At 53.7% G+C, this 455742-nt stretch carries 400 protein-coding genes and 4 tRNA genes (1 of these 404 running past the window's edge); 220 read left to right on the forward strand and 184 right to left on the reverse strand.

What is annotated here, in order from left to right; genetic code table 11:
* Positions 1–267, reverse strand: the 5' end (the start) of a protein-coding gene (gene rsxB / locus B9Z35_RS04210; RefSeq protein ID WP_108282380.1) for an electron transport complex subunit RsxB. The gene continues 393 nt to the left of window position 1, outside the view; the window shows 267 of its 660 coding nt (coding positions 1–267); the start codon lies at positions 265–267; its stop codon lies beyond the left edge, outside the window.
* Positions 264–1661, reverse strand: coding sequence for a polyhydroxyalkanoate depolymerase (locus B9Z35_RS04215; RefSeq protein ID WP_108282381.1), 1398 nt, complete (start codon positions 1659–1661; stop codon positions 264–266). The genes rsxB and B9Z35_RS04215 overlap by 4 nt, the downstream gene beginning before the upstream one ends.
* Positions 1662–1796: 135 nt before the next feature.
* On the opposite strand from B9Z35_RS04215, the gene ygiD reads away from it, so the two are divergent.
* Positions 1797–2591: a 4,5-DOPA dioxygenase extradiol gene (gene ygiD, locus B9Z35_RS04220; protein WP_233246462.1), complete on the forward strand. Its 795-nt coding sequence runs from the start codon at positions 1797–1799 to the stop codon at positions 2589–2591.
* Between the two features lie 117 nt (positions 2592–2708).
* On the opposite strand, the gene B9Z35_RS04225 is transcribed toward ygiD, so the two are convergent.
* Positions 2709–3905, reverse strand: a complete 1197-nt coding sequence (locus B9Z35_RS04225) for an amino acid aminotransferase (RefSeq protein ID WP_108282382.1) — start codon at positions 3903–3905, stop codon at positions 2709–2711.
* A gap of 224 nt (positions 3906–4129) precedes the next feature.
* Between B9Z35_RS04225 and uvrB the strand changes: the two genes are divergently transcribed.
* The 11 genes from uvrB to B9Z35_RS04280 all read left to right on the forward strand — a co-directional run bounded on the left by uvrB (position 4130) and on the right by B9Z35_RS04280 (position 13653).
* Positions 4130–6181, forward strand: a complete 2052-nt coding sequence (gene uvrB / locus B9Z35_RS04230) for an excinuclease ABC subunit UvrB (RefSeq protein ID WP_108282816.1) — start codon at positions 4130–4132, stop codon at positions 6179–6181.
* Positions 6182–6306: 125 nt separating this feature from the next.
* The gene (gene iscR, locus B9Z35_RS04235; protein WP_108282383.1) at positions 6307–6843 is read left to right on the forward strand and encodes a Fe-S cluster assembly transcriptional regulator IscR; all 537 of its coding nucleotides are present in this window, start codon (positions 6307–6309) and stop codon (positions 6841–6843) included.
* 45 nt (positions 6844–6888) lie between these two features.
* Positions 6889–8109, forward strand: a complete 1221-nt coding sequence (locus B9Z35_RS04240) for an IscS subfamily cysteine desulfurase (RefSeq protein ID WP_108282384.1) — start codon at positions 6889–6891, stop codon at positions 8107–8109.
* A gap of 15 nt (positions 8110–8124) precedes the next feature.
* Complete coding sequence (gene iscU / locus B9Z35_RS04245) at positions 8125–8514, forward strand: Fe-S cluster assembly scaffold IscU (RefSeq protein WP_108282385.1); 390 nt, start codon at positions 8125–8127, stop codon at positions 8512–8514.
* 91 nt (positions 8515–8605) lie between these two features.
* Positions 8606–8929 (forward strand): iron-sulfur cluster assembly protein IscA, encoded by a 324-nt coding sequence (gene iscA, locus B9Z35_RS04250; protein ID WP_108282386.1) that lies wholly within the window; start codon positions 8606–8608, stop codon positions 8927–8929.
* Between the two features lie 13 nt (positions 8930–8942).
* Positions 8943–9491 (forward strand): Fe-S protein assembly co-chaperone HscB, encoded by a 549-nt coding sequence (gene hscB / locus B9Z35_RS04255; protein WP_233246463.1) that lies wholly within the window; start codon positions 8943–8945, stop codon positions 9489–9491.
* 18 nt (positions 9492–9509) lie between these two features.
* Entirely contained in the window at positions 9510–11366 is a 1857-nt protein-coding gene (hscA, locus tag B9Z35_RS04260) for a Fe-S protein assembly chaperone HscA (protein ID WP_108282387.1), read from the forward strand.
* Entirely contained in the window at positions 11367–11705 is a 339-nt protein-coding gene (gene fdx / locus B9Z35_RS04265) for an ISC system 2Fe-2S type ferredoxin (protein WP_108282388.1), read from the forward strand. It begins immediately after the preceding gene.
* A gap of 2 nt (positions 11706–11707) precedes the next feature.
* A complete protein-coding gene (gene dnaQ, locus B9Z35_RS04270; RefSeq protein WP_108282389.1) occupies positions 11708–12421 on the forward strand; it encodes a DNA polymerase III subunit epsilon in 714 nt (237 codons plus the stop codon).
* A gap of 35 nt (positions 12422–12456) precedes the next feature.
* Positions 12457–12531, forward strand: a tRNA-Val gene (locus B9Z35_RS04275).
* 192 nt (positions 12532–12723) lie between these two features.
* Entirely contained in the window at positions 12724–13653 is a 930-nt protein-coding gene (locus tag B9Z35_RS04280; protein ID WP_108282390.1) for a tetratricopeptide repeat protein, read from the forward strand.
* Positions 13654–13660: 7 nt separating this feature from the next.
* Here the strand turns inward: B9Z35_RS04280 and B9Z35_RS04285 are convergent, their stop codons facing one another.
* Positions 13661–14581, reverse strand: a complete 921-nt coding sequence (locus tag B9Z35_RS04285; protein WP_108282391.1) for a LysR family transcriptional regulator — start codon at positions 14579–14581, stop codon at positions 13661–13663.
* 106 nt (positions 14582–14687) lie between these two features.
* Between B9Z35_RS04285 and B9Z35_RS04290 the strand changes: the two genes are divergently transcribed.
* Genes B9Z35_RS04290 through B9Z35_RS04330 form a run of 9 tightly spaced genes read left to right on the forward strand, consistent with a single transcriptional unit; the run spans position 14688 to position 22403 of the window.
* Positions 14688–15404: a substrate-binding domain-containing protein gene (locus B9Z35_RS04290; RefSeq protein WP_108282392.1), complete on the forward strand. Its 717-nt coding sequence runs from the start codon at positions 14688–14690 to the stop codon at positions 15402–15404.
* 30 nt (positions 15405–15434) lie between these two features.
* Complete coding sequence (locus B9Z35_RS04295) at positions 15435–16469, forward strand: amidohydrolase family protein (protein ID WP_108282393.1); 1035 nt, start codon at positions 15435–15437, stop codon at positions 16467–16469.
* Positions 16470–16490: 21 nt separating this feature from the next.
* A complete protein-coding gene (ligK, locus tag B9Z35_RS04300; protein WP_108282394.1) occupies positions 16491–17174 on the forward strand; it encodes a 4-carboxy-4-hydroxy-2-oxoadipate aldolase/oxaloacetate decarboxylase in 684 nt (227 codons plus the stop codon).
* A gap of 25 nt (positions 17175–17199) precedes the next feature.
* Positions 17200–18186, forward strand: a complete 987-nt coding sequence (locus tag B9Z35_RS04305; protein ID WP_108282395.1) for a tripartite tricarboxylate transporter substrate binding protein — start codon at positions 17200–17202, stop codon at positions 18184–18186.
* A gap of 16 nt (positions 18187–18202) precedes the next feature.
* Positions 18203–19162 (forward strand): tripartite tricarboxylate transporter substrate binding protein, encoded by a 960-nt coding sequence (locus B9Z35_RS04310; protein ID WP_108282396.1) that lies wholly within the window; start codon positions 18203–18205, stop codon positions 19160–19162.
* Positions 19163–19177: 15 nt separating this feature from the next.
* Positions 19178–20095 carry an amidohydrolase family protein gene (locus B9Z35_RS04315; protein WP_108282397.1) on the forward strand — a complete coding sequence of 306 codons (918 nt, stop codon included), beginning with the start codon at positions 19178–19180 and terminating at the stop codon, positions 20093–20095.
* On the forward strand, positions 20095–20553 hold the full coding sequence (gene ligA / locus B9Z35_RS04320) for a protocatechuate 4,5-dioxygenase subunit alpha (protein WP_108282398.1): 459 nt from the start codon (positions 20095–20097) through the stop codon (positions 20551–20553). The genes B9Z35_RS04315 and ligA (B9Z35_RS04320) overlap by 1 nt, the downstream gene beginning before the upstream one ends.
* Positions 20554–20555: 2 nt before the next feature.
* The gene (locus B9Z35_RS04325) at positions 20556–21434 is read left to right on the forward strand and encodes a class III extradiol dioxygenase subunit beta (protein ID WP_108282399.1); all 879 of its coding nucleotides are present in this window, start codon (positions 20556–20558) and stop codon (positions 21432–21434) included.
* A 12-nt stretch (positions 21435–21446) separates the two neighbouring features.
* Positions 21447–22403 (forward strand): Gfo/Idh/MocA family oxidoreductase, encoded by a 957-nt coding sequence (locus B9Z35_RS04330; protein ID WP_108282400.1) that lies wholly within the window; start codon positions 21447–21449, stop codon positions 22401–22403.
* A gap of 338 nt (positions 22404–22741) precedes the next feature.
* Here B9Z35_RS04330 and B9Z35_RS04340 read toward each other — a convergent pair whose 3' ends face one another.
* Positions 22742–23290 (reverse strand): phasin family protein, encoded by a 549-nt coding sequence (locus tag B9Z35_RS04340; protein ID WP_108282402.1) that lies wholly within the window; start codon positions 23288–23290, stop codon positions 22742–22744.
* A gap of 209 nt (positions 23291–23499) precedes the next feature.
* Here B9Z35_RS04340 and B9Z35_RS04345 point away from each other — a divergent pair, with 209 nt between their 5' ends.
* Both B9Z35_RS04345 and B9Z35_RS04350 read left to right on the forward strand, forming a co-directional pair.
* Positions 23500–25140, forward strand: coding sequence for an acyl-CoA synthetase (locus tag B9Z35_RS04345; RefSeq protein WP_108282403.1), 1641 nt, complete (start codon positions 23500–23502; stop codon positions 25138–25140).
* A gap of 11 nt (positions 25141–25151) precedes the next feature.
* A complete protein-coding gene (locus B9Z35_RS04350; RefSeq protein ID WP_108282404.1) occupies positions 25152–25940 on the forward strand; it encodes an enoyl-CoA hydratase in 789 nt (262 codons plus the stop codon).
* Here the strand turns inward: B9Z35_RS04350 and B9Z35_RS04355 are convergent.
* Together B9Z35_RS04355 and B9Z35_RS04360 are read right to left on the reverse strand one after the other, a co-directional pair.
* The gene (locus B9Z35_RS04355) at positions 25937–27706 is read right to left on the reverse strand and encodes an FAD-dependent oxidoreductase (protein ID WP_108282405.1); all 1770 of its coding nucleotides are present in this window, start codon (positions 27704–27706) and stop codon (positions 25937–25939) included. The two genes, B9Z35_RS04350 and B9Z35_RS04355, sit on opposite strands and share 4 nt — an antisense overlap.
* A gap of 3 nt (positions 27707–27709) precedes the next feature.
* The gene (locus tag B9Z35_RS04360) at positions 27710–28504 is read right to left on the reverse strand and encodes a shikimate dehydrogenase (RefSeq protein WP_108282406.1); all 795 of its coding nucleotides are present in this window, start codon (positions 28502–28504) and stop codon (positions 27710–27712) included.
* Between the two features lie 125 nt (positions 28505–28629).
* Between B9Z35_RS04360 and B9Z35_RS04365 the strand changes: the two genes are divergently transcribed.
* Genes B9Z35_RS04365 through B9Z35_RS04375 form a run of 3 tightly spaced genes read left to right on the forward strand, consistent with a single transcriptional unit; the run spans position 28630 to position 32668 of the window.
* Positions 28630–29445, forward strand: a complete 816-nt coding sequence (locus B9Z35_RS04365) for an IclR family transcriptional regulator (protein ID WP_108282407.1) — start codon at positions 28630–28632, stop codon at positions 29443–29445.
* Between the two features lie 3 nt (positions 29446–29448).
* Entirely contained in the window at positions 29449–31839 is a 2391-nt protein-coding gene (locus tag B9Z35_RS04370; RefSeq protein WP_108282408.1) for an FAD-dependent oxidoreductase, read from the forward strand.
* Between the two features lie 19 nt (positions 31840–31858).
* On the forward strand, positions 31859–32668 hold the full coding sequence (locus B9Z35_RS04375) for a sugar phosphate isomerase/epimerase (RefSeq protein WP_108282409.1): 810 nt from the start codon (positions 31859–31861) through the stop codon (positions 32666–32668).
* A gap of 210 nt (positions 32669–32878) precedes the next feature.
* Here the strand turns inward: B9Z35_RS04375 and B9Z35_RS04380 are convergent, their stop codons facing one another.
* The gene (locus B9Z35_RS04380) at positions 32879–33631 is read right to left on the reverse strand and encodes an IclR family transcriptional regulator C-terminal domain-containing protein (RefSeq protein ID WP_108282410.1); all 753 of its coding nucleotides are present in this window, start codon (positions 33629–33631) and stop codon (positions 32879–32881) included.
* 235 nt (positions 33632–33866) lie between these two features.
* Here B9Z35_RS04380 and B9Z35_RS04385 point away from each other — a divergent pair, with 235 nt between their 5' ends.
* Genes B9Z35_RS04385 through B9Z35_RS04410 form a run of 6 tightly spaced genes read left to right on the forward strand, consistent with a single transcriptional unit; the run spans position 33867 to position 39513 of the window.
* The gene (locus tag B9Z35_RS04385; RefSeq protein ID WP_108282411.1) at positions 33867–35012 is read left to right on the forward strand and encodes an ABC transporter substrate-binding protein; all 1146 of its coding nucleotides are present in this window, start codon (positions 33867–33869) and stop codon (positions 35010–35012) included.
* A 55-nt stretch (positions 35013–35067) separates the two neighbouring features.
* The gene (locus B9Z35_RS04390; RefSeq protein WP_108282412.1) at positions 35068–35943 is read left to right on the forward strand and encodes a branched-chain amino acid ABC transporter permease; all 876 of its coding nucleotides are present in this window, start codon (positions 35068–35070) and stop codon (positions 35941–35943) included.
* On the forward strand, positions 35940–36923 hold the full coding sequence (locus tag B9Z35_RS04395) for a branched-chain amino acid ABC transporter permease (protein WP_108282413.1): 984 nt from the start codon (positions 35940–35942) through the stop codon (positions 36921–36923). Before B9Z35_RS04390 ends, B9Z35_RS04395 begins: the two co-directional genes overlap by 4 nt.
* The gene (locus B9Z35_RS04400; protein ID WP_233246464.1) at positions 36920–37693 is read left to right on the forward strand and encodes an ABC transporter ATP-binding protein; all 774 of its coding nucleotides are present in this window, start codon (positions 36920–36922) and stop codon (positions 37691–37693) included. The genes B9Z35_RS04395 and B9Z35_RS04400 overlap by 4 nt, the downstream gene beginning before the upstream one ends.
* 2 nt (positions 37694–37695) lie before the next feature.
* Positions 37696–38454, forward strand: coding sequence for an ABC transporter ATP-binding protein (locus B9Z35_RS04405; RefSeq protein ID WP_108282414.1), 759 nt, complete (start codon positions 37696–37698; stop codon positions 38452–38454).
* A 3-nt stretch (positions 38455–38457) separates the two neighbouring features.
* Positions 38458–39513 carry a Gfo/Idh/MocA family protein gene (locus B9Z35_RS04410; RefSeq protein ID WP_108282415.1) on the forward strand — a complete coding sequence of 352 codons (1056 nt, stop codon included), beginning with the start codon at positions 38458–38460 and terminating at the stop codon, positions 39511–39513.
* 3 nt (positions 39514–39516) lie between these two features.
* On the opposite strand, the gene B9Z35_RS04415 is transcribed toward B9Z35_RS04410, so the two are convergent.
* Positions 39517–40563 carry a Gfo/Idh/MocA family protein gene (locus B9Z35_RS04415; protein WP_108282416.1) on the reverse strand — a complete coding sequence of 349 codons (1047 nt, stop codon included), beginning with the start codon at positions 40561–40563 and terminating at the stop codon, positions 39517–39519.
* The gene (locus B9Z35_RS04420; RefSeq protein WP_108282417.1) at positions 40560–41297 is read right to left on the reverse strand and encodes a sulfite exporter TauE/SafE family protein; all 738 of its coding nucleotides are present in this window, start codon (positions 41295–41297) and stop codon (positions 40560–40562) included. Before B9Z35_RS04420 ends, B9Z35_RS04415 begins: the two co-directional genes overlap by 4 nt.
* A gap of 108 nt (positions 41298–41405) precedes the next feature.
* Here B9Z35_RS04420 and B9Z35_RS04425 point away from each other — a divergent pair, with 108 nt between their 5' ends.
* The 9 genes from B9Z35_RS04425 to B9Z35_RS04465 all read left to right on the forward strand — a co-directional run bounded on the left by B9Z35_RS04425 (position 41406) and on the right by B9Z35_RS04465 (position 49301).
* The gene (locus tag B9Z35_RS04425; protein WP_108282418.1) at positions 41406–42071 is read left to right on the forward strand and encodes a TetR/AcrR family transcriptional regulator; all 666 of its coding nucleotides are present in this window, start codon (positions 41406–41408) and stop codon (positions 42069–42071) included.
* A gap of 105 nt (positions 42072–42176) precedes the next feature.
* A complete protein-coding gene (locus B9Z35_RS04430) occupies positions 42177–42707 on the forward strand; it encodes a TRAP transporter small permease (RefSeq protein WP_108282419.1) in 531 nt (176 codons plus the stop codon).
* Positions 42708–42727: 20 nt separating this feature from the next.
* Positions 42728–44005 (forward strand): TRAP transporter large permease subunit, encoded by a 1278-nt coding sequence (locus B9Z35_RS04435; RefSeq protein ID WP_108282420.1) that lies wholly within the window; start codon positions 42728–42730, stop codon positions 44003–44005.
* Positions 44006–44089: 84 nt separating this feature from the next.
* Positions 44090–45112 carry a TRAP transporter substrate-binding protein gene (locus B9Z35_RS04440; protein WP_108282421.1) on the forward strand — a complete coding sequence of 341 codons (1023 nt, stop codon included), beginning with the start codon at positions 44090–44092 and terminating at the stop codon, positions 45110–45112.
* Between the two features lie 74 nt (positions 45113–45186).
* The gene (aroQ, locus tag B9Z35_RS04445; RefSeq protein ID WP_108282422.1) at positions 45187–45630 is read left to right on the forward strand and encodes a type II 3-dehydroquinate dehydratase; all 444 of its coding nucleotides are present in this window, start codon (positions 45187–45189) and stop codon (positions 45628–45630) included.
* Positions 45631–45633: 3 nt separating this feature from the next.
* Positions 45634–46485, forward strand: coding sequence for a shikimate dehydrogenase (locus B9Z35_RS04450; RefSeq protein WP_108282423.1), 852 nt, complete (start codon positions 45634–45636; stop codon positions 46483–46485).
* 33 nt (positions 46486–46518) lie between these two features.
* The gene (locus B9Z35_RS04455; RefSeq protein WP_108282424.1) at positions 46519–47403 is read left to right on the forward strand and encodes a 4-hydroxyphenylpyruvate dioxygenase; all 885 of its coding nucleotides are present in this window, start codon (positions 46519–46521) and stop codon (positions 47401–47403) included.
* Between the two features lie 9 nt (positions 47404–47412).
* Complete coding sequence (locus tag B9Z35_RS04460; protein ID WP_108282425.1) at positions 47413–48300, forward strand: sugar phosphate isomerase/epimerase; 888 nt, start codon at positions 47413–47415, stop codon at positions 48298–48300.
* Positions 48297–49301, forward strand: coding sequence for an aldo/keto reductase (locus B9Z35_RS04465; protein ID WP_108282426.1), 1005 nt, complete (start codon positions 48297–48299; stop codon positions 49299–49301). Before B9Z35_RS04460 ends, B9Z35_RS04465 begins: the two co-directional genes overlap by 4 nt.
* Here B9Z35_RS04465 and B9Z35_RS04470 read toward each other — a convergent pair.
* Positions 49298–49678 (reverse strand): BLUF domain-containing protein, encoded by a 381-nt coding sequence (locus B9Z35_RS04470; RefSeq protein WP_158268113.1) that lies wholly within the window; start codon positions 49676–49678, stop codon positions 49298–49300. The genes B9Z35_RS04465 and B9Z35_RS04470 overlap by 4 nt on opposite strands.
* Positions 49679–49748: 70 nt before the next feature.
* Positions 49749–50639: a LysR family transcriptional regulator gene (locus B9Z35_RS04475; protein WP_108282428.1), complete on the reverse strand. Its 891-nt coding sequence runs from the start codon at positions 50637–50639 to the stop codon at positions 49749–49751.
* A gap of 88 nt (positions 50640–50727) precedes the next feature.
* Here B9Z35_RS04475 and B9Z35_RS04480 point away from each other — a divergent pair, with 88 nt between their 5' ends.
* Together B9Z35_RS04480 and B9Z35_RS04485 are read left to right on the forward strand one after the other, a co-directional pair.
* Positions 50728–51078, forward strand: coding sequence for a protocatechuate 4,5-dioxygenase subunit alpha (locus tag B9Z35_RS04480; RefSeq protein ID WP_108282429.1), 351 nt, complete (start codon positions 50728–50730; stop codon positions 51076–51078).
* 19 nt (positions 51079–51097) lie between these two features.
* Positions 51098–51934, forward strand: a complete 837-nt coding sequence (locus tag B9Z35_RS04485; RefSeq protein WP_108282430.1) for a class III extradiol dioxygenase family protein — start codon at positions 51098–51100, stop codon at positions 51932–51934.
* An 81-nt stretch (positions 51935–52015) separates the two neighbouring features.
* On the opposite strand, the gene rpoD is transcribed toward B9Z35_RS04485, so the two are convergent.
* From rpoD to B9Z35_RS04500, 3 genes are all read right to left on the reverse strand, one after another.
* The gene (rpoD, locus tag B9Z35_RS04490; protein ID WP_108282431.1) at positions 52016–54412 is read right to left on the reverse strand and encodes an RNA polymerase sigma factor RpoD; all 2397 of its coding nucleotides are present in this window, start codon (positions 54410–54412) and stop codon (positions 52016–52018) included.
* Between the two features lie 251 nt (positions 54413–54663).
* The gene (dnaG, locus tag B9Z35_RS04495) at positions 54664–56565 is read right to left on the reverse strand and encodes a DNA primase (protein ID WP_108282432.1); all 1902 of its coding nucleotides are present in this window, start codon (positions 56563–56565) and stop codon (positions 54664–54666) included.
* Positions 56566–56631: 66 nt separating this feature from the next.
* Positions 56632–57390 carry a 3-hydroxyacyl-CoA dehydrogenase gene (locus B9Z35_RS04500; protein WP_108282433.1) on the reverse strand — a complete coding sequence of 253 codons (759 nt, stop codon included), beginning with the start codon at positions 57388–57390 and terminating at the stop codon, positions 56632–56634.
* A 126-nt stretch (positions 57391–57516) separates the two neighbouring features.
* Here B9Z35_RS04500 and B9Z35_RS04505 point away from each other — a divergent pair, with 126 nt between their 5' ends.
* A complete protein-coding gene (locus tag B9Z35_RS04505; protein WP_108282434.1) occupies positions 57517–58404 on the forward strand; it encodes a patatin-like phospholipase family protein in 888 nt (295 codons plus the stop codon).
* Positions 58405–58500: 96 nt separating this feature from the next.
* On the opposite strand, the gene B9Z35_RS04510 is transcribed toward B9Z35_RS04505, so the two are convergent.
* The gene (locus tag B9Z35_RS04510) at positions 58501–59043 is read right to left on the reverse strand and encodes a phasin family protein (RefSeq protein ID WP_108282435.1); all 543 of its coding nucleotides are present in this window, start codon (positions 59041–59043) and stop codon (positions 58501–58503) included.
* A 213-nt stretch (positions 59044–59256) separates the two neighbouring features.
* Between B9Z35_RS04510 and B9Z35_RS04515 the strand changes: the two genes are divergently transcribed.
* Genes B9Z35_RS04515 through B9Z35_RS04550 form a run of 8 tightly spaced genes read left to right on the forward strand, consistent with a single transcriptional unit; the run spans position 59257 to position 67259 of the window.
* Positions 59257–60192 carry a histone deacetylase gene (locus B9Z35_RS04515; protein WP_108282436.1) on the forward strand — a complete coding sequence of 312 codons (936 nt, stop codon included), beginning with the start codon at positions 59257–59259 and terminating at the stop codon, positions 60190–60192.
* A complete protein-coding gene (locus B9Z35_RS04520) occupies positions 60189–60638 on the forward strand; it encodes a thioesterase family protein (protein WP_108282437.1) in 450 nt (149 codons plus the stop codon). The genes B9Z35_RS04515 and B9Z35_RS04520 overlap by 4 nt, the downstream gene beginning before the upstream one ends.
* Positions 60635–61342, forward strand: coding sequence for a nitroreductase (locus B9Z35_RS04525; RefSeq protein ID WP_108282438.1), 708 nt, complete (start codon positions 60635–60637; stop codon positions 61340–61342). The genes B9Z35_RS04520 and B9Z35_RS04525 overlap by 4 nt, the downstream gene beginning before the upstream one ends.
* Before the next feature lie 19 nt (positions 61343–61361).
* The gene (gene pncB / locus B9Z35_RS04530; RefSeq protein WP_108282439.1) at positions 61362–62546 is read left to right on the forward strand and encodes a nicotinate phosphoribosyltransferase; all 1185 of its coding nucleotides are present in this window, start codon (positions 61362–61364) and stop codon (positions 62544–62546) included.
* 8 nt (positions 62547–62554) lie between these two features.
* On the forward strand, positions 62555–63883 hold the full coding sequence (locus B9Z35_RS04535; protein WP_108282440.1) for a cation:proton antiporter: 1329 nt from the start codon (positions 62555–62557) through the stop codon (positions 63881–63883).
* Between the two features lie 3 nt (positions 63884–63886).
* The gene (locus B9Z35_RS04540) at positions 63887–64861 is read left to right on the forward strand and encodes a D-glycerate dehydrogenase (protein WP_108282441.1); all 975 of its coding nucleotides are present in this window, start codon (positions 63887–63889) and stop codon (positions 64859–64861) included.
* Complete coding sequence (locus B9Z35_RS04545) at positions 64861–66111, forward strand: DNA recombination protein RmuC (protein ID WP_108282442.1); 1251 nt, start codon at positions 64861–64863, stop codon at positions 66109–66111. Before B9Z35_RS04540 ends, B9Z35_RS04545 begins: the two co-directional genes overlap by 1 nt.
* Complete coding sequence (locus B9Z35_RS04550; RefSeq protein WP_108282443.1) at positions 66108–67259, forward strand: MFS transporter; 1152 nt, start codon at positions 66108–66110, stop codon at positions 67257–67259. Before B9Z35_RS04545 ends, B9Z35_RS04550 begins: the two co-directional genes overlap by 4 nt.
* Here B9Z35_RS04550 and B9Z35_RS04555 read toward each other — a convergent pair.
* From B9Z35_RS04555 to earP, 3 genes are all read right to left on the reverse strand, one after another.
* Positions 67234–68097 carry a TIGR00730 family Rossman fold protein gene (locus tag B9Z35_RS04555; RefSeq protein WP_108282444.1) on the reverse strand — a complete coding sequence of 288 codons (864 nt, stop codon included), beginning with the start codon at positions 68095–68097 and terminating at the stop codon, positions 67234–67236. The two genes, B9Z35_RS04550 and B9Z35_RS04555, sit on opposite strands and share 26 nt — an antisense overlap.
* A gap of 88 nt (positions 68098–68185) precedes the next feature.
* The gene (gene efp / locus B9Z35_RS04560; RefSeq protein WP_104800292.1) at positions 68186–68740 is read right to left on the reverse strand and encodes an elongation factor P; all 555 of its coding nucleotides are present in this window, start codon (positions 68738–68740) and stop codon (positions 68186–68188) included.
* A gap of 72 nt (positions 68741–68812) precedes the next feature.
* On the reverse strand, positions 68813–69937 hold the full coding sequence (gene earP, locus B9Z35_RS04565) for an elongation factor P maturation arginine rhamnosyltransferase EarP (protein ID WP_233246465.1): 1125 nt from the start codon (positions 69935–69937) through the stop codon (positions 68813–68815).
* A 25-nt stretch (positions 69938–69962) separates the two neighbouring features.
* Here earP and uvrC point away from each other — a divergent pair, with 25 nt between their 5' ends.
* Together uvrC and B9Z35_RS04575 are read left to right on the forward strand one after the other, a co-directional pair.
* Complete coding sequence (gene uvrC, locus B9Z35_RS04570) at positions 69963–71888, forward strand: excinuclease ABC subunit UvrC (RefSeq protein ID WP_108282445.1); 1926 nt, start codon at positions 69963–69965, stop codon at positions 71886–71888.
* A 129-nt stretch (positions 71889–72017) separates the two neighbouring features.
* Positions 72018–72809, forward strand: coding sequence for an ion channel (locus tag B9Z35_RS04575; RefSeq protein WP_158268114.1), 792 nt, complete (start codon positions 72018–72020; stop codon positions 72807–72809).
* A 10-nt stretch (positions 72810–72819) separates the two neighbouring features.
* On the opposite strand, the gene serB is transcribed toward B9Z35_RS04575, so the two are convergent.
* Genes serB through mfd form a run of 3 tightly spaced genes read right to left on the reverse strand, consistent with a single transcriptional unit; the run spans position 72820 to position 77640 of the window.
* Positions 72820–73530 (reverse strand): phosphoserine phosphatase SerB, encoded by a 711-nt coding sequence (gene serB / locus B9Z35_RS04580; RefSeq protein ID WP_108282447.1) that lies wholly within the window; start codon positions 73528–73530, stop codon positions 72820–72822.
* A 7-nt stretch (positions 73531–73537) separates the two neighbouring features.
* Entirely contained in the window at positions 73538–74152 is a 615-nt protein-coding gene (locus tag B9Z35_RS04585) for a hypothetical protein (protein ID WP_108282448.1), read from the reverse strand.
* Between the two features lie 2 nt (positions 74153–74154).
* Entirely contained in the window at positions 74155–77640 is a 3486-nt protein-coding gene (gene mfd, locus B9Z35_RS04590; RefSeq protein WP_108282449.1) for a transcription-repair coupling factor, read from the reverse strand.
* Between the two features lie 58 nt (positions 77641–77698).
* Here mfd and ispD point away from each other — a divergent pair, with 58 nt between their 5' ends.
* Together ispD and ispF are read left to right on the forward strand one after the other, a co-directional pair.
* Positions 77699–78409 carry a 2-C-methyl-D-erythritol 4-phosphate cytidylyltransferase gene (ispD, locus tag B9Z35_RS04595; protein WP_108282450.1) on the forward strand — a complete coding sequence of 237 codons (711 nt, stop codon included), beginning with the start codon at positions 77699–77701 and terminating at the stop codon, positions 78407–78409.
* Positions 78410–78435: 26 nt separating this feature from the next.
* Positions 78436–78918, forward strand: a complete 483-nt coding sequence (gene ispF, locus B9Z35_RS04600) for a 2-C-methyl-D-erythritol 2,4-cyclodiphosphate synthase (RefSeq protein ID WP_108282820.1) — start codon at positions 78436–78438, stop codon at positions 78916–78918.
* Here the strand turns inward: ispF and B9Z35_RS04605 are convergent.
* Complete coding sequence (locus B9Z35_RS04605) at positions 78912–79328, reverse strand: hypothetical protein (protein ID WP_108282451.1); 417 nt, start codon at positions 79326–79328, stop codon at positions 78912–78914. The two genes, ispF and B9Z35_RS04605, sit on opposite strands and share 7 nt — an antisense overlap.
* Before the next feature lie 107 nt (positions 79329–79435).
* Positions 79436–80218: a 3-hydroxybutyrate dehydrogenase gene (locus B9Z35_RS04610; protein ID WP_108282821.1), complete on the reverse strand. Its 783-nt coding sequence runs from the start codon at positions 80216–80218 to the stop codon at positions 79436–79438.
* Between the two features lie 62 nt (positions 80219–80280).
* On the opposite strand from B9Z35_RS04610, the gene B9Z35_RS04615 reads away from it, so the two are divergent.
* The 4 genes from B9Z35_RS04615 (at position 80281) to rimO (ending at position 84481) form a co-directional block, all read left to right on the forward strand.
* A complete protein-coding gene (locus B9Z35_RS04615) occupies positions 80281–82476 on the forward strand; it encodes a bifunctional (p)ppGpp synthetase/guanosine-3',5'-bis(diphosphate) 3'-pyrophosphohydrolase (RefSeq protein WP_108282452.1) in 2196 nt (731 codons plus the stop codon).
* Positions 82477–82507: 31 nt separating this feature from the next.
* Positions 82508–82584, forward strand: a tRNA-Val gene (locus tag B9Z35_RS04620).
* 71 nt (positions 82585–82655) lie between these two features.
* Complete coding sequence (gene phaR / locus B9Z35_RS04625) at positions 82656–83102, forward strand: polyhydroxyalkanoate synthesis repressor PhaR (protein WP_108282453.1); 447 nt, start codon at positions 82656–82658, stop codon at positions 83100–83102.
* A gap of 8 nt (positions 83103–83110) precedes the next feature.
* Positions 83111–84481, forward strand: coding sequence for a 30S ribosomal protein S12 methylthiotransferase RimO (rimO, locus tag B9Z35_RS04630; RefSeq protein ID WP_370444108.1), 1371 nt, complete (start codon positions 83111–83113; stop codon positions 84479–84481).
* 50 nt (positions 84482–84531) lie between these two features.
* On the opposite strand, the gene B9Z35_RS04635 is transcribed toward rimO, so the two are convergent.
* Positions 84532–84616, reverse strand: a tRNA-Leu gene (locus B9Z35_RS04635).
* 50 nt (positions 84617–84666) lie between these two features.
* On the opposite strand from B9Z35_RS04635, the gene rnr reads away from it, so the two are divergent.
* Entirely contained in the window at positions 84667–86889 is a 2223-nt protein-coding gene (gene rnr, locus B9Z35_RS04640; RefSeq protein ID WP_199219762.1) for a ribonuclease R, read from the forward strand.
* A gap of 20 nt (positions 86890–86909) precedes the next feature.
* On the opposite strand, the gene B9Z35_RS04645 is transcribed toward rnr, so the two are convergent.
* Together B9Z35_RS04645 and B9Z35_RS04650 are read right to left on the reverse strand one after the other, a co-directional pair.
* On the reverse strand, positions 86910–88388 hold the full coding sequence (locus B9Z35_RS04645) for an NAD(P)H-hydrate dehydratase (RefSeq protein WP_108282455.1): 1479 nt from the start codon (positions 88386–88388) through the stop codon (positions 86910–86912).
* Positions 88385–89641, reverse strand: a complete 1257-nt coding sequence (locus tag B9Z35_RS04650; protein WP_108282456.1) for a D-amino acid dehydrogenase — start codon at positions 89639–89641, stop codon at positions 88385–88387. Before B9Z35_RS04650 ends, B9Z35_RS04645 begins: the two co-directional genes overlap by 4 nt.
* Before the next feature lie 215 nt (positions 89642–89856).
* On the opposite strand from B9Z35_RS04650, the gene rpsB reads away from it, so the two are divergent.
* The 19 genes from rpsB to B9Z35_RS04745 all read left to right on the forward strand — a co-directional run bounded on the left by rpsB (position 89857) and on the right by B9Z35_RS04745 (position 109532).
* On the forward strand, positions 89857–90597 hold the full coding sequence (gene rpsB / locus B9Z35_RS04655; protein ID WP_108282457.1) for a 30S ribosomal protein S2: 741 nt from the start codon (positions 89857–89859) through the stop codon (positions 90595–90597).
* Between the two features lie 82 nt (positions 90598–90679).
* Positions 90680–91573, forward strand: coding sequence for a translation elongation factor Ts (tsf, locus tag B9Z35_RS04660; protein WP_108282458.1), 894 nt, complete (start codon positions 90680–90682; stop codon positions 91571–91573).
* A gap of 78 nt (positions 91574–91651) precedes the next feature.
* Entirely contained in the window at positions 91652–92374 is a 723-nt protein-coding gene (pyrH, locus tag B9Z35_RS04665) for a UMP kinase (protein WP_108282459.1), read from the forward strand.
* Positions 92375–92422: 48 nt separating this feature from the next.
* A complete protein-coding gene (frr, locus tag B9Z35_RS04670) occupies positions 92423–92983 on the forward strand; it encodes a ribosome recycling factor (protein WP_108282460.1) in 561 nt (186 codons plus the stop codon).
* Between the two features lie 5 nt (positions 92984–92988).
* The gene (locus B9Z35_RS04675; protein ID WP_108282461.1) at positions 92989–93825 is read left to right on the forward strand and encodes a phosphatidate cytidylyltransferase; all 837 of its coding nucleotides are present in this window, start codon (positions 92989–92991) and stop codon (positions 93823–93825) included.
* 11 nt (positions 93826–93836) lie between these two features.
* Positions 93837–95036 carry a 1-deoxy-D-xylulose-5-phosphate reductoisomerase gene (gene ispC / locus B9Z35_RS04680; protein WP_233246491.1) on the forward strand — a complete coding sequence of 400 codons (1200 nt, stop codon included), beginning with the start codon at positions 93837–93839 and terminating at the stop codon, positions 95034–95036.
* Between the two features lie 3 nt (positions 95037–95039).
* Positions 95040–96410 carry an RIP metalloprotease RseP gene (gene rseP / locus B9Z35_RS04685; protein ID WP_108282462.1) on the forward strand — a complete coding sequence of 457 codons (1371 nt, stop codon included), beginning with the start codon at positions 95040–95042 and terminating at the stop codon, positions 96408–96410.
* A gap of 23 nt (positions 96411–96433) precedes the next feature.
* Entirely contained in the window at positions 96434–98734 is a 2301-nt protein-coding gene (gene bamA / locus B9Z35_RS04690) for an outer membrane protein assembly factor BamA (RefSeq protein ID WP_108282824.1), read from the forward strand.
* Entirely contained in the window at positions 98734–99240 is a 507-nt protein-coding gene (locus B9Z35_RS04695; protein WP_108282463.1) for an OmpH family outer membrane protein, read from the forward strand. Before bamA ends, B9Z35_RS04695 begins: the two co-directional genes overlap by 1 nt.
* Positions 99241–99247: 7 nt before the next feature.
* Positions 99248–100231 (forward strand): UDP-3-O-(3-hydroxymyristoyl)glucosamine N-acyltransferase, encoded by a 984-nt coding sequence (gene lpxD / locus B9Z35_RS04700; protein ID WP_108282464.1) that lies wholly within the window; start codon positions 99248–99250, stop codon positions 100229–100231.
* Between the two features lie 2 nt (positions 100232–100233).
* Entirely contained in the window at positions 100234–100671 is a 438-nt protein-coding gene (gene fabZ / locus B9Z35_RS04705; RefSeq protein ID WP_104800386.1) for a 3-hydroxyacyl-ACP dehydratase FabZ, read from the forward strand.
* A 29-nt stretch (positions 100672–100700) separates the two neighbouring features.
* On the forward strand, positions 100701–101495 hold the full coding sequence (lpxA, locus tag B9Z35_RS04710) for an acyl-ACP--UDP-N-acetylglucosamine O-acyltransferase (RefSeq protein WP_108282465.1): 795 nt from the start codon (positions 100701–100703) through the stop codon (positions 101493–101495).
* Between the two features lie 5 nt (positions 101496–101500).
* Positions 101501–102643 carry a lipid-A-disaccharide synthase gene (gene lpxB / locus B9Z35_RS04715; RefSeq protein WP_108282466.1) on the forward strand — a complete coding sequence of 381 codons (1143 nt, stop codon included), beginning with the start codon at positions 101501–101503 and terminating at the stop codon, positions 102641–102643.
* Positions 102615–103232, forward strand: coding sequence for a ribonuclease HII (gene rnhB, locus B9Z35_RS04720; RefSeq protein WP_108282467.1), 618 nt, complete (start codon positions 102615–102617; stop codon positions 103230–103232). Before lpxB ends, rnhB begins: the two co-directional genes overlap by 29 nt.
* On the forward strand, positions 103229–104005 hold the full coding sequence (locus B9Z35_RS04725) for an RNA methyltransferase (protein ID WP_108282468.1): 777 nt from the start codon (positions 103229–103231) through the stop codon (positions 104003–104005). Before rnhB ends, B9Z35_RS04725 begins: the two co-directional genes overlap by 4 nt.
* Before the next feature lie 170 nt (positions 104006–104175).
* The gene (gene carA, locus B9Z35_RS04730) at positions 104176–105339 is read left to right on the forward strand and encodes a glutamine-hydrolyzing carbamoyl-phosphate synthase small subunit (RefSeq protein WP_199219763.1); all 1164 of its coding nucleotides are present in this window, start codon (positions 104176–104178) and stop codon (positions 105337–105339) included.
* Between the two features lie 2 nt (positions 105340–105341).
* Positions 105342–108602, forward strand: a complete 3261-nt coding sequence (gene carB, locus B9Z35_RS04735; RefSeq protein ID WP_108282469.1) for a carbamoyl-phosphate synthase large subunit — start codon at positions 105342–105344, stop codon at positions 108600–108602.
* A gap of 9 nt (positions 108603–108611) precedes the next feature.
* Entirely contained in the window at positions 108612–109088 is a 477-nt protein-coding gene (gene greA / locus B9Z35_RS04740) for a transcription elongation factor GreA (RefSeq protein ID WP_108282470.1), read from the forward strand.
* Between the two features lie 9 nt (positions 109089–109097).
* Entirely contained in the window at positions 109098–109532 is a 435-nt protein-coding gene (locus B9Z35_RS04745) for a DUF4149 domain-containing protein (RefSeq protein WP_108282471.1), read from the forward strand.
* On the opposite strand, the gene B9Z35_RS04750 is transcribed toward B9Z35_RS04745, so the two are convergent.
* A complete protein-coding gene (locus B9Z35_RS04750; RefSeq protein ID WP_108282472.1) occupies positions 109529–110002 on the reverse strand; it encodes a YhbY family RNA-binding protein in 474 nt (157 codons plus the stop codon). The genes B9Z35_RS04745 and B9Z35_RS04750 overlap by 4 nt on opposite strands.
* A 34-nt stretch (positions 110003–110036) precedes the next feature.
* On the opposite strand from B9Z35_RS04750, the gene B9Z35_RS04755 reads away from it, so the two are divergent.
* From B9Z35_RS04755 to glmM, 4 genes are all read left to right on the forward strand, one after another.
* Positions 110037–110711, forward strand: a complete 675-nt coding sequence (locus B9Z35_RS04755) for an RlmE family RNA methyltransferase (RefSeq protein ID WP_108282473.1) — start codon at positions 110037–110039, stop codon at positions 110709–110711.
* 107 nt (positions 110712–110818) lie between these two features.
* Positions 110819–112732 carry an ATP-dependent zinc metalloprotease FtsH gene (gene ftsH, locus B9Z35_RS04760; protein WP_108282474.1) on the forward strand — a complete coding sequence of 638 codons (1914 nt, stop codon included), beginning with the start codon at positions 110819–110821 and terminating at the stop codon, positions 112730–112732.
* A gap of 54 nt (positions 112733–112786) precedes the next feature.
* Positions 112787–113611, forward strand: a complete 825-nt coding sequence (folP, locus tag B9Z35_RS04765) for a dihydropteroate synthase (protein ID WP_108282475.1) — start codon at positions 112787–112789, stop codon at positions 113609–113611.
* Between the two features lie 54 nt (positions 113612–113665).
* Positions 113666–114997, forward strand: a complete 1332-nt coding sequence (glmM, locus tag B9Z35_RS04770; RefSeq protein WP_108282476.1) for a phosphoglucosamine mutase — start codon at positions 113666–113668, stop codon at positions 114995–114997.
* On the opposite strand, the gene arsC is transcribed toward glmM, so the two are convergent.
* From arsC to B9Z35_RS04795, 5 genes are all read right to left on the reverse strand, one after another.
* A complete protein-coding gene (gene arsC / locus B9Z35_RS04775) occupies positions 114994–115353 on the reverse strand; it encodes an arsenate reductase (glutaredoxin) (protein WP_108282477.1) in 360 nt (119 codons plus the stop codon). The genes glmM and arsC overlap by 4 nt on opposite strands.
* A gap of 12 nt (positions 115354–115365) precedes the next feature.
* A complete protein-coding gene (locus B9Z35_RS04780) occupies positions 115366–116745 on the reverse strand; it encodes an MATE family efflux transporter (protein WP_108282478.1) in 1380 nt (459 codons plus the stop codon).
* Between the two features lie 6 nt (positions 116746–116751).
* Positions 116752–118482 (reverse strand): hypothetical protein, encoded by a 1731-nt coding sequence (locus tag B9Z35_RS04785; protein ID WP_108282479.1) that lies wholly within the window; start codon positions 118480–118482, stop codon positions 116752–116754.
* Between the two features lie 63 nt (positions 118483–118545).
* Positions 118546–118803 (reverse strand): type B 50S ribosomal protein L31, encoded by a 258-nt coding sequence (locus tag B9Z35_RS04790; protein ID WP_104800388.1) that lies wholly within the window; start codon positions 118801–118803, stop codon positions 118546–118548.
* A 90-nt stretch (positions 118804–118893) separates the two neighbouring features.
* Positions 118894–119799, reverse strand: coding sequence for an AEC family transporter (locus tag B9Z35_RS04795; protein ID WP_108282480.1), 906 nt, complete (start codon positions 119797–119799; stop codon positions 118894–118896).
* 98 nt (positions 119800–119897) lie between these two features.
* Here B9Z35_RS04795 and B9Z35_RS04800 point away from each other — a divergent pair, with 98 nt between their 5' ends.
* Positions 119898–120860, forward strand: a complete 963-nt coding sequence (locus B9Z35_RS04800; RefSeq protein WP_108282481.1) for a tripartite tricarboxylate transporter substrate binding protein BugE — start codon at positions 119898–119900, stop codon at positions 120858–120860.
* Positions 120856–121782, forward strand: coding sequence for a site-specific tyrosine recombinase XerD (gene xerD / locus B9Z35_RS04805; protein WP_370444114.1), 927 nt, complete (start codon positions 120856–120858; stop codon positions 121780–121782). The genes B9Z35_RS04800 and xerD overlap by 5 nt, the downstream gene beginning before the upstream one ends.
* Position 121783: 1 nt before the next feature.
* Here the strand turns inward: xerD and B9Z35_RS04810 are convergent, their stop codons facing one another.
* Positions 121784–122587, reverse strand: a complete 804-nt coding sequence (locus tag B9Z35_RS04810) for a ferritin-like domain-containing protein (RefSeq protein WP_108282482.1) — start codon at positions 122585–122587, stop codon at positions 121784–121786.
* Positions 122588–122625: 38 nt separating this feature from the next.
* Here B9Z35_RS04810 and B9Z35_RS04815 point away from each other — a divergent pair, with 38 nt between their 5' ends.
* Both B9Z35_RS04815 and B9Z35_RS04820 read left to right on the forward strand, forming a co-directional pair.
* Positions 122626–123150 (forward strand): gamma carbonic anhydrase family protein, encoded by a 525-nt coding sequence (locus B9Z35_RS04815; protein WP_108282483.1) that lies wholly within the window; start codon positions 122626–122628, stop codon positions 123148–123150.
* A complete protein-coding gene (locus tag B9Z35_RS04820; protein WP_108282484.1) occupies positions 123150–124124 on the forward strand; it encodes an Hsp33 family molecular chaperone HslO in 975 nt (324 codons plus the stop codon). Before B9Z35_RS04815 ends, B9Z35_RS04820 begins: the two co-directional genes overlap by 1 nt.
* A gap of 6 nt (positions 124125–124130) precedes the next feature.
* Here B9Z35_RS04820 and B9Z35_RS04825 read toward each other — a convergent pair whose 3' ends face one another.
* Genes B9Z35_RS04825 through B9Z35_RS04850 form a run of 6 tightly spaced genes read right to left on the reverse strand, consistent with a single transcriptional unit; the run spans position 124131 to position 129522 of the window.
* Complete coding sequence (locus B9Z35_RS04825; protein WP_233246466.1) at positions 124131–124766, reverse strand: AAA family ATPase; 636 nt, start codon at positions 124764–124766, stop codon at positions 124131–124133.
* Positions 124763–125374, reverse strand: a complete 612-nt coding sequence (pnuC, locus tag B9Z35_RS04830; protein ID WP_233246467.1) for a nicotinamide riboside transporter PnuC — start codon at positions 125372–125374, stop codon at positions 124763–124765. The genes B9Z35_RS04825 and pnuC overlap by 4 nt, the downstream gene beginning before the upstream one ends.
* Positions 125371–125643 carry a cell division protein FtsB gene (gene ftsB, locus B9Z35_RS04835; protein WP_108282486.1) on the reverse strand — a complete coding sequence of 91 codons (273 nt, stop codon included), beginning with the start codon at positions 125641–125643 and terminating at the stop codon, positions 125371–125373. The genes pnuC and ftsB overlap by 4 nt, the downstream gene beginning before the upstream one ends.
* Positions 125644–125652: 9 nt before the next feature.
* Positions 125653–126936: a phosphopyruvate hydratase gene (gene eno / locus B9Z35_RS04840; protein WP_108282487.1), complete on the reverse strand. Its 1284-nt coding sequence runs from the start codon at positions 126934–126936 to the stop codon at positions 125653–125655.
* 54 nt (positions 126937–126990) lie between these two features.
* Complete coding sequence (kdsA, locus tag B9Z35_RS04845) at positions 126991–127848, reverse strand: 3-deoxy-8-phosphooctulonate synthase (RefSeq protein WP_108282488.1); 858 nt, start codon at positions 127846–127848, stop codon at positions 126991–126993.
* Between the two features lie 21 nt (positions 127849–127869).
* The gene (locus tag B9Z35_RS04850; protein WP_108282489.1) at positions 127870–129522 is read right to left on the reverse strand and encodes a CTP synthase; all 1653 of its coding nucleotides are present in this window, start codon (positions 129520–129522) and stop codon (positions 127870–127872) included.
* A gap of 69 nt (positions 129523–129591) precedes the next feature.
* Between B9Z35_RS04850 and coaBC the strand changes: the two genes are divergently transcribed.
* Both coaBC and dut read left to right on the forward strand, forming a co-directional pair.
* The gene (gene coaBC / locus B9Z35_RS04855) at positions 129592–130806 is read left to right on the forward strand and encodes a bifunctional phosphopantothenoylcysteine decarboxylase/phosphopantothenate--cysteine ligase CoaBC (protein WP_108282490.1); all 1215 of its coding nucleotides are present in this window, start codon (positions 129592–129594) and stop codon (positions 130804–130806) included.
* A 31-nt stretch (positions 130807–130837) separates the two neighbouring features.
* On the forward strand, positions 130838–131287 hold the full coding sequence (dut, locus tag B9Z35_RS04860; protein WP_108282491.1) for a dUTP diphosphatase: 450 nt from the start codon (positions 130838–130840) through the stop codon (positions 131285–131287).
* 1 nt (position 131288) lies between these two features.
* Here dut and B9Z35_RS04865 read toward each other — a convergent pair whose 3' ends face one another.
* On the reverse strand, positions 131289–131813 hold the full coding sequence (locus B9Z35_RS04865; protein WP_108282492.1) for a peptidylprolyl isomerase: 525 nt from the start codon (positions 131811–131813) through the stop codon (positions 131289–131291).
* A gap of 19 nt (positions 131814–131832) precedes the next feature.
* Between B9Z35_RS04865 and B9Z35_RS04870 the strand changes: the two genes are divergently transcribed.
* A complete protein-coding gene (locus B9Z35_RS04870; RefSeq protein ID WP_108282493.1) occupies positions 131833–132972 on the forward strand; it encodes a cupin domain-containing protein in 1140 nt (379 codons plus the stop codon).
* 154 nt (positions 132973–133126) lie between these two features.
* A complete protein-coding gene (locus B9Z35_RS13025) occupies positions 133127–133303 on the forward strand; it encodes a hypothetical protein (protein ID WP_199219765.1) in 177 nt (58 codons plus the stop codon).
* Between the two features lie 68 nt (positions 133304–133371).
* Here B9Z35_RS13025 and B9Z35_RS04875 read toward each other — a convergent pair whose 3' ends face one another.
* From B9Z35_RS04875 to B9Z35_RS04895, 6 genes are read right to left on the reverse strand one after another with little or no spacing between them, the layout of a single operon-like run.
* Entirely contained in the window at positions 133372–134157 is a 786-nt protein-coding gene (locus tag B9Z35_RS04875; RefSeq protein ID WP_108282494.1) for an MBL fold metallo-hydrolase, read from the reverse strand.
* A gap of 15 nt (positions 134158–134172) precedes the next feature.
* The gene (gene bamC / locus B9Z35_RS04880) at positions 134173–135273 is read right to left on the reverse strand and encodes an outer membrane protein assembly factor BamC (RefSeq protein ID WP_370444109.1); all 1101 of its coding nucleotides are present in this window, start codon (positions 135271–135273) and stop codon (positions 134173–134175) included.
* Between the two features lie 20 nt (positions 135274–135293).
* Positions 135294–136187, reverse strand: a complete 894-nt coding sequence (dapA, locus tag B9Z35_RS04885) for a 4-hydroxy-tetrahydrodipicolinate synthase (protein WP_108282495.1) — start codon at positions 136185–136187, stop codon at positions 135294–135296.
* Between the two features lie 55 nt (positions 136188–136242).
* Positions 136243–136800: a bifunctional 2-polyprenyl-6-hydroxyphenol methylase/3-demethylubiquinol 3-O-methyltransferase UbiG gene (locus tag B9Z35_RS04890; protein ID WP_108282496.1), complete on the reverse strand. Its 558-nt coding sequence runs from the start codon at positions 136798–136800 to the stop codon at positions 136243–136245.
* A gap of 1 nt (position 136801) precedes the next feature.
* Positions 136802–136948: a hypothetical protein gene (locus B9Z35_RS12950; protein WP_158268115.1), complete on the reverse strand. Its 147-nt coding sequence runs from the start codon at positions 136946–136948 to the stop codon at positions 136802–136804.
* Positions 136949–136965: 17 nt separating this feature from the next.
* A complete protein-coding gene (locus B9Z35_RS04895) occupies positions 136966–138192 on the reverse strand; it encodes an MFS transporter (protein WP_199219766.1) in 1227 nt (408 codons plus the stop codon).
* A gap of 143 nt (positions 138193–138335) precedes the next feature.
* Between B9Z35_RS04895 and B9Z35_RS04900 the strand changes: the two genes are divergently transcribed.
* Positions 138336–140315 (forward strand): DNA topoisomerase IV subunit B, encoded by a 1980-nt coding sequence (locus B9Z35_RS04900; protein WP_108282497.1) that lies wholly within the window; start codon positions 138336–138338, stop codon positions 140313–140315.
* The gene (gene parC / locus B9Z35_RS04905) at positions 140312–142663 is read left to right on the forward strand and encodes a DNA topoisomerase IV subunit A (protein ID WP_108282498.1); all 2352 of its coding nucleotides are present in this window, start codon (positions 140312–140314) and stop codon (positions 142661–142663) included. Before B9Z35_RS04900 ends, parC begins: the two co-directional genes overlap by 4 nt.
* Before the next feature lie 123 nt (positions 142664–142786).
* Here parC and B9Z35_RS04910 read toward each other — a convergent pair whose 3' ends face one another.
* Positions 142787–143059 (reverse strand): hypothetical protein, encoded by a 273-nt coding sequence (locus tag B9Z35_RS04910; protein WP_199219767.1) that lies wholly within the window; start codon positions 143057–143059, stop codon positions 142787–142789.
* An 82-nt stretch (positions 143060–143141) separates the two neighbouring features.
* Positions 143142–143555 carry a thiol-disulfide oxidoreductase DCC family protein gene (locus B9Z35_RS04915; RefSeq protein ID WP_108282499.1) on the reverse strand — a complete coding sequence of 138 codons (414 nt, stop codon included), beginning with the start codon at positions 143553–143555 and terminating at the stop codon, positions 143142–143144.
* A gap of 68 nt (positions 143556–143623) precedes the next feature.
* Here B9Z35_RS04915 and B9Z35_RS04920 point away from each other — a divergent pair, with 68 nt between their 5' ends.
* The 4 genes from B9Z35_RS04920 to B9Z35_RS04935 all read left to right on the forward strand — a co-directional run bounded on the left by B9Z35_RS04920 (position 143624) and on the right by B9Z35_RS04935 (position 146156).
* Complete coding sequence (locus B9Z35_RS04920) at positions 143624–144949, forward strand: amidase (RefSeq protein WP_108282500.1); 1326 nt, start codon at positions 143624–143626, stop codon at positions 144947–144949.
* Between the two features lie 36 nt (positions 144950–144985).
* Positions 144986–145357 (forward strand): hypothetical protein, encoded by a 372-nt coding sequence (locus tag B9Z35_RS04925; RefSeq protein WP_108282501.1) that lies wholly within the window; start codon positions 144986–144988, stop codon positions 145355–145357.
* Positions 145354–145734 (forward strand): MAPEG family protein, encoded by a 381-nt coding sequence (locus B9Z35_RS04930; RefSeq protein WP_108282502.1) that lies wholly within the window; start codon positions 145354–145356, stop codon positions 145732–145734. The genes B9Z35_RS04925 and B9Z35_RS04930 overlap by 4 nt, the downstream gene beginning before the upstream one ends.
* 65 nt (positions 145735–145799) lie before the next feature.
* Entirely contained in the window at positions 145800–146156 is a 357-nt protein-coding gene (locus B9Z35_RS04935) for a hypothetical protein (protein WP_108282503.1), read from the forward strand.
* Between the two features lie 70 nt (positions 146157–146226).
* Here B9Z35_RS04935 and B9Z35_RS04940 read toward each other — a convergent pair whose 3' ends face one another.
* Entirely contained in the window at positions 146227–147138 is a 912-nt protein-coding gene (locus tag B9Z35_RS04940) for a 3'-5' exonuclease (protein WP_108282504.1), read from the reverse strand.
* A gap of 10 nt (positions 147139–147148) precedes the next feature.
* The gene (locus tag B9Z35_RS04945; protein WP_370444110.1) at positions 147149–148366 is read right to left on the reverse strand and encodes an MFS transporter; all 1218 of its coding nucleotides are present in this window, start codon (positions 148364–148366) and stop codon (positions 147149–147151) included.
* Between the two features lie 92 nt (positions 148367–148458).
* Here B9Z35_RS04945 and B9Z35_RS04950 point away from each other — a divergent pair, with 92 nt between their 5' ends.
* The 4 genes from B9Z35_RS04950 (at position 148459) to B9Z35_RS04965 (ending at position 151439) form a co-directional block, all read left to right on the forward strand.
* Positions 148459–148986, forward strand: a complete 528-nt coding sequence (locus B9Z35_RS04950; RefSeq protein ID WP_108282506.1) for a phospholipase D family protein — start codon at positions 148459–148461, stop codon at positions 148984–148986.
* A gap of 178 nt (positions 148987–149164) precedes the next feature.
* The gene (gene phaP, locus B9Z35_RS04955; protein ID WP_108282507.1) at positions 149165–149710 is read left to right on the forward strand and encodes a TIGR01841 family phasin; all 546 of its coding nucleotides are present in this window, start codon (positions 149165–149167) and stop codon (positions 149708–149710) included.
* A gap of 114 nt (positions 149711–149824) precedes the next feature.
* Positions 149825–150934: an NAD(P)/FAD-dependent oxidoreductase gene (locus B9Z35_RS04960; RefSeq protein ID WP_108282508.1), complete on the forward strand. Its 1110-nt coding sequence runs from the start codon at positions 149825–149827 to the stop codon at positions 150932–150934.
* 10 nt (positions 150935–150944) lie between these two features.
* On the forward strand, positions 150945–151439 hold the full coding sequence (locus B9Z35_RS04965; RefSeq protein ID WP_108282509.1) for a C40 family peptidase: 495 nt from the start codon (positions 150945–150947) through the stop codon (positions 151437–151439).
* Between the two features lie 3 nt (positions 151440–151442).
* Here B9Z35_RS04965 and B9Z35_RS04970 read toward each other — a convergent pair whose 3' ends face one another.
* Positions 151443–152510: a quinone-dependent dihydroorotate dehydrogenase gene (locus B9Z35_RS04970; protein ID WP_108282510.1), complete on the reverse strand. Its 1068-nt coding sequence runs from the start codon at positions 152508–152510 to the stop codon at positions 151443–151445.
* A gap of 43 nt (positions 152511–152553) precedes the next feature.
* Between B9Z35_RS04970 and rpiA the strand changes: the two genes are divergently transcribed.
* Together rpiA and B9Z35_RS04980 are read left to right on the forward strand one after the other, a co-directional pair.
* Positions 152554–153252 (forward strand): ribose-5-phosphate isomerase RpiA, encoded by a 699-nt coding sequence (rpiA, locus tag B9Z35_RS04975; protein WP_108282511.1) that lies wholly within the window; start codon positions 152554–152556, stop codon positions 153250–153252.
* Positions 153249–153953 (forward strand): SDR family NAD(P)-dependent oxidoreductase, encoded by a 705-nt coding sequence (locus B9Z35_RS04980; protein ID WP_233246468.1) that lies wholly within the window; start codon positions 153249–153251, stop codon positions 153951–153953. Before rpiA ends, B9Z35_RS04980 begins: the two co-directional genes overlap by 4 nt.
* A 3-nt stretch (positions 153954–153956) precedes the next feature.
* Here B9Z35_RS04980 and B9Z35_RS04985 read toward each other — a convergent pair whose 3' ends face one another.
* The 4 genes from B9Z35_RS04985 to B9Z35_RS05000 form a co-directional block, all read right to left on the reverse strand.
* The gene (locus tag B9Z35_RS04985; protein ID WP_108282513.1) at positions 153957–156014 is read right to left on the reverse strand and encodes a M3 family metallopeptidase; all 2058 of its coding nucleotides are present in this window, start codon (positions 156012–156014) and stop codon (positions 153957–153959) included.
* Between the two features lie 10 nt (positions 156015–156024).
* Positions 156025–156885 (reverse strand): bifunctional methylenetetrahydrofolate dehydrogenase/methenyltetrahydrofolate cyclohydrolase FolD, encoded by an 861-nt coding sequence (gene folD / locus B9Z35_RS04990; RefSeq protein WP_108282514.1) that lies wholly within the window; start codon positions 156883–156885, stop codon positions 156025–156027.
* A gap of 93 nt (positions 156886–156978) precedes the next feature.
* Positions 156979–157605, reverse strand: a complete 627-nt coding sequence (locus B9Z35_RS04995) for a response regulator transcription factor (RefSeq protein ID WP_108282515.1) — start codon at positions 157603–157605, stop codon at positions 156979–156981.
* A 14-nt stretch (positions 157606–157619) separates the two neighbouring features.
* A complete protein-coding gene (locus B9Z35_RS05000) occupies positions 157620–160127 on the reverse strand; it encodes a PAS domain-containing sensor histidine kinase (RefSeq protein WP_108282516.1) in 2508 nt (835 codons plus the stop codon).
* A gap of 151 nt (positions 160128–160278) precedes the next feature.
* On the opposite strand from B9Z35_RS05000, the gene aceE reads away from it, so the two are divergent.
* The 5 genes from aceE to B9Z35_RS05025 all read left to right on the forward strand — a co-directional run bounded on the left by aceE (position 160279) and on the right by B9Z35_RS05025 (position 168328).
* Positions 160279–162978: a pyruvate dehydrogenase (acetyl-transferring), homodimeric type gene (gene aceE, locus B9Z35_RS05005; RefSeq protein WP_108282517.1), complete on the forward strand. Its 2700-nt coding sequence runs from the start codon at positions 160279–160281 to the stop codon at positions 162976–162978.
* Positions 162979–162996: 18 nt separating this feature from the next.
* Positions 162997–164655 carry a dihydrolipoyllysine-residue acetyltransferase gene (gene aceF, locus B9Z35_RS05010; RefSeq protein WP_108282518.1) on the forward strand — a complete coding sequence of 553 codons (1659 nt, stop codon included), beginning with the start codon at positions 162997–162999 and terminating at the stop codon, positions 164653–164655.
* Between the two features lie 9 nt (positions 164656–164664).
* On the forward strand, positions 164665–166497 hold the full coding sequence (gene lpdA / locus B9Z35_RS05015; protein WP_108282519.1) for a dihydrolipoyl dehydrogenase: 1833 nt from the start codon (positions 164665–164667) through the stop codon (positions 166495–166497).
* 193 nt (positions 166498–166690) lie between these two features.
* Complete coding sequence (locus tag B9Z35_RS05020) at positions 166691–167326, forward strand: response regulator transcription factor (RefSeq protein WP_108282520.1); 636 nt, start codon at positions 166691–166693, stop codon at positions 167324–167326.
* A gap of 3 nt (positions 167327–167329) precedes the next feature.
* Positions 167330–168328, forward strand: a complete 999-nt coding sequence (locus tag B9Z35_RS05025) for a HAMP domain-containing sensor histidine kinase (RefSeq protein WP_108282521.1) — start codon at positions 167330–167332, stop codon at positions 168326–168328.
* Positions 168329–168444: 116 nt separating this feature from the next.
* Here the strand turns inward: B9Z35_RS05025 and B9Z35_RS05030 are convergent, their stop codons facing one another.
* The 14 genes from B9Z35_RS05030 to B9Z35_RS05095 form a co-directional block, all read right to left on the reverse strand.
* Entirely contained in the window at positions 168445–169356 is a 912-nt protein-coding gene (locus tag B9Z35_RS05030; protein ID WP_108282522.1) for a hypothetical protein, read from the reverse strand.
* A 17-nt stretch (positions 169357–169373) separates the two neighbouring features.
* The gene (gene soxZ, locus B9Z35_RS05035; RefSeq protein ID WP_108282523.1) at positions 169374–169703 is read right to left on the reverse strand and encodes a thiosulfate oxidation carrier complex protein SoxZ; all 330 of its coding nucleotides are present in this window, start codon (positions 169701–169703) and stop codon (positions 169374–169376) included.
* Positions 169700–170194: a thiosulfate oxidation carrier protein SoxY gene (locus B9Z35_RS05040; RefSeq protein ID WP_108282524.1), complete on the reverse strand. Its 495-nt coding sequence runs from the start codon at positions 170192–170194 to the stop codon at positions 169700–169702. The genes soxZ and B9Z35_RS05040 overlap by 4 nt, the downstream gene beginning before the upstream one ends.
* Positions 170191–172359, reverse strand: coding sequence for a xanthine dehydrogenase family protein molybdopterin-binding subunit (locus tag B9Z35_RS05045; protein ID WP_108282525.1), 2169 nt, complete (start codon positions 172357–172359; stop codon positions 170191–170193). The genes B9Z35_RS05040 and B9Z35_RS05045 overlap by 4 nt, the downstream gene beginning before the upstream one ends.
* Positions 172356–172814 carry a (2Fe-2S)-binding protein gene (locus B9Z35_RS05050; protein WP_108282526.1) on the reverse strand — a complete coding sequence of 153 codons (459 nt, stop codon included), beginning with the start codon at positions 172812–172814 and terminating at the stop codon, positions 172356–172358. The genes B9Z35_RS05045 and B9Z35_RS05050 overlap by 4 nt, the downstream gene beginning before the upstream one ends.
* A 42-nt stretch (positions 172815–172856) precedes the next feature.
* Positions 172857–173546, reverse strand: coding sequence for a substrate-binding domain-containing protein (locus tag B9Z35_RS05055; RefSeq protein WP_108282527.1), 690 nt, complete (start codon positions 173544–173546; stop codon positions 172857–172859).
* Positions 173547–173568: 22 nt separating this feature from the next.
* Positions 173569–175758 (reverse strand): xanthine dehydrogenase family protein molybdopterin-binding subunit, encoded by a 2190-nt coding sequence (locus tag B9Z35_RS05060; RefSeq protein WP_108282528.1) that lies wholly within the window; start codon positions 175756–175758, stop codon positions 173569–173571.
* Complete coding sequence (locus B9Z35_RS05065; RefSeq protein WP_108282529.1) at positions 175755–176231, reverse strand: (2Fe-2S)-binding protein; 477 nt, start codon at positions 176229–176231, stop codon at positions 175755–175757. The genes B9Z35_RS05060 and B9Z35_RS05065 overlap by 4 nt, the downstream gene beginning before the upstream one ends.
* A 3-nt stretch (positions 176232–176234) precedes the next feature.
* Positions 176235–177203 (reverse strand): tripartite tricarboxylate transporter substrate binding protein, encoded by a 969-nt coding sequence (locus tag B9Z35_RS05070; protein ID WP_108282530.1) that lies wholly within the window; start codon positions 177201–177203, stop codon positions 176235–176237.
* Positions 177204–177215: 12 nt separating this feature from the next.
* Positions 177216–178193, reverse strand: a complete 978-nt coding sequence (locus B9Z35_RS05075; RefSeq protein WP_108282531.1) for a tripartite tricarboxylate transporter substrate binding protein — start codon at positions 178191–178193, stop codon at positions 177216–177218.
* A 61-nt stretch (positions 178194–178254) separates the two neighbouring features.
* Positions 178255–179127 carry a fumarylacetoacetate hydrolase family protein gene (locus B9Z35_RS05080; RefSeq protein ID WP_108282532.1) on the reverse strand — a complete coding sequence of 291 codons (873 nt, stop codon included), beginning with the start codon at positions 179125–179127 and terminating at the stop codon, positions 178255–178257.
* Between the two features lie 123 nt (positions 179128–179250).
* Positions 179251–179844 (reverse strand): 3'-5' exonuclease, encoded by a 594-nt coding sequence (locus B9Z35_RS05085; protein ID WP_108282533.1) that lies wholly within the window; start codon positions 179842–179844, stop codon positions 179251–179253.
* A gap of 12 nt (positions 179845–179856) precedes the next feature.
* Positions 179857–180795: a ribosome biogenesis GTPase YlqF gene (gene ylqF, locus B9Z35_RS05090; RefSeq protein ID WP_108282534.1), complete on the reverse strand. Its 939-nt coding sequence runs from the start codon at positions 180793–180795 to the stop codon at positions 179857–179859.
* Between the two features lie 15 nt (positions 180796–180810).
* Positions 180811–181545, reverse strand: a complete 735-nt coding sequence (locus B9Z35_RS05095) for a tRNA-uridine aminocarboxypropyltransferase (protein WP_108282535.1) — start codon at positions 181543–181545, stop codon at positions 180811–180813.
* 146 nt (positions 181546–181691) lie between these two features.
* On the opposite strand from B9Z35_RS05095, the gene B9Z35_RS05100 reads away from it, so the two are divergent.
* Together B9Z35_RS05100 and B9Z35_RS12860 are read left to right on the forward strand one after the other, a co-directional pair.
* Positions 181692–182135, forward strand: coding sequence for a hypothetical protein (locus tag B9Z35_RS05100; protein ID WP_108282536.1), 444 nt, complete (start codon positions 181692–181694; stop codon positions 182133–182135).
* Entirely contained in the window at positions 182126–183373 is a 1248-nt protein-coding gene (locus tag B9Z35_RS12860; RefSeq protein WP_146178946.1) for a hypothetical protein, read from the forward strand. Before B9Z35_RS05100 ends, B9Z35_RS12860 begins: the two co-directional genes overlap by 10 nt.
* Positions 183374–183376: 3 nt before the next feature.
* On the opposite strand, the gene B9Z35_RS05110 is transcribed toward B9Z35_RS12860, so the two are convergent.
* From B9Z35_RS05110 to B9Z35_RS05130, 5 genes are read right to left on the reverse strand one after another with little or no spacing between them, the layout of a single operon-like run.
* Positions 183377–184582: a hypothetical protein gene (locus tag B9Z35_RS05110; RefSeq protein WP_108282538.1), complete on the reverse strand. Its 1206-nt coding sequence runs from the start codon at positions 184580–184582 to the stop codon at positions 183377–183379.
* Positions 184583–184593: 11 nt separating this feature from the next.
* Positions 184594–185349 (reverse strand): hypothetical protein, encoded by a 756-nt coding sequence (locus B9Z35_RS05115; RefSeq protein ID WP_108282539.1) that lies wholly within the window; start codon positions 185347–185349, stop codon positions 184594–184596.
* Between the two features lie 9 nt (positions 185350–185358).
* Entirely contained in the window at positions 185359–185907 is a 549-nt protein-coding gene (locus tag B9Z35_RS05120; RefSeq protein WP_108282540.1) for a hypothetical protein, read from the reverse strand.
* A gap of 6 nt (positions 185908–185913) precedes the next feature.
* Positions 185914–186198 carry a DnaJ domain-containing protein gene (locus tag B9Z35_RS05125; protein WP_108282541.1) on the reverse strand — a complete coding sequence of 95 codons (285 nt, stop codon included), beginning with the start codon at positions 186196–186198 and terminating at the stop codon, positions 185914–185916.
* Positions 186199–186232: 34 nt separating this feature from the next.
* A complete protein-coding gene (locus B9Z35_RS05130; protein ID WP_108282830.1) occupies positions 186233–186748 on the reverse strand; it encodes a GNAT family N-acetyltransferase in 516 nt (171 codons plus the stop codon).
* Positions 186749–186881: 133 nt separating this feature from the next.
* Between B9Z35_RS05130 and B9Z35_RS05135 the strand changes: the two genes are divergently transcribed.
* From B9Z35_RS05135 to B9Z35_RS05155, 5 genes are all read left to right on the forward strand, one after another.
* On the forward strand, positions 186882–187850 hold the full coding sequence (locus B9Z35_RS05135) for a tRNA-dihydrouridine synthase (protein WP_108282542.1): 969 nt from the start codon (positions 186882–186884) through the stop codon (positions 187848–187850).
* On the forward strand, positions 187847–188356 hold the full coding sequence (locus B9Z35_RS05140; RefSeq protein WP_108282543.1) for a hypothetical protein: 510 nt from the start codon (positions 187847–187849) through the stop codon (positions 188354–188356). The genes B9Z35_RS05135 and B9Z35_RS05140 overlap by 4 nt, the downstream gene beginning before the upstream one ends.
* Positions 188357–188425: 69 nt before the next feature.
* A complete protein-coding gene (locus tag B9Z35_RS05145) occupies positions 188426–189592 on the forward strand; it encodes a YbfB/YjiJ family MFS transporter (protein ID WP_108282831.1) in 1167 nt (388 codons plus the stop codon).
* A 118-nt stretch (positions 189593–189710) separates the two neighbouring features.
* Complete coding sequence (gene ycaO, locus B9Z35_RS05150) at positions 189711–191441, forward strand: 30S ribosomal protein S12 methylthiotransferase accessory factor YcaO (protein WP_108282544.1); 1731 nt, start codon at positions 189711–189713, stop codon at positions 191439–191441.
* A gap of 110 nt (positions 191442–191551) precedes the next feature.
* Positions 191552–191836 (forward strand): hypothetical protein, encoded by a 285-nt coding sequence (locus B9Z35_RS05155; RefSeq protein WP_108282545.1) that lies wholly within the window; start codon positions 191552–191554, stop codon positions 191834–191836.
* A gap of 65 nt (positions 191837–191901) precedes the next feature.
* On the opposite strand, the gene B9Z35_RS05160 is transcribed toward B9Z35_RS05155, so the two are convergent.
* Positions 191902–192609, reverse strand: coding sequence for a VOC family protein (locus B9Z35_RS05160; protein WP_108282546.1), 708 nt, complete (start codon positions 192607–192609; stop codon positions 191902–191904).
* Between the two features lie 17 nt (positions 192610–192626).
* Entirely contained in the window at positions 192627–194177 is a 1551-nt protein-coding gene (locus tag B9Z35_RS05165) for a class I adenylate-forming enzyme family protein (protein WP_108282547.1), read from the reverse strand.
* Positions 194178–194246: 69 nt separating this feature from the next.
* On the opposite strand from B9Z35_RS05165, the gene B9Z35_RS05170 reads away from it, so the two are divergent.
* Positions 194247–195089 (forward strand): RNA pseudouridine synthase, encoded by an 843-nt coding sequence (locus tag B9Z35_RS05170; protein ID WP_108282548.1) that lies wholly within the window; start codon positions 194247–194249, stop codon positions 195087–195089.
* Positions 195090–195108: 19 nt separating this feature from the next.
* On the opposite strand, the gene B9Z35_RS05175 is transcribed toward B9Z35_RS05170, so the two are convergent.
* Positions 195109–195645 (reverse strand): C40 family peptidase, encoded by a 537-nt coding sequence (locus B9Z35_RS05175; protein ID WP_108282549.1) that lies wholly within the window; start codon positions 195643–195645, stop codon positions 195109–195111.
* A gap of 159 nt (positions 195646–195804) precedes the next feature.
* Here B9Z35_RS05175 and B9Z35_RS05180 point away from each other — a divergent pair, with 159 nt between their 5' ends.
* The 8 genes from B9Z35_RS05180 (at position 195805) to B9Z35_RS05215 (ending at position 208206) form a co-directional block, all read left to right on the forward strand.
* Positions 195805–196407 carry an isochorismatase family protein gene (locus tag B9Z35_RS05180; RefSeq protein WP_108282550.1) on the forward strand — a complete coding sequence of 201 codons (603 nt, stop codon included), beginning with the start codon at positions 195805–195807 and terminating at the stop codon, positions 196405–196407.
* Positions 196408–196521: 114 nt separating this feature from the next.
* Positions 196522–198417, forward strand: coding sequence for a propionate--CoA ligase (locus B9Z35_RS05185; RefSeq protein ID WP_108282551.1), 1896 nt, complete (start codon positions 196522–196524; stop codon positions 198415–198417).
* Between the two features lie 153 nt (positions 198418–198570).
* Positions 198571–201435, forward strand: coding sequence for a 2-oxoglutarate dehydrogenase E1 component (locus tag B9Z35_RS05190; RefSeq protein WP_108282552.1), 2865 nt, complete (start codon positions 198571–198573; stop codon positions 201433–201435).
* Between the two features lie 37 nt (positions 201436–201472).
* Positions 201473–202726, forward strand: a complete 1254-nt coding sequence (gene odhB / locus B9Z35_RS05195) for a 2-oxoglutarate dehydrogenase complex dihydrolipoyllysine-residue succinyltransferase (RefSeq protein ID WP_108282553.1) — start codon at positions 201473–201475, stop codon at positions 202724–202726.
* A 111-nt stretch (positions 202727–202837) separates the two neighbouring features.
* The gene (lpdA, locus tag B9Z35_RS05200) at positions 202838–204265 is read left to right on the forward strand and encodes a dihydrolipoyl dehydrogenase (RefSeq protein ID WP_108282554.1); all 1428 of its coding nucleotides are present in this window, start codon (positions 202838–202840) and stop codon (positions 204263–204265) included.
* Between the two features lie 79 nt (positions 204266–204344).
* Positions 204345–205454 carry a cell division protein ZapE gene (gene zapE / locus B9Z35_RS05205; protein WP_108282555.1) on the forward strand — a complete coding sequence of 370 codons (1110 nt, stop codon included), beginning with the start codon at positions 204345–204347 and terminating at the stop codon, positions 205452–205454.
* On the forward strand, positions 205451–206017 hold the full coding sequence (locus B9Z35_RS05210) for a hypothetical protein (protein ID WP_108282556.1): 567 nt from the start codon (positions 205451–205453) through the stop codon (positions 206015–206017). The genes zapE and B9Z35_RS05210 overlap by 4 nt, the downstream gene beginning before the upstream one ends.
* A complete protein-coding gene (locus tag B9Z35_RS05215) occupies positions 206014–208206 on the forward strand; it encodes an ATP-dependent DNA helicase (RefSeq protein WP_108282557.1) in 2193 nt (730 codons plus the stop codon). The genes B9Z35_RS05210 and B9Z35_RS05215 overlap by 4 nt, the downstream gene beginning before the upstream one ends.
* Here B9Z35_RS05215 and B9Z35_RS05220 read toward each other — a convergent pair.
* Positions 208175–208984 (reverse strand): outer membrane protein assembly factor BamD, encoded by an 810-nt coding sequence (locus B9Z35_RS05220; RefSeq protein ID WP_108282832.1) that lies wholly within the window; start codon positions 208982–208984, stop codon positions 208175–208177. The two genes, B9Z35_RS05215 and B9Z35_RS05220, sit on opposite strands and share 32 nt — an antisense overlap.
* A gap of 32 nt (positions 208985–209016) precedes the next feature.
* Between B9Z35_RS05220 and B9Z35_RS05225 the strand changes: the two genes are divergently transcribed.
* The 22 genes from B9Z35_RS05225 (at position 209017) to B9Z35_RS05330 (ending at position 230405) form a co-directional block, all read left to right on the forward strand.
* Positions 209017–210048 carry an RluA family pseudouridine synthase gene (locus B9Z35_RS05225; protein WP_108282833.1) on the forward strand — a complete coding sequence of 344 codons (1032 nt, stop codon included), beginning with the start codon at positions 209017–209019 and terminating at the stop codon, positions 210046–210048.
* A 147-nt stretch (positions 210049–210195) separates the two neighbouring features.
* On the forward strand, positions 210196–210936 hold the full coding sequence (gene scpB / locus B9Z35_RS05230) for an SMC-Scp complex subunit ScpB (protein WP_108282558.1): 741 nt from the start codon (positions 210196–210198) through the stop codon (positions 210934–210936).
* On the forward strand, positions 210926–212233 hold the full coding sequence (locus B9Z35_RS05235) for a pseudouridine synthase (protein WP_108282559.1): 1308 nt from the start codon (positions 210926–210928) through the stop codon (positions 212231–212233). Before scpB ends, B9Z35_RS05235 begins: the two co-directional genes overlap by 11 nt.
* Before the next feature lie 126 nt (positions 212234–212359).
* On the forward strand, positions 212360–212782 hold the full coding sequence (gene ndk / locus B9Z35_RS05240) for a nucleoside-diphosphate kinase (protein WP_108282560.1): 423 nt from the start codon (positions 212360–212362) through the stop codon (positions 212780–212782).
* Between the two features lie 44 nt (positions 212783–212826).
* On the forward strand, positions 212827–213957 hold the full coding sequence (gene rlmN, locus B9Z35_RS05245; RefSeq protein ID WP_108282561.1) for a 23S rRNA (adenine(2503)-C(2))-methyltransferase RlmN: 1131 nt from the start codon (positions 212827–212829) through the stop codon (positions 213955–213957).
* Positions 213954–214493: a tetratricopeptide repeat protein gene (locus tag B9Z35_RS05250; protein WP_108282562.1), complete on the forward strand. Its 540-nt coding sequence runs from the start codon at positions 213954–213956 to the stop codon at positions 214491–214493. Before rlmN ends, B9Z35_RS05250 begins: the two co-directional genes overlap by 4 nt.
* Positions 214494–214522: 29 nt before the next feature.
* Positions 214523–215185 (forward strand): RodZ family helix-turn-helix domain-containing protein, encoded by a 663-nt coding sequence (locus B9Z35_RS05255; RefSeq protein WP_108282563.1) that lies wholly within the window; start codon positions 214523–214525, stop codon positions 215183–215185.
* Positions 215175–216434, forward strand: a complete 1260-nt coding sequence (gene ispG / locus B9Z35_RS05260) for a flavodoxin-dependent (E)-4-hydroxy-3-methylbut-2-enyl-diphosphate synthase (RefSeq protein ID WP_108282564.1) — start codon at positions 215175–215177, stop codon at positions 216432–216434. The genes B9Z35_RS05255 and ispG overlap by 11 nt, the downstream gene beginning before the upstream one ends.
* 93 nt (positions 216435–216527) lie before the next feature.
* On the forward strand, positions 216528–217811 hold the full coding sequence (hisS, locus tag B9Z35_RS05265) for a histidine--tRNA ligase (RefSeq protein ID WP_108282834.1): 1284 nt from the start codon (positions 216528–216530) through the stop codon (positions 217809–217811).
* A gap of 50 nt (positions 217812–217861) precedes the next feature.
* Complete coding sequence (locus B9Z35_RS05270) at positions 217862–218533, forward strand: tetratricopeptide repeat protein (protein WP_108282565.1); 672 nt, start codon at positions 217862–217864, stop codon at positions 218531–218533.
* The gene (gene bamB / locus B9Z35_RS05275; RefSeq protein ID WP_233246470.1) at positions 218530–219666 is read left to right on the forward strand and encodes an outer membrane protein assembly factor BamB; all 1137 of its coding nucleotides are present in this window, start codon (positions 218530–218532) and stop codon (positions 219664–219666) included. The genes B9Z35_RS05270 and bamB overlap by 4 nt, the downstream gene beginning before the upstream one ends.
* 22 nt (positions 219667–219688) lie before the next feature.
* Complete coding sequence (gene der, locus B9Z35_RS05280; protein WP_108282566.1) at positions 219689–221029, forward strand: ribosome biogenesis GTPase Der; 1341 nt, start codon at positions 219689–219691, stop codon at positions 221027–221029.
* A gap of 67 nt (positions 221030–221096) precedes the next feature.
* Complete coding sequence (gene hfq / locus B9Z35_RS05285) at positions 221097–221363, forward strand: RNA chaperone Hfq (RefSeq protein ID WP_108282567.1); 267 nt, start codon at positions 221097–221099, stop codon at positions 221361–221363.
* Between the two features lie 81 nt (positions 221364–221444).
* Entirely contained in the window at positions 221445–222623 is a 1179-nt protein-coding gene (gene hflX, locus B9Z35_RS05290; protein ID WP_108282568.1) for a GTPase HflX, read from the forward strand.
* Between the two features lie 38 nt (positions 222624–222661).
* Positions 222662–224041 (forward strand): FtsH protease activity modulator HflK, encoded by a 1380-nt coding sequence (gene hflK / locus B9Z35_RS05295; RefSeq protein WP_233246471.1) that lies wholly within the window; start codon positions 222662–222664, stop codon positions 224039–224041.
* A gap of 14 nt (positions 224042–224055) precedes the next feature.
* On the forward strand, positions 224056–224964 hold the full coding sequence (gene hflC, locus B9Z35_RS05300) for a protease modulator HflC (RefSeq protein WP_108282569.1): 909 nt from the start codon (positions 224056–224058) through the stop codon (positions 224962–224964).
* Positions 224965–224976: 12 nt separating this feature from the next.
* On the forward strand, positions 224977–225171 hold the full coding sequence (locus B9Z35_RS05305) for a DUF2065 domain-containing protein (protein ID WP_108282570.1): 195 nt from the start codon (positions 224977–224979) through the stop codon (positions 225169–225171).
* A 49-nt stretch (positions 225172–225220) separates the two neighbouring features.
* Positions 225221–226387, forward strand: coding sequence for an ATP phosphoribosyltransferase regulatory subunit (locus B9Z35_RS05310; protein ID WP_108282571.1), 1167 nt, complete (start codon positions 225221–225223; stop codon positions 226385–226387).
* Positions 226388–226410: 23 nt separating this feature from the next.
* Entirely contained in the window at positions 226411–227763 is a 1353-nt protein-coding gene (locus tag B9Z35_RS05315) for an adenylosuccinate synthase (protein WP_199219768.1), read from the forward strand.
* A gap of 19 nt (positions 227764–227782) precedes the next feature.
* Positions 227783–228307, forward strand: coding sequence for a phosphoribosyltransferase (locus B9Z35_RS05320; protein ID WP_108282572.1), 525 nt, complete (start codon positions 227783–227785; stop codon positions 228305–228307).
* A 71-nt stretch (positions 228308–228378) separates the two neighbouring features.
* Positions 228379–229596, forward strand: a complete 1218-nt coding sequence (locus B9Z35_RS05325; protein ID WP_108282573.1) for a PLP-dependent transferase — start codon at positions 228379–228381, stop codon at positions 229594–229596.
* A gap of 20 nt (positions 229597–229616) precedes the next feature.
* Positions 229617–230405, forward strand: a complete 789-nt coding sequence (locus tag B9Z35_RS05330; protein ID WP_108282574.1) for a DUF2189 domain-containing protein — start codon at positions 229617–229619, stop codon at positions 230403–230405.
* A gap of 2 nt (positions 230406–230407) precedes the next feature.
* On the opposite strand, the gene mnmH is transcribed toward B9Z35_RS05330, so the two are convergent.
* Both mnmH and B9Z35_RS05340 read right to left on the reverse strand, forming a co-directional pair.
* A complete protein-coding gene (gene mnmH, locus B9Z35_RS05335) occupies positions 230408–231493 on the reverse strand; it encodes a tRNA 2-selenouridine(34) synthase MnmH (RefSeq protein ID WP_108282575.1) in 1086 nt (361 codons plus the stop codon).
* A gap of 3 nt (positions 231494–231496) precedes the next feature.
* Positions 231497–232093: an arylesterase gene (locus B9Z35_RS05340; protein WP_233246494.1), complete on the reverse strand. Its 597-nt coding sequence runs from the start codon at positions 232091–232093 to the stop codon at positions 231497–231499.
* A gap of 187 nt (positions 232094–232280) precedes the next feature.
* On the opposite strand from B9Z35_RS05340, the gene B9Z35_RS05345 reads away from it, so the two are divergent.
* The 3 genes from B9Z35_RS05345 to rlmB are packed head-to-tail and all read left to right on the forward strand — an operon-like array spanning position 232281 to position 234253.
* Positions 232281–232979 (forward strand): ABC transporter ATP-binding protein, encoded by a 699-nt coding sequence (locus B9Z35_RS05345; protein ID WP_108282577.1) that lies wholly within the window; start codon positions 232281–232283, stop codon positions 232977–232979.
* On the forward strand, positions 232976–233461 hold the full coding sequence (locus B9Z35_RS05350; protein WP_108282578.1) for a RidA family protein: 486 nt from the start codon (positions 232976–232978) through the stop codon (positions 233459–233461). Before B9Z35_RS05345 ends, B9Z35_RS05350 begins: the two co-directional genes overlap by 4 nt.
* Before the next feature lie 33 nt (positions 233462–233494).
* The gene (gene rlmB / locus B9Z35_RS05355; RefSeq protein ID WP_108282579.1) at positions 233495–234253 is read left to right on the forward strand and encodes a 23S rRNA (guanosine(2251)-2'-O)-methyltransferase RlmB; all 759 of its coding nucleotides are present in this window, start codon (positions 233495–233497) and stop codon (positions 234251–234253) included.
* Here the strand turns inward: rlmB and B9Z35_RS05360 are convergent.
* From B9Z35_RS05360 to fabG, 4 genes are read right to left on the reverse strand one after another with little or no spacing between them, the layout of a single operon-like run.
* Positions 234250–234879 carry a nucleoside/nucleotide kinase family protein gene (locus tag B9Z35_RS05360; RefSeq protein ID WP_108282580.1) on the reverse strand — a complete coding sequence of 210 codons (630 nt, stop codon included), beginning with the start codon at positions 234877–234879 and terminating at the stop codon, positions 234250–234252. The genes rlmB and B9Z35_RS05360 overlap by 4 nt on opposite strands.
* Positions 234870–235466 (reverse strand): chromate transporter, encoded by a 597-nt coding sequence (locus tag B9Z35_RS05365; protein ID WP_108282581.1) that lies wholly within the window; start codon positions 235464–235466, stop codon positions 234870–234872. The genes B9Z35_RS05360 and B9Z35_RS05365 overlap by 10 nt, the downstream gene beginning before the upstream one ends.
* The gene (locus B9Z35_RS05370; RefSeq protein WP_108282582.1) at positions 235463–236062 is read right to left on the reverse strand and encodes a chromate transporter; all 600 of its coding nucleotides are present in this window, start codon (positions 236060–236062) and stop codon (positions 235463–235465) included. The genes B9Z35_RS05365 and B9Z35_RS05370 overlap by 4 nt, the downstream gene beginning before the upstream one ends.
* Positions 236059–236826 (reverse strand): 3-oxoacyl-ACP reductase FabG, encoded by a 768-nt coding sequence (gene fabG, locus B9Z35_RS05375; protein WP_233246472.1) that lies wholly within the window; start codon positions 236824–236826, stop codon positions 236059–236061. The genes B9Z35_RS05370 and fabG overlap by 4 nt, the downstream gene beginning before the upstream one ends.
* Before the next feature lie 135 nt (positions 236827–236961).
* Between fabG and B9Z35_RS05380 the strand changes: the two genes are divergently transcribed.
* The 5 genes from B9Z35_RS05380 to B9Z35_RS05400 all read left to right on the forward strand — a co-directional run bounded on the left by B9Z35_RS05380 (position 236962) and on the right by B9Z35_RS05400 (position 242395).
* Complete coding sequence (locus tag B9Z35_RS05380; RefSeq protein WP_233246473.1) at positions 236962–238203, forward strand: ABC transporter substrate-binding protein; 1242 nt, start codon at positions 236962–236964, stop codon at positions 238201–238203.
* 50 nt (positions 238204–238253) lie between these two features.
* The gene (locus B9Z35_RS05385) at positions 238254–239504 is read left to right on the forward strand and encodes a carbohydrate porin (protein WP_108282839.1); all 1251 of its coding nucleotides are present in this window, start codon (positions 238254–238256) and stop codon (positions 239502–239504) included.
* 70 nt (positions 239505–239574) lie between these two features.
* Positions 239575–240456 (forward strand): carbohydrate ABC transporter permease, encoded by an 882-nt coding sequence (locus B9Z35_RS05390; protein WP_108282584.1) that lies wholly within the window; start codon positions 239575–239577, stop codon positions 240454–240456.
* A gap of 10 nt (positions 240457–240466) precedes the next feature.
* Entirely contained in the window at positions 240467–241315 is an 849-nt protein-coding gene (locus tag B9Z35_RS05395) for a carbohydrate ABC transporter permease (RefSeq protein WP_199219778.1), read from the forward strand.
* A 12-nt stretch (positions 241316–241327) separates the two neighbouring features.
* Positions 241328–242395 (forward strand): ABC transporter ATP-binding protein, encoded by a 1068-nt coding sequence (locus B9Z35_RS05400; RefSeq protein WP_108282586.1) that lies wholly within the window; start codon positions 241328–241330, stop codon positions 242393–242395.
* Between the two features lie 107 nt (positions 242396–242502).
* Here B9Z35_RS05400 and ppc read toward each other — a convergent pair whose 3' ends face one another.
* From ppc to B9Z35_RS05450, 10 genes are all read right to left on the reverse strand, one after another.
* Positions 242503–245382 (reverse strand): phosphoenolpyruvate carboxylase, encoded by a 2880-nt coding sequence (gene ppc / locus B9Z35_RS05405; protein ID WP_108282587.1) that lies wholly within the window; start codon positions 245380–245382, stop codon positions 242503–242505.
* Positions 245383–245409: 27 nt separating this feature from the next.
* Entirely contained in the window at positions 245410–246420 is a 1011-nt protein-coding gene (locus tag B9Z35_RS05410; RefSeq protein WP_108282588.1) for a glucokinase, read from the reverse strand.
* A 3-nt stretch (positions 246421–246423) separates the two neighbouring features.
* Positions 246424–248031: a glucose-6-phosphate isomerase gene (gene pgi, locus B9Z35_RS05415; RefSeq protein ID WP_108282589.1), complete on the reverse strand. Its 1608-nt coding sequence runs from the start codon at positions 248029–248031 to the stop codon at positions 246424–246426.
* A 69-nt stretch (positions 248032–248100) separates the two neighbouring features.
* The gene (gene eda / locus B9Z35_RS05420) at positions 248101–248745 is read right to left on the reverse strand and encodes a bifunctional 4-hydroxy-2-oxoglutarate aldolase/2-dehydro-3-deoxy-phosphogluconate aldolase (protein WP_108282590.1); all 645 of its coding nucleotides are present in this window, start codon (positions 248743–248745) and stop codon (positions 248101–248103) included.
* A gap of 11 nt (positions 248746–248756) precedes the next feature.
* Positions 248757–250589, reverse strand: a complete 1833-nt coding sequence (gene edd / locus B9Z35_RS05425) for a phosphogluconate dehydratase (RefSeq protein ID WP_108282591.1) — start codon at positions 250587–250589, stop codon at positions 248757–248759.
* Positions 250590–250595: 6 nt separating this feature from the next.
* Positions 250596–251339 carry a 6-phosphogluconolactonase gene (gene pgl / locus B9Z35_RS05430; protein ID WP_108282592.1) on the reverse strand — a complete coding sequence of 248 codons (744 nt, stop codon included), beginning with the start codon at positions 251337–251339 and terminating at the stop codon, positions 250596–250598.
* A complete protein-coding gene (zwf, locus tag B9Z35_RS05435; protein ID WP_108282593.1) occupies positions 251339–252805 on the reverse strand; it encodes a glucose-6-phosphate dehydrogenase in 1467 nt (488 codons plus the stop codon). Before zwf ends, pgl begins: the two co-directional genes overlap by 1 nt.
* Complete coding sequence (locus B9Z35_RS05440) at positions 252802–253650, reverse strand: MurR/RpiR family transcriptional regulator (RefSeq protein ID WP_108282594.1); 849 nt, start codon at positions 253648–253650, stop codon at positions 252802–252804. Before B9Z35_RS05440 ends, zwf begins: the two co-directional genes overlap by 4 nt.
* A gap of 75 nt (positions 253651–253725) precedes the next feature.
* On the reverse strand, positions 253726–254940 hold the full coding sequence (locus B9Z35_RS05445; RefSeq protein ID WP_108282595.1) for an ROK family transcriptional regulator: 1215 nt from the start codon (positions 254938–254940) through the stop codon (positions 253726–253728).
* Positions 254937–255377 (reverse strand): RbsD/FucU family protein, encoded by a 441-nt coding sequence (locus B9Z35_RS05450; protein WP_108282596.1) that lies wholly within the window; start codon positions 255375–255377, stop codon positions 254937–254939. Before B9Z35_RS05450 ends, B9Z35_RS05445 begins: the two co-directional genes overlap by 4 nt.
* Positions 255378–255555: 178 nt before the next feature.
* On the opposite strand from B9Z35_RS05450, the gene B9Z35_RS05455 reads away from it, so the two are divergent.
* The 6 genes from B9Z35_RS05455 (at position 255556) to B9Z35_RS05480 (ending at position 262655) form a co-directional block, all read left to right on the forward strand.
* Positions 255556–256554: a sugar ABC transporter substrate-binding protein gene (locus B9Z35_RS05455; protein ID WP_108282840.1), complete on the forward strand. Its 999-nt coding sequence runs from the start codon at positions 255556–255558 to the stop codon at positions 256552–256554.
* A 70-nt stretch (positions 256555–256624) separates the two neighbouring features.
* Positions 256625–257584: an ABC transporter permease gene (locus B9Z35_RS05460; RefSeq protein ID WP_108282597.1), complete on the forward strand. Its 960-nt coding sequence runs from the start codon at positions 256625–256627 to the stop codon at positions 257582–257584.
* A gap of 2 nt (positions 257585–257586) precedes the next feature.
* Positions 257587–258381: an ATP-binding cassette domain-containing protein gene (locus B9Z35_RS05465; protein WP_108282598.1), complete on the forward strand. Its 795-nt coding sequence runs from the start codon at positions 257587–257589 to the stop codon at positions 258379–258381.
* Positions 258378–259340: a PfkB family carbohydrate kinase gene (locus B9Z35_RS05470; RefSeq protein WP_146178947.1), complete on the forward strand. Its 963-nt coding sequence runs from the start codon at positions 258378–258380 to the stop codon at positions 259338–259340. The genes B9Z35_RS05465 and B9Z35_RS05470 overlap by 4 nt, the downstream gene beginning before the upstream one ends.
* Positions 259341–259412: 72 nt before the next feature.
* Positions 259413–260237 carry a glutamate racemase gene (murI, locus tag B9Z35_RS05475; protein WP_108282600.1) on the forward strand — a complete coding sequence of 275 codons (825 nt, stop codon included), beginning with the start codon at positions 259413–259415 and terminating at the stop codon, positions 260235–260237.
* Positions 260238–260300: 63 nt separating this feature from the next.
* Positions 260301–262655 carry a YgiQ family radical SAM protein gene (locus B9Z35_RS05480; RefSeq protein WP_108282601.1) on the forward strand — a complete coding sequence of 785 codons (2355 nt, stop codon included), beginning with the start codon at positions 260301–260303 and terminating at the stop codon, positions 262653–262655.
* Positions 262656–262693: 38 nt separating this feature from the next.
* Here the strand turns inward: B9Z35_RS05480 and smpB are convergent, their stop codons facing one another.
* The gene (gene smpB / locus B9Z35_RS05485; protein ID WP_108282602.1) at positions 262694–263170 is read right to left on the reverse strand and encodes an SsrA-binding protein SmpB; all 477 of its coding nucleotides are present in this window, start codon (positions 263168–263170) and stop codon (positions 262694–262696) included.
* A gap of 47 nt (positions 263171–263217) precedes the next feature.
* Between smpB and B9Z35_RS05490 the strand changes: the two genes are divergently transcribed.
* The 3 genes from B9Z35_RS05490 to B9Z35_RS05500 are packed head-to-tail and all read left to right on the forward strand — an operon-like array spanning position 263218 to position 265052.
* Complete coding sequence (locus B9Z35_RS05490; RefSeq protein WP_108282603.1) at positions 263218–263670, forward strand: type II toxin-antitoxin system RatA family toxin; 453 nt, start codon at positions 263218–263220, stop codon at positions 263668–263670.
* On the forward strand, positions 263667–264014 hold the full coding sequence (locus B9Z35_RS05495) for an RnfH family protein (RefSeq protein ID WP_233246474.1): 348 nt from the start codon (positions 263667–263669) through the stop codon (positions 264012–264014). The genes B9Z35_RS05490 and B9Z35_RS05495 overlap by 4 nt, the downstream gene beginning before the upstream one ends.
* Before the next feature lie 18 nt (positions 264015–264032).
* Positions 264033–265052, forward strand: coding sequence for a DUF6352 family protein (locus B9Z35_RS05500; protein WP_108282604.1), 1020 nt, complete (start codon positions 264033–264035; stop codon positions 265050–265052).
* A 6-nt stretch (positions 265053–265058) separates the two neighbouring features.
* Here the strand turns inward: B9Z35_RS05500 and B9Z35_RS05505 are convergent, their stop codons facing one another.
* Positions 265059–266354 carry a TolC family protein gene (locus tag B9Z35_RS05505; RefSeq protein ID WP_108282605.1) on the reverse strand — a complete coding sequence of 432 codons (1296 nt, stop codon included), beginning with the start codon at positions 266352–266354 and terminating at the stop codon, positions 265059–265061.
* 110 nt (positions 266355–266464) lie between these two features.
* On the opposite strand from B9Z35_RS05505, the gene guaB reads away from it, so the two are divergent.
* The 4 genes from guaB (at position 266465) to B9Z35_RS05525 (ending at position 271857) form a co-directional block, all read left to right on the forward strand.
* Positions 266465–267934, forward strand: a complete 1470-nt coding sequence (gene guaB, locus B9Z35_RS05510; protein ID WP_108282606.1) for an IMP dehydrogenase — start codon at positions 266465–266467, stop codon at positions 267932–267934.
* Positions 267935–268036: 102 nt separating this feature from the next.
* Positions 268037–269653 carry a glutamine-hydrolyzing GMP synthase gene (gene guaA / locus B9Z35_RS05515; RefSeq protein ID WP_108282607.1) on the forward strand — a complete coding sequence of 539 codons (1617 nt, stop codon included), beginning with the start codon at positions 268037–268039 and terminating at the stop codon, positions 269651–269653.
* 161 nt (positions 269654–269814) lie between these two features.
* Positions 269815–271101 (forward strand): tyrosine-type recombinase/integrase, encoded by a 1287-nt coding sequence (locus B9Z35_RS05520; protein ID WP_108282608.1) that lies wholly within the window; start codon positions 269815–269817, stop codon positions 271099–271101.
* A 24-nt stretch (positions 271102–271125) separates the two neighbouring features.
* Positions 271126–271857 (forward strand): hypothetical protein, encoded by a 732-nt coding sequence (locus tag B9Z35_RS05525; protein WP_158268116.1) that lies wholly within the window; start codon positions 271126–271128, stop codon positions 271855–271857.
* Positions 271858–271923: 66 nt separating this feature from the next.
* On the opposite strand, the gene B9Z35_RS12865 is transcribed toward B9Z35_RS05525, so the two are convergent.
* On the reverse strand, positions 271924–272412 hold the full coding sequence (locus B9Z35_RS12865; protein WP_146178948.1) for a hypothetical protein: 489 nt from the start codon (positions 272410–272412) through the stop codon (positions 271924–271926).
* Between the two features lie 199 nt (positions 272413–272611).
* Positions 272612–273049: a DUF6641 family protein gene (locus B9Z35_RS05535; protein ID WP_108282611.1), complete on the reverse strand. Its 438-nt coding sequence runs from the start codon at positions 273047–273049 to the stop codon at positions 272612–272614.
* Between the two features lie 395 nt (positions 273050–273444).
* On the opposite strand from B9Z35_RS05535, the gene B9Z35_RS12870 reads away from it, so the two are divergent.
* The 4 genes from B9Z35_RS12870 to B9Z35_RS05555 all read left to right on the forward strand — a co-directional run bounded on the left by B9Z35_RS12870 (position 273445) and on the right by B9Z35_RS05555 (position 275750).
* Complete coding sequence (locus B9Z35_RS12870) at positions 273445–273735, forward strand: hypothetical protein (RefSeq protein WP_146178949.1); 291 nt, start codon at positions 273445–273447, stop codon at positions 273733–273735.
* Between the two features lie 404 nt (positions 273736–274139).
* Positions 274140–274406 (forward strand): hypothetical protein, encoded by a 267-nt coding sequence (locus B9Z35_RS05545; protein ID WP_108282613.1) that lies wholly within the window; start codon positions 274140–274142, stop codon positions 274404–274406.
* A gap of 8 nt (positions 274407–274414) precedes the next feature.
* A complete protein-coding gene (locus tag B9Z35_RS05550; RefSeq protein WP_108282614.1) occupies positions 274415–274771 on the forward strand; it encodes a DUF6876 family protein in 357 nt (118 codons plus the stop codon).
* Between the two features lie 406 nt (positions 274772–275177).
* On the forward strand, positions 275178–275750 hold the full coding sequence (locus B9Z35_RS05555; RefSeq protein ID WP_108282615.1) for a site-specific integrase: 573 nt from the start codon (positions 275178–275180) through the stop codon (positions 275748–275750).
* A gap of 130 nt (positions 275751–275880) precedes the next feature.
* Here B9Z35_RS05555 and B9Z35_RS12875 read toward each other — a convergent pair whose 3' ends face one another.
* The 4 genes from B9Z35_RS12875 to B9Z35_RS05570 form a co-directional block, all read right to left on the reverse strand.
* Positions 275881–276408: a hypothetical protein gene (locus B9Z35_RS12875; protein WP_146178950.1), complete on the reverse strand. Its 528-nt coding sequence runs from the start codon at positions 276406–276408 to the stop codon at positions 275881–275883.
* 17 nt (positions 276409–276425) lie between these two features.
* Positions 276426–277178: an AAA family ATPase gene (locus B9Z35_RS05560; protein WP_108282616.1), complete on the reverse strand. Its 753-nt coding sequence runs from the start codon at positions 277176–277178 to the stop codon at positions 276426–276428.
* 156 nt (positions 277179–277334) lie between these two features.
* The gene (locus tag B9Z35_RS05565) at positions 277335–278348 is read right to left on the reverse strand and encodes a hypothetical protein (RefSeq protein ID WP_108282617.1); all 1014 of its coding nucleotides are present in this window, start codon (positions 278346–278348) and stop codon (positions 277335–277337) included.
* 60 nt (positions 278349–278408) lie between these two features.
* On the reverse strand, positions 278409–278681 hold the full coding sequence (locus B9Z35_RS05570) for a hypothetical protein (RefSeq protein WP_146178951.1): 273 nt from the start codon (positions 278679–278681) through the stop codon (positions 278409–278411).
* A 287-nt stretch (positions 278682–278968) separates the two neighbouring features.
* Between B9Z35_RS05570 and B9Z35_RS05575 the strand changes: the two genes are divergently transcribed.
* From B9Z35_RS05575 to B9Z35_RS05605, 7 genes are read left to right on the forward strand one after another with little or no spacing between them, the layout of a single operon-like run.
* Positions 278969–279715 (forward strand): hypothetical protein, encoded by a 747-nt coding sequence (locus tag B9Z35_RS05575; RefSeq protein WP_108282619.1) that lies wholly within the window; start codon positions 278969–278971, stop codon positions 279713–279715.
* A 30-nt stretch (positions 279716–279745) separates the two neighbouring features.
* Entirely contained in the window at positions 279746–281707 is a 1962-nt protein-coding gene (zorA, locus tag B9Z35_RS05580) for an anti-phage ZorAB system protein ZorA (protein WP_108282620.1), read from the forward strand.
* Positions 281708–281713: 6 nt separating this feature from the next.
* On the forward strand, positions 281714–282415 hold the full coding sequence (locus B9Z35_RS05585; protein WP_108282621.1) for an OmpA family protein: 702 nt from the start codon (positions 281714–281716) through the stop codon (positions 282413–282415).
* Positions 282415–284220 (forward strand): EH signature domain-containing protein, encoded by a 1806-nt coding sequence (locus tag B9Z35_RS05590; RefSeq protein WP_108282622.1) that lies wholly within the window; start codon positions 282415–282417, stop codon positions 284218–284220. The genes B9Z35_RS05585 and B9Z35_RS05590 overlap by 1 nt, the downstream gene beginning before the upstream one ends.
* Before the next feature lie 2 nt (positions 284221–284222).
* The gene (locus B9Z35_RS05595; protein ID WP_233246475.1) at positions 284223–287978 is read left to right on the forward strand and encodes an SNF2-related protein; all 3756 of its coding nucleotides are present in this window, start codon (positions 284223–284225) and stop codon (positions 287976–287978) included.
* An 18-nt stretch (positions 287979–287996) separates the two neighbouring features.
* Entirely contained in the window at positions 287997–288476 is a 480-nt protein-coding gene (locus B9Z35_RS05600) for a hypothetical protein (RefSeq protein ID WP_108282624.1), read from the forward strand.
* Between the two features lie 39 nt (positions 288477–288515).
* Complete coding sequence (locus B9Z35_RS05605; RefSeq protein WP_108282625.1) at positions 288516–289391, forward strand: GIY-YIG nuclease family protein; 876 nt, start codon at positions 288516–288518, stop codon at positions 289389–289391.
* Position 289392: 1 nt separating this feature from the next.
* Here the strand turns inward: B9Z35_RS05605 and B9Z35_RS05610 are convergent, their stop codons facing one another.
* On the reverse strand, positions 289393–290187 hold the full coding sequence (locus B9Z35_RS05610; RefSeq protein ID WP_108282626.1) for an NUMOD3 domain-containing DNA-binding protein: 795 nt from the start codon (positions 290185–290187) through the stop codon (positions 289393–289395).
* A 12-nt stretch (positions 290188–290199) separates the two neighbouring features.
* On the reverse strand, positions 290200–291141 hold the full coding sequence (locus B9Z35_RS12880) for a hypothetical protein (protein WP_146178952.1): 942 nt from the start codon (positions 291139–291141) through the stop codon (positions 290200–290202).
* 174 nt (positions 291142–291315) lie between these two features.
* Between B9Z35_RS12880 and B9Z35_RS12955 the strand changes: the two genes are divergently transcribed.
* The 8 genes from B9Z35_RS12955 (at position 291316) to B9Z35_RS05650 (ending at position 297681) form a co-directional block, all read left to right on the forward strand.
* The gene (locus tag B9Z35_RS12955) at positions 291316–291453 is read left to right on the forward strand and encodes a hypothetical protein (RefSeq protein ID WP_158268117.1); all 138 of its coding nucleotides are present in this window, start codon (positions 291316–291318) and stop codon (positions 291451–291453) included.
* A 251-nt stretch (positions 291454–291704) separates the two neighbouring features.
* A complete protein-coding gene (locus tag B9Z35_RS05620; RefSeq protein ID WP_108282628.1) occupies positions 291705–292103 on the forward strand; it encodes a nuclear transport factor 2 family protein in 399 nt (132 codons plus the stop codon).
* A gap of 90 nt (positions 292104–292193) precedes the next feature.
* Positions 292194–292454, forward strand: a complete 261-nt coding sequence (gene infA, locus B9Z35_RS05625) for a translation initiation factor IF-1 (RefSeq protein WP_108282629.1) — start codon at positions 292194–292196, stop codon at positions 292452–292454.
* A 25-nt stretch (positions 292455–292479) separates the two neighbouring features.
* Entirely contained in the window at positions 292480–293100 is a 621-nt protein-coding gene (locus tag B9Z35_RS05630; protein WP_108282630.1) for an FMN-binding negative transcriptional regulator, read from the forward strand.
* Positions 293100–294119 (forward strand): tRNA adenosine(34) deaminase TadA, encoded by a 1020-nt coding sequence (tadA, locus tag B9Z35_RS05635; protein ID WP_233246476.1) that lies wholly within the window; start codon positions 293100–293102, stop codon positions 294117–294119. The genes B9Z35_RS05630 and tadA overlap by 1 nt, the downstream gene beginning before the upstream one ends.
* A gap of 2 nt (positions 294120–294121) precedes the next feature.
* Complete coding sequence (locus B9Z35_RS05640; protein WP_108282632.1) at positions 294122–294796, forward strand: methyltransferase; 675 nt, start codon at positions 294122–294124, stop codon at positions 294794–294796.
* A 35-nt stretch (positions 294797–294831) separates the two neighbouring features.
* Positions 294832–295761: an LD-carboxypeptidase gene (locus B9Z35_RS05645; RefSeq protein WP_108282633.1), complete on the forward strand. Its 930-nt coding sequence runs from the start codon at positions 294832–294834 to the stop codon at positions 295759–295761.
* A gap of 15 nt (positions 295762–295776) precedes the next feature.
* Positions 295777–297681, forward strand: coding sequence for an acyltransferase family protein (locus tag B9Z35_RS05650; RefSeq protein ID WP_108282634.1), 1905 nt, complete (start codon positions 295777–295779; stop codon positions 297679–297681).
* Between the two features lie 89 nt (positions 297682–297770).
* Here B9Z35_RS05650 and B9Z35_RS05655 read toward each other — a convergent pair whose 3' ends face one another.
* From B9Z35_RS05655 to mltG, 5 genes are read right to left on the reverse strand one after another with little or no spacing between them, the layout of a single operon-like run.
* Positions 297771–298436 (reverse strand): ankyrin repeat domain-containing protein, encoded by a 666-nt coding sequence (locus tag B9Z35_RS05655; RefSeq protein ID WP_108282635.1) that lies wholly within the window; start codon positions 298434–298436, stop codon positions 297771–297773.
* Entirely contained in the window at positions 298433–299227 is a 795-nt protein-coding gene (locus tag B9Z35_RS05660) for a TatD family hydrolase (RefSeq protein WP_108282636.1), read from the reverse strand. The genes B9Z35_RS05655 and B9Z35_RS05660 overlap by 4 nt, the downstream gene beginning before the upstream one ends.
* Positions 299228–299235: 8 nt before the next feature.
* A complete protein-coding gene (locus B9Z35_RS05665; protein ID WP_108282637.1) occupies positions 299236–300255 on the reverse strand; it encodes a DNA polymerase III subunit delta' in 1020 nt (339 codons plus the stop codon).
* A gap of 13 nt (positions 300256–300268) precedes the next feature.
* On the reverse strand, positions 300269–300910 hold the full coding sequence (gene tmk / locus B9Z35_RS05670) for a dTMP kinase (RefSeq protein WP_108282638.1): 642 nt from the start codon (positions 300908–300910) through the stop codon (positions 300269–300271).
* Between the two features lie 25 nt (positions 300911–300935).
* On the reverse strand, positions 300936–301937 hold the full coding sequence (gene mltG, locus B9Z35_RS05675; protein WP_108282639.1) for an endolytic transglycosylase MltG: 1002 nt from the start codon (positions 301935–301937) through the stop codon (positions 300936–300938).
* 50 nt (positions 301938–301987) lie between these two features.
* Between mltG and B9Z35_RS05680 the strand changes: the two genes are divergently transcribed.
* On the forward strand, positions 301988–302926 hold the full coding sequence (locus B9Z35_RS05680; protein ID WP_108282640.1) for a folate-binding protein YgfZ: 939 nt from the start codon (positions 301988–301990) through the stop codon (positions 302924–302926).
* 12 nt (positions 302927–302938) lie between these two features.
* Here B9Z35_RS05680 and B9Z35_RS05685 read toward each other — a convergent pair whose 3' ends face one another.
* The 4 genes from B9Z35_RS05685 to B9Z35_RS05695 form a co-directional block, all read right to left on the reverse strand.
* Entirely contained in the window at positions 302939–303661 is a 723-nt protein-coding gene (locus tag B9Z35_RS05685; RefSeq protein WP_146178953.1) for a hypothetical protein, read from the reverse strand.
* A 73-nt stretch (positions 303662–303734) separates the two neighbouring features.
* Complete coding sequence (locus B9Z35_RS12885; RefSeq protein WP_146178954.1) at positions 303735–304580, reverse strand: hypothetical protein; 846 nt, start codon at positions 304578–304580, stop codon at positions 303735–303737.
* Positions 304581–304782: 202 nt separating this feature from the next.
* On the reverse strand, positions 304783–305154 hold the full coding sequence (locus B9Z35_RS05690) for a GNAT family N-acetyltransferase (protein ID WP_158268118.1): 372 nt from the start codon (positions 305152–305154) through the stop codon (positions 304783–304785).
* Positions 305155–305164: 10 nt separating this feature from the next.
* On the reverse strand, positions 305165–306118 hold the full coding sequence (locus B9Z35_RS05695; RefSeq protein WP_108282643.1) for an alpha/beta hydrolase: 954 nt from the start codon (positions 306116–306118) through the stop codon (positions 305165–305167).
* A 39-nt stretch (positions 306119–306157) separates the two neighbouring features.
* Here B9Z35_RS05695 and B9Z35_RS05700 point away from each other — a divergent pair, with 39 nt between their 5' ends.
* Entirely contained in the window at positions 306158–307315 is a 1158-nt protein-coding gene (locus tag B9Z35_RS05700; RefSeq protein ID WP_108282644.1) for an iron-containing alcohol dehydrogenase, read from the forward strand.
* A gap of 14 nt (positions 307316–307329) precedes the next feature.
* Here B9Z35_RS05700 and B9Z35_RS05705 read toward each other — a convergent pair whose 3' ends face one another.
* The 10 genes from B9Z35_RS05705 to B9Z35_RS05750 all read right to left on the reverse strand — a co-directional run bounded on the left by B9Z35_RS05705 (position 307330) and on the right by B9Z35_RS05750 (position 318929).
* Positions 307330–307785, reverse strand: a complete 456-nt coding sequence (locus B9Z35_RS05705) for a hypothetical protein (RefSeq protein ID WP_108282645.1) — start codon at positions 307783–307785, stop codon at positions 307330–307332.
* 123 nt (positions 307786–307908) lie between these two features.
* Complete coding sequence (locus B9Z35_RS05710) at positions 307909–308253, reverse strand: TfoX/Sxy family protein (protein WP_108282646.1); 345 nt, start codon at positions 308251–308253, stop codon at positions 307909–307911.
* Positions 308250–308930, reverse strand: coding sequence for a HEPN domain-containing protein (locus B9Z35_RS05715; RefSeq protein ID WP_108282647.1), 681 nt, complete (start codon positions 308928–308930; stop codon positions 308250–308252). Before B9Z35_RS05715 ends, B9Z35_RS05710 begins: the two co-directional genes overlap by 4 nt.
* A 35-nt stretch (positions 308931–308965) precedes the next feature.
* Positions 308966–310027 carry a phospholipase gene (locus B9Z35_RS05720; RefSeq protein ID WP_108282648.1) on the reverse strand — a complete coding sequence of 354 codons (1062 nt, stop codon included), beginning with the start codon at positions 310025–310027 and terminating at the stop codon, positions 308966–308968.
* 15 nt (positions 310028–310042) lie between these two features.
* Complete coding sequence (locus B9Z35_RS05725; RefSeq protein WP_108282649.1) at positions 310043–312427, reverse strand: Tex family protein; 2385 nt, start codon at positions 312425–312427, stop codon at positions 310043–310045.
* A 126-nt stretch (positions 312428–312553) separates the two neighbouring features.
* Positions 312554–313486, reverse strand: a complete 933-nt coding sequence (locus tag B9Z35_RS05730; protein ID WP_108282650.1) for a glutathione S-transferase family protein — start codon at positions 313484–313486, stop codon at positions 312554–312556.
* A 33-nt stretch (positions 313487–313519) separates the two neighbouring features.
* On the reverse strand, positions 313520–313942 hold the full coding sequence (locus B9Z35_RS05735) for a PaaI family thioesterase (protein ID WP_108282651.1): 423 nt from the start codon (positions 313940–313942) through the stop codon (positions 313520–313522).
* Between the two features lie 18 nt (positions 313943–313960).
* Positions 313961–315136, reverse strand: coding sequence for an acetyl-CoA C-acyltransferase (locus B9Z35_RS05740; protein WP_108282652.1), 1176 nt, complete (start codon positions 315134–315136; stop codon positions 313961–313963).
* A 21-nt stretch (positions 315137–315157) separates the two neighbouring features.
* On the reverse strand, positions 315158–317257 hold the full coding sequence (locus tag B9Z35_RS05745; protein ID WP_108282653.1) for a 3-hydroxyacyl-CoA dehydrogenase NAD-binding domain-containing protein: 2100 nt from the start codon (positions 317255–317257) through the stop codon (positions 315158–315160).
* A gap of 31 nt (positions 317258–317288) precedes the next feature.
* A complete protein-coding gene (locus tag B9Z35_RS05750; RefSeq protein ID WP_108282654.1) occupies positions 317289–318929 on the reverse strand; it encodes a 3-(methylthio)propionyl-CoA ligase in 1641 nt (546 codons plus the stop codon).
* Between the two features lie 117 nt (positions 318930–319046).
* Between B9Z35_RS05750 and B9Z35_RS05755 the strand changes: the two genes are divergently transcribed.
* The 7 genes from B9Z35_RS05755 (at position 319047) to B9Z35_RS05785 (ending at position 325299) form a co-directional block, all read left to right on the forward strand.
* Positions 319047–320558, forward strand: a complete 1512-nt coding sequence (locus B9Z35_RS05755; protein WP_370444113.1) for a YdiU family protein — start codon at positions 319047–319049, stop codon at positions 320556–320558.
* On the forward strand, positions 320555–320962 hold the full coding sequence (gene msrB / locus B9Z35_RS05760) for a peptide-methionine (R)-S-oxide reductase MsrB (protein WP_233246477.1): 408 nt from the start codon (positions 320555–320557) through the stop codon (positions 320960–320962). The genes B9Z35_RS05755 and msrB overlap by 4 nt, the downstream gene beginning before the upstream one ends.
* A gap of 8 nt (positions 320963–320970) precedes the next feature.
* Entirely contained in the window at positions 320971–321516 is a 546-nt protein-coding gene (locus B9Z35_RS05765) for a septation protein A (RefSeq protein ID WP_108282656.1), read from the forward strand.
* The gene (locus tag B9Z35_RS05770) at positions 321513–321782 is read left to right on the forward strand and encodes a BolA family transcriptional regulator (RefSeq protein WP_108282657.1); all 270 of its coding nucleotides are present in this window, start codon (positions 321513–321515) and stop codon (positions 321780–321782) included. Before B9Z35_RS05765 ends, B9Z35_RS05770 begins: the two co-directional genes overlap by 4 nt.
* Before the next feature lie 8 nt (positions 321783–321790).
* The gene (locus B9Z35_RS05775) at positions 321791–322573 is read left to right on the forward strand and encodes a peptidylprolyl isomerase (protein ID WP_108282658.1); all 783 of its coding nucleotides are present in this window, start codon (positions 321791–321793) and stop codon (positions 322571–322573) included.
* Positions 322574–322639: 66 nt separating this feature from the next.
* Positions 322640–324637, forward strand: coding sequence for a U32 family peptidase (locus tag B9Z35_RS05780; protein WP_108282659.1), 1998 nt, complete (start codon positions 322640–322642; stop codon positions 324635–324637).
* 14 nt (positions 324638–324651) lie between these two features.
* Positions 324652–325299 carry an MOSC domain-containing protein gene (locus B9Z35_RS05785; protein ID WP_108282660.1) on the forward strand — a complete coding sequence of 216 codons (648 nt, stop codon included), beginning with the start codon at positions 324652–324654 and terminating at the stop codon, positions 325297–325299.
* Between the two features lie 42 nt (positions 325300–325341).
* Here B9Z35_RS05785 and purL read toward each other — a convergent pair whose 3' ends face one another.
* Both purL and B9Z35_RS05795 read right to left on the reverse strand, forming a co-directional pair.
* Entirely contained in the window at positions 325342–329334 is a 3993-nt protein-coding gene (gene purL, locus B9Z35_RS05790) for a phosphoribosylformylglycinamidine synthase (protein ID WP_108282661.1), read from the reverse strand.
* A gap of 119 nt (positions 329335–329453) precedes the next feature.
* Positions 329454–330230, reverse strand: coding sequence for a DUF2971 domain-containing protein (locus B9Z35_RS05795; protein ID WP_108282662.1), 777 nt, complete (start codon positions 330228–330230; stop codon positions 329454–329456).
* 106 nt (positions 330231–330336) lie between these two features.
* Here B9Z35_RS05795 and map point away from each other — a divergent pair, with 106 nt between their 5' ends.
* Entirely contained in the window at positions 330337–331149 is an 813-nt protein-coding gene (gene map, locus B9Z35_RS05800; RefSeq protein ID WP_108282663.1) for a type I methionyl aminopeptidase, read from the forward strand.
* A 12-nt stretch (positions 331150–331161) separates the two neighbouring features.
* Positions 331162–333759, forward strand: a complete 2598-nt coding sequence (locus B9Z35_RS05805) for a [protein-PII] uridylyltransferase (protein WP_108282664.1) — start codon at positions 331162–331164, stop codon at positions 333757–333759.
* Positions 333760–333821: 62 nt separating this feature from the next.
* Here B9Z35_RS05805 and def read toward each other — a convergent pair whose 3' ends face one another.
* From def to B9Z35_RS05835, 5 genes are read right to left on the reverse strand one after another with little or no spacing between them, the layout of a single operon-like run.
* Positions 333822–334358, reverse strand: coding sequence for a peptide deformylase (gene def, locus B9Z35_RS05810; RefSeq protein WP_108282665.1), 537 nt, complete (start codon positions 334356–334358; stop codon positions 333822–333824).
* Between the two features lie 9 nt (positions 334359–334367).
* Entirely contained in the window at positions 334368–336479 is a 2112-nt protein-coding gene (gene ligA / locus B9Z35_RS05815) for an NAD-dependent DNA ligase LigA (RefSeq protein ID WP_108282666.1), read from the reverse strand.
* A gap of 17 nt (positions 336480–336496) precedes the next feature.
* A complete protein-coding gene (locus tag B9Z35_RS05820; protein WP_233246478.1) occupies positions 336497–337816 on the reverse strand; it encodes a cell division protein ZipA C-terminal FtsZ-binding domain-containing protein in 1320 nt (439 codons plus the stop codon).
* Positions 337817–337831: 15 nt separating this feature from the next.
* On the reverse strand, positions 337832–341344 hold the full coding sequence (gene smc / locus B9Z35_RS05830; protein WP_108282667.1) for a chromosome segregation protein SMC: 3513 nt from the start codon (positions 341342–341344) through the stop codon (positions 337832–337834).
* Positions 341345–341372: 28 nt separating this feature from the next.
* Positions 341373–341720 (reverse strand): hypothetical protein, encoded by a 348-nt coding sequence (locus tag B9Z35_RS05835; protein ID WP_108282668.1) that lies wholly within the window; start codon positions 341718–341720, stop codon positions 341373–341375.
* Between the two features lie 41 nt (positions 341721–341761).
* Here B9Z35_RS05835 and dapC point away from each other — a divergent pair, with 41 nt between their 5' ends.
* From dapC to B9Z35_RS05860, 5 genes are read left to right on the forward strand one after another with little or no spacing between them, the layout of a single operon-like run.
* Positions 341762–342955: a succinyldiaminopimelate transaminase gene (dapC, locus tag B9Z35_RS05840; RefSeq protein ID WP_108282669.1), complete on the forward strand. Its 1194-nt coding sequence runs from the start codon at positions 341762–341764 to the stop codon at positions 342953–342955.
* A gap of 26 nt (positions 342956–342981) precedes the next feature.
* Positions 342982–343818: a 2,3,4,5-tetrahydropyridine-2,6-dicarboxylate N-succinyltransferase gene (gene dapD, locus B9Z35_RS05845; protein ID WP_108282670.1), complete on the forward strand. Its 837-nt coding sequence runs from the start codon at positions 342982–342984 to the stop codon at positions 343816–343818.
* Between the two features lie 21 nt (positions 343819–343839).
* Positions 343840–345018, forward strand: a complete 1179-nt coding sequence (gene dapE / locus B9Z35_RS05850; protein WP_108282671.1) for a succinyl-diaminopimelate desuccinylase — start codon at positions 343840–343842, stop codon at positions 345016–345018.
* Positions 345015–345923, forward strand: a complete 909-nt coding sequence (gene prmB, locus B9Z35_RS05855; protein ID WP_108282672.1) for a 50S ribosomal protein L3 N(5)-glutamine methyltransferase — start codon at positions 345015–345017, stop codon at positions 345921–345923. The genes dapE and prmB overlap by 4 nt, the downstream gene beginning before the upstream one ends.
* Positions 345920–347983 (forward strand): ABC-F family ATP-binding cassette domain-containing protein, encoded by a 2064-nt coding sequence (locus B9Z35_RS05860; RefSeq protein ID WP_108282673.1) that lies wholly within the window; start codon positions 345920–345922, stop codon positions 347981–347983. The genes prmB and B9Z35_RS05860 overlap by 4 nt, the downstream gene beginning before the upstream one ends.
* Positions 347984–348001: 18 nt before the next feature.
* Here the strand turns inward: B9Z35_RS05860 and B9Z35_RS05865 are convergent, their stop codons facing one another.
* Positions 348002–348850, reverse strand: a complete 849-nt coding sequence (locus tag B9Z35_RS05865) for a hypothetical protein (RefSeq protein WP_233246479.1) — start codon at positions 348848–348850, stop codon at positions 348002–348004.
* The gene (locus B9Z35_RS05870; protein ID WP_108282674.1) at positions 348844–349362 is read right to left on the reverse strand and encodes a hypothetical protein; all 519 of its coding nucleotides are present in this window, start codon (positions 349360–349362) and stop codon (positions 348844–348846) included. Before B9Z35_RS05870 ends, B9Z35_RS05865 begins: the two co-directional genes overlap by 7 nt.
* 90 nt (positions 349363–349452) lie before the next feature.
* Here B9Z35_RS05870 and B9Z35_RS05875 point away from each other — a divergent pair, with 90 nt between their 5' ends.
* Entirely contained in the window at positions 349453–351213 is a 1761-nt protein-coding gene (locus B9Z35_RS05875) for a hypothetical protein (protein WP_108282675.1), read from the forward strand.
* Positions 351214–351228: 15 nt separating this feature from the next.
* Here the strand turns inward: B9Z35_RS05875 and B9Z35_RS12960 are convergent, their stop codons facing one another.
* The 3 genes from B9Z35_RS12960 to B9Z35_RS05890 all read right to left on the reverse strand — a co-directional run bounded on the left by B9Z35_RS12960 (position 351229) and on the right by B9Z35_RS05890 (position 380914).
* Complete coding sequence (locus B9Z35_RS12960) at positions 351229–378492, reverse strand: YDG domain-containing protein (RefSeq protein ID WP_158268119.1); 27264 nt, start codon at positions 378490–378492, stop codon at positions 351229–351231.
* Positions 378493–378555: 63 nt separating this feature from the next.
* Positions 378556–380277 (reverse strand): ShlB/FhaC/HecB family hemolysin secretion/activation protein, encoded by a 1722-nt coding sequence (locus B9Z35_RS05885; RefSeq protein ID WP_108282677.1) that lies wholly within the window; start codon positions 380275–380277, stop codon positions 378556–378558.
* A 193-nt stretch (positions 380278–380470) separates the two neighbouring features.
* A complete protein-coding gene (locus tag B9Z35_RS05890; RefSeq protein ID WP_108282678.1) occupies positions 380471–380914 on the reverse strand; it encodes a POTRA domain-containing protein in 444 nt (147 codons plus the stop codon).
* Positions 380915–380945: 31 nt separating this feature from the next.
* Between B9Z35_RS05890 and B9Z35_RS05895 the strand changes: the two genes are divergently transcribed.
* A complete protein-coding gene (locus tag B9Z35_RS05895; protein WP_108282679.1) occupies positions 380946–381362 on the forward strand; it encodes a hypothetical protein in 417 nt (138 codons plus the stop codon).
* On the opposite strand, the gene B9Z35_RS05900 is transcribed toward B9Z35_RS05895, so the two are convergent.
* From B9Z35_RS05900 to B9Z35_RS05910, 3 genes are all read right to left on the reverse strand, one after another.
* Complete coding sequence (locus tag B9Z35_RS05900; protein ID WP_108282680.1) at positions 381359–389794, reverse strand: YDG domain-containing protein; 8436 nt, start codon at positions 389792–389794, stop codon at positions 381359–381361. The two genes, B9Z35_RS05895 and B9Z35_RS05900, sit on opposite strands and share 4 nt — an antisense overlap.
* Positions 389795–389797: 3 nt before the next feature.
* The gene (locus B9Z35_RS05905) at positions 389798–391306 is read right to left on the reverse strand and encodes a ShlB/FhaC/HecB family hemolysin secretion/activation protein (RefSeq protein WP_158268120.1); all 1509 of its coding nucleotides are present in this window, start codon (positions 391304–391306) and stop codon (positions 389798–389800) included.
* A 598-nt stretch (positions 391307–391904) separates the two neighbouring features.
* Positions 391905–392384: a hypothetical protein gene (locus tag B9Z35_RS05910; protein WP_108282682.1), complete on the reverse strand. Its 480-nt coding sequence runs from the start codon at positions 392382–392384 to the stop codon at positions 391905–391907.
* A gap of 78 nt (positions 392385–392462) precedes the next feature.
* Here B9Z35_RS05910 and B9Z35_RS05915 point away from each other — a divergent pair, with 78 nt between their 5' ends.
* The 5 genes from B9Z35_RS05915 to B9Z35_RS05925 all read left to right on the forward strand — a co-directional run bounded on the left by B9Z35_RS05915 (position 392463) and on the right by B9Z35_RS05925 (position 394701).
* Positions 392463–392744 (forward strand): tetratricopeptide repeat protein, encoded by a 282-nt coding sequence (locus B9Z35_RS05915; protein ID WP_108282683.1) that lies wholly within the window; start codon positions 392463–392465, stop codon positions 392742–392744.
* Positions 392745–392855: 111 nt separating this feature from the next.
* On the forward strand, positions 392856–393017 hold the full coding sequence (locus B9Z35_RS12965) for a hypothetical protein (RefSeq protein WP_158268121.1): 162 nt from the start codon (positions 392856–392858) through the stop codon (positions 393015–393017).
* Between the two features lie 66 nt (positions 393018–393083).
* Positions 393084–393413, forward strand: coding sequence for a hypothetical protein (locus tag B9Z35_RS12905; protein ID WP_146178956.1), 330 nt, complete (start codon positions 393084–393086; stop codon positions 393411–393413).
* 65 nt (positions 393414–393478) lie between these two features.
* Positions 393479–394006: an MASE1 domain-containing protein gene (locus B9Z35_RS05920; protein WP_158268122.1), complete on the forward strand. Its 528-nt coding sequence runs from the start codon at positions 393479–393481 to the stop codon at positions 394004–394006.
* A gap of 116 nt (positions 394007–394122) precedes the next feature.
* A complete protein-coding gene (locus B9Z35_RS05925; RefSeq protein WP_108282685.1) occupies positions 394123–394701 on the forward strand; it encodes a recombinase family protein in 579 nt (192 codons plus the stop codon).
* Positions 394702–394777: 76 nt separating this feature from the next.
* Here the strand turns inward: B9Z35_RS05925 and B9Z35_RS05930 are convergent.
* The 6 genes from B9Z35_RS05930 to tolB form a co-directional block, all read right to left on the reverse strand.
* A tRNA-Lys gene (locus B9Z35_RS05930) sits at positions 394778–394853 on the reverse strand.
* 62 nt (positions 394854–394915) lie between these two features.
* Positions 394916–395686, reverse strand: a complete 771-nt coding sequence (locus B9Z35_RS05935; RefSeq protein ID WP_108282686.1) for a ThiF family adenylyltransferase — start codon at positions 395684–395686, stop codon at positions 394916–394918.
* Positions 395687–395708: 22 nt separating this feature from the next.
* Positions 395709–396791, reverse strand: coding sequence for a YeeE/YedE family protein (locus B9Z35_RS05940; protein ID WP_108282687.1), 1083 nt, complete (start codon positions 396789–396791; stop codon positions 395709–395711).
* Complete coding sequence (gene ybgF / locus B9Z35_RS05945) at positions 396788–397519, reverse strand: tol-pal system protein YbgF (RefSeq protein WP_108282688.1); 732 nt, start codon at positions 397517–397519, stop codon at positions 396788–396790. Before ybgF ends, B9Z35_RS05940 begins: the two co-directional genes overlap by 4 nt.
* Positions 397516–398028 carry a peptidoglycan-associated lipoprotein Pal gene (gene pal / locus B9Z35_RS05950; protein WP_108282689.1) on the reverse strand — a complete coding sequence of 171 codons (513 nt, stop codon included), beginning with the start codon at positions 398026–398028 and terminating at the stop codon, positions 397516–397518. The genes ybgF and pal overlap by 4 nt, the downstream gene beginning before the upstream one ends.
* Before the next feature lie 29 nt (positions 398029–398057).
* Positions 398058–399341, reverse strand: coding sequence for a Tol-Pal system beta propeller repeat protein TolB (tolB, locus tag B9Z35_RS05955; RefSeq protein ID WP_108282690.1), 1284 nt, complete (start codon positions 399339–399341; stop codon positions 398058–398060).
* Between the two features lie 93 nt (positions 399342–399434).
* On the opposite strand from tolB, the gene msbA reads away from it, so the two are divergent.
* Complete coding sequence (gene msbA / locus B9Z35_RS05960; protein ID WP_108282691.1) at positions 399435–401231, forward strand: lipid A export permease/ATP-binding protein MsbA; 1797 nt, start codon at positions 399435–399437, stop codon at positions 401229–401231.
* Complete coding sequence (locus tag B9Z35_RS05965) at positions 401228–402100, forward strand: glycosyltransferase (RefSeq protein WP_108282692.1); 873 nt, start codon at positions 401228–401230, stop codon at positions 402098–402100. Before msbA ends, B9Z35_RS05965 begins: the two co-directional genes overlap by 4 nt.
* 9 nt (positions 402101–402109) lie before the next feature.
* Here the strand turns inward: B9Z35_RS05965 and rng are convergent, their stop codons facing one another.
* Genes rng through B9Z35_RS06010 form a run of 9 tightly spaced genes read right to left on the reverse strand, consistent with a single transcriptional unit; the run spans position 402110 to position 409808 of the window.
* Positions 402110–403609, reverse strand: coding sequence for a ribonuclease G (gene rng, locus B9Z35_RS05970; protein WP_108282693.1), 1500 nt, complete (start codon positions 403607–403609; stop codon positions 402110–402112).
* 25 nt (positions 403610–403634) lie between these two features.
* Positions 403635–404261, reverse strand: a complete 627-nt coding sequence (locus B9Z35_RS05975; protein ID WP_108282694.1) for a nucleoside triphosphate pyrophosphatase — start codon at positions 404259–404261, stop codon at positions 403635–403637.
* An 18-nt stretch (positions 404262–404279) separates the two neighbouring features.
* Entirely contained in the window at positions 404280–404747 is a 468-nt protein-coding gene (gene rlmH / locus B9Z35_RS05980; protein WP_108282695.1) for a 23S rRNA (pseudouridine(1915)-N(3))-methyltransferase RlmH, read from the reverse strand.
* A complete protein-coding gene (gene rsfS / locus B9Z35_RS05985; protein ID WP_108282696.1) occupies positions 404744–405526 on the reverse strand; it encodes a ribosome silencing factor in 783 nt (260 codons plus the stop codon). Before rsfS ends, rlmH begins: the two co-directional genes overlap by 4 nt.
* A gap of 5 nt (positions 405527–405531) precedes the next feature.
* Complete coding sequence (gene nadD, locus B9Z35_RS05990; protein ID WP_108282697.1) at positions 405532–406149, reverse strand: nicotinate-nucleotide adenylyltransferase; 618 nt, start codon at positions 406147–406149, stop codon at positions 405532–405534.
* The gene (hemF, locus tag B9Z35_RS05995; protein ID WP_108282698.1) at positions 406140–407084 is read right to left on the reverse strand and encodes an oxygen-dependent coproporphyrinogen oxidase; all 945 of its coding nucleotides are present in this window, start codon (positions 407082–407084) and stop codon (positions 406140–406142) included. The genes nadD and hemF overlap by 10 nt, the downstream gene beginning before the upstream one ends.
* Positions 407085–407096: 12 nt before the next feature.
* Positions 407097–407744 carry a 1-acyl-sn-glycerol-3-phosphate acyltransferase gene (locus B9Z35_RS06000; RefSeq protein ID WP_233246482.1) on the reverse strand — a complete coding sequence of 216 codons (648 nt, stop codon included), beginning with the start codon at positions 407742–407744 and terminating at the stop codon, positions 407097–407099.
* Positions 407745–407799: 55 nt separating this feature from the next.
* A complete protein-coding gene (gene purD, locus B9Z35_RS06005; protein WP_108282699.1) occupies positions 407800–409092 on the reverse strand; it encodes a phosphoribosylamine--glycine ligase in 1293 nt (430 codons plus the stop codon).
* Positions 409089–409808 carry a YebC/PmpR family DNA-binding transcriptional regulator gene (locus B9Z35_RS06010; RefSeq protein ID WP_108282700.1) on the reverse strand — a complete coding sequence of 240 codons (720 nt, stop codon included), beginning with the start codon at positions 409806–409808 and terminating at the stop codon, positions 409089–409091. The genes purD and B9Z35_RS06010 overlap by 4 nt, the downstream gene beginning before the upstream one ends.
* A 68-nt stretch (positions 409809–409876) precedes the next feature.
* On the opposite strand from B9Z35_RS06010, the gene B9Z35_RS06015 reads away from it, so the two are divergent.
* The 4 genes from B9Z35_RS06015 to B9Z35_RS06030 are packed head-to-tail and all read left to right on the forward strand — an operon-like array spanning position 409877 to position 415464.
* Positions 409877–411403 carry a helicase HerA-like domain-containing protein gene (locus B9Z35_RS06015; RefSeq protein ID WP_108282701.1) on the forward strand — a complete coding sequence of 509 codons (1527 nt, stop codon included), beginning with the start codon at positions 409877–409879 and terminating at the stop codon, positions 411401–411403.
* A 2-nt stretch (positions 411404–411405) separates the two neighbouring features.
* Positions 411406–413019, forward strand: coding sequence for a CHASE2 domain-containing protein (locus tag B9Z35_RS06020; RefSeq protein ID WP_108282702.1), 1614 nt, complete (start codon positions 411406–411408; stop codon positions 413017–413019).
* An 18-nt stretch (positions 413020–413037) separates the two neighbouring features.
* Positions 413038–413544, forward strand: coding sequence for an OmpA family protein (locus B9Z35_RS06025; protein WP_199219770.1), 507 nt, complete (start codon positions 413038–413040; stop codon positions 413542–413544).
* A 33-nt stretch (positions 413545–413577) separates the two neighbouring features.
* On the forward strand, positions 413578–415464 hold the full coding sequence (locus tag B9Z35_RS06030; RefSeq protein ID WP_108282703.1) for a caspase family protein: 1887 nt from the start codon (positions 413578–413580) through the stop codon (positions 415462–415464).
* Between the two features lie 15 nt (positions 415465–415479).
* Here B9Z35_RS06030 and B9Z35_RS06035 read toward each other — a convergent pair whose 3' ends face one another.
* From B9Z35_RS06035 to clpS, 3 genes are all read right to left on the reverse strand, one after another.
* The gene (locus B9Z35_RS06035) at positions 415480–415974 is read right to left on the reverse strand and encodes a hypothetical protein (RefSeq protein ID WP_108282704.1); all 495 of its coding nucleotides are present in this window, start codon (positions 415972–415974) and stop codon (positions 415480–415482) included.
* 25 nt (positions 415975–415999) lie between these two features.
* Positions 416000–418333, reverse strand: a complete 2334-nt coding sequence (gene clpA / locus B9Z35_RS06040) for an ATP-dependent Clp protease ATP-binding subunit ClpA (RefSeq protein WP_108282705.1) — start codon at positions 418331–418333, stop codon at positions 416000–416002.
* 114 nt (positions 418334–418447) lie between these two features.
* Positions 418448–418795 carry an ATP-dependent Clp protease adapter ClpS gene (gene clpS / locus B9Z35_RS06045; RefSeq protein WP_108282706.1) on the reverse strand — a complete coding sequence of 116 codons (348 nt, stop codon included), beginning with the start codon at positions 418793–418795 and terminating at the stop codon, positions 418448–418450.
* Positions 418796–419154: 359 nt separating this feature from the next.
* Between clpS and B9Z35_RS06050 the strand changes: the two genes are divergently transcribed.
* On the forward strand, positions 419155–420051 hold the full coding sequence (locus tag B9Z35_RS06050; RefSeq protein WP_108282707.1) for a serine protease: 897 nt from the start codon (positions 419155–419157) through the stop codon (positions 420049–420051).
* A 27-nt stretch (positions 420052–420078) separates the two neighbouring features.
* Here B9Z35_RS06050 and B9Z35_RS06055 read toward each other — a convergent pair whose 3' ends face one another.
* The 4 genes from B9Z35_RS06055 to B9Z35_RS06070 form a co-directional block, all read right to left on the reverse strand.
* The gene (locus B9Z35_RS06055) at positions 420079–421617 is read right to left on the reverse strand and encodes a hypothetical protein (protein ID WP_108282708.1); all 1539 of its coding nucleotides are present in this window, start codon (positions 421615–421617) and stop codon (positions 420079–420081) included.
* Positions 421617–422159, reverse strand: coding sequence for a hypothetical protein (locus B9Z35_RS06060; protein ID WP_146178957.1), 543 nt, complete (start codon positions 422157–422159; stop codon positions 421617–421619). The genes B9Z35_RS06055 and B9Z35_RS06060 overlap by 1 nt, the downstream gene beginning before the upstream one ends.
* Positions 422160–422169: 10 nt before the next feature.
* A complete protein-coding gene (locus tag B9Z35_RS06065) occupies positions 422170–422811 on the reverse strand; it encodes a hypothetical protein (protein WP_108282710.1) in 642 nt (213 codons plus the stop codon).
* 144 nt (positions 422812–422955) lie between these two features.
* The gene (locus B9Z35_RS06070) at positions 422956–423849 is read right to left on the reverse strand and encodes a hypothetical protein (RefSeq protein WP_108282711.1); all 894 of its coding nucleotides are present in this window, start codon (positions 423847–423849) and stop codon (positions 422956–422958) included.
* Between the two features lie 730 nt (positions 423850–424579).
* On the opposite strand from B9Z35_RS06070, the gene B9Z35_RS06080 reads away from it, so the two are divergent.
* The gene (locus B9Z35_RS06080; protein WP_108282712.1) at positions 424580–425527 is read left to right on the forward strand and encodes a YqaJ viral recombinase family protein; all 948 of its coding nucleotides are present in this window, start codon (positions 424580–424582) and stop codon (positions 425525–425527) included.
* Positions 425528–425531: 4 nt separating this feature from the next.
* On the forward strand, positions 425532–426242 hold the full coding sequence (locus tag B9Z35_RS13155; protein ID WP_108282713.1) for a recombinase RecT: 711 nt from the start codon (positions 425532–425534) through the stop codon (positions 426240–426242).
* Here the strand turns inward: B9Z35_RS13155 and B9Z35_RS06090 are convergent.
* The 5 genes from B9Z35_RS06090 to B9Z35_RS06110 all read right to left on the reverse strand — a co-directional run bounded on the left by B9Z35_RS06090 (position 426226) and on the right by B9Z35_RS06110 (position 431658).
* Complete coding sequence (locus B9Z35_RS06090) at positions 426226–427407, reverse strand: DUF1501 domain-containing protein (RefSeq protein ID WP_108282714.1); 1182 nt, start codon at positions 427405–427407, stop codon at positions 426226–426228. The two genes, B9Z35_RS13155 and B9Z35_RS06090, sit on opposite strands and share 17 nt — an antisense overlap.
* A gap of 15 nt (positions 427408–427422) precedes the next feature.
* On the reverse strand, positions 427423–429000 hold the full coding sequence (locus B9Z35_RS06095; protein WP_108282715.1) for a DUF1800 domain-containing protein: 1578 nt from the start codon (positions 428998–429000) through the stop codon (positions 427423–427425).
* Positions 429001–429064: 64 nt separating this feature from the next.
* A complete protein-coding gene (locus B9Z35_RS06100) occupies positions 429065–430225 on the reverse strand; it encodes a hypothetical protein (RefSeq protein WP_146178958.1) in 1161 nt (386 codons plus the stop codon).
* A 78-nt stretch (positions 430226–430303) separates the two neighbouring features.
* The gene (locus B9Z35_RS06105) at positions 430304–431470 is read right to left on the reverse strand and encodes a nucleotide sugar dehydrogenase (RefSeq protein ID WP_108282717.1); all 1167 of its coding nucleotides are present in this window, start codon (positions 431468–431470) and stop codon (positions 430304–430306) included.
* The gene (locus B9Z35_RS06110; protein WP_108282718.1) at positions 431467–431658 is read right to left on the reverse strand and encodes a hypothetical protein; all 192 of its coding nucleotides are present in this window, start codon (positions 431656–431658) and stop codon (positions 431467–431469) included. The genes B9Z35_RS06105 and B9Z35_RS06110 overlap by 4 nt, the downstream gene beginning before the upstream one ends.
* Positions 431659–431678: 20 nt before the next feature.
* Here B9Z35_RS06110 and B9Z35_RS06115 point away from each other — a divergent pair, with 20 nt between their 5' ends.
* Positions 431679–432767, forward strand: coding sequence for a glycosyltransferase (locus B9Z35_RS06115; protein ID WP_108282719.1), 1089 nt, complete (start codon positions 431679–431681; stop codon positions 432765–432767).
* A gap of 1 nt (position 432768) precedes the next feature.
* Here B9Z35_RS06115 and B9Z35_RS06120 read toward each other — a convergent pair whose 3' ends face one another.
* The 18 genes from B9Z35_RS06120 to B9Z35_RS12970 all read right to left on the reverse strand — a co-directional run.
* The gene (locus tag B9Z35_RS06120) at positions 432769–433062 is read right to left on the reverse strand and encodes an antitoxin (protein ID WP_108282720.1); all 294 of its coding nucleotides are present in this window, start codon (positions 433060–433062) and stop codon (positions 432769–432771) included.
* Positions 433062–433343: a BrnT family toxin gene (locus B9Z35_RS06125; RefSeq protein ID WP_108282721.1), complete on the reverse strand. Its 282-nt coding sequence runs from the start codon at positions 433341–433343 to the stop codon at positions 433062–433064. The genes B9Z35_RS06120 and B9Z35_RS06125 overlap by 1 nt, the downstream gene beginning before the upstream one ends.
* A gap of 72 nt (positions 433344–433415) precedes the next feature.
* Complete coding sequence (locus B9Z35_RS06130) at positions 433416–434102, reverse strand: hypothetical protein (protein WP_108282722.1); 687 nt, start codon at positions 434100–434102, stop codon at positions 433416–433418.
* Entirely contained in the window at positions 434092–435366 is a 1275-nt protein-coding gene (locus B9Z35_RS06135; protein ID WP_146178959.1) for a glycosyltransferase family 2 protein, read from the reverse strand. Before B9Z35_RS06135 ends, B9Z35_RS06130 begins: the two co-directional genes overlap by 11 nt.
* Before the next feature lie 5 nt (positions 435367–435371).
* Positions 435372–436793 (reverse strand): mannose-1-phosphate guanylyltransferase/mannose-6-phosphate isomerase, encoded by a 1422-nt coding sequence (locus B9Z35_RS06140; protein ID WP_108282724.1) that lies wholly within the window; start codon positions 436791–436793, stop codon positions 435372–435374.
* Positions 436790–437719, reverse strand: a complete 930-nt coding sequence (locus B9Z35_RS06145) for a GDP-L-fucose synthase (protein ID WP_108282725.1) — start codon at positions 437717–437719, stop codon at positions 436790–436792. The genes B9Z35_RS06140 and B9Z35_RS06145 overlap by 4 nt, the downstream gene beginning before the upstream one ends.
* Before the next feature lie 15 nt (positions 437720–437734).
* A complete protein-coding gene (locus B9Z35_RS12910; protein ID WP_146178960.1) occupies positions 437735–438577 on the reverse strand; it encodes a WcbI family polysaccharide biosynthesis putative acetyltransferase in 843 nt (280 codons plus the stop codon).
* Positions 438578–438583: 6 nt separating this feature from the next.
* Complete coding sequence (gmd, locus tag B9Z35_RS06155; RefSeq protein ID WP_108282727.1) at positions 438584–439714, reverse strand: GDP-mannose 4,6-dehydratase; 1131 nt, start codon at positions 439712–439714, stop codon at positions 438584–438586.
* Positions 439715–439904: 190 nt separating this feature from the next.
* Entirely contained in the window at positions 439905–440720 is an 816-nt protein-coding gene (locus B9Z35_RS06160; protein ID WP_146178961.1) for a hypothetical protein, read from the reverse strand.
* Positions 440721–440947: 227 nt separating this feature from the next.
* A complete protein-coding gene (locus B9Z35_RS06165; RefSeq protein WP_108282729.1) occupies positions 440948–442771 on the reverse strand; it encodes a glycosyltransferase in 1824 nt (607 codons plus the stop codon).
* On the reverse strand, positions 442768–445029 hold the full coding sequence (locus B9Z35_RS06170; protein WP_108282730.1) for an exostosin family protein: 2262 nt from the start codon (positions 445027–445029) through the stop codon (positions 442768–442770). The genes B9Z35_RS06165 and B9Z35_RS06170 overlap by 4 nt, the downstream gene beginning before the upstream one ends.
* Positions 445004–446857: a glycosyltransferase gene (locus tag B9Z35_RS06175; protein WP_108282731.1), complete on the reverse strand. Its 1854-nt coding sequence runs from the start codon at positions 446855–446857 to the stop codon at positions 445004–445006. Before B9Z35_RS06175 ends, B9Z35_RS06170 begins: the two co-directional genes overlap by 26 nt.
* A 4-nt stretch (positions 446858–446861) precedes the next feature.
* Entirely contained in the window at positions 446862–447833 is a 972-nt protein-coding gene (locus B9Z35_RS06180; protein ID WP_146178962.1) for a class I SAM-dependent methyltransferase, read from the reverse strand.
* Positions 447830–449917 carry a hypothetical protein gene (locus B9Z35_RS06185; RefSeq protein WP_108282733.1) on the reverse strand — a complete coding sequence of 696 codons (2088 nt, stop codon included), beginning with the start codon at positions 449915–449917 and terminating at the stop codon, positions 447830–447832. Before B9Z35_RS06185 ends, B9Z35_RS06180 begins: the two co-directional genes overlap by 4 nt.
* A 12-nt stretch (positions 449918–449929) precedes the next feature.
* On the reverse strand, positions 449930–451180 hold the full coding sequence (locus tag B9Z35_RS06190; RefSeq protein WP_108282734.1) for a TolC family protein: 1251 nt from the start codon (positions 451178–451180) through the stop codon (positions 449930–449932).
* 177 nt (positions 451181–451357) lie between these two features.
* Positions 451358–452857, reverse strand: coding sequence for an HlyD family type I secretion periplasmic adaptor subunit (locus B9Z35_RS06195; RefSeq protein ID WP_108282735.1), 1500 nt, complete (start codon positions 452855–452857; stop codon positions 451358–451360).
* Positions 452854–454686 carry a type I secretion system permease/ATPase gene (locus B9Z35_RS06200; protein ID WP_108282736.1) on the reverse strand — a complete coding sequence of 611 codons (1833 nt, stop codon included), beginning with the start codon at positions 454684–454686 and terminating at the stop codon, positions 452854–452856. Before B9Z35_RS06200 ends, B9Z35_RS06195 begins: the two co-directional genes overlap by 4 nt.
* Positions 454687–454694: 8 nt before the next feature.
* On the reverse strand, positions 454695–455742 hold a 1048-nt coding region (locus tag B9Z35_RS12970; protein ID WP_158268123.1), incomplete at its 5' end, for a hypothetical protein.

The raw sequence follows: 455742 nt of genomic DNA on the forward strand, positions 1-455742 counted from the left end.
GCACAGCGTGCAGCCAATGCACCATGCCTCGTCAATGATGGCGATGGTGCGTGGGCCTTCTAAGCCGTTTTCAGGGTTCAGGGGGAGGACTGGCTTACCTGTTAGGACTGCCAGCCGTTCAACGCCTTCTGTGCCGCCTGGAGGGCACTGGTTGATGTCAGCCTCGCCTTGGGCGATGGCCTCGGCGTAGCGCTGACAGTCAGGGTAGCCACAGCGAGTGCATTGCGTTTGTGGCAGGGCGTTGTTGATCTGTTCGACCAGACTCACTTTTTAGCGGTAGCTGTTTTTTTAGTCGCTGCTTTTTTAGCAACGGGCGAGGCTTTCGCTTTCGCAACCACAGGTGCTGCTTTCTTGGCCACAACTTTTGCTTTGGGCTTGACAATCGATTTACCTTGGCCTTTGTTGTGCTCCAAGATGAAGCTCTTGACGTGTGGGTACACCACATCACGCCAGCGACGACCACTGAAAATGCCGTAGTGGCCTGCGCCCTTGGCTTCGAGGTGGTGATGCTCTTGGCGCACGATGCCACTGCACAGCTTGTGGGCGGCTTCTGTTTGGCCAGAGCCAGAGATGTCGTCAAGCTCACCTTCCACGGTCAACAAGGCGGTGGTGCGGATGTCTTGTGGGCGAACCAGTTCTAGCTTGCCTTCTGGGTTTTTAATTTCCCAAGTGCCTCGCACCAGTTTGAAGTCTTGGAATACCGTATTGATGGTTTCCAAGTAGTAATCAGCGTCCATGTCGAGCACGGCGTTGTATTCGTCATAGAAATCGCGGTGTGAGTCGACGCTGGAGTTGTCACCCTTGATCAAGTCTTTGAAGTAGTCGTAATGGCTCTTCAAATGGCGATCCGGGTTCATGGCCACAAAGCCAGTGTGCTGCAAAAAGCCTGGATACACGCGACGGCCTGCACCTGGGAAGTTGTCTGGCACGCGGTAAATCACGTTGTTCTCAAACCAGCTGTGGCTCTTGTTCATCGCCAAATTGTTCACCGCTGTGGGTGATTTGGTGGCGTCAATCGGGCCGCCCATCATGGTCATGGTGATGGGGGTCTTCTCGCCACGGCTGGCCATGAGTGATACGGCAGCCAAGACGGGCACGGTTGGCTGGCACACGCTCATGATGTGGCAGTTGCCGTATTTGCTTTGCAAATCACGGATGAACTCTTGCACATAGTTCACGTAGTCGTCGAGGTGAAATTCACCCTCGCTCAGTGGCACCAAGCGTGCATTTTTCCAGTCGGTGATGTAGACCTTGTGGTCTTTGAGCATGGTTTTGACTGTGTCGCGCAGCAAGGTGGCGTAGTGGCCAGATAAGGGGGCCACGATCAGCACCACAGGTTGTGCTTTGAGTTTTGTCAGTGTGGCTGCGTCATCGGTGAAGCGTTTGAAACGGCGCAGTTCACAAAACGGCTTGTCCATCTCGATGCGTTCGTGGATAGCAACTTCAGTGCCTTCAACTTCAACGGATTTGATGCCAAACGCTGGCTTTTCGTAGTCCTTGCCCAAGCGGTACAGCAAGTCATAACCGGCAGACACGCGCTGTGCCATCGGGTTTTGAGAAATCGGAGAGTTGGTTTGGCCGTAAAGTTTGGAAGCAGCCTGAGCAAAGTCTGCGAACGGCTCCATGAGGCTACGTTGCGTTTCGAAGATTTGGTAAAGCATGTGGTCAGGGTCTCAATAATGTTGCAGTGCAATATAGCAGCTGTTACTTGGTTGAAAATGGAGTCTGTCCCCCAATCTGCGTCATTCAAGCACTCGCTAAGGCTAATTGTGAATTCATACATAAATATTACACGCATGCCGGTTCTGTTTGTCGGCCATGGCAGCCCCATGAACGTGATCGAGGACAGCCCTTATCGCCGCGCATGGCAAGACTTGGGCGCCCAGTTTGGTGTGCATTGGCCCAAGCCCAAACTCATTTTGTGTATCTCGGCCCACTGGATCACTGAAGGCTGGTGGATGACGGGCATGGCCCAACCCAAAACCATTCACGACTTTGGCGGTTTTCCACAAGAACTGTTCGACCAGCAATACCCCGCACCCGGTGCGCCTGAGTGGGCTTCACAAACAGCACAGCAGCTGCGTCAGCCCAACAGCGGCCACCCCGTGGGCGTGGATCTGAGCGCTTGGGGCTTAGACCACGGCGCGTGGGGTGTACTCAAGCCCATGTTTCCTGAGGCAGATATTCCGGTGGTGCAACTGAGCATCGACTACCACCGCCCAGCCTCTGAGCATTTCGCTTTGGGCCAACAGTTACGTGCCTTGCGTGAGCAGGGCGTACTCATTTTGGCCAGCGGCAACACCGTGCACAACCTGCGCACCATGAACCGTTCAGCCGCTGACAACCAAGCCTATGACTGGGCGATTGAGTTTGACCAATGGGTGGCTCAGCAAATTACCTCTGGCCACCTAGAGGCGCTGGTTGACTTTCAAGACCAAGGTGAGATAGCGAAGATGTCTCACCCCAGCTACGACCACTTCTTGCCTTTGCTCTACGCTGCAGGCGCGGTAGAAGCGGGTGAGTCGGTTGAGTTTTTCAACGAGGGCTATCAGTTCGCTTCGATTGCTATGCGCTCGGTCATTTGGGGTTAAGCAGAGTTCCGTCGAGCGGGCTGCGCTCACTAGCACTGAGGTGCATATGCAAATGAAAAAAGGGCCTGTGAAGGCCCTTTTTCTTGGCTGCACGAAGTGCGTGCAATCGGTGTGCTGTTACATCACTTTCGCAATAGCTTGGCACACGTAGTCGATGTTTTTGCTGTTCAACGCAGCCACGCACATGCGGCCTGTGTCGGTGCCGTACACACCAAACTCAGAACGCAAGCGAACCATTTGGTCCTTGCTCAAACCTGAGTAGCTGAACATGCCGATTTGTGTGGTGATGAAGCTCATGTCTTGCTTCACGCCAGCGGCTTTGAGACCGTCGACCAAGGTTTGACGCATGGCTTTGATGCGCACGCGCATTTCGCCCAATTCTTTTTCCCATAAAGCGCGCAGCTCTGGGTTGTTTAACACCGCAGCCACCACCGCACCGCCGTGGATAGGTGGGTTGGAGTAGTTGGTGCGAATCACGATTTTGAGTTGAGACAACACGCGGCTGCATTCTTCTTTGTCAGCGCATAACACGCTCAAAGCACCCACTCGCTCGCCATACAAGCTGAAGCTTTTAGAGAATGAAGTGGACACAAAGAAGTTCAGGCCAGCGGCCACGAATTTTTGAATCACAGCGCCGTCTTCGGCAATGCCGTGGCCAAAGCCTTGGTAGGCCATGTCCAAGAATGCAGTGAGGTTTTTAGCCTTGACCACGGCCACCACTTGGTCCCATTGGGCCGCAGTGATGTCGTAGCCGGTTGGGTTGTGGCAGCAGGCGTGCAACACCACCACGGTGCCTGCAGCGGCCGCGTTGAGTGAGGCCAACATGCCTTCAAAGTTCACGCCGCGTTTTTCAGCGTCGTAATAAGCGTAGGTGTCGACCTTGAAACCGGCGTTGGTGAACAAAGCGCGGTGGTTTTCCCAGCTGGGGTCAGAAATCAACACGGTGGCGTTGGGGTTCAAGCGCTTCAAGAAGTCTGCGCCGATTTTCAAGCCCCCTGTGCCGCCAATGCCTTGCACTGTGGCCACGCGGCCAGAGGTGACGGGCTCAGAGTCAGCACCGAAGACCAAGCCTTTGACGGCGGCGTCGTATGCCACGATGCCGTCGATAGGCAAGTAGCCGCGTGCAGTGGGCGTGGCCATCATGGTTTTTTCTGCGGCTTGCACGCATTGCAACAGGGGCAGTTTGCCGTTGTCGTCGAAGTACACACCCACGCCGAGGTTGACCTTGTTGGGGTTGGTGTCGGCGTTGTATTGCTCGTTGAGACCCAAGATAGGGTCGCGGGGTGCCATTTCGACAGCGGTAAACATTGACATCGTCAGTCCTTGATCACGGATAAAGAGGGGAGCTTAGGTAAACAGTCGCAGTCTGCGGTAGGCTTGCGTGTTCGGCCCTAATTTTAAGGGTCAACCCGTATGGTTTTTCAAATCATGCGTTTTTTTCGAGCCATACCGTTTGCACCACCATGTCTGACACCGCAGAAACACTTCCTGACGCATCGCTAGCCGCCACAGAAGCGCCAGAACAGCCAAAGGGCACGATGGTCAGCTACCCAGGCTCGCCGTTTGAGTTGTTTCAGCCGTACCCACCTGCGGGCGACCAGCCCACGGCCATTGCCCAATTGGTGGAAGGGGTGAACGATGGCGAGGTGTTTCAAACCCTGTTGGGTGTGACGGGCTCGGGCAAAACCTTCACCATGGCCAACGTCATTGCCCAGCTGGGACGTCCCGCCATCATCTTTGCGCCCAACAAAACCTTGGCCGCGCAGTTGTACAGCGAGTTTCGTGAGTTCTTCCCCAACAACGCAGTGGAGTATTTCGTCAGCTATTACGACTACTACCAGCCCGAGGCCTATGTGCCCCAGCGCGATTTGTTCATTGAAAAAGACAGCGCCATCAACGAGCACATCGAGCAAATGCGTTTGAGCTGCACCAAGAGCATCTTGGAGCGCCGTGATGTGATCGTGGTGGCCACGGTGTCGGCCATCTACGGTATTGGTGAGCCCGAGAGCTACCACCAGATGATCATGACGCTGCGTGCTGGCGACAAAGTGGGCCAGCGCGATGCCATCGCCCAGCTGGTGCGCATGCAGTACGAGCGCAACGACCAAGACTTTTCACGCGGCAAATTCCGCGTGCGTGGCGACACGATTGATGTGTTTCCCGCTGAACACTCCGAGCTGGCGATTCGCATTGAGTTGTTTGATGACGAAATTGAAAGCTTGCAACTGTTTGACCCACTCACGGGCCGCATTCGCCAAAAGATTCCGCGCTTCACGATTTACCCTTCCAGCCACTATGTCACGCCGCGTGACCGCGTGTTGGCAGCCGTAGAAACCATCAAGGTGGAGTTGGCCGACCGTTTGAAAGAGCTGGTGGGCATGAACAAACTGGTCGAAGCGCAGCGCTTAGAGCAACGCACACGCTTTGACCTTGAGATGCTCAGCGAAGTCGGCCACTGCAAAGGCATTGAGAACTACACCCGCCATTTGTCGGGCGCACCTCCTGGTGCGCCGCCCAGTACCTTGACTGATTACATGCCCAAAGACTCGGTGATGTTCTTGGACGAAAGCCACGTCATGATTGGCCAGCTTGGCGGCATGTACAACGGAGACCGTGCGCGTAAGACCACGCTGGTGGAATACGGTTTCCGTTTGCCCAGCGCCTTGGATAACCGCCCTCTCAAGCTGGAAGAGTTTGAAAAGCGCATGCGCCAAGTGGTGTTTGTGTCGGCCACGCCCGCTGACTATGAAAAGACCCACGCCAGCAAAGTGGTGGAGCAGTTGGTGCGCCCCACAGGCTTGGTCGATCCTTTGGTGGAAGTGCGCCCAGCCACGCACCAAGTGGACGATGTGTTGCAAGAAATTCGTATTCGGGTCGAGTTGAACGAGCGTGTGCTCATCACCACGCTGACCAAGCGCATGGCCGAACAGCTGACCGATTACTTGACCGACAACGGTGTGAAGGTGCGCTACATCCACAGCGATGTGGACACGGTGGAGCGCGTGGAGATCTTGCGCGACTTGCGCTTGGGCACTTTTGATGTGCTGGTGGGCATCAACTTGCTGCGCGAAGGCATTGACTTGCCAGAGGTGTCGCTGGTGGCCATTCTGGATGCCGACAAAGAGGGCTTCTTGCGCTCAGAGCGCAGCTTGATTCAAACCATTGGCCGTGCAGCGCGTAACCTGAGTGGCAAAGCCATTCTTTATGCCGACCGCATGACCGAGTCGATGAAAAAAGCGATTGGCGAAACCGAGCGTCGCCGCACCAAGCAAATCGCGCACAACCTCGAGATGGGCATCACCCCTCGTGGTGTGTTCAAGCAAGTGCGCGATTTGATCGATGGTGTTTACAGCGAGAAGGCGGGCAAAGAAGCCCAAGAACGCGAGATCCAACGCGCCGCCATCGAAGACATGAGCGAACGCGACGTGGCCAAAGAAATCAAACGTCTAGAGAAGTTGATGATGGAACACGCCCGCAACCTCGAGTTCGAAAACGCTGCCCGTGTGCGTGACCAACTGGCCACCTTGCGCGAGCAAGCTTTTGGTGGGGCAGGGCACGACAACGTGGCTGTGCTGGCGCAAAAAGCCTGACCGCCAACCCTTGGGCCTTGTCATCGACAAATAGGGTTATTCGCTGAGTACCCGAGCAAATCCGTGGGGATTAAGCTATACTTGACCTAATTAGTCGACAAAGCCCAAACCTGAAGGAGCTTGCCATGCGTCTCACCACTAAAGGCCGTTTTGCGGTCACTGCCATGATCGATTTGGCCCTGCGTCAAAACAGCGGCCCCGTCACATTGGCTGCCATCAGTCAGCGTCAACAAATCTCGTTGTCTTACCTCGAGCAGCTCTTTGGCAAACTGCGTCGCCATGACTTGGTGGAATCCACCCGTGGCCCCGGTGGCGGCTATTCGCTGGGTCGCAAAGCTGCCGACATCACCGTGGCCGACATCATCTTGTCGGTGGACGAACCCATCGACGCCACCCACTGCGGCGGCAAAGAAAACTGTTTGGGTGAAACTGGCCGTTGCATGACGCACGAGCTGTGGGCTTCACTCAACCAACGCATGGTCGAGTTTTTGGACTCCGTTTCCCTGCAAAAGTTGGTGGATGAACAAATCGCCAAGGGCGTTGAGATTGAAAACAAACCCACTTTGAAGCGAGCCATCCAGCCCATGCCCGTGGTGAAACCCATTCGCGTCAATGCACCCAACTCGGTGTTCGCTTTAGGCAACGCATTTGCCAAGCCTTAAGTCGCAAAAACTCTCACACCTATTTAATTTTTTGATTGACCCATCATGGACATGACACCCCATTTCCCCATTTACCTCGACTACGGCGCGACCAATCCGTGCGACCCACGCGTGGTGGACGCCATGATTCCTTGGTTGCGCGAGCACTTTGGCAACCCCGCTTCTCGCAGCCACGCATGGGGCTGGGAAGCCGAAGCCGCTGTTGAAAAAGCCCGTGAAGACGTGGCCGCACTCATTGGCGCTGACCCACGTGAAATCGTGTGGACTTCTGGAGCGACTGAATCCAACAACCTCGCCATCAAAGGCGCTGCGCATTTCTACAAGTCCAAGGGCAAGCATCTCATCACGGTGAAGACCGAGCACAAAGCCGTGCTTGACACCATGCGTGAACTCGAGCGTCAAGGCTTTGAGGTGACTTACTTGGACGTGCAAGAAGACGGCATGCTGAGCATGGACGCGCTCAAAGCGGCCATTCGCCCCGATACCATTTTGATCAGCGTGATGTTCGTGAACAACGAAATCGGCGTGATCCAAGACATCGCTGGCATTGGTGCGATGTGCCGTGAAAAAGGCATCATCTTCCACGTGGATGCTGCACAAGCCACCGGTAAAGTTGAGATCGATTTGGCCACCTTACCTGTCGACTTGATGAGCTTGGCTTCACACAAAACCTATGGCCCCAAGGGTATTGGTGCCTTGTATGTGCGTCGCAAACCTCGCGTGCGCTTGGAAGCGCAAATGCACGGTGGTGGCCACGAGCGCGGCATGCGCAGCGGTACGTTGCCAACGCACCAGTGCGTGGGCATGGGCGAAGCATTCCGCATTGCCAAAGAAGACATGGCCAAAGACTTGGCCAAAGCCAAAGCTTTGCAAAAGCGTTTGCTCGATGGTTTCAAAGACATGGAGCAAGTCTTCATCAACGGCAACATGGAACACCGTGTGCCCCACAACTTGAACATCAGTTTCAACTATGTGGAAGGCGAGTCACTCATCATGGGTATCAAGGGCTTGGCGGTGTCGTCGGGTTCTGCTTGTACCTCGGCCAGCTTAGAGCCCAGCTATGTGTTGCGTGCCTTGGGCCGTAGCGATGAGTTGGCACACAGCAGCTTGCGCATGACGATTGGTCGTTTCAGCACCGAAGAAGAAATTGACTACGCCATCGAAACCATTCGCCTCAACGTGGCCAAGCTGCGTGAACTGAGCCCCTTGTGGGACATGTACAAAGAAGGCATCGACATCAGCACCATCCAATGGGCTGCGCATTAATTTAGGAGATTCACCATGGCTTATTCTGAAAAAGTGGTTGACCACTACGAAAACCCCCGCAACGTTGGCTCCTTTGACAAGGGCGACGACTCTGTGGGCACCGGCATGGTGGGCGCGCCCGCTTGCGGCGACGTGATGAAGTTGCAAATCAAAGTCAACCCAACAACGGGCGTGATTGAAGATGCACGTTTCAAAACCTACGGTTGCGGCTCTGCCATCGCTTCTAGCTCACTCGTGACCGAGTGGGTCAAGGGCAAAACCTTGGACGAAGCAGCAGCTTTGAAGAACAGCGAAATCGCTGAAGAGCTGGCGCTTCCCCCTGTGAAAATTCACTGCTCCATCTTGGCGGAAGACGCCATCAAAGCGGCTGTGGATGATTACAAAAAGAAACACGCTGCGGCGTAACGTTATGCCCCCACGCTCATCATTTCATGTATTCGCTGCCCCCCAAGGGGGCTGGTCCTCCTTTGAGGCGGCTCTGCAGGAGGCCCGCTAAATGGCGATCACACTGACTGAAGCCGCGGCACGACACGTGACCCGCTACCTTGCCAAACGTGGCAAGGGCTTGGGCGTGCGCTTGGGCGTCAAGACCACGGGTTGCTCTGGCTTGGCTTACAAGTTGGAGTACGTGGACGAGCAAGAACCTGAAGACGTGATCTTTGAAGACCACGGTGTGAAGGTGTTGATCGACCCCAAGAGCTTGGCCTACATCGACGGCACGCAGCTCGACTTTGTGCGCGAAGGCCTGAACGAGGGTTTCAAGTTTTTGAACCCGAACGAACGTGACCGTTGCGGTTGCGGCGAATCGTTCCGTATCTAAAGCGAGGCGTGACGTGAGCGAACCGGCCAAGCCGTTGTCGGCCCAGCTCGCGGTCAGCGACTTTGAACTCTTCGGCGTACCCGCGCAATTTGCACAAGACCGCGCTCATCTCGATGCGCGTTGGAAAGACTTGCAACGCGAAGCCCATCCCGACAAATTTGCCTCTCAAGGCACCGCCGCGCAACGGGTGGCCATGCAGTGGTCTGTGCGTATCAACGAGGCCTACCAACGCCTCAAAGACCCGATGCGCCGCGCCGCCTATTTGTGCGAATTGGGCGGCGCACCCATTCAAGCCGAGAACAACACCGCCATGCCCGCTGCATTTTTGATGCAGCACATGGAATGGCGTGAAGCCATGGATGATGCCACGGATGTGGCCGCGCTTGAAGCCTTGTTTGACGAAGTGCAGCAAGCCCACAAAACAGCCTTGCAGCAATGCGCCCAGCTCATCGACGCCGCACACGACCTGCCCGCTGCCGCGCAGCAGGTGAGGGGGCTGATGTTCATCGAGAAGTTTTTGCACGACATCGAAGCCCGAATTGACCAACTAGACGCCTCCTGAAAGCGACAATACACACCTATGGCGTTGTTACAAATTTCCGAACCTGGCCAAGCCCCAGACCCACACCAGCGACGTATCGCGGTGGGCATTGACTTGGGCACCACCCATTCGCTTGTGGCCTCCATGCGCAACGGCTTTGCCGAGTGCTTGCCCGATGCAGAAGGTCATGTCATCTTGCCGTCGGCGGTGCGTTACCTTGAGAACGATGGCCGTCAAATTGGCCGCGCTGCATTGGCTTCGCAAGCCGAAGACCCACAAAACACGCTGGTGTCTGTCAAGCGCTTCATGGGCCGTGGCGTGGCTGACATTGTCAACCGCGACCAGCTGCCCTATGTGTTTGTAGACAAGCCCGGCATGTTGGCCATTCAAACCCGTGTGGGTGAGAAGTCGCCCGTTGAGGTGAGCGCCGAAATTTTGGCCACCTTGCGCTTCCGTGCCGAAGATACATTCAACGACGATTTGTACGGTGCGGTCATCACCGTGCCCGCGTACTTTGACGATGCCCAACGCCAAGCCACCAAAGATGCCGCGCAGCTCGCCGGCATCAACGTGCTGCGCCTCATCAACGAACCCACAGCTGCAGCCATTGCCTACGGTTTAGACCAAGCCAGCGAAGGCGTTTACGCCGTGTACGACCTCGGGGGTGGCACGTTTGACATCTCTGTGCTGCGTTTGACACGCGGTGTGTTTGAAGTGTTGGCCACCGGTGGTGATTCCGCTTTGGGCGGTGACGATTACGACCGCGCTTTGGTCGATTGGGTGCAAACCCAAACCAGCTGCGTCATTGCGACACCGGCTGATAAATCGAATGTGTTGGTGGCTGCGCGTGCTTGCAAAGAAGCGTTGTCTGCAGCTGATAGCGCCACGTTTGACGTGGCCTTGTCGAGCGGTGCATTGCGCCACACCGTCACACGCGCCGAGTTTGAAGCTGCTACTGCAGCTTTGACCCAGCGCACCTTGTCTGCTGTGCGCAAAGCTTTGCGCGATGCCAAGCTCAGCAAAGATGTCATTCAAGGCGTGGTCATGGTCGGCGGCTCCACCCGCATGCCGCAAGTGCAGCAAGCCGTGGCTGATCTGTTGGGCTGCGCACCGCTGAACAACCTCAACCCAGACGAAGTGGTGGCGCTTGGTGCTGCCATTCAAGCCAACCAACTCGCAGGCAATAACCCCGATGGCGAGTTGCTGTTGTTGGACGTAATTCCTTTGTCGCTCGGCATTGAAACCATGGGCGGTTTGGTGGAGCGCATCGTGCCGCGCAACCAAACCATTCCCACCGCGATGGCGCAAGACTTCACCACTTACCAAGATGGTCAAACCGCTTTGGCTTTGCATGTGGTGCAGGGCGAGCGTGACATGGTGGCCGATTGCCGCAGCTTGGCCCGCTTTGAGCTGCGCGGTATTCCACCCATGGCCGCAGGCGCTGCGCGCATTCGTGTGACCTTCACGGTCGATGCCGATGGCATGGTGAGCGTGGGCGCGTTAGAGCAGCTCAGCGGCGTCACAGCCAACATCACGGTCAAACCATCGTATGGTTTGTCTGACGATCAAATTGCAGCCATGCTGCAAGACAGTTTTAAAACTGCCGAGCAAGACATCAAGGCACGTGCTTTGGTCGAAGCCCGCGTAGACGCCGACCGCATGTGGCTGGCCACGCAAAGTGCTTTGCAAGCCGATGGCGATTTGCTGTCAACCGAAGACCGCACACGCATCGACGCGTTGATGGCAGCCACGCTCGATGCTAAAAAGCTAGAAGACGCAGCTGCCATTGAAGCCATCACCGAAGCACTGGCCAAAGGCACAGAAGCTTTCGCCGCCCAACGCATGAACCGAGGCATTCAACACGCCTTGGCCGGACAAAACATCGAGAACATCTAAATGCCCATCATCAAAATCTTGCCCCACGCCGAACTCTGCCCGCAGGGCGCAGAGCTGCAAGCCGCTGCTGGTAGCACCATCTGCGAAGTGCTGTTGGAGCACTACATCAACATTGAACACGCCTGCGACATGAGCTGCGCTTGCACCACCTGCCACGTCATCGTGCGCGAGGGGTTCAAGTCACTCAACGAAGCCGATGAAAATGAAGACGATTTGCTTGACCGCGCTTGGGGCTTGGAGCCCAACTCACGCCTAAGCTGCCAAGCTATCGTGGCCCAGCAAAACTTGGTGGTGGAGATTCCAAAGTACACCATCAACCACGCCAAAGAAAACCACTGACCATGCGCCAGATTTTTCTAGACACCGAAACCACAGGCCTGTCGGCCGACAACGGCGACCGCGTCATTGAGATCGGTTGTGTTGAGCTGCTGCACCGCAAGCTCACGGGCAACAACTTGCATTTCTATTTGAACCCTGAGCGTGACAGCCATGAAGACGCCTTGCGCGTTCACGGCATCACCAATGAGTTCTTGAAAGACAAGCCAAAGTTCGCCGAAGTGGTCGACCAGTTTCTGGAATACATCGAAGGCGCAGAAGTCATCATTCACAACGCGCCTTTTGACGTGGGCTTTTTGAACAAAGAGCTAGAGCTGCAAGGTCACAAACCTTTCACCAGCTATGTGGATGGCATCACCGACACCTTGGTGATGGCCAAAGAAATGTTCCCAGGCAAGCGCAACTCGCTTGACTCCTTGTGTGACCGCTTAGAGGTCGACAACTCTGGCCGTACATTGCACGGCGCCTTGCTTGATGCCGAGCTGTTGGCCGATGTGTACATCAACATGACGCGTGGCCAAGATGCCTTGCTCATGGAGGTGGAGAGCAACGACGAACAAACCCGCACCACCGAGCGCGTGGACCTGCGCAGCTACCAGCTGCCCGTGATTGCCGCGAGTGAAGCAGAGATGACGCAACACGACGATGTGCTGGCTCAGTTGGATAAATCGAGTGGCGGAAAAACTGTTTGGCGAAATCTGGAAAATTCTGTGGCATAATTACGGTCTTTCCAGAGATGGAAAACGGTAAAGATGGGCGATTAGCTCAGGGGTAGAGCACCACATTCACACTGTGGGGGTCGCAAGTTCGAAACTTGCATCGCCCACCATCTTTACTAAATCAATCGCTTCTCAAAAGCACATGTCAAAGGTTCCGCAAGGAGCCTTTTTCGTTTCTGCTGCACCTTCATCCCCCTTGTATTTCTGCTGATGACGCCCATCTAGGCATCATGTGAATCGTCACATCGGTGTTGCACAATGCAACGCCACTGAGGTGTTCAGATTGGATTGAAAGGTATTGCATGTTGTCTCGATTGTTGAAATCTGTTGTTGCGGGTGTATTCGTTTTGGCCGCGAGTCTGGCTTTGGCGTTGCCCACGCCCAAAGAGATTGAAGCAGCTGTGACTGCGGGGCAATACACGCAAGCTGAAACGATGCTGCGCGAGGTGTTGCAAGATAAACCGCAAAGTGCCAAAGCGCATTACGAACTTGGTCAAGTCTTGGCGCATGTGCACCGTTACAAAGAAGCACAAACCGAATTGCAAAAAGCCAAAGACATTGACCCTTCTTTGAAGTTCGCGACCAGCCCCGAAAAATTCCATGCCGTGTTGGCCAAAGTCAATGACTTGGCTGCTGCGCCCACATCCTCCGTGGTGATGGAGCCCTCAGTCGCGCCCGGTACGCACGCGGCTACCAAGGCTGTACCTGAAGCTTCTGCTAACGGCGCTGGCTCATCCTTGACGTACGTATGGTTGGCGATTGCAGGCTTGGTGGTGCTGGGTCTGTGGCTGCGCCGCTCTGCTAGCTATGCCGCTGGCAACGCTAATGCAACCGCATATGCACCAGCAACAACACCCATGGGTACAGCGCCCGCACAGCGTGGTTTTGGCGCACAGTTCACACCCAATGCGGCGCCTGCTGGGTATGCGCCTCAAGGTTATGGCCCTCAGGGGTACGCACAGCCCGCCAGCGGTGGCTCTACCATGACGGGTGCTGTGGTGGGGGGCTTAGCAGGCGTGGCTGCAGGCTATGCCTTGTCCAAAGCCTTAGAGGGTGATCACCATACTGCTGCACCTGCACCTGCATCTACGGGTGCATCACCCATGACAGACAACGGCGGCTACGTGCCTTTTGACACATCCCCTCAACCAGACCTTGGCGGATTCGATGCTGGTTCTGGCAGCGATTGGGACAGCGCTGATTCAGGTGGCTCTGGCGATGACAGCTGGTAATTGCAGGTCAGCCAGTCGCTAACAGGGCCTGAGACACCACGTCTTGCGTGAGCTTCATGGCTGCTTTGTGCGTGGCCGTCATGGGGCGGCGTGCTGACCACACCAGCATGAGCTGGCTCATGAGCTTGGGTTTTTCCACGCGATGGGTGGTGAAGTCTTCGGGCTTGGCAAAGTTGCTCAGGGTGTAGGCGGGCAACACGGCATAGCCCATGCCTTCTTTGACCAACTCCAAAATCGCGTTCAAGCCGTCAATCTCCAGCACGATGTTGGGCTTGCAGTTGAGTCGCAGCATTTCGGTGTCAATCAACAAACGAAAGGCATTGGGTCGGCTCGGTGCGATCAGGGGTAGCTTGGCTAACTCTGAGAGTTGGACCACGGTTTTGAGTGTTGTATCAGTCGAAAGAGGCTTGCTCTTTTTGCCAGCAATCAATACCAAGGTGTCCTCATGCAGCACCGTCATATCCAGATCAGGGGAGGGCGCAGGGTTGTAGAGCACAGCCATGTCGAGACGGCCTGCACGCAAACTCTCCACCATCAACACCGAGAAGCCCTCGGTGAGCGACAGCTGCGCATGAGGCAGTGTTTTACGAAATGCCATGGTCAATGGCACGGTTACCAGCTTCGAAAGGCTAGGGGGTAAACCAATGGACACACGCCCCGCCAAAGCACCGCGCACAGAGCCCAACTCTTCTTGGGCGACCGCCACTTGGTGCAAGATGCCCCGCCCGTGTTCGAGCATGACCAAGCCAGCTTCGGTCACTGTCACGCCGCGGCCATTGCGCATCAACAAGTTTTGATGCAACTCCACTTCCAACTGGCGCACATGGCGGCTCAGAAGGGGTTGTGGAATGTTCAAGGCCTGCGCCGCTTTGGTGAAGCTGCCCAACTCGGCTACGCGCACAAATGATTCGATTTGTTTGAGTTCCATGAAATTCTTGAATTTGAATAACCTATTGTCCGTTATTTAAAAACGTTATAGCAGCTAGTTGCTGATTTGAAGCGTATTTCTGGGGTAAATCTCTAGAATCATTCACATGCAAACATCTTCTTCATCACTTGTGCTGCGCGGTATTTCGTCCATGGCCACCAAGGCTTTGTTGGCCGATTTGACGCAGGCTTACCTTGCGCAAACCGGTGTGTCGGTGCAGATCGAATCTGTGGGCGGTGTGGATGCCGCCAAACGCGTGCAAGCGGGTGAAGCATTTGACATGGTGCTCTTGGCCTCAGATGCGATTGATAAGTTGATTGCCTCGGGCCATGTGCAAACTGGCTCGCGCTGCGACTGGGTACGTTCGCCTGTGGCGGTGGCCGTTCAAGCAGGTGCTGCGCGTCCTGACTTGAGTAACGAAGCAGCCTTGAAAGCGACGGTGTTGGCCAGTCCGACGCTCAGCTACTCCACAGGCCCAAGTGGCGTGTACCTTGAAAAACTCTTTGAGCGTTGGGGCATCGCCGACGAGGTGAAGGCCCGCATCGTTGTGCCGCCACCGGGCACGCCAGTGGGTGCGTTGGTGGCGAGTGGCAAAGCAGCTTTGGGTTTTCAACAGTTGAGCGAGCTCATCGCCTTGCCCGGCATTGATGTGTTGGGCACCTTGCCTACGGATGTGGCGTTCATCACCACGTTCTCGTCGGGTATTCCAGCCGTCATCGCGGGTGACGTCACACGCATGGCAGCGGTGCAATCGTTTTTACAGTTCTTGGCTTCGGCTGGCGTGGAAGACGTCAAGCGCAAGCAAGGCATGGACTGGCTTTAATTTTCAAATTTCATTCTGTAAGGGGTATTCATGTCTCTCATCATTGACGTCCACGGTCACTACACCACAGCGCCTAAAGCATTAGAAGAATGGCGCAACAAACAAATCGCTGGCATCAAAGACCCAGCGTCTATGCCCAAAGTGTCTGACTTAAAAATCAGCGACGACGAGTTGCGCGAAACCATTGAGACCAACCAACTCGCGAAGATGAAAGAGCGTGGCTCTGACATCACCATCTTCAGCCCACGTGCCAGTTTCATGGCCCACCACATTGGCGATTTCCAAGTGTCATCCACTTGGGCGGCCATCTGTAACGAGCTGTGCTTCCGCGTGGCTGAGTTGTTCCCCAACAACTTCGTGCCTGCGGCCATGCTGCCCCAGTCGCCAGGTGTCGACCCCGCCACATGCATTCCTGAACTCGTGAAGTGTGTGGAGCAATACGGCAACGTGGGCATCAACCTCAACCCCGATCCATCCGGTGGCCACTGGACATCGCCACCTTTGAGCGACAAGTCTTGGTACCCCATCTACGAAAAGATGGTCGAGTACGACATTCCCGCCATGATTCACGTGTCGACCAGCTGTAACGGCTGCTTCCACACCACGGGCGCGCATTACTTGAATGCGGACACAACTGCCTTTATGCAGTGCTTAACTTCTGACCTGTTCAAAGATTTCCCCACTTTGAAGTTCTTGATTCCGCATGGCGGCGGCGCAGTGCCTTACCACTGGGGCCGTTTCCGTGGTTTGGCGCAAGAGCTGAAAAAGCCTTTGCTCACAGAGCACTTGCTCAACAACATTTACTTCGATACCTGCGTGTACCACCAGCCTGGCATCGACTTGTTGACCAAAGTGATTCCGGTCAAAAACATCATGTTCGCTTCCGAGATGATTGGTGCGGTGCGCGGTATCGACCCAGAAACTGGCCACTACTTTGATGACACCAAGCGCTACATCGAGTCCACGCTCAACCTCAATGCCGACGAGCGCCATCAGGTTTACGAAGGCAATGCACGTCGCGTGTTCTCACGCTTGGACACCAAGCTCAAGTCGCAAGGCCGTTAATTCATTCTCAGGAGATTTCATATGTACGAACTCGGCGTTGTGTACCGCAACATCAACCGCGCAGACCGCGCAGCAGCAGACGGCTTGGCCGCTTTGGGCTCTGCCACGGTGCACGAAGCCATGGGCCGTGTGGGCTTGCTCAAGCCCTACATGCGTCCCATCTACCCAGGCGCACAAGTGTCGGGCACCGCAGTGACTGTGCTCTTGCACCCCGGCGACAACTGGATGATGCATGTGGCCGCTGAACAAATTCAACCCGGCGACATCGTGGTCGCTGCCATCACGGCTGAGTGCACCGATGGCTACTTTGGTGATTTGTTGGCCACATCATTCCAAGCACGTGGTGCACGTGCCCTCATCATCGACGCCGGTGTGCGCGATGTGAAAGAGCTGCAACGCATGAACTTCCCTGTGTGGAGCAAAGCCATCAGCAGCAAAGGCACCATCAAGGCCACCATTGGCTCCGTCAATATCCCCGTGGTGTGTGCTGGCATGTTGGTCACACCCGGTGACGTGATCGTGGCGGATGATGACGGCGTGGTGTGTGTGCCTGCCGCACGTGCTGTAGAAACTTTGGCTGCTGCACAAAAACGCGAGAGCTTTGAAGGTGAGAAGCGCGACAAATTGGCTTCTGGCATCCTGGGCCTTGACATGTACAAAATGCGCGAGCCCTTGGCAGCTGCTGGCCTAAAGTACATCGATTAATTTCGATGACTTTCCCGACTGAATCATGACTGACTGCTCGAAACGCCATTGGTTGATTGCCACTGCAATGGCGGCCTTGGCTGTGTGCGTTACAACCGCACACGCCCAAGACTTCCCCACCAAACCCGTGCGTATCCTCACACCGTTTCCTGTGGGTAGCGGGCCAGAGGGCTTGCTGCGTTTGGTCGCGGAAAAGTTGTCCCGCACATGGGGCAAGCCGGTGGTGGTTGAAAACAAGCCAGGCGGTAATGGGTTCATCGCCATTGATACGTTCAAGCGTGGCGCGACCGATGGTCATGACTTGATTCAATTGGATGGTGTGCATCTGTCGGCCTATCCACATTTGTTTAAGAAGTTGCCGTATGACGCGAAAGCCGACTTTGAGCCTTTGTTGCCGCTGTTCAAAACATATTTCTTTTTGGCGGTTGCCACTGACAGCAAATACAAAACAGTGGCCGATCTGATGGCAGATGCCAAAGCCAATCCAGGCAAACTCAACTACGGCTCTTGGTCAGTGGGCAATCCGGTTCATCTTGGTTCGGCATTGTTCGAGTCGGTCACTGGCACAGACATGCAGCATGTGATTTACAAAGAAACCAGCATGCTCTACAGCGGTGTAGCCACAGGTGAGTTGTCATTCGCCCTGGGTACCAATGCCACGGTAGGGGCTATGTACCGCGCAGGTAAGGTGCGTTACTTGGCGGTGGCAGCGCCCAAGCGCGTGAGTGGATTTTCCAATGTGCCAACGATGGGTGAGTCTGGAGGCCCACAAGGTTTCGAAGTGAGTGGCTGGACCACCATTGCTGCGCCACGCGGCTTGCCCAAAGTACTCACAGACAAGATTCAACGCGACATCGAAAAAGCTTTGGCAGAACCTGATGTGCGTGAGAAGTTTGCGTCATTCGCCTATGAGCCTTTCTTGGTCAGTCGTGAGCAGTTCAACGCGTACATCCAAACAGAGTCCAACCGTTTTGGCGCGATCATCAAAAAAGCGCAAGTGTCCTTAGATTGAAAACGAGGAGTCCCCCATGTTGAAACGCGTAATTCTGATTTTGTGGATGTCTTGTGTGGCGACGTTGTCGTTCGCACAAAACTATCCAAGTAAACCCATCAAGGTGGTAATCGGTTATGCCGCAGGCGGGGCGGTGGATGTGGTAGCGCGCACCATTGGTCAAAGCCTCTCTACCAGCATGGGTCAACCTGTGGTGGTGGAAAACAAACCTGGCGCAGGCACCAACATCGCTGTCAAGTCGGTGGTCACGGCCGAGCCCGATGGCTACACCTTGATGATGGCGGCCAATGCCTTGGCCGCCAACATGTCGCTGTATCAACCTGCACCGTTTGATACAGAGCGCGACTTGGTGGCGGTATCGCTCATTGGCCGTGTGCCAGTGGTGATTGCCGCCAATCCCAATGCACCATTTACCAACGTGAAGCAACTGATTGACGCAGCCAAAGGTAAGCCCAACAGCATCGCGTTTGGTTCACCCGGCAATGGCTCGACACCCCACATGGCCATTGAGCTGTTTGCACGCGCAGCAGGTATTGACTTGCAACACATTCCCTACCGCGGCGGTTCTCCGGCCATCACCGATGTGATCGGTGGTCAGCTGCCTTTGGTGGCAGTGAACGCACTTGAAGTCTTGCCACACGTCAAAAGCGGAAAGCTCAAAGTGCTGGCTGTTCTCAGCCCCAACCGTAGTGCTATTTTTCCGGATGTGCCAACCATTGCTGAATCTGGCTTTGCCGGCTTTGAAGCTTCGGTGTGGTACGGATTGGTTGCCCCTGCTGCTACGCCCAAACCGATTGTGAACAGGCTGCATGATGAAGTGCAAAAAGCTTTGCAAACCAAAGACGTGCGCGAGCGCATGAACGCGGTGGGCGGCGAGGTAGTGCCAGGCAGTGCAGAGATGTTCACCCAACTCATTCGATCCGAACGCCAGCGTTACGCCAAGCTGGTGCGCGAAGCCAACATTCAACCTGATTAAGACAAGAGGAAAACAATGGAATTTGAAAAAACCCCAGGCTGGCTTGATTGGTATAACGGTCCCGCCAAACCCACATTTAAATTACCCGCAGGTGCGGTAGATGCCCACTGCCATGTCTTTGGACCTGGCAACGAGTTCCCATATGCACCTGAGCGCAAGTACACACCGTGCGATGCATCGAAGGCGCAACTGTATGCCTTGCGCGACCACCTAGGTTTTGCCCGCAACGTGGTGGTGCAAGCCACTTGCCACGGTGCAGACAACCGCGCCATGGTCGATGCCTTGGTCAGCTCAGGCGGCAAAGCGCGTGGCGTGGCCACCGTCAAGCGCAGCGTGACCGAAGATGAGTTGCAAGCCATGCACGACGCAGGCGTGCGCGGCGTGCGCTTTAACTTTGTGAAGCGTTTGGTGGACTTCACACCCAAAGACGAACTGCTTGAGATTGCCAAACGCGTTCAGATGTACGGTTGGCATGTGGTGATTTACTTTGAAGCGGTGGACTTGCCCGAGTTGTGGGACTTCTTCACTGCACTGCCTACCAACATTGTGGTGGACCACATGGGTCGCCCCGATGTAACCAAACCTGTGGATGGCCCTGAGTTTGAGTTGTTTGTGAAGTTCATGCGTGAACATAAAAACGTGTGGAGCAAAGTCACATGCCCTGAGCGTTTGTCAGTGGCAGGCCCTAAGGCTTTGAATGGTGAGCAAAACGCCTACAAGGATGTGATTCCATTTGCCAAGCGCATCGTGGATGAGTTCCCAGACCGCGTGATTTGGGGCACCGATTGGCCGCATCCCAACCTCAAAGACCACATGCCCGATGACGGCTTGTTGGTGGACTTCATCCCGCACATCGCGACCACGGAAGAAAAGCAACGCAAGTTGTTGGTTGATAACCCAATGCGCCTGTATTGGCCTGAGGAGACTTTTTAATGGCACTCGACAAACCCTACACAGACGTTCCAGGCACCATCATTTTTGATGCCGAGCAATCGCGCAAAGGCTACTGGCTCAACCAGTTTTGCATGTCGCTGATGAAGGCTGAGAACCGCACGCGTTTCAAAGCCAACGAACGCGCCTACCTTGACGAATGGTCTATGACCGAAGAACAAAAACAGGCCGTGCTGGCCCGCGATTTGAACTGGTGTATGCGCACCGGCGGCAATATTTACTTCCTCGCCAAAATCGGCGCGACTGATGGCTTGAGCTTTCAGCAAATGGCAGGCTCGATGACGGGCATGACCGAAGAGGAATACCGCAACATGATGTTGAAGGGCGGTCGCTCGGCAGAAGGCAACCGCGTGATTGGCGAAAACGGTGATGCCCAAGCGCAGAACCAACCCCAAGGCGCAGCCGGTCAACAGTCCCGCGCAGCAGGAAAGAAAGCATAACCATGGCAAAAATTACCGCATCCGTTTACACATCCCATGTGCCCGCCATCGGCGCTGCACTGGACCTCGGCAAGACACACGAAGACTACTGGAAACCAGTTTTCGCCGGCTATGACTTCTCCAAGCAATGGATGAAAGACAACAAGCCAGACGTGATCTTCTTGGTCTACAACGACCACGCGACTGCGTTTAGCTTAGACATGATTCCCACGTTTGCCATTGGCACAGCGGCTGAATACACACCTGCTGATGAAGGCTATGGTGCACGTCCTGTGCCTAAAGTGAAAGGCCACCCTGAGTTGGCCTCGCACATTGCACAGTCGGTCATTCAACAAGACTTTGACTTGACCATCGTCAACAAGATGGATGTGGACCACGGCTTGACCGTGCCACTGTCATTGATGTGCGGAGAGCAAGACCCAGTCAAAGGCGCTTGGCCTTGCCCCATCATCCCGTTTGCGGTGAATGTGGTGCAGTATCCCGTGCCGAGCGGTCAGCGTTGTTTCAACCTTGGCCAAGCGATTCGCAAAGCGATTGAGAGCTATGACGAAGACATCAATGTGCACATTTGGGGCACGGGTGGCATGAGCCATCAGTTGCAAGGCGCGCGTGCGGGCCTGATCAACCGCGAGTGGGACAACAATTGGCTCGACCTGATGATCAACGACCCTGTCGCTTGCGCTGCTGTGCCGCACATCGACTACGTGCGCGAAGCGGGCAGCGAAGGCATTGAGTTGGTGATGTGGCTCATCGCACGCGGTGCGATGTCTGACATCCAAAACGGCAAAGTGGTTGGCCCAGCGCCTAAGCTGGCCCACCGCTTTTACCATGTGCCTGCATCGAACACCGCTGTAGGCCACGCCATTCTTGAGAACAATTAAGAGGAAAACAGCATGAGCAAAACCATCAAAGTCGCCTTAGCTGGCGCAGGTGCCTTCGGCATCAAACATTTGGACGGCATTAAAAACATCGACGGCGTCGAAGTCGTCTCGTTGATCAGCCGTGATCTTGAAAAAACCAAAGAAGTCGCTGGCAAATACGGCATCCAACACGTCACCACTGACTTGGCTGATAGCTTGGCCTTGCCTGAAGTGGATGCCGTCATTTTGTGTACGCCCACACAAATGCATGCTGCACAAAGCTTGGCTTGCTTGAAAGCTGGCAAGCACGTGCAAGTGGAAATCCCCTTGGCTGATAGCTGGAAAGATGCAGACGAAGTCGTGCAAGTGGCCAAAGAAAAAGGCTTGGTGGCGATGTGCGGTCACACCCGTCGCTTCAACCCCAGCCACCAATGGGTGCACAACAAAATCAAAGCAGGTGAATTCAATATCCAACAAATGGATGTGCAAACCTACTTCTTCCGCCGCACCAATATGAACGCCTTGGGCCAGCCGCGTAGCTGGACTGACCACTTGCTGTGGCATCACGCTGCGCACACCGTGGACTTGTTTGCTTACCAAGCAGGCAGCCCCATCGTCAAAGCCAATGCCGTGCAAGGCCCCATCCACCCCACACTGGGCATCGCGATGGACATGAGCATTCAGTTGCAAGCCGCTAACGGCGCGATTTGCACTTTGAGCTTGTCGTTCAACAACGACGGCCCCTTGGGTACTTACTTCCGCTACATCGGTGACACCGGTACATACTTGGCGCGTTACGACGATTTGTACACCGGCAAAGAAGAGCAAATCGATGTGTCGAAAGTGGCGGTGTCCATGAATGGTATCGAGCTGCAAGACCGTGAGTTCTTTGCTGCCATCAAAGAAGGACGCGAGCCGAATTCGAGCGTGGCTCAAGTGCTGCCTTGCTATAAGGTCTTGCATGACCTTGAGCAACAACTAACAGCCTAAGCAACAAGCCAGAAATGAAAAAGGAGCCGTTAGGCTCCTTTTTTTATGTCACTCCAAAGTCGGGGCATTTTGGTGATGCAGCCAAGCCTCGCACGCATTGTGTTCTTTGACCACAGGGTAGTTGTCCATCCGTTGAAACTTGCGCAGGATAGAGGTGGCTAAGAAGTATTGACGCCCACATCGCCATCCTGTGCTTGCCGATTCTGACGGCATCACATAAGCGCAGGTTCGACACATGGGGTTGGTGTCTTTGAAGGGCTGGAGGATGTCCATACCCTGCATTCTATGGACAGAAATAAAAAAGGCACCCTAAGGTGCCTTTTTTACGCGGCTGGCAATTAAGCGCGAGCTTTGCGGCGCACAGGGGCTTTAGCCGCAGCTTTTGGTGCATGCTCTTTCAGTTTGGCTAAGCCTTCTTGAGCTAACTCAGCCGATTTTTTGGCATTCTTGCGGGCTTCGGCGATGGCTTTGTTGCCAGCTTCCACAGCGGCTTTGACGGCTGTGACAGCAGCTTCGGAGCCTTCAGGGGCTTTTTTCAGACCTTCGTTGAATGCTTTGTTGGCGGCTGCATGGGCTTGGTCGAAGTGACCTTCGGCAAATGCGGCGGTTTCAGCTTGGAATTCTTGAGTCAATTCGTAGGCGGTGGCAGCAAAGCCAGCCAAGCTCTTGGCAGAGGTTTCGAGTTGAGACTTCAACAACTCAATCGCAGCGGCTGGGTCTTTGACGTCCAGCACCGAGCTGAGTTGCTCTTGGGCCAATTCGGCGTTGACTTTGACTTGTTCCAAGTTGAGTTCAGTGAAGCGCTCGACTTGAGAGAACGACAGGTTGGCCAGGTCGAAGGCAGCTTGCAATGCGGCGTCGGCTTGGGGTTTGAATTGGTTTTGCATGGTCTTTCCTTTCGATGGTTAAATTTGATAAACGAATGGTATCGATGCAATGTGACAAATCAAGGTCACGCATGCGCTTTAGAGCGGGCGCTCTACCTGTAAGAATGCGTCAGGTTTGTATACCTGATGTGGCTGTCAGCCAGTCAATACGTGCCATCGCTAAACTTGAGTTGACCTATTCGCGCCATAACACTAATGAGGAGAGGGTGATGAGCCAAATCTTTGACCAGCATCTTGAAAAAAATTCAGCTAACTTTGTGGCGTTGTCGCCGGTCAGCTTTGTTGAGCGCAGTGCCGATGTCTTTGCTGATTTGCCAGCCGTCATCCACGGCCGCCGCCAGTACAGCTGGGCGCAGCTGCGTGAGCGTTCGGCCCGTTTGGCTGGCGCCTTACAAGCCGCCGGTGTGCAACGTGGTTCGACCGTGAGTGTGATGCTCTCTAACACACCCGAGATGGTGGAGGCGCATTACGCCGTGCCCGCCTTGAATGCGGTGCTCAATACCCTCAACACACGTTTAGACGCCCATTTGCTGGCGTGGCAGATGAACCATTGCGAAGCCAGTGTGCTGATCACGGACAGTGAGTTTTCGCCGACGATGGCCAAGGCGCTACACATGCTGCGCACCGAGTTTCATCGTGAGATTTTGGTCATTGATGTGTGTGATTCCGAGTACGAAGGTGTGGGTGAGCGCTTAGGCCAACACGAATATGAAGCATGGCTGGCGCAGCACGAGCCTGTGGCCGAGCTCAAAGGTCCGGCCGATGAGTGGGATGCCATTGCTGTGAGCTACACCTCTGGCACCACGGGCGACCCCAAAGGCGTGGTGACGCACCATCGAGGCGCTTACCTCAATTCGGTGAGCAATGCGGTGACTTGGAGCATGCCCAACTTCCCGCGCTACCTGTGGACGTTGCCCATGTTCCACTGCAATGGCTGGTGTTTTCCGTGGACCGTTGCCATGCTGGGTGGTGTGCATATTTGTTTGCGTCGCGTGGATGTGCCGCACATTTTGCAAGCCATCAGTGACCATAAAGCCGACCATTACTGTGCTGCACCCATCGTGCACAACTTGTTGATTGCTGCCCCTGAAGAGATGCGCAGTCACATCAAACATCCCGTCAAAGGTATGGTGGCGGGGGCAGCGCCACCTGCCTCCATGATTGAGGGTATGGCCAAGCTTGGGTTTGACATCACCCATGTGTATGGCTTAACCGAGGTGTATGGCCCTGCGTCTGTGGCTGTCAAGCGCAGCTCATGGGCGGACGAGAGTTTGTCAGAGCAAACGCGCCTCAATGGTCGTCAAGGCGTACGCTATCCGATGCAAGAGGGTATGACCTTGAAAGACCCCAGCACCTTGGCGCAACTTCCCGCCGATGGCGAAACCATGGGTGAAATCATGTTCCGTGGCAATGTGGTGATGAAGGGCTATTTGAAAAACCCAACGGCCACGGCGGAAGCCTTCAAAGGCGGCTGGTTCCATACGGGCGATTTAGCCGTGCTCGAATCAGATCGCTATGTGAAGATCAAAGACCGCAGCAAAGACGTCATCATCTCGGGCGGCGAAAACATCAGCTCAATTGAGGTGGAAGATGCGCTATACCGCCATCCATCGGTGGTGGCTTGCGCGGTGGTGGCGAAGCAAGACGACAAATGGGGTGAAACACCGCTGGCCTATGTGGAGCTCAAACCCGAGAGTCAAACTACGGCGCAAGAATTGATTGCGCATTGCAAGTCTTTGTTGGCCAGCTACAAAACGCCCAAAGAAATTCGCTTTGAACCGATTCCCAAAACATCAACGGGCAAGATTCAAAAATTCCAACTGCGCGAGCGGGCCAACAAGGCTGCTTAAGGAGCTCCACCATGCGTGAACCTCATGTTGATCTTGTGTTGCACAGCAGTGATGCATGCGGCGTGCATCAGATTTGCTTGAATCAACCCGACGCTTTTAACGTTTTGTCGAGTGAGGCCATGCATCAGCTGCAAGTGGCGCTGGATGCCATTGCAAAAGATGAGCAAGCGCGCGTGGTGGTGATCTCAGCCAAAGGGCGAGCGTTTTGCGCAGGACATGATCTTCGTGAAATGCGTGCCAGTCCTTCACTGGACTATTACAAAACCTTATTTCATCAGTGCAGTCGCATGATGATGAGCGTGCAACGTTTGCCAGTGCCTGTGATGGCGGTGGTAGATGGCATTGCCACCGCTGCAGGTTGTCAGTTGGTGGCGATGTGTGATTTAGCCGTCGCCTCGCAAACTTCAAAGTTTGCGGTGAGTGGCGTGAACCTTGGCTTGTTTTGCGCCACGCCCAGTGTGGCGCTCTCGCGCAACTTAAGTCGCAAAGCGGCTTTTGAGATGTTGGTGACGGGTGACTTTATTTCAGCCGAGCAAGCCTTGGTCAAAGGGTTGGTGAATTCGGTGGTGCCTTCGGCTGAGCTAGAGGCCATGCAATCGGTGTATGTCAGCAGCATTTTGGCCAAGCCACGAAAGGCCATTGCGATCGGCAAGAAGTTGTTTTACGAACAACTGGAGCAGCCCATCGAAGCTGCCTATTTGAATGCTGAAAATGCGATGGCATGCAACATGATGGACGACTCTGCACTCGAGGGTGTACAGGCTTTCATTGACAAACGAAAGCCTGCTTGGAAGCCTTAAGCGCCGCGCGCTCTGGCGACCGCATGCTTAGCCGCTAAGTAACCAAAGGTCACGCCTGGGCCAATGGTGATGCCCGGTGCGGGGTACACGCCGCCCATGATCGAGTGCATATCATTGCCCACCGCGTACAACCCCACAATCGCCGAGCCTTGCGCGTTGAGCACGCACGCATCGCCATTGGTGATCAAGCCTGTGGCCGCCCCAATGTCGCCTGGGTAGAGTGCAACCGCGTAAAACGGCCCTTCACGCAACGCACCCAAGCATGGGTTGGGGCCATGCCACGTAGCGTCGCCGTTGGCGCGTTGGTAGTCGGTGGTGCCGCGTTGGAAGTCTTCGTCCACACCGTTGTCGGCGAAGGTGTTGAAGCGTTCGACGGTGGCTTTGAGTTTTTCTTTAGGTATGTTCAGTTGTTGTGCCAAGTCTTCCAAGGTGTGGCCTTGTTTCAAATAGCCATCTGCCAAGAAAGGTTCTAAGCCTTTGCCACCTGGGCGAATCATGCCAATGCCATAGCGTTTCAATGCGCCCGCATCGCACACCAACCATGAAGGCACGCTGGGTGTGGTGGCATGGTGAGCTTGCATGGCAATACCAAACAAGTGGTACGAGGTTGATTCGTTCAAGTAGCGTTGGCCTTGACTGTCCACGGTGAGCATTCCGGGCTTGCCGCGGTCCATCACAAAGTGTGGAAACACGGCGGTGCTGCCATCGGCACGTTGGCGGGTCGACACAGGGGCCCAAAACGCGTGACTCAAACCACCTTTGCCCAGTTGGCCGCCAGCTTGCAAAGCCAACTCTTGCGCTTTGCCGGTATGACCGGGTGCGGCGGGGCACCATGCTTCTTTGGCGCCGTGCAATAGGTCTGCGCGACGTGTTGCGTGGCGGTTGAACCCACCACTGGCCATGACCACGCCACCTTTGCTATGCACCATGCGTTTGACCACACTGCCATCAGGCAAGGTTTGTTGCAGTGCTACACCTTCAATGGAGTTGCCTTCTTGCAGCAGTTGTGTGACCTCGGTGTTGGTCACCAACAGTCCTTGGCGTTGGATGTAGCTGTAGAGCATGCGTGCAATCAAGGCGTTGCCCATAACCAAGCGCGTGCTGCGCGGGTGCAGCAGTTTGTCGAGGAAGTGGCGCACGATGATGCGCACGCTGTAGCTGAATGATTTCCACGTTTGCGTCAAACGCAGCAAGTGGAAGATGTCATCGCGGTCCACCATCATGCCCCCGAGCACGGTGAACTCGGGTATGGGGTCACGCACCAAGGGGAGGTTGGGTCCCAGCAGCTTGCCATCGAAGGGCTGCGGCTCAATCGCACGGCCGCGTAGTACTGAGCCTTCAAGCTCGGACAAGTAGTCTGGGTGCAGCATACGTACTTGGAATTGCAGTGCACTGTGGGCTTCAAGCTTGGCGATCGCATGTGGGCCGTTATCAATGAAGGCTTGTCGCAACTTGGCATCCGAGCGTTCGCCTACGGCGAGGTTCAAAAACGTCGCGACCCGCTCAGGCGTGTCGTCGGGGTTGACTTCCAAGCCGCGCTTGGTGCCAGGCACCCAGGTGGTGGCTGCTGACCATGCAGTGGTGCCGCCTACTTGAGACATGCGTTCAACCAGCAACACACGTGCGCCATCTATCGCGGCATTGAGTGCTGTTGAGAATCCTGCTCCGCCAGAACCAATGACCACCAAATCCACTGTGTCGTGGTCTTGCAGTTGCGACAGGTCGGTGCTGATGCGATGGGAGATAGGGTGCAGGGCGTTGCTCATGGCTCAAACCTCCAATAAGAATTGGACCATCAACTCGCGCACCTGCGCGAACATGTCTGCACCTGTCACGGTTTTGCAGCCTTTGGCGCGTGCTGTTGCAATGAGTGGGGTGATAGCTGGTGCGGTAATGACGCAACCCACAAACATGTCGCTGTGAATTTGGGTGGTATCAATAGGTGTAGGGTCGGTTTCTTTCATGCCAATGGGGGTAGCGTTGATGGCTACATCAAAACCAGTAGGGTCAGAGCTACCCTGTGTGACTTTGCCCAACTTCAAGCTGTTGAGGCGGCCGATCAGTGATTGGCGTCGTTGCTCATCGGGGTCGTGAATGCCCAACTCGCTCACGCCTGCCAACACCAAGCCGTGTGCAATGGCTGAGCCTGCACCGCCTGCACCCACCAGCAGTGCGCGTTTGTTTTTAAGGTCGCACCCGTTCTTCTCCATGGCGCGCACATAACCCAAACCGTCAAACATGTCGCCATGCCATTTGCCTTGCGCATTGCGACGCACGGTGTTGACCGTACCTAAAAATTCGGCGCGCTCTGACAAGGTGTCGCAAAATTCAGTGCACGCAAATTTGTGCGGCACAGTGACGATGAGGCCATCAATATTCTTGGCGCGTTTGGTGCCTGCCCACCAGTCGGTCAAGTCAGTCGGGGCTACGTGCGCGGGCACACAGATGGCGTCGCGGCCATGTGATTCAAAAGCTTGAGTCACGCCAAAAGGTGACTTCACTTGGGCAATGGGATCGCCCACAATGACGTGAACACGAGTAGCACCACTGAAATTTTCAAGCATGAGAGTTAAGCGTTGAGTGGATGAATACAGCGCAGTTTATACAAAAATGGAATGACGTTCAACTTTTGAATCAAATTCATTTTTCATGATAAAGTGCCACGCAACATGCATTCACACACATCACCATGAGCGGCGTACTCGAGAGAACTTTGGGCATCTTGGAGCTTTTGTCTGAACAAGGGCAGGGCGTCGAGCTGGCTGTGTTGGCCGACAAGCTCAACATGCCCAAGAGCGCTGCGCACCGCCTGTTGGCCGACCTGGTGCGCTTTGGTTATGTGCGTCAAACCCGTGACATGGGCGAGTATGTGTTGACCACCAAGCTGGTGTCCTTGGGCTTGAGCTACCTCAGTAAAACCGGCGTCATTGATGTTGCTCAGCCGTTGCTGGACCGCTTGGCTGAGCAAACTGGGGAGCTGGTGCGTTTGTCAGTGGTCGATGGCGATCGCCTCACATGGGTGGCTCGTGCGCAAGGTGCACGCCAAGGTCTGCGCTATGACCCCGACATGGGCAGCATTGCACGCTTGAGCTGTTCGTCGTCAGGTTTGGCTTGGTTATCCACCATGAAGGATGACGATGCTTTGGCTTTGGTGTCGCAACAAGGTTTGGGTTTGCCGCAAGATTTCGGCCCCAACGCGCCCAAGAGTTTGAAAGCCTTTCTGAAGGTCTTGCACGACACGCGCAAACAAGGCTTTAGCCTGACCGAAGAAACCTACACCGCTGGCCTCAACGCCATCGCAGCACCCGTGGGCTTAGCGGGGCAGCTGCCCATGGGTACCATCAGCGTGGCAGGCCCATCGGCCCGTTTGACGCGTGAGCGTATGTTGGCGCTGGTCCCAGATTTGTTGTCGTACGCGGCACAGTTGGCAGCGGCCAGCGGTGCTTCACCCATGTTGGCACGCGGCACCAGTCATGTGCGTTTGCAACCCATTTACGCGGCTTAAGTCATGAGTCAGCCCCGCACGACGACACAGTGGGATTGCGATTTGCTCGTGGTGGGCTCGGGTGCTGGTGCCTTGTCCACTGCCGTTACCGCCGCGCACTTGGGCCTCAAAGTCATCGTGGTCGAGAAAGACCCGCACTACGGGGGCACCACGGCTTGGTCGGGGGGGTGGATGTGGATTCCACGCAACCCATTTGCCATTCAAGCGGGCATCACCGAGCCAATTGAAAAACCGCTCTCGTATTTGCGTCATGAGTTGGGTGAGCAGTTTGACGAAACACGTGCGCGTGCTTTTCTCACACATGGCCCACGCATGGTGCGTTTCTTTCAAGAGCACACGGCCTTGCAGTTCATCGATGGCAATCTGATTCCAGATTTCCACGGCAAAACAGAAGATGCGGCCCTAGGGGGACGCTCGGTGTGTGCTGCGCCGTTTGATGGTCGCTTGCTGGGTCAGCATGTGAAAGAGCTCAAAACGCCTTTGTACGAAATCACGTTCTTAGGCATGGGCATCGCATCAGGCGCAGACATTCGTCACTTCTTCAATGCCTTGCGTTCTTGGGGCTCTTTCTTCCATGTGGCTAAGCGTGTCACGCGTCATCTGTTGGACTTGGCGATTCACGGTCGAGGCATGCAGTTGGTCAACGGCAACGCCTTGGTCGCGGGTTTGGCTAAGTCGGCTTTTGATGCGGGCGTAGAGATTCGTGTCAACTGCCCTGCAGTGAGTTTGATCACCGAAGATGACGGCGTTATGCAAAAGGTGCGTGGTGCAGTGGTGATGCATAACGGGAAAGAACAAACCATTCACGCTAGGCGCGGTGTGATGTTGGCTACGGGTGGCTTTCCGCACGACCCTGAGCGCAAACGTCAACTTCTGCCGCATGACCCCACTGGCACACAACATTTCTCTGCGGCCTCGCGTGGTAACACGGGTGATGGTTTGCGTTTGGGTGAATCGGTCGGTGCAGTGGTGGCCACTGATTTGAAGCACGCAGCAGCCATGGCGCCCGTGTCTTTGGTGCCGCGTGCGGATGGCGCCACCGCACACTTTCCACATTTGATTGAGCGTGGCAAGCCCGGCCTCATTGCCGTCACCCGCTTTGGCAAACGCTTTGTCAACGAAGCCGACTCGTACCACGACTTCATGCAAGGTTTGATTGAAGCTTTGCCAGTGGGTGAGACCGTGCAAGCTTGGTTGGTGGTGGACCACCGCTTCATCCGTCGTTGGGGTCTCGGCGCAGTCAAGCCTGCACCTGTGCCCATGCACGGCATGTTGGCCAATGGATATTTGAAACGTGGCAACACGCTCGCAGAGTTGGCGGATGTGTGTGGCATAGATGCAGGGGTCTTGCAAAACACAGTAGCCCGATACAACACCCAAGCCGACATTGGCTACGACGGTGAATTTGGCAAAGGCCAAACCGCCTACAACCGTGTGCAAGGTGACGCCACCCAGGAACACCGTAACCCGAACATGGCCCCCATTCAAGAGGGCCCGTTTTACGCTGTACGAATCGTCGCAGGCAGCTTGGGCACGTTTGCAGGCTTGCGTTGCAACGAACACGCGCAAGTGCTGAACGCACAAGGCCAAGCGATCGAAGGTTTGTATGCCGGCGGCAACGACCTCTCGAGTGTGATGGGTGGCAACTACCCGAGCGGCGGTATCACCCTCGGCCCCGCCATGACCTTTGGTTATTTGGCCGCACACCATGCCGCACGTTTATCGCCTGACTTTGCTTCTTCCGAACATCCATTTTTGAAAAGGACTACCCCCATGTATTACGAACTCGCGAACATGACGCTGCCATTCGGTACCGCTGCCCAAGCTGCTGCTAATGTGCAAACCTTTGCTGCGCAAGGTCAAGGTGAATTGCTGGGCTGCTGGTTCACTGACATCGGTGTGCTCAATCAAATGATTGTGTTGCGCGGCTTTGACGACTTAGCCACCTTGCAAGCAGAGCGCAACCGCACGCAGCACAACGCCAGTCCGTTTGGCTGTGGTGACATCTTTCAAAGTTTGGAACAACACAGCTACCAAGGTTTCCCTTGGATGAAGCCCGTGCGCCCCAGCGCCGAGAGCGGCATCAATGGCCCCGTGTATGAAATTCGCACCTACGGCATCAAACCCGGTGGTGTGCAACCCACGATTGATTTGTGGGAGCAAGCCATTCCCGCACGCGAAAAAATTTCACCTTGCGTGGTGGCGATGGTCGCTTTGGATGGCCCGCTGCGCTTTACCAACATCTGGGCCTATCCCACCATCGATGCACGTAGCAAAGCGCGTGCAGATGCAGTGGCCCAAGGCATTTGGCCACCCAAAGGCGGCCCAGCCAACTTGACCACCAACATGGTGTCGACCATCGCGTTGCCCACTGCGGTGTCGCCATTGAAATAACTCTTCAAGGCGGCACACCATGCGTACCTATTCGCTCGCGTACTTAACGGCCAATGCGTCGACTGTGCCGCAAGCCATTGGCATTGCGGCGGAGTTGGGCTATGCCTATGTGGGGTTGCGTGTGCAACCCAATGGCCCCGGTGCACCCTTTCAAACCTTGATTGGCGATGCTGCTGTGTTGCGCGAAACCCAAGCGGTGATGCGTGACACAGGGGTAGGTGTGTATGACTTAGAAATCATTCGAATTGGTGAACAGTTCAAAGTGTCTGACCATGCCGCGTTGATGGACATTGGCCAAACCTTGGGTGCCAAAGCGGTGTTGATTGCTGCGGATGACACGAATGAATCACGCTTGGCTGATAACTACGCTGAGTTGTGCGAAGCCATGCGACCTTTCGGACTCACCGCTGATTTGGAATTCATGCCTTGGACGGCGGTCAAAGATGCCAAGTCAGCCATGCATGTGATTGATCTAGCAGGTCGCCCCAGCAACGCAGGCATCTTGGTGGATGCCTTGCACTTTGGTCGATCATCCACGACCTTGCAGGACATCGCTGCCATCCCGCGCGAGTTGTTGCACTACGCGCAGATGTGCGATGCACAAGCAGGTTTGAACTTCACGACAGAAGAGTTGATTCACACCGCACGCCAAGAACGCCTCTTGCCCGGCGAAGGCAACATTGATGTGACAGGTTTGTTTAAGACCTTGCCGCAAGACCTGCCCGTGAGTGTAGAAATTGTTAACCTAGAACGCTCGAAACCCATCGGTGACAAAGCATGGGCCGAGCTGTGTCTCAACGCAACAAAAAAAGTTTTAGGCGATGCCTAAATCAACCGGCTACGTTCACAACAGTCGCCAAGTTGGGTTGCCTGTGCATGCTGCAAGCGACATTGCCGCAACGGCCAAGGCGAGCTGCCTGTTCGCACAGCAGCTCCTCTTCGCTTTGCTCAGAATGTCGCTTGCTGCGCGCTCAGACAACTCACCTTGGCCGTTGCACTGGGTAAGCAGTCCAACTTGCTTAATGCAAACCAAGCAACATCAAATCAGTGGTCGCAAACTCTGCGCTACTTCCCGCAAAACAGGCAACACGCGGTTGACTGCCTCCTTGGAGGTCTCATGCTGAATGGGCATGCTCACCGTCAAAGCGCCTTGTACATTCCCTTTGTGGTCGCGCAAGGGCACGGCCACACCGCGGTACGCCAAGTCGAGCTGCTGTTCGGACAGAGCCCAGTCTTGCGCACGAATACCAGCCAACTCGGCGCGCATGCGCTTAGGGTCGGTGATGGTGTGCGAGGTGAAGGCCTTGAGTTCATGGTTGGCCAACCACGCATCCGATTCCTCTTCGCCCAAGAGCGCAAGCAGCAACACACCGGCACTGGTGAGGTGACAGGGCACGCGTGCACCCAGCGCGAAGCTGGTGTTCATGCTGCGGTTTTGGCCGTTGCGCGCGATGTAGACCAAGTCGTAACCATCGAGCACAGCGACAAACGAAATCTCTTGTGTGCCCATCGCCAAGCGTTGCAACGAGGGTTGCACGATGCGCGGCAGGCGCGCCGATTCCAAGTACGACTGGCCGAGTCGCATGACTTTGGGCGTGAGCCAAAACAACTTTCCGTCGGTGGCGACAAAGCCCAAATGCAAAAGCGTCAACAAGTAGCGACGTGCAGCCGTGCGCGTGAGGCCGCAGCGTTGACCAGCTTGGGTGGCGGTCAAACGCGGGTTGTGTTCGTCAAAGGTTTGCAGCATGGCCAGGCCTTTGTCCAGACCTGCGATCCAGTCCTTCTTGTCCATGTCCGTGAGATGTGTCGAAAGTGTGTTCATAACGTGTGCAGGGGGAAACCCGTGATGCGTTCGATGATCGCACAATCGAGATCGTTAATCGCGCGTTTTTGTGCAAATGACTCAACAGATCAAGCTTTTGCAATTAAATTGCATGCATCCAAACCTCGTAGATGGTGCGCCGCTGATTTCATCACCCCGAGCCGCCAGACAGAGGCCCAATTTCGAACACACAGAGGAGACATCCATGAATAAACGTTCCACCTTGAAAGCTGTTGCAGCTGCCGCGATTTTTGCTTTGGCGGGCATGGCACACGCACAGCAAACCATCAAGATTGCCAACATCGTAGAGTTGTCTGGTCCTGGCACCACAGCAGGTACCGTATTCAAGAACGGCGTGGAGTTGGCGGTCAAAGAGATCAACGACAACGGAGGCATCTTGGGTAAGAGAATCGAGAACTACTCGGTGGACACACAAACCAACCCAGGCGTAGCCAAGGGCTTGACCCAAAAAGCAGTAGACGATGGCGTGTTTGCCATTTTTGGCCCTGTTTACTCTGGCTCCATCATGGTGTCGATGGCTGAATCTAAGCGTGGCGAAGTGCCTAACTTCACGGGCGGTGAGGCCGCTTCGATCACTGCACAAGGCAACACCTATGTGTTTCGCACGGCGTTTGGTCAAAGCGTATCTTTTCCTAAGCTCGCCAAATTCATCAACACAAAAGCCAAAACCTTGGCTGTGATTTATGTGAACAACGACTTTGGCAAAGGCGGTCGTGACACCTTGGCTAAATTGTTGGATGGCACTGCCACCAAAGTTGTTGCTGATATTTCAACAGACGCGGGTCAAGTCGACTTTTCAGCCGCTGTGTTGAAAGCCAAACAAAGCAATGCTGATGCGATTTTTGCCTATACCAACGAAGAAGAATCCGCACGCTTGTTGCGTGAGTTGAAAAAACAAGGTTGGAACAAACCTGTGATTGGTGAGACCACCTTAGTGGGTCAAAAAGTGATTGAACTTGCAGGCGATGCTGCCAATGGTGCAGTTGCGCACGTGGGTTTGACCGTGGATGCACCCAACGACAACATGCTCAAGTTCAAGGCCAAGTACTACCAAGCCTACGGCAGCATCTCTGATCACAACGGCATCAAGGGTTACACCGGTATGTACGTACTCAAAGCTGCCATCGAGAAAGTGGGCAAATTCGACCGTAAGGCCGTCGCGCAAGCGCTGCATGGCATTCAAATCAGTGCCAAGAAAAATCCAGGCGTGATCATGGACGTGAGCTTTGATGCCAACGGTGACCTCGATCGCGAAAGCTATTTGATCGAAGTGAAAAACGGCCGCCAGGTGGTAACCGCTACGTTGCCCGCTTTGAACGCTAAGAAGTAATTTCAAGCTTTAGGCACGCCCTCGGGCGTGCTTTTTATCATCTAAGCGAATTGACATGACCGACTTTCTACAACTTTTTTTCAGTGGCCTTGCCACCGGCAGCATTTATGCGCTGGCAGCTTTGGGTTTTACCTTGCTTTGGCAAGCTTCAGGCACCATCAACTTTGCACAAGGCGAGTTTGTGATGTTGCCGGCCTTCATGATGCTGGGCTTTTTGGCTGCTGGATTCCCATTGGTCTTGAGCTTTTTAGGCAGTTGTGTGTTGTCGGTCATTGTCTTGGGCTGGTTGTTCAAGCGTGGTGTCGTTGATCCACTTTTCAAGTTCGGCATGATGCCTATTGTGGTGGCCACCATTGGGTTGTCAATTGCGATGCGTAACGTCGTGCGCGCGGGTTACAGCGCAGAGCCACAACCTTTCCCCAATTTGTTTCCTGATGAGGTGTACAACATTGCCGGTGTGACCATTTCGGCCACCGATATTGGCACCTTTGCGTTTGCCATTGCACTGGTGTTGCTCACCCAAGCTTTCTTGGTCAAGACCGTCACCGGTCGTGCCATGCAAGCGGTGGCGCAAAACACCGAGAGTGCTTCGGTGTTGGGCATCAACGTACCACGCATGATTTTTTACACCTTCGCGATCAATGCGTTGCTAGCTGCAGCCGCTGCGATTTTGGTAACCCCCACCTACTTAGCCAAGTTTGACATGGGTGCCTCTTTGGGCAACAAGGCCTTCTTTGCCGCCATCATCGGGGGCTTCAACAACTCACGCGGTGCTTTGTTGGGTGGCTTGATTGTTGGTGTGTGCGAGAACTTGGCTGCGGCCTACATTTCGCCCGCGTACAAAGACGCTGTGGCGCTGATCATTTTTATGGTGGTGATTTTGTTCAAGCCACAAGGCTTGCTCGGTAAAAAAGTGGAGCGCAAAGTATGAAGAAGCTTGCCATCCTTGCTGGCCTCTTGGGGTTGCTGGCCTGTATTTTTGTGCCCACGCTGCTCAAGAACCACGGCATTTATTTGTTCACCTATTGGCTGATTTATGTGATCGCCACCATGGGCTTGAACCTCACCATCGGCTACGCCGGTCAAAAGTCACTCGGCCATGCCGCGTTCTTTGGCATTGGTGCTTACACCGTCGCTGTTCTGATGCAAGCGGGTTACAGCTTTTGGTTGGGCATGCCACTGGCTGCTTTGGGCTGCTTTGTGGTGGGTTTGGCTTTGGGCTTTCCCGCGCTGCGTGTGCAAACCATTTACTTGGCGTTTGCCACCTTGGGTTTTAACACAGCGGTGTGGTTGGTGATGCGCAACGAAGAGTGGCTCACAGGCGGCACGTTTGGGATCAACAACATTGCGCGTCCTGAAGCCTTTGGCATCAGCTTTGATGGCAACTTGGCTTACTACTACTTGGTGTTGGCTTTTGCAGTCGTGTTGGGTTTGCTCTTGTGGGGCTTGCTCAATTCACCCTGGGGTAAAGCCTTCACCGCATTGCGTGACAACCCCATCCGTGCAGAAAGCTTGGGTGTGGACATCCGCGGCTACACCTTGTTGAGCTTTGCGATTGGTGCAGCTTATGCCGGTGTTGCGGGTGGATTGTTTGGTTCGCTGGTGCAGTTCATTGACCCTGCACCATTCACGGTGGAAGCCTCCATCATGATGTACCTCATGGTGGTGGTGGGTGGCCCCGGTTATTTCTTGGGACCCTTGCTCGGTGCCGCTGTGGGTGTGATCTTGCCGGAGTGGCTGCGCTTCGCACAGGCTTGGTATTTGTTTGTGTTCGGTACTGCCGTGGTGATGTTGATGATTTGGCTGCCCGATGGTTTGCTGAGCATTCCAGACCGCATCCGTGCCAAGCGTCAGTCACGTGAAGCTTCTGCTGCACGTGCGGCTGTTGGTCAATCAGGAGTCAAAGCATGACCATGTCTACCCACCAACCCGTTCTTAAAGTCACCGACCTTAAGAAAGCCTACGGCGCAATTCAAGCGGTGGGCGGCGTGTCTTTCGAGGTGCGCCCAGGCGAAATTTTCGGCGTCATTGGCCCCAATGGTTCAGGCAAAACAACCCTTTTCAACAGCATGTTGGGACAGATCACACCTGACACCGGCAAGATAGAACTCAATGGCCAAGACGTGACCAAACTGGGTCCGCTTCAGCTCAACCGACTCGGCGTAGGCCGCACTTTCCAAACTCTGCAAGTGTTTGGCAAGATGACCGTGCGTGACAACTTGATCGTGGCTGCACAAGAGCATCAAGGCACCATGTTCAGCCGCATGTTTGCATCGAGTGATTCTGATTTGGGTGCCAAGGCCGACGCGTTGATTGACCAATTTCACATCAAGCACGTAGCAGACAAAAAAGCAGGCGAGTTGAGCTACGGCCAACAAAAGCTGGTGGACATTGCGATGGCCTTCATGAGCGAGCCTGACTTGGTGTTGCTAGACGAACCTTGTGCGGGTGTGAACCCATCTCTGGTTGGGGGTATCAGCGCCTTGCTGAAAGATTTGAACAAAACCCAAAGAGCAGATGGCAAGGCCAGTAGCTTTGTGGTGATCGAACACAACATGGACTTTGTGATGGACTTATGCCATCGCATCATGGTGATGGTCGAAGGCAAGGTGATGGCCATTGGCACACCCGAAGAAATTCGTGCCAACAAACAAGTGCTCGACGCTTACTTGGGAAGCTGATCATGACAACACACAACAACACGACACCATGCATCGAGTTTGACGATGTGGTGGCAGGCTACAAAGATTTCATGATCTTGAACAACCTGTCGTTCACCGTGCCCAAAGGCTCCATCACCTTGTTGATTGGCCCCAACGGCGCAGGTAAGTCCACCGTGCTCAAAACCTTGTTTGGGTTGCTCACACCGCGCCAGGGCAAGATCCGTTTGGACGGCGATGACATCACAGGCGCCACACAAAAAGACTTGCTCGCACGTGGTATTGCCTTTGTGCCGCAGGGGCGTAATTTGTTTGGCCAGCTCTCGGTGTACGAAAACCTAGAACTTGGCGGTATCACGCTGGGTATGAAGACCACGCATGAACGCATTCCTGAAGTGCTGGAGTTTTTCCCGCGTGTGAAAGAGCGCATGAACTCATTGGCATCTTCCCTTTCAGGCGGTGAGCAAAAGCAACTTGAAATTGGTCGCGCTTTGTTGCTTCGTCCCAAAGTCTTGTTGATTGATGAGCCTTCGATTGGCTTGTCCCCTATCGTGGTTCAGGACGTGTTCAAGCTCTTGCGTAAGCTGGCAGACCAAGGCACAACGGTGCTGATGGTGGAGCAAAACGTCAAGAGTGCACTCAAGTACTCGGACAATGCAATTGCTTTAGAGTCCGGTCGATTGGTGCTGTACAAATCAGCGGCCGAAATTTTGGCCGATCCGCAAATGGAACGGCTGTTCTTAGGTGGTGCACACACCACCACGTCTGCAACAACGGTTTAAACCATGTCGGTGCTCAAGATCGCGGTCGCTGGTGCGGGCGTGATCGGGCGCGCTCACATCGCTGTGTTGGCACAAAATCCATCGGCTCAACTCTGTGGCATTGCTGACCCAACGGATGCCGCGAGGCAACTGGCCAGAGAGCAGGGCGTTGCTTGGTTTGAGACACTTGATGAACTGTTAGCGACCTTGCGCATCGATGGTGTCGTTCTGGCCACGCCCAATGCCTTGCATGTGCCGCAAGCCCTTCAGTGTATTGAGGCAGGTGTGCCTGTGTTGGTTGAAAAACCCATCGCGCACACGGTGGCAGATGCCCAGCGTTTGGTCGATGCCACGCAGGCACACCAAGCCAAGGTGCTGATTGGCCACCACCGTGCGCACAGCCCCATCATGCGAGAAGCCAAAGCCGTGATTGACGCAGGATCCCTGGGCCAGTTGGTCAGCGTCATGGGCAGTGCCATGTTTTACAAACCTGATAGCTACTTCAGTGAAGCGCCTTGGCGAAGCAAGGTGGGTGGTGGGCCTGTGTTGATCAACCTCATTCATGAGATTCATAGCTTGCGTATGTTGTGCGGCGAGATTGTCCAAGTGCAGGCCATGACATCGAATGCGGTGCGTGGCTTTGAGGTGGAAGATACAGCGTCTATCTCATTTAGGTTTGCGTCAGGCGTGCTGGCTTCATTTTTGGTGTCAGACACATCAGCATCGGCACGTAGCTGGGAACAAACCAGCCAAGAAAACATGGCCTACACAAGTTATGACGATGAGGACTGTTACGTGATTGCTGGCACGATGGGTAGCTTGGCTGTGCCAACCATGCGTATGAAAACCTATGCCAAATCTGCCGACCGTTCATGGTTCAAACCGTATCAAGTCAGCAGGGTCGTGCTAGAGCGTGAAGACCCCTTGCATTTGCAAATGGACCACTTCATCCGTGTTATTGAAGGTGTGGATGAACCATTGGTGAGTGCGCATGATGGGATGCAAAATTTGTTGGTGATCGAAGCCATTGCACTCGCTGCGGCAACCCAACAAACAGTTAATTTAGATGGTGTCGGCTGAGTTTCAGCGGTTCACATTCACAACTTGACCTGTCTTTGCGCTGGTTTGAATTGCATCTAGCGTGGCCACAATGTCATGACTAGCTACTGCGGCGCGTTCAATGGCGGCTGTATCACCCTCGCGCACAACCTGAGCAAACGCCTCGGCGGCGAATCGAAAACCACTGCCTGTGGCTGAGTGAATTTCTTCAAAGGCGATGTTGTTCGCAATGCCTTGGCGCACGCGTAGCTGGCTGGGCAAGTACCCCCATGGGTGCGTGTGCGTGTCGCTCGTGTGGTTCAGGTATTCGGTTTCTACCGTGCCGTGTGAGCCCACGATGGTGGCGCGTCGGTGGTTGGCCGTGTCCATGGCGCACGACATTTGGGCCCGTTTGCCATCGGCATAAAACAAGGTGGCCATCATGCTGATGTCAACGCCTGTCGTGGCCCAGTTGGCATGGGCCAGAACACGCTCAGGTGCACAACCCATCACCAAACGAATCAAACTGATGGGGTAACTGCCTGCATCTAGCAAGGCGCCACCGCCAAGCTCTGGCTTCATGCGAATGTTGGTGTCGGGGTTGCCTAACGTGAAACCAAAGCTCGCTTGCATGCTGCGCACTTCGCCAATCTTGTCGGAGCTCAAGCATGCGAGCAAGTCGCGCGTTTGAGGTTGGAACCAATACGGGTAAGACTCCAACAACATCACACCATGTTGTCGCGCCACATCAAACATGCGTGTGACTTCGGCCAGGCTGAGGGCCAGTGGTTTTTCACACAGCACATGTTTGCCCGCTTGCATGGCGCGGATGGCCCACTCGGCATGCAGGCTGTTGGGTAGCGGAATGTAGATGGCGTCTAGGTTTGTATCGGCCAGCAAAGCTTCGTAGCTGCCGTGCGCACGCGCAATGCCGTTGGCTTGTGCAAAGGCTTGCGATTTAGTGATGTCTCGGCTGGCTACCGCTTGAACTGACAACAGCGGGCTATCAGCTACATCACGTGCAAATTGTTTGGCAATGTTGGCGCAGCCTAAGATGCCGATACGTAAAGGGTGTGTGTGAGAGGTGGTCATAGAACAACATCCGCAATGAGTTTGATGGACACAGCAAACAGGCCCGCTTGCACCAAGCGATAAAACCAAGCATCGGCAATTTTTTTGGTGATGTACGCGCCGAGTACTGTGCCAACCAAGGCAAACGGAATCAGGTCTGCTGCACGCATCAAGTCGTCATACGAGTAGGGCTGCAGCAATTGGTAGGGCAAAATTTTTGCAGCGTTGATCACCGCAAATAACAAGGTGGCCGTGCCTGCAAACTGAATCTTGGGTAGACGTTGTGGCAACACATAAATTTGAAACGGTGGCCCCCCCGCATGCGAGATGAAACTGGTAAAGCCTGCCACAGTCCCCCAGAACCAGCCTTTTTTGATATCAACCGATTGCTTGTGTGGCGGGGTCTTGCGCAGCCAGGTGTTGAGGCAAAAGCCCACGCCCATGAAGCCAATCATCAGTTTCACTGCGCTGTCAGAAGTGAATGAAGCAGTAAGCCAACCAATGAACACGCCTAACACGCCTGCAGGAATCAGGATTTTTAAGTTCGGTGCACTGAAATTCTTTCGGTACAGCCAAACACTCACCACATCCGAGATGATGTAAATCGGTAGCAACAACACGGCGGCTTTGACAGGCGACATGAATAAGGAGAGCAGGGGGACCGCCAGCATGCCAACCGTGGGCAAGCCGCCTTTAGACAAGCCGACCAAAAGCGAGGCGAGGCCTGCTAAGACGAAGTAAGAATCAAATGTCATGAATGTGTTTTGTGTGCTAGCTCGAGTTTACGCAGCCGTATGAAGGTTGAGGTGTATTAGGGTTCTTCAGGAGACACCTGAAGACACGACTCCCTCTATACTTTGATAATGAACGAAACGGTACATTCCGCACGCAAAGCGCCTAAACGCACCAATGATCCCGAGCGGACGATGGCAGGCATCATTGCTGTGGCCACCGCAGAGTTCGCTGCCAAGGGGCTGGCAGGCGGGCGGATCGACGCGATAGCCGACGCTACGCACACCAGCAAGCGAATGATCTATTACTACTACGGCAGCAAAGAGGGCTTGTACTTGGCTGTGCTCGAGGACGCGTATCGCCGCATTCGCGCCACCGAGGCTGAACTGCACTTAGCCGACTTAACGCCCGTCGAGGCTCTCAAGGCCTTGGTGGGCTTTACCTTTGACCACCACCACAGCAATCAAGACTTCATTCGCTTGGTGATGAACGAGAACATCGAGCGTGGTGCCTATTTGGCGCAAAGCAAGCTCATCCAAGAGCTGAACGTGTCTGCCATTCAGTCGATTGAAGCGCTCTACAAGCGCGGTGTGAAGGCGGGTGTGTTTCGTAAAGGACTTGACCCCATCGACATTCACGCGTCTATTTCCGCGTTGACGTTTTTCAATGTCTCTAACCGTTACACCTTCGATTTGATCTTTAAGCGTGATGGTCAAACCACCAAAGCCTTGGCCGTGCGCCGCCAAAGCGTGGTGGACATGGTGTTGCGCTTTGTTAGCTATTTAAATTTGGCATAGCAGGTAGTTGGCTATGCAGTATTGAAATGCGGGTTTTCACTGATCAGTTGCAAAGTAACTGTTTTGTACATTTTGTTTTAGCCCATATTCTTCAAGGACCTTCCCATGTTTAACCTCATTTTGGATCGCTGCTGCAAAGTGCTTGAAGCAGCGATTGCCCTTTGTCTTGCCATCATGGTGGTGTTGGTGTTCGGTAACGTGTTCTTGCGTTACGCCATGAACTCTGGCATCACGTTGTCAGAGGAGCTTTCTCGCTGGGCGTTTGTGTGGATGACATTCTTGGGTGCGATCGTGGCTTTGAAAGAGCACGGCCATTTGGGCACAGACATGTTGGTCAGTCGACTCGGCCCATTTGGTAAAAAAGTTTGTTTGGGTGCTTCGTACTGCTTGATGTTGTTTGCTTGCTGGCTCTTGTTTAAAGGGGCTTACGAACAAGCGGTGATTAACTTGGACAGTACCAGTGCGGTGATGGAAGCCTCGATGGCATGGATTTATTTGCCCGGCATCTTGTTTGCCGTCTTGGGTGGCTTGATCTTGAGTGCAGAGTTCATCCGCTTGTTGACTGGCCATGTGCGCGATGAAGACTTGGTCATGATCCAAGAGTCTGAAGAAGCCCCTCACGGCGATAACCACTAAACCATTTCAGGAACAAGACCATGACGATCGCTGTATTTCTCTTTTCCCTGATGGGTTCCATGGCGTTGGGTATCCCAATCGCTTTCTCTTTGTTGTTGTGCGGTGCTGCGCTGATGTGGCACATGAACATGTTTGATGCGCAAATCTTGGCGCAAAACTTGATCGAAGGCTCTAACAGCTTCCCGCTCTTGGCTGTGCCATTCTTCATGTTGGCTGGCGAAATCATGAACGCGGGTGGTTTGTCACGCCGCATCGTGAACTTCGCCATGGCATGTGTGGGTCACATCAAAGGTGGTTTAGGTTATGTAACCATCATGGCCGCTGTGATCATGGCGGCCCTGTCTGGTTCTGCTGTGGCGGATGCGGCAGCTTTGGCTTCTTTGTTGTTGCCCATGATGGTGGCGGCAGGTCATGACCGCGCACGTTCTGCAGGCTTGATCGCTTCTGCCGGCATCATCGCCCCTGTGATTCCACCGAGCATTGGCTTTGTGATTTTTGGAGTGGCTGGCAACGTGTCCATTTCAAAACTGTTTATGGCAGGTATCGTGCCTGGTGTCTTGTTGGGTGCTTCGTTGTGGATCACCTGGTGGTGGTTGGCGCGTCAAGAGGTGGTGACTGTGCCACCACGTAAATCGTTTGGCGAAATTCGTGAAGCACTGCGCCAAGCCACTTGGGCGCTGGTGTTGCCCGTGATCGTGGTGTTTGGTTTGAAGTTTGGTGTGTTCACCCCGACGGAAGCTGCGGTGGTGGCAGCGGTCTATGCGCTACTGATCTCGACCTTTGTTTACAAAGAGCTCAACTTGAAGAGCTTGTATCCCTTGTTTGTTTCGTCTGCCAAGACCAGCGCAATTGTGATGTTCTTGGTCGCGGCTGCGATGGTGTCGGCTTGGTTGATCACAGTGGCTAACTTACCCGCTGAATTGGTGGCTTTGTTGGAGCCTTTGCTAGACAGTCCTAAAGTATTGATGTTGACCATCATGGTCATTACGATGGTGGTGGGGACAGCGCTTGATATGACGCCAACGATCTTGTTGCTCACACCTGTGCTGATGCCTGTCGTGAAAGCCGCTGGCATTGACCCTGTTTACTTTGGCGTTTTATTCATCATCAACAATGCAATTGGTTTGATCACACCGCCTGTCGGCACAGTGCTCAACGCAGTGGCTGGTGTGGGTAAAGTCAGCATGGATGAGGTCACACGCGGTGTAATGCCATTCATGGTGGCGCAGTTCATCATCATGTTTGCGATGGTGGCCTTCCCACAATTGGTGATGGTGCCCGCACGCTGGTTCTATTGATTCTTTTCCACTGTCAGCCCGGGTACGCCTGGCAGTGGTTCCCTTGATTCGCGTACGACCGCAAAGTTCTCAGGAGACACTGACATGAAACGTGTATTTATCAAGACCGTGATCGCTACTGTGGCCATGGCGGCCATGGGCATCGCTTCGGCACAAGTTAAAACCATCAAGTTCGCCAACCAGAACGCTGCGGGCCACCCCATCGTGCAAGGTATGGAGAAATTCAAAGAGATCGTTGAGAAGAACTCTGGCGGCAAGCTCAAAGTTAACCTGTTCCCAGGTGGCACTTTGGGTAGTGACCAAGCCAACGTGTCTGCTATTCAAGGCGGTTCATTGGAAATGGCTTCTATGAACTCTGGCATCTTCGCGAGCCAAGTCAAAGAGTTCGCCATTTACGACTTTCCTTTCATGTTCTCCAGCACCAAAGAAGCTGACGCTGTGGTGGACGGCCCCTTCGGCAAGAAGATGCACGCCAAGTTGGAAGAAAAAGGTTTGATCGGTTTGGCTTACTACGAGCTGGGTTTCCGTCACATCACCAACGGCAAGCGCGCCATCAACAAAGTGTCTGACCTAGAAGGTTTGAAATTGCGTGTGATTCCTAACCCGATCAACGTCGATTGGGTGAAGGCTTTGGGTGCCAATCCAACACCTCTGCCATTCCCCGAGTTGTATGCCGCGTTGGAACAAGGTGCTGTGGATGGTCAAGAAAACCCCATCCCCACCATCAACAGCGCCAAGTTGTATGAAGTGCAAAAGCACATGGTGCTGACCGCTCACCAATACAACCCACAGTCAGTGATCATCAGCAAAAAATTCTGGGACGGCTTGAGCGCTGCTGAGAAAAAGGTGGTTGCTGATGCTGCCACCGAGTCCGCCAAGTTTCAGCGTGACACCGCACGTAACTTGGAAGCCAGCTTGCTGGCTAACCTCAAGAAGAACGGCATGCAAGTGACTCAGTTGTCTGAGTCTGAAATGTCTATCTTGCGTGACAAGATGCGTCCTGTCACTGCCAAGCACGGCGTGAGCGTGGGTCAAGACGTGGTGAAAGAGATGCAAGCTGAAATCGAGAAAGCGCGTTCTTCTGCACCAGCCAAGAAGGCAAAATAATTGACAGGTCATGCTTCACCGCTCTAGAGCGGTGAAGCATTGTTAAGTCAATAAAAATTCAATAGGGAAGTTATATGAAAGTCTTGATGCTGCACGGCGTGAACCACAACATGTTTGGTAAACGCGACCCCAAGCAATACGGCACCATCACGCTCGATGAGATCAATGCCAATTTGCATAAGCTCGGCAAAGAGCTGGGTGCTGAAGTGGAGTGCTACCAAACCAACCACGAAGGCGACATGTGCGAGCGCATTCATCAAGGCTACTTTGACAAGGTTGACGCCGTGTTGATCAACGCCGGCGCTTGGACCCATTACAGCTACGCAATTCGTGATGCTTTGGCTGTGCTCACTTGCCCTGTGGTCGAGTTGCACATGTCCAACATCCATGCGCGTGAAGAATTCCGTCACAAATCAGTCTTCGCTGAAATTGTGAAAGGCCAAATTTGCGGCTTTGGCGCTGACAGCTATGAGTTGGCATTGCGTGCCGCCGTGTCTGCTGTTCAATCGTCTAAATAAATCATGAGTACACCGAGTCTGGTTATCAATGGCAACACGCAGTTGATTGCCCATATTGGCTTTCCCACGCACACTTTTAAGTCGCCCATGATTTACAACCCGTACTTCGCCAGTGCGAGCATCAACGCGGTGGTGGTCCCCATGGGTTGCCAGACACCAGACTATCCGGTGTTCTTGAAATCGGTGTTCAATCTCACCAACATTTGCGGCGCGCTCATCACCATGCCACACAAAGTGGTGACCGTGGGCTTGCTCGACGAAGTCACTGCCACCGTGCGCGTGGCAGGTGCTTGCAACGCAGTGAAGAAACTGGCTGATGGCCGTTTGGTCGGCGACATGTTTGATGGCGCAGGCTTTGTGCGCGGCGTGCAACGCAAGGGCTTTGACCTGACAGGCAAACGTGTGTTGGTCGTGGGTACGGGTGGTGTGGGTTGTGCGATTGCGGCTTCGCTGGCGGGCGCAGGCATTTTTGCCATCAGTTTGTTTGACGTGAACACTGCGTCGGCCGAGGCATTAGGCCAACGCTTGAAACAAAACTACCCGCACATCGATGTGCGCACAGGCTCAAACGACCCTGCCGACCACGACTTGGTGGTCAACGCCACGCCCATGGGCATGAACGAGGGCGACGCCTTACCCATGGATGTGTCGCGTATTTCACCTGACGCCTTTGTGGGCGAAGTGGTGATGAAAACAGAAATGACCGCTTTCTTGCAAGCCGCCAAAAATCGAGGCTGCCGCGTGCAGGTCGGTTCAGATATGCTGTTTGAACAAATTCCTGCTTACTTGGAATACTTTGACTTGCCCACCACGACGGCTGAAGTGCTGCGCGATGTGGCGCAGTTGAGTTATTGAGTTTTTCCTGATTGATTTTTCTTGGAGTATTTGATGACCTTGCAATCTACACACCGAGAGTCTGTACCCGACATGCCCAACCGTTTAGGACTAGACGGCATTGAGTTCATCGAATACGCCACCAGCCGCCCGCAGGCGTTGGGCCAAGTGCTAGAGAACATGGGTTTTCGCCCTGTGGCACGTCATCGTTCGCGTGAGGTCACGTTGTATCGCCAAGGCGGTATGAACTTGGTGGTCAACGCCAGCCCTGATGATGCGCGCGTGAGCGCCACCACCGATGGCCAACCCGTCATCTCCGCCGTGGCTTTTCGTGTGCGCGATGCGCTGCAAGCGCACACCCGTTGCATGGAGCTCGGCGCATGGAACGTGACCAGTCAAGCGCAAGCGATGGAGCTGCACATCCCCGCAATCCACGGCCCAGGTGGTAGCCGCTTTTACTTTGTGGACCGTTGGCAAGAGTTTTCGATTTATGACATCGACTTCAAACCGATTCCTACCGTGGACCAACACCCACAAGCCACAGCTGATATGAGCTACTTTGGCGTGGTGCAGTACATCGGCGCAGGCCGCAGTGCGGACTGGTTGGCGTACTTTGAACACATGTTTGATTTCAGCTTTGTGCCTGATGATCAGCGCTTTGGCATCTTGCCCAAAGGTAAGTTGATGAAGAGCCCTTGCGGTAACTTCTTGTGGCAACTGATCGAACCTGATCCGTGGATGGATACCGACGAATCACCGGAATGTTTGCAACGCATTGGTTTGGGTGCTGTCGATGTCGGCGCGGCAGTGACCGCTCTCAAAGCCCGTGGCGTGGAGTTTGTCGAGTCGACCCAGTTGCACCCCGAAGACCGTGGTGCGCTCACACGCAGTGCCTTGGGCTCGGTGTCGTTTGAGCTGGTTCACAAAGACAACGCATAAGGTCACGCCATGAACTTACTCGACGGCTTCGGCATGGACACCATCACGATGGCGGGCTCTTTGGAAGCCAAGCTGTCGGCGATGAAGGAGGCTGGCTTCTCGCAAGTCATGCTCATGGCGCGTGACTTGGTCACTCACCCTGGCGGTGTGCCTGCGGCAGTGGCAGCGGTGCAGGCCAGTGGCTTGCGCCCCACTGGTTTTCAAGTGCTGCGCGACTTTGAAGGGTTATCGGGCCACTTGCATGGCTACAAGGTAGACATCGCCAAGTCGATGCTCGAGATGTGCGCAGCGACTGGCAGCAAGGTGTTGCTGGCTTGCTCGTCCACCTCGCGCCACGCGACCGATGATCTCGACCACATTGCCCGCGATTTGAAAAAGCTCGCCATGATGGCTTTGCCTTTGGGCATCAAAGTGGCTTATGAAGGTTTGTCATGGGGCCGCACGGTCAACGAGTTCACCACCTCTTGGGATGTGGTGTGTCGCGCCGATTGCCCCAACCTTGGTATTGGCATCGATTCCTTCCACATCTTCGCGGCCAACACACCGCTGGACGCGATTGAAGACCTCGACCCCGACAAAATTTTCTTAGTCCAACTGTCAGACTTCATGTGGCACGAAACCCCCACGTTTGAAGACCGCATGACCACCGCACGCACCTTCCGTGTGTTCCCAGGCGAGGGCGTGCACAGCGAGGCCTTGGCTGACTTGGTGCTGCGCCTTGACCGCATTGGCTATCGCGGTGACTACAGCTTTGAAGTGTTCAACGACGACTACCAGCAACTTCCGCTGGCGACAGTTGCTGAGCGCGCGCGCAAGAGCGCCACATGGCTGCACGACAACGTGCTGCATCGCTCAGCCCCTTTGCCTGCTTGGACACGCGCACAATCAGCCTTATGAAACAACGACAACTCGGCCCCTACATAGTTTCAGCCATTGGCCTAGGCTGCATGAACCTCAGCCACGCTTATGGCGCACCGCCCGCGCCTGAAGTGGGCGAGGCACTCATTCACCGAGCCCTAGACCTCGGCGTGACGATGTTTGACACGGCTGCCTTGTATGGCTTTGGCACCAACGAGTTGTTGGTGGGCAGGGCGCTCAAAGCGCATCGCAGCCAAATCACTTTGTGCAGCAAAGGCGGTATGGCTGGTGTGTCGTTCCCCGATGGTGTGAAGCGCGTGATAGACGGTCGCCCCGAGACACTGCGCAAGAACTGTGAAGAAAGCCTCTCGCGCCTAGGTACCGATGTGATCGACTTGTATTACCTGCACCGCTGGGACAAACAAGTGCCCATCGAGGACAGTGTGGGCGCCTTGAGCGACCTCGTGCGCGCAGGCAAGATTCGTGAGATTGGTTTGAGTGAAGTCTCAGCCACCACGCTGCGCAAAGCGCATGCCGTGCACCCCATTGCGGCGGTGCAAACCGAATACTCGCTATGGACACGCAACCCCGAAATTGCGGTGCTCAAGGCTTGCGAAGAACTAGGTGCCACCTTCGTGGCTTTTAGTCCTGTGGCCCGTGGTTTCTTGTGTGGTGATTTGCGCGATGTGAGTACCTTGGCTGCCAATGACATTCGCCGTGCCATGCCGCGTTTTAGCTTGGACACCTACGCCGCGAATTTGCCTTTGCTCGATGCGTATCAAAACATGGCACGTGAGGCGGGTTGCACGCCTGCGCAATTGGCCTTGGCTTGGTTGCTGCACAAAGACAGCAAGCTCATCCCAATTCCTGGCACGCAAAACATTCACCACCTCGAAGACAACATGGCCGCAGTTGATGTGGCCTTGTCACCAGAGCAGATGCAGCGCTTAGAGGCGCTGATCAATCAACAGACAGTCAAAGGGCCGCGTTACAACGCGCTCAATGCTTCGGAAGTGGATACGGAAGAGTTCGCGAGTTAAGCCTGCGCGCAGCGCTCAGCCTCGGCGTTCATACCTTCTTTGTCGACAGCAAAGAAGCCAGGCATATTGAAACGATTGAGGCTGGGGTAGCTTGAAAAGGCCATGCTCCAGTCTTGGTAGCGTCTGGCTTCAATTGGACCTCGTGCCAGAAGTTGCAGATCGTGATGGCGGTCATCGCGTTGCAAACTTTCCCACAAGGACGAGATGGATGCTGGCGGTCCTTCAATGCACTGAACAAACACTTCTTCTGTGTAGAGCAAGTGTCCTGTGATGCCCATTGAAGCATTTTTCGCACGTGCTTCACTGAGCATGTTGAAGAGATGCAGGCTACCTAGGGTATTGGTAGCTTTAGAGCGGTAGAGTAAACGTTCGAGCACGACAAGACAGTGGTTTTTATTTAGCCTAAATCGTACAAATGCGATATTTAAATTGACTTACGACCCTGTTCTAGACATCACGTGCAAACAATTGCTGCCGTAGCCAAATGTGAACGGGGTCTTCTTGGTGTCGCACGTGCCAGATGGCGTACATGGGCATGTCTGGCGTCTCAAATGGCACGGGCGCATCAGCCAATCCACGGAGCAAGCCTTGGCGTAATAAGCCGGGCAGGGTGGCCAAACGTTCAGTACCAGCCACAAAGGCAGCCACCCCAGCAAAACTGCTCAGCGTGGCCGTGAATTTTCGGTTGACACCACGCTTCAAAAGTAAATCATCAATGTCTAGGCTACGTTTGGGTTGGTGCACCACGGTGATGTGCTCAGCGGCCTCGTAGGTTTTGAGTGAGCGTGGAGCTTTGCGAACCTGTGGGTCGTAAAACACACGGTAGGTGTCGGTAAACAAGCGTTTGTGTTTGATATCGGTGGCATCTGGCGGGCGTGGGCTAATCACCAACTGGCAGTCTTGGGCGCGCAGCATGTCAGCGCTGGGCACGTCGGATGGCACTACGCGCAGCGTCACGCCTGGCGCTTGGGCTTGCAGGCGGTTGAGCAAACTCGGCAACAACAAATCGCGTTGTAAATCGTTGGCAGCGATGGTGAAGCATTGGGTGAGGCGAACTGGCTCAAACGCACCGCTGTGCACAAAACCCTTCAATTGGGCAAGCAGCTCTTGGGCTTGTAACGCCAAGGCTTCGGCACGAGCCGTGGGCACAATGCCGCGCCCTGATTTGACAAATAAGGCATCGCCCGTGATGGCACGCAAGCGGTCGAGTTGGTGGCTTACGGCGGATTGCGTAACACCTAGGGCATTGGCTGCTGCAGTGACCGAGCCTTGCTCAATCACGGTGCTGAGCAAATGCAGCAGGTGGCCATCCAAATCCAAATGATTAAATTTTTTCATGTAATAAATGAGTATTGCGAGGTTTATTTTATGAGTTGAAACGCCCACACTTCATCGCATTGAAAAACTTCAATCACGGAGACACGCCATGAGCCACAAACCTGAACCGATTTTTGGAACCACCTTGTTTGACGGTGACCAAGCCCAAAAAGGTTACGCCCTCAACAAGATGTGCTACTCGTTCAACAGCGCAGACAACCGCAACACTTTCAAGGCGAATGAAGAGGCCTACATGACGCAATACGGCTTGAATGCGCAACAAGCCGATGCCATTCGCACGCGCAATGTGTTGGGCTTATTGGCTGCAGGTGGCAATGTCTACTACCTCGCAAAGTTCGCTGGTATTTTGGGTTTGGACGTGCAAGACCTGGGAGCCGCCCAAACCGGCATGACCAAAGAAGAGTTCAAAGCAAAGCTCCGCGCTGCAGCTAATCAATAAAGATCTAGGAGACCATACCATGGCAACAATTGTTGGCGGCCTTGCCTCATCACATATCCCATCCATCGGCAGCGCGATTGCCAAAGGCATTCAAGAAGACCCGTACTGGAAACCTTTCTTTGATGGTTTTCCTCCCATTCATGAGTGGTTGGATAAGGTCAAACCCGATGTGGCCGTGGTGTTTTACAACGACCACGGGTTGAATTTCTTCCTCGACAAAATGCCCACGTTTGCGGTGGGTGCTGCGGCGCAATACAACAATGCCGATGAAGGCTGGGGCATTCCCACATTGCCACCATTCAAAGGCGTGCCTGATTTGTCCTGGCACATCATCAACGAGTTGGTAGAGAAAGAATTTGACGTGGTGACGTGCCAAGAGATGTTGGTCGACCATGCGTTCACCTTGCCGCTAAAGCTGTTTTGGCCAGGCGACACATGCCCTGTGCTAACCGTGCCGATTTGTATCAACACCGTACAGTTCCCCTTGCCATCGGCCAAGCGGTGTTACAACTTAGGCAAGGCCGTGGGAGACGCTATTCGCAGTTGGGATAGCGATTTGAAAGTGGCCATCTTAGGCACTGGTGGTTTGAGTCATCAGCTCGACGGTGAACGTGCAGGCCACATCAACAAGGCATTTGATTTGGAGTTCATGAACAGTCTGCAAAAGAACCCAGAGTGGGCCACGCAGTTCAGCATTCACGAGTTGGTCGAGAAGACCGGCACGCAAGGTGTGGAGCTGCTCATGTGGTTGGCGATGCGTGGTGCTTTGGGCGATCACGTCAAGCCAGTGCACCAGAATTATCACATCCCAATTTCCAACACGGCTACGGGTGTGATGGCCTTGGCAACAGAATAAATCCAAGCCATAAAAGAAAAACCCCGCCAGTGCAAACAGGCGGGGTTTTTGTATTCCTGCAAAAGCAGGGCAGCGGGGATGTTAAATCGTATCGATGAAGCTGCGCAGTTTGTCGCTGCGGCTTGGGTGCTTCAACTTACGCAACGCCTTGGCTTCGATTTGACGGATGCGCTCGCGCGTGACGTCAAATTGTTTGCCCACTTCTTCCAAAGTGTGGTCCATCGCCATTTCGATACCAAAGCGCATGCGCAACACTTTGGCTTCGCGAGGGGTGAGGCCATCCAAGATGTCTTTCACCACATCGCGCAAACCGGCTTGCATGGCTGCTTCGATAGGCGCGGTGTTGACGCTGTCTTCGATGAAGTCGCCCAAGTGGCTGTCGTCATCGTCACCGATCGGTGTTTCCATGGAGATCGGCTCTTTGGCGATCTTCATGATCTTGCGGATCTTGTCTTCTGGAATTTCCATCTTCTCGGCCAAGACGCTGGCATCGGGCTCGAAACCAAACTCTTGCAAGTGTTGGCGGCTGATGCGGTTCATCTTGTTGATCGTTTCGATCATGTGCACAGGAATACGGATGGTACGCGCTTGATCTGCGATAGAGCGCGTGATCGCTTGGCGAATCCACCATGTGGCGTAGGTCGAGAACTTGTAGCCGCGACGATATTCAAACTTGTCCACGGCCTTCATCAAACCGATGTTGCCTTCTTGGATCAAGTCGAGGAATTGCAAACCGCGGTTAGTGTATTTCTTAGCGATCGAAATGACCAAACGCAAGTTGGCTTCGATCATTTCTTTCTTCGCGCCACGTGAGCTTCGCTCACCGGCGTTCATGCGCTTGTTGATGTCTTTGAGTTGCTCCAAAGGTACCACCACACGGGCTTGCAAGTCGATCAGCTTTTGCTGCAAGTCTTGCACCGGTGGGATGTAGCGGCCCATGGTGGTAGACCATGGCTTGCCTGTGGCAGCTTGCTTTTCAACCCACTTGAGGTTGAGCAAGTTGGGTGGGAAGTCTTTGATGAACGTGGCTTGTGGCATACCGCACTTGTCCACGATGATGCGACGCAGTTCACGTTCGTTCTTGCGCACATCGTCCACTTGGCCGCGCACAGATTCGCAGAGTTTTTCAATGGTCTTCGCTGTGAAGCGAATACCCATCAATTCAGTGGTCAACGCAGTTTGCGCCTTCATGTAGGCAGGCGTGCCGTAGCCTTCTTTGTCGTAAGTCTTGCGCAGTTTTTCGAACAACACAATCATGCGGTCAAAGCGCTCAAGGGCTGCGTTCTTCAACTCCTCCAATTTTTTGGTCAGAGCTTTAGAGCCGCCGTTGCCGTCGTCATCATCTTCTTCGTCAAACTCGTCGAAGTCTTCTTCGGCTACATAGTCATCGGCTTCGTTGAGGTTGTTGAAACCGTCCACGATGGTGGAGATGACTACTTTGTTTTCGCGAATGTCTTCTGCCATGGCCAGCACCGCAGCGATGGTGGCAGGTGAGCCGCTGATCGCAGCCATCATGTCCATCAGACCGCCTTCGATTCGCTTGGCAATCTCAATTTCACCTTCGCGTGTCAGCAACTCAACCGTGCCCATTTCGCGCATGTACATGCGCACGGGGTCAGTGGTGCGGCCGAATTCGCTGTCCACTGTGGACAAAGCTGCTTCGGCTTCTTCTTCAGCTTCTTCTTCAGTTGCGGCAGTCGGTGTGTTGTTGTTGAGCAGCAGGGTTTCTGCGTCAGGGGTGTGTTCGTAAACGGCCACGCCCATGTCGTTCAACATGCTGATCACCACTTCGAGTGTTTCAGCATCGACCAACTTGTCGGGCAAGTGGTCAGAGATTTCGCCGTGCGTCAGGTAGCCACGTGTCTTACCGAGTTTGATCAGGGTCTTCAGACGTTGGCGACGCTTTTGCATGTCTTCTTCAGACAGCACGGTTTCGTCCAAACCGAATTCTTTCATCAAGGCACGTTCTTTGGCCTTGCTGATTTTCATGCGCAGGGGCTTGACCTTTTCTGCACCTGGTTCGATGACGGGTTCGCCTTCGAGGTCGGCTTCGATGTCGCCGAGGTCTTCGTCGTCACCGCCGGCTTTTTTGCCTTTAGCTTTGGTGGCTTTTTTTGCGGGCGCTTTTTTGGCAGCCGCTTTGGGTGCATGGGCTTCTACGGCCGATGCTTTTTTCTTGGTGTCCTCAGCTTTTGCTTTGGTTGTTGTTTTGGCTGCGGTTTTTGTTGCTGGCTTTTCAGCAGCTTTTGTTTTTGGTGCGGGCACTGACATGGCTTTCGTTGCTGGCTTGGCGGCTGGTTTAGCAGCTGCTTTTGCTGCCGGTTTGGCAGCGGTTTTTGCAACGGGCTTTGCGGCTGACTTTGTAACTGCTTTGGCAGCGGCTTTTACAGCTGGCTTGGCTGCAGCTTTAGGGGCGGCAACGGCTGGCTTTTTGGCCACTGGTTTGGCAGGCTTCTTGGACTTACGGTCAACAGGCATGGAAACTCCTAGACTTCAAAGAAACGAATACACAGCGCCACAAAAACCCGGCGCGGGAAAAAGAAAAAGGGGGGTGAAGTGTGAACCTCTAGAAGCAAGCGGATTGGGCGAACATTTGGTGTGCAGTCCTTGCGGTGAAGTGGCGAGTCGTGCGCTTGTGTCACGGTTGGCCGGGCCCGGAGGTGCTGCTGTCGCACTTGCTAAGCGTGGATTATACCCAAAACGGTGGCCTTAGATTAGCCACAGGCGCATTAATCGTGGCTTTCGACCAGTTTTTGCGGAATCAGGCCCAGCTGCTTGCGCCGCTCAAACAGGGCTTTGTAGCGCTGCATGGCCGTGGGATCGGCGGCGGCTTCGGCGATGGCCTCTTTCATTTGGGCATCAAGGCTTTCAAACAAAATTTTGTTCAAGATGCCGCGCAGCTCTAGGCCAGCCTCTTTACGTTGTTGCTCGGGTGTGAGGCTTTCAGGCATGGGTTTGCCTTCGTCATCTAGCAAAGGCGTGAAGGCGCTGGCCATGACGCGCAGGGCGAGGTCTTCTGACTCGTGCTCGCGCAGGCCTTCGCGAAGTGAGCCCCAAGCTTGATGGCCGTGTTCGTGGTGCTGCTGATCGAGCCAAACAAACAACGGGCCGTGGGGTGGGGCGAGTTCACACAACAGGTTGTGGTCTTCGGTGGAGAGGTCTTCCCACAAGTCCATGTGCGAGAGCAGCACGCGTGCTGCATGGTCTGCACGGCCTTGTGGAATCAGGCGTGTGCCACGCTTATAAGTTTTGGGCGCGTAGGGCTCGCGCGGTTTGAACTTGGATGCCTTTTTAAATTCACCTGAGCGTGCAGGCGCAACTGCAGGGGCGGGCATCCACAGGTCTTGCAGCTCGTGGTTGCCAAGGTCTGCCAGCTCTGCGATTTCGCTGAGCAACTGGCGCTTCAAAGCGCCATCGGGCAGGGCCATCCATAGCGGCTTGGCGTTGCTGGCCATGTGGGCACGTCCCTCGGCTGTGTGCAGGTCGCAGCCTTCGCGGGCCACTTCGATGAGGAAGCGGCTCAGGGGCATGGCTTCGGTCACGCAGTGGGCAAAAGCTTCTTTGCCAAACTCGCGGATGTAGCTGTCGGGGTCATGCTCGGCGGGCAAGAACAAGAACTTCACGCTGCGCACATCAGTGGCATAGGGCAATGCCCCATCGAGCGCCTTGCGTGCAGCGCGGCGGCCTGCGCCATCACCATCAAAGCTGAACACCACGTTGTCGGTGAAGCGAAAAAGTTTTTGCACATGGTCGGTCGTGCACGCCGTGCCCAGTGTGGCGACCGCATTGGGAAACCCTAATTGCGCCAAAGCCACCACGTCCATGTAGCCTTCGGTCACCAGCACATAGCCGGCGTCGCGCAGTGCGTTACGGGCTTCAAACAAACCATACAGTTCGCGGCCTTTACTGAACACAGGGGTTTCTGGCGAATTCAAATATTTTGGTGTGCCCTCAAACAACACGCGGCCACCAAAGCCAATGCACTCGCCTTTGACGTTGCGGATGGGGAACATCACGCGGTCGCGGAAACGGTCGTAGCGTTTTTCTTCTTCGCCGTCTTCTTGGTTCACGATGACCAAGCCGCTTTCAGCCAGCAGTGGGTCTTGGTAGTCGGGGAACACGCTGGCCAAGCTGCGCCAACCTTCGGGGGCGTAGCCCAAGCCAAAGTCTTTGGCGATTTGGCCGCTCAGACCACGGCCTTTGAAATACTCAATCGCTTTGGGCGAGTTGCGCAAATGTTTGCGATAAGCCTCGCCTGCTTTTTCCAACACATCGGTGAGGGTGGCTTGCTTTTGGCGCTGCTCGGCGGCGCGTGCACGATCTTGTGGCGAGGCATCGTCTTCTGGCACTTGCATGCCGATGTTTTGTGCCAAGTCCTTCACCGCTTCGACGAAGGTCATGCCCGCATGCTCCATCAAGAAGCCAATGGCATTGCCGTTTTTGCCGCAGCCAAAGCAATGGAAAAACTGCTTGGCAGGGCTCACCGAAAACGACGGCGACTTCTCGCCGTGGAACGGACACAGCCCCATGAAATTGGCCCCGCCTTTTTTGAGCTGCACATAGCGGCCCACCACCTCGACAACGTCGACGCGGGCTAAAAGCTCTTGGATGAAGGACTGGGGGATGGCCATATGTAAAAAGGGTGAAGCCTGATTTTAGGCTTCACCCTTTTTCAGAACTTTGAAGAACGTTTTGGCTTACTTCGGTGCCAAACGGATCGCACCATCCAAACGAATCACTTCGCCATTGAGCAAATCATTTTCAAAGATGTGCAGGGCCAGTTTGGCGTAGTCTTGTGGGGTGCCCAAGCGTGAAGGGAAGGGCACGCCTGCGGCGAGGGCGTCTTGCACTTCTTGAGGCATGCCAAATAGCATGGGCGTGCCCATGATGCCGGGGGCGATGGTCATGTTGCGAATGCCGTTGCGGGCGAGGTCGCGTGCGATGGGCAGGGTCATGCCCACGATGCCGCCTTTGGACGCGCTGTAAGCGGCTTGGCCAATTTGGCCGTCGTAGGCGGCGACAGAGGCGGTAGAAATCAACACACCACGCTCGCCTGTGGCTTCGGGTTCATTGTGGCACATGGCTTCAGAGGCCAAGCGAATCATGTTGAAACTGCCAATGAGGTTGATGGTGATGGTTTTGCTGAAAGAGGCCAACGCATGTGCGCCGTTTTTGCCCACGGTTTTTTCGGCAGGGGCAATGCCCGCGCAGTTGACCAAGCCCATGAGCTTGCCCAGTGACACGGCTTTGGCCACCACGGCTTGGCCGTCGGCTTCGTTGCTCACATCGCACTTCACAAAAGCGCCGCCAATGTCTTTGGCCACAGCTTCGCCTTTGTCGGCTTGCATGTCAGCGATGACCACAATGCCGCCCTTGGCTGCCAGCGCACGTGCCGTGCCTTCGCCCAAGCCTGAGGCTGCGCCAGTGACGATGAAAACTTTGCCTTTGATGTCCATGAGGGTCTCCTGAATTTAGATGGTTGCTTTACGTTTACGTAAACGTCAATTATGCGGGATGCCGAAGGGTTCTCGTGGCCATCTAGGACAATCCCTAGTGAATGATTTATCGATTGAGGTTTTTGGATGAAGTTGAGTTGGTTATTGCTTGTGTGTGTTGCAGTGTTGTCTGGGTGTACCTCGCATGGGCCATTGGCGCCTGTGGACGGCATCAAGACAGACGTCCCTGTCGTTAAACGCGCCCCAAAGTTTGGATTGGCATTGGGCGGCGGCGCAGCGCGTGGCTTTGCACACGTAGGTGTGATTCAAGTGCTGGAAGAGGCTGGTATCAAGCCCGACTTGGTGGTGGGCACCTCGGCCGGCAGCGTGGTGGCCGCGTTTTACGCCAGCGGCAAAGATGGTGCGCAGTTGCAAAAAGCCGCCGAGACCATGGAAGAGGCAACGATTACCGATTGGACCGTGCCCTTGCTTGGGCGCGGCATGATGCGCGGAGATGGTTTGGCGCGCTACATCAGCAAGCAAACGGGTGGTCGCCGTATCGAAGAGATGCGTATGCCATTGGGCATCGTGGCGACCGATTTGAAAACAGGCGAGGGCGTCTTGTTCCAGCGTGGCGATGTCGGCACTGCGGTGCGTGCTTCTAGTGCTGTGCCTTCGGTGTTTGAGCCGGTGCGCATTGGCGCCCGAGAGTTTGTCGACGGTGGTTTAGTGTCGCCCGTGCCAGTGCGTTATGCGCGCCAGATGGGGGCCGAGTATGTGTTGGCCATCGATATCTCTAGCCCGCCTGAGTCTGGCAAAACCGGTGACATGTTTGACATCTTGATGCAGACCTTCACCATCATGGGCAAGAGCATCAACACGCTAGAGCTGCGTGATGCCGACCTAGTGGTGCGACCCGCCTTACAAGATGTGGGCAGTGCCGATTTCAAAGCGCGCCGCCGCTCCATAGAGGCTGGCCGTGCAGCCATGTTGCAAGCCTTGCCCAAGCTCAAGGCCGCTTTAGCGCAGCAATAAAGACAAACGAAAAAAAGGGGCCCACCTTGCGGCGGGCCCTTGAAGGGATTCTGCACCCTGAGGTGACGAAGAATCCGAGGAGACAATCGTTACAAATTAACGCTTCTTAGCAGCGCTTTTCGAAGCTTTCACAGCTGTTTCAGTGGCGGATTGGATGTGTGACTCGGCCAAGTCAGCAGCTTGCTTGACGGCTTTTTGCACAGATTCCACAGCAGTGTTGCTAGCAGTCACGGCTTGCTTGAAGAAAGCCACAGCTTGCTCAGAGCCAGCAGGTGCGTTTTTCAATGCAGATTCGATGTAAGACTGAACAGCGTTTTGGCCTTCAGCAGCTTTGCCTTCGAGGCCTTTGGTGAATTCAGCGCCAGTGCCTTGAGCGATGTCATACAGGTGACGGCTGTAAGCAGCAGACTTTTCAGCCAAAGGCTGAACGAAGCTGGTTTGCAAAGCGATCAGTTCTTGAGCGTCTTTCACGGCCAACACAGCTTGTGCGTGAGCAGCAGATTCGTTCAAAGCGGCACGGCCAGCAGTGAGGTTGAGTTCAACCAATTTTTCAACGCCAGCGAAGGCTTTGTTTGACAAACCGAACAGGTTGTCGAGGTTGGCTTTGTTGGTAGCGGCGAATTGTTCAACGTTGATCATGGTGATACTCCAAAAGTTAAGTGAGCTTGCAAAAAATGTTGCGGTGCAGCATTGGGATGAAGTTTAGGGTTATCCCGTGGGTTTGCAAGAGGGTTTGGGGCTTTGAAGTCCTGTTTAGAGGTGACGTTCTAAAACCGGAGGTTTCATCCAACATTCGAAGGTTTTTCTAAATTGGCCACAATTGAGCCTTGTTTCATGCGGTTTCCAAGGGCTATGCGCGCTTTTTATTCGGACCAGTTTGTATTGCCCTTGCCGCAAGGCCATCGTTTTCCGATGGCCAAGTACCGCCTCTTGCGTGACCGGTTGAGTGCCGAAATGCCTGAAGTGGTCCTAGAGGTCGCCCCGCCCGCGAGCGATGGCGAGCTGGCATTGGTTCATACGCCCAGTTACATCCAATCGGTGGAGCAAGGCACGTTGACAGAGGCTCAACAAAAAGAAATTGGGTTTCCATGGACGCCCGCGATGGTTGAGCGATCACGCCGCTCAGCAGGTGCCACGGTGATGGCCGCACGCGCAGCCTTGTTTGGCGGGCAAGGCGTGGCGGCCAATTTGGCAGGTGGCACGCACCATGCCTATGCAGACAAAGGCAGCGGCTTTTGCGTGTTCAACGATGCAGCCGTGGCCACGCGCCTCATGCAAGCCGAGTGGGGGCGCGTGTACAAGCAGCCTTTGAAAGTGGCCATCATCGATTTGGATGTGCACCAAGGCAACGGCACAGCGCGCATTTTTGAGCGAGACGAAAAGGTGTTCACCTTGTCCATGCATGGCGCTCGTAACTTTCCATTCGACAAAGAAACCAGCGATTTAGACATTGATCTGCCCGATGGCTGCAACGATGCGATGTATCTAGAGGGCTTAGAGTATGCCTTGGCCGAGCTAGAGGCCCGTTTCTCGCCAGGACTGGTGATTTACCTTGCTGGTGCTGATCCGCACGAGGGCGACCGACTAGGAAGGCTCAAACTGAGCTTTGATGGCCTAGAAGCCCGCGACCGCCGTGTGTTCGACTGGGCATGGTCTAAGCGCATTCCCTTGGCCTTCTCAATGGCAGGGGGCTATGGTCGCGAAATGGCTGACACAGTTCAGGCACAAGTCAACACTTACCGTGTCGCCTATGCGTACTGGCGACGCTGGCAAAATCTGTCTCAATGAGTTCCGCACTTACTTCCCGCCCACAACCCGAATCGCGCAGCACCTTCAAGGTGTTTCGTCGCATCGACACGCGTTGGATGGACAACGATGTGTATGGCCATGTCAACAACGTCGTGTACTACAGCTGGTTTGACACAGCTGTCAACGCGCACTTGATTGAGCAGGGTGCATTGGACATTCACCACGGCGAGACCATTGGCTTGGTGATTGAAACCCAGTGCAACTACTTTGCACCGCTCGCATTTCCGCAAACCATCGAAGCCGGTATTCGCGTGGCGAAGTTGGGAAGTTCAAGCGTGCGCTACGAAATAGGTTTGTTTGCGCAAGGCGAAGACCTCTGCGCCGCACGCGGCCACTTTGTGCACGTGTACGTCGATAAAGAAAACCGTCGGCCTGTGAAGGCCTTGCCTTTGAAATTAAAAACAGTCTTGGAGACACTTGTATGACCAACCCAGCCCATATTGCAGCTGTTGACCACGCCATCACTTCACGCATGTCTGCACGTGCATTTACGCAGCAAGAGGTGTCACGCGAACTCATCACCGAAATTTTGCAAGTCGCCAGTCGCGCACCTTCGGGCACCAACACCCAGCCCTGGAAGGTCTATGTGTTGCAAGGCGCTAAACGTGATTCGTTGGTCGACAAAGTGTGTGCTGCTCACGAAGCCATGCGCGCGAACCCAGAAGTGGCCAAACAGTACACCGAGCAATACGACTATTACCCTGCGCAATGGGTCAGCCCCTACATCGACCGTCGTCGTGAGAACGGCTGGAGCCTTTACGGTTTGTTGGGCATTGGCAAAGCCGACAAAGACCGCATGCACGAGCAACAGCAACGCAATTTCAAGTTTTTCGATGCACCTGTGGGCCTGATGTTCACCATCGACCCCATCATGGGCCGTGGCTCGTTGTTTGACTACGGCATGTTTGTGCAAAACATCATGTTGGCAGCGCGTGCGCGTGGCTTACACACCTGCCCACAGGCAGCGTGGAATGGCTTTCACAGCATCATCCTGCCGCACATCGGTGCGGGCGAGGGTGAGATGATGGTGTGCGGCATGTCGCTGGGCTATGCCGATGAGAGCGACAAAGTCAACACACTGGTCACGCCTCGCGTGCCTGTGAATGAGTTCACCCACTGGGTGGCCTGAGTTTTTTAGTTAGTTTGCGATGATCATCACCAGCCTTCTCGACACCGACCTGTATAAATTCACCATGATGCAGGCTGTGCTGCATCAGTTTCCGAGTGCGCAGGTGTCATACAAGTTCAAGTGCCGCAACCCCGGTGTGGATTTGGCGCCGTACGTGCAAGAAATTCGTGACGAAATTCGCTCGCTGTGCAGCTTGCATTTCCAAGATGCGGAGTTGTCATGGTTGCGTAGCCTGCGTTTCATCAAGAGCGACTTTGTCGATTTCTTGGGGCTGTTTCGGCTGAACGAAAAATACATTCAGGTGAATGCGTTGTCGAACGGTGAGATTGACATCAGCATTCAAGGCCCTTGGCTGCACACCATTCTTTTTGAGATTCCGGTGTTGGCCATCGTCAACGAGGTGTACTTTCGCAACACGCAAAAAGTGCCGGACTTTTTGGAAGGCCGCAAGCGGCTTGACCAAAAGATCGATGCCTTGCATGCCGAGCGTTTGAGTGATTTGAAAATTGCCGATTACGGCACGCGTCGCCGCTTCTCCAGAGCATGGCACGAAGAGCTGTTGCGTGTGTTGACCTCCAAACTCGGCACTGGCCCCAAAGGTCAGTTTGCTGGCACGAGCAACGCTTTGTTTGCAATGAAGCTTGGCCTCACACCCTTGGGCACGATGGCGCATGAATATTTGCAAGCTTGCCAAGCCCTGGGCCCACGTCTGCGTGACAGCCAAGTGTTTGGGTTCGAGACCTGGGCACGCGAATACCGCGGTGACTTAGGCATTGCACTGAGCGATGTGTATGGCATTGAGCCCTTCCTGCGCGACTTTGATATGTACTTTTGCAAGCTGTTCGATGGCGCACGTCACGACAGTGGGGACCCTTTCACCTGGGGCGAGCGCATGATTGCCCACTACCGCAACAACCGCGTGGACCCACTCACCAAAACGCTGATTTTTTCGGATGGCTTGACCGTCGAAAAAACCATTGCGCTTTACCAACAGTTCCGTGGCCGCTGCCAACTCGCGTTTGGCATTGGCACCAACTTGACCAACGACTTAGGCTATGAGCCTTTGCAAATCGTCATCAAGATGACGCAGTGCAATGGTCAGCCTGTGGCCAAGCTCTCAGACACGCCGTCTAAGAACATGTGTGAAGACGAAAAGTACTTGGCCTATTTACGTCAAGTGTTTGATATTGCGCAACCCACCTAAATGTTGACATGAAATACCTCAAAGTTGCTTTTGTGTTTGCACTCGCGTTTGGGGTGAACACGTTAGCGCCTGATTTGCTTGCTCATATGGCACGTCTAGATGGCTCAGAAGCATCAATTGCATCAACGCTGTGGTGCTTGGGTTTGTTTCTGGTGTTTGGTTGGCTGTGCAGCAAGGTTGCTGAAGGCACAGTGTTTCCAAGTTTTACCTTGCAGTTGTTGGTTGGCATCTTCTTGCACGAGGCGCTGGCGCCTTTGTCGGCGCAGTTGGTGTTGGCCGTGGTGGTGTGTACGGCACTGGCTGCCATCATTTTGAAGTCGGGCGGCGATGAGATTGAACGCAAAGATTTTTTGAAGATTGCGTTTCCAACTTTGATGATTGCCACCGTGGGTTACTTGGTGACGTTTTTCATCATGTTCCCTGTGTTGCTGTGGTTGGGCTTAGATAGCAAAACGGCTGCGCTTTTATCAGCCATCATTGGTTCTACTGACCCCGCTGCCTTGATTCCTACGCTCAAAACCTTGGTGTTCAAGTCGCAGTTCAAGCAGGTGTCCAACCTTTCAGTGGCCGAGAGTGCGCTAAACGATGCTGTAGGGGCCATCTTCACTGGGGCGATTGCCACCATGATTTTGGGCGAGGTGAACATAGACAACGTGGGCGCCTTGGCCGCCGGATTATTCAGTGGTGACAACTTGCGTTTGCTTGCAGCGCAGTTTGGTTTTGGTGTTGTAGCAGGTGTGGTGGGTTGGTTTGGCATGTATGCCTTCGAGCGCTACAAATCGAAACATAACGATGCGGGAAAGTTCGATGTGCCCTATGACTTTGCGCTGGTGTTGGCCGTACCTTTGGTCACGTTCGTGTTGGCGCAGTTGATTCATGGCAATGGATTCTTGGCTGCGTTCATTGCAGGCTTGTTGGCCAATTTCAACCATGGCACACATTACTTTCATGGCTTGTTGCACAACCTAGAAGTGAAGATTGAAAGCGTGGCTAAGCCCACCATCTTCATGATGGTGGGACCGTTTGTGGCATTGCAACAGTTGGCCGACACTGCCATGTTGGGGTTGCTGGTGTCTTTGGCTTTCATGGTGTTAGCGCGGCCTATGGCGGTCTTTGTGTCGCTGTTGCCCACATCGATCAGTCGACAAGAAAAATTGTTTTTATGCGCTGTGCGCGAAACTGGTGTCATCCCTGTTGTCTTGGCGGTTGTCACAGTGGCTCAGTTTCCGGATATGACGCAACTCATGCCATTGACTGCTTGGGTTGTGATTTGGACATTGACCTTGCTGCCTGCGCTAACTCCTTGGTGGGCTAAAAAATTAAACATGATTGAGTAATCTATGAAACCGAAAATCATCATCGCGCGTCCTATCTTTGAAGAAACTCTGGCTCTCTTACGCACGCACTTTGACGTGACCGACAACCAAGCCGATGTGGCTTGGAGCAAAGCCAATTGGACGCAGGCTTTATCGCAACACGTGGGCGCACTCACCACAGGCTCTGACCCTGTGGATGCTGAGGTGCTCAAAGCATGTCCTGACCTCAAAGCCGTGGCCAATATGGCCGTGGGTTACAACAACTTTGATGTGCCCGCCATGACCGCACAAGGCGTGCAGGCCAGCAACACCCCCGATGTGTTGACTGAAACCACCGCTGACTTTGGTTTTGCCTTGCTGATGGCCACGGCCCGTCGCATGGCCGAGAGCGAACACTATTTGCGCCGTGGTGAGTGGACGCAATGGCGCTACGACATGTTTGCGGGGGCTGAAGTGCACGGCAGCACCATTGGTATTTTGGGCATGGGTCGCATTGGTCAAGGCATAGCACGCCGCGCTGCACATGGCTTTGGCATGAAGGTCATTTATCACAACCGCTCGCGCCTAAGCGCGGAGTCTGAAGCCGAATGCAAAGCCACTTATGTGAGCAAAGAGGAGTTGCTCAAAACGGCAGACCACGTGATGTTGGTCGTGCCTTACAGCGCCGCATCGCACCACACCATTGGTGCGGCTGAGTTGGCGCAAATGAAGCCAACCGCGACGCTTATCAACATTGCACGCGGCGGCATTGTGGACGACGCAGCTTTGGCAGTGGCTCTGCGTGAGAAACGAATTGCAGCGGCTGGCTTGGATGTGTTTGAAGGCGAACCCAAAGTGCATCCCGATTTGTTGACCGTGCCCAATGTGGTGCTCACGCCGCACATCGCCAGCGCGTCCATTCCCACACGCATGGCCATGGCCAATTTGGCAGCGGACAACTTGATCAGCTATTTCACCCAAGGCAAGTCAATCACGCCTTTGAACACGGTGGCTGCGTGATGGAAATTTGGATTGCAGTTGGCGTTGGGGCATTCAATGCCTTGCTTTTATTGCTCTTGCTACGCAGGCCCAGTGGCAACAACGATGCAGCCGCCCAAGCTTTGCAGCAGAGCCTGCAAAGCCTGCATGAAAAATTAGAACGCATTGAACGTGAGTTGCGCACCGAAATTACCGAGTCCTCCCGCGGTGGTCGCCAAGAGCTGACGCAAAACCTCGCGCTGTTTCAGCAAAGCCAAGTTCAGCAACTCACGCTGATGCAAAAGAGCATTGGCGATACGCTGAACCAACAGTTGCAGCAGCTGCAAAAGAGCAATGCCGACAAGCTGGACGAAATGCGCCGCACGGTGGATGAGAAGCTGCAAACCACGCTGGAAAAGCGTTTGTCTGAAAGCTTCAAACAAGTGGCGGAGCGCTTAGAGCAAGTGCACAACGGCCTAGGTCAAATGCAAAAGCTGGCCGACGGTGTGGGCAGCTTGCAGCGCGTGCTGACCAACGTCAAAACACGCGGCATGTTTGGCGAAGTGCAGCTCGAAGCCCTGTTAGAACAAGTGCTGACGATCGAGCAATACGCCAAGCAAGTGGAAACCAAACCACGCAGTAACCAGCGTGTGGACTTTGCGATCCGCTTTCCCGGTCGTGGCGGTGCAGACGGCGAGCCCGTGTGGCTGCCGATTGATGCCAAGTTTCCCCGCGAAGACTACGAACGCTTGCTGGACGCACAAGACCGTGCCGATGCGGTTGCTGCCGAAGTGGCAGCCAAAGCACTGGAGGTGCGCATTCGCACCGAAGCCAAGAGCATTGCCGAGAGCTACCTTGCGCCGCCGCACACCACCGACTTTGCCATTTTGTTTTTACCCACCGAAGGCTTGTATGCCGAGGTATTGCGTCGCCCCGGTTTGATGGACACCTTGCAGCGCGACTACCGCGTTACGCTGGCTGGCCCCACCACCTTGCTGGCCATGCTCAACAGCTTGCACATGGGCTTTCGCACATTGGCGCTGGAGCAGCAAGCCTCTGAGGTATGGAAGGTCTTGGGCGCTGTCAAAACCGAATTTGAACGCTATGGCGACTGGGTGGAAAAGGTGCGCGAGCAAGTGCAAAAAGCGGCAGACACTTTGGACCGAGCCGACACGCGCAGCCGTCAAATGCGCCGTGCATTGAAGAACGTCGAAGCTTTACCCGAAGGCGAAGCGCAAGCCTTGCTGCCCAAGTTTGACGACGCCTTGGATGACACGGATGCCAAAGTTTGAAACGTGAACTTGCCAAGCTGATTGCAGGCCAAGTGTGTTTGCATGCCTGCATGGCGGGCATGCGTATGGCTGCACCATTGATGGCACTGCGCAGCGGCCAAAGCGAAGCAGCCGTGGGTTTCTTGCTGGCCATGTTTGCATTGACGCAAGTGTTTCTCGCATTGCCTGCAGGTCGATATGCTGATTTGCATGGTTTGAAGCGCCCTGTGTTGTGGAGCGTGCTCATGGGGGCCATCGGTGCTGGTGCTGCGGCAGTGTGGCCGATCTTTCCTGTGCTGTGTTTCAGTGGATTGATGACGGGTGGTGCCACAGGCATTGCCATCATCGCTTTGCAGCGTCATGTGGGGCGCGCAGCGCAGGGCTTGACACAGATGAAGCAAGCATTCAGTTGGCTCTCGATTGCGCCTGCATTCTCTAACTTCATTGGTCCATTCACGGCCGGCTTGTTGATTGACCATGCCGGCTTTCAGTGGGCGTTTGCAGCGATGGCTTTGCTACCCGTGATTGCTTGGGCTTGTATTCGCCAAGCGCACGAATTACCCAAAGTGGTCAAACCCGAAGGCCATGAAAATAACAGTGCATGGGATTTGTTGAATGAGCCCATGTTTCGCCGCTTGTTGATGGTCAATTGGTTTTTATCGGCCTGTTGGGATGTACACACCTTTGTCGTGCCCATCTTGGGCCATGAGCGGGGCTTGAGTGCTTCGGCCATTGGTTCTATCTTGGGTGTGTTTGCACTGGCTGCTGCGTTCATTCGCATGATGATGCCGTTCATCGCGGCGCGTTTGCATGAGTGGCAGGTGGTCACGGGCGCGATGCTGATCACCTCTTTCATGTTGGCCGTATACCCGTTCACCGAAACAGCTTGGTTGATGGGCGCTTGCTCGGTGTTGGTGGGCTTGTCGTTGGGTGGTGTTCAACCCATGATCATGAGTACCTTGCATCAAATCACGCCTGAGCATCGACATGGTGAAGCGCTAGGTCTGCGCTTAATGGGCATCAACGCGTCGAGCGTGCTAATGCCCATGGTGTTTGGTGCAGCGGGCACCGTCATTGGCATCAGTGGGGTGTTTTGGTGTGTGTCTGCCGTGGTGGGCTTGGGCTCACGCAGCGCGTATCAGCTCAGAGTTCATAAAAAGCACGAATGAAGCGCCACGCGTCGTCCACGCTGTCGACGTAGGTGAACAAGTCCAGGTCTTCTTCTGAGATCACGCCTTCATCCACCAGCACATCGAGGTGTAACAAACGCTTCCAGTAGTCGCTGCCAAACAGCACGATGGGCACGGGCTTGGCTTTTTTGCATTGCACCAGCGTGAGTGTTTCAAACAATTCGTCCAGTGTGCCAAAGCCTCCAGGAAATGCCACCAAAGCTTTGGCGCGCATCATGAAGTGCATTTTGCGCAACGCAAAGTAGTGGAACTTGAAGCTCAGGTCGGGCGTGATGTGCGGGTTGGGGTTTTGCTCATGCGGTAGGGCGATGTTGAGTCCTACGCTGATGCCACCCGCCTCTTGCGCGCCACGGTTGGCCGCCTCCATGATGCCGGGGCCGCCGCCGGTGCAGATGAAGAGTTTTTGATCGGCTGCTTGGTGCTCGCTGAATTTGGTGATGGTGTGGGCTAGGGCACGCGACTGTTCGTAATAACGCGCGTTGCGCACCAACACTTCGGCCTTGGCAATTTGCTGTGCATCCCCAGAAGCGCGGGCGAGGATGAGTGCGCGGTGCGACTCTTCTTCGCTGCGAAATCGCGCGCTGCCAAACACCACCACCGTGTGCTCAATGCCGCGAGCGATTTGCGCTAAATCGGGCTTGAGCATTTCCATTTGCATTCGCAAGCCACGCGTTTCGCGGCGCAGCAAAAACTCGGGGTCGGCAAACGCCAAGCGGTTCGATTCGGGTTTGAGTGAGTCGCCGTTGTCGTAGTGCGCTTTGAGGGTTTCCCAAGCTTCGGCAAGGCGTCGGTCGTGAGGGTCTAGCATTCCATCCATGCGGCGATGTTACATGGGCGAAACGGCTGATGCACGAACAATGAAAAAGGCCTCCGAAGAGGCCTTGATTGCTAAAGCTTGTGAAAGCTTAGACGCGCTTGCGGTATTCACCGGTGCGTGTATCAACTTCAACTTTATCGCCTTGAGCCACGAACAATGGCACAGCCACTTCGAAACCTGTTGCGAGTTTGGCGGGCTTCAACACTTTGCCTGAGGTGTCGCCTTTGACAGCTGGCTCAGTCCAAGTGATTTCGCGCACAACGTTTGTGGGCAATTCGACAGAAATAGCTTTCTCGTCGTAGAACACCACTTCGAGTTCCATGCCGTCTTCGAGGTAGTTCAGGGCGTCGCCCATGTTGCTGGCTTCGACTTCGTATTGGTTGAAGTCGGCGTCCATGCAAACATACATAGGGTCTGCAAAGTAAGAGTAGGTGCAATCCTTCTTGTCCAAGATGACTTGGTCCATCTTGTCGTCGGCTTTGAACACAACTTCAGTACCGAAGTTGGCGATCAAGCTTTTCAATTTCATGCGAACGGTGGAAGAGCCACGGCCACCACGTTGGTATTCGGTGCGCAGGACAACCATAGGGTCCTTGCCGTGCATGATGACGTTGCCAACGCGGATTTCTTGAGCGGTTTTCATAGTGTGAGGTTTTCTTAGAGGTATGTGGCCCATGCAGCTCAAGCTGCGACGGGGTTCGCAAAGCCGCTTATTTTAGCGTTTTTGAGCCACGAAACTGAGTAACTGGCTGGTGAGGTCTGTTTGGGCTTGTAAACGCTGCTGCGTTTGGTGGCTCCAGCTACGCCAATCGTCAATGACAGTGCGGGTTAGCGCAGGAATCGGCCCTGTTTCGAGGCCATTCCAAACTGCATGAAATTTTATTAAGTCGGCGGGCATGTCCAGCGCCGCTTCAAAGGCGTGCAACTTGTCGTGGTGGGCCAAATCGTCCTGCGGGTAGATGTGCCATGCAAATGGACGGCCGGCCCACAGGGCGCGCACCAGCGAGTCTTCGCCACGCACAAAGTTGAAGTCGCAAGCCCATAGCAAGTGATCAAAGTCGGTTTGGCTGAGGTAGGGCAGTTGGCTGATGTGCAGCTGGCCTGTGCCGCTGCTGGGCATGTGCAGGGCTTGGGTGGCTGCTGCTACGGCTGCGTTGGGCCGACCTTGTGCCACCAGCAAGCGGGTGGGGGTGTCTGCTTGACTGAGTTGCGTCAACAATTCGGGCAATGCTGCGGGTTCGTAGCAAAACAGGCTGATGAGTTGTTCGTTGGCTGGAATGGGTTTGTCTAGCGGCAGTGCGCTTAGCCATGCTTGGCGTTGAAACGCGGCTTGTCGCGCAGGTAAATCTGGCTCGCGCAACAAACCACCCGTCTCGTGCGTGAATCCCGGAAAGAAAAACCATTTGGTCATGCCGCGCGCAGGACCACTCATTACGGGTGAAGCCAAACCATGCGAGCGGGCTACATAGCCTTCGGCACTCAGGTATTCGAGGTTGATCCACACGGGTGGTGTACCTTTGGCCATCAGTGCTTGAACCGCTTCGGGCAGTTCGCAGCCGAAAGCTTCGACCACCACATCGCCGATTTGGAATGTGCCGTCTTGCGCTAAAGCTTGCATTGCAGCAGTGTCGGGCCACACATGAACAGCGGCACCTGTGCAACCCTGCGGTGCCATCCAAACCAAAGCCGAGGCATCGTCCACCCATAGCCGCACGGTGTGCCCGCGCTGCGCGAGATCAACGCACAGTCGCCAGCACACGCCAAGGTCGCCGTGGTTGTCGATGACGCGACAAAAAATATCCCAACGCAGGCTGGGTGATGAATGGGTATCGAATTTCACACTTCAGATTGTCCACAATACGGGCATGTCCAAAACTCCTTCAGACGCCACGCCAGAAAACGCAGCACCGCGCCACCCACCCGAGCTGTTAGAGCTGGTGGCAAGCTTGCCTGCGTTGCCCGGTGTGTACCGCTACTTTGATGCGCAAGAGCAGGTGCTGTATGTGGGCAAAGCCATCAACCTGAAGAAGCGGGTGTCTAGCTATTTCCAAAAAGACCACGGTGGAACACGCATTGGCCACATGGTGAGCAAGATCGTGCGCATGGAAACCACGGTGGTGCGCTCAGAGGCAGAAGCGCTGCTGCTGGAAAACAACCTCATCAAAACGCTCAAGCCCAAGTACAACATCTTGTTCCGTGATGACAAGAGCTACCCGTATTTGAAGATGACGCGTGGCTTGGCAGTCAAGGCAGACGAGCCGCCCAAGTTGGGTGCAAATCCATCGCCCCAACAAGTGCCCCGAGTCGTGTATTACCGAGGTGCGGTGGACAAACGCCACGACTACTTTGGCCCATACCCCAGTGTGTGGGCGGTGCGTGAAGCCATTCAGCTTTTGCAAAAAGTGTTTCGCTTGCGCACCTGCGAAGACACGGTGTTCAACAACCGCACACGCCCGTGTTTGCTGTTTCAAATCAAGCGTTGCTCAGGGCCATGTGTGGGCCTCATATCTGTGCCCGACTACCAGCGCGATGTAGACAGCGCCATGCGTTTGCTACGCGGTGAAACGCAAGAGGTGATGGGTAGCATCGAAGCACGCATGATGGCGCACGCCGAGAGGCTGGAGTTTGAGCAAGCTGCCGAGCTGCGCAACCAAATGAGCGCACTCTCCAAAGTGCTGCATCAACAAGCGGTGGATACGGTGGGTGACCAAGACGTGGACATCCTCGCGGTCAAAGTGCAAGGCGGTAAAGCCTGTGTCAACTTGGCTATGGTGCGCGGTGGCCGCCATTTGGGTGACAGGCCTTACTTCCCTGTACATGTGGACGATGCCGAGCCCACCGAAGTCCTGGAAGCGTTTTTAAGTCAGCACTATTTGGATGTGCCTGTGCCGCCCGCGCTCATCACCAGCCACGCGGTAGACAAAGAACTCCTGCAAGCACTGACCGAACAAACCGGCGTCAAGATTACCGCCGTGCACAACCCGCGCGAGCAACGCCGCGTATGGCTAGAGATGGCGCAACAAAACGCAGACATTCAACTTGCCCGCTTGCTGGCCGAAGAGGGCTCGCAACAAGCGCGCACGCGCGCTTTAGTCGATGCACTCGATTTGGCACCCGAAGATTTGGAACAGTTCCGTGTGGAGTGCTTTGACATTTCGCATACCTCGGGCGAGTCCACGCAGGCGTCGTGCGTGGTGTTCCATCACCACAAAATGCAAAGCGCGGAATACCGTCGCTACAACATTGATGGCATCACCGGGGGTGACGACTACGCCGCCATGCGCCAAGTGCTGGTGCGCCGCTACAGCAAGCTGGCCGAGGCTGTGCGTGCGGGCGAGGGCAAGCTGCCCGACCTCGTGCTGATTGACGGTGGCAAAGGCCAAGTGTCAATGGCGCGTGAGGTGTTTGAGTCGCTCGGGCTCGACCTCTCGCGCATCGTGGGCGTGGAAAAAGGCGAGGGCCGTAAAGTGGGCTTGGAAGAGCTGGTGTTTGCCGATGGTCGCGAGAAGGTGTACCTCGGCCGTGACTCCGCCGCGTTGATGCTGGTGGCGCAAATTCGCGATGAAGCGCACCGCTTTGCCATCACGGGCATGCGCGCCGCACGAGCCAAAGTGCGCGTGGGTGGCAGCAAGCTCGAAGAAATTCCGGGTGTGGGGCCCAAGAAACGCGCCAAGTTGCTGCAGCGCTTTGGCGGTGCACGCGGCGTGGGCGATGCCAGCGTGGCAGACCTGTGTACCGTGGAAGGTATTTCGGAAGAGTTGGCGCAAACGATTTACAACGCCTTGCGTTGAGGTGCTTGGAAATTATTAGCAATGCCCAGCAATGCAAACATGATCGAGTGATTCAAGATGAGTTCAAAGAAAAAATTCACAACAAACTCTCTACGTCAATCCACCATTGAAGTCTCTACCAACGGGCGAATGGATATTTACCATTCCATTGTGGCGATGAGTTGGTGGGGCTACTTGGCGGTTTTTGCCGTCGTGTTTTTACTCGTCAATGCCCTTTTTGGATGTTTGTATTACATCGATGAGTCTTCGATCGGTGGCCTGACTAGCACTGCTTATTCCGAGTATTTTTTCTTCAGCGTACAAACGCTCGCCACGATTGGGTATGGCGCCAAGTTCCCACAAACACTTTATGCCGATGTGTTGGTCACTGTCGAAGCGATGATCGGTTTGTTGGGGCTTGGCTTGTTTGCCGCCATCGCTTTTGCGCGGTTGTCGATTCCACGCTCGCGCATTATTTTTAGCAAGGTGGCTGTGGTGACGGCGTATGAAGGCCAGCCTACCTTGATGTTTCGCGTGGCCAATGAAAGAAACAACCGCATCATTGGTGCAGAAGTTGAGTTGAGTTTGTTGATGCGAGAGACAACGGCCGAAGGTTTGAGCATTCGTCGAATTTATGACTTAGACCTCGTTAGAAGCCACACGCCTATGTTGTCATTGACGTGGTTGGTTTTTCATCCAATTCGCGAAGGTAGCCCCTTGTTTGGCATGTCTGCCCAAAGCATTGACAACGCAGATTTCGCTTTGATCGCCACCATCAAAGGTTTGGATGAAACGATCTCACAAACGGTACATGCCAACCACACCTATGCCAGCACCGACATCAAGTGGCATCACAAATTCAAAGACATGTTCACGGAAGACGCGACCACGGGCCAAGCTTCGATTGACCTGACCCGGATTCATGATGTTCAAACCACATGAAGCGTCTGACTTAAACCTTCACCACTTCCAGCAAACGGTCTAAGCCACCCTCGTTGATAGCCACCATCGCTTGCTCGCGCACCTTGGGTTTGGCGTGGTACGCCACGGATAAACCCGCTTCGCCCATCATCAGCAAATCGTTCGCGCCATCGCCCATGGCAATGGCTTCGCTTGGCTGGATGCCCATTTGTGCGCAGATGTGCAGCAGCATCTTGCGCTTTTCTGCGCCGTCACAAATATCACCCCAGTCTTGCGTGACCACATCGCCCGTCAGATGACCGTTGTCAATCGCCAGCACGTTGCTGCGCGCGAAGTCGATGTTGAGCATCTCGCACACGCGGTCGGCAAAGAAGGTAAAACCACCGCTGACCAACAACACTTTCATACCGTGGGCTTTGCAGGTGTCCACCAATGTTTTGGCTCCGGGGTTCAAGCGCAGTCGCTGTTCAAACACCTCGTGCAAGGCGGTCTCGGGCACGCCTTTGAGCAGCGCCACGCGCCGGCGCAAGCTGTCTTTGAAATCGGTAATCTCACCGCGCATGGCTGCTTCGGTGATGGCCGCCACCTCGGCCTTGCGGCCTGCAGCATCTGCGATCTCGTCAATGCACTCGATGTTGATGAGCGTCGAGTCCATGTCAAACGCGATGAGTTTGAAGTCTTGGAGTTTCAGGGGGGCGGTGAAGCCTTGGATGACTAAGCCAGGAGCGAATTCTTGTTGCATAAGTGAATTAAGACTTGAGATACAGATTGTCAGACCAAGTGGCCAGCCAATAAGGCTTGAACGCCACAAAGATGGCGCACATCATGCCTGTGATGAACGCGTCGCCCCAGGCCATGAGCCAAAACGCGATGACGGACAAGCCGCTGCCCACATTGGGCAGTTCATGGCCTGTCCACTGTGCCAAGAGGCTGGCTGCAAAGATGCACAGCACCGAGCCCAAAAAGCCTCGGCCCAGCACATACACAAAGGGGTGGTGCGTCACCCAACGGCGCAATGCTGCGCCAAGCAGCAGAGCAAAGGTTGCAGGTAGTAGGCCTTGCCAAACGATGAGGGCGGTCGCGGTGTCTACCGAGGTGGCCGATATCAAGGTGGTGCTGATGCCCACCGCCACGAGGGCCAGCACAGCCAAAGGCCAACCCAGCATGAGCGTGACCAGTGGCGCACCAGACCAATGCAGCTGCAACGGCATGTGGTGCAAGCTGGGCAGCGCCCACAGCCACGGCAGCAGCACCAAGGTGGCTAGCAAGGGTGTGAGTAGCTCAGTGCCCACGAGCATGCGCCAAGGCTTGAGCCACAGCGATGCACACAGGCAAGCCAAGATGACGGCGATTTCAAAGTCCATGGTTATGACTGGGCCTCTGCCGCCTTGGTCACAGGAGCGGTGGGTGTGCCAAGTGAACGCAACACATCGCGCACCATTTGCGCACGGGCTTGTGGTTCAGGCAGCTCGCGCTCAATACGCAAGCGGTCGTTGCCCGCCAGTTTGATGTGCTTGTTTTTTTGCACCAGCTCGATGATGCGCATGGCGTCAAACGGTGGGTTGGGCTTGAAGCTGATGTGGGTCACACCAGGTGCAGCGTCCACCTTGGTCACACCATAGCTGCGGGCTTGCACGCGCAGGCGGTGCACGTCGATAAGGGTTTGCGCTTGCGCAGGCAGTTTGCCAAAGCGGTCCACGATTTCTTCCAGCAGCGCATCGATTTGATCGCCCGTTTTTGCAGTGGCTAATTTTTTGTAGAACGACAAGCGCAGGTGCACATCACCGCAATAGTCGTCGGGCAGCAGGGCGGGGGCGTGCAGGTTGATTTCGGTGGTGGCGCTCAAGGGGCTGAGCAAGTCTGGCTCTTCGCCGTTCTTCAACGCACGCACAGCCTCAGACAACATTTCGTTGTAGAGCTGAAAGCCCACTTCGAGCATGTTGCCGCTTTGGTTTTCGCCCAGCACTTCACCCGCGCCACGAATTTCAAGGTCGTGCATGGCGAGGTAGAAGCCTGATCCGAGCTCTTCCATTTGTTGAATGGCATCCAAGCGCTGCGAGGCTTGCTTGGTCAGGCCTTGTGTGTCTGGCACCATGAGGTAGGCGTAGGCTTGGTGGTGGCTGCGACCCACGCGGCCACGCAGCTGGTGCAGCTGGGCCAAACCAAACTTGTCAGCGCGGCTCATGATGATGGTGTTGGCGCTGGGCACGTCAATGCCAGTTTCGATGATGGTGGAGCACAGCAGCATGTTGTAGCGCTGGGCCACGAAGTCGCGCATGACACGTTCGAGTTCGCGTTCAGGCATTTGGCCGTGGGCCACGGCAATGCGGGCTTCGGGCAGCAGCTCTTCCAGTTGTGCGCGACGGTTTTCAATGGTGGCCACATCGTTGTGCAAGAAATAGCACTGGCCGCCACGTTTGAGTTCGCGCAACACGGCTTCACGAATCACGCCGTTACCTTCGTTGCGCACAAAGGTTTTGATGGCCAGACGGCGTTGGGGTGCAGTGGCGATGACGCTTAAATCGCGCAGGCCTTCGAGGGCCATGCCGAGCGTGCGCGGAATAGGCGTGGCGGTGAGCGTGAGCACATCCACCTCTGCGCGCATGGCTTTCATGGCTTCTTTGTGACGCACACCAAAGCGATGCTCTTCGTCGATGATGAGCAGACCCAGGTCTTTGAACTTGACCGACTCGCTGAGCAGCTTGTGCGTGCCCACCACGATGTCGACTTGGCCTTCAGCCAAACCTTTGGCGGCAGCGGTGATTTCTTTGGCCGAGCGAAAGCGGCTCATCTCGGCAATTTTGATGGGCCATTTGCTGAAGCGGTCTACCAAGGTTTGGTAATGCTGCTCGGCCAACAAAGTCGTGGGGGCCAAGAAGGCCACTTGCTTGCCGCCGGTGACGGCTACAAAGGCAGCGCGCAGGGCCACCTCGGTTTTGCCAAAGCCCACATCGCCACACACCAAGCGGTCCATGGGGCGAGGGCTGATCATGTCTTGCATGACGGCGTGGATGGCTGCACGTTGGTCGGCGGTTTCTTCAAAGCCAAAGTCGTTGGCAAAGGTTTCGTAGTCTTGCGGCGAGTAGCGGAAGGGGTGGCCAAGCCGCGCGGCGCGGCGGGCGTAGATGTTCAGCAGCTCGGCGGCAGCATCACGCACTTGTTCGGCAGCGCGGCGTTTGGCTTTGTCCCACTGGGACGAGCCGAGCTTGTGGAGTGGTGCTTCGTCGGCACTGACGCCTGTGTAGCGGCCAATCAAATGCAACTGGCTTACTGGCACATAGAGCACGGCGTTGTCAGCGTATTCGAGGTGCAAGAACTCTTGCAGCGCGGGTGTGCCGTCGGCGTTCTTCTCGCCCAAGTCCATGTTGATCAGGCCGCGGTAACGGCCAATGCCGTGGGCGTTGTGCACCACGGGGTCGCCCAAGTTGAGCTCGGACAGGTCTTTGATCAGCGCTTCGACATCGCTGACTTGTTCTTGTTTCTTGCGGCGGCGCGTGGTTGCACCGACTGCAAACAGTTCGGTCTCGGTAATCAGGTCGAGGCCAGCTTCGGTCCAGCTAAAGCCAACTTGCAATGCGGCGGTGGCAATGCCGATTTTTTCGGCGCTGCCTTCGAACTCTGCCAGCGAATCAAACGCGGGCGGGCTGACGTTGGACGAGCGCAAGAAGTCGAGCAAGCTTTCGCGGCGGCCATCGCTTTCGGCCAAGATGAGCAAGCGATTGGCTGTTTTGCTAGCGTGCGCTTGCAGCTTTTGCAGCGGGTCTGCCGCACCGCGCACCACGGTGAGGTCGGGCAGGGTTTGGGCAAATGCGTTGTCGATCACGTCTGTGACGTGCGGGCGCAGCGTAAATTGCGCGTAGCTGTTGGCCGATGCATAGAACTGCTCGGCGCTTAAAAACAAATTGGCAGGTGGCAACGCAGGGCGCTCTGGGTCGCCCTGCACCAAACGATAGCGGTCTTGCGTGTCTTGCCAAAAGCGTTGGAACACGGGTTCTAAGTCGCCGTGTAGCACCACCGTGGCCGATGTGCCAAGGTAGTCAAACACCGTAGCGGTTTCTTCAAAGAACAAAGGCAGGTAGTACTCAATACCTGCGGTGGCGACGCCGTTGCCAATGTCTTTGTAGATGCGGCTCTTGGTAGGGTCACCATCGAGCATTTCGCGCCAACGGTTGCGAAACAGCGCACGCGCGGCATCGTCCATTGGGAACTCTCGTCCCGGCAACAAGCGCACTTCGGGCACGGGATAGAGGCTGCGTTGGCTGTCGGGGTCAAAGGTGCGGATGGAGTCGATTTCGTTGTCAAACAAATCGACGCGGTAGGGCACGAGTGAGCCCATGGGGAATAGGTCAATCAAGCCGCCACGCACCGCGTATTCGCCCGGGCTGACCACTTGCGTGACGTGGGTGTAGCCCGCCAGCGTGAGCTGTGATTTGAGCTTGGCTTCGTCCAGCGCCTGCTTGACTTTGAAATGGAAGGTGTAACCCGCCAAGAAGGCAGGCGGGGCTAAGCGGTAAAGCGCGGTAGTGGCTGGAATCAGCACCACATCGGCGTCACCCTGCGAGATGCGCCACAAAGTGGCCAAGCGTTCGCTAATCAGGTCTTGGTGCGGGGAGAAGCTGTCGTAGGGCAGCGTTTCCCAGTCGGGGAAGAGTACGCAGCGCAAGTCGGGGGCGAAGAACGCCATTTCGTCTTGCAGGCGTTGGGCATCGACCGCATCGGCAGTGATGATGGCGACACGTTGTTGTTTGGCTTTTTCGCGTGCGCCCAGCTGAGCGAGCAGCAATGCGTCCGCAGAGCCGACAGGGCGGGGCATGGCAAATCGTTTGCCGGGACTCAAAGAGGGCAGGTGCATTGGGGTAATTCTAGAATGGGGGCTGAGCTTTCTATTTGCTGAGGCTCAAACCTACTCAATGCCCTTACATACCCACAGCCCTCTTCGTTTTTTTGCCGTCATTCCTTGCGCAGGCTTTGGCAGCCGCGCGGGTACGGCCATGCCTAAGCAATACCAAGCCATTGCAGGCCTGCCCATGGTGGTGCACACGCTCAAAGCTTTTGCAGGCGTGCAGCGTATGGCCAAAGGTGTGCTGGTGTTGGCCCCTGATGATGTGCACATGGATGGCGTGCTGGCCGCGCATCCGCAATCCTTGTTTGAAACATCGCACACCGGTGGAGCGACTCGGGCAGAGAGCGTGTTGGCGGGCTTGCGTGAACTGGTGAAGCAGGGCGCACACGAGACAGATTGGGTGCTGGTGCATGACGCTGCGCGTTGCTTGGTGACGCCTGAACAAATCAACGCATTGATAGACGCATGCCAAGACGATTCCGTGGGTGGCTTGCTGGCCCATAAATTAGCCGATACCTTGAAGGCTGAAGCTAATGGCCGCGTGGCCCAAACGGTGGATCGGTCGGACAAGTGGTTGGCGCAAACACCGCAGATGTTTCGTATTGGCGTGTTGTTGAATGCCCTAGAGCACGCTGGTGCAGCCGTGACGGATGAAGCCAGTGCCATCGAAGCAATGGGCTTGAGCCCGCTGCTCGTGCCAGGTAACGCGCAAAACTTCAAGGTGACCTACCCCGAAGACTTTGCTTTAGCCGCTGCTATTTTGAATTCGCGTCAATGACGCATGCTCGATTGAAAGAACACACGATGACCGTACCCTCATTTCGAATTGGTGAAGGCTGGGATGTGCATGCGCTGGTGGAAGGCCGCCCGCTGATGTTGGGTGGTGTACGCATTGAGCACACACATGGCTTGCTAGGCCACTCGGATGCCGATGTGCTGCTGCATGCGATTACCGATGCTTTGTTGGGTGCTGCAGCGCTGGGTGATATTGGCAGGCACTTCTCAGACACAGATGCCGCCTACAAAGGTGCAGATTCTTGGGTGTTGCTGCAAAAGACTGCTGAGATGGTGCGTGCCGCAGGTTTTCAGATTGGCAACATCGACAGCACCGTGATTGCGCAAGCGCCTAAGTTGGCAGTGCATATGCCAGCCATGTGCCAACGCATTGCTGAGGCACTAGAGATTGATGTGTCTCGTGTGAACGTGAAGGCGAAGACAGCCGAAAAAATAGGCCCTGTGGGACAGGGCCTAAGTATGGAAGCACGCGCTGTGGCGTTACTTTATTGATTGCTAGGAGGTTTAGGCCCTAAGGCTGCTAAACCTTCGACCACTTCGCGCACCACACGACGGTGTTCGGGTTGTAACGCGAAGTAGCGAGAAATCAACTGCTGATCCACCAAGTTGATGCGCTCGTCGGTCAAGGCCTCATCCGCAGGACGGGGTGGTGGCGTACCAAAGAGCAACCCCTCTGGTGAAATCTTGAGCCACTTTGACAAGACCAAGAGTTTGTCTTGCTTGGGGATGGACACACCCATGAGCCAATTGCGTGCAGCGTGAGACGAAATTCCCTCTCCCCAGTAGCGCAAGTTGAACTCGTTCGCGACCACAGTTGCAGAAACCCGGACGCCTGCATCTTTGAGAGCGGCACGAAAACGATCTGCAAATTTGCTTGTTTCTTTTGGGTAGGTTTGTGTCATACCTAGAAGGTAAGAGAGATTTGCCCTTCGTGTTGTAATTGTAAGTAAAAAAATATTAACTAATAAGATATAAGCACTACAAAATAAGGCAAATCTCTATATATTTTTTACTGCGCGGTCCAACCGCCATCCATATTCCAAGCCACACCGCGCACGTTGTTAGCAGCTTTGGAGCAAAAGAATACCGCCAACTCACCCAGCTCTTCTGGGGTGGTGAATTGCATAGAGGGTTCTTTTTCGCCCAATAGCAACTTGATGGCTTCATCGTTAGAGATGTTCAGGGCAGCTGCCTTGGCATCCACTTGTTTTTGAACCAAGGGGGTGAGCACCCAGCCCGGGCAGATGGCGTTGCAGGTCACGCCAGTGGTGGCATTTTCCAGCGCTGTTACTTTTGTTAAACCCACGATGCCGTGTTTGGCGGCCACATAGGCAGACTTTTGTGCAGAGCCAACCAAGCCATGAATAGATGCCACGTTGATGATGCGGCCCCAGTTTTGTTTTTGCATATAGGGCAAAGCCAAGCGTGAGGTGTGGAAAGCGCTGCTGAGGTTGATGGCGATGATGGCGTCCCAACGCTCTACTGGAAAGTCCTCGACCGAAGCCACATGCTGAATACCTGCGTTGTTCACCAAGATGTCCACACCACCAAAAGTGTCAGCAGAAAATTTCATCATGGCTTCAATGTCTGAAGCTTTGCTCATATCCGCGCCGTGGTAAGCCACTTTGACGCCCAAGGCTGTTACTTCGGCCTTGGGGCCTTCGACGTCACCAAAGCCGTTGAGAATGATGTTTGCGCCTTGATGAGCCAAGGCTTTGGCAATACCCAAACCAATGCCACTGGTGGAACCGGTGACCAAAGCTGTTTTACCGACGAGTGTGCGTTCTGACATTTTTGAAAACTCCATGCATTACGATGAGAAACCTATAGACATTATGCGGTTTTGCGGCTTACATGAAACATAACGGAGAAACGCAGCGCGCCTCGCTCTTGAGCGCCTCGCTGCAAGATTTGCCAGATCAGCCTGAGGCGCTGACGCGGGCGCGCGCCTTTGCGCAGCCTTTGCTGATGGGCGCGACGCTGGATACGGGCGAAGACGTCTTGGCGCACGCAGATGCGACAGCTCAAATTTTGAGTGTGATTGGCGGCTCTGAGGCTATGCAAGCCGCTTGCTACTTGGTGTACGCCGCAGAGTATTTGCAAAAGCCAGAAGAGGTGATTGCCAAAGCGTTTGGCCCAAGCTATGCGGAGTTATCCAGCGAAACCTCGCGGTTGATCCGTGTGCAGCGCCAAGCGCGCGCTGTGGCAGCTGAATCGCAAGTGGCAGCTTTGCAAACCGAGAACGTGCGCAAGATGTTGCTGGCGTTTTCGCGTGATTTGCGTGTGGTGCTGCTGCGCTTGGCGTCACGTCTGCAGACCTTGCGCCACTATGCCGCTAGCAAGTTGCCAGTGCCGCACAGCTTGGCGTATGAGTCTTTGCATGTGTTTGCGCCATTGGCCAATAGGTTGGGGATATGGCAAATCAAATGGGAAATGGAAGATCTGTCTTTCCGCTTCCTTGAGCCCGAGACCTACCGTGAAATTGCAAAGCTGCTCGACGAGAAACGTGTGGAGCGCGAGAACTACATGGTGCAGCTGCGCGAAAGCCTAGCGGCTGACTTGAAAGCCCAAGGCGTCATAGCGCAAGTGGCAGGGCGACCCAAACACATCTACAGCATTGTGAAAAAAATGCGCGGTAAGTCGCTGGACTTTTCACGTGTGTTTGACGTGCGTGCTTTGCGCGTCGTGGTCCCTGCGGTGCACGATTGCTACGAGGCGCTGAGCATGGTGCACACCCAGTTCAACCCCATTGATTCTGAGTTTGACGATTACATCGCCAAGCCCAAATCAAACGGCTATCAGTCCTTGCATACAGTGGTGCGCGATGCACAAGGCCGCCCGATTGAAATTCAAATCCGAACGCAAGAGATGCACGATCACGCCGAGCACGGTGTGGCCGCGCACTGGGCGTACAAAGAAGCGGGCACCAAAGGCTATGCGGGGGTGAGCGCCTCTGGCGATTACGACGCCAAGATTGCTGTGCTGCGCCAACTCTTGGCGTGGGAGCGCGAGCTGTCGGCAGATGCGCAAAGCCAAGCCACCACCGATGCGCTGAGTGACCGCATTTATGTGCTCACTCCAGATGCTGCCGTGGTCGAGCTGCCTCAAGGCGGCACACCGATTGACTTTGCCTACACCTTGCACACCAATCTCGGTCACCGTTGCCGTGGTGCGCGCGTGGATTGCGTGATGGTCCCCCTGAATACGCAGCTGAAAAACGGCCAGACGGTGGAAGTGAGCGCCATTAAAGAGGGCGGTCCTTCGCGTGACTGGCTCAACCTTGAATTGGGCTTCTTGGCCAGCTCACGTGCGCGTTCGAAGGTGAGGGCCTGGTTCAACGCCCAAGCCATGCAAGAAACCGCGGCCAAAGGACGCGAGGCTGTAGAAAAGCTCTTGCAACGCGAAGGCAAAACAGCGATGAAGCTGGACGACTTGGCTTCGCAGCTGGGCTTCAAGTCAGCCGAAGCCTTGTTTGAGTTGGTGGGTAAAGACGAGTTTTCGCTGCGCAACATTGAAACATTGCTCAATCCCCCCGCCGCGCCGATGGTGGCGGATGACTATGTACGTCTGAAGAAGGCCAAGACCAACGACAAAGCCTCTAAAAGTGGTGTGTTGGTAGTGGGCATTGATTCGTTACTCACGCAACTCAGCAAATGCTGCAAGCCCGCGCCGCCTGATGAGATTCGTGGTTTTGTGACGCGTGGCAAAGGCGTGAGCATTCACCGCGCTGATTGCGGCAACTTCCGTCAAATGGCGCTGCGCAGTGGTGACCGTGTGATTGAGGTGGACTGGGGCCAGTCGGCTTCGGCGCAAGCCTTGGTTTATCCCGTGGATGTGAACATCGAGGCCTTGGACCGTCAGGGCTTGCTGCGCGACATTTCGGAAGTCTTTGCCAAGGAAAAGATGAACGTGATTGGCGTGCAAACCCAGTCAGTGAAAGATTTGGCGTGGATGACCTTCACCGTTGAGGTGGGCGATTCACGCCGCTTGCAAAAGGTCTTGGGCTTGGTCAAAGAGGTTCGTGGTGTTAGGACGGCGAAACGTCGCTGAAGTCTGCTATACTTTCAGCTTCGAACAATGTAGGCGCGTAGCTCAGTTGGTTAGAGCACCACCTTGACATGGTGGGGGTCGTTGGTTCGATTCCAATCGCGCCTACCATATTGTTCCCCGTCAAGCCCGGCACTGTTTGAACAGTACTGGGCTTTTCTTTTTCAACGGGAGCTGACTTCATGAGCAGCAAAAAATCAAACACTTCAGATGACACGCAAGACCGCGTGATCAAGAAGTATCCCAATCGCCGCTTGTATGACACCGCGTCATCCATCTATGTGGCCTTGGCAGATATCAAGCAACTGGTGATGCACAACACCCCGTTTCGGGTGGTCGATGCCAAGTCGGGGGAAGACCTGACGCGTAGCATCTTGTTGCAAATCATCTTGGAGCATGAGTCGGAAGGCTCACCCATCCTGACCGAACAGGTCTTGGCCAACATCATTCGCTTTTATGGGCATTCGATGCAGGGTTTCATGGGCTCTTACCTTGAGAAGAACGTGCAAACGTTCATGGACAACGTGCCGCAGCTGCCCATCGTGCCCACACTGGTGAGCAGCTATGCCGAACAATTGCAAAAACAAACCGAACACATGATGGATGTGATGGGGCTGAACCGTAAATGACTGAAGTAATGAACGTACCAAAAGTTGGCTTTGTGAGCTTGGGCTGTCCCAAGGCTTTGACCGACTCCGAATTGATCTTGACGCAACTCAGCGCCGAGGGCTATCAAACCTCTAAAACTTTTGCTGGCGCTGATTTGGTCATCGTCAACACCTGCGGCTTCATTGATGATGCGGTGAAAGAGAGTCTAGACACCATTGGCGAAGCTTTGGCCGAAAACGGCAAGGTCATCGTGACCGGTTGCCTAGGCGCACGCCAAGCCGAAGGCGGTGCCAACTTGGTGATGGAAATGCACCCCAGCGTGTTGGCCGTTACTGGCCCACATGCCACGCAAGAGGTGATGGATGCGGTGCATGCGCATTTGCCCAAGCCGCACGACCCATTCATCGACTTGGTACCCAATAGCTTTGGTGAAGCGGGCGTCAAGCTCACGCCCAAGCACTATGCGTATTTGAAAATCAGCGAAGGCTGCAACCACCGTTGCACGTTTTGCATCATCCCGTCCATGCGCGGTGACTTGGTAAGCCGCCCGATTGGTGATGTGCTCAAAGAAGCGCGTGCTTTGTTTGAAGGCGGCGTGAAAGAGCTGTTGGTCATCAGCCAAGACACATCGGCCTACGGTGTGGATGTGAAGTACGTGACTGGTTTCTTTGACGGTCAACCCATCAAGATGCGCACCTTAGAGCTGGCGCAAGCCTTGGCCAAGTTGGCTCAAACCTATGGCGCGTGGGTGCGTTTGCACTATGTGTACCCATACCCCAGCGTGGATGACATCATCCCGCTGATGGCCACAGGTCATGTGTTGCCATATTTAGATGTGCCGTTCCAGCACAGCCACCCCGATGTGTTGAAGCGCATGAAGCGCCCAGCCAGCGGCGAGAAAAACCTGGAGCGCATTGCGCGTTGGCGCGAGCTGTGTCCACAAATTGTGATTCGCAGCACCTTCATTGCAGGCTTTCCCGGTGAGACCGAAGAAGAGTTTGAGCATTTGCTCAACTTCGTGCGTGAAGCCGAGATTGACCGTGCGGGTTGTTTTGCCTACAGCCCCGTAGACGGCGCAGCCGCCAACGACATTCCGGGCATGTTGCCGCAAGAGGTGCGTGAAGAACGTCAAGCCCGCTTCATGGCGGTGGCAGAAGAGGTGTCGATTGCCAAGCTTAAACGCCGCATTGGTTCAACCATCCAAGTTTTGGTTGATTCAGCGCCTGCTGGTGGCCGCAAAGGTGGTGTGGGCCGCAGCTATGCAGATGCGCCAGAGATTGATGGTGTAGTGAAACTCTTGCCGTCTGAAAAACTCAGCAAAGTGCTCAAAGTGGGTGAGTTCACCCGCGCCAAAGTGGTGGCGACAGAAGGTCACGACCTTATCGCCATGCCAATTTAATTCACAAAAAACAAAAGCCACCTCAAAGGTGGCTTTCATTTAACTTATATTGGTGCCCAGGAAGGGACTCGAACCCCCACGATGTTACTCGCTAGTACCTGAAACTAGTGCGTCTACCAATTCCGCCACCTGGGCATTTCAGGAAAGAGAGGCATTGTATCAAGAATTCCGCACATACCAGTGGTTTGCTGGAAGAGTTTGAAGGAACCGTCTCGGGTCACCGCGATGGGCATGGTTTTGTGCAACGAGATGATGGTGCGCCAGACATCTTTTTGCCCCCCAACGAAATGCGCGCGGTGTTGCACCGTGACCGCGTCAAAGCACGGGTTGTTCGCTTAGACCGCAAAGGTCGCCCAGAGGGGCGCGTGGTTGAAATTTTGGAACGCTCTAAGCAACCCATCATTGGTCGTTTGTTGCAAGAGAGCGGTGTGTGGTTGGTCGCGCCTGAAGACAAGCGTTACGGCCAAGATGTTTTGATTAATAAAGGTGCGACCGCCAAAGCGATGGTCGGCCAAGTGGTGGTGGTTGAACTGACAGAGCCGCCCAGTTTGTATGGCCAACCTGTGGGCCGCATCAAAGAAGTGCTAGGCGAGGTCGATGACCCCGGCATGGAAATCGAAATTGCTGTGCGCAAATATGGCGTGCCGCATGAGTTCTCTGACGCTTGTTTGGCCATGGCTCGTGGCCTGCCTGACAAAGTGCGACCCGAAGATAAAAAAGGTCGTGTCGATCTGACCGACGTGCCTTTGGTCACCATTGATGGTGAAGATGCGCGCGACTTTGACGATGCTGTGTATTGCGAACCTGCCAAAGTGGGCAAGGGCCAAGGCTGGCGTTTGTTGGTGGCCATTGCTGATGTGAGCAACTATGTGGAAACCGGCAGCGCGATTGACGTGGATGCCTATGACCGCGCGACCAGTGTTTACTTCCCGCGCCGTGTGATTCCGATGTTGCCGGAGAAACTTTCAAACGGCTTGTGTTCATTGAACCCAGATGTCGAGCGTTTGTGCATGGTGTGCGACATGCTCATCAGTGCATCCGGTGATGTAGAGGCGTATCAGTTTTACCCTGCGGTGATGTTCAGCCATGCGCGCTTCACCTACACCGAAGTGGCGGCGATTTTGTCGAACACACGTGGACCAGAAGCTGCCAAACGCAAAGACCGCATTGATGATTTGATCAACTTGCACGATGTGTATGGGGCGTTGCTCAAAGCGCGTCATGTGCGTGGTGCGGTCGACTTTGAAACCACCGAAACACAAATCGTGTGTGACGAAAGTGGTCGCATCGACAAAATCATTCCGCGTGTGCGCAACGATGCCCACAAGTTGATTGAAGAAGCTATGTTGGCCGCCAACGTGTGTAGTGCTGACTTCATCTTGCAAAGCAAGCACCCTGGCTTGTTCCGTGTGCACGAAGGCCCATCAGCGATGAAGATTGATGTGCTACGCGGCTACCTCAAAGCCACAGGTGTGGGTTTGACGGTGGGCGACAACCCCAAGCCTGCCGAATTTCAAGCCATTGCTGATGCGACCAAAGAGCGTCCAGACGCGCAGCAAATTCACTCCATGTTGTTGCGCTCGATGTCGCAAGCGGTGTACACGCCCGACAACAACGGCCACTTTGGCTTGGCGTTTGAGGCCTACACCCACTTCACCAGCCCGATTCGTCGCTACCCCGACTTGTTGGTGCATCGCGTCATCAAAGCAATTTTGAACAAGCGCAAGTACACCTTGCCAACGTTACCCACGCCAGGCGAGGCTCATGCCAAATTGGCTCGTCGATTGGCCTCGCGCGTGCGTGAGCCTGAAAACAAATTGGTTGTTAAAACCAAACCCACGCCCGACCAGCAAGCGTGGGAAGCTGCAGGCTTGCATTGCAGCGCCAACGAGCGTCGCGCCGATGAGGCGAGCCGTGATGTGGAAGCTTGGCTGAAGTGCAAATACATGCGCGAGCATTTGGGAGAAGAGTACGGCGGTGTCGTGACTTCGGCCACAGGCTTTGGTTTGTTTGTGACCTTGGATGCGATGTACGTCGAGGGCTTGGTGCACATCACCGAACTCGGTGGTGAATACTTCCGCTTTGACGAAATGCGCCAAGAGTTGCGCGGCGAGCGCACTGGCATTCGCTATGGCATTGGATCTCGCGTGCGCATTCAGGTGAGTCGTGTGGATCTCGATGGTCGCAAGATTGATTTCCGCTTGGTGCGTGAAGCCGATGAGCTGTTGCCACGCAATGGCAAAGACGCTGCGGGTTCGCCCATGCAGAACTTCAAAACGGCGGTGAAAAAAGCTTTCACCAAAATCAGTGGCAAGGGCGGACGTGGCGAACCTAAATCGTCTTCTGGACGCTCAGGGAAAACCGCTGACAAAAAAGCCGGCGCGAAGAGCCGACGTTCTCGAAAGTAATTCGCTACAGCGTTTTTGCTTCAATGCACCGATGCAGCTAGCAAGGCTGCATCGAGTGCAGGCCCCGCTTCAGGCCAAATATCTGCCACGTGTCCATGTGCGAACACAGCTTGGCAGCTTGCTTCAAATGCATCTTCATGGCGAGTAATGTATGCACCCGTCAAGCCAGCCAATACATCGCCCGTACCCGCTGTGGCCAGCAAGGCATTGCCTGAACTGTTGATCACAGGTGAGTGTTGCGGACTTGCAATGATGCTGCCTGAACCTTTTAGGATCACCACGCACTGGAATTTGTCGGCCAATTGCTGCGCAGCGAAAAGGCGGTTCTGCTGCACGTCTTTGGCTGTGCAGTTCAACAAGCGTGCTGCCTCAAGCGGGTGGGGTGTGAGTACGGTGGGTTTGTGACGTGCGCTGCGTTTTATCAACAAACTTTGCAACGATGTATCGCTTGCCACAGCGTTGAGTGCATCGGCATCAAGCACCAATTGTTGTGAGGATGAAAGCACATTCGGCAAAAGTGCATGAATGTCATTGCCGCCACCGCAGCCGCACACCACTGTGGACGTTTGTAGAGTCAAGTCTTCAGGTGCACGCACCATCAAGGGTGGGTGTGCTGCTGAGATGGTATGTCGCGCAGATTCGTCCATGACCCCCACAAACACACGGCCTGCGCCGCCGTGCAAAGCAGAGACTCCTGCTAAAGCCGCCGCGCCACTCATGCCTGACGCTCCGCCGATCACCGACACATCGCCAAAGCTACCTTTGTGGGTGTTGTGTGGCCGGTCGCTTGGTGTTGTGATGTGTTGTTGCAGCCACGCGGTGCATGCGTGTGGGGTTTCAACGCGCAGGTCGTTGAACCAAACTTGGCCAGATGCATCACGCCCATCGGCAGTGAATAAACCAGGTTTCAAGGTGAGCAAACTCAGCGTGTGACGCTGGGCGTTGCGGGTTTGCGCTTTGGTAGTTCCCAACCATGTGCCTGTGTCTGCATTCAATCCTGTGGGGATGTCTACACACAGCACAGGCGTAACGGTGGTTTGCAACGCGTCTAGCCACTGAGCCATCACGCCCTCGGGTGTGCGTTGTGCGCCGATACCAAGCAGTGCATCAATCGCTAGGTCAAATTGTTCTGGGATTTGCTGGGTAAACGTCACGCCTGCTGTTTTGGCGCGTTGCCATGCTTGTTGTGAGTCAGCTGGGCAGCGTCCGTCTTGGCCTAGCCAAGTAACGATGGGGTGTTTGCCCCATGCTTGCAAATGCACTGCAGCCTCAAGGCCATCGCCGCCGTTGTTACCAGGGCCGCAGGCGATCCAAATTTTTTGTGCATGCGGTGCGATGGCCAGCGCCAGTTGAGCGGTTGCCAAGCCTGCACGCTGCATCAGCATGTAAGCGGGCAGGGTGGCTTGTGCTTCAGTCTCAATGCTTCGGGTCTGTGCTACGTTGTACAGCGGCCATCTGTCTTGGCTGTGTAGGCGTTGCGTCAGACCGAGCGTGTTCATCGTTGAAGGTGCAAACGTTCAAGGCCTAGGCCTTGCAAATCAATGTCTGGGCTTTTGCCGTTGATGCTGTCAGCCACCACGCGGGCGCTGCCGCAGGCAAGAGCCCAGCCGCTCGCGCCGTGCCCAAGGTTGAGCCACACGCCAGATATGCCACTGGCTCCAACGATGGGTGGGCCATCTGGCAGCATGGGGCGCGAGCCTTTCCACACTTGCACGTTGTCTTGTGTGCGCGCTGCGCCCGGAAACCAGTTGTCAAGGACTCGGTAAAGCGTTTTGATGCTGGCGGGATCGTGACGCTTGGCGTTGCCGCCAATTTCTGAGCCGCCCGACACGCGCACACGGTGTCCTAAACGGCTGATGGCGACTTTGTATTGTTCATCGATGACGCCGCTGCGTGGTGCATCCAAGGGTTCACGCACTGCGGCACTGATGGCGTAGCCGTGTACCGCTGCTAAGGGAATGCGTAACCCTAATGGGCGCACGATTTGCGCGCTGGCCAAGCCTGCACAAACCACCACGGCATCAAACTTTTCACCCATGTCATGCTCAGAGGTGCGAATCGTTTTGGGGTGCGCATTTGAGAGCGGCTGCACGGGCGTGTTGAAGTGAAATTTCACACCCAAGGTTTCCGCTTCACTTTTGAGCAGCAGTGTGAATTGGCGGCAGTTGCCAACTTCGTCGTCTGGGAAATGGATGGCTTGTGCCAGAGCTGTTTCGGGGTTCAGCGCTGGTTCAATGCTGCGTGCTTCATCGTCGTTCAGTGTTTTGAAGCTGAGCCCTGCATCGCGCATGACTTGCAAGCTGTCTTGCATGAGCTGGATTTCACGCTCGGTGCGCAGCAACACCATGAAGCCTTGACTGTGCTCGTGTTCCAAGTTCAAGGTGTCTGTGAGGGTGCGCATGCGGTGGCTGCTGTATTCGGCCAAGCGCAGCATGCTGGCACGGTTGCGGGCAAACGTGGCGGGCTTGCTGGCTTTGCGCATTTGCCACAGCCAGCGCCAATCGGCCATGCTGGGGCTAGAAATACGCAGAGGCGTGTCACGCTGCCACAGGTGGGACAGGATGTGTTTGACCACACCCGGACGCGCCCATGGTGCGGCATAGCCTGCGGAAGCAACGCCCGTGTTGGCAAAGCTGCATTCTTCGGCGGCAGCGCCATTGCGCTCAAAAACGCTGACTTGGTGGCCTTGTGCGGCCAGTTCGTACGCTGTAGTGATGCCAATCACCCCTGCGCCAATCACGGCGACCTTCATAGGGCAACCCTTGCAGGAGAGCGGCGGGTGGGGGAGATGTGCATGTATTGCTGTGCTAGAATCATTGGGTTTTTCCGAGGTTGAGGCTTTGTCTCAAGTTCGGACAAACATCACTCGCAAACCAGTCCAATCAAGGTGTTGCCAAAAGTTTTTCAAGAATGAAAGCTGGCGGTGATGATGGGCTGGATTTTAGACCCAACCTTTGGAGTATCTCTATGTCAGTCACTATGCGCGATATGCTGGAAGCCGGCGTCCACTTTGGTCACCAAACTCGCTTCTGGAACCCCAAGATGGCCCCGTTCATCTTCGGTCACCGCAACAAAATTCACATTATCAACTTGGAAAAATCTTTGCCGATGTTCCAAGACGCCATCAAGTTCGTCAAGCAGTTGTCTGCGAACCGTGGCACCGTGTTGATGATCGGTACAAAGCGTCAATCACGCGAAATCGTCGCCGCTGAAGCCCAACGTGCTGGCGTGCCTTATGTTGACCAACGTTGGTTGGGCGGCATGTTGACTAACTTCAAAACAGTCAAGACATCGATCAAGCGTTTGAAAGACATGAAAATCCAGCAAGAAGCTGGTTTGGACGCTTTGTCTAAAAAAGAACAACTGATGTTCAAGCGCGAAATGGAAAAGCTTGAGAAAGACATCGGCGGTATTCAAGATATGGCTGTGTTGCCTGATGCGATTTTCGTGATCGACGTTGGCTACCACAAGATTGCCATCGCTGAAGCCAAGAAATTGGGCATTCCATTGATCGGTGTGGTGGACTCTAACCACTCACCCGAAGGCATTGATTACATCATCCCAGGTAATGATGACTCTTCTAAAGCTGTGACTTTGTACGCTCGTGGCATCGCTGACGCGATCATCGAAGGCCGTGCCAACGCCACCAACGACTTGGTCAAAGCTGTGACCGAAGGCGGCGAAGAGTTTGTTGAAGTCGCTGCTTAATCACGCGGCCCAAACTTGAAAAGGGGCTTGTGAAGCCCCTTTTTCACACCCAATTGTTTTGAACTGATTACGGAGAATTTAAATGGCTGCAATTACCGCAAGCATGGTCGCTGAACTGCGCGCAAAAACCGACGCCCCCATGATGGAGTGCAAAAAAGCTTTGACTGAAGCCGAAGGCGACATGGCCAAAGCAGAAGAGTTGTTGCGCGTCAAGCTCGGCAGCAAAGCTGGTAAGGCTTCTAGCCGCGTGACCGCCGAAGGCGTTGTGACTAGCTTCATCAGTGGCAACACTGGCGCTTTGTTGGAAGTGAACTGCGAAACCGACTTCGTGACCAAGAACGACAGTTTCTTGGCTTTGGCTCAAGCCGCTGCCAAGTTGGTGGCCGAGCACAACCCAGCTTCCATCGAAGCTTTGGGTGCTTTGGCATATGAGCAAGACAGCTTTGGCCCTACGCTCGAAGACGTGCGTAAAGGTTTGATTGGCAAGATCGGCGAGAACATGAGCTTCCGCCGCTTCAAGCGTTTTGACGGCGCACACAAGTTGGCTGCTTACTTGCACGGCACACGCATTGGTGTGTTGGTCGAGTTCGACGGCGACGAAACAGCTGCTAAAGATGTGGCCATGCACGTGGCTGCGATGAAGCCAGTGGCTTTGACCAGCGCTGATGTGCCTGCTGACTTGATCGAAAAAGAACGTTCAGTCGCTGCAGCCAAGGCTGCTGAGTCTGGCAAGCCTGCTGACATCGTCACCAAGATGGTGGAAGGCTCTGTGCAGAAGTACCTCAAAGAGGTCTCTTTGTTCGACCAAACTTTCGTCAAGAATGACAAGCAAACCGTTGAGCAAATGCTCAAGGCTGCCAACACCAAAGTGGCTTCTTTCACCCTGTATGTGGTGGGCGAAGGCATTGAGAAGAAGGTCGACGACTTTGCAGCCGAAGTGGCCGCCCAAGTCGCTGCCGCTAAGCAAACTGCTTAATCACAAAGGGGGGCTTAGGCTCCCCTTTTGATATCCCCCGTACATCACATTCAACTGCACACATCAAGGAGCCTTTTCATGACCTCACCAAAGCCAGCCTACAAGCGTATTTTGCTCAAGCTGTCGGGGGAGGCCTTGATGGGCGATGATGCGTTCGGCATCAACCGCGCCACCATTGTTCGCATCGTGGACGAAGTGGCGGAAGTCATCAACCTCGGCGTCGAGGTGGCCATCGTCATTGGTGGCGGCAACATTTTCCGCGGTGTTGCCGGTGGCTCTGTTGGCATGGACCGCGCCACAGCCGACTACATGGGCATGTTGGCAACGGTAATGAACTCACTGGCCTTGGCAGATGCCATGAACAAAACAGGCTTGACCGCACGTGTCATGTCTGCCATTGCCATTGACCAAGTGGTCGAGCCCTATGTGCGCCCCAAAGCATTGCAATACCTCGAAGAGGGCAAAGTGGTGGTGTTTGCGGCCGGTACAGGTAACCCCTTCTTCACCACTGACACTGCTGCTGCATTGCGCGGTGCTGAGATTGGTGCAGAGATGGTGCTCAAAGCCACCAAGGTTGACGGCGTCTACACAGCCGACCCCAAGAAAGACCCCAACGCGACGCGTTACAGCGACATCAGCTTTGACGACGCGATTGGTCAAAACCTTGGCATCATGGACGCCACTGCATTTGCGTTGTGCCGTGACCAAAAATTGCCGATCAAGGTGTTCTCTATTTTCAAGAACGGCGCGCTCAAGCGCGTTGTCATGGGCGAAGACGAAGGCACTTTGGTGCACGCCTAATTTCCTAGTTTTTACGAACCTCACACTGCGCTGCCCCAGGAGCACAACATGACCATCGCTGACATCAAGAAAACCACCGAAACTAAAATGGGTCAATCCATTGCGGCCTTCAGCAATAGCCTGACCAAAATTCGCACAGGCCGTCCCAGCCCAGCCTTGTTGGATGCAGTGCAAGTCGATTACTACGGCTCCATGGTGCCGATCAGCCAAGTGGCCAACGTGTCGTTATTGGATGCCCGCACCCTGAGCGTGCAGCCTTGGGAAAAGCCCATGGGTGCCAAGATTGAAAAAGCCATCCGTGACAGCGATTTGGGTCTGAACCCTTCTTCCATGGGCGAGTTGATTCGCGTGCCAATGCCTCCGATGTCGGAAGAGCGCCGCAAAGAGTTGACCAAAGTGGTTCGCACCGAAGGCGAAAACGCCAAGATTGCCGTGCGCAATTTGCGTCGTGATGCCAACGAATCTGTGAAGAAATTGGTGAAAGACAAACTCGCTTCTGAAGACGACCAAAAACGTGCAGAAGCCGATATTCAAAAAGTGACTGATAGCCACATTGCTGAGATTGACAAGCTCATCGCCAGCAAAGAACAAGAAATCATGGCGGTCTAAGCCAGATGCTCAAGCAACGCGTCATCACTGCGCTGGTTTTGTTGGCGGTGTTGCTGCCGGCTCTCTTGGCGGATACCGCTGAGCCTTTGGCTGGGCTCACCCTCGTTTTGATTGCTGCCGGTGCATGGGAGTGGGGCCGATTAAACGGTTTCGCCATGCGTGGTTCTTTGCGCGTGGCTGCAGTGTGTGTGACCTTGTGTTTGTTCGCATGGTCTGCACGCTGGGCATATCAAGCGCCTGCAAATATCTGGATCATCACAGGTGCTGCCTGGGTGCTGGTGGCCGGCTGGTTGATTCGCCACGGCGTGGAACGCTGGGCCACCATTTCGCGTGCCTTGCGTTTAGTGGTGGGCGTGTTGGCTCTGTGGCTCACATGGGTGGCCATGTACCAAGCCAAAGTCATAGGTGTTAACTTTTTGTTGTCGGTTCTGTTCTTGGTTTGGATGGCTGACGTTGCGGCATATTTTTCGGGTCGTGCGTTTGGCCGTCGCAAACTTGCACCCGCCATTAGTCCTGGCAAAAGCTGGGAAGGTGTGTGGGGCGGCATGGTGGGCGTGTTGCTGATGGCTTGCGTGTGGATTTGGGTCGATACCCAATACGCGGTAGACAGTGAAAGCCTATATACCCGCCTGTACAACCGTGGAGCACCTTTTTTGGTGTTGGCGACACTGTTCCTCACCATGATGAGTGTGGCTGGTGACTTGGTTGAGTCCTTGGTCAAGCGCAGTGCCGGCATGAAAGACAGCAGCCAATTGCTGCCAGGTCATGGTGGTGTGCTGGACCGTGTGGATGCACTGCTTCCCGCCTTGCCATTGGCCATGATGTTGGCGCAATCGGTTTGACAAAAACACACATGGGCATGCAGCCACAACGCATCACGGTGCTGGGCTCGACCGGCTCAATTGGCACCAATACCTTAGACGTCATTGCACGTCACCCGGATAGCTTTCAAGTCTTCGCGCTTTCTGGCGCCACGCAAGTGGATTTGATGCTGCGCCAATGTGCGCAGTTCAAACCGCGCTTTGCCGTGATGGTGGAGTCGCAAGCTGCGCAACAACTCAAAGACAAAATTAAAGCAGAAGGCTTGGCTACCGAAGTGCTTACTGGCCCTGCGGCTTTAGATGAGATTTCTGCTCACCCAGAGGTCGACGCTGTGATGGCTGCCATTGTGGGCGCTGCTGGTTTGTCACCTTGCTTAGCTGCGGCGCGCGCCGGCAAGCGTTTGTTGTTGGCGAATAAAGAAGCCTTGGTGGTTGGCGCTGAAGTATTTTTAGATGCCGTCAAACAAGGTGGTGCCACGCTGCTGCCCATTGACAGCGAACACTCCGCTATTTTTCAGTCATTGCCAGAAGATGCATCGACTTGGGATGCGCGTGTGGAAAAAATCATCCTCACGGCATCTGGTGGGCCGTTTCGCACACGCGACTTAGCCACCTTAAAAGACGTCACACCTGAACAAGCGTGTGCGCACCCCAATTGGGTGATGGGACGCAAAATTTCGGTGGACTCCGCAACCATGATGAACAAAGCGCTCGAGGTGATTGAGGCGCGTTACTTGTTTGGCTTGTCTCCTGAGCGCTTAGAGGTGGTGATTCATCCCCAAAGCATCATCCATTCGATGGTGCAGTACCGCGATATGTCGGTGGTGGCTCAGTTGGGCACGCCCGATATGCGTGTACCCATTGCCTATGGTTTGAGCTGGCCAGAGCGCATGACTTCTGGTGCGCAAGCTTTGGACTTTCATGCCTTGTCAGCCATGACCTTTGAAGCATTGGATGATCACGGTCACCCCGAACGTTTTGCAGGTATTCATTTGGCGTGGGATGCCTTGCGTGGTCCACGCGGTACAACTGCTGTGCTCAATGCGGCCAATGAAATTGCAGTTGCTGCGTTTTTGGAGCGTCGTATTCGTTTTGATCAAATCCATGCGGTGAATCAAAACTGCATGGCGCACCTGTCGCCAGCTGCACCGAACAGCTTGGACGATTTATTGGCACTCGATGCGCAAGCGCGCGCAGTGGCTGAAGACGCTGTGCGTTTGTTGGCTAAATAAACCATGACCCTTTTTGCTTTCCTGCTCGCACTCGGTGTCCTCATCACCGTGCACGAGTGGGGTCACTACCGCGTTGCGGTGGCTTGTGGCGTGAAGGTTCTCACATTCTCGATTGGCTTTGGCAAACCCTTGCTGCGTTGGAAATCGCGTAAACCTTTTGCAGGACAAGACACAGAGTTTTGCATCAGCCTGATCCCCTTGGGTGGCTACGTCAAGATGCTTGATGAAAACCAAGCCGATGTTGCGCCGCAAGATTTGCCTATGGCGTTTAACCGTCAGCCCTTATGGGCGCGTGCCGCCATCGTGTCCGCCGGACCGTTAGCCAATTTGATTTTGGCTGTTTGTTTATATGCTGCTACTTTTTGGATCGGGCAGTACGAAACACAAGCCACTTTGGCATCCCCTGTGTCAGGTTCAGTTGCCGATGCGGCAGGCTTGCGCGGCGGTGATACGGTCTTGCGTGCAGGTGTTTCTGCTGAATCCATGCATGAAGTAGTGTCGCTCGATGCGCTGCGCTGGTGGATGCTTCAGCAAGATGCCTCGCCCGTGTATTTAGAGGTCCAGCCACAGGGGAGAAAAACGTCGCAAGTGTTGCGTTTGTCTGAGCTGTCAGAAAACGCCGTCTCGAAAGACTCCAATCCTTGGCAAGCGCGGGGATTGACCGGCGCTTGGAGCCGGGCGGTATTGGGGGATGTTCAACTCGGTATGCCAGCGCATGCGGCTGGATTGTTACGACATGACGAAGTCTTACGCATCGATGGCCACCCCGTGAGTGATGCCGGTATGTTCCGCGCAATGGTCCGTGCGAGTGGGCAGACTCATGTACCGAGCCTACAAACTTGGGATATTTTGCGTGATGGTCATTTGATCCAGATTGACGTTCAGCCTGACCAAGCCAAAGAAAACGGTAAACAAATTGGACGCATCGGGGCGCAAGTAGGGGAGTCGCCAGCCAAGGTATGGATCCAATACAGTTTCCTCGATGGCATCGACAAAGCGATTGACCAAACGTGGGAAGTCATGGTCATGACGCTCGACATGCTCTGGCGCTTAGTCACAGGGGATGCATCGCTAGATAACTTGAGCGGGCCGCTGGCAATGGCAGACTATGCGGGGCGTTCTGTCAGTTTGGGTATTGGCTCTTATTTGAGCTATTTAGCTTTGCTCAGCGTCAGTTTGTGCGTGTTTAATCTGCTGCCTTTGCCGGTGCTCGATGGTGGGCACCTGTTGTATTATGTTTACGAGGCATGCACAGGTCATCCTCCTTCGTCTGCGTGGCTTGAAATTACGCAGCGCGCAGGTTTGGCGATGCTTGTGGCACTGATGTTTTTCTCTCTTTTTAACGACGTGGTTCGCCTGGGTTGGCTTCCATAAGTCCCCTGATATACCTCATGAACATGCAACTATTTCAATTCCGTCGCACCACATTGGCACAAACCGTAGCATTGATTGCCGGGTCGATGATGGCGTTCAATGCGTTTGCCGCTGCCCCATTCAATGTGCGCGATATTCGCGTTGAAGGGTTGCAACGCATTGAACCTGGTACTGTGTTTGCATCCATTCCATTTAGGGTGGGTGACGACTACACAGATGAAAAAGGTGCTGCAGCTATTCGTAGTTTGTATGCGCTCGGCATATTTAAGGATGTGCGTATTGAAGTCAATGGTGATGTCTTAGTCTTGATTGTCGAAGAGCGTCCAAACATTGCAGCAGTGGAATTCATTGGTACCAAAGAATTCGACAAAGACACCTTGAAAAAAGCACTCAAAGACATTGGTTTAGCAGAAGGTCGTCCGTTTGACAAAGCCTTGGCAGACCGTGCAGAACAAGAGTTGAAGCGTCAATACGTTAATCGAAGCTTATATGGTGCTGAAATCATTACTACTATCACACCTGCAGAGCGCAACCGTGTGAATTTGTCTTTCACTGTGGTGGAAGGTGACTTGGCCAAGATCAAAGAAATGCGTGTCGTAGGCAGCAAAGCATTTGATGAATCTAAGCTGCTGGATCAGTTCGATCAAGGTACAGGCAATTGGTTGAGTTGGTATACCAAGTCAGATCGCTATTCACGCACCAAACTTAATGCGGATTTGGAAACTTTGCGTGCTTGGTATTTGGCGCGTGGTTACCTAGAGTTTCGTATCGACTCCACTCAGGTGGCAATTTCGCCCAATAAACAAGACATCAGCATCACCATCAATGTGACAGAAGGGGATCGATTTGTGGTCTCCGAAGTGGCGATGGAAGGCTACTACTTGGGCAAGGACGATGAGTTCAAGTCATTGGTTGAAATCAAGGCAGGGCAGGCCTACAACGCAGATGATGTCGCACGGACCACGAAAGCGTTCAATGAGTATTTTGGCAATTTCGGTTTTGCGTTTGCTCGTACCGATGTCCGACCAGAGATTGATCGTGCGACCAATCGCGTGAAGCTCGTTCTCGTGGCAGACCCCGCGCGTCGTGCGTATGTGCGTCGTATCAATATTGCAGGCAACAACCGTACGCGCGATCAAATCGTCCGTAGAGAATTTCGCCAGACCGAATCGTCTTGGTATGACGGTGAAAAAATTCGTTTGTCGCGTGATCGTGTGAATCGCTTGGGTTACTTTAAGGATGTTGAAATCGACACGCAAGAAGTGCCATCGACTCAAGACCAAGTGGATTTGAATGTCAATGTGGTCGAAAAACCTACAGGTATGTTGACGCTGGGTGCTGGCTTCTCGAGCGCCGAAAAGGTCACATTTTCTTTTGGTATTCAACAAGACAATGTGTTTGGATCAGGGCATAACTTGGGTTTGCAGGTGAGTACGAGTAAGTACAACCAGTATTACGTGATCAACACTACAGATCCTTATTTCACAGAAGATGGCGTGTCAAGAACGTTTGAGTTTTATCACCGCTCTAGCAAACCTTATGTTGAACAGGGCGGAAATTACCGTTTGATTACTTCAGGCTTGGCGACCAGATTTGGATTGCCCTTCAGCGAGCTTGATCGTATTTTTGTCGGTGTTGCAGCTGAGAAAACTGAGCTAGTTCCTGGTACGAACATGCTAGGGGTCCATGCAGAGCTTTGCCAAAGATTTGGTTGCATTGCTCAAAACTTGCCAGTGACTGCTGGCTGGGCAAGGGATAGCCGTGACAGTTATTTAAATCCAAACAGTGGCAAGTTCATCCGCTTCAACACTGAAGTTGGCGCCGCCGGAGATGCGCGTTACGCCAAGATGGGTGGACAGTACCAGCAGTATTTCCCGCTGACAAAGCAATATACCTTCGCCTTCAATGCTGATTTAGGGTCGGGTAGGGGATTGAGTGGACAAACGCTGCCTTTTTATAAAAACTACTATTCCGGCGGCTTGGGTTCCGTGCGTGGTTTCGAACAAGGCACTTTAGGTCCTCGCGACATTACAGGCCCTGTCATTGGTGGTGCGAAAAAGGTCACATTGAATTCTGAGTTTTTGATGCCTTTCCCAGGTGCTGGCAATGATAGAACGCTGCGTTTGTACGGTTTTTATGACATGGGTAATGTTTACGGTGAATTCGAAAAAGTTGACTTAGGTCTTTTACGCAGCGCATACGGCGTCGGGCTGAGTTGGGTCTCTCCCATGGGGCCTTTGCGTTTTGCTTGGGCACGTCCAGTCAGGTCATTCCCAGGGGATAGAATTCAACAATTGCAATTCCAAATTGGGACGTCTTTCTGATGACTATATTTACTCGTCAAATTTTCTTAGCTGTTGTGTTGGGTTTGGCTGCGTTTTGTGCGCAAGCTGAAGAAATCCGTATTGGCTTTATCAATACCGACCGAATTTTCAAAGAGTCCAATACAGCCAAGCAAGCGCAGGCTAAGTTGGAACAAGAATTTTCTAAGCGCGAAAAAGATTTGGTTGATGCTGAAAAGTCTTTCAAATCTGCCGTTGAAAAATTCGAGCGCGAAGCACCCACTCTGTCTGAGTCGCAACGCATGTCGCGTCAAAAACAACTGGGCGAACAAGACCGCGATTTCCAACGCAAGCGCCGTGAGTTCCAAGAGGAGCTCAATGCACGCAAAAACGAAGAGTTTCAACAAGTGCTCGAGCGCGCCAATCGCGTGATCAAGCAAGTGGCTGAAGCTGAAAAATATGACCTGGTGTTGCAGGAAGCTGTCTACATCAACCCCAAGCACGACATCACCGACAAAGTGCTGAAGGTCATCAACGCCGCTAAATAATCCTGCCGTGGCACTGAGTCTCGGCCAGATCATCGAAAGCTTGGGTGGTCGCCTGATTGGCGATCCCAAGCATCTCATACAGAAACTCGCACCGCTTGACACCGCTCAAGCCAACGCGCTGAGTTTTTTAAGCAATCCCAAATACCAATCGCAACTCGCCACCACACAGGCGGGCTGTGTCATTGTGTCGCCTGCAGTCGCAGAGGCTTCCAAGGTCTCTGCTGCTTTGATCGTGGCAGACAACCCGTATTACTACTTTGCACGTCTCAGTCAATTGTGGCGTCAGCACACACGTATCAATGACGAGCCTTTGGTTCATCCCAGCGCCGTGATTCATCCTAAAGCCCATGTGGATGCCAGTGCGCGCATTGGTCCGCTATGTGTGATCGAGCGTGGTGCATCCATCGGCGCGAACACTTGGCTCAAATCAGGCATCACCGTGGGTGAAGATTGCCGCATCGGTGAGCGCTGCATCGTGCACGCGGGTGTGGTAATCGGGGCTGACGGCTTTGGCTTTGCGTTGTTTGAAGGACGCTGGGAAAAGATTGAACAATTGGGTGCGGTTCGTATCGGTAACGATGTGGAAATCGGTGCCAACACCTGCATCGACCGCGGCGCTTTGGATGACACCATCATCGAAGACGGTGTCAAGCTCGACAACTTGGTGCAAATCGGCCACAACGTGCACGTGGGCGCCAATACGGCCATGGCCGGTTGTGCCGGCGTGGCAGGCAGTGCGCGCATTGGTGCCAATTGCACGGTTGGTGGTGGTGCGATTGTTTTAGGCCACTTGGAACTTGTCGATGGTGTGCATGTTTCTGCCGCTTCGGTGGTCATGCGCTCCATTCGTCAGCCTGGTCAATACAGTGGCGTGTTCCCGATCGACGACAATGCGTCGTGGGAGAAAAACGCCGCCACGCTGCGCCAATTGCACCGCTTGCGCGACCGCATCAAATCTCTTGAATCCGTTTTAGAAAGTCAGAAAAAATGAGCATGGACATTCATCAAATCTTGAAACAGTTGCCACACCGTTATCCATTTTTGTTGGTGGACCGCGTGATGGAAATTGAAAAGGGCAAAAGCATCAAGGCACTCAAGAATGTGACCATGAATGAGCCGTTCTTCGGCGGCCACTTTCCGCATCACCCTGTTATGCCCGGTGTGTTGATCTTGGAAGCTTTGGCGCAAGCTGCAGCCTTGTTGGCTTTTGACACCTTGGGCGCTGCGCCCGATGACAAGACCGTGTATTACTTTGCTGGCATTGACGGTGCGCGTTTCAAGCGTCCTGTTGAGCCAGGCGATCAGCTCATCTTAGAAGTTGAGTTGGACCGCATGAAGGCCGGTATCTTTAAATTCAAAGCACGCGCCAAAGTGGGCGACGTCGTGGCGACCGAAGCTGATTTGATGTGCACCATGCGCTCTATCGCTTAAAGATTAATCAACAAGCTAAACAGCAGACGATGAGCCTCATCCACGCCACAGCCATTGTTGACCCCAAAGCCGAGCTCGACAGTTCGGTGCAGGTGGGGCCTTACACCATCATCGGACCCAACGTGCGCATCGGTTCGGGCACCACCGTGGGCCCACATTGCGTGATCGAAGGTCACACCACGATTGGCAATGACAACCGCATTTTTCAGTTCAACTCGCTGGGCGCGATTCCGCAAGACAAGAAATACGCAGGCGAACCTTGCGAGCTGATCATTGGTGACCGCAACACCATCCGTGAGTTTTGTACGTTCAACATTGGCTCACCCGGCGATGCTGGCATGACCAAAGTGGGCAACGACAACTGGATCATGGCTTATGTGCACTTGGCGCATGACTGTGTGGTGGGCAACCACACCATCTTCGCCAATAGCGCCCAGCTGGCAGGCCATGTGCATGTGGGCGACTGGGTGATCTTGGGTGGCTTTACCGTGGTGCACCAGTTTGTGCGTATCGGTGCGCACAGCTTCTCGGCCATGCATTCGCTTTTGTTTGCCGATGTGCCGCCATTTGTGATGTGCCAAGGTCAACCTGCTGAGCCACGCTCGATGAACTTCGAAGGCCTGCGCCGTCGCGGTTTCTCTCCTGAGCGCATCAGTGCCGTCAAGGCCATGCACAAAGCTTTGTACCGTGACGACTTGACGCTCGAACAAGCCAAAGAGCGCATTGCCGCCTTGACCCAAGAAAAACCAGAAGCTGAACCCGATGTGGCCATGATGCTGGACTTCTTGAACCACACCTCGCCGCAACGCGGCATCATTCGCTAAATCGGATGGCCGAGGCCCTGTCTTTCTCGCTCGTCGCAGGCGAGGCCTCGGGCGATTTGCTCGCTGGCCTGTTGCTAGGTGGAATGCGCGAGAAATGGCCCACCATGCACAGCGCCGGCATTGGTGGCCCACGGATGGCAGCTCAAGGTTTTGAGCCTTGGTGGCCTTACGAAAAACTCGCCGTGCGTGGCTATGTTGAAGTGCTGCGCCATTACCGAGAAATTGTGGGCATTCGCAATCAACTGCGTGAACGATTGCTGGCCAATTCACCCAGCGCTTTCATTGGTGTGGATGCACCAGACTTCAACCTCGATTTAGAACGTGACCTCAAAGCCCAAGACATTCCCACAATTCACTTTGTGTGTCCGTCCATCTGGGCTTGGCGTGCAGACCGTGTCGAGAAGATCCGCCAAAGCGTAGACCACGTGCTATGCATTTTCCCGTTCGAAACCGACTTGCTCGCGCAGCACGGCATTGATGCCACCTATGTGGGGCATCCTTTAGCCAAAAACATTCCCGATGTGCCTGACCGTGCTGCTGCTCGGACTGCATTAGGCTTGCCGCAAGACGCCACGGTAGTGGCTTTGCTGCCAGGCAGCCGCAGCTCTGAAATTGAGTACTTGGCGCATCGCTTTTTACAAGCTGCACAACGCATGGCCAAGCAGCAGCCTGGCATTCACTTCGTGTTGCCAGCCATGCCTGCTTTGCGCGCGCGCATCGATGCAATTGTCAGAGATGTGGGCGAGGTGTCTAACCTCTTGGTGCTCAACGGCCAATCGCATGCGGCATTGGCTGCTTGTGATGTGACACTCATTGCCAGCGGCACGGCTACCTTAGAAGCCGCATTGTTCAAGCGCCCGATGGTGATTGCCTACAACATGAACTGGCTCAGCTGGCAAATCATGCGCCGCAAAAAGTTGCAGCCTTGGGTGGGTTTGCCCAACATCTTGTGTCAAGACTTTGTCGTGCCCGAATTGCTGCAAGATGCTGCTACGCCCGATGCGTTGGCGCATGAAGTATTGCAATGGTTGGCCAACCCTGCGGCAGCTGCCGCGGTTCAACAACGCTTTGCGACGCTGCACGACAAGCTGCGCCGTGACACACCCGCATTGGCGGCTCATGCGATCGAAAAAGTTCTTGCGCGCTGAACAAGCCGCGCTCATTTGGGACGCTCCAGGCTTAATCGCTGGGGTGGATGAAGCTGGACGCGGCCCGCTGGCTGGACCCGTGGTGGCCGCTGCCGTGATCTTGGATGACTTGAATCCTATTGCGGGCTTGGCGGACTCCAAAAAACTCACCGCCTTGAAGCGCGAGCGTTTGTACGACGAGATTCGCGCCAAGGCTTTGTGCTGTTCCATTGCCGAAGCGACGGTGGAAGAAATTGACGAGCTCAATATTTTGCAAGCCACCATGCTCGCCATGCGTCGCGCCGTAGAAGGCTTGCGCCTGAAGCCCACCAAGGTGTTAATCGATGGCAACCGCTTGCCCGTACTCGATGTGTTGGCTGAAGCCATTGTCAAAGGCGACAGCAAGGTGCAAGCCATTTCTGCGGCGTCTATCTTGGCCAAGGTGCATCGTGACCGTTGGTGTCAAGAGTTGCACGCGCAGTATCCTCAGTACGGCTTTGATGGCCATAAAGGCTATGGCACAGCGGCGCACTTGCAAGCCCTCAAGGAACACGGTGCTACGCCTTGGCACCGCAAATCGTTTTCTCCTGTGGCCGAGGTGTTGAAATGAATTTGATCACCTCGCGTGACAACCCCTTGGTCAAAGACCTGCGCCGTTTGTCGCAAGACAGCACGGCCTACCGCAAACTGGGACGCGTTTGGTTAGAGGGTGATCATCTGTGTCGTGCCGCACTTACACGTGGCGTGAAGCCTGAGCATGCGGTGTTTGCCGAATCGCTTTGGGCCACGGCACCGCGTGAGTGGACGCAAGCGGCTGAGCGAAACACCGTGTTGCCCGATGCGCTGTTTGCTGAAATCAGCAGCCTAGAGTCGCCCGCCAAGATGGGTTTTATTTTGGCGGCACCCAGTGCCCAAGACCTCCAAGCCAAGACTCCCACGGTGGTGCTTGACCGCGTGCAAGATGCAGGCAACGTGGGCTCGATTTTGCGCAGTGCCTCTGCTTTTGGCTTCAAACAAGTGCTGGCCATCAAAGGTTCTGCCGCTTTATGGTCGCCCAAGGTTTTGCGGGCCGGCATGGGCGCGCATTTTGGGCTGCATTTGGTCGAAGGTCTGAGCGCCGATGACTTGAATGCGCTGGACATGCCTTGGGTAGCCACCAGTTCACACCAAGGCCCGTTTCTGCACAGCTTGCTTGCCGAGGCGAAGCTGCCCATGCCCTGCGCATGGCTCATGGGCCACGAAGGGCAGGGCGTGTCTGCCGCTTTGGCGGATCGTGCTGCCGTACATGTGCGCATCGCTCAGCCTGGCGGGGAAGAGTCACTCAATGTGGCTTCGGCTGCTGCTATTTGCTTACACGCCAGCGCCACCTGTCATTTGGCTTAATTCGCCTAATTTGATTCGGGAAAACCAGTGCCTCGGATATAATGAGAGGCTTTCCCGCATCAACCTGTACGCCCCAGCTCAAACCTAGGCAAATTCCTCGAACAAAGCAGCCAAAGAGACACGTTCTCTTGTGAGCGCTGAGGCGTACCCGAACTATTCCGGAGAACCCAGTGCTTTTGTCTCTTCAGGGAACCTTCCCGCCCGCCATCTTGGCGCTCGCAGACGGCACGGTCTTTATCGGCAACTCGATTGGAGCCACCGGCTCCACAGTCGGCGAAGTGGTGTTCAACACCTCACTCACTGGCTATCAGGAAATCCTCACTGACCCCAGCTACTGCCAGCAGATCGTCACCTTGACGTACCCGCACATCGGTAACTACGGCGTCAACGTGGAAGACATCGAAGCTGACAAAGTCCATGCTGCTGGCTTGATCATCAAAGACTTGCCTTTGGTCGCAAGCAACTTCCGCTCTAGCCAAACCTTGTCGGCCTATTTGGCTGATGCAGGTACTGTGGCCATTGCCAACATCGACACACGTCAACTCACACGCATCTTGCGCACCAAGGGCGCGCAAAACGGCGCGATCGTGGGCTTGGCCAAAGGCCAAGAAGTCACGCAAGCGGTGATCGACCAAGCGGTGGCAGCCGCCAAAGGCGCGCCCAATATGGCCGGCCTCGATTTGGCGCAAAAAGTCACCGTGTCCAAGTCGTATGAGTGGACACAAACCGAGTGGACATTGGGCGAAGGCTACGGCAACTTGACCGCACCTAAGTTCCATGTGGTCGCGTATGACTTCGGCGTGAAGAAAAACATCTTGCGCATGTTGGCTCAGCGCGGTTGCAAAGTCACCGTGGTGCCCGCGAAGACCCCAGCGGCTGAAGTTCTCAAGCACAACCCCGATGGCATCTTCTTGTCCAATGGCCCTGGCGACCCTCAGCCTTGCGACTACGCGATTGCTGCGGCTGCTGAGTTAATCGAAACCGGCATCCCTACATTTGGCATTTGCTTGGGTCACCAAATCATGGCTTTGGCCAGTGGCGCGAAAACTTTCAAGATGAAGTTTGGCCACCATGGCGCGAACCATCCTGTGAAAGACCTCGACTCAGGTCGTGTGTCTATCACTAGCCAAAACCACGGTTTTGCAGTGGACGAAAAATCATTGCCCGCCAACTTGCGTGCCACACACGTGTCTTTGTTTGACGGCACTTTGCAGGGTTTGGCCCGCACCGACAAGCCCGCGTTTTGCTTCCAAGGTCACCCCGAAGCATCGCCCGGACCGCACGACATTGCTTACCTCTTTGACCGCTTCATCAAACTGATGGAGGCGAAATAATCATGCCAAAGCGCACCGACCTAAAAAGCATTCTCATCATTGGCGCAGGCCCGATCATCATTGGTCAGGCCTGTGAGTTCGATTACTCTGGCGTGCAAGCTTGTAAAGCTTTACGTGAAGAGGGCTACAAAGTCATCTTGATCAACAGCAACCCTGCCACGATCATGACCGACCCTGCCACGGCAGACGTCACCTACATCGAACCCATCACTTGGCAAACGGTCGAGAAGATCATTGCCAAAGAGCGCCCAGACGCCATCTTGCCCACCATGGGCGGCCAAACTGCGCTCAACTGCGCGCTGGATTTGTGGCATCACGGCGTGTTGGCCAAGTACAAGGTTGAGCTGATTGGCGCGACGCCTGAGGCTATCGACAAAGCCGAAGACCGCTTGAAGTTCAAAGACGCCATGACCAAGATTGGTTTGGGCTCAGCACGTTCAGGCATTGCTCACAGCATGGAAGAAGCCTGGGATGTGCAAAAGCGCGTGGGTTTCCCCACCGTCATTCGCCCCAGCTTCACGCTCGGCGGCACAGGCGGCGGCATTGCCTACAACCCTGAAGAATTCGAGATCATCTGTAAGCGCGGCTTGGAAGCATCGCCCACCAACGAGTTGTTGATTGAAGAGTCTTTGCTCGGTTGGAAAGAGTACGAGATGGAAGTGGTGCGCGACAAGGCGGACAACTGCATCATCATTTGCTCGATTGAAAACTTGGACCCCATGGGTGTGCACACCGGTGACTCCATCACCGTGGCGCCCGCACAAACCTTGACCGACAAGGAATACCAAATTTTGCGTAACGCGTCTTTGGCCGTGTTGCGTGAAATTGGTGTGGACACGGGCGGCTCGAACGTGCAGTTCTCGATCAACCCCAAAGATGGCCGCATGGTCGTCATTGAGATGAACCCACGTGTGTCGCGTTCATCTGCGTTGGCTTCTAAAGCCACGGGTTTCCCGATTGCCAAAGTCGCAGCCAAGCTGGCTGTGGGCTACACGCTCGATGAGTTGCGCAACGAAATCACAGGTGGTGCAACGCCAGCGTCGTTCGAGCCTTCGATCGACTACGTGGTCACCAAAATTCCACGTTTTGCCTTTGAAAAATTCCCAACCGCCGACAGCCGCTTGACCACCCAAATGAAATCGGTGGGTGAGGTGATGGCCATGGGCCGTACCTTCCAAGAGTCCTTCCAAAAAGCTCTGCGTGGTTTGGAAGTGGGCGTGGATGGCATGAACGAAAAAACCCAAGACCGCGAAGTGCTTGAGAAAGAACTGGGCGAACCTGGTCCCGAGCGCATTTGGTATGTGGGCGATGCATTCGCCATGGGCTTGAGCGTGGACGAGGTGTTTGCCTTGACCAAGATCGACCCTTGGTTCTTGGTGCAAATCGAAGAGATCGTGAAGATTGAACTCGAAGTTGAAACCACGACGCTTGAGGCCATCACGGCTGATGAGTTGCGCGCCTTGAAAAAGAAGGGCTTCTCAGACCGTCGTTTGGCCAAGTTGCTCAAAACCACTGAGCATGTGGTGCGTGCACGTCGCCATGAACTCAATATTCGCCCTGTCTACAAACGCGTGGATACCTGTGCGGCTGAGTTCTCGACTGACACTGCTTACATGTACTCATGCTACGAAGGCCATGGTGATGGTGAGTGCGAAGCTGAACCCACCAACAACAAAAAAATCATGGTGCTCGGTGGCGGTCCTAACCGCATCGGCCAAGGCATTGAGTTTGACTACTGCTGCGTTCACGCTGCGCTTGCCATGCGCGAAGATGGCTACGAAACCATCATGGTCAACTGCAACCCTGAAACCGTGTCGACCGACTACGACACATCCGACCGTTTGTACTTCGAGCCATTGACGCTCGAAGACGTGCTCGAAATCGTCGACAAAGAAAAACCAACCGGCGTCATCGTGCAATACGGTGGTCAAACGCCTTTGAAGTTGGCTCTCGATTTGGAAGCTGCTGGTGTGCCCATCATTGGTACCAGCCCTGACATGATTGATGCTGCTGAAGACCGTGAGCGTTTCCAAAAGCTGTTGCACGACCTCGGTCTGCGTCAGCCGCCAAACGCCACGGCACGCACCGAACCAGAAGCTTTGGAAAAAGCCGCTGCCTTGGGTTACCCCTTGGTCGTTCGACCCAGCTATGTGTTGGGTGGCCGCGCCATGGAAATCGTGCACGAGCAACGCGACCTTGAGCGCTACATGCGTGAAGCCGTCAAGGTGTCGCATGACTCACCTGTGTTGCTGGACCGCTTCTTGAATGACGCGATCGAGTGCGATGTGGACTGCTTGCGCGACCCCGAAGGCAAGACCTTCATCGGCGGCGTGATGGAACACATCGAACAAGCAGGCGTTCACAGCGGTGACTCGGCTTGCTCCTTGCCTCCGTACTCTTTGTCAGAAGCCACAGTGACTGAACTCAAGCGCCAATCTGCCGCGATGGCGGGTGCTTTGAATGTGGTCGGCTTGATGAACGTGCAGTTTGCGATTCAACATGTCGACGGCAAAGACGTCATCTATGTGTTGGAAGTCAACCCACGTGCATCTCGCACTGTGCCTTATGTGTCTAAAGCTACGGGCATTCAGTTGGCCAAGGTGGCTGCACGTTGCATGGCGGGTCAAACACTCGCGTCGCAAGGCATTACCAAAGAAGTTACACCTCCTTACTTCAGCGTGAAAGAAGCGGTGTTCCCCTTCGTCAAGTTCCCAGGCGTCGATACGATTCTTGGTCCAGAGATGAAGTCCACGGGCGAAGTCATGGGCGTTGGCAAAACATTTGGCGAAGCCTTTGTGAAGAGCCAGTTGGGTGCAGGCACCAAACTGCCTCGTCCTCGTGATGCCGATGGCCGCTCCACCGGTAAGGTGTTCATCTCGGTGAAGAACAACGACAAGCCACGCGTCATTGAAGTGGCCCGTCAATTGGCTGCTTTGGGCTTTGAGATGATTGCCACCAAGGGCACAGCGGCATCCATTGTTGAGGCCGGCGTGCCTTGTGATGTGGTGAACAAAGTGACCGAAGGTCGTCCACACATTGTTGACAGCATCAAAAACAACGAAGTGGTGTTGGTCATCAATACCGTGGAAGAACGTCGCAATGCGATTGCTGATTCCCGTCACATTCGTACCTCGGCATTGCTCAACCGTGTGACAACCTTCACGACCATCGCAGGCGCAGAAGCGGCTGTGGAAGGCATGAAGTACATGGACAAGTTGGATGTCATTTCTGTGCAAGAGATGCACGCCCAACTGACCGCCTAAGGACACACGATGAGTACAGTTCCCATTACCAAACGTGGCGCAGAAAAGCTCAAGGACGAGTTGCACAAACTCAAAACCGTCGAGCGTCCCTCCGTGATCGCTGCGATTGCCGAAGCACGCGCACAGGGCGACTTGAGCGAGAACGCTGAATACGACGCAGCCAAAGACCGCCAAGGTTTCATCGAAGGCCGCATTCAAGAAATTGAAGGCAAGTTGTCGGTGGCGCAAATCATTGACCCAGCATCTCTCGATGCAGGTGGTCGTGTGGTGTTTGGTGCCACAGTTGCTTTGGAAGATGAAGACTCTGGCGATAAGGTGACTTACCAAATCGTTGGCGAAGACGAAGCCGATTTGAAACTTGGCCTCATCAACATCAGCAGCCCCATTGCCCGGGCCTTGATTGGCAAGGAAGAGGGCGATGTGGCTGAAGTGCAAGCGCCGGGCGGTGTGAAACACTACGAAGTGGTCAAGGTCTCTTACCTTTAAAACCCTCACATGGCGCGGCTACAAATCTTTTTGGCTGCGCTGTGGTGGGGTAGCCTGTGTGCAGTGGGCTTCATGGTGGTGCCCATGTTGTTCATCCATTTGGAAACACCGGCCATCGCAGGGCAAATGGCTGCCAAGTTATTCACTGCGCAATCTTGGCTTTCTTTTGTGTGTGGTTTACTGCTCTTGCTGGCGGCTAAGCGTTTAAATCAAGATGACTCGCATACGCCTTCACCCTGGGTGATTGGTGGCATGTTGTGCGCTTTGTTACTTGAGGTGGCTGTGAAGCCGCACATCGTGGCTCGCGATAATTTGGCTTTTTGGCACAACTTGGGCACTGCTTTGTATGTGTTGCAGTGGGTTTGCGCAGGTAAGACGCTGTGGTCTTTGTGTCCTGCTCAGAGCGAGCTTGCAGTTGAAGCAAGCTCAGCATCTGACAATTAACCCAAGCTGCGTTTTTTGACCGAAATCTTTTTCGGTTTGGCGCGTTTGACTTGACCGCCAGAGGTCAGGCGTTGGTTACCCAACACGCGCAAAGTTTTCACTTCAGGGCGTTGACCGCCACGGCTGCTGTACTTGAGCACTTTCACATCGCGTGGACCTGCCATGCGGTCTTCGTCGACGGTGCGTTCTTTTTCAGCGCGTGGACGCCACAACACAAACAGCTTGCCGATGTGTTGAATGGGGGCTGCATTGAGTTGGTCGGCCAAAGCCACAAACATGGCTTCGCGGGCTTGGCGGTCGTCGCCCAAGACGCGGATTTTGATGAGGCCGTGCGCGCTGAGCGCCATCTCGGCTTCTTTGATCACGGCAGGCGTTAAACCATCGTTGCCAATCATCACGACTGGGTCTAAATGGTGCGCTTCGGCGCGGTGAATTTTGCGTTGAGCAGGTGTGAGTTGTATTGCGGACATGCGGGTATTATCCCCGCTCGCTCAAAGGTATGAATTGAAAGCTAAAACTAAAAGCAAAAAGGTCAATAAAACATGGTTGAACGACCATGTGAACGACACCTACGTCAAACTGGCCCAAAAAGAAGGCTATCGCGCCCGTGCGGCCTACAAGCTCAAGGAAATTGACGAGCAGCTCAGCCTCGTCAAGCCTGGCAATGTGGTGGTGGACTTGGGCTGTGCGCCTGGTGCTTGGTGCCAATACCTGCGCCGACGTATGTCGCCTACAGGCGCAGCATCTGGCACTTTGAACGGAACGATCATCGGTTTGGATATCTTGCCCATGGAGCCCGTAGAAGACGTCACGTTCATTCAGGGCGACTTCCGTGAGGAAGAGGTCTTGGCGCAGCTGGAAGCCGCCTTGCAGGGGCGTATCGTGGACGTGGTGGTGTCTGACATGGCGCCTAACTTGACAGGCATTGAATCGACCGATGCCACCCGCATTGCCCATTTGATTGAGCTGGCAGTGGACTTTGCTCAAAACCACCTCAAAGATGATGGCGCTCTGGTAGTGAAGCTCTTTCATGGCAGCGGCTACAGCGACTTGGTGAATCTCTTTAAAGCCACGTTTCGTGTGGTCAAACCCATCAAACCAAAGGCCAGTCGCGACAAATCAAGTGAAACCTTTTTGGTTGGTATGGGTGTGAAAAGCCGAGTTCCTCTAATTCCTTGAGTTTTCTAAGGCTGCTTCATGTGAATAAAGCTGCCTGTAGCGCTTGAAACGCCTAAAATCAAGCCCATCTCAGTACATCTCGTACTCTTTTTATTTCGGAGCCCACATTGAATAATCAATGGTTCTCAAAAGTCGCTGTTTGGTTGGTCATCGCTTTGGTGATGTTCACCGTGTTCAAACAGTTTGAAACTCGCCCAGGCGCTGGCTCTGGTTATCTTGGCTATTCGGACTTCCTCGAAGAAGTTCGTGCCAAGCGCATCAAGACTGCCACCATCCAAGAAGGCCAAGGCGGCACAGAGATTTCTGCTGTCACCAACGACGAGCGCAAGATCCGCACAACAGCTACTTACCTCGATCGCGGTTTGGTGGGCGACCTCATTGCCAACGGCGTGAAGTTTGACGTCAAGCCCCGTGAAGAAGGTTCACTCCTGATGACGCTTCTGGTCAGCTGGGGCCCCATGCTGCTGTTGATTGGCGTGTGGGTGTACTTCATGCGTCAAATGCAAGGCGGCGGCAAAGGCGGCGCATTCAGCTTCGGCAAAAGCAAAGCCCGCATGCTGGACGAGAACAACAACCAAGTGACGTTTGCAGACGTGGCGGGCTGCGATGAAGCCAAAGAAGAAGTGAAAGAAGTGGTGGACTTTTTGAAAGATCCGCAACGCTTCCAAAAACTGGGTGGTCGTATTCCACGCGGTTTGTTGTTGGTCGGCCCTCCCGGTACAGGCAAAACTTTGCTGGCCAAAGGCATTGCTGGCGAAGCCAAAGTGCCTTTCTTCAGCATCTCTGGTTCAGACTTCGTTGAAATGTTTGTGGGTGTGGGCGCTGCTCGCGTGCGCGACATGTTCGAGAACGCCAAAAAGAACGCACCTTGCATCATCTTCATTGACGAAATTGATGCCGTGGGTCGTCAACGTGGCGCTGGTGTGGGTGGCGGTAACGACGAACGCGAACAAACCTTGAACCAAATGTTGGTTGAGATGGATGGATTCGAAACCAACCTCGGCGTGATCGTGGTGGCTGCTACTAACCGCCCTGACATTTTGGATGCCGCTTTGTTGCGCCCCGGTCGCTTTGACCGTCAGGTGTACGTGACATTGCCTGACATCCGTGGCCGTGAACAAATCTTGAATGTGCATATGCGCAAAGTGCCAATTGGCCAAGACGTGAACGCCAGCGTGATTGCACGTGGCACACCCGGCATGAGCGGTGCTGACTTGGCTAACTTGTGTAACGAAGCTGCCTTGATGGCTGCGCGCCGCAATGCGCGTGTGGTCGAGATGCAAGACTTCGAAAAAGCCAAAGACAAAATCTTGATGGGCCCCGAGCGTAAGAGCATGGTGATGCCCGAAGACGAGCGTCGCAACACTGCGTACCACGAATCAGGTCATGCCTTGATTGGCAAGTTGTTGCCCAAGTGCGACCCCGTGCACAAAGTGACCATCATTCCTCGCGGTCGTGCCTTGGGTGTGACCATGAGCCTGCCTGAAAAAGACCGCTATAGCTACGACAAAGAATACATGTTGAACCAAATCAGCATGTTGTTCGGTGGCCGTATTGCCGAAGAAGTGTTCATGAACCAAATGACCACGGGCGCGAGTAACGACTTTGAACGAGCCACTTCGATTGCACGTGACATGGTCACCCGCTACGGCATGACTGATGCTTTGGGTCCCATGGTGTATGCCGAGAATGAAGGCGAAGTGTTCTTGGGCCGCTCTGTCACTAAGACCACCAGCATGTCTGAAGCCACGATGCAAAAAGTGGATGTGGAAGTGCGTCGCATCATTGATGAGCAATACAACTTGGCACGCCGCTTGATTGAATTCAACAGCGACAAGATGCACGTCATGGCCAAGGCTTTGCTGGAGTGGGAAACCATCGACAAAGAGCAAATTGACGACATCATGGAAGGTCGTGAGCCACGTCCACCTAAAGACTGGACACCCCGCGCACCATCAGGTGGTGATGGCACAGGTGGCACTCCTGCTGTGCAAGCAGACCCATCACCCAGCGCGGCTTAAGCGATTGGGTTGAACCTAGAACGGGGCGCAAGCCCCGTTTTTCATGGAGCATTTATGTTTTGGCAAACCACACGTTTTCGCATTGATCTCAGCCAACCGCAGGTGATGGGCATTGTCAATGTGACGTCGGATTCGTTCTCGGATGGTGGCCAGCATGCCAACATGCGTGCAGCTCTCGCGCACTGCGAACAGTTGCTCAAAGAAGGCGCAAACATTTTGGACATTGGTGGCGAGTCCACCCGGCCCGGTGCGCCTGCTGTGTCACTTGAAGATGAGTTGGCGCGGGTGTTGCCTGTGGTGCGCGAAGCAGTCCGATTGAATGTGCCGGTTTCTGTGGATACCTACAAGGCGGAGGTGATGCAAGCTGTGTTGGATGTCGGCGTAGACATCATCAATGATGTGTGGGCTTTGCGTCAGACGGGTGCGCAGCAAGCGTTGGCTGCGCATGCCCAGTGTGGTGTGTGTTTGATGCACATGCATGGCGAGCCGCAAACCATGCAGACCTTGCCGATGCAAGGCTCTTGCATTCAGCCAGTTGCAGAGTTTTTGAAATACCAAGCACAAGCATTGCAGACGATGGGTGTGGCGCAAGAGCGCATCGCGCTAGATCCCGGCATAGGTTTTGGCAAAACGGTCACACAAAACTTTGAGTTGCTTTCCCATCAAGACCAGTTGCTGGCTTTGGGCTATCCGCTGCTCGTGGGGTGGTCACGCAAATCATCCCTTGGTGTGGTGACGGGTTGCGAGGTGCGAGAGCGAATGGTGCCTAGCGTAGCGGCTGCAGTCTTGGCTGTGGAGCGCGGTGCACGTTTGGTGCGTGTGCATGATGTTGCGCAAACCATGCAGGCGCTCAAAATTTGGCAGGCTGCTCAAGTTTGAGACAATCGACTCAAACCAATAACAAACAATAAAAAAATATCGAGGTACAAAAAGATGACACGCAAATATTTCGGCACAGATGGCATTCGCGGCACGGTGGGCCAAGCGCCTATCACTCCTGACTTTGTATTGCGTTTGGCCCATGCGGTGGGCCGTGTGCTCAAGCAAACCGAAGCGCACCCCACGGTGTTGATTGGCAAAGACACCCGTATCTCTGGCTACATGCTGGAGTCGGCTTTGGAGTCTGGTTTTAACTCTGCGGGCGTGAATGTGGTGCTGCTCGGGCCATTGCCCACACCTGGCGTGGCCTATCTCACACGCGCACAACGCGCGAGCCTTGGTGTGGTTATAAGTGCCAGCCACAACCCATTTGCCGACAACGGCATCAAGTTCTTCAGTGCGAACGGCAACAAGCTCAGCGATGCTTGGGAGCTGGCTGTAGAAGCTGCGTTGGATGAAGCGCCTGTGTGGGTGGATTCGGCCAACCTCGGCAAGACCAAGCGTTTGGACGATGCGGCGGGCCGTTACATTGAGTTTTGTAAGAGCACCTTTTCAAACGATCTCACGCTCAAAGGTTTGAAGGTTGTGGTGGATGCGGCGCATGGTGCGGCGTATCACATCGCCCCCAAGGTGTTCCACGAGTTGGGCGCCGATGTGATTGCGATCGGTTGCAGCCCCGATGGTTTGAACATCAATCACGAAGTAGGCGCCACGCATCCGGATGCTTTAGTGCGTGCTGTGAAAGCTAACCATGCTGACTTTGGCATTGCCTTAGATGGCGATGCGGATCGCTTGCAAATGGTGGATGCCCAAGGCCGCTTGTACAACGGCGATGAGTTGTTGTATCTGATGGCGGACGACCGATTGGCCAATGACGAAGTCGTCCCTGGTGTGGTGGGCACACTCATGACCAATATGGCGGTGGAAGTCGCCTTGAAAAAACGTGGCGTTGGTTTTGTACGCGCCAAGGTGGGTGACCGTTACGTGCTGGAAGAACTCGCCAAAAACAAATGGATTTTGGGCGGCGAAGGCTCGGGCCACTTGCTGGCTTTGGACAAGCACACCACGGGTGACGGCTTGGTGAGCGCACTGCAGATTTTGCAAACCTGCGTGCGCAGCGGCAAAGCCATGGCCGAGTTACTCAAAGACGTGACGCTGTTCCCTCAAACCCTCATCAATGTGCGTTTGCGCCCCGGCCAAGACTGGCAATCCAACACTCGCATGAAAGAAGAAGTCCAAAAGGCCGAGGCCGAGTTGGGCGACACTGGTCGTGTGCTGATTCGTGCCAGCGGTACCGAGCCTTTGGTGCGCGTGATGGTTGAGGCGCGTGATGAAGCGCAGGCTAACGCGTGCGCCAAGCGCATTGCCGATACTTTGGCGGCTTAAGTCGTCGGCAAAATCTCCCACACCAACTCAGGCGGTCGGCACAAGCGTGTGCCTTTGGGTGTGATAACGATGGGCCGGTTCATCAGCACGGGGTGGGCCAGCATCGCATCAATCAAGACGTCTTCTGTGAGGTCGGGGTTGTCTAACCTCAACTCACCATAGATGGCTTCTTTGCTGCGCATCAAGGCGCGCGCCGAAACATCCGTGGCTTGGATGATGTCTTGTAACTCTTGCCGCGTGGGTGGCGTGTCCAAATACAAAATGATTTCAGGCTCATGGCCATGCTCGCGCAGAAACGCTAAGGCATTGCGTGAGTTGCTGCATTTGGGGTTGTGATAAATCTTGATCTGACTCATTGGGCTCTCTATTCAATGATGTGCGTGTTTGTCATGTCTCTGACGATAAGCCGCTCGCCACAAAACGGGCAATAAAACAGCGGTGGTCACATACAAGGCCAAACTGCCTGTTTGCCAAAACGCAATGGGTGACTGAGCTGTGAGCCATGTCAAACTCGATACATCAAAACCTGCGCCATAAGCCACTTCATACCCGCCAGCTAAACCTAAGCCCCACAACAACACGGTGTAGGTGATGAGCGGCAATACCGTGATGCCGTAACAACGCAGTGTGAACACACAAAAAACCTGCACAGCATCCGCCACGTGATACAGCATCAACCATAACAGCAAGGTGGCAGCTAGTGAGGCGACTTCTGGCGACTGTGTATAAAACTGCGCAATCGTTTGGTGCTGCCAGCCAATCAGCGCTGCCAAAGTCACGCTCAGCAAGAGTACCAAGCTAAGACCTGTGCGCAGCGCCTTACGCGCGCGGTGAATTTGCCCTGCGCCCACCCAATAACTCACACGCGAGCTGCTCGCGATAGAGAGTGATAAAGGAATCATGTAGAGCACCGCCGTCATGTTCGACACGATTTGGTGGCTGGCTGTCGCCACCACGCCCAAGCGTGCAATGAACAAAGACATGAGGGTGAAGGAGGTCACCTCTACGCCAATGGCCAACCCGCTGGGTAAGCCCAAACGTACAAAGCGAAGCAGCGTGGCCGGGTGCGGTTTTTCCATGGGTGCCCAAATGCGATAGGGCTTGTAATAGTCTTGTGTGCGGATTAGCCAAAACGCTAACCCCAACATTAGAAGCATGACCACCAAAGTGGCCCATGCACATCCTGCTAAACCCATGGGGGATAGCACGTTTGGAATACCCAAAACCAAAATGATAGACAGTGGAATTTTGACCACCAAAGCGCCCACTTGTACCCAGGTCACCAACTTGGGTTTTCCTAAGCTTTGGTTGAGCGTGCTGTACATGCGAAACAGCAAAGAGGCGGGCAGCCCAAAGGCCACGATGTTGAGGTAGCCGCGTACATCGGCCTGCAAATCAAGCGGCACTTGTGTCCAGCTTAGTAGCAGGCCAGGGCACAGAAGGGCCCACATGCCCAGACTGGCTGTGATGGCGCACAGGTACATGGCCTGTCGCACGGAGCGACCTACTTCTGAATGCCGTTGTGCGCCATGCAATTCAGCCCAGACAGGCAGCAAGGCTTGCAGCATCCCCATGAGTGAAATATGCACGGTGACATAAGTGGCAGAGGCTACGGCCAATGCTGCGAGTGCTGTATCGGCAAAGTGACCAGCCACCAAGGTGTCGGTGATGCTGAAAGCCATCACCGCGAGTTGTCCGACCATCACCGTGCCGGCGTGCCGCATGATGGTGGCGCGTTCGCTGCTCATCGTGGCTTAAGGATGACGGCGGTAGTAAAGCGTCACATCTTCGTTATTGTCCGAGGGGCGACGAATGGTGCGGACGCGTGACCATTCGCGCAGGTCAACGACATCACCCAAGTCGGGGCGTAGATCGTTATCTACCAATAACCACGTGCACTTACGCTGTTGCTCCAGTGTGCTCATTTCAACCACTTTGACTTGGAATCCGCCGTGGTAATGAAATGCTGTCATCTGCCCCATGTCTAGACCATAGGTTAGGAGGCAAGCTTCTTTGATTTGACTTGCATCTTGTTTGACCATGATCTCTTCGATTTGTTGTACCCAAGGTTTGTAACTTCGAGCAAAGTTAACAAGAGGAAGCCACAGCGTCAAAAGCAGAAGCCAGCACAAGGCAGTGCCACCCGCAGGTAAAACCAAACTTTTCCATAGTGCATGGCGATGTTTAGAGGTTCGCCATTTCACGAGCCAAATCCACGCAATGGTTCCAGTGATGGCGATAAGGAATGCGAGCCAACCAAAGCTAGGCTGAAAGCCTGGAAATAAACGCGCCACATTGGCTGCAGGTTGTGTTGGCCATCCCGTCTGCATCGCAATCCAAATGACCCAAATGACGATGCTGCATCCTGAGAAAAAAAGCAGTGTGAACCAGTCAATTAGTGCTGCGACACTGCGTCGCAAAGTGGGTAATGCAAAAGCCGCCAAGCTAGCGAAGGCTGGTAAGGATAGAAGCAATGTTTGATCGGAAGAGCGCGTTAACAACGCTGTCGCGACGATCAAACCTATGAACCACATGGGTAAAACCAAGTGACGACTCCAATGCACAGATGTCCATTGATGACGCCAACGCCACAAGGTCCATGCAGCCAGTGGCCAAGCGGGCCATGTGAACCATGACATAAGTCGAAACAGGCTGCGCCACTCTTGCCAGTTGCTGAGCTGAGGGAGTAAACGCCAATGCCACACGTCAGTTAACGTAGCAATCATGGCCACAACTGCGCTGATGGCCAGCAACAAAAGTGCATGTTGACGTGCTGTTTCGACAGTCGTGCTTCTTTTGTCAAGCAGACAGAGCAAGCCGCTTCCAAGTGCCATTAACACTGCGAAGCTTGGTGCGCCACTCAGGCATAACCCGATCAATCCAATACACAGTGCGCTTAAGCTGTAGCGCGGGTGATAGGGCAATGCAGCTACACCGTAAAACGCGCAGCTGACGAAGCCCAGTTGCGTGAGTATCGGACTGGCCTCGTGTGACAGGAGCGTTAATCCTAAGCATGCGATGAGTGCGAGAACTGCACCGTCCGCAATTGTTCGCGCGTAGTCTTTGGGTTTGGCTTCACCGCCAAAAGCAAAAGGAACAGGCTGCGCTTGTGGGCTTAAAGCAAGGTAATAAACACCATGCCAAGTGGTGGTTAGTGTGATCCCCAGCAAAATAGCAAAAGGTATGCGCGCGGCAAGTCCGGCAGACATCCACTCTGGCGCTATTTGGATGGCCCACGCTCCCAGCCAGTAGGGAAGTAATGCGTCAAGCTCGGGCGCTTGGCCCCAAACGTTTGGGTTAAACCAATCGCTAGCGCCTTCGGCAAGGGCCAACATATGTCCGAAAGCTGTGAACTCATTGCCCTTCCATGGTTCTCTGCCAAACAAACCAGGCAAAACATATGCGGCACAAAATAGCCACAGTGCTACGCGTGGCAAGCGACGCACAGCACTTTGCGGAACGATAGCAGGTGTAGTTTGGGTCACGTTTTTAAAATAAAAAAGGCAGCACGGAGGGCCGGGCTGCCTTGTTTGAAGTGAGCGCGTGGCTTACTTGGCGATGGTTTTGCCGTACTTGTTGCGGAAGCGTTCGACGCGGCCGCCCATGTTATCGACAGACTTTTGTGTACCTGTATAGAAGGGGTGTGACTCGCTGGTTGTATCCAGCTTGTACAACGGCAATTCGCGGCCGTCTTCCATGGTGATCATTTCTTTTGTGCTAGCGCATGAGCGTGTCACAAATTTGAAACCGTTAGACATGTCCATGAAACAGATTTCACGGTAGTTAGGGTGAATGCCTTCTTTCATCGCTTTTCCTTGAGCAGCTGCGGTAGCCACGCCGACCTATTTCGACACACTTTCCGCAAAACACCTGATTATGCCATGAAGAATAGGTTTTTATTGCAACATACCCAAGGCAAACGGCAGGCTAAGCATGCCTAAAAGTGTAGAAATTGTCACTAACCCAGCCACAAATGCTCCGTTGTAGCCCATTCTGCTGGCTAAGACATAGCAACTTGATGCGGTAGGGAGCGCAGAAAAGGCCAGCAAGACGCTGGTTTGGGTGCTGTCCAGATCAAACATTCGAGCAAGCCCCCAGGCTATCAATGGTGAGATAAGGTGACGTATGAGCAAGAGTGCCACGGCTAAACTTTTTGCCTTCATCAGGTGCCCAAATTGCATGCCAGCACCTGCAGCCATAAGTCCCAAGGCTAGGGACGCGGCTCCCATGCGTTGCAGCGTGGGCTCCATCCAGTTAGGCACATGCAATCCAATGATGTTGACAATCAGTCCAGAAGCAGTGGCCAAAATTAACGGGTTGCGAATCAGCTCTTGCCCAAAGCTTCGCTGTGCATGTTTTGCCATGGGCCAAACGGCGGCCACATTGAACAACGGCACACATACACCGATCAAGACAGCGATCAGCAGTAATGCTTGCGGTCCTGCAATACGTTCAGCCAAAGCCAAGGCTATGAATGAGTTGAAGCGAAATGCCACTTGGGCGCTTGAGGCATGCAATTGCGTGTCGATGTACTTTTTTAGTAATGGCAGCTTAGGGATTGAATATGACAAAGTAATACTACTGACACCCAGAAGCAAACCCGCCATGATGAGGTGAGAAGCTGCCTGCAAGTCCAACGACGTCCGTACGATGGAGTTGAAAAGCAAGACGGGAAACAGAAAAAAATAAACCAAGCTCTCAACTTGCTCCCATACGGTACGGTTGAGCGCTGTGTATTTACATACTAAATACCCGCAAAGAATGAGCGAGAAGTCTGGGAAGAGGAGTTGAGCGTAATTCACGAGACAGAGAATAACCTCAGTTGAATTCGAGATTGTCTGGAATGCGATTAATATGCGATTGAGGTTTAACTAAACGCACTGTTTGAGGAGAGTTGCCCATGCTTCGTCGCCAATGTTTTGCACTTTCACTTTTGGCCATCACAGGGGCTGCTTTTGCGCAAGCCTATCCAAACAAAGTGATTCAACTACAAGTGCCATTTGCCCCTGGTGGCACCACAGACATCATTGCGCGCACCATTGCAGACCCGTTGGGCAAAGCCTTAGGTCAAACCGTTGTGGTGGTGAATAAAGCAGGTGGTGGCGGCGTGGTCGGCGCCAATGAAACAGCTAAGGCAGCCCCAGATGGGTATTCTTTGGGCATGGCCACAGTTTCAACCACAGCAGCCAACCCCGCGATCAATGCCAAGATTCCGTACAACCCATTGACTGATTTTTCACCCATCATCAATGTGGCGGCGACCCCCAACATCATTGCTGTACATCCCAGTTTTCCCGCCGCAGACTACAAGGCGTATGTGGCTGAGCTCAAACGTTCCCCTGGCAAATATTCGTATTCATCGTCCGGAACAGGCGGCATTGGTCACTTGCAGATGGAGCTTTACAAGAACTTGAGCGGAACATTTGTGACTCACATTCCTTATCGTGGGGCAGGCCCCGCGTTGAATGACACCGTAGCTGGACAAGTGCCAATGATTTTTGATAACTTGCCTTCCGCGCTGCCTTTCATCAAAGATAACCGCTTGGTGCCTATTGTGGTGGCGGCTCCGCAGCGGTTGGCTGTGCTGCCTAATGTGCCAACTTTCAAAGAAGTAGGGCTAGAGCCTGTCAACCGCATGGCGTTTTACGGCATCTATGGGCCCAAAGGCATGCCCAAAGACATTGTGGATAAGATCAACGCAGGGGTTCGCAAAGCGCTCGAAGACCCAGCCGTCCGCAAACGTATTGAGGACACAGGCTCACTGATTGTGGCCAACACCCCGGAGCAATTTGGCGCCCAAATCAAAGCCGAGTTCGAGGTGTATAAACGCGTGGTGAACGAGCAAAAACTAAGTTTGGATTGATCTTTTGACTCCACTCCAGGCATCAGCTCCTGATGCCAATATAGATATCTTCATTGATGCGCTTTGGTTAGAGCACGGTTTGGCACCGAACAGCCTGGCAGCTTATCGGCGCGATTTGAATTTGCTGTCTGCATGGTTGAACGCCAAGGGGACGCATTTGTTAGCGACTCAAGAGTCAGACTTGCAGCAGTACTTTGCTCATCGTCATGCCGAGACCAAAGCGACCAGCGCCAATCGTCGCTTAACCGTGTTCAAACGTTTTTACCGATGGGCCCTGCGTGAGCGCATGTTGTTGGCTGACCCGACGTTGAAACTACTCACAGCCAAGCAACCTGCGCGTGCGCCCAAAAGTTTGACTGAGGCGCAGGTGGAGAGTTTGCTCAACGCGCCCGATGTGTCCACCGGTTTAGGCATGCGCGACCGCGCGATGCTGGAGTTGATTTATGCCAGTGGTTTGCGGGTAAGTGAGTTGGTCGACCTCAAAACCTTGCACGTGAGCTTGAACGACGGTGTGTTGCGCATCATGGGTAAGGGAAGTAAAGAGCGCTTGGTCCCGTTTGGCGAAGTGGCGCGTGATTGGTTGCAACGCTATTTGAATGAGGCGCGTCCAGCGCTGTTGGCGGGCCATCAAACCGAAGCGTTGTTTGTGACGGTTCGCGGTAAAAATGCAGGTGAATCCATGACGCGTGCCATGTTTTGGCAGCTCATCAAACGCTATGCCTTGCAAGCGCAAATCCATGTGCCGATTTCACCGCACACCTTACGCCATGCGTTTGCCACACATTTGCTCAATCACGGGGCCGACTTGCGCGCCGTGCAAATGTTGCTTGGGCATGCCGATATTTCCACGACCACCATCTACACCCACATTGCGCGTGAGCGTTTGAAGAGTTTGCATGGCCAGCACCACCCGCGCGGTTGATTCAACTACCTAGCAAATAGCTTAGCTCTGCTTCTGTAAAGCCCGCACGTTTGCGGGCTTCTTCGTTGAACGGCGGACGAAGTTTAGGGGCGTCATAGCGCAACACCAATTCGCCATAGAGTGATACTGGATCAAGGCCACGTTGTTCGCACAGCCAGCGGTACCAGTGATTACCAATCGCCACATGGCCTACTTCGTCGCGCAAGATGACGTCCAGCAGTTCGACAGTTTGCAATGCGGCAGGTGTGGCCGCTTGACGCAGTTTGGTTTGAATGAGTGGGGTGGCGTCTAAGCCACGGGCTTCTAGTGTGCGCGGTACCAGCGCCATACGGGCCAGCACATCGTTCGCAGTCTTCTGACACATGTGCCATAGACCATCGTGGGCATCAAAGTCGCCATAGGTGTAGCCCATGCTGCGCAAATGCTTGTGCAACATGTCAAAGTGCTGCGATTCTTCATAAGCTACGCGCAACCAGTCGGTATAAAAAGGCTTGGGCATATTGGGAAAGCGCCAGACGGCATCCAAGGCCAAGTTGATGGCGTTGAATTCGATATGACAGACCGCATGCAACAAAGCGGCTAAGCCATCAGGCGTGAAAGGCGAGCGTGTGGGCACATCCTTGGCGAGAATCAATCGCGGCAGCGCAGGGCGGCCAGGCATGGCCAAACCAGCATCTGCAGTGATGAGTTGAGTTTCTTCTAAGCCTATATGGCTTTGTTGTGTCCATAGTGATTGCACCGCCTGGAATTTTTCATCGGGGTCGCACAAGTAAAGGGCACTCAGGGCTAGGGGGCGTAGGCTCATCCTTACAATTGTAAAAACCAAAATCACAGGAGACTTTCATGGCTGTTTACCAACTCGATACGCTGACCCCAGACATTGCCGACTCGGCCTGGGTGGCTGACAACGCCCAAGTGATTGGCGATGTGCACATGGCCGTCGACAGCAGCGTGTGGTTCAGCAGCGTGGTGCGTGGCGACACGGCTACCATTCGCATTGGCGAAGGCACCAACATCCAAGACGGCAGCGTGTTGCACGCTGATGTGGGCATTCCACTCACCATTGGCAAGCATGTGACGGTGGGGCACATGGTTCAGCTGCATGGCTGCACGATTGGTGATGAGTCGTTGATTGGCATTGGGGCTGTTGTGCTTAATGGCGCAAAGATTGGTAAGAACTGTTTGGTCGGCGCGGGCTCGCTCGTGACCGAAGGCAAAGAGTTTCCAGATGGCTCCATGATTTTGGGAAGCCCTGCCAAGGTGGTGCGCGAGCTCACTCATGAGCAAATTGAAGGGTTGCGCCGCAGTGCGCAACACTATGTGACTAACAAAAACCGCTTCAAAGCGGGTTTAAAGAAAATTGCTTGATGTCTCAACTGCATAAATTTTTGTTCGATGGTTTGCCCGTGCGTGGCATGTTGGTGCAGCTCACCGATGTGTGGCAAGAGGTGCTCAAACGCCGTGCGGCCAATGCCGAAACCGGCGCTTACCCAGAGGCAGTGCGCCATCTGCTGGGTGAGATGACGGCAGCTTCGGTGCTGATGCAATCGAACATCAAATTCAACGGTGCCTTGGTGATGCAAATTTTTGGCGATGGTCCTTTGAAGCTGGCCGTGGTCGAAGTACAACCCAACCTGAGCTTGCGTGCTACGGCCAAAGTGGTGGGCGAGTTGGGCGATGCCAGTACCTTGCCCGAGATGGTCAACGTCAACAACGAAGGCAAATGCGCCATCACGCTCGACCCGCTCAATAAAATGCCAGGCCAGCAGCCTTACCAAGGTGTGGTGCCTTTGTTTGACGATCATCGCAACAAGCTCGACAAGTTCAGCGATGTGTTGCAGCACTACATGTTGCAAAGTGAGCAGCTTGACACCACCTTGGTTTTGGCCGCGAACGACACTACGGCGGCTGGCTTGTTGATCCAACGGTTGCCCATCAAGGGTGAGGGCAATTTGGCCGCCAAGGCGAGCATGGAAGATGAAGACGAAATTGGTCGTAGCGAAGACTACAACCGCATTTCTATCTTGGCATCAAGCTTGACCGCCGATGAGTTACTGAGCCTCGATGCCGAAACGATTTTGCGACGCTTGTTCTGGGAAGAAAAACTCGTGCGCTTCGAGCCACTCACGCCCAGCTTTGCCTGCTCATGCAGCCGCGAGCGTGTGAGCAACATGATTCGCAGCTTGGGCACTGAGGAAGTGGAAAGCATCTTGGCCGAGCGTGGCGAGGTGGAGGTGGGCTGCGATTTTTGTGGCGAGCAATACCGCTATGACGCGGTGGATGCAGCTCAAATCTTTACTGGCACACCAACGCCCCCACCAGCACCCTCATCGCTGCAATAAGGCGGCTCAGCCTTTGACGAGGCTGGTGAACAAGCGGTGTTCACAGTCACCGTCACCGCAGGTCTCACACGGGCCACTCCAGCGTGTGGGCGGCTCTGGGCGTTCTAGCTGCTTGGCCCAGTCTGGTGCTTGGCGGCCAATGCAAAACAAAGCGTTTTCTAAGCGTTGCTCGCCAGTGCCGTAAACCACTTGGTAAGGCTGGCCAGCCAGGCCCAACATGTGCCGCACGGCTGCATCGACGGGTTCACGCACGTGTGGGCCATCGCGTTGCAAGCCGTCACTCACCCAAGGCAAATCAAGTCCAGTGAGCAGGGTGACGTTGTATACCGATTGATGCGCCAAGGCCATGGCATTCAAGCTCTCGTCGTTGAACAGCATTTGGCTATAGACAGCCGTCATCAAAGGGGTTGTGTCCGCAATCACCACGGCATGCGCTGGCGTTGCCAGTACGCGTTCTATTTGCGTTTCGACGATGTGCAACTGTTCGTCTTGGCGAGGTGTCCGCTGGTGGGCGTCGCACCATTCGCGCAGGTATTCGTCGACGCGGTACACGGTTAAGCCTGACTCTTGTAAACGCGCGCTAAGGGCCAAAGCCAGCTGTGACTTGCCTGTGCTTTCAGCGCCGAGCAGAGCAATTTTCATGCGGCTTCCACTTGGGCGTGCTGGGCCCATGTGCGCCAACCCACCGCACTGAGTGCAATGAATGCGAGGTAGAGCAGGGTGGTGAGCCACAAGCCCTTCCAGGCAAAAAGCCCAGCAGCCACGATGTTGACGATGATCCAAACCGCCCAGTTTTCTAAGCGCTTGTGTGCAAGCAAATATTGGCCTACCAAACTAAAGGCAGTGGGGAAGGCGTCCCACCAAGGCACATCGGTATCGGTGAAGTTCAGTAGCACGGCACCCGTGCTCAGCCAAAGCAAGCTGCCCATCAAAGCCAAGGTGAAGCGCTGGCGCGCAGGCATGCGTGTGACGGGCAAGGCGGAGCCCTGTATGCCGCGCAGCCACACAGTCCAACCCCACAAGGCCAAGACGACGAAGAGCACTTGCAACAGCGCATCTCCATACAAGCGTTGGCTCCAAAACAAAAAGAAATACAGCACAGAGCTGATAGCGGCCAAAGGCCAACCCCAATGCAACTCAACGATGTTGCACACGATCATCGCGAAGGCCAGCAGCACAGCGATGAGTTCAAGCCAAGAAGTGTCGAGGCCCCAAAGGGTGAATGCGGTCGAGAAAAGGAGTTCGGTCACTTCGCGATTTGCACGAAGACTTCGTTCGGCTTGACCATGCCGATTTCAGAGCGTGCACGCTCTTCGACCATTTCCAGACCGTCTTTGAGGTCGTGGAGTTCTGCGCTGAGGCGGTCGTTGGCCAGTTGCGCGGCAGCGTTTTGCTGCTTTTGATCCTTCAATACCTCGCGCAGACGGATCACGTCTGGCAAGCTGCCGCGACCAAACCACAGCTGGCCCTGCAGCACAAGCAGCAGGGCAATCAGCACGAGGTGGAGTGGGCGCAGCATGACCAGCGATTAACGCAGGTTGTAGAAGGCAGAACGACCTGGGTACACCGCCACGTCGCCCAAGTCTTCTTCGATGCGCAAGAGTTGGTTGTACTTGGCCATGCGGTCAGAACGGCTCATCGAACCTGTTTTGATTTGACCGGCGTTCAAGCCCACAGCGATGTCAGCAATGGTGCTGTCTTCAGTTTCACCAGAGCGGTGGCTGATCACGGCGGTGTAGCCAGCGCGCTTGGCCATCTCGATGGCTTCGAAGGTTTCGGTCAGGGTGCCGATTTGGTTGATCTTGATGAGAATCGAATTGGCGATGCCTTTGTCGATGCCTTCTTTGAAGATCTTGGTGTTGGTCACGAACAAGTCGTCACCGACGATTTGCACTTTCTTGGCCAAGCGGTCGGTCAATACTTTCCAGCCGTCCCAATCGTTTTCGGCCATGCCGTCTTCGATGCTGATGATGGGGTACTTGTCGCACCAAGTGGCCAGCATGTCAGTCCATTGCTGGGCCGTCAATTGCAAGCCTTCGCCAGACAAGTGGTACTTGCCGTCTTTGTAGAACTCGCTGGCAGCGCAGTCCAAACCGATAGCGATTTGTTCACCTGCGGTGTAGCCTGCAGCAGCAATCGCATCCAAAATCATTTGGATGGCAGCTTCGTGGCTGGTGACGTTCGGTGCGAAACCACCTTCGTCGCCCACGGCAATGCTCATGCCTTTGTCATGGATGATTTTCTTCAAGGCGTGGAACACTTCAGCGCCGTAACGCACGGCTTCGCGGAATGTCGGTGCGCCTACGGGGATGATCATGAACTCTTGCAAGTCCAAGTTGTTGTTGGCGTGTGCGCCACCGTTGATGACGTTCATCATGGGCACGGGCAATTGGTTGCCATTCATGCCACCGAAGTAACGGTACAAAGGCAAGCCAGACTCTTCAGCCGCTGCGCGGGCCACAGCCATGGACACAGCCAACAAAGCATTGGCGCCTAAGCGGCTCTTGTTATCAGTGCCATCGAGGTCAATCAAGGTCTTGTCGAGGAACGCTTGCTCAGAAGCGTCCAAGCCCAAAATGGCTTCAGAGATTTCGGTGTTGATGTGCTCAACCGCTTTCAACACGCCTTTGCCGAGATAACGGCTCTTGTCGCCGTCGCGCAATTCGATGGCTTCGCGGCTGCCTGTGGAAGCGCCTGATGGCACAGCAGCACGACCCATGGTGCCGGATTCCAACAACACATCACATTCCACGGTGGGGTTGCCGCGGCTGTCCAAGATTTCACGGGCGACGATGTCGACGATAGCGCTCATTTGTGTTTTCCTATTTCAAGTTTTAAAAGGGGTTTGTGGCTGCGTGCGTGGCACTCAGGCCTCAAAGTTGTTTTCTAAGAAGGGGCGTTTTTTGGTCACGGCATCGAGCTCGACCAAAGTTTCCAGCAAAGCTTTCATCTTGTTCAATGGCACGGCATTGGGCCCATCGGACCAAGCTTCTGAAGGGCAAGGATGGGTTTCCATGAACAGACCAGCCACGCCTGCGGCCACGCCTGCGCGGGCCAACACAGGCACCATTTCACGAGCACCACCGCTCACAGTGCCTTGGCCGCCCGGCTTTTGCACTGAGTGGGTCACATCAAACACCACAGGCGCGCCGGTCTTGCGCATTTCTGCCAAGCTGACCATGTCTGCCACGAGGTTGTTGTAGCCAAAGCTCACGCCGCGTTCGCAGGCCAAGAAGTTGTCTTCGGGCAAGCCAGCTTCACGTGCGGCGTCGCGGGCTTTATCAATGACGTTTTTCATGTCCCAAGGGGCCAAGAACTGGCCCTTCTTGATGTTCACCGGTTTGCCCGATTGCGCGACAGCGCGGATGAAGTCGGTTTGGCGGCACAAGAAGGCGGGTGTTTGCAACACATCAACCACGCTGGCCACGGTTTTGACCTGCGATTCGTCATGTACATCGGTGAGGATGGGTAGGTGCAATTGGCGACGCACTTCGTCGAGGATCTTCAAGCCGGCATCCATGCCCACGCCACGCTTGGTGCTGCCAGAGGAGCGGTTGGCTTTGTCGAACGAGCCTTTGTAGATCAATGGAATGCCCAAGCCCGAACAAATCTCTTTGAGCTGACCAGCCACGTCGATGGACATTTCCAAGCCCTCGATCGAGCAAGTGCCTGCGATCAAAAAGAAACGTTGGTTCAGGCCAACATCGAATCCGCAAAGTTTCATGGTGTGTCCTGTTTTCTAAAGTTAGGCTTTAGCCAAAGCTTTGTGGTCCAACGCCGCCTTGACGAAAGCGTTGAACAAGGGGTGACCGTCCCATGGGGTCGATTTGAACTCGGGGTGAAACTGCACGCCCATGTACCAAGGGTGCACGGTTTGTGGCAGCTCGACGATTTCGGTGAGGTGCTCGCGCTGTGTGAGCGCTGAAATCACCAAGCCCGCTTTGCGCAATGCGTCGAGGTAGTTCACGTTGGCTTCGTAGCGGTGGCGGTGACGCTCGGTCACCACATCACCATAAATCTTGTGGGCCAAGGTGCCGGGGGCCACATCTGAGCTTTGTGCGCCCAAACGCATGGTGCCGCCCAGGTTGGAGTCGGCCGTGCGGGTTTGGATGCTGCCGTCTGCGTCTTTCCACTCGTTGATGAGGGCGATGACGGGGTAGGGGCCGTCTGGCACAAACTCGGTGCTGTTGGCGTCTGTCAGGCCTGCCATGTGGCGGGCATATTCGATGGTCGCCACTTGCATGCCGAGGCAAATGCCAAGGTAAGGCACTTTGTTTTCACGAGCGAATTGGGCTGAAGAAATCTTGCCTTCCACGCCGCGAATGCCAAAGCCGCCGGGCACAAGAATAGCGTCGAATTTGCCGAGATCTTTGACATTTTCTTGTGTGATGAATTCAGAATCCACGTACTCGATCTTTACGCGTGCATGGTTCTTCATGCCAGCGTGGCGCAGAGCTTCGTTGAGCGATTTGTAGCTGTCAGACAGATCGACGTACTTGCCCACCATCGCAATGGTGACTTCTTCTTTGGGGTTGGCCACTTCGTGGACCAAGTCGTCCCAGCGTTGCAAGTTGGCCGGTTTGGCGTTGATGCGCAACTTGTCGCACACCAAGTTGTCCAGCCCTTGTTCGTGCAACATGCGAGGCACTTTGTAGATGGTGTCCACATCCCACATCGAGATCACACCCGATTCAGTCACGTTCGAGAACAGGCTGATTTTTTGGCGTTCTTCTTCAGGAATTGGGCGGTCGGCACGGCACAGCAGCGCGTCAGCTTGGATACCGATTTCGCGCAATTTTTGTGCGGTGTGTTGTGTTGGCTTGGTTTTGAGTTCGCCAGCGGCGGCGATCCAAGGCACGTAGCTCAGATGCACAAATGCGGTGTTGTGTGCGCCCATCTTCAGGCTCATTTGACGAGCGGCTTCGAGGAAGGGGAGGGACTCGATGTCACCCACTGTGCCGCCGATTTCAACAATGGCCACATCCACGGCTTCAGGCGTGTCATACGCGGCCCCGCGCTTGATGAACTCTTGAATTTCGTTGGTGATGTGCGGGATGACTTGCACCGTTTTGCCCAGATAGTCGCCACGGCGCTCTTTGTCGAGCACGCTTTGGTAAATCTGGCCCGTGGTGAAGTTGTTGGCCTTTTTCATGCGCGTCGTGATGAAGCGCTCGTAGTGGCCTAAATCGAGGTCGGTTTCTGCGCCGTCTTCGGTGACGAACACCTCGCCGTGCTGCAGCGGCGACATGGTGCCTGGGTCTACGTTGATGTAGGGGTCCAGCTTGATGAGGGTGACTTTGAGGCCGCGCGACTCAAGGAGGGCGGCGAGTGAGGCGGCTGCAATTCCCTTACCTAGGGAAGAGACAACACCGCCGGTGACGAATACAAATTGGGTCATGCCAGATCGGGAGACTGTCTCCCGGTAGGTGGAAATCGAAATTATAGGCGCTCTGCTACATTGCGAGCCATGTCTGATCTGTCAAATAAACACATTGTTTTGGGTTTGAGTGGTGGCATCGCTTGCTACAAAGCAGCGGAGCTGTGCCGTGCCTTGGTCAAAGCTGAGGCGACGGTGCAAGTGGTCATGACTGAGGCTGCAGCCCAGTTCATGACGCCTGTGACCATGCAAGCCTTGTCCAACCGGCCGGTTTATGTCTCGCAATGGGATGCGCGTGAGCCCAACAACATGGCGCACATCAATTTGAGCCGCGAGGCCGACGCCATCGTGGTGGCACCTGCCAGCGCCGACTTCATGGCCAAGCTGCTGCACGGTCGCGCCGATGATTTGCTCAGCCTCATGTGCTTGGCCCGCCCGATTGAAAGCGTTCCCCTGATCTTGGCTCCTGCAATGAACCGCGAAATGTGGCAGCACCCAGCTACCCAGCGCAACATGGCGCAACTCAAGGCTGATGGCGCGCATGTGCTGGACGTAGGCCAAGGCGAACAAGCTTGCGGCGAAACGGGTGATGGCCGCATGTTGGAGCCCGAAGAAATTTTGGAAGATCTGATTGTGTTCTTCCAGCCTAAAGTTTTGGCAGGCCAGCATGTACTGGTGACGGCTGGACCTACGTATGAGGCCATGGACCCTGTGCGTGGCATCACCAATTTATCCAGCGGCAAGATGGGCTTTGCTATAGCTCGCGCTGCACGCGAAGCAGGCGCTGAGGTGACCTTGGTCGCTGGCCCTGTGCATCTGCCTACGCCGCGCGGGGTGCAACGTGTGGATGTGCGCTCGGCTTTGGACATGCAAGCAGCAGTGGCTCTGCATGTGGATGCGGCATCTTTGTTTGTGGCAACGGCGGCCGTGGCCGATTGGCGCGTGGCCGATGTGGCTGGGCAAAAGATCAAGAAAGACGGTTCGGGTCAATTGCCGCAACTTAACTTCATAGAAAACCCAGACATCTTGGCTGGCGTGGCTCAGTCAGCCCGCGCCAAAAGCGGCGCTTTGTATTGCGTGGGTTTTGCGGCCGAGAGTCATGATTTGCTCAAGCACGCCACGGCCAAACGCGAGCGCAAAGGCGTGCCGTTGTTGGTGGGCAATATTGGCCCTGCAACCTTTGGGTTGGACGACAACGCCTTGTTGTTGGTGGACGCCCAAGGTCATCAAGAAGTGCCGCATGCCAACAAACTTACTTTGGCGCGTCAATTGGTGGGCGAGATTGCTAGCCGCTTGAAAGCTTAATTTTTCACACTCACTTTTTCATTGAAGCAACATGAAACTCGACGTCAAAATTCTTGATCCCCGCATGGCCGACCAATTGCCGCAATACGCCACGCCTGGCAGCGCTGGCTTGGATTTGCGCGCTTGTTTGGATGCCCCCATCACGCTAGAACCCAATGCTTGGCAATTGGTGCCTACGGGCATTGCCATCCATTTGGCTGACCCCTCTTATGCTGCGCTCATCTTGCCTCGTTCGGGTTTGGGCCACAAACACGGCATTGTGTTGGGCAACCTCGTCGGGTTGATTGACAGCGACTACCAAGGCCAACTCATGGTCAGCGCTTGGAACCGCAGCGATGTGGCATTCACGCTGGAGCCGATGGAGCGATTGGCTCAGCTGGTCATCGTGCCTGTGGTGCAAGCTCAGTTCAATGTGGTGAACGAATTTGCAGCGCCCACTGAGCGCGGTGAGGGCGGTTACGGCTCGACCGGTAAGAAGTAAATCAGTGCAACAAATCGTTGCCCGGTGCTTGCGCTTCAATCTTGAAAAAGCCAGTGCCCAAAGTGCCGCGCTCTTGTTCCTCTTGCGTGGCCTCGCGCACCGATTGCACATCGAGGTGAATGCGAATCGCAATGCCTGCCAGTGGGTGATTGCCGTCTAACACCACATGCTCGGGGTAGAGCTCGGTCACGGTGTAGAGCAAGTCTTGTGGCGCATCGGGGTTGCAGCCCGCGGGCAGAGCGTGACCCTCAACCGTGTGACCTTCTTCCAGCTCTTTGGGGAAGCGCGAGCGCGCTTCTAAAAACACCAAGTTTTCGTCGTAGTCGCCAAAGGCTTCTTCGGGTTCGAGCTGCAAATCGATGTGGTCGCCCACGCTATGGCCTTGCAGGGCTTCTTCGATTTTGGCCAGCAAGTCATCGCCGCCCACCAAAAATTCGACTGGGCTGTCCAATTCGTCCAGCACCTCGCCCAAAGTGTCTTTCAAGGTCCAAGTTAAGCCGACCACGCAGTGTTGTGTAATTTCCATAAGGCAAAATTGTCGCACGATGAATGTGAACAAACCCCTGACCCTGCTCGGCGGCATCAGCCCTGCCGAATTTATGAGCACCTATTGGCAGCGCAAGCCCTTGTTGGTGCGCCAAGCCATCCCCGAATTCAAAGCCTTGCTCAGCCGTCCTGAGTTGTTTGACTTGGCTGAACAAAACGAGGTCGAGTCTCGCTTGGTCATCGGCGCCAACGGCGGCAAGCGCGACTGGCAGATGCAGCGCGGCCCCTTCAAGCGCCGCGCCATCCCCAAGCTGACCGAGCGTGATTGGACCTTGTTGGTGCAAGGTGTGGACTTACACGACGACCGCGTGGCTGCTTTGATGCAGCAATTCCGTTTCATCCCAGACGCCCGTTTGGACGATGTGATGATCAGCTATGCCACCGAAGGCGGCGGCGTGGGCCCGCACTTTGACAGCTACGACGTGTTTTTACTCCAAGCTCACGGTCAACGCCGCTGGCGCATTGGTCGACAAAAAGACCTGTCGCTCGTACCCGACATGCCGTTGAAAATTTTGGCCAATTTCAAGCCCGAACATGATTGGGTGCTCAACCCTGGCGACATGCTCTACTTGCCACCGCGTTATGCGCACGATGGCATTGCACAGGGCGAGTGCATGACGTACTCAGTGGGCTTTCGTGTACCTCAAACCGGCGACTTAGCACGTGAGTTGTTGGTGCGTTTGAGCGAAGGCGCTGAAGATGCGGCAGGTTGCGATTTGTACAAAGACGCTACTCAGCCTGCTGTGTCCAAACCTGCTGCCATGCCTGAAGGTTTGGCTGAATTTGCGAAATCAGCCCTGCAAAAAGCATTAAAAGATCCTAAAGCGCTGCAACGCGCTTTGGGTGAATATTTGACTGAGCCAAAAGCCAATGTTTGGTTTGAAATTGGTGATACGCCCAATAGACTCAAATCCGTGCGTTTAGACCGACGAAGCAAGATGATGTACGACGCACATCACATCTTTTTGAATGGTGAAAGCTGGCGGGCTGCAGGCAAGGATGCTGCATTGATGCGCCAATTGGCTGATGCGCGGGAATTAACGTCAGTAGATCTGGCCAAAGCCAGTACAGAGGCGCTGAGTTTGATGATGGAGTGGTGTGATGATGGTTGGCTCCATCCTGGTGCATCAAAACCGTGACTTTGACGTGCAGCTGACAGCCGCTTTGATAGGTCATAGGAATTACCCTATAATCCTGCTCTGAATTGAAGAGCTCGAGCTCCTTAGTTTGGTTGTGGTGAAAGCCACAGCAATTTCCGGAAATTGTTTTCATCCCCCCTTAAGGAAAATTCACATGAACAAGTCAATCCTGTTGGCATCTTTGTTGGCTGCTGCCGCTCTCGTCGCTTGCGGCAAAAAAGAAGCTCCTGCTGTTGAAGCCGCTCCTGCTGCTGCTTCTGCTGCTGTTGAAGCTGCTTCTACTGTGGCCTCTGAAGCCGCTGCTCCAGCCTCTGACGCTGCTAGCAAGTAATCAGTTTTCAAACTGAACGCAAAAGCCACCTTAGGGTGGCTTTTTTTATGGCTGCATCAAAGTGATATTTAAACTTGTACCCATTTTGAGCCAGAGCTTGGATGAGCCACATCAATATCCATCAAGCCGCATCCCAACGCAGCACTCAAACTTGCGCGCGCTAATTCAGGCGTGTTGTTTCGCTCACTCAAATGCGCGGCTTGAACATAGTCCAGTTGGTCATGTTTGAGGTGACTCAGGAGTTCAGCAGCAGCTTCATTGGCCAAATGCCCCCACGGCCCTGCCACACGTTGTTTTAAAAAACTTGGGTAACCCGAAGCTTTTAGCAAGTCTGGATCGTGGTTCGCTTCTAATAACAAAGCATGGCATCCTTGCAATGATTCGATCACGTGTGAAGAGATGTGTCCCAAATCGGTGACCACGCCCAAGTGCCGGTCGCCATCGCTGCATCGCAATTGCAATGGCTCTCGAGCGTCGTGAGGTACTGTGAATGGAAAGGCTTGCAAGTTGCCAATTTCAATCGTGCATCCGTCACGCGCTACATTCAGCAAGTGTTGGTGTGCGGTCCAAGCCTCATCGCTGACAGCTAGCCAAGTGCCTTGACTCATCCAAAGTGGCGTTGAGTAGCGATTGACCAAACTGCGTGCGCAGCCTATGTGATCGCCATGTTCGTGGGTGATGAAGATGGCGTCAAGATCCTCAGCGCATGTACCTGCTTCGATCAGTCGCGTTTCTAGATCGCGTAAGCGAAGGCCGCAATCTATGAGTAGTCGGGTGGTGTGAATGCCACTTTGAACTTCTACCAAAGTGGCATTGCCAGTGCTGCCGCTACCTAAGCTTTTAAAGCGCAACATGGCGCATGCTTCGGATTAACGCAGGTCGTCAGCCAGCAGCTTCAAAATACGCTGTGTGACGGGACTGTTCTCAGTTTGGCCTGCAGCGTTTTGGACGGTAACTTCGGTGGCGCTGTCTGTCTTACGAACTGCAATCCGATATTTGACAGGCCCTGTTTCCGCAGCAGAGCTACTGAACATCTTGCTGAAAAACCCTTTTTCATCTTTGGTAGATGTGTCAACATAACGCACAAAATAAACACCTTGGGCGCGGTCGCGATCTTCTACCGTAAACCCAGTCCGATCCAGAGCAACACCAACGCGTCGCCAAGCAACATCAAAAGAGTCCGGGATATTCAACACTGACGCGTTGCCATTGGTGATTAGCGTGGTTTTAGTTGACGCTACTTCGGCGGGTTGCGTACTTGCTTTGGCTTGTTCTGCAGATACTCCGAGTTTGATCATCAGACGGCTTAGAAATTCAGCCTCTAGCTCGGGATCATTCGGCCGAGGTTGCCAAATTGTTGATGTTTTTGATGAATCCTTGTATTCCTCAGACATGCCTCGGTGCGTGACAAAAATGTCGACGCCGCCTGTTGTGTTGCGTTCGATGCGTGTGCGAAATTTATCGCGCTCACCTGAGGAATACAAACCATCAAGTACTTTGCCAAGCGTCCGGCGCAAAAAGTCTTGTGGGATCTTTGCGCGGTTCTCTGACCATTCTGTTTCGAGTAAACCGATTTGTTGTTGTTCGATCACGTACTCAAAGCCGTTTTCTTTCCAAAAATCTTGGACGATGGGCCACACCACATCAGCCGATCGGTTGACGACCAACCAGCGTTGCTTGCCATCGCGTGCGATGCGCACATCGTTGACTTGACTGGCTGCTGTGCTTGCCACTGTTGGTGCCGGACGAATACCCATGCTGCTGGCGGTTATAGACCCACCTGGTACGGCATAACGGGTATCGCGTGTGAGTTGTGTCAAGTCAGGTGGAATATCGAGTGGCACAACTTTTGTGCCACCTTCAGTTTTGTAATTGACCTTGCTGCCGTCCATGATTGATCCGCAACCGCTGACCAATACCAACGCAGCTAACGCAATCGCGGTGCGATTCAAAGCAGAAGAAATTTTCACAGCCAAGGCCTTTGTAACGGTTAGATCAAACCAGCAGCGCGCAACGCGCCTTCCACCACAGGCTCATTCGCCTTGGTGAGTTCGGTCATGGGTAAGCGCAGCGTTGGGCCTGCAAGGCCCATGCGGTGCATCGCCCACTTCACGGGGATGGGGTTGGCTTCCACAAACAGGTGTTTGTGAACAGGCATCAACTTAAATTGAATTTCCATGGCGCGCTTCACGTCACCCGCAATGGCAGCCATGCACAACTCGTGCATCAAGCGTGGGGCCACGTTGGCGGTCACGCTGATGTTGCCTTGGCCGCCGCACAGCATCAATGCCACGGCGGTGGGATCGTCTCCCGAGTAGACGGCAAAGCCTTTGGGCACATCACGAATCAACCACTCGGCGCGTTCGATGTTGCCTGTGGCTTCTTTGATACCCACGATGCCTGGCACTTGGGCCAAACGCAGCACAGTGTCGTGCGCCATATCGGCCACAGAGCGGCCGGGCACGTTGTACAAAATCACGGGCAAGTCCACCGCTTCGGCGATGGCTTTGAAGTGCAAATATTGGCCTTCTTGTGTGGGCTTGTTGTAGTAGGGCACCACTTGCAGTTGGCAATGTGCACCAACCTTTTTGGCAAACTTGGCCAGCTCAATCGCTTCAGCGGTCGAGTTCGCGCCGCAGCCAGCCATGATGGGCACGTGACGTTCGGCGTGTTTGGCAGCTTGTTCGACAGACACGCGGATGATTTCGCAGTGCTCTTCCACGTTGACGGTGGGTGACTCGCCTGTGGTGCCCACAACGCCGATGCAATCGGTGCCTTCGGCGATGTGCCAATCAATGAGTTTGCGCAGGGTGGGGTAGTCGACGCTGCCGTCTGTGTGCATGGGGGTGGTCAAAGCCACGATGCTGCCGGTAATGGGTGTCATGTCCGCGAGTTCGGTCAAGGAAAAACGTTCATTCTAGCGATTGCGAACGCTGTTTTTAGTTCGAAAGTGAGTAACGCACAGGTGTTTGTGTGCCTTGCGTCTCGAGCACGGCTACGATGCGTTGCACAAAACGATCGGGTTCGGCCAAAAAGCCTTCTTCAAACGCCACTACGCGCAGGTCTTGGCACACGGCCAGCAGCTCGGCGGAGTGCAGCAAAAAGTCTGGGCGAGAAGGTTTGCCCACGGTTTCGTTGCCCGCAGAGAAGGTTTCGTAAATCAGAACGCCGTTGGGTGCGAGGCTGGCCAAGATGTTGGTCCACAGCGGACGCCACAGGTAGTTGGTGACGACCACGCCACCAAAAGTGCGGCCTTGCAGGGGCCAAGGCCCGTTTTCGATATCCGCGCACATGGCTTCGCCCAAGGGGCTGACGGCGGCGATGGCATCTGGGTTGCGGTCCACGCCTGTGACGGGGTGGCCAAGAGCTGCAAAGTGGCGCATGTGGCGGCCATGTCCGCAGGCCAAGTCCAGCACATGGCAGCCAGTAGGCAACAGGTGCGACCAACGGGCCACCCAACTCGATGTGGGCTCTTGCCCATGAAGCACAGTGCTCATCTCAGAAACATCCCCAGACTTGGTCGGCCAAGGTCAGCAAGAACTCGGGCCGTAAATACATAGACAAAACCGCCAACAAAATGCCCACGCACACCAAGCCAATCGCAACTTGGCGAATCAAGGTGGGGCTGGTCAGGCGACGCATCATGGTTTGGATTTCAGTGCTTAAGCCGCAACGGTTTTAGGTGAATCGTTGCGCTCAATGGCATTTTCATTGACCGGCATGTTGATGAGCGCCGCAAACACGCCCAGCGCAATCGAGATGTACCAAACGATGTCGTAGCTGCCGGTTTTGTCGTACAAGTAGCCGCCGAGCCACACGCCCATGAAGCTGCCAATTTGGTGGCTGAAGAACACAAAGCCGCCCAGCATCGACAAGTGCGCCACGCCAAAAATCTGCGCCACCACCGCATTGGTGGGCGGCACAGTGGAGAGCCACAGCAGGCCCATCACGCTCGAGAAGATGTACACGCTCATCGGCGTGAGGGGCGCCCACAAGAACAGCACGATGGCCACCGAGCGCGAGAAATAAATGAACGACAAAATTTTGCGCTTGGCCATCCGCTGGCCCAAGCTGCCCGAAATGTAGGTGCCAAACACGTTGAACAAGCCAATCAGTGCCAAGGCAATGCTGGCCACTTCGGGCGACAAGCCATGGTCTTTGAGGTAGCTGGGCATGTGCACGCCGATGAACACCACTTGAAAACCACACACAAAGTAGCCTGCCATCAGCAGCTGAAAACTGCGGTAGTTCATGGCTTCGCGCAGTGCGTGCAGGATGGATTGGTCGCGATGCGGCGTTGCCCCACCTGCAAAGCCGGGCTCACGCAAACCATAGGCGAGGGGAATGATGAGCATGGCCGACAGCGCCAACCACACCAAAGCCTCTTGCCAACCAAAGGTGCTGATCAGGTAGCCCTCAGTGGGCACCATTAAAAACTGGCCAAATGAACCTGCCGCTGCCGCCACGCCCATGGCCCACGAGCGCTTGGCCGCGCTCACGTTGCGCCCAATCACGCCGTAAATCACGGCGTAGGTCGTGCCTGCTTGGGCAATGCCAATCAAGACGCCCGCTGTCGCGGTGAAGAGGGCCGGCGTGTCCGAATACGCCATGCCAATCAAGCCGAGGGAATACATCACCGCGCAGGTCACGATGACACGGAACGCGCCAAAGCGATCAGCCAACATGCCCGAGAAGATGCCTGCCACACCCCAAGTCAGGTTTTGAATGGCAATCGCCATGGCGAAGTTTTCGCGGGTCCAGTCTTGCGCTTGGGTGATGGGTTGCAGCCACAGGCCAAAGCCGTGGCGCACGCCCATAGACAAGGTGACGATGGCTGCCCCGCAGGCCAGCACTTGCCACATGGGCAGTGTTTTGTGTTGGTTGGTCATGGTGCTGACTTTAACCAATGCCGACTCAAGCCGCTGTCACGGAGGTTTTTTGCTTCCTGCCAAGTCCTTGATTTAATTTGCGAAAACTGTCGGTCTGTTGTTTTATACAGTATCCGATTTGAAACTGTCTACAATGCCGCCCCATGGCAACAAAGCAACCCACTACACCGCCCCAGTACTCGGAAGGCTCGATTCGCGTCCTCAAAGGACTCGAACCCGTCAAGCAACGTCCGGGCATGTATACCCGCACCGACAACCCGCTGCACATCATCCAAGAGGTGTTGGACAACGCGGCTGACGAGGCCCTCGCTGGTCACGGCAAAAAGATCAGCGTCACGCTGCACAGCGATGGCTCGGTCAGCATCGACGACGATGGCCGTGGCATTCCGTTTGGCATGCACCCTGAAGAAAAAGCACCCGTCATTGAACTGGTGTTCACTCGCTTGCACGCAGGTGGCAAGTTCGACAAAGGCTCAGGCGGCGCATACAGCTTCTCCGGCGGTTTGCATGGCGTGGGTGTGAGCGTGACCAACGCGCTGGCCAAACGCATGGAAGCTACCTCGCACCGCGAAGGCCAAGTGGCCCGCTTGGTGTTCTCAGGTGGCGACGTGGTGGAAAAACTCACCACCCGCAAACAAGAAGCAGGCGACCGCAAGCAGGGCACATCGGTGCGCGTGTGGCCCGATGCCAAATACTTTGAATCCTCGGCCTTGCCGATGAACGAGCTGGTGCACTTGTTGCGCAGCAAAGCCGTGCTCATGCCCGGCGTGAGCGTGACGCTCATCAACGAAAAAACCAAAGACACGCAAAACTGGCTCTACAAAGGCGGCCTGCGTGACTATTTGATGCAGACCCTGCACGGCGACCCCGTTATTCCTTTGTTTGAAGGCGATGGCTATGCCGATAGCAACCACGACAGCTTTGCCGAAGGTGAGGGCGCAGCATGGGCTGTGGCTTTCACCGAAGACGGCCAGCCCGTGCGTGAGAGCTATGTCAACCTGATCCCCACCAGCGCCGGCGGCACGCACGACAGCGGCTTGCGTGATGGCTTGTTCAACGCGGTGAAAAGCTTTATCGAGTTGCACGCCTTGCTACCCAAGGGCGTCAAGCTCTTGCCCGAAGACGTGTTTGCCCGAGCCAGCTATGTGCTGAGCGCCAAGGTGCTCGACCCTCAGTTCCAAGGCCAAATCAAAGAGCGCCTCAACTCACGCGATGCTGTGCGCTTGGTGTCGAGCTATGTGCGCCCCACCATGGAGCTGTGGCTCAACCAGCACGTTGAGTACGGCAAAAAGCTGGCCGAGTTGGCCATCAAGGCCGCACAAACGCGCCAAAAAGCCGGCCAAAAAGTCGAGAAGCGCAAAGGCTCAGGCGTGGCGGTATTGCCGGGCAAGCTAACCGACTGCGAAAGCAAAGACATTGCGCACAACGAAGTGTTCTTGGTCGAGGGTGACTCTGCGGGCGGTAGCGCCAAGATGGGCCGCGACAAAGAAAGCCAAGCCATCCTGCCGCTGCGCGGCAAGGTGTTGAACACGTGGGAAGTCGAGCGTGACCGCTTGTTTGCCAACAACGAAATTCACGACATTTCTGTAGCGATTGGTGTGGACCCGCACGGGCCCAACGACACGCCCGATTTAAGCGGTCTGCGCTATGGCAAGGTGTGCATCCTGAGTGATGCGGACGTGGACGGCTCACACATTCAAGTGTTGTTGCTCACGTTGTTCTTCCGTCACTTTCCTAAGCTCATCGAAGCGGGCCATGTGTTTGTGGCGCGTCCACCGCTGTTTCGTGTGGACGCACCGGCGCGTGGCAAAAAGCCAGCCACCAAGGTGTATGCCTTGGACGAAGGTGAACTCACCGCCATCCTCGACAAGCTGCGCAAAGACGGCGTGAGTGAGGGCAAATGGAGCATCAGCCGCTTCAAGGGCTTGGGCGAGATGAGTGCCGAACAACTGTGGGACACCACCCTCAACCCCGACACCCGTCGCCTCATGCCCGTGCAATTGGGCTTGCTGGACTTTGCAACCACCGAAGGTTTGATCACACAACTCATGGGTAAAGGCGAAGCCGCCGCACGCCGTGAGTTGATGGAACTGCATGGCGATTCGATTGAGATTGACGTATGACCGATTTGTTAACCCCCGAGCTGCCCACCGCTGATAACGATGGCGACATCGCGCTGGGCCATTACGCCCAACGCGCCTACCTTGAATACGCGCTCAGCGTGGTCAAAGGCCGTGCTTTGCCCGATGTGTGCGACGGCCAAAAGCCGGTGCAGCGGCGCATTCTGTATTCGATGTCCCGCATGGGCCTCGGCTACAGCGGCCCAAACAACAACACAGGTGCCAAGCCGGTCAAATGCGCCCGCGTGGTCGGTGACGTGCTGGGCCGCTACCACCCCCACGGTGACAGCGCAGCGTATGAAGCCCTCGTGCGCATGGCGCAAGACTTTGCGCAACGCTACCCGCTGATTGACGGTCAAGGTAACTTTGGTTCACGCGACGGCGACGGCGCTGCGGCCATGCGATACACCGAAGCCCGCTTGGCCAAAATCACAACGCTTTTGCTGGACGAGATTGACGAAGGCACGGTGGACTTTCAGCCCAACTACGACGGCTCTACCGAAGAACCCAAGCAGTTGCCCGCCCGTTTGCCATTTGCCTTGCTCAACGGTGCCAGCGGTATTGCGGTGGGTATGGCCACTGAAATTCCAAGTCATAACCTGCGCGAAGTGGCCGATGCGTGCGTGGCACTCATCAAGACCCCCAAGATGAGCGACGAAGAGTTGCTACAAATCTTGCCCGCGCCCGATTACCCCGGTGGCGGCCAAATCATCAGCAGCGCATCAGACATTGCCGATGCGTACCGTACAGGCCGTGGTTCACTCAAAGTCCGCGCCCGCTGGGTCATTGAAGACTTGGCCCGTGGCCAATGGCAATTGGTGGTGAATGAACTGCCACCTGGCGTGAGCAGCCAAAAGGTCTTGGAAGAGATTGAAGAGCTCACCAACCCCAAGGTCAAGACAGGCAAGAAGGCGCTGAGCGCCGAGCAAACTCAACTCAAGGCAACCATCTTGGCCGTGTTGGACGTGGTGCGCGATGAGTCAAGCAAAGACGCCCCTGTGCGTTTGGTGTTCGAGCCCAAGACCCGCACGATTGAGCAGCAAGAACTCATCACCACTTTGCTGGCGCACACCAGCCTAGAAACCTCGTCTTCTATCAACCTCACCATGGTGGGTATTGATGGTCGTCCTGTGCCCAAGTCGCTGCGCGAGATGTTGACCGAGTGGATTGAGTTCCGCTCTGCCACCATCCTGCGCCGCTCGCAGCACCGTTTGAACAAAGTGCTGGATCGCATCCATATCTTGGAAGGCCGCCAGTTGGTGTTGCTCAACATCGACGAGGTGATTGCCATCATCCGTCAGAGCGACGAGCCCAAGCAAGCGCTGATGGAGCGCTTCAAACTCAGCGAACGCCAAGCCGAAGACATCTTAGAAATTCGCCTGCGTCAGCTGGCGCGTTTGGAAGCGATCAAGATTGAGCAAGAGCTCAAAGAGTTGCGCGACGAACAAGCCAAGCTCGAAGACATCGTGGGCAACCCATCGGCGCTGCGCCGCTTGATGGTCAAAGAAATTGAAGCCGACGCCAAAACCTTTGCCGATCCACGCCGCACGCTCATTCAAGAAGAGAAAAAAGCAGTGGCCGAAGTCAAGGTGGTGGACGAGCCAGTGACCGTGGTGGTTTCTGAAAAAGGCTGGGTGCGTGCACGCACAGGCCATGGCCACGAAGCCAGCGCCTTCGCCTTCAAGTCGGGCGACGGCTTGTACGGCACGTTTGAGTGCCGCACGGTGGACACCTTCATCGCGTTTGGCTCGAACGGCCGCATCTACTCGGTGCCCGTGTCGGCGTTGCCCGGCGCGCGTGGTGATGGCCAACCTGTGACCACGTTGATTGATTTGGAATCAGGCACTCAGTTGCTGCACTACGTGGCTGGCCCTGCAGGCGCGACGTACTTGCTCAGCAGCTCGGGTGGCTATGGTTTCATGGCCAACATCGAGCACATGATTTCGCGCAACAAAGGCGGTAAAGCCTTCATCACCGTGGGCGAGGGCGAAACCGTCTGCCGCCCATCACCTGCTAGCGGTGGCTCGGGCGCGCAGCCTGTGGCACCCGCCACGCATGTGGCTTGTGCGTCTTCGGGCGGGCGCTTCTTGACCTTTGAGTTGTCTGAACTCAAAGCCATGGAAAAGGGCGGTCGCGGCTTGATGCTGCTCGACCTAGAAGCCAAAGACACCTTGGCCGGTGCGGCTGCGTACACACGCAGCGTGCGCATCGAAGGCATTGGCCGTGGCGGCAAAGTGCGCGAAGAAACGCTAGAAATTCGCAGCTTAAACAACGCCAAAGCGGCACGCGCCAAGAAGGGTAAAGTGGCTGACTTGGGCTTTAAGCCGAATGCGGTGGTGCGGGTTGAATAACGTAACGCACTAGTGACTCAAATAGAAACGGCCCTTGCTTGCAAGGGCCGTTTTAAATTGCTAGGTTGTTTGAGGCAATAAAAAAGCGGCTCAAGGAGCCGCTTTTTTGTGGGGTGCCAAGAATTAAGCTTTGGCTTTTTCTTTGGTGGCTGCCGCTGGGGTAGCGCCGTCTGCAGGTGCTGCCTCTTTCTTGGGAGGGCTGCAGTCAAAGCACACAAACATAGATGAACCCAAGATGCGCTTGAATGAACCGTTGTTGCGGGGCTTGTGTACGCCGCACTTGATGCAGCTCATGGTGTCGCCGGTGCGGCCGAGGCCTTCGAAGGGTGAACCGCCTTTTTTCGATTTGTAGCGCAAACCGTCGTTGGAGATTTCTGTTTTTTCTGGGCGTGACATTCGTTTTAGTTCTCGAGGCAAAGATGCTATTTTCGCAAATTAATCAACCGTTCTGACAAGCGGGCCTCAAAAACCTCAAAATTCACCGCAAAAAGCGCTTTGAAAACTTCAAAACGCTGGGGCCAATGCGTTTTGAGATGGCTTGGCGGTGTTTGGCAAACAGCACATAGGCCGGTTGCAGCACCGGCATGAGCCACTTGCGCGACAAAAGCCACGCCAAAACAGGCAGTTTGGCCAGCCGATAGGCGCTGGCAAACACGGGCACACCCACCAGCACTTGGCCGTCAGCCGTGCGGCCATGAATCTGCGCCATGGCGGCTTCGCACGAGATGTTGTGCCCTGCCGCCTCAAAGCCCGTTTGGGTAACGTCCACAAAGGCCAACTGGCCCTGTGCGTTGCGGCTTTGTAAAAAATCGATCTCGGCCACGCACAGCGGGCACTGGCCGTCGTAGTACAGCGTGAGTTCGGGCGTGGTGGTGGCAGTTGTGGTTTGCATCGGAACGTAGGCTAGCACGCCTACCAAGCGCGGTGCTGCACAAAGGGTAATCGGGCAGAATTCACCGCATGACCCAAGCCTGCTTTGATAACTCCACCACAGCCACCGAACGCGTGGCCAGCGCTTTAGACAATGCAGCCAGCCCTGCCGCGCAGCATGTATTTACACAGCTCTATGCAGATGCTGCACGCGTCACCTCGCAGCACAGCGATGCACAGGCGCAAGCCGGCCGAAGCCTAGGTGCGTTGCACGGCGTGTGCATCACGATCAAAGACAACATCGACGTGGCTGGCGAGACCACCATGGCGGGCGGTGTGGTGTGTGCAGGCGAAGCGCCTGCGCTGCACGACGCACCTGTGCTGCAACGCTTGCGTCATTCAGGCGCGGTGGTGCTGGGCAAAACCAATATGAGCGAGTTTGCGTTCTCGGGCTTGGGTATCAACCCACACCACGGCACGCCTGCAAACCCTGCTGACACAACCCACGCACGTGTGCCCGGAGGCTCGTCGTCGGGCGCTGCAGTGTCGGTGGCTTTGGGGCTGGCCGAGGTGGGTATTGGCACAGACACGGGCGGCTCCATTCGTATCCCCGCCGCGCTGTGTGGCTTGGTGGGCTACAAGAGCACGCAAGCGCGCATTCCATGCACGGGTGTGATGGAGTTGTCTCGCACGCTTGACACCGTAGGCAGCATCACCCGCTCAGTGCGGGCTTGTTTGGCGGTGGATGCGGTGCTGTCGCAACAAGCATTGCCAACCGATGCCACCGACTTGCGCGGCCTGCGTTTTGCCGTGCCGCAAACCTTGATGATGGACGATGTGGATGCCACTGTGGCCCAGGCCTTTGCGCGCACGCTGCGACGCATCAGCGAGGCGGGCGCTCAGGTGGTGGAGATACCTTTCACAGCGCTGGGCGACATTGCCGCGCTCAGCATGCCCGGCGGCTTTTCACCGATCGAAAGTTTCGCCGCACACCATGCACGCCTAGAGCGCGGGGCGAATCAAATTGACCACCGCGTGGTGGCTCGCATGATGCTTGGCAAAGGCATTAGCGCTCAAGACTACCTAGAGCTGCACAACCGCCGCCATGCGTGGATTTCAGCCGCTCAACAAACGCTGCAAGGCTTTGACGCCATGTTGTGCCCCACAGTGCCGATGGTCTCACCACTGATTGAGCCCTTGCTCAAAGACGATGAGGCGTTTTTCAAAGTGAATCGTTTGTTGCTGCGCAACCCCTCGACCATCAACTACATGGATGGTTGTGCCTGGAGCTTGCCGTGCCATGAAGCGGGCGAGCTGCCTGTGGGCTTGATGGTGTCTAGCGTTGCTGGCCAAGACGCGCATTTGGCGCGGGTGGCGTTGGCTTTAGAAAACTTAATCAATTCTTTACATGCTTAGACCACAATGGTGGCATTGAGAGAAAGAGAGCAATCTATGAGTTCTAAATTTCGCACATTGGCTCTAGGCGTGTTACTGGCTGCAACTGCCGGCGCAGCCATGGCGCATGGGCCACATGGTGGCTATCGCGGTGGTTACTACCGTGGCGGTGGGGACTATTTTTGGGGCCCTGCGTTGGTAGGTGGCGCGATTGTGGGTACGTCCATTTATTTGTCGCGACCTGTTCAACCATCGACTGTCATCATCACCAGCCCACCGGCTGTCATCATGAATAACCCACAGCCTACGCAATGGGTAAACGGCCAGCCAGTGCAGCAACCCGTTGAGGCGTATTACTGCCGTGACGCAGGACAATATTTCCCTGTGGTGCAAACCTGCCCCACTCCTTGGATGGTGGTGATGCGATGAACAAAGCCTTTTTGTGCGTCCTCATCGCAGGCTTGCTACCCTACGTGGGCACGATGGCAGCTAAGTGGGGCTTTCGTCGCTTCGATAACAACAACCCCCGTGAATGGTTGGCGCAACAAACAGGTTTTCGTGCACGCGGCAATGCAGCTCAGGCCAATAGCTTTGAAGCTTTTCCTTTCTTTGCTGCAGGCGTGATCATCTCTACCTTGGCTCAGGTGGATGCGGCGCGCATTGATTTGTACGCCATCGTGTTTGTGCTGGCGCGTGTGGGTTTTATCGGTTGCTACTTGGCTGATAAAGCCAGCTTGCGCTCTTTGTTCTGGCTAGTGGGGTTGTTGAGCGTGGTCGGTTTGTTTGCTGCGGCCTTGGGCTGTTAAAAACCTGTCATCCGTTTGCGAGTGCCGCACGTTGTAGAGCTACCTTTTCACAAAGTGAGTTTTCTATGAAACGCGTATCCATCCTGTTAGCTTGTTTGTTGTCTGCCGTGTTGGCTGTGCCAGCACAAGCCCATGGCTTTGGCCATAGCGGTGGTGGATATGGTGGTTATGGCGGCCATCACGGTGGCTACGGGTACCGTGGCGGCTGGGGTCACAACTGGGTTGCTCCTGCGTTAGGCGCAGCCATTGTGGGCGGTGCTATTTACGCTGCCAGCACTCCCAGCTACGCCATGCCTCAAACCGTGGTTGTGCAACAGCAATATGCGCCGCCTAGCCGCGTGGCGTATTTCTGCCCAACTTCACAGCAGTTTTACCCCAACGTGCCGACCTGCCAAGTGCCTTGGCAACCGACCAACTACTAAAACAAAAAAGCCGGGTTAGCCCGGCTTTTTGTTGTGCGTCGGCACTTGATTGAAGTGCCTCGGTCACTGCTTAGAGCGTGACCACTTCTTTGTGACCCAAGCGGTTGGAGTAGCGCACTTTGCCGCCCGTAGTTTCTAGTTCCACGCGCGCGCTGCGGCCTGCATACACATGGTGTTTGAGCCATTCCAGCTCTTGCTTGGTTTCGGCTTCGCCAGCTACTACACGGCTCCAGCAACGCAGCTCGGCCGACCAGCGGTAGTTGCGTGCCTTGAGCTTGTCTTTGGTTTCAAACGGTGAGTTGATGGCATACACCTTTTGCTGGGGCTTGTTCAAAGTCAGCAGCACCGCGAGCAGGGCGGTTTGTTGGCTTTGCGGCAGTACTTGGTTGAGCAGTTCTAGCAAGGCCCAGCAATCGGCTTCGGCGCGATGGGCTTCGTAAAAGTAACCTTGGGTGCTGAGCAAATATTCGAGCTTGGCAGAGCCAAAGCCTTCTTCGCGCCAGTCGATGTCTTTGATGCTGCACGCCCAGTTGAGTTGTTCAAACAGTGGCCAGCGGGCTTCGACGAAGGGGCGGTCAAATTGGGCGTTATGAGCAATGACCACATCCACATTTTTCAAAAACTCAGCCACACGTGCATCGTCAATGCGGTGACCTTTCACCATCTCGTCGGTGATGTGGTGCACCGCGATGGTGGCATGGGGAATCGCAAAGCCAGGGTCTTCCAGCTCGTCCAGCACATCCACCACGCGGTAAACCACGCCTGTGACAGGGTCGAATTCAAACGCCAGCATACCCAGCTCAATCACGCGGTCTTGGGCCACGTCAAAGCCGGTGGTCTCGGTGTCGAGCACCACGCCTTTGCTGAGCTTTTGGCCGGGGGCGGGGGTGTTGAACACACGGCCAGGCACGAGGCGGCGAAGCACGCGGTAGTCTGGGTGTTGTTCGAGTTGTTGGGCGAGTTGTTCGATGTCTTGAGTCATAAGGCTAATGTTAAGCGTGGTCGGCCTGTGTCGCGTTTCGTTTGGCAATCGCGTTGGATAAAAATAAACCCAAGCCCCAGACGATGACGGCATCTACGCCCAAGATGTACTGAGAGTTGAAGTGGCTGAATAGTTCGGCTAAGACCAAGACCCCCAGTGACTGTCCTAAAAATAAAGAGCCTGCGAAAAGTGTGACGCCCGTTCCACGCGCTGTAGGCACCATTTGTGTGGCTTTGGCCTGCATGGTGTTATGAAACATGGCAAAGCTAAAACCCGCTGCAAAGCACGCGGGTAATGCCAATTGCCACCAAGGTGTAAAGGCAATGACCAAGAATGACATAGCAAATAGATTGCCGCCATAGCGCGCCAATCCAACTTCACCAAAACGACGGATGGTGATTTTGGCTGTGCCCATGTAGGCCATACCCCCCAGCCCAAATAAGGCGGTGGTCCCCCCCGCTAAGGTGAGTGATATGTGGTGCACTTGGTGCAGATGGGCTGCCGTGATGGCCAAGACCCCAAACACTGTGGCGCCTTCAATGACGGCCAGACCCAGAAATGTTCGCGCCCAAGGATTCTGTGCGACTTTCTGGAGCTGTTTGAAGAAACCGACAGGGGCATGGTCATGCTGCGCCATGGGGTCCAAGCGCGGGAGCTGCCGCCAAAGTAAAAAACTGACAACCGCAAACGTGGTGGTCATCAATACAAAAGCCCAACGCCAGCCGAGTGTGTCGGTCAATAAACCTCCAAACAGTTGCCCGCCTGTGATGCCCAGCATGGTTCCTAAGCCTACGCGCGCTAAGGTTTCTTGGCGGTACTCATACTGAACCACATCGCCAACCCATGCAAGCGAGAGCGGAATGATGGCGGCTGCAGCTAACGCCGTGCCAATACGCGCCGCCACTAACAAATTCAAGTTGGGCGTGAGTGCGCAGACCAAGCTGCCCACACTGCAACCCATCGTCGCCAGCATGACCACGCGGTATTTGCCAAACCGATCACCCACGGGACCATAGAAAAGCTGCATCAGTCCATAGGCAATCGCAAAAAAGGAGATGACTTGTGACACCTCACCAATAGGTGCACTAAACACACGGGACAATTCAGGCAGCATCGGATCGCAAATGCGTTGCAAGGCCATACTGGAAAATGTGGCCAGTGACAACAAAAAAATCGCCCGACGGGTGCTGGACGATAGCGCATGAGAGGTGTGAGTTTTATTTTTCAAAGCAAGTTCACTTTATCTGCTGCTGAGCTGCATGACTGTCACCTTTAAGTCAAACTCGAGAAATTGTTGGTTTGCGGTTTAGTATTGCCGCTATGAAGTTTTTGAAGTGTGTGTTTATTTGTTTGTGGGTATTGGCCAGTCCCTTGGTCTGGGCTGATCCAAGCATGGAGGGTAAATCAGTAGAAGTATTGGGTGTGTACTTCACGCCGCCAGCCAATGCGGCTGCAGCGATTGTCAAAGCCATTGATGCCAGCGAGCGCGAAGTATTGGTCCAAGCGTACGGATTTACACACAATGCCATCGCCCAAGCCTTGGTGCGAGCTCATCAACGCGGCGTGCGTGTACGTGTGTTGCTGGACCAAAAGAGCGACACATCCAACCGCTACGTCATTGGTGTGCTCAGTGATGCACAGATTGAATTGCGCGAAGATGGCAAACATGCCATTGCACACAACAAGGTGATGGTGATTGACCAGTCCATCGTCATCACGGGCAGCTTCAACTTCACCAACTCTGCAGCCACTCGCAATGCTGAGAATTTTTTGGTGTTGAGGTCTGCTGATTTGGCTGATCAGTACAGGGCTCAGTGGCAAAGCCACTGGGCGCATGGGGTGGAATAGGCTGGTGAAAGCTCAGATTTAGTCTGTCAGCTCTAAAAGTGCACCATTTGCGAGCAAAGCTCTTGTCAATGTGCAACTTGTCCCTAAAATACTTTCCATGCTGCACTGCAACATAAATTCAGCCAAGGGCAGGATTCAGAGCAGTTTGGACCATCCTTTTTAATTTTGGAGATTTGAAATGACTTTGACACCTGAACAAGTAATCGCTGCTAACAAAGCTAATTTGGAAACTTTGGTTGGTTTGACCAACAAAGCTTTCTCTGGCGTTGAGCAATTGATCGAGTTGAACTTGGCTGCTGCTAAAACAACTTTGGCTGACTCACAAAAACAAACCAATGCCGCTTTGAGCGTGAAAGACGCACAAGAGTTGTTGGCTTTGCAAGCTAGCCTGTTCCAACCTTTGGCTGAAAAAGCTGTGGCCTACAACCGCCACTTGGTTGAAATCACAACAGGCACAGGTTCACATTTCACTGGCCATGTTGAGTCACAAGTGGCTGAAGCACAAAAAGCTTTCCACGCCATGGTGGACAACGCTGCTAAAAACGCACCTGCTGGCTCTGAAGCTGCTGTGGCCGCATTCAAAACAGCCGTGGCTGCTGGTAACAACGCGTTGGAATCTGTGCAAAAAGCTGTCAAACAAGCCACAGACGTTGCTGAAAGCAACTACAAAAACATGACAGAAACAGCTTTGAAAACAGCTAAACCAGCTGCTAAGAAGCGTTAATTCTTTAGGTTCTCCAAGACCTTTGAGACGGCTCCTTCGGGAGCCGTTTTTCATGGGCTGTTAGGGGCGTGTGTTCAGGTTGTAATATTCACGAAGAACAACTGGGGTGCAAGTTTGGACAAAGTAGATGGCGTAGTGATTGGTGCAGGCGTGGTCGGCTTAGCGGTGGCAAGGGCGCTCATACACGCAGCACCACCAACATCACGTGAATGGTTGGTTCTTGAAGCTGCTTCTGCGATCGGCACCGGGACTAGCTCACGCAACAGCGAGGTGATTCACGCGGGCATCTATTACCCGCAAGGATCACTCAAGGCTCAGCTCTGTGTCCAAGGTCGCAATATGCTTTATGACTATGCCGCGCAACGTGGTGTTTCTCACCAGCGCTGCGGCAAGTTGATCGTGGCTACGCACGCAGATCAATTGCCAGCACTTGCAGATATTTTGAAAAAGGCCCATGCGAATGGCGTGACAGACGTGGTCAAGCTCAGTGCTGAGCAGGCCAAGGCGATGGAGCCAGCTTTGCATTGCGTGGGTGCTTTGCATTCGCCAAGTACCGGCATTGTGGACAGTCACGGTTTGATGCTCAGCCTTCAGGGTGATTTTGAAAATGCAGGCGGCATTGTGGCTTTGAATTCAGCTGTGGCATCCGCAGTTTGCCGAGATGATGGCATTGCGCTGCAAATGGCTGATGGTTCAGATTTGTTAGCGCAAACGGTGATCAATGCCGCCGGATTAACTGCGCCTTGGCTTGCGATGAAGTTTGAAGGCTTGCTGTCGCAGCATGTGCCACAGCCTTTTTTTGCCAAAGGCAATTACTTCACGATGTCTGGCAAGTCACCTTTCTCGCATTTGATTTACCCCGTCCCAGAGGTCGCAGGATTGGGAGTCCATTTGACGCTTGATTTGGGTGGTCAAGCCAAGTTTGGTCCAGACGTCCAGTGGGTGGATAGCCCAGATGACTTGATCGTCTCGGCTGAACATGAACAAAATTTTTACGATGAAGTTCGCAAGTATTGGCCTGCGTTGACAGACGGCATGTTGCAACCGGGCTATGCAGGTATACGACCCAAGATTTCTGGGCCTCGCGATGCAGCAGCTGACTTTTGCATCCAAGGCCCAACCGTGCATGGCGTGAAAGGTTTGGTGAACCTGTTTGGCATTGAGTCACCAGGGTTGACCAGTTCACTTGCCATTGCTGAGGCTGTGGTGCGGGCCTTACAGTAAAGCTGTATAAATGAGAAAGCGCTTTTTTCTTGGTGTTTGCGTCATGCCGTTGTTGGTGGCTTGCTCTGGCTTGTCACGCAAGCACGCATCCACGGCATCAACTTCGCAAGGCTATCCTAACAATCCTGCCAAGCGCCAAGACATCGTCATGCAGGCCATTGCCATGCTCGACCGCGGCTACACCTATGGCGGTAAGAAGTTACACACAGGGTTTGATTGTTCGGGGCTGGTGACATTCGTCTACAAAGAGTCAGCGGGTATTGCGCTCAAGGGCAGCGCGGCACAAATGGCTGAGGCCACTCGCTCGATTGATGCTTCCCAAGCGCACCCCGGCGACTTGGTTTTTTTCAACACTTTGGGGCCGTCGTTTTCTCATGTGGGTATCTACATCGGAGACGGCAAATTTGTGCACGCCGCCAACGAGCGAACAGGTGTGAAAACCGAGCGCATGAGCAATGGCTATTGGTCAAAGCGCTTTGAGGGTTATCGCACCGTTTTTTCCTGATGTTTAGGCGTGGTCGCGAATGGCCAACGCGGCCTCTTTCACAAGCGCAGGACCTTTGTAAATCAGACCGGTGTAAATCTGCACCACATCCGCACCCGCTTTGATTTTGGCCACGGCATCGTCGCCGCTCAAAATGCCGCCCACGCCGATGATGGGGAAGTTGGGGCCCATCGCAGCTCGCAACTGGCGAATCACTTCATTGCTTTTCTCAAACACCGGTGCGCCTGAGAGGCCGCCGGTTTCTTCGGCATGCGCCATGCCTTGCACGGCGTCGCGGGCGATGGTGGTGTTGGTGGCAATCACGCCCCAAGATGGCGTGCCTTCATGCACACAGTGGCGCTTTAGGGTGGCCGCAATCACCGCGATTTGGTCGCTGTCCAAATCGGGAGCAATCTTGATGAACACCGGCACTTGCTTGTTGTGTTGCTGAGCCAACTCTGCGCGGCGTTTGGCGAGTGTGCCGATGAGTGCATCCAGCGCTTCGTCGCTTTGCAGCTCACGCAGGTTTTTGGTGTTGGGGCTAGAGATGTTCACCGTCACGTAGTCAGCATGTGGGTAGACGCCGTCAAGGCAAATCAGGTAGTCGTCGGCAGCGTTCTCAATCGGGGTAGCGGCGTTCTTGCCGATGTTCAGGCCCAGCAACATGGGCGTGCCAGATTTGCTGCGGAACTTCGCCAGCTTCACGTTGGCCAAGAAGGCGTCCAAGCCTTCGTTGTTAAAACCAAGGCGGTTGATCAGCGCATTGGCTTCGGGCAAACGGAACATGCGCGGCTTTGGGTTGCCAGGCTGGCCCTTGGGCGTGACCGTGCCCACTTCCACAAAGCCAAAACCCATCGCGGCCAAGCCATCGATGCAATGCGCGTTTTTGTCCAAACCAGCGGCCAAGCCCACACGGTTGGGGAAGCTCAAGCCAGCCAGTTGCAGCGGGTCTTGCACGCGCTCTTGGCAATAGGCCCAAGCCAGCGGCGTGTTTTGTGTGCGGGCCAGCATGGCCAGCGTGTGCTCATGGGCGGTTTCGGCATCCATGGCAAACAGAAATGGACGGACGAGGGAATAAGGCAACAACGACATGGATAATCTCAAGCTTTGGTCAATACAACTCGGATTTTCGCCCATGAGCACCCCACAAAACGCAGCCCCCCTGACACAAGATGAATTAAAGACGTTGGTCGGCCAAGCCGCCCTGCAATACGTGTTACCCGGCGAAGTGGTGGGCGTGGGCACAGGCTCCACGGTGAACAAGTTCATCGACGCCTTGGCCACCATGAAAGACCAAATCAAAGGCGCGGTGTCTAGCTCGGTGGCCTCCACCGAACGCTTGCAAGCTTTGGGCATCCAAGTGTTTGAAGCGGCAGAGGTCGAAAGCCTGTCGGTCTACATCGACGGTGCAGACGAAATCGACCATCAAGGCCACATGGTCAAGGGCGGCGGCGCTGCGTTGACACGCGAAAAAATTGTGGCCGCGCAATCCAAAATGTTTGTGTGCATTGCCGATGAAAGCAAACTGGTCGATGCATTGGGCGCATTCCCCTTACCGGTGGAAGTGATCCCCATGGCCACCGCTCGCGTGATGCGCCAGTTCGTCGCGATGGGCGGCAGCGCCAAAGTGCGTTTGAAAGACGGTCAACCCTTGGTGACTGACAACGGCCAGCACATCGTGGACGTGACGGGTTTGAAAATCAGCGACCCGCTGAAGTTTGAGTCAGACGTGAACCAATGGCCGGGCGTGGTGACCGTGGGTGTGTTTGCGCATCAAAAAGCGCAGGTGTGTTTGCTGGGCACGTCCACCGGCGTGAAGACGCTGAAGTTTTGAAAAGCCTAGGCACTTCTTATCGGGCTTTGGTGCTGGGTGCATCGGGTGCGCTGGGGAGTGCTTTTGTTGAGGCATTGCAGGCTGATTCAGCTTGCTCGCAAGTGGTCGGCTTGTCGCGCAATTCGCAGCCTGCATTTCGTTTAGAAGACGAAGCCAGCATGGCAGCTGCGGCTGCTGAGCTGGCTGCCCAATCTCAAGGCCCGTTTCACCTCATCATCGACGCCACAGGCGCGCTCACGATCGACGGGCAGGGGCCAGAAAAACACATGGGCGCACTCAACGCCACGCAACTGGCCCGTGCCTTTGAAGTCAACACCATTGGCCCCGCGTTGCTGCTCAAACACTTTGTGCCTTTGCTCGCCACCGAGCAGCGCAGCATTTACGCCAAGCTGTCAGCGCGCGTGGGCAGCATCAGCGACAACGGCAAAGGCGGTTGGTATGGCTACCGTGCAGCCAAGGCCGCATTGAACATGGTGTTGCAAACCGCAGCGATTGAAGCCGCCCGTAAACGCCCACAACTCGTGGTGGCTGCCATGCAGCCCGGCACCGTGGCATCCAATTTGTCAGCGCCGTTTGTGCCTGCGCAAGATTGCCTCACACCCGCGCAATCGGTGGCGGGTTTACTCTGTGCTTTGGATAATTTGCCAGCGAAAGCCGCAGCGCACTTTGTGGATTACAAAGGCGCAGCGATTCCTTGGTGATGCTCAATGTGCGGCGCTCATCCCTTGATGGCGCAGCAGTGCATCGAGTTGAGGCTCACGCCCACGGAAGGCTTTGAACGATTCCATCGCTGGGCGGCTGCCGCCTACTTCTAGGATGGTTTCGCGGTAGCGGCGTCCTGTGTCAATGCTAGGTTCGCCATCTGCGCCTGCGGTTTCTTCAAACGCGGCGTAAGCATCGGCGCTCAGCACCTCGGCCCACTTGTAGCTGTAGTAGCCGGCTGCGTACCCGCCTGCAAAGATGTGGCTGAAGGTGTGCAGCGTGCGACCCCATGCAGGGCTTTGCAACACGGCCACTTCAGCGCGCACGTCGCGCAGCACTTGCATGAAGTCTTGCGCTTTTTCGCCGTCGGAATGCAGCAGCATGTCCACGAGTGAGAACTCGATTTGACGCAGCGTTTGCAACCCGCTTTGGAAGTTTTTGGCGGCCAGCATCTTGTCGAACAAGGCGCGTGGCAAAGGCTCGCCTGTATCCACGTGCGCGGTCATGTGGCGCAGCACGCTCCACTCCCAGCAGAAGTTTTCCATGAATTGGCTGGGCAGTTCGACCGCATCCCACTCGACGCCGCTGATGCCAGACACATCGCGCTCGTTCACTTGCGTGAGCATGTGGTGCAAGCCGTGGCCGCATTCGTGGAAGAGGGTGATCACGTCGTCGTGCGTGAGCAGCGGTGGTTTGCCACCCACGGCTTCGGAGAAGTTGCACACGAGGTGCGCCACGGGTGTTTGCAACGCACCTGTGTCGGGGCGCAACCAGCGTGCGCGCACATCGTCCATCCACGCGCCGCCGCGTTTGCCTGCGCGTGCGCCTGGGTCGAGGTAGAACTGGCCCACCAGTTGTCCCGCGCGTTCAATGCGATAGAACTCCACCGCGGGGTGCCACACCGGCGCATCGTCGCGGCGAATGCTCACCTCAAACAAGGTCTCCACAATTTTGAACAAACCTGCCAACACCTTAGGCGCAGTGAAGTACGGTTTGACTTCTTGCTCGCTGAACGCGTAACGCGCTTCTTTGAGCTTCTCGCCGATGTACGGCCAGTCCCACGGTTGTGGGTCTTGCAGGTTCAAGTGTTCGGCAGCGAAGGCGCGCATCTCGGCCACGTCTTGTTCGGCATAGGGACGGGCACGTTTGGCGAGGTCACGCAAGAAAGCCATCACCTCGGCGGGCGACTGTGCCATCTTGGCAGCCAACGACACCTCGGCGTAGTTGGCATAGCCCAAGAGCTGAGATTCTTCTTGGCGCAGGGCCAAGATTTCTTTCACCCACGGTGTGTTGTCTTGTTCGGCTTTACCTGCCTGCACCGCTTCCGACTGGTCAGAGGCGCGCGTGGCGTAAGCGCGGTACAGCTTTTCACGCAGGGCTGAGCTGTGGGCAAACTGCATGATGGGCAGGTAGCACGGCATTTTTAAATTCAGCTTGTGGCCTGCTACGCCATCCTTTTCAGCAGCTGCGCGTGTGGTTTGCAACACGTCGTCTGGCACACCGGCTAACTCTTCGGCGGTGACGATGGCTGACCATTGGTCAGTCGCGTCCAACACGTTCTCGCTGAACTTTTGGCTCACCTCGGCTTGGCGCTCTTGAATGGCGGCAAAGCGTTCTTTGGCAGCACCCACCAGCTCAGCACCCGACAACACAAAGTTGCGCATGGCCAAGGTGTGGGCGTGTTTTTGTTCGGCATTCAAGCTGGCCACATCAATGGCTTTGTACTTGGCATACAAGCGCTCGTCTGCACCGAGGCGCGTGTAAAACTCAGTCACGCGTGGCAGCGCTTCCGTATACGCGGCGCGCAACTCAGGCGTGTCGGCCACAGAGTGCAAGTGGCTCACAGCACCCCAAGCGCGGCTGAGTTTTTCGGTCGCGACATCCAGAACCGAAGCAATCGCTTTCCAGTCGGCGGGGAAGTCTGCAGCTGTGACTTTTTCTAATGCCGCATCGGCCGCAGGCAAAAGTTGGTCAAGTGCAGGCGCGATATGCGATGGTTGAATGACGTCGAACAACGGGTGATTCGAGAAATCGAGAAGCGGATTGATAGCGTGTGTCATATGAAAACTTTCAATGCTTCTCAGATAAGGCCCGTTGCGCCGATTCCAAGGTGTTGACCAGCAGCATTGTGATGGTCATTGGTCCAACCCCACCCGGCACAGGGGTGATGTAGCCGGCCACTTCTTTCACGCCATCAAAGTCCACATCGCCGCAGAGCTTGCCTTCGTCGTTGCGGTTCATGCCCACGTCCAGCACCACTGCGCCAGGCTTGACCATGTCAGCCGTCAACACATTACGCTTGCCCACAGCGGCCACGATCACGTCGGCTTGCAGCGTGAGCGCTTTGAGGTTTTGCGTGCGCGAATGCGCCACGGTCACGGTGGCATCTTTTTGCAACAGCATGAGTGCCATGGGCTTGCCCACGATGTTGCTGCGGCCGATCACCACGGCGTGTTTGCCCTTCAGGTCGTAGCCAATGCTCTCAAGCATCTTCATGCAGCCATAAGGTGTGCAAGGCCAAAAGCCGGGCATGCCGGTCATCAATGCGCCAGCGCTGGCGATGTGAAAACCGTCCACGTCTTTGGCGGGGCTGATGGCTTCGATCACTTTTTGCGCGTCGATATGGGCAGGCAAGGGCAGCTGCACCAAGATGCCGTGAATGCTGTCGTCGTGGTTCAGCGCTTCGACGCGGGCCAACAAGTCGGCCTCGCTCATGGTGGCTTCGTATTTCTCAAGGACTGAATGCAGGCCCGCGTCTTCGCAAGCCTTCACTTTGTTACGCACATACACCTGGCTGGCTTGGTTGTCGCCCACCAATACAACAGCCAAGCCCGGTGTCAAACCCTTGGCCTTCAAGGCTGCTGTGTCGGCCGCCACTTTGGCGCGCAGTTGTTTGGAGAGAGCGTTGCCGTCAATCAGTTGTGCAGTCATGGTCTTGTGTATACAGAAGGGAAGTTGAATTGAAAACGCCCGTGAAATACGGGCGTTTAAAGGGGCGCTTAAGAGGTTGCCAAAGGCTTGTGATTAGGCTTTGGCAGCGTTTTGTCCGAGTGCGGTTTTCAGCAAATCGGCCACAGTATTGGCGTTGAGCTTTTCCATGATGTTGGCGCGGTGCGCTTCCACGGTTTTGATGCTGATGCCGAGATCGTCTGCAATTTGCTTGTTCAAGCGGCCGGCCACGATGCGCTCAAGCACTTGGGCTTCGCGGGTGGTCAGCTTGGCCATCAGCGCGTCGCGGCTGGCGGCTTGTTGATGCTCGGCGAAAGCGTCATTGGCTTGGGCCAACATACGTTCGACCAAGGGCACCAAGGTGTTTTCATCGAACGGCTTTTGTATGAAGTCCATTGCGCCTTTTTTCATCGTGTCCACAGCCATGGGCACATCGCCGTGACCTGTGATGAAAACGATGGGCAGAGGAGATTTACGTTCAACCAAACGGTCTTGCAGCTCGAGGCCTGTCATGCCGCCCATGCGGATGTCAACAATCAAACATGCCACTTCGCGTTGATCGTAGCGGCTGAGAAACGTTTCAGCCGAATCGAAGCAGCGAACGCGATAGTCCTTGCCCTCTAACAACCATTGCAGCGAATCACGAACAGCCTCGTCGTCATCAACAACATAGACCGTACCTTTTTTGGGAATCAAACTCATCAAAAAACTCCAACCTAGCGGACCGGTATCCAGAAGGAAAAGCGGCAGCCCGTTATTTCTTCCCCATTGTAGAGGTTCTCAGCCTTCATCCTGCCTTGGTGCGATTCCACAATGGAACGGCACAAATTCAGGCCAATGCCCATGCCTTCGGACTTGGTCGAGAAGAAGGCCTCAAACAAACGCTCCAGCACCTCGGGTGGTAGGCCTCGCCCTGTGTCTGTGACTGAAAACTCAAGCACAGGCTTGCCTTCTTCGGTGCTGGGCAACACTTTGAGCTCAACTTCGCGCTTCGTCAGGGGGCGTTGTGCCATGTCGATGGACTCAGCGGCGTTGCGCATCAAGTTGACCAGCACCTGTTCAATCAAGATAGGGTCGACGTTGACCTTGGGTAGCCGTGAAGCGAGGACTTGGTTCAATCGCACTTGACGACGACGCATTTCAATGCCCGCCAATTCCACCGCTTCAGCCACCATTTCAGTCACATCTGAGAGCGTGCGGTTGGGTTCGCTGCGTTTCACAAAGCTTCGAATGCGCTGAATGATTTGTCCTGCGCGCTGTGCTTGATGAGCCGTTTTATCCAAAGCCTTGAGCAAATCTTCTTCATTCAAGTTGTTCGCTTTGATGCGCGAAATCATGCCGCTGCAATAGTTATTGATGGCGGTCAGTGGCTGGTTTAACTCATGTGCCACGCTGGACGCCATTTCGCCCATAGTGATGAGTCGGCTAGCAGCTTCTGCGCGCTCGGCTTGTGCTTGCGCTTGTTCTTCGGCTTGGCGTCGGGGGGTGATGTCGGTGGCAATCACCATTTGTGCCAAACGGCCATCCACCCAATTGAGGTAGCGTGAGCGGACCTCTAGCCACTTATCCAGCTCAGGAATGTAGATCTCTGCGTTTTCAGCTTTCGACTCGGTGATGCCTTCGGTGGGTAAGCCCATCAAACCATCATCTTGGTCTTGAGCATCGTCTGCGGAGGCTTCTGAAATATTGCTGACTCTAGGTTGCCCCGCTTGACTGACCAAGTTCAAGTGCCCTTGGGTGGTGGCGGTGAACCATTGGCGGTACATCTTGTTTGCAAACAAGAGTTCTTTGCTACCCAGTGGGGCCACTGAGACAGATGCATCGAGTCCTTCAAGCACTGTTGTGAAACGGTCATGGGCCGCAGAGAGTTGTTCACGAATGATGTGCTGCTCGGTAATGTCGGTCATGGACGTCATCCAACCTGTTTGCTGGCCACGCGCATCAATGAGCGGCGATACATACAAACGGGCTTCAAACAAGCTGCCATTTTTTCTCTTCACGCGCACTTGAAAACCACTGGACGTGGTTTCACCATTCAACTCTTGTGAGAGTTTTTGCTCTAGCGATTCACGGTCTTCATCTGGCCAGTAAGGGAAGGGTGGAAGCAATCCCACCAATTCTTCTTCGGTCCAGCCCGTCATTTGACAAAACGCTGCGTTCACATAGGTGATGCGACCTTTCAAGTCCATGGCGCGCATGCCTGTGAGCACTGAGTTTTCCATCGCGCGGCGGAAGTTGGTCTCTGCGATCAAAGCTTGCTGTGCCTGCACGCGTCGGCGGGTGTGACGCCAAGTGCCAATCAACATCCACGCGGTCATGGCACTGAGGACGGCCACTAGCCAAAACACGCCATTGCCAATCAAACCGGTCGAGGTGCGATAAGCCTGGGCATGCAATGAGAGCTCGTAACCCACGGGCGTGATGGGTACTTCGTATTCGTTGGTGCGAAACATCCAAGGCATCACCTCGGTCACCTTTGGACGTGCTTTGTTGGCTTGTCCGGCAAGCACGTTGTTGGCAGAGTCGCGCAATGACACGGCATAACGGTTCGCAATTTCTCCTGGCACTGCAAATCGCAGCATGCCTTCCATGCTGTATTCCGCAATCACCACGCCTTGAAATTTGCCGCGGTTATACATCGGCACGTGCAGTTGAATTTGTGCGTAAGGCGCAGAGCTAGGCCGCTTCTCAACGATGGGGTGTGAGTAAACCGTTTGTTGAAGTTCCCGTGCGAGCTGAAACGAATGCAACGTTTCTAAATGCGTGATGTTGTTGCCCACCACAAAGCTCATTGTTGAGTTATTGCTTGGGCTCGCGTAGGTGGCTTGAATGCGCTGATCAGCCCCGACCCATGTCAGGCTTGCAATCTCAAGGCTTTGAACCAAAACAGCTTTGGCTTCGGCCTTGTAGTTTTGTCGTGTGGTTTGTTCATCTGTGATGTCGCGTGCCAAGCGCATCACTTGCTCTTGCTTATCGAGCAAGCGCAAACGCAAACGCTGCTGCGCGTACTCCACATCGCGCCGCACCACTTCTTGTTCGCGGTCAATTTCTTCGTAACGCAAATACCAAAACGCAGCCGTGATGGCGGCCATGAACAACACCACCGCGGCCAGTGGGGCCATGAAGGCGAAGCGGTCTTGGCGGTTGGGCGTTTGCTTGCGCCACCAACCACGCCACAGGTTGATCAGCGGTTGAAGGAACGGGACGATGGATGTTTTGTACATGTGCAGCGAGTTTATGCGCGAGGGTAAACACGGTCTTTGAATAATTATTGAATTTCATAATAAGAAATCAATGACCGCTATTTGAAATTTAAGAAAATTGTGCGAAACTCCGTACATTCGAGTCATAACAGTGCAACAAGAGGAGACAAGCATGTCAGCACAACCGAACGATCTGCGCACCGACGTGGACAGCCAAGAAACGCGTGAATGGATGGACGCGTTGTCCGCCGTCATCAATGCAGAAGGGCCTGAACGCGCGCACTTCTTGTTAGAGCAACTGCTCGAACATGCCCGCGAGAGCAGCATCGACATGCCGTTCTCTGCCACCACTGGCTACGTGAACACGATCGAACCCGATCAAGAAGCCCATTGCCCCGGCAACATTGAAATCGAAGAACGCCTGCGCGCCTACATGCGCTGGAACGCGATGGCGATGGTGGTCAAAGCCAACCGTCACAACCCTGCAGACGGTGGCGACCTCGGCGGTCACATTGGCTCATTCGCATCCTTAGCCCACATGTTTGGTGCGGGCTTTAACCACTTTTGGCACGCTGAAAACGAAAACCACGGTGGCGACTGCTTGTACATCCAAGGCCACGTGTCACCCGGCGTTTACGCCCGTGCTTACCTTGAAGGCCGTTTGACGGAAGAGCAGTTGCTCAACTTCCGTCAAGAAGTCGATGGCAAAGGTTTGTCTAGCTACCCACACCCCAAACTCATGCCTGAGTTCTGGCAGTTCCCCACCGTGTCGATGGGTCTTGGTCCATTGATGGCCATCTACCAAGCGCGCTTCTTGAAGTACTTGCACGCACGCGGCATTGCCAACACCGAAAACCGCAAGGTCTGGGTGTTTTGCGGCGACGGCGAGATGGACGAAGTCGAATCTTTGGGCGCCATTGGTTTGGCCGCTCGCGAAAAACTCGACAACTTGATCTTCGTGGTCAACTGCAACTTGCAACGCTTGGACGGCCCCGTGCGCGGCAACGGCAAGATCGTGCAAGAACTCGAAGGCGAATTCCGTGGCTCAGGCTGGAACGTCATCAAGCTCTTGTGGGGCAGCGAGTGGGACAAGCTCTTGGCCCGCGACAAAGACGGCGCATTGCGCAAGATCATGATGGACACCTTGGACGGCGACTTCCAAGCGTTCAAAGCCAACGACGGCGCTTATGTGCGCAAGCACTTCTTCGGTCGCGATCCACGCACGCTTGAGATGGTCTCGCACATGAGCGACGACGAAATCTGGGCTTTGAAGCGCGGCGGCCACGACCCACAAAAGGTCTATGCAGCTTACGACGCAGCCGTGAAGCACAAAGACCAACCGACTGTGTTGCTCATCAAAACCGTCAAAGGTTTTGGCATGGGCAAAGCAGGCGAGGGCAAGAACAACGTTCACCAAACCAAAAAGCTCACAGACGAAGACATCCGCTACATGCGTGATCGCTTCAACATCCCCGTGCCTGATAGCGAATTGGCCAACGTGCCGTTCTACAAGCCTGCCGATGACACCCCTGAAATGAAGTACTTGCACGAGCGCCGCAAGGCCTTGGGCGGCTACTTGCCACACCGTCGTACCAAAGCTGAAGAAAGCTTCACCGTGCCATCGTTGGACATCTTCAAATCTGTGATGGAGCCCACAGCCGAAGGCCGTGAAATTTCGACTACTCAAGCCTATGTGCGCTTCCTCACGCAGCTCTTGCGTGACCAAGCTTTGGGCCCACGCGTGGTGCCAATTTTGGTGGACGAAGCCCGTACCTTTGGTATGGAAGGTTTGTTCCGTCAAATCGGTATTTACAACCCAGCAGGTCAGCAATACACACCGGTCGATAAAGACCAAGTGATGTATTACAAAGAAGACAAAGCCGGTCAAATCTTGCAAGAAGGTATCAACGAAGCCGGCGGTATGTCGAGCTGGATTGCAGCTGCCACCAGCTACTCCACCAGCAACCGCATCATGGTGCCGTTCTACGTGTACTACTCGATGTTTGGTTTCCAACGCATTGGCGACTTGGCCTGGGCTGCTGGCGACATGCAAGCACGCGGTTTCTTGTTGGGCGGCACATCGGGCCGCACCACTTTGAACGGCGAAGGCTTGCAGCACGAAGACGGTCACAGCCACATCATGGCCAACACCATTCCTAACTGCGTGTCTTATGACCCCACCTTCGCACACGAAGTTGGCGTCATCCTGCACCACGGTTTGAAGCGCATGGTCGAGAAGCAAGAAAACGTTTTCTACTACATCACCTTGTTGAACGAAAACTACGCCATGCCCGGCCTCAAAGCTGGCACCGAAGAGCAAATCATCAAGGGCATGTACTTGCTGCAACAAGGCGAGGGCAAGAAGACTGCACCCCGCGTGAACTTGTTGGGCTCGGGCACTATCTTGCGCGAATCCATCGCAGCTCGCGACTTGCTCGCTGCCGATTGGGGCGTCGCTGCCAACGTGTGGAGCTGCCCAAGCTTCAACGAACTCACACGCGACGGCCAAGACGCTGAGCGTTACAACTTGTTGCACCCCACCGACAAGCCAAAAGTGCCGTTTGTCTCTGCTCAGTTGGACCCCTACGTCGGTCCAGTCGTTGCATCGACCGACTACATGAAAGCCTATGCGGAACAGATTCGTCCGTTCATCCCTAAAGGCCGCACCTACAAAGTGTTGGGCACAGACGGCTTCGGTCGTTCCGACTTCCGCAGCAAGCTGCGTGAGCACTTTGAAGTCAACCGCCACTACATCGTGGTCGCAGCCCTCAAAGCTCTCAGCGAAGAAGGCACTGTGCCAGTTGCACAAGTGGCTGAAGCCATCAAAAAGTACGGCATCAAAGTCGACAAGATCAACCCGCTGTACGCATAAAAATTCGGGAGACACAACATGGCATTGGTAGAAGTAAAAGTCCCGGATATCGGGGATTTCGACGAAGTCGCAGTCATTGAACTGCTGGTCAAAGTGGGCGACACCGTGAAAGCGGAACAGTCCCTGATCACCGTCGAATCAGACAAAGCCTCAATGGAAATTCCATCGAGCACCGCTGGTGTGGTCAAAGAGCTGCGCGTTAACTTGGGCGACAAGGTCAAAGAAGGCTCAGTGGTGTTGGTGGTGGAAGCCGCTGGTGCAGCCGCAGCCCCTGCAGCCGCAGCAGCTGCTCCTGTAGCCGCTGCTGCGCCTGCACCCGTTGCAGCTGCAGCCCCCGTTGCAGCCGCTGCTCTATCAGCATCGGGCCCCATCGAAATTCACGTGCCAGATATTGGCGACTTCAAAAACGTCGCCGTGATCGAAGTGTTTGTGAAGCCTGGCGACAGCATCAAGGTGGAGCAATCGCTGATCACGGTTGAGTCCGACAAAGCGTCGATGGAAATTCCATCGTCACACGCTGGCGTGCTCAAAGAACTCAAAGTCAAAGTGGGCGACACCGTCAACATTGGTGACTTGCTGGCTATTTTGGAAGGCACGGTCTCTGCCGCTGCTGCGCCCGTGGCTGCTGCCGCTTCTGCAGTTGCAGCCGTAGCGACTGCCGCTGTTGCTGCACCTACTGCGGTTGCTGCAGCAGTAGCTGCCGTGGCAGCACCTGCACACGCGCCAGGCGCGCCTACATTGGGCTTGCCACACGCATCACCCTCTGTGCGCAAGTTCGCACGCGAACTCGGTGTGCCGTTGGAAGAGCTTAAAGGCTCTGGCCACAAAGGTCGCATCACGCAAGACGACGTGCAAACGTTCACTAAGTCCGTCATGTCGGGCGCGACACAAACCAAGGCGCAAGCAGCCAAAGGTGGCGCATCTGCGGGTGGCGATGGTGCAGCCTTGGGCCTCATCCCATGGCCGAAGGTTGACTTTGCGAAGTTCGGCCCGATCGAGCGCAAAGAAATGGGCCGCATCAAGAAGATCAGCGGCGCGAACTTGCTTCGCAACGCCATCATGATTCCAGCCGTCACCAACCATGACGACTGCGACATCACCGACCTCGAAGCCTTCCGCGTCTCGACCAACAAAGAGAACGAGAAGAGCGGCGTCAAGGTCACGATGCTGGCGTTCTTGATCAAGGCTTGCGTGGCCGCGCTCAAGAAATACCCAGAGTTCAACAGCTCGCTCGATGGCGATGCACTGGTCTACAAAAACTACTGGCACATCGGCTTTGCTGCTGACACGCCCAATGGTTTGATGGTTCCGGTCATTCGCGATTGCGACAAAAAAGGCGTGCTGCAAATCAGCGCCGAAATGTCAGAGCTGGCCAAGAAAGCCCGTGACGGCAAACTTGGGCCCGCAGAAATGACAGGCGCAACCTTCACCATCTCTAGCCTCGGCGGCATTGGTGGCAAGTACTTCACGCCCATCATCAACGCGCCCGAAGTGGCCATCCTCGGTGTGTGCAAGAGCACCATGGAACCCGTGTGGAACGGCAAAGAATTTGTGCCACGCTTGATGTTGCCTCTGAGCTTGACGTGGGATCACCGCGTCATCGACGGCGCAGCAGCGGCACGCTTCAATGCGTACCTCGGTCAAATCCTCGGCGACTTCCGTCGCGTGTTGCTCTAAGGACTTGATATGGCAATGATTGATATCAAAGTTCCAGACATCGGCGACTTCGACGAAGTGGCCGTGATCGAGTTGCTGGTCAAACCCGGCGACACCGTCCGAGCAGAACAATCGCTCATCACTGTCGAGTCCGACAAAGCGTCGATGGAAATTCCATCCTCACACGCCGGCGTGGTGAAAGAGTTGAAAGTCAAGCTGGGCGACAAGGTCAAAGAAGGCTCTGTTGTGTTGGTGTTGGATGCAGAGGGTGCGGCTAGCGCGCCTGCTGCACCAGCGCCCACAGCGGCTCCAGCCGCAGCAGCACCCGCTGCGCCAGTGGCAGCAGCCCCTGCACCCACAGCCTCATCCTTTGGCGGCTCGGCCGACATCGAGTGCGATGTGCTCGTGTTGGGTGGTGGCCCCGGCGGTTACTCGGCTGCATTCCGTGCGGCTGACCTCGGCTTGAACGTCGTCATCGTTGAGCGCTACGCCACCTTGGGCGGCGTGTGTTTGAACGTGGGTTGCATTCCATCCAAAGCCTTGCTGCACGTCGCAGCGGTGATGGACGAAGTGGCGCACATGGCTGACCTGGGTGTGGACTTCGGTACACCCGCCGTCAACATCGACAAGCTGCGCGGTCACAAAGAAAAAGTCATTGGCAAACTCACAGGCGGCTTGGCTGCCATGGCCAAGATGCGCAAGGTCACCACCGTGCGCGGCTTGGGCCAATTCGTGGGTGCACATCACCTCGAAGTGAGCGAGACCACCGGCACTGCACAAGAACAAAACGGCAGCAAAAAAGTGATCGCCTTCAAGAAGGCCATCATCGCTGCAGGCTCGCAAGCGGTACGTTTGCCTTTCATGCCCAACGACCCACGCGTGGTTGACAGCACCGGTGCTTTGGAACTCAAAGAAGTGCCCAAGCGCATGCTCATCTTGGGCGGCGGCATCATCGGCCTAGAGATGGGCACGGTTTACAGCACGCTGGGCGCACGCCTAGACGTGGTGGAAATGATGGACGGCCTCATGCAAGGTGCTGATCGCGACTTGGTGAAGATCTGGCAAAAGATGAACGCCAAGCGCTTTGACAATATCATGCTCAAGACCAAGACCGTGTCCGCACGCGCCTTGCCCGAAGGCATTGAAGTCACGTTTGCACCCGCAGAAGAGGGCGGCACAGCCCCCGCGCCGCAGGTGTACGACCTCGTGTTGCAAGCCGTGGGCCGTACGCCCAACGGCAAAAAACTCGCTGCTGAAAAAGCGGGCGTGTCTGTGACTGACCGCGGCTTCATCAACGTCGACATTCAAATGCGCACCAACGTGCCGCACATCTTCGCCATTGGCGACATCGTGGGCCAGCCCATGTTGGCGCACAAAGCGGTGCACGAAGCACACGTGGCGGCCGAAGTGATTGCGGGCGAACTGCAAGGCAACAAAGAGCTGGCAGCCGCTGCGTTTAACGCACGCGTTATCCCAAGCGTGGCCTACACCGACCCCGAAGTGGCATGGGTGGGCTTGACCGAAGACCAAGCCAAAGCGCAAGGCATCAAGGTGAAAAAGGGCTTGTTCCCTTGGACCGCCTCGGGCCGCGCCATTGCCAACGGCCGCGACGAAGGCGTGACCAAACTGCTGTTTGACGATTCACCCGAGGCCCACGGCCACGGCAAGATCTTGGGCGGCGGCATGGTGGGCACGCATGCGGGCGACATGATTGGCGAGATCGCTCTGGCCATCGAAATGGGCGCAGACGCTGTGGACATCGGCAAAACCATCCACCCACACCCCACGCTGGGCGAAAGCATCGGCATGGCGGCAGAAGTGGCACACGGTAGCTGCACGGACTTGCCGCCTAGCAAGAAGTAAACACTTCGCGCTGCAAATAAAGAAGCCGCCAACCTGAAAGGGTTGGCGGCTTCTTTGTTTGTAGGACAGTTACTTGCAAAAATGAAAATATATTTTTGACTATTTGTGTTTTTTCGGTCGGTCATCAAATATGATTACTTTAGTAGCTATAAAATTTATTTTTGTAGTTCTAATCAAAACAGACAGATAGGAGATGAAATTGTTAGGTTTTTTTCGCGATAAAGAATTTTCAATTGAGACAAATGTCACAAGACAGGAAATTATTAAAAAAACAAGAATAGCTGTTATTGATGATGACGAAAAATTACAGTTGATTGATTTTCTGAAAAAACAAGGATTCTCTGTTGATCATGATCGAAAAGGCAATGATCTCTCAAAATATTCAACGGGTATTTACGATGTGATTATTGTTGATTACCATGGCGTTGGTTCTGATCTAGGGAATGCGCAAGGATTAAGTTTATTGAGGTTCTTACGAAAAGAGGCCGTCGGAGTTAGGTTAATCGCATATACATCACGTAGTCTTACCGCATCTGAGGCTGACTTCTTTAAACTATCTCATGCTGTGCTGCCAAAGGATTGGGGCGTTATGGACTCTATGGAGTTAATTGAGGAACAAGTCCGCATAACTTATAGCAAGAGCTATCTATTTGATGAGTTGGTTGATGGACTTGGAATTAAAGATTCAAAGACAAAAAAAGAGTTGAAAAATAAACTCATCGAATGTATCGAAGGTGGTGAACGGGATGAGTTTAATAAATATTTGTTAAAGGCATTCAAATTTACAGCCAATAAAGCAATTGATGTATTGATTGGCAAGTTTTTCTAATATATGAATATTCCAGCAATATTTCCATTGGTTAACTTGGCATCTTCAATAAAAACTAATGGCTGCACACATCTTGTGCCAAAGGAGTGCCTGTCTTCGGTAGAGTGCGAAACGCACTATGAGAATTTGAAATCTAAACCTGATGGTTATTATTTATGCCCGCACGGTTTTACTAGTAAATTATTTTCTGCAAATGGAACTCGGTATTCGGTCATAGGCATGGTCGCACAGCCGAGATTTAATACTAGTAAGGAACGTTTATCAGCTAAAAAGTACAGTAAAAATCATATATCAAGAGCTGATCTTGATAACTTTGCTAATGCTGTGCATCAGTTTGATGAACTAAAAGCTAGCGCAGTAATTGAGGCTTCTAAAGTTTTGCCACAAGCATTTCATGAACTACGAAAGCTAAATGGTTCCGTACTGAAGAGTGCAGAAATAGAGATTGGTAGCGGTAGAGATACTGGTAATCTTAAAGTGATTAAGGGAGCTTCTGAGCTAATGCGGAATAACTTTGATATTCTGGAGGCGCTTTCAAATATGGATGCAATGCGTGCATTGCCTACAGATAATACGATCCGAGTCTTTCCATTGGCTTTTAAGATGAAGCGGATTTTAGAGAGTCGGGCCAAAGACAAGGGCATGAGAATTAATATTGAAGGTGATAGTGAAGGTAGTCTTAAAGGAAGTGCAAAGTCGTTTCCTATTGTGTTTGCCACATTAATTGAAAATGCAATTAAATATGGGAGGTCTAACTCTGATATCGATGTCACGATAAGTGTTACAGACAAAATACTTGAGATCACTGTAGAAAATTATTCCGATCAGATGATAGATCCGCAGCGCTGTTTTGAACGAGGAGTTCGCTTTTCTACCGTGGAAGAGGGAGGGGGCTTTGGCCTATATTTGGCAAAAGAAATCGTTGAAGCTCATGGTGGGCGCATATATTGCTCAGTGGAACGGCCTCTTGTTAGTATGAGGATTACTTTTGAGCGTGATTAGGCAAGTTTTTTATGATCTTTTCAATGACTAGCTTTCTGCCTCGGTTGCAATTAGATATTGCAACTGTTTAATTTATTGTGAAATATTTAGTTGCTCTATCGATTCATTCACCGCACTCAATGCGCCCCGAGGTAACACCCCTCAGCCCGCTCCCCGTCCGCTTCATCACCTTCTTCGCTGCACAGCGCAGCAATCAAGGCAAGGTCAGCCACCTGACCGGGTAGCAGCAGCTCTTCATTGGTCCAGCGCTTGACCAAGTGGCCATTGGCCACGCCTCCGGTGTGTGGGGCTTGGTAGGCGCGGCGGTGTTGCATGGTGATGCCGCTGTTGGCGTTGGCAATGAAGCGGCTTTCGCCCAAGGCCCAAGGTTCAAAGTAGGCATTGGCGGCGGCATCGACTTGGCGGAAGTAGCTGCGTGCGCCTTCGGCGTTGAGCTTCTTGCGCACGGTGCGCGTGATGAGGCCTTGCAAGTGGTCTAGCGCGGCGTAGTCCATGTGCTTCAAGGCTTCGGGGCACATGTCTTGTGTGGCCAGTGCGGATGTGGCGGCCAGTTCTGCGGGCAGCACTTGCGCCATGGCTTTGACCACATCGTGATGTGGCGCTACAGCGGTGGCCACTCCGCGTGTTTGCGGCTGAATGGGGCAGCGAATTTCCACAAAGCGCGGCTTCACAGGGCCAGTGCAGCCGTCGTGGTGGTAGTACTCGCCTTGGCTCAGCCGCCCTTTGCTAGAGCGCCCGCGCACATCGCGGTAGGTGGGGTGTTGGGTGTGTACGTTCAGGCACACCACCAAGCCCGTGGCATCGACCAGCTTGTAAAAGGCTTCGCGCCATTCGGGCAACAGAAGTTTGTCGTGCAGGTAGTCGGTGGGGGCTTGTGCCGCATGGCCCTTAAAGTCTTTTTCCTCGCCTTCAATCACCAACACAAAGGGCTTGGGCCTGCGCACGCGCCACTGGCAGTTGGCAAATTCCAGCACCGAGGTGGAGGTGTCAGAGAGTGTGGTGGCGTTGTGGCTTGTATTGGCAGACATGCCCTAATTTTAGGTCTTCACAATGCAGGTAGAACCGTCATGGTTTGTTTGAGTTCACCTCGGTTGCCACGGTCATCTATCCATTCCACATGCATCTCGGCAGTCTCTGTGGCGCGTACAAAAAATTCAAACAGGGGGTTGGCCGCTATGCCTGAAGAGGGCTCGACCCTCAGCACTTCGCGTGTGCCCAGTTTGCAAGTGAGCAAGCGGATGACGTTGCGTGGCACCATTTTTCCCAGCAGGTCTTGCAGGTAGCCCGTGTCCATGGGGTGCTGCACCAGTAGGCGCACTTTCACCACATCGCCTGCAACGATGCGCTCGGGCCATTGCATGCGCGCTAGATTCATGAGGCATCCACACAGGCTGATTCGGTCACGATGATGTCGGTCTGTGCAAATCGAAACTCACCGCTCGATAAACGCGCCAACGCCACTACAGCTTGTGTGCCTGCTAAGCGCACACGTGTGTTGATTTCTGCACGGCCATTCCAAGGCCCCATGTGAAACACCGCCATGCGCGTGACGGGGTTGCGTTGCGACAGCAAGTACAGATGGGTCACGTGGTCTTGCTGTGTCATGGGGCTTTGTACCTGCACACCCAGCGGGACCAACGAGCCGTTGTCTGCCAGCACGGGGGCGCTGATGCTCACATCTTGCTGCAAAAGCTTCGCACTCTGAGTGATGGGGCTGATCATTTGCACCAAAGTTTTGAGCTCACCCGATTCCATTTTTTGCGCAAAGGCAGGGCTTGCTTGAACGGTGGCCCAAGCAAGCCCTAACGATGCACTGTGCTGCAACCAGCGCCGACGTGACGGCGCAGAGGCATCCCACACGCTCATGCTTTGGCCAAGCTGAGCCCGTGGTTCTTCAATGGCAATGAACGAATGCGTTTGCCCATGGCCGCAGAAATGGCGTTGACCAATGCAGGAGCCAAAGGCGCTTGCGCAGGTTCACCCACGCCACCCCAGAAACCACCGGTCGGTGCAATGACCACTTCAACTTTTGGCATTTCGTTCAAACGCATCATGCGGTAGTCATGGAAGTTGGATTGCTCCACACGGCCTTCTTTGATGGTGTTTTCACCCCAGAAGATGGCCGTCAAACCATGCACCACACTGCCTTGGAACTGCGCCACGATGTTGTCGGGGTTGACCGCATAACCAGGGTCGATGCCAATGACCACGCGATGGATCTTGACTTCGTTCTTGGCGTTGATTGACACCTCGCAAACGCACGCCGTCCAGCTGCCGTAGCCTTCGGTTTCGGCCACGCCACGGAACACGCCAGTAGGCAGCTTGCTGCCCCAGCCCGCGGCTTTGGTCACAGCTTCAAGGATGCTGCGGTCGCGCTTAGATTTTTCGTTGTTGGGCAACATGTCTAAGCGGAAAGCCACGGGGTCTTTGCCTGCGGCCAGTGCCAATTCGTCAATGAAACACTCGCGCCCAAATGGGTTTTGCGAGTGGCCCACCGAGCGCCAAAAGCCCACGGGCACATTGGTGTTGCGCTGTGCGTAATCCACCAAGGTGTTGGGGATGTCATACGGATGATCGTTGAAGCTGGCCACCGCTTGACCGTCCACCCCTTTGGGCAAAGGCAGTTTGAGCAGCGTGGCCAAGATGGATGGTGCGCTCACGCGGATGTGCAGTGCGTCGACTTTGCCATTGGCGTCCATGCCTGCTTTGAATCGCATCAAGCTGGCAGGGCGATACAGGCCGTGTTGAATTTCTTCTTCACGTGTCCACAGCATCTTGACGGGTTTGCCTGCCATGGCTTTGGCAATCATCACGGCTTGGCGTGTGAAGTCTTGCGGGCTCTTGCGGCCCAAGCCACCACCGAGTTGCACAGGATGTACTTTGACGTTGGTTTGCGGCACACCTGCGGTGGCCGCACTCACGGCCAAAGTGCCTTCTGGGTTTTGTGTGGATGACCACACTTCCAGCTGGTCGCCTTGCAACCAAGCGGTACATACCATGGGCTCCATCGTGGCGTGCGCGAGATAGGGCGTGAAGTAATCCGCCTCAATCACTTTGTCTGCTTTGGCCAATGCAACAGGTGCATTGCCATCGTTGCGCGCCACAGCCAGCTCGGTTTGTTCCATGCCCGCTTTGAAGTGCGCCATGATGGCCGCGCTGCTGAGTGTGCCGTGTTCGCCCACATCCCACTCGACCGACACTTCGCGCAAAGCCTCTTTGGCACGCCACCAGTTGTCGGCCACCACGGCCACAAATTCGCCCATGTTGAGCACTTTGACAATGCCTCGGCGGTTCTCCACCTTAGAGGCATCCATGCTCTTGACCTTGCCATTGAACACAGGGCAAGCCGCCACTGCTGCGTGCAACATGCCTGGCAGTTGTGTGTCGATGCCGTATTTGATGCGGCCGGTCACGATGTCTGGAATGTCGATGCGTGGAATGGGTTTACCAATGATCGTCCAGTCTTTCGGGTCTTTGAGTTTGACCTCTTTGGGCGCTTCGAGCTTGGCAGCTGCAGCGGCAAGCTGGCCGTAGCTGAGGCTGCGCTTGCTGGCCGCGTGTGTGACTTTGTTGAGCGATGCTTTGCATTCGCTGGCGGGTACGCCCCATTGCTGTGCCGCTGCGGCGACCAACATTTCACGAGCGGTGGCACCTGCTTTGCGCAAGTACTCTTGCGAGTTACGAATGGTGCGGCTACCCACCGAAGCCATGTCGCCATAGGCGCGTTTGGTGCGCAGGTTTTCATGGGCAGTGGCGTATTCGACGCGCACTTTTTTCCAATCGGCATCCAGCTCTTCCGCAATGATCATCGGGGCAGAGGTCATGCTGCCTTGGCCCATTTCAGCGCGAGCGTAGCGAATGACGATGGTGTCGTTGGCTTCAATCTCAACCCACACGTTGAGTTGGGGTGTCTCTGCCGCGTTGGCACGTTCGGGCACAAAAAAGCCCAACGACAAACCTGCCGTAGCAGTGCTTGAAACTTTCAGGAAGTGGCGGCGCTTAGCGCCTGCGTGTGTGAGTGGGGTGTTCATGCGCGTGCCCCTTTCTTTGCTGCAGCGTGGATGGCGGTGCGCATGCGTGCATAGGTGCCGCAGCGGCAAATGTTGCTCATGGCTGCATCGATGTCTGCATCGGTGGGTTTTGGTTTTTTCTTTAGCAAGGCCACGGCCGCCAAAATTTGACCGCCTTGGCAGTAACCGCACTGAGGCACTTGGTGGTCGATCCACGCTTGTTGTACGGCGTGCAATTTGTCTTTGTCTGCCAAGCCTTCGATGGTGACTACTTTTTGGCCATCAGCCGCTGACACGGGGTAGGAGCAAGAACGCACAGGTTCGCCGTTGAGCAACACAGTGCAAGCGCCGCACTGCGCCACACCGCAACCAAACTTTGGCCCTTTGATGTTGAGCTCATCACGTAAGGCCCACAACAGGGGCATTTCGGCCTCGGCGTCGAGGGCATGATTTTTTCCGTTGACGTTCAGTTTCATGTGTCAGTCTTTCAGTGGGTTGAATCTATGGATCGTGTTGGATTAAAACTCAAATCCGCCTTGCTTGCGCACAGCCGCTGATGCAGCGCCCGTGAGCAAGTCGGCCAGCAGCTCGGCATGCGCTGGGTTTTGTGTATGTGTGCAAATGCCTAGGGTGTAGTCGGTGCTCAGCTCAAACTCGGCGGGCAACACATCGACCAAATCCACGCCTTCGGTGTAGTTGATTTCGGTCACTTGGGTGCAGCCAATCAAACCGCTCTCGTTGCTCTTGGCCATTTCGCCCATGGCGGTTGCGCCGTTGGGGAACACGCGGAATTTGCTGCGCATGGTTTCATCTAGGCCCAATGCTTTGAGCACGTTCATGAAGTGAATGCCCGCGGTGGCTTTGTCGGGGTCTGGAAAGTAAATGCCTTGTGCTGCGCTCATGGCCGCGTGCAGTTGCTCGCGCGTGTTGACGCTGGGGTGGGCGGTGCCTGTGCGCACGGCCACGCCTGTTTTGACTTTGCCTAACGAACGTGCGCTGCCTGCCACCACATGGCCAGAGGCGATGAGTTGCTCAATGAGTGGTTTGGTGAGGATGACCATATCGCATGGTGTGCCACCCACCAGCTGGTCACGCATTTGGCCCACAGCACTGAACGTGCCGTGAATAGATGTGCCTGTGCTTTTTTCAAACTCAGCCTGAACGGCTTTGACCACGGCTGCGGCTGCGCCGCCACTCAATACTTGCATGTTGCTTTCTTTCTTCGGAGGTTTAAGACTGGGCCGATGTGTGTTCAGCCTCGATGGTTTTTAATAAGTTGTCGGGTGTGAACGGCATGGCACGCATGCGCACACCGATGGCATCAAAAATAGCGTTGGCAATGGCTGCACAGGTGGGGCCTGAGCTGCATTCGCCAGCGCCGAGTGAGGGCTCGTGGGGTTGCGACATGAGTGCCACTTCAACCGCAGGCATGTCGCTGAATTTCAAGATGGGGTAGTTGCCCCAGTTGTTGGATGTGATGCCCTGATGGCTGAGTCGTGCGGCTTCACACAATGCCCAGCTGGCTGCTTGCAGTGCGCCGCCTTCGATTTGATTGGCCGCGCCATCTGCATCCACAACATGGCCCAAGTCGACCGCTGTCCAAAGCTTGTGCAGTTTTACTTTTTCTTCCACCACCAGCTCGACCACCACGGCGCAATACGCGCCCGTGTTTTTGTAGCGCGCGTAGGCTAGGCCACGCCCCCAGCCTTCGGGTTTGTTAGTGGGGCGTGTGGCAGTCCAGCCCGCTATGTCTGCCGCCTTTTGCAGCACAGCCGCTGCGCGTGCTTGCCCAGTGCTGTGCAGGTGTGCCAAACGAAATGCCAATGGGTCTTGCGAGGTACGCAAAGCCAATTCGTCCATGACCGATTCAGCGGCGAACACATTGGTGGGTGCGCCCAAGGCGCGCATGGCGGACACACGAAACGGCATGTTCAATACGCGGTGGTTGAGCACCTTCACAGAGGCGATGTCATAAGGTGGCTGCGCATTACGCTCGGACCCACCGCCCACACTCATGGCCGCGTTGACTGCCATCGTCACGGGGTGAGCGTGTGTGGTTTGCCATGCGCCCAATAGGGCAGGTGTTTTGCCTCGGCCAGGGCGTGTGCCGTGGCCTTGACTCCAAACGGTTTGGGTCCATTCGCTGATCAGACCTTCTGTGTTCAGAGCCGCTTCGATGTGAACCGCCATAGCAGGGGCCAAGGGGGCTTGGCCTAGCTCGGCTTGCCGCGTCCATTGCACACGCACGGGGCGATTGGGGACTAGGCGTGCGAGCCAAGCGGCATCAAAGGCCACATCGTCTGCGCCATTGTGGCCATAGCAGCCTGCGCCTTCCACGTGTGAGATTTGCACGCGATCGAGCGGCAGCTCAAACGCCAAAGCGATGTCGCGGCGTAAGTTGTAAATGCCTTGGCTGTGGCTCCACATTTCCAGCTGTTGTGCAGCTGGATCCCAATGCGCCAAGGCGCAACACAGACCGATGGAGGCGTGTTGTAAATAAGGGCGTTCAAACTCGGCGCTGATGCGTAGCGCGCTGGTGGTGTGCGTATTGCTGGATGTATCAGTCACAACGGTTGTGTCCAGCGTTTGCGCTTTGAGCCATTGAGGCAAATTCAACAGGTCGGGTGTTTCAGCTTGGCAGTGCCAATATTTGCCCTGTGTTGCACCTTCTTCAATGTGCTGTGCAATTTTGCGTAAGGCGTATTCGGTTTCAGTCAGCACGCCCAACAACAAGCCATCGCGCTGCACATGCAGCACATCGCTTTGCGTTTGCAATTGGTTGACCAAGGCTTGCATATCTGTCTCGATGACATCAGCCGTCAACGTGCCAGGCCTGAACACCATGCCATGGCACATGCTAGGCAACACACGGTCGTGGATATATTCAAATTCGCCAAACACTTTGCTCGCTACATCGGGACGATGTGCGATGTCCGATGAAGGTTTAAAGAGAACATCTAGTGCTGTGTAGGGAGAATCGACCAAAGCTGGATCGATGGTGCTTTGCCAAGTTTCAGGTGCAGTGAGTTCTGCATAGGTCGCGTGTTGCGCAAAGCCGTCTGTTGAGAAGCCGTCTGCGCCACAACGCACAGCTTGCAGTTCAACGCCACAACGCTGAGCCATTTGTGCTCTGCAATGTTCTCGCCAATATGCCGCAGCACAACGAAGTGCTGTGCCCGAATGCTGCACCGACAAGCTGCCAGAGGTGACGGCTTCGTCAGGGCTGGTGTGCGTGCTAGCGGCCACCATATGGATGTGTTCAGGTGAGAGGCGTAACTCTTCAGCCACGATGAGTCGTAACGCGTTTGAAATGCCTTGGCCCAAATCCACTTTGCCTGAGAAGGCTTGCACGTGGCCCGCGCTATTGAGCTGCAACCATTGGCCGAGCAGGGAATGTGCTTTGAGCGATTCGGGTGTCATGCAACCGTGGGCTTAGCAGCCGCTTTTTCGATGGCTCGAACCACGCGGTTGTGCGCACCGCAGCGGCACAAATGGCCGTCAAGCACTTGCACGATTTCTTGTCGTGTGGGGTGTGCTTGGCGTTGCAGTAAAGCTGCGGCTGACATCAAAATGCCGCTGGTGCAAAAGCCGCATTGCATGGCTTGTTCTTCAATGAAGGCGGTTTGCAAGGCATGCGGTGCTTCTCGGCTACCTAAGCCTTCCACTGTAGTCACGTGTTTGCCGTTGACCGACCACAGCGGTGTGTCACACGCCGCCACGGCATGGCCATCGAGCATGACGCGACATGCACCGCATTCGCCTTGACCGCAGCCCATGCGCGTAGCTTTGAGGTGCAGTGTGTGTCGCAACACATCGAGCAAGGTCTGACCCAGCTGGTCTTGCACCGACACCTCGCGTCCATTGACGTGAAATGCCACCAACTTTTCGCTCATGGCTCAGTCGGCTTTAGCGCCAGAGACCTTGACGATGTTGGCCCACTTGGCGATGTCGGCGTTGAGGTAATGGTCAAACTCGGCCACGGTCATTGACATGGGTACAGCGCCTTGTTTCGCCCAAGCAGTTTTGACTTCGGGGTTGTTGACGATTTTGCGAATTTCCCCGTTGAGTTTGTTCACGATGTCAGTCGGTGTGCCTTTAGGTGCCATGAAGCCCAGCCAAATCGTGGCTTCGTATTTGGGCACGGTTTCGGCCACGGTAGGCACATCGGGCAAGTTGGCTGAGCGTGCTAAGCCAGTAGCACCGAGCATGCGTACTTGGCCGTTGCGCGCGAATTCGGCCATGGTGGTTTCCGCGTCAAACATCACATCCACTTGACCGCCCACGATGTCGGTGCGTGCGCCCGAGCTGCCTTTGTAGGGCACGTGTGTCATGTCCACGCCCGCCATGTATTTGAACAATTCACCCGCCATGTGATACGGCGTGCCATTGCCAGATGACGCAAAGTTGAGCTTGCCGGGCTTGGACTTGGCTAAGGCGACGAGCTCGCCCACATTCTTCACAGGCACAGAAGGGTGAACCACCAACAGCAAGTTGGAGTAGTTGACAGGCGCGATGCCTACAAAGTCTTTCATCAGCGCGAAAGGCTTTTTAGGAATGAGCGACTCGTTCACCGTTTGGGTGTTGGACATCATCAACAAGGTGTAGCCGTCAGCGGGCGACTTGGCTGCAAAGTCAGTGCCGATGATGGAGCCAGCGCCTGGCTTGTTGTCAATCACGAAAGGTTGCTTGAGCTCATCGGTCAAACGTTGTGCCATGAACCGCGCGTAGTTGTCAGCAGGACCACCTGCAGCAAATGGCACGACGATTTTGACGGGGCGGTTGGGGTAGCTTTGTGCATGTGCAAGGCCAGAAGCCATAGCCAAACCAAGCGCCATGAGTTTGAAGGTGCGTGAAATTTTTAGCATGAGTTGTCTCCGTTAATCTACTTTGCCAATGCGCGTGACGAGTGCGCTCATGTCTTTGGCATCGGCTTGCACAAAGCGTTCAAAGTCGGCAGCGTCTTGGTACATGAATGAGGTGCCAGAGGCGGTCAACGCACCTACAGCGCGGGCATCTTGCACCGCAAACTTAGCGGCTTGGCGCAAACTGTCCACCACGGCAGCAGGTGTGTCCGCGGGCACAAACAAGCCTGACCACTGGGAGTATTGAATGGGCACTCCCAGCTCTTTGAAACTCGGCACCTCAGGCATGCTGGCCAAGCGGCCATCACCCCAATGCGCCAAGGCGCGCAAACGGCCTGCTGCAATTTGTTGTTTCACACTCGCGGGTCCTGTGGACACCGCATCAATTTGCCCGCTGAGCAACGACATCACGGCAGGCGCTGCGCCGGTGTAGGGCACATGCAGCATGAAGGTGGAGGTGGTGGCTTTGAGCTGCTCCATGGGCACATGCATGGTGCCGTAGTTGCCAGACGAGCCAAACGAAATTTTTCCTGGATTGGCCTTGGCGTAAGCGATGAACTCGGCGTAGGTTTTCCAAGGGCTGTCACTGCGCACCACCAGCACGGTGGGGTCGGCAGTGAAGCGTGCAATAGGTTTGAGCTGATTCAACTGATACATCGGCGCACGCTGCAAAATCTTGTCTGCTTCTGGTAGCACCACCAATGAAGACAACGACATGAGCACGGTGTAGCCGTCGCCCTTGGACTTGGCTACTTGCGCCATGCCAATGCCACCGCCTGCGCCGCCTTTGTTTTCGATCACGATGGGTTGCTTCAAGAAGCGCGACATGGCCTCTGCCACTGGGCGACCCACCGTGTCAGCCACGCCGCCCGGCGGAAACGGCACGACCATCGTGATGGGTTTTGTGGGATAGGTCTGAGCAAAGGCGCTAAGACTGCACGCTGTGGCCATTGCAACGCTAAGCCCCGCATGAATCAATCGACGCAGTTTCATGTCTTGTCTCCTTCGGTTGTTTGTTAGCAGGTCAAGCGAATGCTTGCCTGCTTTTATAGTTTTAAACGAAGCGGTTTTCGATGCTGCCCACGCCGTCAATTTCGACGCGGATCACATCGCCTTTGGCGATGTAGCGGGGTGGTGTCAAGCCCATGCCAACGCCAGCAGGTGTGCCTGTGGCAATGACGTCGCCGGGGTAGAGCGTGATGCCGCGTGAGATGGTTTCGATCAACGTGGGAATGTCGAAGATCATGTTTTCTGTGGGGCCGTCTTGGCGCAGCTCACCGTTGACCCAGCAACGTACGCGGGTGTTGCGGCCATCGACTTCGTCCGCAGTAACGATCCATGGGCCCATGGGGCAGAAGGTGTCAAACGACTTGCCCATGTCCCACTGTTGGTGGCGCATTTGCACGTCGCGTGCGGTCACATCGTTGACCACTGTGTAGCCGAATACATGGCTCATGGCATCGGCTTGGCTGATGTTCTTGCCGCCTTTGCCAATCACCACTGCCAACTCTGCTTCGTAGTCGATTTGGTCAGAGATGGCTGCTCCTGGCAGGTGCACATCGTCAGTTGGGCCAACCACACACTCGGGCACTTTGGTGAAGACGATGGGCCACGCTTTGGTGTCGGTGTTGCTGTCTTTGAAGACCGAGGCTTGCAGCTCTTTGGCATGTGCGTGGTAGTTGCGGCCTACACACCAAACGTTGCGGCGTGGCACAGGCAAGGGCGCTTCGAGATGAACATGCGTGATGTCGTGCGGTGTGCCTACTAAGGCTGGCAGCGCATGACCAGCGACGAGCGCATCGATGATGGGCTGAGCGCCGAGGTGCGCTTGATCTTCGGTAAGTGCAAAAGCTGTGACGTGGTGACCGTCTGCAGAAACTTGGCCCACATGACGTTGGCCGTTGAGCTTAAAAGTAGCGATGCGCAAAGTGTTCTCCTGAAATGAATCATTGGTTTGTCTTGGACCAATTTAATTCATCATAGGGAGGGTGTGTTGTTTAGCAAGACACACACGAGACACGCCGCTGGCGTGTATTCAAGGCTTAGATGCCTAAATGCCTAGGGCTTCCCACACGCGATAAGCTGCGTAGGCATCGTTGGCCGCGTAGATTAGCTGTGATTCGCTCAAGCGCAGGTTGGCCCAGTTGCTGGTGGCTGCCTTCTTTGACTTTTGAAAACGCTGGTTGAACAGCACAGCCACTGCGCCCTTGACGCCCATTTCTTTGCGATAGCCTTGAGCTTTGAAAATGGTGTTGAGCTCCAAAATGCCCGCTGGCTCGACGCCAAATTTTTGGATGATGCGTTTGCGGTCGTCACCCAAACCAAAGCCTGCTTTGGCAATTCCTTCGCGCGCTAACAAGTCGGCAGCCACAGCGCGGCACTCGGGGTCGTGTAGCTGAAACACCCATGCACGTTCGCCCGTGGAGAGCTGCAACACATGCGGGCCGTCAGACGCTTCGCCTACGCGGAAGGTGGGCTTCGATTCAGTGTCAAAGCCCCAAGCACGTGAGGTGATCAATGCATCGTGAGCCTGCTGCGCTTGTTTGCCTGTGTTGACCAAAGTGATGCGGTCAAGCCCCAAACGAGGAAACTCTGGAAGCAGGGCGATGGCTTCTTTGTCAGGTGTGTCTAGGCGTTGTGTCATGTGTGTCTGATCTCAACGCTTCTTAGATTTGAATGCCGTTTTCTTGTTTTTCTCAATCGCCTCTTTGCGAACCGCACGCTCTGCATCGGCAATCTTTCCTTCGGCCAACCAAGCCGCAAATTCATCCGGCGTTTCTAGCGTGACGCGACCTAGCGCTGCGGTGCGGAAATCGTGAATGACGATGTGCGCGGCTTTGGTGAGGTTGATGCGCCCACCGCTTTGTACCGCCCCGCGTTTACGGCCAATGGCCTCGAGCATTTCTTCGTCGGTGTGGCTGGCCACGTCGTCGATGGTGTAGCGCTGTTTGAGTTCGTTGGGGTAGTGCGGGATGAGGTAGTTGAGCAGCTCAAGCGCGACGGTTTCTTCGTCAAACGCGTTCACGCCAATCGCGCCGCTAGCCGCTAGGTTGAAGCCGCTTTGCTCGACGATGATGCGCGGCCACAGCACGCCGGGGGTGTCGTACAAATAAAAGTCATCGGCCAAGGCGATGCGCTGTTCTGTTTTGGTCACGCCGGCTTCGTCACCCGTCTTGGCAGCGCGTTTGCCTTTGAGTGTGTTGATGAGGGTGGATTTGCCGACGTTGGGAATGCCGCAAATGAGCACGCGCATGGGTTTGACCATGCCGCCACGGTTGGGGGCGAGTTGTTGGCAGGCGTCAATCAGCGCTTTGGCGGGGGAAGTCATGCTGGTGTCTAGACCAATGGCGCGCACGCCGGGCATGGCGTTGTAGTGGGCTAGCCATACGGCTGTACGAGCGGGGTCGGCTAAATCTTGCTTGCTCAAAATCTTGAGCGCGGGTTTGCTTTTGATCAGCTCGGCCAACATTGGGTTGGCGCTAGAGCCGGGCAAACGGGCGTCGAGCATTTCGATGACGACGTCAATCTCTTTGATGCGCTCCCCAATCGCTTTGCGCGTGAGGTGCATGTGTCCGGGGAACCATTGAATAGCCATAGTCTTGATTGTCGTTCACGCGAAGTGGGAGGCTGTTTGCAATCGCACATGCGCGTCATCCGTCAAATCGACGGGGAGTTGTTGCTTGGCTTTGAGGTAGTGCTCGGTGAAGACTTCAAAGTAGGCGTTGAGGGCTTCGGCGGCTTGGGCTTCATTAGCCAGTGCCAAACACATCGCACCCACTTCGGCGGTGCACAGGTGTGCTTCGCTTTGGGCGCGACGCAGTTTGTAGCGTGAGAGTTGTTCGGGGTGCAGGCTAAGTACGGGCAAGTTTTGCAGGTAGGGGCTTTTGCGAAACATCTTGCGTGCTTCGTCCCATGTGCCGTCAAGCAGGACGAACAAGGGACGCTTCACAGGGCGCGTGTCTGCGTCGTGCGTCACCTCATGCACCACGCGTGCGTCATCTGCAAACTCAGCAGGAAACACCACATACGGTTGCCACTGTGGGTCGTTCAACAGCGCCAACAGTGCAGGGTCAACTTCGGTACGTGCCCAGCCAAATGCAAAGGTGTCAGTCACTACATCGGCAATGAGCCAGCCGGTGTTACTGGGCTTGAGCGGCTCGATGTCGGCCATGAGCAAACACATGCCTGCGCGCGTGGGCACGTTGGGGCGTAGCGCGCAGAGGCAATGCGAGGGGACCAAGCGGCAGCCGGCGCAGCGTTCTCCTTTGGGGCCGCCGCGGGCTAAAAAGGGTTTGACGCTTCGCGCTAAACGCGCAGCGCGGAGTTGCGACACAGCATGAGTCATTGATTGAATTTAAAAACGATTAATTTGTTTCTTTTTGTATAAAAAAGAATTTGAAATTCACAGATGATCATGATTTAATACTTTGTAGCTCATATTTGTCGTTACTCATGAATTTAAATCGTAGAACCAATCACGGAATCATCATCATGGCATTGTCGGTCATGTTGGGACATGCAGAAGCATCGGAAATTGAAACGGCCATTTGGCACTGCTCAAAGATGCCTCAAGCCGAAGCGGCTCAAAGCAGCAATGAAATGTCTTTTTCGATGGCCTCAGTCAATGGCACGATTGATGTTTCCCTAGACGATTTATTAGCAGCCTATTCTGGTTACCCCATTCGCGTTTCAGGCAAGCCCTTGTTTGCTTGCTTTATGCCAGGCCAAGAGGCGTTGTCTACCAGCGCGCTTCACACCTTAGGGTTGAACTCTGCCGCGATGCAAATGTTGGCGCGACGCAGCGCAATTGTTCAGCGTAACTTGAAGCTCGTCACGGACGAACGCGAGATGCTTCAATGTTTAGAAAAAAACAGCCCCGCGTTTGGCTACCTCTCTAAGCCCATCAACAACGAAAAGGTGGCGCCATGTTTCTAAAAAAAATAGCTTTGTTGATTTGTCTTTTTACAGGCAGTGCATTTGCACAGATAGCAATAGAAACAGAGCACCAATGGGCTGATGATGTGGTGGGCAGTCATACCTTGCAAGTGGGCGTGGACGCGTGGCGTATCCATACTTCTGCCAATGAAGACACCACGGCAAATATGAAATCTTTGTCGCGCTTGCAGCTGGCTAATAGTTATCCAGTTTGGCATTACAGAAATCCTTCAGAGTGGTTGCGATTTGAAGGGGCGCTTCGTGTGGGACGAGATACCTTGCTGAGCATGAAATACCGCAGTGATCAATCCACAGGTAGTCGCTTGGATGAAGCCAGTGTGGATTGGGCGTTTCACACTTACGGCGTAAAACTGGGTGTGGTAGACCCGAAAATTAGTTGGTGTCGTACGTATGACGTCGATTCACCTTGGGTACGCGAGAACAATCCGTTTTGCTCTATTCAACCTTTGAATTTTGCGAAGGGTTCCGCGCCGGGCGTTCAGACCTATGCTAATTTCATCGTTGCAGATTACAGTTTGCAAGCGATTGCCGGTGTGTATAGACCTCTTTGGTTTAACTACGCATCAGATGAATCTCCGACGATTACTTTGGCTTCATACTCGACCATCACGAGTCATACCAAGTCGGGTTTGGCATTGAGTGCAACCAATCTTCGAAATGGAACAGAATTTCGAGTTGGGTTATTGCGTGATGATTTTTCAAGCAATCGAAACTCTATTAACCAAAGCGTTCCGTATAGCTACGATGTGCATTCAGATGTGATGTTTCTTGGTGCGAATTGGTATGCAACGCAAAAAGTAGCCTTGCGCGCTACCTACTTTACATACGCAGGACACCTCACTCGAAACATGCGTGATGTGGTCAACTATGTAAAGCTGGATGAGGTACAAAACTACAAAGCAGTGAGCCTAGAAGCCAACTATCAAATTAACGCGCGCGATGTTTTGTCAGCATCACATGTCATTTATGACTTAGTCATAGATCAAACCAATTACGCATTGCAATCTGGTACTCCAGCTTTTGTCTCTTCCTATTCAGGTGTGCCACATTTCGTAACGACCAATATTTCTTTGAGTTGGCGCAGGGATTGGGGTTATGGCGTGTTTACTGTGTTGCAAATGTCACAAGCCAATACAGATCAGCATGATGCATCTCTAACCAAGCACTTATCTTCAGACGGTCGGGCTTACGGCCTGCGCTTAGGCTATCGTTTCTAACGCTTACTCAGCCACATTGCACTCTCTCCTGAGCAGCGACAGTGCATCATGCAGTTTGTAGTCGTGGTCGCTCGCCAGTGTGTCTAGCGATTCGTCTATGAAGGCTTCCCAGATGTCGATGTAATCGTCTTGGTGTTCAGCCGGAGCATTGGCTTGAATGAACGCGGTGGCCAACTCGGGCTGCACCCCTGATTTACGAATTTTGCGAATCAGCGTGGCAGCAGTTTTTTCGGTCAATAGCGTTTTGCCTGTGCTACCTGTCGCGATGCACAAGAAGAGGGTGAGCAACGAGCTGTCGTCGCTGTGGCCGCCTGTGGCTTTGGTCCACGCGGCAGAGGTTTGGCGGTCAAAGTGGTCGACCTCGGACAAACCGTCTTCCACCCAAAAGTAGCGCCCCACAAAAGCGGGTGTTTGGTTGAACAACTTTTGGCATGTGATGGCACTGTCCAAAATTTTGGGCAAGTCGGCTTCGATGCTTTGTCGCACTTGCTCGACTGCGGCTTTGAATTCGGCAGGCAAGTTTTTGGGCACAGCCAAGTTGATGGCTTTGGTGGCGCTGGGTTTGCGCAGGGTGGCGATGATTTTTTGAAAGGCCACCCAGTCTGGCATTTCTTTGTGTTTGGTGGCTGCTGCCAACAAGGCGGTGCGAATGACGGCTTCGGCATCGCAGCCGGCTTCTTCTAAATCGTCGGCGTGCAGGCCCAGCTCGTCGGCCATCCAAATGGCGGCGTCGATGACGTGGGCCACTTGTTGACGCTTGGCCAGCTCGGCTTGGTACTCCGCCAGATTGCACAGCGACCATTTTGCCAATTGCGGGATGTGTTTGTCGCTGAAGCCGCCATGCTCGTTCATGCCAAAGTGCGTGTTTTGCGGCATGACGATGAGGGCTTTGAGCATGTCTGATGCCGCCTTGGAGCGTGACATGAACGAGTGCTCGCGCAAGTGCTCGGCGGCTTTGCGCAAGTCACCGCCGCTTTGAATTTGCAGCGTGAGGCTGACCATGTTGACGATGCGGTCCTTGGCTTTTTCAAGCTCGGGGCGCAAGAATTCGCTGCCAAAGTAACGCGCGATTTGCACCATGCCTTTGGGTGCATCGGTTTGGATGGCGTCTAGTTTGGGTTGGTCCAACACGCCGTGTTGCACGCCGTAGGCAACGGCCTTTTCAAAGAAAGGGCGGTCATCAAAAAGGGCAACAATAGATTGCGTCATGGTCTGTAGGTTTAGATGGCAGATTCTTCGTCAGAGTCACGCGCGGCGGGTGTGGCTTGTCCGCGGTCGGTGGCGCTGGTTTCGACCTTGCCATCGTCTTCTTCCTCGTCTTCTTCAGACAGGCCAGCATCGTGGGCGCGTGCTTTGGCGCGCAGCACCAGCAGCATCTCGATGAAGAGGTCTGGAATTTTGTGGCGCAAGATCCATGCGAGTTGCATCCAGTCTTGGTCGGCCACTTCGTCTTCTTCAACGCGGGGCTTCACATAGGCCGAGCCGAGCAGGGCGCTTTCAGACAGCATGTCGCCGTCGTCTTCCATGGTGTCAAAAGTGCCGGTGCGGGCAAAGGCTTCGATGCGGCTCCACTTTTCACTGAAGTAGTCGGCCAACGCTTCAGCGCCGCCTTCGAGGTCGCCAATGGCGGTGAGGAACTCAACCGTGTCTGCGTCTTCGCGAAAGATGATGGAGTTCATCATGCCGCGCAGGTGGGTGCGGGTGAGGTCTTTGTATTGTTTTTCAATCACCACGGCGCGAGCAAATTGCTCGGGCGTGACCAGCAGGTTGATGACCGATTCTTTGGAGGTGTCGTACTCGCGAATCACAGCCAAGATGTCTTTGGGCGGCAGCTGCTCTAGCACCACCATCAGGGCTTGATCGCCCTCGGCATCGGCCAGCTCGACCAACGCAGCTTCTGCGCCTGTGATGTCGCCAGCGGCGATGAGGCTTTGTGTTTTGGTAATCAGTGCGATGGCATTGGTTTTGTCGGTCATGACGGTTCCTTATTCTTTGCTGTCAAAGCCTTGTTCGACCATCCACGCGTTGCCTGCTTCTTCGCGTTCACGGGCTTCGCGCTCTTCGTCGTGCTCGGCTTGGTCGCCGCGCTCGACGTTTTGCAAATCTTCATCGGCATCAGCGTCGTTTGACTGTGCGCTGGCTCGCATTGGCGTGCCGTGCATGTATTCGAGTGCAGCGGCCACGGTCATGAACCAAGCGCCCACGGGCTCGGCCAAGATTTGATTCACCATAGGTTGTGCCCACGGTGCAATGCGCACGCCTTCAGATAAGGCATCCCAGCTCAGCAAATCGTCGGCATCGCGGGTGATGAAGTGGGCCATCAACTCGGGCTCGTGAAACTCAAAGGCTTGGTGCAAGACCACGGCCACCATTTCGGGGCTGAGGTCCATCATCTGCAACAAAAAGTCCAGCTCTTTGCGTTTTTCAGCCAAGCGTTTGTCGAGGATGTATTGGCCTTCGGAGTCGGAGTTGAGGTCGTCCAACTCGGCTTGGTAGGCAGAGCGCAGCTCTTGGAAGAATGGGGAAATGCTCATGGTTGTTTATGTCCGGTTCAGCACTTGCTGAAAGTAGCCTTGCCAAATTTCTCGGGCCGTTTGTGCGGGGTCGTCCAGCAGGTTGCGGCGGCGGTTGTCGTCATAGGCTTTGCGTTTGTCGTCGTCTGACAGCACGTCATAGGCCTCTTGCACTTCGCGAAAACGCGCAGGCGCATCGGGGTCGCTGTTGCGGTCCGGATGAAACTGCGAGGCTTTTTGGCGAAACGCTTTTTTGATGTCCGACAGCGTGGCATCGCTTTTGAGACCTAAGGCGGCGTAGTGTTCAGACACGTGAAACTCTTGTTGAATGACAGTAGTTGAGAAATTAAAGCGATTGCTTTAGGCGAATCTCTTCGACCTTGACAGGACCCATGGGCACGGTCTTGGCGCTGGACATTTCGCGTTTGAAGCCAGCCAACTCATGAAAGCGCATGGCGCGGTCGTTGGCGATGGGAATCCAGATGGACACATGGGTGCAGCCTTCTTCTTGCAGGCCTTCGCGAGCAGCGTCCCACAAAGCCAGGCCCACGCCTTGGCCCCAATAGGCGGCATCCACATAGATGTCCCAAATTTCGCCGAGGGTGTTGGGTGTGCCTTTGTCGCGTGAGCGGTCGTAGCCTACAAAGCCCACAATCTTGCTGCCGTCAACGGCGACTTGCACTTGGGGTTCGGCGTATTCAATGGCTTCGCGCCAGTAAACGGTGTTTTTTTCTTCGGGCACAGGCAGCACTTTGGCGCCTGTTTGCATGGTTTTGAAAGCTTCTTTGGCGGTGGCGGCGTACAGCTCGGCGATTTTGGCGGCGTCGCGCATGGTTGCGGGACGGACTTCAACAGTTGTCAGATCGGACATGGAAAGGGGGAATTTCGGTAAACAGATAAGACCGCTATTGTCCCAGTAAAACTGCCCCTTGCTTGGAGTTAGGTAGAGTACAGACTTCGCTGCTCGCAGCCTTCTTTTTCAAACTCCCGAACCCATGCTCATTCTTGCCCCGATGGAGGGCTTGCTCGACTTTGTGCTGCGCGATGTGCTGACCCGCATTGGTGGGGTAGACCGCTGTGTGTCGGAGTTCATCCGTGTCACCAATACCTTGCTGCCAGAGCGCACGTTTTTGCGTATCGTGCCCGAGCTGACCAACGGCGGCCGCACCTTTGCGGGTGTTCCTGTGCGCCCACAGTTATTGGGGTCAGACCCCCAATGTTTGGCTGACAACGCCGCGCGTGTGGCGGGCATGGGCTGTGATGGGGTGGACTTGAACTTTGGTTGTCCTGCCAAACAAGTGAACCGCCACGGCGGTGGTTCGGTGCTGCTGCAAGACCCAGAAGTGCTGTACCAAATTGTGCGAGCCGTCCGCGCCGCTGTGCCTGCCCACCAAGTTGTGTCCGCCAAGATGCGCTTGGGCTTTAACGACGACAGCACCGCCGAAGAATGCGCCTTGGCGTTAGAGGCGGGTGGTGCAAGCGAGATAGTGGTGCACGCCCGTACCAAAGCAGATGCCTACAGACCACCCGCGCATTGGCACCGCATTGCCGATATCAAAGCGAAGGTGAAAACACCGTTGGTGGCGAATGGTGAAATTTGGAATGTGCAAGACGCCCTCAATGCGCGTGCTGAGTCGGGTTGTTTTAATTTGATGCTGGGCCGCGGCATTGTGACCAACCCTGGACTGGGCTGGGCCATCCAAGCGCATGACGCTGCTGCAAATGGTTTGCCCGCACCCGCGCCCGAAGTACGCTGGCAAGACCTGCCGCCACACCTGCACACGTTTTGGCAAATCGTGTCGGGCCATGTGAGCGAGCGTCACCAAGCGGGCCGCTTGAAACAATGGCTGAATTTTTTGCGCAAGTACTACCCCGACGCCGAGGCCGCCTACCAACATGTGCGCACCTTGACCAGCCCCAAAGACATCAACGCATGGTTTGACGCCATGCCTGCACAACAATGACAGACGACAACACCCAAGACGCCATTGACGACAACGCCTTCGCGCAAGAGCCACGCCTCTGGCAAAACGAAACATGGACGGCCAAGGTCATCAAAAACGACGATGACGACGGTTGGGCGGTGGCCATGTTCAAAGACGGCGAATCTGAAGCCGCACTGATTGGCCCGTGGACCATGGGCCGCGACAAAAAGAACCCCAAGCCGCTGGACGGCAACGCCTTCATTACCTTGGTGAAAACCGCCTCCGAGTTTGTGCGCCGCAGCGAGCAGCAGTTGCACGCCACGCTGCACCAGTCGGTCACGGTGAATGGTCGCGATGGCCGCATCACGGTGCTGCTAGACATCGTGCCAGATGACGACAACCCCTACGCCACACTCAGCGCGCAAGACGAGGGCGGTGACACACTGGCCGAAGTGCGTGTGGACGCAGGCTACAAGCTCAACCGCAACACGGCGCAGGCTTGGGTGGATGCTGGCTTTGCAAAGCCAAAAGGCGCAAGAGATTGATGCATCGCGCACCCGCGTGACAGCATTTCGGCCCTGAGTGCCTGCGTGCGCGGCATACTTCGCTCACCCATGTCGCACAAACACCTTCATCCTTGGCAAGTTCTCACAGGCGGCATTTGCGGCTTGGTGTTAACCATCGGCATGGCGCGCTTTGCCTACACGCCGCTGCTACCTAGCTTGCAAACGCAAACCGGATTAACCGACGCTGCCGCAGGCGGCTTGGCAGCCATCAACTATGCGGGCTACATGACAGGTGCGTTGGCTGCCACTTGGATTGACGATGTGCGCTGGCGGCATTGGCTGTACAGCGCGGGCTTATGGATGGCCTTGGTCACGGTGGCCGCGATGGCGCTGACCACGTGGATGCCTGCTTGGGCTTTGATTCGTTACATCGGTGGCTTGTGTGGCGCAACCGGCATGTTGCTGGGCTCTGGCTTGATCTTGGGTTGGCTGATGCGGCAAGGCCGCAGGCCTGAGTTGGGTTTGTATTTCATTGGCTTGGGGCTGGGCATTGTGGTTTCGGCCATGGGCGCGTGGGGCTTGTCGCAGGTGTGGCCCACATGGTCGGACCAATGGTTGGCGTTTGCGGCGCTGGGCTTGCTGTTTTTTGTGCCCGCTTGGAAGTGGCGTCCGCCTGTGCCGCCGCAGGTGGTGGTGTCGCATGACGCAGCGCCTGCAGCAGGCTTGGGCTCACGCCGCTGGGCGTGGACCATGCTGACCAGCTACTTTGCGGCGGGTTGGGGCTTTGTGATCAGCGCCACTTTCACGGTGGCGATTGTGGAGCGCGAGCCAGCCCTCGCAGGACAAGGCCCGTTGGCTTGGGCGATGGTGGGATTGGCCGCCATGCCCGCGGTGTTCATTTGGGATTTGGTAGCGCGGCGCGTGGGTGACAAGCGGGCTTTGCTGTTGGCGTTTGGTTTGCAAACGCTTTCGGTCATGCTGCCCGCGATGTCGGGTGAGTTGTGGGCTGCGTTGGCTGGGGCGGTGGGCTATGGCGCGACGTTTATTGGCATTGTGAGCATGACGTTGGCCTTGGTGGGTCGCAGGGCGCCCAACAACCCAGGCAAAGCCATGGCCAAACTCACGCTCAGCTATGGTGCGGCGCAAATGCTGGCCCCTGTGGTGGCGGGTTACATGGCGCAGACCACAGGCACGTTCAAAGGTGCGTTGTGGCTGACGGCTGGTGTGATGGCCGCAGGCATGGCCCTGTTGGCCACCTTGCCCAAAGACGACTGAATGCGCAGCATTTTGCAAAGGCTTTGAGCGAAAACCCCAGCCTGTGACGGGGTAGCTCAGGCCTCACAATATAGTGTTAGCTCTAGGGCGCCCCTGCTGTTTTTAAAAGCGATTTACCGTGCCCACTCAAAGTTTTATTCTTGGCAAAGACGCGCCACTCGAATCCACCATCAACACCATGCAGGCCAAGTTGCAGGCGATGGGGTTTCACATCCAAGAGAAAAGTTGGCTCAATCCCGTCGATGGCATCTGGTCTGTCCACATCCGCGACCGCGATTGCCCCGCCTTGTTTGCCAATGGCAAAGGGGCGACTCGCATGGCGTGTTTGGCCAGTGCGCTGGGTGAGTTCTTTGAACGCTTAGCCACGAATTATTTTTGGACGCATTTCTACCTCGGCCCCCTTACGGCAGATGCTTCTTTTGTGCACTACCCACAAGAGCGTTGGTTTGATTTGACCGAAGATGGCTCTTGGCCCAAGGGCTTGCTGAATGCTGAGCTGCACAAGTTTTACAACCCAGAAGGCAACATCGACTGCGCCAATTTAGTTGACTTCAATTCGGGCAATGTGGAGCGCGGCATTTGCGCCATTCCTTATGAGCGCCAGCGCGATGGCGAGACGGCCTACATTCCCGTCAACATCATTGGCAACTTGTATGTGAGTAACGGCATGTCCGCGGGCAACACCGCGCTAGAGGCACGCACGCAAGCGTTGTCTGAGATTTTTGAACGTCATGTGAAAGCCAAGATCATCAGCGAAGGCATCTGTTTGCCCGATGTGCCAGAAGCGGTCATCAACCGCTATCCGCGAATTGCCGCAGGCATTGCTGCTTTGCGCGCGGCTGGCTTTGGCATATTGGTGAAAGACGCTTCGCTGGGCGGTAAGTACCCCGTGATGAACGTCACCTTGTTGCACCCTGAAGACCAAGGCTGCTTTGCCAGCTTTGGTGCGCATCCACGTTTTGAGGTGGCACTGGAGCGTGCATTGACCGAGCTACTGCAAGGCCGCGCGTTGGATAGCTTGGGCGGCTTCCCTGCGCCCACGTTTGATTTGGACGAGGCAGCGAGTGCGCCGAACATCGAAATTCATTTCGTTGATTCGAGTGGCGTGATTCACTGGGAGTTCTTGGGCCAAATTCCAGACTACGTGTTTGTGGATTGGAATTTTGCCAACACCACGCCTGAAGACTATGCGTATTGTGTGAAGCGCATGCATGAAGATGGCTTTGACATTTACATCGCTGACTTTGAGCACTTGGGCGTGTATGCCTGCCGCGTGCTCGTGCCGGGCATGTCTGAGATTTACCCCGTGGACGATCTCGACTTTGAGAACAACAGCATCGCCAACGAGATGCGCGAGGCCATACTCAACTTGACCGACCTCGACAACGAAGAGTGCTCAGACTTGTTGGCCTCGTTGAACGAATCCAACTTGGCCGATGAGCGGCCCGTGGCGGGCTTGATTGGCATGGCCGCAGACGCAGGCAGCTTCTGGGCTGACTTGCGTGTGGGTGAACTCAAGACCTTATTGGCCTTGGCCTGCGGTGATGAGTCGGCCACGGTGGAAGGCTGCGAGTGGATTCGCCACTTTGACCAAATCCCACAACAGCGACGCGCGGTGTATGCGTGCATCGAAACCTTGGTGTTGCTCACAGACCGTGGTGACACCGCGCCGTATGTGGGTGCGATTCGCCAACTGTTTGGCGCGGGTGTGTTTGAGCAAGCGCATGCGCTCATCATGCAGACAGACCGCTTCATGGGTATCTCAGCGCCTGGGCTGATGATGGAGGGCTGTGAGATGCAGCACAAGCTGTGGGCTGCCTATGCCAAAGTTCACAAGATGAAGAGCTAATCCATTTCTTATTGATATCAACTCGTTTAACTTTTGTAAAAATTCCGCATCAAATGAATAAAATTTAATTACTTTGCACTTTCGCAAAGAGTCATTATTAAATTATTCAAATGAAAAACAAAATTCTCTTGATCTGCGCTCTGTTGATTTCAAACGCCTCGTTTGCTGGCATGTTGGATGGATTGAAGGCTGATCTGAAAAACGAAGTGAAAGCAGCCAAAGATGATGCAAAGGCCGAAGCCAAAACCATGAAGGATGAGGCGATGAGTTCAGCGAAAGAAAAAGCGCAGACTGCCAAAGAAGAAACAAAGTCAAAAGCCAAAGACACTGCGATGGAAGCCAAATCTAAAGCGATGGACAAAGCGGTTGAAATGACGCCAGCTAGCCTCAAGTAATTCTTGACGCTTAAATAAGAAAAAGCCCCTTGGGAGATCCAAGGGGCTTTTTCTATGGGTAATCATCAAATACCGTCGCTTGATAAAACGATCAATCCTTTTGGTGTTTGCAGTGTGGCCTTGAGGCAGGCAGGGCCTTCGGTCACGCTCACTCGGTTGAGCTCAATTGCGTCATAAGCCGCTTGCAGTTTTGCAGAACTTGGATGAACCACTTCAAGGCTTTGCAAGGTGATGCCTGAGCGGGTGAGGGTGTTACGTGGATGGAGCTTGAGTGGGTCGGTGGCTTCGGGCTTGCCCCACTGAATGAGGGTGGGCATGCAGCCGTCAAACAAGCGCTGACCATCGGCACGCACCGAGATTTGCCAGTTGAGCGTGCCGCGGTTGGTGCGGCGGCTGGCCGAGATGGCGGGGCCACGGTCAATACCTTGCATGCGAATGGCCATGCGTGCGGCGCGGATGTCGGGCGTGTTGACCACAAAGTGCACCAAGCGCGGCTCTTTGGCCACGGCCTTTTGCAGGGCGGGGTTGTCCATGTCGAACCAACGCGTGGGGCAGGCACGTTTGGGACGCACGGCTTTGGGATCGATGGCGATGATCTCGACATAGGCCATCGGGTTAGCGGGCGAGGCCACTTTGAACAAGCGGTTATGTGTGCCGTACAGCGTGTGTTCGCCGCCGGGTCCGGGTGTGATGCCCAGTGTGGCTTCGCACCATTGCACGCCTTGTTCTAGGCTTTGGGCAACGATGACGAGGTGATCTATTTGTGTGTGCATGGGGCAGCACCATACCACTAGGGCTGGGCGAGTCTTTGGCGCAGCTCGGTTTTCAGCACTTTGCCGTAGTTGTTCTTGGGCAGACTGTCGACTAGCTCGTAGCGTTTGGGGCGCTTGAAGCGGGCAATTTCGTTGAGGCAATACGCGTCTAGGTCTTGGGCGCTTAATGCGCTACCTTGCTGCAGAACCACAAAGGCGACGATGACTTCGCCCCACTCGGGGTCGGGTGCGCCGACCACGGCGACTTCGCTCACACCTGTAGCTTGCAACAACACTTCTTCCACTTCGCGTGGGTAGACGTTGGAGCCGCCGCTGATGATGAGGTCTTTGCTACGGTCTTTGAGGGTGAGGAACCCGTGCGCGTCTAAGCAGCCCATATCGCCTGTGAATAACCAACCGTCGCGAATGGCGGCTTGGGTGGCTTCAGGGTTGCGCCAGTAGCCTGCCATGACGCTGTCGCCTTTGATGAGCACTTCGCCTACTTCGCCCAAAGGCAAGTCTTGGCCTTGTTCGTCGGTGATGCGGATTTGCACTGGTGTCTGGGCAACGCCGATAGACGCCAAGCGTTGCGCGTGTTCGGGGTGAGTGCTGTCGCTCAAATGAAAGCGCGACAGAGCCGTGCCCACCATCGGGCTTTCGCCTTGACCGTAGATTTGCACAAAGCGTGGGCCCATGATGTGCAGGGCGCGCTGAATGTCTGCGGCATACATGGGGGCGCCTCCGTAGACGATGGTTTTGAAAGCGCGTTCGCAGTCTTGTGGCGTGAGTGATGTTTGTTCGGCGTGATCGACCAAGCGTTTGACGATGGTGGGGGCTGCAAACATGGAAAGCGGCCCAACAGACTGACAGAGTTCAAACAACTCCGCTGCATCAAAGCCGCCAGAAGCTGGGACCACATGACGTGCACCAGCCATCAAATGCGGAATGGCGTACAAGCCAGCGCCGTGTGACATGGGGGCGGCGTAGACGATGGCGTCTTGGGTAGCCACCGCATCTACATCGGTGAAGTAGGCGAGACCCATGGTCATCAAATTGCGGTGAGTGATCATCACGCCCTTGGGGCGGCCCGTTGTACCGCTGGTGTAGAACAACCAAGCGAGGTCGTCTGGTTGGCGCTCGATGATGGGCTTTGTCGGTGGTTCATTGCTAGAGTGAGGCAAAGCCCAAAGGGCATAGGCTTCTGGGCTGTCCACATCGATGACGCGCTGCAAGCCTTGTAATTGTTCGCCGGTGTCGGTGGTGACGTCTGCCCCAACAAAAGCCCAGCTGGCTTGCGCGTTGTCGATGATCCACTGCGCTTCGCGCACATGAAGTTTGGCGTTGATGGGTACCACGGCTAAGCCTGCCCACCAAGCGCCAAACATCACTTCAAGGTAGCGCGGGTGGTTGTGCATGAAAATGGCGATGCGGTCGCCTTGCTGTAAGCCAGCCTCTTGAAACTGTTGGGCCAAATGCGCGCAGCGTTGTGACCATTGCGCGTAAGTTGCTACAGCCTGTGTGCCGTGAAAGATTGCGGGTCGTGCGGGGAACTGACACGCCATGCGTCTGAGCAAATGGGCTAGGTTCAATGAAAACTCTCTACAAAGAATTGAATGGGTGAACGATACAACGATTAACTGTGGGAGGATTCAGCTCTTATGAATTCCAGCAAATCCGTGGGCGAACGCCCAGCCGAAGGTGAACGCCTTTCCAAACGCATCATGCAACTGCGCGACTGTTCGCGTCGCGAAGCCGAACAATACATCGAAGCGGGCTTTGCGCGCGTGGACGGTGTGGTGGTGCAAGAGCCGCAGTTTCGTGTGACCACGCAAAACGTGGCGGTGGATGCGCATGCCAGTTTGCTCAACCTCATGTCGGTCACGCTTATTTTGAACAAGCCTGCGGGGTGGACCGATGGCTTAGAGCCTTTGCCCGTCAAGAAGCCTGTTGCTCGTTCAGTGGCAGCGGGGAAAGCTGGTGCACCAGTTCGTGCACCCAGAGGCCCCCAAAACGTTCGAAGCTTGCTCACCCCTGAGCAGCACAGCAAGCACGACCACAGCGGTGTGCGCTTTTTAAAAAGCCATTTGACCAAGCTCGATGCCAGCGTGCCGTTGGAATACGAGGCCAGCGGGTTGGTGGCGTTTACCCAAGACTTCCGCGTGCAGCGCAAGCTGATGGAAGACATGGCCTTCATCGAGCAAGAGCTGATCGTCGATGTGCGGGGTGAGGTGTTGCCGGATGCCTTGCGTCCGATTGAACGCGCCATGCGCGATGAACGCCTGCGGTTGCCTGATTTCAAAATCAGTGTGGGTAGTGCCAACCCCGAGCGTAGCAAGCTGCGTTTAGCTGTGAAGGGATCGCAATTGGGTTTAGCGGCTTATTTGTGCGACCTTGCTGGTTTGGAAATTTTGGCGCTGCGTCGCATCCGCTTAGGGCGGGTGAGCTTGGGGGATTTGGAAGAGGGCGCTTGGCGCTATTTGGCCGAGGGTGAGCGCTTTTAGCGCTCAGCGTTTCAAACGCTTAGTTGTCGTTGCCAGTGGCAGGCACGCGACGCGCGCCCGTGAAGCGGCGATCCCAATACGCGTCGCGCATGTCTTCAACACGGACGCTTTTGCCTGAGCGTGGTGAGTGGATGAATTTGTTGTCACCCACGTAAATGCCCACATGGCTGAAGGTTTGACGCATGGTGTTGAAAAACACCAAGTCGCCGGGCTTCAAGTCTTGCTTGTCGATTTTTTCGGTGACGGCAGCTTGCTCGCTGGCGCGACGGGGTAAAACCTTGCCCACGGTTTGTTCAAACATGGAGCGAACAAAGCCGCTGCAGTCAAACCCAGTGCTGGCGTTGGTGCCGCCGCGGCGGTATGGAACGCCGAGGAAGTTCATAGCGTTGCCTACCAAATCTGTTGCCGTATCTCCCACGGATTGGCGCATTTGGTCCATCTGCGCGACGATGCCGCGCTCGGCCAAATAGCGCTCAATGTCGTCTGCGGCGTTGTTCGACGGTGCAGCATGTGCACTGGCGACGCAGCAGAGAATGAGGAGGGTACGTTTCAACATAACCAACAATTCTAACGGGTTTATCTACTAAAAATGATCAAATGACTCACGTAAGTCGTTGATTTAACTAGGGTTAATCCTTAAGTAAACGGTATTGACAGGTGTCAGATTCAGCATCGTCGATACTTGGTGCTTTACACACACCTATTTGTATTGCGTATGTTGCTCGACGACCAAGAATCCCAACTCGTGCTGGTGGACTACCAAGCGCGCCTGATGCCCGCCATTTTTGAAGCCGATTTGGTCATGGCCAACGCCATGCGTTTGGCGCAAGCCGCGCATTGGATGGAAGTGCCGACCTATGGCACTGAGCAAAATCCTGACAAGTTAGGACAAAACCAAGCCGAGTTGCGCGCCTTGTGCCGCCGCACCATTCCCAAGATGAGCTTCAGCGCTTGTCCAGATGGTTTGAGCGAACTGTTGCGGCCCGCAGCACGTGCTCCCGCAGGCAACGCCCGCAGCTTGCCCAAGCATTTGCAAAAAGCAGTGCCGCAAGAGCCCACGCGGCAAAGCATCGTCATTGCAGGCTGCGAGGCGCATATCTGCTTGCTACAAACCGCCTTGGATTTGCTGGAAGAGGAATACTCAGTTTGGGTCGTGACCGATGCTTGCGGTTCACGTACCGAGCGCAACCGCGATGCCGCGTTTGACCGCTTGGCTGGTGCAGGCGCTGAGCTGGTGACGACTGAGATGGTGCTGTTTGAATGGCTGCGCACGGCAGAGGCCGATCCGTTCAAAGAAATTCAGGCGCTGGTCAAGTAAACCTGCAAAAAATTTTCGGGGAAGGGTATTTACCCAGCCGAAAAGTCAGCTTGTTGCAAGTCCGTCCTTCTCATAATTATGAATTCAGTACAGATTCGTTTTTAGGAGAGATAGATGGTTGCGTACGCAGATTTTCACCGCCGTTCCATTGAGGACCGCGACGCTTTTTGGTCTGAGCAGGCCAAATTGGTCGATTGGGAAACACCTCCACAACAAATCTGCGATTACAACAACCCTCCTTTTGCCAAGTGGTTCGTGGGTGGCAAAACCAACCTCTGCCACAACGCTGTAGACCGTCATCTCAAAGACCGCGCTGACCAAGCTGCGTTGATCTTCGTTTCAACAGAAACAAACCAAGAACACACCTATACCTACCGCGACTTGCACGCTGAAGTGCAACGCATGGCTGCGATTTTGAAAGACTTGGGCGTCACCAAAGGCGACCGCGTCTTGATCTACATGCCCATGATTGCCGAAGCAGCATTCGCGATGTTGGCTTGTACCCGTTTGGGCGCGATCCACTCGGTGGTCTTCGGTGGTTTTGCGTCTCACTCGTTGGCCACACGCATTGAAGATGCGTCACCCAAAGTCATCATCAGCGCCGACGCAGGTTCACGCGGTGGCAAAGGCGTGCCTTACAAACCATTGCTCGACGAAGCCATCAAGCTGTCTGCACACAAGCCTGCCAACGTCATCATGGTGGACCGCAAATTGGCCGCTTTCACGCCTGTGGCTGGTCGCGATGTGGACTACGCCACCGAGCGCGCCAAGCACATGGACACGGTAGTGGCTTGCGAGTGGGTCGAGTCCACTCACCCCAGCTACACCTTGTACACGTCGGGCACCACGGGTAAGCCTAAAGGCGTGCAACGCGACACCGGTGGCTACACCGTGGCTTTGGCTTCCAGCATCCCCAATATCTACCAAGGCAAGCCAGGCGGTACCTTCTTCTGTACCAGCGACATCGGTTGGGTGGTTGGCCACAGCTACATCATCTACGGCCCTCTGATTGGCGGCATGGCCACCATCATGTATGAAGGCCTGCCCATCCGTCCAGACGGCGGTATCTGGTGGAGTTTGGTTGAGAAATACAAAGTCAATGTCATGTTCAGCGCGCCCACGGCCATCCGTGTGCTGAAAAAGCAAGACCCCGCTTTGTTGACCAAGTACGACTTGTCCAGCTTGCAAGCCTTGTTCTTGGCGGGCGAACCGCTCGACGAGCCAACCGCCAAGTGGATTTCAGAAGGTCTGAATGGCAAAGCCATCATTGACAACTACTGGCAAACCGAAACCGGCTGGCCAATCTTGACCATCTGTAACGGTGTGGAGAAAGCACCTAGTAAGTTCGGTTCACCTGGCAAGGCGGTGTATGGCTACAACGTCAAGTTGGTCGACGATCAAACCGGCGAAGAGCTCACAGGCGCTAACCAAAAAGGTGTGTTGACCATCGAAGGCCCACTGCCTCCCGGCAACTTGCAAACCATTTGGGGCGACGACAACCGCTTCGTCAACACCTACTGGAAGACTGTACCGAATAAGCTCGTTTACAGCACCTTCGACTGGGCTGTGCGTGACGAAGACGGCTACTACTTCATCTTGGGCCGTACTGACGACGTGATCAACGTTGCGGGTCACCGCTTGGGCACTCGCGAAATTGAAGAAAGCATCTCTAGCCACCCCAACATCGCCGAAGTGGCGGTGGTCGGTGTGGCCGATCAGCTCAAAGGCCAGGTGGCCATGGCGTTTGCCATCGCCAAAGACACGTCGGGCTTGACCGACGATGCGGCTCGTAAAGCCTTGGAAGCTGAAGTCATGAAGGTGGTGGACAACCAGCTTGGTGCTGTGGCTCGTCCATCTCGCGTGATCTTTGTGACCGCTTTGCCTAAGACACGCAGCGGCAAATTGCTGCGCCGTGCCATCCAAGCTGTTTGCGAGAAGCGTGATCCCGGTGACTTGACCACGATCGACGATCCAACCGCATTGCAACAAATCAAAGACCAAATCGTTTGATTTGGCCCGCACGGCTAGGGTTTCGGTGGCACAATCCTGGATGCACTAGGTCAATCCTGATCACAGTCGCATCCGCTATCCGGTCCAGCCGTGTCGTGGAGGTTTTTTTCCAACCAACTAATGTTTCCTGCAGGGAAACGGAGGTCAGCGCAAATGAGTGAGACAACCGTCTATCAAGCCTATTCAGGCAATACCCATCTCTTCGGGGGCAACACCCCTTACGTCGAAGAGATGTACGAAAACTATTTAGCCAATCCTGGTAGCGTGCCCGACTCGTGGCGCGAGTACTTCGATGCGCTGTCGCATGTGCCCGCAGTCGATGGCTCGAACGCCAAAGACGTGCCTCACTTGCCCGTCATCAATGCCTTTGCTGAACGCGCCAAAGCTGGCGGTACCAAAGTCGTCATGGCCAGCGAAAACGCCGAAATGGGCCGCAAGCGCACTGCTGTGCAGCAGCTCATCGCCGCTTACCGCAACGTGGGCCAACGCTGGGCTGACCTCGATCCACTTAAGCGCACTGAACGTCCCAATATTCCTGACCTCGATCCCGCTTTCTACGGCTTCACCGATGCCGATCAAGAAACCGTGTTCGATACCAGCAACACATTCTTCGGCAAGAACACCATGTCCTTGCGCGAATTGCTCAACGCTTTGCGTGAAACCTACTGCGGCACTTTGGGCGCAGAGTTCATGTACACCTCCGAAATGGGTGAAAAGCGTTGGTGGCAAGAGAAGTTGGAAAGCATTCGCAGCAAACCCAACTTCAACTCAGACCAAAAGAAAACCATCCTCGAGAACTTGACCGCCGCTGAAGGTTTGGAGCGTTACCTCCACACCAAATACGTGGGCCAAAAGCGCTTCTCACTTGAAGGTGGCGAAAGCTTCATCGCCGCGATGGACGAACTGATCCAGCAAGCTGGTATCAAAGGCGTGCAAGAAGTGGTAATCGGTATGGCCCACCGTGGCCGTTTGAACGTGCTGGTCAACACCATGCGCAAACTGCCTTCAGATTTGTTTGCAGAATTTGATCACACAGCGCCCGAAGAGCTGCCAGCCGGTGACGTGAAATACCACCAAGGTTTCAGCTCTGACGTGTCCACCAAAGGCGGCCCTGTGCACTTGTCTTTGGCGTTCAATCCGTCACACTTGGAAATCGTCAACCCTGTCGTCGAAGGTTCCGTGCGCGCACGTATGGACCGCCGCGATGACCCAACAGGTAGCCAAGTCTTGCCCGTGTTGGTCCACGGTGACTCTGCTTTCGGCGGCCAAGGCGTGAACCAAGAAACTTTGTGTTTGGCCCAAACCCGTGGTTACACCACTGGCGGCACCGTGCACATCATCGTGAACAACCAAATCGGCTTCACCACCTCTGACCCACGCGACATGCGCTCAAGCGTGTTCTGTACCGACATCGTCAAGATGGTCGAGGCACCCGTGTTGCACGTCAATGGTGATGATCCAGAAGCTGTTGTGTTGGCCACCCAGTTGGCCCTCGAGTACCGCATGACCTTCCGCAAGGACGTGGTGTTGGACATCGTGTGTTTCCGTAAACTCGGCCACAACGAGCAAGACACACCAGCGCTGACTCAGCCGCTGATGTACAAAAAAATCGCCGCCCACCCTGGCACCCGCAAGCTGTTCGCCGACAAGTTGGCCACACAAGGCTTGGGCGACACATTGGGCGACGACATGGCCAAGGCTTACCGCGCCGCTTTGGATGCAGGCAAGCACGTCGGCGATGTGGTGTTGAGCAACTTCAAAACCAAGTTCACGGTGGACTGGTCACCCTTCATGGGCAAGAAGTGGACTGATGCTGCTGACACAGCCATTCCAATGGCTGAGTGGAAGCGTTTGGCTGAGAAGATCACCACCATCCCTGAATCTGTCACGCCTCACCAGTTGGTGAAAAAGGTGTACGACGACCGCGCAGCCATGGGCCGTGGTGACGTCAACGTCGACTGGGGCATGGGCGAGCACATGGCTTTCGCATCCTTGGTGGCCAGCGGCTACCCTGTGCGTTTGTCAGGTGAAGATTGCGGCCGTGGCACGTTCACACACCGCCACGCTGTGATTCACGATCAAAAGCGTGAAAAGTGGGACACAGGCACTTACGTTGCTCTGCAACACGTGACTGAAAACCAAGCCCCATTCACCGTGATCGACTCGATCTTGTCTGAAGAAGCTGTACTCGGCTTTGAATATGGCTATGCCTCTAACGATCCCAACACTTTGGTGATTTGGGAAGCCCAGTTCGGCGACTTCGCCAACGGTGCTCAAGTGGTGATCGACCAGTTCATCGCCTCTGGCGAAGTGAAGTGGGGCCGTGTGAACGGCTTGACCGTCATGTTGCCTCACGGCTACGAAGGCCAAGGCCCAGAGCACAGCTCTGCACGCCTCGAGCGCTTCATGCAATTGGCTGCTGACACCAACATGCAGATCGTGCAGCCCACCACGGCCAGCCAGATCTTCCACGTGTTGCGTCGTCAAATGGTGCGCGACTTGCGCAAACCTTTGATCATCTTCACACCCAAGTCCTTGCTGCGTAACAAAGACGCAACATCGCCTGTGTCTGAATTCACCAAGGGTTCGTTCCAAACCATCATTCCTGAAAACAAAGCGCTCAAGGCTGACAAAGTCAAACGCGTGTTGGTGTGTTCAGGCAAGGTGTACTACGACTTGGTCAAGAAGCGTGAAGAGTTGGGTGCTGACGACGTCGCTATCTTGCGCGCCGAACAGCTCTACCCATTCCCACACAAAGCTTTCGCGGCTGAACTCAAGAAGTACCCCAACGCCACTGAATTGGTGTGGACGCAAGACGAGCCACAAAACCAAGGCGCATGGTTCTTCGTGCAGCACTACATCCACGAAAACATGTTGCCCGGCCAAAAGCTCGGCTACTCTGGCCGCGCCGCTTCTGCGTCGCCTGCCGTGGGTTACTCACACTTGCACCAAGAGCAACAAAAGTCGCTCGTCGAAGGTGCCTTCGCCAAGCTCAAAGGCTTTGTGCTGACCAAATAAATCGTTGAAACGAACACTCAAATAAAGAGAGATAAACATGGCAATCATCGAAGTAAAAGTTCCACAGCTGTCTGAATCCGTGGCCGAAGCCACCATGCTGCAATGGAAAAAGAAAGTGGGAGAGTCAGTCGCTGCTGACGAAATCTTGATCGACATCGAGACCGACAAAGTTGTGCTCGAAGTGCCTGCACCTGCTGCTGGCGTGTTGTGCGAAATTGTGGTCGCCGATGGCGGCACCGTGGCTGCTGAGCAGCTCATCGCCCGCATCGACACCGATGGCAAAGTGGGCGCTGTCGCAGCCCCCGCCGCAGCTGCACCTGCCGCCGCACCAGCCGCTGCTGCTCCTGCAGCCGCCGCAGCAGCTTCTGCCAGCAAAGCTGGCGTAGCAATGCCAGCAGCTGCCAAGCTGATGGCAGACAACCACTTGGCCGCTGGCTCAGTGACTGGCACTGGCAAAGACGGCCGCGTCACCAAAGGTGATGTGTTGTCTGCTGTGGCCGGTGGCGTGCAGTCAACTGCTGCTGTGATTCCTACAGGCGCACCTACCAAAGTGTTGGCACAAGTGGCCGCACCTTCTGTGGCCTTGGGTGACCGTCCAGAGCAACGCGTGCCTATGACACGTCTGCGTGCTCGCGTGGCTGAGCGTTTGTTGCAATCCCAATCGACCAATGCCATCCTGACAACCTTCAACGAAATCAACATGGCTCCGGTCATGGATATGCGTAAGCGCATGCAAGACAAGTTCGAAAAAGAACACGGTTGCAAGTTGGGCTTCATGAGCTTCTTCGTCAAAGCGGCAGTGCACGCCTTGAAGAAATTCCCAGTGTTGAACGCTTCTGTGGACGGCAACGACATCGTCTACCACGGCTACTTCGACATCGGTATCGCTGTGGGTTCACCACGCGGTTTGGTGGTGCCAATTCTGCGCAACGCTGACCAAATGAGCTTTGCAGAAATCGAGAAGAAGATTGCTGAATTCGGCGTGAAAGCCCGTGACGGTAAGTTGGGCATCGAAGAGATGACTGGCGGTACCTTCTCTATCTCTAACGGCGGCACCTTCGGCTCCATGATGTCGACTCCGATCATCAACCCACCACAGTCAGCGATTCTTGGCGTGCACGCGACCAAAGACCGCGCTATGGTGGAAAACGGCCAAGTGGTGGTTCGCCCAATGAACTACTTCGCGATGTCTTACGACCACCGCATCATTGACGGCCGCGAAGCTGTCTTGGGCTTGGTGGCGATGAAAGAAGCGCTGGAAGATCCAGCTCGCTTGTTGTTTGATATCTGATCACCCCCGTTTACGGCGCACTGCGTGTCGCCGAATCCCCCCTAAAGGGGGCCAACCCTGCGGCCTGGCAAAGCCAGTTCCGTGGGTTGCTAAATAAATTAAAGGATTCATATGTCTAAACAATTCGACGTCGTCGTCATTGGTGGTGGCCCAGGCGGCTACATCGCAGCGATTCGTGCTGCACAACTCGGTTTCCAAGTCGCTTGTATCGACGAGTGGAAAAACGCAGCCGGTGGCCCAGCCCCTGGCGGCACCTGTACCAACGTGGGTTGCATTCCATCTAAAGCTTTGCTGCAGTCCAGCGAACACTTTGAGCATGCCAACCATCACTTCGCAGAGCACGGCATCACTGCCAAGGACGTGAAGATGGACGTGGCCAAGATGATTGCCCGCAAGGACAACGTTGTGAAGCAAAACAACGACGGCATCTTGTACCTGTTCAAGAAAAACAAGGTCACGTTCTTTCACGGTCGCGGCAGCTTTGCTGGCAAGGCTGAGGGCGGCTACACCATCAACGTGGCTGGCAAAACCGAAGAGGCCATCACGGCCAAGCAAGTCATCATCGCCACAGGCTCGAACGCCCGTGCGTTGCCAGGCACACCGTTTGACGAAGTCAACGTGTTGTCCAACGACGGCGCTTTGCGTGTGGGCGCAGTGCCTAAGAAGCTTGCCTTGATCGGTTCAGGCGTGATCGGTTTGGAGATGGGCTCTGTATGGCGTCGTCTCGGCGCTGACGTGACCATCCTCGAAGGTCTACCTACATTCCTAGGCGCTGTGGACGAACAAATCGCCAAAGAAGCCAAGAAAGCATTCGACAAGCAAGGCTTGAAGATCGAACTCGGCGTGAAAGTCGGCGAGATCGTCAACGGCAAGAAAGGCGTCACCGTCAACTACACCAACGCCAAAGGCGAAGCCATCGTGTTGGACGCTGACAAGCTCATCGTCTCTATCGGTCGCGTGCCTAACACCATCGGTTTGAACGCCGAAGCCATTGGCTTGGCAGTAGACGAGCGCGGTGCGATTGTTGTGGACGGTGATTGTAAAACCAACGTTCCTGGCGTTTGGGCGGTGGGCGACGTGGTGCGTGGCCCCATGCTCGCGCACAAAGCCGAAGAAGAAGGCGTTGCCGTGGCCGAGCGCATCGCTGGCCAACACGGTCATGTCAACTTCAACACCATCCCTTGGGTCATCTACACCAGCCCCGAAATCGCATGGGTGGGCCGCACAGAGCAGCAACTCAAGGCCGACGGCGTGGCGTACAAGGCTGGCACATTTCCGTTCCTCGCGAACGGCCGTGCACGCGCTTTGGGCGACACCACGGGTATGGTCAAATTTTTGGCTGATGCCACGACCGACGAAATCTTGGGCGTGCACATGGTGGGCCCACAGGTGTCAGAGTTGATCTCTGAAGCTGTGGTGGCGATGGAATTCAAGGCTTCTGCTGAAGACATCGCACGCATTTGTCATGCTCACCCATCGTTGAGCGAAGCCACCAAAGAAGCAGCTTTGGCTGTGGACAAACGCACGTTGAACTTCTAATCAAATTCAACCGCTTTGCGTCTAAAAAGCCCGCTGGCAACAGCGGGCTTTTTTCATGGGCAAGGCACAATAGAGCCCTATGTCAGCCAATCAACCTGTTCACCAAAACTACCTCAAAGAACTCGAAATTCGAGGCTTTCAAAGCGACCCTGCGCAGCTCCGAGCGATTGATGCGCTGGAGCGTTGCGCCAGCGAGTGGGCCGCTTACAAAGAGAAGCGATCCAACGCGTTGAAGAAGATGGTCAACCGTCCCGCTATTCCGCGCGGCGTGTACATGTTTGGCGGGGTGGGGCGCGGCAAAAGCTTTTTGATGGATTGCTTTTTCGAAGCGGTGCCGATCAAGCGCAAGACACGTTTGCATTTTCATGAGTTCATGCGTGAGGTGCACCGCGAGCTGCGTGAGTTACAAGGCACGGTCAATCCACTGGATGTGTTGGGCAAACAAATGTCCAAGCGCTATAAGCTGATTTGCTTTGACGAATTTCATGTGGCAGATATCACCGACGCGATGATCTTGCATCGTTTGCTCGATGCCTTGTTTGACAACGGTGTGGGCTTTGTGACCACCTCTAACTTCAAGCCGGATGATTTGTACCCAGGCGGCATGCACCGCGACCGCATCATGCCTGCCATTGCTTTGTTGAACAAAGAGCTTGAAGTGATTAATGTGGACAACGGTACCGATTACCGACGTCGCACGCTGGAGCAGGTCGAGTTGTATTTGCGTCCCTTGGGTGAGAAGGCTGACGCGGCGATGACCGATGCCTTCAATCGTTTGGCCGAATGCCAAGACGAAGACCCGGTGTTGCACATTGAGGCACGCCAAATCAAAGCCCGTCGTCGCGCTGGCGGTGTGGTGTGGTTTGACTTCAAAGACTTGTGCGGTGGCCCCCGTTCCCAAAACGACTACTTAGAAATTGCCAGCCAATTTCATACGGTGCTGCTCAGCGATGTGCCGCTAATGCCAGTGAACAAAGCGGCCGAGGCTCGCCGCTTCACATGGCTGGTGGATGTGCTCTACGACCGACGCGTCAAGCTCATGTTGTCAGCCGCAGTGCCACCTGAAGAGTTGTACACCGAAGGCCCGATGTCGCATGAGTTTCCACGCACGGTGTCGCGTTTGAACGAGATGCAATCGGCCGAGTTTTTGGCTCTAGAGCGTCGCACAGTGGATACGGGTTTGACATGAAAAAATACCTGATTGCTTTGACTTTGATGTTGTGTACCGTCGCGTGGTGCGAAGAAATCGCAGCGGGTGCTCACGCTGATTTCCCTAGCGAGATTGAACGCAGTGCTGAGCGAACGAGATTAACAATCGCACGTCAACAGCTTGAAGATCAGTACAAAAAAGAGATCAAACAGTGTTATCAAAATTTTGATGTCACGAGCTGTCGCACCCAGGCTCGGGATCGTCGCATCGAATTAAACACGGCTTTGCGTCAGCAAGAACTTAGGTTTAATGCGCAAGAACGTTTGATTCATGCCGAGGAAACTCGACGCAGCATTGCTGAGCGCAACAGTGAGGCAACTATGAAGGAAGCTGAAGCGCAACGTGCCGCATCGATTTCCGCATCGAAAGATCGCGCTGATGCGAATGCTCAAAAACAAATAGATCATGCGCTTCAAGGGACCAAACGTGGAGAGTATGAGCAAAGACAACGAGAGGCATCGCAGCACAAAGTTGACTTAGAGAAAAAACTGCGGGAACGTAACAAAGAGCCTGCAGCTCCACTGCCTGTTCCCGGCAAATGACACATCCCTTGCGTGATTTGGTAGCGGAAGCCTTTGCACCTTTGGGCGTATTGGCTCGCGCCACCGATCACTTTAGTCCCCGTCAGGGCCAAACCGACATGGCGCTGGCTGTTGCCGATGTGGTGGCGCATGGCGGCAGTTTGGTCGTGGAGGCGGGTACCGGTGTGGGTAAGACCTTTGCCTATCTGGTGCCCGCATTGCTCAGCGGTGAGCGTGTGTTGCTGTCCACGGCCACCAAGGCTTTGCAAGACCAATTGTTTGCACGTGACTTGCCTCGCTTGGTGCAGGCACTGAACTTGCCAATTCGCTTGGCCTTGCTCAAAGGGCGCTCAAGCTACTTATGCACGCACCGAATGGAGATGGCGCGACGTGACACGCAAATTCCTGACCGTCATACCGTGCATTTGTTGTCGCGTGTGGAAACTTGGTCGCTCAGTACACGTACGGGCGATTTGGCGGAGCTGCCGGGTTTGGATGAACGGTCGCCTCTGATCCCGCTCATCACATCGAACCGAGAAAACTGTCTGGGCTCGCAATGTCCTAAGTTCAAAACCTGTCACGTCAATGCTGCCCGTCGTGATGCGCTAGGCGCAGATGTGGTGGTCATCAACCACCATTTGTTTTTTGCCGATATGGCTGTGCGCGAAACGGGGATGGCCGAGTTACTGCCCAGCGTGCGTGTGGTGATTTTTGATGAGGCGCATCAGCTCAATGAAGTGGGTGTGAATTTCTTAGGGCATCAACTCGGCACAGCGCAGTTGCTAGATGTGACACGCGACATGCTGGCTACAGGCTTGCAACTGGCACGTGGTTTGGCTGATTGGCAAGGTGTGTGTGCTGGCCTTGAGCGAGCCGCGCGCGAGTTGCGTTTGATGGGCGGCAAGCGCCACAGTGCCGTGAAATTGCGTTGGACAGAACGAGCGCCAGATGAGATGCATGCGGGTGCTTGGGAGCAGTCACTGCAAGATGTTGGTTCTGCCTGTGTGCACGCGCTTCAAGCCCTAGACACAGTCAGCGAAATTGCTCCCGACTTCATGCGTTTGCATGACCGTGTGGCAGAAGTAGCCAAACGCGTGGATGCTTTCTTGAACCCTTGCGCACCAGATGCGGTGCGTTGGGTCGATATCAGCGCCTCGCAAATGCGTTTGATGGAAGCGCCTTTAGACATTGCCGAAACCGTGCGCGAGCGTTTGATGAAGCAGTCTTCTGTAATGGCCGCAGATGAAGCTGATCAAGAACCACCGCCTTGGCTAGATGAGCCATTGTTTGACCAAACTGCTGCCGCATATGACGAAGCTGGCGATATGGCCTTTGATGCACAGGATCACGACGCAGAAGCGTCAGCCTTCGACAGTGCCTATCCTATGCGCCCCGTTGAAGACACGCGTCCACGTGCTTGGGTGTTTACCTCGGCAACGTTGGGTGATGACCCGCGCTTGCGCTGGTTCACTGAACCTTGCGGTTTAGAGTCTGCCACTGTCTTGCGTGTGAGTAGCCCGTTTGATTACCCCGCACAAGCCTCGTTGTATGTGCCCCGCGACATCGTGCGCCCCAATGACCCCGCACACAGCGCTCAAGTGGCGAGCCTTGCCTGTGCTGCTGTGCGCCGCCTCGGTGGTCGCACCTTGGTGCTCACCACGACGTTACGCGCTTTGCGTGCGATTGGCGATATGATGAAGCAACAGCTCGAAGGCTCTGGCATTGAAGTGTTGGTTCAAGGCGAATGGCCCAAGCGTCATTTGATGGAGCGTTTCCGTGATGGCGCCAAAGTGGGTGAGAGCGGTTGCGTGTTGGTGGCCTCGGCCACGTTTTGGGAAGGCTTTGATGTGCCGGGTGACGCGCTGCAGTTGGTCATTATCGACAAACTGCCTTTTCCTCCACCCAATGATCCACTGGTTGAGGCCCGTAGCAAACGATTAGAGTCACAAGGTCGTAGCCCGTTCAACGATTACTTTGTGCCTGAAGCTGTGGTGGCTTTGAAGCAAGGGGCGGGACGTTTGATTCGCACAGAATCAGACCAAGGCGTATTGGTGTTGTGTGATAACCGTTTGGTCACCACTGGCTATGGTCGTCGTTTGATTGCAGCTTTACCACCTATGCATCAGCTACAAACTTCCGATGCTTTGGTTCAGTCGTTAGATGCGCTGAATCAAAGCTTTATTTCCAAAGCTGCCACCACGACTTTTTAGTGGCTGCACGCTCTGGGTATAGAAAGGGTGTGTCTGGATACGATTTTTCTAATACACGCTTGGTATCGTCACGCAGTTGAATCAATCCCAACTTGTCGTACGACTGATACATGACAAACAAAGCCTCTTCTACGGCCGGCACATCACGGTATTCCTGCACGGTTGTTTGCGCGCGGTTGATAGCAGCTACGTAAGCGCCTCGTTGGTAGTAAAACTTTGCCACATGCACATCAGATCGAGCGAGCGAGTTTTTGATGAACGCCATGCGCAGGCGCGCATCTTCTGAATACTTGGAGCTGGGGAAGCGAATCACTAACTCGCGAAAGGCTTCAAAAGATTCTTTGGCTTGCTTGGGATCGCGCTCCGCCAAATCCTGTTCAGCAACCGACGACATCAAGCCCAAGTTATCGTTGAAGTTGACCAGACCTTTGAGGTACAGCGCATAGTCCAGCGCTGGACTAGCGGGGTGCAACTTGATGAATCGGTCTAGAGTGGCGACAGCTTGTACGGGTTCGTTGGTTTTGTATTGCGCCCAAGCCTTGTCGAGTTGCGCTTGCTGTGCCAAGGCGGTGCCTGCCGCACGGCCTTCCAGTTTCTCATACATGCCGATGGCTTTGTCGTAACCACCTGCTGCCATCTCTTCTTTGGCTTCGCTGTAAAGCTTGTCGTTGCTCCAATCTTTGGTCGGATCGTAGTTGCTGTCCGCGCATCCTGTGAAAAGAATAGCAGTGGTCAGGCCAATGGCCGTCCACACAGTCGATAATTTGAGTCGTAACACCACAGGTCAACCTCTTGAAGCAAAGTAAATCCATTCTATCGGCTCAGCCACCATCCCCTACGCCCGTTCTGGAGGATGTTTTGCTTGATGAGCATGTCGACCTCATCGACGGGCCTGAAGTGGAAACGCGCGAACTATCTATTCCCACTGATTTGCATGGCGAGCGCCTAGACCGTGCTTTGGCCGTGTTGCTGCCTGAGTTCTCGCGTAGCTTCTCTCAACAGTTGCTCAGCGAAGGCTGCGTGAGCTGCGTGTTGCCCACCTCCCGCGTGATGACCAAGGCCTCTGCCAAAGTGCGCATGGGTGAGCGTTACCAGCTCATTTTGAAGCCCACGCCGCAAAGTCAAGCCTTTAAGCCAGAAGACATCCCGCTGGATGTGATTTACGAAGACGAAGACTTGCGCGTGCTGTTCAAGCCCGCAGGCTTGGTGGTGCATCCTGCGCCCGGTAACTGGAGCGGCACCTTGCTCAATGGTTTACTGGCCTTGGACCCACAAGCGGTGATGCTGCCACGTGCAGGCATCGTGCACCGTCTAGATAAAGACACGAGTGGCTTGATGATCGTGGCGCGCACGCGTCGCGCCATGGACGCCTTGGTTGCCATGATTGCCGAGCGTGAAGTGCATCGCGAATATCTGGCCGTGGCCTACCGTAAATGGAGCGGCACACCTGTGCGCGACATCGTGGCCGCCATTGGTCGCGATTACCGCAACCGCTTGCGCATGGCCGTGGTTGATTTGGAGCGCTTGCCAGGCAAAGAAGCTCACACCACCTTTGAGTGTTTGAGCAGTCAAGAAGAGGCTTGTTTGGTGCAATGTACTTTGCACACAGGGCGCACACATCAAATCCGTGTGCACATGGCGCACTTTGGACATCCTTTGGTGGGCGACTCGCTCTATGCCGGTCCCATGACCTTGGGCATCGACCGCCAAGCTTTGCATGCGTTTCGCTTGAGCTTTGACCATCCCATCACAGGTGAGCCGCTGAAATTTGAAGCGCCGTTGCCGGACGATATGGTCAATTTGCTGGCTGGTTTGGGCCTCAAGCGCCCCGAATCTGCCTAAAAGCAGCCTCCGTTACAATATGGGCTCACGCTTGTGAAAGCGGTGAGCCCTTTGGCTCTGACTCGTGTGATGCCCCGCATCACCCTTACCGCCTCGAGATGAATTTTCGTAGGCCTTTTCCTCGACCCTTGACCCGGAACTCTCACGATGAACACCGTGGATGCCAAGCGCGTACTAGAGACCGCCCTGATTTGTTCTCACCAGCCCATTCAGATTCGCGATTTGCGCGTGCTGTTTGCTGACGCCTTGGGAGCAGACACCATTCGTACTTTGCTGGAAGAAATGCAGCTTGATTGGGCGCAGCGCGGCGTAGAGCTGGTGCAAGTGGCCACCGGTTGGCGCTTTCAAAGCCGCCCAGAAATGCGCGAGTTTTTGGACCTGTTGAATCCTGAGAAACCGCCTAAATACTCTCGTGCTGTGATGGAAACACTCGCCATCATTGCCTATCGCCAGCCCGTGACCCGTGGTGACATGGAAGACATCCGTGGCGTGACCGTGAACTCACTCGTTATCAAACAACTCGAAGACCGTGGTTGGGTGGAAGTCATTGGTCACCGCGAAACCGTGGGCCGTCCATCTTTGTACGCCACCACTCGACAGTTTTTGGACGACTTAGGCTTGGCTTCACTCGACCAACTGCCCGTGTTTGACAGCGCCCAAGCGCAAGCCAACGCGTTTGCTCGTTTGGGCGAAGACGATCCATCGCTGCAGATGAACATGGCCCTTGAGCCTGCTGATCCGACCGAAGTCGCAACGCCAGCCGAAGGCGACGCGGTGGCTGAATTGGCTGTACAAGCCTCCACTGCACTCAGCGAAGAAGCCCCCATTTTTGAACTTTCCTCACCCAGAGACCCCGCCCCAACCGGCGACGATACGCATGAACACTAAACACCACGACCTGGGTGGCAAGCCAACCGAATCACACGACGAATTTTTGGATGACGACGACACGGCGTTTGACTTTGACGATGTCGTCTCTGGTGAGTTTGATGCCGAGCTGATCCGCGCTGAAGCTGCGCCTGAAAAGCGCGTGCTCTTGCCTCAGCCCGAATCTCCAAAATTGCACAAAGTTTTGGCCCAATCGGGCTTGGGCTCACGCATCGAGATGGAGCGCTTGATTGCCGAAGGCCATGTGGCTGTGAATAACGAAGTGGCCCACACAGGCCAACGCGTGCAATTTGGTGACCAAATCAAGGTCAACGGCCGTCAGCTCAAGGTGCGCATTGCGCCACCGCCACCGCGCGTGATCGCGTATCACAAGCCTGCGGGCGAAGTGGTGACCACTGACGATCCACAAAACCGCCCCACGGTGTTCCGCCGTTTGCCGCGCCTGTACCAAGGCAAATGGCAGTCTGTGGGCCGATTGGACTTGAACACCGAAGGCTTGTTGTTGTTCACTAGCTCAGGCGAATTGGCCAACCAGCTGATGCACCCACGCTTTGGTTTGCAACGCGAATACGCGGTGCGCTCCCTAGGCAAACTAAGTAAAGACCAAAAAGAACAACTCATCACCGGCATTCAGCTTGACGATGGTCCAGCCCAATTTGGCTCGATCGAAGAGGGCGGCGGCGAAGGCTCTAACTGCTGGTATCGCGTGACCATTTCTGAAGGCCGCAACCGCGAAGTGCGTCGCATGTTTGAAGCGGTCGGCCACGCCGTGAGTCGCTTGATTCGTATCCGTTACGGCGCTATGGTGTTGCCGCGCGGTTTGAAGCGCGGCGCTTTTGTGGAGCTGGGCGAGCGCGATATTCGTGCTCTGATGGAAGCCGCAGGTGCTGAAGCACCGATGCAAAGCGGTCCTTCACGCCATGACCGCAGCGAGCGCGCCAACAGCCGCCGCCGTGGCAACAGCGTGGGCCCACGTCCCTCTATGCCGCGTGCGGCAGAAGAACGTAGCGGGCCAGAGCGATTGGTGCGCACCGAGCGTCGCCGTGGTGGCAAAGCCCCCGAGCGTGCGCCTCAACCCGATCCAATGCAAACCTCCGTGGGCTACATCGGTGCTGACAGTTACGCCGAGGAGCGTCAACGCAAAAAAGACGGTCAAAAAGCCTTCAAAGCTGGTTTGGTCGGTGGTCCACGCCCCTCTAGCAGTGCACCGCGCCGAGGCGGCTCTGCAGGTGGCGGTTTTGGCGGCGGACGCTCAGGTGGCGGTAATCGCGGCCAAGGTGGCCGAGGCGGCCGATAAATCACAGCGAAGATGCACCAAAAAGGCTTGTTCGTTCAAGGGAAATCCCTTGAAACGGTTAAAATAGCAGGCTAAGCGCATCGCGCATAAAAAGTTTCAATCACAGTCAATACAGGGAAAATCCAAATGACCGAACGTACTCTCTCCATCATCAAGCCAGACGCAGTTGCTAAGAACGTCATCGGCCAAATCTACGCGCGCTTCGAAGCTGCTGGCTTGAAAGTTGTGGCCGCTCGCATGGCTCACCTGTCACGCGGCGAAGCCGAACAGTTCTACGCTGTGCACAAAGCACGTCCTTTCTTCAAAGATTTGGTTGACTTCATGGTTTCTGGCCCTGTCATGATCCAAGTGCTCGAAGGCGAAGGCGCAATTCTGAAAAACCGCGACTTGATGGGTGCTACCAACCCTAAAGAAGCCTCTGCTGGCACTATCCGCGCTGACTTCGCTGACAGCATCGATGCCAACGCTGTGCACGGTTCTGACGGCCCAGAGACAGCAGCTGCTGAAATCAGCTTCTTCTTCGCTGGCATGAACGTTTACGGTCACTAAAAGCCAATCGACGCGGTGGGCAACCACTGCGTTGGCGAATAAAAATGACGGCCAACCTGCTTGATTTTGATCTCGACGGTTTGGCCGTTTTTTGTGAGCGCTTGGGCGAGAAACGCTTTCGCGCGACACAACTGTTTCGGTGGATCCACCAAAAAGGCGCACAAGACTTTGACCAGATGTCTGATCTCGCCAAGTCGCTGCGCGAAAAGCTGAAAACCTGCGCACAGGTTCAGCCACTGACTCCCATTTCCAGACACGACTCCGCCGACGGCACCATCAAATGGCTGTTCGACGTGGGAGACGGCAACGCCGTCGAAACCGTGTTTATTCCCGAAGACGACCGAGGTACTTTGTGCGTGTCGTCGCAAGCGGGTTGCGCTGTGGGCTGCCGTTTTTGCTCTACGGGCCATCAAGGTTTTAGCCGCAACCTCACCACAGGCGAAATTTTGTCGCAGCTGTGGTTTGCCGAGCACACGCTGCGTAAACAGTTCAACACGACTGAGCGCGTCATCTCCAACGTGGTGATGATGGGCATGGGCGAGCCGCTGCAAAACTACAGCGCCTTGGTGCCAGCTTTACGCTCGATGTTGGACGACCATGGCTATGGTTTGTCACGCCGTCGTGTCACGGTGTCTACATCCGGTGTGGTGCCGATGATGGACCGCTTAGGTTTAGATGCACCAGTCGCATTGGCGGTGTCGCTGCATGCGCCAACAGACGCCTTGCGCGACAACTTGGTCCCGCTCAACCGTAAGTACCCCTTGCATGAATTGATGGACGCCTGCCGCCGCTATTTGGCGCATGCGCCGCGAGACTTCATCACCTTTGAATATTGCATGTTGGATGGTGTGAATGACCAACCCGAACACGCGCAAGCCTTGATCGATTTGGTCAAGCCCAAGCGCGGTTTGGGTGAGGGCGTGCCTTGCAAGTTCAACCTGATTCCATTCAACCCGTTTCCTGCGTCAGGCCTCACGCGCTCGAGCGCGGCGACGGTCAAAGCCTTTGCCGCGCAGCTCAGCGAAGCCGGCATCATCACCACGGTACGCAAGACGCGCGGTGACGACATTGATGCAGCGTGCGGCCAGCTCGCTGGCGATGTGAAAGACCGTACCAAGGTTGACGAGCGTATGGCCAAGCAACGCGTGATTCCTCTCACACAGGTGCCGTCATGAGTGTGTGGCGTATGCCAACTGTTGTTTGTGTGTTGTTTGCGGCCGCTTGCGGTTTGAACGCTTGCGGCTCAGCATCGAAGCAGCTTGACACGCTCACACATGCAGAACCCGGCAGCACGCGCCAACGCGCCATGCGCCGCCTGAGTTTGGCGAGTGGGTATTACGAACAAAACCAAAACGCAGTGGCGCAGCAAGAAGTGCGTGCTGCGTTGCAAATTGATCCGAATTACGCCGATGCGTACAGCTTGCTAGGCCTGATTCATCAGCGTGCCAATGCGCCTGTGTTGGCACAACAAAGTTTTGAGCAAGCTTTGCAGTTGGCTTCTCAAGCGCCCGTACGCTCTGCCGAGTTAGGCGCTATTCAGCACAACTACGGTTGGTTTTTGTGCGAACAAAACCAATTTCCTGAGGCTCAATTGCAGTTAGAACGCGCGCGCGCTCAACCTGGTTACGCTAGCTCAGACAAAACAAACAAAGCCATTGCTTTTTGCAAGACCCGTGCGGCACAAGCTGACGCGCGTCAACGCAATAATTGAACACACAACCTATTCATTTTTGAAGCCTGATGACTGAAGAAACAACCATATCGACACCTCCTAGCATCACAGCGGGTGCCTTGTTGCGTCAATTCCGTGAAGACGCAGGGTTCAAGCTCGATGTGTTGGCACAAGCGCTGCGCGTGTCTCCCGCGAAGCTGCAAGCCTTGGAGACGGACCGATTGGACGATTTGCCTGACGCCATGTTTGCGCGTGCCCTGACATTGGCGGTGTGCCGTCAGTTGAAGGTCGATGCTGCGCCTGTATTGGCCTTGCTGCCAGGGCAAGATGTGTCTCGCCTCGCCGCCAAAAATGAACGCGGTTTGGACTTTCCATTGGATCGTCCTTCCTTTTTACCGCAGTCCAGCTTTGTGGTGGTCGCACGATTGTTCACCCCTTTGCGCTGGGCTTCATTGGCGATTTTGGGTTTGGCCTTGGTGATTGGGTTTTGGCCTGAAATTCATGGTCTCTTGGTGTTCAAAGAGGAACCGTCGGTCGCGTCTGTGGTGGTGCCCGTGACTTCACCTATTGTGGCGTTGCCCTCAACTGAAGCCCCTGCATCCGCTGTCGAAAATGTCTCCGGCACGATGGTTGTGACCACGGTGCACTCTGCAGCAGTGGCCGCCCAGGCGGGACAAAATGCCAACGTCACCCCACCTGCTAGCGCTTCAGGAGTGTCTGATGGCAAATAACGCCAACCCTCAAGGCATTGCCTTGTCGCAGCCTAAAGCACGTCGCAGTTTGCAAGCGCGAGTGACATGGGGCGACCATGTGGTGACCGTCGGTGGTGACGCGCCCGTGCGCGTGCAGTCCATGACCAATACCGACACGGTGGACGCGATTGGCACTGCCATTCAAATCAAAGAGCTCGCCCTAGCCGGTTCAGAGTTGGTGCGTATCACCGTGAATACGCCCGAAGCTGCCGCTGCTGTGCCCTATGTGCGAGAGCAACTCGACAAGATGGGCATCAACGTGCCTTTGATTGGCGACTTCCACTACAACGGCCACCGTTTGCTGACCGATTTTCCAGACTGCGCACAAGCGCTGTCCAAGTACCGCATCAACCCCGGCAACGTGGGTAAGGGCGATAAGCACGACAAGCAGTTTGGCCAAATGATTGAAGCCGCGATGCGCTACCACAAAGCCGTGCGCATCGGTGTGAATTGGGGCAGTTTGGATCAAGAGTTGCTTGCCAAGTTGATGGATGAAAACGCATTGCGCGCCAATCCCTTCGATGCCAAGCAAGTGATGTATGAAGCGCTCATCACCTCGGCCATTGACTCTGCCAAATTGGCACAAAGCATGGGTATGCCACCTGAGCAAATTTTGCTCAGCTGCAAAGTCAGTGGTGTGCAAGACCTCATCGCCGTCTATCGTGAGCTGGCCCAGCGCTGCAATTACCCGTTGCATTTGGGCCTCACCGAAGCGGGCATGGGCACAAAGGGCACGGTGGCTTCGGCTACGGCGTTGTCCATCTTGTTGCAAGAAGGCATTGGCGACACCATTCGTGTCTCGCTCACACCGCAGCCCGGTGAAGCGCGCACGCAAGAGGTAGTGATTGCCTCTGAAATTTTGCAAGCCTTAGGCCTGCGCACTTTTGTCCCCAGCGTCACCGCATGTCCTGGTTGCGGTCGCACGACCAGCACCACCTTCCAAGAAATGGCCAAGTCGATTGACGACTTCCTACGCGCCCAAATGCCTGTGTGGCGCAACCAATACCCAGGGGTTGAAAATCTCAAGGTCGCGGTGATGGGCTGCATCGTCAATGGCCCCGGTGAGAGTAAGCATGCCGACATTGGTATCAGCTTGCCCGGCAACGGCGAAGCGCCTGCGGCCCCTGTGTTCATTGACGGTGAAAAAGCCATGACCTTACGCGGCGACAACATCGCGCAAGAGTTCCACCAAATTGTTGAAAACTACATTGAAAAGCGCTTTGGTTAAATCCCGCGCAGCCTGACCGTGACGACAGAAAACAAAACAACAAACACGCCCACCAAGCCCGCCAAAGCGCAAGCCTTGACCGCCGTCAAAGGCATGAACGATTTGCTCCCTCCCGCCTCAGCCCAATGGGAATGGCTGGAAGACAAAGTGCGCGGCTTGATGGCGCGCCATGCGTATCACAACTTGCGCACACCCATCGTCGAGCCCACCGCCTTGTTTGTTCGCGGCCTGGGTGAAGTGACCGACATTGTGGAAAAGGAGATGTACTCCTTTGAAGACCGCTTGAACGGCGAGCAGCTCACCTTGCGCCCTGAGGCAACCGCTGGTGTGGTGCGCGCGGTGGTTGAGCACAACATGCTCTACAACGGTGGTCAGCGCCTGTATTACATGGGCCCCATGTTTCGCCACGAACGACCACAGCGTGGCCGTTATCGCCAATTCCATCAAATTGGCGCGGAAGCGTTGGGCTTTCCTGGCGCCGAAGTGGATGCAGAACTTATTTTGTTGGCTGCCACGCTCTGGCAAGAACTGGGTTTGCAAGACGTGCGTTTGGAGCTCAACAGCTTGGGCCAGCCCAACGAACGTGCGGCCCATCGCGCTGCACTCATCGCGCACTTAGAAGCACACGCCGATGTGTTGGATGAAGAAGCCAAGCGTCGCTTGCACACCAACCCGCTGCGCATCTTGGACACCAAGAACCCCGCCATGCAATCGGTGGTGGAAGCCGCACCAAAGTTGATCGACTTCTTGGGCGAAGCCTCTCTGGCTCACTTCAATGCCGTCAAAGCCATTCTGGATGCCAGTGGCGTGGCCTATCGCATCAACCCACGCTTGGTGCGTGGCATGGATTACTACAACCTCACTGTGTTTGAGTTTGTGACCGACCGCTTGGGCTCGCAAGGCACCATCTGCGGCGGTGGCCGTTACGACTATTTGATCGAGCAAGTTGGCGGCAAACCCGCACCCGCCGTGGGTTGGGCTTTGGGCGTGGAGCGTGTGCTGGAGTTGCTCAAAGAGCAGGGCACATTGCCAGAAGCCACTGGACCTGACGTGTACGCCATCGTGCCCGATGCAGCAGCTTTGCCTGTGGTGTTCAAAACCATCCAAACCCTGCGTGCTCAAGGTGTGTCCGTGCAAATGCATGCAGGGGCAGGTGAGGGCATGGGCAGCATGAAATCACAGTTCAAGAAAGCCGATGGCAGCGGCGCACAGTTTGCCTTGATTTTTGGCGGCGATGAGCTGGCCCGAGGCGAAGTTACCCTCAAGTCCTTGCGCGATGGTGCAGGTGCGCAAGAGGCCTTGCCCTTGGCTGATGTGACCGTTCGTGTGGCGGCCAAACTGGCGCTGGGCGTTGTCTCGTCTCAATCTGTGGCTTAACCAAGCCGAGCCCTACAATCCGCTAAATTTTTAGTCAATCCTTTATCACCATGGCATCACCTCTCGACCTCGAAGAACAAGAACAACTGGACGAACTCAAGCACTTTTGGAAGCGCTGGGGTGACCTCATCACCTGGATGATGATCGTCGTGTTGGGTGGCTATGCCGCATGGATGGGCTGGCAGTCCTATTCAACCAAACAAGCGGCACAAGCCGCCGCGTTGTACGACACGGTCGAGCGTTCCGCGATCGGCGGCGACATTACCTTGCTTGATCGCTCAGTGGCAGACATCAAAGACAAATTCGCCAGCACCACTTATGCGCAACAAGCTGCTTTGTTGGCCGCCCGTGTGTACAACGACAAGGATCGCAAAGCCGATGCCAAAGCGCAACTGACTTGGGTCGTCGACAAAGCCAGCGATGAAGGCTATCAAGCCTTGGCACGTTTGCGCTTGGCGTCACTGCTGATCGAAGACAAAGCTTATGACGAAGCCCGCAAGCACCTCACTGCCAAAACACCCGAAGCCTTTGCGCCCTTGATGGCTGACCGCTTGGGTGACTTGGCCATGTTGCAATCGCAGTCGGCTGAAGCCGTTCAACACTACAAAAATGCGTGGAAGGGCTTTGAGCCCAACGCCGAGTATCGTCGTTTGGTTGCTGTCAAATTGGCGGCTTTGGGCGCTGATCCTGAAGATAAAACAGCGGTGGAGAGCAAAAAGTGAACACAACTTCGTCTCGCTGGATACTGCTTAATCGTCTCAGCCTAGCTGCTGCCTGCTTGGCATTGGCTGCATGCTCTGGCCCCTCACGTCCCAAGCCTACCGAAATTCAGGGAGTGACCGTTTTGCAAGACGTGCGCACCAGCTGGACGGCTCAATTGGGCAAGGTTGACTTTCCTTTGGTCGTTTCCGCCAAAGATGATCGCATTGCATTGGCCAACAGCCAAGGCGTCGTCGCTGTTTTAGATGCCAACACCGGCAAGGATGTGTGGCGTTTGAAGCTCGACCACGCTATTTCGGCAGGCGTGGGCAGTGATGGCCAGCAACTGGCTGTGGTCACTCGAAACAACGAGCTTGTCACGTTGCAAGATGGCAAGGTGCAGTGGCGCAAGAGTTTGCCCGCTCAATCCTTCACAGCACCCTTAGTGGCAGGTGCGCGTGTTTTCGTTCTAACGGCAGACCGATCTGTCATCGCCTTTGATGGCGCCACGGGGCGCCAACTTTGGACGCAACAGCGCCCAGGCGAGCCTTTGGTGTTGAAGCAGGCCGGTGTGTTGTTGGCATTCAAAAACACCTTGCTCGTCGGTTTGTCTGGTCGTTTGGCAGGGCTGGATCCCAATACAGGCGTGATTCGCTGGGAATCTGCCATTGCCACACCGCGTGGCACCAATGATATCGAGCGCTTGGTCGACTTGGTCGGCCCATTTGACCGCGTGGGTGATGTCGTGTGCGTTCGTGCCTTCCAAGCCGCCGTGGGTTGTGTTAACGTCGAGCGCGGTCAAGGCGTGTGGACACGTCCTTCCGCAGGTGAAATGGGTGTGAGTGGCAACGAGAATTTGCTGATTGCCCCTATGTCAAATGGCGTGGTGCAAGCGTTCAACCGCATCAATGGCGAACGTCTTTGGGACACAGAGCGCTTGAAATACCGCATCTTGAGCGCACCACTTGTCACGCCGCGCGGTGTGCTGGTGGCTGATAACGGCGGTTGGTTATATCTGCTGTCGCTGGCTGACGGCGCGCTGCTCAACCGCATCAAGCTCGACTCTGAAGAATTGGCAACCGCCCCTGTGTTTGCAGGTGGGCGCTATGTGGTGGTCACACGCGAAGGTCGCGTGACTGGCCTCCAAATGCCCTAAGGGCAAGTTAAAGGATTAAGTTTTGAAACCCGTATTGGCCTTAGTTGGCCGTCCCAACGTTGGCAAGTCCACCTTGTTCAACCGTTTGACCAAATCGCGTGATGCCATCGTAGCCGACTTCGCGGGCTTGACCCGCGACCGTCACTACGGCAATGCCCGTTTTGATAAACACGAATTCATCGTCATCGACACCGGTGGTTTTGAACCTACCGCTGACAATGGCATCTACAAAGAGATGGCTCGTCAAACACAACAAGCCGTGGCCGAAGCTGATGTGGTGGTGTTTGTGGTGGATGCGCGTGGTGGCATTTCGGCCCAAGACCACGACATTGCCAACTACCTGCGCCGCCTGGGTAAGCCCACGATTTTGGTGGCCAACAAAGCTGAGGGTATGAAAGAGGGCGCTCAGCTGGTCGAGTTTTATGAGCTGGGCTTGGGCGAAGTGTTGCCCGTGTCGGCCTCACACGGCCAAGGTATTCGCGACATGATGGCGCAAGCTTTGGCGCCGTTGAATTTGGCCGACCCAGACGAAGAAGATGCAGATGCCGACAGCGGCACTATCAAGCTGGCTGTGGCTGGTCGCCCCAACGTGGGTAAATCAACCCTCATCAATACGTGGTTGGGCGAAGAGCGCTTGGTGGCGTTTGACATGCCCGGCACCACGCGTGACGCTATCAGCGTGCCGTTTGAGCGTAATGGCCAGATGTTTGAACTCATCGACACGGCTGGTTTGCGCCGCAAAGGTAAAGTCTTTGAAGCCATCGAGAAGTTCTCGGTGGTCAAAACCTTGCAAGCCATTGAATCCGCCAACGTGGTCCTGTTGTTGCTTGATGCCACGCAGGGCGTGACTGACCAAGACGCGCACATCGCAGGCTACATCTTGGAAAGCGGCCGTGCCGTGGTGCTGGCCGTGAACAAATGGGATGCGGTGGATTCGTACCAGCGCGAGTTGCTGATGCGCTCGATTGAGACACGTTTGCCGTTCTTGAAGTTTGCGGCCATGCACTTCATCTCGGCCAAGAAACGCCAAGGCTTGGGCCCGCTGTGGGGTGCTATTGCGCAAGCCCACCGCGCGGCCATGTGCAAGATGCCTACGCCCTTGCTGACCCGCTTGCTGCTGGAAGCCGTGCAGTTTCAGTCGCCTCAGCGCGGCGGCATGTATCGCCCCAAGCTGCGCTATGCCCACCAAGGTGGCATGAACCCGCCTATCATCGTGATTCACGGCAACTCGCTTGAGCACGTGACCGAAACCTACAAACGCTTCTTGGAAGGCCGCTTCCGCAAAGCCTTTAATTTAGAAGGTACCCCCTTGCGAATTGAGATGAAGACCTCAAGTAATCCTTATGCAGGCAAAGACGACTGACCATGAAGGCCTTCGGGCTCTGTGGTAACGTGGGATTTCTTTCAACTTATCAGACACGGAGAATATCGTGAACACCGACAACTCAAAGAACAAAGGCCTACTGTTGCAAGACCCATTTTTGAATATCCTGCGCCGCGAGCATGTGCCCGTGTCCATTTACTTGGTTAACGGCATCAAGCTGCAAGGCCAAATCGAATCATTTGACCAATACGTCGTCTTGCTGCGCAACACTGTGACGCAAATGGTGTACAAACACGCGATTTCGACCATCGTGCCAGGCCGTGCTGTGAATTTCAACCCCACCGACGGCACTGGCAGTTCGCCAGAAGTCTGAGCTTGAACGCTCTGCAAAAAGGGCTGTTTCAGCCCTTTTTTTGCGCCTGACTTTGACGTTTTTATTTCCTAGATTGACCGCTTGAACGACACACCTCAAAAAACAGCTGGCGTCACCATTTTGGTAGGCGTTGATTTCGGCTTGCCGCATTTCGATGGCGAGCTAGAAGAGCTCGGCCTGCTGGCCGAAACCGCGGGCTTGAAGCCTATCGCGCGCATCACTTGCAAGCGCAAAGCGCCTGATGCCGCGTTGTTTGTGGGCAGCGGCAAGGCTGACGAAATCAAAGAGCTGGCCCTCATGCATGGCGCTACTGAGATTTTGTTTGACCAGTCGCTCAGTCCAGCGCAGCAGCGCAACCTAGAGCGACACATGGGCGTCGCGGTGAATGACCGCACCTTGCTGATTTTGGAAATCTTTGCCCAGCGCGCCCGTAGCCATGAAGGCAAGCTGCAAGTCGAGTTGGCCAAGCTGCAATATTTGAGCACGCGCTTGGTGCGACGCTGGTCGCACTTGGAGCGTCAAAGCGGTGGTATTGGTATGCGTGGTGGCCCTGGCGAGACACAGATTGAGCTGGACCGCCGGATGATCAATGATTCGATCAAGCGCACCAAAGAGCGCTTAGACAAAGTTAAAAAGCAACGCAGCACCCAGCGCCGCCAACGCAACCGTCGTGATGCCTTCACCATTTCGTTGGTTGGATATACCAACGCGGGAAAATCCACCTTGTTCAACGCCTTGGTCAAAGCCCGCGCCTATGCGGCCGACCAACTGTTTGCAACGCTCGACACCACCACACGCCAGTTGTATTTGGGCCATGCCGATGGCACGGGTCGCTCGGTGTCGTTGTCAGACACGGTCGGTTTTATTCGCGATTTGCCGCACGGCTTGATTGATGCCTTCCAAGCCACCTTGCAAGAGGCGGCGGACGCCACGTTGCTGATGCATGTGGTGGACGCATCGAACACGAATTACCCAGAGCAGATGGTCGAGGTTCAAAAGGTCTTGGCCGAGATTGGCGCGGTTGATGTGCCGCAAGTCTTGGTGTTCAACAAACTCGACGCCATGAGCCCCGAAACACGTCCCATGCAGCTGCACGACCACTTTACGGTGGATGGACTTAGCGTGCCCCGTTTCTTTGTGAGCGCCCAAACCGGTGAGGGTTTGGCTGCTTTGCGTGAGTTTTTGGCCCAAGAGGCGTTATCCAGCCTGCCCGAAGACCATGCAAATTCACAGGAATTGGAATCAGGCCTGAATCCTTAGGCACAATTGAAGACTTCAGAGATAAAACAACGATGCGCATGAACTCCAACACCCACACGGTCAGCCCCAAATCTTGGCGTGCGCGACTGCTCGGCATGTTCAACCTCAACGATGGCCGCTGGGGCCGCGACAAAGATGGCAACCCCACCTTCGACCCCAACGGTGCGCACCCCGTGCCGCCTTCCAGCGAAGAGAAAAAGCCGCAAGAAGAACCCAAGCGTCCACCCGTCGGCGCAGGCGGCCCACCAGATCTCGACGAGTTGTGGCGCGACTTCAACGCCAAGCTCTCGGGCTTGTTTGGCAGCAAAAACGGTGGCTCTGAACCTCCTAACAATAACGGCACGCCCAACGGCCCCGACTTCAAGGCCGCGCGCTTTGGCGTAGGTGTGGTTGGTGCTGTGGCCGTGGCGATTTGGCTCAGCACTGGTTTTTTCATCGTACAAGAAGGCCAACAAGCCGTGATCACCCAGTTTGGCCGTTACCACTCGACGGTGGGTGCAGGTTTCAACTGGCGTTTGCCTTACCCATTCCAACGTCAAGAGCTGGTGTTTGTCACCCAAATCCGATCGGTCGATGTGGGCCGTGACAACATTGTCAAAGCCACAGGCTTGCGCGAGTCAGCGATGCTGACCGAAGACGAAAACATCCTCGAAATCAAATTTGCTGTGCAATACCGCTTGACCGATGCACGGGCCTATTTGTTTGAAACCAAGAACCCCACTGAAACCGTGGTGCAAGCGGCTGAAACCGCAGTGCGCGAAGTGGTGGGCAAGATGAAGATGGACGCCGCGATGTCCGAAGAGCGTGACCAAATTGGCCCACGCATTCGCACCATCATGCAGGGCATCTTGGACCAATACAAAGTAGGTGTCGAAGTGGTCGGTATCAACTTGCAGCAAGGTGGTGTGCGTCCTCCAGAGCAAGTACAAGCCGCGTTTGACGATGTGCTCAAAGCCGGTCAAGAACGCGAACGCGCCAAGAACGAAGCCGAAGCCTACGCCAACGACGTGGTACCACGTGCCGTGGGTGCCGCTTCGCGTTTAAAGCAAGAAGCCGATGGCTACAAAGCCCGCATCGTGGCCCAAGCCGAGGGTGATGCACAACGCTTCAAGTCGCTGGTGACTGAATACCAAAAGGCTCCACAAGTGATGCGTGATCGCTTGTACATCGACGCGATGCAGCAGATCTACAGCAACACCACCAAGGTGTTGGTCGATACAAAGCAAGGTTCCAACTTGTTGTACTTGCCTTTGGACAAGATCATTCAGCAAGCAGGTCAGAGCAACAGTGCAGCACCTGCCGCAGCGCCTACTGATGCTGCACATAACAATGCTGCCAACACACCCGCCAACCCAAGTGCGCCTGCGGCAGATGCCCGCGCACGCGATGGCCGCTCACGCGACCGTGATGGCCGTTGATAGGGGACACGAACATGCAAACGAACAAAATCGGTTTTTATATTTCTTCAGTGCTCGTGGCACTGGGCTTGCTGAGCTCCACACTCTTTGTGGTGGACCAACGCCAGTTTGGCGTGGTGTATTCCTTTGGCCAAATTAAGAACGTCATCACTGAGCCCGGCTTGAACATCAAGCTGCCGCCACCGTTCCAAAACGTAAGCTACATCGACAAACGTTTGCTCACGCTGGACAACGCCGACACTGAACCCATGCTCACTGCTGAGAAGCAACGTGTGGTGATTGACTGGTATGCCCGTTGGCGTATCACAGACCCTTCACAGTACATCCGTAACGTGGGCCTTGACGAAAATGCGGGTGCAGTGCAGTTGGCCCGTGTGGTGCGTAATGCGTTTCAAGAAGAAATTAACAAACGCACTGTGAAAGAGTTGCTGTCATTGAAGCGCGAAGAACTCTTGAGCGATGTGAAGCGCGAGGTACTGGCTGCCGTCAAAGGTGCCAAGCCTTGGGGTGTGGACGTGATTGACGTGCGCATCACTCGAGCTGACTATGTGGATGCCATTACCGAATCGGTCTATCGCCGCATGGAAGCCGAGCGTAAACGCGTGGCCAACGAGCTGCGCTCGACCGGTGCAGCCGAAGGCGAAAAAATTCGTGCCGATGCCGATCGCCAACGTGAAGTAACCGTGGCTAACGCCTACCGTGAAGCGCAAAAAATCAAAGGTGAGGGCGATGCCGAAGCCGCGCGTTTGTATGCCGATTCGTTTGGCCGCGATGCCAACTTTGCCCAGTTCTATCGCAGTTTAGAAGCCTACAAAACCACGTTCAGTAAAAAGAGCGACGTGATGGTGGTTGACCCATCGAGCGACTTCTTCAAAGCCCTGCGTGGCAGCGGTGGTGGCAGCGCGCCAGCGCCTAAGAAGTAAAAGGTTTCTTGTATGAGCTTAGACAGCGACACGCTGTGGGCCGCGTTCGGACTGATGCTGATTTTTGAAGGCCTCATGCCCTTTGCATCCCCCCAAGGTTGGCGCGACAAAATGGCGCAACTCATGGTGCTGCAAGACGGTCAAATCCGCTTTTTCGGCTTGGTCTGCATCTTGGCTGGTCTTTTGATGCTCTGGTGGCTGGGTTAAGGGCGATAAGCCCTGTAAAATCTCGGTTTTAACAGCCTCCCTTAATTACATGTCTGCTTGGGTTCTGCCGGATCACATCGCCGATGTTCTGCCTTCTGAGGCCCGGCACATCGAAGAGCTGCGTCGTTTGTATCTCGACACAGCTAGAGGCTATGGCTACGAGCTGGTCATGCCGCCATTGCTTGAGTACCTCGAATCACTGCTGTCCGGTACCGGCCGAGCACTCGATTTACAAACTTTCAAACTGGTCGACCAGCTCTCAGGCCGTACTTTGGGCCTGCGCGCTGACACCACGCCGCAAGTCGCCCGCATTGATGCCCATTTGCTCAACCGTGCTGGCGTGACCCGCTTGTGCTATTGCGGCCCCGTGTTGCACACCCGCCCAGACCGCCCGTTTGCCACCCGCGAGCCGTTGCAGTTTGGCGCTGAAATTTATGGCCATGCGGGTATCGAGGCCGATCTTGAAGTGTTGCACTTGGCGTTAGACGCTCTCAAGGCTGTTTCTATCAACCAATTCACCCTTGATTTGAGCGATGCCCGCATCGTGCCAGCATTACTGAGCGGCGTGACTTTGACTGCTGAGGCGCGTGATGCGTTGCACAGCGCTCTTGCTGCTAAAGACACAACAGGTGTTCAAGCGCTCACCAAAGACTTGCCCGCCAACGTGCGCACAGCCCTAGTGGCTTTGGTCAGCATGTATGGCGATGCATCTGTGTTGGCTCAAGCTGAAAAAGCGTTTGCTTCGTGGCCTGTGGTCATGCAAGCCTTGGCAGAGTTGCGCCAAATCGCAACGGACATGCAAGATGTGGCCATCACCTTTGACTTGGCCGATTTGCGCGGCTACACCTATTACAGCGGCGTGCGCTTTGCCATCTTTGTGCCGGGGGCCAGCGATGCCTTGGTGCGCGGTGGTCGCTACGACGAAGTGGGCGCGGTGTTTGGCCGTAAGCGTCCCGCTGTAGGCTTTAGCTTGGACCTGAAAGAGTTGGTCAGCGTGGTGCCTGAACGCGCCCTCAAAGCCGCCATCCGTGCGCCTTGGGGTACTGCGAAAGGTTTGCGCGAAGCCATTGCCACCTTGCGTGCCAATGGCGAAACCGTGGTCTGCGTGTTGCCAGGCCATGAGAGTGAAGTTGATGAATTTAACTGCGATCGTGAACTGATCGAAGTGGCCGGCCAATGGGCCGTTCAAGCGATTCCCGTCGGTCAAGCCCTTTAATTTTTTTTAGTAATCGAGTGGATATGAGTACTACCCAAGGACATACCGTGGCTGCAACCAAAGGCCGTAACGTCGTCGTGGTCGGCACCCAATGGGGTGACGAAGGCAAAGGTAAATTGGTCGATTGGTTGACCGAAACCGCTACCGGCGTGGTGCGCTTTCAAGGCGGCCACAACGCAGGCCACACCTTGGTCATCAACGGTGTGAAAACGGCCCTGCATTTGATCCCCAGCGGCATCATGCGACCCGGCGTCAAGTGCTACATCGGCAACGGTGTGGTGTTGTCTGCACCTAAGCTGCTTGAAGAAATTGCTGGCCTCGAAAAAGCCGGCGTTGAAGTGCGTTCACGCTTGCGCATCAGCGAAGCTTGCCCCCTCATCTTGCCTTACCACGCTGCCATTGATGTGGCACGTGAAGCCGCGAAAGAGAAGGCCGGTACTGCCAAGATCGGCACCACAGGTCGTGGCATTGGCCCCGCTTACGAAGACAAAATTGCACGTCGTGCTTTGCGCGTGCAGGACCTGAAGCACCCAGAGCGCTTCGCCACCAAACTGCGCGAGAACCTTGAGCTTCACAACCATGTGTTGACCGATATCTTGCACGCACCCGCTGTGGACTACGACACCGTCTACAACGAAGCCATGGCTTATGCCAAAGAAATCTTGCCCATGGTGGCCGACGTGTCACGCGAATTGAACGAAGCCCACAAGGCTGGTGCCAACCTGTTGTTTGAAGGCGCACAAGGCACCTTGCTCGACGTCGACCACGGCACTTACCCCTTCGTCACCTCTAGCAACTGCGTGGCCGGTAACGCCGCTGCAGGCGCAGGCGTTGGCCCCGGCATGTTGCACTACATCTTGGGCATCACCAAGGCCTACTGCACACGCGTAGGCGGCGGTCCATTCCCAACCGAACTCGATTGGGAAAAAGAAGGTACACCCGGCTACCACATGGCAACCGTGGGCGCAGAGAAGGGCACCACCACCGGCCGCTCACGCCGTTGCGGTTGGTTTGATGCCGCCTTGCTCAAGCGCAGTGCGCAGGTGAACGGCCTCACAGGTTTGTGCATCACCAAGCTCGACGTGCTCGACGGCTTGACCGAATTGCTCTTGTGCGTGGGCTACGAATTGGACGGCGAAAAAATCGACATCTTGCCTATGGGCGCAGACGAGATTTCACGTTGCAAACCCATCTACGAAACCATCCCAGGCTGGACCGACAGCACTGTGGGTGTGACCGATTACAACAAGCTGCCAAAGGCCGCACAGCATTACCTGAACCGCATCGCCGAAACCACAGGCGTGCCCATTCACATGGTGTCAACCAGCCCAGACCGTGACCACACGATCTTGCTGACGCACCCCTACATCGCTTAATTTTTAAAAGGACCAAACCATGTTGACCGAAGACGGCAAACACCTGTACGTGTCTTATGACGAGTACCACAACCTGATTGAAAAACTCGCCATCAAGATTCACCAATCTGGCTGGGAATTCGACACCATTCTGTGCTTGGCACGTGGCGGCATGCGCCCAGGCGACATCTTGTCGCGCATCTTCGACAAGCCTTTGGCCATCATGTCCACCAGCTCGTACCGTGCTGACGCAGGCACTGTGCAAGGCCACTTGGACATCGCTCGTTTCATCACCACACCGAAAGGCGAAATCGCTGGTCGCGTGTTGTTGGTAGATGACTTGGCTGACACCGGCCACACCTTGAAGGCTGTGGTGGACCAACTCAAGAACAATTACGCGCCCATCACTGAGTTGCGTACCGCTGTGATTTGGACCAAAGGTGTGTCGGCGTTTGCACCCGACTACTCGATGGATTACTTGCCCACGAACCCATGGATTCATCAACCGTTTGAGCCGTATGACAGCATGCGCCCAGCGGCTTTGTTGGAGAAGTGGAAGGTTTAACTTCACTTCGCTGGCTTTATGAACTCCGCTTCGGCGGAGTTTTTCGTTTCTCGGCTGGTTAATATCGGTGCATGACCCGCAGCACCGACCTCATTCACCACGCCTACCTTCCCCCCGCTGAATTTGAAGCACCACAAGTCGGTGTGTTCAAAGCCTCGACGGTCATCTTTCCCAACGTCGCGGCCATGCGCACGCGCGAGTGGATGGACAAGTCGGCTTACACCTACGGCTTGCATGGCACACCCACCACGTTCACGCTGGAAGAGCGCTTAGCCACCTTAGAAGGCGGCACGCATTGCATCCTCACACCCAGCGGATTGGCTGCCATTGCGCATGTGGATTTCGCGTTGCTTAAAACCGGCGATGAGGTGTTGATTCCAGATAACGCCTATGCGCCCAACAAGTCTTTGGCCGAAGGCGAGTTGGCGCAGTTTGGGGTCACGCATCAGGTGTACGACCCGTTGGATGTGAACGACTTGGCTGCGCTCATCACACCACGTACGCGATTGGTGTGGCTTGAAGCGGCGGGTTCGGTGACGATGGAGTTTCCAGACCTTGTGGCCATGGTGCAGCTGTGTAAAGCGCGCGGTGTGCTGTGCGCACTGGATAACACGTGGGGCGCAGGCTTGGCGTTCAATGCGTTTGATTTGACGCCAGGGCAGTGCCAGCTGGGAGTAGACCTGACCATTCATGCACTCACTAAATACCCGAGTGGCGGCGGTGATGTGTTGATGGGCAGCATCGTCACACGCAGCGATGAATTGGCGCGTGTCTTAAAGCTCACCCACATGCGCTTGGGCACAGGCGTGGGTGCGAACGATGCAGAGATGGTGTTGCGCTCATTGGCCAGTATGCCGCTGCGCTACAAAGCGCAAGACATGGCTGCACGTACGCTTGCTGCTTGGTGCGCATCGCAACCAGCGTTTAGCCAAGTGCTGCATCCTGCGCTAAGCAGTTCGCCCGGTCATGCACATTGGCAGGATTTATGTGTGTCGCCTCAAGAGCCTGAAGGTTTGGCTGCTGGCATTTTCAGTGTGGTGATGGATGCGCGTTTCCCCGCTCACGCAGTAGATGCATTTTGCGATAGCCTCAAGTTGTTCAAGATCGGTTATAGCTGGGGCGGCCCGATGAGTTTGGTCATGCCCTACAACATGACTCGGAGCCGCGCACACGCTACGTCGCATTTGCAACGGGGTTGTGTGGTTCGGTTTTGTATTGGGCTTGAGGATGTGAATGATTTGCAAAAAGACATTTCGCAGGCCTTGAATATCGCGAAATTACAAAACTAAAGCCCACGAGAGGGGGAGACATGCAACAACTGGTGCCCGACGAGAAACATGACCGCATTGAAATAAAGCTACTTCGATTCAGTGATCCCTTTCGATGGTTATGGCTAGGTTTACGCGACATGGTGTCGCAGCTTTGGATCAGCTTTTTCTACGGGTTTTGTTTTTGGCTGATGGCACTCATTTTGCTCGCGGTATTCAAAAGTAATCCTGAATACACCTTGTCTGCGGTATCGGGTTGTTTGTTGATCGGACCTTTCTTGGCGATGGGCTTGTACGACGTGAGCATGCATATGGAGCGTGGTGAGCCGCCGAGCATGGGCAGTTCACTGACCTGTTGGGAGTCGCACTTGAAGAGCATGACGATGCTCATCCTGGTGATGGTGGTATTGGAGTTGTTGTGGGGCCGTGCCTCGTTGGTGGTGTTTGCCGTGTCGTTCAACACGGGCGGCATGCCCACCACGGCCACCGTGCTAGAAGCCGTATTTAACCCAGAAAACTGGGAGTTCATCATTGTCTATGCCTGTGTCGGCGGCTTCTTTGCAGGTTTAATATTTGCCAGCATGATGGTGTCTATCCCCATGATTTTGGACCGCGATACAGATGCCATCACCGCTTGCATCACCAGCATGCGAGTGTTTGTGGATCACACCGCCGTGTCCATGCTTTGGGCTGTACTCATTCTTGTGTTGGGGGTGTTGGCGATGTTGCCCTCTGCTGCAGGCTTGCTGGTTGTGGGACCTTGGTTAGGCTTTGCCAGCTGGCATGCGTACCGTGCCTCTGTGCATGTGACAGGTTCGCTCAACACTTAGATTCAAGCCGCGTTTGTTTCGCATAAGACCTTGGCCAATTGGCGTAAGGAGTTTGGTTGACGGTCTTTGGCGATGCAGGGTGTGGCTTGTCCACCTTGTGTGAAATTGCGCACCATCGACGCTGCATAAGTGGGGTCGTAGTGCAGCACTAGTAGTTCGCGCACCACTTGGTCGATGTGGCCCGCGTGAATCTGTTCTTTCCAAGCCTCGATCACAGCCTTGCCGCGAATGGCCACCAACGCATCTAGCCGGCGGCCAAACAAATCTTGGTCATCCACAAAAAATTTGTAGTCTTCCATCAGCAAGGCCACGCGTTCATCCAAGCTGAGCTGCAGCTCAAAGCAAGGGCTGTCGCGCATGGCCAGCATGAGTGATTCGGGGATGGACAGGTTGCCTACTTTGCGGCTTTCAGACTCAACAAAGACGGGGCGTGCTGGGTCAAAACTACGCAGTGCTTGCCACACCAACGTGTCAAAACGTTTTTGGCTAGGCTGGGGCTGGCCAGGAATATGGCCAAGCACCGAGCTGCGATGAGACGCGAGCTCTTCCAAGTCTAGCACCTGCGCACCTTCGGCCGCCAGTGCATAGAGCAAACGCGTTTTGCCTGAACCCGTAGGGCCAGAGATGACTTTGAATTGCAAAGGGGCCACGCGCTTAGGAATGTCTTCCACCATGGCCGCACGAAAGGCTTTGTAGCCACCTTCGATCAAGTTCACTTTGAAGCCAATTTGGCCCAATACCAATGACAGAGAGCCGCTGCGCTTGCCACCACGCCAGCAGTAAATGAGCGGCTGCCAGTTCTTGGGCAGCTCTAACACTTCACGTTGGATGTGGCGTGCGATGTTGGCCGCCACCATGGCCGCGCCATGCTTTTGCGCTTCGAAAGCACCCTGTTGCTTGTACATGGTCCCTACAAAGATGCGCTCCTCGTTGTTGAGCGAGGGCCAGTTGACGGCATGGGGCAGGTGGTCGAGTGCGTATTCGCCCTCGCTGCGTGCATCGATGATGGTGCTGAAACCGCCGGGCGTTCCCAGCGGAATGGCCATGCGGGCCAAGGCGTCTTGCGCCGAGATAAAGGTAACGCTCACGGTTTATAAATTCTTTTTAATTTCGGGCCACACGTTGGCCAACATGCGCGGATGCGCTTCGGCTTTGGGGTGGATGCGGTCGGGTTGAAACTGCACGGTGGCATCGGGCGCGTCGGCAATGCCCTTGAGGAAAAATGGGACCAAGCCTGTTCGGTATTTCTTGGCTAGGTTGGCAAACATCACCGAGAACTTGGCGCTGTAGTCTGGCCCGTAGTTGGGTGGTATTTGCATGCCCACAAGCACCACGCGTGCATTGACAGCGCGACAGGCTTGAATCATGGCTTCGAGGTTATTTTGCGTGCTGTCCAAATCGAGGCCGCGGAGGGCGTCGTTGCCACCCAATTCAATCACCACTTGTATGGGGCGCACTTGGTCGAGCATGGCCGGCAGGCGAGAGCGGCCACCCGCAGTGGTGTCGCCGCTGATGCTGGCATTGACTACGCGCACATCGGGGCGCTCGGCTTGCAGCTTGTCGGCCAACAATGCCACCCAACCTTTGCCGCGAGGAATGCCGTATTCGGCGCTGAGTGAGTCGCCCAGCACCAAAATCGTAGCGGCAGGTACTGTGCCTGGCGGAGGTGCAGAGCCGGGTGGTGGCACTTGGCTTGGATAGGGTTGTCCACGTCGGCGGTGTGGGCCGGTGGAGGTGATTTCGCCTTCCACGCCTTGGCCCGACGAGGTGATGATGCTTTGTTGTGCCGAAGCTGTGCCCAGGCCCAATGTCCCCAGCAAAGCAGCACCCAGTGCGCCCAAGTTAAAGTCACGTCTCAACAACCCATTGCGCTTCATGACCCAGCCTTCATTTGAAAAATCATCCACATCGCCTTTGATGGTTGTCTCGCATTTGTCGAAATCAGTGCAAGACGCCAGCGGCACACTGCACATTCTCCGCGATATCGACTTCCATCTAGCGCCCCAGCAGTCATTGGCCATTGTGGGCGCGTCGGGTTCAGGCAAAAGCACCTTGTTGTCCATCATGGCGGGGCTCGATACCCCCACGCAGGGCACGGTGTGGCTGGGTGGCGTGGATATGTTTGCGATGGACGAAGACGCACGCGCCGCAGTGCGCGCACGCCAAGTGGGCTTTGTGTTTCAAAGCTTCCAGCTCTTGGGCAATATGACCGCCCTAGAAAACGTCATGCTGCCGTTGGAGTTGGCTGGCTTGCCCAACCCCCGTGCGGCTGCCAAAGACATGCTGATGCGCGTGGGTTTGGGCGAACGCTTGGGCCATTACCCCAAGGTGCTGTCGGGCGGCGAACAGCAACGTGTGGCCTTGGCCCGCGCCTTTGTGGTGAAGCCCGCCTTGTTGCTGGCCGATGAGCCCACAGGCAGCTTGGATCATGCTAGCGGCGAGCGCATCATGGATTTGATGTTTGAGCTGAACAAAGAACTTGGCACCACGTTGGTGTTGGTCACGCATGATTTGAAGCTGGCCGCGAGATGCGATCAGGCCATCACGATTGAAGCGGGGAGAGTTGTTCAATGACGCAATCGGCAGATGCCAGATTCTTAGAGCAAGCCCAACTCCTAGGCTACAGCTTCGATGGCGAAATCAAAATCGGCGGCAACTATGTGCCATTAGTGCGTGACGGGCATCACTTTTATGTGAGTGGTCAAATTCCTCGCGTGGGCAATACGGTTGTGGTGACTGGGGCTGTGGGGGTTGAGGTTTCGTTGGTTGACGCTCAAAAGGCAGCCAAGGTGTGTGTGATGCGGGGCTTGGCATTGCTGCAACGGGCATTGGGAAGCTTGGGGCACATCCAATCGGTGCCGCGCATCACCGTGTACGTGCAATCTGCCTCAACTTTCACACAACAAAGTGAAGTGGCAGATGGTGCATCTGAAGTGTTGTTTCAGGTGCTCGGACCGCAGGCCGGGGCACATTCACGCACCTCGGTTGGCGTATTGCAACTGCCCAAGAATGCTGCGGTTGAAATTGATTTGATCGCTTCTATTTGGTCGAACTGATTGAGTGGGCAGGTCAAGGGATAATCAGGGCATATGTCTTCAGCCCCTAAAGTTCTCTTCGGCTTTCATGCCGTTGGCGTGCGCGTCAAAACAGCGCCGCAATCCATCATCGAAATCTACTTTGACCCCACGCGCCGTGATGCGCGTATGCGTCAATTCATCGAACGTGCCACCGAGTCAGGTGTGCGTTTGATCGAGGCCGATGGCCCACGTTTGGCCAAACTCTCGGGCGGTCACGGCCACCAAGGTGTGGCAGCGCGTGTGAGCGAAATCAAGCAAGTACATTCCTTGGATGAGTTGCTCGAAGGCATTGAAAAAATTGAAGCACCTTTGATCTTGGTGCTCGACGGTGTGACCGACCCACACAACTTAGGCGCGTGTTTGCGTGTGGCTGATGGGGCAGGTGCACATGCGGTCATTGCGCCCAAAGACCACGCGGTAGGCATCAATGCTACGGTGGCGAAGGTAGCCAGTGGTGCGGCCGAGACGGTGCCTTATTTCATGGTGACCAATTTGGCGCGTACCTTGAACGAACTCAAAGAACGCAACATTTGGATCATTGGCACGAGCGACGATGCACCAAAGACCTTGTACCAAGTCGACCTCAAAGGTGCGACGGCGTTGGTGTTGGGAGCCGAGGGCGATGGCATGCGTCAGCTCACGCGCAAAACGTGTGACGAGCTCATCAGTATCCCGATGTGTGGTGGTGTGGAGAGCTTGAACGTGTCAGTGGCCAGCGGGGTGTGTTTGTACGAAGCACGCCGTCAACGCATGGCTGATCAAGCCGCTTAAGCTTCCCAGCGAAACACCACATCTGCTTTGGCTCGCTCTGCCTCAATGCGTTGCGCATTGGGCTCATCGGTGTGTTGCACCCAATCGGCTGCGTCTTTTGCATTGCGACCAAACTGCTGATGGCGCTGCATCAAACGGCTCACGCGCAAGTCTTGTTGCACATCGACAAACCATGTTTCATCGAGCAGCGCTTGCACTTGATTCCACGGTGAATCACTGAGCAGCAGGTAATTGCCTTCCACCACGATGAGTGGTGTGGAGTGCTGAACTGCGATGGCTCCTGCCACGCCTTCTTCTAAAGTGCGCTCATAGCTGGGTGCGTACACCACTTCATCTGGGTTTTGCTTACGAAGACGTTTGAGCAAAGCGATGAAACCAAATGCATCAAAGGTGTCGGGCGCACCCTTGCACTGCTTGCGGTCCAAACGTTCTAACTCCATATTGGCCAAATGAAAACCATCCATGGGCACCACTTGAATGGCATCGGGCCATTGGGTGGCTAATGCCTGAGCGAGTGTCGATTTACCAGCGCCAGGTGAGCCGACCAAACCCAGAATGCAGCGCTCTCCTAGCTGCAACAACTCTTCAACGCGTTGTTGGTACAGCGCTGGAATTGTCAAATCCATCCCAAGGCTCCAAGCAACGCACCAAAGCCCAAGAGCAGCAGCAAGTGTGTTTTGGTCTTCCACACAATGACTGTGGTGGCAGCAGCCAAGACCCAAACTGGCCAATCGCGTGCAGGGTTTTCGTGGTTGCCTGTGAGCAACCAACCCGTGGCAATGAGCAGTGCAATCACGATGGGGGCCATGCCGCTTTTGAAGGCTTTGACCGCCAGCATCTCGCGGTTGCGGTGTGCCCATTGCGTAGCAACGAAGGTGAGGGTGCATGACGGAATCATGATGCCCACCATAGTGATGAGCACGCCCCACAAGGCCAATGCCACCGCAGGCCAGCCAGCTGCTAAACCTCCGCCAGCGTTAAGGCCTACGTTCCAACCCATCAATGCAACGAACATCACGTTGGGTCCAGGTGCACCTTGTGCCAATGCGATGGATGAGGTGAACTGCGTGTCGCTGAGCCAATGTGTTTCATCCACCAAGTAACGGTGAATATCGGGTGCCGTGGTGATGGCTCCGCCTACGGCTAAGAGAGAGAGCGAAATGAAGTGCAAAAATAGCGAGCCCCAGTCGGCGAGTGATAGGGTAATGCTCATATTGCACCTCGCTGCTTGATGCAATGTGCTGACCACACACTTGCCAAAGGTCCTAGGCTCAATAGCACCCACGCCAATTGCAATCGCAGCAGTCCGATGGCAATGAATGTGAGAGCACCAATACCAATGCAGGTCAGCAAACCCATCGGGTTATTTTTAAGTGCACCCATGAGCTTGATGCCTACTGCTGCAATCAGCCCAGCAGATACCGCACCCATACCACGCAACATGCCTTGCACCACTGCTGAGTCTGCGACGCCTGCTACAGCAGCTGCCAGCAACAGCACCAACACAGTTGGTGCCAATAGCAAGCCACTCAGCGCTGCCAATGCACCAGCAATGCCAAAGCTGCGCCCGCCAATCATCAGCGCGAGATTCACCACATTTGGCCCGGGCAAAATTTGTGCGACGGCCCAGTCTTCGATGAATTCATCGTTGGTTAGCCATTGTTTTTTATCGACTAACTCCCGCTGTACAACGGCCAACACACCGCCGAAGCCTTGCAGGGCTAGCAATGTGAACGACACAAACAAATCGGTTTTGCTTTGCGGTGCATTCGATGCAGTGCTGTGGTGCGTTTGCTTGACATCACTCATAAGGTCAAGCCGCCAGCGACTTCAATCACAGTGCCATTGATGTAAGACGCTTCATCACTGGCCAAGAAAGCGTAGACATTGGCAATATCCTCCGCTTGGCCTAGGCGTTTGAGTGGCACACGATCTTTCATTTCTTGGATCACTTTTGCTGGAATGGTCGACAGAATTGGGGTTTCAATAAAGCCTGGAGCTATTGCATTGACCCGAATGCCTTTAGGGCCGAGTTCGCGGCTCCAAGTTTTAGTGAATCCAATCACGCCAAACTTGGTGGCTGCATAGTTGGTTTGTCCGAAGTTGCCATAGATTCCAACGACGGAAGATGCATTCAATATCACACCGCTGCCTTGCGCCACCATGATGTCTGTCACTGCTTGTGCGCAATGAAACACGCCGCGCAGGTTGACATCAATCACACGATCAAACTGCTCCAAGGTCATTTTTTGCAAGCGCGCATCTTGTGTGATGCCAGCGTTGTTGACCAATACATCGATGCAGCCGAATTTCTCATGCACTGTTTTTACAGTTGCATCGACCATCTCACGTTGGGTGACATCCACCACAAAACCCATCGCCTGCACGCCTATGGCTTGGCATTGTTTTACCGCAAGGTCAACTGCTTGTTGTTTCACGTCACACACGATCACGATTGCACCTTCATGCGCAAATTTAAGCGCAGTAGCTAATCCAATGCCTTGTGCTGCACCAGTGATGAGGCTGACTTTGTCTTTTAAGCGCAGGTTTTGTGAGTTTGTGTTTGAGTTCATGTGTTTAGTTTAAACACGGCGTCCTCACTTAGGGAAATTCCTAGTAAATCAACTTGATTGATTAAGTCACAATAAATCAACTTGAGTGATTAATTCAAGTTTCAACATCTTTTGGAGCGAGACAAACTTATGAAAATGACCCAATTGTTTTTGGCCTGCGCTGCAGCTTTGTCGGTATCTGCAGCAATGGCGGGCGAGGTGGAAGTCCTGCATTACTGGACATCTGGCGGTGAAGCTAAATCGGCTGCAGAACTGAAAAAGATCATGGCTGCAAAAGGCCATGCATGGAAAGATTTCGCTGTTGCTGGTGGTGGTGGTGATAACGCCATGACCGTGCTCAAGAGTCGCGTGGTGGCAGGGAACCCACCTTCAGCCGCACAAATCAAAGGCCCAGCGATTCAAGAGTGGGCGCAAGAAGGCGTGCTGGCCAACTTGGACAGCGTGGCGCAATCCGAAAAGTGGGACAGCTTGTTGCCACAAGTTGTAGCCAACGTCATGAAATACAAAGGCAGCTATGTGGCGGCACCCGTCAACGTGCACCGCGTGAGCTGGGTTTGGGCTAGCCCGGAGGTATTGCAAAAATCTGGCGTTGCAAAAATGCCTGCCAACTACGACGAGTTCTTTGTCGCTGCTGAAAAGATCAAAAAAGCTGGCTTCATAGCGGTGGCACATGGTGGTCAAAACTGGCAAGACTTCACCACTTTTGAATCTGTGGTGTTGGGTGTAGGTGGTGCCAAGTTTTACCAAGACGCCTTGGTCAAGTTGGACCCCAAAGCCTTGAACAGCGCCACGATGAAAAAGTCGCTCGAAACTTTCCGCAAGATCAAAGGCTATACCGACGCAGCTTCTCCTGGCCGAGATTGGAATTTGGCCACTGCAATGGTCATGCAAGGTAAAGCTGGCTTTCAGTTCATGGGTGACTGGGCCAAGGGTGAGTTTGTAGCCGCCGGCAAAAAACCAGGCAAAGACTTTTTGTGTGCAGCTGCACCAGGTACGGCTAACGCGTATACCTTCAACGTTGATTCATTTGCCATGTTCAAACTCAAAGACGCCAGCGCACAAAAAGCTCAAGGCGATTTGGCTGCAGCCATCATGAGCACAGAATTCCAAGAAGTGTTCAACCTCAACAAGGGTTCGATCCCTGTGCGATTGAATATGTCGATGGCCAAGTTTGATGACTGCGCCAAACTTTCAAGTAAAGATTTTGTGGACACCGCTAAGACTGGCGGCTTGGTTCCCTCCGTGGCCCACGGCATGGCAATTTCGCCAGCGACTGAAGGCGCGATCAAAGATTTGGTGAGTCAGTTCTGGAACGACGACAAGATCAGCATTGACGAAGGTCAAAAGCGTCTCGTCGCCGCAGCGGCCACCAAATAAGCAGCAGCTCGACTGTTGAAACATAAACCTTGGAGATACAAACAATGAAAATGAAATTAACGTGCGTGGCTGCAGCTTTGTGCTGCGTGGGGACAGCAGCTCTGGCTGCTGACGTGGGTGGTGTAGAGGTCACAGGCTACAGCCGTGGCGGTGGTGTGTACAGCTACAACAAAGATCAACAAATCAAGGGTGGCTTGAGCTTGGGCGGCGACTTGCAAAAGTACCGTTTGGGTAACGAGGGTGACAACGGTGTTGAAGTCAACATCGCCAAAACATTTGACGTTGATGGCGTGAAATACAAACTTGACTACATGCCGACCAAATGGAATGACGGTGCTGTGGGCACTGAACAAGCCTTTGTTGAAGTGGGCGGTTTGAGCTTTGCACCAGAAGCCAAGGTGTGGGCCGGCCAACGCCGTCTTCGTATTCAAGACGTGCACATCGTGGACAAGTTCTTGTTGGACTATGGCGTGAACGAAGGCGCTGGTTTCACAGATTTGTCTGTGGGCAGCATGAAGGTCGGTGCATCTTTGCAAACGGGTGACACTTTTGATAAAAAAATGATCGCAGGTACATCAGCGAATCGTTTGAACGTTGATGTTTCAGAAATCAACACAAATCCTGGCGGTAAAGTCCGCATGATGCTGACTTCTGTGAGCACGTCAGGGTTGAAAAGCAGCGGTGGTTCTGGCTTCTCTGTGAATCACAACCAATCTGACTTTTTGACCAAGGGCTTGACCAACAGTTTGTTTATTCAAACATCTAGCGGATATGCTGCATTGAACGGTCAGTTCAATACTTTTTATAACAGCTACACAGGTCTGACTGCTTTGGCTAACCAAGTCGCAGGTAAAAAGTCCAACCGCATTGCTGATTCAATTACTTGGCAATCCGGTCGTTTCGGTGGTCAAGCCATTTTGGGTTACCAAACGACCAAGGCGGATGACGTGAGTTATACGATTAAAGATACATCCTTGGGTGGTCGTATGTCTTATGCGTATAGCAAAAATTTCAAAATGTTAGTTGAAGCGGGCACCACTGCACGATCGTTCAGTGACAGCCAAGCCGCCCAACGTTTGAATAAAGTTACGATTGCGCCAACCATTGCGATGTCGCAAGACTTTTGGTCGCGTCCTGAGTTGCGCTTCTACGTGACGCGCGCGAATTGGAATGCAGCAGCAGCAACTGCCAACTCTGCGACGACTGATGCAACCGGTACATCTCACGCCAACACAGGTTTTGGCGCCAACGGTCGCACATCACAAACACTCGCTGGCGTTCAGTACGAAGTGTGGTGGTAATTCGAGGTTGAACGAGGGATTGGGAAAGGGGCAACTCTTTCCCTTTTTTGTTTTTTAAAGAGGTATTCAGATGCAAAAGCATCGCTTAGAAGCGTTGATACCCAAATTGGTGGTCGCCCCAGGTTTGATGCTGGGCTTTGCGTTCATCTACGGTTTCATGATTTGGAACGGTGTGCTGTCTGTCACCGCTTCGCGCATGTTGCCAAATTACGAATTGGTTGGCTTGGCGCAATACGCCAAGCTGTGGGAGATGGACCGCTGGTGGGTCGCCCTGAAAAACTTGGCTATTTTTGGCATCGGCTATGTGGGCGGCGCAATGGCATTGGGTGTTCTTCTTGCCGTCTTGCTTGATCAAAAGGTCCGTGCCGAAGGCTTCATTCGCACCGTGTATTTGTATCCCATGGCTTTGTCATTTGTGGTGACGGGCACAGCTTGGAAATGGTTGCTCAACCCCAGCATGGGCTTAGAAAAACTCATGCATGACTGGGGCTGGGAAAGCTTTACTTTCAGTTGGTTGGTCGAGAGTGATATGGCCATTTACTGCGTGGTCATTGCTGGCATATGGCAATCTGCTGGTTTTGCCATGGCCTTATTTTTAGCGGGTTTACGTGGCATTGACGACAGCATCATCAAAGCGGCGCAGATTGATGGTGCATCGCTGCCGCGTATTTACTGGCGCATTGTGTTGCCAGCGTTGCGCCCTGTGTTTTTCTCGACCTTGATGGTGCTTTCACATTTAGCCATCAAGAGCTTTGACTTGATCATGGCTTTGACATCTGGCGGCCCAGGCTACGCCACCGATGTACCCGCCACATTCATGTACGCGATGAGCTTCACGCGTGGGCAAATTGGTTTGGGTGCAGCCAGCGCGACCATGATGCTGGCAACTGTGGCCGCCTTAGTCGTGCCATATCTGTACAGCGAGTTGCGAGGTAAATCACATGAGCACTAAATTCTTTTCGATGCACATGCTCTCGCGTGCGGTTTTGTATGCCACGCTGTTAATTGGCGCAGCATTTTTCTTAGCTCCGTTTTATGTGATGGTCGTCACATCTTTAAAAGACGCGGATGAAATTCGCCAAAACAGCTTGGTGAGTTTGCCAGGTGTTTTGAACTTTGACGCATGGCGGTTGGCTTGGGACTCGGCCTGCACAGGCGCGCAATGCTCAGGTTTAGAGCCCTTCTTTTGGAACTCGGTGTGGATGACCATTCCAGCTGTGCTTATCTCCACCACGTGGGGTGCGCTTAACGGCTATGTGCTGAGCCTGTGGAAATTTCGCGGCAGCGAAACCTTGTTTGCATTTTTGCTGTTTGGTGTGTTCATGCCATTCCAAGTGGTACTGCTGCCCATGAGTCAAGTCTTAGGTTGGTTGGGGCTGTCTAGCTCGATTGCTGGTTTGATCTTTGTGCATTTGTTAGCAGGCTTGCCCAGCACGACCTTGTTCTTTCGCAACTATTACGCAGCCGTACCCAAAGATTTGATGAACGCTGCACGCATGGACGGCGCAGGTTTTTGGATGATCTTTTTCCGCATCATCGTGCCCATGTCCACGCCCATTGTGATGGTGACTTTGATTTGGCAGTTCACTCAAATTTGGAACGACTTCTTGTTTGGCGTGGCCTTTAGTGGAGCTGATTCCAAGCCCATCACGGTGGGCTTGAACAACTTGGCCAACACCACCAGCAGCGTCAAAGCCTACAACGTAGACATGGCTGCCGCACTGATTGCAGGCCTGCCCACCATGTTGGTGTATGTGGTGGCCGGACGATATTTTGTGCGCGGGCTCACAGCCGGCGCCGTGAAAGGTTAAGAGGAATACAGCATGTCTTCAGCATTAAAAATCAGCGGCATTCGTAAATGCTTTGGTAAGGGTGACAGCACAGTGGAGGTGCTCAAGCGCATCGACATTGATGTCGCACCTGGTGAGTTCTTAATTTTGGTGGGGCCATCAGGCTGTGGCAAGTCCACGTTGCTCAACATCATTGCTGGATTGGAAGAGCCCACCGAGGGCAGCATCTCGATTGCTGACCGTAATGTGGTCGGAGTGCCCCCCGCACAGCGCGACATTGCGATGGTGTTCCAGAGCTATGCGCTGTACCCAACAATGAGTGTGGCCGAGAACATTGGCTTCGCATTAGAAATTCGCAAAGTGCCCAAGGCTGAGCGCCAAGCACGCATTGCCGAAGTGGCCGCCATGTTGCAGATTGAGCATTTGCTTGATCGTCGCCCCTCGCAACTTTCGGGTGGTCAACGACAGCGTGTGGCTATGGGCCGTGCTTTGGCGCGTAACCCGCAGCTCTTTTTGTTTGACGAGCCCTTGTCTAACCTTGACGCTAAGTTGCGCGTAGAGATGCGTGCAGAAATCAAGCGCCTTCATCAACTCAGCGGCATCACCAGCGTGTATGTGACGCATGATCAAGTGGAAGCGATGACCTTAGGTAGTCGCATTGCAGTGATGAAGGGCGGTGTGTTGCAGCAGCTTGGCACGCCCGATGAAATTTACAACCGACCAGCGAATACGTATGTGGCGACCTTCATTGGTTCACCGACGATGAACTTGATTGAGGGCCGTGCAAGCGGCGTGGGGCAATTCAGCATTGCCGGTGCGCAACTGGCCTTGAACGCACATGGCAACGACCAGCAATTGACCTTGTTGGGCCTACGCCCAGAACACATCCGTTTGAGCGATGCCGCTACATGGCGGGGTGTAGTGAATTTAGTGGAGCCCACAGGTGCAGATACCTATGTGGTGGTCGAGACGGCTGCAGGTAAAGTAACAGTGCGTGCAGCGCCGCAAACCCAAGTGCGTCCTGGGGAGAATGTCGGATTAGAGATTCAAGCCGATCATGTCACTTGGTTTGATCAAGCTTCGGGTTTGCGATTGTGCTGAGTATTGATTCTGACGCCACAGCAGCGTTTTGCATGGATTGATGGGTGCTCTTGAAACCATGAGAAAAGCCACCCAAGGGTGGCTTTCTACTTTGTGGCTCACACGCGTTAACCTGTGTTACGTAATCCCGCCGAAATACCGTTGATCGAGATGTGAATGCCTCGTTGGGCTTTCTCATCACGGTCTTGTGGGCGCTTGCCTTCGCGGTAGCGGCGAATCAACTCCACTTGCAAATGGTGCAGCGGATCGATGTAGGGGAAGCGATGGCGCATCGAGCGTTCCAGCGCAGCGTTGTTCACCAAACGTTGTTTGTCGCCTGTGATGAGCTTCAAAGCGTCGGATGTGCGATGCCATTCGGCTTCGATCAAACCAAAAATCTTCTTGCGTAAACGGGTGTCGCTCACCAACTCGGCGTAGCGCGAGGCCAGACCTAAATCGCTCTTGGACAACACCATGTCGAGGTTGGACAAGAGCGAGCGAAAGAATGGCCACTGTCGCTGCATTTTTTGAAGCAAGGCCAACGCATCTTTGGGTTTGAGCGAGGGGTGTTGGTGGATGAACTGATCCACCGCCGAACCAAAGCCCAACCAGCCAGGCAAGGTCAAACGGCATTGACCCCAGCTGAAGCCCCAAGGAATCGCGCGCAAGTCTTCGATGCGAGGTGACGCATTGCCGCTTTTTGGACGCGCCGCTGGGCGTGAGCCAATGTTGAGCTCTGCAATTTCACGCAGGGGGGTAGACGCAAAAAAGTATTCGGTGAAGCCCGGTGTGTCGTACACCAAGCCACGGTAGGCGGCCATGCTGGCGTGTGAGAGCCACTGTGCTGCATCCAAGAACGCTTGAGGCGCAGGCTTGGTGGTTTGCAGCATCGTGGCTTCCAAAGTAGCGGCGACGAGGGTTTCCAAATTGCGACGGCCAATTTCTGGGTTGGCGTATTTAGAGCCAATCACTTCGCCTTGTTCAGTGAGGCGAATTTGCCCGCGCACCGTGCCTGGGGGCTGCGCCAAAACCGCTTGGTAGCTCGGGCCACCGCCACGTCCCACTGTGCCACCACGGCCGTGGAACATGCGGAGGGTGATGTCGTGCTGCTTGAACAAGCCGTCAAATAAAGTGACCAAAGCAATCTCGGCGCGGTACAGCTCCCAGTTGCTGGTGAAGATGCCGCCGTCTTTGTTGCTGTCGGAGTAGCCCAACATGATGTCTTGTTCACCACCGCTGCGTTTGACCAAGTTGGCCACGCCCTCAATCGCGTAGAAGCCGCCCATGATGTCGGCGGCGCAGCGCAAGTCTTCGATGGTTTCAAACAAAGGCACCACGATTAAATCGCAGGTTGATGTTTTGCTTCCTAAGGTGCCTCGCATCAAGCCAGTTTCTTTTTGCAGCAACAACACCTCCAGCAAATCGCTCACAGTTTCGGTGTGACTGATGATGTAGTGGCGAATGGCGTCTTTGCCAAAGGTCTCCAACATCTCGCGTGCAGTCTCGAAAATCGCCAGCTCTTTGAGTGCGAGTTCTGAGTAACTCGCGCCCATCACGCGCAGGGGGCGTGCGTCGTGAAGGAGTTTGTTCAGTACCTCGACACGTTGTGCTTCATTGAGCTTGGCGTAATTCTTTTCCACGCCTGCTGTGGCCAACAACTCAGCCACCACCAACTCGTGTTGGTCGGAGCTTTGGCGCAAGTCCACAGTAGCGAGGTGAAAGCCAAACACTTCCACAGCCCGCATGAGCGGTGTGAGGCGTTGTGCCATCAAGGCGCTGCCGTGTTGGGCTTGTAGTGAGTTTGCAATGACGCGCAAATCGGCCAGCAGCTCTTGGGCTGAGAGATACGCGTTTTGTGGCGCCACGGCATGACGTGCCGCATCACCACCCGTGAGGTTTTTGAGCGTCGCTGCCAGTCGGGCATACATACCGGTGAGCGCGCGGCGATAGGGCTCGTCTTGGCGGTGCGCGTTGGTGTCGGGTGAACTGTCGGCCAAGGCGTGCATCTCAGGCGTGACATCCACCAACATCGCAGACATTGACAACTCGGTGCCGAGGTAGTGAATCTCAGTCAAATAGTGGCGCAAGGCCACATCGCATTGGCGACGCAACGCAAAACGCAAGGTGTCAGCGTTAACGTTGGGGTTGCCATCGCGGTCGCCACCAATCCATTGCCCCATGCGCAAAAAGCTGTGTACATGCGCTTGGCCCAGCTCTGCTTCGAGATCGGCGTAGAGCTTTGGAATTTCGCTCAGGAATGTGGATTCGTAATAGCTGAGTGCGTTTTCAATTTCGTCTGACACGGTGAGTTTGGTGAAGCGCAGCAAGCGCGTTTGCCACAACTGCAACACGCGAGCACGCAGTTGCATTTCGTTCGCAGCGAGTTCACGTGTAGCCAACGCATCTGGCGCTTTGGCAGATGCATGCAGGACAGAGCGAGATTTGATGTCGTCACGCCAACCCAAGAGCTGCGCAATGCCACGCTCTGCGTCCAAGATGCTTTTGCGTTGCACTTCGGTGGGGTGGGCTGTGAGCACGGGCGACACATGGCTGTGCGCCAATGTTTGCACAATGCTCTTAGGTGCAATACCTGCAGCCTTGAGGCGGCTCAATGCAACCGTGAGGCTGCCTTCTTGCGTATCACCCGCACGCTCATGGATAGCGCGGCGGCGAATGTGGTGACGGTCTTCGGCGAGGTTGGCCAAATGGCTGAAATAGGTAAAGGCGCGAATCACGCTGACTGTGGCTTCTGCGCTGAGCGAGGCCAAGAGTTTTTTCAGCGCTTTGTCTGCACTGGCATCTGCGTCGCGGCGAAAGGCCACTGAGAGTTTGCGCACTTGCTCGACCAATTCATAGGCTTCTTTGCCTTCTTGTTCGCGAATCACGTCGCCCAAGATGCGGCCTAAAAGTCGAATGTCTTCGACTAAGGGGCGCTCGTTTTCTTTGGCTTGCTGAGTGGCTTTCGCAGCTGCAGATGGTTTTGCTTTGGCTGAATTTTTGTCAGTCATGTGTTGCTCGATTTGTAAATATATTTTTTATTGCCATTGCGTCAATGACAAAGCCTGCGACGCACCTTGCAGTGCCGGCGACACTGGACTGTGAATGACCCAAGTCGGGACTTCTTGTAAATACTTCTTGAACCGACCTTTGGCTTCAAAGCGTTCGCGAAATGGCGACGCATCAAAGCGCTCACCCAAGCGCGGCACAATGCCACCGCCGATGTAAATGCCACCGCGAGCACCCAGCGTCAATGCCAAGTCACCCGCCACTGAACCTAGGAAACCGCAAAACATATCCAGCGCATCGTTGGCAGTGGACGTAGACACTTCTTGTGCGCGTTCAATCACTTCAGCAGGTGTCGTAATTTCGCGCCCCTGGCCATCTTTCAAATCACACAGGGCGTGATACAGGTCAACCAAACCCGCTCCAGAAATCACACGCTCAGCAGACACATGGCCATAACGTTTTTGCAATTGCTGTATCGCAGAAAACTCATGCTCAGTGGTAGCGGTCAAACTCACATGGCCACCTTCACCTGCAATGGGAATCCACTTGTGCTGATAGCCTACGGGAAACAAACCCGACACGCCTAAGCCTGTGCCTGGGCCAATCAACCCAATCGCTGCGTCAGGTGCAGCGTTGCCGCCACCTACTTGACGCTTTTGCGCATCAGGCAACAGCGTGAGTGACAGAGCGAGTGCAGTGAAGTCGTTGAGCAACAAGAAGCGCGACACTCCTAAGCCATCACGCAACGCATTCACTGAGAATTTCCAGTGGTGGTTGGTCATTGCAACTTGGTCGCCGGTGACGGGGTTGGCAATGCCAAAGGCTGCGCAGGGTGGAGCGCTTAAGCCTTGTGCGTTGAGATACGTTTGCGCCGCAGCCAGCAACGATTCGTGTTCTGCACAGGGCAGCACTTGCACGTGGGTAATCGGTGCATCTTCAGCCGCTTGCCAACCAAAGCGGGCATTGGTGCCGCCGATGTCGCCGAGCAAGCGCGGATAGGGCGCAACGTGGGTCACGTTTGGGTCGCGAGACTCAAACATGCATCATGCTTTCAGGCGAGCAGCTTCTGCTGCTTCAATGTCCTTGGCCATTTTCTTGCCCAGCTCAACACCCCATTGGTCGTACGCGTGGATGCCCCAGATGGCGGCTTGGCAGAACACTTTGTGTTCGTACAAGGCCATGAGCGCACCCATGCTGCGTGGCGTGAGCGCGTCCACCCAAATGGTGGTGCTGGGCACGTTGCCGGGGTAGCTGCGGTGTGGGGCCAAGCGTTGCACTTCAGCTTCGTCCATGCCGCTGTCACGCAGCTCTTTCATGGTTTCTTCGGGTGTGCGGCCAATGGCCAAAGCTTGTGCTTGGGCTTGCATGTTGAGCAACACCACGCGGTGGTGTTCAGCGGCAAAAGGCAAGGGGCTGCGCTCGGTGCGCAAACCGATGAAGTCCATCGGCACCAAGTGCTTGCCTTGGTGGATGAGTTGAAAGTAAGCGTGTTGGCCGTCGATGCCCAAACCGCCCCACAACACAGGTGCAGTAGCCACTTCGACAGGGCTGCCATCGACGTGCGTGCCTTTGCCGTTGGACTCCATGTCCATCTGTTGCAAGAACGAGGCGAACTTGCCCAAGGGTGATGCATAGGGCGCAATGTTGTGCGTGGTCGCACCTAAGAAGTTGCGGTTCCATATGCCAAACAAGGCCATGAGCAAAGGCAGGTTTTGGTCAGACGGTGCAGTCATGAAGTGTTCGTCCATGGCGCGTGCACCCAAGAGCATGTCTTGGAACGCAAACGCGCCGATGGAGATGGCCAAGGGCAAGCCAATGGCAGACCACACTGAGTAACGGCCACCGACCCAATCCCAAAAACCAAAGGTGTGCTCAGTCGTGAAGCCTTGTGCTGCAGAGATTTGTGGGTTAGCCGTCACCGCAATCAGGTGCTTGCCTAGTTGGTCTTCTGGGCACCCGCCGTCGGTCAACCAACGTTTGGCCGAGGCAGCCAAGGTCATCGTTTCTTGCGTGGTGAAGGTTTTGCTTTGCACCACAAACGCGGTGCGTGCGGGATTGAGGTAAGCCAGTGCGGTGTAAAGGCTCCACGCGTCCACGTTGGACACATAGTGCACACGCACTTTGTTTTTAAAGCTGTCTCGCGTCAAGTGGCTGAGCGCTTCGGTGGTCATACGCGGGCCAAGGTCTGAGCCGCCAATGCCGAGGTTCACCACATCGGTGATGGATTCGCCGCCATGGCCTTTCATGTGACCTTCGCGTACTTTCTCGGCGAAGGTACACACGCGGTGCAATTCATTGGCCACTTGTTTTGAAATCTCATGGCCCCAAGGTGGGTTGGGCACATGGCTGCCACGTAAGGCGACGTGCAACACGGCGCGTTTTTCGGTGGCGTTGATGGGCTCGCCTTTGAACATGGCTTGCGCTTGAGGCATGACATGTGATTCGTCTGCCAAAGCCAAGAGCTGTTGCATGACTTCGCGTGTGACGCGTTGACGTTCGTAGTCGATGCTGATGCCCGCGCCACTGGCGTGCAAGGCTGCGTTGCGCTCTGTGCTTTTGAGTAATTCACGCAGGTGGGGTTGAGGGCCTTGGGCCAAGGCTTGCAGGGCTTGCCACGCTTGGCGTTTGTGTGGGGGGACGAATGAAGTCATGTTTGGATTTTCGTCAAATTTAGAGAGTTTCTAGAGGCGATCGAATGAATCTTTTGATGCGCGTTTGAATTAACTTAAATTCGCAGCATCCGTGGCTTCACGCGCTAGACGTGTGATCTCAGCCCAGTCGCCGCGCTCAACTGCATCGACTGGTGTGAGCCATGAGCCTCCCACCATCGCCACATTGGGCTGCTTCAAGAACTCGCCCATGTTGGCCAGAGACACACCGCCTGTGGGGCAAAAGCGCATATCACCCAAAGGTCCGCCCAAGGCTTTGAGCATGGCCAAACCACCGGCTTGTGCTGCGGGAAAGAGTTTGACCAAACCAAAACCGAAGTCACGTGCGGCCATCACTTCACCGGGTGTCATCACACCGGGCATGAAAGGCAGCTTGCACTGAATCGCTGCTTGCACGAGTGCATCGGTCATACCTGGGGAGAGTGCAAAGCTGGCACCCGCGGCTTGCACGCGGGCCATTTCTTCGGCGCGTGTGACGGTGCCCGCGCCCACATGCATTTGCGGCACATGCTTGGCCACTTGCTCAATCGCAGGCAAGCCTGCGGCATGCCGCAAAGTGATTTCCATCACGTCCACACCACCTTCAAGCAGTGCGTGCGCCATGGGCACCGCTTGGTCGGGGTGGGTGATGACGATGACGGGCACCACGCGTGAGGTGAATGCGGGGCGTGTAAAAGCTGGGTTGTGTTGGGTCATATGAATGAGCTTTAGATGTTTGTGAACAAAGGCGATGCGCCTTCTTCAGCCAGCGCAGCATTGGCGCGGAACAGGGCAAAGATGTCACGGCCAGTGCCGTGTTGGTTGTCAGACAAATCAGGGGTGGGGGCGGTGCGTGCTGCGAGCTCAGCATCGCTGACCTCAAGCTGCAAAGTTTGTGTATCGCAGTCAAGCGCAATCATGTCGCCGTCTTGCACTTTGCCGATCAAGCCGCCGTTCACAGACTCGGGGCTGAGATGAATCGCTGCAGGCACTTTGCCGGATGCGCCCGACATGCGGCCATCGGTGACCAAAGCCACTTTGAATCCCTTATCTTGCAACACGCCCAACACAGGCGTGAGGCGGTGCAATTCGGGCATTCCGTTGGCTTGTGGGCCTTGGTTACGTACCACGGCCACAAAGTCGCGTTTGAGCTTGCCGTCTTTGAACAGTTGGTTGAGTTGTTTTTGATCGGTCAAGACGATTGCAGGGGCACGCACTTGGCGCTGCTCAGGCTTGACGGCAGACACCTTCACCACGGCGCGACCCAAGTTGCCTTTGAGCAAACGCAAGCCGCCGTCGGCGCTGAAGGGTTGGGTGACTGGGCGCAACACAGCTTCGTCAGCTGACTTAGCTGGCACATCGCGCCAATCGAGCTGGCCATTTAGAGAGGGATTCAGCCAAGGCTCAACGGTGTAACGATGCAGGCCTTGGCCCATGATGGTGTGCACATCGTCGTGCAACAAACCTGCGCTGAGCAACTGAGCAATCAGGTAGCCCATGCCGCCTGCAGCTTGGAAGTGGTTCACATCAGCGCTGCCATTGGGGTACACACGAGCCAGCAAGGGTACGCAAGCGGAGAGATCAGAGAAATCGTCCCAGTTGATGATGAGGCCAGCTGCGCGAGCCATGGCCACGATGTGCAGTGTGTGATTGGTCGAGCCACCGGTGGCCAGTAAACCCACGATGCCGTTGACGATAGCTTTTGCATTGATTTGATGCCCCACGCCTGAGTCTTTGTCTTGCGACAAAGCTACAGCGCGTTTAACCGCTTCAACCGTGAGTGCTTCACGCAACGGTGTGCCAGGGTTCACAAATGAGGAGCCGGGCAAATGCAGGCCCATGATCTCCATGAGCATTTGGTTGGAATTGGCTGTGCCGTAAAACGTACAGGTGCCTGCGCTGTGATACGCCGCTTGTTCGGCTTCTAGCAGCACCTCGCGACTGACCAAGCCTTGTGCGTACTGCTGACGCACTTTGGCCTTGTCGTCATTCGACAAACCTGAGGTCATCGGACCAGCGGGCACAAACACCGCAGGCAAATGGCCAAACTGCAACGCGCCGATGAACAGGCCAGGCACGATCTTGTCGCACACGCCTAAGAACAGCGCTGCGTCAAACACGTTGTGCGACAAGCCCACGGCGGTGGCCAGCGCAATCACATCACGCGAGAACAGCGACAGCTCCATGCCGTCTTCGCCTTGGGTTACACCGTCGCACATGGCAGGCACACCACCTGCCACTTGGGCTGTGGCACCCGCGGCACGAGCGGCCGCGCGAATTTTTTCTGGGTAATGCTCATACGGCTGGTGTGCCGAGAGCATGTCGTTGTAGGCGGTGATGATGCCCACATTGGGCTGACGCTCTTGGCGCAGCACCAGTTTATCGTTGGCAGGCATGGCCGCATAGGCGTGAGCCGCATTGGCGCATCCCATACCGCCGCGATACGGGCCTGGCTTTTTGGCTTTGGCCAACACATCTAGATAGGCTTGTCGAGTTTTGACGCTGCGTTGCTCAATGCGTGCGGTGACGGCGGCGAGTGTGGGGTGGAGAAGTTTGGTCATGGTGGTTCAGTTTCCAAGCCAAAGCGCCACAGGCGTTTGGGTTTGTTGCAACACAAATGAAATTGGCAGTGCAGGTGTGGCTTGTTTCCAAGCTTGTTGTAGGGTGTTGAGCTTGTCAGGGCCCGTGAGTGGCAACACGATGTGACGCGACGACAGAATTTGCGCCAAAGTCTGCGTGATGCGTGCATAAGGCGCATTGGCTGGCGGCTTTTTCAGCTCGATGGAGACGCAGCTTTGCGCGTTGCGCAAGTCAAGTGCTTCGGCCAAATTAGGCGCCTCTGGAAACAACGAGGCAGTATGACCATCAGTCCCCATCCCAAGCACCAGCACATCGGCAGTGCCTGCTGCAGACAAGGCTATGCCAGCTACTTTGGCTTGAACAGGCGGTGGTGACAAAGGATCAGCAGCACTGGCCACCATGAACACCAGTTGCGCTTTGGCTGCAAGGTCTTGCAATAAATGGGTTTGCACCAACAGCGCATTGCTGTCGGGGTGAATACGTGGCACGCAGCGCTCATCCACCAAGGTCACACGCACGCGCGACCAATCAATGTCAATCACGCGCAAAGCTTCAAACAACGCCACGGGTGATTTGCCACCAGACACGCTCAGTACCGCAAAGCCGCGCGCTTGAATGGCTGCAGCCAAACGTTGCGTAATGTCTTGTGCCAAGCGCACATTCAACACGGCTTGGCTGACGGTGTGTACCGTCAACGTGCCGCGTGATTCAGGATGCCAAGCACTGCTCATCAGGCTTCCTCAAACCACGACAGTTCTTCGCGAGCCATCAAGGCTGACGATGCGGCGGGGCCCCAGCTACCAGCAGAGTATGCGCGGGGCTTGTCGTCCAACTCAGCCCAGCCGTTGATGATGGGTTCAACCCACATCCATGCCGCTTCCAATTCATCACGGCGCATGAAGTGAGTCAAGCGACCTTTGATGACGTCCATCAGCAAGCGCTCATAGGCTTCGGCACGACGTTTGTCGGATGACTGTTGCAAATCAAGCCCCAACTTCACAGGGTGCAAGGTCATGCCAGATCCTGGCTCTTTCACCATCATTTCGAGCTGAATAGATTCTTCTGGCTGCAAGGTGATGATGAGGCGGTTGGGTTCTTGTTGCGCACTCGTGCCGAAGATAGAAAACGGCTGGTCTGCAAACTCAATGATGATTTGCGATTCCCGGCGCTGCATGCGTTTACCCGTGCGCAAGAAGAAGGGCACATTGGCCCAACGTGCGTTGTTGATGTGCGCACGCAATGCCACGAAAGTTTCTGTCCGGCTGTTGGCGGGCACGTTGTCTTCTTCCAAATAACCTTTGACCGCTGCCCCCTCTGAGGCACCTGCGGTGTATTGGCCGCGTACGGTATCTCGTTTGATATCGGCCAAATCCATTTTGCGCAGCGAGCGTAATACCTTGAGCTTTTCATCGCGCACATCGTCAGCGCCCAAAGATATGGGGGGTTCCATGGCCACGATGCACAAGAGCTGTAGCAAGTGGTTTTGAATCATGTCGCGCATCGCGCCTGCGCCGTCATAGAAGCCAGCGCGGCTGCCTACGCCCACGCTTTCGGCTACGGTAATTTGCACACTCTTGATATACGGTGCACGCCACAGCGGTTCGAAAATGGCGTTGCCAAAACGCAGCACCATCAAGTTTTGCACCGTCTCTTTGCCGAGGTAGTGGTCGATTCGGTAGATTTGTTGCTCGTCAAAGTAACGGGCCACATTCACGTTGATTTCACGCGCAGTGGCGAGGTCTGTGCCCAATGGTTTTTCTAGCACCACACGCGACTGCGCATCGACCAAACCTGCTCCCGATAAGTGTGCACAAATTTGTGTGAACAAGCTAGGTGCAGTGGCCAAGTAGTAAACGCGCAATGCCGGTGTGCTGCACAAGTCTTTGAGCTTGGCAAAGTCATTGGCGTTGGTCACGTCCATGCTCACGTAGGTCAAGCGGTTCAGAAAGCTCTGCCAGTCATTCTTGGTGAAGGCGTCTTTCTCAATGAATGCGGGCGAGTTTTTGTCGATGAAATCCAAATATTCTTGGCGCGTCCAGTCTTGACGACCAACGGCCACGATACGTGCGGATGGATCGAGCTTGTCGTGCAAATGCGCCATGTACAGCGCAGGCAAGAGTTTGCGAAACGACAAGTCGCCTGCGCCGCCAAAGATCACGATGTCCAGCGTACCTGCTGGTGGATTGTTCTGTGTCATGAGTAACGTTTGTTGAGAAGGTTTTGTTTCATGTTGCGCAGCATGGGTTGCAGTTGCGTGCTACCAATGCGCAGTGCCACAGCGGTGGCTAACACGTCGACGATCATCAGGTGCAGCAAGCGCGACACCATGGGGCTAAATTTTTCGTAACTCTCGGGGTGATCAGCCGCGAGGTGAATTTTTCCAACACTGGCCAGTGGGGAGCCAGAGGCAGTCACCACAATCGTGGTGGTACCGTTCTTTTTGGCAATCTCACACGAGTCGAGCAAATCGCGTGTGCGGCCCGAGTTAGAGAACACCACCAAGCAGTCGCCAGGACCGAGTAACGAGGCGCTCATGATTTGCATGTGGCCATCGCTGTGCGAGATGGTGTGAAACCCAAGTCGGAAAAACTTGTGTTGAGCATCTTGCGCCACGATGCCTGAGTTGCCCACACCAAAAAACTCGAGGCGTTTGCCTTTTTTGTGGGTCAGGGCGATGGCTTCGGCCGCTTTGTCAATTTGCGCCGACGAGGCATCGTTGCGGTATTTCAAAAATGCTGTGACGGTGTTGTCAATGACTTTGACCAACACATCGTTGCTCTTGTCTTGTGCGCCTACATTGCGGTGGATGAAGGGCACACCTTCGCTTAGGCTGCCTGCAAGCTTGAGCTTGAAATCACTCAGGCCCTCATAGCCCATGCTGCGACAAAAGCGCACCACAGTAGGTTTGCTCACGCCAGCGCGGTCGGCTAGCTCAGTCACGGGCAGTGTCGAGAAGGTGCGCGGATCAGTGAGAAGAAGCTTGCCCACTCGCTGTTCGGCCGGGGCTAAAGACGACAGAGTCGATTTGATACGTTCCAACATGAACGTGAATGTAACTTAGTTTCATGTTTTATTCAACATGGTTACAAACTTTTTTAGTCTGCTTATTTCAGTGCGTTAACCGAGGCTGTCTTGCTTGAGAAAAATGTCTTTGTCGGGAAAAAATTGCGCGTGCAAGGGGAGCAATGCACCGCCCAATGCGCGGGCATGGTTACCCACGCGACCCGCCATGATCTGGGGTTGATGAATGCCGTCAAAACTGAATTGCGCCAAGCTGGCTTCAGTTTGTTGAATCAGGGCTTGTAAAAGTTTGGGGTTGAGCGATCCGTCCATGATGATGGCATCAAGATCCAGCAACGCTGATGCACTGGTGGCGCTCATGGCTAAGGCTTTGGCAGCTTGCGAAAGCCAAGGCTGTGTGAACGTACTGAACTCGGGTTTCATGATGTCATCGTGCTGCACCAGAAGCGGGTCGTGACCGGCAGTCATCAGGGCTTGTTCTAGCTGCCACCCAGAGGCGAGTTGCAGCAACTGTGCGGGTGTATTGGCGTTGGCGCGTGTCCCCAAAGGCGGCAGTCCGATGGGCATTGAACCAATTGCGCCTGCGTTGCCACGAGGCCCGTTGACGATGTGTCCGTCCATCACCAAGCCGCCGCCTACGAACGTACCCACGTACACATACAAAAAATTAGGCACATCGCGGCCTAAGCCTTGTACCAACTCAGCTACACACGCTGCGGTGGTGTCTTTGGCAAATTCGACGGGCAGGGCAGACATGGCTTGCACTTCTTGCACCAGGTCGATGTGTTCCCAGTCGATCATGGCCTTTTGGGCTTTCTTGCCCATCAAGTCGCCCCATTCGTGCATGGCCAGTGGTGCGCTCAAACCAATACCTACCGTGCGCTTCCATGCGTCCGCTCCCATGCGTTTTTGCATGAGCTTTAAACCCTCTTTGATTTTGGGTAACACCTCGGCGGGCGATGGGTAGGGGTAAGTATGTTGCCACTGGTGGCGCATTTGGCCAAGGAAGTCGGTGACCACCACATCCAAGCTGCGGCGCCCCACTTGCAAGCCTATGCTGTATGCGCCATCTGCGTTGATGGCCAGTGGTACCGAGGGCTGGCCAATCTTGCCGCGAATGCGTTCTTGCTTGATTAGCAAGCCATCGTCCAACAGGCGGTTGACGATGATGGAGACAGTTTGTGAAAACAGTTGCGTTAGTCGTGCCAAGTCGGCTTTGGGTATCGCGCCTTCGTGACGAATGGCGCGCAACACTGTGCGCTCATTGAACTGGCGCATGCCGGTGTGGTTAGACCCACGCATTGTTTTCATAAAAGAATCACACCTTTGCAGAACATGGCATTGCCGTATGCAGTGCCTTCGCCGGTTTGAACAATCAAACTGGCAGCCTTGATTTTGTCGTAAAAGGCATACCGTTCGACTGCTTCGACTTGATTCGGCTCAAGACCTTCTTTTTTAACTAATTCGATTACAGAAATTTGCGCCGGTGTGCGGTGTTCGGTATGGCTGTGGCACACATGCATGACGGCTGCCGGTTGAGCAACGTCGACAGCCAATGGAAAGACAGACAAAACTGCTTCGCTGACACGTTCCAAACTTAAGCCTGGTAAGCGCACCACAGGTTTTCCATGAGCCAAATAATCAGCTGTGAAGTTGGCATCCACCACGGCTACCCATTCGCCATGACCCATTGCGCTGAGATGCATCAGCAGCTCGGGCGAGAGGATGGGGTTGATTCCTTTGAGCACGATTCATCCTTTAATTTGTTGAAATTGATAGAGCCTCAAGGATGCCAAATTCTTGCTGATTTGACCCTTAGGGAATGTACTAACTAAACTAACTTGATTTAGTAAGTCGAGTTATCTTACATTTAAGTCGCGGCGCAAAAGTGCGTCGGCGATGATTACCAACAACGTGGAGACCTTGATGAAATTAAACACACCCAAATTGATGTTGACTGCATTGGCGCTGGCTGCAGGCAGTGCCTATGCGGCTGAGCCAGTGATCGGCTTGATCACCAAAACTGAAACCAACCCATTCTTTGTGAAGATGAAAGAGGGGGCTCAAGCCGAGGCTAAAAAACTCGGCGCCAAAGTGATGTCTGCCGCAGGCAAGACCGACGGTGACAACGCAGGCCAAGTCACCGCCATGGAAAACATGATTGCTGCTGGTGCGAAAACTATTTTGATTACACCTAGCGACTCCAAAGCCATCGTGCCTGCGATCAAAAAAGCACAAGCACAAGGCGTGATGGTCATTGCATTAGATAGCCCAACCGAGCCAGCCAACGCTACTGACGCGCTGTTTGCGACAGACAACTACAAAGCAGGTGTGTTCATTGGTCAATACGCCAAGGCTGCTTTGAATGGCAAGAAGCCGGTCATCGCCACACTCGATTTGTTCCCAGGTCACCCTGTTGGTGCACAGCGCCACAATGGTTTCTTGCAAGGCTACGGTTTGACTTCACTTGACGCCAAGAGCAACGAGTTGGCTAAGCCAGCTGAAGTGGTCTGTATGGCCGACAGCTTTGGTGACCGCGCTAAAGGCCAAACTGGCATGGAAAACTGTTTGCAAAAGAATCCCAACATCAATGTGGTTTACACCATCAATGAACCTGCAGCTGCTGGTGCTTACAACGCACTCAAGGCCGCAGGCAAAGAGAAAGACGTGTTGATCGTGTCTGTGGATGGTGGCTGCGCTGGCATCAAAGACGTGGGTGCTGGCGTAATCGCAGCGACATCACAGCAATACCCCTTGCGCATGGCCGCCATGGGTGTTGCTGCCGGCGTGGAGTACGCCAAAACAGGCAAGAAGGTCAGCGGCTACACCGACACAGGTGTGACCTTGATTGCAGCCAAGCCTATGAAAGGCGTGGACAGCAAAGACGTGAAAACTGGCACTGACCTGTGCTGGGGCAATAAGTAAAGCCTAGGCTCTACTTGCACGAGGGGGCCGTGTGGCCCCCTCCGGTTTTTAAACAAGAAAAAGTCATCGTATGAATTCCTTCAAAGACAAGCTTCCGCCTATGGGCACGCTTGGCCCCCTGATTGCACTGGTGTTGGCCTGTGTATTTTTTGCTAGCCAAAGCGACCGTTTTTTGAGCACTCAAAATTTCTCGCTCATCTTGGCTCAAGTCATGGTGGTGGGTGTCATTGCGATTGGCCAAACTCTCATCATCTTGACCGCTGGTATTGACTTGTCGTGTGGCATGGTCATGGCACTGGGCGGCATTGTGATGACCAAATTTGCATCGGACTATGGGCTTTCAACGCCTGTTGCGATGTCGTGTGGGTTGTTGGTGACAACTGCTTTTGGTTACTTGAACGGCGTGCTGGTGACGCGCATCAAATTGCCACCCTTCATCGTGACCTTGGGCACTTTGAACATTGCCTTTGCCATCACACAGCTTTACTCAGGCTCGCAAACTGTGACTGATATTCCTGCGGGCATGACGTGGTTGGGCAACACGTTTAGCTTTGGCAGCGCCTCGGTCAGCTATGGTGTGGTAATGATGCTTGGCCTTTATCTCTTTACTTGGTTTGCATTGCGCGAAACCGCAGCAGGCCGGCATGTGTATGCCGTGGGCAACAGCCCAGAGGCCACACGTTTGACAGGTATCCCTACCGAGAAAGTGTTGTTGGGTGTGTATGTGTTGGCAGGGCTTTGCTATGGCATTGCTGCCATGCTAGGTGTGGCACGCACGGGTGCGGGCGACCCCAATGCTGGACAAACCGAAAACTTAGACGCCATCACTGCTGTGGTGTTGGGCGGTACCAGTTTGTTTGGTGGCCGAGGCATCGTGTTGGGTACCTTGGTGGGCGCTTTGATTGTGGGCGTGTTTCGTAACGGTCTCACGCTTATGGGGGTGTCATCGGTTTATCAAATTTTGGTCACAGGTATTTTGGTGATCTTGGCCGTGGCCACAGATCAACTCTCACGCAAGGGAGCACGCTAATCATGAGCGGCACACAACACACCATCGTCATGCAAGCCAAGGGCTTGGTAAAACGGTATGGCCAAGTCACAGCCTTAGACGGAGCAGATTTTGAGCTGCGAGCGGGTGAAATATTGGCTGTCATTGGAGACAACGGCGCTGGAAAATCGTCACTCATCAAATGTTTATCGGGTGCGACCGTGCCTGATGAGGGTGTGATTTCTTTAGATGGCAATCCCATCCTCTTCAAATCGCCCATTGATGCACGTCGTGCGGGCATTGAGACTGTGTACCAAGATTTGGCGGTTGCGCCTGCGATGAGCATCGCCGAGAATCTATTTTTAGGCCGCGAAATTCGCCGACCTGGTTTTGCCGGCAATGTGCTGCGCATGCTGGATAAAAAACGAATGCTGCAAGAGAGCATCGAGCGCATGAATGACCTTAAGGTTGGCATTCGTTCGATGACGCAAGCGGTGGAAACTTTGTCGGGCGGTCAGCGCCAATGCGTGGCCGTGTCGCGTGCTGCTGCTTTTGCACAGCATGTGGTCATCATGGATGAACCAACTGCCGCATTGGGTGTCAAAGAGGGCAATATGGTGCTTGAGCTGATTCGCCGAGTTCGCGACAAAGGCCTACCTGTGGTGCTGATTTCGCACAACATGCCTCATGTGTTTGAGATTGCAGACCGCATTCACGTGGCGCGCTTAGGCAAACGCGCGGCTGTGTTGAACCCTAAAAAAATCAGCATGAGCGACACCGTGGCGGTGATGACGGGTGCCATGAAGCCCGAAGACATTCCTGCGGAGTGTTTGGCTTGAGCGTAGCTAAACACACAGCACCAGATCATCCACCGGTGTGGGTGCTTGGCGAGGCCTTGATGGACTGCATCGCGCAGCCCGACGGCTCGTTAGTACCCCACTTGGGTGGCAGTCCATATAACTTGGCCTGCGCCACTGCTTTGCAGAGCGCTTCTGTTGGGTTTATCGCGCCTTTCTCAACGGATGCATTTGGCCAAGCCTTGCTCGACCATTTACAAGCTAACCATGCGCGCAGCTTGTTGGCGCGATCTGCATTGCCCACCTCACTTGCAGTCGTGCAAGTGCATGAGGGGCAACCTACCTATGGTTTTTACCGTGAAAACGTGGCCGATCGTGACTACCAAGTGGCCGATGTGGTGGCTATGCTGGAGGCATCGCCGCCTGGTGTGCTGCACACTGGCTCGCTCATGGCCATGCCGCCCGAGCATCACAAGGTGTTGCAAATCATTGCTGCTGCCAAGCGTTTGGGGTGGGTCATCAGCATAGATGTGAACTTACGTCCCCACGTAGCCAGCGATGTATCCGCGTATTTACAAGCGGTGCGTGAAGTGGCCGCTTTTGCCGATTGGTTTAAAGCCAGTGACGAAGATTTAGAACTATTGGGCTTTGCAGATGTGACTTTGGCCAATGCCTCAGCCTTGGCCGCGCACTGGATGGCGCAAGGTTGCACACGTGTGGCGTTGACCTTTGGTGCGCAAGGCGCTTATTTGCAAGTGGACGATGCCAACGCGCAAGGTGCAGCACCTGTGGTGGATGTCAAAGACACCGTCGGCGCAGGTGATACCTTTTGGGGCACTTGCTTGGCGGATTGGGTGTTGCACAACACTTTGAACAACGCTGGCGTTGCTGCAAAGCGTGTGCCTCAAACTTTGCAACGCGCCTTGGTGGCTGCCGCTATCAATTGCAGTCGTGTAGGGTGCCAACCACCCGATGTGGCGACCTTAGACGCTGCGCTGTAGCGCTTGTCATCGTCTCGGCGAGAATGTGCAGATTCTTGATTCGCCACAAACCAGTTTTCGCACCTTCGGACCATGTCCCAACCCAATACTTCATCCACGATAGCGAGCCCGTTTCAGGGCGCTATTGGCGTGTTTGACTCGGGTGTGGGCGGCCTGTCCGTCTTGCGTGCCATTCGTGCTGCTTTGCCGCATGAACATTTGGTTTACGTCGCTGACTCTGGTCACGCACCGTATGGCGACCAATCTGAAGCGCACATCACCGAGCGCACGCTCACCGTGGGCAACTGGTTGGCCGAGCAGGGCGTGAAGGGCATCACCATCGCTTGCAACACGGCCACGGTGGTGGCTGCCAAAACCTTGCGCGACCAAACGCACTTGCCTGTGGTGGCGATTGAGCCCGCCATCAAACCCGCTGTGGCCCTCACGCGCAGCGGCGTGGTGGGTGTGTTGGCCACGCGTCAAACGGTGCAAAGCGCATCGGTGGCAAGGTTGGTTGAGCTGTATGGCGCAGACAAACGAATCTTGCTGCAAGGCTGCCCTGGACTTGTTGAGCAGGTTGAGCGTGCTGATTTGCACAGCGTCGAGACCGAGGCCTTACTGCGCCAATTCATCACGCCGTTGATTGAGAAGGGCGCAGACACCTTGGTGTTGGGCTGCACGCATTACCCCTTTTTGCGCGACACCATTCAGCGCGTGGCGGGCGAGGGCGTGACCCTGCTTGACCCCGCCGAAGCTGTGGCCCGCGAGCTTGCCCGCCGTTTGGCTGACACTGGGAGCTTGTCTAACCCAGCGCAGCAAGGAAACGTGCAGTTTTTTACCTCGGGCGATGTGGCGCAGGCGCAAGCCGTCATGTCCCATCTGTGGGACGCACCGCTCTCGGTGCAGGCGCTGCCCTGAACGCTTGGGACGATAGCCCCTAAAACCCGAAGGGAAGGGGCTAACCCTTACACTTAGGCGCTCATGAATGCTTACGCCGACGTCTCCCTTTTTCCCCGCAACGCCAAGCCGCTGAACAGTTATCGCAAGTACTGGGCAGCCCGTTTTGGCACGGCCCCGTTTTTGCCGATGTCGCGCGAGGAAATGACACAACTCGGCTGGGACAGCTGCGACATCATCATCGTCACGGGCGACGCTTACGTAGACCACCCCAGCTTTGGCATGGCCGTGATTGGCCGCATGCTTGAGAACCAAGGTTTTCGCGTGGGCATCATCGCTCAGCCTGATTGGCAAAGTGCTGACCCCTTCAAGGCGCTTGGCAAACCGAACCTGTTTTTTGGCGTGACCGCCGGCAACATGGATTCGATGATCAACCGTTACACCGCGGACCGAAAAATTCGCAGTGATGACGCTTACACCGCGGGCGACATCGGCGGCAAGCGTCCTGACCGCGCAGCCCTTGTCTACAGCCAACGCTGCAAAGAAGCCTACAACGATGTGCCTATCGTTTTGGGCGGCATTGAAGGCTCGCTGCGCCGCATTGCCCATTACGACTATTGGTCAGACAAAGTGCGTCGCTCCATCGTGGTGGATAGCAAGTGCGATTTGCTGCTGTACGGCAACGCCGAACGTGCCATTGTGGAAATTGCGCACCGTTTGGCCGCCAAAGAACCCGTGCAAAACATCACCGATGTGCGCGGCACGGCCTTTGTGCGCCGCGAAACGCCTGAAGGTTGGTTTGAAATTGACTCGTCCAGCATTGATGTGCCGGGCAGGGTAGAGGCCCACGTCAACCCATATTTGATGGTCAGCGACCAAGCCAAAGCGCAAGGCGAAACTTGCGCGCGCGAAGAGGAAGCCAATGCGGTGGCGGATGCGGCCAATGCCAAAGCAGGCAGTGCGCTCTCAGGTTCTAAAGCTGAGGCTGGCTTCACCATTTCCCCTTTGAACTTCGTGGCCAACGCTGCATTGCAAGGCAAAGGCAAACTCAAAGTGCCACCGCGTGAACGCAGCGTCATTCGTTTGCCAGCGTACGAGCAAGTCAAGTCAGACCCAGTGCTGTATGCGCATGCCAACCGTGTGTTGCACTTAGAAACCAACCCAGGTAACGCCCGTGCCTTGGTGCAAGCTCATGGGGAAGGTCATACCGCACGGGATGTGTGGGTCACGCCGCCCCCTATCCCGTTGACCACGGCTGAGATGGACTTGGTGTTTGACTTGCCTTACGCCCGAAGCCCGCATCCGATTTACGCGGACGAGAACGGCAGCCACGACGGCGCTACCAAAATTCCCGCTTGGGAGATGATTCGCTTCAGCGTCAACATCATGCGTGGTTGTTTTGGCGGTTGTACGTTTTGCTCGATCACAGAGCACGAAGGCCGCATCATTCAAAGCCGCAGCGAAGACTCGATCATTCGCGAGATTGAAGACATCCGTGACAAAGTGCCGGGCTTCACGGGCGTCATTTCAGACCTCGGTGGCCCCACGGCCAATATGTACCGCATCGGCTGCAAAAGCCCTGAGATTGAGTCGGCATGTCGCAAGCCGAGCTGCGTGTACCCAGGCATTTGCCAAAACCTCAACACCGACCACAGCTCGCTCATTCACATGTACCGCCGTGCGCGTGAATTGAAGGGTGTGAAGAAAATTTTGATTGGTTCGGGCCTGCGTTACGACTTGGCCGTTCAGTCGCCCGAGTATGTGAAAGAGCTGGTGCAACACCATGTGGGCGGCTACCTCAAAATCGCGCCTGAACACACCGAGGGCGGGCCGCTGTCCAAGATGATGAAGCCCGGCATTGGCAGCTACGACAAGTTCAAACAGATGTTTGACAAGTACAGCGCCGAAGTTGGCAAGAAGCAATTCCTCGTGCCGTATTTCATCGCCGCCCACCCCGGCACCAGCGACGAAGACATGATGAACTTGGCCCTGTGGCTCAAGCGCAATGGTTTCAGAGCTGACCAAGTACAAACCTTCTACCCCAGCCCTATGGCCACGGCTACGGCCATGTACCACTCAGGCCGCAACCCTTTGGGCCGCGTGACGCGCACCAGCGAGAGCGTGGACATCGTGCGCGGCGAACGCCGCCGTCGATTGCACAAAGCCTTTTTGCGCTACCACGATGCAAACAACTGGCCTTTGTTGCGCGAAGCCTTGAAGTCCATGGGTCGTGCCGATCTCATTGGCAACGGCAAGCAGCATTTGATTCCTACCTTCCAGCCGTTAACTGATGGCGGTTACACCAGTGCGCGTCGTAAGAACAGCACGGCTACGCCTACTAAGGGCCGTGTTCTCACGCAGCACACAGGCTTGCCACCACGCGTGAAAGGCGCAGGCAAACCCAGCGCAAATGTTGCCAAGCGCAAACCTAACCGTTGATGAGAAAGAGTTGAGCGAGATCCGCTCAGACAAGTGAGTTAGCGGCTGCGCGACTTCATCGCACGCTCCACCTCGCGCTTGCCTTCGCGATCTTTGATGGTGTCGCGTTTGTCGTGCTCGGCCTTACCTTTGGCCAGCGCGATTTCACATTTGATTTTGCCGTTCTTCCAGTGCAGGTTGATAGGCACCAATGTGTGGCCTTTTTGTTCGACCTTGCCAATGAGACGTTTGATTTCGTCTTTTTTCAGCAGAAGCTTTTTCGTGCGCACGTTGTCGGGGTTGACATGGCTGGATGCTGTGTGCAGCGGGTTGATTTGGCAGCCAATCAAAAACAGCTCGCCATTGCGCACCACTACATAACCGTCGGTGAGTTGCACCTTGCCTTCGCGGGCAGACTTGACCTCCCAGCCTTCCAGCACCATGCCTGCCTCGAACTTTTCTTCGAAGAAATAGTTGTACGCCGCCTTTTTGTTGTCAGCGATGCGCGATTGAGTTGCAGGTTTTTTGGTAGCCATTTAGGTAATGTGGGGACGGTAGAGCTTCTTACAATGTGGACCATTCTATGAAAACCGTACACAAGTCCGTTCTTATTTGGTTCAGCGCTGAAGAAATGTTTGCGCTGGTCACCGATGTGGCCCGTTATCCTGAGTTTTTGCCTTGGTGCGACCGCGCCGGTGTGCTCGAAACACATGCCGATGGTGCCACCGCCCAAGTGGGCATGACCTTTGGTGGCTTTCACAAAAGCTTCACCACGCGCAACGTGCACATTGAAGGCCGCCAAGTCAAGCTAGAGCTGGTCGATGGGCCCTTCAAACATTTGGATGGCACGTGGGATTTTCACCCGCTACTCGCCCCCAACACCCAAGAGCCACAACGCGCTTGCCGCATTGAGCTGACCTTGAACTACGCATTTGAGAGCATGTTTGGCGCTTTGGTGGGTCCCGTGTTTGACAAAATCGCCGCGACCTTGGTGGATGCGTTTGTGAAGCGCGCAGAGCAGGTGTACGTCCCTTGACTGCCTTCTCCATCACCGTGATGTACTCGCCCGCACCCCGTGTGGTGCATGAGCGCGTGGTACCGCTCAGCGCGGGTGTGACGGTGCTGCAAGCCTTGCAGCAAAGCGGCTTGTTGGCTGAATGCCCCGAGATTGACCTCAGCCAACCCGAAGTCTTTACCGTGTGCATTTGGGGGAAGAAAACCAGCCCCGATCATGCGCTTCGCGACCTAGACCGCATAGAAATTTGCCGCGCACTCACCGTTGACCCAAAAGTGGCGCGGCGTGAGCGTTTCCAACAACAAGGCTCTAGCCGTGCGGGCTTGTTCTCCAAGCGCCGTGCAGGTGCTAAGCCTGGTTATTAATTCTTAATCGAGCACCCAATGACACCAAACCTTTGGCCCACGTGTGGCTATTCATTGCTGGCCCATAACGACACGGGCCATTTGGTGGTGACCGATGACTTTTTGCGTTTTCTTTTAGAGCGCCCTGAGCTGGCCCCTATCGCCACGTCATGTGCCGCCGAAGTGGCTTTGCATCACAGCTTGGTTGAGCAGCCACGTCGTGAAGTGACAGCGCAAGAAGTGGCTGAGCTGCAAGACAAAGATGCCGCCGATAACTACGCCGTGTGGCTGCGCTTTCGCCAGCGCATAACCACGCTGCCCACTTTAGAAGCCAGCTACATCGCCTTGTTCAAAGGTGAAGGTGTGGATGTGCCGCCGCTTTTGGTGCAGCACATCACGCACATTTTGCTGCGCCATGTGTTGGGCGAAGCGCCCACGGCCATGCAAGCCCGTGCGGCTGAGATGCTGATGCACACGCAAAAAGTGACTGTGCTCGAAGACGGCTCGGTGATGGCAGCTGATGACGAAACAGTGGAGCGCCACGCCACACAAAGCGGCTTTGGCTCAATTGGCGAGCTGCTCAAGCAAGGCGGCATCAAGCTGCGCAGCGTGGACTTGGATGTGCTGAATGACGACAACCAAGATGCCTATTGGCCCCGTAGCGAGAGTTTTGACTGGGTGGTGAGCCTTAACCGTGGTCAACCCGCGTTGAACGCGCTGTGCGAAGTGATGGCCAAGTGGGTGCAGCACTTCTTGGGGGTGCAGGTGCGCATCCAAACTGAGCGCGAAATCAACGACGAGCACTGGGTGTGGCATGTGGGCTTAGATGCCCAAGCCAGCGGTGTGTTGAATGACCTTTACCAAGGCAAAGAAGTGGATGCTGAGCGCATGGAACGTTTGCTGTGCCTCTTCAAGCTAGAGTTTGTTGAGCCCAACGACATGTTGGCCGACGTGCGTGGCAAGCCCGTGTATTTGGCGATGGCGGTGGATACCAATCAGCGTTTGAAGCTCAAGCCACAAAACTTGCTGCTCAATTTACCGCTGGCAAAGCGGTCGTAAAACCAGTTAACGGCCAATCGCGCGAATGCGCTCAATTTCTGCCCATGCACCTGCCAATTCAAACTGTGCGGTGATCAGTTCGTTGCGAGCAGCGCGAAACATGCGTTGTGCATCGAGCACTTCGAGGAAGCTTTTTTCACCCGCTTTGTAGCCCACTTCAGCAATACGAACAGCATCGGATGCTTGGCGCAGCAAACCACCTTCTAGCGCCACTGTTTGGGCATTGGCAATGTTGTATTGCTGATAGGCGGCCTCCAGAGATTGAATGAGCGAAAACTCTTGGTACGCCAATTCATTATCTGACTGAGAGAGTCTGGCTGCGGCTTCACCCACAGGGCCACCGCGCCAATCCCACAGGGGCAAGCTCATGGCGACACCGACGCGTTTGCTGCGGTAGTCGGGGTCTAGGTCTTGGTCTGCACGCAGGGCAATTTTGGGAAAGCGCAATGCTTTTTCTTCGCTAAGCTTGCGGTTATATTGTTGGCGTTCGGCACGGCTGCGCATCAACTCTGGGTTGTTGGCCAGAACTTCGGCACGGACTTGTTCAAAAGGTGGCGGAGGTGCAAATTTGTGTGGCTGTTCTGCGACGGCAAATGCTTCTGGTAGCTCAGGCCCCACCATAGCGCGGAGAGCACCACGCGATTGACGTACACGCAAAGCGGCGGACTCGGCCAACTTTTGAGCGTTCAGCATTTCTGCTTCTGCTTTGACCAGTTCGAAGCGGGCATCTTCCCCAGTTTGCACGCGAACCGAGATGCGTTTGTGCATGGCTTCAGCTGCTTTAGCGTCTTCAGCCGTGGCACGGTTTTCGTCTTGACGACGAATCAAGTCGTAGTAACGTAAACGAAGCTGTGCGCGCATATCTGAGCGAAACGATTGCTCTGCGGCCTGCGCTGCGCTGAAGCCAGCCAAAGCGCCATCCACGCGTGGAAAACGATGCCAAGGCATGTCCAGTTCTTGTGAAACACTGATAGTTTTCAAGGTGCCTGCATAGTTGCCATTACCGGGTGAGTTGGGGCGCGGTGTGCGTGTGCCATTCATCACCTCCACTTCAGGGTTAGGGAAAGTGCGGGCAGTGGCCACTGCGGCGTCAGCTGCTCTGACGGCATCAGCCGCGCCGCGTAAGGCTTTGCTTTGGCTGAACATCAAGTCTTCCAGCTCGGCCAGATTGAGGGTTGGCGTGGCAGATTGCGCCATGCTCATTGATGCAGCAGCTAAGCCAATAAGGGCAATAGCAATAATCTTTGTAGTCAGGCGTAGCAAGCAGGTCACCTCAGGTGATGTGTTGAAGGGCGGACGCATTGTCGTTCACCAAATTTTGCCTGAGCTGTGTGAAGTTATGTAACAGGAGGGGCTCTGTATACAAGCGCTTCTGGGGTGCTACGTACAATGCTGTTTTTGGAGCTATCAACATGCGCCTGCTTGGCAAAGCCCTCACCTTTGACGACGTTCTGCTCGTCCCCGCGTTCTCTGAAGTCCTGCCCAAGGACACATCCCTCGCAACGCAATTCACCCGCAACATTCGCCTGAACTTGCCCTTGGTCTCTGCGGCCATGGACACGGTCACCGAAGCGCGTTTGGCCATTGCCATTGCGCAAGAAGGCGGCATCGGCATCGTGCACAAAAACCTCACTGCGCAAGAGCAAGCCGCCCAAGTGGCCAAGGTCAAGCGCTACGAATCCGGTGTGCTGCGCGACCCTGTGGTCATCACCCCCGAAACTACCGTGCGTCAAGTCATGGCTCTCTCTGACGAGTTGGGCGTATCAGGGTTCCCCGTGTGTGACGGCGGCAAAGTGGTGGGTATTGTCACTGGCCGCGATTTGCGCTTTGAGACCCGCTACGACCAAAAAGTCAGCGAGATCATGACGCCTCAAAATCGACTTGTCACCGTGCCCGAAGGCACGACGCCTGAGCAAGCCAAAGCCTTGTTGAACAAACACAAGCTTGAGCGCTTGCTGGTGGTCAACGACGCCTTTGAGCTCAAAGGCCTGATCACCGTTAAAGACATCACCAAACAACTCAACTTCCCCAATGCGGCCCGTGATGCAGCAGGTAAGCTGCGCGTGGGCGCTGCCGTGGGTGTGGGCGAGGGTACCGAAGAACGCGTGGAGGCATTGTCCCGCGCCGGTGTAGATGCCATCGTGGTGGACACCGCGCACGGCCACAGCAAAGGCGTGATCGAGCGCGTGCGCTGGGTCAAGCAAAACTATCCGCACATCGAAGTGATTGGCGGCAACATTGCAACGGGCGCAGCGGCTTTGGCTTTGGTCGAGGCGGGCGCTGACGGCGTGAAAGTGGGTATTGGTCCAGGCTCCATCTGTACCACCCGCATCGTGGCGGGTGTGGGCGTGCCGCAAATCATGGCGGTGGACAGCGTGGCAACGGCTCTGAAGGGTACAGGCGTGCCACTGATTGCAGACGGCGGCATTCGCTACAGCGGCGACATTGCCAAAGCCATTGCCGCAGGCGCGGGCACGGTGATGATGGGCGGCATGTTTGCCGGTACCGAAGAAGCACCGGGCGAAGTGATTTTGTTCCAAGGCCGCAGCTACAAGAGCTACCGTGGGATGGGCTCCATCGGTGCCATGCAACAGGGCAGTGCAGACCGTTACTTCCAAGAGTCCAGCACGGGCAACCCCAATGCCGACAAACTGGTGCCCGAAGGCATCGAGGGCCGCGTGCCCTACAAAGGCTCTGTCGTATCCATCATTTACCAAATGGCGGGTGGCTTGCGTGCCAGCATGGGCTACTGCGGCTGCGCCACCATCGAGGCCATGCACAACGAAGCGCAGTTTGTGGAAATCACGGCGGCGGGCATTCGAGAAAGCCATGTGCATGATGTGCAAATTACCAAAGAAGCCCCTAACTATCGCGCAGAATAAGAGCTTTAAAAGCATTTAGCGTTAACAGTAAGCCACCCTTCGGGGTGGCTTTGTTTTTTGAGACAATAGCGGGCTAGGCCATTTGAAGGCCCTTTTTTATTTATGTCGCACCAAAAAATCCTCATCCTCGATTTCGGCTCTCAAGTCACCCAACTCATTGCCCGCCGCGTGCGCGAGGCTCATGTGTTCTGTGAAGTTCATCCTTGCGATGTGACCAGCGACTGGGTGCGTGAATACGCCAAAGACGGCAATCTGAAGGGCATCATCCTTTCAGGCAGCCACGCCAGCGTGTACGAGGTGGATGACCGTGCGCCTGACGCTGTGTTTGAGCTGGGGCTGCCCGTGCTGGGCATTTGTTACGGCATGCAAACCATGGCCAGCCAGTTGGGCGGCAAGGTCGAAGCGGGCACCACCCGCGAATTTGGTTACGCCGAAGTGCGAGCCCACGGCCACACCGAATTGCTCAAAGGCATTGAAGACTTCAACACGCCTGAAGGCCATGGCATGCTGAAAGTTTGGATGAGCCATGGCGACAAAGTGACCCAACTGCCTGAAGGCTTCAAGGTCATGGCATCGACACCCGCTTGCCCCATCGCCGGTATGGCGGATGAAACGCGCAAGTTCTACGCAGTGCAATTCCACCCCGAAGTCACGCACACGGTGCAAGGCCAAGCTTTGTTGAACCGCTTTGTGCTGGACATTTGCGGCACACGCCCTGACTGGATCATGGGCGACTACATCGAAGAAGCGGTGGCTGCCATTCGCAAACAAGTGGGCGACGAAGAAGTCATCTTGGGCCTGTCCGGCGGCGTGGATTCATCTGTGGCCGCAGCCCTTATTCACCGCGCCATTGGCGACAAACTCACCTGCGTGTTTGTGGACCACGGCCTGTTGCGCCTGAATGAAGGCGACATGGTGATGGACATGTTTGTGGGCAAGTTGCACGCCCATGTGATTCGCGTGGATGCGAGCGATTTGTTCTTAGGCAAATTGGCCGGCGTGAGCGAACCAGAGGCCAAACGCAAAATCATCGGTGGCTTGTTTGTGGACGTGTTCAAAGAACAAGCGGCCAAACTCAAGGCGGGCGACGGCGGCCACAAAGGCGCAACCTTCCTCGCACAAGGCACGATTTATCCTGACGTCATCGAGAGCGGCGGCGCAAAGAGCAAAAAAGCAGTCACCATCAAGAGCCACCACAACGTGGGCGGCTTGCCAGAGCAGTTGGGCTTGAAGCTCTTGGAGCCCTTGCGCGAATTGTTCAAAGACGAAGTGCGCGAACTCGGCGTGGCCTTAGGGCTACCCCACGACATGGTGTACCGCCACCCATTCCCAGGTCCAGGCTTGGGCGTGCGCATCTTGGGTGAAGTGAAGAAGGAATATGCCGACTTGCTGCGCCGTGCCGATGCCATCTTCATCGAAGAACTGCACAACTTCAAAGATGAAGCTACAGGCAAATCTTGGTACGCCTTGACCAGCCAAGCCTTCACCGTGTTCTTGCCTGTCAAGAGCGTTGGCGTGATGGGCGATGGCCGCACCTACGACTACGTGGTGGCATTGCGCGCTGTGCAAACCAGCGACTTCATGACGGCAGATTGGGCCGAGTTGCCTTATGCCTTGCTCAAGAAAGTGTCTGGCCGCATCATCAACGAGGTGCGTGGCATCAACCGCGTGACCTACGACGTTTCATCGAAGCCACCAGCGACGATTGAGTGGGAGTAGTAACAATCACGTAAGTTGTTGATTTTAAACGATTTACGAGTTACACAAAACTTTCACAACCCAATAAAATCTCGTTGATTTTGTTGGGTTTTGACATTACAGTTACACAAAGAGTTACACGAACGTGTAACTACTACAAACCGTAATGACTCAACCGCTCCATGGCGCTGAAAAAGACCAACTTCAAGGAAGACGAAGAAGCCATATTCGACAACGCTGTCATCTACAAGCGTGGCGAATACTGGCATATGCGTATGTGGCTCCCCAAAGAGCACAAGTACGCTCGTTTCAGCCTTAAAACGCGAAACAAGAGCACAGCCAAGGACAAGGCTGAACTCCACTATCACGAACTCAAAGTACTTGAGAAATCAGGCAAAACGTACTTCTCCCAAACAACAAAGATGGGAGTTGAGATGTACTTGGAGGAACGCAAGATTGATGTCGCCTCAGGCATCATCGTTAAGGGGCGTTTTTCAGTAATTCGCACACATCTAAACCACTGGCTGGATGTGATTGGCAAAGACACCAAGTTAAAAGAACTTGAACGGACAGACTGCGCCAACTATTTCTACGAGCGCACCAAGACCAAGAAAAGCATTCCTATCAGTCAAAGCACTGTTGAGAATGAACAGAGCACCGTTAACGCCATGATGAAGTGGCTTCACAAACGTGGTGAAACCTACATAGATTCGTTTGACTTCAAGAAATTAAAGCGCATTGATAAAGGCGCAGATGAGAACAGGCGCAGTTCATTCGAAGACCATGAAGTTGATGCGATCAAAACAGCCCTTGCTGAGTACATCGCAGACGCTGAAAAAGAGATCGATTTGACTGGCAACTACAGCAAAGCGGTCACGGGCTACTACCTTGGCTTCTCCTTAATCTCTGGATTGAGGCGAGGGGAGCAATTACAACTGCGCTGGTGCGATGTTGAAGATATGGAGCACCAAGAGGCACGTGCCACACCGTTTGATTTGATTCGAGTAACTGTTCGTGGTGAGACAAGTAAGGTTAGAAAAACGCGAAAACTTGTTGTCAAAGACTTTGGCTACTACGTTGGCTTGATGCGGTTGAAGCAAAAAGTGTCTGGCGAAAAAGTCAAAGAAAGAGACCTTAGGGCTTGGCTAGGTGAGCAATTGATGTTCACTACAACAGGCAAGTCACCAATTACACCTCGTGCGATTGGCTACCATTTTGACAAGGTGCTTGAAAAGGCTGGCATTACGCACTTGGATAGCCGTGATCTTGTTCCGTATAGTTTCAGGCATTACTTCATTACGCAACGTGTCAACAGTCATTTGCCGCCTCAAATCGTTGCTGAGATGTGCGGTACAAGCATCACGCAGATTGAGAAGACCTACTATCACACCACTGAAGCCAAGATGGTTAGCAATGCGCTGGCTGACTATGACTATGTGGATGGTGTTTTAGTGCCCAAGCTTAAATAATTTTGAAATTCGCAGGTGATGAATATGAAAAAACTTCTAATGATTGCGACCTTGATTCTTTCAAGCCTTGTGAACGCTAAACCGACCTCCCCACTTGGAACAATCACGCCAGTAATGGATGTAAAAGAAATACCGACATTTGTGTCCCGATTACCCCAGTGCCAAGGAAATGATCCTCAGAAGTGGGATGCTTGCGTCGGAGCTTTTGTTTTTCCTAACAAAAATTCCTATTACGGAGAGTGGAGGAGAGGTGAACGAGACGGAGTAGGGCAGTTGAAAGTTATGGCAAAGGGCGAGTCGAAGTCTGCTTTTATCGCTTCTGACATGCCAGCTATATATGTAGGTCAGTTCAAGCGTGGTCAATTAAACGGTCATGGTGTATGGACTGACCAGAACGGCAATCGCTATGAAGGCGAATTCAAAGACAACCTTTTAGTGTTCGAGAAAAAAGATGGAGCAACTGTATTTGGTGATGACTCAGACAAGTTCAAAAAGAAGTGCGAGTCGTATGGTCTCAAGTTCGGCACTGGTGAGTTCGCTCAATGTATGCTGAAGCTTGAGCAGATGGCTAATCAAAATCAGCAAAGAGATGCCGATAGAGATCACCAGAAAGAAGTCCAGCGTATTGCTAAAGAACCAACATCCATCGACTGGTTTAGATTGGCTAACGAGTTTGCTAAGCCTCCTCAATTTATGCCTGAACCCTGTGATGGTGGAATGCTATTGCCGCCGGGACAACGGTCTAACTGTAGGTAAGGCTTTAAAGAAACCGATCACATAATCGCAGAGCTCAGCGTGTAAGCAAATCAATTTCTGCTATGCCTATAAGCCCCGTCTTGACTGAGAAACTGTAACACGACGATTTTGAGGAATTACCCCCGTTTTTGCGTTGAAATTAGGGGTTTTGGCTGGCAAAGGTTGCTGTGCCGTTAGAGACGGCTTCACCGGTTGTATGGGTTGCTGTCGTTGAGAAATTGGTAATGCTGGCACTTGAGTGCGAGTCATGCCTACCTGCTTGGGCTTAACTTTAGGTTTTGCCTTCAAAGGTTTGCGAGGCTTTGATGGCGGCGTTGGAATCCTTGGCAATTTCACAGCTGCTACCTTCTTAGCAGGCGCTTTCACTTTAGGTATTACAGGTGCGGTCGCAGGACGTGACTTGGCATCTTGCGCTCTTGATACTGCGGGGGGACTTGATGACGAACTATCACTGGACTTGTTGTTCTGTTGCTTGATGGCTGACCAAACAGCATCACTGACCATCTTCCAAAGCTCAAGCTGAGCATCTGAGTTTGCGAATTCTTTAAGTCTCATCACGGTCTCCTTTTCTTTTATTTATCCGTGATGAGTCCTCAGAACTAAGTTCTTTGAATGCTTATGACGCAGCCATTGCCATACTGAGCTTCTAAAAGAACTTTGGCACGTCTGTGATCAAGGGCATGAACAGATGTCTCCATCTGCTCATAACCGTTGCCATGACGAATGCGTATGCGAGCAACGAAGTTGAGCAACATCACTTGCCAAAGCCTTCGCGAAGCTTGATGCTGGCTGCTTCGATTTGTGGATCCAACTCACCAGCATCGATAGCTTTCTTGATCACTGCTAGCGTGGGGATCAACTCGTTAATGGTCGCAACCTCAACGGCTGTTTTACCCTTAGCAAGTTCAACTACTCGTGCGCCATAACGCACATTCAATGCGACCTTACCGTTTTCAGTTGGAAACCACCAAGCGCGAACCTTTTTGGATACTTCAACGCATTGAGTATTGCCGTCGTCATCCTTAATTGTTTTCAAGCGCTTGGAAGTGAACGTGCTGCCCTCGGCTTCAGCTTTAGCAAGTTCAATTTGCTCTCCAATTTTCTTGCTCAGCTTTGTTCGACGGTGAATAGCTGGATTTGCGGCAGCACCTTTTTTGATAGCAGTCAGTTTGAGTGAGTTAAGTGCGGACATCAATATTTCCTTTATGTGTTGTTGACGTTCGCAACTTTATTTTCAGACCAACTGATTGAGCAACCAAGCCTCATAGGTGTCCCGCCAATCTGGACGGACACTCAGCAAAAGAACCAGATTTAAAGCTCCTTTTATTTGGTCTTCATAAATAGCTATACAAATATTTGGATAAACAGCTAGTGACGCAACTTCGCATACATCAATTGATAAGACACGCATTCACAGAAGATTTAAGTGAGTTAGCGGTGTTAACTATTCGCGCAGATGGAACCATCAAGAATGGGGCTTGCGTACGTCAATCCCCATGGTCTCAAAACGCGACAGGATCAATTCACTTGCTTGTTCACGCCCTAGATCGAACTATTTCTCACCTAAGCAGAGGCGAAAACAAAGACATGAAGTTCGTCGCATTTTTTGGTGGTGAGAAAGATAGCGGAGTCGCTGGACACTTTCACGCACTTCTTCAGTTCCCATCAAATGCTGACAAAGAAGCATTCGTAGAAAAATTCCAAAAATTATGGTCAATTAAGGTTTCAGATGCTCTCAAGACAACTCTAAAAACGAGTGTGTACGCTAAACCTATCAAAAGTCAGGAAGCCTATTCTGCTTACTGCTCTAGATATGAGGGCGCTACTTTCGGTGGTGGTTCCGAGAAAGTAGTTATGTCTCGCTCTTTGAAGTTCTAAAGAATTTCTCTCTAGCTGCTGAAGTGTCCCGACCACGGAATAAAGACAAGTAAGCATGCGAGAGGCGAGGCATAAAAAGATGGCGTTCAGTCGCTATCCTTTTCAGCGACAACTCAATAAAGTTTCAACAATTCAAAACCGACTAAATCATCATTCAAACTGATTACTAGGTGCTGAACAAAGCACAGAGCGAATGCGAAAGTGTTTTGTGAAAGCGCAAGCGAACAGCAAGTTCGCTCATACACCTACTGACAGATGGAGCACACAAATAAGATCAATCGATGCCCTACGCCTTGATGACCTCAGCTAATTCTTAGAAACCCGCCAAGACATCAGGACTCAGGTTGCTCATTTGTTCATTTGAAACAAAACTTTGTCCATACACACACTAATGGACGAATCAAATGAACGAAACAGAAATCAAAAAGTTAGCAGCGACATACACACGCGAAGAAGCTAGATCAAGGTTACAACATGTCGCAAATGAGTTAGTCAAAGCCAGCTTCAACATCGAGGAATACATTGAGCGATTTGACTCAGCGGAGAACGACGCACATAGGGCAAGGATCGTCAATTGGGCATTGAGCCACTTAGTTTGTAACATCCAAACTAATTTACGCATCGATCTGCTAGCTAACAGCCAAGCTGCTTTAGCCAACACAGGACTGTGAGCACAAGCATGACTAAGCTCACACAACAAGACCTGCTCCACTTCACAGGTACATCTGCCTACTATCGGATTTCAAAGAGGTTCCTGCTAACGGATGGCACCAAGTACTTGTGCGAACAAGCTGGTTGCTTTTGGTTAATGGATGCGGCGTCGAGCCACTTGCTTGAGATTGGAGTGGGTGATTGGTTTGTGCTTGTTCGATTGAAATGTGAACAAGAGCGAGCCACGCTCTACTTTGAGGATGGCAACGGGCACGAATATGCGCGACAAGAGATTGAGTACACGGACTTCCCGTTGAGTGAGATCACCTTGTACGCATGTTGGGATGGTGAGCACTGGGTACTGATGCTGCCCAGCGAGTACTAAGCTACGTTAAGGGGTGGGGTTAGATTAAAACCACCATGATCTAGATCTCGTACCCCTAAAAAAATAGCAGCGCAGATTTTTACGGGCAGCTATGTCGGTCTGGGCTCCACTAAGTTACGCCGCATTAAAAGCCCTACAGCGCAAAATCTTCCTTGTGGGCTGGCTTGGGTAGCTGGGCGCACTAACTTTAGCTTGTAGGGCTTGTTTATAAGTAGGCACAAGATCGTGGCATCTGCGCCACGAAGTTGGCTAAATACAAAACCAAATAAAACAGCGATTTCATTTGGTTGCGGCATAAGTCGTTGATCTATAAAGCCCGAGGGAATGGACGGATTTCGGTTGCTCAAACCGTACCAATGAAAACAAACTGTTGCTCTGTATTTATTACTTTTTAGGAGAGCAACAGATGGGCAAGGCAAAAACTTTTACAAGCGCGGAACTGCGTCGCGTTTTCGATTACCTCGCAACCCGACAGCACGCCATTCGCAATCGCGCGATGGTCTGCGTGTCGCACATGGGTGGGTTGCGAGTTGGTGAGATCGCAAAACTAACATGGGGTGATGTGATCGGAACAGATGGTCGTGTGAAGGATGAGATACGCCTCAAGGCCGAGCAGACCAAGGGGCGGCATCCACGCATCGTGTTCATCAGTCCCAAGTTGAAGAAGGAACTGGAAGCCTACGTCGCATCAGTCAAAGCTAGACCAAGTGATTGGGCGTTCTTCTACTCACAGAAGAAGCCGCAGCGGGGCTTCACGCCAAACACTTTGGCGCAGTACTTCTTGAGCATGTACAAGAACGCGGGCATTGATGGTGCGTCAAGTCACTCGGGCCGCAGATCATTCGCAACGAATATCAGTTCAACTGGCACCAGTGTTCGTGTGTTGATGCGACTGCTCGGTCACCAAAACATTTCGACAACTATTGGTTATGTAGACGCATCCGATGAGATGCTGCGTAAGGCTGTTACGTTGGCATAAAAAGAAAAACTCGTAAGCCAACTCCTTGGCTTACAAGTGTTAATGCTTTTGATGATCATAGGAACATCTCAACTACAGCTGTCTACATCGATGCCAATGATGACATGCTAAGGCGGGAGGTTGAGTTGGCTTAATTCTCTTTGGTTCCAAGTAAATAATACTCAGGGAACTCGCTGGATTTAACTCTGTTCATAATCTCAGCTCTGCTTAATTGATAAAAATCCATACAAGCAGATATTGACTTAAAAACACCATTTGGAGTAGCTACTTTTTTGGCATTTCTAGATGATTTTGCCGCAGTAGATTTCCTGTTTAATGGTGGAGATAAAAAATCAAATCCGACCTTTCCATCTCTAATCCAATTTCTTATATACCGACCGTTTACTCCGTAGTGTTCCCCTGCGGCTTTTAGAGTTTCAAAGACGCCAGCTGGTGTTTGGACTCGACGAGCCATGGCATGTTCACCACCATGTGGCGCTTTGAATATTCCATTTCTTCTGTGCTTTAATATTCCTTCACTCATTCGCTTTCTAACTTCATCACTAAATACTTTTCCTTTATTGCTTGGAAAAAGGCTTGTATGCTGTTTTTTGTAACTCCACTTACTGAATTCATCCCATTCAACTTTTTTTCCATTAGCCAAAGTTACGTATTCCATTTTTTATCTCCTCTGATTTAGTTCTTGACCAAGCCATCGTTAGCAAGCGATTTCCAATTGACGGGATCAACTTGAATCAACATCGCTAACTTGAGTGCCACACGCAAACTCACTGTGTACATGTTTGAAATGTTTTCTTCCATGTACGAGAGCAATTCTGTTTTTTGAGCTTCTGAAAAATTAAATTGTTTTAGCAAGTCCCTCTTAAAAACCATAAAGCAAACTTGTTTGAATAGACTTTCATTTGATCGGTCTGAAATTGAAATAGAAAAACTCCGATCTTTAAGCGCATTCAAGTGCGCTCCAATACTGTTATTTTTGACTTCAAAACCAATATTTGAAATTAGAATAACTCCACCTGAATAGTCGAAAGTTCCGGGTATTCCAAGCGCTCCAAGTAAATGTGTTGACGATGACCAGCTGATACTTCGTACCTGCTTTGTATCCATTGCCGCTTTCAAAATGTTCACACCTTCAAGCTTTTTGAACACTGAGTCAATATCGTCCAACACTAATATCTTTCCCTTTTCCTTGTTTTTGTATAGATGCCCGTAAAGGCTTAGTGCTGTCATCTGTCCAGTAATCATCTTGTAATTGCTTCCCGCATATTTTTTAAGATAAGTTTCAACAGAGTGTGTTTTCCCTACACCAGGGGGACCGTTGACAATGAGACTTTTAAAATCGCCCTTACTCATTTTCTCGATATATGACTCTGTACTTGCGTAACGTGCTTCTAAGTCGCTGTAGTCAATGTTTGCGTAGTCGATCATGTTTAAATGCCTTTCTGGTTAGGTATGAAATCACCGCGATTTCATGAGATCAATTATTCCAATTTGTCCTGTTTTACGATGCCCGTATCTTTATATGTGGCAATTACTTGTTAAGATAACTGACCTTAAATCATCACTTAAGTGACGCTTTGCGACCTATGCCATGCCTCTATCCAAATCCATTGAAGCGGCCATGCGTTCTTGCCATTGCGAGTGACTTTTCTCAGCGGCGTCAGCCTCTTTGTCGCTGAGGTAGTTGTACAAGTCACCAGCCCAAACGTGCTCTTCAACTTTCTCCAGCTCTTCTTCCCAATCAAGCACGCCGTTGTAGATGTGCTTGGCTAGCCTGTTGATCACCATATGCTCGAAGTCAATGCCGGGCGGGATGAAGAAGCAAACACGAATATCCGCAATGTGGCTGCCTCGGTCAAAGCGCCTCACGCCTCTACCAACCAAGAAGAGGAGGTCACTTCCTGCGTGAACCTTCTTTTCAGCTTTCCAAGCTGGCATCTCAAATGAAGCAACTGGCTGTGCTTCAAATATATCCATCATCCGAAGTATCAGGATGCGAGCGCGATTGATCAGTGCTTCACGACTCATTCCAATCTTTGCCCGTTGTTGATACTGCTGAGATGCCTTACTGATTGAAGTGCGTTTTAGCCATTCAAGAAAATCCTTCGCGGTGACTTCTTGTAAGCAAGCCTCCAGCAACGCATTTCCATAATCATTTACAAGTTTCGGTTTGATCGTTGCGCCGTAGACGTATCGAATCACTAGACTGATTTCGGTGCTATTGCTTTGGATGCGGATGTCTTGATCAAGTAGGTGGCCTCGAAGTGTGGAGTAGAAGTTGCCAGAGTGTTCGCTGTTCTCTATGTCAATGTATGTGGCATAAATGCCAGAAAGACTTGTGTACAAGCTATCCCTGTACTTGATCTGCGACTTGATGACACCTGACTTTATTTTCTTGAGCTTGTCGGATTGCTTCTTGATGAAGTCCGTTACTTCTGCCTCTTGCTTGTCAATTACGGCCTTGCGCTTTTTGGCCGCAGGACTTAATTGAATTTGCTTGCCCTTTGAATGTATTGGAAGCGTTATGACGTTGCCGGTAGTATCTTTAACAATACTTTTTCTTTTCAGTTCATTTGCTATCGCTGTTGCTTGACTCATTTTTTACCTCTATAAAAAGATAATGAGCGCCACCTCATAAATGACGCTCATAGAATTAAGTTAGACCAATTTTTTGAATACTTGACTTATTTCCAGCGCAAGTTGTTCAGCAAATTCAACTCTGGCTTCCCACTCGTCGGTGGTTTCATAGTCAATAGTGTGAACTTCATCCCCCATTAATTGAACACTCCAGCAACCGTTGTAGCTTGATTTAGAGAGGACTTTAATAGCCTTATGAGCTAAAGCAACAGGTACGTCCATGACATTGAAGTAGTGAACGTAGCAAGAGTGGCTAAAAATCGCCATTGGATTTTTTGTAAACGTAACTGACATAAGAATCTCCATTTTTTAGTAACTAAACCCGTTACCGATGGGTAAGAAATCACTGCGATCTCATGGGTTTAATTATTTCAATTTGATGCTTTTCCCGAACTAGATAACTTTATTAGAGACAATTACTTGTTAAGAAAAATGAGGGCAAAGTGTCACTTAAGTGAGGGTTCTAACGAGTAGGGCAGGGGTTGATACCAGAGTCGACAGCTAAAAGGTCATCAAAACTAGTGATTTCAAGCCTGCCACTGCTATCATGAGCACTTAGACGATCAATTAGCTGTTAAGAAATGGCCACCTTCTTCCTTGCTCCATATCCAACCTTCGGAACTGCGAAGAACCGCAAGTCCGAGGCATTCCAGAAGCGGAGCCCCTACTTCTGGTGGTGGGAGTACTTGCGGCGCAATCAAGACTACCTAGACTGCTGTGCCAACGGGGGCAGTGGACGACTAGCTGAGCTATATAAAGACTTCGGAGATGTCCGTGACAAAGAGTTCCGTGTCTGGTGGCAAGAAGATCGTCGTGGCTCAAGACTGTTTGGTGAACGGCAACTTGACGTCAAGTTCCATGAGATCGACTCTGCCGCTGACTGGAATGCTGGCTGGACAAAAGACAAGGTGATGGTTGTCGCGTTCCCTTTAACAGTGGGCAAGCGCAGACTGATGGGTGACATTCGAAAGTTGTTAGATAAGCGTCACACAGGCAAGCAGGGAAGGCCAGCACTTGCGAAGGTTGAAAGCACAGCGAAGTACAAGCTATCAAGGAACTACACGACAGCCAACCTTGAGACCGCTCTAAATGTTTATGACATATGGGTCGCAAACAGCGCGAAGCCTAAAACAGAGCAGACCAAGCAGTGGGAAATCGGGGTGGAACTCAAGCTAAACAAGCTAGCGATCAAGGATGCCTACTCAGGACTAAAGCAAGACCGTGCTGTGAGCCGTAATCTACTTGGAGCTCTTGTGAAGCGTTATCTGACGCAAGCCCAAAAAACAATCAAGAGCCTTGAAGAGGGCGTCTTTCCTGTCATTAAATAATTCAATAAAAACGGTCTATCGGAGAATTAAATGAGCCCTACAGAACTGGCTGTTTTTAGCGTAATCGCAATCCTTGTAATTTCATTCTTTGTGAAGTTTGTAGCTCCTTCAAGAGCGGTACAGAAGTCCCTACGCGAGGCGGTTTCAAGGCTTGAGCAAACAGAACCAAATTCAACGCCTCAAAAGGTATCTGAGATTTTTTCTTCCGACAAAACACTTCTTGGACTGTGGAAGGAGTTCGCGAAGACGCTTCATGAGCAAAGGGAATTACGAAATGGAGAGCTTCAGACGACGGCTGTGTTTTCGACTGTTACTGCTGATGCTTACTTCAATCCTGAAACGGTCTTTGAGGGACCAATCAACAGCGAGTTCTTCAAGCATCTTCCCGGCGTACTGACTGGGTGCGGAATTATTGGTACATTTTTTGGCTTGATTATTGGTTTACACAGTTTTGCTTCGATCCAGCTAGGTAACTCACAAGCGACACAGCAAGGACTTCAGCTACTGATGGACTCAGTTAGCGGAGCTTTTACGGTTTCAACAGCAGCGATCATTTCAGCGATGGTGATCACGGTAATTGAGAAGTATCTAGTCAAGTCGCTAACTGCTGATGTTCAGAATTTGGTACAGGCGATTGACCAGCTTTACGACGCAGGTGCTAGCGAAGACTATCTCGCTAGGCTGGTGAAGGCTTCAGAGGATTCATCCGCGCAAACGCGAGTTTTAAAAGACGCACTTGTACAGGAGTTAGGTGATTTATTGCGTGAGCTGACTGCCGCACAGATCAAGGCTTCGTCTGAGAACACCGGCGCCTTAGGTGCTTCTATTGGCCAAAGCATCAAAGATAGTCTTCAAGGACCAATGGAGACAGTGGCTGAAATCGTTAAAGGTGCTAGTGGTGATCAATCCGCGACTGCCTCCAAGCTTCTCCAAGAGGTAATGACGAGCTTTAGTCAAAAACTTAGCGACCTTTTTGGAAGTCAAATCTCAGATATCAACAGACTTAATCAAGAAACCTCCGTCAGCATTAAAGAAGCTATGGGGGAAATTCAGAAGCTTGTTTCGTCTCTTGAGAACTCAGGTCAAAAGGCCGCTGAGCAAATGTCAGAAAAGATGTTCGTCGCGCTTGAAAAGATGTCCGCTAAACAAGAGGCTATTGACGGACAGACTGCGGCTTTTGTGAATGAGCTTAAGAAAATTGTGACCGAAGGACAAGCTGAGGCTCAGCAAAAGATGATCGAAACCATGTCGGCGATGTCAGAGCAAATCACTAAGCTAACGGGAAAGATGGGCGAAGAACAAAACGCTATTCATGAGAAGAGCCAGAACCGTGAAAAGGAAATGTCTGATCGTGCTCAAAACATTGTTTCAGGCATGACTGACAGTGTTAAGTCAGCAGTGGAAGAAATTGCCAAGGCGTCTATAACCATGTCTGACAGTGTTGCCACGCTCAGCCGAACAACAACTTCTGCTATTGATCGGATGAACGGAGGAGCTGAATTAATCGCAAATGCTTCACAAGAATTTAGTGAAGCAGGAAAATCTGTAAGTGGCGTCCTGAATCAATCATCGTCCTTAGTTGATCGAATCACATCTTCAAGTAGAAGCATTGAAAACAGCACTAATGCCCTCGAAGAATCGTTGAGAGACTACAAATTACAACGATCAAGCATCTCTGAAATGCTCACAGAAATTCGGAACACGGTTGAGCTTGCGAAGAAAGAAGCAGGACTTACAGCTGACGTACTTTCAAAATTGGATAAAGCGACATCTCAGTTGGGTCAAGCTGAGTTGGCAGCTGAAGCTTATCTAGCCAACGTGAGCAAAGTTTTAGCAGAGTCTCATGAGAGTTTTACTCGCGAGATGAACAACTCAGTCAATACATCTAATCGTGAGTTCCACAACCACCTGAAGACGGCAGTAGATTTGCTTGCGACAACTATCGGTGATCTTGAAGCTTCGCTTGGTAGCGTCATCGGCAAAAAAGGCTAATAGATAATGGCCTCTAAACATTCCCACAGAAAGCGATCCAAGGACGATGGCGAAAAGCCATTTTGGATTTCATTCTCCGATCTGATGACTGCCATGATGGTCATGTTTTTGGTTGTTATGGCTGTAGCCCTGCTAGCAGTCACTTCACCAAGTGAGAAGCGACAGGAAGAAATCGAAGACTGGGTCAAGCAGTTGGAACAGAAGTTAAAGTCTGACTTTCCCGGTGTGAACTACCAAAGAAACAGAAATGTTATTGACTTCGGTAGTCAAGCAAACTTCAAGTTCGGCAAGCCAGACTTTGAGGGCTCCCCTGAAGAGCTACAAAGAAAAGAGGATTCGCTTCGAAAGTTTGTACCTGAACTACTAACCTTAGCGAATGGCGACTTAGGCAAAAAAGTTATCAAGCGTGTTGTCGTTGAAGGCTACACAGATAAAGCTGGAACATATCTATCAAACCTGGATCTAAGCTTGAGGAGAAGCGAGCGTGTGTTGTGCGTTCTGCTTGCCGAATCTGTTAGTACAAAACTCAGTGAAACCCATAAAAAGCAAGTCCGTGAATTGTTTTTGGTTGGTGGCTACTCGTTTAACAACGAAAAGAGTAGCGCTGAGGAAAGTAGGCGAGTCGAGATGCGTATCGAATTCTTAGGACCATTTGAAAGCCGCACACCAGCTCCATCTAACGTTGAATTTGGAAAGTGCCCAATTTAATGGACGCACTTCAAAGCCTAAGGAGCGCACTTGCTAACGCTAATTCTTCGGCGTTAGCAAGGACACCTTTGCCTGTTGATCTTCAACCAACGATCAGACTGCTGCGCTCAAAGGTGAACTCGGCTTCTCAATCGACAGAGCCAAAAGATCGAGTACTGAATGCTGTAAATTCATTCTGGAGTGACTCACGCACTGAAGACCTACAAACCGCTCGATACGTATCGTTTGGCCTCGCGATGCCAACAAGGTTCAATAGCCAATCCTTGTTTGATGACCATCAACGGTTCTCAGCTTTCTTAAACGAAGAAATTGGTATTGGGCAATGGAAGAACAAGCCATCTTGGTTTCGCCGCGTACTTCAAGGACTTGTCGCAAGTTATTTTTCATTTGATCCCGATTCTGCTTTTGCCACTGAAATTCAAACTAAGAACTGGAAATCCCTGAGAGATTACATCTCTCAAAATCTTGATCTTGCTAAGGGTGTATCGAATCCAGACTGGCTAAATTGCTGCCTTGATCACCGTTCACTATTTTCAGACTCGCCGGGAGATGACTTTGTTGATCTCGTGCTGAAGGGTGAGACTGAAAAATTAGAGATAGTCTTAGACCTCCTGAGAGCGAAAGAGTCTTGGCTTCCTCGCGAGTTGATACTTTCACAAGTCAAAAAGATCACAAGCTTTGATGATGCGCGGTTCATGGGCTTCGTAACGCCCATGTTGTCTGCGATTGCTCCCCATCGATCGATTCAAAACAAAGCGATTGCGTTACTGGTAAATAGATACGCTCGAATCGCAAACGCTCCAATAAATACAGATCTAAAAGAGATCACTGTCACACGCTGGGACAACCCTTGGCTTACTGGGTCTCAAAAGAAATGGCCTAACGAAGTAACTGACGAAGGACGTGCGCTAATTGCTGATTGGTTGAAGAGTGAGTTCATAGAAGCGTTCTTCACAAAAATGGCTGAGGATGGAGATACAGATCGTCGCCGTTTAGATTTTTGGATGAAGTATCGAAAGCATATGAACCACGTTCACTTTGCTTTAGGAACTGGAATCGTTGAGTCAACAGATCCCGATTTAATCTTCCTGAAAAACAAGATGAAGGGACTGATATCTCACATTCGCAGTAAGCGTGTTAATGCCTTCATCATGTATCTCGGAGATGTCATTGCTGTTGAATTTAGCCAGATGGGAAATGCGTTGTACTTCTACGACGCGACTAGTGGTGCGCCGTTTGATCTGAAAAGCTCACTTGGGCTAACTGTTGACGTAGGAAATTCATTAAAAAATTCGTCAGGATTGAGATTTAGTCACCAAGACGCCGTTAACGGATTTTCTAAGTGGGAGTCTGCTTGCTTCTCTTTCATGGCAACAAAGTTCGGCATACATCCCGATACAGCACCAGACAAAAATAGAAAACCATTTGTAGCCGCTGAGGCTGTATTTAGATACACACCTGCTAAACCTGTTGAAGAGATTCGTTCGACTTATAGGGCTTCGCCAAATGCGACAGCCTCTGCCGAAGAGCTGAAAATTCCAGTTTTTACAGCAACAAATAAACCTGTTCCTCCTCCAATAAACGTGGTGTCTGGAGTTACTAGCTGGTCTGAGCTTTACAACCACCCCTTCAGCGAACGACTCCTATCATCAACTTGTTCAGCGTTTGGGTTTGACATCCAAGACAAGCGTAGTCAGGGTGGTGCTCTTTGGGTCAAGATTGGAAACAGTAACTCTGAAAGAAATCGAGTCTTTATCAATTGGGGCTTTAAATACAAAGCCGACAAAGGCTGGTGGAAAAACTAATGATGCTGAACTTTTTCAAGAAATCGCATACAGACGCACAAGGTCAGCCATGGTTTGTTCAGACTAAAGCTGAGGGCTTGTTGTTGAACAAAAAGAGCACTGGCAAGAAAATTGATTACCAATTTATTGAACCTTTAATCACACAGCTTCAAGACACTGGTCTAGGCGTGATGATTGATGAAAGCTTTCTCCTAAGCTGGGACGATCTCTACCAAGCATCTGCCTTGGGCGAATACGAAGATTTAAGCGAAATTCTTAACGTACCAGAAACAACCAAAGCTACGCCAACACTAGTGAGCTTTGGATCTTTAACAGACTCTAACTTTGAAGTTGCCATTTCGCATTGGCAAGATGCCTCAGCCCGAGAGATACGCCCAACCCTTTACGGGGCTGTACTCACCGAGAACAGTAAACCGCAGCTACTCAAAAAAGAGCAATGGGAACTTGTCAAGATTGTTAAGTCCTTTGCGTCAAGAGCAACCGATGAACGATCAGATTTGTTTCATCGAACGCAATGGGGAAAGATACGTCGCCTAGCCCTTAATGCCGACGCACGTCTTGATTCCTTTCTACGTGCGAGTATTGTTCTAACTCCTGAGAAGTTGAAGATTGCGCTTAACAAGTCTCAGGCTGTAGGTTGCGATTCTGTAATTGAAGTCATCCCACACTTTGATGACGCTCCTGATTCATGGATCTCTAGGTTTGATGCGAACACGTCTGTCTTAGATCGATATGACATTCCTACGGAAGACGGAATTACCCAAGTCATCCTCTCGCCTGAAGTTAAAGCAGTACTTAACGAAATTAAGAAGATGCCCGGTCGGATGGTCGCAGGATCAAGGGCGCAAGCCTTTTTGGTCAATCCATTTGCCGCACTCGGTGACGATGCTTCAAACGTAATTGAAGAAGGTCAATTTCAGAAAGCCAAGGAAGATGCGGGTATCTTTTTTGAGAGATTTAGCCCAATCGTCGAAAGAAATGATTTCGGAAAAGTTGAACAACTTGGCTTGTCTATTGAGAGCCCACGCTCCAATGGAGATTCCTCAATTTATCGTGAGCTACTTGAAGACTCAGAGCTTGAAGAATTTATCAGCAAAGCACAGCGTTCAATTGATAAAGAACTGAAGCTCATTGCTTGGGATGGCTATGACCTTGAAGTTAATCCTGATACGCAATCACATATCAAAATTCTTAACGAAGCACTTCAAGAAAAACTATCTCTTTCGCTCGCAATTAAGTACGACGATGTTCATGATCTATCCCAATACTCCGATCGCATCGTTGATATTGGTATTGAAGAGCCTTACTACTCTCCTTTCATCGCAAAGAAGGATGCTGATATCGGATGGTTTCCCGAGAACGTGATTCCGTTAATCACGTTCACTCCTACTGGCGAAACTGAATCAATTGCCGTACCGATAAATAAAGAAACACTAACGGTGCTTCAAAAGAAACTTGATGAAGCAAAGTTAACTAAGCAGGAGACGATAACTGTTTCTGGCTTAGATCATCCTTTCTCGATATCTGACGCTGAACGCATTGTCCAAACGTTCACAGAGGTCTGGGCTGACGTAGCTGAAGGGAAATTCAAAGAGCCTAGAAAGAAGACTGCTGATACCACCGATAAACCAGCAAACAATAAAAAGACCCTTGTTCTTCGTTCAAATATCGAGAGCGTTGGCTACATTGAGCGAAGAGCCTTAGCGCTAAGCACTGATTTGGCTCCCGCCGTGATTCCTTCCACAATGAGCCCAGAAGCCAGCCTTCTGGAGCATCAGCGTCAAGGTGTAGCTTGGCTTCAACATCTCTACAAGCTACAGAACGAATTCAATGTTCGAGGAGCACTCTTAGCTGATGACATGGGTCTAGGCAAGACTTTTCAACTTCTGACATTGATGGCTTGGATTCTTGAACAGAATCCAAATTCTGAGCCAATACTGATCGTTGCTCCACTCTCTTTATTAGAGAACTGGAAAGATGAAGCTGAAAAGTTCTTTCCGAATACATTTGAAATCTTGACTGCCTATGGTGATGCCCTCGCACCTATGCGTATAAAGCGAGAAGAAATTGACGCACGACTAAAAACTGAAGATGGCCTAGTCAAGTTCTTACGCCCGGGTTGGATTAAAAGCGCAAAGGTAGTCCTGACAACCTACGAAACACTGCGCGATCTCGAGTTCTCATTTGCGCAACAAAAGTGGGCACTGATGATTTGCGATGAAGCTCAAAAAATCAAGAATCCTGCGGCAATGGTCACACGCTCAGCTTGGCGACAAAACGTTGCGTTCCGCATCGCTTGTACTGGCACTCCCGTAGAAAACACCCTGACTGACATTTGGTCACTTTTTGAGTTTTGCCAACCGGGAATGCTAGGACCACTTAATGATTTCGGAAGAAATTACCGTAAGCCGATTGAGATTGACTCACGTGATGTAGAGGGAGCTGAGATGCTTGCTCAACTTCGCCTGCTGATAGAGCCGCAGCTATTGCGCAGAACCAAAGCTGAAGTCGCCAAGGATCTACCAAGCAAGATTATTGTTGACAGTTGTAGACGCCTACCGATTTCTTCTATTCAGCGTTCGCTATATGCCAAGGCCATTGAGGACTTCAACAAGAGGAATGATCCAAGCTTTACCTCACCATTCAAGAACCATCTTGGTTTGCTTCAGTACATACGTCTTTTATGTACTGATCCAAGGCGCTATGGATTGAGTGTTTTCAAGCCAGAACCAATTAAGCAGTACCGCGAAGCTTCACCGAAACTTGACTGGCTACTCAAGCAACTGATTGACATAAAAAAGAAGGATCAGAAGGCGATTGTTTTTTGTGAATTCAAGAATATTCAACGCTTGCTTCAGCACTACATCCGTGAACAATTTGATTTTGATGCTGACATCATTAACGGTGATACCAGCGCATCGGCGGGACATGACCTTAGTCGTCAAAAGCGAATCAAAGCATTTCAAGCTAAACCCGGATTTGGAGTCATCATCCTCTCCCCGGTTGCTGTTGGATTTGGTGTCAACATTCAAGAAGCAAACCATGTCGTTCATTACATGCGGACATGGAACCCTGCGAAAGAAGACCAAGCAACGGATCGGGCATATCGAATCGGTCAGAAAAAAGACGTTTACGTCTATTACCCCGTAATCACTAGCGACGACTTTACTACCTTTGATGAAAAGCTAGATCGATTGCTGGAACACAAGCGATCACTCGCAGGCGATGTCCTTAACGGATGCCCTGATGTAACGATGGCAGACTTTGCTATAGATGAAATCGTTCCAGCAGATTTCGCGAAAGACCTAGACGACACCGTCACCCTAGATGTTGCCCTTCAAATGGATTGGCGCTTGTTTGAAGGCTTAGCTGCTGCTCTTTGGGCCAAGCAAGGCTTCTCTAACGTTTACTGTACGCCTAGGTCTGGTGACAATGGCGTTGACGTTGTTGCTCTTAAAGGCAACGAGGGCGTTCTGATTCAGACGAAAAGCTCTGGCATTGATGGATACAAGCATGGCTGGGACACAGTCAAAGAGGTTATCGCAGGCCATGCCTACTATCAAAGACGGCATCCGGGCGTAACATTTCAACTAGTCGGCCTCAGCAATCAGTTCTTCAACTCGCATGCGTATGAGAACGCAAACCTGAATGGAGTCATGCTAATTGGTCAAGATGAACTGTCTGGCTTACTAGAACGTTTCTCAGTCAACCTTGCTGAAGTCGAGCGATTTGTATACGCTGACGAGCAGGTGGTTTAATTTTTGGAATCTTGCTGTATGGATGAGTACCTGCTTGAGATTAGATATTTGGTCGATGATCTTGGTGATATTGAGATTGATAATGGCTTAGTTCGCTTAGAGCGAATGCGTGGCTTTGAATATGTACTAATGATTCATCTGCCCGGTGCTTATTACAAGACTGAAGATTCATCAACTCTTTCAATCCTTCATGACAACAAGAAACTTTTCTCTAGAGTGCTTAGCTCTTTTGAGTGTCGTTTGGTGCTTGAGGCTGTAAGCACTATCAAGTTTTCATTTGACTCTTCGGAAAACCTTACCGGTAAAGATCCGCAAGATAGCTATAGCGTCTCCTTAAAGAGAGGCACGGCCATAATGTCCTTTGCTTGGGCAGATGGTGAGCACATTACAAATGATGCCGAATTACTTTCCTCATTGATGAAGTTAGTAGAGCTCATCGGTGATCTTGAACCTATTGACTATGAAGGTTTTGGGTTTGAATTTCCCGTTAAGCTGTAGTCGTAATTACTTGTACACACTTATTGGATTGAGCTTGCGATGAAACCAGCCGTTGGTCGTGTTTACGTTTTAAGCAACAAGGCAATGCCAGGTCTTTTAAAGATCGGGTACACCATGAACACTGTGGAAGGGCGCGTCAAAGAACTTTCGAGCGCAACAGGCGTTCCATCGGAGTTCTTCATTGAATACCAAGTTGAGTGTCGTGATGCTGCTGGTGTTGAAGCTCTCGTACACGAATCATTTCATAGCTTACGGCACAACAATAGTCGCGAGTTTTTCTCTATTCCATTGGCGGATGCTGTCGATGTAATCCGCAAACACGCTAAGGAAATAATCGACGAGGAAATCCTTGGTCAAATTGATACGACCGTCACTGTTAACAAGTCTGCTGTGACGTACTACTTAGTAAGAGTTAACAGTTCAAAAAATATTTTTAGAGTTGGATTGATCAAAGAGGGGCTTAATTTTCTAAATACAGAAGAATTCAAATCAATGGTGATAGAGCTGTACAACCATTTCGATTCAAACTTTTTTTATGAATGCGAAGTCGTCCAATCTAAAGAGTTCTTTTACATAGATGATGAATCATTGGAAAAGATGAAAGATCTTTTAGATGGAAATATCAAAAGACTAAAAACACTTAATCGTTATATTTTTGAAACTGAAGGTTTCTATCGTGCTAAAGAGTTTCATCCTCGCCTTAATGGCAAGTACGATCTCAGAACGCTTCCTTTTAAAGATTACAAGGAATCATTCCCACTTCAAATATACAACTCGTCTTTGTCTTTAATTGAGCCAATTGCCCAAGCTTGTTTGGATAAAAATGCTCCAGAAGTGGCGCAATCAGATATCTCAGAAGTTACCAATCTTGAAAAACCAAACAGGCTAGATTTAATTAAAGAACTGGGTATTTAAATCACTTATGTCTTGCTTCAATGTGCCGAGCAAGCATATGTGGCGCACAAGGCATTCCACACTGTGGGCAATCCGTTTTCACCTTAGGCTTACGCATTCGTGCCTTGGTCTCTTCAGACTTCTTGATCCCTTTTCCTGAGGCCGAAATCTTGGCTTTATGTTCTTCAGTCAGTACCTTGCCTTGATGAGCGGCTTTCATCTTGGCAATGGCTTCTTCTGTGTGTCTGAAGCCTTTCTTAATCTGAGAAAGCAGGGCTTTATGCTCAGCACTAAGCGGACCATTTACACGTCCAGTTAGTTTTGCGCTGATCTTCTTTCGCTGTTCTTCTGAGGGTGATATGCCTATTCTCTGGCCCTTAAGTGACTGACCAATCTTATTTCGGGCTTCTTCAGACTGACGAAAGCCTTTGCGGCTTTCAGTTCGCTTGTCGATTGAGCTCTTCTCGAATTTTCGCCCGACCTGCCAAGCTCCCATCTTTTCACGATGCTCTGGACTGAACTGCTTGCCTCGCATTGACCACTTGCCATCACCGTTATGTTTATTGAAGCTCTGAGGATCGTCTTTGGCGTTTAGCTCATCAAGAAGCTTTGCTTCTATGAAGAAGACCTCAACGGGTTCACTTGTGAAAAGGATCTCTCGTTGCCAGCCTGAGGGGTTAGCTTGAATTAACGGCTTAACGACTTTGCTTGAGCAGATGTAGCCATCTTCAGGATGACAGCCGCGAGCGCCTCTGGCTCCGACGTACCACTTACCTGTGGCAAGTTCAGTCCATTTGTAAACGTAGGCCAGCGTCATTTCTAGAACCGATTACTTGCCGTTCTTACGCTGGTTAATAGACTTAGATAAGAGGGTGGAGATCTCTACTTTTCGTTTCATGTCATTAGCATTAGAAATCTGCTCTCGAATGATAATGTCTATGGCAGTCCTTAGATTCTCGAATTCTTCCGCACATTGTTGTTCTGAAAGTTCATGAACCCCTAAGCTCAACAGCGTATACAAGTGGGGATGATCAACTAAAAACTTCGGAAGATATTGCTTAAGGAGTTGTATTTTTTGGCTGGTTTTTCCTGCGTCGTAGTCTTCCCAGCTAGTTAACTCATGCTCTGCTATGTGTTGAGCTTTTGCGGCATCAAGCATACTTTCAAAGACTCTTCGAAGGTATACACATGAAGCAACGTGGTATCCATGTGAGTGGGTTTGAATTGCTCGTACAAAGTCGTTTGCCTGTTCTTTTGACAGCCCAATTGACAAAGACCCGAGTACAGTTTTTTGAAAATCAAAAAGCGAAGGTGTCTGTCCAACTTTAGTAATGAATGAGCGCTCTAATGCTTGTTGCGGCGCTTCACTAGTCACATCTTTTTCAGAGATACCGTGCTTATGTTTGCTGGTTGATTCATTGGGCAACTTACCTGTGTCAAAGTAGTAGGTCGCTAGGTGTGAGGGGTCCCTTGAACATTGGGTGATAAGTTGGAATTTTCCATACCAGAGTGTCGTTGATGCGCCTCCGTTAAAGTGACCTGGGCTTATCGGTCCTACGCTTGCTTTTTCTAATTTGTGCCGTAAAGATGTTTCATCGGAAACAATCAATTTCCATGTTGAATCTTTGTCGCAAAGTGGACAGTAAAGATCAAATCTATGCTCATGTACCCGAATACTTCTAGCAACGGTGTTCAGATCTTTTGAAGCGCATGGGAATTTTTTGTACAGCGGAGCCCCGACAAGTTGAACTAGAAATTCTTGTGAAGTCATGCGGATTCCTATTTGATTTTGTTCATTATGCTAATTTTTCAATTGGTACTAGCAGTGGGAAGGTCGACTAAGACTGATGAGATGATTCAGAAAGTGTCAGACACTACAAGCGTCTCATCTGACGGTACAACCTACACAAAGATGGGTTCGACAACTGTAGGTAGTGACGGCTCAATGTTTACTCAGATGGGCAGTTTCAGCACTGACGGCAGTACACGCATGGGAAGCACAGCGACTGGTTTGGGCTCTGTGTTCAACGATAGCAAGCCAGATCGTTTTGGTTTCGATGCCGACGACGATGACAAGTGGTGAGCAGTTAGCCGCTCAAACCCCTAGGTTCTTTGCCTAAAAAATGGCTTCAAAAAAGCCGCACATCGTGTAACCAAAATCCTGTAAAATCCTTGTAAATCAAGGGTTTGTAGGGCTTTTGGATTTTTTATTTTTCTTACCTTAGTTACACAAATGTTACACACGTCTTTTTGCGCCGCTACAGCCCGCATAAACACAGGGCCTGTAAGTTGGGTGACTATGGAGTGGGAATAACTCTCGAAGGACACCTTGTAATGACACATCCAAGCCAAAGCAATTCGAAACTGACAGCAGAGCAGCTGGCAGCCTGCGCGCCGATTGAAAAGTATTTTCTGGGCCATGCGCATGACGATGCGAGCTATATGCGTCAAGCGTTTTTGCCCAGCGCCCACATCGAATCCATGCGCGAAGGTGTGTTTACCTCGTGGCCGCTCAACATTTACTGCGAGCGCTTTGGTGGCAAACCAGCGTCTGACGAAGCCACGCGCCGCCGCAGCATTGATTGGATTGAAGTGGCTGGGTCAGCCGCCAGCGCACGCGTGACGCTGGTCCACGGTGCGATGACCTTTACTGACTACTTCGTGCTGCTGCAAACCCAAGACGGCTGGAAAATCGCGAACAAGGCCTTCGTGGGCAAGTCCACCCAGGCATAAATCTGCACAACGCCAAAGGTCCTACAATCGTAGGCTGTTAGCAATTGCCCGATTTGGGCTTGAATTTTTTAATTAGAGAACACTGAGTACATGGCAAAAGAAGAAATGATCGAAATGAAGGGTGTCGTACACGAGGTCTTGCCCGACTCTCGTTACCGCGTCACCCTGGAAAACGGTCACTCACTGATCGCATACACCGCAGGCAAAATGCGCCTGCACCGCATCCGCATCATCGAAGGCGACAAGGTCACGGTTGAACTGTCTCCTTACGACATGAACAAAGCTCGCGTGACATTCCGTCACATCGAAGGCAAGGCCCCAGGCGGCCCAGCCGTTAAACGTCGTTTCTAAACGGACCGCGTTGCGGTAATTTTGCGTGTACCTGCCACCGCAGTTCAATGCCAAGGATGAGGCTCATGCGCTCGCTCTTATGCGGGCGCATCCATTTGCAAACCTCATCAGTGTGGACGACACGGGTTTCCCGTTTGTCACACATCTTCCTCTTCATTTGACGCAGAAAAATGGCGAGCATGTGTTGCTGGGCCACTGCGCTAAACCCAATCCCCATTGGCGTTATTTACAAGCACGCCCCCAAGCTTTGGTCGCGTTCATGGGCCCACAGGCTTATATGTCACCCAAGGTCTACCCAGATCTGACGCGTGTGCCCACTTGGAGTTACCTGGCTGTTCATGCCAAAGTCGAGGCGACGTTGGTCGAAGAGCCTGAAGCCAAAGACCGTTTGCTCAAGCAACTCATTGGCGATCACGAGCCGCCTTACGCTGCTCAGTGGCGTGGTTTGGGCGAAGACTACCAACACAAGATGCTCAATGGCATCGTGGCGTTTGAGCTGCGCATCACAGAGCTGCAATGCAAGCTCAAACTCAACCAACACAGACCCGAATCCCACGCCGCCATGCATGCCGCATACGCGCAAGGCACACCCGATGAACAGGCCTTGGCCGAATGGATGGTCAAGCTCGGCATGGTCCAGCCGTGATGCATTCACCTGAAGATATTGGCTTCATGCAGCTGGCTCTGCGTCAAGCGCAAGCTGCTGCAGACGCAGGCGAAGTGCCCGTAGGTGCTGTGGTGGTGAGGGCAGGGCAGGTGATTGCTTCCGCCCACAACGCCCCCCTGGGCAGCCATGATCCAACCGCGCATGCCGAAGTTAACGCCATGCGATCCGCGGCCCAAGCGCTGGGTAACTACCGACTGGACGACTGCACCTTGTACGTAACGCTTGAACCTTGCGCCATGTGTAGCGGCGCTGCGCTGCATGCACGTTTCAAGCGTGTGGTGTTTGGTGCGACTGAGCCTAAAACAGGTGCGGCGGGTTCGGTGCTCAACTTGTTTGCGCACGAACAAATCAACCACCAAACACAAGTGACTGGCGGTGTGTTAGCCGACGATTGCGCACAAGTGTTGCAGGCCTTTTTTGAACAACGCCGTGCGCAACAGCAATTGAACAAAGTACCTTTGCGTGAAGATGCTTTGCGAACGTCTGATAGTCCGTTTGTAGGGCTGGATGTGCCTTTTTCGCTATCGCATTTCACAGCTGATTTGCCCGCATTAGACGGCTTGCGTTTGCATTGGTTTGATAACCGTCAAGACGGCCAATCTGCGCCGTACGTTTATTTGCATGGGCTCGACGGTTGGAGCGCGCAATACGCTGCTCAGTTGCAATCGTCAGAGCCAGTGATCGCGCTAGATTTGCCAGGCTTTGGCTTGTCCGACAAGCCTAAAAAAGTCGCAACCCATCGGATCGCTTGGCACTCACAAGTACTCAACGAGTTTTTGGCCAGTGTGCAGCCTGCACCTGTGGCCTTGCACGCGCCACGCGTGATGGCTCCCATCTTGGCCAAATTGGCTTTGCCGGTTCATTGGCTCGACATGCCCTCGCTGCCTGCGGCCCTGCGTGACGCCCCATATCCCGACCGTGGCCACATGGCCGGTCCTCGTGCTTTGAGCACCTTGCTGGCTGCGCCTGCACCCACACCACCGCCTGAACGAAGTTAATCATGCCTAACGCCACGCCACCCATCGGTTACGAAGTGAAGTTTCAGAGGGTCGGTGTAGGAGGCGGGGCAGATTTACAAATTCGCTCCTTGCTCGACAAGCAGCAGTTTTATGACCCATTGGGCTTGGCATTTGATGCCGGCATTTCATCGGCCACGTGGCCATTGTTTGGATTGGTGTGGCCCTCGGCCCAAAAGCTGGCAGATCTGATGCAGACCTGGGATCTCAAAGGCAAACGGGTGTTAGAAGTAGGGTGCGGTTTAGGCCTGGCCAGCTTGGTGGTGCATCGCCGCGAAGGCAATATCACCGCCAGCGATTGCCACCCTTTGACTGAGACTTTCCTCAAAGCCAATGTGCTGCTCAACGATTTACCGCCCTTGCATTACGAAACAGGCAACTGGGGCAGGGTGAACAAGGGCCTAGGCGCGTTTGATTTGCTCATTGCCAGCGATGTGTTGTACGAGCGCAGTCATCCGGCACAGCTCTCAGGCTTTATTGAAGAACATGCGGCAGAGGGTGCTGAAGTGCTCATCATTGACCCCAATCGTGGCAACCGCAGCGCGTTTCACAAAGACATGGCCAATATGGGTTTTGGTGTGTCTGAGATCATCATCAACGAGCCATTAGAAGATTTCAGCGCTTACCGAGGGCGCTTGCTTCATTACAAGCGCGGTTGAATGAATCGCGCCAGATTTGCCGCGACAATTGACCCATGGCTCATATTTACATCTATTCCCCCAGTGGCGCGGTGCGCGACAAAGCAGCTTTCAAACGTGGCTTCACACGCCTGAAAAAACTCGGCCATGAAGTTGAGATCGATGCAGATGCACTCAGCAGCCACACCCGCTTTGCAGGTGACGACGCCACCCGTTTGGCCGCGATTCATCGCGCAGCGGATAGTGGTGCTGATGTGGCCCTCATTTCTCGTGGTGGCTACGGCCTCACACGCATCTTGCCCAGCATCAAATACAAGCAAGTGGCCAAAGCCATTGCCAAAGGTACGCAGTTTGTGGGCTTGAGCGACTTCACAGCATTTCAAAATGCACTATTGACCAAAACTGGCGCAGTCACTTGGGCCGGTCCCGCCTTGGGCGAAGACTTTGGTGCAGAGCAACCTGACGACATCATGGAAGCCTGTTTTGACGACATGGTTAGCGGGCAGGGTGAAGGTGCGGGTTGGCAGTTGTCCAAACCTTGTGCTGCTGCTAATGAGAAACGTCGCCCTGGCGTTTGGGCGCACGATGCTGTGCTTTGGGGCGGTAACTTGGCCGTCTTGGTTTCTTTAATCGGCACACCCTATTTTCCGCAGATCAAAAACGGCGTGTTGTTCCTCGAAGATGTGGGTGAACATCCATACCGCATTGAACGCATGCTCACGCAGTTGTTGCATGCTGGCGTGCTGTCTCAACAAAAAGCCATCGTCTTGGGGCAGTTCAGCAACTACAAACTCACACCACACGACAAAGGTTTCAAACTTCAAAGTGTGATTGATTGGTTGCGTGCACAAATCAAAACGCCAGTGCTGACAGATTTACCGTTTGGTCATGTTTCAACCAAGCTATGTTTGCCTGTAGGCCAAAAGATCGATTTGGTGGTGGAAGGCAGAGATGCCTTGTTGTTGTGGGCGCATGGCGACCATTAAAAATTAGAGTACCCGATGCATTTGCCTTATCGTTCTGATATTGACGGACTGCGTGCTTTTGCAGTCAGCGTTGTTTTAATTTTTCATGCATTTCCGAGCCTGATACCTGGTGGTTTTGTTGGCGTGGATGTGTTCTTTGTGATTTCCGGATTTTTGATCTCGGGCATCATTTTCAAAGAGTTAGAAACATCGAGCTTTAGCTTTTCTAACTTTTACGCACGTCGTGTCAAACGAATTTTCCCAGCACTCATCACGATGCTGACGGCGTCTTATACGTTTGGTTGGTTTTTTTTGTTCAACGAAGATTTTCGCCGTCTTGGCAGTCATATCTTCCGCGCAAGCTTGTTTTTGTCAAACTTCATACTGTGGCGTGAAGCTGGATATTTCGACAATGCTGCAGAGACCAAGCCTTTGCTACACCTGTGGTCGCTTGGTATTGAAGAGCAGTTCTACATCGTTTGGCCCGTTATCTTGTGGATGTTTTGGCGATTCAAATCCATCCGTTTACCTTTGATTGCCCTGTTATCGCTGAGCTCGCTGTTTTGGAATATTTACCAGTCGCAGCTTGATTTGACGCACGATTTTTATTCCCCCCTGACGCGTTTTTGGGAGCTCTCAGCAGGCGCTTGGCTGGCTTTTCATGTGTCGCGCCAGCCGCAAACGCACAGGCACGCAAACCTCATCAGTGCTTTTGCGTTATTACTGTTGCTTGTTGCCGCATTTTTGATTGACAGCAAAAAAGCGTTTCCCGGTGGATGGGCATTGATGCCTGTGCTGGGGGCGGTGCTTTTGATCTATGCGGGGCCCACAGCTTGGTGCAACAAAGTTTTTTTCTCAAACCGTGTTGTGGTTTGGGTAGGTGCAATCAGTTACCCCTTGTATTTATGGCATTGGCCAGCACTGGCTTTTGCGCGAATCGTGGAGGGCACTACGCCATCTGTGGGTATTCGTTTGGGTGCTGTGGTCCTGTCTGTGGCATTGGCGTGGGTGACATTTGTTTGCATTGAAAAGCCCATCCGATTAGGCTGGAAAAGTGTATGGCGCACGCCTTTGTTGGTATTGACCATGGTAGCCATTGGCTATGTCGGATTAGCTTGTAAAAATGCTGGTGGGTATCCTTTGCGGCCGATCATGCAAGCACGTGTCGAAGCCAATATTGGTGACATAGGACACGAAACATTTCATGCATATTACGCCAAGCACTTCTTTGCCTGTGGAGACGCGCGTGTGCATGCTAAATCTGAGAAATGGGGCGACCTGGTTCGTTGCTTCCAAACTAAGCGTGACGCGCCTATTGATTTGGTGATGATTGGAGATAGCCATGCCGAGCATTTACTTTTGGGAATCGCGCATGCCTTGCCGCATCTAAATATTGCTGTTTATCCGCGTAGTGAGTTGCCATTTACAAACTCTAATGAATACACGGAAATTTTTGAAAGTTTGGTCAATGATCGTCACATTAAATACGTATTGCTAACCTCTATGTGGGCAGTTGCGCCTTTGAGCATTGATGAACGTACAAGCTTTCAAGCTAATTTGGCTTCCACCTTGACATTGTTGACAAATGCTGGAAAGCACGTAATTCTGACCACGGATACACCCAAATTTGGTTTTGACCCCCAGCGCTGCAAATACAACCATCCCTTGTCAGGGCTGAGTAACTGCTCAGAATCGAGTGAGGCCTACCGTCAAATTCAATCTTCTTATGTGCCATTATTTGAAGATGCACATAAACTGAATTCACACGTGAGCTTGATCTATTTTGATGATTTGTTTTGTACTGACGCTTTGTGCAGTATGGCTATCAATGGACGTATTTTGCTCAGAGATAACAATCATGTGAATGTGCTCGGATCACAAGTCATCGGGCAAGAATTGGCTAAACAAATACTTTTGATCGAACCTAAATTCAATCATTAAGAACTCTATAGTTTAATACGATGTATATTATGTAAAGTTTTTCAATCTAAAGAAAACAGCGTTATTTAGCGATTGGCTGATCGCTGCTTCTACTCTTTGATAGGGTTTTGTATAAACCATGCCTCTGTAAAGACTCGAATGTAAAAAGCACTTTGCTGTCTGTCACCACGCAAAGCCAAATCCAACGCACTAAAGTTACTGCTATTCACAAGTGTTGGGTCTGCACCTTCTTCTAGGAGCAACTTCACAGCAAGCGCAGGCGCTCCATAAGCAGCCATCATCAATGGCGTCGTTCCATCCTCTGCTTCACTGTCAATATACGCTTCGTTATCCAAAAGCAGTCGCATCATTTCGCGATGGCCTCGCGTCGATGCGTAATGAAGTGGCGTCCAACCAGGCTTATTGACATCTGCACCACGTTCAATAAGAAGCTTTGCAAGCTCCAAATGATTTGTAATTGCCGCTAGCATCAACGGTGTTTCACCAGCTAGATTTTGCACGTTAACTTGCGTTTGAGTATGCTTTGCCAAAACAAGTGCCGATTTAGGTGACTCTGATTGCAGCGCAACAATTAGCCCTGGAATACCTTTTTCATTAGGGGTATTTGGATCAAAACCGCGCGCTAACAAGCGTTCGATAGTTTGAGGTTTATCAAACGTAACAGCGGTAATAAAGTCATCATATGATCCGGCATTGGATAAGGAATATCCAATAAAAACATATAGATATAAAAAATACTTAAAGTATTTTCTCATTTCAAAACGCCATTAAAAAGTTGGTCAAAGTTGCGACTCGTAGCTTCTGCAACCTCTTCGACAGACATACCTTTGATCTCGGCAATCTGCATTGCCACAAACGGCACATAAGACGGATTGTTGGTCTTGCCACGGTGAGGTGACGGAGCCAAATACGGGCTGTCAGTCTCAATCAAAATCCGGTCCATCGGCACAAATTGCGCCACGTCACGCAAGTCTTGGGCATTTTTGAAGGTCAAAATCCCGGAGAAAGAGATGTACAGGCCGAGGTCCAAGCCCGCACGCGCCACGTCAGCTGTTTCTGTGAAGCAATGAAACACGCCCCCTGCACTGCCTGCTGATCCGTCTTCGCCCTGCTCTTTCAAAATCGCTACGGTGTCGGCCGACGAACTGCGGGTATGGATGACCAAAGGCAACTGGGTTTGCTGCGCCGCTTGGATGTGGATGCGAAAGCGGTTGCGCTGCCATTCCATGTCGGCCACGGTGCGCTCGCCCAAGCGGTAATAGTCAAGGCCAGTTTCGCCAATTCCCACGACTTTGGGCAGTTTGGCCCGACTAAGCAGGTCGTCAAGCGTGGGTTCTTGCACGCCTTCGTTATCGGGGTGTACGCCCACGGTGGCCCAAAAATTGTCGAATTGGGTCGCTAATCCGTGCACTTCAGGAAAGCGTTCCAGCGTGGTGCTGATGACCAAGGCGCGCGTGACTTGGGCCTTGGCCATGTCGTCGCGGATGGTGTGAATGTTTTCAACCAGCTCTGGAAAGTTCAGGTGACAGTGGGAATCGGTGAACATAGATTTATTTAGTCTTTGGCGCGCAAAGCGGTTTGCGCACGCGCCACCAAGGCTTCAAACATCAAGCCTGCGTTGTAAGGGTGTTCGGAGGTCCGAGCGCCATCCATCAAGTCTTTGGACCATTGGGTGAGCGAGCTCACAGTGCCTGCTGCGGGTAAATCTGCAGCCATAAAAAAGCGTGGTTCAGCCCCGCTGCGCAGAGCCAGCAGGTCGTGACAAAGCTTTTGCAGCATGGCGATGGCTTGCGATGGCGTGGCGTCTGACACTGCGCCCACATCTCCGCGCAACACAGCTTTGGGCAATGCAGCCCAGTGCGCTGCTTTTAGTCCAGTATTGGCCAGGTCGAGCGCGTCTTCGGGGCGACCACCGGCTGCGCGTAGCAACACAGCTGCGTCTGCCGCTGGTACTCCTTGGGTTTGTAGCCAGCTCAAAGCCTCAGCTTCAGTAGGCCAAACCATGGTGTGGGTTTGGCAACGGCTGCGGATGGTGGGCAGCAGCTGGTGCGCGGCTTCGCTGGCCAGCACAAAGCGGCATTCGCCTGGCGGCTCTTCAAGGGTTTTAAGGATGGTGTTGGCCGTCACATGGTTCATGCGCTCGGCGGGATATACAAACACCACTTTGGTCGATCCGCCTGAGCGGGTCTGCTGGCTAAACGCCACCATGTCGCGAGCGGCTTCGACGCGGATCTCTTTGCTGGGTTTACGCTTTTTGTCGTCTAGCTCTTTTTGAGTCTTCTCGTCCAAGGGCCAACTGAGTTCAAGCGCCAAAGCTTCGGGCATGAGTGTGCGCAGGTCTGCATGGGTGCGAACATCCACCGCGTGGCAGCTGCGGCATTGGTAACAAGCGCCCTGCTTCGTAGGCGCTTCGCACAACCATGCGCGGGCTAGTTCTAGGCCCAAGGTGTATTGGCCCAAGCCCGATGGGCCTTGCAGCAGCCATGCGTGGCCGCGTCGCTCTAGCAAGGTGGTGAGTTGGCCTTGCAGCCATGGGCTCAAGACGGGCCTCGCGTGTGTGGTGGTTTCGGTCATGCCGCGCTAGATCTCAATTCGAGCTCAACCAACCGCGCTGCACAAAGTTGAGGTGCAGTTGCTGCCACACGGCTTCACGGGTTTGGGCGGCATCTAGGCGCACGAAGCGTTTTGCATCGGCTTGGGCGCGAGCCGCATAGCCGTCTGAGACCTTTTGGAAGAACTCCACAGGTTGCGCCTCGAAGCGGTCTGGCACACGTGCACCGGCTAGGCGCACAGCGGCGATGGCGGGATCGAGTTCAAACCACACGGTCACATCGGGTTGGCGCAAACCGTTTGGTGTGCCTTGAACCCAAGCTTCTAATTGTTGCAACACGCCCAAATCAAAACCACGACCGCTGCCTTGGTAGGCAAAGGTCGCGTCGGTGAAGCGGTCACAAAGCACCACATCGCCGCGCGCTAAAGCAGGCTCAATCACATTGTGTAGGTGGTCGCGGCGGGCGGCGAATATCAGCAGAGCTTCGGTCAGCGAATCCATCGCGTCGTGCAGCACCATCTCGCGCAGTTTTTCTGCCAGTGGCGTGCCGCCGGGCTCGCGGGTGAGCGTCACTTGGCGGCCCTGCGCTTTGAAAGCAGCGGCCAAGCCATCGATGTGCGTGGACTTGCCCGCACCGTCGATGCCCTCAAAACTGATGAACAGACCTGTTTTTGTCATAGCCCGCTATTTTGCCTGTTCAGCATTACTGCCCTGAGGCTTTGCGCTGGTAACGATTGACAGCTGAGTTATGTTCTTCCAGCGTGGCGCTGAAGTGGCTCGTGCCATCGCCTTTGGCTACAAAGTACAACGCATTGCTCGGCGCAGGTTGCACGGCGGCCTTGAGGGCGTTGCGCCCAGGCATCGAAATTGGCGTCGGAGGCAAGCCTTTGCGTGTGTAGGTGTTCCATGGATGGTCGGTACGCAGATCAGCGCGGCGCAGGTTGCCATCGAAGCTGTCAAACATGCCGTAAATAACGGTTGGGTCGGTTTGCAGAGGCATGCCCAGCCCTAAGCGGTTGTGAAACACGCGGCTGATGGTGGTGCGGTCGCTTTCTCGGCCTGTTTCTTTTTCAACGATGCTGGCCAAGATCAAGGCCTCGTCGAGGGTTTTAATTTGAATGTCCGGCTGGCGTTGGCCCCAAGCGGCGGCCAGTTGCTTTGTCATCGCATTAGCTGCGCGTTGCATTACATGCAGCTCGGATGTGCCTTTGCCGTAAGTGTAGGTGTCGGGGAAAAACCGACCTTCGGGGGACACGCCTGGCATGCCCAGCCTGCTCATGAGTTCGTCATCGCTCAGCTCAGTGGCATCGTGCTTGAGGCCTTCGGCTTTGGCCAGTGCGGTGCGGAATTGGCGAAACGTCCAGCCGTCAATCAGGCTGATGGCTTTGAGGCTTTCTTCACCACGGGTGAGTTTGCGCAGCAAATCAAGCGGCGTATTGCCTTCGCTCAGTTCATAGCTGCCCGCGCGCAACTTGCGCGATTGGCCGCTGGCTCTGAAGAACGTATATAAAACCAGAGGTGGTGCATCAACGCCTGCATCTGCTACTGCTTGCGCAATGCCTCGCACAGGGGTTTGTGGCTCGATGGATATGTCTATCGTGGGAGTTCGCAGTGGCATGGGGGTCAACACCCACCAACCCGATACCCCTGACAACAAGAGGGTCAGAGTTAACACCGTCCAAAAGATTCGCTTGATGAGCCGCATCACAACCCTATGTCCAATCACGTTAATCCAAGGGGCATGATAATTCAGCTATGTCATTGAACACTTTTTCAGTCTCCGCGCCTCTGAACGGCATCGCACCCCTACCCCACCTAGGCATCATCCGAGCAGCAGGTTCAGACGCAGCCAGCTTTTTGCACAACCAACTCACCAACGATGTGTTGTTGATGAAAGAAGGTCAATCGCGTTTGGCCGCTTTTTGCAACGCCAAAGGCCGCATGCAAGCGAGCTTTGTGGTTTACAAGCGTTCTCCGGAAGAAGTGCTGCTAATTTGTCGTAAAGACTTGATTGCTCAGACTGTCAAACGAATGTCGATGTTTGTATTGCGCGCCAAAGCCAAGCTGAGCGATGCCACTGATGAATATCAGTTGTTGGGTTTGGCGGGTGATGCCGCGCTTGCTGCATTGAACGGAGCATCCGCAGATGCATGGCAATGCCATTCAGTTGGTATTGCCGATGTGTTGACCCTCTACCCTGCCCTAACCCAACCCCGTGCTTTTTGGCTTGCGCCCAAAGACGTCGCTGCCCCCACAGCTCCGAACCTCAGCGCAGACTTGTGGCAAGTGGGTGAAGTGATGAGCGGTATTGCGTGGGTTGAACTCGCCACCTTCGAAGCCTTTGTGCCACAGATGCTGAACTACGAATCGGTTGATGGTGTGAACTTCAAAAAAGGCTGCTATCCAGGCCAAGAAGTAGTGGCCCGCAGCCAGTTCCGTGGCACGTTAAAGCGCCGTGCGTTTATTGCGCAAAGCGCTGTGGCAATGGCTGCTGGTCAAGAAGTGTTTTCAAGCTTAGACGCCACCCAGCCTTGCGGCCTTGTGGCGCAGGCTGCGAACGATGATGCTAGCCATGTGGCGGTGCTTGAGTTGCAACTCAGCGCGACTGAGAACAGCAGTTTGCATTTAGGTTCGGCAGATGGCCCAGTGTTGAGCCTTCTGCCGCTGCCTTATGCGCTGCGCGACGACATTTGATGGTTGTATGGCTTAGAAGCGAACACCCGCTTTGATGCCCACAGACGAGTTTTTGCCTGTACGGTCGTACTCTGCAGAGAGGTTGAGCAACACGATGTTCCAGCTCACGCCCACAAATGATTTGCTTTGTGTGAAGCTCTCGTCGTTCTTGCCAGTGGCTTTGGCATTTGAATAAACCGTGCCCACACCCGCATAAGGTGTGAAACCTACAAAGCCTTTAGAGATCAACACATCTAGACCTGTGTTGTTCAACTCCATACCCGACACACCACCCATGCGGCTGTGGCTGGCGCGTACGGCGATGGCTGGTGTGATGGCATTGCCTTCTAGTAATGCATATTTGACGTGCATGCCAGTCGCTGAAACATTGGTTGAGGACACTTTGGAAACAAAGCCGCCCACATCCCAGCCGCCAGACAAGCCTTTGCTGAGTGAGAGTTTGGTTTGAGTCAGGTGGTCCATATTGCTGCCCGACACTTTGCTCCAAGCAGCACCCGCTTGTGTGTTGGTGAGTGATGCAGAAGCACTGACATCAAAGCCAGTGATGCCTAAGGGCGCAGCGGGTTCGATGGCCTTGGTGTTGGTTGTTGCAGCCAAGTCTTTGCTCAACGATAGGAATTCTGTTTGGTTGATTGCGCTGAAATTATTTATGTCACCTGAAATCGCATTTGTGCTGAAGGTCAATGTGGTTGCTATGGTCAAAGCTATGGGTAGCAGGCGATTGAAATTTTTCATAGATCGATATTTTTAAGTTTTGGCTGCGATCATTTTCGCACGGACATAAAAATCAATTCTTAATTTTTATCAACTAGTACAGAGTGAAGATGGGCAGCAATTGACCTTGACCGAAAGACTCAATAGTCGTGCCCAAACTGTTCATTTCGATCATCACACCCGTGCTGATTGAAGCAGAAATGTCCATGCCTTTTGTCGATCTCGTCACCGTTAGTGGCGTTGTCATCGGTATGACTGATATTGACTTATCGATCTCGCCAATGTCGTTCGGATTAGAGGTCGCCAACTTGTAATTTGATTTAACAAGGTACCCTGTCAGTACACCAAAATCTCGGCTCACGTCTCCGTTTCCTGCGCCATCAGCACCCAGGGCATTAGACACTTGTGTAGTGAATCCGTAACTTGAGCCTACGCTTGATCCGCAATCAACTAAATCACTGATGTGTCCTATGCGATTTGAATAAAAACGCCCTGCTCGTGACCAGCAAACCCTACCGTTTGTCGCAGTTTGGCCAACTGCTGGGTAATTTTGTCGATCTTGATCAAATTTCAAAATCGTTTTAATTTCTGAATACGGTGAAAGAACTGCAAATGAATATCCATAAGTTCCATTGGGTGGGCGTTTAACCACACCGTCGAGTTTGGTAGGGACTCCTTTGACTATTTTTACCCGAGCCCCCGAGCTGCTTTCAAAAATAATGGAACACTGAAAAAAATCAATCGCCGTGTTCGAGGTTGGAGCTGCGGGCGGGGATGCACACAATCCAAGCTTATAAATCGTGAGGTACAGCTCTTTAGGCTCTGCCATGCAGTTAGCGTTTGTGTCAGTGATTTCATCATTGACGATATTGCAGCTGGATTGTGCGTGTGCAGCTTGAGTTAAGGCAAGTAAAAAAATAGCAGACAAAATTTTGAGCATGCGTAAGGCCTTTTTAACTTAACGCCCAGTGGCTGTTACGGTGAAGTCTTCGTCCGAATTGCTACTGCTTCCACTTCCGCATGCACTGAGTAGGATCAGAAAAAAAGCAAGAGTGATGACTTTTAAAGTTGTAAACATTGGCACCTATTTATTGAGTAATCGTAAAAGGCTTTGTTGGTTTAGGTTTTGACTAAGATCAAGTTCATTTCCACATGCGGTATACGTAGAAGCCTTCAGCTGTGCGTTGCGCACTCAAGCGTACTTCTTTGTGACCACTTTGTCGGGCGCAGCGAATCAATGCTTGTAACAACCTTGCCCCATAACCGTTGCCTCGTGAATCTTTGATGACCGCCATGCGCCCAACCTTCGCCACATTTGTGGTGGGTTGAAGCAAGCGCGCATTTCCGAGTGCTTGGCCGTTCAAATCGAACAGCACCGCATGCAAAGCTGTTACATCATCCGCGTCCCACTCATCCTCGGGTGCGATGCCTTGCTCATGAACAAACACATTTGTGCGCACGGCTTGTGCCGCGTTTTGCATCAAAGCCCATTCGCCAATTTCGATGTAAGTCATTGACTTCAACTCACACTTCAAACGCATGACGCAATGCACGCGCAGCGTCTATGTGCGCTGTTAACGCCTCAGGAATGACGCGGCCCATTTGAATGAAGCTGTGCACCACGCCCTTGTAAATTTCTAAGTCCACTGGCACGCCGCTCAAACGCAGATGGTCTGCATAGGCGATGCCTTCATCCACGATGGGGTCGCACTCAGCCAAGCCTAGCCATGCAGGCGCAACGCCCGATACATCGGCCAACATAGGCGAAAAGCGTGGGTTTTCGCGGTCTGCTAGATTGGGTATGTAGTGGCCGTAAAAGTATTCGATGCTGGCTTTCTCTAACAAAAAGCCTTTTTCGAAGGTATCCGCTGACGCCAAGTACTCAGGCGAACATCCTGGGTAGAACATGAGTTGCAGCTTCAGGTCAATGCCTGCATCACGCGCTGCAATCGCGGTCGATGCAGTCAATGTGCCGCCTGCACTGTCGCCACCAATGGCTATGCGTGTGGTGTCTAACCCTAGGCTGGTTGCATTGGCTTCGAGCCATTGCAATGCATCAATCGCATCGTTGTGTGCAGTGGGAAATGTGTATTCAGGTGCGAGTCTGTAGTCCAGCGACACCACGGCACAGTGCGCCAAATGGGCCAAGTGTTTGCATAGCGCCTCATGGGTTTCGGGGCTACCTACCGTAAAGCCACCGCCATGAAAGTACAGCAGCACGGGTAAGTTGGGCTTGGCGTGTTCTGCCCAAAGTTTGGCGCGTATGGTGGCTCCATCGCGGGTGGGAATGTGCAGCGTGTCGTCACGCGCCATTTTGTGTGCATTGATTTCAAGCACGCCTGCACCGAGCGCGAAGGCTTGTTTGGCTTGCTCGGGCGTCAGCAACGCCATCGGCGGGCGACCTGCTTTGGCAATGGCATGAAGCACATTGCGCATGGCGGGGGTGAGCAGGCTTTGCGGGTTACGTGAGTGACTCATCTGGGTTTGCTTTTTTGGATTCGGCTTTTATAGTGTGCCATGGCTCAAATTCTCTACCTCACCAATATTCAGATTGACTTTGGCGTGCTCGCGACCCTTGGGGCCGAGTGCGAAAAGGCCAACATCAAACGCCCACTCATCGTGACCGACCAAGGTGTCAAAGCTGTGGGCATTTTGCAAAAGGCACTAGACGCTTTGCAAGGCATAGAGGTGGCGGTGTTTGATCAAACACCATCTAACCCAACCGAGGCCGCGGTGCGAGCCGCTGTGGCTTTCTATCACGCGCACCACTGCGATGGCCTGATTGCCGTGGGTGGTGGCTCTTCCATGGACTGCGCCAAAGGCGTGGCCATTGCCGCTACCCATGAAGGCCCTCTCAAAACTTATGCCACCATTGAAGGCGGTTCACTCAAGATCACACCTGCTGTGTCGCCCATCATTGCAGTGCCCACCACGGCAGGTACAGGCAGCGAGGTGGCGCGTGGAGCCATCGTGATCGTGGACGATGGGCGCAAGCTCGGTTTTCACTCGTGGCACTTGGTGCCCAAGGCGGCCTTGCTCGATCCCGAACTCACCCTCGGTTTGCCCCCCGCCCTGACTGCGGCCACCGGCATGGACGCCATCGCCCACTGCATGGAAACCTTCATGGCCGCGCCGTTCAACCCACCAGCTGACGGCATTGCGCTAGACGGCCTCACACGCGGCTGGGCCCACATCGAACGCGCAACCAACGATGGCCAAGACCGCGAAGCACGCCTCAACATGATGAGCGCCTCGATGCAAGGCGCTATGGCGTTTCAAAAAGGTTTGGGCTGCGTGCATTCGCTCAGTCACAGCTTGGGCGGCGTAAATCCACGTTTGCACCACGGCACGTTGAACGCGATGTTCTTGCCCGCTGTTGTGCGCTTCAACGCCGAAGCTGAGTCAGTTCAAAAAGAACGCCGTATGCAGCGCATGGCTTACGCGATGGGTCTAGGCGAAATACACCAAGCGCGTGATGCGTCCGAAGCCATTGCCCAAGCCATCACCGCGATGAATGCCCGTTTAAGTTTGCCCAAAGGCTTGGCCGAGATGGGCGTGGAAACGTCTTGGTTTGACAAAATCATCGAAGGCGCAATGGCCGACCACTGCCACAAAACTAACCCGCGTTTGGCCACAGCGCAAGAGTATCGTGAGATGCTGCAAGCGGCCATGTGATGGCCGCTGTTAGCTCATTTCTTCCAAGTGATGGAGTTCAGTACGCTGCCCTCTTTAGGGCCAAACGTGTAAAGCACCTTGCCATCGCGTTCTAGCAAGTAAGCGTCTTCACTGGTGCGATAAATTTTCACTTTGCGAGGCTGCGATGCCAGCACCAAGGGGCGAATGTCACCTTCAGGCGTGTGCACCACATCTAGAGGCCAAGGCTCAGCTTCTCCGGGCCAGTACAACTCGGCAGCTTTGACTTTGTTGCTGTTGGCGGGGGCCGTCAGCACAAAAGCATGAAGCGTTTGGTCTGGGTTGTAAGGCGTTGGGTCAAACGCAATGCCCGCCTCAAACACCTTCACACAAGCACCGCGTGCGGGTGACCACAGATAACCCGCGGTGGGAATGCAGCCATGTGCATCACGCTCTTGGCCTGCAGTGGGCGAGGCCGATTCGCTGGTGGCGCTACGTTGGCAGGCGGTCATTGACAGGGTGAGCATCAAGATAGATAGAACTGAAAACGATTTCATTTGGAATTAAAAGTAATACCAATTTATTCTATATTTTGAGCGGCACCCTCCCCCGTCTCGACAAGAAAAAAGTAGCGATCAGCGCTTGGGCTTGTTTTTGGCAGCTTGTGCGCGAAGTGCAGCCTCAAAGGATGTGCGGCCCCAAAAGCGTGCTTCCTCACGATCATCTAGAAGCGCCTCAGGCGCTGACCAATAAGACAGTTTTACAGCCTTGTCGCGCTGCATATAGGTAAAAGGCTCAGAGCCAGCAGCTTCAAATTGCGCCACGTTGCGCGCATCGGTTTTCAAATACAAACGCCCTTGGGCATAAAGGCCAAACATCAAGCCATCGTGATAAATGCCCCAGCCGCCAAACATACGGCGGGCGCGTATCGGGCCGAATGCATCAAAGACTTCGTGCAGGTAGTCGATGGATTCGTTCAAGGTATTTTTACTTCAAAAAGTGCATGACCTGTAATTGCTAAAACGTGTTGGTTAACTGCACCTCCAGTTTTCCCTGCCGCACGCTTAATAAAGTCTAGATAGTCAACGGCTAGCTCTTTCGTTACTGTACTTTTAGCTCTCCCTCGATGAGCAATTTCACCTCTAATTTCAACAAATCTATCGAGTTTTTCTCTTGCTTTTTGAGGTGGGAGTTTCTTAGCCCAGTTCCATTTTTCTGAAACATTTGATAAACCAATAGCAGACTCAAAGAGCTCATCAATATTTTTATATTTGGGTGTATTTAACTTTCTGTTTCTATTTGCTTGTAGTTGCATCAACCTATCTTTTAAGACACTTCTCCATTTTTCGTCAGCAATATCCCAAATGGCTAATTCATCAGCTTTGGATTTGAGTTCTTTAGCGATTAACTTTTTAATCTCTTTTGGCAGTTTTTCTGAAGAGCTCGCGTGGTTCACTATCAACTCTAGTCCTTCCTCCGCTATCTCTTCACAGTATGCCTCCCAATATGATGTAGTTAGCACGATTGCTGATTTGGTAAGCACTTCTAATCCATAGCGCCTACCGGGTGCATTGCCCCCCTTTTCTTGATGTAGGTCCAAAAGTGCTTTTACGTCTTTTAAATTTTTATCTAATGCAGCTCTTGCTTTACTTGGCATAGGAATCCAAATATTTTAATTATAAATAATTACAACTAAAGAATCCTAATTCGTCCAAATAAAGATGAATTAGCAAGGCAGTCTTGAAACTCCTGCGCTAACTGCTCACTTGCACCCACCGCCTCATTCCAGACCTTCACCCGCCCCTCAAAGTCAGAGGCATAGGTCACAAAGTCGCTGCGGTCTGGCAACTTTCCGTTGGGCAAGGTTTTGACCCACTCGGGGTTAGGGGCCAAGACGATGGTGTTGTCTAGAAACGGTGTGGCTTTGTGCCGCCACTTCAGGGCTTTGTCTAGCCAGCCAGGAACCACCGCTTGTTGAAAGTGTGGATACAGCACCAGCCCCTTGTAGTTGAGGTGCAAGTGGTAGTCGGTGATGCCGCCGTCCCAATACGCGCCCGTTGGTGCATCAGGAATGTCGTGGACGGCTTGCAGCACAAATGGGATGGAGCAACTGGCTTGCAACGCGGCCATGAAGTTGCGCTCGTTCAAGGCCATGTGTTGGGTGGCAAAGTCATCCGCAGCAAACGGCAGCTCGCCTCGGCTGGAAAAAACCACGCGCTCTAGCCACGCGCCCATGGCTTTGCGCTGCACTGCATTGCTCAGATACGCACCTGCGTAGCCCAAGGGGGTTAGAAGCGGGTGCTCATGATGCAGGATGTGTTTGCCACGCGAGGTCACCACATGTAAGCGATAGCGAGGGTTGTTGAGCACTTCGCTGACATGGCCGCCATAAAACGCTTGCAGGGTTTGGCTGAACTCGTCGCTCACCTGTTTGGCGCTGGGGCGCTTTTGGCCTTCGGGTACTTTGTACTCTTGGTGGATGTAGTCATGCGACAAGCGTTCAAACCCGAGAACGGGGTTGTCCAAACACGCCGTGGTCATACGCCACGCGCCAATGGATGCACCAACGAGGTCGATGGGTTGTGTGCTTTGCGACAACCACTCGCCGAATAAAAAGCGGTCCAGTGGCCCGAGGATCAAACCCTTGGGCCCACCCGCCGCAGCGGGAATTACGCCAATGTGTTCGGGCTTCAAGCCATTGGCCTCGATGTGGGCCATGGCTTTGGGGCCAGCGTAGATGTGTAGGGCTTTCAACGCGTGGCCTCGGGCTTACTTCTTCAAACCTTGCAGCTTGGCAAAGGCACTTGCCATGGCCGAACCTGCAGCCGCTTGTGGCGGTGCGGTGTAGCCACTGCTGTAGCTGCCACCACCACCTGCTCCACCACGAGGACGGTTATCACGGCCAGCGTGTTCAAAACGGTTGTCGCGTGGACCATCGCGCTTGGCAGGTGCACCGTCCATCTTCATGGTCAGGCTGATGCGCTTGCGGGCCACGTCCACTTCCAGCACTTTCACCTTGATGATGTCGCCGGTCTTCACCACTTCGCGAGCGTCAGTGATGAACTTGTTGCTGAGTTGACTCACGTGAATCAAGCCGTCTTGATGCACGCCCAAATCGACAAACGCGCCGAAGGCAGCCACATTGCTGACCGTGCCTTCGAGCACCATGTCGACCTTCAAGTCTTTGATGTCCTCCACGCCGTCTTGTAGTTTGGCCACTTTGAAGTCGGGGCGTGGATCGCGGCCTGGTTTTTCGAGTTCGCTCAAAATGTCTTTGACGGTGATCACCCCAACGGTGTCGTTTGCAAACAGCTCAGGGCGCAATGTTTTGAGCATGTCTGCGCGGCCCATCAGCTCGGCCACGGGTTTGCCCGTTTGCGCCATGATGCGCTCGACCACTGGGTAGGTTTCGGGGTGAACCGCTGTCATGTCCAGCGGGTTATCGCCATCGCGGATGCGCAAGAAGCCTGCGCTTTGCTCAAACGTTTTCGCACCTAGGCCTGTGACTTTGAGCAACTGCTGGCGGTTGGCAAACGCGCCATTGGATTCGCGCCAACGCACCACAGCTTTTGCGGTCGTGGTGCTCAGGCCCGACACGCGGGTGAGCAACGGCACGCTGGCCGTATTCAGGTCCACACCCACTTTGTTCACGCAGTCTTCCACCACTGCTTCAAGGGTGCGCGCGAGTTCGCTTTGGTTCACATCGTGTTGGTACTGGCCCACGCCGATGGACTTGGGGTCAATCTTCACCAACTCAGCCAAGGGGTCTTGCAAGCGGCGCGCAATGCTGGCTGCGCCACGCAGGCTCACGTCTACATCTGGCATTTCGTTGCTGGCGTATTCACTGGCGCTGTAGACCGACGCTCCGGCTTCGCTGACCACCACTTTGTCGATGACCTTGCTTGCGTCATGCTTGGCCATGAGTTTGATGAGTTCACCTGCCAGTTTGTCGGTCTCGCGGCTGGCTGTGCCGTTGCCGATGGCAATCAGGTTCACGCCATGTTTCTCGGCCAGCTTGGCCAAGGTGTAAAGCGAGCCGTCCCAGTCTTTACGGGGCTCGTGTGGGTAGACGGTCGACGTTTCCACCAGCTTGCCTGTGGCATCAACCACAGCCACTTTCACACCGGTGCGAATGCCTGGGTCTAGGCCCATCACCACGCGTGGGCCAGCCGGTGCTGCAAGCAACAAATCGCGCAAGTTGTCGGCAAACACTTTGATGGCCACCTTCTCGGCCTCTTCACGCAGACGGGTGAACAAGTCGCGCTCGGTGGATAGGCTGAGCTTCACGCGCCAAGTCCACGCCACGCATTTGCGAATCAGGTCGTCCCCTGCCCTGCTGGAATGGCTCCAGCCGAGGTGCAAAGCAATCTTGCCTTCGGCCAAGCTCGGCTTACCCGGCTCAGGCTCTACGGGAAGAACCAATTTAGCGTCGAGCATTTCCAACGCACGACCACGGAACACGGCCAAGGCGCGGTGCGATGGCACGCGGCCAATGGGCTCGTCGTAATCAAAGTAGTCGCGAAACTTCGCCACGTCGGGGTTGTTTTCGTCTTTGCCTGCAGCGAGCTTGCTGCGGAACAAGCCTTCGGCCCACAGCCATTCGCGCAAGCTTTGAATGAGCGCGGCGTCTTCAGCCCAGTGTTCGCTCAACAGGTCGCGCACACCATCCAGCACAGCGGCCACGGTGCTGAAATCGGCCCCTTCAATCTTGCCCGCGGGCAAGATGAACGCTTCGGCTTCCACATTGGGGTTGAGCGTGGGGTCGGCAAACAGCTTGTCGGCCAGTGGCTCCAAGCCCGCTTCTTTGGCAATCATGCCCTTGGTGCGGCGCTTGGGCTTGAAAGGCAAGTAAATGTCTTCCAGCTCTTGCTTGGTGGGCGCAGCTTCGATGGCGGCGAGCAACTCAGGCGTGAGCTTGCCTTGTTCTTGAATGCTCTTGATCACGGCAGCGCGGCGGTCTTCTAGCTCGCGCAGGTAGCTCAGGCGCGCTTCGAGTTCGCGCAGCTGAATGTCGTCCAAGCCGCCTGTGACTTCTTTGCGGTAACGGGCAATAAATGGCACGGTCGCGCCACCGTCGAGCAGCTCAACGGCAGAGCGCACTTGGGCTTCGGAGATCTTGATTTCGTCCGCCAGCTGGCGGGTAATTTTTTGCATGTTTTCAGTCAGTCGAATTCGCTAAAGCGGGCAATTTTGCCCTAGCCGCAAAACGTACTCGCCCAAAACAAACAAAGCGCCTGAATAGGCGCTTTGTGGTGGGTAGTTGTCAGTTAACTCGGCGCTTTAACTGGCCGATTTCAAAATAAACCCGACCCTCGGGAAATGCACTTGCACCGTGCCCGCACGTTCATCGTGGCGGCGAATGGTGTATCGCGTGCGGGTGGCGGCCACCAGTTCGCCTGCGGTGGGCTCTAGACCGAAAGATTCTGCAGTGATCACCACTTGGCTGCCCAAGGCGATGCCATGATGGTCGATGAACGGCTCGTGTGTCATGTCGATGGGTTGGCTGTCGTGCGCAATTTGAATCGCTTGCGTAGACGACAAATCGGTGTGCGTGCCGTGGCCAAACTTTTCCATGCGCAGCAACCAATCGCGCACATTGGGTGTGGCATCAAAGATACCGGCCAAGTTAGGCACTTGGCGCAGGGTGTACCACGTGGGGTGATAGGCCGAGAAGTCGGCCACCGAAGGCGCGTCACCCAGCAAGAAGGTGTTGTGCTCCAGCATGTGTGAGAGGCGGCGCAAATAGCTTTTGTACATGCCGATGGCATCAGCCGCCAACATGCGTGGCGCACCATTACGCATGGTGGTGCGATCCTGCACAAACACTTTCACATCCTCGGGTGACCACGATGCCAACACATGAGCAGCGCCCGCTGGCTGAAAGTTATAGGCCATCGCAATAGGAAAGACCGTGCTGTCGACCCAGTTCGACACAATGCGTGCTGCACCCTTCACAGTTTCTGGATACAGCGTGGGTGTAGGCGCGATTTGTTCGAGCACATCGCAAATCAAGCTGGAGTCGCAATAAACATCTGCTCCGATTTGCATGAAAGGCGTGCGGCGATGCCCGCCTGTCAAGGCCACCACGTCGGGCTTGGGCATGTACATCGGGATCGTGACGCTTTGCCAGTTGAGCTTTTTGTAGCCCAAGATGAGGCGAACCTTCTCTGCAAAGGGCGACATGGGGTAGTGATGAAGAATGATGCCTGACATGGTCGTCCTTAAAAGTGAAGCGCCTGAGGCCGCTTAGTCGGTTGAAATTTCGTGCAGCTCGGTAGGTGCTGCGTCTCGGCTGGCGTATTTGAAAGTGCCTGTTGCGTGGGCGCACGCGTTGCCCGCCTCGTCGAACACCGTGCCTTCGGTGAAGGCCATGTTACGCGTGCGGTGAATCAATCGCCCCTTGGCGGTCAAGGTGCCACGTGCCGGCTGCATGAAAGATGTCTTCATCTCGATGGTGACAGCGCCCATGCCTTTGTCCACGCTGCGTGCGGCTGTGGCGAGAGTGACGTCCAAGAGCGTCATCACCGCGCCGCCATGCGTCACGTTGAATGAATTGAGGTGTTCGGGTTCTGGTCTGTAGCGCAGTTCGGAAAGACCATCGTCAAAGAACACCATCTCAAAACCCAAATGGTCCACAAAGGGAATGTAGGCGCCAAAACTTTCTTGCATGCTGTTCTCCTTGCGTAATTACAGAACTTCAAAGATACCAGCTGCACCCATGCCGCCGCCAATGCACATGGTCACGCAAACGCGTTTGGCGCCGCGGCGTTTGCCTTCGATCAGGGCATGGCCTACTAAGCGCTGGCCGCTCACGCCGTAGGGGTGACCCACTGCGATTGCGCCGCCGTTGACGTTGAGGCGGTCATCTGGAATACCCAGTTTGTCGCGGCAGTAAAGCACTTGCACTGCAAAGGCTTCGTTGAGTTCCCACAGGTCAATGTCGCCCACGCTCAGGCCTAAGCGGTTGAGTACTTTGGGGATGGCGTACACGGGACCAATGCCCATTTCTTCAGGCTCGCAGCCGGCCACGGCAAAGCCGAGGAAACGGCCCAAGGGCTTCAAGCCGCGTTTGCTGGCGTGCTCTTCGCTCATCACCACGCAAGCACCTGCGCCGTCTGAGAACTGGCTGGCGTTACCGGCGGAAATCAAACCACCAGGCATGGCTGACTTGAGGTTGGCCAAAGCTTCCACAGTGGAGCCTTCGCGAATGCCCTCGTCTTTGCTGACCGTGACTTGCTTCGTCATCAAACCCATCACTTTGTCGGCAATACCGGCTTTGACAGTGATGGCTGCGATCTCTGCGTCAAACAACCCTGCCGCCTGAGCAGCAAAGGCCCGTTGTTGGCTGCGCGCACCATATTCGTCCATGGCTTCGCGGCCAATGTTGTATTTTTTGGCCACATGTTCAGCGGTTTGCAACATGTTCCAATACATCTCTGGCTTTTTCTTTTGCAATGCCAAGTCGATCAGCATATGTTGGTTCATCTCTTGTTGCACACACGAGATGCTTTCCACGCCACCGGCCACATACACATCGCCCTCGCCCGCAATGATGCGTTGGGCGGCAGTGGCAATGGTTTGCAAGCCAGACGAGCAAAAACGGTTGATGGTCATGCCCGACACCGACACAGGGCAATCGGCCATGAGTGCGATTTGGCGGGCAATGTTGGTGCCGGTTGCGCCTTCGGGCAAGGCGCAGCCCATGATGACGTCGTCCACCTCGGCGGCTTCTATGCCGGCGCGTGCAATGGCGTGTTTGACGACGTGACCACCCAAGGTCGCGCCGTGGGTCATGTTGAAAGAGCCCTTCCAGCTTTTGGCAAGCGGTGTGCGGGCGGTAGAGACGATGACAGCGTTGGTCATAAGATTTCCTTAATTCTGTGTTCAGTTGAAGGTTTTGCCTTCGGCGGCGAGCTTGGCGAGCAAAGGTGCTGGCTTCCAAAACTCGGCGTCATCGTGCGGGTTGGTGGCAAAGCGTTGCATGGCTTGCACCACGTTGAACAGGCCCAACTCGTCGGCATAGTTCATGGGGCCACCACGGTAGATGGGGAAGCCATAACCGCTGATGTAGACCATGTCGATGTCGCTGGCCTTGCTGGCAATGCCTTCTTCCAAGAGGTAGGCGGCTTCGTTCACCAAGGCAAAGTTGAGGCGTTGCACGATTTCTTCATCACTGATCTTGCGTGGCTTGATACCCAGCGATTCGCGGTGTTTGGCAATCATGGCCTCCACGTCTTTGTTGGGGATCGCGTCGCGTTTACCTGGTTTGTAGTCGTACCAACCAGCGCCGGTCTTTTGGCCGAAGCGGCCTTGTTCGCACAAGAGGTCTGCGGTTTTGCTGTAGCGACGTGTGGGGTTTTCTGCGTATTGGCGTTTGCGAATGGCCCAGCCAATGTCGTTGCCTGCCAAGTCGCCCATGCGGAACGGGCCCATGGCCCAGCCGAACTTTTCAGCAGCACGATCCACTTGATCAGGAGTACATCCCTCATCCAGCAGGAAGCCGGCTTGGCGACCATACTGGTCAATCATGCGGTTACCGATGAAGCCATCACATACGCCAGACAGCACAGCGATTTTCTTGATTTTCTTGGCCACGTCCATGGCCGTGGCCAGCACGTCTTTGGCGGTGTCTTTGCCACGCACCACTTCGAGCAGTTTCATCACGTTGGCTGGGCTGAAGAAGTGCATGCCCACCACGTCTTGTGGACGCTTGGTGAAGTGAGCAATTGTGTTGAGGTCCAAGGTAGAGGTGTTGGACGCCAAAATCGCGCCCTGGTTCATCACCGCATCGAGTTGTTTGAACACCGCTTCTTTCACGCCCATGTCTTCAAACACGGCTTCAATCACGAGGTCGGCATCTTTGATGTCGTCGTAGCTCAGCGTGGTGCTGAGCAGCGCCATGCGCTCGGCCATCTTGTCTTGTTTGAGTTTGCCTTTTTTGACACGGTCTTCGTAGTTTTTGGTGATCGTGGCTAGGCCTCGGTCCAAGGCTTCTTGTTTGGTTTCAATCATCTTGACTGCAATGCCTGCGTTCAAGAAATTCATGGCAATGCCGCCGCCCATGGTGCCTGCACCAATGACAGCCACCAATTTGATGTCCCGCACAGGTGTGTCGCTGGGCACGTCGGCAATTTTGCTGGCGGCACGTTGTGCGCCAAACAAGTGGCGCAAGGCGCGGCTCTCAGGTGTCCACATGAGGTTGATGAACTGCTCGCGCTCGTACATCATGCCCTCGTCAAATTTCTTCTTGGTGGCCATCTCCACGGCGTCCACCGCCTTAGGAGGCGCTGGGTAGTTTTTGGCCATGCCTTTGACCATGTTGCGTGCGAACTGGAAGTACGCGTCACCTTGTGCGTGCTTGCAAGGCAGGTCACGCACTTTGGGCAGTGGGCGAACATCGGCCACTTCACGGGCGTAGGCCAAGGCTTCATCCATCAAGCTCCTGGGTGACATGGCCATTTGGTCAAACAGTTTTTGGCCGGGCAACATGCTCAGCATGTCGCTCTTGATCGCTTCACCGCTCACGATCATGTTCAATGCAGGTTCCACACCCAAGGCGCGTGGCAAGCGTTGGGTGCCGCCTGCGCCGGGGATCAGGCCCAATTTGACTTCAGGCATGCTGATGCTGGTGCCTGGTGCACACACGCGGTAGTGGCAACCCAGTGCCAACTCTAAGCCGCCGCCCATCACCACCGTGTGCATGGCAGCCACTACAGGCTTGCTGCAGTTTTCCACGCAAGAAATCACGCTGAGCAAGTTAGGTTCTTGAAAGGCTTTGGGCGAACCAAACTCACGCACATCTGCGCCGCCTGAGAATGCTTTGCCGTGGCCTGTGATGACCACTGCTTTGACCGCTGCATCAGCCTGCGCTTGCGCAATGCCTGCCACAACGGCGCGGCGTGTTTCAAGCCCCATGCCGTTGACTGGTGGGTTGTTCAAAGTGATCACAGCAACATCGCCGTGTATTTGGTAGTCTGCACTCATTGCATTTCCTTCATTAAACGAATTGATCGGGTTAAACGGTGGGCAGCTTGTAGTCTTTGAGCTGCTCGCGTAATTTGGTTTTGAGCATCTTGCCGGTGGCTCCAATTGGGATGGCATCCACAAACACCACATCGTCTGGGATTTGCCACTTGGCTGTTTTGCCTTCGTAGAAAGCCAGCAGTTCTTCACGGCTCACTTGCGCGTCGGGCTTCTTCACCACTGCCACGATGGGCCGCTCGTCCCACTTGGGGTGGGCCACGCCAATGCAAGCCGCCATCGCCACAGCGGGATGCGCCACGGCGATGTTCTCAATGTCGATCGAGCTGATCCATTCACCGCCCGACTTGATGACGTCTTTGCTGCGGTCGGTGATTTGCATGAAACCATCGGCGTCAATCGTGGCCACGTCACCTGTAGGGAACCAGTCCAGACCGTCTTTGTCTTTCACAAGCGGACTGCCCTCGCCTTTGTAATAGCTAGACACCACCCATGGGCCACGCACCAGCAAGTCACCATAGGATTTGCCATCGTGCGGTTGCTCGCCGCCCGCATCGTTCACGATCTTCATGTCCACGCCATAAATGGCACGACCTTGCTTCATCAGCAATTTCATTTGCTCTTCTTTGGGCAGCTTGAGGTGTTTGTTCTTCAAGGTGCACAACGTGCCCAAGGGGCTGAGTTCGGTCATGCCCCAAGCGTGCAACACCTCCACACCATAGTCGTCTCGGAAGGCGTCAATCATGGCCGGCGGACAAGCCGAACCGCCAATGACAGTGCGCTTCAAAGTAGAAAACTTCAAGCCGTTGGGCTTCATGTAGGTCAACAACATTTGCCACACGGTGGGCACACCTGCGGCGTAGGTGACGCCTTCGTTCTCGATCATCTCGTACACCGACTTGCCGTCCATGCCGGGGCCTGGGAACACCAGCTTGGCACCTGTGAGCGCCGCGCTGTAAGGGATACCCCAAGCATTGACGTGGAACATCGGTACAACAGGCAGGATGGCATCGCGCGCCGAGATGCACATCACATCTGGTAACGCAGCAGCATAGGCATGTAAGGTGGTGGAACGGTGGCTGTACAGCGCGGCTTTTGGGTTGCCTGTGGTACCGCTGGTGTAGCACATGCTCGACGCCGTGTTTTCGTCAAACACCGGCCATTGATATGAGATGCTTTGGCTGCCAATCCAAGCTTCGTAGCTGACGAGATTAGGAATGCCCGTGTCAGTAGGCAGTTTGTCGGCATCGCACATGGCTACCCACTGCTTGACTATGGGGCACTTGCTGTGCACCGCTTGGATGATGGGCAAAAACGTCATGTCAAAGCACAGCACTTGGTCTTCGGCATGGTTGACGATCCAAGCAATTTGCTCGGGGTGCAAACGCGGGTTGATGGTGTGGAGCACGCGGCCCGAGCCGCTGACACCAAAGTACAGCTCAAGGTGGCGGTAGCCGTTCCAAGCGATGGTGGCTACCCGGTCGCTGAAACCGATCTTCATGCCATCCAGTGCATGGGCGACTTGACGCGAACGACGAGCGACGTCTGACCAGGTGTAGCGGTGAATATCGCCTTCGACGCGGCGTGACACCACCTCACCATCGCCGTGGTGTTTGTCTGCAAAATCAATCAAACTTGAAATCAGCAGGGGTTGGTCTTGCATCAAGCCAAGCATGTCGGTCTCCTTTGGTTTTACTTTTTCGCACGATCGTGCTTTTTTATCTATTGTGCCAACTCTTTGTGACGTTTTCAGTAAACCCACAAAAAACCAGCCTATGGATAACCCGAGACAATGCAGGCCATGTTTCATCGCCCCGACCTTCCAACTGCTGACTTGGCTTGGCTCAATTCCTCTGAAAAGGGTTTTGCTTCTCTAGGCGAAGCGTTTGCAACGCCAACCGAACCCACACCCTTGCCAGCAGCCCATTGGGTGGGATGCAACGATGCCTTGCGAGGTGCGCTGGGCTTACCCACCGACTTGTGGGAGCAGCAAGAGGCTCTAGAACTGTTCAGTGGCAACCGACTCACAGCCAATCAACCCATCTACGCCAGCGTCTACAGCGGCCATCAGTTTGGCCAGTGGGCGGGTCAGCTGGGAGACGGCCGCGCCTTGAACCTTGGCGCGATTCACACACCCGAGGGCTTGCAAGAGTTTCAGCTCAAAGGCGCTGGCCCGACACCCTACTCTCGCCGAGGAGATGGCCGTGCGGTGTTGAGGTCGAGCATCCGCGAGTTTTTGGCCAGCGAGGCCATGCATGGTTTGGGCATTCCCACCACGCGGGCTTTGTGCGTGACTGGCTCACCAGCCCATGTGCGACGTGAAGAGATCGAAACAGCCGCTGTGGTGACTCGCGTGGCCCCGAGCTTTGTGCGCTTTGGCCACTTTGAGCATTTCGCATCCAACGGCCAAATCGAAGAGCTGCGTGCCTTGGCCGACCATGTGGTGACCGCACATTTTCCCGAGTTACAAGAAAAACAAGGCGCTGATCGCTATGTGGCCTTGCTGCACGAAGTCACGCAACTGACCGCAGCATTAATGGCTCAGTGGCAAGCCGTTGGCTTTTGCCACGGCGTGATGAACACCGACAACATGAGCGTGATCGGCCTCACACTGGACTATGGCCCCTTCCAATATTTGGATGGATTTGACGCCAACCACATTTGCAACCACTCCGACCACCAAGGCCGCTACGCCTATGCGCGTCAACCGCAAATTGCCTACTGGAATTTATTTTGCCTAGGCCAAGCTTTGATGCCCTTGATTGAAGAGCAAGCTCCCGCCTTGGCTGCGCTGGAGAGCTACAAGCAATCCTTTCCCGAAGCGATGGACCAGCGCATGCGCGACAAACTGGGCCTAACCGGTGCGCACGAAGGAGACCGCGCTTTGGCAGAAGCCCTGCTGCAAGCCCTGCAGAAAGACCACGTGGACTACACCGTGTTTTGGCGACGCTTGAGTGTGGCCGTGCGCGAATCAGCGCAAAGCGCGCAAGCGTTCGAGCCTGTGCGAGATCTGTTCATGCATCGCGAGGTGTTTGATGCATGGTGCATTCGTTACCTAGACCGCCTTGGCCCAGCCAACCGTCAATCCACAGGCGACGCCATGCTGCGCACCAACCCCAAATACATCTTGCGCAACCACTTAGGCGAGCTAGCCATTCGCCAAGCCAAGACCGGCAACTTCGCCATGGTGCAAGACCTGTGGCAAGTGCTGCACGCCCCCTTTGACGAACATCCCACTTACGAAGCTTGGGCTGGCCTTGCGCCAGAATGGGCCTCATCCATCGAAATCAGCTGCTCCTCATGACCATCCAAAAAACCGAACAAGAATGGCGCGCCCTGCTGGCCGCTAAAAACGCTGAGCCTGTGGCCTATGAAGTCACGCGCAAAGCCGCCACTGAGCGCCCTTTCACAGGCAAATACGAAGACCATTGGGAGAAAGGCAGCTACCACTGCATCTGTTGCGAAGCCAAACTGTTCGACGCGTCCACCAAGTTCGATGCGGGTTGCGGCTGGCCCAGCTTTCACACAGCGGCCAGCGAAGAGGCCATTGCAGAGCACAGCGACACCACGCACGGCATGCTGCGTGTGGAAACGGTGTGCAGCCAATGCGGTGCACACTTAGGCCATGTGTTCAACGATGGTCCTGCTCCCACCGGCCTGCGGTACTGCATGAACTCGGCTTCGTTAGACTTCGTACCTAACAAATAAACACGTTTATGAAATTACTGCTCGACTTCTTTCCCATCATCCTGTTTTTCATCACGTTCAAAACGTGGGGCATCATGGCCGCCACGGCCGTAGCCATTGCTGCCACGCTGCTGCAAATTGGCTACCTCTGGCGAAAGAACGGTTTTGTGGAACCCATGCAATGGGTCAGCTTGGGCGTCATCGTGGTGTTTGGCGGGGCAACGCTGCTCACCCAAGACGAAACCTTCATCAAGTGGAAGCCAACCGTGTTGTACTGGCTCATGGGCACCGCTTTGTGGGTGGGGCACTTTGTGTTCAAGCGCAATTTCATTCAGCAACTCATGAGTGCACAGGTTGAACTGCCTGCCCATGCATGGGGTGTATTGCTGCACAGCTGGGCTTGCTTCTTTGCGGTCATGGGCTGTATCAACCTTTGGGTGGCCAACAACTACGACACCGACACCTGGGTGAGCTTCAAACTCTTTGGCGGTTTGGGCCTGATGCTGGTGTTTGTGGTGGCGCAAGGCGTCTACATGAGTCGCTTCATCAAAGAGCAACCCGAGGACGCAGCGTGAACATCACCTCACAAGCGCTGACGCAGAAATTACAAGAGCGCTTAAACCCCGTTTTCCTCGAAGTTTTAGACGAAAGCGCGGCGCACGCAGGCCACGTTGGTGCGAATGAAAGCGGCTTTGGTACACACTTTCGCGTACGCATTCAAAGTGACATCTTTACTGGTAAATCCCGCGTTTCGCGTCATCGCCTTGTGTATGATGCATTGCAAGAATATATCGATCAAGGCTTGCACGCCTTGGCGATTGAAGTCATAGAAAACCCTTGAGACCTGACATGAAAAAACAAATGATTTGGACCGCCGTTGCAGCAGCTGTATTCGCTGGCTTGAGCATGAGCGCCACCGCACAAAACATCGCCATCGTCAATGGCAAGGCTGTGCCAACTAGCCGCGCTGAAGCGTTGGCTCAGCAAGTGGCCCGATCTGGCCGTCCAATGACGCCTGAAGTTGAAGGTCAAATCAAAGAGGAAGTCATTGCCCGTGAAATCTTCATGCAAGAAGCGCAAAAGCGCGGCTTGGACGCCACGCCTGAGTACAAAACTCAAATCGAACTGGCCCGTCAAACCATCTTGATTCGTGAGTTGTTCAACGAATTCCAAAAGACATCGGCTGTCACTGATGCTGATGTACAAGCCGAATACGACAAGTTTGTGGCGGCCAACGGTGGCAAAGAGTATCGTGCGCGTCACATCTTGGTAGAAACACAAGCCCAAGCCGACGCCATCCTTGCGAGCCTGAAAAAAGGCGGCAAGTTTGAAGACATCGCCAAGAAACAATCCAAAGACCCAGGTTCAGGCGCCAACGGTGGTGACCTCGATTGGGCTGCTCCGGGTAACTATGTCAAAGAGTTCTCAGAAGCCATGGTGGCTTTGAACAAAGGCCAAGTCTCTGCACCGGTGCAAAGCCAATTTGGCTTCCACATCATCCGTTTAGACGACGTGCGTGAAGCCCAGTTGCCTGCGTTGGCCGATGTGAAACCACAAATCGTGCAACAAATGACACAACAACGCATGGCCGCTTTCCAACAAGAACTGCGCGCCAAAGCCAAGGTCGAATAACTCACCTTTGCCCCACGTACACAGCGGCCTTCGGGCCGCTTTTGTTTTTTCTAGATAATTCACGCTATGTCTTTGCTCAACCACCAACTCGAACTGCTCGCCCCCGCGCGTGATGCCGACATTGGCATTGCCGCCATTCACCACGGCGCAGACGCGGTGTACATCGGGGCACCCGCCTTTGGTGCACGAGCCAGCGCATCCAACACGCTGCAAGACATCGAGCGTTTGTGCAAGGAAGCACACCGCTTCAACAGCAAAATCTTCATCACCCTCAACACCATCTTGCGTGACGATGAGCTAGAAGCCGCGCAAAAAATGGCATGGGATGTATACCGCGCAGGTGCGGATGTGCTGATCGTGCAAGACATGGGTTTGCTTGAGCTGGACTTGCCACCCATCCAACTGCACGCCAGCACACAAACCGACATTCGCACACCCGAAAAGGCAAAGTTCATGCAAGACGTGGGCTTCTCGCAAATCGTGTTGGCACGCGAGCTGACGCTGCCGCAAATCAAAGCCATTCACGATGTGCTCGATGCTGAGCGCTGCAACTTGGAGTTCTTTGTCCACGGCGCATTGTGCGTGGCCTACAGCGGCCAATGCTTCATCAGCCATGCCCACACCGGCCGCAGCGCCAACCGAGGTGATTGCAGCCAAGCCTGCCGCCTGCCCTATCACGTGACCGATGCGCAAGGCCGCTTCATTGCGCACGACAAGCATGTGCTCTCGATGAAAGACAACAACCAAAGCGAGAACTTGGCTGCTTTGGTGGATGCGGGCGTGCGCAGCTTCAAAATCGAAGGCCGCTACAAAGACATGGCTTATGTGAAGAACATCACCGGCCACTACCGTGTGTTGATGGACGAGTTGATTGAAGCCCGTCAATACTCGGCCGACCCCGAGCGCCCACCGCTCAGCCGTGCATCGAGTGGCAACACCACGCTGTACTTCACGCCCAACCCCGAGCAAAACTTCAACCGCGAATTCACCGACTACTTTGTGCAGGGCCGCAAAGAGGACATCGGTGCGTTTGACTCACCCAAGAACCCAGGCATTGTGTTGGGCGAAGTGATGGGCACTGGCGCGAATTGGCTCGAAGTGCAGCCATACGACAAAGCCGCTGTGCTGCACAACGGCGATGGTCTGTGCTACTACGACCTGCAAAAAGAATTGGTGGGCGTGGCCATCAACCGCGCCGAGCCTACCCCTAAAAAAGGTGTGTGGCGCTTGTACCCCAAAGACCCTATTGAAGGCTTTCGCGATTTGCGCGCAGGCATGGTCATCAACCGCAACCGCGACATGGATTGGGTGCGGGGGCTTGAGAAGAACTCAAGTGAACGCCGCATTGGCACATGGGTGGAATTTGCCGAAACCCCGCAAGGCTTCGAGCTCAAGCTCACCGATGAAGACGGCCACACGGCCAGCGCCACACTGAGCTGTACCAAAGAACTTGCTAAAGATGCGGTGCGCAACGACGCCAGCCTGCGCGAGCACCTGAGCAAGTTTGGTGCGACTGTGTTTGAAGTGCTCAACCTACAAATCAACATCAGCCAGCCTTGGTTTGTGCCAGCCTCCTCACTCAATGCTTTGCGCCGCGATGCCGTCGCAGCCTTGGAGCAAGCGCGCTTAAAGGCTTATGACCGCCCCCAACGCGCCGCAGCAGTTGAGCCACCTGTGAGCTACCCCGAAGACTCGCTCACGTATCTGGCCAACGTCTACAACCAAAAAGCCCACGACTTCTACGCCAAGCACGGCGTGAAAGTGATTGAAGCCGCTTATGAAAGCCACGAAGAACTAGGCGAAGCCAGCTTGATGATCACCAAACACTGCGTGCGCTTCAGCATGAGCTTGTGCCCTAAGCAAGCCAAAGGTGTGACGGGTGTGCAAGGCACGGTCAAAGCCGAGCCGCTGATGCTGATCAACGGCAGCGAAAAACTTACCCTGCGCTTTGACTGCAAGCCTTGTGAGATGCATGTGGTGGGCAAGATGAAAAAGTCGGTGCTCAACCAACGCATCAAAGAGATGGCAGAGTCACCCATCACTTTTTACAAAACGCGTCCTTAAAGCTAGGCAGCCTCATGGCCAAGGTCTCGCTCTTCATTGGCCAAGTGCAAGCGCTGCCTGTGTCAGGCCGACCCACGGCCATGTACAAAACACAGGTACAAGGACCCATCGAATTAGATGTTGAAGGTTTTGCAGGTGACCAGCACGCTGACCTGCGTGTGCACGGTGGCCCAGAAAAAGCAGTACATCTCTATCCCGGCACGCACTACCCCAAGCTTGCCGCGCAGTTTGCCGATGCAGCCCCCTTGCTCGTGCCCGGCAGCATGGGCGAAAACATCGCCACGTCTGACCTAGATGAGCACGATGTGCATTTAGGTGATGTGTGGCAACTCGGTTCAGCACTGATTCAAGTCTGCCAACCACGCAACCCATGCTGGAAAATTGATGAACGTTTTGGGTGCGATGGCATGGCTTTGTTCATCGACCAACACCTGCTCACGGGTTGGTATTGGCGCGTGCTGCAAACCGGCACGGTTAATCCAGGCGACAGCTTGGTGTTACAGGAAGCCGCAAACCAAGCCCCTACCCTGCACCAAGCCATGACGCTTTGGCGTGAGCATCGCCCCGATTTGGATGCATTGAGCCAGCTAGCCGAAACACCAGGCATTGCCAAGGTGTGGCAAGACAAAATCAAGCAACGAGTGAGCTACTTGATGAAATAAAAAACGCAGCCGTGGCTGCGTTTTTTGATTGGCGTGAGTGAATCAACCCACCCACTGACGCGCGTTGAGCCACATACGCATCCAAGGGCTGAAGGCATCCACACCACCCGATGCAGCCAAGTCAGTCCAGCTCATTTGCACGTTGCGGAACACGCGCTCGGGGTGCGGCATCATGGCCGTGAAGCGGCCGTCTGCCGTGGTGACAGAGGTCAAGCCCCCTGCACTGCCGTTGGGGTTGAACGGGTAGGCCTCAGTGGCTGCACCGTGGTTGTCCACAAAGCGCATGGCGGGCAATGCTTTGGCTGCGTTGCCGCGTTGGCTGAAGTTGGCAAAGCCTTCACCGTGCGCCACGGCAATCGGCAAACGTGCGCCGGCCATACCTGCGAAGAACAGAGACGGTGATTCCAACACTTCCACCATGCTCAAACGTGCTTCAAAGCGCTCGCTTTGGTTGGTGGTGAAGCGTGGCCAGTGTTCAGCGCCAGGGATGATGTCGGCCAATTCAGCAAACATTTGGCAGCCGTTGCACACGCCCAAACCGAAGGTGTCGGTGCGTGAAAAGAACTGCTGCATTTGCTCAGACAACACGGGGTTGAACGTGATGCTGCGAGCCCATCCAATGCCAGCGCCCAAGGTGTCGCCATAGCTAAAACCGCCGCACGCCACCAAACCTTTGAAGTCTTGCAGCTTGGCGCGGCCAGTTTGCAGGTCGGTCATGTGCACGTCATAGGCATCAAAGCCGGCTTCGGCAAACGCGTAGGCCATCTCAATGTGTGAGTTCACGCCCTGCTCGCGCAGCACGGCCACTTTGGGTTTGGCGGCCACGTTGATGAAGGGCGCTGCCACGTTGTCGGTGATGCCCGCAGGCAAATGCACATGCATGCCGGGGTCGGTGGGGTTGCCCGCTGCGGCATGCTCGGCATCAGCGCAAGCAGGGTTGTCGCGCTGTTGGCAAATCTTCCAGCTCACGCTGTCCCACACTTGGTGCAGGTCGGCCAGCTTGGCTACAAACACTTCTTTGGTGTCACGCCACACGCTGATCTCGCCCTTGCCTTTATCAATCGTGGACGATTGGGGGCGAGTCTTACCCACAAAGTGGCTGTGCTTGGACAAGCCATGCTCGCGCAAGGTTTGCATTACCTCGTTGCGCTCAGACGTGCGCACTTGCAGCACCACGCCCAACTCTTCGTTGAACAAGGCTTGCAGCGTCAGCTCTTCGCGACGGGCGCTTACCTGTGAAGCCCAGTTTTTGGTGTCACCGTATTCGGCACGGCTATCGTTGATGCCGTCGCCTTCGGTGATGAGCATGTCCACATTCAGCGCCACACCCACTTGGCCAGCAAAAGCCATTTCGCACACAGCGGCTATCAAGCCGCCGTCGCTGCGGTCGTGGTACGCCAAGATCTTGCCTTGTGCGCGCAAAGCGTTCACAGCGTTGACGAGTTTGACCAAGTCTTGTGCATCGTCGAGGTCTGGCACTTGATCGCCTGCTTGATTCAGCACTTGGCCCAAGATGCTGCCCGCCATGCGGCGCTTGCCCTCGCCCAACTGCACCAACACCAAGGTGGTGTCTTCGGTGTTGTTGAGCTGCGGCGTGAGCGTGCCGCGCACATCGGGGATGGACGCAAACGCGCTGATGATGAGGCTCACAGGCGAGGTGACTTTTTTGGTCTCGCCGTTTTCGCTCCATTGCGTGCGCATCGACAAACTGTCTTTGCCCACCGGGATAGAAATGCCCAATGCTGGGCAGAGTTCTAAGCCCACTGCTTTGACGGTGTCGTACAGCGCAGCGTCTTCACCAGCCTCGCCACACGCCGCCATCCAGTTGGCGCTGAGCTTGACACGGGGCAACTCAAACGGAGCGGCTAATAAATTGGTGATGGCTTCAGCCACAGCCATGCGGCCTGAGGCGGGTGCGTCGAGCGATGCGAGCGGCGTGCGCTCGCCCATGCTCATGGCTTCACCAGCGAAGCTTTGGTAGTCAGCCAAGGTCACGGCCACATCGGCAACAGGCACTTGCCATGGGCCAACCATTTGGTCGCGGTGCGTCAGGCCACCCACGGCGCGGTCACCGATGGTGATGAGGAATCGTTTGCTCGCCACAGTCGGGTGGCTCAACACGTTGATCACGGCTTCTTGCAAGCTCACGCCTGTGAGGTCCATGGGGGCGCTGGTGCGCTCTACACGCGTCACATCACGGTGCATCTTGGGTGGTTTGCCCAGCAGCACGTTCATGGGCATATCAACAGGCTGCACGGCAGCGCCTTCGTCGGCCAATGTCAAGTGGCGCTCTTCAGTCGCCACACCCACCACCGCAAACGGGCAACGCTCGCGCTCGCAGAAGGCTTTGAATTGTTCAAGCGACTCAGGCGCAATGGCCATCACATAGCGCTCTTGGCTTTCATTCGACCAAATTTCTTTGGGGGCCAAGCCAGATTCCTCCAGAGGCACAGCGCGCAAATCAAAGCGTGCGCCACGGCCTGCGTCGTTGGTGAGTTCTGGAAATGCGTTGGACAAACCGCCCGCGCCCACATCGTGAATCGCGAGGATGGGGTTGGCTTTGCCTTGTGCCCAGCAATGGTTGATCACTTCTTGCGCACGGCGCTCGATCTCTGGGTTGCCGCGTTGCACTGAGTCAAAGTCGAGCTCTGCCGCGTTTGTGCCGCTGGCCATCGAGCTGGCTGCGCCGCCGCCCATGCCAATGCGCATGCCGGGGCCGCCGAGTTGAATCAACAATGTGCCTGCTGGGAACTCAATCTTCTTGGTTTGTTCGCTGTCAATCACGCCCAAGCCGCCCGCGATCATGATGGGCTTGTGGTAGCCGCGTGTCACGCCAGCCACGTCTTGTTCGTACTCGCGGAAGTAGCCAGTCAGGTTAGGACGGCCAAACTCGTTGTTAAACGCTGCGCCGCCCAAAGGGCCTTCGGTCATGATTTGCAAAGGGCTTGCCATGTGTGAGGGGCGGCCCAGTTTGCTGTCCCACAGCTTCGACACTGTGAAGCCCGACATACCAGCCTTGGGCTTGGAACCACGGCCTGTGGCTCCCTCGTCGCGAATCTCGCCACCATTGCCGGTGGACGCACCGGGGTAAGGCGAAATGGCTGTGGGGTGGTTGTGGGTTTCGACCTTCATCAACACATGGTTGGTGGCGGACACTTTTTCGTATTGAGGTAGGTCTTTGCCATTGTTGGTGGCGATGAAGCGCTCGACCTTGTGGCCTTCCATGATGGAGGCGTTGTCCGAATACGCCACCACCGTGTATTGCGGGCTGGTTTTTTCGGTGTGGCGAATCATGCCAAACAGGCTGTGCGATTGCGCTTCGCCATCAATGGTGAACTCGGCATTGAAAATCTTGTGGCGGCAGTGTTCGCTGTTGGCTTGCGCAAACATCATCAGCTCCACATCGGTGGGGTTGCGCTTGAGCTGGGTGAAGGCGTTCACCAAATACGCAATCTCGTCCTCGGCCAAAGCCAATCCCCAACGCTTGTTGGCGTCGTGCAAAGCAGCTTCACCACCTTTGAGCACGTCTACTTGCTCCATCGGTGCAGCATGCAGTTCGGTGAACAAACCCAGCGCCTCGTCGCGTGTGCGCATGACGGACTCGGTCATGCGGTCATGCAACACGTCGGCCACGGCCAGCAGTTGTTCGGGTGTGAGTGTGGCTTTGCTCAGCAAGCCGTCTTTGAGTTGAATGTGGAACTCGGTGATGCGCTCAACGCGCTTGAGCTGCAAACCGCAGTTGTGCGCAATGTCGGTGGCTTTAGATGCCCAAGGCGACACCGTGCCAAAACGTGGCGTGACCACCAGCAAGGTACCTGCGGGTGATTTGTGCGCAGGCTCGCCATAGGTCAGCAAAGCGGCCAGTGTTTGCTGCTGCGCGGCATCCAGCGTGGCCTCGGTCGCAGCCAAATGCACAAAGCGGGCACTCAGTCCTTGAATTTGCGGGGAGATTGCCGCCAAACGGGGCAAGAGCTGTTGAACACGGAAATCGCTGAGGGCGTTGCCGCCTTCGAAAATGCTGATGTGCAGGGACACGAGGGAGCCTTGAGAAAAAGACGGAAATCGAATCGAGCCGGGCCGCTGACTGGGGCTGGTCGGCAAAGGCTAGATTTTACGTGGCTACCGAAGATGTTTTGTACACAATAAACAGATCATTATCTGTATGTCGCTTTTGATTTTGTGACCTTAGCGTCCCCATAGCCCCATAAATGCAAAAACTTTTCAACAACTGGTTCAGGAGTAATGTTTTTTGGCCCTATCACTACTTTCCGAATTGCATTATTTCTATTGACCAACTCAAGAGGAACATAGGGCGTAAGTCTGTTAACAGATGGTCGAAATTGAACTGAATCCTGATTTACTTTATTCAAAAAAAATGTGAGTAATCGCCACTCAGACTCTTCCTCGAATGCTTTATTTTTAATCTTGTATCTATTAACGATTAGTTCCTTTATCCATGTGTTTAAATCGCCTTGTCTTTCATCAATTGTTTTTAAAAAATCAAGAACTTTGTCTAGGTATTCTGAGTATTTTTCTTCTGAGTAAATGACTTCTTCTAAAGTTATATCTGCTCCGTGCCCATGATTTTGAGACGCAATTTCGTTTTGCAAATAATCCTTGGAAAACCCGATTGAAAACCCTTTTCCATCATCCGCATAACCCCGCCATTGACTCAGGCGATCGTTCTCCTTTGATAGACAAAACCCTAAACCATCACTAATTTCGTGAAATTCATTGACCATTTCTTTAGCTGTATTAGCTTGCTTCTCAGTCAAGTTAGCAGCGTTAATACGATTCAGCAAAAACTCCGTAGCTAGCAATCCTTCTTTTGAATCATTTGAGAGAGTAAGAGATGAGAGCCAAATTGATCCATTTTTGATGATCGAATGAAAAGATTGGGTCGGACAGTAGTGAAAAAGCAGATCGCTCATTTTTTAGTCATAAGTAGTTACATCTAGATTTTAAGCATCAGGTTTGAAATTCAGCCCAAATTGGCTGCAAAAACAGGACTTAGTGACGAATGGGATAATCCAGAACATGACCATCTCCATCAAAGACGCCCAAGGCGCACAAGGCATGCGTATCGCGGGCAAACTGGCCTCCGAAGTTCTCGATTTCATCACCCCGCACGTGGTGCCGGGCGTGACGACCAACCAGCTCGACAAGCTGTGCTACGACTACATCACGCAAGTTCAGCAGGCCATTCCCGCCCCGCTCAACTACAACCCCAGCGGTGACAACCCCTACCCCAAGTCCATCTGCACATCGATCAACCATCAGGTGTGCCACGGTATTCCCAATGACAAGCCCCTGAAAAAAGGCGACACAGTCAACATCGACATCACCGTCATCAAAGACGGTTGGCATGGTGACACCAGCCGCATGTTCTCGGTGGGCGATGTGTCCATCGCGGCCAAGCGTTTGTCTAAGTTGACTTACGAAGCCATGTGGCACGGCATCGTCAAGGTCAAGCCTGGCGCACGTTTGGGGGACATTGGCTTTGCGATTCAACGCTTTGCTGAGAGCCATGGCTTCTCTGTGGTGCGCGAGTTTTGCGGCCACGGCATTGGCCAGGTGTTTCATGAAGAGCCACAAGTCCTGCACTACGGCAAGCCAGGCACAGGTGAAACGCTGCAAGAAGGCATGACCTTCACGATCGAGCCCATGATCAACGCGGGCAAGAAAGACATCAAAGAGTTGGGCGACGGCTGGACTATCGTCACTCGCGACCACTCTTTGTCGGCCCAGTGGGAACACACCATCCTCGTTACGCCTACCGGCTACGAGGTGTTGACCCTCTCCGACGGCAGCCCCGCCCTGCCCGACTTTGTGACCACCACCTGCTGTTAAGCACCCCACGCGATGAACGCCTTGGCTAACCTTTACCGAAAGGACAAGGCGGCATTGCTGCTGGCCGCGTCCAGCTCTACCACCCCACGTAGCGTGAAAACCTTGTTGCACAAGCTGTGCAGCATGACCGACGACACCTTGCGCACGCTATGGGATGCTGCAGGCTTTGACAACAACCTTTGCTTGGCAGCTGTTGGCGGATATGGCCGTGGTGAGTTGTACCCGTACTCGGATGTGGACGTGCTCTTGCTCATGCCCGACGGCACATCGCCCGAAAAAGACGACGCGCTCAAAGCACAAATTGAAAAGTTCATTGGCAGCTGCTGGGACACGGGCCTAGAAATTGGCTCAAGCGTGCGCACGGTGACTGAGTGCGTGCAAGAAGCTTCGGCCGACATCACCGTGCAAACCTCGCTCTTGGAAGCACGCTTTTTGGTCGGCAGCGTCAAGCTGTTTAAAACTTTCCAAAAGCACTACGCGATCGCACTGGACCCCAAGGCTTTCTTCTTGGCCAAGACGCTAGAGATGCGTCAGCGCCACACCAAATACGAAAACACACCTTACTCGCTCGAGCCCAACTGCAAAGAGTCGCCGGGCGGCATGCGCGACTTGCAAGTGGTGTTGTGGGTAGCCAAAGCTGCAGGTTTGGGCGACAGCTGGGAGAGCTTGGGCCGCAAAGGCTTGGCCACCGACTTTGAAGTCAAGCAACTCAAACGCAACGACGATGCATTGGCCCTCATCCGCACCCGCTTGCACTTGGCAGCGAAGCGACGCGAAGACCGCTTGGTGTTTGACTTACAACACGCCGTGGCACAAAGCCTAGGGCTGGGTATTGAAGAAGATGGCACGCTCAACGCCCGTTTGGCCAGTGAAGCACTGATGAAGCGCTACTACTGGGCCGCCAAAGCGGTCACGCAGCTCAACCAAATTTTGTTGCTCAATATCGAAGAACGATTGACTGGCAACACCCAAGTGCTGCGCCCCATCAACGAGCGTTTTGCCGACAAAGCCGGCATGCTCGAGGTGACCAGCGACGATGTATATGTGAACGACCCGCACGCGATTTTGGAAACCTTCTGGCTGTACGAATCCACGGTGGGCATCAGCGGCCTGTCGGCCCGTACGCTGCGTGCGCTGTACAACGCACGCACCTTGATGGATGGCAAATTCCGCTCTGACCCCGCCAACCGCGAGATGTTCATGCGCATCTTGCAAGCGCCCAGCGGCATGACGCACGCGATTCGTTTGATGAACCAAACCTCGGTGCTAGGCCGTTACCTGTGGCCCTTCCGCCGCATCGTGGGGCAGATGCAGCATGACTTGTTCCACGTCTACACCGTGGACCAACACATCTTGATGGTGCTGCGCAACGTGCGTCGCTTCTTCATGGCCGAGCATGCGCATGAATACCCGTTTTGCTCACAACTCGCTGCGGGTTGGGATAAGCCTTGGATTTTGTTTGCGGGCGCGCTGTTTCATGACATTGCCAAAGGCCGTGGCGGCGACCATTCGCAACTCGGCCGTGGTGAAGTGCGCAAATTTGCGCGTGACCACAACCTAGAAAAAGAAGACGCCAAGCTGATTGAGTTTTTGGTGGCCGAGCATTTGACGATGAGCCACATCGCGCAAAAGCAAGACTTGAGCGACCCCGATGTGATTCAAGCCTTTGCCAAACGTGTGGGCAACGAACGCAACCTTACTGCTTTGTACCTGCTGACCGTGGCCGACATTCGCGGCACCAGCCCCAAGGTATGGAATGCTTGGAAGGGCAAACTGCTCGAAGATTTGTATCGCTACACCGCCCGAGCTTTGGGCGGTCGTGCGCCAGACGCGGATGCTGAAGTAGAAATGCGCAAGAGCGACGCACTTCAGATGCTAGCGTTGTATGCCCTGCCTTTCGAAGCGCACAAAGACCTGTGGGCCACCTTGGACGTGGGCTACTTCATGCGCCACGAGGCCGCTGACATTGCTTGGCACACACGCCAACTTTCGCGTAGTTTGTCGATCGCCAAATCACAAGAACAAGCCATGGGTGTGACGGTGCGTGCTCGCTTGTCATCCGTAGGTGAAGGCTTGCAGGTGATGGTGTATTCGCCCGACCAAGCCGATTTGTTTGCACGTATTTGCGGCTACTTTGACCAAGCGGGCTTCAGCATTTGGGACGCCAAGATTCACACCGCGACCAACGGCTATGCGCTCGACACCTTCCAAGTGGTGAGCGACCATTTTGCTGAGCACTACCGTGACCTCATCAACTTGGTAGAAACCGGTTTGACCGAAGCCATTAACGAGGCCAAGCCCTTGCCCGCACCCGGCAAAGGTCGCCAGTCACGCCGTGTGAAGAGCTTCCCTATCGCGCCGCGCGTGAGCTTGCAGCCCGACGAACGCGCCCAGAAGTGGCTGCTGAGCATTTCTGCCAGCGACCGCGTGGGCTTGCTCTACAGCATTGCCCGCGTATTGGCTGCACACAAGGTGAACTTGCTGCTGGCCAAAATCAGCACCTTGGGCGAACGCGTGGAAGACACCTTCTTGATTGACGGTGCGGCTTTGCAGCAAAACAAAGCGCAGTTGGAGATTGAGACAGAGTTACTAGCTGCCTTGCAGGATTAAACAAAAAACGGGGCTTTAAAAGCCCCGTTTGTTTTTTCATCGTGCGCTTGTGCGATCAAGCTTCAATCGTCCGAGTCATCCAGCCCCGGAAACAACACCTCGGTATAGCCAAAGCGTGAGAAATCGCGCACGCGCATGGGGTAAAGCTTGCCAATCAGGTGGTCGCACTCGTGTTGCACCACCCGCGCATGAAAACCATCCACAGTGCGGTCAATAGGCTGGCCTTTTTCGTCAAAGCCTTGGTAGCGCAATCGCTTGAAACGAGGCACCACACCTCGTAGGCCCGGCACTGACAAACAGCCTTCCCAACCCTCTTCTTCCTCATCCCCAAGGGGCGTGAGCACTGGGTTGATGAGCACGGTGTAGGGCACCACTGGTGCATCTGCGTAACGTGGATTGACCTCGCCTGAGCCAAACACCACCACTTGCAAGTCCACGCCAATTTGAGGGGCGGCTAGACCGGCTCCATTGGCGGCCAGCATGGTGTCGCCTAGGTCTTTGAGCAGTGCTTGCAACTCTGGCGTGTTGAAAGCCTTCACGGGTTGCGCCACGCGCAGAAGACGCTCGTCGCCCATTTTCAAGATTTCGCGAACAGCCATGTTGTGTCCTTATTCGGTCGCGTGTTCAGCCACCAAGGCCAACAAGCCAGCTTCGTCCAGCACCTTGATGCCCAACTCTTGTGCTTTGTCGAGCTTGCTGCCTGCTTCTTCACCGGCTACCACGCAATGGGTCTTCTTGCTCACACTGCCTGCCACTTTGGCGCCTAGGGCTTCGAGCATGTCTTTGGCTTGATCGCGACTGAGTGTGGGTAGTGTGCCAGTCAGCACAAAGGTTTGGCCTGCGAGCGGCAAGCTCGCGCCCGCTGTGGGTTCGCCCTCGGTCCATGTCACACCGCAAGCACGCAGCTGCTCCACCACTTCGCGGTTGTGCGGCTGGTCAAAGAAAGTGCGTAGGCTAAGTGCGACGATGGGGCCAACGTCGGCCACTTGCAGCAGTTGATCGACGGTAGCGTCCATGATGGCGTCCATCTTGCCGAAGTGACGTGCCAGCTCTTTGGCCGTGGCCTCGCCCACATGACGAATACCTAGGCCAAACAAGAAACGTGGCAACGTGGTTTGTTTGGATTTCTCAATGCTGGCCAGCACGTTGTTGGCCGATTTTTCAGCCATGCGCTCTAGCGTGACCAAGGCGGTAAAGCCCATGCGGTAAAGGTCTGGCAGTGTTTTGACAACGCCTGCGTCCACCAGTTGCTCCACCAGTTTGTCGCCCAAGTCTTCAATCTCCACTGCGCGTCGATGTGCAAAGTGCAGGATGGCTTGCTTGCGCTGTGCGCTGCAAAACAAGCCGCCTGTGCAACGGTAATCGGCCTCACCTTCTTCACGCACAGCCGGGCTGCCGCACACAGGGCATTGATGCTGCATGGTGAAGATCTGTGCGTCTTGCAGGCGTTTTTCTAAAACGACAGACACCACTTCGGGAATCACATCGCCTGCACGGCGCACCACCACGGTGTCACCCACCCGCACGTCTTTGCGGCGGGCTTCGTCTTCGTTGTGCAGCGTGGCGTTGGTCACAGTCACGCCGCCCACAAACACGGGCGCGAGTTTGGCCACGGGAGTGAGCTTGCCCGTGCGGCCCACTTGCACCTCGATGGCTTGCACAGTGGTGAGTTGTTCTTGCGCGGGGTATTTGTGCGCCACGGCCCAACGGGGTTCTCGGGTCACAAACCCCAACTGACGCTGCGCGGCCAAACTGTTGACCTTGTAGACCACGCCGTCAATGTCAAAAGGGAGCGCATCACGCGCTTGGCCCATGCGTTGGTGAAAGTCAACCAAGCCCGCTGCGCCTTGCACACACGCGGTTTGCTCTGCCACGGGGAAGCCCCATTTTTTGAGCGTCATCAACAAATCGAAATGCGTGTTGAAGGATGGCCCGCAATCTTCCACAGGCGTGATGTCGCCCAAGCCATACGCAAAGAAGCTCAAGGGGCGTTGTGCGGCAATGGTGGGATCAAGCTGACGCACAGCACCCGCTGCTGCGTTGCGTGGGTTCACAAAGCTCTTTTCGCCCTTCTCGCCTGCAGCAATGCGGGCACGTTGGCGTTCGTTCAAGGCTTCAAAGTCGCCACGGGCCATGTAGACCTCGCCGCGCACTTCCAGCACCTTGGGTGCGTCGCTGGGCAAGCGCAAAGGGATTTGGCCAATGGTGCGGATGTTTTGTGTCACCTCCTCACCCATTTCGCCATCACCGCGTGTGGCGGCTTGCACCAACACGCCGTTCTCATAACGCAGACTCATGGCGAGGCCATCAAACTTCAGCTCGGCCACATAGTCAACCAACGGGTCGGCTTCGGACAAGGCTAGTTCTTTTCGGATGCGTGTGTCAAAGGCTTCTGCGCCGCTGGCTTCGGTGTCGGTCTCTGTGCGGATGCTGAGCATGGGCACCACGTGTTTGACGCTGGCAAAGCTATCGAGCGGCTTACCGCCCACACGTTGCGTGGGAGAGTCTGACGTGAGGAGTTCAGGGTGTGCCGCTTCTAACGCTTGCAGCTCTTTGAACAAGGTGTCGTATTCAGCGTCAGTGATGGTGGGCGCGTCCAGCACATAGTACTGGTGGCCGTGGTGGTGAAGTTGTTCGCGCAGGTCGGCGGCTCGGGAGGCAACGTCGTTGCCTTCATTGGACTCAGCGGCAGAGCCGCTAAATAAGTCAGCGGTGCTCATGCTGCGTGACCTTGAAATTAGCTGAACAAGCGGCGCGCTTGCGGCGAGCCTGCCGACAAGTCACGCGCATCGAGCGTGTCATACAACGCCAGCAAGTCGCGGGCAATCGCGCCGATGGCGGTCTCAGACAAGGGTTGGCCGTTGTCATCAGAGATTGCACCGTCCATCACACGCGCCAGTTCGTAGGCGGTTTGAATCATGCGGGCGTACGGCTCTTCTTTGCGGTCCACCTGTGGCACGTCGAGCGACAAGGTGAGTTCGTAAATGGCCGATTGCGTGGGGTCTTCCGACATCGCGGCTTGCGAGTCAAAGGTCAAACCCAAGATGGCGGGCAAGCCATGCACGGGTGCAGGCACGACCATTCGGCCTGGCAAGACACCAGCGATGAAGCCCAAACGTGCAGCGTTTTGATGCACATAGCCGGGGCTCCATGCGGCCTTGGTAGCTTTGAGGGTGAAGCTCAGTTGCGCGTCGTGGGCACTGGCAAAGTTGTCGAGCTCACGAGCGCGGGCCACGGCTTCCAACATGTCAGGAAATTCGGGCGCACCGTTGATGGCATCGGCAAAGTTTTGTGTTTTGGTGACGAACTCAGAGAACTCGATTTCGTTCAAAGGGCCAGTGCGGTTGGCCAACTGCACGCCCGATTGGAAAGCGCTGTAACGCAAACCGTTGCGAGGTTGCTCCCACAAACCGGTGTCTGCATTAAGACCTTCCAAGCTGAACAACTTGCTACCCACACGACGTGTGGCAGGCATGGCCTGCAAAGCGGCATCGCCAGAGACGGGGTGGTCAATTTCAACAGCGGCAATCACGTCAATCAGAGCATCCAATGCTGGACGTTTTTCTGGTTGAGGTAAGTCAGATGCAGCAGACTCCATCACTTCAGCCACAACGGGCTTCATGACAGGCGCTTGCGCTGCTAGTTGTTTGGCACGCTCTTCTGCAACTTTGGCGGCTGCGGCTTTGCTTTCTGCAATACGGGCCAACTCAGCTTCATCCGGTACACGCTGGGCGTGGGCGGTGGCCTCTTCCATCATGCTGCGCGCCATGTCGCTCACGGGGTCAAGGCTGCCTGTAGTTTGGAACGCTGGCGTGGCGACTTGCGCCATCACTTCAGGTTCGTGATGAACGTCATAGCTCACAGGTGCCGAATCAAACGATGGCTCTTGCTGTTGGCCGAAATTAGGCTGATAAACGCCAGGTTCAACAGTTGTTTCCTGCGGCAGAGGTTCAGCCTGGCGTGGTTTGTTTTTGCGCGACGTCCATGTGCTGTGTGCCACCACACCCGCGAGGACCACGCCACCTGCAATTGCTAAACCAATTTGAAGAGTACTCATGTTCTTATTTTGCTATCAAGCATCCACCATAGACACAGCAGATTCCATGTCCACGGCCACGATACGTGAAACGCCTTGTTCTTGCATGGTCACGCCAATGAGTTGCTCGGCCATTTCCATGGCGATCTTGTTGTGCGAGATAAAAAGGAATTGGGTTTCTTTGGACATGCTCGACACCAGCTTGGCATAACGCTCGGTGTTGGCGTCGTCGAGTGGCGCGTCCACCTCGTCCAGCAAACAGAAAGGCGCTGGGTTGAGTTGGAAGATCGCAAACACCAAAGCAATCGCAGTCAGCGCTTTTTCGCCGCCTGAGAGCAAATGGATGGTTTGGTTTTTCTTGCCAGGCGGCTGGGCCAGCACTTGCACGCCAGCATCCAAAATTTCGTCGCCTGTCATCACTAGTTTGGCATTGCCGCCACCGAAGAGCTCGGGGAACATGCGGCCAAAGTGTTCGTTGACGATCTTGAACGTGCCGCCCAAGAGCTCGCGGGTTTCGCCGTCAATCTTGCGAATGGCGTCTTCCAGCGTGTTCATCGCGTCGGTCAAGTCTTTGGTTTGCGCGTCCAAGAACAGCTTGCGTTCGCTGGCACTGGCCAGCTCTTCCAAAGCGGCTAAGTTCACAGCGCCCAAAGCGGTGATTTCGCGGTGCAAGCGGTCGATCTCGCCTTGCAAACCACCCAAGCGCACGTTGTTGGCGAGGATGGAGACTGACACGGCTTCGAGGTCGGCCTCGGCGTCGGCCAGCAATTGGCTGTATTGCTCCAAGCCCAGTCGAGCCGCTTGCTCTTTGAGTTGGAAGTCAGTGATGCGTTGGCGCAAGGGCTCCAGCTCACGCTCCAGTTGCAAGCGGCGTTCGTCGCTCGCACGCAGTTTGGTGGTGAGGTCGTCGTACTCGCTGCGCTTGGCGGCCAAGGCGGCTTCGCGCTCCATCTTGATATTCAACGCGTTTTGTAAGCCGGCTTGCGCGGCGGCATCGGTCAAACGTGTGAGGTCTTCTTGCACACGTGCTTCTTCGCTCGACACCGAAGCGGCTTGTTGCGTGGCGGTGTCGATGATGCGTTTGAGTTCGGCTTCGCGTGTGGCCAAGCTGCGTTGGGCAAACTGGGCTTCTTGGGCTTGGCGCTCCAAGCTGCGTTGTTGCTCGCGGCTGTCGTTGAGGCGGCGCTCAGAGTTGATCACCGCTTCGTCCAACTGAGCATGGCGCTCTTGGCTGTCGGCCAATTGCATGTCCAGCTCTTCAAAGCGTGCTTCTGCGGTGGCGCGGCGTTCTTGCAGGTCGGCCAGTTGGGCTTCGACCTCTGACAAATCACCACTGATTTGTTCGCTGCGTGCGCGTGTTTGCTCAGCCAATTGGCTCAGGCGCAAGGTTTCAACTTGTAGCTCGTGCGCTGTGGCTTGTGCAGCCGTGGCTTCAGCACGGATGCTGACCAAGCGCTGGGAAGACTCGCTGTATGCGGCCTCAGCACGCACCAAGGTGTTGCGGGCTTCATCGGCGATGAAGATTTGCGCCTTGCTGCTCTTGTCGAGGTTTTCAATTTCTTGGGCACGGGCCAACAAGCCAGACTGCTCGTTGTCTTGCGCGTAAAAGCTCACGCTGTGTGCGCTGATGGCGTGGCCGCTTGGCACATAAATCACTTGGCCGGGCTGCAAACTGCTGCGCTTGGCCAAGGCTTCGTCGAGGTTAGGTGCTGTGAAGCAGCCGTTGAGCCAGTCGGTCAGCAGGGCTTTTTGGCCTGCATCGTTCAGGCGCAACAGGTCAGACAAACGTGGCAACGCACTTTGCGCGTCGGGCGCTGCGGCACTAGGTGCGGTGTAGAAAGCCAACTTGGTAGGCGGCACATCCGTTTGGAAGGCGCGCACGATGTCTAACCGAGACACTTCCAGTGAAGCCATGCGTTCACGCAAAGCAGCTTCGAGTGCGTTTTCCCAACCGGCTTCGATATGGATGCGGCTCCACAAAGCTTGCAAACCATCCAAGCCGTGCTTGGCCAACCAAGGCTTGAGCTTGTCGTCGGTCTGCACTTTTTCTTGCAAGGCTTTGAGGGCTTCCAAACGAGCCGACAAATCTGCTTGCTTAGCTTGTTCGTCGTTCACCGCTTGTTGCGCTGTGCGACGTGCTTCGTCGAGCACAGGCACATTGGCTTGCAATTCTTCCAGCTGAGCCGCCGTCACTTCAGCGTGGGCTTGCGCTTCTTGCAGCTGCTCTTTGAGGTTGTTCAGGCGCACTTCATCGGGTGCAGCCAAGGCATTTTTGTCAGCGCTCAGTCGCTCTTGGCGAGCGTTGAGGTTGCGGCTTTGCTCTTCGATGTTGCGCTGGTCTGCTGCCAACACCTGAATTTGCTGCTGCACTTGGGCCACGCTGCCGCGTTGCTCGTTGCTGCGCTGTTGGGCGACGCGCAAGGCTTCTTCCAACTCGGGCAGTTGCATGGCTTGCTCTTCCACTTGTGCGGCGAGCATGACGGCTTTTTCTTCGCCGTCCATGGCCATGGAGGCCAGGTTTTCAATCTCTTGCTGCGCTTGTTCGCTCTGGGCTGCCCAATGCGCGGTTTGTTCTTTGATTTGAATCAGGCGTGCTTCGGCGCGTTGGCGGCCTTCCACCACAAAGCGAATCTCGGCTTCTAAGCGGCCCACTTCGGCGCTGGCTTCGTACAACGCGCCTTGTGCTTGGTTCACTTGATCGCCAGCTGCATAGTGGGCTTGGCGAACGGTTTCTAGGTCGGCTTCGATGTGGCGCAAATCAGCAATGCGCGACTCAAGGTCGTTTACCGCTTTGTCAGCTTGGGTTTTGATGCCCACTTGGTCAGCTTCGGCCTCGGCGCGACGCAAGAACCACAGCTGATGTTGCTTCAGCGTCACATCGGCGTTGAGTGCGTGGTAGCGCTGAGCCACTTCGGCTTGCTTTTCGAGCTTCTCTAAGTTGGCGTTCAACTCGCGCAAGATGTCTTCCACGCGGGTCAAGTTTTCGCGTGTGTCGCTCAGGCGGTTTTCGGTTTCGCGTCGGCGCTCTTTGTACTTAGAAACACCGGCAGCCTCTTCCAAGAACAAACGAAGTTCTTCGGGCTTGGATTCAATGATGCGGCTGATCGTGCCTTGGCCAATGATGGCGTAGGCGCGGGGCCCGAGGCCTGTGCCCAAGAACACGTCTTGCACGTCACGGCGACGCACGGGTTGGTTGTTGATGTAGTAGCTAGAGCCGCCATCACGCGTCAGCACACGCTTGACCGCGATTTCTGGGAACTGGCTCCACTGGCCGCCTGCACGGTGGTCGGCGTTGTCAAACACCAGCTCCACGCTGGAGCGGCTGGCCGCTTTACGGGTGGTGGTGCCATTGAAAATCACGTCTTGCATGGACTCGCCACGCAACTCGGAGGCTTTGGACTCGCCCAGCACCCAGCGCACAGCATCCATGATGTTGGATTTGCCGCAACCGTTGGGGCCTACCACGCCGACCAATTGGCCGGGCAATAAGAAATTGGTGGGTTCCGCGAAGGACTTGAAACCCGATAACTTGATTGAATTCAGACGCACTGAAAAGCCTCTCTAGACACAGCCTGAATCATAAAGCGCTGAGGCACGCGCGAACTTCGACCAGCAAGGTCTCCAAACTAGGTACTAATGCAGTAAAGATGGGGCCTGTCACGTCCAGCGGCTTCTCGCGGCTGGTTTGGTACAGGTCGGTCATAGCTTGGGCCAAAGACTCGGTGGCAAACAAAGGCATGAAGCCTTTCAAGGCGTGCAAAGAGTGCTCTACCTTCAAGGCTTCGCCAGATGCCAAACCCGCTTGGATGATGGCCATTTCTTGGGTCAAGCTCTGCTCAAACGTCACCACCAGCTCGCGCAATTGGTCGGCCTCGAAAGCGAATTCTTTGGCACGGGAGAGGTCAAGCAAGGGTGATGTAGACATAGCGTTTAATTTGAGGAGCAAGCGCAGGGATAATATCAGCCATGAACCCCCTTCTTTCGAGTCTACAGCCCTATCCTTTTGAGCGGCTGAAACAACTTTTCTCCACCGTCACACCCAACCCCGCGTATGCGCCCATCAGCCTAGGCATTGGCGAACCGCGTCATGCCACGCCACAGTTGGTGTTGGATGCTTTGACCAAAGCCACCGCCCATTTGGCTGCGTACCCAGCCACCGCTGGTTTGCCTGCATTGCGCGAGTCGTGTGTGAACTGGATGCAACGCCGCTATAGCTTGAAGCTCGACGCCGCCACGCAAGTGCTGCCCGTCAACGGCTCACGCGAGGCCTTGTTTGCCTTTGCCCAAACGGTGATTGACCCAACGCGTGATGCAGTGGTGGTTTGCCCCAACCCGTTTTATCAAATCTACGAAGGCGCTGCGCTGTTAGCCGGTGCCCAAACCTATTACGCACCCAGCGACCCTGCGCTGAATTTCAACGTCAATTGGGACAGCGTGCCTGCCGACGTATGGGCAAAAACGCAGCTGTTGTTTGTGTGCTCACCCGGCAACCCCACGGGCGCTGTGATGCCACTGAGCGACTGGGAAAAGCTGTTTTCCCTGAGTGACAAATACGGTTTTGTGATTGCCAGCGACGAGTGCTACAGCGAAATCTATTTCCGCGAAGAAGCGCCTTTGGGCGGCCTTGAAGCAGCTGCCAAACTGGGCCGTGCCGACTTTAAAAACTTGGTTGCCTTCACCAGCTTGTCCAAGCGCAGCAATGTGCCGGGCATGCGCAGTGGTTTTGTGGCGGGCGACGCCAACATCCTCAAACAGTTTTTGCTGTACCGCACCTACCACGGCTCAGCCATGAGCGGCATGGTGCAAGCCGCCAGCATTGCTGCGTGGGACGACGAAGCCCACGTGGTGGCCAACCGCGAGCAATACCGCCAAAAGTTTGCGGCCGTCACCCCACTGCTCGAAGCGGTGATGGATGTGCGCTTGCCTGATGCTGGTTTTTACCTGTGGGCTGCGGTTCCTGGTGGGGATGATGTGGCCTTCGCCCGCGACTTGCTGGCTCAATACAATGTGACGGTGCTGCCGGGTAGCTACTTGGCCAGAGATGCCCAAGGTTTTAACCCCGGCGCCGGTCGAATTCGCATGGCTTTGGTGGCTGAAACCGCCGAATGCTTAGAAGCCGCGCAACGTATCGTGGCGTTCATTCAAAAAAACCATTCTTAATTTATTTCAACGTAGAGAAGACAACCATGACTCAACACCAACTCCAACACGTCATCGACAACGCTTGGGACAACCGCGCCAACATCAGCGCGACCGATGCATCCAAAGAAGTGCGCGATGCCGTGAATCACGTCATTGCCGAATTGAACGCTGGCCGCTTGCGCGTGGCCACCCGTGAAGGCGTGGGCCAATGGACCGTGCACCAATGGCTGAAGAAAGCGGTGTTGTTGTCTTTCCGTTTGAACGACAACCGCGTCATGAAATCTGGCGACTTGGCCTTTTACGACAAAGTGGACACCAAGTTTGCCCACCTGAGCGAAGAAGAAATGAAAGCCGCTGGCGTGCGCGTGGTGCCACCAGCTGTGGCACGTCGCGGTAGCTTTGTGGCTTCTGGTGCGATTTTGATGCCCTCTTACGTGAACATTGGCGCCTATGTAGACAGCGGCACCATGGTGGACACATGGGCCACCGTGGGTTCATGCGCACAAATCGGTAAGAACGTGCACTTGTCTGGCGGCGTGGGCATTGGCGGCGTGTTGGAGCCATTGCAAGCCAACCCCACCATCATTGAAGACAACTGCTTCATCGGCGCTCGCTCTGAAGTGGTGGAAGGCGTCATCATCGAAGAAAACTCCGTGCTCGGCATGGGCGTGTTCATCGGTCAATCGACCCCCATCTTCGACCGCGCCACAGGCGAAATCAGCTACGGCCGCGTGGCCTCTGGCTCTGTGGTGGTGGCAGGCAACATTCCTAAAGTCGCGGCCAACGGCGCGCCTTACAGCATGTACGCTGCCATCGTGGTCAAACGCGTGGACGCACAAACCCGCTCGAAGACCAGCATCAACGACTTGCTGCGCGACTAATTTTTCGCACAGGTCATATCGATGTCTCGCACACTCCAGCTCACAGAGCAACTCATCTCGCGCCCTTCGGTCACACCCGAGGACGCGGGCTGTTTGGACATCATCACCGCAAGGATTGCGCCTTTGGGTTTTGAGTGCGAACGCATCGACAGCGGGCCAGACACATTTCGCGTGAGCAACCTGTGGGCTGTCAAGCGCAGTGCTCAGGCAGGAGCCAAAACACTGGTGTTCGCAGGCCATACCGATGTGGTGCCCACTGGCCCCATCGACCAATGGACCAGCGACCCCTTCACCCCCACCCACCGCGACGGCAAATTGTTTGGCCGTGGTGCCAGCGACATGAAAGCGTCGTTGGCAGCGATGGTGGTGGCCTGTGAAGAATTTGCTGCCGCTCAAGCGGATGCCAACATCAACATCGCCTTCTTGCTCACCAGCGACGAAGAAGGCCCCGCACTTGATGGCACCGTCAAAGTGTGCGAAGCCTTGAAAGCACGCGGCGAAAAGCTTGACTGGTGCATCGTGGGCGAACCAACCTCGGTGGAACGCACCGGCGACATGATCAAAAACGGCCGACGCGGCACGATGAGCGGCAAGCTCACCGTCAAAGGCGTGCAAGGCCACATCGCCTATCCACAACTCGCCAAAAACCCCATCCACTTGTTTGCCCCCGCGTTGGCCGACTTGGTGGCGATTGAGTGGGACAAAGGGAACGACTTCTTCCCGCCCACCAGCTGGCAAGTGAGCAACATCCACGCTGGCACAGGTGCGAGCAACGTGATTCCTGGTGAATGCGTGGTCGATTTCAATTTCCGCTTCTGCACCGAATCCACGCCCGAGCAACTGCAACAGCGCCTCACTGCTGTGCTGCACAAGCACAGCTTAGAGTTCGACCTCAAATGGACCATCGGTGGCCTGCCCTTCCTCACCACACCTGGGGATTTGGTCGGTGCCGTGCAACGCGCCATCCACGACGAAACCGGCATTGACACCGAGCTGTCCACCACCGGCGGCACCAGCGACGGGCGCTTCATTGCGCAAGTCTGCCCACAAGTCATTGAGCTAGGCCCACCCAATGCCACCATCCACAAAATCAACGAGTTTGTGGCCGTGGCTGATTTGGATCCCCTGAAAAACATTTACCGCCGTGTGCTGGAACAGCTGCACGGCTTGGCCTCACAGGCCAACACGTCCGCACAATGAATCCATCTCTCACACTCAGCGCGCTCATTGCACAGAGCGCGCAGCAGCTTGACGCTGCCCACACTGCAGGCAAGTTGAGTTTCGGCCACGGCACCACCAACGCCGCCGACGAAGCCGCATGGCTGGTACTGTGGAAGCTGGGTTTGCCACTCGACACCGATGTGTCAGATGAAGTGCACAACCTCGAACTGCCCGCCACCCAAGTGGCCAGCGTACAAGCCTTCATTGAGCACCGCATCGCCAGTCGCAAGCCTGCGGCTTACCTCACGCAAGAGGCGTGGTTGCAGGGCGTGTCGTTCTACATCGACGAGCGCGCCATCGTGCCGCGTTCGCTCATTGCCGAAGTCTTGGCCGAAGGCAGTATTGACCCTTGGCTCGACCCCAACACCACACGCGTGCTCGACCTGTGCACGGGCAACGGCAGCCTGGGTATCTTGGCTGCGCTGGCTTTTCCAGACATCACGGTGCTTGGGCTTGACTTGTCCAAAGATGCTTTGGCTGTGGCCCACATCAACATCGAGCGTCACGGGCTTGAAGGCCGCATGACGCTGGCCGAATCGGATGGCTTGGCCCAAGCCGATGGTGTGTTTGACCTCATCTTGTGCAATCCACCTTATGTGAATGCACAAAGCATGTCCGAGTTGCCTGCCGAATTCAAAGCCGAGCCCGCGCTCGCTTTGGCCGGTGGCGACGACGGCATGGACTTTATTCGCCAAATGCTGCGCGACGCCCCAGCACACATGAGCGAGCACGCGGTTTTGGTTTTAGAAATTGGCCACGAACGCGATTACTTTGAAGCAGCCTTTCCTAATTTAGATGTCGTGTGGCTATCGACCAGTGCTGGTGACGACCAGGTCTTACTCCTCACACGCCAAGCTATTGTCGAAGGCGCAAATAAAAAATGATCACGATTAAAAATGTCACCTTGCGCCGCAGCGCCAAGGTGTTACTCGAAGGCGCCACTGTCACCTTGAACCCCGGTGAAAAAGTAGGCTTGGTGGGCCGCAACGGCGCGGGCAAATCATCGCTGTTTGCTTTGCTCAACGGCAACTTGCAAGAAGACTCGGGCGAGTTCTACATCCCTACGCAATGGCGCATGGGCCAAGTGGCCCAAGACATGCCAGAGACCGAACAAAGCGCCACCGAGTTCGTGATCGAAGGCGACACCGTGCTGAATGACGCACGCGCCGAAGTCAAAGCCGCTGAAGCCACCGAAGACGGCGAGCGTTTGGGCAACGCCTACATGGCGCTGTACGACGCGGGCGAGCATGATGCGCAGTCACGCGCACAAGCGCTCATCTTGGGCCTTGGCTTTAAAACCACCGAGCTCGACAACCCTGTGAACAGCTTCTCCGGTGGTTGGCGCATGCGCTTGCAATTGGCGCGTGCGCTGATGTGCCCGTCTGATTTGTTGCTACTGGATGAGCCTACCAACCACTTGGACTTGGACGCCTTGGTATGGCTCGAAGCTTGGCTCAAGCGCTACGAAGGCACGATGGTGGTCATCAGCCATGACCGCGAATTTTTGGATGCGGTGACCAACGTCACCCTGCACATCGACGCAGGCAAGCTGGTGCGCTACGGCGGCAACTACAGCAAGTTTGAAGACATGCGCGCCGAGCAAATGGAGCTGCAACAAAACGCGTTTGCCAAACAGCAAGACAAGATTGCGCATTTGCAAAAGTTCATTGCGCGCTTCAAGGCCAAGGCCAGCAAAGCCAAGCAAGCACAAAGCCGCGTCAAGGCTTTGGACCGCATGGAAAAGATTGCGCCGTTGTTGGCCGATGCCGACTTCAGCTTCGAGTTCAAAGAACCTGCCAACTTACCCAACCCCATGCTGAGCATGCAAGGCGTGAGCGTGGGCTACCCTGCCCCTGCCGACGCGCCTGCGGGCACGCCACCCACCGTCATCGTGCAAAACGTCAGCCGCTCGGTGTTGGCGGGTCAGCGCATTGGCATCTTGGGTGCCAACGGCCAAGGTAAATCCACGCTGGTAAAAACCATTGCGCGTGATTTGCAAGCTATTGGCGGCGACATGACCGAAGGCAAGGGCCTGAATATCGGCTACTTTGCGCAGCAAGAACTCGACGTGCTGCACCCCGCAGACAACCCGCTGCAGCACATGATTGACTTGTGCAAAAAGCTCACGGCCGACGGCAAGCTGGCAGGCCAAGCCACACGCGAGCAAGACTTGCGCAGCTTTTTGGGCCAGTTCAACTTTGGCGGCGACATGGTCAAGCAAGCCGTGGGCAGCATGAGCGGTGGCGAAAAAGCCCGCTTGGTGCTGTGCATGTTGGTGTGGCAACGCCCCAACCTCTTGCTGATGGACGAGCCTACCAACCACTTAGACTTGGCCACCCGCGAAGCGCTGAGCATGGCGCTGAATGAGTTTGAAGGCACCGTGATGCTGGTCAGCCATGACCGTGCTTTGTTGCGTGCTGTGTGTGATGAGTTCTGGATGGTGTCACGCGGTGGCGTAGAGCCGTTTGACGGCGACTTGGATGACTATCAGCGCTACCTACTGGAAGAAGGCAAACGCTTGCGTGCGGAGGCAGTGGCTGCGGCCAATGCAGCGGCACTCAAACCTGCGGTGGCTGTGGCAGATGTGGCAGCTCCGGTTGTTCAAGCTGCAGCACCCGTGGTGAAAGCTACTGCGCCTGCAGCGAAGGCGGCTGCGCCTATTGCTTCGCGTGACCAACGCAAAGAAGACGCGCAGCTGCGCAAGGAGATCAACGAGAAAAAACGTCCGTTGAAAAAAGAGTTTGATAGCGTGGAAAAAAACATGGCCACGTTAGAGGCAGAAAAGACAGTGCTGCACGACAAACTCGCCACGCCCCTGCCCCCTGCTGAGATTGCCGAAGCAGGCAAACGCCTCAAAGTAGTGGAAGACGAGCTGGCCGAGCTAGAAGTGCGTTGGTTGGAACTGACCGAAGCGATGGATGCGATTGAAGCCGCAATGGCTTAAATCGCTGGCTGATGTCGTTTAAACAAAGCGCGCACTGAACTGCGCGCTGCACCAAATAATGGCGGGGAACGCACACATCCACGCCCAGAAGAATCGGTTCAAGCCAAAGAACCAAAACACCAAGAAGTGAAACAGCGCCGCCACGGCGCAAAACACGGCGGCGAGTCGCGGGTCTAGCAAGCTGAAGGGAAACAAAATTTCCCACACGATGAAGCCCCACGAGCCCAGCATGGCTAACCATTTATTGCGCAGCGGATGCGTGGCAGACAGTGGCCCATAAATGGCCCCATTCAAAAAGATGGTCATGGCCGAGCCATTGCGCCATTCAGGGCGTAGCAGCTTCACCGCCCCCGACATGAAGTACGAGGTGATGGCTTGAATGGCGATATACCAAAAGCCTGCTTGCCAGCCCAGCTCTGCATTGCCAAACGCACCCACCACTTGCGAGATGAACAAGCCTGTGAGCACCACGAGCGTTAAGAAATCGCTGCCACCGTTGAACGCACCGCGCCAACGGATGAGGATGAGCAAGTTGCCCACAAACAAAAAGCCAATTAACGGCAACGATGCACCATGCACTGCCAACGCCGCAGCCGCACAGAGGCGCAACACCAAATGCAACTGATGCATGTGAGGCTTGAACAGCACGTCCAGCACAGCACGGATAGGCGCATTGGGAATATCAGCCCGCTGCAACTGCCAAGACCAAAACGCATCGTTGGCGGTGTACTTGCCCATGCGCAAGTATTCGAGCGTTTGAATGGTGAGGCTCCAAGCAAACACAAGCTCGGTGGCGCGAATCGCCATGAGCATGGGCGCTTCCACCCCCGCTTCTATCCAAGCTTGAATGAATGCGGCACTCAACATGCGGCAGCCTCCACAGGCGAGGTCATCATCACTTGCGTGTCTACGTTCTCGGTGCGGCCATCCAAGACCATGCGCAGCTCAAACTGGCGGTGGGTGAAGTTCACATCGCGGGCGCGCAGCACTTGGTCGCACAGGCGCTGCATCATCTTGTAGCTCACCAGTCCGCGTGGATCGACGCCTTCTGGCAAATCGTGCAGGTCGGCCCAAAAGTGGTCCACCATGTTTTGTTGGCCTAGACCAATGTTGGTGTCGGGGTTGTGAACGAGATGACTCAAACGTCGCAGACGCCGTGGGTAAATCAAAACCCAATCTGACCATTGCATCTCGCCCGAAGCCAGCTGCACGGCCGAGCGCGCATAGAGGTGAGGCACATAGCCCACCGCATGAAAGAACTTCCAATTCGGGAAAAACGCGCGCAGCAAGAACAGCCAAGGGCCCCTAATGATCGGGGTCTTGATGACAAGCGTGGCCGCCAGCACCAAAAAATACAAAACGAACAGGGCTTCTGTCATAGCTATCTATTTTGCATGAAGGCGGTGACTCAAGTTTTACCAAGTTCGTGCCGATTCAAAGACTGTGATGTTCTTTTCTAGTCAACTGCCATGAGCTTGCTTAAGCCTGCCAGCGGTTCTCCATTCCCGTACACACCACCAAGCCCAATTAACCCTGCGCTGGTGGGGCCTTACTGCGTCCAAAACATCAAGAGTTTCACGTCGCTTCAAATTCAAAAAATTCCGGTCAGAGAATTAGTCAATTTCACCACTGATCAAATACAGGCCTTCACAACAACGCAAATTCCTTGGTTCTCGACGGATCAAATCAAAGCACTCACGGCGGAAAATTTCAACGCCATGACTAGCAAACAGATCAAAGCCATCAGCTTTGCGCAATGGAATCGAATTTCTCCCCAAGTCTTTGCTGGCATCAGCAACCAGCAAATCTCTCTCATCTCGACCACAACCATTGGATCTATCAGCACAGAGCATGTCAGCGTATTAACCAAGCCACAAATTACGGCACTCACGACCGATGAGATGGCTCATTTATTCGCGGATCAACTAAACGCATTTTCATCGTCGCAAGTCAAATCATTGACTGCCAAGCAGGTTGAGAAAATTAGTACGGAACAAATCGGTAGTTTGTCCACTGAATTTGTTTCAGCACTTTCAGCATTACAAGTGAGAGCGCTCAGTACCGTGGCACTATCCGCCATGTCAACTGAGCAAATTCAGGCATTGGATGCAGAAGATGTGGCAAATCTCACCGCCTATCAAATCAAATCATTGAGCATTGAAACTGTCCAGTCATTTACAACCGGACAAATCCAAGGATTAAACAAAGCCGACATCACTGAATTCAGCACGACACAAATTGCGAATTTAACGACGGATCAAATAGCCGCTATTCGGACCGACAGTCTGGCTGGCTTAACCAAGGCGCACTTAGACGCCTTGACGACTGATCAAATCGCCGCTTTGACAACAACGCAAATTGCAACCTTATCAAGTAACCAAATAAGAAATTTAAGCACCGATGACGTTGTAGCTTTAGGAACATCGGGCATCAAGGCCTTGTCAAACGGTCAAATCACAGCACTCACTGCCAGCCAAATCGACCATATGACGGATGAGCAAATTGCAACGATCAGCAGCAGCCAGTTCAATCGATTAGCAAACCATCAAATTCGCGAATTAACGGGTCATGTGATCGCAGCGCTGAGTAACGATGTAGTTAAAAATTTAACCCAATCCCAAAGTCGTTTGTTCTCGCAAGAGCAAATAGCCTCGTTGACAACAACACAAGTTCAATCGCTGAGTCAACAAACCATCAATCAACTCAGTCGTGCCCAGGTTTCAGCATTCACAACCGATCAACTCAATGCGTTTTCTGGGGCGCAGCTCCGTCAATTGAATCTCAACGCCGTGAAAGGTTTGACCGCAGAGCAGCTGGATTCAATGTCGAACACGCAGTTTTCTGCGCTCAATACGTCACAAATTAATGCATTTGGCGTGTCTCAAGTTGCGCATCTGGGTTCTGAGTTTGGACAATCACTCACCGCTGGCACTATCAACACACTGAATGCCAATATTTTGAATGCGATGGGATCTGATGCGATTCAGGCGATCAACCAGACCGTGATCTCTGCAATGTCTGTAAAACAAGTCGCTTTGATCAATGCGACATTTGTTTCACGCATGCATGATGAACAATTTCAAACGCTGTCACCTGAACAAATCAGGTCAATATCGGTTCGCGCGTTAAGTGGACTGAGTTCTAGCCAATATGCCACGCTCACAACAACACAACAAGCAGCGTTCACCCCTAGCCAAATTCGAACCTTAAAAGCCAATGGTTTGATTTGAGGTTGCCCGATCTAGTTATTTACCGAAATTCTCCTGAATCACCATCAAGGTTTCCACGCCGCCAATACCCACCTTCAGTTGTAATGGGAAGGCGCCGGGCGGAATAGTCGTAGCCACAAACGTTTTGGTACCCGGCTCATAGCGTAACCACTCTGGCAGTGGCTTGCCATCGACTTGTGTCACTTTCACTTCTGTATTAGCAACAGCAGGCACATGCGACTCAATTGAGAACGAGAAGCTACGACCGGGTGTTGCCACTTCAGATGAGACAGCGACTGAGATCACGCCAGTTTGGTTACCAGAAGCGGGTCGTGCGACAGAAATTGAAATGGAGCCATCGCCATTTGTTGCAGCTGCTGCAGACGCGCTGACTGCGACAGAACCTAACAATGGCGCGCTCACTTTGGCGGGTTGGACCACAGATGTTTCGACACGTACCACCAAGGTACCAGCATTTACCGCATTCATCAACTGCGGATGGTTGATCATCACCACGCCACCTTTGTAGAGGATAGAGCCAGACCACTGATTTTTCGGATTGAACAAATCAATCTTGGCATTGCCTGCATCAAAGTTTGAATTACCGCCTACTTTGATGGGGCCACTTTGAATGATGTCAAAGCCACCACTGTTCACATTCACTTTGGCGCCAAAAATGGATGTGCCTAAGTCAATCTTGCCGTGGCTATTGAGTACGGTGTCACCCACAGTCTTTACTTCACCCAAGGTCAATGGACCTGCGCTAGTCAAACTCAAGGTACCTGAGGTGTCCGCGGATACTGTTCCCACAAAGCTGTTAGCAGCATCGGTCAGCGTGACGTTGCCCGCGCTTGTGATGATGTTGCTTGTCCCACCCACGGTAAGCGGACCGACTTGCGTCACATCACCCGATGCCACGTTGGCCAACAAATTCCCCGTCACGGTGCTGGCGCCCAGTGTCAATGCTGTTGCCGTGTTCAGCGTGGCATTGATGGCATCCACCACCACGGGCTGCGCGAAGGTATTGGCTTGTGCCAAGATCACATCACCTTGCGCGGCAGTAAAGGTGCTTACACCTGCCACATTCAATGGACCTGTTTGCGTGATGTTGCCTGTAGCCGCTGTCACCGCCAACGTGCCCGTGACAGCACTGTTGCCCAGTACCAACCCGTTGCTACCCACCAATTCGACGCTGTTGGCTAGCAAACTGACTGCGCCACCAAACTGGTTGGGCACATTGGGCAAAGTCACGTTGCCTGTGCCTGCATTCAGCGTGCTGGTACCTGCAACTCGCAAAGCAGAATTAGGTGATGTGCTTTGCACGATGTTACCACCTTGCGTTTGCACCAACAGACTACCGCCCACATTGGCAGAGCCCAAGTCCACCAGTTGACCTTGTGTTGCAGCAGTCAGATTGCCCGTTACCGTGGCCTGTCCAAATGACACCGTGCCTGCTGTACTACTCATATCCAAACTACCCGTGATATTGGCACCACCCAAGTTCATGTTGCCCAAGCTTTGCAAGGTTAAGTCACCGCCAGTGATAAAAGCCGTACCCAAGTCAATCGAACCACTCGGCGCGCGCAAGGTCATGGGGCCGCTGTTGGTCACACTGGCCAATTGCAAATTACCGCTGGTCGCCACCGAGGTCGACACACCTTGTAAGCCCAAAGTGCCGCCAAACGAGTTCAATACGTTATCCAGTGTGATGGTGCCTGAGCCTGCTGTGACCGCTGTGTTGCCCGTCACCACAAACTGTCCAGTTTGTGTCACGTTACCGTTGGCACTTTGCACAATCAGATTACCCGATACAGTGGTTGCGCCCATCGTCACTGCGCCGCCGCGGCTGTTAACCATCACATTACCAGAGGCTGTGATGCTACTGCTGTTCAACGCTCCTTGCGTTTGCAAACTCACCGTACCCGCACTTTGCAAAGGTGCCAACGTCAAAGAGGTGTTGGTGATGACAGACACATTAGCCCAAGAACCTCCGTTGATTTGGTTGAGCGTCAGCACGCCTGAGAATGTATTGTTTGCACTCGTCAGCGCAGCCACTTGTAAGGCACCCGTGTCAGCAGTGAAGGTGGTTGTACCGCCCACATTCAAATTGCTGCCAGCCAATTGCGACACGCCACCAGCCTTCGTTGTGATGTGCAAATTGCCACCGACATCAATCGGTGCCAACACCTGAGTTGAGTTGCTCTGCAAATCTAGGTTGTAAGAAGCCGCTGCATCTGAAATATGGGTGAAGTGAAGGGTGTTAAGCGACGAAGTCAAGCTCGTATCGGCACCCAACGTGATGGCGGCGGCATAGGTTTGCCCCTGCGTGGTAGACACAACGCCGCCTGAATGCGTCGATGCGCCAGTCACAGAAAGGCTTCGCACGTTGACCGCACCCGCTAAGTCGGTCATGCCACTGGTATCCACCGTCAAGTCAAAACCACCATCAATAGCGCGGGCAAAGTGAATGGCTGCACCCATGCTGCTTGTCAGTGTCGTGTTAGCCCCTAAAGTCATGGCATCGTCGTAGCGTTGCGCACCCGTGGTGGTTACTGCGTTGCCGTTCATCAACACATGGCCACCCGCGTTGGTATGCAAACTACTCAAGCCACTCACAATGCCATCAAATCGTGTGTTGCCGATGGTGTTGATGATCAAGTCGTAAGCACCACCCAGGGTGCTAGCAAACACAATATCACCTGCATTTGTGCTGTCGAGTGTGGTGTGCGCACCCAAGCTCACGGCACCACTGTAGCTCTGGCCTAATGTGGTGCTGATGCTGCCACCATTGAGGTTGGTGTTACCCACCAAATGCAAATAGCCAGCGCCACTGACCGAATCGTCAAAGGTCACAGTCGTTGCGGTCAATGTGGTGTTACCCAACATATTGACCTTGTCGTGGTAAGTCTGTCCGCGCGTGGCCTGAACAGTCGTGCCATTGATTTCTAATTTGCCGCCCCCGCTGACTGTGATGTCGCGCAACGTACTACCCACTGCTACACCCACAGCGCCATTCCATCGGGTTACTCCACTACTGACAATCGTCAAGTCCCGGGTACCGTTCAAGGTAGAACCAAACGTTAAATCAACACCTGAAAAAATAGCATCGCCTATCCAACTCACAGCACCGCTGTAGTTTTGTGAATGCCCAAATGTGTTGGTAGCTGAAGACGCTCGGATGAAGGGGGCCAGAACGGAAAAATCTGCATCGCCCATCACCTCGCCGTCAAAGGTAACTTGAGATGCAGTGAGGATGGTAGAAACATCTAAATTCACGCGACCGCCATATGTTTGGGAGTGCGAATGTGTATTCACAACTCCTCCCATGAGGAACGACTCAGCCTGCAGATTTAAATCATGGTCGCCATCCACGGCACCCATGAAATAAATCTGAGAACCCGTCAGCGTGGCATTTTGTCCAAACGCAAAATTATTGACATAAGTTTGTCTATGCGTCCCTGTGTTTAGGGTTGCACCGCCAAATGTCATGTCACCTATCACGTAGAGTTCATGATCTCCACTGACATTTCCAGCGATGGTCACACTTGATCCCGTCAGTGCAGTGTCCGCTCCCAAAGTCAATGTACCGTTGTAACTCTGGGCATGATTCACAGTATTCACATTGCTGGCATTAATGACCGTATTACCTTCAATGTGAAGTGAGTAATCTCCGCCAAGTCCATTACCGATCGTCACTGTAGTGGCTGTCAGCGTTGTGTTGTCACCCAATGTAATCATGCCACTGTAGTTTTGCGATTTGCCTGAAGTCGTGACCATACGTCCATTGATAAAGGCATCACCAACAATGTTTAAATCATGCGGACCACTCACCACATCTGCAAAAGTCACTTGAGACGCCGTCAATGTCGTGTCCGCGCCTAAGGTCACAGTACCGCTGTAGTTTTGAATGGCGCCTGTTGTCGTGATTTGGCTTGCATTGATGATGGCATTGCCCACCACGCTCAAACCACTACTGCTTGTGACATTTCCACCCAAGCTCACCGTTGAACCGGTCAATGTTGTGTCTTGACCCAACGTGACTGCGCCGCTATAGCTTTGTGCTTTGCCTGTGGTCGTCACACTGCCGCCATTGATTGCGGTGTTACCCAACACGCTCAGGCTATGTGCGCCACTCACCAGATCTGCAAACGTCACTTGAGACGCCGTCAATGTCGTGTCCGCGCCTAAGGTCACAGTACCGCTGTAGTTTTGATTGGCGCCTGTTGTCGTGACTTGGCTTGCATTGATGATGGCATTGCCCACCACGCTCAAACCACTACTGCTTGTGACATTTCCACCCAAGCTCACCGTTGAACCGGTCAGTGTGGTGGCCTGGCCCAACGCCACCGTACCGCTGTAGGTTTGTGCAAACCCTGTGGTCGTCACACTGCCGCCGTTGATTGCGGTGTTACCCAACACGCTCAGGCTATGTGCGCCACTCACCACATCTGCAAAAGTCACTTGAGACGCCGTCAATGTCGTGTCTGCACCCAAGGTCAAAACTTCACCATAAATCTGTGCACCTGTCGTGATCACAGTTGCACCGTTGATCTCCACCGTGCCATTGGCATTGGTTTGCAGGCTTGTCACTTGTACTGGTGCAGAGAAGCGTGTGATGCCACCGCTGTTCACCGTCACATCGCTGATGAATCCATTGCTGCCACCTAACGCACCTCCGAATATCACATTGCCTGCACCTGAGTCCACCGTCAGTGTGCGTGGGCTTGTCGCGCCCTGTACGGTTGAACCAAAACTCACACCTACACCTGTCAATGTCGTGTTCTGACCCAACGTGACTGCGCCGCTATAGCTTTGTGCTTTGCCTGTGGTCGTCACACTGCCGCCATTGATTGCGGTATTACCCAACACACTCAGGCTATATGGGCCACTCACCACATCTGCAAACGTCACTTGAGATGCCGTCAATGTCGTGTCTGCACCCAAGGTCAAAACTTCCCCATAAATCTGTGTACCTGTCGTGATCACAGTTGCACCGTTGATCTCCACCGTGCCATTGGCATTGGTTTGCAGGCTTGTCACTTGTACTGGTGCAGAGAAGCGTGTGATGCCACCGCTGTTCACCGTCACATCGCTGATGAATCCATTGCTGCCACCTAACGCACCTCCGAATATCACATTGCCTTCACCTGAGTCCACCGTCAGTGTGCGTGGGCTTGTCGTGCCCTGTACGGTTGAACCAAAACTCACACCTACACCTGTCAATGTCGTGTCTTGACCCAAGGTGACTGCGCCGCTATAGCTTTGTGCTTTGCCTGTGGTCGTCACACTGCCGCCATTGATTGCGGTGTTACCCAACACGCTCAGGCTATGTGCGCCACTCACCACATCTGCAAACGTCACTTGGGATGCCGTCAATGTCGTGTCTGCGCCTAAGGTCACAGTGCCGCTGTAGTTTTGATTGGCGCCTGTTGTCGTGACTTGGCTTGCATTGATGATGGCATTGCCCACCACGCTCAAACCACTACTGCTTGTGACATTTCCACTTAAGGTCACCGTTGAACCGGTCAATGTCGTGTCTTGACCCAACGTGACTGCACCGCTATAGCTTTGTGCAAACCCTGGGGTCGTCACACTGCCGCCATTGATTGCACTGTTACCTGTCACGCTGAAAGCATAATTTCCAGAGACAGGTGCATTCAATGTCAACAATGAAGCGCTCACCGAGCTTGTACCGCTCAAGCCAATCGGGTGTCCTGTATTGCCTAACGTGATAGATCCACTGCTTACGAGGTTGCCTGATAAATCAATACCAATAGGCGCCATGGCTGTCATGCCACCTGTAAACGCGAAGTTGTCGCCGCCATTGCCCAAGGTCAGCACACCTGTGTTGTTGAAAATACTCGAAGCCGTAAATGCATTACTGGCGCCGGTCATGCTCACGCTGTAGGGTTTTGCATATGTGATCAAAGACGCTGTTTGCAAATTACCAACAAATGAATAACTTGCGGCATTGGTCAATGTCATTACATTCACGCCAGTCATTGACGCCATCACATTCACAAGGCCACCTGTACCTGCATTAAGCGTGACTGAATAACCTGAAGCAGCGACTTCTTTTTCAAATGTGATGTTGGCACCAGCCTGCAAGGCTCCGTTGTTCGTCGTGTCAAATGTGGTGTCGTTCGTCAACTGCACTGCACCGTGGAAAACGATGGAATGATCACTGCTGGTGCGCACCAAACCTCCGCCTAATGTGGTCGTGCCAACGCTGTTCACTTCAAAATGCAAGGGGGCTGTGACATCACCAATCGCGCCGGCAAACACAGCATTACCTGAATCATTCACTACCAAACGATAAGGGCCGTTGATAGAACTACCAAAATTGATATTCTGCCCCGTGACTGCTGCATCCACTAACAAAATAATAGGTGCGTTATAGGTTTGTGTGCCGCTGGTGCTCACGCTAATCAACGGCAACGCAGCAGCTTTGAGGCTTAAATCATGCGCACGCAAAACCGACATTTGACCTGCAAAGGTATTACCCGTGTTATTCAACACAATGTCTGCATCTGCTTCGTCCGTTTGTGCAGATAGGCTTGTGGTGCTGCTGGCATTCATTGATGTGCCAGCAGCCTGGGTGATCGCGCCGCCTGTGCTGGTGATGCTCAATGCCCCTGTGCTGCTGAAATTACCCAACACCACGCCCGCATTGCTGCTGCCAATATTGCTAGAGCCTGCCACACTCAAGCTACCCGCACTGCCTTGGGTAAAACCTGCAGTGGTACTGAAGTTACCGCCCACAGTGGTGGCGCCACCTGTTTGTGTGAAGGTACCCAAATTCACATTTCCAGTGGTTCGCAAGGTGCCATCGCTTTGAATCAGGGTGGCACCTGCCGCACTAAGGCTGGTGAGTTGCACCATACCAAGTTCGGGCGTCACACTGGGTACGCTGGTGTAGTTGGTAGCGATGTTGTTGAAATTGACGGTCGTACCTGCGGGGATCACAACCGCAGCCACGTTTGACAAATCGGGCACTGCGTTGCCAGACCAGTTGATCGGATTGAGCCAATCACCCGAAGTACCGCCTACCCATGTGACCGATGCCAAACGGTTCACCGTCGCAGAAGTACTACCCATGGCCGCCACGGTGTAGTTGCTTGCGTCAATGCGTCCAACTGCAGGGTCGCTCAAACTCACACCCGTCACGCTGATCGGCTTAGCGATACCCACGTTCTTGTTGTTGAAATTGGCAGTCCAATTGATGTCCAACTGATCACCTGACACACGATCATCACTCGTCGTGACCGCAGCAACCGTTGTGCCGTTGTAGTCACGACTCACGCCTGTGTAGGACACAGTCAATGTGCGCGGTGTGATGCTGGCCACACCTGTGGCCTGCGTTGGCAAGATGTAATTGCTAAGCGTGGTGCCACTATTTTCTACATAGTCAGTGACTGCCAAATTGGCCAAAGCACTGCTGGCTTGCATCACGTTGCGGCTGTTATAGGTACCAGCAGCTTGTCTGATGCTCGTGCCTTCACTCACACCACCTGTGCTGATGAAACCAGTGAATACATAGTTGCTGTTGTTCAACACCGCATTCGTGTCTCCGTCATACACCTTGGTGATGCTGCCAACCAAACCGACACTCAAAGATTTGGGGATCACTTTGGCTGTGGTTGTACCAGTTGCGAGCACGGTGTAGTTGGCTGCATCAATGCTGCTGACACCCGATGGATCTGTCAGGCTCACGCTTGTCACGTTCACAGTTTTAGTGGTCACGTTGCTACCGTCATAACGAGCAATACCAGCTGTGTATGCCACGTCTGAATTCACAAACGCCGCAGTGCGATTGATGGTGAACACATCACCACTCACTCGGTTGTCAGTGGTAGTGACCGTGGCTACAGTGCTACCGTCGTAAATGCGATCGACACCTGTGTAGCTCACACTCAAAGCGCGTGGTGTGATGTTGGCTGTTGTATTGCCTGTAGCCACCACGCTGTAGTTGTTGGCATCGGTATTGGTCAAGTACACACCACTCACGCTAACGGCTTTACCGTTACCTACGTTCTTGTCTGCAAACGCTGCAGTTGCGTTGATCGTTAACACGTCATTGGTCACGCGATCATCCGAAGTGTTCACCGTAGCCACTGTGCCACCGTCGTATATGCGGTTGATGCCGGTGTAATACACATTCAGAACCCGTGGTGTGATGTTGGCAGTTGTTGTGCCTGTCGCTGCAACCGTGTAGTTGGTCGCATCGATGGTATTGACACCTGCTGGATTGCTGAGGCTCACACCCGTGACACTGATGGTTTTGGTGTTGGCCGCATCTTTATCGGCAAAACTGCTCGTGCGAATGATGTCAAACACATCACCCGTCACACGATCATCGCTGGCAACGACCGTCGCCATCCTGCCACCGTCGTACACGCGGTTGTTGCCTGTGTATGTCACATTCAATAAGCGCGGCGTGATGGTTGCGGTGGTCGTGTCAGCACTTGGCACGCTGTAGTTGATGGCATCTGCGCCTGAGAGACTCACGCCTGTCACATTGACGGTCTTGGTCATGACATTGCCACTGCCGTCAAATGCCACGTTTTTATCGGTGAATGCCGTTGTTCGATTGATGTTAATGGTGTCGCCTACAACACGTGTATCGGTGGTGGTGACGGTTGTTGATGTGTTGCCGTCGTACACCTTGTTGGTACCGAAATACCTGATGGTCAAGGCTTGAGGCGTTACCTCACCATTGGTACCACTACCCGTGCTGCCATTGATCAAGTAGTAGTTGCCGATGTCTGCACCGTCTAAACGAAGATTCGTTAGGTTGTAGGGTTTGTTAGCGCTGCCCGTGACGTTTTTATCAACATAGCGGCCATCACCTAACACGTCAACCAAATCAGTTGCATACCCAGTGACTGGAGTAACTAGGCCTACTGGAGAAAGTTGCAAACTGCTCATCACAGTGTTGCCGTCATAAACCTTAGACAAGCCTGCGGCGTTAACTGTCAAACCTTTGGCGTTGACTTGATAGGCACCCACCACATTGATGTGGTTATCAAAGTCATCTGTGCTTCGGCTCACCATCGTGGCACCTAACAGGTAACTACCCACTGTCAAATGATGTGCAGAACTCAAATTGCCATTCACTGCACCTAAATTAAATAAACCTGTCGTAGCGCCATTGGCATCTACCACCGTGACCTGTGAGCCGCTCACACTCACAAAGCCCTGCCCTGTCAAATCAGTAATCGCTAAAGACTGGCCATTCACAGCAGCCTGTGTCATGAACTTGGCGCTGCTCACCACATAAGTTGGCGTGTCACCATAGGTGGTGGTCACGTTATTTACACGCACCAGCAATTGGCCCACTGGCACGATGGTGTAGTTGCCATTCACAGGTGTGATGGTGTAGTTATTGGCAGTTACCGTAGAGGGCACCAATGAACCTGCGTAGCTACCAGAAGGGTCAGCAGCGTCTAAACCAGTCAACGCAGTGCGGTCGCGCGAAACACTTGGCACAGCCGACAAACCTGCAGTAGCCGCAGTTTGCCCACCGACAAACCCGCTGTAGCGCACACCTGCATAACCAGGCGTGTCAGACTCTGAATAAAATTTGGCATCGTCATTGGCAGTGATGGTCAGCAGTGCTGGTGTGATGATGCCACTGCCATTGGTCCACACTAGGCGGTAGTTGCCTGCGCGTGAACCACTCAAGGCCACTGTGCCCTGTTGCACCAAACGTGTATTGCCAGTTGCTGGCACGTTAGCGCTGTCAAACACAGCAACACCGCTGATGGATAAGCCACCAACACGCGCTATGTCGGTAGCCAATACTGCTGCGTTTGCGCTACTCAAACTGCCGTAACCCACATTACCTGTGGGCATGGCAGTGGTCGCGTCATACACCTTCGACACGCCAGTGGTGTTACCACTGAGAGCCACATCCAAAGGCGCGATGTTGGCAGTCGCGCTAGTTTGGTTGGTGATGGTGTAGTTGCGTACATCATTACCCGTGTAGCTGCTACTCAGCGTTACTGTTTTGCCATTAGACACATTTTCGTCGCTGAACAAACCCGTTGCAGCCACTGTCACATCATCACCAGAGACCAAGCCTGTTTTATTGGCAGTCAAGACATTCTGCAACGTGGCGCTTCTATCTCCGTCATAAGTTTTAGACAAAGCAGTGATGCCGCTGATGACCAAGTCCTTCGGCGTGATATTTGCGGCGCTGCTTGTTTGGTCAGTGATGGCGTAGTTATTGAGATCATTACCCGTGTAGGTATTGGTTAGCGTCACGCCTTTGGCAGTGCCGACGTACTTATCAGCGAAAGTACCAACGCTCGTCAAAACACTCAAACCATCGCCAACCAGCTTGCCTGTGAACGCTACCGTGCTGGTGTTCACAGTAGCAGCAGTGCTGCCGTCATACACACGGCTATTGGCTTGAAGACCAGAAACTGTCACAGCTTTTTGTGTGATCTTGGCACTTGCTGTTGCTTGGCTGATGATGGTGTAGTTGGCCACATCAGCCCCACCATAGCTGCTGACCAAGTTGACAGTTTTTAAAGCTGCGGCATTGTTGACCCAATTGACATTTTTAGTATCAAAGGTACCCGTGGCAGACAACGTGAGTACATCACCCGACACCATGCCATTGAACCTTGCGTTGTTCAAATCTAGTGTTGCAAGGGTATTACCGTCGTAAACCTTATCGTTCGCGGCAATACGATCAACATTGATGCTGAGAGGCGTGATGTTTGCCGTGGTCGAAGGATTTGCAACGATCGCGTAGTTATTAGCAGCACTACCCGTCAATCCCAGACTAGAAGCCAACACCGTCACGGCTTTGCCATTGGCCACTTGCTTGGTGGCAAACGAGGCACTAGCCACTGCAGGTGTAACCAAGGTCACTACATCACCACTCACCACACCTGTTAATGAGCCATAAGTTTGAATCGTGGCTGTTAAACCACCGTCGTAGACCTTGTTGTTAGCAACCAAGCCTGTCAACGTCAACGATTTGGGTGTGATGTGTGCTGTAGCACTGGTTTGAGGCGTGATGGCGTAATTCCCCACATCACCGCCCGCATAATTAAATGCACTCAAGGCCACCGAGTTGGCTTGCAGCACATTGGCATTGTTGAATGTGCCAGTGGCTGCTGTAACGGCAAACGCATCCCCGGTCACCAAACCTGTGTAAATTGCATTGCCAAAGTTCAAGCCCGTGTTGGTGGTGTTGCCGTCATACACCTTGTCGTTGGCGGTGATGCCTGAGATCGTCAGTGCTTTTTGTGTGATGGTGCCGTTCGTACCGTTGAGCATATTGCCGCTACTGGCTGTGCTCAAAACATAATTGATTGCATCTGTGCCCGTCAGGTTTAAACCTGTCAGTGTGTAGGTCTTGTTTGCATTGCCTACAGTTTTGCCGTTGGTGTAGCTGCCAGCACCGTTGAGGCTCACCACATCACCTGCCATCAAACCGGTAGGTGTGTACGAGAAGGCTGCAATATTGGTAGTGCCGTCATACACACGGTTAATGATGGGCGCTGGTGTGATGGTTTTAGCAGTCACGGTTTGACTACCCAACACGGTGATGGTGTTGTTGAAGTTCACAGCGTTCACGGTACTGATGCTGGTGCCACTGATTTGGTAGCTGCCCACATTCAAATACCCCGAGGTGGCGTAAATACCACCCGTCGGTGTAATGGTGAAAGTGGCCGATGCGTTGCCTGTGTCCGTCACAGTCACGACACCCAAGGCTGACACAGAAGCCCGGCTGATCAAATCCACGATGCCGCCACTACCAGGCACGCCTGCCACCACTGGCAACATGTACTTGGCTTCACTCACGGTGTATGTGGGTGCGCTGCCGTACGTACGGTCAGGTGTGCTGACGCGCACCAAAAGCTGATTGGCGCCTACGATGGTGTACTTGCCATTCACATAAGTGAAGTCGTAGTTGATAGCAGCAGCCCCGGTCGCACGCATGACGCCTGTATAAACACCCGCCACGTTGTCTGCACCACTGTTGAAGCGTGACACGGTAGGTGCCGTGGTCAAACTTGCCGCTGTGTCATTGCCTGCAAAGCCTGCGTAACTGATGCCGTTATAGGTGGCTACATCACTTTGGCCTGCAAACTTGGCGTCGTCGTTTGCAGTGATGGTCAACATCTTTTTGGTGATGCTGCCCAACAATCCTGTAGGTGCTGTCAGCGTGTAGTCGCTGGCAGCGCTGTTGTTGGTGCTGCTGGTAATTACAAATCTGCTGGTCGCTGTGACAGCCTTAGCTGTGCCAACCGTGGCGTTGTTAAACACACCTGTTTGTGTGAGTGAGAGCACGTCACCACTGACCACACCATTTAAGCTGCCGCCGCTCAAGGTGGCAGCAGTGCCTGCGTCGTACACCTTGGCGTCGACCACGGTGTTATCTACAGTCAAAACCTTAGCAGTGATCGTGACCGGTGCATTCGTGGCATTCAATGTGGGCGCAGCATAGTTACTGGCCAACCCACCCGTACCATCGGCCAAGGTGATGCTGCTGATGTATTTGCTGAATGTGCCAGCGTGTGCATCATTTGCCGCAGCGCTGCTGATGCTCAGGCCCTCGCCCGCAACGCCTGTACCAATCGTCACCTGCCCTGCTGTAAGTGCTGCAGTGCCATCGTATGTTTTAGAAGCCGACAGCGTGACTGCCTTAGGTGTGATGTGCGCTGTAGCTGGTGACTGCACGATGAGTGTGTAGTTGGCAGCTTGTGCACCAGTCAGACTTAAACCCGAGAAGGTCACGCTGTTGGCCTCGGCCACATTCTTGCTATTGAACGTGCCCACAATGGTAGGTGTGGGTGGGCCTGTGATGCTGATAGCGTCACCTGCATACCACTTGCCATCGTTTGCACTGCCCGCCCCTGCTGCCACGCTGCCAGTAAATACAGGTGTGCCCACCACTGTGGCGGTGGTGTTGCCGTCGTACACCTTGTCATTCGCGCTCAAGCCTGTCATGGTGATGGACTTGGGGGTGATGTTGGCGATCAGCCCTGTAGGCTGTGTGAGGCTGTAGTTGCTGGCCTGTGGGCCGCTGAGCGAGTCAGCCGCTGTCACACTGATGCCATTGGCGACATTCTTGCTGGTGAAGCTACCGGCTTGCACCAAGCTCACCGTGTCACCGTTAATCACACCGCCTACGGCAAACGTGCCACCGCTCAGCGTGGCCACCAAGCCACCGTCGTACACCTTGCTGGCCGCGGTGGTGCCTGTGACCGTCAACGCTTTGGGCGTGACCGTTACCGTACCAGGTGTGTTGTAAGTCACGGTGTAGCCCGTGCGTGCTGTACCTGGTGCGACAGTGATGGCATATGGCCCACCATTCACACTGGCTGTGCTGGCAAAACCGCTAGACGCAGCCGTAGGCAATGCGCTGAACACATCAGTCAAGGTAGGCAGTGTGAACACACTGCCACCGCTTGCACTGCTGCTGAGGCTCAACACATCGGCAGAGGTGAGCGTGTTGCCATACACCTTGGTACCACTGGCGGCCACTGCCACCGTGGGCGTGGTGGAAAACACATAGCGCTTACCCGTCACCGCCACAGCGGATGGCGCTTGCGACGCATAGGTTTGGCCCCACACCGGTGCGTTGGCGCTGTTCAAACCACCGTCGGTCACCAGCGCGGTAGGCGATGTGAGGTACACCAACCAACGGCCACTGGTACCCGTGGTGGTGAGCGCAGAAGCCCCTGCACTGTTGATGAAGTTGCCACCGGCGGCCAAAGCGATGTAGTCATCGGTTTGTGTATCGGTGATGGTGGCACCTGAGTTGAGAGTGAGGTTGCCGCCCGTCAGCAGTGTGACGTTGTCCACAAACGTGTTAGTTCCGCCTACGGTGATGGCGCCTGCGTCAGACGCGCCCAACACGATGGAACTGAAGCCGTCTTTGAACACCGATGTACCACTGAACAAACTGTTGGCCAAGCTCAAAGTACCTGAGCCTGAGCCCACACCGATCGTGGCACCTGTGGTGGCGGGCTTGAGCACCAAGCTGCCTGTGCCGTACACACTGGTAGTTCCCAATGCAAACGACAAGCTATCGGCACTCAGGGTAATCGTGCCTGAGGTGAGCGTACTGCCGTTCTTACCAAGGGTGATGCTGCCGTTGTTATTCAAAATACCCGTGGCTGCGCTTGCACCCATGCCAGTGAGGTTGATGGCCCCAGTGGTTGAATACACATTCAATCCACCACCATCCAAAGCAATGCCGGCTTTGAGGCGCGATGTGCCTGTGCCAGCTGTACCGATGAGGTTGATGGCCCCGTTGGCCGTGCTAATGGTATTGGCCGTGCCATTGGTGTAGAAGTTGATACCGACTGAATGCGTGTCGATGTCATAGTTCACGCCCCCTACACCGTTGACAGTGATAGCACCGTCACCGTTGGTTGTGAGCGTGGTGCCACCGTTGTAGCCCACCATGTCAACGCCAATCGCATAGAAATTGGGCACGCCGTTGTTCCAGTCTGCACCTTGCCAGCCTTTACCTTTGATAGAAATATTGCCGCCCGAGGTGGTGCCTCCAGCATTCAAAGTCACCGCATTCAAAAACACACCTTTGTATTTGGTGCCATCGACAAGACCTGTGACGTTTGAAGTGGGGGTGCCCACCGCATAGTCAGTGCCGTTGATACCACCACCCATCGTGATGTTGCCGCCGCCACTCAGCACGGTCATGCGGTCCAGGTCAATCGAGCCACCCGCGCCTGTGACGTTAGAGTTAAACAAGATGGGGCCACCCGCCGTTTGCACCGTCAGGCCTGTGGCCGTGGTGTTGATGTTGGTGGTGGCGTACAGCGAAATGCGGCTGTTAAGCCCTGTGCTGCTCAAGCCTGCGCCCAAGTAAATATTGCCTGCATACACATTGATAGGTCCAGCAATGCTGGTGTTGCTACCAATCGTCACCGTGTCAGTGTGTGCAGTGGTACCCGTGTCTTTACCAATCGTTAAGCCACTCACATCTGAACTCAGACTAAAACCCGTGATAGGCCATGACAACGCGCTGCTGAAAGAAGTTGAGCTCGGTTGCAAAGTCACTGTGCCGATGGTGCTCGTGTTAACGCCGGTGCTTGGCAAAAGCTTGTCGCCTATCAGCGTGATGTTGGCGGTGGACGTCGTCACCAAACTACCAGCGCACGTCGCCACAGCGCACCGGCCTATGGGGGTGACTGCTAATGTGTAGCCACCTCCTACGTAGGTGGCAAATGAAATACCTGTCGTGCCACCATCAAAAACAATCGGGCCACTAGCGGACAAGAAACCCGTGCCGTTGGTGCTGATACCCTCAAACGTTCCTCCAATGCCGGTGATGCTTATGCCCCCTGCACCGGTGGCTTGAATGAGGCTTCGACCTTGCGTTGTGGTGTTGTTATAAAAACCAAAAAACACGCCTAATCCAGTGCCTTGACCATAGAAGCTAATGGCAGGTGTACTGGCACTGCCGCCACCTGCAACGACAGAAATGGGTGAGGCCTCGGGTAGGTCAAAACCGTAACCATTAGTCGAAATAGCAGACAAGCTGATAGTGCCAGCACCCGCATTGAGCTGCATGCCTGTGCCCCAGAAAGCAGTGGAGCCAGTCGATTTGCCGCGCATCAAGATATTGCCGCCACCCGAATAGATAGAGGCTGTGTTCAAGTCGATGCCACGCGTACTAGACGAAATCGCATAGCCATCGGGTATGCCGTCGTTCGCTACACCACCGTTGGTGCCGTCATCAGGGCCACCTGCCAAAGTGATGTTCCCGCCACCAGTCAACGTGGTGCTGGCAGCACTGACACCACCACGGCCCGTATTGGTGCGAGAGTCAATCACGGCTGTGGTGCCCACAGAGATGTAGCCATTACCACCCGAAGCGCTATTGGCCCAGTAGGTGATGTCGCCGCCATTGGTTTTCACTGTCGTGTTGGCAGCTTGACTGATAGAGCCCGAGGCTTTGACCAATATTCCTGAACCTGACCCAGTAGATGTTATCGACTGGTTGATGGCGATGTCACCACCGTACAGTTTGATCGGGCCTGCTGCCGTGATGGCACTAGCCAAAGTGATGTTGGCCGTGTTGGTGGTTTTGCCAATCCGAACACTTGAAGAACCACCTGAAATGGCCAAAGATGAAGCATCTAAAGCATCTGTAAATATGGTGCCAACTGATTCAACGACCACATTGCCCGAAGTAACCGCATTTATTCTGTTGACACCTTCAGCCACAAAGCCAACTTTGTCAGACTGAATCGTGATGTTTGAGGAACTGGCGGTTGACGTGCCAGACAGCACGGTCGTTCCATCGCTTCCGTAGTAATGCGGCCCAGTGCTGTTGGCTCTCAAGTACATGCCGTAGTAAGAGCCCGTTGTGCCTGCAGGCTGAATGTCTTTCAAGGTAATAGCACCGCTGGCAGAAAGAATGCTGAGAGCTGAGGTTTGTGCCACGATGCCGCGTGAGTTGCCATTGAGTTTGCCCGCAGTACCGGTCAGTGTGATCGCGCCGTTTTCTGTCTGAATCAGACCAGTACCGGCTGTGGCCGTATTTAAACCAATGGCCCAGACGTCTGTACCAGCGCCATTGCCGTTGTTAGAACCATCACTTGTGATCGTGATAGTGCCAGCACCTCTGGTTTTGATGCTCGCGTTATCGAGCTCAACAAGCCTGTCATAGCCACCCGAAGTGCCCGTGGTGGCATAGCTGGCAGTCATAGACACATTGCCACCTGCAGCATTGAGGGTGGCTTTGTTTGCGGATGTACCCGAGAGATAAATGCCGAAATCTTGTACAGAGGTCCAAGGGCTGTTGGTCAATGCGTAGGAGATGTTTGCGCCGTTTGTGTTGACGTCAACCCCAGCCGCCTGAACGATTTGCGTGCCTTGCAGCAAGATGCCACTACCCGTGGTGGCGCCAGTTGTTACGTCAGCATTAAGCGTAATTTTTCCGCCATAGATCGAAATAGGACCCGCGATGTCGACAGCACGATCAACAGTGATGGCTGCTGTATTGAGGGTTTTACCAATAGTCAAACCAGTCACACCAGAACTCAATGTGAAGGTAGATGACAAAGTTTGCGCAGTAGCAAAGCTATTACTAGCATCCAACGAATAAATGCCCACCGTACCTGTGGTGTTCACGGCTGTGGTGCCATAGCCAATTCGGTCTGCCTTGAGCGTGATCGCGCTGCTGGACGTCAGCACATTGCTACCCGCCTTGAAACCCAACGTGACGTTACCGAAATTGATACCCACATTAGCGGTGTCGTTGGTGCCAACAATATTGATGGGACCCGACTTGGCCAAGATGCTGCCACCCAAGGTTGTCGCCACATCAACACCGGTTGCTGTACCAGATGAGCCCGAAATGCTGATGCCACCACCAGTGCCCGTGGCTTCCATGCTGCCGGAGAAGTTGATACCCAAGCTGCTGTTGGTGCCATTCACCCCAGAGGCATCACCCACGATGGAGATAGCTTCTGCCGTGGTGTTTGCTGAGCGCAGGGTAAAACCCGAACCGTAATTAGAAACGGCTTGTGCGTTGATACCTCCTGAGCCCGTAGCTTTACCCGCGATAGAAATTTTTCCTGTCCCAGAATCGACGATGACGCCACCACCCATGACACCAAACGATATGACAGAGGTTGCCCCCCCCCAGTTTTGACCTCGCAATGTGATGTCACCACCGCCAGAAGACAGAGTGGTGCCCGACTGCAAGTTCACACCTGAGATGTAGAGGTCATAAGTGGGCTCTGTCACCGTATCTTTTGTGGCTTCGCCGATGGCATAGCCTGTGGTGATGTCCGTGCCGCCACCCAGTTTGATGGCACCGCCGCCGGTGGTGATCGACGAGTTTGTCAGCATCTGGGTATAACCCGTGCCGTTGCCATCGCTATCAGCCCAAAACGTCACAGCACCACCATTGGTGGTGATGCTCTTGCCACTGGCCAACGAAATATTGCCCCGCCCTTTCAACATCACCGCACTGGCCGTGGCGGCAGTGGATGTGTTGAGGTTTTGGTTAACTGTGATGGCCCCGCCATAAATACTGATGGGGCCTGCAATGCCAATGGCTGTGTTGAGTGTGATGTTGGCTGTGTTGGTGCTGCTTCCCAACGTCAAACTAGTGATGGAGTTGGTGTACGAGTAATTCGCCGTATAAGCACTGCTAAAAGTACTGCTCGCTAATGGCTGCACCACCACAGGGCCCATCACGTCAAAACCGCTGGTGCTGGTTGGGGTGTTATTGGTGAAAGTGACGCCCGTGCTGAGGGATTTGGTAAGGCCCGTGTAACTGGCTACACCGGTTACCGTGAGGAACCCAGCGCCACTGTTCGTCAAACTGCTACCAGCACCAGAGATGTTGCCAGTGAGGGTGTAAGCGTTGCTGGTGTTGAGGTTGAGGTTGCTCAAACCCGAGGTGTTAGAGCTGAACGCCAAAGTGCCAGCACCGGAGACCACCTTAAGCGTGGTGCCTGCTGTGCGGGTGGCGTTGGCAAGTGCATGGCGAATGATGACCACACCATTAGCAGCTTGTGCATTTCCATAACCTGCCGCGCCACCACCATATCCATATTGCCCTGCAGACACTGATGTGTTGTATGTCGCACCTACGCCATAAGTCACATTCGAGCCAGAAATACTCGAGGAGACGCCTGCCCCACCTAAATAACTGTTGGCATCACCCCCAGCGCCACCGCCGCCGCCGCCAACGTTGATGATGCCGCCACTTGCACCACCAGAGCCACCAGTTCTTACCGTACCTGTGCCACCTGACTGGCCGTTGCCTGTATTAGAGCCCGCACCGCCACCGCCGCCACCTGCGGCATATGCCGCACCGCCCGTACCTACGTTGCCACGGTCAGCGTTGTAGTTACCACCATAACCGCCACCGCCAACCAAAATTGAACCAAAGCTTGAGTCTGCGCCTTGAACATGCGATCCACCGCCTGCTCCGACTGTCAGGTTGGTGAATGGGCCGCTTATGGAAGTAGTGCCAGTGGCCACACCGCCGCCGCCGCCATCACCACCCGTATAGTAGCCAGGCCAACTGCCACCCCCACCACCGCCACCGCCAACAACTAAGTAATCAACAGATGACACACCATACGGCGTGTAGTATGTGTCAGCACCTGTGGTGGTGAATTGATAGAGTAAATAATTTGAGCCACTGATGCCACTCACACTCAAATTGCTGCCCGTGGCCGACTTACTCTTATTTAAGCTCAAGGTCGCATAGTCAGCCAGTGTGCCGATGTACCCTGAGACAGTACCGCCGGTCAACGTGATGTTGCCCCCACCAGAGTCAAAAGTCAGCGGAGTTGCGACTGGATCGGAACTTAGGTTGGCCACCTGAACATTGCCTGTCACGCTGATGGCGTTCGCCACTGTCGTCACGTTGCCAGCCAAATAAATTGTGCCAGCGCTCAGAGTCACACCACCAGCAGCACTGATGGTTGATCCCACACCTGTGGCGTAGTTCGTGCCCATGACAAAACTATATGCAGCACCAGCCGTACCGCTGAAAGAACCAGTTGTGGACACATTCCCTGCAACCACTACATCGCCTGAGCCTTGCAAGAGCAAATTACTACCACTTCTAGATATCAAATCGCCACCGACATACAAGCTACCGCCATAAACGCTGATGGGGCCGGCAACACTCAATGAATAGGGCAATGCAATATTGGCTGTATTACCCGACTTGCCCAAAGTTAGGCCAGTCAAAGTGCTGGGTAAAGCGTAACTAGGATTAAACGCGGTGGTGAAGCTGGTTGTGGGCTCAATTGTCAATGCGCCCGTGCCACTGATGCTGCTGGTGCTGGGCAAGACATTATTGGTAAAGGTCAAGCTACTGGGGGTTGCTGTAGATGACAAGCTGGTAGCCCCCGCATAGGTTGCACCACCTGTTAACGCAAGGCTTCCCGACTCCACCTTCAACGCACCAGAACCGCTGAACAAACCTGAATAGCTCAACGCACCGCTGCGATTAAATATGAGCGTGCCATTGTTAATTACTGCAGCCGTTGTAGCGCCTAGCGAACCAGCAGCGCCTGAGCCGACTTGTAAAGTGCCAGCACTGAGCGTGGTGCTACCTGCATAAGAGTTATTGGCTGTGAAGGTGAACTTGCCGCCAGCTGAAGGGTTAAGAACAAATGATCCCGTGCCGCCAATGACACCGCTGAATGTGGCGGCCAATGGATTGAGTGTGAGTGTGTTGGCGCCTGTTGTGGTGAACGTATGCAGGGTGTAGCCGACCGCCAAGCCTGTGCCTGCGGTTTCTGTTCCACCCGTGGCCGCATCTCCGCCCATGTAGCGAACAACCACAAGGCCCGAGCCACCTGCAGCACCGGGTGTTCGATAGCCAGTGCCATCACCTGCACTTGATGGTAAGTAACTGGCCGTGCCCGCACCGCCACCGCCACCCGTATTGGCTCTGCCCGCCGCAGCCCAAGCCGTGGGTACATCGTTAGCTATGGTTGTGCCTGCACCGCCACCGCCAGCGCCACCAGCGCCACCAGTAAATACGCCTGAGTTGGTGAACGTCACGCCGCCGCCGCCGCCGCCGCCGTAATTGGTTAAAGTGCCTGTGATGTTAGAAGTTGGGCCAGTGCCACCACTTAAACCTGTGTTGCCTGCAGTGCCAGCGCCACCTGCACCGCCGTTGCTAGTGGACTGATTGCCAGAGCCGCCAGCCCCACCTGGTCCATTTGGATAGACAGTGCCGCCCGAACCACCCGTGGCGATATCGGTTGTAGAACCGAAATTCAGCCTTGAGTCACCTCCTGCAGTAGCACCAGCACCTGCCCATGCCCCAGCAGTGCCACCGCCGCCCACTGTGGCGGTCAGAGCCAAAGCCGCGCCAATGTCGATGCCTGTTTTACTTACGATGGCACCACCTCCACCGCCACCACCCCCATCACTGCCACCACCGCCACCGCCGCCGACCACGAGGTAGTCAATCTTGTTGTCATACGCAACAGTCACCGCGCCATTGAGGGTGATGTTGTTGGTCAGGCCAGTGATGGTTCGTCCCAGCAACAACGTGGTGTTGTTTTCAGCTATCAACGCACCAGGGCTGATGGCCGCCATGTTGTAAATGCCCAAAGTGCCGCCACTGACCGTGGTGCTACCTGTGTAGGCGTTGGCGTTCATCAACGAAATCTTGCCGCCCGTGGCGTTATTGACCATCGAGCCAGCGCCACCAATCGTGCCGCTGAGCATGACATTTAAAGCGTTGAGTGAAATGCTTCCAGAACCGGCACTCGTAAAGCTGTGCAAGGTATATCCGCTAGCTGCGTCTGAACCCGAAGTGACAGTACCGCCTGAACCGGCAGCGCTACCGAGGTAGCGAACCACAACAAGACCCGAGCCACCAGCACCGCCATAACTGTTGATGTATGCGGCGCCACCACCTGAACCACCGCCACCGCCACCGGTGTTTGCTTGGGCGGACTCACCCCTACTTGTTGAGCCGGTGGTTGTAGATGTCGTTTTCGTAAAGGGCGTTCCGTCACCGCCACCGCCTAAACCACCTGCACCGCCAATGGCACCGTAGACGTTGGCAGTATCACCGTGTATGCCGCCGCCGCCGCCGCCACCGTAGTAAGTGAGGGTGCCGGTGATGGATGAGGACAAGCCATTGCCACCTGCACCACCAATAGCACCGGCAGTCACATTCGGAGTTTCGACTCCATTACCGCCCTGACCACCTGCACCGCCACCGCCACCAGCGGCGTGAGGGCTTGTTCCATTTCCGCTACCGCCCGAGTACCCCTGATTGGCTGTACCACTGCCACCGGCTACCGGTGAACCACTGCCACCGCCTCCTGAAGAGACCGCTGTACTGGAGTTGACATTGACCGCTTGGGAAGACCACGAGGCACCGACACCACCACCCAGAGCATTGATGGTGTTCAGTGTGGTGGACGACAGCGACGAGCTACCACCGTTAGAACCTGGGACAAACACTTGAGATGTGGGATAACTTGCACCCGAACCACCGCTACCCACGGTGACCGCAAAAGTGGTGTCGCTCAATGTGTCGACACTGTTTGTAAATACCCCGCCGCCGCCGCCGCCGCCGCCAACCCAAGCGCCGCCGCCACCGCCACCGCCAACGACGAGATAGTCGATCGATGAGTCAAGGTCAAACGTCACGCTGCCCGTGAGCGTCATATTGTTGGCAAAGTTGTTAACGCTACGACCAAACAAAAGAGTTGTGCCGTTTGCCGCGATAAGCGATCCAGCACTTGCAGCGGTGTTGTTATAAATACCTAGAGTGCCGCTGTTAAGTGTGGTGGTACCTGCATATGTATTGGCGCTGGTGAGCGAAAACTTGCCGCCAGCGGCATTAGCCACCATCGACCCAGAGCCACCAATGGCACCACTCAGCACAACATTCAAAGGATTGAGTGCAAGCGTTCCACCAGATGTAAATGTGTGTAGGGTGTAGCCCGATGCTGTGCCAGATCCAGAACTAATGGTGCCCCCAGCCCCGGCGCTGCCACCCAAGTAGCGGACCACAACCACACCTGCTGCACCTGCACCGCCATTGGTAGCACTTGAGCCTGAGGCTCCCATACCGCCACCGCCACCCGAACCAGTATTGGCCGCACCAGCGATACCTGCTGTGCCGTAAAGGCCACCGTTACCACCGACCCCCGAGCCACCTGAACCCCCTGCAAAACCGCCACCACCACCGCCTGCAGCATAGAAAGCACTGCTGCCTGAGATGCTATTTGCAAGGCCTAAACCGCCTGCTCCGCCGTTACCTAACGTGCCTGAACTTACAAAGTTAGAGCCTGGACCGCCGGCACCGCCGCCACCGCCAGCCGCCGCATCAGAAGATGATGCACTGCTGGCTGATCCACCCGAGTTTCCTTGGGTTCCAGTAGCACCTGCGCGATATGCAGCAGTAGCACTAATTGCACCGCCGCCACCAGAAGCACCAGTTGTTGGCGCACCAGAGTAAGTTCCGCCACCGCCACCGCCTGATGCGCTGATGTTGTTAAACGTTGAGGTGCCTCCCGTGCCGCCAATGCTTGTGTTGGCGACACCTGCCGTGCCCGCTGCACCAACATTAATGCTGAATGTGGTCACATCAAGAAGGTCAGAACCCCCCGACTGCACTTCGCCGCCACCGCCACCGCCACCGCCGGACTGAGGAGCCTTACCACCGCCACCCCCACCGCCACCACCAACAACTAGGTAGTCCACCGCAGTGTCAAGGTCAAACGTAACGCTGCCGTTTAGGGTGATGCTGTTAGCAAAATTTGTCACGCTGCGACCAAACAGCAGCGTGGTGCCACCAGCACCGACAAGAGTGCCAGAGCCAAGAGCTGAGTTGTCGTAAATGCCTAAGGTACCTGAGCTGACCGTGCTGCCACCGCTATAAGTATTGACATTGGTCAGCGAGGTGTTGCCAGAGCCAACTTGGGTGATGCTGCCTCCGCCCGAAATGAGGTTGCTCACAACATAGGTGTTGCTGCGTTTGAAAGAAAGTATTCCGTTATCGACCACGTTGCCCGTGCCCAAAGTACCGGTGGTGCCGCCTGTGCCTATTTGCAAGGTACCAGCACTGATGGTGGTCACCCCAGTGTGGGTGTTGTTCGCCATCAAAGATAACAAACCGCCCGCGCCACCGTTGTAGGTCAGACCCAAAGCACCCGTGAGGGTGCCTGTGATTTGACTTGCCGCATGGGTCGAATTAACGACAAGGCTGCCCAAGTCACTTGCGCCACCAGTGAGGTTGAATTTGCCTGAGCCCGCATTGATGGTGAGCGTTTTAGCTGCATTGTTAACAAACACGGCAGCACCCGCTTTACCGTTACCGCCGCCCATGGTTTGACCGGCTACGGCACCATAGCCGCCACCACCACCACCACCATAGTTAGTAGCGCTGCCACCAACCACGTTCAAACCGAAATTTGTGCCAGAGGACGCACCTGCTCCTGCGCCAGTGCCTGCAACACCACCGCCGGTTGTGCCGACACCGGCTGCGTAACCATAACCAGAGCCACCACCACCACCACTGCCATAGGTATAAGCTGTACCTGAATAGAGTGAAGATGTGATGCCAGCACCGCCAGTACCACCTGCCGAGTTCCAACCGCCAGCACCACCACCGCCATTGGTGCCGCTGGCACTTGTTCCAACGCCGCCGCCTGAGCCTGCGCCCGAATTGCCGCCGCTTCCACCAGCGCTGCTACCTGCGGCACCACCAAAACCGCCAACAGCAGTGACTGTGGTAATGCCTGTCCCACTCAATTGCGATGTGCCGCCGCCAGAACCTGCGCCCCCAGTAGTTGCGCCATTGCCACCACTACCAAGGCTGAGGCTGTAGGAGGTTGATGCGCTAAATGTTTGTGATGATGCGGTGACTTGACCGCCGCCACCTCCGCCACCACCGTTGCTGCAACCACAAGCAACCACACCGCCGCCGCCGCCGCCACCAACCAACAGGTAGTTGAGCGTTTGCGCGGTAGGTACCGTAAAGGTGTAGTTTGTGCCGTTCCAGTAAAGCAGCATGTCGCCCACCATCACGCCGCTAGACGTGGCAATGCCAGTAAAGCCCAAAGATGACTCGTAGGCACCACCCGAAGCAAGCCTGACCGAGTTGAGCGCGTAAATGTTGCCGGTTACCGTCACATCACCGTTGTTAGAGGTGAGCGCAACCGTGTTGCCCCCCACATAAACGTTGCCGTTGTAGGTTTGTAAGCCCGTGGTGGTGACGTTGGCCGCTAACGAAATGGTTCTGGCCGTTAAGCTGAGTGAAGAGCTAGTTGTGATGGCTCCTGCCACCAGTAAATCATTAGTGGACGTGTTGAGTGACACCGCTCCCGATGCACTGATACCGCTTGAATTGACTGTCAAAGCCTGGCTATTTGACAGCGTGAGTGCACTTACGTTGCTGGCTTGGATGTTCGTAATGTAATTATTTGCAGTCGTGAGGGTCACGCTAGGTGGGTTTGCGTACGTAGTCGCACCAGACAAATTGGACTTGCCTAGTATGAGAGTTTTGGCATAAATAGAACCTGATGCGTTTTGCTCGACTGTCGTTCCTGCTAACAGCTCCAATGTGCCACTGGGCAAATTAATTTTGTCGGCTATCCATATGGAGCTACCGGCTTGCAACGAGAGTTTGTTCGTCGTGTTTGAGTTGGTGTAATAGTTCGCAGTTCCTTGCGTACTCCAACCACCTGCATCAATCGAATTTGTTGCAACAACACTGACGTTGCCGCTGCCCAAGGCGCTAACGATAGTGTCTGTTCTAACGACGCTGGTACCACCGCCATAGGAGGTCGTGTCGAAGCCTGAAACCTTCACAGTGCCTGACAGCGTAGGCTGTAGCGCCGTATAGGTGGTGGTGTTACCAGAGACCGAATCGGTGTAGTTGTAGCCCGTCCATGATGGGTCTCGAATCCAAATATCGTAGGGGTCTAACAGCCAAAGACCGTCTTGGCCTAGGGTTGCTTTTGAGGAAACGTGAATGTTGTTAAAGCTCAGTACATGCCCAGAAGTTTCGACCCGGCCACCGTTACCCTCATTCACACCACCTTTGGCGTAGATGCTGCCGTCCACGACAGTCATCGAGTTGGCGTTGTGTACATCGCTCCACAACACCACCTCGCCGCCGTTCCCGTTGTCTGTGGCACTGGCGTCAATGGTGCTATCAGCGCTCATGGTCACGGTGGTGGCGTGGCGCAGCGGGCCGCTGCCCTGCCAGCCGCCGCCTATCCACACGGTGCCGCCTGCGGTGGCGCCTTTGGCTTCTATCAGGGTGCCAGTGTCTAGGGTGATGTCGTCGCCCTCCACTTCCACGCGGCCAGCTTGACCACGCGGGCTGTTGACGCGCAAGACGGTGTTGGTGCTGAGCAGCACGGCGCCTTTTATCGGTTGGTTAACTGGCGCCTGAGCTGGGTTATCTGTTGGCGTGGGCACGCCGTCGGCCTGAATGTGAATGCGCCCAGCCCCGCCCTCGCCCGATGCGTCCAGCACGGCGGTGGTCAGGTCTACCCGGCTGGTGGTTTGCAGTTGGATGCTGCCGCCCAAGGCGTTGGCCACGATGTGGGTTGGGTCGGTCACCACGCCGTTGGCAAAAATGCGCCCGCTCAGGGCAATAGCCTGCGCGGCTGCAATGTCAATATTGCCCGCTTGGGCTGCAATGGCAGACACATCCAACAAACCTGTGGAGGTTTGGGTGAAGGTGTCGGCTTGAATGCTGATGCGGCCATTTTCTGCCGCTAGGCTGCCACTTTCGGGGAAAGAACTTGCCGCTAAGTTAGTGGCTGATAACGTCCCGCTGTTCTGAACGTCTGGCGCGGCCAGTGTGACACTGCCCGCTGGCCCCGCGTTAAGGCCCGCTGAGGCATCGGCTTTGATGGAGCCAGTGTTGAAGATGCTGCTGCTGGCTTCTAGCAAGATGCGGCCTGCTCGCCGCACCAAACCAGCGGCTTCGATGGTGCCGCTATTGTTGACGACGCCGCTTTGCAGGCGGCTGGCGGCTTGGGCGGACAAAACAATCAGGCCGCCCGGGGCCTTGATGGCGTTTTTGTTTTCGACCAAAGTGTTGATGGCAGCCGCCGTCACGATGACGCGGCTCAGCGCCCCGCCACCGTCAAACTTCAGCTCAAAGGCTTCACCTGCGGCCAAGGCCGCAGTGCCCAGGTTGGCCACAATCACGCCGTTGTTGCGCACTTCAGGCGCGAGCAAGGCGATGTAGCCGCCCAGTGCGGCGCGTAGTTCGCCGTCGTTTTGCACCTTGCCAGTGGCGCCATTACGGGTGAGCTTGAGTTGCCCATCCATGAAATCTTGGTTCGTAGTGTTGTGCGTGGTGGCTACTAATCCACCCACATCGACACTGGATGACTTGCCAAAGTACACACCTTCAGGGTTAACCAACACCACCGAGCCCGGCGCGGTGATGCGCCCCAAGATTTGGCTGGGCTGGGTGTCGGTCACGCGGTTGAGCGTGGAAGACTGGGCATTGGGCTGCTGGAAGTTGACCGTGGCGTCTTTGCCCACGTTGAACGTGTTCCAGTCAACCACCGCCCTTTGGCTGGTTTGGTTGACGTTGAGCGTGCTGCCCGATTGGCTGATGGTGGCTTGGCCCGCATTGACCTTGCCGCCCGAAGGCAGCTGGTTGTTAACCACGGGCGCTGGTGTCGTGGCCAGTGTTTGGGCAATCGCGGGTGCAGACAGAAGCCCCGCCCCCAGAGCAAACACCAGCGCACATATACATACACGCACGGCTGTGCTCAGACGTGCAAGAACGTCTGAATCAGAGGGGCGTGTTTGTACAAAGCGCGGCATAGCCATTCCGATTCGGAACGGCGAAGATTTTCTGAAGGGCTTCACTCGCTAAAAATTCACCCGCTAAAAAGGTAAGGTAACTTGTAGCCAGTAGCGGTTGCGGTCGCGCGTGCCGTCTTGGTCGTTGCCTGTTTGCGTGGGGTTGGGGTTGTTGCCCTGTTTACGCGCCCAGGTGGCTTTGATGTTCAAACCGTCTTCAAAGGTGTAACCAATACTGGCGCCAAAGCCTTTGTAGGTATTGCGGTTATGCATCGGTCCGCCCGGGTATGACGGGTCGTGCTGAAGCCAGACTTGACCCCAGTCATAGAAAGCAGCCATATTGATGCCAGATTCCAGCTGCTGCCTGAGTTCAAGCTGAATGAGCTGCGCGTCCGAGCCCGAACCTTCGCCCGTGGGGTAAGCGCGCACGCCATTCATGCCGCCCAACTGCATCTTTTCAGACGAGTCGAGGTTTTTGTCTGACAACTGCCCCGTGAATGAGACAAAGGCTGAGGTTTGCGTGGTCAACGCTTGCTGCCATGAGCCATTCAAACGAATTTTGTTGAACACGCCCTCGGTGTGCACAGTAGTGGCATCGGTTTGCTGGCTCAATGAGCCGTCTAGGTTGATGCCGCCGTGTGATAGTTGTAGTGAATAAGTACCCGTACCACCACCAGGATTGAGGTCGCGGTAAAAGCCAGAGACCTGCGCAGCCATGACTTTGGCCTCGTAGTCAGACATCAGCAGGCCTTGGGCTGAGGTGTTTTGGAATTTTTTGTTGTCTGCCGTGAGGGTGACGGTGGCGCTTCTGTCATCTGCACGCAGCAATGGGTAAACCCATTCAAGGCCTTGGGTTACGGCGCGACCGACAGCGCCCACCATGCCTTGCTCACCCACAACCACCTCATAGCTCATGGCTGAAACGTTCACGGCCATGCGCCAACCATCGGTGCCAACGGGCAAGCTGTAGGCCAAACGGGCGTAATTGCTGCCGCTGGTATGCACGGCCACGATATTGATCAAATCACCCAAGTCGCTGGGGTTGAACCAGTTCACCGAAATGAGTGTGCGCAGGACGCCAGTTGAACGTGATCCGCCGTTGTCAAACGTCAACTCTTCTTGGCGCGTACGACCTTGATACAACTTAAGAAGTAACTCAGTCTCGCCCGGGTCGCGCCCTTGGCGCAGCGAGCCTTGTACGCTCATGCCTGGTACATCGTTGGCCAAAGCTAAGGCGCGGTCCAACGACTTGGTGTTCAAGGGATCGCCAGGCTTTTGCTGCGCCTCGATCAGGGCGGTCACATGCTCTTGGGTGTTGGGCAAGTCGGCAAGCTCCTGCTCGATTTCGATTTTGGAGAACACGGATTCAATGACATCGACCAGCAAAACGCCCTCAGTCAGGTCTTGAGGCGGCAGGATGACGCGGGCAAGGTAGTTGTTTTGACGGTAGTAAGACTCAACCGTCATGCCAATTTCGAGCATTTGCTCGTAGCTCATTGGAATGCCGATGTAGGGCTCTACGATGCCTTTGAGCTCCATGTCGCCAAGTATCGTGACGCCTTGGAATTGAATAGATTTGAGAGTGATGCGCTCTTTGGCAGCCTCGGCCACCTCTTTTTCTTCCACCATTTTCTCCATGGCAGCCCCCACGGTGCCAGGCGCATAGGGCTTGCGCACGGCGGTTTGGGGGATGGGGGTGCCCGTGATGGCCTCGACCCAATCGGACACTGGATGCTCAGTTTTTTCCTCGATCGCACGCAGGACTGTGCCTGCGTCTTTGGGCGTAACAGGGTCGTAGATTTCCAACGACCCAGCCAAAAGACACAGGAACGCAATCGCAGCAATGATTCGCGACCGAGTAATTTTCACAAAACGAGAACTAAAACAACCATAGAGGTTGTCTTAATGCAAGTTTCATGCCTTGCCGTTTTATTGACGCTTTTCCTAGCTTGGCGAAGGTTTTGGCTCTCTAGGCCTTAATTTATATAACTTTGAAAAGTTAGCGTAGAGATTTATTAGGCGGAATGCTCTCGATGACTTGGACTGTGATTTCCCCATTCGATAAGTCTTGTCGCGGGATATAAGCCTGCACCAGCCAGCCAGCTTGGCGATAAGCAGCAGAGACGGCATCTGTCAAATGCTTCAAATCATGCTGATTCAGGGGGCGATTGGCATAACCTGCGACAACCGATTGCAGTTGCTCGGCCGTAAAAAGCTGATTGCCGCTAAATTTGAAGACTTGAACCGTCAGCAAAGTCGATTCGCTCATCACCATGGCGGGCGGCAAGGCCTCACGCATTTGCGAGCTGCGTTGCATCTGACTTTGCCGCATCATTTGCTCGGTTTGGCGCATCAAAGCGCCGGCGTCGGGTATGGTTTGAGCCCAAACGCTAGGAACCGCGATGAGCGCAATGCATAAGAACTCATACTTAGAATGTTTCACAACAAATACCTTTGCGAATGAGAAAACTTTTATGTTGAACGTCTATTTTGCCGTGGCTGCCAATCGGGTGATTGTGGACTCGGTGACCAACCAGGTGTCGATCATTGATCTGTTTGAAAACCTTAAATCTACAGATTTTCCGGTTCTTGTGCCGAAGCTGAGTTTCTTGTTTTACGTGTCGCGTGAAAAACAAGATGCACCAGTTCACGATTTGAACCTCGTTTGCGAACTGGAAGACAAGTCAATTTTTGAGGTGTCCGTTCAACTCGAGTTTAAGAATGAAAATACGACACGCTTAGTTTTAGGTGTTGATGGTCTTACCCTGCCACACGCGGGCGTTCTGAAAGCCCGATTGATGGACAAAACTGTCGAACTTGGCGCATTAGATTTAGCCATCGAGCAGATGCAGTCATTAGCGACCAACACAAAACCAGGACTTGCGCACTAGGCTAAGCGGAAATCGAGTTTCCATCCGTCCAGTTGGGTGAGAAGAATTTCTTGGCCTTCTTCTCTTGATGCATTAATGGTTTCTAGTGCCGCTGTTAAAACGAGTGGCATTTCATCGCGAACCATGTCTTTGGCGTCATCGTTTTGCACCACGATGACAATGTGATTGTTTTCAAGTCCCCCTTCAAACTCCACAAATTTGCCGCTGCTGCTCAGCACGGTAAAGCTACTGAAGACCTCGGGCAAGCTCTCCATGGCGCCGGTATTAGCGACCATAACTAAGGTGAGCTTAGATTTTGAAGGCTCTCGATCTGGAGATCGAGGGTTTGACTCTGTCGACTCCGGTTCCTGCACGGATTCTTCAGGGGCATCAATACTTGATTCATTTGACTCATTCAACGCAACATCAACCGGCACAAGTATTTGGCGTTGGCGCTGGCTCATCACCGATAACTGGGCGGGCGTGATTGCCACCACCTGTGTAGGAGACAAGGCTGACAACTGTTGGGTTGTCAGGGCTTGTAGCTGAGAGGGTACCAAGGCTTTGATTTGCTCGGGCGTCAATTCGCTGAGTTGAGCAGGTGTGATCTGTCGAACCTGAAGTCCAGACATTTGGCGCAATTGCCCCATCTGAGTGGCCGCATCGTTTGCCGTGGGTGTCTTGCCTATCAAGGCCAATTGCTTAGGTGTCATCGCTGCCAACTGCTGCCAGCTGAGTGCAGCAATTTGTTGGGGCGACATTGCTTTGAGCTGCGGTTCAGACATGACAGCAACTTGCGCCAAGGTCATGGCTTGTAGTTGTTGCGGCGTGAAATTGGCAAATTGCTCTGCCGATAAATTTTCAATTTGCGTTGTGGTGAGGAATGCAACTTGCGATGGATCAATGCCAGCAACTTGAGCTTGACTCAAGCTGTTCAGTTGATCAACGCTCAGGCCTGCGAGCTGCTCTGAACTGAGCGCATTGATAATTTCTGGCGTAAACACCTGTAATTGCACCGTATCAAACAAGCCAATTTGCGCTGCGGTGAGTGCCTTGAGCTGACCACCACCAACCAACACAGAGGTTTCTGCCAAGGTGAGCGGCTGCACATTGATGCGGGCTGTATCAACGACGTTGACAGTGCCACTGGCGCCTGCGAGTGTGTAGTTGGGATTGTCTAAAGTGAGCGAATTGAAATCGACAACGCCTTGATTTCCGGGGGCAGCACTGGCCAAGGTAGCACGACCGACCACATTGACCGACGTGTTTGCCACTGCATTTCTGACGCTTAAGGTGCTGCCCGTCGCAGATGTATTGAGCAAACTGGTGCCATCAAAGTTTTTTGTGCCGGATAAAGACACCGGCAAAGGATGGATGGTCAAGCTGTTATTCACCGTGCTAATGTTGTAATTGCTCAATGTGCCAACACTCAGGCTATCTGCATACGTTCCAACATTTGTTCCGCTTGCAAGGCCTGACAGACTTAGACCAATCGAGTTAGCGGTGTCTGTGCCTTGCAGACCGTTGACCGAATAGGTGTTCATTTGGCTTAAGCCGTTGTAAATCTGTGTGGAGCTGTCTCCCGTCACGGTTAGCGGTGCTTTGTTGATGGTGCTGTGGGTATTGGCCGCATAACTGACGGTGTAGTTGCCCCCCGCATTACCGTCACTGACGGTGATTCCAGAGACACTAACTGTTTTGTTATTAGTGCCTGCATTCGCATCTGTTAACGTAAATGTGCCGCCGCTGATCGAATCCAATACCCCGCCATTTGATGCGTTGTTATACAAGGTGCCACTGGTTACCACTAAGCTAGGTGCTGTGCTTGCGCCGGCCACCGAGGTGGTGCCGTCGTAGACCTTCACCACATCTGAGGTGGTCAAAGTCAGCGGTGCTTTGTTGATGGTGCTGTGGGTATTGGCCGCATAGCTGACGGTGTAGTTGCCCCCTGCATTGCCATCACTGACGGTGACGCCAGACACACTCACGGTTTTGTTGTTGGTTCCGGCGTTCGCATCTGTGAACGCAAATGTGCCGCCGCTGATGGCATCTGTCACGCCACCGTTGGAGGCGTTGGCATACAAGGTGCCGTTCGTCACCACTAAACTGGGGGCTGTACTTGCACCCACTACCGAGGTGGTGCCGTCATACACCTTGACCACATCTGAGGTGCTGAGCGTCAGTGGTGCTTTGTTGATGGTGCTGTGGGTGTTGGCCGCATAGCTGACGGTGTAGTTGCCCCCTGCATTGCCATCACTGACGGTGACGCCAGACACACTCACGGTTTTGTTGTTGGTTCCGGCATTCGCATCTGTGAACGCAAATGTGCCGCCGCTGATGGCATCTGTCACACCACCGTTGGAGGCGTTGGCGTACAAGGTGCCGCTCGTCACCACCAAGCTAGGTGCTGTGCTTGCACCTGCCACCGAGGTGGCGCCGTCGTAGACCTTGACCACATCTGCGGTGCTCAGCGTCAGTGGCGCTTTGTTGATGGTGCTATGGGTGTTGGCCAAATAGCTGACGGTGTAGTTACCGCCTGCATTGCCATCGTTAATGGTGACGCCAGACACACTCACGGTTTTGTTATTGGTTCCGGCGTTCGCATCTGTGAACGCAAATGTGCCGCCGCTGATGGCATCCGTCACGCCACCGTTGGAGGCGTTGGCGTACAAGGTGCCGCTCGTCACCACCAGGCTCGGTGCTATGCTTGCCCCTGCCACAGACGTGGTGCCGTTATAGACCTTCACCACATCTGAGGTGGTCAAAGTCAGCAGAGCTTTGTTGATGCCCCCCGTCATTCCTGTTGGCTCAATCAATGAATAGTTGGCAGCTTTTGTGCCTGAAATTGCATACGCTGGGGTCACAGCAATGCCAGTTCCCGCATTGGCGGAGGCAAACGTTCCCGTCAATGTTGAAAGACTGACGAATGAAGCATCTGCTGCGATCACGCCGTTCAATGTGCCTGTCAATGCGGCCGTGGTTGTGCCGTCATACACCTTAGTTGTCACCAGAGGATTTGAAATAGTCAGATCTTTTGTGACGATCGTGCCCGTCATGCCTACAGGCTGCGTCAATGAATAGTTGCTGGCTTTGGTACCCGAGATTGCATAACTGGGGGTCACTGCAATGCCGCTTCCTGCATTGAAGGACGCGTAGGTGCCTGTGAGCGTTGAAAGATTCACCAACAACGTGTCTGCAGGGATCACACCATTCAAAGTTCCCGTCAATGCAGCCGTGGTGGTGCCGTCATACACCTTGGTCGTGACCAAAGGAGACGAAATGGTCAATGCTTTGGCGGTGATGGCGCCGCTGAGGCCCGTTGGCTGAGTCAATGAATAGTTCGCAGCACCTGTACCGGTGATGGCATAACTCGGTGTGACTGCAATGCCATTGCCCACATCAGACGAGGCAAATGTGCCACTGAGTGTGCTCAGACTCACCACATCGGCGCCTAAAACGCCGTTCAACGTGCCCGTCAAGCTCGCGCTTGTGGTGCCGTCATAGACCTTGCTGGTCACAGCACCACTTGAGATGGTTAGCGCTTTACGTGTCAGTGTGAGCGTATTCGTGGTGTTGGTACTCGGCGTGGTGTTTGCGCCGACATTCAACTGGTAGTTGGCCTGAGAACTATTGGACAGCGTCAGTGAGGTGATGCTGCTTGCGCTGGCTACGCTTGCGCTGTCGATCACCATGCTGCTCACTGTGGCAGCGGCATCTATCGGTACTAAGCCATACAACGTGGCCGACGTCGGCGTAACCGTTGTGGAATTGGCGTAGACCGCGCTGGCAGATATGCCCAACGGCGCTTTTGTGATAGAGCCGCTGTACGTTTGAAGTTTATAGTTTGAACTACTCAAACTGAGTCCGCTCAAGGTGATGGTGTTTGCGCTTGCCACCGTCGCTGCGTTGTAATTTGCCGCTAAAGATGAAACACTCAGAATGACAGCATCACTGGTGTACGGCACACCATCAGCGCTTGAACCGGTGCCTACTGCCTCGCTAGCCAATAACGCAGGAGTTCCTGTGACACTGGCGCTTGTTGTGCCGTCGTAGACCTTGCTGTTGGCGACAGTAGCCCCCGTCAAACTCAATGCTTTTTGACTTAAGGTGACAGTATTAGTTGTGTTGTTGCCTGCAGGCGTATAGGCTGATGAATTCAACGTATAGTTTGCTTCATCACCGGTTGAAAGCGTCAATGAACTGATGCGGTTTGCAACGCCAACGTCCTTGCTATTCATAGTGACGTTACTGGCGGTTGCCCCTACATCGACGCCTACCAAACCGGTCATCGTGAGACTTGTTGGGGTGATCACGGTGGATCCAGAATACACGGCCGTCGCCGAGACACCCAGCGGCGCTCGGCTCAGCGTCACTGTGTTGGTGGTATTCGTCCCAAGAGAAGTATTGCTTGAGGTGTTCAGAACATAGTTACCTTGCGCACCATTGGAGAGCACCAAAGAGCTGACGAGATTGGCAGATGACACGTTTTTGTTGTTAACCACCACACTCGTCAATGTGGCCGCGGCGTCTCCCCCCACTAACCCCGTCAATGTGTAGCTGGTGGGCGTGACGGTGGTCGCACCTGAATAGACGGCTTGCAAAGAGATGCCCAATGGTGCCGCTGTGATGGTTCCGTTGCTTCCCGTAATGCTTGTACTCGCCGATGGCAAATAGTAATTTGCAGCATCTGCACCACTGAGCGTCAAGCCCGACAGTGTGTATCCAACGTTTGCAGCCCCAAGGGTCTTGCTGGCAAACAGTCCCGTACCGCCCAGTGAAACGACATCGTTTGGCACCAAGCCAGACAAGTTGAATGACAGGTTGTTGAAGTTAAGTGTGCGGGCGCCGTCGTAGGCTTTGCTCGGTGCTTGGGTCAAGCTTGGTGTGATGGCCGTCGGCATAACCGTCAAGCTACCAATTACCGTTGGGCTACTCAAGGTCGAGCTATTAGAAATACCGCTGGCACCTAATTGATAAGTGCCTGTGACCAGGGAATGCGAGGCACTGCTGGTGTTCGGAGATTGCGGGACCAAAGAAAATTGTTCGCTCCCACCATTGGGATCTGTGACGGTAACCACACTGCCACTGAGACTCGCACGAGACGTTAAATCAACCGTGCTTTGCGATACAGAGTCAAAGTATTGAACCGAACTTAAAGAGTATGTGGGTGTGCTGCCGTATGAAGCGGTTTGGTTTGCAACTCGGACCACCAATTGATTGGCTGGAAGAATTTGATAATTTCCGGGCACATAGGCGAAGTCATAGTTTTTTGAGGTGAGTCCAGACGCTGTCAGTGCCCCTGTGAATGTGCCTATCGATTCACTGTTGGGTGAGCCGTTAACGACCGTGCTGCCATCAGGAGGGTTCGTGTTGCGCGCAATGGCGAGCGTACCGCCAAGCGCCGCGCTAGACTGACCGTTGACAAAACCACTGTAGGACACACCGGCATACCCTGGTGTGTCGACCTGCCCTTGAGCTTTGGCATCGCTATTGACGCTCACTTGCAGCGGTGCTTTTTGAATTGTGTAGGTGCTTGGGTAGGCGTAGAGCGAATAGCCTGAGGACATCGTCCCGCCCAAAACTAGTCCCGATACATATTTGATGCTGTAGGTACCGGCGTCGGTGCTGTTGTTGATGTTGTACGCGGCAACACCGCTCACGTTCAGACTAGGGCCTTGAACCACTTGGGTCAAGCTACCGTCATAGAGCGAATACGAAAACGTCAGGTTTCCATAAAAACCGTTTGTGACTGTTTCATACACATAGATAGGGACGCCAGGAGCAGGCGATGGCACGGGCAAGTTTTTTAAGACGATGGCACCACCGCTGAGCTGCCAATAACTTGCATCCAAACCAGGAAGCAAAGTGTTGTTTCCGGTCAGACTCGTGCCGTAGTAAACATGCGTACTTGAATTCGAGCTGGCGTTGCTGCCGTAGGTTGAGTAGCTGTTGGTGAGCGTTAACGAGGGGGCCCATCCCATGAGTCCACCCACCGAGATCGTGCCTGATGTGCTGGTCAGTGAGCCCGGTTCAAAATAGGTGTACGAGTTATTCGCCACCACTGGCGTGCCATACGCCTGCCCAATCAAGCCACCCACGCCCCAGTAGCCCGCTTGCTTCACTTGAATATTGCCGGACACGTAGGTGGAAGAGATGTTGATCTGACCTCCGCTCCCCGGCGCAGAGCCACTGGTTGATGCGCTGGCATCACCCACGATGCCACCTATCGATGATGCAGTGATGCCTAAGACGTTCGTGTTGTTGACGTTCAAGCTTGCGACGCTGTTTGAAATTTGGCTGTAGACAGCGCTTGCGCCATAAGTCTGGCCAATGATGCCCCCGCCCCAGTAGCCATTGATGCTCAGCGTTGACACGTTGCTTGTGTTTTGCACAAACGTGATGCCGTTGCCAGAAAACGTATTGGGTGCCGCGCTCGTACCGCCCGTGACGCGCCCGACCAAACCACCGACAGCATAGTTAGAGTAAGTGGCCGAACCTGTGGACGGCCCCGTCAGCGTGAATATCTCATTGAGCAACAGGTTGCTAATTTTGGCCCCGTTGGATGCTTGTGCAAAAAAACCAATGTTGCAGGTGCTTGTGCAGCTATTGACCAAACGAATACCGCTGACGGTATTGCCCAACCCATCAAAACTGCCTTGGAAATTACCTGCATACACAGCGTTTGTATATGTTGCAGGTGTATTCAAACTCTGACCCAACGCGTAATAACCGCCCGTGGCGGCCATTAGCTGAAGGTCTGCAATGGATTGAAGCAAGGTGTAAGACTGATTGCCAATCTTCAACTGCGCGCCACTGCCCGTCATAGAGATGTAGTTGCTGCCGGCATTGGTCATGTCCAACCGGTAATAGGTGCCAGCGCTGGGCGCTGAACTGGCGGTAGAGCCGCCATAGAACAAGTTCAAGCTAGCCGTTGTACCGCTGGAGGTGATGGGGGCTGCGATGTAGATGTTGTTGCTTGCCGATAGCGTGAGCGATGCATTGGTGGTCCATGTCAGCGGAGCATTGACATACAAATTACCACCGCCTGCCACTGTGTTGGTACAGCTCACCGTACATGTGGCGACTGTGCTGGCTTGTACGCTCACTGCAGTGTTTGCTTCGAGGGCAGAATTGATGACGTTGGCAGTAGACGCATCGACCGTTAAGTCGATGGGGTCAATGAGCCAATGGCCTTGGTTGCCTGCTTGAAATTGGCCCTTGAGCTCCAAGTGATGGCCAGAGGTTTCAATGTGACCACCCTGCCCACCTTGTGCCCCCGCTTGCGTAGAGATAGCGCCTGCGACAACTGTTTGGGCGTTTTCATTTTTGACATCGCTCCAAAGCACCACTTGTCCGCCATCGCCTTGGTTGATCGCGTTTGCATCAATGCGTGAACCGGCTTCCATCGTCACCTTGGTGGCTTGACGAAGCTGACCACCGCCCTGCCACTCGCCACCGACAAGCACGGTGCCTCCGCCGGTTGCGCCGGATGCGTCTATCTTGCTGTTGGTGGCTAGGGTGATCTCATCACCCTCTAAAACAATCTTGCCCCCTTTGCTGACCAAGCTGTTGGCTTCTAAGGTGCCGCTGTTTTTGACAACGCCCGCTTGAAGCTTGTTCAACGCCACAGCTGACAAAATAATTTGACCATCGGGGGCTTGTACCGCCAGTTTGTTTTCAACCAAACTGGCAATGGTGGTTGGCGTTGTAGAAATACCGGCTAGGCTATTGCTGCCCGAAAAGTTAAGGGTGACGACCTCGCCTGCAGCCATGGCCACTGTGCCAGCTTTGGCAATCACAACGCCTGAGTTTTGTACTTGCGGTGCGAGCAAAGCGATGTAGCCACCGAGTGCTGCAGTGAGTTTTCCTTCATTGACCACCTTGGCTGTTGTACCGTTTCGCTCAAACTGGTACTTGCTCGTCATGAAGTTGTCGTCACTGATGCTGTGGGTCGTGGCCGTCAGTGACCCAACATCGACCTGGGCAGAGGGTGCGAAATACACCCCACTGGGGTTGACCAAAAACACTTGCCCATTGGAAGTTATTTGCCCAAAGATTTGGCTTGGATTTGAGCCTGTGACACGGTTGAGTGTCGTGCTAGTGCTGCTTGGAAGGTTGAAGTTAACTTGTGCATTGGCCCCAACATTAAATGTGCTCCAGTTAACAACAGCATTTGACGTGGTTTGATTCACCACCATCGTTGCCCCTGTTTGCGTGATGCTTGCCGCGCCTCGCATCACGCTCGCACCAGTCGGGAGTTGTGTTGTCGGTGGCGCTTGCTGAGCGTGCGATAGCGTAGCGACTCCGCCTAAGGTTACAAGGGCTAACGCCCCTACAAAAGCCGCAGCGGCGCGTTTAGCCCCACCACCCTTGCCTGAGCGGCGAGCTGTCTCTGGCGCAACGTGCCAAGATTGGGTGATGTACGACCAAACGTGCCGATAGTTCCGGTTCATGCCTTAAAAGTTGACGCTTGCATTGAGCCAAATTCGATTGATTTTTTTAGTACCGTCTGTGTCTTGTCCGCTAGGCTGAGCCAACGGATTGCTGCCAATACGCTTGGCCCATGTCACTTTTAAATCGATACCGTTTTGGCTTTGCCAGTTCAACGTGGCGCCATAACCTTGAAGGGCGTGGCTGTTCACGACCGCGTTGTCACCGGTGCCATCTGCCCTCGCGTTGTTCTTGAATGCGTTGGCATGGCCATAGTCGTAAAAACCAGTCAACACGAATTCATTGTGCAGGCGCTGTCTGAGTTCAGCGGTCAGCGTGTGTCCCGTTGAACCACCACCTTCGCCAGAGGGATAAGCGCGAACACCACTCACGCCAGATAGGTAAAGCTTTTCTGAAGAGTCGAGGTTTTTATTGGCCGTTTGAAATGCCATGCCGACGAATGCATTCAATGATGGTGTCAATGTCTGTATACGGCTTAAGTTCAAATTGAGCTTGTTGTATCGACCTGCTGTGTTTGGGCCACCTGCATCTGACGGTTGGTTAGCCGATCCATCTAAATTGACACTGCCTTGCGATACACCTACCGACGCATTGCTTGAGCCTGCGCCTTGCCAACTATCTGTTTGGTTAACGCTTAAGTTGATGTTGTAAACATTGAGCTTGTAGGTGGAAACGGGGCCAGAAGAAATGAAGTTGTCAAAGCGCTTGTCGTCGTAGCTCAGTGCCAGATTGATGTTTTGTTGTTGTCCTCGTAGCAATGGATAGGCAGCATCCAAGCCTGTGGTTTTTGCAGCACCGTATCCGCCAGAGATGGCAAACTTATCTAACAAGTGGTAATTCAAAAGCGTGGTGTGAATACCTGTTCGCCAACCTTCGCTGCCTGTGGGAGCTGAATAGGCCAATCGGCTGTAGTCGCTGCCTTGTGTTTTCAAAAAGTTAGTCGTTAAAGCATCACCGAGGCGCAAAGGACTGGCCACCGATAGGTTCAGATTGAGGCGTTCGGTCCCCGTTGAGATGCTTCCGTTGTTATCAAAAGAGGCGTTACCCGACAACAAAGGCTCTTCGGTCACGCTAAGTAGCAAGTCCGTTTCGCCATGCTTTTGACCTTCCACCAAGTGGCCCGCCACCTGAATGCCCGGCAAATCGTCAAGTAGCAAAAGTGCTCGATCAATGCCCGACGCGCTCATGGCTTTGCCCGCAGGCTGAGCAGCATCCACCATGCGAATTAAGGTCTCAGTTGGCACACGATCGGGCGAAGCTTTGGGCAAAATGACTTTGCCAAAAACAGCTTCTACAACTTGAATGGTGACGATGCCTTCATCGATTTCTTGCTTAGGTAGATATGCACGCACAGTCCAACCTGCATCACGGTAGGTATTGATCACAAGATCAACGGCCTCTTTCAATTGTGCAAATGTGAGTTTGCGGTTGCCATAAGCAGCCAACGGTTGAGTTAGAGCGTCGCTGCTGATGAGCGTGTTGCCAATGAAGTTAAATCCTTTGACAAACACCATTGCTTGATTTGCAGGCGCAATAGGACTTGGGTTTGTGGGAGCTGCTAGAGTGTTAGGTGCTTGTTTTAGTGCTTTCAAATTTTGTTCACTTTGACGCAGCAATGAACCTGCATCTACGTTTAAATTCGCAGCTTGAATCGACAAACAAGTGAATACCGCGACTCCAGCCGATATGGCGTGTTTATCAATGCATCGCAGCATTGAGTGCTTAAACTTATTACGGACAATCTTGTTAGGCATGTTGGGGACTCAGTCAATTTGCATTTCTTATGCAAAAAAAGTGCCCGCCAAGATTTGTTTAGTAAAGCATTCATTTACGAAATTTTTCGGTAAAAGCCTGCCTCTAAATACTTTTAAAATTCTTTCTTCTTAAGTTAACTCTTAAGAATTCACAGAATCACTACTTATAAAAAAATCTTGGATGACACCGCTTAATCGTCACCAAAAACATATACTTAAGGAAAAATAAACGAAAATAAAAATACTTTTGAATTAATTTTTAAAAATAAATTGCTTATGAAATCGTCTACATGTGGATACATAAAGCGGCAAAGAAACGTCATATGTCTTATTCTTTGACATTGCCGCTCCACAACCATTAATTCATTGACGCCTTCTTTTTAAATTGTTCAGGTACGTTGCACTCTGCCAACTCTGACTCGAGCTGGGTATCTCCCACGATGTATTCACCCCGTTTGGCAAAGTTGTCGCGCATACGTTTGCTGTACACCTCAGACACATTGGCCACGTTGCGGCTCACGGTTTTCATGGTTTCTTTGCTCTTCATGCCGCGTTTTTGGTCGATTTCACGCTCATTCTCTTCAGACAGCACCATGAAATGCTGAGCGAGGTTTTCAAAATCTTGCGCTCCCTTTTTTTGCCCTTTACGCTGTAGCAGCGCAGAAACATTGAGCTGCAGTGCCGCACAGCGGTTGTACAGGTAAGACAAACGCGTCGGGTCACGATAGTTTTGGTATTGCGACCGAATATCGTCAAATGTAGATAGATCGGCCGCCTTGGCGCAGCCAAAGTTCAACACCATCAAGGTTGACACAGCCAGTAAAGTGATTGGTTTCATTTATTTAAGTGCAAGTGTCAATTTATATCTGGCACAAATTATGCATCTATCCATGCAAACATATTCAGGAGTTGACACATGTCTAACCATTTTCATTCTGGCGCTAAGCAAACAAGCTTCACACTCAGTGAGCTAACGCAAGCTGCGGAAACGTTACAAGCCTCTGGCAAAGTACAAGAAGCCATTGACCTTTACCGCCAATGGCTGCAACACGGCAAAGACGAATGCAAACATGTGGCGTGGTTCAACTATGGCTGGCTGCTACAAAAGCAAAACAAATTTGATGAAGCCGCTCAAGCCTACGACCAATTGACTCACAACTACGCCAACTATCTGTCTGGCAACTCGGCCATGGCATAAACACGCCTCGATTTCGGTTTTCACCAAGGTTTAAGAGTTTCTATGAAACTCTTTTTTTGCCCAATTTATTTACATAAGATTAATCGTATTTTTAATTAAATGGATAATTAATTGAATTTTGTCGAATCGGCAATGCTAAAAAGAAAAAAGGACTTAGATTGCTCCAAGTCCTCGGTCAATCCAACAGACAAGGACTCAAAGAAAAATGCCCTTGCCGAGATTGATAAATTCATCGGCAAAGGCAGTTGTGATGTGGTGGTGATTCGTAACTGACACCAGTGTCAATACGGTATGATTTGTTAAAAAAATAACATCGCACCACACACCAAGGAATAAATTATGAAAGAGGCATTCATCAGATTCTTAAATCTAAAGAATACCCTAGCGATTAAAGCAGATTGGTTAGATTTAACTTCCATGCAGTTGCTTGAAATTTGCATGGTGCGTTCCGATGCTGGACAAAGACTAACAATAACTGAAGCAATGGGTTTAACTCATGTCGCTTCACCTGCAACCATCCATAGAAAACTGTTTCAATTGCTTGACGCTGGTTACGTAACATTTGAATACGAAAGCAATAACCGACGTACCAAGTACCTAACTCCAACAGCAAAGAGCGACGAACACTTTGCCAAATTAGGTACTCTGTTGTTACAAAGTGCTACTTAATGCATTAGAAAATGCTTAGGACAGAGGAACTCTTTAAGTTTGCGAGAGACAAGATTGCTATTGTCTTGTTTTTCACTATTTTTTACATCCTCGTCTACCTCGCTTCTAAAGAGGTAGGTCTTGCAAACGCAATTAAAAGTAGTGGCGCAATAATTTTTCTTCCCGCAGGAGTCAGACTTCTTGCCTGCTTAGTTGGACGTGCGTGGGGTGCACTTGGAATCTTCATTGGATCTTTCTTTATCGTAGTTCCAAGCGTCTACCCCAATGAAGCGAGTTCTTTTCATTTAGCAGTTTCATTAATTAATACTTTATCAGCATTCTTAAGTGTTGTTCTTGCTTTGAAGTTCTTCAAAATCTCAGATGATTTATCAAATTTAAGATTTACTCAATTGCCATTTATAGACTTGATTGCAACGTTCTCACAAGCAACTTTCTACTACTTATTCTTGTACTCGGTTAATCACGTAGAAGAGTCAGAGTTGTTGCCTAAATTTGTTTCGCAAATGACAGGTAACTTCCTTGGAGGAATGATTTTCATGCTCTCCTTTTTAGTATTTGTGAACGTTATGAAACGAAGAAACACCATCAGATAACGAACGATTTCTAACAGTCTGCCAATAGACCTCACAGAGTGTTAGAAACCTAGTGCTTGCCATTCCTAACGGGACCTTTATGGTGACAGCGTTTTCTAACAGCGCAAAGGTCACAAATGGCAGTTTTTGGATACGGACGAGTCAGCACATCGTCACAACACACATCAAACCAAAGACTTGAACTTGAATCTGCTGGATTCAAACTTGATTACTGGTTCTCAGACACAGGCATCAGTGGCAAGACCTGTGCGTCACAACGAGCAGAGTTCTCCCTGCTCTTAGACAAGATACGTGATGGCGAGACACTTGTTGTCTCAAAACTTGACCGTCTTGGTCGTGATGCCGTTGATGTGCTTCAAACAGTGCGTTTGCTTGCGTCAAGAGGCATCCAAGTCATCGTTCTGCAACTAGGTAAGGTGGACCTTGCGTCTGTTGCTGGCAAATTGCTGTTGACAATGCTGGTCGCAGTTGCAGAGATGGAACGTGATTTGTTGGTGGAACGCACTCAGGCAGGTCTACAACGTGCAAGGTCTCAAGGAAAGATACTTGGACGACCGGTCAAGACGACTGATGACCAAAGACAAGAAATTCGTGCGTTACTTGCAGCAGGACGTTCTGTGAGCGACGTTGCTCGTCAGTACAGTGTGTCTCGTGTGAGCATCATTTCAATACGTATTAAGTCAGAAAAAGTATAAAACTATGCACTTTTATACTTTCAGGCAAGAAAAAAGGACTTAGATTTCTCTAAGTCCTTGATTACATTATGTTTTTTGGTGGGACCAGCGGGGGTCGAACCCACGACAAACGGATTAAAAGTCCGCTGCTCTACCAACTGAGCTATGGTCCCATCACGCAGAGCATTTAACGTTTGTTTTGTACCCTGCGAAGCCTAAAAGTATAACGCATTTTTTAGTGTTTTGGCAATGGGCGTGAAGAAATTTGATCAAAAACCCATCCCGCTGCGCACTGCCCAAATGTGGCTGTGACGCTGACCACAGAACCATAACCACTGCAGTTCAAAGTGCCGTCGCCTTGCCCGTTGCTTGAAATGTTGCAGCTTGCATCTGGTGGCGCGACAGCTTCACGACTGAACACGCACGCAACACCTATTTTTTTACTGTCACGCGCAGCGCCATGCTGGCGGCGCAGGTTGTAACGTAGCTTGGCTAGCAACGGATCGTGGCTTGTATTTGCCAAATCATCAATATCCACTTTGTGGGCCAAGCGTTTGCCACCTGCTGCACCCACGGTGATAAACAACACCTTGTGTTGCAAGGCCCATGCGGCCATCGCAGTTTTAGCTTTGACCTGATCGCATGCATCTATGACAGCGTCAACCTGCTCACCCTTCAGCATGGCGGGCCAGTTGTCGGGCTCCACAAAGTCTTCAATGCAAGTTACCAAGCATTCGGGGTTGATGTGCGCAATGCGCTGGCGCATGGCCTCGACTTTAGCCATGCCAACAGTGTCATCCAACGCATGAATTTGTCGATTGATGTTGGACTCGGACACGTTGTCGAGGTCAATCAGGGTCAAGCGCCCCACCCCACTACGGGCTAATGCTTCTACCGTCCACGAGCCCACACCACCTACACCCACCACCACCACATGCGCGGCACGAATGCGTGCTGCACCGCTTGCACCATACAAACGGTCTAAGCCGCCAAAACGGCGATCCATGACTGAAAGGGTTGACGTGACCTCAGGCACAGGCTGTACGCTCCAAGCGCGCAGCTTGTTGACGTAAAGACACCACTGCACCGAGCACGATCGCGGCTAAGGCCACAGCAGAGTTTAGGCTCAGCGTAGAGATACCACTCAAGCCCTGCCCAAATGTGCACCCCATGGCCGTGACGCCGCCAACGCCCATCAACACACTACCCAAGAGGTGTTGCCCCAAATCACGCGAGTCAGCAAAGCCTTCCCAGCGAAAAGTTTTGGTTTGCACAGCAGAAAAAGCAGAGCCCATGAGCACACCAGCCACCGAGGCTATGCCTGCACTCAGCACCTTAGAAGCGTCGCTGTAAAACATCAGCCAATCAAGCGTGTAGGCGGCAGGCGCTACAAAATTCAAGGCTTCAATGCGTCCTGAGTTGGTGGCTAAGTAAACCGCGTCTAAGGTTTCAGGGTGCTCGGACACAAAGCCCAAATGCCCACTGATCCACCACATGGCAACCACCAAGCCTCCCACGCCTAGGCTTGCTAGAAGGTTTTCAAATGTCCAGAAGTCTTTGTGGCGAATCGCCGACAGCAACAAAACAGCGCCGAGGATGTAACCCAATCCAGGAATGCCCAACACACTCAAGTTGGCACCTGCAGGCATATCCCAAAAAACTGTGTCCACTGTCCTGGCTCGCAACACCGCTGTGATGCCTTTGAGTGTGGCAAAAGCGCTTATCCCCATCACCACAAACACGACCACTGATTTGAGGTTGCCGCCGCCAATGCGGACCAAGGTTTTGTTGCCACATCCCGAGGCGATGACCATGCCATAGCCAAACATGACACCGCCAACCAAGGTGGATAACCACATGAGTCGCGCACTGGCGTAAAGTGTTTTGGTGGGATTGATCAAATTCAAATCAACCAGTGCAGCAAAACCAATCATGGCTAAGCCAATGGCGCATATCCACTGACGGGCACGAGTCCAGTCACCCATATGAACCACATCCGAAATAGCACCCATGGTGCAAAAGTGTGTGCGCTGGGTGATGCTGCCTAAAAGCAATCCACCTAAAAAAAAGGCCCCAAGGACCTCTTTGGTGAGCGCTGCTAACTCTGTCACTTGAGTTTCGCCAAACGTTCGTTGGCAGCACTTGCGGCTTCGGTGTGCGGATAGGTTTTCACCACATCGCCCAATGTTTTACGCGCAGCCTTGAGGTCTTTGAGCTCGAGTTGACAATTAGCCACCGACAGCATGGCGTCTGGCGCACGCATATGGTTAGGGGCTTTGCTGAGCAACGTGTTGAAGTTGCTGATGGCGTTGGTGTAGCTGCGGTTTGCGTATTGGGCGTTGCCTAGCCAAAACAAGGAAGGCACCACATAGCCGCTCTTGGGGTAACGCTTGATGAAGTCGTTAAAAGCGGTGCTCGCAGGGCCAAAGTCACCCTTGCGGAAAAGTGCCAAGGCATCTTCATAGGCTTTGGTTTCTGATGGATCAGCCACAAACTCAACGCCATCGACTTTGACAGCGCTTGGCTCAAACCTTTTCAAACGGTCGTCCACACCTTGTGAGAGCTCTTGAGCTCGACGCAGCTCTTGAGACAACTCTTCTTTTTCGCCACGCAAACGCGCAATTTCAGCACGCAAGGTTTCAAACTGGTTTTGCTGCTCAAGCAACCCACGTTGGAAATTTTGAATTTCTTCACCTTGGCGATCCACGCGCTGGCGTAAATCCAAAATGGCGCGACGTGCCTCGTCATCTTCAAACAAACCAGCATTGGCACCGATGCTCAGCAGCAAGCCTGTGGCCAAAGCCACAGCGCGTTTCGAAAAAGAAGTGTTCAATGTCATTGGTAGTTCAACGCTGCACGGCGGTTTTGTGAATAGGCTGATTCATCAGAGCCTTGGGCCACTGGTTTTTCTTTGCCAAAACTCACTGATTCCATTTGGCCTTCAGGCACGCCCAAAGCGCTCAAAGCACGACGCACTGCGTCCGAGCGCTTTTGACCCAAGGCCAAGTTGTATTCGCTGCCACCACGCTCATCGGTGTGGCCTTCGAGGTTGACACGACGGTTGCGGTCAGCGCGTAAGAAACGCGCATGGGCCTCAAGGGCGCTTTGGTACTCGGCTTTGACGGTGTAGCTGTCGAGCTCAAAGTAAATGATGTGGTCCACGCCCACAGGCCCTTGCTTGATGCCTTGCATCGCAGCCAAGTTACGGGCATTCAAGCCATTGGTGCCGCCCATTTGTCCAGTGGCGCTGCCTGAACGGTCATCCACTTGCACGTCACTGAGTTTGACGCCAGATGCACAACCCGATAGCACCGCAGCAATAGAGAGGAGTAAAAGAAGTTTTTTCATGGCAGATGTTTCGTTAAAGGGACAAAAAATTAAGGCAAGATTTTATTGAAAGGGCCCCAATTGGGCTCGCGCAAGTCGCCGCCTTGACCAGACAAGCGGGCTTTGATGCGTCCATCGAGCGTGGTGGTCATCAAGGCCTCACGACCATCTTGGATGGTCGCGTACACAATCAGGCGGCTGTTCGGAGCAAAACTGGGGCGCTCGTCGCGGCTGCTGTCGGTGATGGCGGCCACGTTACCGCTGGCAATGTCCATCACATGCAATTTGAAAGCTCCACCAATGCGAGAGATGTAGGTCAACCAACGTCCATCAGGGCTAATTGCAGGCGAAATGTTGTACGTGCCGTTGAAAGTAACACGGTTAACGGGACCACCTGACGCGGGCATGCGGTAGATCTGCGGTGCGCCGCCACGGTCACTCACAAAGTAAATGGCCGTGCCATCTGGGGAGAAGACAGGCTCGGTATCAATGGCAGCCGATTGGGTCAAACGACGTGGTTCGCCACCATTGGCGTCAATCACAAAAAGTTGCGATCCGCCATCGCGGCTGAGTGTGACCGCCAAGCTGTGACCATCGGGTGACCAGCTGGGCGCGCTGTTAGAGCCACGGAAGTTGGCGACCACACGGCGCTTACCAGTGGATACATCGTGTACATATACAACGGGCTTGCGCGATTCAAACGACACATAGGCTAGCTGACCGCCAGAGGGCGACCAACTGGGCGAAATGATGGGTTCAGGGCTGGCCAAAGCAGATTGGGCATTTTCACCATCAGAATCAGCCACCCACAGGTTGTAACGAGCCCCCGCCTTGGTCACATAAGCGATGCGGGTGGAAAACACACCCTTGTCGCCTGTGAGTTTTTCGTACACAAAGTCAGAAATTCGATGTGAAGCCAAACGTAAATCACCCGTCACCACGGTGTAGCTCATGGCACCTAAGTCTTGGCCTCGAACGGTGTCCCAAAGGCGAACACGCACGTCATAACGGCCATCGGACATTCGACTAATGCTGCCAGTCAACAAAGCATCTGCGCCCTTTTGGCGCATGGCGCTGATGTCTGGACGTTGTGTTTCGTCAACCACCACACCAGCTGTGACACCACGAAACTGACCACTGCGCTCTAAGTCGGCTTGAACAATGTTAGAAATTTTCTGAGGCGATGCCTCTTCGCCACGCAGCGGAGCAAAGGCAATTGGCACTTGGGTCAAACCCACGCCTGACACTTCCACGCGGAACTGGGCCCATGCTGGTAAGGCCAACAAACCAGCGGTCAAGAGTCCGAGTGAAAATCGCAAAAAGTGACGGGTCATAGTAAGAATGGTTGCCAAACGAATCCAGTCATTTTAAGGCTGAACCAGTGGCGATAATGCTCTGTATTGCGATTGTTGCCACTCTCAGAATTTATGACCACCACTACCCCATCCACACCGTCTGATTCTTTGTTTCAAAGGCTCAAACGCGTGGCCCCTTGGTTTGCTGGTCATCCAGGTGCCTTGGTACTGGGCATCGTGGGCATTTTTGTTGGGGCTGCGACTGAGCCCGCCATTCCTGCGTTGATGAAACCACTGCTCGACAGTGGATTTGATCGCGGCACGCTAGAACTGTGGAAGATTCCTGTTGTGTTGCTGCTGCTATTTGGCATACGCGGTTTTGCGGGTTTTGTGGCCGCTTACTGCTTAGCGCGTGTGACCAACTATTCAATGGAGTTGTTACGCCAGCGCTTGTTTGAAAAACTTCTGCGCGCTGACCCACAACTATTTGCGGACAAACACACCAGTGGGCTGACCAACACCATGGTGTACGAGGTGAACAACGGCGCCAACTTGCTTGTCACCACCATGCTGGCGTTTGCCAAAGATTTGGTAACCCTGCTCGCCCTGCTCGGCTACTTGTTGGTACTGAACTGGAAACTCACGTTGATTGTGTTTGCCATCTTCCCCCCCATCGCTTGGGTGGTAAAGAACTTGTCTCGCCGTCTCGACCACGTGACGCGCGCCAGCCAAGACGCCACTGACGAACTGGCCTATGTGGTGGAAGAGAATGTATTGGCGTATCGCATGGTGCGATTGCACAACGCGCAAAGCAGCCAAGCGCATAAGTTTTCAAGCTCTAACCAAAAGCTACGCGCACTCTCACTTAAGGCTGTCATTGCCAACTCGGTCATGACGCCGCTCATTCAAATGTTTGCAGCCTTGGCTTTATCAGCCGTCATCATGGTGGCGCTGTACCAAAGCTCGGGCGATGGCGCAACTCAAGGCGTGACGGTGGGCAGCTTTGCGGCCTTCATCACGGGCATGCTGATGCTGATTTCGCCCATCAAACACTTGTCCGAAGTGGCGGGTACGCTGACTCGCGGCGTCACTTCGCTAGAGCGTGGTTTGAACCTGCTCGATCTCGCGCCCGACGAAACCCAAGGCACGCACACCAGCGCTCATGCGAAAGGCGAAATTTGCTTTGACCAAGTCACCCTGCAATACCCTTCTGCCACTTCACCTGCTCTCAACGGTGTCAGCCTGACCATCCAGCCCGGCCAAACCGTGGCCTTGGTTGGTCCATCAGGCTCTGGCAAAACAACGCTCGCCAACTTACTCCCGCGCTTCCTTGACCCCTCATCGGGTCAAGTGCACTTAGACGGTATGCCCCTCCAAGACTGGTCGCTGGCTAGCCTTCGCAGCCAAGTGGCCTATGTGAGCCAAGACGTGGTGATGTTCAATGACACAGTGGCACAAAACATCGCCTTAGGCGAAACCGTCGACACTGCACGCGTCTGGAGCGCCCTAGTAGCCGCCAACTTGGGTGACTTTGTGCGCAGCCTGCCACATCAAGAAAACACGCTTGTAGGCCACAACGCCACCCAACTCTCTGGCGGTCAACGACAGCGCTTGGCCATTGCCCGAGCCATCTACAAAGATGCGCCCATCCTGATCTTGGACGAAGCGACCTCGGCCTTGGACACGACCTCCGAGCAAGCCGTCAAAGACGCGCTCAATGTGTTGATGCAAGGCCGTACCTCACTGGTCATTGCGCACCGTTTGTCCACCATTGAACATGCAGACCTGATTGTGGTCATGCAAGGTGGCAGCATTGTGGAAACCGGCACACACGGCCAGCTCATGGCCCAAAACGGCGCTTACGCCGCGCTGTACAAAGTGGCAGCACAAAACACAGACAACCATTTTTCTGACGCCACACCTCTATGAGCCAAGCATCCATCAGCGGTTTTACCTTCATTCGCAACGGCGTAGAACTGGGCTTCCCGTTTGAAGCCTCCATTCGCTCACTCCTGCCCTTGGTCGATGAGTTTGTGGTGGTCGTTGGCAAGAGCAATGACGATACGCTTGCACGCATTCACGCCATTGGCTCACCCAAAATTCGCGTGATCGAAACCATCTGGAACGAACGCATGGCCGACCGTGGCTTTGTGTACGCCCAGCAAAAAATGATCGCTCAATACGCCTGCACAGGCGACTGGGCGTTTTATCTGGAAGGTGATGAGGTGGTGCACGAGGCTGAGTTGGCCAACATCCGCGCCAGTGTGGACAAGCACCACAACAACCCCGCTGTCGAGGCCTTTGTTTTTGACTACTTCCACTTCTACGGCACGCCTGAATTTGTGGCTAACAGCCCTGCTTGGTATCGCCGCGAGTGCCGCCTGATTCGCAACACCATCCGCTCGTATGCGCCAGATGGTCAGTATTGGCTCATCACGGCTGACCACAAAAAAGGTCGCAACCCACAAGCTGCCTTGGCCAACGCGCACATCTACCACTACGGCTGGGTACGCAGCAACGAGGCGATGCAAAAGAAGCTGGATCAAGTGAGCAAGTTTTGGTCGCACGGCGCGCCAACCATTCGCTACAGCCAGTTTGATGCACAGGTGTTGCAGCCGTTCACAGGCACACACCCTGAGTTGATCAAGCCTTGGCTTGAAAGCTCGGCAGAAAAAAGCTTCACGATTGACCCAGACTACAAGCTGACCAAGCGTGAGAAGCGTCACCGTTGGTTGATGAAACTTGAGAAGGCGTTTGGGCTGGACTTCAGCCGCAAGCACTTTAAGCTCGTTGCTTAGTTCAACCGTTCAGAGCAAGACAATGTCGTACTGCTCTTGCGACATCGCACCTTCAGCCTGCAAAGAAATAGGCTTACCAATGAAGTCACTCAAGCCAGCCAAGTGCTGGCTTTCTTCATCCAACAGGATGTCAATCACATCGGGCGATGCAATCACACGGAACTCGCGTGGGTTGAACTGACGGGCCTCGCGCAAAATCTCGCGCAAGATGTCATACGTCACCGTGCGTGCGGTTTTCACGCTGCCTTTGCCGTCACACACAGGGCATGGCTCGCACAGCATGTGGGCCAACGATTCACGGGTGCGCTTGCGCGTCATCTCGACCAAGCCCAACGCCGAATAGCCGCTCACCATCGTCTTCACGCGGTCACGAGCCAGCTGCTTGCGAAACTCGGCCAACACCGCTTCGCGGTGGTCTTCACGCGTCATGTCGATGAAGTCGGCAATCACGATGCCACCTAAGTTGCGCAGGCGCAGTTGGCGGGCTATCGCGCCCGCAGCTTCTAGGTTGGTTTTGAAAATCGTTTCGTCAAAATTGCGCGCGCCCACAAAGCCGCCGGTGTTCACGTCTACCGTGGTGAGAGCCTCGGTTTGGTCAACGATCAGATAGCCGCCAGACTTCAAATCAACGCGGCGGCCTAAGGCCTTTCCTACTTCTTCGTCGATGTTGAAGAGGTCAAAAATAGGGCGCTCGCCTTTGTACAACTGCAGCTTGTCCACCGCGCTGGGCATGAACTCTTGGCCAAAGGTTTGCAGCTTTTTAAACTGCTCGGCCGAGTCGATGCGGATGGTTTGTGTGGTCTCGCTTACTAAGTCGCGTAGCACGCGTTGCAGCAGGCTCAGGTCTTGGTGCAACAGGGATTTAGGGGGCAAGCGGGTAGAAGCTTCTTTGATGCGTGCCCAAGTTTTACGCAGGTAGGCAATGTCTTCACCCAGCTCAGTATCGCTGGCGTCTTCGCCGTTGGTACGCAGAATAAAGCCACCCGTTTGGTTGCCTGTTTTGCCGTCTTGCGCGGCGGCATCTGCCAAGGCTTGCAGACGTTGGCGCAAAGCCTCACGCTGCTCAAACGGGATTTTTTGCGACACACCAATGTGCTGGTCTTGCGGCAAAAACACCAGCAAGCGGCCCGCAATGCTGATTTGCGAAGACAACCGTGCGCCTTTGGTGCCAATTGGGTCTTTGATGACTTGCACCAACAGTGACTGGCCTTCAAACACTTGCTTCTCAATGGGCACGACGGGCGCTGGCTCGCCTTTGTCATCGGCGTGACGAGCTGCCACGCTACTGATCAGGTCAGCCACATGCAAAAACGCGGCACGCTCTAGGCCAATGTCGATGAAAGCCGATTGCATACCTGGCAACACACGCGCCACCTTGCCTAAGTAGACATTGCCCACCAAGCCGCGCTCAAGCGTGCGCTCAACGTGCAGCTCTTGCACCGCGCCGGTTTCGACAATGGCCACACGGGTTTCTTGGGGTGACCAGTTGATGAGGATGTCTTGTTGCATGTGAAGGTCCGCAAGTAAAAGGGAGTTAGACCTTGAATCCAAACGCGCGCAACAGCTGCGCGGTTTCAAACATCGGCAACCCCATGATGCCAGAGTAGCTGCCGCTGATGTGCTCGATGTAGGCCGCAGCCCTGCCCTGCACCGCATACGCACCGGCTTTGCCCATGGGCTCGCCGCTGGCTACGTAGGTTTGAATTTGTGTGCGCGTCAACTTTGCAAAGCGCACGTTGGACACGCTGAGGGCCTGCTCAGTTTTGAGCGACTTGCCTGCTTTAGACAGCGTGCCCATAGCGACTGATGTCAACACGCGATGGGTTTGCCCGCTCAGAGCGCCAAGAATTTGAGCGGCATGTTTAGCGTCATCGGGTTTGCCCAAAATGGTTTTACCCAAGGCCACGGTGGTGTCGCTGCACAGCACAGGCGCGAATGGCAGGCCACGGCGCTTCATGCGGTCCAGTGCGGCTTCAAGTTTGAGCAAAGTCACACGCTGAACGTAGGCCCGTGGGGCTTCGTTAGGCAGCACCACCTCTAACGCTTCTGCGTCTTCATGCTCGTCGGCCAACAGCAACTCGTAGCGAATACCCAGCTGCTCAAGCAATTGGCGGCGGCGTGGGCTTTGCGAGGCGAGATAAACAAATTTGGAATCAGGCATAAATAGAACTGTGTGGGTTCACTCGCGGTGATATGGGTGGTTGGCGTTGATCGACCACGCACGGTACAACTGCTCTACCAACAGCACGCGCACCATGGCGTGCGGCAGGGTCAGGTCTGAAATGCGGATGCGCTCATGCGCTTGTTTCTTGAACTCGGGGCACAAGCCATCAGGCCCACCAATGACCAAGGCCACATCGTCCGCTTCGAGCTGCCAATGCTTGAGCTTGGCGGCCAAGGCCACGGTGGTGAGGTTGGTCCCGCGCTCATCCAAAGCCACGATGCGACAGCCACGCGGAATGGCAGCTTCAATGCGCTCGCGCTCGGCTGCGTAGATGGTGTCTAGGGTTTTAGAGCTGCGAGGCTCGGTTTTGACAGCCTTGAGCTCGACCTTCAGCTCAGACGGAAACCGCTTGGCGTAATCGTCCCAAGCGGTTTGCGCCCAGTCGGGCACTCGTTGGCCGACTGCGACGACCCACAGCTTCATGCTTTGCGGGCGGTGGTCTTTTTAGCGGCTGGTGGACGCTTGCCCGCTGGCTTGCCGGCCGTGGTCGAAGCACTGCGTGCTGCGGCTTTGGCGGTTGACTTAGCGCCTTTAAGGCCCACAGTCTTGACTGGCAACTTGGCTGGTGCTGCAGCTGGCTTTTTAGCCGCTGCAGTTTTGGCCGGTGCGCTCTTTGCAGCGGTTTTTGCAGGTGCTGCTTTGACGGGGCCGCGAGTCGAGGTGCTGCGTGTGGCCGGTTTGGCTGCATCGCTACGTGAAGAAGAGCTGCGTGAGCCAGAAGCACTGCGTGCAGCAGGCTTTTTGTCACCTGCAGCAGCTTTCTTGGCAGCTGGCTTTTTGCCAGCCGATTTCTTGGCTGGTGCTTCTTCTGGTTCTGCCGCTTTGACAGGCTTTGGTGCACCAAACTTCAAACGCACAGGCTTCTCGCCCCAGATTTCTTCGAGGTTGTAGTAACCACGGATGGTGGGCTGCATGACGTGCACGACCACAGCGCCGCAATCCACGATGATCCATTCGCCGTTGTCTTCGCCTTCAATACGGGGCTTGCCAAAACCGGCGTCGCGCACTTTGTCTCGCACGCTGGCTGCCAAAGCTTTGGTTTGACGGTTAGATGTACCTGAAGCCACGATGACACGCTCAAACAGCGAGGACAGGTGCTCGGTGTCAAACACCACGAGGTCTTGGGCTTTGACGTCCTCCAACGCATCCACGACGGTGCGTTGCAATTTTTGGACATCTTTTTTGGCGGAGGTTTCGGTCATCTGTTTTATCGGTAAAGGCTGTGTTTTTCAATGTAGTGCTGCACAGCGGCAGGCAACCACGCGTGCATCTTGGTGTCTGCATGTGTGCCATGAGCAACGTGCGCACGAATCTCGGTGGCACTCACATTCAGGCTTGGCATATCCAAGCGTTGTACGTCGGGGGATACCGCATTGTGCCACTGACTGGGCATGCCGCCCTGCCCCTCGTTGGGACGTTCAGCCACCACCACGGTGGCGAGGCCCAAAATTTCTTGCCAACGATGCCATGTTTTGAAGGCATTCGCTTGGTCTGCACCGATGAACAGGTACAAATCGGTATCGGGTTGCTCTGCTTTCAGTTCTTCAAGTGTGTCCAGGGTATAGGTTGCGCCATCACGATCAATCTCGCGGCTATCCACAAACGTCTGCGACACATCAACAAAAGCCAAGCGTGTCATGGCCAGTCGGTGTGGCGAGGGTGTGAGTGTGCGGGCCTTGTGCCAGGCGTCACCCGTGGGGATGATGCGCAGCTCGTTCAGGTGAAACTGCTCGATCGCGTGCTTGGCTAGCGTGATGTGCGCAATGTGCGGCGGGTCAAACGAACCACCAAAGATGCCTAGGCGCTTGGCGTGATTCAAAGCCAATTTCGCGGCACCAAAAAGTCATGCAACAACGCATGCTCTGGTGTGCCCGCCTCTGGCTGATGCTGGTAAGCCCAACTCACAAGTGGTGGCATAGAGAGCAAGATGGATTCGGTGCGCCCGCCCGACTGCAGACCAAAGTGCGTGCCACGGTCCCACACCAAGTTGAATTCCACATAGCGGCCACGGCGGTAAAGCTGATGCTCGCGCTCGCGCTCGCCATAAGGTGTGTTCACTCGGCGGTCCACGATGGGCAAATACGACTCTAAGAAAGCATCGCCCACGCTTTTGAGCATTTCAAAACTGCGCTCAAAGCCGAGTTCAGAAAAGTCGTCAAAGAAGATGCCGCCAATACCGCGCTGTTCGTTGCGGTGCTTGTTGCAGAAGTACTCGTCGCACCAAGTTTTAAAGCGTGGGTAAAGCTCGTCACCAAAGGGCTGCAGCGCGTCGTGGCACACCCGATGGAAATGCTTGGCGTCTTCGACAAAGCCGTAGTAAGGCGTCAGGTCCATACCGCCGCCAAACCACGCTACGGGTTTGCCGTTAACGGGGGTGGCCACAATCATGCGCACGTTCATGTGCACAGTGGGCACATAGGGGTTGCGCGGGTGAAACACCAGCGACACGCCCATGGCTTCAAAAGGTGCACCTGCCAGCTCCGGACGGTGTTGCGTGGCCGAGGGTGGCAGCTTTGGACCGTGCACATGCGAGAACCCACAGCCTGCGCGCTCAAACACAGGGCCGTTTTCTAAGATTTGCGTAATGCCATTGCCCTGCAACTGTTCACCGGGGCCCTTTTCCCATTTGTCCACCAAGAACTTGGCTTGGCCATCTTTGGCTTCAATCGCGCTGGTGATGCGGCTTTGTAGGCCAATGAGGTAGTCGCGCGCGGCGGCTACAACGTGTTCGTGGCTAGGGTAGTGGGTAGTGGCGGTCATCGTGGGGTGAAGTTAGCGGGTTGTCTGAGTGTCGCCATTCGCAGTCGTACGTGCTGGCAAAGGGCGAATTGGGGCGGCTTGGTTCACATGAAAGCCCTGCACGCCTTCGTACACCTTGGCAATATGCGCATAGTCAGCTTGCACATCACCCGTCAAACGCATGAAGTCGGTCACTTTGGCCAGCTTCTTGCCGTAATCAATGTGCAACATCAGCAAGGGCACATCAGCACCCAAAGCCAGTTGGTAAAAGCCACTACGCCAGCCGTCGGTCAGCTTGCGTGTGCCCTCAGGCGACAAACCAATCCAAAGGATTTCGTCGTTTTGCTTGTGTCGTATCAAAGAATCCACCATCTCGCCCACCACACCCTTGGGCGAAGAGCGATCAATCGGCACAGCACCAATGAATCGAATCCAGCGACCAAACAGTGGAATGCGAAACAAACTGTGTTTGGCAAAGAATTGAATCGGCAAACCCATTGCCCACTTCGCCGGCATCATCGTGATGAAGTCCCAGTTGCTGGTATGCGGATAGCCAATGAGCACGCCTTGTTTGGTGGGCAGCCCATCAAACTCGATCCTCCAACCCATCAGCTTGACCAACCAAGCGGCCCACGCTTGAGGTTTGCATTGCACGGCCATCGGTTTGGTGAATTCGGTCATCTGTTTTTATGAGCAATCGGTTGAACGAGGACTGGCGTGGGCGTTATTGAAACGTTCAGCGCGAAATCGCGCGGTAGCCAATGTCGGTGCGGTACTGCACACCATCAAAGTGAATACCCTTGATGGTGTCATACGCCTGCTGCTGCGCCAAACGCAATGTGCCGCCCAAAGCCGTCACGCACAACACACGGCCACCGCTGGTGACCACTTGGCCGTCTTGCATTTGCGTGCCGGCGTGGAACACCACCACATCGTCTGTGTCTTGCGGCAAGCCAGTGATGGCGTCACCCTTGCGGGGGCCCATGGGGTAGCCGTGGGCGGCCAACACCACGCCAATGGCAGTGCGGCGATCCCACTCAAGCTCGAAGTCGTCAAAGCGAGTCTCAGCATTGGTGGCAGTGGCCGCCATCAGCACATCGACCAAATCGGTTTTCAGGCGCGCCATGATGGGCTGGGTTTCGGGGTCGCCCATGCGGCAGTTGAACTCAAGTGTTTTGACGTGGCCTTGTGGGTCAATCATCAAACCTGCGTACAAGAAGCCGGTGAACGGAATGCCGTCTTTTTCCATACCCTTGATGGTGGGCAAAATGATTTCGCGCATCGCACGGGCATGGACCTCAGGCGTGACCACGGGGGCTGGCGAATATGCGCCCATTCCGCCTGTGTTGGGGCCAAGATCTGCATCGAGCAAGCGCTTGTGGTCTTGACTGGTGGCCAGTGGCAACACGGTTTTGCCATCGCACATGACGATAAAGCTGGCCTCTTCGCCTTGTAAAAACTCTTCAATCACCACGCGCGCGCCGCCTTCGTTGTGGCTCACGCCCAGCTTGTTGTCGAGCAACATGAAGTCAATCGCTTCATGGGCTTCGGCTGCGGTCATCGCCACCACCACGCCCTTGCCTGCTGCCAAACCATCGGCCTTCACCACAATCGGCGCGCCTTTGGCGTTCACGTAGTCGTGCGCAGCTTGTGCGTCGGTGAAAGTTTCGTATTCCGCAGTGGGAATGTTGTGGCGCTTCATGAACGCTTTGCTGAAAGCCTTTGAGCTTTCCAGCTGCGCTGCGGCTTTGGTGGGGCCAAAAATGCGCATGCCGTGGGCGCGGAACTCATCCACTACACCGGCTGCCAATGGGGTTTCTGGGCCGACGACCGTCAGCTCCACACTGTGGCTTTGAGCAAACTCACGCAGAGCTTTGACACCGGTGATGTCAATATTGTCCAAGCGCTTGTCGCGTGCTGTGCCACCGTTGCCGGGGGCCACAAACACTTTTTGCACCTTGTTGGATTGGGCAATCTTCCACGCCAAAGCGTGTTCGCGGCCACCGCCGCCAATAACTAATACGTTCATAGTGCTGCGTTGTGATAGACCTCTTGCACATCGTCAAGGTCTTCTAGCGCGTCCAATATTTTTTGCATCTTCACAGCGTCATCACCCTCGAGTTCGATGGTGTTGTCTGCACGGTAAGTCACCTCGGCTACCTCAGGCTTGAGGCCCGCAGCTTCCAAAGCGTTTTTGACAGCCTCAAAGCTGGCAGGTGGCGTCAGCACTTCAATTGCGCCGTCGTCATCGGTGATCACATCGTCCGCGCCCGCTTCGAGCGCAATTTCCATGATTTGGTCTTCATTGCTGCCCGGTGCAAACACCAGTTGGCCGCAATGCTTGAATTGAAACGCCACTGAGCCCTCAGTGCCCATGTTGCCGCCGTTTTTGCTGAAGGCAAAGCGCACTTCAGCCACGGTACGCACGCGGTTGTCGGTCATGGTGTCCACGATGATGGCGGCTCCGCCCACACCGTAGCCTTCATAGCGAATTTCGTCGTACACCACGCCGTCGAGGTTGCCTGTGGCTTTGTCGACGTTGCGTTTGATGTTGTCGGCAGGCATGTTGGCCGCCTTGGCTTTTTCAATGGCCAGACGCAAACGGGGGTTCAGGCTCAGGTCGCCGCCGCCCAAGCGGGCAGACACAATGATTTCACGCGTGATGCGTGTCCAAATCTTGCCGCGCTTCTCGTCTTGACGCCCTTTGCGGTGTTGAATATTTGCCCATTTACTGTGGCCAGCCATCAGAAATCCTCTTGAATTGAATTAACCTTATCCGGTTATTTTACTTTTCAAGTGACGGAGAACTTTCGATGGCCGAACCGATGCTGATTGCACGCCGCAATACGACTGAATGCCACATGTTGCCAGCCTTGGCCAACCGCCACGGTCTCATCACGGGGGCTACCGGCACAGGCAAAACAGTCACGCTGCAAACGCTCGCTGAAAGCTTCTCCAAAATCGGCGTGCCCGTGTTCATGGCCGACGTCAAAGGCGACTTGGCCGGCATCAGCCAGCCTGGCAACATTCCACCCAAGCTCGCAGCCGCCATCCAAGAACGTGGCCTGCCCACCCCTGAGCCTATTGGCTGTCCCACCACACTGTGGGATGTGTTTGGCAAGTCTGGCCACCCCGTGCGCACCACCATCACCGACATGGGGCCACTCTTGCTGGGCCGCATGCTCAACCTGAACGACACGCAAGCTGGCGTGCTCAACATGGTCTTCAAAATTGCAGACGACCAAGGCCTGCTGCTGCTCGACCTCAAAGACCTGCGCGCCATGCTGCAACACGTGGGCGAACACGCACGCGACTTCACCACCGAATATGGCAACGTCAGCGCTGCCAGCATTGGCGCGATTCAGCGTGCCTTGCTAGAGATCGAAGCCCAAGGTGGCGATGTGTTCTTTGGCGAGCCCATGCTCAATATCCAAGACTTCATGCAAACCGACTCGCGCGGCATGGGCGTGATCAACCTCTTGGCGGCAGATAAGCTGATGAACGCCCCTCGCCTATACGGCACGTTCTTGCTGTGGATGCTCTCGGAAATGTTTGAACAACTGCCTGAAATTGGAGACGTCGAGAAGCCCAAGATGGTGTTCTTCTTTGACGAAGCGCATTTGCTGTTCAACGAAGCACCCAAAGTGCTGCTGGAGCGCATTGAGCAAATGGTGCGCCTGATTCGCTCTAAAGGCGTTGGCGTGTACTTTGTCACCCAAAACCCGCTGGACGTGCCCGAAACTGTGCTGGGCCAGTTGGGCAACCGCGTGCAACACGCTTTGCGTGCCTTTACACCGCGTGACCAAAAAGCTGTCAAAGCCACCGCGCAGACCATGCGCGGCAAAGCGGGCCTCGACATTGAAAAAGCCATCACCGAGCTTGGCGTGGGCGAAGCCTTGGTGAGTTTGCTGGATGCCAAAGGCCGCCCGTCCGAGACTGAGCAGGTCTATGTGCTGCTGCCCGGCAGCCAACTTGGCCCCATCACGCCAGAGCAACGCCAGGCCTTGCTGGCCAACTCGTTGGTGGCTGGGGTGTATGAACAGACCATGGACCGTGAATCGGCTTATGAACGACTCAAGGGTGCAGCGCCTGCTGCAGGTGGCTCTGCTGGCACAGCCACAGTCCCTGCAGGCCAAGCGAGCGCCCAACCATCGATGACGGATCAAGTGTTGTCTGGTCTAGGCGATGCACTGTTTGGTTCAACGGGACCACGCGGTGGCCAACACCAAGGCTTGGCACAAAGCATGGTGAAGTCTGCTGTGCGCACCATAGGCACACAGATTGGCCGTGAAATCATTCGAGGCGTTTTGGGCAATGTGCTCGGCGGACGCAGGCGTTAAAGATGTTTGCATTCGCTCGAAAATTCGCTGGCTTTTCGCATGTCCACGTGAAGTGGGCACTTTTGCTTCTGATTGGTCTGATCGCCACCGTGCAACTATTGCGCGACCCTACTGCGTCGAACAATTACGCCAGCTATGACCAGATGCTCAAGCAACGGCTTTGGACACCACCGTTGGATCCAAAAATCGTTGTTGTTGACATTGATGAAGCATCATTGAGCAAGCTCAATGCAGAGTTTGGTCGTTGGCCGTGGCCGCGCGAGACACTCGCTGGCGCACTCGAGTGGCTTGAGTCCAAAGGCACAAATGCGGTGGTGTTTGACATCTTGTTCTCTGACCTAGATGCAACACATCCAAGTTCTGATCAAGCGTTTGCCGATGCTGTCAGTCAAAGCAAAAACAGTTTTTTCCCCATCTTGCGACTCAACCCCATCAATGATGGCATCAGTCAAATTCGCGCTGATCAATTGACCGGATTTGCGCAAGCGCTGAGCCCTAGCGCTCCTGCGCCGACACTTGCAGTGATACCCCCTGTGTTTGATGCAGTTGTGAAGACTCAACGCATGGGTTATCACAATATCTACCCAGACAAAGATGGCATCAATCGCCATTACGACTTGTGGCAAGACAAAGACCAATGGCGTCTCTGGTCACTACCCGCTCGGATGGGTCAAAGCTTTGGCTGGAACCCAGGTGAACATGCGCGCGTGCTGATCAACTTCAACAGCAGCACTGACAACTATCTGACCGTGCCCTTTCACGAAATTTGGCAACTCAGCCAATCTCGCGCGGGCCGCAATCCTGACCCACGTTTTGATGACTCCATCGTGCTCATTGGGTCAACCGCATCTAGCCTCTTTGACGTCAAAGCCACGCCGATGACGCCTATCCATCCTGGCGTTTATGTGTTGGCCAACACAATTGACAACTTAAAAAATACAAATTTTCTTCACGAATTACCCCTTCAAATTAAGCTTTTCACGGTTTGGGTTTGTTTGTTACTCATGGGCTTGGCCAGCACACGCATGAAGACGCAAGTCTTGCGCTGGAGCGTTTTAGCAATTCCCACCTTGCTACTTGGTGTGAGCTTTTTGAGTTTGCACATCGGGCATTGGTTCATTGATTTGTCTGGTTCTGCGTCGCATGCCCTGCTCTTCTTTTCTGTGATGAACGTGTATCAAAACTGGCGACTGAACCACTTTGCAGATTGCGCGAGCATGGTCAAGTCATTCACAGAGAAAAACTCGACGCCTTTGTTCAAAAGCTTTGTCGTCACGTCCTATGCACCAGAAAACCTCAAGCCCCAAAGGTTGATCACGCACGCAGCGGCGTGCGGGTCGTCGGTTGGCGTTGTTCAAGCGGGCTGGTATGGTGAGCTGGTTGGAGAGCAATCTGGACCCAGTTGTGTCTTATTGATCGATGAAAACCAAGCAAAACTGGCCAGCGCTATGCAAAAACTAATCGACGATGAGTCTGCTTTTGCAACACGGAGCTATCAATCGCCCATCCGTGAAATTCAATTGGATTCAGAGTTTTCAGATTCAAAAGACACCCATGAGCAACTTTGGAACGCAGTTGCCAAAGCCCTGACACAATGGGAAAATTATCAAAAATAACAAACTTGCCGATTAACCATGAAAAAACTTTGCCTCGTCTCATTGATCTTGTCCTTTTGTGTGTTTTCACATGCAGCGGATGTCGATGCCAACAACATCATTGACGCCTTAAAACCACGCCCAGTTGAAGGGCAAATGCGCACGCGCAGCATGCGCAATTTACAAGTGGAACAACTCCCGCCACCCTCTGTGTCTTTGACGATTCAATTTGACTTTGACTCCAGCAAAGTTTCTGCCAGCAGCGCATCACAGTTAGACCAATTGGCCAAGGCCTTGAAGTCAGATGATCTCAGCCCATTGTCATTTCGTGTGGAAGGCCATACAGATGCCAAAGGCTCCGCGGAATACAACCTCAATCTGTCGCAAGCTCGTGCTGATGCAGTCAAAAAACACCTTCAACGCTTAGGCGTTACAGCCAGTCGACTTGAAACTGAAGGCATGGGTGATAAAGATCCAGCCAATGCTGCAGATAAATTTGCTGCTGAAAATCGTCGCGTGCGCATCGTCACACTCAACCGTCCTTGATCGAATAGCCTTTAGCTGGGCGGAGATAACTCTGTGAATTCCTTTTCCACTCTCGCACGATCTGTTGCAGCCCTCACGCTGTTGGCATCTTCACTCTGTGCAGCTGAGCTCTTGACGGTCACGCGTGCCACAGACCTTAAACAAGATCGTTTTCTAGACGCTCCAGCCGTCGCAAGCCTTAATGCAGGACAACAGGTTGAACTGATCAAGTCTGAGGCTGGCTGGGTCCAAGTCAAAAATGGCAAGGACAAAGGATGGCTTCGCGCCATGTATTTGAAAAGTGACTCAGGCCCTGCCGTCGCATCTATTGCATCCATCGAAGGCGGCCGATCTGGCAAGAACAACACCATGTCAACGACAGGTGTGCGTTCGCTGCCCAAAGCATCACGACACGCACTCATCATTGGCATTGGCGAATACACATTGCCTGGTGTATCTCCTCTCAAAGGCGTCAGCAAAGACATGACCAGCGCCAAAGACATTGCCATGGCAATGTCAGTGCCGGAATCCAACATTCAATTCTTGCGCGACAAAAATGCAACGGCAGAACAAATTCGCACGGCCTTGAAAGACATGGATGAACGTGTCAAACCAGGCGACCGCGTCTTCATCTATTACTCAGGCCATGGCACGCGTTGGGTAGATACACAAACCGATGCCAACGCATGTACCGAAGGCTTGCTTGCCAGCGATGGCGTCGCACTGACCAACAGACAAGTCAGTGAACTCATCACACCAATTGCGAACAAAGCAGACAAGCTGATGGTGTTTTACGACGCCTGTCATTCGGGCGGTGTTGCGAACCAACCCATGAAAACGCGTTCGTTGAAATTGGCAGGTGATACCTTGTCACCCAAATTTGTGCCGCAAGTCAGCCCTGAGTTGTGTGCAACACCCAGCAATATGAAAACACGCAGCTTGACTGGCGAGCTGGCCAAAGCAAGTACTCCGCCACCAGCTAAAAACATGGTGTACATCGCCGCAAGTCGCGCAGATGAAGTGTCATTTGACAACCCAAACAGAGGTGGCTTAGCAACCACAGCATGGCGTGAATGCATGCTGGGCGCAGCAAAAGACAGCGACAGCAGTGGGGCGCTTAGTGTGGAAGAAATCGCCAGTTGCGCCCAATCAGAAATTAGCAAAATGCTTGCAAACTCCCCTGACATCTTGGGGCAGCACATGACAATTGCTGGCAATCGCGACTTTGTGCCCTCTTACTTCGCACAAGGCACCCAAGTTGCTTCACTCAGCCTAGATGTCGCCTTGCCCGCTTCAACACCACCGACTACACCCACAGCGACACAAGCATCAGCAACCAGCGCATCCAATGTGGCGACAGAGTCGTTAGAGCCAGCGTTACCTCAACCGTCATCAAAACCTGTTGTACCTGCTGAATTGCTGCGTCAGATTCATGAGCAACGTGATGCAAGCCGATCACTCAATGCAACTGCCTCACCGAAAGTGATGCGCATAGGTCAAGATCAGTTACACATGAGCATCACGTCACCGCGTGATGGCTACCTCTACATTGCGCTGGCTGGTTCTGATGGAAAGAGCTTGTATCTGCTTTACCCCAACACGCTAGACACGAACAACGCCGTCAAGGCCAATCAAAAAATAGATTTGCCGACATCACGTTGGCGTATCACTGCCGGTGGGCCTGTGGGCGTGGATACGATGCTGGTCATGGTGACTGACTCACCTAGAGATTTGTCACGCCTGCAAGGTGACAAAGTTGGGCCATTCCTCAAAACGCTCATGAGCACAGATGGCAAGAGTCAGCTGCAGTGGCTGCTGAGTACATCAGAAAACAGCGATGACAAGAGCTGCCAAATTGGCGGAACAAAGCGCAACCTCAATGTCAGTCAAGCCTGCTCTGACGCGTTTGCTTCTAGTCTCTTGTCAGTTGAAGAAAAGTGAATTAAGCGGCTCAGCTTAATTGGCGGCTTTGACAAAAGTCACCTTGCTCACCACGAGCTGCTTCGCAGCATTACGCTCTAGCGAAATCACTGCGGTACGGCCTTTGGCCGCACGCAGGACCTGCTCATCTTGAATTTGAGTGATGGTCTTCATGCTCGACCACAAGCCACTGAAAAGACTGATCAAGAGCAACGGGTCTTTGGGCGCAAACTCATTTGCAGGCGGCTCAATCTCTACTTTGCCACCCGTTCGCTCAACCGAAGTCAGCCATTTTTGTAAGCGCTCTGGCATGCCATTGGGGCTGACGGGGTCATAGAAGCTGACCACAATCGGCTCTGACTTTTGCGACAACGAGGCATGCAGCTCTGAGTCGAACTTGCCAATATCGATGAACACCAGATTGGCTTTGGGCTCAACTTTGGAGTTGATCGTGCCTTGATCCGTCGCGCATGCGAAAAGTGAAGCCAGCACAAGTGCGAGACCGATTTTTTGAAAATTTCGTGCATTCATGCTTGGGCTCACTTCCTATTGAAAATTAACTGGCTGCTGACTCTTCAGAAGCCGTGTGCTCGCCTTTGGCGGACTTTTCCTTCTTAGGTAAAGGCGTGATGTCGAGCAGCACTTCTTCTTTGTCGTCGATGTCCACGCTCAAACGGCCACCCTCGGTAAGGCGGCCAAACAGCAACTCGTCGGCCAAAGCCTTGCGAATCGTGTCTTGGATGAGGCGTTGCATGGGGCGTGCGCCCATGAGCGGATCGAAACCCTTCTTGGCCAAGTGCTTGCGCAGTGCATCACTGAAAGTAACTTCGACTTTCTTCTCAGCCAACTGGCCTTCGAGTTGCAGCAAGAACTTGTCGACCACGCGCATGATGACGTTTTCGTCCAAGGCCTTGAAGCCCACGATGGCATCCAAGCGGTTGCGGAACTCTGGCGTGAACAAGCGCTTGATATCGCCCATTTCGTCGCCCGCAGCGCGAGGGTTAGTAAAGCCAATGGTGGCCTTGTTCATGGTCTCCGCGCCAGCATTGGTCGTCATGATGAGGATGACGTTGCGGAAGTCTGCCTTGCGACCGTTGTTGTCGGTCAAGGTGCCGTGGTCCATCACCTGCAACAGCACGTTGAAGATGTCTGGATGGGCTTTTTCAATCTCATCCAGCAACAACACGCAATGCGGCTTTTTGGTCACGGCTTCGGTCAGCAAACCGCCTTGGTCAAAGCCCACATAGCCGGGAGGCGCGCCAATCAGGCGGCTCACGGCGTGGCGCTCCATGTACTCAGACATGTCAAAACGTACCAAGTCGATGCCCATGATGTAGGCCAACTGCTTGGCCGCTTCGGTCTTGCCCACGCCTGTGGGGCCACTGAACAAGAACGCGCCAATTGGCTTGTCGGCTTTACCCAGACCAGAGCGTGCCATCTTCACCGCAGACGCCAGCACTTCGAGTGCCTTGTCTTGGCCGAACACCACGCTCTTCAAATCGCGCTCGATGGTTTGCAGCTTGCTGCGGTCATCGTTAGATACATTGGCGGGCGGAATGCGCGCAATCTTGGCCACGATGTCTTCAATCTCGGCCTTGCCAATGGTTTTCTTGCGCTTAGACGCCACCAAGATGCGTTGTGCCGCACCGGCTTCGTCGATCACGTCAATCGCCTTGTCTGGCAATTGGCGGTCGTTGATGTACTTGGCGCTCAACTCGGCAGCGGCTTGCAGCGCAGCCACGGCGTACTTGACGTTGTGGTGCTCTTCAAAGCGCGACTTGAGGCCTTTGAGAATGTCCACAGTTTCTGACACTGTCGGCTCGACCACATCCACCTTTTGGAAACGACGGCTCAGGGCTGCGTCTTTCTCAAAAATGCCACGGTACTCTGTAAAGGTCGTTGCACCAATGCACTTGAGCTGGCCGCTCGACAAAGCAGGCTTGAGCAAGTTAGACGCGTCCAGTGTGCCGCCCGAAGCAGCGCCAGCGCCAATCAGCGTGTGGATTTCGTCGATGAACAAAATCGCGTTGGGCTTGCCTTGCAAGCTCTTGATCACGCCCTTCAAGCGTTGCTCGAAGTCGCCACGGTATTTGGTACCTGCCAGCAACGCGCCCATGTCCAGCGAGTACACGATGGCCTCGGACAAGATCTCAGGCACTGCGCCTTGGGTGATGCGCCATGCCAAACCTTCGGCAATCGCGGTTTTACCCACGCCAGCCTCGCCCACCAACAATGGGTTGTTCTTGCGGCGACGGCACAGGATTTGAATCGTGCGTTCCACCTCGTACTCGCGGCCAATCAGCGGGTCGATCTTGCCGTCTTTGGCTGCTTGGTTCAGGTTTTGGGTGAACTGCTCGAGAGGCGAAGCCTTCTCGTTCTTTTCAGACGTTGCACCGCCCTCTTCCTGCTCGGCTTGGTTGGACTCACCGCCTTTGACGGCTTCAGGTGGGTCACTCTTTTTAATGCCGTGGGCAATAAAGTTCACCACATCGAGGCGTGTCACGCCTTGCTGGTGGAGGTAGTACACCGCGTGCGAGTCTTTCTCACCAAAGATGGCAACCAACACGTTTGCGCCAGTCACTTCTTTTTTGCCATTGCCTGTGGACTGCACATGCATGATGGCGCGTTGAATCACGCGCTGAAAACCCAACGTAGGCTGCGTGTCCACCTCTTCGGTGCCCGACACCTGAGGGGTGTTGTCAGCGATGAAGTTAGAGAGCGACTTGCGCAAGTCGTCGATGTTGGCTGAACAAGCGCGCAGAACTTCTGCGGCGCTGGGGTTGTCCAGCAAGGCGAGCAACAAGTGCTCGACGGTGATGAATTCGTGTCGTTGTTGACGGGCCTCGACAAAGGCCATGTGCAAGCTGACTTCAAGTTCTTGGGCGATCATGTGTTTTCCTTCGGTGCTTGCAACTGAGATTCAAATGTATATGGAAACAAAAGCCGTTTATTCAATAGGTCTGTTTGTTTAGTGCAAACGATAGGTATTGTTCTGGGCTGAGGCTTATTCAATCGGCTCTGCCACGCACTGCAGCGGGTGGCCAGACTTGCGGGCGGCGTCCATGACTTGGTCCACCTTGGTGGCGGCCACGTCTTTGCTGTAAACGCCGCACACGCCTTTGCCATCCAAGTGGATTTGCAACATGATTTGCGTGGCCTGTTCGCGGTCTTTGCTGAAAAACTCTTGCAACACCATCACCACAAACTCCATGGGCGTGAAATCGTCATTGAGCATCAGCACCTGAAACATTTGCGGCGGCTTGGTGCGCTGCGTGATGCGCTCTAAAACGACCGATCCGCCATCGTCACGGTCGGGTAGTTGGACTTTTGGTGTTGGTTTTTTAGTTGGCATGAGGTCATTCTATCGGGACCCCAGCGTTAACCCTAGAGAACAATCAGCCAATACACTGATGCCTGTAGGCTTGAATTCGATGAGACCAAAACTCATTACAAGCCAAGCAACGATAGGCAAAACCGTTGACAATTTTTGGCATGTTGCTGCGCACACAAGATGCCGAGTAGGTGCGAATGACTTCAATACCCGCCCTTGCTGACTCCGTAGGCGTTGCCTCCAGAGTGAGTTGAGCGACCAGCCCAGACTTGTAAGGACGAACCTGCGCTGCAGACATGACGCTTCCTACTCAAAAATGATGTTTTTAATTATGATCAAATTCATGAGGAAGTCGGGTTATAGAACTCAAAATGAAATAAATGTCATCTTGGGAGTTCGTTTTTCCAAAAAAGATTTATTCGCCTATTTTTAATTATAAATTACTATTTTTATTTATCAATATATTACATAATAACAATATGAAAACCTGTTTTAATTACATGAAACATCACCTCCATGGCGCGATCAGCAGTCTAAGAAGACTGGCATTGGCTGTCAGTGTCTGCACGATTGGTGCAGCTTTTGCGCAAAACCCCGCCGATCAAAAGACGTCATTTGGTACGGGCTTTGCAGTCTCAGAAAGTCATATCTTGACGGCCTATCACACAGTCAGCGGCAAAGATGCCTTGTGGGTGGGACCTATAGAGGGCAAGTGGGCAAAAGCACAATTGATTAAGAGCTCGACGGAGCTCGATTTAGCACTTTTATCGGCTGAAATTCACGCCAAGCCTGTCTCAATCGCGAATTGGGACGATGTACCTATTGGAGTCGAGGCGTTTGTCATCGGCTACCCCCAACCCACCATTCAAGGCCTGAGTAAGAAGATCACGCAAGGCATTGTCAACGGCACAAGAAGCGACAAAGAAAGCAGCCCGTGGTCCAAGCTATTTCAGCTCAGTGCAGAGGTCAACAAAGGCAACTCAGGCGGCCCCGTTGTCGCAGCTGACGGCAGCGTGATTGGGATGGTGCTCAAGAAAGTGGATGCTCTGAGCTTTGCAGAGAAGTCCCATGACCTCACCGTTAACGTGAACTACGGGCTTAAATCGAAGTTTTTAATCGATTTTTTAAGCAATACAGCTGCGCAAGTTCAGGCAAGGCCACTGGCATTGAAAACGGTTTTAAGGCCCTACCAAGTATTTGCTCAAAGCGAGGGTTCTGTATACGCTGTCATTGGCCGAAGCTCTAAAGATGAGGGCTTGAACGCGCATAAGCCCTAAACCTCTAAATAAGCGTGAGCGCTAAGCCTAACTGCAATAGGGTGCGCAGTGACGCTCACAAAAGAGCTCGCCTACACGCGCATCCACCTTGAGCCCCAGTGCAAGGGCCTCCCTGGCAGTCAGACCACTGCTGTAGGGAAAGGTGTCGGCCATGCGTTCAAACTGCCCCAGTTCAAGTAATGCCTCTTGGTGTGAGCTTGGCGTGATGAACTCTACTTTGTGGCCAGCAAGTGCGGCCTCAATACGCGCACGTGTGCGGGCATAGCGAAACTGATGATGAATGAATACCTTGGGGCCGGGCTTATTTGCTAGCTCAGCAAGAAACGCTCTAGAGAGCTTGGCGGGGTTTGAAAACACCACTTGCTCTTTGCGACGCACCCGAGGCAGCTGCTCAAGCTTAGGGAAATATGCTGGCTTGGTGTAGGTCGCGTACCCTTGATCAATATTGATGAGGGGCTCTGTGTACAGGTGCTGAAGCTCCAGTGGTGACTGCCAAGGGTCACCAATCCAGCCGTCAAAGACCTCTAGCCCAGTGGTCACACTCTGGCCCCCTACCCACTTAAACATTTGACCTGCAGGTTTTGTAGAGAGTGCTTTTAGGCCCACCGTGTCCATCCATCCGCCCAAGTCATACAGCACGTCGATGTTGGCGTCGTGAATGGCTTTGGCAAGCTGCCTTGCAGGCATCTCTTGCACGTCATGCCACTCACTGGCCAAAGCTCTGAACTCCTGAGTAGCCCAGTCATTTTTGTGACCTCTGTTAAAGATCACAATCTCTGAGCCCTTGGCCACGTGACGCCAGCCGTGAATGGTCATGAAGTACACGGGAGACGCATTAAAAAGGGGCGAGATCAAAGCGACTCTGGGCCTTGTCTTGCCCTCAAGCACACCTGCTCGCATCAGTTTGTCGGGATAGCGAACTTGCGGCAGACGCATGTGCTTGGCCGAGAAAGCCTTGATGTGGTTGTTGAGGGTGAGCGTATCCATATCACGGTCGTACAGGCTCGCCATCAAAATAGTTAGCGTCGCGTCAGCTGCATGCGTTGGGTCTTTGAGCAAGGGGCTCACGTAGGCCATGCCCTTCAAAGGCTCGCCAAAGATGTTCATGGCCAAGTCTGCCTTGGCGATCAAGGCCTCGCCCTGCCCTTTAGATATTTGTAGCACGCGGTCAAAACACTGGTCAGCGCGCTCTGGCTCACCCAAGCCCTTGAGCGCGTTACCCATCACCATGCTTGACTGCCAAAGCGTGGGTGAGAGTTGAAGCGCCCTTTGCGCAGAGATAAGTGCACTTTGATGGTGACCTAGTGCGTGACAGGCCAAGGCATGGTTGTGGTGCGCGCCTGGTGAGGTTGGATTGATCCTTGCAGCTTGACCAAAAAGCTCCATTGCAGCTGGCCAGTTTGAGCTTTGCAGTGCTTCTTGTGCTTTGATGAGCAACAGATTGGCGTTATCTGTAGGCAAAGACGAGGCAACAGGCTGGCTTGGAGAAGGTCCAAGTGGCAAGGATGGCGAAGATGGCGATGATGGCAAGGTTGGCATTAATGACTTGAATGGCAGTGATTGCATCAGTGCAAGAGCTTTGTCCCGCCTGGCGTGCCTGGCTCAATCTGCACAGGCTCTGGGGCGTTTTCAATCACAGCGCCACTATTGGGTTGGATTTGCCAGCGCGCATTTTCTGAAATTTTCTCAAGCAAGATCCTCAGCTTTGAGACCATGTCATCGTTGAGTTTTAAGCTCAAAACGCGACCCGCACTCACCTCCATGTGCAACACAACCGATTGTTCCTGCACCTCCATCTTGAGCCCCTTGACCAGCAATGGCTCGGCACCAAGGGGCAGCCTTTGCGCTGGCTGAAACTCTGTGAACTGCGTGCTTTGCTTGGCGGTTTGTTGCTTGAACTCTGCAACGGCTTGGGCCTGCTGGGGTAGCAAATTCACCTCGACTTGGGCCACCTTAACAACAGCCGCTTTCTCGCCCATCGCCAATATCTCAGAGACACGAAAGCGGGTGAGCCACAGCCGATACTCCTCACCCGACAGCGTCGTTAACCTAAAGAGGACCCTGTCCTCTTCAGATACGTAGGTGGCATTGAATTGACGAATACTCATGCTGGAGCGTTCAAGAAAAAAGGCCTCTGAGCTCAGGGCTCATCACGCGTCCACCAAAGCCTTGCGTGGCTCTGGTCTTAAAAAGGCTCTTGTCCTGAGCGTTGGTTGAGGGGCTGGTGTCTTTATCCCAGTCAACTTCTATCGCCACAGAGTTAGGCTCATAGGCGTATTGACGTTGCTCACGCGCGATGAGCGTGAGTTCAGTGTCTGCGTAGTGGCTGTTGTAGCCCTCAAAAAAGAAACTGCCGCCGTAGACTTCTTTCACCCAGTCACGACGCGCCAAGCCAAAGGACGCAAGCTGGCCCTGCCACTTTCCGTCGTTAAAGCCCAAAAGTCCTGCGCTTTTGATATCGAGCGCCCCAACCCCAAGCGAGAGCCAATTTCGGCCGACAAACACATCTTGGGCAAGGTAGGCATAGAAGGTGCTGCTGGAGTTTTGGAAAACTTGGTTGTGAATTTTGACGAGCCCCATGCGAGCGGTGTCTAACACCAACAAAACCAGCCCCTCGGCATTGGCACGCGAAGCCGCCAAAGTTGCGGCCCGTTTACCCATCTCTAGGTCGATGACGGGCAGCACAACCAAAGTCCCAACAACGTTGAGCTCGGAGGCGTAAGCGCCAATCTGCGTGGACTCAATCAGTGCTGTTTTCATGGGTTAAGCGGCTTCATGAAGGTCATTCTAGCTAGCGCAATAGCAACTTTGATCAATTTGAAAGTTCAGCCAAGCGGCGCTTGTTGCAAGAAGAGACCTTGGCAGAGATGAAACATCATTGCCAGGGTCTCTGGTCAACACCTTTTAGCTCTTTGCACCTCCTGTACCTTTTGCAGTGGAAACACTGGCCGCCTCATGATTTCCTAAAGTTTTAGGCTGGCTGGGATTAAGTGGGCTGCTGAGCTCGACAAGCACGGACTGCTCTCTTCGCATCGTGTGAGCCATCTGGGTAAGCTCAAGTCGTTTTCTGTGCTGAGAGTTCTCGACCTTTGCCCAGTCTGCGCGGCACAAGACTTCCATCTCGAACTTCGCACGCAGTCCTCGCAAAATGGCCTCGAAACGATCACGACTAACACCCCAACGGATTTCATATTTGCTGACCTCCTTGTGGTGATCAATAAAGGCCTGCAGGTTAGCCTCTGGCGTAGATTTACCAAAACGTGCCAGCAACTTCTCGCCAAGGGTTTGGTTTGGGTTGATGGCGTTTGGCCCCATGACAACTTTCCACAAATGCGGATACAACGTTCGCGCCTGAAGCACTGCCTGAAGTGAGTGTTTGGACTTCAATGCATGTGCTTCGCTTACCGCGGCACAAAGAATGACCGCCTGCGCCTTACGCCCATCGTCACTTCCAAAGTACCAATCTGGTAACTTGTCGAACTCCAGAGCGAAGAAACCCGCTTGCTTGCCAAATTCACGCCTCGTATCTTGCGTGTACATATGTGACTCAATCATCGCCACCTGCGCTTGTTGAAGCCGCGTTGTCTTGAGTTCGCAATAGACAAAATCGCGGGCCATGAGTTCACCTTGAGTTCCCTCAAGTCCCCACTGCTCAACCAGCGACGCTCTCAATGCCTCAAGCTCATCCGGATCTTCGCCCTCGAGCAAGCTGTTGGAATAAAGGCCGACCTTGATTGCGTTTCGGCTCGATACGTTTTTCCCCTGCTGGGTGCGGGGACCACCATTTGGATTAGTCATTTATAGACTCCTTATGACGATCAAAACACGCAGTACAAAACTGCGACGTAACCTCGTCGAGGGAGTCATGGCGTGAAAGTGCAACAAATCTGCGCAACGCCAAACCCCCTCGTCGAGGGTGAGTTGCCCTAAGGCAACTCGGCTTTGGTTGTGGTGGGGTCAACCGACGCAGACTGTTTTGTTTGTCAGGAAGCTGAATCCTGAACCAGTGGCTCTATGCTGGTTTTTATGCAAACGCGTTTCCCACCAAGGAAATCACAAACTGTCGGTTTGCATAATGAGCAAGGCGGAGCCGATGCACTTGCTCAATGGGGCTAATTTTATTTGGTTAAAAAAATTTGTCAAATAGGTTGGATTTGTGCCCACCCAAGGCCTACAGCCTTGCTTTTTCAGTGCTAACTAAATACCGCTTGGTCGGAACCTAACCCCTGCCCCGTTTTCTGGCGTCCCAATAAACTCAACTCCAGCTGATTCCAATGTGGTTTTTATTGCGTGCAGAGTTTTTGCATTACTGGAAGGAACCCCTTCAGTTAGTTCCAAGCGCCTGATAGTAGCCACACCAACGCCAGAACTTGTTGCTAATTGGTCAGCGGACCACCTAAGAAGCGCTCTGGCAGCGCGAATTTGACTACTTGATATCACTTTAATATCATTTGTGATATGATTAATATCATCATGGAGTTTATACAAGCTGATGATATCTCCCAACTCAACAAAACAGGAGTAACGAATGACAAATGATGTGAAAACAACCAGACACCAAGGAATAGGCGGATCTGATGTAGCAGCCCTACTTGGCATGAGCCCCTACAAGACTCCACTGGAGCTCTGGGCAGAAAAGGTCGGACATCCGGGAGTGGCAGAAAAAGACGAACTGCACCTGAGGTTTGGAAAGTATCTAGAGCCATTCGTTGTTGAGGAATTTGAAAAACAAACTGGGTTTAAAGCAGTCGAGCACAGCGATGCTGTCTTTCACGCAGAACACCACTTCATGTATGGGCACATTGATCGCTTTGTTGTCAATGAAGCATGGGAGCCAGCTGTTGTGGAAGGCTCCGTCGTAGCTAAGAGCCTACTCGAGTGCAAAACAGCCTCTGCTTACAGCAAGGATGAATGGGGTCCTGCTGGAACTGACCAAGTCCCAAGAGCGTATCTGCTGCAGTGCATCTGGTACATGGCCATCACAGGCTGTTCAACAGCTCACATCGCAGTGTTGATTGGCAACGCTGACTTTAGGACCTATCAAATCAATCGTGACGAAAAACTTGAAGCATTGGTCATCGAACAAGCAAAACGTTTTTGGTATGAGCACGTCATCGCTGGTGTGCCACCCAAGCCAAAGAATGTTGACGACGTAAAGATGCTCTATCCCGCAGAAAAACCAGATCACAGCGTTGAAGCTACACCAGACCTGCTTGCGTCATTGAATCAATTGCGCCAAACACAAGAGGAATCAAAACTTCTAGACGCAAAAACAGAAACTATCAAGACGCAGATCATGAACGCAATGGCAGACGCAGAGAAGCTCACATTCAATGGACAACTTCTAGCCACATGGAAGTCTGCGAAACCGACAAATCGAATCGACACCAACGTGCTGAAAAAGCAATTTCCAGACATTGCCTCTCAGTGCATGGTCACAGCCCCAGCCCAACGTCGTTTTTTGATGAAAGACTAATTAAATGAAAACACCAAATAAATCCGTTTCATCTAGCAGCAGACGTAAAAGCACTGCGGCACTGAACCAACAGCTGGGAATACCTCTCGGTACTGTTGAAATAGTTAGCTGCGCAATACGTGAATCAGGCCTGACATACGACGCATACGTGCGAACTATTACAGCCTCTGCTTTAAGTGACTTAGAGGTGTGGTCTCAGTCAGATTTAGAAAGATTGTTGTTGGAGGCACAAACACACAGACTCAACCCGCTCAATAGAGAAATTTTTATGCTCAGCAATGCAGCTGGTAGCCCGCCCTTGATTGCAGTTGGCGTAGACGGGTGGGCAAAAATCATGAATGCACACCCCCAGTTCGCAGGCATGATGTTTTGTGAATCTCCCGAGCAAAGTAATGGAATTCCACTTTGGATTGAATGCGAGATTCATCGCCATGACAGAGTGGTGCCCTTAAAGGTACGTGAGTACTTTGAAGAATCACGAAGCGAGCACCTCGCATGGATAACTCACCCGAGGCGCATGCTCAGACACAAATGCATGGTTCAGTGTGCACGTCTAGCTTTTGGACTGTCTGGGATATGTGACTCAGACGAAGCGCTGCGAATCAAAGAGTCTAAAAGAACAAGCAACTCAACACTTCATAAGGCGCGACACGTCACGCCCAAGGGCATTGCCGCGCTTGCTCAAAGCCTTGAGGGGGTTAGCCAATCACCTTAGATGCAACGCCAGACAAAATGCTCTTAACGTCGGTGGTCGACTTCAGATCAAGGCCCTGATCCAGCTCAGGTATGGATAGCCCAGGCCAGCGGGTATTTGGCAAAAGCTTGCGAGCTCTTGTGTCAAATGCCCAAAGCGCAGAACCATGGCCATGGTCTGTTCCATTGCTTGCGTTGGCCTTGACTCTACGACCAAACTCGCTCACCACCAAGAAAGTGGCGTTATGTCCACTTGCACTAATGTCATCAAACAAAGCTCGCAAGTTTGTGGACCACTGCCTGATTAGGTTATTGATTCGACCGCTCTGATTCTCATGCGTGTCCCAACCTCCAAAGTCAAGGCATGCGACTTGCAAGCCTAGATCCATTTTTATGAGCTGCGCAACAGTCTGTGTGGCGTTTAACCATTCGCCATTTTCATTGTTGTATTTGACGGATGGCGGCGGTGAATAGGCTTGAACACGTCCATCCACCCGAGCAAGCTTTGACTCGATGGTTCCTAGCTGACCCAACACGCTTTGCCCAACCTGAAGTAGCTCATCATTACCCTCACCACTTGCACCGTACATGGCCTCAAGAACTCTGCGCCCTTGATCGTCCCACGGCAGAGATACTGACTGCCTGAGCTCTCCCGCAAGATTGAGTGAGTTACGAACACCCGCGAGTGCCCTCACCTGCCCACTACTTGTACCGATAGCGCCAAGTTTGAGCTCTTTTGGAACAAAAGAAGAAAGCCATCCGGGCGCCGCACTCAAAGCCCTTGATGCGGCAGACTCCAAGATTTCTTGCGCCTCAAAGTGCGACCTCGTTGCATTAAGAAGACCACAAGCATGAAGCACTTGACCTCTTGAGCTTTGAAATAGATCCAACAACGGGGCACAAGCGGGATGCAAACGCCAGTCTGCATCACTTAACGGGCTTGGTAGCTTTAATCCAGACTTGTCACCTTCGCCCAAAACCCTCAACTCTGGAGGTCTTGCTTGGACATAGTTTTTATCATCGACAGGTGCAACCATATTCAGGCTGTCTGCACCCCCTCTTAAGAAAATAACTACCAAAGTGCTGCTGCTTGAGCGGTTTACTGCAAAGCTCAAATTGGTCAGGGCGCTGCCTGCCAAAGGGGCAAATGAAAGCGCTTGCAGTATTTCACGTCGACGAATGGTCATGATCAATCCCTTTGATTATTTCCATTGGAATTGAGGACTCATTGCAAGATAAGCCAAAGTGCGGCGTATGCCATTCCACTCGTCTTGTGACTGACTCAATAAGCCCGTAGTGACCTCCAGCTTTTGGGCCCCTCTGACTTGCCGCAAACTTACCTGAGAAGACTCACCCAGCAATCGTTTTGAAAGCGCCTCTAGCAGCCCCTCATGGGTCGCGCTAAAGCCAGAAACGTTGAGTAACTTCTCTGTTCCGACGAAGCCTGTGCCCCACCAGTTGTCAAGCAATCCAACTGGTAAGAACCAACGCTGACGAATCGCATGAGAGGTCAGCCAATAGCTGTTCACATCAGGATGCCCGTCAGGAGTTGGCCAATAGTAAAGTCTCTGTCCAGCGTTTGAGATCTGATTCACCAAACCTTGACTTGGAGCCAACTCGAGGTCAAGTTTTCTCATAAAGCTAATGGCGAGCTCAAGGGGGCGTTTTAGCTTTTTATGCTTTGCACTCTTGAGCCCAGTCTGAAGCTCCTCTGAGAGCAAGATGTGCTCGAGCACATGAGCAATCTGCTGGGAACTTTTTGCATTTGCCATCCATACCTTGGCTGCAGAGGCGACGAGCTGGGCTGGAGGTTGGTCGCTCACAAAACGACGGCAGAACTTTTCGCAAATGTATTGGGCCGTGCCTGAGTGATTGGACAACATATCCAGTACACGCTGACCATCTGCCATTGCTGCTTGATAAGGTTCGAACTCCTGGGCCAAGACTCTTTTTTGGTAGGGGTCGTGCCATGCATCAAGGTAGGTAAATTTGCCAGTGCTAGGCAGACTTAAGCCAGAGCCAATCCCTCTTCCGTCTTCCACAGTCCAGCCAGTAAAGGCCCTTGCTGCCTCGTACACATCTTGATCGATATAGCCACTGGGTTTTCCTTGAAGTGCACCAGGTACCTCACGCCAACGGCTATAAAGATCATTCAAATAATTGGTGCGTCCAAGCGTGTGCAACTCGAACAACTCACGCGCGAAATTCTCATTCGGGGCCCCAGTTTTAGAGCTGCGGTTGTTTAAGTAAACGAGCATTGGCGTGCTCTTCGCAACCTTCGTGAGCAACTCTTGAAAATTACCCAGAGCAAGTCGCCTAAGGTCTGCGTCAAATTCGGGCATTCCTACGGCTACTGAAATGTCTCCGGCGTGAACATTAAAGTGGTTCTGCCAAAAATCCACCATGAGCTCGCGAAGCTGCCACTGGCTGTAGCGAGCATGCAAAAGCTTAGAGGCCGTTGCCTCTGCGACAGGCCTTGTTCGCTCCTGATAGGCTATTTTTCGCTTGTTATCGGTCAGAGGCCAAAGCTGCTCAGTGCTTTGATTCAATAAGCTCAGTGAGCGATTTTCGTTTAGCGCCTCAAATTCAGGCGCGCTAGCTGTACTGGCTGAATAGCTGATTCTCAATACCGCCTTGTCCAAGGCTGACCCAAGGGACGGATCATCCCTAGTTGGATTCAACTGCTTTTGGATCCAACGACTTGGTCCAAGGCGTGAAAAATCTTGTACCTCTGATTGGTTAGCCCCAAACGTAATTCGCTCAAGCAGTGAGTTGCTCATAGATTAAGCTTAATCAAATTAGCAAATTGATGAGCCGCTAATCACTGTTAACAAAAATTACAGCTCAGCCAAACAAGACTTCTGTCGGCGTTATTGTGCGAAGATTTTTTTCGCACCAATCCTTACCGTTGGTCTGGCTAAAGTAAAGATTGCGGTAGTTAACCCAGCAAGCTGCGAGCCAAGCTGACTTAGTTCTGTGAGCCACGTCTTTCATCTCACGAAGCAATTTCAAATGCACATTCAATTCACGTTCACGTTCTGGCAGTGCAACCTTGTATGACTTCAAAGCTTGACCCTCAGTTCGCATGAAAGTCACGAAAAGACGCTCCACGATGAATGGCACATAGGTGGCTCCAGCATGAAGGCCTTTGTCGTCTGCAACTTTGGAGTGAATCAAATCACGCACAGCCGGAGCCATGCGCTTGTCTGCTGTTACCAAGACTCGTTTAACAAACGGGATAAATTTTTCCCAAAACTTTGGTGAAGCGACAAAGTAATTGGCAGCAGAAAAACTGGTCGAGGGCTCGATTTCTTTGAGTTCTTTGGTATCTAGGCCAGCTGCATTAAAGAACGCATTGACGAGCTCCAAGAACTGAGGATGCGAGACTTCGCCTTGCAACCACATGTTGTGATACAGGGCCTCGTTGTAGGGGTGTGGATTGCAAAAATAAACGTCGTAGCCAGGGTGATCCACAATTTGTTTGACCAGCTCTGCGCCAGACATGCCTGTTTTCTCACCAAAACGCCAAGATAGTGCTCCCCATAGACTGGCACCTTGTGTTGCAGCATTTTTTTCGAGTTGTTCAAAGACATTGAACTCCATCAACTCAGAACTGCTGCGACTGTTGTCTAGTGGATAAAACGCCGGGTCCAACAATTCTCGCTGCCACCCCTCGAAATAAATCTGAAAAACTCTAATCGGTGAATTTAAAGCTCGGGGGGGTTGCTTAGCTAAATTTGATTCAAGCTTGGCATCAACTGCAGGAGTCTCAGTCTTAGACTCAGCCACAGCCTTAGAAGGCTTTGACTTAACAGCTGAAAGTACGCCTTTCTTTGATGGTTCTAGCTGTTTTAATTCCCCCGATTGCGGCTCCACAGCTGCAGGTGTATCTACTTTTCTTACTTCAGCAGCCACAGTTGCGACAACTGGTACAGCCACGGCAGAAGTTGTAGGTAGCTCTTTTTTAGGTGTAGATTTTGAAGATCTTGTTTTTTTAGTAGCCAAGTTGATACTCCGAAGATGTCATCTATCAAGTTTAATCGTAAGTTGATAAATATTTTTATTCAAAAAATCAACAAGCGATTAGTCTGACCCGAACAAGTCCCTTGTGTAAACCTTCTCGACTACATCATCCAAGTCAGCTGTTTGACGATTCGCCACAATCAAATCAGCCTGCTTCTTAAAATCGTTAAGGTCATTTACGACAGCTGAGTTGTAGAAATGGGGTTCGTGCAGCACAGGCTCGTACACGATCACCTCAATGCCCTTGGCCTTGAGGCGCTTCATGATGCCCTGCACGCTGCTGGCGCGGAAGTTATCGCTGCCCGCCTTCATCACCAAGCGGTAAATACCCACCACCTTAGGCTTGCGCTTCATGATGTCAAACGCCACAAAGTCTTTGCGCGTGCTGTTGGCGTCCACGATGGCGCGCATCAAGTTTTGCGGAATGTCGGCGTAGTTAGCCAGCATTTGCTTGGTGTCTTTGGGGAGGCAGTAGCCACCGTAGCCAAATGAGGGGTTGTTGTAGTGGTTGCCAATGCGTGGGTCTAAGCACACCCCAACAATCACTTGGCGCGAATCCAAACCCATTGAAGACGCATAGCTGTCTAGTTCGTTGAAATACGCCACCCGCATGGCTAGGTAAGTGTTGGCAAACAGCTTGATGGCTTCAGCCTCGGTGCTGTCGGTTAGAAGCACGGGCATGTCTTTTTTAATCGCGCCTTCAATCAACAGATCGGCAAAAGCTTGGCCCTTGTCAGAACGCTCACCCACCACAATGCGGCTGGGGTGTAAGTTGTCTTGCAAGGCACGGCCCTCACGCAAAAACTCGGGAGAAAAAATAATGTTATGCGTCATGTGCTTCAAACGCATGCGCTCGGTAAACCCAACTGGAATGGTGGACTTGATCACCATCGTCGCCTGTGGGTTGATAGCCAACACATCGGCAATCACACTTTCAACTGACTTGGTGTTGAAGTAGTTGGTCTCTGCGTCGTAGTCGGTCGGTGTGGCAATGATCACAAAGCTCGCGCCCTTGTAGGCCTCTTCTTTGTTGAGCGTGGCTTTGAAGTTAAGCGGCTTGTTGCGCAGATAATCTTCCATCTCTGCGTCTTCAATGGGTAGCTCTTTGCGGTTGAGCTGGTCTACCTTGGCAGCCACCACATCGAGCGCCACCACCTCATGGTGCTGCGCCAACAAAATGCCGTTGGACAAACCTACATAACCTGTACCTGCAATTGCGATTTTCATACTGAAGTTGTTTTGAAAAATTGAAACCAAAAATAAATCATGCTTGCCAGCAGCCCGCCAGCAAACATCAAACTGCGTGCATTCGCCACCGACACCCGAGGCCTGCGGCGCACTACAAGCAAAATTCTGTGCGCACACAAGGCCGTTAGCAACAACGCTGCAAACAAATCGAGTGAATGTGCATCCATGTCACGATTATCATCGTTAGATGCATTCATCTTCCAAAGGTTTCAACCTCATCGGCTACGCCACCTCGCCCATGGGTCTGGGCGAAGACTTGCGGTCGTTCGCGGCCATGCTTGACCACCTAGAAATTCCGTTTTCCGTGATCGACATCCCCACCGATGTACAAGGCCAAGTCAGCGTGCAATGGCAACACATGACCACGCACGACTACGACACCAGTGTGTTCTTTATGTCGGCCATGGAGTGCCAAAACCTCGCCCGCGTTCACCCTCAGCTCTTTAGCCAACCCAAACGCAAAATTGGCTACTTCTTGTGGGAACTGCCCGACTTCCCTAGCCAACACACCGCCGCGCTCAAACTGGTAGACCACATCTGGTGCCCCACCCGCTTTGTGCAGCAGGCCTTCTTTGCCAAATCACGCCAGCTCACGCTGTCGCTGCCCTTGCCTGTGGTGCAGCATGCGCCCACGGGCCGCAACTTTCGCAAAGAGCTCAAAGTACCGGCCAAGGCCTTTGTGTCGCTCTACATGTTTGACCTGCACTCCACCCTCACCCGCAAAAACCCACATGCGGTGCTGCGCGTGTTCTTGGAGTTTGCAAACAGCCACCCCGAAGCCTATCTGTTCTTAAAAATCAGCCGCTGGCAAAACATGGGCACCAAAGCCTTGGGCTGGATACCTAAGCACCCGCGTATCAAACTCATCAAAGACACCCTCAGCCCAGGCGAGCTGACCGACCTTTACAACAGCGCCAACTGCTACCTGTCGCTGCACCGCAGCGAAGGCTTTGGTCGCACGCTGGTAGAAGCCCTGCAAAACGGCCTGCATGTGGTCAGCACCGATTTCTCGGGCCCGCAAGACTACCTCACCCCGCAAAACGCCCTGCTTGTTAACTGGCAGCGTGCCGACGTGGGCCCCAAAGACTACCCCCACTTGACTGAGCCCAGCTGGTGGGCCGACCCCGACGAACGAAGCGCCGTTCAACAGCTTGAACAGGCCTACGAGCGCGCAAAAAAAGGGCCCAATACTCAGGGCCAAAACGACGGTGCACAGTTCATGCACGAAGCCTTGGCCTCTAAATACAGGCCCATTTTGAAAACGTACTTACGTTAATTTATCGCTGGCTCACCAAATGGCCACTCACAAACTTGTGCAACAAACTTGCTGCAAAAGTTTGGTACGGAATACCTTCTTCCAGCGCTCGTGCTTGCAAACTTTTTAAATCGCGGCTCGAGATGCGAATGTTTAAGCGTTGGTCTTTTTTAAACGTGGCGTCTGCAGCTGCGCGGTGCGCTTTGATTTGCTTATTCACATCAGCCACTGGCTTTAGAGTACCGGCCTCTAAGTTCTGCAAAATTTCCAACTCTTCTTCATCGTACTTCGGTTCAGCTTTTGTTTTGCTTTTCATCACTCGCTCCTGTACTGCTTGGTTGCCTTGCGGCTTGGGATGATCGTTTTTAGAAAAATCTCTGTGTCTGTTTCCAAATATGGCACTGCATACACATAGTCATCAACCTGCACCATCGAAATTCTCTGCCCCGGGTACTTCTCTTGATTCGGATGCTCCAGCACATCCAACTCATTTCCAGAACCAATTTCAAACACGATTTGTTCAAAAGAAATACCGCGTTCTTTTATCAGCAACTGATTCTTATCTGAATTCCAGTTGTAAATCTTGGCGCTGTTCATGTGTGCATTTTATGCACACAAATAAAAAAGCGCAACACCGAAATGTCGCGCTTTGCAAAAAGTAAATGCCGCTTAAACCGCTGGCTGCCCTTGCTCTGCTGGAGCTGCACCTTCAGCAGCAGCTGCTTGCTTGCGCTCATCCAAGATCTTTTTAGCCACTGCCAGCACCAGTTGCGACTTGGGGCCTTGGTCTAAAAACTCTTTCGATGCCAAAAAGTCCACCAGCAGCGCTGCGGACGCTACGCCCACGCGGGGGTCAACCACTTCCATCGACTCGGGCACGCGGCCTAAGAAGATTTTGTAGGCGGCAATCACGTCTTCGCGTGTGGCCTTCATCGTGTCCATCTGACCCAACACCTCGGGCTCAGCGGCTGGCGCGGCATCAGACGCCGGTAAAGCTGGCGCAGCCTCTGCGGCCACAGCAACAACAGGCGCAACAGCAACAGCCGCTGGTGCTTCTGGTTCAGCCTGAACAACGGCCCGAGCCACAGCCACAGGCGCTGCATCTGCCACAGGTTCCGCAGCTACTGCAAAAACCGGCTCAGCCACCACAGGTGCAGGCGCTGGCTCAGGGGCCGGTGCAACTGGTGCAACAGCCTCCGGCGCAGCCTGCCCTTTAGCAGCCGCCTCTGCAGCCGCTTGCGCAGCCAAGGCCTCGTCAAACGTCATCGGTGCGGGCTTGGCCACTGGCGTGGGTACTTTGGCCTCTACATCCTCGATGACAGGCTTTTTCTTCAAACCAAAAAAATTAAACACCATCTGCATCCTCGGTTGACAGCTCTAACACCTGAAACGCCAGCTTACGCTTATCGGTCGATGCTTTGTCGTGCTTGGCGGGTACAAAACCTTGGCTGGTTTCTACCGTCCACATCATGCAGCCGCTTTGCATGATTTCGGGTATTTCAAAGCGCAGCACAAAGTCGTCTGGCACATCCAGCACGCTGCGTTGCACTTTGCCGCTGGGCGTTAGCACCTTCAGGCGCAGCTTGCCTGGCTCTGGCCACGGCGCATTGCAGCGCACCAGCACGGCTGCAGTGGGCTTGCCTTGCCAGCGGTACTTGATGGTCAGTTGCTTGTTGGCCCATGCATCGGGCTGCACGGTAGCAAACAGCTCGGGCGTGGCTAGGCGCAGGCGCCAGTCAACCTTCAGGCGCTCTATCAGCCCTTTCAGCACTTCTGGCTTTAGGTAGGCGCTGGCCTCTTTCAAAAACGCTTCCAGCTGCTTAACCAGCGGCAGCGCATCTGGCCCCAGCGGGTAGCTGGCGCACATTTCGTCCACATGCGTCCAAAACCAATGCTCGGGCACTGTGCCTAGCTCTTTGGCCACCACACGCATGCCGTCTAGCGCCACTTGGCGGCGCAGGCGCTGCGTCATGCAGGCTGCATGCAAGCGCGAAAACGCCTGCACGCGACGCACCATGCCTATTTGGCGTGGGTAGCGCTTGAAAAAACGAACAAACAAATCAAAGTCAAACGCGGTTTTGATGCTGGCATCTAGCTCGCCCACTTGGGTCAGCGCCTCGCGGCGCATGAACACCGTGGGCTGGCAAATAAAGCTGCCATCGGCAAACACATCCAGCGGAGTAGACGGCGGCTTGGTGGGGTAATTGGCCAACACCTCGCCCGCCACATTGATGTGTTGGCCTTGGCCGTACACCATTTGGTGCTTAGGGTGCTTTTCAAAATGCGCCATAGCACGGGCCACGGCCCCTTGGGTGTACATGTCGTCTGAGTTAAGCCAACCCACCACATCACCATGCGCTTGGGCTATGGCGTGGTTCAGCGCTTCGGCGGCTCCGCCGTCTTGCTGGCTAGACCAGCGCAAGCGCTCGCCATACTCCGCCTGTAGCTGCATCAGCAGCTCTAGCGACCCGTCGGTAGACATGCCATCAGCCACGATCAGCTCAACGTGCGGGTAGTCTTGTTCTAAAACACTACGAACTGCAGTCTCTAAAAACTGCACTTGGTTGAGCGATGGCATCACCACCGACACCAAGGGCGCTGCAGATGTTTTGTTACTCATGGCAATCAAGCTCTTCCGTACAAATCTTCAAACCGAACAATGTCGTCCTCACCCAGGTAAGAGCCAGACTGCACCTCTATCAAATGCAACGGCACTTTGCCAGGGTTTTCTAGCGAATGCGTCACACCCACAGGGATGTATACCGACTCGTTTTCTGTGACTAGTTTTACCTCGTCCCCTAATCGAACCGATGCCGTACCCGACACCACCACCCAATGCTCGGCGCGATGATGGTGCATTTGCAACGACAGCTTGGCCCCGGGCTTGACGGTGATGCGTTTGACTTGAAAGCGCCCACCACTGTCCACACTGTCGTAGCTGCCCCATGGCCTAAACACCTCGCGGTGCAGGTCTACCTCGGGGCGCTTTTGAGCCTTCAGGCGGTCTACCACCTTCTTCACATCTTGGGCTTTGTCTTTGTGGGCCACCAGCACGGCATCGGTGGTTTCGACCACCACCAAGTCGTCCACACCGATCAGAGCCACTAGGCGGCTGTCGGCATGCACATAGCTGTTGGTTGCGCCTTCTAGCAGCACGTCACCTCGGGTGGCGTTGCCTTGGGCGTCTTGCGGCAGCACCTGCCACACGGCAGACCATGCGCCCACATCGTTCCAGCCTGCATCAAGCGGCACGACCACGGCTTTGCTGGTTTTCTCCATCACGGCGTAGTCCACGCTGTCGGATGGGCTGCTGGCAAATGCTTCTTTGTCCAAGCGCACAAACTCTAGGTCTTTTTGTGCCTTGGTCCATGCGGCTTGGCAGGCTTGAAGCATGGCGGGGTTGGCCTTGCCAAGCTCTTCTAAAAACACCGAAGCCTTGAACATGAACATGCCACTGTTCCAGGTGTAGCTACCGTCTTTAAGGTAGGCCTGTGCGGTGGCAAGGTCGGGCTTTTCTACAAACTGCTGCACGGGCACGGCGGCATTGGCGTCTAGCGCTTGACTGGCTTTGACATAGCCATAGCCTGTTTCGGCATGCGTGGGCACGATACCAAACGTCACCAACGCCCCACCTTCTGCCGCCTTTAGGCCTACGCGCACGGCGTGGTGAAAAGCAGGCACATTGGCAAACACATGGTCTGATGGCAACACCAGCAGCACGGGGTCAGCCCCGTTGGCTTGGGCGGCCAGTGCAGCGGCTGCAATGGCGGGCGCGGTGTTGCGTGCCATGGGCTCTAGCACGATGCTGTGCGGCTCTACACCCGCTTCGCGGCATTGCTCGCCCACCAAAAAGCGGTGGTCGTTGTTGGCCACCACGATGGGCCGCATGGCATCGGCCGTGATGCCCTGCAAACGCTTCAGCGTGAGCTGAAACAACGAAGCATCTTCGGTTACACCCAAAAACTGTTTGGGGCGCATTGCGCGTGACAGAGGCCACAAGCGTGAGCCAGTGCCGCCAGACAAAATCACAGGTACTAATTGCGTCATGCGTAGTTCTTTAAAAAGTCTTGGTACGCAAGCTGTATGCCATCGGCCAAAGCCACTTTGGCACGCCAGCCTTGGGCGGCGGCGGCTGACACATCTAGCAGCTTGCGCGGTGTGCCGTCGGGCTTGGTGCTGTCAAACACAATGCGCCCTTCAAAGCCCACCACTTTCATCACTTGCTCAGCCAGTTCTCGGATGGTCACATCCACACCCGTGCCAATGTTGAGCAAAGGGCCGTGATAGCCCGCTGTCATCAGCTGCACGCAGGCGTCGGCTAGGTCGTCTACATACAAAAACTCGCGCATGGGCTTACCGCTGCCCCACACCACGTATTCGGCATCGCCGCGCAGCTTGGCTTCGTGGGCTTTGCGTATCAGCGCGGGCAACACATGGCTGTTTTGCAAGTCGTAGTTGTCACCTGGGCCATACAGGTTGGTCGGCATCACGCTGGTGTAGCGTGTGCCGTATTGGGCGTTAAAGCTCTCGCACAGCTTGATGCCCGCAATCTTGGCCAAGGCATAAGGCTCGTTGGTTTGCTCTAGCGGGCCTGTGAGCAAATATTCTTCTTTAATGGGCTGCGGGCAGTCACGCGGGTAAATGCAGCTAGAGCCCAAAAACATCAAGTCGTTAATGCCTGCAGCATGCGCGCCCTGAATTAGGTTGGCCTCCATCATCAGGTTTTGGTAGATGAAGTCGGCACGGTAGGTGTTGTTGGCATGAATGCCGCCCACCTTGGCCGCTGCGATAAACAAATAGTCGGGCCTTTCGGCTTTGAGAAAAGCCTCTACCTCGGTTTGTTGCGTCAGGTCTAGCTCGGCGTGTGTGCGGGTGATGATGTGCTGATAACCATCCGCCTTTAAGCGCCGCACGATGGCCGAACCCACCATACCACGATGGCCAGCTACGTAAATTTTGGCGTCAAACGTCATGCAAAATACCTGTAATTAGCAATTGGATGCAGATTTAAAATCCATGAATAGATTAAATTCATTTGAAAAGTCTTTCATCGAAAAATCAGGCGAATCGATAAAGCCTTTTGATTGAACATGCTTCGCATAATTAAAATACTCCTCAGTTGATATATCTCGACCTAAGAATATTAGTCTGCCATCTGAAAAATTCAAACCCAACTTATTTCTAATAGAATTATTAATCAACCGGTAGCGATTACCATTAATCGAATTAGCTAGCATCGGCTTTAATTTATCAGATATGTTTAATTGCCTTAAAATTTCTTGACAAATATATAAAAAGAAAACTGGCATTGGATGCCAATGATCTGAAAAAGTACGCTCATTTTTATAAATTGATTCAAACAAAGGAGCTATTTTTATCGAAGAATATTGATCAATCTCTCGAAATTTGTTCAACTCGGAGAAAAAATTAGCATCGATTAAATCATCATCTACTTGATAATTCATGTAATCAGAAAAAGAAAGATCGAGCCCAAATTCATCTACTGGAAACCAGAACCAGTTGTTTTTTCTATGATTTTGCGATGTAACAGGCCAAAAACCATCAAATCGCCAAAACTCAGTAGAAATATGCAATGCATTTTTTTTTAAATTTTCGGATATAAATGAATTTTTAAAATAATCAATATTTTTTACATTTTGAGAAATCACCAAATCTGCATTACTAAGCAATGAAAGGTAATTCTCAGGTGGCTGGGTGTAAGTTGAAACAATAGAGAAATCATATTCATCAATAAAAATTTGAGATTGCGACAAATGTCTTTGCAACTCGCTTACAAAACAATTAGCAATTAATAAGCAACTTTTTTTCATAAAAAATTAGCGCTCAACCCCAACGGCCACCTTGTAGCCATGTTGCTTGAGCAATGCGTGTTGCTTGGCTTTGCTAAGGTCGTGCGCCACCATCTCTTGCACCATCTCGTCTAGGGTGATTTCTGGTACCCAGCCTAGGTTGGCTTTGGCTTTGCTGGGGTCGCCCAGCAAGGTTTCGACCTCGGTGGGGCGGAAATAGCGTGGGTCAATCTTGACCACCACTTGGCCCACCTTCAGTGCGGGGGCGTTGTCGCCGGTGATGCTGGCCACCTTGGCCACTTCGTTCACGCCCTCGCCTTCAAAGGCCAAGGTCACGCCCAGTTGATGAGCGGTTTTGCTGATGAACTCGCGCACAGAGTACTGAACGCCTGTGGCAATGACGTAGTCTTGCGGTTTGTCTTGTTGCAGCATCATCCACTGCATGCGCACGTAGTCTTTGGCATGGCCCCAGTCGCGCAGGGCATCCATATTGCCCATGTACAGGCAGTCTTCCAAGCCTTGGGCAATATTGGCCATGCCACGGGTGATTTTGCGGGTGACGAAGGTTTCGCCACGGCGTGGGCTTTCGTGGTTAAACAAAATACCGTTGCAGGCGTAAATGCCATATGCCTCGCGGTAGTTGACCGTAATCCAATACGCATACATCTTGGCCACGGCATACGGGCTGCGTGGGTAGAAAGGCGTGGTTTCTCTTTGCGGTATTTCTTGCACTAAACCGTATAGCTCGGATGTGGAGGCTTGGTAGAAACGGGTTTTCTTTTCTAGCCCCAGCATGCGAACGGCCTCTAGCAGGCGCAGTGTGCCCATGCCGTCTACATCGGCTGTGTATTCGGGTGACTCGAAAGACACAGCCACATGGCTTTGGGCGCCTAGGTTGTAGATTTCGTCTGGCTGCACCTCTTGAATGATGCGCGTGAGGTTGCTGGTGTCTGACAAATCACCATAGTGCAAATGCAAGTTTTTGTTGTTTGCATGCGGATCTTGGTAGATATGGTCAATACGGTCTGTATTGAACAGCGATGCACGGCGTTTGATGCCGTGAACTTCATACCCCCTCTCTAAAAGAAATTCTGCAAGGTATGATCCATCTTGACCGGTAATACCTGTGATGAGCGCAATTTTGTGTTTTGTTGACATTGAGAAGTTACTTTCTTAAAAATTAAGTTAATTACTGAAATTAAAATACAATTTTCGAACTAAGAAAAGTCATTAAAAACAATTATTCAAACCCTTAAAAATTCGATATAAATAAAAAATTTAAAAACCAATATTCGCATTAATAAACACATCCACAAACATACTGATAAAAATATCAATTAACTTAATATTAGAATTTAGCAGGCAACCAATTAAAATTGGCATCATAACCAAAACAGTTTTTGGCAATATTTACAGCATAAACACTAAATGTACTAGGCGGCCCATATATCTCATTCATTAACATCATTCTCACAAAATCAATATAATAATCCTCGCAACTAACAAATGCACCTAATTGTTTAATTTTAGAATGAAACTCGTTGTTGATTTCATTCGTAAAAATGAAAACAGCACAATCTCTGTCGACATTTTTCTTGACCATTGCAATCCAGAATTCATCATCATAAAAATATTTACCACCTTGCCACTCAATATAATCGCCTCGCCTTATGTGTAAGCCAATTTTTCTCTTACCAAAACTTAATGAATTTATAAATTGAGCTTGCGTGTTTAATAGATCAATTTTCGGAGCTATATTTGAATAACAAACTTCTGAAAATTGGGGTAAATAAGTTAAATTATAAGGCTCATGAAATATCGTCAATTCATTATCATTGATTAATTTCATAACTTCATAATCGTTAATATCGACCCTCCCAGAAATATAAAGGAAATTAAACTTTTCAGAAAAAGTAATGATATTATCCCAGCTATAAGGCTGTAGATTATTTTCAATCTCATAATCATGTTCAACAAGCCTTGAAATATGACTAATATCCTTGGCGCTCAACTGCCTATTAGTTAGAGCACGATAAATATCATCAGCATTATTTTTTTGCATCCAATAAGATGTTTCTTCCAAATAATTGCCAAAGTTCTCTATACCCCACGGAAAACAGCAAGATTGATTAGAAGAGTCAAGAAAATTTTGAACTTTTGACATCCACACTAGTGAATTACCAAGTCTTGAATGATCAGTGGGACGTTGCGAAAAAATGATCATAATTAAAAGTGAAGTGATTAGATAATTGAAATTGATATAAAATTTTTTGCACGCGTAGCTTATTACGCCAATAATTTTAATGTACTTTTGGAAGATTAACTAGCTTGTGCAATATTATATGGCCGCATAAAAACAATTTAATTTAGTAATTTTACAATACCAATTATTTACTTAAAACAGAATAATTTTATCTGCAAAGCTGACCAACTCAGTCCGTAAGAAACCTTTCTGATATTATTAATTATAAAATTTCTATCATGATTTTTTATTATAAAAAACACCTTATCAATTGCCTCAAAAAGACTCTCAACTGATTTGTTATCATACAAGCAACCAGTAATCCCATCATCAATGTAGGCAGGAATTGTACCTAACGCAGGTGCGAGCACTAATGCATCATTTGAAACGGCGTGAAACAGAGATCCTGAAGTAGATATATCTTTATAAGACAAAAAAACAAATAACGAATTTTGAACAAGCAAATTATATTGTTCATCATTAAGTCTAATAGGTGAGATTCTGACATTTCTTTTATAGAAGAAACTCTTATCTTTTTCACTCAACTCAGGATGAAACTGCCCTGCCATAACTATAGGCAAATCATTATTTTTTTTTGAAATTTCATTGATAAAAAGTTTTATGATCTCCATATCCTTATACTTTCGAATTTGGCCTGGGACTACAATATATGAGTCTCTGACATCCAAACCAAAATTTAATAATAGATTATTTATATTTTGTGCGCCCGAAGTCGATGAATATGGGCCATGCTCGGCGATAACGAGGCTTCCCCATGGCAAAGTACCATAAAATGCCAACATCTGAGATGACACAATCGAATGATGCACATGTACTTTTGCACAAACCTGAAATAGAAATAAGGTTAAATCTTTTTCCAAATCTATATTAGTAGACTCATGCGATCCTATGTTATGAACAGTAAATATGACTTTCTTTCCTGCACTGATCAAATTCTTTATATGTGTCTTTAGTTTTTCTACTATCAAGACAACCTCTTCATGAGGTCTTCTCATGATATCGTTTAGCCACTGGATATGTAATATATCAAACTTCTTAAAGTTTAACTCTAAAGACAAATACGCATCCAATTTTTCAAATGTCTGAAACCCTACAGCCTCAATTGACTGATACATCATTTGCTGATACGGATTACCAGATGTGTAATCAGGGTAAAATACCACCTTAGGCTTTGGCCCCTTAAATTCAGAATGCTGAATTTGATTCTCATTAAATTTTCGATAAGCTGAAAATCTTTCATACTCATATTTAATTAAATCATTTGATAGCTGATTTGAATGTAATCGAAATTCTTTGACTCTGAAGTCAACCCAAGTTGGTGGAACTAAGCGAGACAACTTTACAAACAACTCATAATCGCCAGCTAACTTTAGAATTGGATTCAGCCCCCCCGCTTTCTTGAATAGATCATAGCCAATAGCGACTGATTCAGCTCTCAGCCAAGCCCCCCCCCGAAAATTAAAATCCCCAGATGACAATCTTTCTAAGTCAATCTTGGAATGTGGCGTATCGGTTATTACTTCTCCGGTTTCATTTATATCCAAGGCTCTACCGATAAACCATTTATTTCTTACCTCATCTGGTTGATTAGAAATATTGAGCACAAAATCATTGGCTAATTTATCATCTGAATTCAGCCAAAAAACAAGATCGTAATCAAAATTGGCCCCATGCTGAGATCCATCACCTATTGCAACGCCCTGATTAATCGCGTCATACATTCCAGAATCAGCCGATCTTTCGACAACAAAATTTATTTTCTTTGCAGAAATTATCTCTATATATCGTGTTAGAAAACTTCTGATCACACCAATCGTGTTATCACTTGAACCACCGTCTTTTACAACATGTGTAATCTGGGAAAAATCTAAAGACTGATCAAGAACACTTTTTAAACATTCGCAAATATACTTCTCAGAGTTAAATGTAGGCGTAACGATTAATATTCTCATACCAACCTCAACTGTCTTCCAGCAAATGCAGCATGAGGTTCTTTAAAGATCTTCGAGCTATTAATAATCTCTACATTTTCGCCTTGTAACCTTGGGGTGAAAGTGCTAAGCATTGAATAAAGATCCTCAATCATTGACACACGGAAGTTTTCATCATGCATAATTTTATAAATTAATGTCTCTTTAAAGACAAAAACTCTTTCAGCGCTTTCGAGCGAGTAGACAGCATCCATAACTACCCCAGATGTTTTGTTTTTATAGTGACTGACGTCATTTGGAATAATAAAATAATCAAACTTAGACAGAAAATCAAACCATTCATCGCTACTTATACGATCCCTCAAGATTATTAATCTCGGATTCTCCACGGAGAAATCTTCTATCCATTTTACATCTGACACTACTTGCGGATAATCTTTGGGAAATCTAATCTCATTTATGTGACAGTAAAAATTAACATTTTTCGGAGCGCTATTAATTAGTTTTGAAATATTATTTTTTATCCAAGAAAGTCCCTTTCCTGGTCTAGGATCACCCGCATGTAACAATGCATTAACACCATCGACTAAACGCGACTTAGGTTTACTAGTCTTCACTGCAAGAGAATTATTGCTCAGCATCACATGAGGATGAATATCAATTTCTATTTGATGGTTGTTTTTCTTGACAAACATCTGTGCATACGTCGATCTAAATTGTGCATTGGATGTTGCAATACTCAAAAACTTTCCATGCTCTTTTAATTTATTTGATATTTTCTCAATTGCTTGAACATATAAATAATCAAGCAAGTTGTTATCTTTTTCATTAGGATTTACTGACTCATAACCGAAAGGCAGAAACATTAACTCCAAATAAACGCCATCAATTTTATTGAATATCTCACCGATGATAAAACTTAACCCCATCAACAGTGGCAGTGTACATGTGTGAATGTAAACCACGCCTGCCTTATTAACTTTATCTATCCCCAATGAAATATCGCGTGCGAATCTAATCGCCTGCTGGTTAATTTTTGAGATATCAGAATATTTAAAATCATAGACTGAATATGAAAAACATGGATATGTCTCATACGACATATCGGCACTGACCTTTAACTTCTCATTTGCCAACACAAATATTTCTGCTCGATCTTTAAAACAATCAAACATATCAGAATTTATTTGATGATGATGAGAACCCGAATCTTTCAAACCAGGGTCTAACACGATCAACACTTTATCTTTTTTAAGATCAAAAATACTAGTTTCTTTTTCACTATTTATAAAACCAGTTACCAAGAGTTTTATATCATGAATAAAATTCTCACGGCCGTATTTTTTATACAGCTCGGCTCCTGCGGCCTTCATTTCATGCAATAGCTTCTCATTGTTGGCTAGTGACGGAAGCATTTTTATGCATTCATCTACGCCAGATTGTGTTTCCGTAAAGAAAAGTGCGGCATTCTGCCACTCCGAAAAATTTCCGGGTAAGCATATGTTGTCTTTAAAGATTACAGGTATGGACCCATAAGCAAAACTCTCCCACAGTCTTATAGAGTTTGGGCCAGAACCTGATGGACAAAGAGAAAATATTGATCGATTCAACAAGGCTCTATATTCAATTTCGCGAGACTCCAAGTCTTTCACTATCTGTACGTCAATATTTTTTCCATCAATTTGAGACTTATAAACGTGAGCGTTATAGTGCCACTCTTTCCTCTCAACAATTACTCGTTTAACTGAATCATCAACACTATCAAATATTCTACGTCTAACATCAGTTTGATAGTACTTGGGGTCGTAAGCACCAACAAAACTATACAAAATATCACGCTTGAGATTGACATCAAAATCATCTCCAGGAATGATTACTGGATAAAGAGGGAACGCGTGAATTTTTACGGTCGGATCAGTTGTATCACTGAATTTGGCATGCGCCCAGAAGATATCAGTCACTCCAACTTCTTTGAATATATTTAAATATCTATAGCAATATATGTGCTGGCATACGGTTATAACAGTATTTGATCTAGATGTTCTGTTTTTTATCGATCGATACTCTTCAAGCAAAACGTCAGGCACTTCCTTTCCTGTTTGCAGAAAATCAATTAATGTTGCCCAAGGAAATGCAATGTATTCAAAATCTTGATGTTCTTTTGTTATTGCAATATTTTTTATATTTTCATAAGCATGCAACTCAGTTATAGCTGGCGACTGCCAATAATTTTTATTGGTAATTTCTACAAGATTAAGCATCAAGCCTCCCAAACGCATGCGTCATCTTCTTTGCAATGTAATTTGCATTAAAAATATCAGTATCAATACTAATTCGATCAAATATATTAGTGCAAATCTTTAGTTTGCTTGACGCATCGTTAATATTTACCTCCGCCCAAGCTGCTGCATCAGATACATCTATCCATTGATATGCAGTTCTGTCTAAATCAATTAATTTAAATTCAACAGGATGGGCCAATTCATTCTGCATAAAGTCAACATTACCCGAGTAATTGGTAGCCACGACAGGCTTACCCAGCAGCATAGCCTCAGCCAAAGTACGCCCAAACCCCTCTGCCCTGTGCAACGATACATAGGCATCGCAAGCGTTGATCAGGCCCAGCACTTCGGGGCGGTCTAGGGTTTCAGTAATCAGCTGTATGCGCTTGTCGGTTTGGCATTCTTTTAAGAATGCCTGCCATTCAGGGTTGTTTGGCTTGGTGTTCATGGTTTTCAGCACCAAGCCCACGGTGTTGTCGGTGGGTTTAAAGGCCTGTTTAAAGGCCTGCACGGCCGCCATGGGGTTTTTGCGGGCCACGGATGAGTTGAAGTCAAAGATGTACAAAAACAAGAACTTCTTCTCGGGCAGGCCATAGTGCTTGCGTGGGTAGGGCTTCATACGCTCTACGCTCACGGCCAATGGCACTAGCTTGACGGGCTTGTCTGTAGCCTGCTTGTACATTTCTTCTAAGAAGGTGCTGCTGGCCCACACCTCGTCTACCAGCTCAAAGGCATAGGGCTTCCATGCTTTGGGGAATACAGCCAGCTCCCACGGCCACCAGCCAATGTTGCGATAGCCTTCAAACACGGCTGCGCCTTTTTGCATAAATACGCGGCTGACGGTGTCAAACGCGGGCAGGCAAAACAGGTTTGTGTTGTAGGGGGGCAGCTCTGTGCCTTCGCTGACCTTGCCCTTGAGGTGCAGATCGGCTTGGCGGGCGTCGCCCGCATCCACATTCACCACATGGTAGGCAATGCCTGCGGCTTCGCAGCATTCCACGGCCATGCGCAGGTCTTCGCCAATGCCTAGCTCGCCATAGGCGAAGCCATAGATGTTCAGGCCAAAGGGTTTGTCAGCCGTGGTGCTTGGGGCTGCGGCTTGCTGTTTGGTATTTGGGGCCAGCCACGGCAGCTTAGCTGCGGTGGTTTTTTGGGTGGCCAGTGCGGCTGCGCCTTCGGGGCTTTGCACCCATGCTTTCCAGCGACCTGCCACCAAGGGGGCGATGCCCAGTGTGCCCACCACATTAAAGAACCAGCCCAAAAAGGCCAGCCTGCCCTGAGCGGTGTAGAGGCTGCGGGCTTGTTGGGTTTTGTCGTCCATCAAGCGCCACAGCAGGTACATCAGTAGCGTGGCGGCAGGCACTGAATTGGCAGCTGAAGCGTCGTCTTCACCCGCTTTGGCCAAAGTGTCGGGCACAGGCTGGTCTAGGGCGGCCACTAGGCTGCGGGGGACGTGCTGGGCCAGTTGGTGATCGGCCAGGCCGCGCACCACCACCCATGCAAAGAACAGCTCGTTTTGCAGCTTGCCGTCTTTGGCAAACTCTTTCACTGCGTCGGGGCGGTATTTGGCCAGCAGGCTGGCTAGCTTGGGCACATCTAGCTGCACTCCTGCAATGGTGGCTGTGCCTGCACTGGCAAACAAGGCGTTGCGCTGATCGGCATCTAGGCTGTCGGCCCAGCCCGGAAACTCTTGTCTGCCCTTGATGAGCCACCACTCAGCAAAGCCTGGGTCGTCTTTGCTAGCAAAGGTGTCGCGTAGGTCTTTGCGTAGCAGCCAAGCAAACTGCTTAGCTAGGTCTACGGTCAGCCGCGATCCAGTAAACATGGGCTTATTTCTTTTGAATCAAAAAGCTGTTGGACAGCATCTTGTCTTCGTCGCCCACCATGCCGTCTTCGCGTATTTCTAGGCAGCGGCAGTTGGCAGCCTCGATGATTTTGAACACATCGTGCTGCGGCAAAAAGTGCATTTCCAGAGTGCTGGGGGGCGTGCTGTGCAGGTAGCGCTCGGCCTCAAACATATAGCCGTTGCGGTAGGTGGGCAGCTGAATGTAGGCCACACCGCCCGAGCGCAAATGGCCCAGCAAGGTGCTGAGCATCCACGCCATCACAGGCGGTGGGTTGTGCTGCAGGGTGATGACCGAAAAGATGGCATCGACCTGCGGCAGCTGCTGCATTTGCTGCACGGTGTGCCAGTGCACCAGCTCGACGTTGCAAATGTTTTTGGCTTGCAGGTGTTGCTGGGCCAGGTCGATGTGCGGCTTAGAGATATCGCACGCAATGACCTTGCTAAATGCACCCGCCAAGTAGCCCGTGACGCGGCCTACGCCGCAGCCTACTTCTAGGCAAGTGTTGAGGTCTGCAGGGCTGACGCCACTGCGGCGCACGGCAGACAAAAACACTTGGCAGCTGTGGTTGCCCGATGTGTAGAACTGCTCGCGGTGCGCCTCAAACTCAGCTTGGTAATACTGCGGCTGGGTAACGACCGACCAAAAAGGCTCTGTCGTGCCTAAATGGTCCCACTCTTTGTGGATGCGCTCAAACATTTGGTCCAAAGCCTCGGCAGAGACTTCGGTTTCTACCGGAATTTTGGGCAGTGTGTAGGGGTGGCGATGGCGCACAGACTGTGGCAGCTTGAGCAGCTCGCCCATGCGCTGCTGAAACTCTGGCGACTTTAAAAACACATCGCGCAATGCATGACTGCTTTGCGTGTTTTGGCACAGGCTGTTGACCACGTCGTCATTCTCGGGGTCACGCCCCAGCATGAGGCGATAGGCTAGGACGGCTTCTTCTTTTGTAATCACGCTTTAGCTTTTCGCGGTGTTTTGGCGGCTGATTTAGCTGCTACTGGTTGGGCTGCTGTTTTAGCCGCGGCTGGCTTGGCAGCAGGCTTGGCCGCTTTTTTGGCTACAGGCTTGGCCGTGATGCTGATGACCTTGCCTGCTTTAGCACCCGTGCTGGTGAGCTTGGCCGGTGCTGGCAGCTTGGCTTGCTCTGCGGGCGCTGGTAAGGCTTTAGTAGCTTTGGTTTTACCTGTTGCCTCAATTTGAGCAGTCTCAGGGGCCGGCAGCTTGGCAGCGGCTTTGTTGACCTCTAGCACTTTGACTGCATCAGTCGCAAAGTCGATCCACGTAGCCCACGGGCGGTGAATGGCTGCCTTTTGTTTTTCTAAACGCTTCAGGGCGTCGGGCATGGCGTAGATGAGGCGCAAGAGCAAGGCTTTGTCTGCATCGGCCAGTTTGGCCCAGACGGCCACGTCCAACACGTTTTTATCCAGCGCAAAGCGCAGCTCTAGCTTGGCCCCGCTGTCATCTTGGCTTTCGGCATACCAGCTATCAAAGGGCTTGGTTTTGCCGTCAATGAGCGGAATTTCAAACTTAGGGTAATGAGAGAAGCCATCGTGCTGCACCAAGGCTGCGCCCAAGCGGATTTCAAACTTCTTCCACTGCGCAGCACCGAGGCTGAGGCCACGGAACTCTAGCCACAGGTGTTCGTAGTCGGGGTTGATCAGCTCGCGCTTTAGGCGCACTTCGTCGTAGCGCAGCAAGGCTGGCAGCTGCTTGAGCTGGGCCAAGAGGGTTTGAATGGACGGACGCCAAAAGCTCAGGTCAAACTGAGCGGGGAACTCAAAGCCCTTCCACTGCCCTGCTTCGAGCTGGTCCAAGATGCTGACAGCAGCTGTGAGCTGTTTGAACTCGGTCGTACCTAGGCCCAAGAAAGTAGCAACTTGGTCTTTGTTAGTGCCCAGTAGTTTGGGCACAAAGGCGTGTGGCTGGCCGTCTTTGACCAAGCCAATGCCGGGGTGGCCGTCATGCAGCACGGTGACAAAGCTGAACTCGCTCAGCGCCACGCCTGCTTGGGCAAAGTCTTTGACTTGCCAAGTGATGGATGGCACGTCTGACACGCCATCGACATCGATGATTTCAATCGCGCCAAAGTCTAGGTAGCTTGGCAGGCGTTTTTCTAAACGCTCCCAACGAGTTTTGTAGGCAAGGTAGAGTTTTTCGAACTCGCCTTTTTGTTCGTAGTACTCGACCAGTTCTTCTTGCGCTTGCATGAGCTGCAAGAGCAACAGCTCGTTTTCTTGCGCGCTGTCTTGGTACTTGGCTTCGGTTTGTTGGGCCAGTTTGGCTTGCTTGTCGCGCTCGGCTTTGAGGGCGGTTAGCTCTTTGGATTGAGTCTCAATTTTTACTTTGGCTTCAGCAAAGGCTGTGTTGGCCAAATCTCGTTCTTGTTTGAACTTTACTGAGAATTCTTTTGCTGTGGTTAGCTCTTTGTTTCTTGCCTCGAAGTCTTGGCTCTTTGTTTCAAGCTGAGCCTTTGTAGCGGAAAGAATTGCATCACTGTTTTGCTTAGCTTTGGCAGCGGCGGCTTGGGCGTATGAAAGCTCTTTGGTTTTGGCCTCCAGCTGAGCTTTTGCATCGGCTAATGCTTTGTTGGCTGTGACCAGTGCGGCTTGGGCGGCAGCTAGCTCTTTGGTTTTGGCGTCTAACTGAGCCTTTGCATCGGCCAATGCTTTGTTGGCGGCGGCCAGTGCAGCGTCGCCGTCTTGCTTGGCTTTTGCCGCGGCAGCTTGAGCTGCAGAAAGTTCTTTGGTTTTATTGTCTAGCTGTGCTTGGACTGACTCTTGCGCTTGGCTGCTGCTCTGGCCGTGTGCAGCGGCTTGGGCTTTGGCGTCGGCCAATGCTTTATTGGCTGCGGCTAGTTCATTGGCTTTGGCTTCTAGCTGCGCTTTAGCATCGACCTGCGCTTGCTTAGCTGTGGCCTCTATCTTTTGCTGCGAGGCTTGGGATGCTGAAAGCTGTTTTTCTAGCTCGGCAACCTTATGCTGAAGGTTTGCAATTTGAAGGTCAATCTTCTTCTGTTCAGCTTTACCAATGATCTTCAAAACAAAACCCTATCAACGCGCAAAGAGAAACTTGTCAGCCACCACCAATGTGTCACCCGATTCAGGGCTGACTTGATGTAACAAACTGAGGATGCTTTCAACTTGTGTGGTTAAGAAAGTGACGTAATCGCTTTTCACCTGAAACACGGTTTGCGTGGCGTTCAAGATGTCTACAGCGCTGCGCACACCGCCTTCGTAGCTTTTCTTGTTGGCCTCTAGGCTGAGTTCGGCAGCGGCAATGGCGTCTTTTTGAATCTTGAGGGCTTCAAGGCCTGTCTCAATTTGCTCACGCAGTTTTTCTACTTCAACACGAGTCTTTTCCTCGCTATCACGAGTTGCCTCTTTTGCCTTAAGGTAACTTGCCTCAACACCTTGGCGGGCATAAAAACTGCCAACTTGCAACGGGACGTTAACCAACACACCGGTGTAGCTAATGTCTTGACCAGTAGATCGACTGCGACTGTGCGTTGTGGATAAAACAGGCAGCATTGAGCCTGTAGCACGCTGTACCTCAAGCTCGGCAACGCGCTCTGTAAAGCGCGCAGCTAAAAGTGCAGGATTGTTCTGTAACGCTTGATCGAGGTACTGATCGACTGGCAAGAGTTTGATGTCTCGGTCTTTCGAGTCCAAAACAAACTCTTTGACGTTGGGACGTTCACCCGTGATTGCGGCGTATTGCTTAGCAGCGACATCCAACGCAGTTTTAAAGGTGAGTTGCTGAGACTTGGCTTGAGCCGACTTAACTTCAATATCGCGCAAATCAGTGACTGTGCCCTGCCCTAATTCGAGCTTTTTCTTGGCAGCCAGTGTCTGCTGATCAAGTGCAGCCATCTTGGCTGCGTTGAGCTTAAGGTTTTCATTGGCCAAGATAATGGCGTTGGAAGCCTTGAGCAACCTCATAGCCAAGTCTTGTTGCTTGACCAAGAAGGTGGCCTCTGCAAAGCCTTGACGGGGTTCAGCCATACGGAACGTTGCAAAGTTTCCTAGATCAATGATGGGCTGGCTGATTGTCAGGGTCTGGCGTGTAGACGTGTCAGTTTGCAAGCGTTGGTTGCTTAAGCTGCCTTGAGGCAAATAGGCCACACGAGCTTGAGTTGCACTGGCTTGATTTGCTTGGCGCTCAGCTATTGCTGTTTGAAAAGTTGGGTCATAGGTCTTGGCTTTTTGATAGTCGGTCATAAGGTCAACCGCATTCGCGGGACCCGCCCACGCTACCGCCGCAAGCGCGCCAAGGGCGGCTTGTTTAAAGAGTTTTTTCAACATGTGTGAAGGCTTTCTTGTTAATCAAACTGAGCTCTAATCTATCAGAATTTGATGATTAAATCGTGTTTTTGACAGATTTGATTAGAAAAATGTCAAGAACGAATTGATAGATAGTTTTGGATTTGTGATTACCCAAAACATTTGAATATGGAGGCGTCATGGCAAACGCCATAAGGCTTAGTAATCTTTGAAAGCGCGAGCGGTCTTGTCACGCAGTGGCTTGAGCAGATAACTCATGAAGGAACGCTCGCCGGCCTTAATGACAACGTCTACAGGCATACCAGGCTGCACCTTTAGCCCACCTAAGAGCTCCAACCCCTCTTTGGTCGTCTCAACCTGTCCGAGGTAGAACTCACCGTCTTTCTCATTGCCGCCTGGTTCTTTGTCCGCCCCCACCACCGTCACGATGCCAGGAATCACAGGGGTTGTGGCCTGGTTAAAGGCAGTAAAACGCATGTCGGTAGGCATACCGACACGTACCTTGTCGATGATGGTCGCAGGGATCTTGGCTTGGACGATGAGGGTCTCGTCTTTGGGGACTACCTCCATCAAGACCTGTCCTGCCGTAATCACACCACCCTCGGTAAACACCTTGAGACCAACAATGCTTCCCCCCACAGGGGCTCTCACCTCAGTCAAGTCTCGATCAAACTTGGCAGAGTCCAGACGAGACGACATCGCATCGCGGTTCTTTTGAATGTCTTGCAACTGGTTGTCAACGTCTTTAAGCAAGGCGCTACGAAGCTGACTGATTTGCAAACGAGCGCGTGCGATTTCAGCTTGCGTGGTGGCTATGTTGCTGTCGTTATCACTTTTCATGCGCTCAGCCAAGTTGGCTTGAGAGCTAGGCACGAAGCCGTCCTTGGCAAGCGAGCGAGTGTTGGCCATCTCTTCTGTCAAGGTTCTCTGCTGGACTTTTCGAGAGTTGAGTGTGGAGCTAAGACCACTGATTTGCTCGTTCAGGCTTGCAACTTGGCTGTTGTACTCCGCACGACGTGAGTTAAAGAGCTGCACCTGCAGCTTTTTGGCTTCTTCAACACGGGTGTCCTCGGGCTTGAAGTGCTTATCAAACTCGTCAGACCATGTGATGGTGTTGACGTTGTCACGTTCGGCCTTGAGGCGAGACTCACTTGCTAGTAGGTTGATGTACTGCAACTCAACGCCAGTCATTTCAGCCTCGCTCTTGAGCGGGTTGATACGAAGCAGAACCTGGCCCTCCTCAACCTGGGCACCCTCTTTAACCATAATCTCTTGCACCACACCGCCTGTGGGGTGCTGAACTGATTTACGGTTACCAAGAACTGATACGGTGCCCTGCGCAGTAACACCCGCATCGATAGGAGCAAAAAATGCCCAAAGTAAAAATACAGCAAAGAATCCCAAGAACCACTTGGCTGCTCCTCGTCGAATGTCTGACTCTTCAACCTCAACTGGCTTCAAACCATTGCGATTTCCACGGTCTTGAATTGTTTCTGGCTTATAGGGGTTCCAAGTATCGACCCATGCACTGAGTCGAGCATCAATCTCTTTGGCTTTTGCAATAGCTCTGCTGCTAAGAGAGGGCTGGATGGCCAAGGGTTGGCCATGTTCGTCAAGAACGAGCTCTGGTGTGAGGCGCGATCTGACAGCTTCGCCAACCACTTTGAGCTTGGCGACAACTTCATTTAGCTTGGTCATGCCGCGTCCTCAGTACGACCAACGACAGCCGCTGCTGCAACCGGTGGAGGCGTCTCAGGGGGAGAGTCCGCATCCGATGCGTTGTACTCGTCAGATGCACCATACGCTGCGATGGGCACGACTTGGAGCTTACGCACTGCCTCAAGCATATCTTTAGCTGTACCAAAGGCCACCTGACGACCTGATTTGAGCACCAGCATCATGTCAACAATACTAACAAGGCGGGGCCGATGAGTAGTGATGATGACGGTGCCGCCGTTATCTTTGAGGGCCTGCACAGCAGTTATCAATGCGTTCTCCCCAACCTCGTCGAGGTTAGAGTTTGGTTCGTCCATAACAACGTACTTTGGCATTCCGTAGATTGCACGTGCAATCGCAATGCGTTGACGCTGACCACCAGACAGAGCAAAGCCAGTCTCACCCAATGGCGTGTCATACCCTTTAGGAAAGGTGAGGATGCTGTCGTGCATGCCAATGAGCTTGGCGGCTTGCACTACTTTAGCAGGATCCACCTCACCTAAACGTGCAATGTTTTCCGCCACAGTACCATCGAAAAACTCAATCTCTTGTGGCACGTAGCCGACAAGCGGGCCGACTTCGTCGTGACTCCACTCTGAAATTTCGACGCCATCCAAACGCACGCTACCCTGAGCGGGCTTCCACACACCTAAGAGCATTTTGACGAGGGATGATTTACCAGCTGCGCTTGGCCCCACGACTGCCAAGACTTGGCCAGGGGTGAGTGCGAAACTGATCTCAGCCAGTACTGCCTTATCATGACCAGGAGGAACAGCAGCAGCAGTTTTAACTTCAAGCCGGCCTTGAGGTGCAGGCAGCTGCATGCTCTTGCCACGTTGTTGGTCTTCAGCCAATAGTTCATTCAAGCGCTCGTAAGCTTGACGGGCTGCAATGATGTCTTTCCAACTACCGATAAGTTTTTGAATTGGCGCAACGGATTTACTTATGAGCATGGAGGCAACCATGATCATGCCCCCGGTGATAAGTCCCTCCATGGCCAAAAATGTACCTAAACACATTTGCAAAGAAGGCATAGCTTTTTGCAAGAAACCAGACATGCCACCCATCAGGCCGGTAGCTTCGCTAGCATGAACTTGGTTACTTAAAAAGTGGCGGTGTTGGTCATACCAACGGTTACGTACAGCTCCCAACATCCCCAAGGCAAGCGTGGACTCGGCATGACGCAAGCTATTAGCGGCAACGCGTGAAGCCTCAGTGTTGGCATCAGCCGCCTCTTTGAGGATTGGACTCGTGACTTTGACAGTGAAATAAGAGACTGCAAGCATCAAAGCCGATGATGCAGCAGCAAAAATGGCTAGATAGGGGTGAAACAAGGCACCTATGAAGATGAATATGACTGCAAATGGCGCATCCATCAGAGCAATTGCAGGCGTGCCAGTGAAGAACTGTCGCAAAGCCAATAAATCAGACAACAACTGATGCACGTTCACATTTTTACGGCCCACATAACGGCGGAATGATGCATCGAACACGTCTGCGGCCAAGTCCCAATCGATACGCAATGACAAACGAACCATTAAACGTGTACGGATCCACTCAAGGGCAGACCAAAACACATAAAAAGCAATCACGATAAAAGTCAATGAGACGAGCGTGACACCACTTTTGCTAGACAAAACACGGTCCATAGTGTTCATCATGTACAGCAGTGGTGTGATGCTGAGCAAGTCGATGACGAAAGTCAAAGCAAACGCAAACCAGAACGCGTTGCGGCATTGCATCAGGATTTTGCGCACAGGCGCCTGTGCCGCAGCAATACCGGTTTTTTGAGGACTTAGAGCGTCAAGCATGCCCTATCTTACTTGACTACTTTGGTAGTCAGGTGATGTGGGTCAAAGATAGCCAGCAAATCAGTGTCAGACTCACCCAATGGTCTGACTTCTGTCAACTGCAGTGACTGAGCGGTAATGTTGTAAACAGTGTCGACCTTATCTGAGCCCAGCACGTCGAGTTCGGTAAAGCCCAACTTGCTGAGCTGACCAATCAATTCGTGAACGCCTTCAGCTCCCAGAGTGCTGAAAGATGTCTGATCGAGTACCAGGCCTGCCTCTTGAGATGGTGCAAACAAGGTCGTGTGATCGGCCTTATCCAAACCGAAGGAGCTGAACAAATCACCCAAGTCGGCAACGGTGTGAAGGTCTTCAGGTTGGATACCCAACTGAACATATAGCTTATCTTGGTGAGTCTCTGACACGACTGAATCAACACCCAAATCAGCCATAGCCTTAAGGCTGGTGTTAAGAACACGCGACGAAGCCTCGATAGCAATGTTTGAATCTGGCAATGCGTGCAGCATGCCTGACTCGTACAGGGCGGAAGACAAATCATCACTGACAGTAACGTGAGCGTTACTCTCGATAGTCACATTACCCAAACCTGAGTCATGCAGAGTTTGGATGAGGTCACCCCACGTAGAAGTAACAGTAAGGTTACTACCACTCAACAAGTCGACGCCATGATGAACAAAGCTATTGACTGAAGTCCAATTTTGATCTTGGTCAACCTTAAGCGTAAGATCTAACCCACTGTCTAACTTGCCAAACAAGTTAGCAAGGCCAACCTCATCATTTGACAAGTCACTGCTGAATACAGCTAAGTGATCAACCCCTGCTTCCACCAATGACTTAGAAATTTCAGAAATTTCATTAAATTGTGCTTGGTGCACATTTAACGTGACATCAAATGCACTGCTAAAGGTTGGGATGTGTGAGTCACCTAGATAAATAGACTCTGTACCAAAATCAATGTTTACATGCTCGCTACCAGAAACATGAACATCTCTCACTCCCAACTTTGTTAGATCTTTCAAACTATTGTTGAGATGCGTACCGGCTACTGTCGAATCC

Source organism: Limnohabitans sp. Jir61 (genome assembly GCF_003063545.1).
Lineage (GTDB): Bacteria > Pseudomonadota > Gammaproteobacteria > Burkholderiales > Burkholderiaceae_C > Limnohabitans.

Coding starts and splice junctions, on each gene's coding strand:
- B9Z35_RS04215 (WP_108282381.1), bottom strand. CDS start 1,661: ATGCTTTACCAAATCTTCGAAACGCAACGTAGCCTCATGGAGCCGTTC.
- ygiD (WP_233246462.1), top strand. CDS start 1,797: ATGCCGGTTCTGTTTGTCGGCCATGGCAGCCCCATGAACGTGATCGAG.
- B9Z35_RS04225 (WP_108282382.1), bottom strand. CDS start 3,905: ATGTCAATGTTTACCGCTGTCGAAATGGCACCCCGCGACCCTATCTTG.
- uvrB (WP_108282816.1), top strand. CDS start 4,130: ATGGTCAGCTACCCAGGCTCGCCGTTTGAGTTGTTTCAGCCGTACCCA.
- iscR (WP_108282383.1), top strand. CDS start 6,307: ATGCGTCTCACCACTAAAGGCCGTTTTGCGGTCACTGCCATGATCGAT.
- B9Z35_RS04240 (WP_108282384.1), top strand. CDS start 6,889: ATGGACATGACACCCCATTTCCCCATTTACCTCGACTACGGCGCGACC.
- iscU (WP_108282385.1), top strand. CDS start 8,125: ATGGCTTATTCTGAAAAAGTGGTTGACCACTACGAAAACCCCCGCAAC.
- iscA (WP_108282386.1), top strand. CDS start 8,606: ATGGCGATCACACTGACTGAAGCCGCGGCACGACACGTGACCCGCTAC.
- hscA (WP_108282387.1), top strand. CDS start 9,510: ATGGCGTTGTTACAAATTTCCGAACCTGGCCAAGCCCCAGACCCACAC.
- fdx (WP_108282388.1), top strand. CDS start 11,367: ATGCCCATCATCAAAATCTTGCCCCACGCCGAACTCTGCCCGCAGGGC.
- dnaQ (WP_108282389.1), top strand. CDS start 11,708: ATGCGCCAGATTTTTCTAGACACCGAAACCACAGGCCTGTCGGCCGAC.
- B9Z35_RS04280 (WP_108282390.1), top strand. CDS start 12,724: ATGTTGTCTCGATTGTTGAAATCTGTTGTTGCGGGTGTATTCGTTTTG.
- B9Z35_RS04285 (WP_108282391.1), bottom strand. CDS start 14,581: ATGGAACTCAAACAAATCGAATCATTTGTGCGCGTAGCCGAGTTGGGC.
- B9Z35_RS04290 (WP_108282392.1), top strand. CDS start 14,688: ATGCAAACATCTTCTTCATCACTTGTGCTGCGCGGTATTTCGTCCATG.
- B9Z35_RS04295 (WP_108282393.1), top strand. CDS start 15,435: ATGTCTCTCATCATTGACGTCCACGGTCACTACACCACAGCGCCTAAA.
- ligK (WP_108282394.1), top strand. CDS start 16,491: ATGTACGAACTCGGCGTTGTGTACCGCAACATCAACCGCGCAGACCGC.
- B9Z35_RS04305 (WP_108282395.1), top strand. CDS start 17,200: ATGACTGACTGCTCGAAACGCCATTGGTTGATTGCCACTGCAATGGCG.
- B9Z35_RS04310 (WP_108282396.1), top strand. CDS start 18,203: ATGTTGAAACGCGTAATTCTGATTTTGTGGATGTCTTGTGTGGCGACG.
- B9Z35_RS04315 (WP_108282397.1), top strand. CDS start 19,178: ATGGAATTTGAAAAAACCCCAGGCTGGCTTGATTGGTATAACGGTCCC.
- ligA (WP_108282398.1), top strand. CDS start 20,095: ATGGCACTCGACAAACCCTACACAGACGTTCCAGGCACCATCATTTTT.
- B9Z35_RS04325 (WP_108282399.1), top strand. CDS start 20,556: ATGGCAAAAATTACCGCATCCGTTTACACATCCCATGTGCCCGCCATC.
- B9Z35_RS04330 (WP_108282400.1), top strand. CDS start 21,447: ATGAGCAAAACCATCAAAGTCGCCTTAGCTGGCGCAGGTGCCTTCGGC.
- B9Z35_RS04340 (WP_108282402.1), bottom strand. CDS start 23,290: ATGCAAAACCAATTCAAACCCCAAGCCGACGCCGCATTGCAAGCTGCC.
- B9Z35_RS04345 (WP_108282403.1), top strand. CDS start 23,500: ATGAGCCAAATCTTTGACCAGCATCTTGAAAAAAATTCAGCTAACTTT.
- B9Z35_RS04350 (WP_108282404.1), top strand. CDS start 25,152: ATGCGTGAACCTCATGTTGATCTTGTGTTGCACAGCAGTGATGCATGC.
- B9Z35_RS04355 (WP_108282405.1), bottom strand. CDS start 27,706: ATGAGCAACGCCCTGCACCCTATCTCCCATCGCATCAGCACCGACCTG.
- B9Z35_RS04360 (WP_108282406.1), bottom strand. CDS start 28,504: ATGCTTGAAAATTTCAGTGGTGCTACTCGTGTTCACGTCATTGTGGGC.
- B9Z35_RS04365 (WP_108282407.1), top strand. CDS start 28,630: ATGAGCGGCGTACTCGAGAGAACTTTGGGCATCTTGGAGCTTTTGTCT.
- B9Z35_RS04370 (WP_108282408.1), top strand. CDS start 29,449: ATGAGTCAGCCCCGCACGACGACACAGTGGGATTGCGATTTGCTCGTG.
- B9Z35_RS04375 (WP_108282409.1), top strand. CDS start 31,859: ATGCGTACCTATTCGCTCGCGTACTTAACGGCCAATGCGTCGACTGTG.
- B9Z35_RS04380 (WP_108282410.1), bottom strand. CDS start 33,631: ATGGACAAGAAGGACTGGATCGCAGGTCTGGACAAAGGCCTGGCCATG.
- B9Z35_RS04385 (WP_108282411.1), top strand. CDS start 33,867: ATGAATAAACGTTCCACCTTGAAAGCTGTTGCAGCTGCCGCGATTTTT.
- B9Z35_RS04390 (WP_108282412.1), top strand. CDS start 35,068: ATGACCGACTTTCTACAACTTTTTTTCAGTGGCCTTGCCACCGGCAGC.
- B9Z35_RS04395 (WP_108282413.1), top strand. CDS start 35,940: ATGAAGAAGCTTGCCATCCTTGCTGGCCTCTTGGGGTTGCTGGCCTGT.
- B9Z35_RS04400 (WP_233246464.1), top strand. CDS start 36,920: ATGACCATGTCTACCCACCAACCCGTTCTTAAAGTCACCGACCTTAAG.
- B9Z35_RS04405 (WP_108282414.1), top strand. CDS start 37,696: ATGACAACACACAACAACACGACACCATGCATCGAGTTTGACGATGTG.
- B9Z35_RS04410 (WP_108282415.1), top strand. CDS start 38,458: ATGTCGGTGCTCAAGATCGCGGTCGCTGGTGCGGGCGTGATCGGGCGC.
- B9Z35_RS04415 (WP_108282416.1), bottom strand. CDS start 40,563: ATGACCACCTCTCACACACACCCTTTACGTATCGGCATCTTAGGCTGC.
- B9Z35_RS04420 (WP_108282417.1), bottom strand. CDS start 41,297: ATGACATTTGATTCTTACTTCGTCTTAGCAGGCCTCGCCTCGCTTTTG.
- B9Z35_RS04425 (WP_108282418.1), top strand. CDS start 41,406: ATGAACGAAACGGTACATTCCGCACGCAAAGCGCCTAAACGCACCAAT.
- B9Z35_RS04430 (WP_108282419.1), top strand. CDS start 42,177: ATGTTTAACCTCATTTTGGATCGCTGCTGCAAAGTGCTTGAAGCAGCG.
- B9Z35_RS04435 (WP_108282420.1), top strand. CDS start 42,728: ATGACGATCGCTGTATTTCTCTTTTCCCTGATGGGTTCCATGGCGTTG.
- B9Z35_RS04440 (WP_108282421.1), top strand. CDS start 44,090: ATGAAACGTGTATTTATCAAGACCGTGATCGCTACTGTGGCCATGGCG.
- aroQ (WP_108282422.1), top strand. CDS start 45,187: ATGAAAGTCTTGATGCTGCACGGCGTGAACCACAACATGTTTGGTAAA.
- B9Z35_RS04450 (WP_108282423.1), top strand. CDS start 45,634: ATGAGTACACCGAGTCTGGTTATCAATGGCAACACGCAGTTGATTGCC.
- B9Z35_RS04455 (WP_108282424.1), top strand. CDS start 46,519: ATGACCTTGCAATCTACACACCGAGAGTCTGTACCCGACATGCCCAAC.
- B9Z35_RS04460 (WP_108282425.1), top strand. CDS start 47,413: ATGAACTTACTCGACGGCTTCGGCATGGACACCATCACGATGGCGGGC.
- B9Z35_RS04465 (WP_108282426.1), top strand. CDS start 48,297: ATGAAACAACGACAACTCGGCCCCTACATAGTTTCAGCCATTGGCCTA.
- B9Z35_RS04475 (WP_108282428.1), bottom strand. CDS start 50,639: ATGAAAAAATTTAATCATTTGGATTTGGATGGCCACCTGCTGCATTTG.
- B9Z35_RS04480 (WP_108282429.1), top strand. CDS start 50,728: ATGAGCCACAAACCTGAACCGATTTTTGGAACCACCTTGTTTGACGGT.
- B9Z35_RS04485 (WP_108282430.1), top strand. CDS start 51,098: ATGGCAACAATTGTTGGCGGCCTTGCCTCATCACATATCCCATCCATC.
- rpoD (WP_108282431.1), bottom strand. CDS start 54,412: ATGCCTGTTGACCGTAAGTCCAAGAAGCCTGCCAAACCAGTGGCCAAA.
- dnaG (WP_108282432.1), bottom strand. CDS start 56,565: ATGGCCATCCCCCAGTCCTTCATCCAAGAGCTTTTAGCCCGCGTCGAC.
- B9Z35_RS04500 (WP_108282433.1), bottom strand. CDS start 57,390: ATGGACATCAAAGGCAAAGTTTTCATCGTCACTGGCGCAGCCTCAGGC.
- B9Z35_RS04505 (WP_108282434.1), top strand. CDS start 57,517: ATGAAGTTGAGTTGGTTATTGCTTGTGTGTGTTGCAGTGTTGTCTGGG.
- B9Z35_RS04510 (WP_108282435.1), bottom strand. CDS start 59,043: ATGATCAACGTTGAACAATTCGCCGCTACCAACAAAGCCAACCTCGAC.
- B9Z35_RS04515 (WP_108282436.1), top strand. CDS start 59,257: ATGCGCGCTTTTTATTCGGACCAGTTTGTATTGCCCTTGCCGCAAGGC.
- B9Z35_RS04520 (WP_108282437.1), top strand. CDS start 60,189: ATGAGTTCCGCACTTACTTCCCGCCCACAACCCGAATCGCGCAGCACC.
- B9Z35_RS04525 (WP_108282438.1), top strand. CDS start 60,635: ATGACCAACCCAGCCCATATTGCAGCTGTTGACCACGCCATCACTTCA.
- pncB (WP_108282439.1), top strand. CDS start 61,362: ATGATCATCACCAGCCTTCTCGACACCGACCTGTATAAATTCACCATG.
- B9Z35_RS04535 (WP_108282440.1), top strand. CDS start 62,555: ATGAAATACCTCAAAGTTGCTTTTGTGTTTGCACTCGCGTTTGGGGTG.
- B9Z35_RS04540 (WP_108282441.1), top strand. CDS start 63,887: ATGAAACCGAAAATCATCATCGCGCGTCCTATCTTTGAAGAAACTCTG.
- B9Z35_RS04545 (WP_108282442.1), top strand. CDS start 64,861: ATGGAAATTTGGATTGCAGTTGGCGTTGGGGCATTCAATGCCTTGCTT.
- B9Z35_RS04555 (WP_108282444.1), bottom strand. CDS start 68,097: ATGGATGGAATGCTAGACCCTCACGACCGACGCCTTGCCGAAGCTTGG.
- efp (WP_104800292.1), bottom strand. CDS start 68,740: ATGAAAACCGCTCAAGAAATCCGCGTTGGCAACGTCATCATGCACGGC.
- uvrC (WP_108282445.1), top strand. CDS start 69,963: ATGTCCAAAACTCCTTCAGACGCCACGCCAGAAAACGCAGCACCGCGC.
- B9Z35_RS04575 (WP_158268114.1), top strand. CDS start 72,018: ATGGATATTTACCATTCCATTGTGGCGATGAGTTGGTGGGGCTACTTG.
- serB (WP_108282447.1), bottom strand. CDS start 73,530: ATGCAACAAGAATTCGCTCCTGGCTTAGTCATCCAAGGCTTCACCGCC.
- B9Z35_RS04585 (WP_108282448.1), bottom strand. CDS start 74,152: ATGGACTTTGAAATCGCCGTCATCTTGGCTTGCCTGTGTGCATCGCTG.
- mfd (WP_108282449.1), bottom strand. CDS start 77,640: ATGCACCTGCCCTCTTTGAGTCCCGGCAAACGATTTGCCATGCCCCGC.
- ispD (WP_108282450.1), top strand. CDS start 77,699: ATGCCCTTACATACCCACAGCCCTCTTCGTTTTTTTGCCGTCATTCCT.
- ispF (WP_108282820.1), top strand. CDS start 78,436: ATGACCGTACCCTCATTTCGAATTGGTGAAGGCTGGGATGTGCATGCG.
- B9Z35_RS04605 (WP_108282451.1), bottom strand. CDS start 79,328: ATGACACAAACCTACCCAAAAGAAACAAGCAAATTTGCAGATCGTTTT.
- B9Z35_RS04610 (WP_108282821.1), bottom strand. CDS start 80,218: ATGTCAGAACGCACACTCGTCGGTAAAACAGCTTTGGTCACCGGTTCC.
- B9Z35_RS04615 (WP_108282452.1), top strand. CDS start 80,281: ATGAAACATAACGGAGAAACGCAGCGCGCCTCGCTCTTGAGCGCCTCG.
- phaR (WP_108282453.1), top strand. CDS start 82,656: ATGAGCAGCAAAAAATCAAACACTTCAGATGACACGCAAGACCGCGTG.
- rimO (WP_370444108.1), top strand. CDS start 83,111: ATGAACGTACCAAAAGTTGGCTTTGTGAGCTTGGGCTGTCCCAAGGCT.
- B9Z35_RS04645 (WP_108282455.1), bottom strand. CDS start 88,388: ATGAACACGCTCGGTCTGACGCAACGCCTACACAGCCAAGACAGATGG.
- B9Z35_RS04650 (WP_108282456.1), bottom strand. CDS start 89,641: ATGAAGGTCGCCGTGATTGGCGCAGGGGTGATTGGCATCACTACAGCG.
- rpsB (WP_108282457.1), top strand. CDS start 89,857: ATGTCAGTCACTATGCGCGATATGCTGGAAGCCGGCGTCCACTTTGGT.
- tsf (WP_108282458.1), top strand. CDS start 90,680: ATGGCTGCAATTACCGCAAGCATGGTCGCTGAACTGCGCGCAAAAACC.
- pyrH (WP_108282459.1), top strand. CDS start 91,652: ATGACCTCACCAAAGCCAGCCTACAAGCGTATTTTGCTCAAGCTGTCG.
- frr (WP_108282460.1), top strand. CDS start 92,423: ATGACCATCGCTGACATCAAGAAAACCACCGAAACTAAAATGGGTCAA.
- B9Z35_RS04675 (WP_108282461.1), top strand. CDS start 92,989: ATGCTCAAGCAACGCGTCATCACTGCGCTGGTTTTGTTGGCGGTGTTG.
- ispC (WP_233246491.1), top strand. CDS start 93,837: ATGGGCATGCAGCCACAACGCATCACGGTGCTGGGCTCGACCGGCTCA.
- rseP (WP_108282462.1), top strand. CDS start 95,040: ATGACCCTTTTTGCTTTCCTGCTCGCACTCGGTGTCCTCATCACCGTG.
- bamA (WP_108282824.1), top strand. CDS start 96,434: ATGCAACTATTTCAATTCCGTCGCACCACATTGGCACAAACCGTAGCA.
- B9Z35_RS04695 (WP_108282463.1), top strand. CDS start 98,734: ATGACTATATTTACTCGTCAAATTTTCTTAGCTGTTGTGTTGGGTTTG.
- fabZ (WP_104800386.1), top strand. CDS start 100,234: ATGGACATTCATCAAATCTTGAAACAGTTGCCACACCGTTATCCATTT.
- lpxA (WP_108282465.1), top strand. CDS start 100,701: ATGAGCCTCATCCACGCCACAGCCATTGTTGACCCCAAAGCCGAGCTC.
- lpxB (WP_108282466.1), top strand. CDS start 101,501: ATGGCCGAGGCCCTGTCTTTCTCGCTCGTCGCAGGCGAGGCCTCGGGC.
- rnhB (WP_108282467.1), top strand. CDS start 102,615: ATGCGATCGAAAAAGTTCTTGCGCGCTGAACAAGCCGCGCTCATTTGG.
- B9Z35_RS04725 (WP_108282468.1), top strand. CDS start 103,229: ATGAATTTGATCACCTCGCGTGACAACCCCTTGGTCAAAGACCTGCGC.
- carB (WP_108282469.1), top strand. CDS start 105,342: ATGCCAAAGCGCACCGACCTAAAAAGCATTCTCATCATTGGCGCAGGC.
- greA (WP_108282470.1), top strand. CDS start 108,612: ATGAGTACAGTTCCCATTACCAAACGTGGCGCAGAAAAGCTCAAGGAC.
- B9Z35_RS04745 (WP_108282471.1), top strand. CDS start 109,098: ATGGCGCGGCTACAAATCTTTTTGGCTGCGCTGTGGTGGGGTAGCCTG.
- B9Z35_RS04750 (WP_108282472.1), bottom strand. CDS start 110,002: ATGTCCGCAATACAACTCACACCTGCTCAACGCAAAATTCACCGCGCC.
- folP (WP_108282475.1), top strand. CDS start 112,787: ATGTTTTGGCAAACCACACGTTTTCGCATTGATCTCAGCCAACCGCAG.
- glmM (WP_108282476.1), top strand. CDS start 113,666: ATGACACGCAAATATTTCGGCACAGATGGCATTCGCGGCACGGTGGGC.
- arsC (WP_108282477.1), bottom strand. CDS start 115,353: ATGAGTCAGATCAAGATTTATCACAACCCCAAATGCAGCAACTCACGC.
- B9Z35_RS04780 (WP_108282478.1), bottom strand. CDS start 116,745: ATGAGCAGCGAACGCGCCACCATCATGCGGCACGCCGGCACGGTGATG.
- B9Z35_RS04790 (WP_104800388.1), bottom strand. CDS start 118,803: ATGAAAGAAGGCATTCACCCTAACTACCGTGAAATCTGTTTCATGGAC.
- B9Z35_RS04800 (WP_108282481.1), top strand. CDS start 119,898: ATGCTTCGTCGCCAATGTTTTGCACTTTCACTTTTGGCCATCACAGGG.
- B9Z35_RS04810 (WP_108282482.1), bottom strand. CDS start 122,587: ATGAGCCTACGCCCCCTAGCCCTGAGTGCCCTTTACTTGTGCGACCCC.
- B9Z35_RS04815 (WP_108282483.1), top strand. CDS start 122,626: ATGGCTGTTTACCAACTCGATACGCTGACCCCAGACATTGCCGACTCG.
- B9Z35_RS04820 (WP_108282484.1), top strand. CDS start 123,150: ATGTCTCAACTGCATAAATTTTTGTTCGATGGTTTGCCCGTGCGTGGC.
- B9Z35_RS04825 (WP_233246466.1), bottom strand. CDS start 124,766: ATGAAAATTGCTCTGCTCGGCGCTGAAAGCACAGGCAAGTCACAGCTG.
- ftsB (WP_108282486.1), bottom strand. CDS start 125,643: ATGCTGCGCCCACTCCACCTCGTGCTGATTGCCCTGCTGCTTGTGCTG.
- eno (WP_108282487.1), bottom strand. CDS start 126,936: ATGAGCGCTATCGTCGACATCGTCGCCCGTGAAATCTTGGACAGCCGC.
- kdsA (WP_108282488.1), bottom strand. CDS start 127,848: ATGAAACTTTGCGGATTCGATGTTGGCCTGAACCAACGTTTCTTTTTG.
- B9Z35_RS04850 (WP_108282489.1), bottom strand. CDS start 129,522: ATGACCCAATTTGTATTCGTCACCGGCGGTGTTGTCTCTTCCCTAGGT.
- coaBC (WP_108282490.1), top strand. CDS start 129,592: ATGTCTGATCTGTCAAATAAACACATTGTTTTGGGTTTGAGTGGTGGC.
- dut (WP_108282491.1), top strand. CDS start 130,838: ATGAAACTCGACGTCAAAATTCTTGATCCCCGCATGGCCGACCAATTG.
- B9Z35_RS04865 (WP_108282492.1), bottom strand. CDS start 131,813: ATGGAAATTACACAACACTGCGTGGTCGGCTTAACTTGGACCTTGAAA.
- B9Z35_RS04870 (WP_108282493.1), top strand. CDS start 131,833: ATGAATGTGAACAAACCCCTGACCCTGCTCGGCGGCATCAGCCCTGCC.
- B9Z35_RS13025 (WP_199219765.1), top strand. CDS start 133,127: ATGAACAAGTCAATCCTGTTGGCATCTTTGTTGGCTGCTGCCGCTCTC.
- B9Z35_RS04875 (WP_108282494.1), bottom strand. CDS start 134,157: ATGTTGCGCTTTAAAAGCTTAGGTAGCGGCAGCACTGGCAATGCCACT.
- dapA (WP_108282495.1), bottom strand. CDS start 136,187: ATGACACCCATTACCGGCAGCATCGTGGCTTTGACCACCCCCATGCAC.
- B9Z35_RS04890 (WP_108282496.1), bottom strand. CDS start 136,800: ATGAGCACTGTGCTTCATGGGCAAGAGCCCACATCGAGTTGGGTGGCC.
- B9Z35_RS12950 (WP_158268115.1), bottom strand. CDS start 136,948: ATGATGCGTCGCCTGACCAGCCCCACCTTGATTCGCCAAGTTGCGATT.
- B9Z35_RS04895 (WP_199219766.1), bottom strand. CDS start 138,192: ATGACCAACCAACACAAAACACTGCCCATGTGGCAAGTGCTGGCCTGC.
- B9Z35_RS04900 (WP_108282497.1), top strand. CDS start 138,336: ATGGCAACAAAGCAACCCACTACACCGCCCCAGTACTCGGAAGGCTCG.
- parC (WP_108282498.1), top strand. CDS start 140,312: ATGACCGATTTGTTAACCCCCGAGCTGCCCACCGCTGATAACGATGGC.
- B9Z35_RS04910 (WP_199219767.1), bottom strand. CDS start 143,059: ATGTCACGCCCAGAAAAAACAGAAATCTCCAACGACGGTTTGCGCTAC.
- B9Z35_RS04915 (WP_108282499.1), bottom strand. CDS start 143,555: ATGCAAACCACAACTGCCACCACCACGCCCGAACTCACGCTGTACTAC.
- B9Z35_RS04920 (WP_108282500.1), top strand. CDS start 143,624: ATGACCCAAGCCTGCTTTGATAACTCCACCACAGCCACCGAACGCGTG.
- B9Z35_RS04925 (WP_108282501.1), top strand. CDS start 144,986: ATGAGTTCTAAATTTCGCACATTGGCTCTAGGCGTGTTACTGGCTGCA.
- B9Z35_RS04930 (WP_108282502.1), top strand. CDS start 145,354: ATGAACAAAGCCTTTTTGTGCGTCCTCATCGCAGGCTTGCTACCCTAC.
- B9Z35_RS04935 (WP_108282503.1), top strand. CDS start 145,800: ATGAAACGCGTATCCATCCTGTTAGCTTGTTTGTTGTCTGCCGTGTTG.
- B9Z35_RS04940 (WP_108282504.1), bottom strand. CDS start 147,138: ATGACTCAAGACATCGAACAACTCGCCCAACAACTCGAACAACACCCA.
- B9Z35_RS04950 (WP_108282506.1), top strand. CDS start 148,459: ATGAAGTTTTTGAAGTGTGTGTTTATTTGTTTGTGGGTATTGGCCAGT.
- phaP (WP_108282507.1), top strand. CDS start 149,165: ATGACTTTGACACCTGAACAAGTAATCGCTGCTAACAAAGCTAATTTG.
- B9Z35_RS04965 (WP_108282509.1), top strand. CDS start 150,945: ATGAGAAAGCGCTTTTTTCTTGGTGTTTGCGTCATGCCGTTGTTGGTG.
- B9Z35_RS04970 (WP_108282510.1), bottom strand. CDS start 152,510: ATGTCGTTGTTGCCTTATTCCCTCGTCCGTCCATTTCTGTTTGCCATG.
- rpiA (WP_108282511.1), top strand. CDS start 152,554: ATGAGCACCCCACAAAACGCAGCCCCCCTGACACAAGATGAATTAAAG.
- B9Z35_RS04985 (WP_108282513.1), bottom strand. CDS start 156,014: ATGACACACGCTATCAATCCGCTTCTCGATTTCTCGAATCACCCGTTG.
- folD (WP_108282514.1), bottom strand. CDS start 156,885: ATGACTGCACAACTGATTGACGGCAACGCTCTCTCCAAACAACTGCGC.
- B9Z35_RS04995 (WP_108282515.1), bottom strand. CDS start 157,605: ATGAGTTTGATTCCCAAAAAAGGTACGGTCTATGTTGTTGATGACGAC.
- B9Z35_RS05000 (WP_108282516.1), bottom strand. CDS start 160,127: ATGTACAAAACATCCATCGTCCCGTTCCTTCAACCGCTGATCAACCTG.
- aceE (WP_108282517.1), top strand. CDS start 160,279: ATGTCAGCACAACCGAACGATCTGCGCACCGACGTGGACAGCCAAGAA.
- aceF (WP_108282518.1), top strand. CDS start 162,997: ATGGCATTGGTAGAAGTAAAAGTCCCGGATATCGGGGATTTCGACGAA.
- lpdA (WP_108282519.1), top strand. CDS start 164,665: ATGGCAATGATTGATATCAAAGTTCCAGACATCGGCGACTTCGACGAA.
- B9Z35_RS05020 (WP_108282520.1), top strand. CDS start 166,691: ATGAAATTGTTAGGTTTTTTTCGCGATAAAGAATTTTCAATTGAGACA.
- B9Z35_RS05025 (WP_108282521.1), top strand. CDS start 167,330: ATGAATATTCCAGCAATATTTCCATTGGTTAACTTGGCATCTTCAATA.
- B9Z35_RS05030 (WP_108282522.1), bottom strand. CDS start 169,356: ATGTCTGCCAATACAAGCCACAACGCCACCACACTCTCTGACACCTCC.
- soxZ (WP_108282523.1), bottom strand. CDS start 169,703: ATGAATCTAGCGCGCATGCAATGGCCCGAGCGCATCGTTGCAGGCGAT.
- B9Z35_RS05040 (WP_108282524.1), bottom strand. CDS start 170,194: ATGAGCGTGTGGGATGCCTCTGCGCCGTCACGTCGGCGCTGGTTGCAG.
- B9Z35_RS05045 (WP_108282525.1), bottom strand. CDS start 172,359: ATGAACACCCCACTCACACACGCAGGCGCTAAGCGCCGCCACTTCCTG.
- B9Z35_RS05050 (WP_108282526.1), bottom strand. CDS start 172,814: ATGAAACTGAACGTCAACGGAAAAAATCATGCCCTCGACGCCGAGGCC.
- B9Z35_RS05055 (WP_108282527.1), bottom strand. CDS start 173,546: ATGCAAGTATTGAGTGGCGGCGCAGCCGCAGCCGTGGTCAAAGCCGTT.
- B9Z35_RS05060 (WP_108282528.1), bottom strand. CDS start 175,758: ATGACACCCGAATCGCTCAAAGCACATTCCCTGCTCGGCCAATGGTTG.
- B9Z35_RS05065 (WP_108282529.1), bottom strand. CDS start 176,231: ATGAGCGAAAAGTTGGTGGCATTTCACGTCAATGGACGCGAGGTGTCG.
- B9Z35_RS05070 (WP_108282530.1), bottom strand. CDS start 177,203: ATGCTAAAAATTTCACGCACCTTCAAACTCATGGCGCTTGGTTTGGCT.
- B9Z35_RS05075 (WP_108282531.1), bottom strand. CDS start 178,193: ATGAAACTGCGTCGATTGATTCATGCGGGGCTTAGCGTTGCAATGGCC.
- B9Z35_RS05085 (WP_108282533.1), bottom strand. CDS start 179,844: ATGACACAACGCCTAGACACACCTGACAAAGAAGCCATCGCCCTGCTT.
- ylqF (WP_108282534.1), bottom strand. CDS start 180,795: ATGGCTATTCAATGGTTCCCCGGACACATGCACCTCACGCGCAAAGCG.
- B9Z35_RS05095 (WP_108282535.1), bottom strand. CDS start 181,545: ATGACTCATGCTGTGTCGCAACTCCGCGCTGCGCGTTTAGCGCGAAGC.
- B9Z35_RS05100 (WP_108282536.1), top strand. CDS start 181,692: ATGGCATTGTCGGTCATGTTGGGACATGCAGAAGCATCGGAAATTGAA.
- B9Z35_RS12860 (WP_146178946.1), top strand. CDS start 182,126: ATGTTTCTAAAAAAAATAGCTTTGTTGATTTGTCTTTTTACAGGCAGT.
- B9Z35_RS05110 (WP_108282538.1), bottom strand. CDS start 184,582: ATGACGCAATCTATTGTTGCCCTTTTTGATGACCGCCCTTTCTTTGAA.
- B9Z35_RS05115 (WP_108282539.1), bottom strand. CDS start 185,349: ATGACCGACAAAACCAATGCCATCGCACTGATTACCAAAACACAAAGC.
- B9Z35_RS05120 (WP_108282540.1), bottom strand. CDS start 185,907: ATGAGCATTTCCCCATTCTTCCAAGAGCTGCGCTCTGCCTACCAAGCC.
- B9Z35_RS05135 (WP_108282542.1), top strand. CDS start 186,882: ATGCTCATTCTTGCCCCGATGGAGGGCTTGCTCGACTTTGTGCTGCGC.
- B9Z35_RS05140 (WP_108282543.1), top strand. CDS start 187,847: ATGACAGACGACAACACCCAAGACGCCATTGACGACAACGCCTTCGCG.
- B9Z35_RS05145 (WP_108282831.1), top strand. CDS start 188,426: ATGTCGCACAAACACCTTCATCCTTGGCAAGTTCTCACAGGCGGCATT.
- B9Z35_RS05155 (WP_108282545.1), top strand. CDS start 191,552: ATGAAAAACAAAATTCTCTTGATCTGCGCTCTGTTGATTTCAAACGCC.
- B9Z35_RS05160 (WP_108282546.1), bottom strand. CDS start 192,609: ATGCACACACAAATAGATCACCTCGTCATCGTTGCCCAAAGCCTAGAA.
- B9Z35_RS05170 (WP_108282548.1), top strand. CDS start 194,247: ATGAATTCCAGCAAATCCGTGGGCGAACGCCCAGCCGAAGGTGAACGC.
- B9Z35_RS05175 (WP_108282549.1), bottom strand. CDS start 195,645: ATGTTGAAACGTACCCTCCTCATTCTCTGCTGCGTCGCCAGTGCACAT.
- B9Z35_RS05180 (WP_108282550.1), top strand. CDS start 195,805: ATGTTGCTCGACGACCAAGAATCCCAACTCGTGCTGGTGGACTACCAA.
- B9Z35_RS05185 (WP_108282551.1), top strand. CDS start 196,522: ATGGTTGCGTACGCAGATTTTCACCGCCGTTCCATTGAGGACCGCGAC.
- B9Z35_RS05190 (WP_108282552.1), top strand. CDS start 198,571: ATGAGTGAGACAACCGTCTATCAAGCCTATTCAGGCAATACCCATCTC.
- odhB (WP_108282553.1), top strand. CDS start 201,473: ATGGCAATCATCGAAGTAAAAGTTCCACAGCTGTCTGAATCCGTGGCC.
- lpdA (WP_108282554.1), top strand. CDS start 202,838: ATGTCTAAACAATTCGACGTCGTCGTCATTGGTGGTGGCCCAGGCGGC.
- zapE (WP_108282555.1), top strand. CDS start 204,345: ATGTCAGCCAATCAACCTGTTCACCAAAACTACCTCAAAGAACTCGAA.
- B9Z35_RS05210 (WP_108282556.1), top strand. CDS start 205,451: ATGAAAAAATACCTGATTGCTTTGACTTTGATGTTGTGTACCGTCGCG.
- B9Z35_RS05215 (WP_108282557.1), top strand. CDS start 206,014: ATGACACATCCCTTGCGTGATTTGGTAGCGGAAGCCTTTGCACCTTTG.
- scpB (WP_108282558.1), top strand. CDS start 210,196: ATGAACACCGTGGATGCCAAGCGCGTACTAGAGACCGCCCTGATTTGT.
- B9Z35_RS05235 (WP_108282559.1), top strand. CDS start 210,926: ATGAACACTAAACACCACGACCTGGGTGGCAAGCCAACCGAATCACAC.
- ndk (WP_108282560.1), top strand. CDS start 212,360: ATGACCGAACGTACTCTCTCCATCATCAAGCCAGACGCAGTTGCTAAG.
- rlmN (WP_108282561.1), top strand. CDS start 212,827: ATGACGGCCAACCTGCTTGATTTTGATCTCGACGGTTTGGCCGTTTTT.
- B9Z35_RS05250 (WP_108282562.1), top strand. CDS start 213,954: ATGAGTGTGTGGCGTATGCCAACTGTTGTTTGTGTGTTGTTTGCGGCC.
- B9Z35_RS05255 (WP_108282563.1), top strand. CDS start 214,523: ATGACTGAAGAAACAACCATATCGACACCTCCTAGCATCACAGCGGGT.
- ispG (WP_108282564.1), top strand. CDS start 215,175: ATGGCAAATAACGCCAACCCTCAAGGCATTGCCTTGTCGCAGCCTAAA.
- hisS (WP_108282834.1), top strand. CDS start 216,528: ATGAACGATTTGCTCCCTCCCGCCTCAGCCCAATGGGAATGGCTGGAA.
- B9Z35_RS05270 (WP_108282565.1), top strand. CDS start 217,862: ATGGCATCACCTCTCGACCTCGAAGAACAAGAACAACTGGACGAACTC.
- hflK (WP_233246471.1), top strand. CDS start 222,662: ATGAACTCCAACACCCACACGGTCAGCCCCAAATCTTGGCGTGCGCGA.
- hflC (WP_108282569.1), top strand. CDS start 224,056: ATGCAAACGAACAAAATCGGTTTTTATATTTCTTCAGTGCTCGTGGCA.
- B9Z35_RS05305 (WP_108282570.1), top strand. CDS start 224,977: ATGAGCTTAGACAGCGACACGCTGTGGGCCGCGTTCGGACTGATGCTG.
- B9Z35_RS05310 (WP_108282571.1), top strand. CDS start 225,221: ATGTCTGCTTGGGTTCTGCCGGATCACATCGCCGATGTTCTGCCTTCT.
- B9Z35_RS05315 (WP_199219768.1), top strand. CDS start 226,411: ATGAGTACTACCCAAGGACATACCGTGGCTGCAACCAAAGGCCGTAAC.
- B9Z35_RS05320 (WP_108282572.1), top strand. CDS start 227,783: ATGTTGACCGAAGACGGCAAACACCTGTACGTGTCTTATGACGAGTAC.
- B9Z35_RS05325 (WP_108282573.1), top strand. CDS start 228,379: ATGACCCGCAGCACCGACCTCATTCACCACGCCTACCTTCCCCCCGCT.
- B9Z35_RS05330 (WP_108282574.1), top strand. CDS start 229,617: ATGCAACAACTGGTGCCCGACGAGAAACATGACCGCATTGAAATAAAG.
- B9Z35_RS05345 (WP_108282577.1), top strand. CDS start 232,281: ATGACCCAGCCTTCATTTGAAAAATCATCCACATCGCCTTTGATGGTT.
- B9Z35_RS05350 (WP_108282578.1), top strand. CDS start 232,976: ATGACGCAATCGGCAGATGCCAGATTCTTAGAGCAAGCCCAACTCCTA.
- rlmB (WP_108282579.1), top strand. CDS start 233,495: ATGTCTTCAGCCCCTAAAGTTCTCTTCGGCTTTCATGCCGTTGGCGTG.
- B9Z35_RS05360 (WP_108282580.1), bottom strand. CDS start 234,879: ATGGATTTGACAATTCCAGCGCTGTACCAACAACGCGTTGAAGAGTTG.
- B9Z35_RS05365 (WP_108282581.1), bottom strand. CDS start 235,466: ATGAGCATTACCCTATCACTCGCCGACTGGGGCTCGCTATTTTTGCAC.
- B9Z35_RS05370 (WP_108282582.1), bottom strand. CDS start 236,062: ATGAGTGATGTCAAGCAAACGCACCACAGCACTGCATCGAATGCACCG.
- fabG (WP_233246472.1), bottom strand. CDS start 236,826: ATGAACTCAAACACAAACTCACAAAACCTGCGCTTAAAAGACAAAGTC.
- B9Z35_RS05380 (WP_233246473.1), top strand. CDS start 236,962: ATGACCCAATTGTTTTTGGCCTGCGCTGCAGCTTTGTCGGTATCTGCA.
- B9Z35_RS05385 (WP_108282839.1), top strand. CDS start 238,254: ATGAAATTAACGTGCGTGGCTGCAGCTTTGTGCTGCGTGGGGACAGCA.
- B9Z35_RS05390 (WP_108282584.1), top strand. CDS start 239,575: ATGCAAAAGCATCGCTTAGAAGCGTTGATACCCAAATTGGTGGTCGCC.
- B9Z35_RS05395 (WP_199219778.1), top strand. CDS start 240,467: ATGCACATGCTCTCGCGTGCGGTTTTGTATGCCACGCTGTTAATTGGC.
- B9Z35_RS05400 (WP_108282586.1), top strand. CDS start 241,328: ATGTCTTCAGCATTAAAAATCAGCGGCATTCGTAAATGCTTTGGTAAG.
- ppc (WP_108282587.1), bottom strand. CDS start 245,382: ATGACTGACAAAAATTCAGCCAAAGCAAAACCATCTGCAGCTGCGAAA.
- B9Z35_RS05410 (WP_108282588.1), bottom strand. CDS start 246,420: ATGTTTGAGTCTCGCGACCCAAACGTGACCCACGTTGCGCCCTATCCG.
- pgi (WP_108282589.1), bottom strand. CDS start 248,031: ATGACTTCATTCGTCCCCCCACACAAACGCCAAGCGTGGCAAGCCCTG.
- eda (WP_108282590.1), bottom strand. CDS start 248,745: ATGACCCAACACAACCCAGCTTTTACACGCCCCGCATTCACCTCACGC.
- edd (WP_108282591.1), bottom strand. CDS start 250,589: ATGACCAAACTTCTCCACCCCACACTCGCCGCCGTCACCGCACGCATT.
- pgl (WP_108282592.1), bottom strand. CDS start 251,339: ATGAGCAGTGCTTGGCATCCTGAATCACGCGGCACGTTGACGGTACAC.
- zwf (WP_108282593.1), bottom strand. CDS start 252,805: ATGACACAGAACAATCCACCAGCAGGTACGCTGGACATCGTGATCTTT.
- B9Z35_RS05440 (WP_108282594.1), bottom strand. CDS start 253,650: ATGTTGGAACGTATCAAATCGACTCTGTCGTCTTTAGCCCCGGCCGAA.
- B9Z35_RS05445 (WP_108282595.1), bottom strand. CDS start 254,940: ATGAAAACAATGCGTGGGTCTAACCACACCGGCATGCGCCAGTTCAAT.
- B9Z35_RS05455 (WP_108282840.1), top strand. CDS start 255,556: ATGAAATTAAACACACCCAAATTGATGTTGACTGCATTGGCGCTGGCT.
- B9Z35_RS05460 (WP_108282597.1), top strand. CDS start 256,625: ATGAATTCCTTCAAAGACAAGCTTCCGCCTATGGGCACGCTTGGCCCC.
- B9Z35_RS05465 (WP_108282598.1), top strand. CDS start 257,587: ATGAGCGGCACACAACACACCATCGTCATGCAAGCCAAGGGCTTGGTA.
- murI (WP_108282600.1), top strand. CDS start 259,413: ATGTCCCAACCCAATACTTCATCCACGATAGCGAGCCCGTTTCAGGGC.
- B9Z35_RS05480 (WP_108282601.1), top strand. CDS start 260,301: ATGAATGCTTACGCCGACGTCTCCCTTTTTCCCCGCAACGCCAAGCCG.
- smpB (WP_108282602.1), bottom strand. CDS start 263,170: ATGGCTACCAAAAAACCTGCAACTCAATCGCGCATCGCTGACAACAAA.
- B9Z35_RS05490 (WP_108282603.1), top strand. CDS start 263,218: ATGAAAACCGTACACAAGTCCGTTCTTATTTGGTTCAGCGCTGAAGAA.
- B9Z35_RS05500 (WP_108282604.1), top strand. CDS start 264,033: ATGACACCAAACCTTTGGCCCACGTGTGGCTATTCATTGCTGGCCCAT.
- B9Z35_RS05505 (WP_108282605.1), bottom strand. CDS start 266,354: ATGCGTCCGCCCTTCAACACATCACCTGAGGTGACCTGCTTGCTACGC.
- guaB (WP_108282606.1), top strand. CDS start 266,465: ATGCGCCTGCTTGGCAAAGCCCTCACCTTTGACGACGTTCTGCTCGTC.
- guaA (WP_108282607.1), top strand. CDS start 268,037: ATGTCGCACCAAAAAATCCTCATCCTCGATTTCGGCTCTCAAGTCACC.
- B9Z35_RS05520 (WP_108282608.1), top strand. CDS start 269,815: ATGGCGCTGAAAAAGACCAACTTCAAGGAAGACGAAGAAGCCATATTC.
- B9Z35_RS05525 (WP_158268116.1), top strand. CDS start 271,126: ATGAAAAAACTTCTAATGATTGCGACCTTGATTCTTTCAAGCCTTGTG.
- B9Z35_RS12865 (WP_146178948.1), bottom strand. CDS start 272,412: ATGAGACTTAAAGAATTCGCAAACTCAGATGCTCAGCTTGAGCTTTGG.
- B9Z35_RS05535 (WP_108282611.1), bottom strand. CDS start 273,049: ATGTCCGCACTTAACTCACTCAAACTGACTGCTATCAAAAAAGGTGCT.
- B9Z35_RS12870 (WP_146178949.1), top strand. CDS start 273,445: ATGAAGTTCGTCGCATTTTTTGGTGGTGAGAAAGATAGCGGAGTCGCT.
- B9Z35_RS05545 (WP_108282613.1), top strand. CDS start 274,140: ATGAACGAAACAGAAATCAAAAAGTTAGCAGCGACATACACACGCGAA.
- B9Z35_RS05550 (WP_108282614.1), top strand. CDS start 274,415: ATGACTAAGCTCACACAACAAGACCTGCTCCACTTCACAGGTACATCT.
- B9Z35_RS05555 (WP_108282615.1), top strand. CDS start 275,178: ATGGGCAAGGCAAAAACTTTTACAAGCGCGGAACTGCGTCGCGTTTTC.
- B9Z35_RS12875 (WP_146178950.1), bottom strand. CDS start 276,408: ATGGAATACGTAACTTTGGCTAATGGAAAAAAAGTTGAATGGGATGAA.
- B9Z35_RS05560 (WP_108282616.1), bottom strand. CDS start 277,178: ATGATCGACTACGCAAACATTGACTACAGCGACTTAGAAGCACGTTAC.
- B9Z35_RS05565 (WP_108282617.1), bottom strand. CDS start 278,348: ATGAGTCAAGCAACAGCGATAGCAAATGAACTGAAAAGAAAAAGTATT.
- B9Z35_RS05570 (WP_146178951.1), bottom strand. CDS start 278,681: ATGTCAGTTACGTTTACAAAAAATCCAATGGCGATTTTTAGCCACTCT.
- B9Z35_RS05575 (WP_108282619.1), top strand. CDS start 278,969: ATGGCCACCTTCTTCCTTGCTCCATATCCAACCTTCGGAACTGCGAAG.
- zorA (WP_108282620.1), top strand. CDS start 279,746: ATGAGCCCTACAGAACTGGCTGTTTTTAGCGTAATCGCAATCCTTGTA.
- B9Z35_RS05585 (WP_108282621.1), top strand. CDS start 281,714: ATGGCCTCTAAACATTCCCACAGAAAGCGATCCAAGGACGATGGCGAA.
- B9Z35_RS05590 (WP_108282622.1), top strand. CDS start 282,415: ATGGACGCACTTCAAAGCCTAAGGAGCGCACTTGCTAACGCTAATTCT.
- B9Z35_RS05595 (WP_233246475.1), top strand. CDS start 284,223: ATGCTGAACTTTTTCAAGAAATCGCATACAGACGCACAAGGTCAGCCA.
- B9Z35_RS05600 (WP_108282624.1), top strand. CDS start 287,997: ATGGATGAGTACCTGCTTGAGATTAGATATTTGGTCGATGATCTTGGT.
- B9Z35_RS05605 (WP_108282625.1), top strand. CDS start 288,516: ATGAAACCAGCCGTTGGTCGTGTTTACGTTTTAAGCAACAAGGCAATG.
- B9Z35_RS05610 (WP_108282626.1), bottom strand. CDS start 290,187: ATGACGCTGGCCTACGTTTACAAATGGACTGAACTTGCCACAGGTAAG.
- B9Z35_RS12880 (WP_146178952.1), bottom strand. CDS start 291,141: ATGACTTCACAAGAATTTCTAGTTCAACTTGTCGGGGCTCCGCTGTAC.
- B9Z35_RS12955 (WP_158268117.1), top strand. CDS start 291,316: ATGTTTACTCAGATGGGCAGTTTCAGCACTGACGGCAGTACACGCATG.
- B9Z35_RS05620 (WP_108282628.1), top strand. CDS start 291,705: ATGACACATCCAAGCCAAAGCAATTCGAAACTGACAGCAGAGCAGCTG.
- infA (WP_108282629.1), top strand. CDS start 292,194: ATGGCAAAAGAAGAAATGATCGAAATGAAGGGTGTCGTACACGAGGTC.
- tadA (WP_233246476.1), top strand. CDS start 293,100: ATGCATTCACCTGAAGATATTGGCTTCATGCAGCTGGCTCTGCGTCAA.
- B9Z35_RS05640 (WP_108282632.1), top strand. CDS start 294,122: ATGCCTAACGCCACGCCACCCATCGGTTACGAAGTGAAGTTTCAGAGG.
- B9Z35_RS05645 (WP_108282633.1), top strand. CDS start 294,832: ATGGCTCATATTTACATCTATTCCCCCAGTGGCGCGGTGCGCGACAAA.
- B9Z35_RS05650 (WP_108282634.1), top strand. CDS start 295,777: ATGCATTTGCCTTATCGTTCTGATATTGACGGACTGCGTGCTTTTGCA.
- B9Z35_RS05655 (WP_108282635.1), bottom strand. CDS start 298,436: ATGAGAAAATACTTTAAGTATTTTTTATATCTATATGTTTTTATTGGA.
- B9Z35_RS05660 (WP_108282636.1), bottom strand. CDS start 299,227: ATGTTCACCGATTCCCACTGTCACCTGAACTTTCCAGAGCTGGTTGAA.
- B9Z35_RS05665 (WP_108282637.1), bottom strand. CDS start 300,255: ATGACCGAAACCACCACACACGCGAGGCCCGTCTTGAGCCCATGGCTG.
- tmk (WP_108282638.1), bottom strand. CDS start 300,910: ATGACAAAAACAGGTCTGTTCATCAGTTTTGAGGGCATCGACGGTGCG.
- mltG (WP_108282639.1), bottom strand. CDS start 301,937: ATGCGGCTCATCAAGCGAATCTTTTGGACGGTGTTAACTCTGACCCTC.
- B9Z35_RS05680 (WP_108282640.1), top strand. CDS start 301,988: ATGTCATTGAACACTTTTTCAGTCTCCGCGCCTCTGAACGGCATCGCA.
- B9Z35_RS05685 (WP_146178953.1), bottom strand. CDS start 303,661: ATGAAAAATTTCAATCGCCTGCTACCCATAGCTTTGACCATAGCAACC.
- B9Z35_RS12885 (WP_146178954.1), bottom strand. CDS start 304,580: ATGCTCAAAATTTTGTCTGCTATTTTTTTACTTGCCTTAACTCAAGCT.
- B9Z35_RS05690 (WP_158268118.1), bottom strand. CDS start 305,154: ATGACTTACATCGAAATTGGCGAATGGGCTTTGATGCAAAACGCGGCA.
- B9Z35_RS05695 (WP_108282643.1), bottom strand. CDS start 306,118: ATGAGTCACTCACGTAACCCGCAAAGCCTGCTCACCCCCGCCATGCGC.
- B9Z35_RS05700 (WP_108282644.1), top strand. CDS start 306,158: ATGGCTCAAATTCTCTACCTCACCAATATTCAGATTGACTTTGGCGTG.
- B9Z35_RS05705 (WP_108282645.1), bottom strand. CDS start 307,785: ATGACCGCCTGCCAACGTAGCGCCACCAGCGAATCGGCCTCGCCCACT.
- B9Z35_RS05715 (WP_108282647.1), bottom strand. CDS start 308,930: ATGCCAAGTAAAGCAAGAGCTGCATTAGATAAAAATTTAAAAGACGTA.
- B9Z35_RS05725 (WP_108282649.1), bottom strand. CDS start 312,427: ATGCAAAAAATTACCCGCCAGCTGGCGGACGAAATCAAGATCTCCGAA.
- B9Z35_RS05730 (WP_108282650.1), bottom strand. CDS start 313,486: ATGTCAGGCATCATTCTTCATCACTACCCCATGTCGCCCTTTGCAGAG.
- B9Z35_RS05735 (WP_108282651.1), bottom strand. CDS start 313,942: ATGCAAGAAAGTTTTGGCGCCTACATTCCCTTTGTGGACCATTTGGGT.
- B9Z35_RS05740 (WP_108282652.1), bottom strand. CDS start 315,136: ATGACCAACGCTGTCATCGTCTCTACCGCCCGCACACCGCTTGCCAAA.
- B9Z35_RS05745 (WP_108282653.1), bottom strand. CDS start 317,257: ATGAGTGCAGACTACCAAATACACGGCGATGTTGCTGTGATCACTTTG.
- B9Z35_RS05750 (WP_108282654.1), bottom strand. CDS start 318,929: ATGCTTGGCTTGATGCAAGACCAACCCCTGCTGATTTCAAGTTTGATT.
- B9Z35_RS05755 (WP_370444113.1), top strand. CDS start 319,047: ATGCAGGCCATGTTTCATCGCCCCGACCTTCCAACTGCTGACTTGGCT.
- msrB (WP_233246477.1), top strand. CDS start 320,555: ATGACCATCCAAAAAACCGAACAAGAATGGCGCGCCCTGCTGGCCGCT.
- B9Z35_RS05765 (WP_108282656.1), top strand. CDS start 320,971: ATGAAATTACTGCTCGACTTCTTTCCCATCATCCTGTTTTTCATCACG.
- B9Z35_RS05775 (WP_108282658.1), top strand. CDS start 321,791: ATGAAAAAACAAATGATTTGGACCGCCGTTGCAGCAGCTGTATTCGCT.
- B9Z35_RS05780 (WP_108282659.1), top strand. CDS start 322,640: ATGTCTTTGCTCAACCACCAACTCGAACTGCTCGCCCCCGCGCGTGAT.
- B9Z35_RS05785 (WP_108282660.1), top strand. CDS start 324,652: ATGGCCAAGGTCTCGCTCTTCATTGGCCAAGTGCAAGCGCTGCCTGTG.
- B9Z35_RS05795 (WP_108282662.1), bottom strand. CDS start 330,230: ATGAGCGATCTGCTTTTTCACTACTGTCCGACCCAATCTTTTCATTCG.
- map (WP_108282663.1), top strand. CDS start 330,337: ATGACCATCTCCATCAAAGACGCCCAAGGCGCACAAGGCATGCGTATC.
- B9Z35_RS05805 (WP_108282664.1), top strand. CDS start 331,162: ATGAACGCCTTGGCTAACCTTTACCGAAAGGACAAGGCGGCATTGCTG.
- def (WP_108282665.1), bottom strand. CDS start 334,358: ATGGCTGTTCGCGAAATCTTGAAAATGGGCGACGAGCGTCTTCTGCGC.
- ligA (WP_108282666.1), bottom strand. CDS start 336,479: ATGAGCACCGCTGACTTATTTAGCGGCTCTGCCGCTGAGTCCAATGAA.
- B9Z35_RS05820 (WP_233246478.1), bottom strand. CDS start 337,816: ATGAGTACTCTTCAAATTGGTTTAGCAATTGCAGGTGGCGTGGTCCTC.
- B9Z35_RS05835 (WP_108282668.1), bottom strand. CDS start 341,720: ATGTCTACATCACCCTTGCTTGACCTCTCCCGTGCCAAAGAATTCGCT.
- dapC (WP_108282669.1), top strand. CDS start 341,762: ATGAACCCCCTTCTTTCGAGTCTACAGCCCTATCCTTTTGAGCGGCTG.
- dapD (WP_108282670.1), top strand. CDS start 342,982: ATGACTCAACACCAACTCCAACACGTCATCGACAACGCTTGGGACAAC.
- dapE (WP_108282671.1), top strand. CDS start 343,840: ATGTCTCGCACACTCCAGCTCACAGAGCAACTCATCTCGCGCCCTTCG.
- prmB (WP_108282672.1), top strand. CDS start 345,015: ATGAATCCATCTCTCACACTCAGCGCGCTCATTGCACAGAGCGCGCAG.
- B9Z35_RS05860 (WP_108282673.1), top strand. CDS start 345,920: ATGATCACGATTAAAAATGTCACCTTGCGCCGCAGCGCCAAGGTGTTA.
- B9Z35_RS05865 (WP_233246479.1), bottom strand. CDS start 348,850: ATGTTGAGTGCCGCATTCATTCAAGCTTGGATAGAAGCGGGGGTGGAA.
- B9Z35_RS05870 (WP_108282674.1), bottom strand. CDS start 349,362: ATGACAGAAGCCCTGTTCGTTTTGTATTTTTTGGTGCTGGCGGCCACG.
- B9Z35_RS05875 (WP_108282675.1), top strand. CDS start 349,453: ATGAGCTTGCTTAAGCCTGCCAGCGGTTCTCCATTCCCGTACACACCA.
- B9Z35_RS12960 (WP_158268119.1), bottom strand. CDS start 378,492: ATGCCGCGCTTTGTACAAACACGCCCCTCTGATTCAGACGTTCTTGCA.
- B9Z35_RS05895 (WP_108282679.1), top strand. CDS start 380,946: ATGTTGAACGTCTATTTTGCCGTGGCTGCCAATCGGGTGATTGTGGAC.
- B9Z35_RS05900 (WP_108282680.1), bottom strand. CDS start 389,794: ATGAACCGGAACTATCGGCACGTTTGGTCGTACATCACCCAATCTTGG.
- B9Z35_RS05905 (WP_158268120.1), bottom strand. CDS start 391,306: ATGGTGTTTGTCAAAGGATTTAACTTCATTGGCAACACGCTCATCAGC.
- B9Z35_RS05910 (WP_108282682.1), bottom strand. CDS start 392,384: ATGAAACCAATCACTTTACTGGCTGTGTCAACCTTGATGGTGTTGAAC.
- B9Z35_RS05915 (WP_108282683.1), top strand. CDS start 392,463: ATGTCTAACCATTTTCATTCTGGCGCTAAGCAAACAAGCTTCACACTC.
- B9Z35_RS12905 (WP_146178956.1), top strand. CDS start 393,084: ATGAAAGAGGCATTCATCAGATTCTTAAATCTAAAGAATACCCTAGCG.
- B9Z35_RS05925 (WP_108282685.1), top strand. CDS start 394,123: ATGGCAGTTTTTGGATACGGACGAGTCAGCACATCGTCACAACACACA.
- B9Z35_RS05935 (WP_108282686.1), bottom strand. CDS start 395,686: ATGGATCGCCGTTTTGGCGGCTTAGACCGTTTGTATGGTGCAAGCGGT.
- ybgF (WP_108282688.1), bottom strand. CDS start 397,519: ATGACATTGAACACTTCTTTTTCGAAACGCGCTGTGGCTTTGGCCACA.
- pal (WP_108282689.1), bottom strand. CDS start 398,028: ATGAAAAAACTTCTTTTACTCCTCTCTATTGCTGCGGTGCTATCGGGT.
- tolB (WP_108282690.1), bottom strand. CDS start 399,341: ATGACCCGTCACTTTTTGCGATTTTCACTCGGACTCTTGACCGCTGGT.
- msbA (WP_108282691.1), top strand. CDS start 399,435: ATGACCACCACTACCCCATCCACACCGTCTGATTCTTTGTTTCAAAGG.
- B9Z35_RS05965 (WP_108282692.1), top strand. CDS start 401,228: ATGAGCCAAGCATCCATCAGCGGTTTTACCTTCATTCGCAACGGCGTA.
- rng (WP_108282693.1), bottom strand. CDS start 403,609: ATGCAACAAGACATCCTCATCAACTGGTCACCCCAAGAAACCCGTGTG.
- B9Z35_RS05975 (WP_108282694.1), bottom strand. CDS start 404,261: ATGCCTGATTCCAAATTTGTTTATCTCGCCTCGCAAAGCCCACGCCGC.
- rlmH (WP_108282695.1), bottom strand. CDS start 404,747: ATGAAGCTGTGGGTCGTCGCAGTCGGCCAACGAGTGCCCGACTGGGCG.
- rsfS (WP_108282696.1), bottom strand. CDS start 405,526: ATGACCGAAACCTCCGCCAAAAAAGATGTCCAAAAATTGCAACGCACC.
- hemF (WP_108282698.1), bottom strand. CDS start 407,084: ATGACCGCCACTACCCACTACCCTAGCCACGAACACGTTGTAGCCGCC.
- B9Z35_RS06000 (WP_233246482.1), bottom strand. CDS start 407,744: ATGACCGAATTCACCAAACCGATGGCCGTGCAATGCAAACCTCAAGCG.
- purD (WP_108282699.1), bottom strand. CDS start 409,092: ATGAACGTATTAGTTATTGGCGGCGGTGGCCGCGAACACGCTTTGGCG.
- B9Z35_RS06010 (WP_108282700.1), bottom strand. CDS start 409,808: ATGGCTGGCCACAGTAAATGGGCAAATATTCAACACCGCAAAGGGCGT.
- B9Z35_RS06015 (WP_108282701.1), top strand. CDS start 409,877: ATGGCCGAACCGATGCTGATTGCACGCCGCAATACGACTGAATGCCAC.
- B9Z35_RS06020 (WP_108282702.1), top strand. CDS start 411,406: ATGTTTGCATTCGCTCGAAAATTCGCTGGCTTTTCGCATGTCCACGTG.
- B9Z35_RS06025 (WP_199219770.1), top strand. CDS start 413,038: ATGAAAAAACTTTGCCTCGTCTCATTGATCTTGTCCTTTTGTGTGTTT.
- B9Z35_RS06035 (WP_108282704.1), bottom strand. CDS start 415,974: ATGAATGCACGAAATTTTCAAAAAATCGGTCTCGCACTTGTGCTGGCT.
- clpA (WP_108282705.1), bottom strand. CDS start 418,333: ATGATCGCCCAAGAACTTGAAGTCAGCTTGCACATGGCCTTTGTCGAG.
- clpS (WP_108282706.1), bottom strand. CDS start 418,795: ATGCCAACTAAAAAACCAACACCAAAAGTCCAACTACCCGACCGTGAC.
- B9Z35_RS06050 (WP_108282707.1), top strand. CDS start 419,155: ATGTCATCTTGGGAGTTCGTTTTTCCAAAAAAGATTTATTCGCCTATT.
- B9Z35_RS06055 (WP_108282708.1), bottom strand. CDS start 421,617: ATGCAATCACTGCCATTCAAGTCATTAATGCCAACCTTGCCATCATCG.
- B9Z35_RS06060 (WP_146178957.1), bottom strand. CDS start 422,159: ATGAGTATTCGTCAATTCAATGCCACCTACGTATCTGAAGAGGACAGG.
- B9Z35_RS06065 (WP_108282710.1), bottom strand. CDS start 422,811: ATGAAAACAGCACTGATTGAGTCCACGCAGATTGGCGCTTACGCCTCC.
- B9Z35_RS06070 (WP_108282711.1), bottom strand. CDS start 423,849: ATGACTAATCCAAATGGTGGTCCCCGCACCCAGCAGGGGAAAAACGTA.
- B9Z35_RS06080 (WP_108282712.1), top strand. CDS start 424,580: ATGACAAATGATGTGAAAACAACCAGACACCAAGGAATAGGCGGATCT.
- B9Z35_RS13155 (WP_108282713.1), top strand. CDS start 425,532: ATGAAAACACCAAATAAATCCGTTTCATCTAGCAGCAGACGTAAAAGC.
- B9Z35_RS06090 (WP_108282714.1), bottom strand. CDS start 427,407: ATGACCATTCGTCGACGTGAAATACTGCAAGCGCTTTCATTTGCCCCT.
- B9Z35_RS06095 (WP_108282715.1), bottom strand. CDS start 429,000: ATGAGCAACTCACTGCTTGAGCGAATTACGTTTGGGGCTAACCAATCA.
- B9Z35_RS06105 (WP_108282717.1), bottom strand. CDS start 431,470: ATGAAAATCGCAATTGCAGGTACAGGTTATGTAGGTTTGTCCAACGGC.
- B9Z35_RS06110 (WP_108282718.1), bottom strand. CDS start 431,658: ATGGATGCACATTCACTCGATTTGTTTGCAGCGTTGTTGCTAACGGCC.
- B9Z35_RS06115 (WP_108282719.1), top strand. CDS start 431,679: ATGCATTCATCTTCCAAAGGTTTCAACCTCATCGGCTACGCCACCTCG.
- B9Z35_RS06120 (WP_108282720.1), bottom strand. CDS start 433,062: ATGAAAAGCAAAACAAAAGCTGAACCGAAGTACGATGAAGAAGAGTTG.
- B9Z35_RS06125 (WP_108282721.1), bottom strand. CDS start 433,343: ATGAACAGCGCCAAGATTTACAACTGGAATTCAGATAAGAATCAGTTG.
- B9Z35_RS06130 (WP_108282722.1), bottom strand. CDS start 434,102: ATGGTGTTTAATTTTTTTGGTTTGAAGAAAAAGCCTGTCATCGAGGAT.
- B9Z35_RS06135 (WP_146178959.1), bottom strand. CDS start 435,366: ATGAGTAACAAAACATCTGCAGCGCCCTTGGTGTCGGTGGTGATGCCA.
- B9Z35_RS06140 (WP_108282724.1), bottom strand. CDS start 436,793: ATGACGCAATTAGTACCTGTGATTTTGTCTGGCGGCACTGGCTCACGC.
- B9Z35_RS06145 (WP_108282725.1), bottom strand. CDS start 437,719: ATGACGTTTGACGCCAAAATTTACGTAGCTGGCCATCGTGGTATGGTG.
- B9Z35_RS12910 (WP_146178960.1), bottom strand. CDS start 438,577: ATGAAAAAAAGTTGCTTATTAATTGCTAATTGTTTTGTAAGCGAGTTG.
- gmd (WP_108282727.1), bottom strand. CDS start 439,714: ATGTCAACAAAACACAAAATTGCGCTCATCACAGGTATTACCGGTCAA.
- B9Z35_RS06160 (WP_146178961.1), bottom strand. CDS start 440,720: ATGTCAAAAGTTCAAAATTTTCTTGACTCTTCTAATCAATCTTGCTGT.
- B9Z35_RS06165 (WP_108282729.1), bottom strand. CDS start 442,771: ATGAGAATATTAATCGTTACGCCTACATTTAACTCTGAGAAGTATATT.
- B9Z35_RS06170 (WP_108282730.1), bottom strand. CDS start 445,029: ATGCGTTTGGGAGGCTTGATGCTTAATCTTGTAGAAATTACCAATAAA.
- B9Z35_RS06175 (WP_108282731.1), bottom strand. CDS start 446,857: ATGTTTACTGGATCGCGGCTGACCGTAGACCTAGCTAAGCAGTTTGCT.
- B9Z35_RS06190 (WP_108282734.1), bottom strand. CDS start 451,180: ATGTTGAAAAAACTCTTTAAACAAGCCGCCCTTGGCGCGCTTGCGGCG.
- B9Z35_RS06195 (WP_108282735.1), bottom strand. CDS start 452,857: ATGACCAAGCTAAATGAAGTTGTCGCCAAGCTCAAAGTGGTTGGCGAA.
- B9Z35_RS06200 (WP_108282736.1), bottom strand. CDS start 454,686: ATGCTTGACGCTCTAAGTCCTCAAAAAACCGGTATTGCTGCGGCACAG.